Below are 461,373 nucleotides of genomic sequence, written 5' to 3'. Positions count from 1 at the left end.
TCGGGTGGTGATCACGCCTGCGGGGGTGCCCAGGCGCAGGGTGCCGTCGGCGGTCTGCTGGGTGAAGCGGTGGGCCAGCGTGCCGGGGATGGCGGCTGCGGTGGCCAGGGCGACGGCGGAGGTGAGGCCGATCGCCGGGTGCGGGGCGTGCATGGAGACCATTCGGACGGCCAGGTCGTACTCGTCCTGGCCGACCAAGGTGCCATGGGTGGTGCGGTACGGGGCCGGGCTGCCGACGATGCCGACCTTCGGCACCGCGTGGCCGACCGGGTCGTCCTCGCCGACGAGCCCCATCGCGAGAGCCGCCCGGCGGCGCAGAACGGTGAGCGCGGGAACGGCGGCGCCGAAGTCGGCGAGGGGTGTGGCGGCGTCGAGACCGAACGCCTTGGCGTCGAAGAGCGCGGCGGGTGCGCCCGCGTCGACGAGGGACGCCTCGACGGGACCCTGCGGCCCGGTCAGGGTGTCGATGGCGCGGCCGGTGGGCAGCGCGCGGCCGGTGGTCGAGCCTGCCGGTTCCTGGAACCCGAGCAGCACGGGCACGCCGAGCGCGGAGGTGCCTGGAACGGAGGCGGTGCCCTGGTCCGGGGCGGCGAGGCCGGGTGTGGGGATCGTGCCGGTGAGCCGCGCGCCGGTGTTGGTGTTGATCATGCGGACGGTGGTGCTGCCCGAGGTGATCGGGACCAGGCCGTGGTGGACGGCGTAGAGCGCCACGGCGGTGGCGCAGTTGCCGCAGTTGCTGGCCCACTCGACGCGCTCGTCGCCGATGCCGACCTGGGCGAAGACGTACTCGATGTCGACGCCGGGCTCGGACGACGTCCGGACGACGGCGGCCTTGGACGTGGTGGAGGAAGCGCCACCGACTCCGTCGATCTGGCGGGGGTCGGCCGCGTTGAAGGCGGCGAGCAGCAGCGTGTCCAGGTCCACCCCGGTCGCCACCACGTCGTGGTGGTCGAAGATCCAGCACTTGCTGGTCCCCCCGCGGATCATCTCGCCCTGCAGACGCAACACAACCGACTCCTCGTGGAATCCCGACGGCTTCTCCGTGCGGGGTGCGTTCCACAGTGGGTTACGGCAGCATGAAGTACAATCTCGGAAATCTGCATGGGTATTTAGCTGAGGTTAACGGTGGTGGTGGCGTCATGCTGGATGTCCGGCGAATCCTGCTCTTCGCGGAGGTCGCCCGTCGTGGCTCGGTGACCGCGACCGCGCGCGCCCTCAACTACACCCCTTCAGCGGTGTCACAGCAGGTCAGCCGCCTTGAGGCGGAGGCCGGCCAGCCCCTCCTGGAGCGCCACGCGCGGGGCGTGACCCTCACCGATGCCGGGCGCGCCCTGGCCGAGCGCGGAGAGCGGATCGAACGCGAGCTGCGGGCCGCAGACAACGAACTCGCCGACTTCGCGGGACTGCGCGCGGGCACGCTCCGTGTCGGCACCTTCCCCACGGCGGGCGCCTCCCTGCTCCCGTCCGCCGTCATCGCCTTCCGCGAAGCACACCCCGACGTACGGCTGACGGTGCGCAGTGCCCGCATCGCCGGACTGTGGTCGATGCTGGAGAACCGGGAGATCGAGCTCTCCCTCATGTGGGACTACGACTGGTGCCGCATCGACCGCGAGGACGCCGTCGTCACCCCGCTCCTCGACGACCCCCCGGCCCTCCTCGTCAGCGACCGGCATCCGCTCGCGGGCCGCGCCTCGGCCACTCTCGCCGAAGTCGCGGGCGATCCCTGGATCACCCGCGCCGAACAGCACCCGGTCGCCGAGGCCCTCGACCGCAGCTGCCGCGCCGCCGGCTTCGAGCCCCAGATCGCCTACGAGGCCCACGACTACCAGGAGGCCCAGGCCATGGTCGCGGCCGGCATCGGCGTCGCGCTCGCCCCGACCCTGGCCCTGGAAGGCATCCGCCCCGGCGTCAGCGTCCTGCCGCTGCAGCCGCCGGCACCGGTCCGCCGCATCCTGCTGGTACTCATGTCCGACCACTCCCCCACGCCCGCCGCACAAGCCTTCGCCGCACTCCTGCGCGACCACGCCGCCGACAGCACCCTCTGAGCGGTCGCCGATCTCCGGCGACGCTAGGAAGGCATGCGCCGCACGGCCTCGTCCGGTCGGGCGGATCGCACGGGGCCGGTGCTGCCGCGCAGGGACACCGGCGGGGCCAGCAGGATGTTGCGCAGGGGGGTCTCGGGGTCGACCATGCGTTCGAGCAGCAGGTCCATGGCCTGGGTACCGATGTCATCGGCCGGAACATCTGCGGCGGTCAGCGGGGGGCGGAACTCCTCGGCCCAGGTGCGGCCGACGACGCCGGTGATGGAGAAGTCCCTGGGCACGGCGAGGCCGGCCTCCTCCAGGCCGCGCTGGATGCCGGGCAGCGCGGCTTCGTTGATGGTCGCGACCGCGGTGACGTCGGGGTGGTCTTGCAGGAGCCGGGTGACGCACTCCAGGCCCGCGGCGGCGTCGTCCCCGCACTCCAGGTCGACGCCCTCGATGCCTCGCTGGGCGAGAGCGGCGACGAACCCGTCACGGGCCCGGTGTCCGGGCCCGTAACCGGCTGCCATCAGTTCGACGGAGCGGTTGACCAGCGCGATCCGGGTGTGGCCCAGGTCCGCGAGGTGGTGAACGCACCGGTTGATCACGGTGGTGTAGTCGACGTCGATCCAGCACATCTCGTGGGCGCGGGCCGTGTGCCCGATGCCGACGAACGGCAGCTTGGCGTTCTGCAGCCTGCGAACCCGGGAGTCCTCGAGGCGGATCTCCATCAGAATGACTCCGTCGACGCGCCCTCCGGAGAGGAGGCGCTCGAACGATCGGTCGTGGTCGCCCCCGGAGGGGGACAGCAGGACGTCCAGGTCGGCGCGGGCCGCGGCTTCGACCACGCTGGCCACAAAACCCAACTGCATGTGGGTCAGACGCCTGCTGGCGGGAGGGATCACCAGGCCGATGGTCCGGGTCCGGCCTTCCTTGAGGGCGCGGGCAGCGGCATTGGGCCGGTACCCGAGCTCGTCGATGACCTCCTGGATGCGCTTTCGAGTGGCATCCGAGACCGGGCGCTTGCCGCTGAGCGTGTAGGAGACTGTGCTCCGCGAGACGCCCGCCCGTCTGGCGATCTCCCCGATGTTCATCGCTGTCCTCATGGAAATGGGGTGGCCTTGATTCGCTGGTGGCGCGCGTGGCGCGCACGTGTCGCGCCGGTCGTCGAACCGATTCGGTAGACGGTAGTGCGCTTCTCCGCGCGCCGCAAGCGCACGCCACGTGACTCCTCCGCCAGGCGGTGAGTGACTCGACCGCGGCCGCCCTGCGACGAAGTTCACCCGATCTATTGACGCCCCCAGATGCCAGTCCTATGTTCCTGTCGAACCGATTCGCGGAATCGATTCGACACGGGGCTGTAACGCAGGGATGGCATCCTCGCCGCCCGCTCCCCACCTCTCAGCGCCTTCCGTAAGACCGAAGGGTTCAGTGCTATGAACAGATCCACCGGTTGGCGGCTCGCCGCCGCCTCGCTCGCTGCCGTCGTCCTCTCCTCCGCCGGCACCGCGTGCTCCTCCTCGACCGGGACGGCCGGTGCCGACGGGGGCGGTGCCTCCGCCGGCGGGACCTACACCGTCTGGGACCCGTACCCGCAGTTCGACGCCGGCTCGGCCTGGGCCAAGCTGCTGGACACCTGCGGCACCCAGGCCGGTGTGCAGATCAAGCGGACCGCCTTCGACACCAGCGACCTGACCAACAAGGAACTCCTCGCCGCGCAGCAGGGCAACTCCCCGGACGTGCTGATCGTCGACAATCCGGTGGTCTCCACGCTCGCCCAGGCCGGTGTGCTGACCTCGACCAAGGAGAACAAGGTCGACACCTCGGCGGTGTCGCCCAACCTGCTCGCGGCGGGTCAGAGCGGCGGCGAGACCTTCGGCGTCCCGATCGGCGCGAACACCCTGGCGCTGTATTACAACAAGGCGGTCCTGAAGGCCGCCGGCGTGGACGTCGCCTCGGTCAAGGACTGGGCGTCGCTGACCGCGGCCCTGACGAAGGTCAAGGCCGCGGGCAAGAAGGGCATCACCTTCTCCGGGATCGGCACCGAGGAGGGGAGCTTCCAGTTCCTCCCGTGGTTCTGGGGATCGGGTGCGCAGCTCACGCACCTGGACTCCGCCCAGGCCGCTTCCGCGCTGTCGCTGTGGACCGACTGGGTCAAGCAGGGCCTGGCCCCCAACTCGGTCATCAACAACACGCAGACCACCAGCTGGCAGGAGTTCGCCACCGGTGAGTTCGCCTTCGCGGAGAACGGCACCTGGCAGCTGGCCAACGCGAAGAAGGCCGGCTTCGAGTACGGGGTCATCCCGGTCCCCGGCATGAACGGCGGCACCGCCCCGGCCCCGACCGGTGGCGAGTTCGTCACCGTCCCGGTCCAGAAGAAGACCGACCGCTACAGCGTCTCGGACAAGCTGGTGTCCTGCCTGACCAGCGCGGACAACTCCTACGCCACCGACACCACGCTGTCCTACATAGCCGCCACCCCCGCGGTGCAGGACAAGCAGGCCGCCGGCGACCCCGACCTGAAGGCGTGGGTCGACGCGGTCAAGGCCGCCAAGGGCCGCACCAGCGACGACCTGGGCACCAAGTACCCCAAGATCTCGGAGCAGTTGTGGACCTCGGTCCAGGCCGCGCTGACCGGTTCCAAGTCCCCGCAGGCCGCACTGTCCGCAGCGCAGTCGGCCGCCGCCCACTAGCACCACCAGCCGCGAGGACAACAGGACCCGCCGATGAACGACACAGCACAGATACCGGAAGACCGCTCTGTGCGCGACCGGGACGGGGCGGCCGCCACCGCCCCATCCCCCGGCCGCGCCGGCACCGAACGCACCAGGTCTCGCCCCCGCTCCCAGCAGTGGGCCGCCTGGGGATTCCTCACACCGGTGGTGATCTACCTCGGCGTGTTCTACGCCTATCCCCTCTACCGCAACATCGACCTGAGCCTGCGCAACTACACGGTGCGCTCGTTCGTGAACGGCAACGCCACCTTCGCCGGACTGGGGAACTACCGCGCGGTCCTGGACGACCCCACGTTCATGCCCGCGCTGCTGCACACCGTGGTGTTCACCGCCGCCAGCCTGCTCCTGCAGTACGGGATCGGCTTGGCCCTCGCGGTCTTCTTCACCCAGCACTTCCGCCTCGCGGCCACGCTTCGCGCCCTGTTCCTGGTGCCCTGGCTGCTGCCGCTGATCGTGTCCGCCTCCACCTGGTCGTGGATGCTCAACAGCGACTCCGGCGTCGCCAACTCCGTCCTGCACGCGATGGGCATCGGCCCGGTCAACTGGCTCACCTCCCCGAGCTGGTCCCTGGCGTCGGTGGTGATCGCGAACATCTGGATCGGGATCCCGTTCAACCTGGTGGTCCTGTACAGCGGTCTGCAGGGCATTCCGGCCTCCCTCCACGAGGCCGCCGCCCTGGACGGGGCGAACGCCTGGCAGCGCTTCCGCCACGTCACCTTCCCGCTGCTGCGCCCGGTGTCGGCGATCACCCTGCTGCTGGGCCTGATCTACACCCTCAAGGTCTTCGACATCATCTGGATCATGACCAGGGGCGGCCCGGTCAACTCCTCTACCACGCTGGCCACCTGGTCCTACCGGCTCGGCTTCGGGAACGCGCTGCCAGCCTTCGGGCACGGCGCTGCCGTCGGAAACTTGCTGGTCCTGATCGCCCTGGTCTTCGGCATGGTCTACATCCGCGTCCAGCGAAAGCAGCAGGCGTCATGACCGCACGACACACCTCCTGGTGGAAGACCGCGACCGGCGTCCTGCTCACCGCGCTGATGCTGTTCCCGGTCTACTGGATGCTGAACGTGTCCTTCACCCGCGACCAGGACATGCGCAAGTCCCCACCGGACTGGTTCCCGGTGCACGGCACGCTGGAGGGCTACCGGGCCGTCCTGGACCAGCAACTCCCGTATCTGGGTACCAGCCTGGTCATCGCTCTCGGCACCGTCGCTCTCACGGTGGCCCTCGCCGCACCCGCCGGCTACGCGCTGGCGAAGCTGCGCCCGCGAGGCGGCGGAGTGCTCAGTTTCGTGCTGCTGGTCGCGCAGATGGTCCCCGGCATCATCATGGCGATGGGCTTCTACACCGTCTACCTCAAGTTCGGGATGCTGCAGTCGGTGCCGGGCCTGATCATCGCCGACTCCACGATCGCCGTCCCGTTCGCCGTGCTGATCTTCACCGCGTTCATGGACGGCATCCCCGGCGAACTGCTGCAGGCCGCCAGAACCGACGGCGCGGGCAACCTGCGGACCTTCTGGTCGATCGTCCTGCCGATGAGCCGCAACGCGATCGTCACCGTCTCGCTGTTCGCGTTCCTCTGGTCCTGGTCCGACTTCGTCTTCGCCAGCACCCTGGACGGCGGCGGCGCCCACGAGCCGATCACGCTGGGGATCTACCACTACATCGGCAACAACAACCAGCAGTGGAACGCCATCATGGCCACCGCCGTGGTCGCCTCGATCCCCACCGCGCTGATCCTGGTCCTGGCCCAGCGCTACGTCGCTGCCGGCGTCACCGCCGGAGCCGTCAAGGACTGACACCCACCAGCACCTCCCGCCCCGGAAGCCTCTGCCCGTAGGCCGACCGCGTACCGCGGCCGCCACGAGGTCGGCAGAGCACGCCCCGCACCAGAAACGAGCGCCCTGCGATGACCGACGCCCCGACCGGCCCGGCCTTCAACATCCGCGAGATTCCGTTCAGCAGCCACGGCTCCTGGTTCAACATCTCACCCGTGACCTCCGAGCACGTCCGCGCCCAGGACCTGCACCTGGTCTCCCACCAGGGCGGCATGCACCCCGTGCTGCGCCTGGTCCCCGTCCGGGGGGCGGGCGGCGAACGGGTCGAGACGCACTGGAACGCCACCCCGGGGCGGCTGACCTGGGCCGGGCAGGGCGGGCAGATCGAACTGACCTACCAGTCCGCGGACACCCTGCGGCTGCGCGGTACCGGTCTGAGCCTGCGGATCTGCGCCGCGGCCGAACGGCTCACGCCGTTCAGCGGCACGTACTTCATCCACGACCCGCTCGACGGCTCCTACGTGTTCACCTCCTACGAGACCGGCAGGCGCTACCGCGTCACCGTGCTGGCCGGGCAGGAAGCGGACGTCCGCGGTGTGGAATCGCTCGGCGCCGCCGACCGCGGGCTGACCCTGACCGGCGACAACACCGGCTCGTGGGAAGCGGCCGTCGAGGAGCTCGACAGCGCCCGGCCGCCCTACGCACCGTCGGACACCCACGAGAAGACGGCGGACCGGGCCGACCGGACGTTCACCGAGTTCGCCGACGCGGTCACCCCCTGGCGCACTCCGGACACCCCGGCCGCCGAACTGGCCGCCTACGTACTGTGGTCCGCGACGGTGGGACCGGCCGGGTTCCTCGAGCGCCCTGCCGTCCTGATGTCCAAGCACTGGATGGACAAGGTCTGGAGCTGGGACCACTGCTTCAACGCTCTCGCCCTGGCCCCCGGAGCCCCGGAGTTGGCCTGGGACCAGTTCCAGATCATGTTCGACCACCAGGACGGGAGCGGCGCACTGCCCGACTCCGTGACCCACTCCGAGATCCTCTACAACTTCGTCAAGCCCCCCATCCACGGCTGGGCCCTGCGCCACCTGCGACGGCGCCTGCCGCGCCCGCTGAGCCGGACCGAACTCACCGAGGCGTACCACCGCCTGGCACGGTGGAGCAGGTTCTGGCTCGACTCCAGGCGCGCACCCGGACAGACGCTTCCGCACTACCAGCACGGCAACGACAGCGGCTGGGACAACTCCACCGCCTTCGACCCCGGGCGCGTGCGGATCACCGCCGATCTCGCCGCCTTCCTGATCCTGCAACTGCGCGAACTCGCCGATCTGGCCACCGAGCTCGACCGCGCCGACGAAGCCGCCGGCTGGGCGCACTCGGCACAAGCCCTCCAGGCCGCCGTGATCCAGGACCTGTGGACGGGCGAATGCTTCCAGGCCCGGTCCCCCCACACCGGCGCGGGCACCACCAGCCTGAGCCTGCTGGACCTGATGCCCGTCGTCCTCGGCGAGCACCTGCCCGCCGGGATCAGCACCCGGCTGGCCGCCCGCATCGAGACCCACCTGACCGCCCACGGGCTGGCCACCGAGCGGCCCGACTCACCCCACTACCAGCCCGACGGCTACTGGCGCGGACCCATCTGGGCACCCGCCACCGTCCTGATCGAGGACGGCCTGCGCCGCGCCGGGCACGTCGACCTGGCCGACGAGATCAGCGCCCGCTTCCGCTCCCTGTGCGAGAACTCCGGCTTCGCCGAGAACTTCGACGCCCTCACCGGCGAAGGCCTGCGTGACCGCGCCTACACCTGGACCGCCAGCAGCTACCTCCTCCTCGCCGAGGCACACGCACACCGCGACAGCCGCTGACCGGCTGCCTCCGCAGCTCCGGGATCGCTCCGGTCCCGGCACCTTCACCGCACTCCCACCCAGAGGAGCCGCACCATGAGGTCACCCGCCACCCCTCCCAGGCCGACGACCCGCACCGGACGACGAGCGGCCTCGACCGTCGCCGTCATGCTGGCCGCACTGGCCGCGAACCTGGTGTCCGCCGCGCCGTCACCGGCCGCCGACACCTCGGTCGCCGTCGACTTCTCCACCGCCGGAGGCGCCCCCAACTACCGCGCCTCGGGCATGATCTACGGGCTGACTCCCAACGGGTCGCTGCCGCCGGATCACTTCTTCAAGGACATCAAGTGGCACTTCGAGCGGGCCGGCGGCGCGCAGCTCAACGGCGGCGGCTACGCCACCAGCCTCGCCGACTACCAGACCCGCTGGAACGCCACGCTCGCCCAGTACAGGCGCACCGTCGCCCTCGGCGGCACGTTCGTCATCCTGCCGCACGACCTGTGGGGCGCCGACGGCACCACCACCCAGCCCTTCCCCGGTGACAACGGCGACTGGACCAAGTTCGACAGCTTCGTCAGCCAGCTCATCTCCGACGTCAAGGCCAACAACATGACGGTGGAGTGGGACCTGTGGAACGAGCCGGACCTCAGCGGCTTCTGGGGCCGGTCCCAGAGCCAGTACCTGCAGATGTGGTCGCGGTTCTACGCCGCCGTACGGGCCAACGTCCCCGGGCAGCTCATCGTCGGCCCCAGCGTGGCCAACGCGCCCAACTCCTCCAACACCTGGTGGACCACCTACCTGAACCACGTCAAGGCCAACAACGTCGCCCCCGACATCTACAGCTGGCACGCCATCCCGCACGACCCCGTCCAGGCCGTCGGCAACGCCAACGCGATCCTCGCCGCCGCGGGCCTGACCAACACCCGCCCGTACCAGATCAACGAGTACGCCGGGCGCGAGCAGCAGAACCCCGGTGGCGGCGGCTGGTTCATCAGCCGCCTGGAGCGGGCCGGCGCCGACGGCCTGCGCTCCAACTGGGGAGGGGGCCCCAGCCTGCACGACTACGCGGCCGACCTGCTCACCAAGAACAGCTCCGGTCAGTACCTGCCGAAGGGTGAGTGGTTCCTCTACCGGTACTACGGCTCCCAGACCGGAAACATCGTCAACCTCACGCCCGGTACCAACACCGACGGGCTGGCGACCAAGGACAACACCGCGCGCAACGCGAAGATCCTGCTGGGCAGCAACGGCAACACCGGCAACGTCACCGTCAACCTCAGCCGCCTCGACACCACCTCGGTGGTGGAGAACAGCCGGGTGCGCGCGATCGTCCAGCGCATACCGAACAACAGCGGCGGCGCCGTGACGGGGCCGGTGACGGTCTCCGACCAGACCCTGACGGTGAGCAACAACTCGGCCTCGGTGAACGTGCCGTGGACGGACGCCGCGGACGGCTACACCGTCACCCTGCTGCCACCGTCCAACACCACCGTCTCCACGGTCGCGGAGGTGCAGCACAGCGGTCAGTGCCTGGACGACACCAACCTCAGCACCGCCGACGGCACGCAGTACCAGCAGTACTCCTGCGAGGGCGGCTACCAGCAGATGCTCGACCTCAAGCCGGTCGCCGGCCGCGCGAACACCTTCACGGTGGTCAACGAGTACAGCGGTAAGTGCCTTGACGTCTCGGGCGCTTCCACGGCCGACGGCGCAGCCGTCATCCAGTGGACCTGCAGCGGCGGCACGAACCAGATGTTCACCCTCAACCCCGTCACCGCGCTCGGCAACAGCAAGGACTACCAGCTGGTCGCGGTGCACAGCGGCAAGTGCGTGGACGTCAGCGGGATCTCGACCGCACCCGGCGCCCTCGTCCACCAGTGGACCTGCGACCCGGCGAGCAACCTGAACTGGAAGAAGAACCAGATCTGGCGCCTCCAGGGCATGGGCTGAGCCGTCCCCGAGCGGGGACTCCCAGCACCGTAGGGAGCCCCCGCTCGGACCGTCCGGGCTGACGGCGCCGGACGGAGTTCTGGCTCGGCGCCGGAGATTCTGTCGGCCCGTCAGCAACTACCTCCTCTTCGCCCGCGCCCACCACCAGCGCGCGGACGCCATGGCCGTCGCCTGAACCGCGAGCGACACCCCCCACCCGTCCGGCACGGGGGCCGGCGCAGCAACAACCAGTCCTACCCCTGAAGGGACGCAAGGACATGCCAAGAATCGGGCAAAGACTCTCGACCGCGAGACGCCTCCACGGCGTCGCCACGACGCTGCTCCCGCTGGTCGTCATCGCCGGTGTCACCACCGTGACGGCAACGCCGGCGGCCGCGGCCACCGCCACCCTCACCGTCGACCTGGGCACCACTACCGGGTCCTTCCGCGGCGGCGCCTCCGGGGCGCTGTACGGCCTGTACGGCCAGGACCTGCCGACCGACAACCTCATCGAGGGGATGGGGCTGAAGACCACCAACACCAAGTACCAGGACGGCCAGCAGCATCCCGGCTCGGACGCCCTGGAGATCGCGAAGCCCTTCGTGGACAGCGGCGGCGGGGACGTCTTCATCTACATGACGGACGTGTACCGCGCCAACTACGAACGGGCCAGCTACTCGGCCTACCAGGCGGCCATGAAGACGCAGGTCGAGCAGGCGATGGCCAGCCCGTACGCGAGCCACATCGTCTTCGTCCCCTACAACGAGCCCGACGTGAACTGGTTCAGGGGCATGGGCACCAACGCGACGGCGCTGGCCAACTTCAACGCCGAGTGGCTCCAGACCTACAACTTCGTCAAGGGCATCTGGCCCCAGGCGCGGCTGGCAGGGCCCAACACCGCCGGCTACACCGACTTCTCCCTCAGTGGCTTCCTCAAGTTCTGCAAGGCCAACAACTGCCTGCCCGACGTGGTGACCTGGCACACCCTGGGCAGCCCGGCGGGCGTCCGCAGCACCGTCGACGCCTACCGCGCGGTGGAGACCGCCGCGGGGATCACCTCCCCGATCCCGGTCAACCTCAACGAGTACGCCCACCGCTACCACCTGACCGACCCCGGCCAGATGGTCCAGTGGATCGCGGGCATCGAGGACGAGAAGGTCGACGGCAACCTGCCGTACTGGAACATCAACGGCAACCTCGGCGACTCCGCCGCCGCCCAGAACACCCCCAACGCCCAGTGGTGGCTGTACAACTGGTACAGCTCGATGAAGGGCGGCAACACAGTCAAGGTCACCAGCACCGGGGCCAACGCCGCGTACACCCTCCAGGGCCTGGCCAGCTTGGACACGGCCAAGAAGCAGGCGCGCGTCATCCTCGCCGGCGGCGGCACCAGCGGCACCTCCGACACGGTCATCAAGAACATCGACCCCGCGGTCTTCGGCAGCACCGTGCACGTCAGCGTGTTCCAGGACCGCTCCAGCGGCTACATCGGCGCGGCGGCCACCCCGACCCGGCTCTCCGACGCCGACGTGACCGTGGGCTCCGACGGCTCGATCACCGTCCCCATCACCCTCGACGCGATGTCCGCGTACCAGGTGATCGTCTCCCCGGGCGGCACCGGCAGCGCCACCGCCTCCGACAACACCTGGTCGGCCACGTACGAGGCCGAGAACGCCACGCTCAGCGGCACCGGCTACAACGTCAATACCGAGGGCACCACCGGCAACATCAGCAAGTTCGCCACCTCCGGCACCAAGGACGTCGGCGGCCTGCGCACCGGCTCCAGCACGGTGATCGCCTTCCCCGTCTCCGTCCCCACCACCGGCGACTACAACCTGGCGGTGTTCGGCAACAGCTACGCCAAGGACGCCGACGTCAAGGGCCCGACGAACGTGTACGCGCGGGTCGACGGCGGCGCCTCGACCAGGATCGACATACCGGTCGGCTTCCAGTGGGTCGTGTGGGGCCACAGTGACACCGTCGTGCACCTCACCGCGGGCAGCCACACCATCACCCTGGCCACCGCCGGCGACAACGGCGCGGCGACCGTCGGCGACGCCCTCGTCGACAAGATCGACCTCCGGTACCAGGACGCCGCCGTCCAGGGCACCACGCTCTACGAGGCCGAGCAGGCCAACCTCTCCGACAGCGGCACCGTCACCTACACCTCCCAGGGCCAGTCCGGCGCGGGCGCGGTGAACCTCACCGCCGGCAAGTCCGCGACGTTCTGGGTCTACTCCGCGCGGGACGGATACGCGGACCTGACGGCCCGCTACCGCAACACCGGCCAGGCTGCCCTCACCGTCAACGGCAGGACCCTGACCGACCAGACCCTCTCCGGCGCCTCGACCGGCACCTGGTCCACCTCCACCAACCGGGTCTACCTGAACAGCGGCATCAACAAGGTCAGGGTGACCGGCACCAGCGGCACCCTCGCCCTGGACGACCTGGCCGTCACCCCGTTCAGCATCACCGACCCGGTCACCACCGGCAACGTCGTCACCTACCAGGCCGAGAACGGCACCCTCACCGGCACCGCGGCCGTCAACACCACCTACAGCCAGGCCAACGGCGGCGTCGTCACCGGCATCGGCAACGGAAGCGCCAACTCCCTCACCCTCGACGTCAACGCCCCCTCGGCCGGCACCTACGCCATGACCATGCGCTACGCCAACGCCGAGGAGCTGCCCTCCAACCACTACAACCCCGACCTGTACGCCGAGCACGCCGACGTCAGCGTCAACGGCGGCACCGCCACCCGCGTCAACTTCGCCAGCACCCTGCACTGGAACCAATTCCAGAACTACACCGTCCCCGTCACACTCGCCAAGGGCGCCAACACCGTCAAGTTCACCGCCTCGCAGCTCTACAACTGGGACGGCACCACCATCGGCGTCGTCTACTCCGGCGGCGGCAGCGACATCGGACAGCCCATGCGCTCCAGCTCGGCGCCCCACCTCGACCAGGTCTCCTTCGCACCCGCGAGCCTGCACATCGGCGTATCGTCCGGCTTCTCCTCCACGGCCGTCGCCCAGCACAGCCAGCTCTGCCTGGAGGACCCCTCCCAGTCCACCGCCAACGGCACCCAGTACCGGCAGAACACCTGCACAAGCGGCCAGGAGCAGATCTTCGACTTCCACCCCGTCGCCGGCACGCCCGACACCTACACCGTCGTCAACCACGCCAGCGGCAAGTGCCTGGACGTCAGCCGTATCTCGACGGCCGACGGCGCCGCCGTCCAGCAGTGGACCTGCACCGGCGCCAATAACCAGCGGTTCACGCTGAGTCCGGTGACCGCGCTCGGCAACAGCCACGACTACCAGCTGGTCGCCGTCCACAGCGGCAAGTGCGTCGACGTCAGCACCATCTCCACCGCACCCGGCGCCCTCGTCCACCAGTGGACCTGCGACCCGGCAAGCGCCCTGGCCACCAAGAAGAACCAGATCTGGCGCCTGACCGGGAAGGCATGACGTCCCGCGCCTGACACCCGGCCCCCGGCCCCTGGCGGAGCCGGGGGCCGGGGGCCGGGTGTCCGTGCGCTGGAGTGCGCCGACCGGTGCTCGCTGCCCTTGTCCGCAGCCGGCGTCGGCGACCACGACCGGAGGGGCGAGCTTCCACGCTGCGAGCTCGTCGATCATCTCCAGGGCCAGCTGCTACTTCGGCCGGTGGCGGAGCACCACGACGGCTTCTCGATGTGGAACAGCACGGTCAACGAGTGGAACTCGGTGCAGCGGGGACCGAAGCTGAACCTCCTGCAGATCTTCCGCGACGCGATCCGGGGCAAGGGCCTGAAGCTGCTGGTGGCGATGCACCACGCCTACAATTTCAACGGCTACTACGACCACGCGCCGACGCAGCCGACCGCCAGCCTCCGAAAGCTCTTCGGCCAGTTGGGCACCACGGCCGAGAACCAGCTCTGGTACGACAAGCTCAAGGAGGTCATCGACCTGGCCCAACCGGACATCCCGTGGGAGGACTTCGACCTCTCCCAGGTGGACGAGGCGCAGCGCCTGAACTTCCTGTCGTACTACTACAACCAGGCCCTGGGCTGGGGCCGGGAGGTCGTGGCCACGTACAAGGACGGTTACGACAGCCTCGGCGAGGTCTTCGACTACGAACGCGGCGGCCCGGGCGACATCGCCAACCCGTACTGGCTGACCGACGACAGCATCTCCAGCTCCAGCTGGTGCTACACCGTCGGCATCGGCTACTACTCCACCCAGCAGATGCTGCACGCGCTGATCGACCGGATCAGCAAGAACGGCAACATGCTGCTCAACATCGCTCCGATGGCGGACGGGACGATCCCCCAGGGCCAGAAGGACGTCCTGCTGGGCATCGGCGACCACCTCCACCGGTTCGGCGAGTCCCTGTACGCCACCCGGGCCTGGACGGTCTACGGGGAGGGGCCGACCAAGATGGGAGGCGGCTCCTTCACCACCCCCGTAGCGGGCACGAACACGGACTTCCGGTTCACCCGCAGCAAGGACAGCACCGTCCTGTACGCCACGGTCCTGGGCTGGCCCGGGAGTTCCACGACCATCAGCACCCTGGCGAGCGGCCGCATCGACCTCCGCTCCCTGACGTCGGTCCAGTTGCTGAATCCGACCGCGGGCACGTACACCAGCCTGCCCACCCCGACCCAGGCGAGCGACGGCCTGCACATCACCCTGCCGTCGTCCTCGGCCCCGTTCAGTGCCCTCGCCTACGTGCTGAAGTTCACCTTCTCCGGTCAGATCCCCGTCCTCCAGCCCGGGGGCACCGGCGTGGTCACCGCGTACAGCGACGTCTCCTACGCGGGCACGGCGGCCGGCCTGGTGCTGGGCGGCTACACGGCCGGCCAGTTGCAGAGCGCGGGTCTGGCGGCGCGGACCATCTCCTCCGTGCGGGTGCCGGCGGGCTACCAGCTGATCGGCTACTCCGGCGACAACTTCACCGGGACGGCGTGGACCTTCAGCGCGGACAACTCCGACCTGCGCAGCACGGGCAACAACGACGCCATCACGTCGCTGAAGGTGATCTTCAATCCGGCCACCTACTTCCGGATCAGCAACGTCACCGACGGCCTGGCCCTGGACAGCGGCGGCAACGTCGCCTCGGGCAGCAACCTCAAGCAGTGGACCTGGGACGGCAGCCCCAACCTCCAGTGGCAGGCCGTCGACCTCGGCAACGGATACTACAAGCTGGTCAACCGCACCAACGGCATGGTCGCCGACGGCTGGGGCTCCACCTCCAACGGGGCACCCGCGCAGCAAGCTCCCTGGAACGGCGGCAACAACCAGCAGTGGCAGATCACCAACCGTGGCAACGGCCTGTACAGCATCGCCAACCGCACCACGGGTCTGGTCCTGGACGGCGGCGGCCAGGTCGCCTCCGGCTCCGTCACCAAGCAGTGGGGCTGGAACGGCAGTGCCAACCTGCAGTGGTCCTTCATCGCACAATAGGCCGCCGGCCGGGCGGTTCATGACGCGCGGGCCCGGCTCTCACGACCTCGTGAGAACCGGGCCCGCGCTCATGCCTCCAGGAGTGCGATCACCGTGCGACCGGCCGGGTCAGCGCTGCAGGGTGAGCAGGCCCGGTCGGTACGGCAGCTGGATGTACGAGGTGCCCGACGGGATGTTGGGGGACAGGCCCTGGTAGAGCATCTGCAGGTTGCAGGGGTCGACGGTCATGGTCTGGTCGGGGTTGTTGCGGACGAGGTCACCGTGGCTGATGTCGTTGGTCCAGGTGGCGCCGCTGTTGGCCTTGCCAGCGAACGGGTTGGCCTCGGTGGCGGCCTGCGCGGTCCACGGACCGTTCAGGCTGGTGGCGGTGAACGAGCGGAAGTAGCGGTTCTCGGCCGCGCCGCGCGCCTCGACGATCATGAGGTACTGGTTCTGGCCCTGGACCTTGTAGACCTGCGGCGCTTCGAACAGGTTCTTCACCGTGTCACTCATGACCGTCGTGTACGAGGAACCGAAGCTGCCCGGGAAGTTCCCGATCGGCATGGTCGACTTGTAGATGCTGCCGTTGTCACCGGCGAAGAACAGGTACATGTTCTGGTCGTCGGCGATCAGGGTCGGGTCGATCGGGCCGCCCGTGGGGAGGCTACCGGTGAACAGCGGCTGCGGCGCGGACCAGCCGTTGGGGTTGGTCGGGTCGCTGGACGTGCGGTAGGTGAAGGGCCAGGCGGTACCCCACCCCAGCGAGGCCAGCACCCAGGTGTTCTTGGGCGCGAAGTAGAACAGCTGGGGCGCCACCGCGGATGAGGGCATGGCGATCTGAGCGGCCGAGCCCATGTCCGACCAGTTCGTGAAGGGCGAGAACCCCATCGAATGCCACGAGGATCCGTCGGAGTAGGTCGCGTAGACCAGGTGCTTGCCGTTGTAGACGGTGTCGGTGAAGTCCTTCAGCGAGGCCCAGCCGTTGGCCGGCTGCGCCAGCGCGCCCGTCGAGCTCCACCGGTACGTCGACGGCAGAGCACACGTGGTCGGCGTCCCGGACAGACCGGTCCACTGCTGGTTGCCGGCGCCGCTGCAGTTCCAGAGCTGCACCGCCGTGCCGTTGGCCGTGCCGCCGCCCGAGACGTCCAGGCACAGCCCGGACTCCACACCGACCACCGAGCCGTCGGCGTTCACCCGCCACTGCTGGTTCGCGCCGCCGTTGCAGGACCAGATCTCCACCTTGGTCCCGGCCGCGGTGGCGTGGCCCGGAACGTCCAGGCACTTGTTGCCGTACACGGTCAGCTGGCTGGTGGACGTCAACGTCCACTGCTGGTTCGTCCCGCCCGAGCAGTCCCAGATCTGCAGGAACGTGCCGTCGGTCTGGCTGGCGTTCGGCACGTCGAGACAGCGGCCGGAACCCGTACCGCGCAAGGCGCCGGTGGTGGCGGCGTGCGCCGGGTTGGCGACGAGCACCGCCGCCATCGCCACCACGGCCGCAACCACGGCGGTGAGCACCACGGGCAGTGGCCTGCGGTTGGAACTTTGCCTGTGCATTGATATCTCCTACGGGATGGGATGGAGCTGTCACCCGGTGATGCCGGTGGGGCGGGTGACGTTGAGGCGCGCCTCGACGGCGTCGGGTTCGGCGGTCCGAACGTCGAACGCCAGGCGCGGCGAAGCCGGAGAGTGGGGTCAGGAAGAGGACCGCGGGCCGCCGGCGCCGAAGTTGACGTTGCCCTGGGACGGCTCGGTGGTGTCCCACTCCACTCTCGTCCGCCGCGCCGGAATGTTAACGCTCACAATTTAGGCCGAGAGTGAATGCTCCTGGTGGGAGGGAGATGACTTTCCGGGTGTGAGCGGAGTCAATACCCGCCCGGCAAGGCACGTCAAGATGGCTGCAGCGACTTTCCTGGCCGGGGGTGGCACGCCCGGACCCCGGCGATCCGCGGTGGCCTCGGCGTGGGCGGGCACTTGCCCAAGTCACCCGTGGAACGGGGCAGCTGACTGGTCGGCGATCCGACGCGGAATGCAGATCCGGGGCCCGCCATCACGACACTGCCCGATCCCGGCCACAGAATGTTCAGCGCGAGGGCGGACGTGCTATCTCTAGGAGTGCGCTCCGTCGGCGGCTGTGAGAGCGCCGACGGGACTATTGACGGAACCCAGCGGGGCCCAGGGCCTGACGGCCCGTTGACCCCTGCGGTGACCGTATCGCCCTCGCGTCCGGTGGCTGCCGTGCTGCCACGGGGTGCGGCTCGGCCTTCGCCGGGCACCGGACCAGGACCACCCCCGAACGAGGACGAAATGACTGAGGCGAACCTCGTCGTGCTGTCGGCCGGTGACGCGGCCCTCGCGCTCGACACCACCGGACCCGAACTGCCCCGGGTGCTGCACTGGGGCGTCGATCCCGGCTTCCGCGCCGGCGACGCCGCACAGGTGCTCGACGCCATGGGCCGAACCTCGCGCCACCAGGCCGGGAGCCTGATGCCCTCCCAGGGGCGGGGCTGGGGCTGGTTCGGACGCCCGGCTCTGGCCGGGCACCGCGAAGGCCGGGTCCGCCCCCCGCGCTTCGAGCTCGCCGAACCGGTCGCCGTAGACGCCGAGGACGGCCGGGGCGGCACCGTCCGCGTGCGGGCGTCGGACCCTGGTGCGGGGCTCGCGCTGGACACCGAGTTGGAGATGACGGAGCAGAGCGTGGTACGGCTGCGCCACACCCTGACCAACACGGCGACCGACACCTACACCCTGGACGTGCTGACGTGCATGCTGCCGGTCCCCGCCCACGCCGCGGAACTACTGGACTTCGCCGGCCGCTGGGCCCGTGAACGCTCCCCGCAGCGCTCGCCGCTGCGGCAGGGCATCCGGTCGAGGGAGAGCCGCCGCGGCCGGACCGGCTTCGACGCCGGGCTGCTGCTCGCGGGCACCGAAGGCTTCGGCTTCCGGCACGGCGAGGTCTGGGCCGTCCATCCCGCCTGGAGCGGCAATCACGTCCAGTACGCGGAGCGGCTGGCCGACGGGACGACGGTCCTCGGCGGCGGCGAACTGCTGGACGCGGGTGAGATCCGGCTGAAGGAGGGCGAGTCCTACCGAACCCCGTGGGTGTACTTCGCGGCATCCTGCACGGGTCTGGACGGGATCAGCCGAGGATTCCACGACATGCTCCGGGCCCGGCCGCAGCACCCGACCACGGCCCGGCCGGTCACCCTGAACATCTGGGAGGCGGTCTACTTCGACCACGACCCCGAGCGGTTGAGCGCCTTCGCCCGGACCGCGGCGGAGGTCGGCGTGGAACGGTTCGTCGTGGACGACGGCTGGTTCCGGCACCGCCGCCACGACCGGGCCGGCCTGGGTGACTGGTACGCCGACGAGACGGTGTGGCCCGACGGACTCCGCCCGTTCGCCGACCACGTCCACGGGCTGGGCATGCAGTTCGGCCTCTGGTTCGAGCCCGAGATGGTCAACCCCGACTCCGACCTGGCCCGCGCCCACCCGGGCTGGTTCCTCGCCGACCCCGAACGCCTCCCGTTCGAGCAGCGCAGCCAGCACGTCCTGGACGTCGCGCACCCCGACGCCTACGCCTACCTGCTGGAGCGGATCAGCACCCTGGTCGGGGACGTGGGCATCGACTACATCAAGTGGGACCACAACCGCGACCTCGCCGACGCCGTCCACGACGGCCGGCCCGGCGTGCACGCGCAGACGACGGCGGTCTACCGGCTCCTGGACGAACTGCGCGCCCGCCATCCCGGTCTGGAGATCGAGTCCTGCTCCTCCGGCGGCGCCCGCGCCGACCTCGGCATCCTCGAGCGCACCGACCGGATCTGGGGATCGGACAACATCGACCCGATCGAACGCCAGGCCATCCAGCGCTGGACCGGCCTGCTCCTGCCGCTCGAGCTGATCGGCTCCCACGTCGGCTCCGCCCCCGCCCACATCAGCCACCGCGACACCGCACTCGCCTTCCGCTGCGCCACCGCCCTGTTCGGGCACGCCGGTATCGAATCGGACATCTCGACCTGGTCGAAGGACGACCTGAACGCGCTCACCTCGTGGGTCGGCGCCTACAAGCAACTGCGGCCGCTGCTCCACGGCGGCGACGTCGTCCGCACCGACCACCCCGACCCGGCCGCCTGGGTCCACGGCGTCGTCTCCCGGGACCGGGCCCACGCCGTCTTCGCCTACGTCCAGCTGGACACCTCCGTCGCCGAGAACGGCGCGCCCGTACGCCTCCCGGGTCTGGAGCCCGACACCCGCTACTCCCTGCGGGTGCGCCCCGAGCTCTCCTCCCCCGAGCACACCTGGCCCGCCTGGGCGAAGCGGGCGACCGCCCTCACCGTGACCGGCCGGTACCTGGCCCAGGTCGGCCTGGCCGCACCGGACACGGCCAACCGCCCCGGCCACGCGCTGGTGGTCGAAGCCCAGGCGCAACCCCCGGCCGCTCGAACGTCGTGAACCCCGCAGGGCGCCCCGCACCCGTGCCTGCCCCTGCCCCTGCCCCTGCCCCTCACACCCCTCGACTCCGACCAGTTCTTCTCCGCGCTGGAACGCGTCGCGGCCGGCGGGACCGCCATGGACCCGGCAGTCATCGCCAAAATCCAACCAGGCCATCGGCCGCCGCCTCTTCCGTGTCCACCCGACAGTGACACCAGCCCAGCTGTGCTGAGCCGCAAGGCGTTGTCCCCCTGCGCGCAGCGCCGGGTTGTCGACGGTGAGGGCGCGACCGAGCTCGGCGGCCAGGTCGGCCGGGGTGGAGGCGAGCCGGGCGGCGGGGACGATGTCCCCGCCGCCCGGCTGTTCACGGATGGTCGGTCATTCCTCGGTGGGGCCGAGGTCGGGCTGCTTGCGCAGCTCTACTGTGCGGTCGAGGCTCGTGGTATGCAGTTCGAGCACGGTGATCTCGTTCGGCCCCGGGCGCAGGACGGGGCCGGGTACGTACAGGGAGCGCTGGGGGCCACGGGACCAGTGGCGGCCGAGGTGGAAGCCGTTGATCCAGACGTTGCCCTTGGTCCAACCGGGCAGGTGGACGAAGGTGTCGGCCGGTTCCTCGATGTCGAAGGTGCCCCGGTGGAAGACCGGCCCGACGGCGGGCCCCTCGGCGGGTGCGAAGGCGAGGCCGCTGAGGTCGGTCAGGGGCAGCGGGCGGTTGGCCCAGCCCGTCAGTTCGGCGCCGTTGAGCCGGACGGGGCCGAGCAGGCCCTTGCGGTCGTGCATTCCTTGGCCGTAGTTCACGCGGCCCTGGTTCTCCACCAGGACGCGCAGCACGCTGCCGGCCGCGGGGGCGGTGAACACGATGGCCCGCTCGTGGTTCTCCCGTTCGAGCACGCCGATGGGCTGTTCGTCGACGAAGACCTGAGCCCGGTCGCGGACGTCGTCCAGTTCCAGAAGCGCGGGGCCGGCGGTCGGCAGGGTCGCCTCGTAGAGGACGTAGCCGAAGTCCTGCCGCAACTGCTCCATGGTGAGCGGGTGTTCGGACTTCACTGCGCTGCCGAGTGCAGGCAGGCCGGTGAACAGCGGTGCGGTGTCGGTGAGCGTCACCCTGGCCGCGGGGAGCTTCGGCGCGGGGGCCGGTACCGGCTCGGCCGGGACCGGGGCGTACTTGCCGATGACGTCGCGGAGGGCGTGGTACTTCGGGGTCGGGTCGCCGGCCTCGTCGAGCGGGGAGTCGTAGTCGTACGAGCCGACGGTGGGGCGGAAAGTGTGTTTGTCGTTGGCGCCGTTGGTGAAGCCGAAGCTGGTGCCGCCGTGGAACATGTAGAGGTTGACGGAGGCGCCGGTGGCCAGCAGCTCGTCCAACTCCCGGGCGGCGGCGTCCGGTTCGCGGACGACGTGGTGGCCGCCCCAGCGGTCGAACCAGCCGATCCAGAATTCGGTGCACATGAGCGGGCCGCTGGGCTGGTGGGCGCGCAGCGCGGCCAGGCCCTGGCGGGCGCGGCTGCCGAAGTTGGCGGTGGCCAGGACACCGGGCAGGCTGCCGCGGGCGAGGTCGGCGGGCTGGTCGCAGGTGAACAGCGGAACGTCGACGCCAAGGCTGCGCAGCAGTTCGGCGAGGTGGGCGAGGTGGGCGGTGTCGTCACTGTAGGCGCCGAACTCGTTCTCCACCTGCACCGCGAGGACCGGCCCGCCGCGAGTGGCCAGCCGGTCCAGCAGCGGCGGGAGCAACTGCTGGAAGTAGGTTTCCACGGCGGCGAGGTACACCGGGTCCTGGCTGCGCAGCCGGATGTCGGGTTCGGCGAGGAGCCAGGACGGCAGGCCGCCGCCCTCCCACTCGGCGCAAATGTACGGGCCGGGGCGCAGCAGGACGTGGAGGTTCTCGGCGGCGGCCAGGTCGAGGAAGGCCGGGAGGTCCAGCCCGGCATCGAGCCGGAAGACGTCCGGTCGGGGCTGGTGGAGGTTCCAGGGGACGTACGTCTCGACGGTGTTCAGGCCCATCTGTCGGGCCTTGCGCAGGCGGTCGGCCCACTGCTGCGGGTGGACGCGGAAGTAGTGCAGGCCGCCGGAGATGATCCGGAACGGCTCGCCGTCGAGGGTGAAGTCGTCGCCCTCGATCTGCAGGACGGACATGGTGGTGCTCCTGAGGGAGGGTGGCCGCAGCGAGGGGCCGGTTCCCCCGGAGGGCATCCGGGTGAACCGGCCTCGCCGCGTGCCGCGGTCGTCGTGTTTTCGGTGGGGCTGCGGTGGTCTACGGGGTCACGGTCAGCGCGGGCGCCGTGTCGGCGGTGATGTCGCGGCCGTCGATGGCGCTGCCCTGGTGGGTCCCGCCGCCCCCGGGGATGAGGGTCGAACCCGAGCGTCCAGGGCCGTCACAGCCCCACTGGCTGCCATTCCTGGTTGGAGCCGCCGTTGGCGGGCCACTGGATGACCTTGGCGCCGTCGGCGGTGGATCCGCTCTGCACGTCTGCGCACAGTCCGCTCTTGATGTTGACGAGGCGGTAGTAGCCGCTGGTGGCCGCCGGAACGAGCTTCCACCACTGGTTGGTGCCGTTGGTGTCCGACCCCTGGTCCAGGGCTGTGCCGTTGCTGGTGGAGCCGCCCGGGACGTCGAGCACCTTGCCGCTGTTGACGTTGGACAGGCGGTAGGACCCGTCGTAGTCGGGGAGCAGCTTCCACTGCTGGTTGGCGCCGCCGGACCACGTGTTCTGGATGACGGGCCCGCCGTCGGAGGTGGAGGAGCCGGAGACGTCCAGGACCTTGCCGCTCTTGCGGTTGACCAGCTTGAAGGGGCCGGTCAGCAGGCCGATCGTGATCGTGGTGCTCGTTCCTGCGGTCAGCGACACGGTGCGGGCGTGGTTGCCCAGCGACGACGTGGTGACCGTCGCGCCGGTGGTGATGGATGCGATGCCGCGCCGGCAGATGAAGGTGATCTTCTGGTCGATGTCGGAGGTGAGCGTGACGGTGGCCGTGCGGGCCGCCGTGTCCCAGGACAGCGACTGGATGGCGATGCGGTTGCGGCCGCGGACGCCGTTGATGGCGCCCTTCGTGAGCTGGTCGGGGAGGGCGGGGAGGATCTCCAGGACGCCTGGGCGGGTGTAGACGAGTGCTTCGCCGAGGACGGCGGGGATGGTGTTGGCGGCGTCGCAGTTGTAGGTGGTCAGGTCCGGGTTGTGGGAGGTCATCAGGGACCGCCACACCATGTTCTTGCCGTAGATCTTCAGCAGGTTGCCGTAGACGCCGGGGCCGTCCTTCAGGCGGGCGCGGGCCAGCGCCCGGTGGAGGCTGCCATGGGCGGCATAATTCGGGTCGACTCGCTTGTCCAGCGCCTTGGCCGCGTACTTGACCAGCTCGGGCTTCTCCTCGGGGTTGATCTCGTGCAGCGGCCAGGCGCCGTACATGTGCTGGACGTGCCGGTGGTTGTAGTTGTCGGTCAGGCCGGGCCAGGACCACTCGGCGAGCGCCCCGTCGCTGTTGACGGTGTAGTCGGGCAGCTTGGCGAGCAGGGCGGTCCAGCGTTGCACGCCCTGGCCGCTGCCCTGCTCCAGGCCGAGGGTGTTGGCCGCGTCGATCGCGGCCTGGAGCGCGTGCCGGCCGGCCATGATGTCGCCGGTGGCGTTGATGGAGAACGCCTGGCGGGTGTTGGCCGGGCTGTTCTCCATGGAGTAGGAGGGGACGAAGACGGCCTTGCCGCTGGAGTCGGTGCGGGTGAGGAAGTCCTCGTAGAACAGGGCCAGTTCCATCAGGGCCGGGCCGAGCTTGTTCTTCAGGAAGGCGCTGTCGCCGGTGACCTGGTAGTACTCCAGAAGCGGGTAGAGCAGCCAGTCGGCGCCGCCGGTCCAGGCCTCGCCGGGGAAGCTGGTGTTGTTGAAGTGCAGCATGTGCCCGTACTCGCAGTCGGTCCGGGTCGGGGCGAGGAAGCCGCGGGCGCCGTAGAGGTTGGTGGCGTTGTCGCGCCAGTGGGCGAGCTGGCCGAGGATGAGGTCGAAGTAGCCCTGCATGGCATCGGTGAGGTCGAGGATGTTGCCGCCGGCGACCTGCAGGTTGATGTTGGCGTCGGTGGTGAAGTCGTCGGCCCAGGAGCCGTTCCAGGTGCCCGTCCAGATGCCGGTCAGGCGTGGTGGCAGAACACCACTGGAACTGATGAAGAGATAGCGGCCGGAGTCGTACATCCGCTCCAGCAGTGCGACGTCGATGGCGGACGCGTTGCTGTTCTGGCGGGCTATGAGGTCGCTGGTGGCCAGCCGGCGGTCGGCGGCGGAGACGTTCAGGTCGATGCTGGAGCGGTCGTACATGGCCTGGTGCTTCGGGGCATGTCGGCCCAGGAGGGTGGCGTAGTCGGCCGTCAGCGCGGCGAGGGCGGTCTGCAGGGGCTGGCTGTTCCAGCCGGTGGAGGTCTCGTACCGGCCGAGTTTGGTCAGCAGCAGCACCTTGGTGGCCTTGGCGACCACCAGGGTCTGCCCGTCGGCGGTGACGGAGGAGCCGCTGCCGGAGACCACGACGCGGGTGACGCCCTCGTAGCCGTAGGCACCGCCGGAGGGGTACGTGCCGCGCAGGTTCAGGTAACCGTCGCCGCTGGTGACGGTGGCAGTGGTGGAGAAGGACACTTTGGTCGGCACGCCCGTAAGAGCGGTGTTGACGCTGATGGTGGTGTCCACGGTGCGGCCGGTGGCGGGCAGCAGCTCGTGGACGATGACCTGGTCGGCGCGGGAGACGAAGACGTGGCGCTGCCAGGTGCCGTACTGGTCGGTCCAGGTGTGGGTGATCTCGCCGGTGCGGAAGTCGGTGATGCGGGCGAAGTCGTTGACGGTGGTCATGCCCGGGGTGCTGAGCTGGAGTTCGTAGCCGGGGTGGAAGGTCTGGGTCCAGCGCAGGCCCCAGCCGTGGGCGAACGTGGAGGAGGCACCGGAGTAGTCGCCGGCCAGCGCCTGGTCCCGGGCGGTCTCGAGATACGGCGAGATCACGGGGGGCATGACGCTCCGGCTGCCGTTGGGCAGCACGAACCGGTGATGATTGAAGATCATCTTCTCGAGCGTGGGCGCCCCGTAGTAGACGGCCCCGTACTCGCCGTTGCCGCTCAGGAACCCGTCGGTCCAGGCGGAGGCGGTGGCGTTGTCCCAGATACCGCGGTCCGGGAGCGTGACCTGGGGCGGTACGGCCGCGGAGGCCCGGGCGGCGAAGACGAAGCCGGGCAGGGTCGCGGCGGCGGCGGCGAGGGCGGCCGTGGTGAGGAAACGCCGACGGTTGAGCGGAAGGTCGGGCAGTGGCATGGGTGGACTCCGTTGTCGGACGGTGAGCACAACTGGGCACCGTGGGGACGGACCGGCCTCGAGCGTCTACGGGGTCACGGTCACCCCGGGCGCCATCTCGGCGGTCCCATTGGTGAGCTTTCCGGAGCCGGTGGCACCTTCGGAGCTGACGAAGCGCAGCTCGTGGTTGGTGCCCCCCGCGTTGCAGACGGCGAGCAGGAGCGTGGACTGCTTGGCCGCGTAGGCGTTCTGGACGAAGGAGGTGATGTCGACGGTGATGTCGCGGCCGTCGATGACGTTGCCCTGGTGGGTCCCGCCGCCCTCGGGGATGAGGGTCGAACCCAGGGTGAAGGTGGCCGACCTGGCGACGGAGGAGGTCGTGGCGGTGAAGCTCGGCCGGTTCTGCCAGGTCGTCGTGGAGACCGGGCAGGACGTGCCGCCGCCGGTGCAGGCGGTGTCGCTGACGGGCTGGACGAGCAGCTGGTCGGTGTCGGTCGACGGCACCGACGAATAGCGGTGGCCGACGTAGGTGAGATGGAGCGTCGCCTGGCTGGGTGCCCTGGTGAGGCTGCTGAGGGGGAACTGGATATAGGAGAGCTTTCCGTCTCCGGATCCTGTGGTGTACTGCTCGCCCATCAGGCCGACCCCGGTGTTGCGGGTGATGAGGGTCAGGTCCGAGGAGTTGTTCTTGGTCTGGTCGCCGGTCCACGCGCCCACCCAGGTGTCGCCGTTGGTGAGGGCGCCGGGCTTGACGTTCTGGGTCTGGCCGTTCGCGTCCGTGTAGGTGGTGGTCAGCGTGCCGATCCCGCTCGGCGCCAGCGGGAACTGGCTGCTGTATTCGACGGGCTGGCCTGCGACCTGGAGGTTGTTCAGCGTTACGTTCGTGGCGCCGTTCAGCGTGCTGCTGTTCGTCTTCTGCTGCGAGAACCACACGTTGTCGAGGCTGAGGGTGCTGATCGGGGTCTTGGGATACGTGTACGTGGCGCCCGACCCGTCGGGGTTGGGGGCAAGCCCGTAGGTCGCCTGGTCGTCGGCGGTGATGGTCTGGGTGGATCCGTTGCCGCCGTTGAGCCTGATCGGTCCCGACGTGTACCGGGAGGTGTCGAACGAGCTGTTCTTCACCACGATGCTCGAGATGCGCGGGTACGGTTTGGGGCTGTTCTGCGTGAAGATGCCGCCGGCCGGCGCCGCCACGGAGTTGAAGTTGTCGAACGTGTAGTTGTTGAGCCGGTATCCGTAGGAATTCCATCCGATGCGGATCGAGTTGCCGGCACCGACGGACCAGTTCAGCGTGTTGCTGACCGAGATGTTCTTCGAGTCCTCGTTGTCCCAGTGGTAGTTGTCGAACCCGAGCTCGTCGGCGACGGTGTCGTGGGCGCCTACCGCGTTGGCATAGCCCTGGACGTCGGCGCTGGAGGTGCCGAGCTGGAAGTTGTTCCACACGCCGGAGGCCAGCGGGGTGAATCCGTCGCTGGGGTTGTAGTGGCCGGAGGCGAACGCGTCGTCGTTGCCGAGGGTGAAGACGCCGTTGGCGGTGATGTCCTGGCCGCTCGCGAAGTCCGTCCCGTCGATCCACGGCTGGCGGTACGGGGTGAGGGCCTTGATGTTGTTGAACGTCACCCTGTTGGCGCTGTGGGTCTCATAGTTCCACTGCTTCGCGTTGCGCTCGTAGGTGTCGTTGAACGTGATGTCCGACGAGTGCATGACCATGACGCCGCCCTGGTGCTGGCTGCGGTAGGCGTCGTGCGAGTCACCGCTGCTGAAGGCGTTGTAGTTCGCCACGCCGTTGCCGTCGAAGACGCCGCGGCCGTCGATTTCGATGTTGTTCGAGTTGATGATCCCGATCGCCGGCTCGAACGCCTCCATGTACGCCTGGACGCGGTTCTTCAGCAGGGCCCCTTCGTCGGTGTAGATCTTCAGCTTGCCGCCCTTGAGCCTGCTGCCGTCCAGACCGTTGACCAGGAGACCGGACCAGACGTACGTGCCGTTCGGGAAGTAGAGCGTGTTGAGCGCCGTGGGGTTGGCTTTGATGGTGTCGATGGCGGCCTGCAGGGCGTACGTGACGTCGTCGGCGGCCATCACCCGCACCTTCGGGTAGCGCACGTTGACGCTGCTCGCGCTCACCAGGCTGCCGGCCGAGGTCTGCTGGCCCGCGGGGACGGTGGTGCCGCCGACGGTCCGGCCCGCCATCGAACTGGTCGCCGCGGCCGGGGGCGTCTGGGCCGCGCTGTTGGGGTGCGCCGCGAGGTAGGCGGTGGCGAACTGCTGGAAATCGAGGACGCCGGTCTGCAGGTTGACGCCCGAACCGTCGGGGGCGGGCGTGATGTCCGGGTGCTGGGAGGCGTCCTCGAGCGGGTCGTTGACAACCGCCAGGTAGGGCTGGCCCGCGGCGTTGGTCGAGTCCCCGTTGACCATCACGATCGCTTCGTTCAGCCCTGCGGCGGCGGACATCTGGAACGTGAGCGTGTGCTTGTCGCTGCTCACCGAGACGCTGGCGGACGGGTAGTAGCGCGCCGGGTAGACGTTCACCGTGGTGATCGTGGTGCTCGGCAAGGTGATCGTGATCGCCGGCGTGCGCGAGCTCGACGCGAAACGCGCGATGTCGAAGTTGTGGCCGTTCTGGGTGTACTGGACGGCGTCGACGGGTGTGCCGGCGACCTGTACCTGGTACTTGGTGGACGCCACGTCCGGGGATGTCGTCGTGCCGGCCCCGACGCCCGAGGGCGCGTAGCCGTGGACCGTGACGGTCGCGGCGGATGCGGAGACGGGAACGGTGACCGCGAGGCCGGCCGCCGCCAAGGTGGCGGCGGCCATGGTGGCGCTGAGGCGCTTGAGACGCGAGGCGCCTCCTGCGGGGGCGGGGTTCGAATCGGCGTTTCCGCCGGCCGGTCGGATCATGCCTGTCCCTCCTCAGGACGAGACCTTCTGGTCTGTGCAGGCACCTGCCGTCTGCTGGAGGCGGCGAGGAGTGTGCGCGGTGCCGCAGCCGGAGGACGTCCGGTCAGGGTTGCGCGTTGGAGCGGACCACACGGTGCATCGGGCGCGAGAGCTCTGTGCGATGACGGGTGACGGTGTCGTGCGGCAGGCGAGGGGCAGCCTCGCTGCGTTGACCGATCCACGAGACCGGCGTGGCCGGGATGTTAACGAGGCGTTTCCAGTGCCGTCAACGGTTCGCGCGATTCCGGGCGCAGAAACTGCCCCGACGTGCCGAGTTCTCGCCCCGTTTCCATAACGGCTGGATCACGGCCCTCCGGTAACGCCTTGCCCTGGCCCGGCGCACGGACCTACGCTGACGCCACTTGCGTGGATCGATCAATTTTTTTCGGGAGTGGCTCATGGTGACGATGGCTGAGGTGGCCGCCCGGGCCGGAGTCACCAAACAGACCGTCTCGAACGTCGTGTCCGGAAAGAGGGTGCGGCCGGAGACCCTGGCGAAGGTGAACACGGCGATCGCCGAACTCGGCTACAAGCCGAACCTGGTGGCTCGCTCGCTGCGTACGGGCAGCACCTCCACCGTGGGGCTGTTCGTGCCTTCGGTGGCCAATGCGTTCTACTCGGAGGTCGTCGAGGAGGTGGAGAACGTCCTGGTCGGCCACGGCTACAACCTGCTGCTGGCCACCACGCGCGACGACCCCGACTACACCCGGGCCCACCTGGAGAACCTCGCCGCTCGCTCGGTGGACGCGCTGCTGGTCGCCGGCGACAAGGGCGTCGAGCAGCAGCTGCCGATGCTCACCGCGGCCACCTTCCCGGTCGCCCTGTGCGCGTGGGAGGGCGAGCCTCCGACCACGCTCCCGGTGGTGTCCATCGACTACGAGCACGCAGGCTTCCTGGCCGGGCGCCACCTGCGCGAGCTCGGCCACCGGAACGTCGCGGTGATCGCCGACCTGCCCGCCCACACCCTGCGCGTCGGCGGCTTGCGCCGAGCGTTCGCCGCCGACGGACTGGACATCGACGACCGCAAGGTGTTCACCCGTACCAGCGACGACGCCGCGGGCGGCTACGCCGCAGCCTGCGCGGCGCTGGACGCCGACCCTCAGCTGACCGCGATCTTCGCCACCCACGACGTCCTGGCCGTGGGCGCGATCGAGGCGGTGGTCCGGTCCGGGCGGCAGGTCCCCGAAGACGTCAGCGTCGTCGGCTTCGACGACATCGCCCAGGTCGGACGGATCAAACCCGCGCTGACCACCGTCACCTTCCCCAAGCGCGAGATGGCGCAGCAGGCCGTCGAACTGCTGCTGCGCGCCGTCGACTCCGGTCGGCAGCCGACCAACGTCATCTCCCTGCTGCGCCCGACCCTGACCGTCCGCGACAGCAGCGCCCCACCCCGCGCGACCGCTTAGCACCCGGTGCCGCCGGCCTGCACGCGACCGGCTCGCACGCAATTCTTCGGCGTCCCTCCTGCCGCACGGTGTTCCGCTGCCTCGACCAGCTTCGAGAGGAAACAGCCCTCCGATGAACGACCACCACTCCCACGCCTATGTCGAAGACCGGTCGCCGGGCACCGGACGGCTGCGGCCGCGCGCCGCGTTCGCCTCCGACCTGCCCGTGCTCCGGCTCGACGGCGACTGGAGATTCCGGCTGGCGTCCGGGCTGGACGATCTCACTGCGGACTTCGCCGCGCCGGACTTCGACGACGGCGCCTGGGACCTGCTCGCCGTACCGTCCTGCTGGCAGATGACCGGCCTGCCCGGCGAGCCGCGCTACGGGGCCCCGGCCTACACCAACATCCATTACCCGTTCCCCGTCGACCCGCCGCGGGTGCCCAGGCACAACCCGACCGGCGAGTACCGCCGCGAGTTCGACGTCCCGGACGCGTTCCCGGCCGCCGCCGCGGTGCTCCGGTTCGAGGGCGTCGACTCCGCCTTCGCCGTATGGCTCAACGGAATCCGGCTCGGCGACGGCAAGGGCAGCCGGCTGACCACCGAGTTCGACGCGGCCGGCGCCCTGCGGCCGGGCCGCAACGTGCTCGCGGTCCGCGTCCACCAGTGGTCCTCCGGTAGCTACCTGGAGGACCAGGACATGTGGTGGTTGTCCGGGATCTTCCGGTCGGTCAGCGTGGCCGCCCGCGGTATCGAGGACTTCTTCGTCCACGCCGGCTACGACCACGAGTCCGGACGGGGAACCCTGGCCGTCGACGTCACCGGCCCCGGCCAGGTGTCGCTGACGGTGCCCGAGCTCGGCATCACCGGCGCCGATCCGGCCGGACCGCACGTGATCGACGGCGTCCGACCCTGGTCGGACGAGAACCCGCGCCTCTACCAGGGGGAACTCGTCGCCGAGACCGGGGAGCGGATACCGCTGCGGATCGGGTTCCGCACCGTGGCCGTGGTGGACGGGGTGCTGACCGTCAACGGCCGGCCGATCTCCCTGCGGGGCGTCAACCGCCACGAATGGCACCCGCTGACGGGGCGCACCCTGACCGGGGACACCATGCTGGCCGACGTGCTGCTCATGAAGCGGCACAACGTCAACGCGGTGCGCACCAGCCACTACCCGCCCGACCACCGCTTCCTGGACCTGTGCGACGAGCACGGGCTGTGGGTGTTCTGCGAGGGCGACCTCGAGACGCACGGCTTCGAACCCGGCGGCTGGCACCGCAATCCGAGCGACGACCCCGCGTGGCGTGAGGCCTACCTGGACCGGGCCGTCCGGCTCGTGGAGCGCGACAAGAACCACCCCTCGGTCATCGTCTGGTCGCTGGGCAACGAGTCCGGCACCGGAGCCAACCTCGCCGCCGCGGCGGCATGGATCAGGCAGCGCGACGACAGCCGCCTGATCCACTACGAAGGCGACTGGGCGAGCTGCTCCTACGTCGACCTGTACTCCCGGATGTACATCGGCGTGGACGAGCTGGCCGCGGTGGGGCGCGGTCAGGAGGCACCGACCGCCGATCCGGCCGACGACGCCCGCCGCCGCTCGCTGCCCGCCGTGCTGTGCGAGTACGGGCACGCCATGGGAAACGGCCCCGGCGGCCTGTCGGACTACCAGCAGGTCATCGAGGCGCACCGGCGCCTGGCCGGCGGATTCATCTGGGAGTGGATCGACCACGGAATCCTCCGGCACGCCGGGCAGGACGACCACCGGTCGTTCTACGCCTACGGCGGCGACTTCGGGGAGGAGGTCCACGACGGCAACTTCGTCGCCGACGGGCTGCTGTTCCCCGACCGCACGCCGTCGCCGGGCCTGGTCGAGTACAAGAAGGTCATCGAACCGGTCCGCATCCGCATCGACCCGGCGGCGTGTCGGATCACCGTGCTCAACCTGCACCACGTCCGCCACAGCGGCTACCTGGACTTCCGATGGACCGTCGAGGACGGCGGCGAGCCGGTCGGCTCCGGCAGCCTGGCCGTCCCCGCGACCGCACCGGGCGCGACGAGCACCGTCGAGTGGCCCGCCGACCTCACCGCCGCGCTCGATGCCGCACGCAAGGACGGTTCGGGTCACGAGGTGTGGCTGACCGTCACCGCGGTGCTCGCCGCGGACGAGACCTGGGCCGCGGCCGGCCACGAGGTCGCCTGGGGCCAGGGGCTGGTGGTTCCGGCTGCCGCGTCCAGCCCCTTCCCGCCCGCTGCGGCAATCGCCCACGACGGATACGTCGCCCTCGGCTCCGCACGGTTCGACACCCGCAGCGGTCTGCTGGTCCGCCTCGGCGACCTGGAGCTCGACGGCCCGCAGTTGGACGTCTGGCGTGCCCCGACCGACAACGACCTGCTCGGCGCGTTCGCCGAGCCGCAGATCACCGCATGGCGCACCGCCGGACTGGACCGGATGCACCATGAGGTCCTGCGCGTCGCCCCCGACGAATCGGGGCTCACGGTCACCGCCCGGCTCGCCGCCGCCGGTTCCTCCTCCGGGCTCCACGTGGTCTACCGCTGGACGGCCTGCGACGGACCGGACGCGGGCCAGGCCCGGCTGCGGCTCGAGACGACCGTCACCCCTGACGGCGCCTGGCCAGTGCCGCTGCCCCGCCTGGGAGTCGCGATGTCGCTGCCCGGCACCGACGCCGAGGTCGAGTGGTTCGGCCCCGGTCCCGGCGAGGCCTACCGCGACTCCCGCACCGCGGCGCGGGTCGGCCGCTACCGGTCGACCGTCGCGGCGATGCAGACCCCCTACGTCCGCCCGCAGGAGAACGGCAACCGCCACCGCGTCCGCAGCGCCAGGATCACAGCCCCGGGCGGCACCCTGCTCATCACCGGCGCGCCGGTCATCGACCTGACCGTACGTCCGTGGAGCACCCGAGCCCTCGCCGCAGCGGCCCACCAGCACGACCTTGCCCCTGACGGCAGGCTCCACCTCCACCTGGACCACGCACACCACGGCCTGGGCAGTGCGGCCTGCGGACCGGGCCCGTCGGCACCGGACGTACTGGCCGCGGTCACCGCCGCATTCGCCGTGGAGTTCAGCACCACCCGGTAGCCGGGCCTCGCCCGCCCGCCCACCGGCCGTCCAGCAGCTTCCCCCACCTACGAAGGGTTCCTCCTATGGACCGCACCATCGTACCCACCCGCAGATTCCTGGCGTTCGCCACCGTGGCGGTCCTCGCGGCCGGAGTCAGCGCGTGCAGCAGCACCACGAGCACCTCCGACACCGCGGAGAAGACCCAGGCCGGGCCGGTGACCATGGAGTTCTGGGGCTGGGCTCCCTACGAGAAGATCGTCGACCAGTGGAACGCGGCCCACCCGGACAGCAAGGTCACCTTCAAGAAGATCCCGTCGGGCGGCAAGGGCGGCTACACCCAGATCAGCAACGCGATCACCGCCGGCAAGGGCCCGTGCCTGGCCCAGATCGAGTACCAGACCATCCCGTCGATGCTCGTGAAGAACACGGTCATGGACATCACGAAGTACGCGAGCGCCGACATGGCCAAGTACCTCCCGTCCGCCGTCTCGGCCACCAGCATCGGCGGCAAGATCTACGGCGTCCCGGTGGACGTCGGCCCGACGGTCCTCTTCTACCGCAGCGACCTGTTCGCCAAGTACGGCATCACCACGCCGCCGGCCACCTGGGCGGAGTACAAGGCCGACGCAGAGAAGGTCACCGCCGCCGATCCGAGCGTGAAGTTCGGCACCAGCGGGCCCGGCGACGGCAACGATATGGCGGCCTTGAGCCTGCAGACCGGCCAGTCCTGGTACTCGACCCAGGGGAACAGCTGGACCGTCAGCATCGACAACCCCGGCACCCGGAAGGTCGCCGCCTACTGGCAGGAGATGAAGGACAAGGAGCTGGTGACGAAGACCGGCAACGCCTGGGACCCGCAGTTCGACAAGGCCTCCGAAGAGGACAAGGTGCTGACGTTCGTCGGCGCGTCCTGGTCCTCCGGCGGCCTGAAGTCGGACCTGAAGGACCAGGCCGGCAAGTGGGCGGTCGCCCCGATGCCGACCTGGGAGGCCGGGGACGGCAAAAGCTCCTTCAACGGCGGCTCGGCCACCTCGGTGATGACCGGGTGCAAGACGCCCCGCGAAGCGGCGCAGTTCGCCGCGTTCCTGTCCAGCGACCCGCAGGCCGTGAAGACGGGCATCGACGCCGGGCTGTACCCGGCGTCGAAGGCCGGACAGGACGACCCGTTGCTCGCGGAGGGTGACCCGTTCTTCGGCGGCCAGAAGGTCGGCGACCTGTACAAGGTCTCCGCCGCGCAGGTCCCCACCACCTGGACCAACGGCCCGACCTATCAGCAGGTCGAGACGGACTTCACCACTGCCATCGGCTCCGGCACCTACCCGGACGCGGTCGCCAAGGTCCAGGCCTCGACGGTCGCCGCGATCAAGCAGCTCGGACTGTCGGTGACCAACGGCTGAGGCGGCGGGACTCGAGCCGCCCCGAAGGGTTCCCGCGGCCGCCCGTACCCGGCGCCGCGGGGGCCCGCTCCCTGACGACGAACCGCCCAGCGAGGTTTCCATGAGCAGTCCCAGCAGCGCCCGGACCGCGTCGCCGCCGCGGTCGGTGCCCGCGGTCACCCCCCGTGTCTCCCCTGCCGGACGGCCTCGGCGCGCCGGCCGCCGTACCGCGTTGACCGCGTCGGGTTTCCTGGCGCCGTTCGCGGTGCTCTTCCTGACCATGATGGTCGCGCCGATCTGTTACGCGATCTACCAGAGCTTCTTCACCGTCCACCGCGCCGGGCTGTTCGGCGGTACGCAGTCCACGGAGTTCGCGGGACTGTCCAACTACGCCGCCGCCTTCGGTGACCACGACTTCATCGCGTCGATCGTCCGGGTCGTGCTGCTGGGCTGCGTCCAGGTCCCGGTCATGCTCGGCCTAGCCCTCCTGCTCGCGCTCCTGCTGGACTCCCGATCGGCCCGGCTGCGGAAGAGCTTCCGGCTCGCGTTCTTCGTGCCCTACGCGCTGCCGGGTGCGATCGCCGCGGTGATGTGGTCCTTCCTCCTGGCGAAGAGCCTGTCGCCGTTCACCGGACCGCTGTCGCACATCGGGATCGACGTCGACTTCCTGTCGCCGTCGTGGGTCCCGGTCTCGATCGGGAACATGATCACGTGGGGCTGGACCGGCTACAACATGCTGATCATCTACTCCGCGCTGCAGACGATCCCCGCCGAGGTGCTGGAGGCCGCCGCGCTCGACGGCTGCACCGGATGGCGCCTGGCGTGGGCGGTGAAGATCCCGCTGGTGCGTCCCGCGCTGGTGCTGACCACGGTCTTCTCCATCATCGGGACGGCGCAGATGTACACCGAGCCGGCGGTGCTGGTCGGCGCGCGCGTCCCAGGCGTCTCGCCGAAGTTCTCCCCGATCATGAACACGACCCTGGGCATGGACCTGGGCGGCCAGAACCTGGCCGCCGCCGAGTCCGTCGTGCTCGCACTGCTCACCCTCGTGCTCTCGTTCGGGTTCCTCAAGTACACCCAGCGCAAGGGAGCGATGGCATGAGCGTGATCTACGCCGGCCGGCCGACCCGACGGGCCCCCCGCGGCACCGAGATCGCGAGCAAGGTCGCCGTCAACGGGGTGCTGGGCCTGATGGCCCTGTACACGCTGATCCCGCTGTGGTGGCTGTTCGTCTCCGCGACCAAGAAGTCGGGCTACCTCTACACCGGTGCGCCGCTGTGGTTCTCCCATTTCGACCTGGTCGCCAACGTCAGGACCGTGTTCAGCTTCGAGGGCGGCATATTCTCCACCTGGCTCGCCAACAGCGCGCTGTACAGCCTCGTCGGCGCGACCGTCAGCACCCTGCTGTCCGCGATGGCCGGCTACGCGCTGTCCAAGTTCAGCTTCCGCGGCCGGGAGAGCGTCTTCAACGTCATCCTCGCCTCGGTTCTCATTCCGGCGCCGATGTTCGCCCTGCCGTTGTTCCTGCTCATGGCCAAGCTCGACCTCACCAACTCCTACTGGTCGGTGCTGCTGCCCAGCTGTGTCAGCCCGTTCGGCGTCTACCTGTGCCGGATCTTCGCCGCGGCGTCCGTCCCGGACGAACTGCTGGAGGCCGCACGGCTCGACGGAGCAGGCGAAGGGCGCACCTTCTTCCAGGTCGCCCTGCCGCTGATGGCCCCGGCACTGGTGACCGTCTTCCTGTTCCAGTTCGTCGGCATCTGGAACAACTACCTGCTGCCCTCGCTCATGCTCAACTCCTCCTCACTCCAGCCCGTCACGGTGGGACTGGTGCAGTGGCGCTCGGAGTTCGCCAACGGCGTGCCGCCGCTGGTGCCGATCACCGGTGCGGCCCTGTCGCTGCTCCCCCTGCTCGTCGCCTTCGTCAGCCTCCAGCGGTTCTGGCGCAACGGCCTGACCGCCGGCGCAGTCAAGTAGTCCGTCCACCACCCGACTCCGCACCTCACAGCAAAGGACCACCGCATTGCACCGCGCTCACATCGTTCTGGACCGGCAGGCCGTCATCGCCCCGGTCCGGCGCCGCACCTTCGGCTCCTTCGTCGAGCACCTCGGCCGCTGCGTCTACACCGGGATCTACGAACCGGAGCACCCGAGCGCGAACAAGGACGGCTTCCGGATGGACGTCGTCGACCTCGTCCGGGAGCTCGGCAGCACCACGATCCGCTACCCCGGCGGCAACTTCGTCTCCGGCTTCCGCTGGGAGGACTCGATCGGCCCGCGCGACAAGCGCCCGGTCCGCCGCGACCTGGCCTGGCACTCCCTGGAGTCGAACCAGATCGGCCTGGACGAGTTCGCGGCCTGGCTCAAGCTCACCGGCTCGGAGCTGATGCTGGCGGTCAACCTCGGTACCCGTGGCATCCTGAGCGCCCTCGACCTGCTGGAGTACGCCAACCACCCGTCCGGCACCGCGCTCTCGGACCTGCGCATCGCCAACGGCACGCCGGAGCCGCACAACATCCGCATGTGGTGCCTCGGCAACGAGATGGACGGGCCCTGGCAGACCGGCTTCCTGAACGCCGAGGACTACGGCAAGCTCGCCGCCCGCACCGCCTCCGCCATGAAGATGGCCGACAAGGACCTCGAACTGGTCGTCTGCGGCTCCTCCTCGGCCGGCATGCCGACCTTCGGCGACTGGGAACGCACCGTCCTGGAGCACAGCTTCGAGCACGTCGACTACATCTCCTGCCACGCGTACTACCAGGAGCACGACGGCGACCTGGGCTCCTTCCTCGCCTCGGCCCTCGACATGGACTTCTTCATCGACGGCGTCGCCGCGACCGTCGACCACGTGGCCGCCAAGAAACACTCGTCCAAGAAGATCGGCATCTCCTTCGACGAGTGGAACGTCTGGTACCAGAAGGAACACCAGGAGTCCGACGAGGTCAACGACGAGTGGCGCCACGCCCCCCGGCAGCTCGAGGACGTCTACAGCGCGGCCGACGCCGTGGTCGTGGGCAACCTGCTGATGACCCTCCTCAAGCGCAGCGACCGCGTCACCTCGGCGTCGCTCGCGCAACTCGTCAACGTCATCGCGCCGATCATGACCGAGCCCGGCGGCCCGGCCTGGCGGCAGACCTCCTTCTACCCGTTCTCGATCACCAGCCGGCTCGCCGCCGGCGAGGTGATCCGCCCCGCGATCGAGTCGCCGACGTACACCACGGCACGCTACGGCGAGGCCTCCGTCATCGACGCCGTCGCCACCGTCGAGGAGGACCGGTCCGCGCTCTTCCTCGTCAACCGCGGCCTCTCGCAACCCGCCCAGGTCACCGTCGACGTCCGCAGCCTGGGCTCCTCACGCATCCTCGAGGCGCTCACGCTCGCCGATCAGGACGTGTACGCGAAGAACACCCTCGCCGAACCCAACCGCGTGGTCCCCCACACCAACCCGAACGCCACCATGACCGACGGCGTGCTCACCATCGAACTGCCGCCGGTGTCCTGGACCGCAGTCGCACTCCACTGACATCCCCGAATGCAACGGGAGAGCGCGTGGTGCCGGGGGACACGTCACTCTCCCCCATACCTGTCACTCTGCAGGTCCTCGGCCGCCTGCCACAATGAGTTGCTCGCCCTCCGAAGAAGAAGCGCTCGCCCGACCTGAGGACGTGACCAGGACGTGCTCGCCCGGCTGTGGAACCTGTGGCAGCCCGGCACGGCGCTGGTCGGCGGGTTCGCGGAATCCTGGAGGAGTCCCACAGGCGCTCGTACGCAACGCTCTGGATGAGGCGGAGGATCTGGAGACGATCGAGACCGGCTGCGGCCCGCCCGCTCCGACCAGGCCCGGTCCGCTCGCTGCTGCGCGAGTACTACTCCGCCACCCTGGTAGCACTTCGTCACTTTGGGCGATTTTTCCTCTTGGGGGGGCATCTTCTGGGTGTGAAGTTGGGGGATGTGAAGCGGCTCCGTGGTGAGTTGGCGGAGTTCGTAGGTGATGTGTTCGGGTCGTTGCCGCGGCAAGGAGCAGCGGCGGCGGGTCGCGCGGCGGCTGTCGGAGGTGATCGCGCCGCAGGGGCCAGGGTGCGCAGGCGGACGCCAGGTCGGCCGGGGACGGCGAAGCCGCGGGCGGCGAGCAGCGGGCGGATCTCGTGGATGGCGCGGGTGACGGTGGGGCGGGTCACGCCGTACAGCTCGGCGAGTGCCGCGTGCGGCAGTTGCAGGCGCAGATAGACCACGGTGACCAGGAACTGGTCGGTGAAGACCAGTTCCTGGTCCGGCCCCGCGCCAGCCGCCTGCTTGCGTTCTCCGCCTCTGCGCTCGCGCAGTGCGGACTCGCACCGGGCCATCCACGGGTCTGCCAACTCCTCGATCAAATCGCCGAGATGTGCACGATCAAGGCCGCAGAAGGCAGGATGGGACAAGGCCGCACGGGCTCGGTAATGCGTCACAACATCACCAACTCGTGCGGTCCGCCTCACGTCACAATGCGCCGGCGGCCCGAGCGGCGTAGGACTTCGCGACCAGCTCCTCCACCTGGGCGCTCTTCGCCGCCGAGTAGGCCGCCCTGCCCTCGCTGTCGGCAGGGAACCGCTGCGCCAGGGCCACCTTCAAGGCGCTGTAGCGCTGGACTTCATCGGGCCGCTGACGCAAGTAATCACGGAGTAGGACGTGATCAAGGTGGGGCTTCGAGCCCGCGACCACGGCGTACAGATGATGACCGGGAACGGCAGGAGGGCCCTGGAATGCCTCCCGCCCCCCGATCCCCAGATCGCCTTCGTGCCGGTAGCCCCGCCCGGCGAGCCGGGAGATCAACTCGGGCATGACGGCCTCTTCGGACACCACGATGTCGAGGTCGATGATCGGCTTGGCGGCACACCCGGGCACGGCCGTACTGCCGACGTGCTCGATAGACACAGCCAGATCCGCGACGTGGGGTGCCAGTCGCTGCCGCAGATCCTCGAACCGCTCGGGCCATCGGGGGTCGTAGTTGACCACGATCATGTCAGTCATGCCGGCAGTCTCGCAGGACCGCCAGGGCCCATCGCACCCCTCGGAGATCCCTGGCTATCGCGTACCGAGTCGGAAGAGTCCCGCTCCACCGGTCCAGGTCCAGCGGCGCCCTTGCCTGCTCGGACACCTTGGGGGCTACCAGCTCGGCCAGCGAGCGCAGGACGGACCGGCACTCGTACGTAGCCTCATCGGTGTGGACGACGGCCTCCCCGGCGTAGTGGCGTACTTCCATACGAGATTGCCGCCCCGGCTGCCGTCATCAGCATGTTGCTGCGGTTGTGCCCCCGCTGGAGTCGGAGCGGGCGCGTGGCCTCAGTACCAGACGGAGAACGTGGCGTCGGCTCTGCCGGTGGCGGTGGAGATCGGGTCGATGCGCAGCCCGTAGTTGAAGTGGCGGATGTAGCGGTCAGGGAAGTTGTATGACTGGAACGACGACCAGGACGGGTCGGCGAGCCCGGCGGTCCTGTGGAATGTGGCGTCCTGGGCGAACCTCGTGGTGCCGTCGTTGGCGTCCAGCCGCAGTTGGTAGTAGGCGTGCCGCAGGTAGCGGGTCGGGTCGGTGACGGACTGGAAGGAGACGCCGGAGGAGTCGGCCAGGCCCGGCACCAGCTTCCACTGCGAGTCGGTGTAGGGGTCGAACGGGTACGGGTCGATGCGGCCGAGGGAATCGACCTGCCGCCAGTATCTGTCCGGGAAGTTGTAGGACTTCAGCCGGTTCCAGGCCGGCTTTCCCCACTTGGCGACCATGTTGTCGTACACCGTCTGGGGGATCGGCTTGATGTCGGCGTGCTTGGAGTTCAGCGGCTGGGTGTAGACGCGCCGGTCGGTGGCGGTCCAGGTGCCGGTGGAGAGGTCGCTGGTCTGCCAGGTGTAGAAGAGCGCGTTGGCGTCGCCCCACAGGTACCAGGTGCCGGCGGCTTGGGCGAGGATCGGGCCCTCGATGCCTCCCTGGGGTGCCAGGCCCGAGGTGAACTGGGTGAAGCTGCCGGGGGCGAGGGAGGTGGACTTCGCACCCGTGAGGCTGTTGTGGCCTTTGTAGTACAGGTAGTTGACGCCGTTCACGTCCTTCGCCAGGGTGCCGTCGATGATGTCGTAGCCGGGGTCGAAGAAGACCTGCGGCGACGTCACGGTCTGGAAGTCCGTGGTGTAGTTGACCATGATCACGTTGTGGCCGCTGCTGTTGACGGCCGAGTAGATGATGGCGTACTGGCCGCGGGAGGGGTCCCAGAAGGCGTCGGGCGCCCAGGTGTGGGTGGCCATGTCGTGCAGTTTCAGGAGGCGGTAGTTGTCGAAGGAGCGCAGGTCGGCGGAGTCCCAGACGTGGATGTACGGGCTCTTCCTGGTCCAGTCGGTGCCCTTCAGGTTGGTCGCCATGACGACGTAGGTGCCGTCCTGCTTGGGCAGGATGACGGGGTCGCGCAGACCGCCGTCGCCCGCGGTCGGGGTGACGACGGGGTTGTTCTGGTTCAGCGGCATCCACTGCAGCGCGTCGGTGCTGACCGCGAGGTGCAGGCCGTAGTCCGTGCCGAGGTTTCTCGGTGACTGGGTGAAGTAGGCCATGACGAACGGGGAGGTCGTCGCGGCGCTCGCGGACCGGCTGCCGAGGGTCAGCACGCCGGTGGTGGACAGCGGCACGGCCGCGGCCATGCCGAGGAAGAGCCGGCGCGACGGGAGGGGTGTTGCGCTCATCTGGTGCCTCCGGGGCGTAGGAAGGTGCGGGCGGATCCAGACCCGTGGGCGGCACGGACCCCGAGCCGCCCACGTCGGATGCAGGGAGCCGCGGTGAGCCGGCTGGTGTCCCGGGCCCGCGCGCTGGTGTTGTCCCAGTCCTTGGTGCCGTCATGAGGGCCGTGCGGACCCGGGGAGTTGGGGTGACGCATCCGTGCCGGCGCCGCCTGGAGGCGCCGGCACTTCTGGCTGCCGGGCCGGTTCAGCTCGTCACGCGGAAGGTGGCGTCGCTGCGGCCGGTCGCGGTGGTGATCGGGTCGAGCTTCAACTCGTAGGCGTAGTGGCGGATGTAGCGGTCAGGGAAGTTGTACGACTGGAACGACGACCAGGTCGGGTCGGCGAGGCCGGCGACCTGACGGAACGTCGCGTCCTCGGCGAACCGGCTGGTGCCGTCGTTGCGGACAAGCTGGAAGTCGAAGTTCGCGTGGCGCAGGAAGTAGCCGGGGAAGTTCACCGACTCGAAGGAGACCGTTCCGGTGCCCGCAAGACCCGGCCGCAGCCGGAACCGGGAGTCGTCCAGCGGGCTGACATTCGCGTCGATCCGCACGTCGAAGTTGCTCTGACGGACGTACCGGTCCTGGAAGTTGAAGGACTGGAGCCGCTGGGCGGGGGTGTTGGGCCAGCGGGAGAGCACGCGGCTCTCCTCGGCGGCGGTGAGGGTCATGATCGCGCCGTGGCGCTTCGGGGTGCCGCCCATGTCGTAGCTGGCCGCATCCTGGAGCCGGTAGGTGCTGACGTCGAACGGGTTGGTCGTCAGGATCGGCCTGTACTCGCGTACGCCCTGCGGGTTGTTGTAGTCGATGTAGAGGGCCCACTCGTCGCGATCCCTGAACTTCATCCAGACCGGGCCTTCGACCACGTTGCCGGTGAGGCCGATGCTGGAGAGGTTGCCGAGGTTGGTCCACGTCCCCAGGATCGAGTTGCTGCCCTCGACGTTGTTCTGGCCGTCGCCGGAGACCCTCAGGTAACGGTAGGGGCCGGTGCCGGCGGGCACCTCGGTCATCTGGGTGTCGACGACCGGCGTGGTACCGGGCGGGTCGATCCAGATCTGCGGGGTGGTGATGGTGCGGAAGTCCGTGGTGCGGGCGGAGTAGATGCGGTACTTGAGGATGCCGTTCACGGTGGCGTTCGTCGCCCAGTACAGGACGTAGTCGTTGGTCTCGGGGTTCCAGATCGCCTCCGGTGCCCACGCGTTCTTTCCGCCGGGGATCAGTCCGGCGGCGCCGAGCAGCCACGGATTCGACCAGGTCACCAGGTCGGTCGACTCCCACACCACGAAGCTGGGGCTGCCGTTCTGGTAGGTCGAGCCGCAGCGGATGCACAGGTCGGTCGCGATGATCCAGTACCGGCTGCCGTCGGGAGAGCGCACCAGTGCGGGGTCGCGCACCCCCTTCGTGCCGATCATGGAGTTCAGGACCGGTTCCCCGCCATTGAGGTCGTTCCAGTGCAGGCCGTCCGCGCTGTGCGCGAGGTACAGCATCTGACCGGTCGCGGAATCGCCGGTGAAGTGGACCATCAGGTAGCCGGGATCGGCGGCAGCCGCCCGCTGGGCTGCGGACAGGGCTTGGCCTGTGAAGAGGAGGCAGACGGCGAGCAGCATCACCGACAGCCGGGCGCGAAGCGCGGACATGGACATCTCCTGATCGTTCTGTACATGCACCAGGGCGAAGGGAGGAACTGGGGTGGCGGGCGGGCTCGGTCTCAGTGGGGCGGGACACGGTCAGTGCCGCACGACGCAGCGGGAACAAGGCCGCCCGACTGACTGTCTCTTTCCGAGTGCGGCACCTGACGGCGGGGGTGCGCAGCCCGGTTTCGCGAGTGGTCGGGCGGCGCCGCTCCCAGGTCACTCGTGTGAACCGGAGGTGACGCCGCTGTTTCGCTCGAATGAGATTGTTAGCGCTAACAATTGGCGCGACAAGAGGAAGCACTCGCTGTTACCCAATCTTGATCTGCGGGGCCCTGCTCAACCGCCGCCGCAGCAGGCGCTGTTGAGGGCAGGACGCCTCAACCGCCGTCCGCACGGTCAGGATCTTCGTGGTCGGCGGCCGCCGAACCGATCACCTCCTGCGAAATTCCCCGAGGCGAGCAGCCTGATGGGGAACACCTCGAACGGAAGGTCCGCCGGCTCGAACAGGACCGGGGCGACCGGATGGGTAAGCATGACAAGGTGATGGAGAGGAACAAGCAGTTGGAACACGAGATGGAGGAGGTGGTGAAGACCGTCGAGAACCTGTGACCCGTGCGGCCGGCCCTGCGCCCGGCGCCGCAGCACCGATCCTCGCCCGCCCTGCGGCACAGCCGTACGCACGCCTCGTACCTCCGGACGAGCGGGCGCCTCCTGCAGTGCCAGGTCGCAGCCTTCGGCGTCGCAGACCGCGAAGATTGGCCGGATCATCTGCCGGGGCTGGCGCAGCCACGGCTTGCTGTAGCCGTTCTCGGCCGCGAACGCCGCCGTGGCCGACATGAGTTCTTCGTATCCGCGCAGGCCTGGCCCGCCTGGGCGCAGCGGCCGGCCTCCCCCGCCCGGCACGACCCCCGGCCGCGCAGGCCTCGTGATCCCCCGCGCGCCGCGGGGTTCCCCGCTTCGCCGAGGAAGCGAGGAGCCCTGCGGTCGGCCCGGGTGGAGGCGGCCCGCCGGAGCTGCGCCGGGGCTGCTTCCTTCGCGGACCGGGTCAGTCCACGTTGACCACCTTCCACACCTGGCTGTCGCCGTTCGTGTCCGTCGCCTGGGCGAGCTGAGTGCCTCCCGAGGACACGTCGAGCACCTTGCCGCTGTTGACGTTCTTGATCTTGTAGTAGCCGTTTCCGGTGGCGACCAGTGTCCAGTGCTGGTCCGCGGCGTTGGTGTCGGACGACTGGATGACGGACGCGCCGTCCGCGGTGGAGGCACCACTGACGTCCATGACCAGGGCACTGTTCCGGCTGACGACCTTGTAACTGCCGTCACCCACCGGGACGAAGCGCCAGTTCTGGTTCCCGGCACCGGAGTCGGTCCACTGGATGACGTTGGCTCCGGCGGACAGCGATCCGCCTGACACGTCGACCGCCTTGTTGCTGCCCTTGTTGACCAGCTTGTAGTTGGCGTTCGTCGCGGGGAACTGGATGGAGGCGAAGGCGTCCACCGCGCAGACGGCGGAGGAGGCGGCGGTGTTCTTCGTCCCGGTGCACACCACCCTGATCTTGTGCGGGCCCGCGGCCAGATTTGTCTTCTCGAACAGCGGCACCTGCTTCGTCACCGTCGGGGCGTAGGCGTCGATGCCCGCCTGGGTCAGGGTGCCGTCGATGTAGACGTCCACCTTGCCCATGTTCGGCTGCGTCATGCTGAGGTACCGCACGCCCGTGCCGGTGAACGAGAACTCGGCGTAGTTGCCCGCGGTGCTCGTGACCTTCTCGGACCCGTTCACGTCCTTCGAGTCGTTCCAGTTCGACCAGGTCCCGGAGTACGTCACGCCCGCGGCCTTGTCGTCGACGTGGCTCCAGCGCTGCCGCACGAGGGCCTTCGACGCGGGAGACGCGTTGCCCTGGGCGTCCACGACGTAGAGCCGGTAGTCACCCGCCGTCTGCGGGACACGGATGCTCGTCGCGGTGCCGCTCGCGCTGGTCATGGTGGGACCGGCGGCGAACGTCGTCGTACCGGCCGGAGCCAGCCACAGCGTCTTCGTCGCGTCCTTGGGGCTGCGCACCGGGATGGTCATCACGCCCGTGCCGGCGAACGTGCTCGCGGGCAGCGCGTAGTCCTGCGCAGCCGTGACCGCGGCGGGCAGGAGGTTCTTGTAGGCCTCCTCCAGACCCGCGTTCAGGGCGATGCTGTACGCCTGCGACGGCCACACGTTGTCCCCGTAGCCCCGCACGTCCGTGATCGTGCTGTTCGGGACGTTCCTGCCGGCGATCTTGTTGACGGTGCCGTAGTTGTTGGTGAGGCTCAGGTCGTGCTGCCGGCCCCAGGTACCGGAGTTGATGGCGAAGTACACGCCCGGGTCGACGTCGAGCACGTTGTCGTGCTCGTTGATGAAGGCGGAGCCTTCATCGGGGTGCAGGCCGTACTTGTGGCCGGCAGGGACGCCCTTGATGTAGTTGCCGCTGATATCCGTTCCCGGCTGGCTGCCCAGCGTGTAGATGGGACCGGAGTCGCCGAGCACCAACATCGTGTCGAAGATCTCGTTGTACTTGATGGTGTTGTTCTTGGCCGTGGTGGTCGGGTTCCCGGGATTGACGGAGTTCGTCGAGCCGTCGAAGTTCCACCACCCCCAGCCGAGCGTGATGCCCGCCCACGGGGACTTCTCGATCCGGTTGTGCTGCACGGACAGGGAATCGACGAAGTACGCCGACACGGGGCTGGAGCCCTGGAACAGCACCGCGCTGTCGTAGAGGTAGTTGTCCGTGATCGAGATGTTCTTGCAGAGTCCCTCGGCGTTCACCGGGTACTTCTCGTGGTTGGTCGAGGTGTAGTCACCGATGTACACGTGCTGGGGGTGTCCCACGGTGATGGCGGACCCGGCGATGTCGTTCGTGACGTTGCCGGTCAACTGCGAGTCCGTCACATCGTTGGCCAGGGTGATCCCGTCGGCGCCGGTGTGCTGCACCGTGTTGCCCTGCAGGACGATCCCGTCGGCGTTCTCGATCTGGACGGCCGCGGGCGGCAGGTCGACGTTGCGGTAGGTGTACGCGTGGAAGTTCTTCCTGGCGTACACGTTGGTGCTGGCGTTGCCCTGCTGGCCCTGCCGGAAGACGGAGCCCGCGACGTTGACCAGGTTCCAGTCGGAGTGCTCGATCGTGAGCCCGGAGAACGTGATGTTCCGCGCGTGGTCGGTCGTGGACGTGCCGGTGACGTGGATGAGGGTGGAGAGGTTGTTCGGCGCGAAGACCTGCGCCGTCGTCATGTCATCGGAGCCGGACTTGTAGTAGTAGACCGTGTGCGTGCTCTTGTCGAAGTAGAACTCGCCCGGCTGGTCCAGGAACTCGAACGCGTTCATGATCGTGTGGCTGCCGCTGCCGGCGACGAAGGCAGCGTACGCCGATCCCTGGGCCATGGCCGCGCCAGGTTGCTGGAACAGAGCCACCCGATTGGCGCCGTCCGAGCTCGTGGTGATCTGGCGGACTCCGACGATGGCCGTGTTCCAGGTGCTCATCGACTTGATCTCGACGTCGTCCTGGTTGGAGGCGATGGCGGGCAGATCGGAGAGGCTGTACTTGGCTCCGTCGCACTGCGAACCCGACTCCCAGGCCCAGGGAGCCTGGCCTGCCGTGACGCTGTAGGTCCCGTAGCATCCGGCCGAGTTGATCGTCTTCGACGCTATCTGAGCGCGCTTGTCGTTGACGTAGAGCGCGCGGAGCTTGTCGTCCCGGTTGAGGGTGGCCTTCCAGATGTTCCCGCCGTGCTGCGTCCAGCCGGTCACCTGAACGCCTCCGTCCAGGACCGGCTTCTCGCCCGGGAAGGCGGCGTAGACGACACGGTGCCCGTTCGTGCCGGAGTCGGCCGAGGTGAAGTCGACGGTGCTGCTCACCGGGTAGGTGCCGCCCCGGAGAAAGACGTTGATGTCCCCGGTCATGTTGCTGTCGACCGTGCGCACGACGTCCCGCGCGTGCTGGAGGGTCTTGAACGGCGCCGTGATGCTGCCGGGGTTGGCGTCGTCACCGCCGGGGGCGACGTAGTACGTCGCCTGGGTCGCGGCCGCGGCCGGGGGCGGCGCGGCGAGGGAGGCCAGCAACGTGGCGGAGACGGCCGCCGCAAGCGCCACTGGCGCCTTGCGGACGACGGAGGTGAGGGGTTTCATCCTGATCCATCCTGGTGGGTCGGACGGTCGAGCGGACGCTCATCGCGGCTCGGCGAGTTCTGGGTGAAATTAGCCGCCCTATCGTCAGCTACGTCAAGGGTTTACGCACGCTTCATTTCGATAACACAGTGCATCGATACTCTCCAGGGTGGGATTATGTCCGGTATCTCCCTATAGGCCCCTTCTCTCCTCGGTGTCGTTGACACGCAATCTCACCGGCAAATGAGTACTACTCATTTCTGGAGTGCGAACGAGCCGGCCCCGCTGCCCATCGGGCAGCGGGGCCGGTGCGGGAACGTCGAACCACCGCCTAGCCGGTGACGCGCTGGAAGGTCCACCGCTGGTTGGTGCTGCCCCGGTCGGAGTACTGGATCAGCACGGCGCCGTCGGCCGTACCGCCCCCGCTGACATCGAGCACCTTGCCGCTGTTGCGGTTGACCAGGGCGAACTGGCCGCCGGCCTGCGGGCGCAGCTGCCACTGCTGGCTCGCCCGGCCGTCGGCGGTGGCCTGCACGACCCGTGCGCCGTCCGCCGTCGAGGAGGCCGCCACGTCGAGGACCTTGCCGCTGTTGACGCACATGATGGTGTGGTAGCCGTCCGCCGTGGACTGGAAGGTCCACTGCTGGTTCGGCACGCCCTTGTCGGTCCACTGGACCAGGCCCGCGCCGTCCGCCTTCGATGCGCCGCCCACGTCGGCGACCTTGCCGCTGCGTACACTGACGATCTTGTACGCCTTGGCGTCCCCGAGGGTGTACTGCACCGAGTCGAAGTCGACATAGCCGGTGCCGTTCGGGTTGTAGGTGTAGAGGCCGACCCGGTCGCCCCGGTAACCGCCCCAGGTGAGCTGGTAGGTGCCGCCGAACGAGGTGAAGGTGTTGCCGTCGAGGCTGTAGGAGAACCGGCTGACTCCGCTCACGTCCCACGAGGTGCGCAGCCACACGGCGTTCTGTGTGAGCACCGGACCGTCGGTGAGGGTGCCGTTGACGTTCTGCGAGATCGTGGTGGTGGTCCCGGCGCACCGCACCCCCAACCCGGCGTAGGTGGACGCGTAGTGGCACAGCCCGGCGAACTGCCCGTCGGCGAGGCCGGCCAGTTCGATGCGGACGGTCACCGTCGCGCCGCCGGCCGTGCGCAGCACGCGTTGTGTGAGGGTGTTGCCCACCTTGGTCAGGTTGTTGGCCGCCAGCGGTGCGAACGCCTTCAGCCGCAGGTAGCCGGGGCGTTCGGTCAACGACCAGTGGTCGGCGCGCGGCTGGTAGTACCACTCCCACTGCGGTTTGAGCCGGGTGTCGGTGAACAGGTCGCCGGTGACCACGGGGGGCAGCGCGTCGACCGGTAGACCGGGCGTGCCGCCGGCGGGCACCTGGCCCGTCCACACCATGCTGCCGATGCCGTCCGCACCCACCTGGCCCAGGATCGGCCAGCCGTCCACCCAGGTCACCGGCAGCAGGGACAGCGGCCGCCCCTCCCAGTCGCCGTGGCCGTGGTGCGTCACGAAGTACCAGGTGCCGTCCGGGGCCTGGACCAGCCCGCCCTGGTTGGGCTCGCGGTCCACCGCGGCGTTGACGTGCTCCAGCTGCCGGGTCTCGAACGGGCCGTAGAGACTGGAGCCGCGGTTCATCATGAGGACCCGGCCCTCGGGCTTCACCTCGCTGTACAGGTGGTAGTAGCGCCCGTTGATCTTGTAGAGCTTGTTGGCCTCGCTGCCCGGCGACTGGTGGATCACCGTGGACGGGCCGACCAGCGACTTGCCGTCCTCCGACAGCTTGAACAGGTGGATCTTGTAGCCGTCCGAGTAGTGCGTGGTGACCAGGTAGCCCTGCCCGTCGTCGTCCCAGAAGGGGCACGGGTCGTCCCAGCCGGAGGTCCGCCACACCGCTGTCAGCGGATCCCACGGCCCGGCCGGCGAGGGGGCCGAAGACATGAAGAAGCCCTCGTCGGGGGTGTTGAAGTACACCCAGTACCGCCCCGCGTGGTAGCGGATGGACCCGGCCCACACGCCGCGGCCGAAGCGTCCCATCCGGTCCCAGTTCAGCAGCGGACCGATGGCGGTGACGTCGTCGACCACGCCGCCGAGCGTCCGCCAGTTGACCAGGTCCGTCGAATGCAGCACGGCCACGCCGGGCGAGTACCCGAACGTGCTGGTGATGCCGTAGTAGTCGGCGCCGACCCGGATGCAGTCCCAGTCGCTGAAGTCGCCCGGGAGGACCGGGTTGACGTAGGTGCCGTCGCCCTGGTCGCCCCACGTCCCGGCCGGAGGCACGGCTGCCGCCGCCCGGCCCGGTGGCAGCAGCCCCGGCAGCAGGAGCGCCCCCGCGCCGACCGCCGCGAGCCGGCCGAGCTGACGTCTGGTGATGTCCACGAATCCCGTCCTTGGTCAAGGGAGAGCCCGCCGGGCATCCCGAGGAAATGGCGGTCTCTTCGAACGAAACATGACACGGCGGCCCGGGCGGTCGGGCAGAGGCCTGTTGGAACCGCTGGAGGGGAACGGCCCTCCGAACCCGGGACCGACGACGATGACCCCCTACCGGGTCCCCGGACCGCACACAGCTGTTAACGCTCACAATTCGGGCACCGGGGCGACCGCCATGGGGTCGGCCGGGTCAGGCCCTCACTTTTGACGAACTCCGGGCCCGCGTCAAGACATCACGCACGAACAGGGGTCGGAGCGGCCGGGGCCGCAGGCCGTTGCGCCTGCGGCCCCGTACCGGTGGTGGCCGGTGACTACACCGCCGTGATGGTCCACAGCAGGTTGGAGCTGGTGTTGTACCCCCACTGCTTGGTCACGGAGCCCGACGCCACGCTGCCGCCGCCGTCGAGGACCAGACCGGTGGCGCGGTTGGCGATCGAGTAGCCGTAGCCGGTCCGGAGGGTGATCTTCCACTGCTGGTTGGTGCTGCCGTTCCACGCGGCCTGCCGGGCCGCGGAGCCGGCCGTGGTGGCGCCCCAGCCGTCGGCGACCATGCCGTTGGTGCGGTTGACCAGCTTGTAGTAGCCGCCGCCCACGTCGACCGCCTGCCACTGCAGGTTGGTGCTGCCGTTCCAGGTCCACTGCTTGAGGTTGGACCCGGAGGCGACGTTGCCGCCGCTGTCCAGGGCGAGGCCGTCGGTGACGTTGATGATCCGGAAGTACGTCGCCGGGTTGAACTGGACCTTCAGCGAGGTGATCTGGTCGTTGTTGCCGGTGGCCCTGAGGTCGGGGTTGTCGGCGGTGAAGGTCCAGGCGGTGCCGGTGAAGTTGTCCGCCGAGTAGCCGATGACCTGGAAGCCGGGGGAGGTACGGATGGAGGAGATGGCGGCCGCGCCCACGCCGGCCGTGGCGAGGTCGGCCGCGGTGTACTCGCCCACGGCGAGTGCGGCGGAGGCGCCGGTGTAGTTGACGTCCTTGAAGGCGACGGCGCCGGGCGGCGGCAGCAGGTCCGGGATGGTGCCCGAGAAGGAGAGCTTCAGGACGTACGCGTTGGCGCTGTACGGCGCGGAGGAGGGCAGCGCGACCGTGAGGCCGGAGGCGCTCTGCACCGGTGCGGCCAGGTCGATGGTGGTTCCGGCGGTGGAGCCGAGCAGCTTCACCGAGGTCAGCGACGAGAGGTTGATCCGGTCCGAGCTGAGGGTCCTGATCGTGACTGAACTACCGGGCCAGCCAAGGACGGTGGCGTACAGGACGTTCCCGGCCTTGTTGCGGGTGAAGCGGATGTCCTGCGGCGTGCCTGCCGTCGGGTTGGTGAAGGAGCCGCCGCCCATCTTCGTCGGGCCCTCGCCGTACACCGTCCAGGCGCGGGTCGAGTAGATCGACTCGCCGAAGCGCTTCAGGTGGTCGCCGATGCCGAGCAGGACGTCCTTCTGCCCCTGGGGGATGGTGCCGTCGGCCATCGGCGCGATGTTCAGCAGGACGTTGCCGTTCTTGCTGACCCGGTCGATCAACGAGTGCAGCATCTGCTGGATGCTGTAGTAGCCGATGCCCTGCGTGTAGCACCAGCTGCTACTGGAGATGCTGTCGTCGGTCAGCCAGTACGGGCTGGTGAGGTCCGCCGGGCCGCCGCGCTCGTAGTCGAAGACCTCGCCCTTGTTGTCGAGGCCGTCCTTGAAGGTGGCGACGACCTCGCGGCCCCAGGAATTGGCCTGGTTGTAGTAGTACGACAGGAAGTTCAGACGCTGTGTCTCGTCGACCTTGTTCAGGTCGAAGTCCTGCCAGAGGATGTCCGGCTGGGCGCGGTCGACGACCTCCTTCAGCTTGTCGTACCAGAGCTGGTTCTCCGCGGCCGAACCCAGCTGCCCGTAGAGCTTCTTCAGGCTCGGGTCCGTCTGGGCGGGGGCGCTCTCGTAGAAGCCGTTGAAGTTGAACGCGTGGTGCATGGCCACCAGCAGCTTGAGGTTCTTGGCACGGATCGCCGTGGCGAACAGCTGCAGCAGGTTCAGCTTCGGGCCCTTGGCGACCGAGTTCCACTCGTTGACCTGGCTGTCCCACATGGAGAAGCCGTCGTGGTGCTCGGCGACCGGTCCGGCGTACTTGGCGCCGGCGTCGACGAACAGCTGCGCCCACTCGTCGGGGTCGAAGTTCCCGCCGGCCGACTTCAGCTTCGGCGCGAACTGCACGGTGTTGCCCGCGAGGTCCTGCGCTCCGTTGATGAAGTTGTGGTACGGCCAGGCCGACGGCTGACCGTAGGTCGCGATGTGGTGCTGGTTGGCCCTGCTGCCGGACTTGTACATGTTCCGCGGGTACCACTCGTTGTCGTACGCGGGAACGCTGAAGACCCCCCAGTGGAAGTAGATCCCGAACTTGGCGTCCTGGAACCACTCCGGGGCCGGCGGGTGCTGGTCGACCGAGGTCCAGTCGGGAGTGTAGGTGCTCGGTGCCGCGTGCGCGACGCCGGCCGCGAGGCTGCCGCCGGCGATGGCTGCCGCGGCCACACCTGCGGCCGCGGACAGGAACTGACGTCGATTCAGAGAACTCGCCATGAGACACATCCCTGGGGTGGGGGACAGCGGAGACGGGCTCGACCGAGGAGACGTGCGACGCGCACGCCCTGGGAGCTCCGGAGGTTACGCACGAAGCTCGTTCATGTGACGCCCTGATGTCAACGGTCGTGCAGGATATTGATGGGATTGATTTGGCTCGGCAAGTCGCCCGACCGCACTCAACAGGCCGACTTTCCCGTTGTTTTGATCGACCGCTGGACACACTCCCCGGCTTCCGCCTATACATACATCCCATCTCTCCGATGCGGCGGCGCACGACAGCCGTCGCCCGGCACAAGCTCTCTCCCGCTCAAGGGACCAGCGCGAGGAAGTACCGATGAGACTCAGGACCGCACTCTGCTCCATCACCTCGGCCATGTCCGCCCTGGCACTGCTCAGCGCCTGCAGCGGCGGCTCCGGCACCGCGACGTCAGGTGGCGCGCCGCTGGTCGGCGTGGACTACCCGCGTTCCGACACCGACTTCTGGAACTCGTACATCAAGTACACGCCCCAGTACGCCAAGGAGCTGGGGCTGGACCTGAAGACCACCAACTCGCAGAACGACGTCGCCAAGCTGACCGCCAACGCGCAGACGTTCATCAGCCAGGGCGTCAAGGGCCTCGCGATGGCTCCGCAGGACACCGCCGCCATCGCGCCGACGCTGGCGCAGTTGGAGGCGAAGAAGATCCCGGTCGTCACCGTCGACACCCGCCCGGACACCGGCAAGGTGTTCATGGTCGTGCGCGCCGACAACCGCGCCTACGGCGAGAAGGCCTGTCAGTTCCTCGGCACGAAGCTGAGCGGCCAGGGCAAGGTCGTCATGCTGGAGGGCGGCCTGGACTCCATCAACGGCCGTGACCGCACCGAGGCGTTCAACGACTGCATGAAGAAGAACTACCCCGGCATCAAGGTGTTCGGCGAGGCCACCAACTGGGACGGCGCGGTCGCCGCGCAGAAGCTGCAGACCGACCTGACTGCCAACCCGGACATCAAGGGCGTCTACATGGAGTCCAGCTTCGCCCTGTCCGGCACGCTCCAGGTCCTCAAGCAGAAGGGTCTGCTGGTCGACCCGAAGGACCCCAAGCACGTGTTCGTCGTGTCCAACGACGGCATCCCGGAGGAGCTGAAGTCCATCGGCGAGGGCAAGATCGACGCCACCGTCTCCCAGCCTGCCGACCTGTACGCCAAGTACGCCCTGGACTACCTGAAGGCGGCGATCGACGGGAAGACGTTCAAGCCCGGCAGGACCGACCACGACAGCACGATCATCCAGGTCCGCGAGGGTCTGCTGGAGGACCAGCTCTCCGCTCCCCTGGTCACCGCCGACGGCGGCACCTACGGCGGCGTGGCCAGCGTCAAGAGCGACGACAAGTCGCTGTGGGGCAACAACCTCGGCTGATTCTTCCTACGGAACCAACGGCTCACGAGCACAAGGTGGTTGAGATGAGCGACGGGGAGCGAGCAGTCACCCCCGCGCCCGCCCCGGCGGACGACGGGCAGGTCCCCGCAGCCCCGCCCGTCGTCGAGGCGACGGGCATAGTCAAACGATTCGGTCCGACGGTGGCCCTCAACGGCGCCCGGATCACCATCAGGCCCGGCGAGACCCACGCGCTCGTCGGCCGCAACGGAGCGGGCAAGTCGACCCTGGTGTCGGTCCTCACCGGCCTGCAGGCCCCCGACGAGGGAACAGTCACTTTCGGCGGCGGCCCCGCACCGCGCCTCGCGGACCGCGACGCCTGGCGACAGCGCGTGGCCTGCGTCTACCAGAAGTCGACGATCATCCCCACCCTGACCGTCGCCGAGAACCTCTTCCTCAACCGGCACGACCACGGCCGCAGCCGGCTCATCAGCTGGCAGGGTGTGCGCCGGCGGGCGCAGGAGCTCCTGTCGACGTGGTCGGTGGACGTCGACCCGCAGACAGCGGCCGGCGAACTGAGCGTGGAGCAGCGGCAGTTCGTGGAGATCGCCCGGGCGCTGTCCTTCGGGGCGCGGTTCATCATCCTGGACGAGCCGACCGCCCAGCTCGACGGTGCGGCCATCAGCCGGCTCTTCGAGCGCATCCGCGAGCTGCAGCGCCAGGGCGTGACCTTCCTGTTCATCAGCCACCATCTCCAGGAGGTCTACGACATCTGCGACATGGTGACGGTGTTCCGCGACGCGGCGCACATCGTGACCGCGCCGGTCGCGGAGCTCCCCCGCGCCAAGCTGGTCGCCGCGATGACCGGTGAGGCTGCGGTCGACCGGCTGCAGGTGCGGTCGAGCAGCCTCGACCGCACCGCACCGCCTGCGCTGTCCGTGCAGGCGCTGGGCAGTGACGGCTCTTACCATGACGTCTCCTTCCAGGTGGGCTCCGGGGAGATCGTCGGACTCGCGGGCGCCGCCGGCAGCGGTCGCACCGAGGTCGCCGAGACCGTCGTGGGGCTGCGGGCGGCCCAGGCGGGCGAGGTGGAGATCGCCGGGCGGCGGCCCCGGCCGGGCAGCGTGCCCGCCGCGCTCGCCGCGGGCGCCGGGTTCGTCCCGCAGGACCGGCACCATCAGGGTTTCGTGCCCGACATGTCGATCGCGGACAACGCCACGCTGTCCGTTCCTCACCGGCTCGGCAAGAACGGCTTCCTCAGCCGTGACCGACGGGACCGGCTCGCCGACAACATGATCGACAAGCTGGCGATCAAGACGCCGGGACCCGAGCTGCCCGTCTCCGCGCTCTCGGGCGGCAACCAGCAGAAGGTCGTCATGGCCCGCGCTCTGGCGGACGGTCCGCGTCTGCTGGTGCTGATCAACCCGACCGCCGGTGTGGACGTGCGCTCCAAGGAGTTCCTCCTCGGCAAGGTCGAGGAGACCGCGGAGTCCGGCACCGGAGTGCTCATCGCCTCCGACGAACTCGACGACCTGCGCATGTGCGACCGGGTCCTGGTGATGTTCCAGGGCCGGGTGACCTCGGAGACAGCCCGCGGCTGGCACGACCACGAACTCGTGGCCGCGATGGAAGGAGTGGACCTCAATGCCTGAAACCGTCCTCGCGGACACAGCCGCCCGGGCCGGTGAACCCAGGCCCCCGCGCACCGCGCTGCTCGGCGGCCGGATCCCCCTGGCCCGGCTGCGCGACCTCGCCCTCGTCCCCGCGATCGTCGTCATCGCGATCGTCGGCCAGATCGTCAACCCCGTCTTCCTGCAGGCCGACAACCTCATCAACGTCCTGCAGACCATGTCCGAGATGGCCCTGCTGGTCCTCGCCCAGACGATGATCCTGATCGTCAAGAAGATGGACCTGTCGCTGGAGTCCACGATGGGCCTGGCGCCCGGTGTCGCGGCCTGGCTGGTCGTCCCGGTCGGCGCCGGACACGGACTCGGTCTGCTCTCCGGCGCCTGGGCAATCCCTGTCACCCTGGCCGTGGGCGCGCTCGTCGGCGTGATCAACTCACTGCTGATCATCCGCTTCGGCCTCAACGGCTTCATCGTCACCCTCGGCATGCTGATCGTGCTGCGCGGCATCCTCACCGGCATCTCCGGCGGCCAGACCTTCTTCCAACTGCCGGACTCGATGCTCTACCTCGGCACCGCCCAGTGGTTCGGCATGCCGGCCTCCATCTGGATCTGCCTGGCCCTGTTCGCCATCGCCATCATGGTGCTCGGCTGGACCAGCTTCGGCCGCTCGCTGTACGCCATCGGTGGCAACGTGGACGCGGCGAAGGCGGGCGGCATCCGTACCGACCGGGTGCTGTGGATCGTCATCGTGACGGGCAGCGTGCTCGCCGCCCTCGCCGGCCTGATGCTGTCCGGGCGCCTGGCCTCGGTCGCCTCCGCGCAGGGCAACGGCTACATCTTCACCGTCTTCGCCGCCGCCGTCATCGGCGGGATCAGCCTGAACGGCGGCAGGGGGACCATGTTCGGCGCGTTCTGCGGCATCCTCCTGCTCTTCATGATCCAGAACGTGCTCACGCTGGCGGGCGTCCCCGCCCAGTGGATCGGTGCTCTCAACGGCCTGATCATCCTGATCGCGCTCGCCATCTCCCGCATCACCGGGGGCAAGGTCCAGGAGTGACCCGGGCGGCTGCCGACCGCCGCCCGTCCTCCGCCGCGTTCACGTCACGCCACGAGGGGATCGCCCCCCGTGTTCCTCACAGGAGTTGCCGCATGTCCTCGCCCGCATCCGCCCGCATCACCGCCCTGGACGTCCTGGACGTGCGGTTCCCCACCTCCGAACACCTCGACGGCTCGGACGCCATGAACCCCGAGCCCGACTACTCCGCCGCCTACGTGGTGCTGCGCACCGACGCCGGCGACGGACTGGAGGGCCACGCGCTCGCCTTCACCACCGGACGCGGCAACGACGTGCAGGCCGCGGCCATCGCGGCCCTCGCCCCGTACGTGGTCGGCCGGTCCGTCGAGGACGTCTGCGGCGACCTGGGGTCCTTCTCCCGCTCGCTCGTGCACGATCCGCAACTGCGCTGGCTGGGCCCGGAGAAGGGTGCCATCCACATGGCCACCGGAGCCGTCGTCAACGCCGCCTGGGACCTCGCCGCCAAGCGCGCGGGCCGGCCCGTCTGGCAGTTCCTCGGCGAGATGTCCCCCGAGGAGCTGGTCGCCCAGGTCGACTTCCGCTGGCTCAGCGACGCGCTCACCCCCGAGGAGGCGCTGGACATCCTGCGCCGTGCCGAACCGGGCCGCCAGGAACGCATCGCCCGTCTTCTGGAGCGCGGCTACCCCGCCTACACCACCACGCCCGGCTGGCTCGGCTACTCCGACGAGAAGCTGGCCCGCCTGGCCCGCGAGGCCGTCGCCGACGGCTTCACCCAGATCAAGCTGAAGGTCGGCGCGGACCTGGAGGACGACGTACGGCGCATGCGGGTCGCCCGCGAGGCGGTCGGCCCGGACGTCCGCATCGCCGTCGACGCCAACCAGAGGTGGGACGTCGCACCCGCGATCGACTGGATGCGTACCCTCGCCCCCTACGACCCGTACTGGATCGAGGAGCCCACCTCCCCCGACGACATCCTCGGCCACGCCGCCGTCCGCAAGGCGCTCGGCCCCATCAAGGTCGCCACCGGCGAGCACATCGCAAACCGGGTCGTCTTCAAGCAGCTGCTGCAGGCCGGCGCGGTGGACATCGTGCAGATCGACTCCGCACGGGTCGGCGGTGTCAACGAGAACCTCGCGATCCTGCTGCTCGCCGCGAAGTTCGGCGTCCCCGTGTGCCCGCACGCCGGCGGTGTGGGGCTGTGCGAGATGGTCCAGCACCTGTCGATGTTCGACTACGTCGCCGTCTCCGGCACCACCGAGGACCGGGTCATCGAGTACGTCGACCACCTGCACGAGCACTTCGTCGACCCCGTCCGCATCGCCGACGGCCACTACCTGGCACCGACCCTGCCCGGGCTGAGCGCACAGATGCACCCGGCCTCGCTCAAGGAGTACACCTACCCCGACGGCCCGGTCTGGACCGCCCGTGTCTGACGCCCGGATCCTCGAGGAAGGCACCTCGTGCTGCTGACCGAACTGCTGCACCCGGGCATCCTCGAAGCCCTGGCGGGCGCCGGGCACGGAGCCCGGGTCCTGCTCGCCGACGGCCACTATCCGGCGAGCACGGCCACCGGCCCGCGAACCAGGACCGTCCATCTCAACCTGGCGCCGGGTCTGCTGGATGTCACCACCGTGCTCGACGTCCTGCTGCGGGCTCTGCCCGTCGAGGCGGCGCACGTGATGGTGCCGCCCGAGGGCGAGCCGGAGCCGCCGGCCATCGCCGAGTACCGCTCGATGCTGGCGCCCGTCCCCGTCGGGACGCTCGGCCGTTACGAGTTCTACGACGCCGCCCGGTCACCCGACCTGGCCCTCGCCGTCGTCACGGCCGACATCCGCACCTACGCCAACCTGCTGCTGACCATCGGCGTCCGCGCTGAAGAGACTCTGGAATCACGATGACGCTTGCTGTCCGTTACACGGCTGCCCGGACGTTGGACACGGCTCCGGTGGAGCCGTCCGAGCCCGGTCCGGGCGAGGTGCTGCTGGCTCCCGCGTATGTGGGGATCTGCGGCACCGATCTGCACATCTTCCACGGCGACATGGATGCCCGGGTGGCCGCGCCGGCGGTGCTGGGCCATGAGATGGCCGGGCGGGTGGTGAAGGTCGGTGCCGGGGTGGAGGGTTGGCGGCCCGGGGACGCGGTGACGGTGATGCCGCTGGCCTGGGACGGCACCTGCCCGGCCTGCCGGGCCGGCAACTCGCACATCTGCCAGAACCTGAACTTCATCGGCATCGACTCGCCGGGCGCGATGCAGCAGCGCTGGACCGTCCCCGCCGACACGCTGATCCGCCTGCCGGACTCGCTGGCGCTGGACAAGGCCGCGCTGGTGGAGCCCACCGCGGTGGCCGTGCACGACGTCGCACGCGCCGGGGTGCGGGCGGGCGAGCGGGTCGTCGTGGTGGGCGGCGGACCGGTCGGCATCCTGATCGCGCTGGTCGCCCGGGCGGCCGGGGCCGAGGTGAGGGTGGTCGAGCTGAGCGCCCACCGGCGCAAGCTCGCCGAGGAGTCGGGCCTTGTCACCTGGGACCCGGCGGCCGAGGACGTCGTCGAGGCGGCGTGGGAGTGGACCGGCGGCGCGGGCGCGGACGTCGCGTTCGAGGTCTCCGGCGCGGCGGCCGGCGTCGACACCGCCGTCGAGGTGCTGGGCGTGCGCGGCCGGCTGTGCCTGGTGGCGATCCACCCGAGGCCCCGCGAGATCAACCTGCACCGCTTCTTCTGGCGCGAACTCACCCTGGTCGGCGCCCGCCTGTACGACCGGACGGACTTCGAGCGGGCGGTGGAGCTGGTCGCCGACGGCACCATCCCGGCCGAGCGGCTGATCAGCAAGGTGGTGCCGCTCACCGAGGCCCAGGCGGCGTTCGAGGCCCTGGAGGGCGGCGGCGACGTGATGAAGATCCTCGTGGACTGCACCAGCGACACCGAGGGAGCGAGCGCGTGAACGCCTTCGACCTGACCGGCCGGCTCGCCGTCGTCACCGGAGCCCGGCGCGGCATCGGCCGGGCCATGGCCCGCGCCCTGGCCGAGGCCGGCGCGGACGTGATCGGCGTCAGCGCCAACCTGGAGGAGACCGGCAGCGACGTCGAGCAGGACGTGCTCGCCGCGGGCCGCACCTTCGAGGCGATCCGCACCGACTTCGCCGACCCGCACGCCGTCCGCGCCCTGGGCACGGACCTCGCCGGCCGCGAACGGCCGGTGGACATCCTGGTCAACAACGCCGGCACCATCCGCCGCGCACCCGCCGCCCAACACCCCGACGACGACTGGGACCAGGTACTCCAGGTCAACCTGAGCGCCCAGTTTCGCACTGTCCCGCGCGGTCGGCGCGGCCATGCTGGCCCGCGGCCACGGCAAGATCATCTTCACCGCGTCGCTGCTCAGCTTCCAGGGCGGCATCACGGTGCCCGGCTACACCGCGGCCAAGCACGGCGTCGCCGGGCTGACCAAGGCCCTGGCCAACGAGTGGGCCGGGCACGGCGTCAACGTCAACGCCATCGCGCCCGGCTACATCGCCACCGACAACACCCAGGCGCTGCAGGCCGATCCGGCGCGCAGCAAGGCGATCCCGGAACGGATCCCGGCCGGACGCTGGGGCCGCGCCGACGACCTCGCCGGCGCCACCGTCTTCCTCGCCTCCGACGCCGCCGCCTACATCCACGGCACCGTCCTACCCGTCGACGGCGGCTGGCTCGGCCGATGACCACCGATCCGGCCGTCGGTGCCGCGTCGCCTCCGCCACCGAGCTGACGCATGCCCCGCGCCGGGTCCCTCGGCCGTCGCACCGAACCGCACACCAGGAGGAACGCAGTTGACACAACGGACCATGGCCCGCCGGAAGATCATGAACACTTCCGTCGAGCTCACCGAACTGGGCTTCGGGGCCTCCGTGATAGGCAACCTCTACCGCGTCACCCCTCCTCACGACGCACAGGCCGCGATCGAGGCGGCCTGGGAGTCCGGCATCCGGTACTTCGACACGGCGCCGCACTACGGGCTCGGCCTGTCCGAGCGACGTCTGGGAGCCGTCCTGCGGGACCGTCCGCGCGACGCGTACGTCGTCTCCTCCAAGGTCGGCCGCCTGCTCGTCCCCAACGAGCGGCCGCACGGGCTCGACAGCGAAGGTTTCGTGGTGCCGGACGACCTTCGCAGGCAGTGGGACTTCAGCCGTGACGGAGTGCTCCGCTCCATCGAGGCGACCTTGGAACGCACTGGCCTGGACCGCCTGGACGTCGTCTACCTGCACGACCCCGACGACCACTGGAGGCAGGCCGCCGACGAGGCCATGCCGGCCCTGGCGGAGCTGCGTGATCAGGGAGTGGTCGGCGCGATCGGCGCAGGAATGAACCAGTCGGCCATGCTCGCCCGCTTCCTGCGCGAGACCCCGGCCGACGTGGTGATGCTCGCGGGTCGCTACACCCTCCTCGACCAGTCCGCCCTCGACGACGTCCTGCCCGCCGCGCGGGCACTCGGCAAGAGCGTGGTGGCCGTCGGTGTGTTCAACTCGGGACTGCTCTCCCGCGACCGGCCGGCGCAGGGCATGACGTACGACTACCGGGAAGCTCCCCCGGCCGTCGTCGCCCGCGCCCTGGCGATCGCCGAGGTCTGCGCGGCGCACGGAACGACGTTGCCCGCTGCAGCGGTCGCGTTCCCGTACAGCCATCCCAGTATCATCAACGTCACCCTCGGCATGCGGACGGCGGAACAGGTCGGACGGAACGTGGATCTCCACCGTCAGCACATCCCCGAGGCTCTCTGGGAGGATCTCCGCGCCCGGGAACTCATCAGGTCGGACGTGCCCGTCACGAACAGGACCGGAAGGAGTGCGCGGTGTCTCTGACGGACAAGGCGATCACGCAGATCCGGGAGCTGATCCGCAGCGGAGCGCTGCCACCGGGCTCGAAGCTCCCCCCGGAGCCGGAGCTGGCCGCCCAGCTCGGCCTCTCCCGCAATCTCGCCCGGGAGGCCGTGAAGGCGTTGGCCGTCGCCCGGATCCTGGAGGTCCGACGGGGCGACGGCACCTACGTGACCAGCCTCCAGCCGAGCCTGCTCCTCGAGGGGCTCGGCGGCGCGGTGGAGCTGCTGCAGGGCGATTCCGCCGCGGTGCAGGATCTCATCGAGGTACGGCGACTCCTGGAACCGGTCGCCACGTCTCTGGCCGCAACCCGGATCTCCGACGAGCAGCTGGCCGAGGTAGAGCGGCACCTGGAGGCCATGCGCGAAGCGCATGACGACGTGGAACTGCTCAACGCCCACGACGCCGCGTTCCACCGTGCCGTCATCGCGGCCACGGGCAACGAGACCCTGCTCACCCTCCTGGAGGGCATCTCCGGGCGCACGCTGCGCGCCCGCACCTGGCGCGGTCTGGTCGACGCCCAGGCCTCGGACCGGACCATCGCCGAGCACGAGGCGATCTTCCGAGCGCTGTCGATCCGCGACGCCTCCCTCAGCCAGGCCGCCGCGTTGATGCACGTCAGCAACACCGCGCTGTGGCTGAGCGAGCACTTGCATTCGGGAGAAGCCCTCCCGTGGGCGTGAAAGCCCGGGCACGGAGCAGTCGAGCGAAGCGCTTCGGGGTTCTCGGCCGCCGTCGGCGCAGGTGGTCGCGGTAGGGCTGACCCATCGCACGTCATGCCACCTCGGCGATGCGGGCTTGGCAGGTGCGTTCTCTTGTGCTTCGTGACTCAACATCTCGAAGCCAACTCTCCGTCGTGCGCGACATCTTGACGTCGTCTCGAACTCTGGCCATATTGATGGGCGTTGCAGCGCGATGGCGGTGTCCATTTCAACCCTGCGCGCACCCTTCCGAGGCCAAAATTGTTAGCGTTAACATTATTGGCCGCGATCTTCCTTCCCCACCCTGCGAAGGAGTTCCACCCATGTCCATGCGATCGTGGCTGCGCCGCATCCGGCGGGCGCTGCCGGCTGCGGGGACGACAGCCGTGCTGGTCGCCGGCCTACTCGTCGGCGGGGCCACCGCCTCCCAGGCCGCCACCCAGGGCCCGTGCGACATCTACGCCGCAGGCGGAACGCCGTGCGTCGCGGCGCACAGCACCACCCGTGCGCTGTTCGCCTCCTACAGCGGGCCGCTGTACCAGGTGCAGCGGACCTCGGACGGCAGGTTGCAGGACATCGGGATGCTCGCCGCCGGAGGCGTCGCCGACGCCGGGGCGCAGGACTCCTTCTGTGCGGGTACCGCCTGCACCATCACCCGGGTCTACGACCAGACAGGCGGCGGCAACACCTTGGTCTACCAAGGACCCGGCGGGACCGGCGGCGCCGACTCGGCGGCCGTTGCGAACACGGAGGCGCTGAGCGTGGGCGGCCGGAAGGCGTACGCGCTCTACATCAACCCCGGCAACAGCTACTTCGCCTACAACCCCGCCGGGGGCGTGCCCACGGGCAGCTCGCCCGAGGGCGAGTACATGGTCACCAGCGGCACCCACGTCAACGGCGGCTGCTGCTTCGACTACGGCAACACGGAGATCGACCACAAGGCCGACGGCAACGGCGCCATGGACGCGATCAACTTCGGCACGGAGTGCTGGTTCGGCGGTTGCAGCGGGACCGGGCCGTGGGTGCAGGCGGATCTGGAGAACGGCCTGTTCTCCGGCGGCAGCAAGACGTGGAACACCGCCCAGGTCTCGCAGACCAGCCGCTTCGTCACCGCGATGCTCAAGAACGACGGCACCGCCCGGATGGCGCTCAAGGGCGCCGACGCCCGCTCCGGTGGCCTGACCCAGCTCTACAGTGGCACGCTGCCCGGCGGGTGGAGCCCGATGCACAAGCAGGGTGCCGTCATCCTCGGCAGCGGCGGCGACTGCTGCCAGACCAACCGCAACGCGAGCGCCGGCACCTTCTACGAGGGCGCGATGGTCAAGGGCTACCCTTCCGACGCCACCGACGCCGCAGTCCAGGCCAACATTGCCGCAGCCGGCTACAGCACCGACACCACGAACCCCTTCGTCCCGGGCGCGAAGGTGTCGCTGCAGGCCACCACCTCCTGCTGCACCGGCGACTACCTGCGGCACGACACGGGCGACGACAGGGTCGTGATCGCGCCGGTGACCTCCGGCAGTTCCGCCGTCGACAAGGGCAACGCCACCTGGATCGTCCGCGCCGGCCTGGCCGACAGCAGCTGTGTCTCCTTCGAGTCCGCCGACACGCCCGGCCGCTACCTCAGGCACTACGCCTTCCAGCTCCACCTCCAGGCCGATGCCGGCACAGGCCAGTTCGCCGCCGACGCCACCTTCTGTGCGAAGCCGGGAAACAGCGGCACGGGCTACTCCCTGCAGTCCTTCAACTTCCCGGCCAAGTACATCCGCCACTACCGCCTCGTCGGCTACATCGCCGGCAACGGCGGCACCAACGCCTGGGACAACCCGTCGTCGTGGGCCCAGGACACCAGCTGGCTCGCCGCCGCCCCCTGGAGCTGACGAACAGTCCGTGCCGAGTCGGTGCCGAATTCGGCCGAAGCCGAACCGCACTCGGACGCGTCGGCGGAGCCCGCACCGTCCGCACAGCAGGACGCCGGGAGGTCCGCGGACGCCCACCCCACCCCCACCCTGTGAAGGAGTCCTTCATGGTCAAACCGTCGATCCGTAGGCTCGGGCGAGCTCTCCTCGCAACGGGCGCGACCGCCGCACTCGCCGTCGGCCTGCTCACCGCCACGGCCGCGACCTCGCAGGCGGCCACCCAGGGGCCCTGCGACATCTACGCCGCCGGCGCCACCCCCTGCGTCGCCGCGCACAGCACCACCCGGGCCCTGTACGGGACGTACAACGGCTCGCTCTACCAGGTCAAGCGCGCCTCCGACGGCGCGACGAGGGACATCGGCCTGCTGAGCGCCGGCGGATACGCCAACGCCGCCGCGCAGGACGACTTCTGTGCCGGCACCAGCTGCGTCATCACCGTCATCTACGACCAGTCCGGCAAGGGCAACCACCTCACCCAGGCGCCCGCCGGCGGCGCGGCCGGCGGGCCGGACAACCTCGCCAACGCCTTCGAGGCGCCGGTCACCGTGGCCGGCCACAAGGCGTACGGCGTCTACGTGGCCCCGGGCACCGGCTACCGGAACAACAACACCAACGGCATCGCCACCGGCGACCAGCCCGAGGGCATGTACGCCATCTTCGACGGCACGCACTTCAACGACGGCTGCTGCTTCGACTACGGCAACGCCGAGACCAACAGCCTGGACACCGGCAACGGCCACATGGAGGCCCTCTACTTCGGCAACAACAAGGCCTGGGGTTCGGGCAGCGGCAACGGCCCCTGGGTGATGGCCGACCTGGAGAACGGCCTGTTCTCCGGGGTCAACCGCGGGTTCAACGCGGGCGACCCCAGCGTCAACAGCCGGTTCCTGACCGCCATGCTCAAGGGCGGCCCGAACCAGTGGGCCCTCCGCGGCGGCGACACCCGGTCGGGCGGCCTGTCCACCTTCTACAACGGCGTGCGCCCCAATGCCACGGGTTACAACCCGATGCACAAGGAAGGCGCGATCATCCTCGGCATCGGCGGCGACAACAGCAAGTGGGCCCAAGGCACCTTCTACGAAGGAGTCATGACCTCGGGCTACCCCACGGACGCCACCGAGAACGCCGTCCAGGCCAACATCACCGCCGCCGGCTACAACAGCGGCTCGACCAGCACCGGCACGCTGACCCCCGGCTCCCGCATCTCCCTCCGGGCCACCACCGCGCCCTGCTGCACCTCGCACTACCTCCGCCACGACGACGCCGACACCAAGGTCGTCATCTCCGCCACCAACTCCTCCAGCTCGGCCACCGACAAGGCCGACGCCACCTGGATCGTCCGGGCCGGCCTGGCCCACAGCTCCTGTGTGTCCTTCGAGTCCGCCAACAGCCCCGGCCAGTTCCTGCGCCACTACAACTACCAGCTCTACTTGAACACCGACAACGGCGGCGGCGCGTTCGCCCAGGACGCCACCTTCTGCCCCACCGCGGGCAACAGCGGGACCGGCACCTCCTTCCGGTCCGTCAACTTCCCGACGAAGTACCTCCGCCACTACAACTACACGGCCTACATCGCCAGTAACGGCGGCTCCAACAGCTGGGACAGCACCACCAGTTGGGCCGCCGACACCAGCTGGCTGGTCGACCAGCCCTGGGGCTGAGCCACCGGCCCACCATTCCCTTCACCCAGGCGCGCCACCGCTGCTCCAGCGGTGGCGCGCCCGCGCCGGGGACGTCAGCGCAGCACGGGCGCGACGGCGGCTCCCTCCCGTACGAAGACGGGAATGCGCCCCAGCGGGGCGTCGGCGTCGAGCGTCGTACCGCCTTCGGACACCTGTCCGGTCACCGGGTCGAGCCAGCGGGCACCGGTCGGCAGGTACACCTGGCGGGTGCGCGCGCCTGCCCGGTACACGGGTGCCACCAGGATGTCGGGGCCGAGCAGGAACTGATCGTCGATGTCCCAGGCGTGCCAGTCCTCGGGGAAGTCGAAGAACAGCGGGCGCATGGGCGGGGCGCCGGTGCGGTGGGCCTCCTCGGACAGCGCGTGCAGATAGGGGCGCAGCCGCTCGCGCAGCAGCAGGTGGTCCTGGAGGATGCCGTACGCCTGCTCGCCGTAGGACCAGACCTCGTTCGGCCCGCCGGTCATATCCGTGGAGAAGGCCGGGTGATTGGGCGCGCGGTCGCCGTGCAGCCGCATGACGGGGCTGAAGGTGCCGTACTGGAACCAGCGGATCAGCAGTTCCCGGTACGCGGGGTCGTCGGGGTGGCCGCCGAAGAAGCCGCCGATGTCGGTGTTCCACCACGGGATGCCGCTCATCGCGACGTTCAGCCCGGCCCTGATCTGGCGCGCGAGGGAGTCGAAGGTGGTCGGGATGTCGCCGGACCACAGCAGGGCCCCGTGAGCCTGGCTGCCCGCCCACGCGGAGCGGATCAGCGACAGCGGCCGGTCCTCCCCCGCCGCGCGCAGGCCGTCGGCCACCGCGCGGGCGTGCTCCAGCGGGTAGAGGTTCGCGGCCTCGGCGGCCGGCCCGGCGGCGTAGACGGCGCGCGCGGCGAGGTCCGGGGGAAGGTCGGGCTCACAGGCGTCCAGCCAGAAGCAGGCCACACCGTGGACACGGTAGTTGTCGTTCAGCCGCTGCCACAGGGCGGCGCGTGCCGCGGGGCTGGTGGCGTCGTAATACGCCATCGGGCGGATCAGCGCATCGCCGCTGTATCGGGACGGCCACGGGAAGGTGAGCAGGCCGCCGGCCTCGTCCTGGACGAGGTGTCCGGCCGAGCGAAGCTCGTCGTAGGTGTCGCTGCCGGGTTCGACGGTGGGCCACACCGAGACGGCGAGCTTCACCCCGAGTCCCTCCAACTCCTCCACCATGGCGGTCGGATCGGGCCACTCGCTCTCCTCGAAGCGCCAGTCGCCCATCCGGGGCCAGTGGAAGAAGTCGCAGACGATGACGGAAAGCGGCAGTCCACGCTTCTTGTACTCCCGTGCCACGGTCAGGAGTTCGTCCTGGGTGCGGTAGCGCAGCTTCGACTGCCAGAAGCCGGACGCCCACTCGGGGAGGAGCGGCGGCCGCCCGGTGGCCAGGGTGTAGGCGTCCAGGATCTGGGCCGGGGTGTCGCCGGCGGTGATCCAGTAGTCGATGCGCCCGCCGCCGTCGGCGGTCCACCGGGTGATGTCGGCGCCCAGTTCGACCCGCCCGGTGGCGGGGTTGTTCCACAGCAGCCCGTAGCCGCGTGAGGAGTGCAGAAAGGGAATGGCCGCGACGGTGTTGGCCTGGACCAGGTCGACCGCACAGCCCTTCTGGTCCAGGCGCCCGTGCGGGTGCTGCCCGAGGCCGTGCAGCCGTTCACCGTCGTACGCCTCGAAGGACTGTTCCGTCCGGCCGCCCGCCCCGTGGAGCCGAGAGCCGGCCTGGTGCGCGTACAGGCTCTTCTCGGACAGGAGTTCGCGTCCCGAGCCGGCCCGGCAGAACCTCAGTCGGCCGTCCGCAGAGGCCTCGACCACGATGCGGCCGTTGACCAGACGGGCGCATCCGTCGTCCGAAACGGACAGTTCGGCTCGGGGAGAGGGCGAGGGGGTCGCCAGCGCGCCAGGGGCGGCGGGGTCGACGGTCCCGGACGAGGCCCTGACCCGCACGGCATGCGCTCCCCAAGGCTCGATGCGGAGGACCTCTTCGGCGGTGTGGCGCTCGAGACCGCCCGCGCGGATGCCGTAGGACAAGACAACTCCCCTGTTCTTCTCGATTTCCGCAACAGGAGCACCGACCCGGATCCACAGCTGTCCGTCCCGTCCACCCGCAGCCGGGCGTTGGAGTCGGCGAGCATCCGGCGGCAGAACGCGAGGCGGCCCTGTCCGTAGCCGAGCGGGGTGGACTCCACGACCAGGAGCAGGGGGGCGGGTAGGGCTGGTGGAGCGCCGCTCGGCGCGGCAGGGCCGGGGCTGAAGTCGCTTCTGCTGCAGTGTAACCAGCCGCCGGGTCACTGTCCGGTCCGATGTGGCCGCCGAAGGCCGTCAAGACCGGTTCGGCGGCGGGGCCGCCCCAGAACACCCGCTCGTGGTCGATCCGTCCGGCGGTCCAGGCCTGCCGTGTGCCACCAGGTCGAATGAGGGTGTTGCCGGGCCACAGGTCAGAGTGGACCGGCTTCGGTTCAGCGACCTCGGCGAGGGCCTGGCCACCTTCGGCCACCGTCGGGCGCCACTGGGGACATGCTCCCCGGGATGTTGAGGATTGACAAGGGCGGGTGATACGGGACATGAGTCGCACTCATCTGCATTGGCATGCGCATCCCACTACAACAGGGCACGCACAATAGCCGTTCTACCTGCAACTTCTCAGCCTCGACCTGACGGATCCTCATGTCGACGGTGTTTCGGTGATGAAAAATAGGGATGTCTATCGTCTTGACATGGGACTCATCGGGCTTGATAAATGCAACTCATAAGCCACCGGGGCTTGGAGGAGGGACACCACAGATGAGACCCCGACGGATCGGTGCGGTGACGGTCAAGGCGATGGCAGCGGCAGCCGTCGCCCTCGCCGCCACGCTGCCCGCCCAACCCGCCTACGCGGCCGCGACGAACTTCTACGTCGACCCCGTCAACGGCAACGACAGCAACTCCGGTACCAGCACCGCCTCCGCGTTCAGGACCGTCCAGGCCGCGCAGAACGCGGTCCGGGCGATCAACGCGAACATGGCCGACGACATCGTCGTGAACCTGCGCGGGGGCACCTACACCCTCACCGGTCCGATCGCCTTCGGTACCACCGACTCGGGCACCAACGGCCACACGGTCGTCTACCAGGCGTACAACGGTGAGACGCCCGTGATCAGCGGCGGCAAGTCGATCACCGGCTGGACCGCGGCCGCCAACGGCGAGTACAAGGCGTCCATCGGCACCACCAACTTCCGGCAGCTGTACGTCAACGGGGTCCGCGCCACCCGGGCCCGCTACCCCGACGCCGGCACCGACTTCAACCTGCAGGGCAGCGACAAGACCAACAAGCTGCTGAAGGTGCTCGCCTCGCAGACCTCGAACTGGGGCAATCTGAACCAGGTCGAGATGATGCTGGAGACCCAGTGGGGCGAGAGCTACCTTCGGCTGAAGTCGATCAGCACCTCCGGCAGCACCGCCAACATCTCGATCCAGGACCACGAGGCCGGCATCCTCTTCCAGCGCCCGTGGCCGCAGCTCGCCGACGGCTCGCCGTTCCACTTCGAGAACGCCCACGAGTTCCTCAACGAGCCGGGCGAGTTCTACGTCGACACGGCCGCGCAGACCGTCTACTACAAGCCCCGCCCGGGCGAGGACATGTCCACGGCCGCCGCGCAGGCGCCGACCGTCCAGACGCTCTTCGACGTCAAGGGCATCAGCCTCAACAGCCCCGCCCACGACTTGCGGTTCTCCGGGATCACCTTCGCCCGGACCACCTGGATGGAGCCGACCAACAACGGCTACCTCAACGGCCAGGGCGGCAACTACAACATCTCGGCCGACAACAACAACAATCAGTACGTCGGTCGTCCGCCGGCCGGTGTCCAGGCCGCCTACGCCGATCGTGTCTCCTTCACCAACAACACCTTCACGCAGATGGGCTCCACCGCCCTCGACCTGTCCCACGGCGTCCACGACAGCAGCGCCATCGGCAACTACCTCTACGACATCGCCGGCAACGGCATCATGGTCGGCAAGTTCTCCGACCCGACCGTGGAGTACCACACCGTCTACAACCCGCCCACCACGCCGGCCGGTGAGGACGCCCGCGAGGTGGTCAAGAACGTCGCCGTCAAGAACAACCTGATCACCCGGACCGGTCAGGACTACCTCGGAACGGCGGGCGTCAACGCGGGCTTCGTCAACGGCACCGCCATCGACCACAACGACATCTCCGACACTCCGTGGGCCGGCATCTCGCTCGGCTGGGGCTGGCAGTCGGCGGCCAACGCCGAAGGCAACAACAGCGTCAGCTACAACCGGATCGGCAACGTGATGAACCGGCTGTGCGACTCCGCCGCCATCTACCACCTCTCGAACGACCCGGGCACGGTCTTCAACGGCAACTACATCCACGACGTGGTGCGAGGCCCGGCCGCCTGCGGCTCGGCCGTGGCCGGCCTCTACACGGACGAGGGGTCGGACAACATGACCCTCTCGAACAACGTCCTGTCGCACACCGACGGATTCATCAACCAGAACCGCAACGGCTCCAACGTCACGCTCACCAACAACACCACGTCCGGCGACACGGTCATCAAGGCCTCCGGCCTCGAGTCCGCGTACCAGTGGATGACCGCCCGGCCCAACCTCGCCTACAACAAGCCGGCGTCCTCATCGTCGGTCTACGGCACCGGTACGGAGCCCTCGAAGGCCGTCGACAACAACGGCGCGACCGGCTGGTCCCCGACCGGCAGCGACACCTCGGCCTGGTGGCAGGTCGACCTGGGCCAGTCCTACCAGCTCGGCCAGTTTGCACTGACCACCCGTCAGGACCTTGACCAGTCCGAGACCCGCGGCAACTTCGAGGTCCGGGGCTCCAACGACCCGAACTTCGGCAGCTACACCGTCCTGGGACGCCAGACGAGCACCCTGCCGCTCGCCTCGACGCTCACCGGCGACATCGACGTCCGTCAGGCCTTCCGCTACGTGCGGGTCGCCAAGACGGACGGCGCGTACTTCTACATCACCGACTTCAGCGTCCAGCAGACCGGCGGCGCGCAGGCGGCCTCGACCGGCACCCCGAACACCAACCCGTCGACGTACTACACGATCAAGAACGTGAACAGCGGGCAGGCGATGGACGTTTACGGCGGGTCGACCGCGGACGGCACGAGCATCGTCCAGTGGCCGAGCAGCGGCGGCGCCAACCAGCAGTGGAACATCGTTCCGGTCAGCGGCCAGCTCTTCAAGATCGTGAGCCGGAACAGCGGCAAGGTCCTCGACATGAACTTCTCCAGCCACTGGAGGGGGACCGCGGTCCTGCAGTACAGCTACAACGGTGGCAACAACCAGCTGTGGTACTTCGAGCAGACCAGTGGTGGCTACCTCATCCGCAACTACGAGAGCCGGCAGGCCCTGGAGGTGAGCGGCGCGTCGACCGCGAACGCAGCCGTCATCGACCAGTGGATGCCCCTGAACCAGTCCCACCAGGCCTGGACCATCCAGTAACCAGGGTGACAACCCCCTGAGCCGCAGACCGTGAGGCCGGAAACTGCTGCTTTCCGGCCTCACCGTTCAGCTGCTGCGACACGGAGAAGAGGAAACCTGCATGCGCACGTTACGGGTACTGATCGCGCTCGTCACCGCCGTTCTCGGGGTGACGGCGACCGGCGTGACCCCCGCCTCCGCTGCCACCGATACGCCCCTACGGGTCATGCCGCTGGGCGACTCGATCACCTGGGGTTTGGGGAGCAGCGCGGGCAACGGCTACCGCGGCGCGCTGTGGGACGCGCTCGCGGCTGACGGCCATCCGGTGGACTTCGTCGGCTCGGTGCGGGGCGGTTCGATGTCCGACGCCGACAACGAGGGCCACTCCGGCTACCGCATCGATCAGATCGCCGCACTCGCCGACGCTTCGCTGACCCGCTACCGGCCCAACGTCGTGACGCTGGAGATCGGCACCAACGACCTCAGCGGGAACTACCAGCCGTCCACCGCCGCCGACCGGCTGAAGTCACTGGTCGACCAGATCACCGCCGACGTCCCCGACGCGACCGTCGTCGTGGCCTCCCTGGTGGTGTCCACCAACAGCACGGAGGAGCAGTACCGGGCCGCGTACAACCAGGCCATCCCCCAGATCGTGAGCGATGCACGGGCAGCCGGCAAGCACGTCGCGTACGTCGACATGAGCAGCCTCACCTCGGCCGACCTGGCGGACTCCGTGCACCCCAACGACGCGGGCTACCGGAAGATGGCCGACGTCTTCCATCGCGGTATCCAGGCCGCGGACAGCGCCGGGTGGCTGAGGAACCCGGCCCCTGCCGCCGCACTCGTGCGGTCGGGCCTCGCCGGGAAGTGCATGGACGTCGACGGCGCCGGCACCGCCGACGGGACCGCCGTCCAGACCTGGGGCTGCGGCGGCAGCGCCAACCAGCTGTGGTCCGCCTATACCGACGGCACCCTTCGCTCGATGGGCAAGTGCCTCGACGCCGCGGGCTGGGGCACGGCCAACGGCACCAAGGTGCAGCTCTGGGCCTGCACCGGCGGTGCCAACCAGGTCTGGCAGCCCTACAACGGCGGCTACCGCAACCCGCTCTCCGGCCGGTGCCTGGACGTTCCGGGCGCCTCCACGGCCGACGGGACGCAGCTCCAGTTGTGGGACTGCAACGGCGGCTCCAACCAGCGCTGGACCGCCCTGACCGCCGGATGACGCCCGTTCCCACGAGCTGACCCTTCCAGGGCGTCCTGAAACGCACAGCGGCCCCGCGCGACCGTCCGCCGAAAGCGGTGGGTGCCGGGGCCGCCGGTTCGGTCGGCGACCCGGAGCGGACGCGTCACTGCCCGGACAGTCCGAGGGCCGAGTCTGCCTCGCCGAGGGTGCCGCGGAGCCACTGTTCGACGCCGGCGATGTGCACGGTGGCCCAGGCGTGGGCCAGGTCCGGGCGGCGGCCGGCGATGGCGTCGAGGATGGCGCGGTGCTGCTGGCGGGTGCGCTCCACCGCACCCTCCTCGGTCAGTCCGCGCCAGACCCGGGCCCGCCGGGTCGGGCCGTACAGGCCGTCGATGAGCGAGGACAGCACGGTGTTGCCGGACCCGGCCGCGATCCTGCGGTGGAACTCCAGGTCGTTGTCGATCAGTTGCTCGAGCGACGCGTCCCCGCTCAGACCCGAGAGCAGTTCCTCGAGGGCGGCGACCTCCTCGTCGGACATCCGGCCGGCGGCCATCGCGGTGGCGGCGGGCTCCAGGACGCGGCGGACCTCCAGGAACTCCAGGACCTTGTCGTCCCGGTGGAAGTCGACGATGAACCCCAGCGTGTCCAGCAGGACGTCGGGTTCCAGGCTGGTCACGTAGGTGCCGTCACCCTGGCGGACGTCGAGGACCCGGATGACCGAGAGCGCCTTGACGGCCTCCCGCAGGGAGTTGCGCGAGAGGCCGAGCCGCTCTGCGAGGTCGGCCTCCTTCGGGAGCCTTTCACCGGGCCGCAGTTCGCCGCTCACGATCATGGCCTTGATCTTCTCGATCGCTTCGTCGGTGACTGGCACGGCTTCCCTCCCGGTCATGCGGTTCTTGCAGCATCGAGGCCGGACTCGACGACGATGACGTCCAGGGTACGGGGGCCGTGCACTCCTTCCACCCGGTCGAGTTCGATGTCGCTGGTCGCGGACGGGCCGGAGACGAAGGTGAGGGGCCGGGCGGGGTCGAGGCGGGCGAGGGCGTCCGGGACGTCGTCGGCGATCTGCTCGGCGTCCACGATGCACAGGTGGTAGTCGGGTACCAGGGTGAGGGCCCGTCGGCCCTGACCGGCGCCGGTGTCGAGCACGATGGTGCCGGTGACGGCGATGCCGGCGGCGGCCAGCGTGATCGCGCCGTCCAGACCGTCCAGCGCGGGGACGTCCAGCGGTTCCGGGTGCCACTCCCAGCCGCCGGTCGGCAGCAGCTCGGTCGGGAAGCCGGCGGGCACCGCGAGGTGTCGGGCCTCGCGCCGGGTGAGGGCGGCGGCGATGGCGTCGGTCAGGCCGGCCCGGTCGGTGCGGGTGACGTTCGCGCGGTAGTCGGCGACGCGTTCGGCGAACAGGGTAACGGTGTCCTCGCCGGGCCGGACGTGGCTGCGCCGGTAGTCGCGCGGCACGGGGACGTCCTGCGGTGCCTCCTCGGCGGGGACGTCGGCGAGGGCGGCCCGAATCCGGGCGAGGACGGTCTCGCGGCTGCTCATCGGCTCTCCCCGTTCTCCTTGTTCTTGCGCCACCAGGTACGGAAGGACTCGGTCGCCGGTGCAGGCGTGTCGCGGCTGTCGGACCAGCCGTGCAGCGGTCCGGGCAGTCGGCCGATCCGCCCGTCGCGGGACAGCACCCGCCCGCCGAGCGCGGCGGCCTTCTGCGCGGCGCCCAGCAGGCGCGGGGAGTCGAGCACGACACCGGCCGCCTTCATCGCCAGCGCCTCGGCGGAGCGGCCCTTGGCCTCGACGACCTCGGCCCGCAGGTGGGTGAGCACCTCGGGGATGTTGATCTTCACTGGGCAGGCGTCGTAGCAGGCCCCGCACAGCGTGGAGGCGAACGGCAGCGAGGCGGCCGTCTCGACGCCGACCAGTTGCGGGGTGAGGACGGCGCCGATCGGACCGGGGTAGACCGAGCCGTAGGCGTGGCCGCCGGTGCGCTCGTACACCGGGCAGACGTTGAGGCACGCCGAGCAGCGGATGCAGGCGAGGGCCTGGCGGCCGACGGTGTCGGCGAGGGTGTCGGTGCGGCCGTTGTCCAGCAGCACCAGGTGGAACGCCGACGGTCCGTCACCCTCCGTGGTGCCGGTCCAGGTGGAGGTGTAGGGGTTCATCCGCTCACCGGTGGAGGAGCGCGGCAGCAGCTGCAGGAACACCTCCAGGTCGGACCAGGTGGGGACGACCTTCTCGATGCCCATCACGGTGATCAGGGTCTCCGGCAGGGTCAGGCACATCCGGCCGTTCCCCTCCGATTCGACCACCACGACCGTCCCCGTCTCTGCGCAGGCGAAGTTGGCGCCCGAGACGGCGACCTTGGCACGCAGGAACTTCTCCCGCAGGTGCTGCCGGGCGGCTTCGGCCAGGGCGGCGGGCTCGTCGGTCAGCCCGTCGGGGGCGGGGCGGCCCCAGCTGCCCATCTCGGCGGTGAACAGGTCGCGGATCTCGCCGCGGTTCTTGTGGATGGCGGGGACCAGGATGTGCGAGGGCCGGTCGTCGCCGAGCTGGACGATCAGCTCGGCGAGGTCGGTCTCGTAAGCGGTGATCCCGGCCTCGGCCAGGTGTTCGTTGAGGCCGATCTCCTGGGTGGCCATCGACTTGATCTTGACCACCTCGCGTTCGCCGGTGGCGCGGACCAGCTCGGTGACGATGCGGTTGGCCTCGGCCGCGTCGGCGGCCCAGTGCACGGTGCCGCCGGCCACGGTGACCGACTCCTCCAACTGGAGCAGGTACCGGTCGAGGTGGCGCGCGGTGCGGCGCTTGATCGCGGCGGCGGACTCGCGCAGCGCCTCCCAGTCGTCCAGTTCCGAGGCGACCGCGAGGCGCTTGTCCCGGATGGTGGTTGTGGCGCGCTTCAGGTTGGCCCGCAGCTGGTCGTTCTTCAGCGCCTCGCGGGCGGCCTTCGGGAACGGCGGGGAGCCGAGCCAGACCACACCTTGTCCGGTCATCGCGGTCCTCCCTCGGTCGCGGCCAGGATCTCGGCCAGATGCATGGTGCGGACGGCGCTGCCCTGCCGGGAGAGGCCGCCGCCGATGTGCAGCAGGCAGGAGTTGTCGGCGGCGCAGAGCACGTCGGCGCCGCTGTCGAGCACGCTGCGCATCTTGTCGGCGAGCATCGCGGTGGAGGTGTCGGCGTTCTTGACGGCGAACGTCCCGCCGAAGCCGCAGCAGGAGTCTGCCGCCGGGATGTCGACCAGGTCGAGGTCCTTGACTGCCTTCAGCAGCCGCTGCGGACGGTCGCCGAGCCGCAGGCCGCGCAGCGAGTGGCAGGTCGGGTGGTAGGCGACCCGGTGCGGGAAGGCGGCGCCGACGTCGCTCACCCCCAGCACGTCGACCAGGAACTCGGTGAACTCGTGGACCCGGGGCACCAGCTGCGCCACATCGGCCTGGAGCCGGGCGCTGCTGTGCTCCTCGGCCAGCACCGGGTGGTTCTCGCGCACCATGCCGGCGCAGGACGCCGACGGGGTGACCACCGCGTCGTACTCGCCGAAGACCCGGGCGAAGCGGTCCACCAGCGGGACGGCGTCGGGCCGGTAGCCGGTGTTGAAGTGCATCTGCCCGCAGCAGGTCTGCTCCTGCGGGAAGTCGACCGTGTGGCCGAGCCGTTCGAGGACGTCGACCACGGCCCGGCCGGTGCCGGGGAACATGGTGTCGTTGAAGCAGGTGATGAACAGGGCGATCCGCATCAGCCCGCCTCCCTGGGGGTCGGTACGTCCTCGGGCAGCAGCCCGCGCTCCTTGAGCTCCGCCCACAGGAGGTCGGGGACGGGGTGGTGGAGCATCGCCGCGGCGTCCCGCACCTCGCCCGCGGTCCGGGTGCCGACCAGCACGCTCGCGACGGCCGGGTGGCCGAACGGGAACTGCAGCGCGGCGGCCCGCAGCGGCACCCCGTGGCGCTCGCAGACCTCCTTCAACTCCAGTGCTCGGCTGAGCAGTTCGTCGGGTGCTGCGGCGTAGTCGAAGGTGGCGCCGGGTTTCGGGTCGGCCAGCAGGCCGGAGTTGAAGGCCCCGCCGACCACCACGGACACGCCGTGCCGCTCGGCGAGCGGCAGTAGCTCGACGAGGCCACGCTGGTCGAGCAGCGTGTAGCGGCCGGCCAGCAGGACCACGTCGAGGTCGGTCTCGCGGACGAAGCGCGCGGGCGCCTCTGCCTGGTTCATGCCGACGCCGATCGCGCCGACCAGTCCCTCGGCGCGCATCCGCGCCAGCTCCGGGTAGGCCTCGCCGATGGCCTGGTCCAGATGGTCGTCGGGGTCGTGCAGGTAGGCGATGTCGATCCGGTCCAGGCCGAGCCGGTCGAGGCTGTCCTCGATGGAGCGGCGCACGCCCTCGGCGCTGAAGTCCCAGCGCCGGCGGTGGGTGGCTGGGACGGCGAAGCCGTTGGCGAGGTCGTCGCCGCCGAGGTCGGACGGCTCCAGCAGCCGGCCGACCTTGGTGGAGATCGTGTACTCCTCGCGGGGCAGGCCGCGCAGCACGGTGCCGAGCCGGCGTTCGGACAGGCCGAGGCCGTAGTGCGGGGCGGTGTCGAAGTAGCGGACACCGGCCTCCCAGGCGGCGGTGACGGCCTGCTCGGCCTCGGTGTCGGTGACCTGGGTGAACAGGTTGCCGATGGCCGCCGCGCCGAAGGCGAGTGCGCTGACCCGCACCGGCCCCCGCCCGAGGGTGTTCTGGTGCATTGTCAGGCCTTCGTCTCGGCGGGTCGCAGGCGCAGGCCCGCCATGCCGCCGTCGACCGCGAGGGCGGTGCCGGTGACCGAGGCGGCCGCGGGGGAGGCCAGGTAGGCGATGGCGGCGGCCACCTCCTCGGCGGTGACCATGCGGCCGGTGGGCTGCCGGGCGTTCAGCGCGGCGCGCTCGGCGGCCGGGTCGGCGGCGGCGTCGAGCAGCCGGCCGACCCACGGGGTGTCGACGGTGCCGGGGTTGACGCAGTTGAACCGGATGCCCTCGCGGACGTGGTCGGCGGCCATCGACAGCGTCAGCGACATCACGGCGCCCTTGCCGGCCGCGTACAGCGCGCGCTGCGGCAGGCCGGTGGTGACGACGATGGAGCCGATGTTGACCACCGAGGCGTTCTCGGACCGGCGCAGGTACGGCAGGGCGGCCCGGATGGTCCGGACGACCCCGACCAGGTTGACGTCGAGGACCCGGCCCCACTGCTCGTCCGGGTTGTCCTCCACCGTGCCGATCGCGCTGATGCCCGCGCAGTTGACCACGACGTCGATTCCGCCGAAGGCGTCGGCCGCCGCGTCGACCGCGGCACGGACCGAGGCGTCGTCGCTGACATCGGCGGTGAAGCCGACCAGCGGCTCCTTCAACGATGCGGGGTCGAGATCCAGAACGGCCACCCGGGCGCCGCGCTCCGCGAGCAGGGACGCGGTGGCGAGGCCTATCCCGGAGGCGCCGCCGGTAACCACCGCCGTCAGTCCCGCAAAATCGGTGGCCGTCATGCGTCCGCCCTCCGGTCGTACCGGCGGGTGTCGGTTGGCGCCTGGAGCGCGGTGGTTGCGGACAACGGGGTGCCTTTCACGCGTTGCGGAACGTCTGGCGCTGGGTGCCCAGGCCGTCGATGGACAGCTCGACGGCGTCGCCCTCACGCAGGTAGGGGGTGCCGGGCAGACCGAGGGCCACGCCGGCGGGGGTGCCGGTGTTGATCACGTCGCCGGGGTTGAGCACCATGTACTGGCTCAGGTACCAGACCAGGTGGGCGATGTCGAAGATCATGTTCTTCGTGTTGCCGTCCTGGCGAGGCTCGCCGTTGACGGCCAGGCGCAGGCCGAGCGCCTGCGGGTCGCCCACCTCGTCCGCGGTGACCAGCCAGGGGCCCATCGGGTTGAAGGTCTCGCAGGACTTGCCGAGGTCCCACTGCGCGGAGTACTCGAGCTGGAACTCCCGCTCGGAGACGTCGTTGCTGATCGTGTAGCCCGCGATGCAGTCCACCGCGTCGGTGGGGTCGGCGAGGTAGCGGGCCTGACGGCCGATCACGACGGCGAGTTCCACCTCCCAGTCGGTCTTCACCGAGCCGCGCGGGATCAGCACCTCGTCGTACGGGCCGACCACGGTCGCCGGGTCCTTCATGAAGACCACCGGCCGGGCGGGGATGGCCGCCCCGGTCTCCTCCGCGTGGTCACGGTAGTTGAGACCGACGCACACCACCTTGCCCGGCCGCGCCACCGGCGCACCGACCCGCAGACCGGTGGCGTCGACCTCGGGCAGCTCACCGGCAGCCAGCGCCGCCCGGGCCCGCTGGACCCCGTCCGAGGCGAGGAAAGCCCCGTCGACGTCCCCGGTCAGCCCCGAGAGGGCGAACACGCGTCCGTCCTCGCCGCGGACTGCCGGGACTTCCTCGCCCGGTGCCCCGATCCGAAGCAACTTCATGTCGAACTCCTATCAACACATCGGATGAATTCCCTGGCCGGGAGCTGTCAGTCGGCGTCGGAGCCCGAACCCGGCACGTCCGCTCTGATCAGGCCTTCGGCGCGCAGATGGTCCCAGAGGCCTGCGGGGACGGGCCGGCGGTGGAGCTCCGCGTTGCGTTCGACCTGGTCGGCGGTCCGCATGCCCAGGGTGACGTTGACGACGGCGGGGTGGGTGAACGGGAAGGCGATGGCGGCGGCGGGCAGGGTGGTGCCGTGCTGCTCACAGACGTCGGCGATGGCCTGCGCCTGCTGGACCAGGTCCGTCGAGGCGTCCTGGTAGTCGTACTTCATGCCGGACGCGGGCCTGTCCTGGGAGAGCAGTCCGGAGTTGAACACGCCGACCGCGACGACGCTCTTGCCCAGCTCCTGCGCCGCGGGAAGGACATCGTCCAACGCGGACTGGTCGAGGAGGGTGTAGCGCCCGGCGGTCATCACCACGTCGGCGGCGGTCTCGCGCAGGAAGCGGGTGAGCATGGCCGACTGGTTCATGCCGGCGCCGATGGCGCCGATGACACCCTGGTCGCGCAGGTCGGCCAGCGCGGGTATGGCCTCCTCGGCGGCCTGCTGCCAGTGGTCGTCGGGGTCGTGCAGGTAGACGACGTCCAGGCGGTCCAGGCCCGTGCGCCCCAGCGTCTCCTCGATGGAGCGGTGCACTCCGTCACGGCTGAAGTCCCACTGGCGGCGCAGGTCCTCGCGGACGGCGAAGCCCTCGGTGTCGGCCCCGCACGGCCGCTCGTTGGGGACGAGCAGCCTGCCCACCTTCGAGGAGATGACGTATTCCTCCCGCGGGCGCACCTGGAGAGCGTCACCGAGCCGTCGCTCGGAGAGGCCGAGGCCGTAGTGCGGTGCGGTGTCGAAGTAGCGGATGCTGGCGTCCCAGGCCGCGTCGATCGCGGCCGCCGCGTCGAAGCTCGGGGTGACGCGGTACAGGTTGCCGATCACCGAGGCACCGAAGCCGAGCTCGGTGACCCCGACCGGTGTGTTCTTGATCTTCCGGAGGCGCAAGAGGTGCTCCCTGGTGGTACGGGCGGGGACGCCGGTCAGCGTCTGACGGCGGCGGAGGCACCCGCGATCAGCGCCTCGACCTCGGCGGCCGAGGCCATCGCGACGTCACCGGGCGTCGTCATGGTGAGGGCGCCGAGGGCGGTGCCGTAGGCGAGGGCGCGCTCCAGACCGGCACTGGCGAGCAGGCCGTGGATCAGGCCGGTGGCGAAGCCGTCGCCGGAGCCGATGCGGTCCAGGACGTGCAGGCCGGGCATCGAGGGGCCGAGGACGTAACCGGTCTTGGCCGACCAGGCGGCCGAGGACCAGTCGTTCACGCCGGCCGAGGGGACCTCGCGCAGGGTGGTGGCCAGCACTTGGGCGCCGGGGAGCCGGCCGGCCACCGAGGTGAGTGCGTCCAGCACCTGGTCGGCGGTGAAGCGGTCGGCGCCGGGGCGGCTGCCCGCCAGGCCCAGGGCGCCGACCACCACGTCCGCGTACGGGGCGAGCCGCAGGTCGGTCTCGCGGGCCCGCTCGGGTCCGCCCCGGTCGGCCCACAGGCTCGGGCGGTAGTTGGGGTCGTACGAGACGGTGAGGCCGTGGCGGCGCGCGGCGGCCATCGCCTCCTCGGCGACGTCGGCGGTGGTGTCGGACAGGCCGGCGAAGATGCCGCCGGTGTGGAACCAGCGCACCCCGCCCGCGAAGACGGTGTCCCAGTCGACGTCTCCCGCACGCAGTTGGGAGACGGCCGTGTGGGCGCGGTCGCTCACCCCGAGGGCGCCGCGGATGCCGAAGCCGCGCTCGACGAAGTTGAGGCCGTTGCGTGCGCTGCGGCCGATGCCGTGGTCGGCCGTCCAGCGGATCAGCGAGGTGTCCACGCCGCCTTGCAGCACCAGGTCCTCGACGAGCCGGCCCACCGCGTTGTCGGCGAGCGCGGTGACCACGGCCGTCCGGCGGCCGAAGCAGCGGCGCAGCCCGCGCACCACGTTGTACTCACCGCCGCCTTCCCAGACCTGGAAGGTGCGGGCGGTGCTGATCCGGCCCTCCCCCGGGTCGAAGCGCAGCATGACCTCGCCCAGGGCCACCACCTCGGTCACCGCGCACCCGCTTCCACGGCCTCGGCCGTCAGGCGGCGGATCTCCGCGTACGCACCGGCGTCCAGGTGCGCGGGCGTGGCCAGCCAGCTGCCGCCGACGGCCAGCACCGCGGGCTCGGCGAGGTAGCCGGCCAGCTGCTCGGGGCCGATCCCGCCGGTCGGCATGAAGCGCATCTGCGGGAAGGGCGCCGCGAGCGCGCGCAGTGCCCGCAGACCGCCCACGGCCTCGGCGGGGAAGAGCTTGACGGTGGTCAGGCCGGCCCGCAGGGCGCGCATCAGCTCGGTGGCGGTGGCGATGCCGGGCACCACGGGCACACCCAACTCCCGGCACTTGTCCACCACTTCGGCGTCGAAGCCGGGCGAGACGACGAACCGCGCCCCGGCCGCGACCGCCCGCTCGGCCTGCTCGGGGGTCAGGACGGTACCGGCTCCGACCGCCAGGCCGCCGTGCGCGGCCATGGTCTTGAGCACCTGCTCGGCGTCGGGGGTGCGGAAGGTGACCTCGGCACACCGAGCGCCACCCGCCGCGAGCGCCTCGGCCAGCGGTCCGGCCGCAGCGAGTTGACGGACCGTCAGCACCGGGACCACCCGGGCACCGTCCAGCACAGCGGCAGCTTCGGCGGTCATCGGCCCAGCCATCCGCCGTCGACGGGCAGGACGGTGCCGTGGACGTACGCGGCGGCGTCCGAGGCCAGGAAGACGGTGGCGCCCGCCAGGTCCTCGGCCCGGCCCCAGCGTCCGGCCGGGATGCGCTCGAGGATCGCCTTGCTGCGCACCGGATCGTCCTGCAGCGCCTGGGTGTTGTCGGTGGCGATGTAGCCGGGCGCGATGGCGTTGACGTTGACGCCGCGGCCGGCCCACTCGTTGGCCAGCGCCTTGGTCAGGCCGGCCACGCCGTGCTTGGCGGCGGTGTAGCCGGGGACGGTGATGCCGCCCTGGTAGCTGAGCAGCGAGGCCGTAAAGATGATCTTCCCCTGGCCGCGCGCGACCATCGCCCCGCCGACCGCCCGGGCCAGCGCGAACTGCGCGCTGAGGTTGACCTGGAGCACGAAGTCCCAGTCACTGTCCGGGTGTTCGGCGGCCGGTGCGCGGCGGATGGTGCCGGCGTTGTTGACCAGGATGTCCACCGGCCGCTCCCGCCCGGCGAGTTGCTCGCCCAGCGCCCGCACCGCCGCCGGATCGGCGAAGTCGGTGCGGAGCGCCTCGAAGGTGCGGCCCGCGGCCAGCACGTCCTTCTCGACGTCGCTGCCGGTCTCCTCCAGGTTGGCGCTGACGCCGATCACGTCCGCGCCCGCCTCGGCCAGGGCGCGGGCCATGGCCCGGCCGATGCCGCGCCGGGCTCCGGTGACGACGGCGAGCCGCCCGGTCAGGTCGAAGGCGTTCACGCGCTCGCTCCCTCGGTGTCGCTGGTGCAGTCCACGAGGATCTTCATCACGTCGCCGCCGCCCTCCAGGGCCTCGAACGCCGCGGGTGCCTCGGTGAGCGGCACCACCTTGCTGATCAGCCGCTCGGCCGGGATGGTGCCGTCGGCGACCAGCTCCACCGCCCGCTCGAAGTCCGTCCGGTCGTACAGGCGGGCGCCGACCAGGGTGAGTTCGCGCCAGAAGAAGCGGTGCAGGTTGATCTCGCGGGGCCTCGGGTGGATCGCCACCAGGCACAGCCGGCCGCGCACGCCCAGCACCTCGACGGCGGTGTCGACGCCGGCCGCCGCGCCGGAGACCTCGAACGCGACGTCCGCGCCCGCGCCGCCGGTCCACTCCCACGCCGCCTCGACGACGTCCTCGGCCGCCGGGTCCCAGGTGACAAGGCCCGACTCCTCGGCGAGCTTGCGCCGGTGGGCGCTCAGCTCGACCACCCTCACCTCGGCCCCGGCCGCCCGGGCGACCAGCGCGATCAGGATGCCGACCGGACCGCCGCCCACCACGACGACCCGCTCGCCCGCCCGCACCCCGGCCCGGCCGACGTCGTGCACGGCCACCGCGGTGGGCTCCACCAGCGCGGCCTTGTCCAGCGCCAGCGAGTCCGGCAGCCGGATCAGCGTGTCGGCGGGGACGGTCCAGCGCTGCTGCATCGCGCCCGGCGAGTCGATGCCGATGAAGTCCAGGTTCTGGCAGATGTGCGAGTTGCCGGCCCGGCAGGCCGGGCAGGTACCGTCCCAGGCCAGCGGCATCACCGTCACCGCGTCCCCGGGCCGCCAACCCTCCACCCCGGCACCGACCTTCACCACCCGCCCGGCCATCTCATGCCCCAGCACCGCCGGCGCGGCCACCCGGGCATCCATGTCGCCGTGGAAGATGTGCAGATCGGTGCCGCAGATCCCCACATACGCGGGAGCCAGCAGCACCTCGCCCGGACCGGGCTCGGACGGCTCCACCGGAGCCGTGTCCAACGTCCGGGCAGCCGTGTAACGGACAGCAAGCGTCATCGTGATTCCAGAGTCTCTTCGGTACGGGTGAGGCGGTAGAAGGCGGTCGCGGTGCCCGCGAGGATCGCCGACGTCTCGTCGGCGGAGAACCCGTCGAGCAGGACGTCCACGGTGGCGGCCCAGCAGTTCCAGCCTCCGGCGAGGTTCGCCACCGGCCAGTCCGAGCCGAACATCAGCCGGTCGGGGCCGAAGGCGTCCAGCAGGACGTCCCACACCGGCCGCATGTCGGCGATGGTCCAGTTCTGGTGGTCGGCCTCGGTGATCAGGCCGGACACCTTGCAGACCACCTGGGGGTGCCCGGCCAGCCGGCGCAGCCGGCGCTCCCACTCCCCCAGTTCGCCGCCGGCGATGTCCGGCTTGCCGGCGTGGTCGAGCACCTGGGGCAGCTCGGGGAAGCGCTCGGCCAGCTTGGCGGCCTGGTCGAGCTGGTGGCTGCGGACGAGCACGTCGTAGCCCAGCCCGCGCTTCTCGACCTCCGCCAGGCCGCGTTCGACCTCGGCCCGCTGCAGCCACTCCAGGTCCGGCTCGCCCTGGACCAGGCTGCGCAGCGACCGCAGGTAGCTGCCGCCCGGCCCGGCGAGCAGCAGGTCGAGGTCGTCACCGACCCCGGGGGACGTGAGGTCCACCCAGCCGACCACGGCATCGATCAGCGGCTCCTGTGCGGCGAGCGCGAGCAGGTCCTCGGTCTCGGGCACGTCCGGGATGCACTGCACGACCACCGTGCTGTGCAGCCGGCGGCCCGCCACCTCCTGGGTGGCGGTGGCGCGCAGGTCGTCCGGGGTGAAGGTGCGGCGGATCGATTCCAGGCCGGGCTCGTCGAGCCACGACTGCGGGCGCTGGGCAAGGTCCCACAGGTGGTGGTGGGCGTCGATGAGCACGGGCGGCTGGGTGGAGGTCACGGGAGGCTCCGGGTGGGGTCGGTCTGGAGTGAGCGGGTCAGTCGGCGGTGGGCTGCTCGCCGGGTTCGCTCAGGTGCCAGATCTCGGGGAGGTTCGTCCACTGGCGGGAGTCGCCCCGGTCCGGGAAGGGCTCCTGGCAGGGGTCGGTGTGCGTCCACCACTCCTGGGTCACCGGGTCGGCCTCCAGCTCCGCGATGTCGGCGTCGAAGTCCTCGCCGTGGTACTCGTAGTACGCGAACAGCACGTCGCCGTGGAGGTAGATGCTGTAGTTGCGGATGTTCGCCCGGATCAGGGCCGCCTCGACCCCGGGCCACACGGCGGAGTGGAGCTTCAGGTACTCCTCGCGGTGCTCGGGCCGGAGCTTGATGGTCTGAGCGAAGCGCTTCATGCGGATTCCTCCGACGTTTCGGCGTTCGGCGCGTCGGCCGAGGTGCCGAAGGGCGAACGGTAGCTGGGGGTACGGGTGCGGAGCTCCAGCCGGAGGGTCATCCGGATCCGGGTGGACGCGGGGAGCTGCACCGTCAGGTACGCGCCGTCGCAGGCCGTCTCCACCTCGCCGACCACCGGCTCGGTGTGGCCGTAGTCGTACATGTCACCGATCCAGCCCTCGTCCGTACAGGTCGTGTACCGGACGGAGCTGATGGTGTGCTCGGCGAGAGCACCCGCCTGAAGGATAATCGTCCGATCTTTGTCTGGCGAGAGGTTGACCAGTTCGACCGTGGTCGCCTCGGGGTCGATGGAGGTGACCAGGGCGGCCACGTCCTGCGGAAGCCCCGCGCGGCGGGCCTGGGCGTCGTGGTAGCGCAGCCGGGCCTGCTGGATGCTGCCGTTGTAGAGCACCTGGGGGCCGCCCCAGGTCAGCTGGACCAGGGCCTCGGTGGCCACCGGGTTGCACTGCTGCCACACGTGGATGTCCGCCTCGTCCACGTCCAGGTCGCGGTAGCGGTCGATCCGCCGCAGCCGGTGGCGTACCTGAGCCTGCGCGGCGGCGAGGATCCGCTCGGGGTAGCCGGGGTCGTCGCCGGCGAGGAAGGCGAACCAGGCCTTCTCGTGCCCGGACTCCTCCTTGGCCCGGAACGAGCGCACGGTGCTCCAGTCGAGCGGGTCCGCCTCGCGCAGCTTCTCGATGCGGACGCGGTCCTCCTCGGAGGCGCTGTGGTGCCAGAGCGCGATCGGCACCGGCAGGGTGACGGGGTTGTAGTCGAACCAGCCCGAGTCGTTGTGCCGGAACGGGAGGTGCAGCGTCGGCTTGTCGAAGTCCCCGGCGAGTTCGACCGCCCACTTGGCCGGGAGGCTGGAGTCCGCCTCGCTGTGCGGCATCAGCTTGGCCCGGGAGATCATCTCGTCGAGCGTGGTCCCGACCATCGAGAGGTAGTCGTCCTCGCCGGCGGACACCGCCGCGGCGAGGGCCGCCACGCAGGCCGCGTGGCCCACGCTGTGCCAGCCGTGCGGCCAGGACCAGCCGTAGTGGCCGCCGTACCAGCGGCCTTCGAGCCGGCTGCCGACCACGCCGTCCAGGCCGACGTTGTCCGGGATGACGCCGCCGTTCGCCTCGGTGCGCTCCCGCCAGGCGCCGACGTACTCGACGATCCAGTCGCGGTAGCGCTGCTCACCGGACAGGATCCAGGCGTTGAGCACCAGGCCGGCCACCGCGAGGTTGACCGCGGTGTCGCCGAAGCCCATCCGCTCGCGCATCTGCGCGCCGAGCCGCGGGTCCGAGTCGAGCGGGTACGGGCCGTCCTGCGCCTCAGGGAGCCACTCGAGCGGGTAGCCATAGGTGTCGGCCTCCTTCTGCAGCCACGGGTAGACCTCGCCGTCGGACAGGCCCTGCCGGTCGGGGTCGCTGCCGTTGTGCGGACGGGTGACGATGCGGTGCCCGGGGTCGTAGTTGCCGTGGACCGGGTCGACGTACAGCTCGGCGAACCGCAGGGCGCGCTCGGACCAGCGCTCGGGGTCGGCCATGCACAGGAAGTAGAGCAGCAGCAGGCTCTCGCCCTGGTGGAACCAGTCGTAGCCGCGCTCGTACTCGTCCTTGAGCATGTCCAGCTCGGTGAGGTGCCTGGTCACGCCCTCCCAGTGCTTCTCACTGGCGGCCAACAGGTCGTCGGCGCCGCCGAGCAGGTAGAGCTGGGGCCAGTTGAAGAAGACCTCGTAGAAGTCGTCCACACCGTCACGGGTGGTCAGCCGGCCGTTGTAGTTCAGTCGGCCGTCGGGGCCGGTGAAGTCCCGGGCGAACTTGCGCCAGCTGTGGTCGAGCAGGTCGAACAGCGCTCGCTGCGCCACCGCCCACCCGGGCGGTTCGAGCAGCGGCACCCCGGCCTGGATCTCGGGGAGGGGCGCCGTGGCGTCCTCGCCCGACGAGGGCTCGGTGGAGCTGTGAGACATGGGACGATCTCCGATCGGGGTGGCGCGAGCACTATTCCTTGGTGGCGCCGGCGAGCATGCCGCTGACCAGGAAGCGCTGGGCGAAGAGGAAGACCACGAGCACCGGGGTGATGGCGACCAGGGTCGCGAGAGCCAACTCCGGGCGCTCGACCGCGGCCGTGCCGGCGGCCGGGTTGAACTGCGGCACGCTGCTGAGGAGGTTGCCGACGCCGACCTGGACCGGCATCTGGTCGCTCTCGGGGAGCATCACGTACGGCAGGAAGTAGTTCGTCCAGTTGGCGACGAAGCTGAAGAAGCCCACCAGCGCGATGACCGGGGTCGCCAGCGGCAGGGCGATCAGACGGAAGACGCCGAACTCGGAGCAGCCGTCCATCCGGGCCGCCGCCAGCAGGTCCTTCGGTACGGCGGTGGTGAAGTAGATGTACGTCAGGTACACGCCGAACGGGTAGAACGAGTACGGCAGGACGATCGACCACATGGTGCCGATCAGGCGCGCCGCGTTGATCTCCAGGAACAGCGGCACCACCAGCGTGGCGGTCGGCATCAGCATGACGATCAGCGTGGTGACCAGCAGGGTCTTGCGGCCGCGGAACTCGGTCATGGCCAGCGCGTACCCGGCGGGCACCGACACGCAGAGCGTGATGACCAGCGAGACGACGGCGTACAGGGCGGAGTTGCCCAGCCAGAGCAGGATCGCGCCGTCCTGGAACCCGCTCAGCGCGTGCCAGTTGTCCGCGAGCGTGCCGAAGGAGCCGAAGGAGAGCGGGTGGTCGTGGACCAGCTGCTGGTCGGTCTTGGTCGCCGCCAGGAGCAGCCAGAGCACCGGCAGGACGAAGAACACCACGAACACCGTCAGGACCGCGCCGGCCAGCAGCCGGTACGACGTCTGACCCACGGACCGGGGGGCCCGCCGCGACGTCCGGGGTGCGGTTCGGCTCATGGCGCTTGGTTCCCGTTCGGTACGTGGCGCGGTGGCGGTCGGGGTGGCGGAAGTCTCAGTCGGCATCGAAGAACCTCGATCGTGCGACGAAGACGCCGGCGACCGACACGCTCACGACCAGGAGCTCCATCGAGACCGCGGCGGCGCCGTTGATGTTGTTCATCTGGAAGGCGAAGGCGTAGGTCAGCTGGTTGAGCGAGTAGTCGCGACCGGCCACGCCCACGCTGGCCAGGGAGAGCAGCTGCGGCTCGACGAAGAGCTGGGCGCCGCCCGCGAAGGCGAGGATCACCATGTAGACGATCCACTTGCGCAGCATCGGGATCTGCACGTGCCAGGCGGTCTGCCAGGCACCCGCGCCGTCGATCCGAGCGGCTTCCAGGACGTCGCTGGGGATGTTGTTCAGCGCGCCGTACATGACGACGATCCAGCCGCCCGCGCCGGTCCAGAACGCGATGACGGTGAACAGCACCGGCAGGTTGTCCGGGGCGATCACCTGGCCGAAGGTGTCGAACCCGAGGTCCTCCAGCAGCGAACTGACCGGGCTCACCGTCGGGTCGAGCATGAACAGCCACACCAGCACGCTGGCGGCGCCCGCCAGCGCCCCGGGGATGTAGTACAGGAAGCGCAGCGCCTGGCTGACCCGTCCGACGGACACCCGGTGCAGCAGCAGCGCCAGCCCCACCACGAAGACGACCAGCGAGAGCAGCCAGAACAGCAGGTAGAGCGCCACGTGGCCGAGCGCGTCCACGAACCGGAAGTCCTGCGCCGTGGTCACGAAGTTGCTGAAGCCGGTGAACGTGCCGCCCGCGTCGGTGAACGCGAAGTAGATCGCGTAGCCGATCGGGAGGACGCCGAAGGCGATCAGGAGGAGTACGTAGCCGGCGACGAAGGCCGGGCCGGCCCAGCTCCGGCCGACGCCGCGGGGGCGCCGGCCGGAGCTGACCGAGGAGACGGTGGCGGTCACTTCGAGACCTTGTAACCGAACGACTCGGCGTGCTTGACGATCGAGTCCTGCCAGGCCGGCAGCAGGGACTCGATGGTCTGGCCCTGGGTCAGGCCCGGCTTGACCGTGGCGGCCCAGATGGCCTCCTGGCTGAACTGGCCCGAGCCCCAGCCCGGCCACACCTGGGAGGAGGCGTCCTTCAGGGCACCGAGGTCACCGGCGAAGTACCCGGAGGCGGCCTGGGCCTTCAGCCAGTTCTCCGCGGCGGGCGCGTACGCCGGGAAGCCGGGGGCCTTCTCGCCCTGGTAGGCGTTGTCGGTGGTGACCCACTTCAGGAAGTCGGTGGCCGCCTTGAGGTGGGTGGAGTGCTGGGACAGCAGCCAGGTGCCGCCGCCGACGTTGCCGGTGGACGGCGCGGTGTCGCCCTGCCACTGGGGTATCGGGGCCGCCCCGATCGTCTTGTCCGGGGTCTTCAGGGTGTCCTTGAACACCGCGCCGCCGTACCACGCCGGGCCGGGCATGAGCAGGACCTTGTCGGCCTCGTTCTTGGCGAAGTCGGTGCTGAAGACACCGGTGATGGACATGGACTTGTTCTTGATCAGCCCGTCCATGAGCTTGGCCATCTTGGTGCAGTTCTCACCGCTGGTGTTCGCCGTGACGGCCTTGGGGCCGGTGATGTGGTTGGCCTCGCACTTGCTCGCCCAGAGGTAGATCTCGGGGGTGAAGGAGTCGCCGGCGTCGCCGACCAGGTAGCCCGGGTGCTCGGCGGCCACCTTCTCGCCGAGCTGCTGGTACTCCTCCCAGGTCTTCGGGACGGTGTAGCCGAACTGCTTCATCAGCGGAGCGTTGTACCAGAGCACCGCCTGCGAGAGGTCGTTGCGCAGGCAGTAGACGGTGCCGTTGACCGTGCAGACGTCGTTGGCGCCCTTGGCGAACTGGCCCAGGGTGTCGGCCGGGATCAGGCCCTTGTCGAGCGGCGCCGCGAACCCGGCGTCGACCGCCCAGGAGGCCTCGTTGTTCTGAGAGCTGAAGACGACGTCCGGCCAGCCCTTGCCGGTCCGGTTGAAGAGCTGGACCTTGGTCTGCAGGTAGTTCGACCCGTTGGCGTCACCGTCGTAGCTGACGATGTCCAACTTCACCTCGGGGTGCAGCTCCTGGTACTGCTTCGCGGCGGGCAGGCGGGTCGCGTCGACCCAGACCGTCACCGCCCCGTCGGTCTGGGCGGCCTGGGCGAAGCCGTCCTTGGTGGTGGTCTTGTCGGAAGCCGCGCCGCTACACGCGGACACGGTCACCGCCAGGGTGGCCGCGCAGGCGGCCAGCAACACCGCTCGTCTCTTGCTGGGCACTGCCTTCTCGCCGGCCAGAGGCTTGTTGACGGTCATGAGCGACTCCACTGCAGAGGCCCCGAACGGGGTCGGGAGGTGGGGGTGGGGCGGCGCCTGGCCATCCCGGTCAGGCGTCGGGTACCGAGGGCCGGCGCTCCGCTGCCGCCCTCGGGGATAAATTAGCCGCCCTATCGAGAGCCCCGTCAAGGGCTTCTACATCTCCATTCAGAAGAGCTTCGAAGCAATGAACCGCAATCACCGTGCACTTATGCAAGGTTTCTCGCTCTTTGCACCATTTCGCCCACCGCCATACAGTGCCACGTCCCAGCGAATGAGTATGACTCATTGCCTGTCTGCGCTACGATGAGCCAGCTCCACTGCGATCAGTCGCGCTCGCGCACGTCATTCCCGGAGGCAGGAAAGATGAACGACATGCCCACGACGGAAGCCGCATCGCCGGCACAGGCCTCTCCCGGTCGCGCGGCATCGGTGGACGGCTCGGGCGAGGAGCGGGGGGACTACCGGCCCGGGTACGAGATCGTGTCGGAGCAGATCCTGGAGTTCATCGCCGAGCAGCGTCTGGTGGCCGGCGACCGCCTGCCCACCGAGCACGACCTGGCCAAGACCCTCAACACCAGCCGGGCGGTGGTGCGGGAGGCCGTGAAGATCCTCTCGGCGCTCGGCCGGGTCCGGGCGCACAAGGGGCGCGGCCTGTTCGTCGCCGACGACGAGGGCATGCTGATCACCAGCCGCTGGGGCGGCTTCTTCCGGCCGGTCGACCTCGACCACGTCCTGATGCTCTTCGAGTTCCGCAAGGTGCAGGAGACGGCCGCCGCCAGTTTCGCGGCCACCCGGGCCACACCGGCCGAGCTGCGCACCATCGAGGTCGCCATGCAGCAGTGCCGGCACGGCGTGGTCCACGGCCAGGTCGACGTGTTCAACCAGGCGGACGAGGACTTCCACACGGCCGTGGCCACCGCCGCGCACAACGCCTTCCTGCTCAGCGCCGTGCGCGACGCCCGCCGGCTGCAGCGGCAGTCCAGCGCCATCGGCATCCACGACATGCTCGGCGCGGCCGCGGAGGCCGCGGTCGAGGAGCACGAGGCGATCTACCGGGCCATTCGCGACGGCCGCCCCGAGGAGGCGGCCGCGGCTACGGTGGTGCACCTCGACCGGACGCTGGAGGACTACCGGCGGGAGATCCAGCGCCGGCTGTTCGGCTGACGGGTCGTCAGCGCCGCGTGCAGCCGTACGGGGCCGCAGGCGCAACGGCCTGCGGCCCCGATCGCTTGCGGGCCGTGCACGAGGGACACGAGGGAGGAGCGGATCCCGGCACCGGATTCGGCCGGGATCCGCTTCCTGGTCCGGTCGGGTCAGCGCTGGAGGGTGAGGAGGCCAGGTCGCCACGGCAGCTGGTCGTACGGGCCGCTCGCGGTCGGGGACTTGCCCTGGTAGAGGAGTTGCAGGTTGCAGGGGTCGATGGTCATGGTCTGGTCCGGGTTGTTGCGGACGAGGTCACCGTGGGAGATGTCGTTGGTCCAGGAGGCGCCGCTGTTGGCCTTGCCGGCGAAGGGGTTGCTCTCGGTGGCGGCCTGCGGGGTCCAGGTGCCGTTGAGGCTGGTGGCGGTGAACGAGCGGAAGTAGCGCTGCTCGCTCGCGCCGCGCGCCTCGACGATCATGAGGTACTGGTTCTGGCCCTTGACCTTGTAGACCTGCGGGGCCTCGAACAGGTTCTTCACGGTGTCGGTCATGACCGTGGTGTAGGACGACCCGAAGCTGCCGGGGAAGTTCCCGATCGGCATGCTGGCCCGGTAGATGGAGCCGTTGTCACCGGCGAAGAACAGGTACATGTTCTGGTCGTCGGCGATCAGCGTCTGGTCGATCGGGCCGGTGCCGGAACCCGGGATGCTGCCGGTGAACAGGGTCTGCGGCGCGGACCAGCCGTTGGGGTTGGTCGGGTCGCTGGAGGTGCGGTAGACGAACGGCGACTGGCCCCACTGGTAGGCCAGCACCCAGATGTTCTTGGGCGCGAAGTAGAACAGCGTGGGCGCCACCGCGGCCTGGCCCATCCCGGTCTGACCGGCCGACGCCATGTCCGACCAGTTGGCGAACGGGCTGAACATCATCGAGCCGTACTTCGACCCGTTCACGTTCGACGCGTAGACCAGGTGCTTGCCGTTGTAGACCACGTCCGTGAAGTCCTTCACGGCCGCCCAGCCGTTGGCCGGCTGCGCCAGCACGCCGCTGGAGCTCCACCGGTAGGTCGACGGGAGCGGGCAGGTTGCGCTGGTCGTGGTGGGCGCCGGACTCGGCGTGCCGGACAGGCCGGTCCACTTCTGGTTGCTGCCGCCGGACCAGCAGGCGTACAGCTGGATCTTGGTGCCGTTGGCGGTGCCGGCGCCGACGGCGTCGAGGCACAGCCCGGACTGGACGCCGGCGATCGAGCCGTCCGCATTGACGGTCCACTGCTGCTCGGCACCGCCGGTGCAGTCGTCGATCACCACGGCCGTGCCGTTGCCGGTGCCCTTGGCCCTGGCGGACAGGCACTTCTTGCCGTAGACCATCAGCTGCCGACTGGAGGTGTAGGTCCACCGCTGGTTGCCCTGGCCGTGGCAGTCCCACAGCTGCAGCTGGGTGTCGTTGGCGGTGGTGAAGCCGTTGACGTCGAGGCAGCGGCCGGAGGGAACGCCCTTGATCTCTCCGGCGCCGCTCCCGCCGCCCGTCCCGCCCGTCCCGGTGCCGGAGGCAGCCTTGAGGGCGTTCATGACGGCGGTGTAGGCGGCCTTGGGATTGCCGTTGCGGTCGAACAGCAGGGGGTTCTCGCCGCTGCGCCAGGAGTCGCTGTCCCGGACGCCCCACACCGTGATGCCGGTGCACCGGGCCACGGACAGGCAGGCGTTGGCGGCGTTGGCGTAGCCGGTGGCCGGTGCCTGGGCGATGTCCAGCTCGGTGAGCTGGACGTCCACGCCCAGGGCGGCGAAGTTGGCGAGGGTGGTCTGGAAGCTCCCCGGCGGGCCGCCGGCGCCGAAGTGGCTCTGGAAGCCGACGCAGTCGATGGGCACGCCGCGGGACTTGAAGTCCTTGACCATGCCGTAGACGCCCTGGGTCTTGGCGTCGGACCAGTTCTCGATGTTGTAGTCGTTGTAGCAGAGCTTGGCCGAGGGGTCGGCGTTGCGGGCGGTGCGGAAGGCCTCCTCGATGAAGCCGTCACCCAGCACGTTCTGGAACACCGAGCTGCGGTGCCGGCCGCTGCCGCCGTCCTCGAAGGCCTCGTTGACCACGTCCCAGGCGTAGATCCTGCCCTTGTAGTGGGTCACCTCGTTGGTGATGTGGTTGTCCATCACGCTGCGCAGGGTGGTCGCGTCGCTGATGGAGCCGACCCAGGACGGGAGCTGCGAGTGCCAGACCAGGGTGTGGCCGCGCATCCGCTGGCCGTGCGCGGAGGCGTGGTTGACGATCTGGTCGGCGCCCCCGTAGGTGAAGTTGCCGCGGGACGGCTCGATCGCGTCCCACTTCATCTCGTTCTCCGGGGTGATCATGGTGAACTCCCGGTCCGCGATCGCGGTGTACGCCGAGTCGCCGAGCCGCCCGGCGGCCAAGGCGGTGCCGAAGTACCTGCCGGAGGGGGCCGCCTGCGTACCCAGCGCGGCGGCTCCGGCGAAATCGGGGAGGAGCGCCACGACTCCGGCCACCAGCGCGGCGGCCGAGGCCCCGATCGCCACCACGCGGCGGCGCCGGCTGAGCCGGTGCAGGCCCTTCACGACTCCCCCCGGGGGCTGCGGGTCACCCGGTGCGCCGCGCTGGTGCGGGCCCCGGCCGGGGGTTGGTGGGTGTGTCGCGTCATGCGGATCGGCTCTCTTCCTGGATGCCTGAACGGGGACGTCGGGGTCCCTCCCGCCCCGGCCCGTCGTGGGCGGGCGGCCGGGAGGAGATCCCCACACACAGGAGGCTTCCGGGCCCGCGGCCCCGTAACGGAAAACCGGTGCCGTCCGGACGATCGCCCCCGTGAGGAATCTCGCAGGCGAAAAGCGTTACGCCGGGGCCCGCCGCCCGGTCGTCGCCGTCAGGCCCAGGCGCTGCGGGCGATGAAGGAGGCCTGGTCGGCGAAGTCCCGCGTACCGTTGTCGCCGTCGAGCCAGATGCCGCCGTCGCGCTGGCGGAGGGCCGATCCGGGGTAGTTGTGCGCGTGCAGGGTCACCGACCCGGCGACCGACCCGGGCAGCGGGCAAAAGGTGGCGTCCTCCCGGAACAGTTCGCTGCCGTCGTCGGTGCTCAGCCGCAGCCGCAGGTCGCGGTGGCGCAGGTAGCGGCCGTCGGCGGCGCGGAAGGTGACGCACCGGGTGTCGGCCAGGCCCCGGACCACCGTGAACGTGACCCGCTGCCGGGTCCGCGCGGGGCTGGCGGCGTCGGCCCGCTCGAGCGCGGCGAAGTCGCCGGTGTACGTGAGGAAGAGGCCGGGTGCGGCCACGGACTCCAGTGACAGCGGGCCGGGCGGAACCACGGCCGCGGCGGCGGACGGACTGGCCTGCGGCGGTCCGGCGGGAGCGGCGGTGCGCGCGGGGGTCGGGGTGGCCGCGCCGGCCGTGGGAGCGGCGGTGACGGGCACCCGTTGCGGCGGTTCGGGCCAGGCCGCGTAGGTGGCGGCGGCCCCGGTGACGATCACGGCACCGGTGGCCAGGGACACCAGCGGATGCGCGGTCACCGCGGAGAGCTTGGCGAGCAGGGAGCCGTGCAGACCGCCTCCCCCCGCCGCCGTGCCGACCGCGGCGGTCGCCCCGGTCAGCGCGGCGGCGCCCGCGGCCGCACCCGGCAGCAGGCCCTTGACGGCCAGCGCGGCGAGGAGCCCGGCCGGGACCGTCAGCGGTGCCACCCGGACGAGCAGCAGCTCGGCCGGAATCCGTCCGGCCGTCGCTGGCGCGCAGCCGGGGCAGCCGCGGGTGTGCCGGGCGATCCGTTTGCGCCACACCGAGGAGGGGAGGCCGTCCCAGCCGGCGACGGCCTCCTCCAGGCGTGCGCAGCGCGGGTCGGCGTTCAGCGCGGCGACGATCGTCCGGCTCAGCTCCAGCTGCTCGCGCATGCGTTGGACGCGCACTCCGACGTGGGCGGCGGTGAGCCCGGTGGCGGCGGCGAGGTCGTCGCGGCTCAGCGAGCCCGCGACCTCCTGCCACCACAGCGACAGCAGCGCCCGGTGGTCGGGATCGAGCCACCGGCCGGCCTCGACCACCTGGCGGCGCTCGTCGGACACGTGCAGCCGCAGGATCGTCATGTCCTCAGCCCCGGCACCGGGGTCGGGTATCCGGTGCGCCTCGTCGATGGCCGCGGTCCGGTCGGCGAGGACGCGTTGCCGGTGCCGGTGGGTGCTGATCTGGCGGAGCGCGATCGACACCAGCCAGGACCGGAAGCTCTCCGGGGCACGCAGGCCGGGCAGGTCCCGCACCACGCGCAGCAGGGTCTCCTGGACGACGTCGTCGACGTCGGCGTGGCCGCTCAGGGCGCGCCCGACGATGTTGTAGAGCAACGGCAGGTAGGCGGCGAGCAGTTCCTCGCGCGCCCGGTCGTCACCGGCCTGCGCCGCGACCACCAACCCCACGTGGTCCGCGTCCATGAGCCCCATCCCCACCTCCCCCAGGGAGCGATCCGCCGAGTCCGGCGCCACACCTTAGCCGCGGCGGAGACGTACGGCCAAAGCCCGCGCCCGGTGACGGTCCGCGCGTTCATCTGCCCGCAACCTTGACACCACTGTCCGTCAGCCCGGAGGATCTCACCCGTGAACCTGTCAGACAGCCAGACAGGTGGCCCCGTTCCCCGTCGCGTCAGCGCGATGGAAGCGGTCTTCGGCCACCTCCGCGGCGCCATCGAGCGCGGCGAGTACGCGGTCGGCGACAAGCTCCCCTCCGAGGCCGAGCTGTGCCGCACCCTGGAAGTCAGCCGACCGGTCCTGCGGGAGGCGCTCCGGGCCCTGCAGGCCATGGGACTGACGGTGTCGAAGACCGGCAAGGGCACCTTCGTCCTCGCCAGCACGGTCGAGGACCCGACCTTCGGCGACTACGCCGCCAGCCACCTCCTCGAGGTGCGACGGCACATCGAGATCCCGGTCGCCGGGTACGCGGCCCTGCGCCGCACCCCCGAGGACCTCGACCACCTGGCCCATCTCCTCGACCGGATGGAGCGGGAGACGGACACCACCGCCTGGGTCGCCATGGACTCGCTCTTCCACCTGGCCCTGGCGGAGGCGGCCCAGAACCCGGTCTTCCGCCGGATCATCGAGGAGATCCGCGACGCGCTGGCCCGCCAGTCGGCCTTCCTCAACGAGCTGTGCGGCCGGCGCGAGCAGTCCAACTGCGAGCACCGGGCGATCCTCGAGGCCCTGGTCGACGGTTCCGAGCAGGACGCCATGGCGGCCATGTCCCACCACCTCCAGGTCGTCGAGTCGACCCTCACCGACATCGTGCGCCCCCGTCGCACGGACTCCCCCACGGAAGGCGGACCCCAGACGTGAGCGAGCAGCTCCTCGAGGACGGAACGCACCAGCCGTCCCCCGGCCACGTCGACGCCGGTGACACCGGCTACAGCAAGTCCCTCAAGGCCCGGCACGTCAACATGATCGCCATCGGCGGCGCCATCGGCACCGGCCTCTTCCTCGGCGCGGGCGGCCGGCTCGCCGACGCCGGCCCCTCCCTGTTCGTGGCGTACGCCGTCTGCGGCGTCTTCGCCTTCCTGGTGGTGCGCGCCCTCGGCGAACTCGTGCTCTACCGCCCGTCCTCCGGTGCCTTCGTCTCCTACGCCCGGGAGTTCCTGGGCGAGAAGGGCGCGTACACCGCGGGCTGGATGTACTTCCTCAACTGGGCCACCACCGGCATCGCCGACATCACGGCGGTCGCCACCTACACCCACTACTGGGGCATGTTCTCCGACGTGCCGCAGTGGGTGATCGCGCTGGTGGCGCTGGCCGTGGTGCTCACCGTCAACCTCATCTCGGTGCGGATCTTCGGCGAGCTGGAGTTCTGGTTCGCCATCGTCAAGGTCGGTGCGCTGCTGGTCTTCATGGGCATCGGCGTCTTCCTGCTGGCCACCCGCCACCCGATCGACGGCACCGTGCCCGGCCCCGCGCTCATCACCGACCACGGCGGCGTCTTCCCCAACGGCCTGCTGCCGATGCTGCTGATCATCCAGGGCGTGGTCTTCGCCTACGCCTCCGTCGAACTGGTCGGCGTCGCGGCCGGGGAGACCGAGCACCCCGAGCGGATCCTGCCGAAGGCGATCAACTCGATCATGTGGCGGGTGGGCCTGTTCTACGTCGGCTCGGTCGTCCTGCTGTCGATGCTGCTGCCCTGGAACAAGTACAGCGCGGGCCAGAGCCCGTTCGTGACGGTGCTGTCCCAGATCGGCGTCCCGGCGGCCGGCGACGTGATGAACCTGGTCGTGCTGACCGCCGCGATGTCCTCGCTCAACTCCGGCCTGTACTCCACCGGCCGCATCCTGCGCTCGATGGCCGTCAACGGCTCGGCGCCCGCGTTCACCGCCCGGATGAGCCGCAGCCAGGTCCCGTACGGCGGCATCCTGCTGACCAGCGGCGTGTGCGTGCTCGGCGTCGGGCTCAACTTCGTCGTCCCGGCCGACGCGTTCGAGATCGTGCTCAACTTCGCGGCGATCGGCATCCTCACCACCTGGGGCATGATCATGGTCTGCCACCTGCTGTTCTGGCGGAAGACCCGGGCCGGCGAACTGACCCGCCCCGGCTACCGGCTGCCCGGCTCCCCGTGGACCGAACTGGCGACGCTGGCCTTCCTGGTCACCGTGCTGGTCCTGATGTACGCCGACGGCGGTGCCGGTCGCACCACCGTGCTGTGCCTGCCGCTGATCGCCGGAGTGCTGGTCGCCGGCTGGTACGCCATCCGCGGCCGCCTGGTGCCGGCCGGCACGCCTGCCCCCGCCGGCTCCGGCTCCGGCTCCGGCTCCGACGGCTGACCGCCCCGCACACCCGACCAGCGACCCACCACCACCGATCGAGGCAGTATGCGCAGCAGCATCCCGGCGGACGCCCCCGCCGTCCGCGAACCCCGGCACGTCCCCGTGGCCCACGTGGTCCGCGGCGGGCTGGTCGAGGGGGTGCACCACGGCTCCGTGGTCGTCCTCGACGGGGACGGCACCGTCCGCCACCGGCTCGGCGACGTCGAGGCGGCCTGCTACCCGCGGTCGGCCCTCAAGCCGGTCCAGGCCGTCGCGATGGTCCGCGCCGGGCTGCCGCTCGACCGCGCTCTGCTCGCTCTCGCCATGGGCAGCCACTCCGGCGAGGAGCGGCACCTCGCCGGAGCCCGCCGGATCCTGGAGCTGGCCGGCCTCACCCCGGGCGACCTGCGCAACGTCGCCGACCTGCCGTACGCGCCGGCCGTCCGCGACACGTGGCTGCGCGAGGGCCGCCGGCCCTCGCGGCTCGCCCAGAACTGCTCCGGCAAGCACGCGGCGATGCTGTACGTCTGCGCCCTCAACGGCTGGCCGCTGCGCACCTACCTCGACCCCGCACACCCGCTCCAGACCGCGATCGCCAAGGCCGTCGAGGAGCTCACCGGTCAGCGCATCGCGCAGGTCACCGTCGACGGCTGCGGCGCCCCGCTGTTCGCCGTCTCGCTGCACGGGCTCGCCCGCGCCGCCGCCCGGATCGCCACCGGCCTGCCGGGCACGGCCGAGCGGCGGGTCGCGGACGCGCTGCGCGACCACCCGGAGATGGCCTCCGGTGCCGGCCGCGACGTGGCCGCGCTGATGCGCGCGGTGCCCGGACTGATCGCCAAGGACGGCTTCGAGGGCGTCCAGGTCGCCGCGCTGCCCGACGGTCGCGCCGTCGCCGTGAAGATCGCCGACGGGGCGGACCGGGCGCGCATCCCGGTCGCGGCGGCCGCCCTGGCCCGAGCCGGCGTCGACCCGGCGCTGCTCGGCGCATTCACCGGCGAGCCCATGCTCGGCGGCGGCCGGCCGGTCGGCAGCGTCCGCCCGGTGAGCGCGCTGGACCCGCTGACCGCCCCCACCGCCGCCTGACGCGCCCACAGAACCGGCCCGCCTGCAGTACCGGCCCACCCACCTCAGGAAGAGGACCCGCACACCCATGACCGCCGTCACCCGGAGCGAACACGACCTGCTCGGCGACCGGGACGTCCCCGCCGACGCGTACTGGGGCGTCCACACCCTGCGCGCCACCGAGAACTTCCCGATCACCGGGACGCCGATCTCCGCCTACCCTCACCTGATCGAGGCCCTCGCCGCCGTCAAGGAGGCCGCCGCCCTCGCCAACGAGGAACTCGGCCTGCTGGCACCCGAGAAGGCCGCCGCGATCGTCGCCGCCTGCCGCGAGATCCGGGCCGGCCGGCTGCACGACCAGTTCGTCGTCGACGTCATCCAGGGCGGCGCCGGCACCTCGACCAACATGAACGCCAACGAGGTCGTCGCCAACCGGGGCCTGGAGTTGCTGGGCCACACCAAGGGCGAGTACCGGCACCTGCACCCCAACGAGGACGTCAACCTCGGCCAGTCCACCAACGACGTCTACCCGACCGCCGTCCGGATCGCGACCGTCTACGCGGTGCGCGGCCTGCTCGACGCGATGGCCGTCCTCCAGGACGCCTTCGCCGGCAAGGCCATCGAGTTCCGCGACGTGCTGAAGATGGGCCGCACCCAGCTGCAGGACGCCGTGCCGATGACGCTCGGTCAGGAGTTCTCGGCGTTCGCGGTCATGCTCGACGAGGACCGCAGCCGGCTCGCCGAGGCCGTCGAGCTGATCCACGAGATCAATCTCGGTGCCACGGCGATCGGTACCGGCCTCAACGCCCCTGCCGGGTACACCGAGTCGGCCCGCCGCCACCTCGCCGCCATCACCGGGCTGCCGCTGGTGACCGCCGCCAACCTGGTCGAGGCCACCCAGGACTGCGGCGCCTTCGTCCAGATGTCCGGCGTGCTCAAGCGGATCGCCGTCAAGCTCTCCAAGACCTGCAACGACCTGCGCCTGCTGTCCTCCGGGCCGCGCGCGGGCCTCGGCGAGATCAACCTGCCTCCGGTGCAGGCGGGTTCGAGCATCATGCCGGGCAAGGTGAACCCGGTGATCCCCGAGGTCGTCAACCAGGTCGCCTTCGAGGTGATCGGCAACGACGTCACCGTCACCATGGCCGCCGAGGCCGGGCAGCTCCAGCTCAACGCCTTCGAGCCGATCATCCTGCACTCCCTGTCGGAGTCCGTCACCCACCTGCGCGCGGCCTGCCTCACCCTCGCCGAGCGCTGCGTGGTGGGCATCACCGCCAACACGGAGGTGCTGCGCGCGACCGTCGAGAACTCCATCGGCCTGGTGACCGCCCTGAACCCGCACATCGGGTACACGGCCGCCACCGACATCGCCAAGGAGGCCCTGGTCAGCGGCCGGGGCGTGGCCGAACTCGTCCTGGAGCGGGGCCTGCTCCCGGCCGAGCGGCTCGCCGCGCTGCTGCGCCCCGAGGTCATCGCCGGCAGCGGTGCGCCGGTGGCCTGACGGCCCGTTCACCCTGAGGATCCGCCGCAGCCCGGATGCCGGCCGTCCGGGCTGCGGACCAACTGCCTTTCCGTGCCGGTGTATTGACGCGACCCCTGCAGGGCTGGCTTGATTGGACGAGTGGGAGCGCTCCCATCCGGGCGACCCCACTTCCCCACCTCCACCCGAGGAAGGCCTCCCACCCGTGCCTCCTGTCACCTCCGCCCGCGGCGTGCCGCGTCGCGCGGCCGCCGTGCTCACCGGCCTCGCCCTGGCCGCCGGCGGCCTCACCGCCACCGCGTTCACGGCGGCCTCCGCCAACGCGGCGACGCCGGTCGCCGCGCCCGCCGACTTCCCCGTCCGGGTGAACCAGGTCGGCTACCTGCCCGACGGCCCCAAGAGGGCCACGGTGATCAGCTCCGCCACCGCCCCGCTGGCCTGGCAGCTGCGCGACGCCTCCGGCGCGCAGGTCGCCTCGGGCACCAGCACTGTGCACGGCGCCGACCGGGCCTCCGGCCAGTCCACCCACCTGGTGGACTTCGGCGGCTACACCGGCCCCGGCACCGGCTTCACGCTGGTGGTCGGCGGCCAGGCCAGCCACCCGTTCGACATCTCGGCGTCGCTGTACGACGGCCTGCGCGCCGACAGCATGGCGTTCTTCTACCAGCAGCGCAGCGGCGTCGCGATCGACGCGGCGCTGGCCGGCAGCGCGTACGCCCGCCCCGCCGGGCACCTGGGCGTGGCCCCGAACAAGGGCGACACCAGCGTCCCGTGCCAGGCCGGGGTGTGCGACTACCGGCTGGACGTGCGCGGCGGCTGGTACGACGCCGGCGACCAGGGCAAGTACGTGGTCAACGGCGGCATCGCCACCTGGGAGATCGTCAACTCCTTCGAGCGCGCCCGCCGTTCCGGCGGCGACGCCGCCCTCGGCGACTCCACACTCCGCGTTCCCGAGCGCGGCAACGGCACACCGGACGTCCTGGACGAGGCCCGCTGGGAGCTGGAGTTCCTGCTGCGGATGCAGGTACCGGCGGACAAGCCGATGGCCGGGATGGCCTTCCACAAGATGCACGACGCGCAGTGGACCGGCCTGCCAACTCGCCCAGAACTCGACGACCAGCAGCGCGAGTTGCACAAGCCGTCGACCGCTGCCACGCTCAACCTGGCGGCCACCGCCGCCCAGTGCGCCCGGGTCTACGCCCCGTACGACGCCGCCTTCGCCACCCGCTGCCTGAACGCGGCCCGCCGCGCCTGGACAGCAGCAAAGACCAACCCGAACGTGCTCGCACCGGCGACCGACAACACCGGCGGCGGCGCGTACGAGGACGCCGACGTCTCCGACGAGTTCTACTGGGCGGCGGCCGAACTCCTCGCCACCACCGGCGAGTCGCAGTACCGGGACGCGGTCACCTCCTCCCCGCACCACACCAAGCCGGTCGACGGCTTCTGGTGGGGCGGCACCGCGACGCTCGGCCGGATCACCCTGGCGACCGTCCCCGGCGTCGCCCTGCCCACCGACGACGTCAACCGACTGCGCTCGCTGCTGACCTCGGCCGCCGACACCCACCTGTCCACCATGGCCGGCCAGGGCTACGCGGTGCCGATCGCCGCCGACGCCTACGTCTGGGGCTCCAACAGCTCGGTCGCCAACAACGCGATGGTGATGGGCGTCGCCTACGAGCTCACCGGCCAGCAGCGCTACCGCACCGGTGCACTGGAGTCGCTGGACTACCTGCTCGGCCGCAATGCGCTCGACCGCTCGTACGTGTCCGGCTACGGCGAACGCGCCTCCGAGAACCAGCACCACCGCTTCTGGGCGCACCAGAACGACGCCTCACTGCCGCACCCGCCGGCCGGCTCCTTCGCGGGCGGCCCGGACGCCGGACTGGACGATCCGATCGCCAAGGCCCAGCTCGCGGGCTGCGCACCGGCCGCGTGCTACATCGACGACATCGGCTCGTACTCCACCAACGAGGTGGCGATCAACTGGAACGCCTCGCTGGCGTGGCTCGCCGCCTTCGCCGCCGAGCGGCGCAGCGCCCCGGCGGTGCCCGCGGTGCAGGTGTCCCCGGCGTCGGTCACCGTCCCCGAGGGCGGTTCGGCGGCGGTGGGCGTGCGCCTGTCGTCGGCACCCGCGCAGAACGTCAACGTCACCGTCTCCCGCTCCTCCGGTGACGCGGACCTGTCCGTGGCGGCCGGCAGCACCCTGGTCTTCACTCCGGCCAACTGGGCTACCGCGCAGCCGGTTTCGCTGTCGGCGGCGCAGGACGCGGACTCGCTGGCGGGCAGCGCGGTCTTCTCGGCGAGCGGCTCGGGCGTGACGGCGGCGACCTTCACCGCCACCGAGGCGGACGACGACACCGCGCCCCCGGCGGCCTCGTGCTCGGTGGCGTACAAGGTCGACAACTCGTGGAGCAACGGCTTCACCGCGACGGTGACCGTCAAGAACACCGGCGTCTCAACCGTCTCCGGATGGACGCTGGGCTGGAGCTTCGCGGGGGATCAGAAGATCTCCAACGCATGGAACGCCACGGTGACCCAGTCCGGCAGCACCGTGACCGCTCGCGACGCCGGTTGGAACGGCACCCTCGCACCGGGCGGCACCGCGAGCTTCGGCTTCCAGGCGACCTACTCGGGCACCAACGCCGCGCCGGCCCGCTTCACCCTGAACGGCGCCGTCTGCGCCTGAGCGCCCTGAACCACAGCCGGCCAGCCGGACCGTCACGCGGCGGGCCCCTCAGGAAACCGAGGGGCCCGCTGCCCTGCAACTAGCTGTTGAACACCTGCATGGAGAACAGCGAGTAGCTCCACTGGGTGGCACGCGTGGTGCCGTACATCCGCACGTAGCGTCCGGATCCGGACAGGCCGCTGATGTTCTCCACACCGCCGCTACCACTGGTGGTGGAGTGGATGGTGGTCCAGTTGCTGCCGTCGTTGGACGTCTGGAGCTGGTAGGCCTTGGCGTAGGCGCCCTCCCAGTTCAGGATCACCCGGCCGATCGTCTGGACCGAGCCGAGGTCGACCTGGAGCCACTGCGGGTCGGAGAACTGGCTGGACCAGCGGGTCGCCTGGTTGCCGTCGAACGCGTTGGCCGCCGTCAGCGAGCTCGACTCGTCGGAAGAGGAACTGGCGGGCCGGCCGAGCGCCAGGTCCCCGCCCGAGACGGACGGGTCCAGGAAGGGTCGGTCGTAGACCTCCAGCGAGCGGATCGACGCCCAGGCACCGCCGTCCAGACCGGTCACGGTCACCCGGACGTAGCGCGTCGTGGCGGTGAAGGTCGCGGTCTGGACCTGCGCGGCGGTGGTGTTTCCGGTGCGGTCGGCGAGTGTCGACCAGGTGGATCCGTCGGTCGATCCTTCGATTCGGAAGCGGTAGGCCTTCCCCGGCGCTTCCCAGGCGATCCGGGCGCCCGTGACCCAGCGCGCCCAACCGAGGTCGACCTGGAGCCAGTGGCCGGTACTGCCGTCGGCGGCGCACCAGCGGGTGGAGGTGTCCCCGTCCACCGCGTTGGCTGCCAGGTTCCCGTGCGCGGTCTCCGCACTGTCGGCCGTGGTCGAGCAGCCGCGGGCGATGTCGGTCGGAACCACCGGGCGGTCGAGCACGATCGCCACGATCGTGTCGTCGGGGTAGCGGGTGCGGTCGATGCCGGTGATGGTGACGCTGTTTCCGCCGCTCGTGCTGAAGGAGAGCGCGTTCTTGGAGACCACGTCGTAGACCGCGGTGACCTTCGCGTCGCCCAGCGAGGGGGACGTGAAGCTGCTGCCGCCGTTGTACCCCGCCAGCAGGTGGGCTTAGACGGTCTTGTCGGTGAAGGTGAAGCCGTACTGGCCGTCCACCGGGTTCCACGGGCCGCCGCGGGTGCTGTAGACCGCTTCCTTGTTGGCGCTCATGAACCCGCCGAGCTGGCGGATCACCGCCACCTGCTTGCTCGGGACCGCGCCGGTCGCGTCCGGGCCGACGTTGACGATCACGCACATGTCGCGGACGAAGGAGTTGACGATGATGGCCATGGCCGAGGAGAAGGACATGGCGAAGTCGCCGCTGTACGCCCAGGTGCCGCCGGAGACGCTGAACGCCTTCTGGACCAGGCGGCCGAACCGGATCGGCCCGCTCGGCACGCCGAAGCCCTCGTCCACGTCGTAGTCGCCAACCCACCCCGAACGCGAGCTTGCCACCGCGTTCGGCTGATGCTGGCGCACCAGGCCGGAGAGCCCCAACCCCTTGCCGGTGCCCGGCTCGTTCTCGCCGTACGCCGCGTCCACCAGCCATCCGTTGCCGGGGTCCCGGTACTGGCCGGGCTCTCAGAAGAAGGACCCGTCCGCGTCGGTGCCCTGCTGCGCCAGCCAGCCGCCGTCCCACCAGATGTCGTCGACCGCACCGTAGTCGGTGACCAGTTCCTTCACGGACTGGTACGCCTCGTTCTTCATGATCCGGGCGTTCTCGTGGTAGTCGAAGCCGGCCGGATCGGAGCCCTCGTAGTTCCACGGGTACAGGCTGTTCGGAAGAACGCAGTCGGAGGTGAGCGCGGGGCTCGGCGGCTTCGCCCCGGACACGTCGTAGTAGCCGGGGTAGCGCCAGTCGATCGGCGAGTAGTAGAGCCCGACCCGGAGACCGGCCGCCCGCACCGCGTTCACGTAGGCCTTGACGAAGTCGGTACCGGCCGGGAAGGGCGCGGCGGCGGTGGTCCAGGCGTTGGGGTGGCGGCTGGGCCACAGGGCGAAGCCGTCGTGGTGACGGGCGGTCAGCACCACTTCTCCGGCACCGAGGTCGCGCGCCAGCTGGGCCCAGGCTGCCGGGTTGAAGGACTGCGACTGGGTGGCGAAGGGACCGGCGTACTGCGCCCGGTAGGCGGCCGGCTTGGTCTTCGAGGCGAACATGCCCCACTCGCCCTGGGCCGGCGCCGAGTAGACGCCCCAGTGGATGAACATGGCCAGCTTGTTGTCGCGCATCCACTAGATCTTGCTGTCCGGCTGCTGCCAGGCTCCCTGGTCCAGCTTCGGGATGCGCAACGGGACGAGCGGCAGCGGGTCGCCCTCGACCACTGCGGCCACGGCTGGAGCACTACCGGTTCCTACGACACCGGCGACGGTCGCCACTGCCAACCCGGTGAGAACAGTTCTACGACATGTATCGCGGCCGTTGCGGCGGCATGTCAAGAGAAGTGACGGCGATATATCCGATGTTTCTCAACCGACCAGCCTTGCCGAGCCCACCTCATCAGAGGGGTTCGACCGCCTTCGACACTGAGCAAATTCTTGCGCCGCCAAAGAACTTGCAGGTCATTCCACTGGAACGCCCCTCTCCCCGATCTCGGCAGTCCACTCCGCGCTCCGATCGACTCGACGTCAGGTCGTCAAGCCCGCGCGAGAGGTGGGAGATACATCGGATCACTCTCCGCGTGAGCGGCTTGACATGAACCCGGGCTCAGCGTTTTGCTGTACCGCGCCGGCCTCCGCTGTCCGGACGATCTCGACTCCAGCACCGCCCCCGGGACGGGCCTGATCAGCGCCGGGTCAGCCGGAGCGAGAGGCCCGTCCCGGTGCGGACCGGGACGGCCCGGTAGCCCTCGGCGTCGACCGCCACCGTGGCGAACTCGCCCCGGAACGGACGGCCGCCGATCACCGGCACCAGCACCTCGCGTCCGAGCCCGCGGGTGTCGGCCAGCCGGACGGAGAGCCGCGCGCCGCGCCCCAGTGCCACCTGCCCCCGGACGACCAGGGCCGGAGCGTGGAGGTGGTGGATCGTCACCTCCAGCTCGGACGCGCCCGACTGCAGGTAGTCGCCGCAGACCCGGACACCGTCCCGGGCGGCGTCCACGCGCAACGTACCGCCACGGACCTCGACATCGCCGCGCCCCAGGGCGTCGCGCGCGGCGGCGGTGAGTACGCCCGCCGCTACCACGGTGCCGCCCGTGTAGCGGTTGGTACCGCTGAGGGTCAGCGTCCCGGTGCCCCGCTTGGTGAGGCTGCCGCCACCGCCGATGTCGTGGCGCCAGGCGTCGGCCGCCGCGAAGCCGCCGTCCGCGGCGTTCATGGTGACGCACACGTCCTCGTCGAACGCGCCGTAACCGTCCGCCGCGGCGAAGAGGTTCAGCCGCCCCCACATCTCCGGGCCGTCCAGCAGGACGTAGCCCGACGGGAGCGCGGTGGTGCGCAGCACCTCGCGGCGCTGCGCGGCGTCGAGGTAGGGCAGGCGGGTCTCGAGGAGCACTTCGGCGCCCTTGGGTACGACCATCGGGGTCTCACGGCCGCGCCGCTGCAGGATGTAGGTCAGTTGGGGGGTGACGTTCCGCGCGTTGGTGTCCCTGTCGGCGTACGGGTCGCTGCCGGGGCCGGCGGAGTGGGCGAAGGCCTGGAGCGTGTCGGCCGTGGCGCCGGTGTGCGACTGGAAGTACGCGGCCGCCTGAGCGCGGGCGGCCGTCTTGAGGTCGGCGTTTCCCGGGTCGGCGAGGGTCGCTGCGGCGAGGGCGGTGGCGAGGGTGCGGCCGCCGATGACGTCGACGGGCGAGTGCATGCCGGCGACGATGCGGGTGTGGCTGAGCTCGGAGGCCCGCGCCATCAGCTCCTGGAAGCGCTCGGGTACCGCGTACGCGAGGGCGATCGCCGCCAGGTGGAAGGCGTTGGTGTGCCCGCTCACGAAGCCGCCGTCGTCGGCCGGTGAGGTACTGCGCTGGCGCAGCAGCTGGGGCGCGACGACGACCTCGGACTGGTAGACGGGGTAGCCGAGGCCGTCCGTCGCACCGGTCGCGATCACCGCGCTGTCCCGGTTCGAACGCCAGGGCCGCGGATACCGGTAGGCGTACTTGGCGGGGTTGCCGGAGGCGTACGGGCCGCGCAGGGTGTTGACCAGCCGGACCACCGCCCCCAGTTCGGAGTCCACGGCGCCGGGGCCGATGGCGGAGCCCGCGGGTGCGCCCTCCGGTACGGCGTCGTCCACCTTCGCTGGCGGGGTGGTGTCCGGCGCCGTGGTGATGGAGGTGACGGCCCTGGCGCCGGTCCGGTACGGCTCCGCGAGCGGGCCGAGCCCCGCGATGACGGCGTAACTCTGGTGCTGGCGGTCGTAGATGAACGCCTCCCGGGCCTGCGCGGCGGTCCGCCGCGCGGTGACCTTCGCGCAGTAGTCCATGTTGGCGCGGAGGATCTCGGCCATCAGCGGCGAGCCGGTGTCCCAGGTGGGCCCGGTCCTCCACAACCGGTTCATTCCGGTGAGGATGCGGACTGCCGCGTTTCCCTCCGGGGTGAGGTCCGCCATGGTGTTGGTCGTGTAGGCGTCGACGAAGTCGGCCGGGCGGGCGGCGCCCTGCGCAGCCGCGGCCGCCTGCTGCGGGTTCACCAGCAGGTTCAGGGCCGTGGGTGCGGCGAACAGGCCGGCTGCCGCACCGGCGGAGGTCCGGAGGAAGCGGCGGCGGCCCATGGCGTTCTGCTCGTTCATGATCTTCTTCCTGTGGCGTGCCTGGACGCCGCGTGGGGACGTACGTACCCCCGGTCCGGGTGGCGGCCCGGACCGGGGAGAGCGGGGAGCGGGAGGTGGCAGCGGGCGCCGCGGCCGTGGGCCGGCGCGGGTCAGCGTTGCGTGTAGATCAGCCCGAGCTTGTCGACGTTGTCACCCGCGCGTCCGGTGAACCCGGCGATCTGCCACCCCGCCGGCGCGGTCCTGGTGACGCAGTCGGACGTCGTCGTGCCGCCCGCCAGGGACCGGCCCAGGTTGGTGGTGAACTTCGCGGAGAAGATGCGGGTGCGGCCGTTGTACTGGCCCTGGCAGAGGGTGACCGAGTCGAGGTACTCGCCGGCTCCCAAGGTGAGCGAGGAGGCGGTCCCCCTGGTCCCGCCGTGGGTCAGCACGGTGCCATCCGCAAGGGTGAGCCCCACCTGGTCGACGCGGGATCCGGCGCGCAGGGTGACTCCCGACACCTTGGCCCCCGGCGTGACCCGGTCGATGTCGTTGTAGAAGTCGCCGTGCGGGCCGCCGAACTGCTCGCTCGCCAGGTAGGCCGGGTTCCGGCTCCAGCTGAGTCCGACGGCGATCGGGTCGTGGTCGGAGAGCATCCGGCCGGCCGGGTCCAGGAAGTCGGCGTGCCTGTTGGCGTACGAGGTGGCGGTGAGCGAGACCAGCCGGCTGCTGCGGTAGAGGACCTTGTCGACGACCTCGCAGGTGTCGGTCACCGCGTTCTCGTCGCACAGCAGGGGGTCGGTGCCGGGCTTCGGCGCAACCCCGCCGCGCTCCAGAGCCACCCAGGCATCGGTGAGGTGGTTGTCGGCGGCGAAGGCGGCGATGGTGTCGGCGGCCCGGGTGTAGCGGGTGTTGGTGTCGCCCATCACCAGGACCGCGTTGCCCGCCGAATGGGCCTTGATGTATGCGCTGAGCTGAGCGAGGTTCGACGCGCGAGCAGCCTCGTCGCCGTCCGCCGTTCCGGCGTTGGCGTGGAGGTTGTAGGCGTCCAGGTACACACCCTCGGCGAGGCGCACCCGCATGAAGGTGAAGCCCTTCGGCGTGAGGCAGTCGCCGGAGTCGAGTTGGCAGTCGTTCCACCGCACCCGCTCGAAGTCGTCGCCGTCGTAGGCCGACCCGGCGAGCGTGTTGAGGCCGCTGCCGATGCCCGCGCCGCCGCTGGTCGCGGTGCGGAAGGGGTGCGAGTCGGCGGCGTAGAGGGCGGCGTGGTAGTTGAAGTCCTCCTGGACGTGCACCAGGTCGTACGGCGCGAGCCGCTGACCGATCGCGGTCGTACTCGTCTGCCGATCGGTGGAGGCACTGGACAGCACCTGGGGCAGACCCGCCACGTTGTACGTCAGGACGGAGAGCGACCCGCCGGACGCGGTCGGGGCGGTCGGGGCGGTCGGGGCGGTCGGGGCGGCGTGCGCGGGCACGGCGCCGAGGAGGAAGGCCGTAGCAGCCGCGGCGAGGGCTCCGGCGAAGCAGGTACCGACGGGACGACGGAAGCGGTGCTTGTTCATCGAGCTCCGATCAGGAGGCGCATGGACCCGGCGCCCGGAGCGTACGAGGGCTGGATGTTCACGTCAACATCGCGGTCGAGCCATCACCACCACTGTGACCTGCACATTCTCTGCAGAAGACCTGGTAGTCACGGAAGCTTCTGTGAGCGTTAACAGAGTGTTCCGGACGACGACCCCGTGCCGAGCGGCCATGGCCGGCCGGGGCGTGTCGCCGGACGGCGATTCCTTCCCGACGGGGTCGGTCTGGTTCGATAACGCCTGATCGTTGCACGTCGAGAAGGGATCGGGTCCTGAGTACGTCGTTCGCCGAGGCACTGTCCGTCGGCCTGCTGGTGGCGGTGCTGGTCTGCGCGGTGGTGCGTCCGTTCGGCTGGCCGGAGGCGGTGGTCGCGGTGCCTGCCGCCGCGCTGGTGGTCGGCACCGGCGCGATCTCCGTCGACCATGCGGCCGAAGAGGCGGCGCGGCTGGGCCCGGTGATCGGCTTCCTCGCGGCGGTGCTGGTGCTCGCCCAACTGTGCGACGACGAGGGACTGTTCCATGCCTGCGGGGCGTGGATGGCCCGTACCTCGGCGGGCCGGTCGGGGCGGCTGCTGGTGCAGGTGTTCGCCGCCGCCTCGGTGATCACGGCGGTGCTGAGCCTGGACGCCACGGTGGTGCTGCTGACCCCGGTGGTGTTCGCCACGGCGGCACGCCTCGGGGCCCGTCCGAAGCCGCACGTCTACGCCTGCACCCACCTGTCGAACACCGCGTCCCTCCTCCTGCCGGTCTCCAACCTGACCAACCTGCTGGCGCTGGCGGCGAGCGGGCTGAGCTTCACCCGCTTCGCGGCGTTGATGGCCCTGCCCTGGGTGGTGGCGATCGGCGTCGAGTACGCGGTCTTCCGGCGCTTCTTCGCCGCCGACCTGGACGCGGGTGCCACTGCGGAGGGCACCGCGGCGGAGCCGGAGATGCCGCTGTTCGCACTGCTGACGATCGCGGGCACCCTGGCGGGTTTCGTCCTCACCTCGGTCGTCGGGATCGACCCGGCGTGGGCGGCGCTGGCCGGCGCGCTGGTGCTCGGAGTCCGCGCGCTGGCCCGGCGGCGCACCACGCCGCGGGCGGTCCTACGGTCGGTGAGCGTGCCGTTCCTGGCGTTCGTCCTGGCGCTCGGAGTGGTCGTGCGGGCGGTCGTCGACAACGGGCTCGCCGAGGCGCTCGGCGACCTGGTGCCGACCGGTCACAGCCTGGCGGCCCTGCTCGGCATCGCCGCGTTGGCCGCCGTGCTCGCGAACGTCATCAACAACCTGCCCGCCACCCTCGTCCTGCTCCCACTCACCGCGCCGGCCGGGCCGGGCGCGGTGCTGGCGGTGCTGCTCGGGGTCAACATCGGCCCCAACCTCACGTACGCGGGTTCGCTCGCGACCCTGCTGTGGCGGCGTATCGTCCACGCCCACGACACCGAGGTCGGCCTCGGGGAGTTCACCCGGCTCGGGCTGCTGACCGTGCCTGCTTCCCTCGTCCTGGCGGTGGTGGCACTGTGGGGATCACTTCACGCATTCGGAGTGTGACACCGTGACAGTCGTCGTGTGGATCACCGAGGGCACCTGGCCGGCCTGCGTCGACGCGGCCCGCACCCGGGTCCCGGAGGGTGCGGAGATCGTCCTGCTGTACGTCGCGGGGGCGGAGGTCCCGGGCGCCGCGCACGGGGCGTTCGCGGGGCTGCTCGGCCGCGGCCACCCGGGCCCGCGGCACCCGGCCGCCGGGTGGGGCAGCGATCCCGGTGACCGGATGGAGGAGCTCGCGTCCGCCACCGGCGAGGAGCTGCTGCGGGCCGCCGCCGAACGCCTGGCCCGGCCGTGCGCGGTCCGGGTGGCACACGGCCGGGTCGAACGGGAGGTGGTCGTCGCCGCGGAGGGCGCCGAGCTGCTGCTGCTCGCCCGCGACGGCTCGCGCACCCACCGCGGACCGCACAGCCTCGGCCCGGCAGCCCGCTACATCGTCGACCACGCCCCCTGCCCCGTCCTGCTGCTCTGGCCCGACCGGGCGCCGGAACATTAGGCCGAGTCTGACAATGCCCGCCCGGCGGGAATTGTCAGACACGGCCCGGGCGAAGGCTGTCAGTCCTGCTTCTCCCCGGAGGCGAAGCGGGAGATGACCAGCGCGACGATGATGATCGCGCCGTTGAGGAACTGGTTCCACAGCGGCGGTACACCGGCGAGGGTCATGACGTTGACCACGAGCTGGAGGGTCAGGACACCGGTGAGGGCGCCGAAGAGGGTGCCGCGGCCGCCGTTGAGGCTGACGCCGCCGATGACGGTGGCGGCGAAGACCTGGAAGATCCAGCCGTTGCCCTGGTCGGCGGAGATGGAGCCGTAGTGGCCGGTGTAGATGATGCCGGCGAAGGCGGCGAGCAGGCCGCCGAGGACCAGCACGATCCAGGTGATCCGGTCGACCCGGATGCCGGCGGCGCGGGCGGCCTCGGCGTTGCCGCCGATCGCGTACAGGGCGCGGCCGTGCCGCAGCCAGGCGAGCGCTGATCCGCCGGCGAGGAAGAGCAGGGCGCAGATCCAGATCGCGGCGGGGGCGCCGAGCCAGCTGGTGCGGCCGAGGTAGGTGAAGGAGCCGGGCAGGTTGACGATCGACTGGCCCTGGGAGACGGCGACCTGCAGGCCGCGCAGCAGGGTGAGTGCGCCGAGGGTGACGATGAAGCCGTTGAGGCGCAGCTTGAGGATCAGGAAACCGTTGATCGCGCCGATCAGCGCGCCGACCGCGAGGCACAGCGGGATCGCGGTCCAGGACGGGAAGAGCCCGAGGCCGTTGAAGCGGGCGCCGTGGTCGGGCAGGACCAGCCAGATGGCGATGACCGGGGCGACACCGATGGTGGACTCCAGGGAGAGGTCCATCCGGCCGGCGATCAGGATCAGGGCCTCGGCGAGGACGAGCAGGCTCAGTTCGGTGGCCTGCTGGCCGACGCCGAGCAGGTTGTCGGCGGTGAGGAAGGCGGGCGAGACGGCGAAGCCGATGACACCCAGGACGAGCAGCACCGGAACGAGCGACAGGTCGCGGTAGCGGGCCAGGTCGAAGCGCCGTCCGCCCGGCGCGGCGAGGGCGGTGGCCGACGGTGTGCGGACCTCAGTGGTGGGAGACATCGGATTCCTTCGTGTGGTTCGGGCCGGCCATGCCCTCCATGGCCGCGACCAGTTGTTCGTCGCTCCAGCCGTGCTCGAACTCGGCGACGACGCGGCCGTGGAACATGGCGAGGACGCGGTCGCAGACCCGCAGGTCGTCGAGTTCGTCGGACACGATCAGGGCGGTCCGACCGGAGTCGGCGACCTGGCGGACGGTGCCGAGCAGGGCTTCCTTGGACTTGATGTCGACGCCGTTGGTCGGCCGGATGGCGACCAGGACGTGCGGTTCGGTGGCGAGCGCGCGGGCGATGACCACCTTCTGCTGGTTGCCGCCGGACAGCGCGGACACCGGAGTGGAGGCGCCGGGCGTCTTGATGTCCAGGCCGGTGATCATCTTCTGGGCGAAGGCCCTGGTCCGGGACGGCAGGACGGTGCCGAACGGGCCGAGCTGGTCGGTGACGGTCAGGGTGGCGTTCTCGGCGACGCTGCGCTGCGGGATCAGGCCCTGGATGTGCCGGTCCTCGGGGACGAAGCCGATCCCGGCGGCGAGCGCGGCGGGCACCCGCCCGGTGCGCACCGGCCGGCCGGCGACGGTCACGGTGCCGGCGGTGGGCCGGTGCAGGCCGGCCAGGGTCTCGCCGAGCCGGACGTTGCCGCTGGCCGCCGCCCCGGCGAGGCCGACGACCTCGCCGGGCCGCGCGGTGAGAGCGAAGTCCTGGTAGGCGCCGTCCAGGGTCAGCCCGGAGACCTCCAGCAACGGGGTGCCGTCGCCCTGCGCCCCGTCGACCACCGACCAGGTGGGCTCGGAGCCCCTGCCGCTCTCGCCGGTCATCGCCTCGACCAGTGACTGCTGGTCCAGTTCGGCGACCGGTGCGGTGACGATGTGCCGGGCGTCCCGGTACACGGTGACGGTGGAACAGAGGTCGTAGACCTCCTGCAGGTGGTGCGAGATGAACAGGAAGGCGACACCCTGCTGCTGGAGTTCGCGAAGCTTGTCGAAGAGCTTCTCGATGCCCCGGGCGTCCAGCTTGGCGGTCGGCTCGTCGAGGATGATGAAGCGGGCGCCGAAGGACAGCGCACGGGCGATCTCCACGAACTGCCGCTGCTCGACGGTCAGGTCCTCGGCGCGCGCGTTGGGATCGACTTCTACGCCGTACTCGGCGAGCAGCTCCGCCGCGCGTGAACGAAGCTGCTTCCAGCTGATCGGGCGCAGTGCCCCGGTGCTCTGCCGGTCGATGAAGAGGTTCTCGGCGACGGTGAGGGCCGGGATGATGGTGGAGCGCTGGTAGACGCAGGCGACCTTGGAGCGCCAGGCGTCGGTGTCACCGGGGGCGGGGGCGCTCTCGCCGTTGAATCGCAGCGTGCCGGTGTCGGGATTCTGCAGCCCGGTCAGGATGGAGACGAGCGTGGACTTGCCCGCGCCGTTGCGGCCGACCAAGGCGTGCGATTCGCCGGGCGCGACCGAGATTCGTGCGTCGCTGAGTGCGACGGTGGCGCCGAAGCGCTTGCTGATCCCGTCGGCCTCGACGACGGGGCCCCGGGCGGGGCTGGGGTCCGCCATGGCGGCGTGGTCCTTTCGGCTGAGGGGCCCCTGTGCCGCGGCCGGCGGGGGAGAGCGTCGGCCGCGCCACACGGGGTGTCCAGGGGACTACTTGCTGACGTTGTTGCCCCAGAGGGCCTTGTCGTCCACGTTGTCCTTGGTCACCAGCGGGGCGGGCAGCTGGTCCTCCAGGCCGTTGGGGATCTGGATGATGGTGGAGTCGTGGTCGGTCGGGCCGGCTTGGAAGGTCTTGCCCTCGGCGGCGGCCTGCGCGTAGAAGAGCGCGTACTTGGCGTACAGGTCGGCCGGCTGGGAGACGGTGGCGTCGATGTCGCCCTTGCGGATCGCGTCGAACTCCTGCGGGATGCCGTCGTTGGAGACGATCGCGACGTGGCCGGGCTGGCCGACGGGCTTGAGCAGGCCCTTCTGCTGGAGCAGGGCCAGGGTCGGCTGGAGGAAGACGCCGCCGGCCTGCATGTAGATGCCGCCGAGGTCGGGGTTGGCGGCCAGGGTGGACTGGAGCTTGGCGGAGGCCACGTCACCCTTCCAGTCGGTGGCCAGCTCGATGACCTGGATGCCTGGGAACTTCTCCTTCATACAGGCCGCGAAGGCCTCGGAGCGGTCGCGGCCGTTGATGGAGCTCAGCGCGCCCTGGAGCTCGGCCACCTTGCCCTTGCCGCCGAGCTGCTTGCCCAGGAACTCGCAGGCCTTGGTGCCGTACGCCTTGTTGTCCGCGCGGACCACCATGTAGACGTTGCCCTTGTCGGGGCGGGTGTCGACGCTGACCACCGGGATCTTCTTGGCGTACAGCTGGTCGAGGGTGGAGGCGATGGCGCCGGTGTCCTGCGGCGCCATGACGACGGCCTTGGCGCCGGTGTTCTGGAAGACCTGGACGTTGGCCACCAGCTTGGTGACGTCGTTCTGCGAGTTGCTCACCGGCAGGGTGTTCAGCCCCTGGGTGGAGGCGTCCTGCTTGATGTACTGCGCGTAGGAGTTCCAGAAGTCGGAGTCCGCGCGGGGCAGGTCGATGCCGAGCGCCGGCTTGCCACCGGAGGCGGACGAGCCCGAGTCACTGCCGCGGTTGCAGGCAGTGGCGAACCCCGCCAGGACGACCACGGCGGCGGCCGTGGCCGCGATTCTGGATGCGCGAGGCTTCATGGTGCTGATCTCCTTGGCTGGAAGGCGGCTTCCGTACGGGTTGTCGGGGCGGCGGCCCGGCGGCCCGCAGTCATCGGATGGCTTGCGGTGTCGAGGACTTTACGAGCCGGAAACTCGACTGACAAGAGAAAACCTCGGATCAATCCTCAACCGCAATTACCCTCCCTGCCACGACTCCCGTGAGTGACGAGCACCTGGCCCAGCCTGGTGGCATCGGAGGAACGCAGCAGGTTCGGAGCCAAACATCGGAGGACTCCTTGCGGGTGCCTGCCCTCGGCTCGTATGGTCATGGCATCGCGGATTCATCCGATGTGTTGATGGGAGCCACCAATGAAGCTGCTGCGAGTCGGCGAGCCGGGAGCGGAGACGCCGATCGTCCGGGAAGAGGACGGAGCGACCTTCACCCTCGTCGGCCTGACCGACGACATCGACGGGCCGTTCCTCGCCTCCGGCGGGGTCGACCGGGTGCGGGCGGCGCTGGCCGAGGGCTCATTGCCCGCCGTCGACACCACCGGCCTGCGGATCGGCGCACCCGTCGCCCGGCCGGGCAAGATCGTGTGCATCGGCCTCAACTACCGCGACCACGCGGAGGAGACCGGGGCGGCCATCCCCGCGCGCCCGGTGGTCTTCATGAAGGACCCGTCCACCGTGGTCGGCCCGTACGACCAGGTGCTGATCCCGCGCGGCTCGGTGAAGACCGACTGGGAGGTGGAACTCGCCGTCGTGATCGGCCGCGAGGCCCGCTACCTCGCGGACCGCGAGGCGGCGCAGGACTGCATCGCGGGTTACACGATCAGCAACGACGTCTCCGAGCGGGAGTTCCAGCTGGAGTTCTCGGCGCAGTGGGACCTCGGCAAGTCCTGCGAGACCTTCAACCCGCTGGGCCCCTGGCTGGTCCCGGCGGCCGAGGTCGGCGACCCGCAGGCACTCGGCCTTCGGCTGGCCGTCAACGGCGAGCCGCGCCAGGACGGCAACACGAAGAACATGATCTTCGACGTCGCCCACGTGGTCTGGTACCTCAGCCAGTACATGGTGCTCAACCCCGGCGACGTCATCAACACCGGCACCCCGGCCGGCGTGGCCCTCGGCCTGCCCGGCACCCCGTACCTGCGCGATGGCGACGCCGTCGAGCTGTCCGTCGACGGCCTCGGCACCCAGCGCCAGACCTTCCGCAACGCGTGAGAGGCATACCGTTGTCCACAACCACGCGGATCACCGCCGTCGACACCTACGACATCCGGTTCCCCACCTCCCGGGAGCTGGACGGGTCCGACGCGATGAATCCCGACCCCGACTACTCCGCCGCCTACGTCGTCCTGCGCACCTCCGACGGCGGCCACGAGGGCCACGGTTTCACCTTCACCATCGGCCGCGGCAACGACGTCCAGGTCGCCGCCATCGACGCGCTGCGTCCGCACGTCCTCGGACGGCCGGTCGCCGAGCTGTGCGCCGACCCCGGCTCGCTCTACCAGGACCTGATCGGCGACAGCCAACTGCGTTGGCTCGGCCCCGAGAAGGGCGTGATGCACATGGCGATCGGCGCCGTCGTCAACGCCGTCTGGGACCTCGCGGCCAAGCGGGAGGGCAAGCCGCTGTGGCAGCTGCTCGCCGACGCCGAGCCCGAATGGCTGGTCTCCCAGATCGACTTCCGCTACATCACCGACGCCCTGACCCCCGACGAGGCCCTGGAACTCCTGACCAAGGGCAAGCACGGCGCCTCCGACCGGGCCGCCGAACTGCTGCGTCGCGGCTACCCGGCGTACACCACGTCCCCCGGCTGGCTGGGCTACTCCGACGAGAAGCTCACCCGGCTGGCGCACGAGGCCGTGGCGGACGGCTTCCGGCATATCAAGCTGAAGGTCGGTGCCGATCTCGCCGACGACATCCGCCGCTGCCGCACCGCCCGCGCCGCCGTCGGCCCGGACATCCGGATGGCGATCGACGCCAACCAGCGCTGGAACGTCGCCGAGGCCATCGAGTGGACCAAGGCGCTCACGGAGTTCGACCCGTACTGGATCGAGGAGCCCACCAGCCCCGACGACATCCTCGGCCACGCCGCCATCCGGCAGGGCGTCAGCCCGGTGAAGGTCGCCACCGGCGAGCACGTGCAGAACCGCATCGTCTTCAAGCAGCTGCTCCAGGCCGGCGCGATCGACATCCTCCAGCTGGACTCCGCCCGGGTGGCCGGGGTGAACGAGAACCTCGCGATCCTGCTGCTGGCGGCGAAGTTCGGCGTCCCGGTCTGCCCGCACGCGGGCGGCGTGGGCCTGTGCGAACTCGTCCAGCACCTGTCGATGTTCGACTACGTCGCGCTCACCGGCACCACCGACGACCGGGTGATCGAGTTCGTCGACCACCTCCACGAGCACTTCCTCGACCCGGTGGTGATCAGCGACGGCCACTACCAGGCACCCACCGCGCCCGGCTTTTCCGCCACCATGTACCAGGCCACCATCGACACCTACCGATACCCCGACGGCTCCTTCTGGGCCGCCGAGCTGACCGACGACCGGAAGGCAGACGCATGACGACCACCGATTTTGCGGGACTGACGGCGGTGGTTACCGGCGGCGCCTCCGGGATAGGCCTCGCCACCGCGTCCCTGCTCGCGGAGCGCGGCGCCCGGGTGGCCGTTCTGGATCTCGACCCCGCATCGTTGAAGGAGCCGCTGGTCGGCTTCACCGCCGATGTCAGCGACGACGCCTCGGTCCGTGCCGCGGTCGACGCGGCGGCCGACGCCTTCGGCGGAATCGACGTCGTGGTCAACTGCGCGGGCATCAGCGCGATCGGCACGGTGGAGGACAACCCGGACGAGCAGTGGGGCCGGGTCCTCGACGTCAACCTGGTCGGGGTCGTCCGGACCATCCGGGCCGCCCTGCCGTACCTGCGCCGGTCCGAGAACGCCTCGGTGGTCAACATCGGCTCCATCGTCGTCACCACCGGCCTGCCGCAGCGCGCGCTGTACGCGGCCGGCAAGGGCGCCGTGATGTCGCTGACGCTGTCGATGGCCGCCGACCACGTCCGCGAGGGCATCCGGTTCAACTGCGTCAACCCCGGCACCGTCGACACCCCGTGGGTCGGCCGGCTGCTCGACGCCGCCGCCGACCCGGCCGCCGAGCGCGCCGCGCTGAACGCCCGGCAGCCCACCGGCCGCATGGTCACCGCCGAGGAGGTGGCCGCCGCCATCGCCTACCTGGCCTCCCCCGCGGCCGCCTCGGTCACCGGCACCGCCCTCGCGGTCGACGGCGGCATGGCGGGCCTGCGCCTGCGACCCGCCGAGACGAAGGCCTGACAATGCACCAGAACACCCTCGGGCGGGGGCCGGTGCGGGTCAGCGCACTCGCCTTCGGCGCGGCGGCCATCGGCAACCTGTTCACCCAGGTCACCGACACCGAGGCCGAGCAGGCCGTCACCGCCGCCTGGGAGGCCGGTGTCCGCTACTTCGACACCGCCCCGCACTACGGCCTCGGCCTGTCCGAACGCCGGCTCGGCACCGTGCTGCGCGGCCTGCCCCGCGAGGAGTACACGATCTCCACCAAGGTCGGCCGGCTGCTGGAGCCGTCCGACCTCGGCGGCGACGACCTCGCCAACGGCTTCGCCGTCCCAGCCACCCACCGCCGGCGCTGGGACTTCAGCGCCGAGGGCGTGCGCCGCTCCATCGAGGACAGCCTCGACCGGCTCGGCCTGGACCGGATCGACATCGCCTACCTGCACGACCCCGACGACCATCTGGACCAGGCCATCGGCGAGGCCTACCCGGAGCTGGCGCGGATGCGCGCCGAGGGACTGGTCGGCGCGATCGGCGTCGGCATGAACCAGGCAGAGGCGCCCGCGCGCTTCGTCCGCGAGACCGACCTCGACGTGGTCCTGCTGGCCGGCCGCTACACGCTGCTCGACCAGCGTGGCCTCGTCGAGCTACTGCCGCTCGCCGAGCGGCACGGCGTGTCCGTGGTGGTCGGCGGGGCCTTCAACTCCGGCCTGCTGGCCGACCCGAAACCCGGCGCCACCTTCGACTACGCCGCAGCACCCGACGAACTGCTCAGCCGAGCACTGGAGTTGAAGGAGGTCTGCGAGCGCCACGGGGTGCCGCTGCGGGCCGCCGCGCTGCAGTTCCCGTTCGGCCACCCGGCCGTCGCGAGCGTGCTGGTCGGCACCCGGACCGCGGGCGAGGTGCGGGACGCCGCGGCGATGCTCCACCACCCCGTCCCCGACCTCCTGTGAGCGGAGCTCAAGGAGCGCGGGCTGCTGCCCGAGGACGTACCGACCCCCAGGGAGGCGGGCTGATGCGGATCGCCCTGTTCATCACCTGCTTCAACGACACCATGTTCCCCGGCACCGGCCGGGCCGTGGTCGACGTCCTCGAACGGCTCGGCCACCAGGTCGACTTCCCGCAGGAGCAGACCTGCTGCGGGCAGATGCACTTCAACACCGGCTACCGGCCCGACGCCGTCCCGCTGGTGGAGCGCTTCGCCCGGGTCTTCGGCGAGTACGACGCTGTGGTCACCCCGTCGGCGTCCTGCGCCGGCATGGTCCGGCACGGCCATCCGGTGCTCGCCGAGGAGCACGGCGGGCCGGACCTGGCCCAGCGGGTCGCCGAGGTGACACCCCGGGTCTTCGAGTTCACCGAGTTCCTGACCGACGTCCTCGGTGTCACCGACGTCGGAGCGTACTTCCCGCACCGGGTCGCCTACCACCCCACCTGCCACTCGCTGCGCGGGCTGCGGCTCGGCGACCGGCCGATGGAACTGCTGCGGGCGGTCGGGGGGATCGAGCTGGTCGACCTCCAGGCCGCCGACTCCTGCTGCGGCTTCGGCGGCACCTTCGCGGTCAAGAACGCCGAGACCTCCGGCGCGATGCTCGCCGACAAGACGGCGGCGGTCCGCGGAAGCGGCGCCGAGGTGCTCTGCGCGGCCGACAACTCCTGCCTGATGCACATCGGCGGCGGACTCTCCCGGCAGGACGCCCCCGTGCGCACCATGCACCTCGCAGAGATCCTCGCCGCCACCGAAGGGAGCGGGCGATGAGCGACCGCGGCGTCGTCTGGCTCGGCTCGCCGTCCTTCCCGGACGCGGCCCGCGAGGCGCTGAAGGACACCCAGCTGCGCGCCAACCTGAAGCGCGCCACCTCGACCATCCGTACCAAGCGCCTCGCGGTCGCCTCGGAGCTGGACGACTGGGAGGAGCTGCGCGAGACCGCCGCGGCGATCAAGCGGCGGACCGCGCGCCATCTCGACCACTACCTGGTGCAGTTGGAGGAGTCGGTCACCGCTGCGGGCGGCACGGTGCACTGGGCCTCCGACGCGGCCGAGGCCAACCGCATCGTCACCGACCTGGTCCGGGCCACCGGCGAACGCGAGGTGGTGAAGGTCAAGTCGATGGCGACGCAGGAGATCGGCCTCAACGAGCACCTGGCCGAGGCCGGGATCACCGCTTACGAGACCGATCTCGCCGAGCTGATCGTGCAGTTGGGCGACGACCGCCCCTCGCACATCCTGGTCCCCGCGATCCACAAGAACCGCACCGAGATCCGCGACCTCTTCACCGCCGAGATGGGCCACTGGGGGCAGCCGGCACCCGAGGGCCTCGGCGACGACCCGGCCGAACTCGCCGAGGCCGCCCGGCGCCACCTGCGGGAGAAGTTCCTCACCGCCAAGGTCGCCGTCTCCGGGGCCAACTTCGCCTGCGCGGAGAGCGGCACCGTCGTAGTGGTGGAGTCCGAGGGCAACGGCCGGATGTGCCTGACCCTCCCCGAGACCCTGATCACCGTGATGGGCATCGAGAAGGTGGTGCCCACCTGGAGCGACCTGGAGGTGTTCCTCCAGCTCCTCCCTCGCTCGTCCACCGGCGAGCGGATGAACCCGTACACCTCCACCTGGACCGGCACCACCGACGGCGACGGACCGCAGGCCTTCCACCTGGTGCTGCTGGACAACGGCCGCACCGACACCCTCGCCGACACCGTCGGCCGCCAGGCCCTCGCCTGCATCCGCTGCTCGGCGTGCCTCAACGTCTGCCCGGTCTTCGAACGCACCGGCGGTCACGCCTACGGCTCGGTCTACCCCGGGCCGATCGGCGCGGTGCTGACCCCGCAACTGGTCGGGGTGGAGAACGCGGCCAGTCTGCCGTTCGCCTCGACCCTGTGCGGGGCCTGCTACGACGCCTGCCCCGTGAAGATCGACATCCCTGAGATCCTGGCCCACCTACGGGCCAAGGTGGTCGAGGCGGACCGGCGGCCACTGAAGCCGCAGGCGCTCGCCATGAAGGCCGCCGCCACCGTCCTGGACTCGCCCCGACTGCTTGCCACCGCCCAGAAGGCGGCGGCCATCGGCGGGCGTGCCATCGCCAGGAAGGGGCGCATCAGGCGGCTGCCCGGCCCGCTGCACGGCTGGTCCGACACCCGCGACACCCAGGCGCCGCCGGCGGAGTCCTTCCGCACCTGGTGGCGCAAGAACCGGGAAGGTGACCGATGAACAGTCGTCATGCCGTCCTCGGCCGGATCCGAGCGGCCCTGGCCGACGTCCCGTCCGAGGAGCGCCCCGAGGACGTGCCCGTCCCCCGCGACTACCGGCGCAGCCACACCGCGCCCGGCGAGGACACCGTGACCCTGTTCGCCGAGCGGGTCGCCGACTACCGCGCCACCGTCACCCGTACCGACCGGGCCCGTCTGCCGGACGCCGTCGCCGCCGCGCTCACCGCGCGCGGTGCCGAACACCTCGCGCTGCCGGCCGGGTTCCCCGTCGAGCTGCTGCCCGCCGGCACCTGGCAGTGGCATCCGGAGCCGCTGGACGTCCCCGCCCTGGACGCCCTGGACGGCGCGATCACGCTCGCTGCCGCCGGCATCGCCGTCACCGGCACCATCGTCCTGGACACCGGCCCGGGCCAGGGTCGACGCGCGCTCACCCTCGTCCCCGACTACCACCTGTGCATCGTGTACGCCGAGCAGATCGCCGCGGACGTCCCCGACGCCCTCGCCAGGCTCGACCCGCGGCGTCCCCTGACCTTCGTCTCCGGACCGTCCGCCACCAGCGACATCGAGCTCGACCGGGTCGAGGGCGTGCACGGCCCCCGCACCCTGGACGTCATCGTCGTCAACCCCACCCCCCTGGAGCCAAGGCCATGAGGATCGCCCTGCACACCCGCGTCCGCGAGGACCGGATCGAGGAGTACGAGGCCGCGCACCGCGCGGTGCCCGCCGAACTCACGGCCGCCATCCGGGCCGCCGGTGTGTCCGCCTGGACGATCTGGCGCAGCGGAACCGAGCTCTTCCACCTGCTCGAGTGCGAGGACTACGCCCGGCTGCTCGCCGAGCTGGAGCACCTCCCGGTCAACATCGCCTGGCAGGCCCGCATGGCGGAACTGCTGGACGTCGTCCACGACTACTCCGAGGCCGGCGCCGCGTCCGGTCTCCCCATCGTGTGGGAGCTGTGACGAACGCGGCACGGCTGCCGTACCGAAAGGCCCGGGGGACCACCCCGGGCCTACCTCTATGCTGCAAGAACCGGACCACCAGGAAGGCGGAGCTGTGCCAGTCACCGACGAGGCGATCGAGAAGATCAAGGCCATGATCGTGAGCGGTGAGCTGCGCCCCGGCGCACGGCTGCCCAAAGAGGCCGACCTCGCGGAGCGGCTCGGCCTCTCGCGGAACTCGCTCCGGGAGGCGGTCAAGGCGCTCTCGTTGATCCGGGTGCTCGACGTGCGCCAGGGCGACGGCACGTACGTGACCAGTCTGGAGCCCGATGTCCTGCTGGACACGCTGGCTTTCGTCGTCGACTTCCACCAGGACGACACGGTCCTGGAGTTCCTGGAGGTGCGCCGTGTCCTGGAGCCCGCCGCCACCGCGATGGCCGCCAGGGTGATGCCCGACGAGGAGGTCGCCGCCCTCGGCGAGATGCTGACGGCTCTGAAGGACGACGCGTCGTTGGAGGAACTCATCGCCAACGACCTGGAGTTCCACCGCCGGATCGCCGCCGGGTCGGGCAACGCCGTGCTCGGCTCGCTGATCGACGGCATGTCCGCTCCGACCGTGCGCGCCCGGATCTGGCGCGGGCTGACCGAGGAGGGCGCTGTGGAGCGCACCCGCCAGCAGCACCTGGCGATCTTCGAGGCGATCGCAGGCCGCCGCGCGGACCTCGCCCACGCGTGGGCCACCGTGCATGTCGCCGGGCTGGAGCAGTGGCTCCGCGACACTCTCGGCGAGGGCGGTTCGGCCCTCGGCTGACGAGCAGATCTCTCGCTGACGCAGCAGATGGCGCCCGTCCGTGGACGGGCGCCATCTGCTGGTTCGGGCTAGGCTCAGCCGACCTTCACCAGGCTCCACTGCTGCTGCGTGCCGCCGTTGACGGCCCACTGGATCACCTGCTGACCGTCCGCCGTACCGTTGCCGTTGTCCAGCGCCTTCCCGCTCACCCGGTTGGTGAGCCGGTAGGAGCCACCGCCGAGCGCCGTGATGCTCCACTGCTGCTGGTTGCTGCCGTTGTCGGGCTGCTGGACCACCGCGGTGCCGTCGGTCGTGCTGCCGCCGTTGTCCAGGGCAAGGCCGCTGCGCTGGCACACCAGCTTGAAGCGGCCCGACTCCAGCCCGGTCACCCGCCACTGCTGCGGCGTACCGCCGTTGAGCGTCCACTGGATCGCCTGGGATCCGGCGGTGGAGTTGTTGCCGTTGTCCAGGGCCTTGCCGCTCCGTGCGCAGATCAGCTCGTAGACGCCGTCGGCGACGACGGCCGGCATCCCGGTGACCTCGACCACCACCACCGAGTCGTTGGCATTGGGGGCGGTGCCCGGCACCGAGACGTTGATGGTGCCGCCGCTGACGGTGTAGTTGAGCGAGGCCGTCGGGTTGTTCATTAGGTAGACGCGGTTGATCGTGTTGGAGATCAGCGGGATCTGCAGCGTGCCGTTGGTGGGCCAGTTGAAGACGTGGGCGAAGAGCTTGCCCGACTTGCGGGTGAACTTGCCCCACGACGGCTCGGCGGTGAAGGGGCTGCCGCTGGTGCCGTAGATGCTGTCCCCGTAAGTCGCCATCCAACTGCCCATGCCCTGGAGGACGGTGACGGATCCCGGGGTGGGCGTGCCGTCCCCCTTGGGGCCGATGTTGAGCAGGTAGTTGCCGTCCCGGGAGACCACCGTGACGAACTCCTGGATGATGGTCTGCACCGACCGGTAGGAGTTCTCGGCCCAGGAGGTGTACCCAGGCGCCGTTCATCGTGGCGCAGGTCTCCCAGGGCCGGCCGAGCGCTTCCGCGGGTACGGTCTGCTCCGGGCAGGCGAAGTCGCCGAGCCCGACGTCGCGCTTGACCCGCTCGTTGACGATCAGGCCGGGCTTGCGAGCGATCAGCCAGTTGTAGAGGTCGACACCGTCGGCCTGGGTCCACCAGTCGGTGAGGGTGGGGGTCGCGGGGTTGGCGCACCAGTCGCCGTCGAACCACAGGATGGCCGGGTCGTACCTGTTGAGCAGCTCCTGCAGCTGCGCCTTCATGTCGGTGATGTACGCCGACCGCGCGCCGAACGACGCCATGTTGGTGTAGTTCGTGGTCTGGTTGACGGTCTGCGAGCTGTGACACCAGTCCATGATCGAGTAGTAGAGCCCGAACTTGATGCCGCGGGACTCGCAGGCGGTCTTGAGCGCGGCCAGCAGGTCGTTCTGGTAGGCGGTGTACTTCGGCAGGGTGTAGGGCTTGGTGCCGGTGGTGTCGGTGAAGCTCGCCACGGCGGAGTCGTACATTGCGAAGCCCTCGTGGTGCTTCGCGGTGATCACCAGGTACTTCATGCCCGCGTTCTTGGCGAGATCCGCGATGGTGTCGGCGTTGAAGGAGGTCGGGTTGAACGGTGCCGTCACCTGGGTCTGGTAGTTGGCCTTCGTCCAGTTCTCGGTGGAGAACGCCCACTCGCCCTGGCCGTGGTAGCTGTAGGACCCGAAGTGGATGAACATGCCGAACCGCGCCTGGTACCACCAGTCCATCTTGGACGGGACCGTGTACGCCTGCGCGGAGTCGGCCAGCAGGACCTGGGGCAGGCCGAACGCCACCGCGCCACCGGCTATGGCTGCGGCCCTGATCAGTTGACGGCGGCTCAGGTTGTCGCGGGACATGTGGGCTCCTCGAGATCGTGCGTGTGGGGGTGCGGTGGGCTACCGGCCGACGGTGTTGCCCCACAGGGCCTTGTCGTCGACGTTGTCCTTGGTGACCAGCGGGGCGGGTAGCTGGTCCTCCAGGCCGTTGGGCAACGAGATGATGGAGGACTGGTGGTCGGTGGGCCCGGGCCGGAAGGTCTTGCCCTCCGCGCCGGCCTGCGCGTAGAAGAGCGCGTACTTCGCGTACAGGTCAGCGGGCTGGGAGACCGTCGCGTCGATGTCGCCCCGGCGGATCGCGTCCAGTTCCTGCGGGATGCCGTCGTTGGAGACGATCGCGATGTGGCCCGGCTGGCCGGCCGGCCTGAGCAGACCTTTCTGCTGGAGCAGGGCCAGGGTCGGCTGCAGGAAGACACCGCCCGCCTGCAGGTAGATGCCGCCCAGATCCGGGTTGGCGGCCAGCGTGGTCCGGAGCTTGGCGGAGGCGATGTCGCCCTCCCAGTCGGTGGCCAGCTCGATCACCTGGATGCCGGGAAACTCGTTCTTCATGCAGGTGGCGAATCCCCGGCTCCGGTCGTAGGCGTTGATGGAGCTCAGCGCCCCCTGGAGCTCCGCGACCTTGCCCTTGCCCTTGAGCTGCTTGCCCAGGAACCGGCAGGCCTTGACGCCGTACTCCACGTTGTTCGCCCGGACCACCATGTAGACGGACCCGTGCTCCGGTTCCGTGTCGACGCTGATCACGCTGACACCCCGGAGAAGGAGAGCGTCGAGGCCCTCGATGTTCTGCGTCGCCTGCGGCGCCATCACCACCGCTTTTGCATGGGCCCGCTGGAAGCCCTCGAGGTTGGCCCGTAGCTGCTCGGCGCCACCCTGTGAGTTGGTGATCGGCAGGGTGCGGACCGACTGCTCGGTGATATCGGCCCGCAGGTAGCGCTCGTACGCCTTCCAGAAGTCCGAGTCGTCGCGGGGCAGGTCGATGCCGATCTTCCGTTGACCGGAAGGCTCTTGCTGTCCCGTCGCGCTGCTGGTGCAGCCGGTGATTCCGGCGAGCAGGACAGCGGCTCCGGCCGTCGCCGCGATGCCGGAGGAGCGAAGTCTCATCGTGCTGATCTCCTTGGCTCAGTACACCGCCGACGCCATCGACGTGGCATGCGGTAACGAGGACCTTACGAGCCTGAAACCTCGCCGACAAGAGGTTAGATCCGATGAATTACTGAGAACGTCCGGAGATTCGCGCCGGATTGGCGCTATTGCCAGGAAACGTTCGCCACATTCATCCGATGGATGAGAGACCGTAGGCCGGCGCGTGGCAGTCAACTCCCGGACGGCCGAACCCGGAGAGCGTCAGCAGGTCGTGGCCGGCACAGGTCGAGCTACGCGATGCCGTAGCACCTGGCGGCCGTTCCGCCGAAGACCTGCTCGCGTTCGTGCGGCGCGAGGTGGGCGGTCAACTCCTCCGCAGCATTCACCACTTGCTCGTAGGTGGCGGCCAGCAGGCAGACCGGCCAGTCGGAGCCGAACATGATGCGATCGGGCCCGAAGGCGTCGAGGGCGGTCTCGGCGTACGGACGCAGGTCGGCGACCGTCCAGGCGTCCGGGTCGGCCTCCGTGACCAGGCCGGAGAGCTTGCAGAACACGTTGGGTTCGCGGGCCAGCTCGCGCAGTCGGCCGGCCCAGGGTTCCAGCTCGCCGCGGGCGATCGGCGGCTTGGAGAGGTGGTCGAGGACGAACGGCTGTTCCGGCAGGGCTCGTACCGCCTCGATGGCGGAGGGGAGCTGGTGGGGCAGGGTGAGCAGGTCGTAGCACAGGGCGGCCTCGCCGACCGTGCGCAGGCCGCGCCGCACGTCGGGGCGGGCGAGCCAGTCCGGGTCCGCTTCGCCCTGCACCAGGTGCCGCACCCCGACGAGCAGGTCACCGCCCGGGCCCTCGCGCAGCTCGGCGAGGGTGTCGGCCATCCCCGGCGAGGTGAGGTCCGCCCAGCCGACCACTCCGGCGATCAACGGATCGACGGCGGCCAGGGCGAGGAACTCCCGGGTCTCGGCCACGTCCGGCAGCACCTGGACCAGCACGGTCCGCTCGATGCGCGCGGCACGGGCCCGAGGTGCCAGGTCGGCCGGGCCGAAGTCGCGCCGGATGGCGGTCAACTCCGGTGCGTCGAGCCAGGTCTGTGGGCGCCGGGCCAGCTCCCATACGTGCTGGTGTGCGTCGATTCTCACGCGCGGTCGCTCCTCGATCGGCGGCGGACGGTGGGACAGCCTCGTTCGGCCCCGGCCCCGGCCCCGGCCTCGGCGCCGGGCACGGCCGACGGCTCGGCTCGCGGCGCCGGAGGCAGGCCGGGCAGGTCAGGGCGAGGGCTGCGGCGGGCCGGCGGGGATCTGCTCGTCCCCTGCGAGGTGCTCGCGCAGCCAGCGCTCGGTGGTGTTGACGTGCATCAGGGCGGCGGCCTGAGCGAGGTTCGGGTCGCGGGCGGCCAGCGCCTGGTGGATCACCTCGTGCTCGGCGATGGTCCGCGCGGCCGCGTCGGCGTCGACCAGGCCGCGCCAGACCCTGGCCCGAAGGGTGCGTCCGGAGATGTGTTCCAGCAGGGTGGCCAGGGTCTCATTACCGGTGGCACGGGCCACCGCCCGGTGGAAGGCCGCGTCGTGCCGGTTCAGCAGCTCGACATCGTCCTGTGCCGTGCGCATCGCCTCCAGGTGCCGTTCCACCTCGGCGAGGTCCGCGTCGGTGATCCGGGCCGCGGCCAGCGCGGTCGCGACCGGCTCGAAGAGCTTGCGCACCTCGGTGAGTTCGAGGACGGTGTCGCCCTGGAGCAGCTCGACCGCGCTGCCGAGACCCTCCAGCAGCAGGCCGGGCGCCAGGCTGGTGACATAGGTGCCGTCGCCCCGCCGGATCTCCAGGACCCGGGCGACCACGAGCGCCTTGACCGCCTCCCGCATCAGGTTCCGCGAGAGTCCGAGTTCGGCCGCGAGCTGCTGCTCCGGCGGCAGCTTGGTCCCGGGGCGCAGCTCGCCGTCCTGGATCAGCTGGCGGATGCGGGCGATGGCCTTGTCGGTCAGTGACACGGCGACAACCTAACAGGAGATCCCATGTCCAGGAAGGCGCCAGGCACCTTCCGTGCCGGATCCCGGCACCTGGACCGGTGGCCCCCGGCGATCCATCCCATGGCTCACCCGCCGGGCCAACCGGTGTAGGCCGTCGCCTGGATGCCGTAGAGCTCGGCGTAGCGCCCCTGCAGCTCCAGCAGCTCCTGGTGGGAGCCGATTTCGGCTCATCGGTCAGAAGAGAGCGGCGCGCCATCACCAGCGCGGCCCGGGGTTCGGCACCTGCCGTCAGGGCGGGGCACGGTCAGCGGACGCGGCGGGTGGGGGCGGACCCGGCCGGGTCCGCCCCCACCCGCCGAGCGGCTCGTGTCAGCTCCAGGGCTGGGCGACCACCCAACTGGTGTCGGCAGCCCAACTGCTGCTGCTGTCCCAGGCGTTGCTTCCCCCGTTACTGGCGACGTAGACCGCGAAGTTGTAGTGGCGCAGGTACTTCGTCGGGTAGTTCACCGACCGGAGGGAGGTGCCCGTCCCGCTGTTGCCCGCGGTGGGGCAGAAGGTGGCGTCCTGGGCGAACAGGCTCCCCCCGTCGTCCGCGCTGAGGTGGAGCGCATAGTTGTAGTGCCGGAGGAACTGGCCGGGCTTGTCGAACGACTCGAAGGTGAGGCAGGAGCTGTTCGCCAGCCCGGCGCGGACGATCCAGGTCGCGTCGGCCTTGAGGGTGGACGAACTCGAGGAATTGACGGCCGAGATGGCGACCTTGTCGTCCGCGTCGTCGTGGGTGAGGTAGTCGCCGGTGCAGCACGCGGTGGTGGCCCGCAGCGACACGCGCGAACCCGGCGTCAGCGTGCCGGTGCCGGTGGCGGCGCTGCTGTAGCCGGCGGCGGCGATGTTGGCCTGGACGGCGTTCTCGGTGGCGTCCGAGGGGTAGCCGGAGGTCATCACGCCCTCGTAGAAGGTGCCCGCCGCGCCCTTGCTGTTGTCACCGCCGATGCCGAGGATGATCGCGCCCTCCTTGTGCATCGGGTTGTAGCCCGACGCGTTGGGTCGCACCCCGCTGTAGTACGTGGACAGCCCGGCCGCCTGGGCGTTGCCCGCCCGGATCGCCCACTGGTTCGGCGCGCCCTTGACGATCGCGGTCAGGAAGCGGTCGCTGACACTCGGGTCGTTGGCGTTGAAGCGGGTGTTCACGCCGGAGAACAGGCCGTTCTCCAGGTCGGCCATCACCCACGGGCCGTTGCCGGTGCCGTAGCCCCAGACCTTGTTGTTGCCGAAGTAGATGGCCTCCATGTGGCCGTTGCCGGTGTCGTTGCTGCTGGTCTCGGCGTTGCCGTAGTCGAAGCAGCAGCCGCCGTTGTAGTGCGTGCCGTCCAGGACCGCGTACATGCCCTCGGGCTGGTCGCCGACGGCGATGCCGTTGGTGTGGTTGTTGCGGTAGCCGGTGCCGGGAGCGACGTAGACGCCGTACGCCTTGTGGCCGCCGACGGTGACCGGGGCCTCGACCGCGTTGGCCAGGTTGTCCGGCCCGCCGGCCGCACCGCCGCCGGGCGCCTGGGTGAGGTGGTTGCCCTTGCCCGACTGGTCGTAGATGACCGTGATCACGCAGCTGGTGCCGGTACAGAAGTCGTCCTGCGCGGCGGCGTTGGCGTACCCGCCCGCGCTCAGCACGCCGATCTCCCTCGTGGCGCCGTCCGTACTGCGCTTGACCTGGTAGAGCGCACCGCCGTACGAGCCGTACAGCGCCCGCGTGGTGCTGTGCGCCGCGACACAGGGCGTACCGCCGGCGGAGTAGATGTCGCACGGACCCTGGGTGGCCGCCTGCGAGGTGGCGGCCGTACCGGTCAGGATACCGGCGGTGAGGGAGGCCGTCAGAGCGGCCCCGAGAACGGTCTTCCGGGCACGGCGGATTAACCGACGGTAGGTCATGGAAGCTCCTGCACGGGTGGGGAGAAGAGCTGTTTTGTTAGCGCTCACAATTTGCGGGTTGCGAGCGCGGGCAGGTCGAGCCCCTGAGGGAGGTGAGCGGCCCACGTCAAGCGACTCCCCACTATCACCATCCGCCGACAGACCGTCAAGACATCTGACAGGGCCAACTACGCTGCCTTGTCGCACCTCTGGACGGGATCCAGACGCCGGGGCTATAAACGTGACACCTGTTCGAAACGTCGGATTTCGCGCTCTCCGCGCCCCGGCGGTCCTTCGACGCCACCTCCAGCACTCGCCACCCACCCTGCCGGCCCGCCACTGTCCCAGCACTTTTGTTAGCGCTAACAGATCGGCGCCGGTCTCCTCCCCCACCCGGAAGGACCAGATCCCGCGATGTCGTCCCCTCCCCTGAACCGCCGAAGCCTGCTCAAGGCGACCGGCGTTCTGGCCCTCGCGCCGGCCGTCGGCCTCGGCCTCGCACCGGCCGCCGCCGAGGCCGCCGAAGCCGTCGGCTCCTCGACGCAGCCGTTCGACCTCGGCCAGGTCCGGCTCACCGCCGGCCGGTTGCGCGACAACCAGGACCGCACCCTGGCGTACCTGCGCTTCGTCGACGTCGACCGCCTGCTGTACAACTTCCGCGCGAACCACCGGCTGTCCACCAACGCCGCTTCCGCGACCGGAGGTTGGGACGCCCCATCGTTCCCGTTCCGCACCCACGTGCAGGGGCACTTCCTCAGCGCGTGGGCCCAGGCCTACGCGGGAACGGGCGACACCGTCTGCCGCGACAAGGCCACCTACATGGTGGCCGAGCTGGCCAAGTGCCAGGCCAACAACGCCGCCGCGGGGTTCTCCGCCGGCTACCTCTCGGGCTTCCCCGAGAACGACTTCGCCCAGCTCGAGTCCGGCTCGCTCAAGAACGGCAACGTCCCCTACTACTGCGTCCACAAGACCATGGCCGGCCTGCTCGACGTGTGGCGCCTGACGGGCAGCACCCAGGCCCGGGACGTCCTGCTGGCCATGGCCGGCTGGGTCGACCAGCGCACCGGCAGGCTCACCCAGAGCCAGATGCAGGCGCTCATGGGCACCGAGTTCGGCGGCATGAACGAGGTGCTGGCCGACCTCAACCTGCAGACCGGGGACGCGCGCTGGCTGACGGTCGCCGAACGCTTCGACCACGCCGCCGTGTTCGACCCGCTGGCCGCCGGCCAGGACCAGCTGAACGGCCTGCACGCCAACACCCAGGTGCCGAAGTGGATCGGAGCCGTCCGCGAGTACCGGGCCAGCGGGACGGCGCGCTACCACACCATCGCCTCCCAGGCCTGGACGATCTGCACCAGCAGGCACAGCTACGCCATCGGCGGGAACAGCCAGGCCGAGCACTTCCGCGCTCCCGACGCGATCGCCTCCCAGCTGACCAACGACAACTGCGAGCTCTGCAACTCGTACAACATGCTCAAACTCACCCGTGAGCTCTGGCAGTTGGACCCCAACCAGGCCGCATACTTCGACTTCTACGAGCGCGCCCTGCTCAACCACGTCGTCGGCGCGCAGAACCCGGCCGACCCGCACGGGCACATCACCTACTTCACCCCGCTGAAGGCCGGCGGCCGCCGCGGCGTCGGCCCGGCCTGGGGCGGCGGCACCTGGAGCACCGACTATGACTCCTTCTGGTGCTGCCAGGGCACCGGCATGGAGTCCAACACCAAGCTGGCGGACTCCGTCTACTTCCGCGACGGCACCACCCTGATCGTGAACCTGTTCGTGCCCACGGTCCTCACCTGGGCCGAGCGCGGCCTCACGGTCACCCAGACCACCTCGTACCCCGCGGAGGACACCACCACGCTCAAGGTCACCGGCAGCGCCGGCGACACATGGTCGATGCGCATCCGCATTCCGGCCTGGACGTCCGGTGCCACCGTGAGCGTCAACGGCACGGTGCAGAACATCGCCACCACGCCGGGCAGTTACGCCACCCTCACCCGCTCCTGGGCCTCCGGCGACACGGTGACCGTCAAGCTGCCCATGCGGGTCGCGCTCCGGGCCGCCAACGACAACCCGGACGTCGCCGCGGTCACCTACGGCCCGGTCGTCCTGTGCGGCAACTACGGCAGCACCGCCCTCGCCGCGCTCCCGGTCCTCGACCCGGCGTCGATCACCCGGACCGGCACCACGGGCCTCGCCTTCACCGCGACCGCCAACGGATCGTCCGTCAACCTCGGCCCGTTCCACGACGCGCAGGGCTTCAACTACTCCGTCTACTGGAACACCAGGGGCACCACCGGATTCCGCCTGCTCAACGCGGGCAGCGGGCTCGTCCTCGGCGTGCAGAACATGTCCACCGCGGACGGTGGGCCCGCCCTCCAGTGGGGCGACAGCGGAACCGCCGACCACGACTGGGGGCTCGTGGTCGACGGCACCGCGCTGCGTCTGCGCAACGCCAACAGCGGCAAGGTCCTCGGCGTGCAGAACATGTCCACCGCCGACAACGCCTCCGTGCTCCAGTGGTCGGACAACGGCACCGCCGACCACCGGTGGACCGTCGTCGAGACGGCCGACGGCTCACACGGCCTGCGGAACGCCAACAGCGGCAAGCTGCTCGGCATCGCCGGCGCCTCCACCGCGCAAGGCGCCTTCGCCGTGCAGGTCCCGGACACGAGCTCGGCCACCAGCCGGTGGTGGTTCGTCCCGACCGGCACCCGGCGCATCCAGAACGTGGGCAGCGGGCTCCTGCTCGGCGTGCAGACCATGTCGACCGCCGACGGCGCCCTGGTGATCCAGTGGGGCGACAACGGCACCGCAGACCACCTGTGGACCGCGGTGGTCGACTCCGGAGGCTACCTGCGGCTCAAGAACTCCAACAGCGGCAAGGTCCTCGCCGTGGAGGGCGGCGGCACCGCCAACGGCTCCAGGATCGTCCAGTGGACCGACAACGGGGCCGCGGACCACCGCTGGCGCCTGCGACACGGCGGCGGCGACACCTTCCGCATCCAGTCCGCCGTCAGCGGCCGGGTCCTCGGCGTCTCCGGGGCGTCCACCTCCCAGGGCGCCCAGGTCGTCCTGTGGGACGACAACGGCACGGCCGACCACCTCTGGCGCTTCCTCTGAGTGTGTAGCCGAGGTCGGCACGTACAGTGCCGCCGCGGCCCGACCGGAAGATCATCTTCGCGAAGACCGTTCCGGCCCCGGTCGCGGCGGCCCGCTCAGCGCGCTGCCCGCCACCGCTCCCGGCGAGGCCCCCGACGCGGCCGACTCCTCCGCCCGCGGCACGGCCGCTGAGCTCGTCCTCCCTTCTTCTCCTTCGACGCCCCGAGCACCACCCCCGCCGGCGCCAACCCGACCGCCATCCTGGTCAGGAGCGGCGACTCCAACTACCTCGCCACCAACGTCCTGGTCGGCAACCTGCCCCTTCAGGTCGTCCTGGACGCCAGCACCACCGGCACCAAGGTGATCTACAGCGCCCGGACCGGCCAGCTGACCGCCTACGCCTTCATCCCCACCCCGTGATCGGGTGGGCCCCGCTGCAGGTTGCGCGGCTGGCGCGAGCCGCCGGAGCACCAGCCTGGTCCGTTCCAGAGCACCGATCTCGACCGCCGCGCCGATCCAGGCGGCACCGAACGCCCGTACCGAAAGCGACTCGCAGATGTAGAGGGGCGTCAGCTCCCAGTGCTCAGCCATGCCCCGTCGGGCCCCGGCCGGCGGTGCGCCTCAGCGGCGCGGCCGCTGTTCGCCGGAACCCCGCACGACCAGGCGGGTGTCGATCACCGTCGTGCGCGCCGAGCCGCGGTCGCCGTCCAGCCGTGCGAGCGCGGTCCGCCCGGCTGCGGCTCCGATCGCCGCCGGATCCTGGGCGACCACGGTCAGTGGGGGCTCCAGGATGTCGGCCAGCGGAATGTCGTCGAAGGCCACCAGGGCCACCTCCCGCCGCTTGGCCTGGGCAAGGGCGACGACCGTCCCCATCGCGGCGAAGTTGTTGGCCGCGAACAGCGCGGTCGGCGGGTCGGGAAGGCCGAGCAGGCGGTCGGTGGCGGCGGCCGCGTCCTGCTGGCTGTGCGCGGCGGCGACCAGCGCCCGGTCGTACGGGAGGCCGGCGGCCGCCAGCGCGTCCCGGTATCCGGCCAGGCGCTCGCGGCGGGTGTACAGCCCGGCCGGGCGGTCGCCGATGAAGCCGATCCGCCGGTGCCCGTATGCGATCAGGTGCGCGACGCCGGTGCGGGCGCCGTCCCGGTTGGAGCTCACCACGCAGTCGGCGGCGAGACCGGTGGCCGGCCGGTCGAGGAAGAGCACCGGCACTCCGGTGGCCCGCGCGGCCTTCAGGTACGCGTGGTCGGATCCGACCGCCGGCGCCACCATCAGCGCGCTGACCCGCCGCGCCAGGAAGGTGGAAATCAGATCCCGCTCGCGCGCCGGGTCGTCCCCGGACGACCCGAGCAGCAGGGTGAGCCCTCGCCCGCGGACAGCGCTCTCGATGCCGCCGGCCACTGTGCCGAAGAACGGGTTGCCCATGTCCGGGACGACCAGGCCGATGGTGGTGTCCGGCCCGCCGGTTCGGATGTTTCGGGCCATCAGGTTCGGTTGGAAGCCCAGCCGCTCGACTGCGGCCAGCACCTTCTCCCGTGTTGCCGCCGACGTCGGACCGTCGCCGTTGAGCACCCGGGAGACGGTCTTGGCGCTCACGCCGACCTCCTGGGCGACGTCGTGCAGCGTCGGGCGGCGGGTCGCGGGCATGTACCACCGTTCCTGTCGGGCGGCGGCCCGGCTGGGTGGTGCCGGGCCGCCCTGGAATGTCAGCTCATACGGACCCCGGCCGCGCGGGCGGCGTCGGCGTCCGCCACGACAGTACCGCCGGTGTCCCCGTCGACAGCAAGCGCTCCCGTCATGATGGCCACCACCTCGGACATCGAGTAGTCGCCCGGCTTGATAAGCGCCGCCCTCTTTCCGAGGCGGTGCACATGAATGCGGTCGGCGATCTCGAAAACATGGGGCATGTTGTGGCTGATCAGGACCACCGGCAGGCCCTTGTCCCGGACCCGGCGAATCAGGTCCAGCACCTGCCCCGACTCCTTGACGCCGAGGGCGGCGGTCGGCTCGTCCATCACCACCACACTGCGCGCCCAGGCCACCGCGCGGGCGACCGCGACGGCCTGCCGCTGGCCGCCGGAGAGCGTCTCCACGGCCTGGGTGAGCGATCGCAGCCCGATCTTCAGGTCGGCCATGTGGGCGGCGGCCTCCTCGCGCATCCGCTTCCGGTCCAGCGCACGGAAGACGGACCCGAGCAGGCCGGGGCGGCGCAGCTCACGGCCGAGGAACATGTTGGCGGCGATGTCCATCGAGGCGGCGACCGCGAGGTCCTGGTACACCGTCTCGATGCCGTGCGCCCGGGCGTCCTGCGGTCCGCCGAAGCGCACCGGTTCGCCGTTCAGCCGGATCTCGCCCTCGTCCGGGGCGACCGCCCCGGTGAGCGCCTTGATCAGGCTGGACTTCCCCGCGCCGTTGTCGCCGATCACGGCGAGCACCTCGCCGGGCAGCAGGTCGAAGTCGGCACCGTCGATGGCGGTGACATGGCCGTAGCGCTTGACCAGGCCGCGGGCCTGGAGCACGGGAGTGGTCATCGGGCCCTCTTCCGGGAGATCTGGTCGATGGTCACGGCGAGGATCACCAGCACACCGGTGATCAGGGTCTGGTAGATCGAGGCGACACCCATCAGCTGCAGGCCGTTGCGGAACACCCCGACGATCAAGGCTCCGATCAGCGAGCCGAGCACGCTGCCGCGCCCACCGAACAGGCTGGTGCCGCCGAGGACGACGGCCGTGATGGAGTCCAGGTTGTCGGTCTGCCCGGTCTGCGGGTCGCCGACGCCGGTGCGGGAGACCAGCAACAGCGCCGCGAGGCCGTAGACCAGCCCCGCCAGGGCGTAGATGCCGACGGTGAGGCGCCCGGTTCGGATGCCGTTGAGTCGGGCCGACTCCTGGCTGTTGCCCAGGGCGTAGACGTGCCGGCCCCAGGCGGTGCTGCTCAACACGTAGGCGAAGACGGCGAACAGGGCGAGGGCGAGGAGCGACCCGTACGTCACGTCTGTGTCGCCGAGCGGGAAGGTCTCGCCGAGGAAGGTGAGCGCGCCGGGCAGGTTGGACACCGTTTGCTCGTCGGAGTAGATGTGGGTGAGCGCGAAGGCGACGTTCAGCATGCCGAGCGTGACGATGAACGGCGGCAGCGGAATCAGCTGCACCAGCAGGCCGTTGACCAGACCGAACCCGGCGCAGACCGCGAGCCCGAGCGCGATCGCGACCAGCGGTGGCACCGTTCCGTCGGCGGCCAGCCTGGCCATCAGGATCGAGCCGAAGGCCATCACGGCGCCGCATGACAGGTCGATTCCGGCGGTGAGGATGATCAGCGTCTGGCCGACGGCGAGGGTGCCGACCACCATCACCTGCTGGATGATCAGCGAGAAGTTGCCGCCGGACAGGAACTGGTCCGTGCTCAGGGAGAAGAAGGCGCAGGCGAGCACCAGCGCGGCGAGCGGTCCGGCGGTGGGGGCGGAGAGCAGCCTGCGGGCGAGCGCCGGTTGCCGGATGTCGGCGTACGGGGCGGTGGTTGTGGTGGCCATGTTCAGTCCTTGCCGGTGCAGCGGGGGGACGGGAGGTGACGGGTCGGCGGTCCGGCCCCGGTCGGGGCGGAGTCGGGGCCGGACCGCCCGATCAGGTCTGCCGGGTCAGCCCCAGCAGTTCTCCAGGCCGAAGGCGGTGTCCTTGGCGTCCACACCGGTCTGCGGCTTGTCGGTGATCAGGGTGACGCCGGTGTCGGTGTAACCGGACGCCTTGGTGCCGCCCTTGGCGAAGTCGACCACCGCCTTGACGCCCTGGGCGGCCATCACCAGCGGGTACTGCTGCGAAGTCGCGGCGATCTTCCCGTCCTTGACGGCCCGGGTGCCGGTGCAGCCGCCGTCCACCGACACGATCAGCACGTCCTTCTCGCGGCCCTTGGCCTTGAGGGCGGTCCAGGCGCCGAGCGCGGCAGGCTCGTTGATGGTGTAGACGAGGTTGATGTCGGGGGCCTTCTGAAGGCAGTTCTCCATCGCGGTCTGGCCCTTGGCCTGGTCGCCGCCGGTATCCTGCGAGCAGGCGATGGACGGGGCGCCCTCGGCGACGCCGAAGCCCTGGAGGAAGCCGTCGTGGCGGAGTTGGCCGACGGCGACGCCGGGGGCGAGGTCCAGGGTGGCGATCTTCACGGGCTTGCCGGCCATCGCGGCCTTGGCGTACTGGCCGATCAGCACGCCGGCCTTCTTGTTGTCGGTGGCGAACAGCGCGTCGGTGCCGTCCTGCGGCTCGGTGGGGCTGTCCAGGGCGATCACCAGCACGCCCTTGTCCCGCGCCTTCTTGATCGCGGGCAGGATGGCCTTGGAGTCGCTCGGGGTGATCAGGACGCCCTTCACCCCGCCGGCCACCATGTTCTCCAGCGCGGCGATCTGGCCGGCATTGTCGCCCGTCGAACTTGCCTGCTGCGGTGACCAGTTGGGCACCATTCTCCTTGGCGGACTTCTCCGCGCCCTGCTTCATCTTGACGAAGAACGGGTTGGTGTCGGTCTTGGTGATCAGGCCGACCTTGACGGTGCCGCCCGAACCCGCATCGGACGCGCTCTTGGAACCGGAGCCGCAGGCGGTGAGGGTGAGGGCCGCGAGAGCCGTACAGGCGGCGGCACGGGCGAGGGTGGTACGGGACATCTCGACTCCCTGACTTGCGCTTCGGTATCGCCGTCGACTGATGTCAACGTTGACATTCGCTTGCCGAGGATGATGGAGTCGGCGCCACAGAGCAGGCAAGCCCTTGACGCGTAACGAGTGGGTAACGCCGCCGAAACGGCGCCGCTCGCCCAGGAGTTGCACGCAGCGCGCCCGCTCGGCCCACGGTGCGGCGTCGGCGGTGCCGACCCCCGAATCCTCGAAAGGGTGCCCCATGTCCCCACGTCCGGTCGCGGTCCTCGGCGAGTGCGTCGCCGACGCCTTCTCAGACCCCACCCAGCAGCGACCCGGCGAGCTCGCACTGCGCGTCCTGCCCGGCGGCGGCCCCGCCAACACCGCCGCCGCCCTGGCCCGGCTCGGCACCCCGGCCCGCTTCCTCGGACGGATCTCGGCCGACCCGTTCGGACGGCTGTTCCGGCAGCACCTCACCGGCTCCGGAGTCGACCTGAGCGGTGTCGTCGACGCCGAAGAGCCCAGCACTCTCGCCATCGCCACCCTCGACGAACTGGGCCAGGCCCGCTACGACTTCCACGCCGACGGCACCGCCGACTGGCAGTGGACCGACGCCGAACTCGCTGCCGCGCCGCTCGCCGACGCGAGCTGCCTGCACACCGGCTCGCTCGCCCTGGTCCGCGAACCGGGCGGCGAGCGGGTGGAGCAGTGGGTTGCCCGGGTGCGGTCCGGAACGACCATCTCGATCGACCCCAACGTCCGCCCCCTGCTGGTCGATCCGTCCGTCTACCGGGCGCGCCTCGCCCGCTGGTGCGCGCTGGCCGACATCCTCCGGCTGAGCTGGGACGACCTGGAGCTGCTGCTGCCCGGTGTCTCGCCCGAACGCGCCTGCGACGCCTGGCACCTGGCCGGTGCCCGGCTGGTGGTGATCACCCTCGGCGCCGGCGGCGCCCTCGCCTCGCTCGACGGCGAGCGGGTCACCGTGCCCACGCCCCGGACCGAGGTGGTCGACACCATCGGTGCCGGCGACTCCTTCACCGCCGGCCTGCTGCACCAGCTCGGCGCACTCGGCCGGCTCGGCGGCCGCCTGGCCGAGCTGACCCTGGACGACACCGCCGCCGCCTGCCGCTACGCCGCCAGGGTCGCCGCGCTGACCTGCTCCGTCGCCGGCCCCAACCCGCCCTGGGCGCACCAACTCCGCGACGAGCCGGCGGTCTCCGCCTGACTGGGCGACCGCCCCAGGACATCCACTGGGTGCCGAGCGCGTGCGGTACGACCTCTTGACGCGATCGCTCGGCTCCCCGCATCATCCTCGGCAGTCAATGTCATCGATGACACCACCTCACGACGACATCTTTCCTGCATGCGGGCGTACTTCGAGGTACACCTGCACCGCCGTGCGCCCATGCGCATCCCGCAGGCTCCCACGGACACCCCACCACCCGCCCGCCCGCCAAGCGGGTATGTCCGCCCCCGAGGAGAACCACCATGGCAACCGCCCCCACCCGCCGCCCTAGCCGGCTGCTTGCCGCCCTCGCCGCCACCGCCCTTACAACGCTCGCCGCCACCCCCGCCGGCGCCGCGCCGACGCCGTACACCGAGACATACCGCCCGCAGTTCCACTTCTCGCCCGCACAGAACTGGATGAACGACCCGAACGGCCCGATCTACTACCGCGACGCGTACCACCTGTTCTTCCAGTACAACCCGTCGGGCACCACCTGGGGCAACATGTCCTGGGGCCACGCGACCAGCCCCGACCTGGTGCACTGGACGCAGCAACCGCTCGCCATCCCGCAGGACGGCACGGAGATGATCTTCTCCGGCGGTGTGGTCGACGACCGCACCAACAGCAGCGGTCTCGGCACGGCGGCGAATCCGCCACTGGTCGCGATCTACACCAGCCACTCCAGGCTCGACGGCCGCCAGGCCCAGTCCCTCGCCTATTCGCTGGACGGCGGGACCTCCTGGACCAAGTACCCGGGCAACCCGGTCCTCGACATCGGATCCGCCAACTTCCGTGATCCCAAGGTGTTCTGGAACGACCAGACCGGCAGCTGGCTGATGGCCGTGGTCCTCGCCGACCAGTACAAGGTCCGCTTCTACTCCTCGCACGACCTCAAGAGCTGGACCAAGCTGAGCGACTTCGGACCGGCCGGCTCCACCGGCGGGCTGTGGGAGTGCCCGGACCTGTTCCGCCTCGCCGTCGACGACGACCCATCCCGCACCAAGTGGGTGCTGGCCGTCTCCACCAATGGAGGGCCACAACGATCCACCGCCGTCCAGTACTTCATCGGAGACTTCAACGGCACCGAGTTCGAGGCCGACGACCCGGCCGGCACCTACACCCCGCCCTCCGGCACCCCGCTGGCCACCTTCGACGACGGCAGCTACGACGAATGGACGGCCACCGGTACGGCGTTCGGCAGCGCGCCCGCGACCGGCACCCTCCCCGGCCAGCAGACGGTCTCCGGCTTCACCGGGCCCGGCCTGGTGAACACCTTCCTGAACGGCGACTCCACCACCGGCGAGCTCCTCTCACCCCCGTTCACTGTCAGCCGGCGCTACCTCAACTTCCAGGTGGGCGGCGGAAACCACCCGTACGTCGCCGACGCCGGAGACGGCTCCCCGCCCGACGGCACGACCATCGCCGACTTCGAGGGCCCGGACCTCGGCCCGGGCTGGACGGGCACCGGGTCGTTCACCGCCCTCACCCCGCGATTCGAACAGCTCGACGGCAGCCTCGGCAGCGGTGTCCTCGACACGTTCACCGACGCCACCGGCGGCGACCCGGCAACCGGTACCCTCACCTCCGCCCCCTTCACCATCGACCGCCCGTACCTCAACTTCCTCATCGCGGGCGGCAACCACCCCGCGGCGGGCGGCGCCGAGACGACCTTCAACCTGGTCGTGGACGGACGGGTGGTGCGCAGTGCCACCGGTCGCAACAGCGGCGTGATGGACTGGACCGCGTGGGACGTCACGGAGTTCGCCGGACGTACCGCCACCGTCGAGGCGGTCGACAATGCGACGGGAGGGTGGGGCCACGTCATCGTCGACCACATCGGGCTCGCCGATCAGGCCGCCCGGCCCAAGGACCGGCAGGCGGCGGTCAATCTGCTCGTCGACGGCCAGGTGGTGCGCAGCGTCACCGGCACCGACAGCGAAGCCCTCGACTGGACGGCTTGGGACCTCGCCGACCTCATGGGGCGACAGGTCCAGGTGCAGATCACCGACCACGGTACCGGCGGATGGGGCCACATCCTCGCCGATCAGTTCGCTCTCGCCGACGCCCCGGCCCGGAGCATGGTCGAGCGCGCCCACTGGCTCGACCACGGTGCCGACTTCTACGCCGCCACCAGTTTCAACGGCGTGCCGGGCGGCCGGCGCGTGATGCTCGCCTGGATGAACAACTGGGCCTACGGCGAGTCCATCCCCACCGGCACCTGGCGCGGCGCCGACACCTTCCCCCGCGAACTCGCACTGCGGACGGTCGACGGCAGAACCGCCCTCATCCAGCGCCCGGTCGGGGAGCTGACCCGCCTGTACGACGGGCGCGTCTGGAGAGCTGATGGCCGTACGCTGCGCGACACCACCCTCCCGCTCGCCCTGACCGGATCGACCCTCGACCTGGACGTCCGCCTCCGGGCCGGCACAGCAAGGGACTTCGGCATCGCCGTCCACGTCGGCAACGGGCAGCAGACCAGGATCGGCTACGACACCGGCACCGGCGAGCTGTACATCGACCGCACCCGCTCGGGCAACGCGGCGTTCGACGCGACCTTCGCCGCCGTCCACCGCGCGGCACTGCCGCTGGACGGGAAGGGCCGTCTCAACCTGCGCCTGTTGGTCGACACGTCCTCGGTCGAGGTGTACGCGGGCGACGGTACCCTCGTCCTCACCGATCAGATCTTCCCCGACCCCACCAGCACCGGCGTCAGCCTCTATGTCACCGGCGGTACGGGCTACCTGGACGCCCTGACCGCCCACCACCTGAAGTCCGCCTGGGCCCGCCAGCTGCATTGACCACGAGCGTGGTTGACGGTCGGCCGGCCTTCTCGCGGCGACGACCTCCAGTGTGGTGGAGGTCTCCAGGTGAGCCGCCAAGGACCTGCAGGACGACACCCCCGGGCTCGAGTTCGAGGGCCGTGACGCGCCTTCCGCATCGAGATCGACGCCCTCGCCGTGCTGCCTGCCAACTCGTGAAAATGCAGCTGCCACCGCGATCCGCCTGCCACCCTCGACCGGCGCGGGTGAACCTTTCTTCCGAAACCGACCATGCGCCGGTCACCGTCGTGTTCGACTCATAGGCGCGCGCCGACTTCCCCGACCGGCCACACGCAGGTCGAACGATGCTCCCCGGGCCGGCAGCAGGCTGCGGGCCCGGACGGCTATCACGCATGGCCGCGCCGGGCGTCCTTGACGGCTCATCAGGTCATCTGTCCGGGACTATTGACTCCGATTCCAACAGTGGCGATTCTCGTCACATCGAGAACGCGGGACATGACAGTCGACCGGACGGGGTGGTCATGCCCCCGACGGTCCGGGTCTTCGACCGCGTCATCCGCGCACCGAAGACATGAGTGGTGACCATGACTCAACACGCGTACAGCAGACGCAGACTCATCACGATCCTGTCGTTACTCCTCACCCTGGTGGCCATGGTGCTCGCCGCACCCCCGCCCGGAGCCTCGGCCTCGGTCTCGGGCGAGGACGGCTGGTGGAACCCGACCGCGCGGCCCACGCCCGACTCGCAGATCAATGTCACTGGTGAGCCCTTCAAGGGGACCGACTCCCAGGGACAGGTGCGGGGCTTCGTCGACGCGCACACCCACCTGATGGCCAACGAGGGCTTCGGCGGCCGGCTCATCTGCGGCAAGCCGTTCTCCGAACTCGGGATTGCCGACGCGCTCAAGGACTGTCCCGAGCACTACCCCGACGGCACGCTCGCGATCTTCGACTACATCACCCACGGCGGCGACGGCAGGCACGACCCTGTCGGCTGGCCGACGTTCAAGGACTGGCCGGCCCACGACTCACTGACCCACCAGCAGAGTTACTACGCCTGGGTCGAACGGGCCTGGCGCGGCGGCCAGCGGGTACTCGTCAACGACCTGGTCACCAACGGTGTGATCTGCTCGGTCTACTTCTTCAAGGACCGCGGCTGCGACGAGATGACCGCCATCCGCCTCGAGGCGCAGAAGACGTACGACATGCAGGCCTACATCGACAAGATGTACGGCGGCCCGGGCAAGGGCTGGTTCAGGATCGTCACCGATTCCGCGCAGGCCCGCGAGGTCGTCCAGCAGGGCAAGCTGGCCGTCGTCCTGGGGGTGGAGACCTCCGAACCGTTCGGCTGCAAGCAGATCCTGGACATCGCGCAGTGCAGCAGGGACGACATCGACCGCGGTCTGGACGAGTTGCACCGGCTGGGTGTGCGCAGCATGTTCCTGTGCCACAAGTTCGACAACGCACTGTGCGGGGTCCGCTTCGACGAGGGCGCCCTCGGCACGGCGATCAACGTCGGCCAGTTCCTGTCGACCGGCACCTTCTGGAAGACGGAGCGCTGCGCCGGACCGCAGCACGACAACCCCATCGGCATCGCGCCGGCGCCGGCGGCGCAGAAGGAGCTGCCCCAGGGCGTGGCGGTCCCGTCGTACGCCGCGGACGCGCAGTGCAACACCCGCGGCCTCACGGAGCTCGGCGAGTACGCCGTGCGCGGCATGATGAAGCGCAAGATGATGCTCGAGGTCGACCACATGAGCGTCAAGGCGGCGGGCCGGGCCTTCGACATCCTGGAGTCCGAGTCGTACCCGGGCGTGATCTCCTCGCACAGCTGGATGGACCTCGACTGGACCGAGCGGGTCTACCGGCTCGGCGGCTTCGTCGCCCAGTACATGAACGGCGCCGAGGGGTTCAGCGCGGAGGCGAAGCGCACGGACGCGCTGCGCGACAAGTACCACGTCGGCTACGGCTACGGCACCGACATGAACGGTGTCGGCGGCTGGCCGGGCCCCCGCGGTGCGGACACCCCGAACCCGGTGCGTTACCCCTTCCGCAGCGCCGACGGCGGCTCCCTCATCGACCGCCAGACCACCGGCGAGCGCACCTGGGACATCAACACCGACGGCGCCGCGCACTACGGCCTGGTCCCGGACTGGATCGAGGACATCCGGCTGGTCGGCGGCCAGGGTGTCGTGGACGACCTCTTCCGGGGCGCCGAGTCCTACCTCGACACCTGGGGCGCGTCCGAGCACCACAAGGCGGGGGTGAACCTCGCCGCAGGCTCCTCCGCCTCGGCCAGTTCCTCGGAGTGGAACCCGTTCACGAGCTACGCGCCCGGCCGGGCCGTGGACGGCAACACGGGCACCCGCTGGGCCAGCGGCTGGAGTGACGACCAGTGGCTCCGGATCGACCTCGGGTCCACCAGTCTGGTCGGGCGCGTCACCCTGGACTGGGAGCGCGCCTACGGGAAGGCGTACCGCATCGAGGTCTCCACCGACGGCACGAACTGGCAGTCCGTATGGTCCACCACCACCGGTGACGGCGGTCTGGACACCGCGCGGTTCGCCGGCGTCCCGGCCCGCCATGTCCGCATCCACGGGCTGCAGCGCGGCACCAACTGGGGCTACTCGCTCCACGAGGTCGGTGTCTACAGCACCTGACGGGCGTCACGGTGTCGGCGGGCGGAGGCTTCTCCCGATCCGCCCGCCGACCTGGCCCCCGGCCCGAGAGCGAGAGGAACCCCCATGGCACGGATGCCGTCGGCCGAGCGGCGCCGGCAGCTGACCGAGGCCGCGATCCGCGCGATGACCCGCGACGGTGTCGCCAGGACGACGACCCGGTCGATCGCCGCCGAGGCCGGCGTGTCGCTGAGCGTCTTCCACTACTGCTTCGACTCCAAGCAGGCCCTGCTCGAGTCCGTCATCGCGACGATCACCGACCACTCCGTCACGCTGGTGAAGGAGGCGATCCGGCCCAGAACCACCCTGCGGGAGACCGTCAGGGCCGGTTTCCAGGCCTACTGGGACCACGTGGCCGCCAATCCCGGCGAGCACATGCTCACGTACGAACTCACGCAGTACGCCCTGCGCCGGCCCGGGTTCGAGCAGCTGGCACAGCGGCAGTACGAGCTGTACTCCGCCGCCTACACCGAACTCCTCGAACAGCTCCGCCGCAGCGCGGGCTTCGAACTCCGTGTCCCGGACCGCGTACTGGCCCGCTACCTGGCCGCGATGACGGACGGGCTGACGCTGAACTTCCTCGTGCTCGGCGACGAGGAAGCGGCAGCGGAGATCCTCGACATGATCGCCGACCATGTCGCCGGGCTGGTCCTGGAACACGGATGAGCCGTGCCCGCTTCAGACCGCGACGCGTTCCAGTGCCGGCAGGAACTGGTCGTAGAAGCTCGCCTTGAGCTGAAGGGCCCGCTCCTCGGTCTCCTTGAAGCAGTCGGTCGACTCCTCACGGGCCAGGAGCTCGCTCAACCGCATGGCGAGGCGATCGGAGTGGGTGGAGGACAGCAGCGACACGGCCGCGAGCGGGTGCGCCTTGGCGTCGTGGACGAGGTGCGGGTAGTAGAAGCGTGAGCGGTTCCCGCCGTCGCGCGTCAGCACGGGCCCGATCCGCTCCCACAGCCGCCCGTACTCGACGGAGACCAGGACCTCGCCCCAGAAGCGGAGGAGGGTCAACAGTCGCAGGTCGGCGTTGTCGTGGGCGCCCGAATCGGCGATCAGCTCGAGGGTGTCGCCGATGGCCTTCTTCGTCGCCGCCGTCGGCCTCGTTCCGACCAGGGCCCTCCGGGAGATACCGAGCTGGAGCAGATCGTGCGTCATGTCCTCGCGGTGCGAAGGCGTGTGCCCGTTGCTGTCCGGGTACTCCTCGCGCAGGATGACCCGTGCGATCCGCCGCCCGGCCTCATCGTTCAACAGGTCGATCGCGAGGTCGTAGGACGGGGTGAAGGCGAGCGACACGAAGCGGCGCTGGAGCAGGATGGCAGCGAAGTCGTCGTCCGGGAGCAGATTGACGTTCGCGAGGACGGGATGCTGCGCGAACCCCTCGATCAGTCCGTCCTCGAACGCGTCCAGTTCTCGCGTGGTCGCCATTTCTCTTCCTTCGATCACAGGTTGATGGTGCTGACCGATGCGCGCCAGTCACCGAGATCCACCTCGCGGCCGATCTCCCACAGCATGTCCAGTTCCCGTTGGACCTGTCGGCCCATGGGAGTGTCACTGCCGTCGATCTCGATCTGGGTGGAGCGGATGGCGAGCTGGCCGTGCAGGAAGGAGCTGACCAGATAGTGCTGGTCGGCCTTGTACACGGCGATCGACGGAAGGGAGTTGTACACCCTCACCTGGAGCCTTACCCGGTCCTCCCGCGGTACCTCGCGGAAGATGGATTCCAGGATGGACAGCGAGCGTTGGACGCTGGCCGTCACATCCTCGTCGAGGGCGGGATCCCGTACGGTGCGCAACGCCTCGTCGCGCAGCCGCGCCACGGGCGAGGAGGGGTGCAGCAGCAGGATGCGAATCCGCTGCACCCGCCGGTCGATGAGCGCCTTCCGCAACGCGACGTCGAGCAGGTCCAGGTTGGGTATCCAGGTCTGCAGAATGGCCACCTCGTTGCTCGCGCCCTCCACGAACCCGGTGAACGTGTCGTCGGGAAAGCGCCGGTGCACCTGGACCACTCCGCCGTAGTGCTCCTCCTTGAGTTGGTGCGCAAGGGCGTCGATGTCGAGCTTGGAAATCTGAGCATCGACATGGTCGAGCACCTTCAGGCGGTCGACCTCCAGCAGGAGGAACACGGTGACCGTGCTCAGAATGAGCAACGTGATCTTCGGGAGCGCGCCACCGGGAGCCACCTTGTCGAGCCACCCGAGGAGGTCGGCGATCAGGACCGCGATGCCCGAGGTGGCCATGAGGGCCAGCGAGATCCGCTCGGCCCGGTAGCGAATGCCGCCGCTCGCCATACCCACCCCAGTTTTTGACTCACCGTCATCGGTGACCACGGTACACCGCGGCACTGCCGGGAAAGGGGCCGTTCGGAGTCACGTGAGAACGCGAAGGCCAGGCACGAATATCCGGTTGTTGGAGTGGGCCAGCAGGCACAGACCGCGGTAGCGGTACCTGAAGTGCTGGTCGGAGCCCGTTTCGGGCAGCGCCCGCTCCTCGACACCCGGCCACTGGGGGTAGAGGCGCTCGGTCCCAGCTTCCAAAAAGCGATGACTGAGCGCCTGTCTCCACATCTCAGAAGGACTCTGACGACCCATCGATAACGCGGTGTCGGCGCTTCCGCCTGCGACCACCCCGGGCCAGCGGCGCGCGCAGTCGATGAAGCGGCACCCGCACCACCGTGTAACCGCCGGCCACCACGGAAGCCGCCGTCCCGGCCGGAGCGGCGCGCAGGAGTGCCCCACCGGCCACTGCAAGCACAAGGCACCACAGTGCCTCGGCCAACTGGAGCGGCAGGTGCCTCTCGCGGCCACCGAGCCACTGATAGCGCGGGCCGATGAGCGCAGCGCGGCCGAGGCAGCAGCCACTGCGATGACAGCCGAGCCGGCCGATGGCCAGCCCCACCGCGCAACCCGTCGACCACACATCAAGGACTTCGTGCACCTCGGCCGAAGTCAGCACCGCGGTTGCCACCGCCAGCGACACCCCGACCAGCGCATGCCTGTGCCAGACCAGCCTGATCACGCCGGTCCGCAGCATCCGGAACCGGACCGCCAGGAACGCAGCCGCCCAGCATGCCGGGAGCGCGGCAAGGAGCCCCACCGGCAACTCCACGGCCAGGCCCGCAGACACCCAGACGGCAGTGCCCGCCACGAAGCCTCCGACGAGGCACGTCTCCCAGGATCCGAGCCGGTGCGGCCCGAACCGGATCTGCATCCCCGTGGACGCGTCGAGGAGCGCGTTCACCCGGTCGAGCATGGCGCGTGGCACAACCTGCCCGGGTTGCCCGACCAACCGGGTGGCCCGGGCGATCCGACGCTCAGCGGTCACGGCGACTCGTCGGAGGAGGAATTCGGCCTGCTCGTCCCCTGCAGGATTCTCAGCACGGCGGGCACCAGGTCCGGCTCCTGCCGGAGGTCGGCCAGCAGGGCTGACTGCTGTTCAGCGACGTAGTCCCGATTCCCCACCGGGTCGTCGATCTCGGCTGCCTTGATCACCAGAGCGCGGTAGGCCGCCCACTCCCCACCGCCGGCCAGCTGAAAGAGGTCCCGGAGCTCGCCGCCGAACCCGTAGAGCAGCAGGGGGTCAGCGGTGAACGCGGCCAGGAACTGCTGCCTCGCCCCGCCCGGATCCCCGGTCAGCAGCAGGGTATCGGCGTAGATGCCCCGCAGGCGTGGCGCGATGGGGAAGCGGTCGCTGAGTTCCCGCCAGAAGGCCACATGGGCTTGGCGGTCCCTGTCGAGGCGCTGGTGCTCGTCCCCGAGGCCGCCCCGCAGTGCGTGGGAGAGGATGTCGATCGCCTTCGGTGACGGTGCCCGTCCGGGTGGCAGCGCATCGAGAAGCCGGCCCAGACGGACCGCCTCGGGCTCGTCGGGACGCTCCTGCTCCAGGGCTCGGATCACCGCGTCGTCTGTCATGGAAAGGTCCTCCCGGACACCTGTGTCATTCCTTCGACGGTGCCGTGTCGACAGCTGGCGCCTCGCTGCCCGGTGCCAACAGATCCCTTGGCGAGAAAGGCTCACTGACGGTGAACACCGTGGTGTGGGACGTCGTGCCGCAGTTCAGCTGCGTGCTCTCCACGGGGGTTGCGTCCCAGGGCTGCCGGCTGAATCCCATCTCACCCAGGTCCACCAGTGGCATGCTCGTGATCGTGGAGTAGTCGTCGGGAACGGGAATGTCCGTGGTCTGGATCGTGAACTGCACATTGATGTAGAAATCGGCATCCGAATCCTCGAGGAGCAGCGCATCGAGCTGGTCGCCCTTGGCGGCCAGCCCGGACTCGACCTTGGGCGCCAGGTCCCGGATCTGCTGCTCGATGAACTTCTCGGTCAGCGACTCCATCAGCTTGCTCATCAGGTACTGCAGCACGAGCATCGCCACCAGGGCACCGAGGGTCTTCGCGCCCGCTCGGAAGCTGCGGCTGCGCAGGCGGCCGGCGATGGCGCGCGGCCTCAGCAGCTTGAGCGCCCCCTTGAAGTCGCGCAGGCGCAGCCTGAGCATGTCCAGTGACCGGAACGAGCGTGTGGTCCGCACCCCACCGGGCCCGAAGTGCACCGACTCCGCGGCGAATTCCGGGTGGAAAGCCGAGGTGGGCAGCTTGAAGAACTCCTTGATACTCGTGCCCAGGGAGGATCGCGGCGGCTGAAAGTGGCCCGACTGGTTGTCGATCCGGTAGATACGCCCGCCACGGACCTCGGTCTCCCCGGCTGCGAGGACGACCGGGTCCTTCCCGCCGATCAGTGCCGGATGCGGCAGGCCGGTTGCCCTGCCTGGCCCGGCACCCGGCTCGGCGAGTCGCTTTCCGATCCAGACATCGCCGTTCTTGTCCACGGCGTACATGAAGGTCCCGTTTTCGAAGCCGCGGCCCAGCCTGCCCTTGACCACCACGGTGGAGAGCTTCGCGGCCGAGGGATTTCGTACGTATCCGGCCTCCGGTGTCCAGACCGGCTTGACCTGCCTGTCCGCTGGGTCGAACCAGCGGCGGGTCCGATCGCTGTCGGCCAAGGAAGGCACCACCGAAAGGGCTTCTCCCGGCTTGTGCCGCTGGACCCGCCGGCCGGCCAGCCGCGAGATCCTCCCGGCCTGCGAGGCGGAGCCGGCGGCCGCGGCCGACAGGTGCGCCTCGTGTTCCAGGAGTGGGTGCTCAGCCTCCGAGACTGTTCCTGTATCAGGAGACCCCTCCTGCTGGAGTGTGTGGGTGAGTTCGTGTGCGAGGAGTGCATCACCCTCACGCGTACCCGGCCGGTACTCGCCACGGGCGAAGGTGATGCGGTCGCCGAGCGCCCAAGCGCGGGCACCGAGCTCCTGTGGCCCTTGGCCGGCGCTGTGCACGCGGACCCTGCTGAAGTCCCCGCCCAGCGCCGACTCCATCCGGCTCCGAAGGGCCGCGGGCAGGGCCGCCCCCGGTGCCGCGGTCCCCGTCCCGGGGGCGGCGGGGCCAGACGTGGTGTACCGGTCCAGGAGCTCATCCGGGAACGGGCCGTGCCTTCCAGCCGGTGCAGGGTGGTGCTGCGGCGGAGCACCGCTCTCCGGAAGGTTCTGCGCGCGTCTCGCAAGCCCGCGCGGCCGGCTCCACATCGTGTTCCCTCCCTTCACTCCGAACAGCACGTCACATCGCTTGGCCCGAACGACCCTCGGTCCTGCCGAGGACCAGAGCTGCTCACGGCACCCTGACCGAGCTGAAGCCGACGCGGAGGTCGTTCACCGTGGTGGCCTTGCCGCCGGTGATGACGACGACGGCGAGGGGGGCGTAGACGTGATCGATGCCGTGGGGCGGGACGTCGGCGGGGCCGGTGGTGTCCTGGGGCCAGGTGATGTCGCCGGTGGCCGTGCGGGCCGGGAAGGTCCAGTAGTCGCCGGTGCGGTAGCGCACGCCGGACTGAGACGGGGACTGGAAGCGGATCTGGATGCCGTCCTCCAGCGTCAGCCAGCCGGTCTCGTTCGGCGTGGCGACGCGCAGCGCGTCGTCGTCGGCGCGCTGGGGGACCTCGCCCCCGCCGTCGACGTCGGGGTGGTCCCAGCGGCGGAGCATGGGGCGGCGGTCGGCCTCGATGATGCCGGCGTCGGTGCTGAGGTGGACCACGTAGTCCTCGCCCTCGTCGTCGATGTCGGTGACGCGGGCCAGCGGGCCGGGCCGGCCCAGCAGGGTGCTGTGGTCGTCGACCACCTCGACCAGGCTGCCGACCGCCAGGGCGGTGCGCTTGTCCCTGGGCGGGTCGCGCAGGACGGCGGAGGTTCCGGCGAGGCGGAGCAGCGGGTGCACGACGGAGCCGTTGTCGCGCGACCAGGTGAAGGTCGGGTCACCGATGTCGTCGGAGCCACGGTGGATCTGGACCCGGTAGAGCTGGTTCTCGGGCCCGAGGTAGCCGGCCGTCGGGTCGGCGACACACGGCTCCAGCGGGCCGGTGCCGCGGTTGGCGCGAGCCGCGAGCAGGCCGCGATCGGCCGGCTGCAGGAAGGCCTCCCAGTCGCTCCAGTGGGCGGCGACGTCGGTGGCGTCGACCTGTCGGCCGGGCGGCGCGCTGTCGGTGAGCCGGACCTGCCAGACCAGGCGGGTCCGGCTGCAGGTGTCGGGGCCGCCGAGAGCGACCTCGCGGACGGTGTCGTCCTCGGCGGCCGAGATGTGCCGCTCCCAGACGTCGAGGTAGGCGAGGTACGTGCCGTCGTTCGGCGCGCCCGTGGTGGGGAGGTCGGGCTGGGCGGTGAGGAGAAGGTTCTCGGCGTCGTTCTCGCAGGCCCGCCCGTGCACCCAGTACCGGCCTCGGCCGATCCGCAGGACCCCGTCCTCCTCACCGGCCTGCGGCAGGTCGATCTTGAAGGCCGGCCCGGGTGCCGTGCCGTCCGGGGACGGGGTGCCGTACGGGCCGATGAGGTCCTCGGCGAGCGCCTGGAGGTGGTGGAGCAGGATGGCGACCTGCTCGTTGCCGTCGGCGGGAAGTGTCACTCTGCCCTGTTGCTGGATCACGCGCAGGAAGTGCTTGCGCTGATCGAAGCTGAACCGCTCGACGTCGGCGTGCATGCGAGTCCTCACTGTCACAGGGACACAGGTCAGTTCACGGGGATGATGGCGGCGTCCAGACCGGCCGGGACGTACTCGGCAACGCGGGTGCGCAGGGCGGTCAGCCGCTGAGGCAGGTAGAGGTCGTGGAACGCACCGAGCTCGGAGCCGTCGTCCGCGCCGGTGCGGATCTCGTCGGGGCAGTCGGACGCGAGTTGGGCGTACGCCGGTCCGGGATAGCGGACCGAGGTGAAGCGCGGCCGGAGCCGCCGCTCGGTCTCTGCGACCAGGTTCGGGGGCGGCGAGGCACCGAGGGCGGCCAGGGCGGTGTCCGGTTGGCAGTGGAACCGTCCGGGCGTCCGCGAGCCGGTCGGCACCCAGCAGAAGCGCAGGCAGCCTCGCGACCTTCGGGCCGCCTTGACCTCGCCGACGAAGATCGTGTTCTCGCCGCGGTCGATGGCGTGCACCTGGACGGTGCCTAGGACGGTCGTGCGGGCGATGTCCAGGACCGCTCGGGCCACGGCGGGGCCGCCGGCTCCGACCGCCTCCATGAAGGGGTGGGTGGCGTCGAGGACGGAGTCGCTCACGGACAGCCGCAGCGGCTCGCCGCGCGCCGGGCCGGCCTCGATCTGCACCGGGCCCACGATCGAGTGGCTGATCTCCACCTCCGCTCCGGGCAGCGCGGCCAGCTCGATCGAGGGCGGGGCCGGCCGCTCGGTGTCGCACCCGGGTCGGGGCGCCCAACCGGGGACGAGCGTGCAGTGCCGGATGACCACCCGGGCCGGTGCACAGCACTCGCGCGGGTGGCCGGTGCCGCGACCGTCACCGTGGTCGGTGTCGTGACCCTCGCCACGGTCGGTGTCGTGACCCTCGCCACGGTCGGTGTCGTGGTCGACATCGTGGCCGTGGCCGGAGAGGTGGACGGCCCGTCCGCCCACGACCAGGCCGTCCAGGGTCAGCCGACTGCCCCGTGCCAGCCTGACGGAGAGTGAGTCGGGCCCGTCGGCGTGGCGGTCGGCCAGCCAGAGCACGGGACGGGTGCGCTCGGCGGCACGGATCAGCAGGTGCTGATGCTGTCTCAGGGTCAGCTCGGCGCTGATCCCGAGGACCTCGCTACGGGTGATCTCGATGACCGCGTAGCGCGGCTTCTGATGCTCCCAGTCGTGCAGAGCGGCCCGGAACTCCGCGGCCGAGGCGACGCCCCGGTACCACCGGGCGGGATTGATCCAGGACGGCCAGAGCTGCTCCAGGTGGCGACGGTCGGCCACCAGCAGCGGGGCGCCGGCCGGAACCGGCTGCCCCGGATGGGCGAGCTCGTAGAGGGCCTCGTCCGCCATCGCGTCGTTGAGGGCTCCGACCAGCGCCGGGTCGGTCTCCTCGCCCGACCAGTGACGCCGGATCAGCGCGGACTCTGCACCTGCCCCTTGCCGGATCTCGGCCAGCAGGGCGTCGGGGTCGGTGAGGTCGTCGAGGTGGATCCGGTAGGTGTCGGCCTCGGGCGGTTCGGGCAGCGGCCGCTGGTACTCCCCGCCGCCCAGGTCGGCGCTGAAGCCGTAGTGGTAGCCGACGCGGACGTGGTGCGGCGGGGTGCGGCGGGGGAAGAGCATCCGCCCGAGCACCGGGTCGACGGCGACCGTGCCCGGGAGCGGCCGGTAGGAGTCCCAGTCGCTGAGGTCGGCCGTGATCACCCGCTCCGGGGGCACCGGCCGGCCCTGCCCGGGCTTGGGCCAGTCGGGAGCGTGGATCACCAGGGACCTCCCCTCGCCGTAGTACTGCGGAGAGGCCCGGCCCAGCAGGCCGAGGGCATGTCGGTCGATCGGTGCGGGCACATCCACGGGCTCCTGCGGGTGGCGTCTGCGGTCGCCGTCCGCGCCACGGCCGAACAGCTGGACGTCGAATCCCATCGGGTCGAAGGTGAACGCCCACCGCCCGACCCGCTCGACCTGGCCCGCCTGGGTGTGCGTCACCGGGTAGGCGTGCAGGCGCCAGACGTAGAGGCCGACCTCGGGGATGTTGTGCAGGCCTCCCGTGCGGTGCGAGCCGGCCCGGCGGACGTCGACGCTGTGTGCCGCGCGGTCGAACGGTCCGTCGATCCCGGCGAGCAGCGCAGCGTCGCGCAGCTCGGCCGTCCTGGCCCGGCCGGGCTGAAGGTGGTTCAGCTGCTGGTGCCGGGCGAGCAACCGGTAGGCCTCGACGGCATGGCCCGGCAGCGCGGCGACGTCCCACGCCAGGTCTTCGAGCAGTGCCTTCGTCCCCTTGCGACGCCGGTGGCGCAGGGTGTTGGCGACGTCCTGGCGGGGTGCCAGCGCCGACCGGCGGGCCAGGTCGCGGCCGGACACCCCGGCGGCCGTCCAGCCGGAGTCCGGAACCGGCGACCAGCCGACCAGATCCGCCAGATACGGCACCGCCCAGTCCTCTGCGGTCTCCACGAACCAGTTGTCGTAGTGCTGGGCGATGTCGTCCTCGACCACCTGCACCTGTTCGGCGATCACCCGTAGCAGGTCGCGCAGCGGGTGGCCGGCCGCCTCGTCGCGCATCCGGTGCACCAGAGGGAGCAGGTCGAACAGCCGGTCGGGCTCGGCGGCGCCGGCACCAGGCTCCGTCACGCGAGTCGCGCGAGTCATGCGACATCCTCCTTCAGGTCGAGGAGTTCGGGCAGCTCGACGGCCGTGCACAGCTGCTGCGCCGGGTGGAGCACGTCGTCGGTGCGACGGGCGCCGAGGGCCGGCAGCCAGGGGCCCGGGTGCGCGTCGGGTGGGACGGGCTCTCCCGGTGGTACGGACGCCAGCCTGAGATCGCGGCAGGAGTGCACGCCGGGGACGGCCTGGAGGACAGCCACCACCTCGGAGAGCACGAGGTTCTGCGCCAGGTCGCGCCGGACGGGCCCGAAGGCGTCCGACAGGGCAGCCCTGAGCACCGGCGCGACGCTCGCCCACTGGTAGTCGGGGAGCAGCCTCACCCGTGCGCCCACCGAGATGACCAACCGCTCGGCCGGCAGCACACGGATCCGCACGGCCGGGTCGCCGAAACGGCGCAGCGCGGTGCGCAGGTTGCCGATCACGTCGGAGTCGGGGAGCAGCAGCGCGCCGTCCACGCCGGTGACGGTGACCGCGATCAGGCCGCCCCGGCCGTCGGCCAGCCGGTCTGCGGCGGCCTTGCCGACCCCGGCGAAGGCGCGGGCGAAGTCGGCGTAGTCGCTCAGGGAGACCAGCCGGTCGAGGGTCTTCAGCGGCAGTGGCGCGCCGACCCTGGCCTGGTCCGGTCGTTCGGGGTCGGTGCCCCCGGTGGCGGGCAGCGGGTTGACGACGTCTCGGACGCCGAGCGGCTTGGTGGCCAGCAGGGTGATCCGGCCCGTACCGGTGTTGCCGGATCTGCCGATCCCCGTCCGGTATCGGGCGCGGATGTTCTCGCTGCCGGTCGGGAGGCGGCGGCCCGATGTTCCGTCGGGGAAGATGAGGGATGTGCCGGCGTGCTCGTCCGTCTCGGTGACGTACCCGCGGTCGTCCGGGCCGAGGCCGAGGAACCACGGGCGTTCCGGCCAGCGTACAGCGTCCACGGTCAGCTGGAGGGTGCTCTCGACGCCGGTGGGTGTCGGGGCGGAGACGTAGGTGAGCGGGCCGCTGCGCAGGGTGAAGCGCTGGTGCGCGAGGGAGGCGTCGCCGCTGCCGAGCACCTCGGTGCGGGTCTCGCCGTGCGTGGCGTGCACAACGTTTCCGTGGACGGTGACGGTGTCGCGGCGGTAGCGGTGTGTCAGCGGCTGTTCGAGCAGCAGGAAGCTGTGGTTCTTCTCGCCCTCCTCGGAGGCGGTGATGCCGAGGCTCTGGATGTGGCGGGCCGCCGTCCCCTGGCGCACCTCGGCGACCTGGGCCAGCTCGGAGGCGGTGACTCCGGCGACTCCCGGGAGGTCGGTCCGCTCCCCGGAGACGACCAGCAGGCGTCCGGACTCCAGGCCGTCGATCAGCCCGGCGAGTTCGAGGACGCCTCCCTGCACCGGTTCGGTGATCGGGAGGTCGGCCAGCGGGAGCAGCTCGGGGGCGGCGTGGACGGTGATGCGGCGCAGATCGTCCATCGTCTTCGGGACGGGCCATTCGCCGTCCGCGCCGAGGGTGATCCTCGTGGCCCTGTTCGCCAGGCCGTAGGCCGATCTGGCCATCAGGTCGGCGGTGAGCGGGGTGTCAGGGTCGCTGCCGAGTACCGTGAACGTCTCCTCGTCCGGAGCGTTCCGACGGCTGCTCTGCTGGCCGGTCTTCGACACGGCGACCACGGCGAGGGTGCCGCTGCGGATGTCCTGGTAGGGGCTGTCGAGGTAGATGGCGCCCGGCGTCTCCGGCAGCGGCAGCCTCTTGGAACGGCTCGCGCTCGCGCCCTCCTGCTCGTCCCAGTCGAGCCACTTCTCCATGGGCTCTGGCCGGGCGTCCTTATAGGTGGGCTTCCGCGGCGCGTTGTGCCCGAACAGCGGTGCGGCCACGCGCAGCGCGTAGACCTCGACGGTCGGCGGGCCTGTGACGGTGGACCCAGCCCAGGCGGTGTGCAGGGCACCGGCGAGCTCGGGGTGGAGGAGCTCGGCCAGCCTGAGCCGGGAGTCGGCTGACGCCTTCCCCGGGGGCGGGACATCGGGCGCCTCGTCCTCGGGCCGGGTGGTGAACAGGTCGACCAGCTGCTCCAGATCGCCGACCTGCTGCCACGCGGGCGGCTCCGGCTCGTAGCCGCCGGCGAGGGCGACCCGAGTGCGCAGGTGCTCCACGTCCTCCTCGACGGCACTGACGCGCCGCGGCTCGTAGCGGACGTCCTCGCTGCCCTCGATGTGGCCCTCGACCCGGATGAGCAGCAGGTCGTTGACCCGGAGGCGGGTGGCGATGCCGTCGAGCCACAGCTCGGGAAGGAAGCCGACGTTGTCCACGGTGATCAACTGCGGGCGGGTGGTCCTGACCGGGAGGCGGTTGGCGGCGGCCAGTGCGGACAGCGGGGCGCTGGTCTCGTACGCCTGGGCCAGCTCGCCGGGGCCCGGCAGGCTCTGCACCTTGGTGCCGGCCGGGATCACCTCCGTGTGCCCGGCCTCCAGGGTGAACGACAGGTGGGTGCCGGCCGCGACGCCCGGCCGGGGGCGGTAGCCGACGAGCTGGGTCAGCTCGTGCACCGAGCGGGCCTCGGTCGCGGTGCGGAGGTAACCCTCGTTGCCGATCCGCTCCTGGTAGAAGGTCAGCACGTCGGCGACGGCGGCCCAGGCGTCGCAGAGTGCGATCGCCGGGTCGTCCGGCGCGCGGGTGGTAAGCCCGGCGACTCCGGGCAGGTCGGCTGCGGCGAGCCGGTCGAGCATGGCGGTCAGGAAGGTGGGGTGGGTGCCGACGCGCAGCCGCAGCCCGGGCAGGCCGGGCGGGTTGGCGGTCGGCGGGGTCGGCTGGGTCCGCGAGCCGGCGCCCGCGCAGCAGCCGCAGGTGCAGTTCCTCATCGGCCGCCTCCCGCGATGACGGTGATCCGGCCATTGCGCGGCCGGGTGGTGTCCAGGACGACGACCTCGCGCGGGCCCATCGGCAGGACGCCCTGCGCCAGCGCGCCCTGGTCCGGCTCGCCCTGCCGGACCAGGCCGGTGACCTCGGCGGATGAGACCCCGGGCACCGCCTGAGCGGCGGCGAGGACCCGGCTGATGTGGACGCCCTCGCCGAAGCTCCACCGGTCGGGGTGGAAGTACCCGAGCCGCCCGTCGGGCAGCACGCCTGCGGAGAACTCCTCCCTCAGCGCTTGGGCGACCTGGGCCCGGACGTGGAACGGCTGCACGCAGACGGTGAGTTCGAGCTCCACCGGAACCGGGGTGGCCGGCGTGACCCGCAGGTCGTGGCCGAGCCGGCGGGCGTGCTCCAGGGCCGCGGTGATCTCGGCCGCGGTGCACTCCCCGCCCCCGCAGCCGTCCGCCTGCGAGCATCCGCAGCCGGCGGCCGGCCCGGCGGCGCGCAGGTCGAGGGCCACGTCGGCCTCGTACCAGCTGCCCGTCCAGACCAGGTCGGCGGTGGCGCGCTGCAGCCGGTCGCCGCCGGCCCGCACGGCCAGCTCGGCGTAGTCCTCGGGGATGACGGCCCGTTCGCGGGTGGCGCGGAAGGCGACCGGGATGGCCGGCCGGGCCTCTGACGGTGTCTCGGGCGGGGTGCCGCCGGCCGCCGGCAGTGGGTTGCGGGGACGCACGACGAGGTCGTGGCCGCCCACCCCGGGCCGCAGCACCAGGTGCACGATCGCCTCGGCACCGACGTTTCCGGCCGGCCCCTCGCCGATCCGGTAGCGGGCGGTGAAGGACGCGCCGGGGTCGGGCTGCCGACCGGTGCGACCGTCGCCGAAGCGCAGCCGGGAGGCTCGCTCGTCGTCGGTCTCGACCACGAACCGCCGGTCGTCGGGCGCGCTCGCGAGAAGGTCGGGGGCGGGCAGCCAGAGTGCCTGTCCGACCGTCTCGGTGAGCCGGACGGCCGGGGCCGCCCGACGCGGGTCACGGTGCAGAAGTTCGGCGGCGGCCGGTGGGCAGGCGCAGGCGGAGGGGCCCGGCAGGGGTTCGGCGTACGTGACGTGGGGGTGGGCGAGCCGGGGGCGGAACCGGGCGGCGGCGGGCACCTGCTCGGCCGGGCGGCACTCGGCCTCGCAGCGCGGCGCGTCCTGCGCGCCGGGCACCGGGCCGAGCGGCTCCTCGACCCTGGTGCCGTGGTCGACCAGCAGGACGTTGCCCCTGGCCAGGCTGACCCGGTCGAGCGGACGGCACTCCGGGGCGGGGCCGATGGTGGAGACGCAGAGCGGGAAGGGCAGCGCGTCCTGCGCGGCCCAGCCGACATCCAGGATCGGGGTGCCGAGCACCTCGTCCTGGCCGCGCCGCGCCCAGGTGAGCCGGACGACGTGCCGGTGCGCCGGGTCCGCGTCGCCCGGGCGCCCGGTGCGCGGGCCGAGGACCTCCTCCAGAAGCAGGAAGTCCCCGCGTTCCAGGCGCAGCCGGTCGGGCCCCGGCGAGGCGTCGACCAGGGTGGCGGAGGTGGCACCGGCGGGCAGGCAGCACTGCCCGTCGCCCCAGTCGTGGATCCGGATCTCGTTGTGCGCCGGGAAGAGCGGCAGCGGGCCGCCGGGGTCGTCGGTCAGCGGCTCGAAGCCATGGGCGCCGTCCAGGGCCTGCGGGGGCAGCTCCTCCCAGCGCAGCGGGTGACCGGGAGGCGGTGCGCCCTCGAAGGCGGTGAGCAGGGCGACCTCGTCGGCGTGCCAGGGCGGGGAGGGCTCGGTCTTGACGTGGACGTGCACGAAGGCTCGGGCGTTGCAGCCCTCGTGCAGCAGGTAGTCGACCAGCCGGGCGTGCCGGCGGACGGAGACGCGGCGGCGGGCGGTGCCCAGGTACGCCTCGGTGGCCACGGCGTCCTGGTAGTAGCTCAGCTGGTCCGCGGTGTAGGCGAGCAGCTCGGCAAGGGTGACGCCCAGGTCGGGGATGTGGCGCTCGCGCCAGCCCGGCACCAGCAGGCTCAGCCGGTCGAGGATCAACCGCCGGAAGGAGGCGTAGTCCTTGGCCAGGTAGTCGAGCGCGGGTGCGGGCACGGGGCTCGGAGGGCACTCGGGCCCGGGCGGGCAGTCGGTGTCGGCGACCCGTCCACCGCAGAACCCGAAGGGCGCCCGGTGGTAGCGGACGTCGAAGCCGTGCAGGGGCTGCCGGCCCGGGTGTCCGTGCGGGCCGGGCTCGACCAGGGCGAGGTGGTAGGTCGTGCCGTCGCCCGCCCGGTCGAGGGTGACCTCCAGGCAGCCGTCCTCGTCCTCGTCGTGCGGCTGCCTGGCGCGGACACCGAGCACATGGAGGCGGCGGGCTCCGGGCTCGGCGTCGACGCGAAGGTGATCGGTCGTCAGATCCGTGGGGACGGGGCCGAGGAGGCTGACGCAGAGCGCGACGGTACCGTCCGTCGGATCGGGATCGGCCACCTCGATGCCGTCGATCCCGTTGAGGCCATTGGCGATCACGAGCTCGCGGCGGTGATCGGTGGCGCATGCGAGGTCGGTGGCTGTCATCGGGGCACCTCCCGGACGAAGTGGGCCTCGGCCTCCTGGCGGGTGCGGCGCACCACGTACCTGACGTCCACCTTGAGCACGGACTCCTCGGCGGTGGCCCGGAGTTCGAGAAGGTCGAGCAGGTCGCCGAGCCAGCGCTGGACGGCGGCGCGGGCGGTGTACTCGACGGTGGCGGCGAGCTCGGGGCTGTTGGCGGCAAAGAGCAGCTGGAGCAGGCCGCAGCCGAAGTCGGGCCGGTTGACCCGCTCGCCCGGGGAGGTGAACAGGAGCTGCTCCAGCAGCTCGCGGACGTGGCGGTCGTAGTCGGCGGGCATGGCGGTGCGCCCCCGCTCGTCGAAGCGGAACGGGAAGGCCACGTCGACCCGTCCGGTTCCGGCACCCGGGGTCGTCATGTGGCCATCACCCGCTGCTGCGCGGAGACCGCAAAAAGCGGTGTGCCGCTCGGTGCGGCCGTCGCCCGGCTGTCGAAGAGCACCAAGGGCATGACGCCACCGGCCCGTACCCGGAGCGATCCGCTCATCCAGGCGGCGGTCACGCAGGGGCCGTTGGCGGCGGGCGGCGGTGGCAGGGCGCAGCCCGCGACCAGGTACGGCACCTGTTGGACGCAGACCGGCATGTTGCTGACCAGCACCCGCGGATAGGTACTCGACGGCACGGCACGCCCGCCGTGCGCGCACTGGACGACGGCGCCCTGGTGCAGGATCTGTCCCGGCATCGGTGTCTCCCTGGGTTCCGGTCACTGCACGACGAGTGCGTTGACGTTGACGAGGACCTGGTTGTTGCTGAGCACGACGCTGGCACCCCGGCCGTTCTGGATGATGATTCCCTGGTCGTTGACGGTGATCGAGGCGCCGCTCCGGGCCTTGAGCAGGATCCCGCCGGCCGCGCCGGGTGCGTCGGAGATGGCAAGCGTGTTCTGTCCGAGGGTCTGCAGGACGATGCTCGGACTGGCCGGGACACCCGCCTGGGCGAGCGCGGGCACCTCGGCCCGGCTGCCCCAGAAGCCGCCCGTCCAGATCGGGTGGTCGGGGTCGCCCTGCTCGAACTCCACCCAGACCCCGGCACCGACCGCCGGCACCACCCAGACGCCGCTCTGCTGACCGGTGATCGGCACACAGGGCAACGCCCAGGAGGAGGGCAGGACGGCGGAGACGTCGGGCACGAGCGCCTGGATCCGGCCGATCCCGAGCGGGTCGACGTTGTTGACGACGGTGGCGCGGTACTTGCCGTAGAAGCGCGCGCCACCGCCGCCCTCCTCGGCATCGGCCGACCCGCCGAAGGGGACGGTGTAGTCGCTGTCGTCGGTCATCGTCATACCGGCACCACCGGGAGAGTCGAGACGAGTCCGTTGCGGACCAGGGTGAACTGCTGGGTGAAGGAGCCCCGTTTGAGCTGGTGGTCGACCGACTGGACGAAGTAGAGACCGTCGAAGGCCGTGCCCGCGCCGCGGACGCCGACCAGCGCACGCGGGCGCAGCACCTGGCCGTACCGCTGGACGTCGAGGCTGCCCTGGGCCGTGACCACGTCGGCCGCGGAGGAGGACTTCGCCATTCCCAGCAGCACGGCCTCGGCGATGCCGAGCTTGGCCGTCTCCCGGATGTAGCGGATCCTGTGGGGGATCGGCTGAAGCGCGCCGAGCGGGGGGTTGAGCGGAGAGACGTCCGGGATGGGCACCGGGATGATCGCCTTGGTCTCCGGGTGGTGAATGAAGATCACCGGCAGGGTGGCGGCTTCGGCGTCGTAACTGAAGTTCAGTGACTCGACGTTGGTCTGCACGTCCAGGTCGACGTTGAGTGCGGGCTGCGGCAGGCCGATCTTGGCCTGCGGCCCCCAGTAGGCGATGCTGGCTCCGGGGACCGGCCCGGGGATGTGTGTGAAGACGTAGCCGGAGCGGGAGGCGAGCCGGCGCAGGTACGCCAGGTCCGTGCCGCGCTGGACGGGGACCCGCTCCAGCGGGTTGGGCGTATCGGGGACGAGGCTGGGCACCACCGCCGGGATTACCCCGAAGGCGGCGTACTTGGCCAGCACGGTGAGCACCCTCGCCGCCACCGGCAGGGCCGGGAACGGCGTACCGGTGCCGTCGATCTTCTCCATCAGGGCCGTCAGATCCATGCCGTGGACGGTCAGCACGGACGGCGTGCCGTTCGCCCCCGGGGCGAGACTGGTGGAGGTCATGACGCCGTCGATCAGTACCTCGGGCATGCTGCCCACGGTGACCGTGATCACCACCCTGAGGACCGGCGGCAGGCTCCCGCCGACCAGGAGGAAGACGGTGGGCAGCAGCGAGCCCTTCTCCAGCTCGAAGGTGAGCTCGAAGGCGCTCTGCTTGCCCGGTTCGGCCGTGCTGTGCACGGTGACGCCGGTCAGGGCGTCCAGGACGAACCGCGGTACCGGGACGGGGACGGCCGGGCCGACGAGCAGGGTGAGGTGGACCGAACCGCTAAGCATCGGCCGCCCCCGGTACCCCTTCGGGCAGCGTGATCCGCAGTCGTCGGCCGACGATGGAGGTCAGCTCGGCCGGGTGCAGGGCGCCGTTGGCGTCGCAGAGCACCCAGAACCGCTCCGGATCGCCGAGCTCGGCGGCCGCGAGGGTGTCGGGACGCTCCCCCTCGGCGACGGGATGCTCGCGCAGCATCGCGAAGCGCTCCGGCTGCGGCACGAACCGGCGGGTGACGTAGCGCACCTGACGGCCGTCCAGCTCCGCCATCGCCAGGGGCAGCCCGGCGTAGCGGCTGGTGGCGGGGAAGGCCGGGGACTCCGGCGACTGCGGCAGCCCGGACGGGAAGAGCTGGGGGGACGTCATGTCAGGCCTCCGATACCGAGCGCGGCGAAGCCGGCGGTGCCGGCCCGGGCGGCCAGCGCCTCGAGCCGGCGCTGATGGGCGATGTAGAGCCCGCCGGCCCGGTGGTCGAAACCGACGTCGTTGACCGACAGGACTCGCATGCCGAGCTGCACCTTGGCCCGCAGCGGGTTGAGGGCCGGGTCGAAGGCCTCCTCGGTCACCGACAGCTCGGTGATCCGGACCGGCATGATGCGGCTGGGGCTCCAGACGAAGACGGTGACCGGCGCCTCCAGCGGCAGGATCTCCAGCGAGCCCGCCGCGGCGGACCGGTCGGCGGCGACGAGCTGATCCACCGTCGGGTAGGCCAGCAGCTCGAGCACGGCCAGCTGCGGGTGCACCCCGACCTGCCCGGCGTCCGGGTATGCGTCCGGGAATTCGAGCTGGTCGGCCGCGTCCAGTTCGGCTTCGACCTTGACCGTCTCCACCGGCGGCGCCTTGAACCGGAGCGGTTGGGAGCGCTGATGACGCTCATCACCGGTGTCCTGGACCTGGAAGCTTCGGCTCAGGCTGTCGGGGTTGTACTGCAGGGCGATGATCCGCAGCACCGAACCGGAGGCCGGGTCGAGCTGCACGATGCCGCCCCGCATCAGACGGGGGGAACGCGGGAAGCCCGTCACGCCGCACCTCCCCCGGCAGTGAACCCGGCCCCCAGCGCCCGGCCGGTGTCACGGCCGAGCGCTGCGGCCGGCCCCGGGCCCAGGGCTCCACCCGCAGGCAGCGACACCGTCAGCCGGGTCGGCGCGCGCAGCGCCGGCCAGGGGACGGGCTGTCCGGCCAGCGCCTCCGACAGCGCCTGGGCCAGAGCCGCCCGAAGCCGCCCGGCGGCGCCCGGGCCCAGATCGACGCCTTCGAGCACCAGCCGCTCGATGTGCACGGTGACGTTCATGGCCGGCTCCCCTCTCCCCCGGGCGCCGCGACGGCGGCCGCCGGGGGCTCCCACCGGAACTCGCCCTCGTCCAGGACGAGACCGAGCTTGCGGCACTCCATCCGGACGGCTGACAGCACCTGCGGCATGCCGGCGACCCGGTCGCTCGTGCTCGCGGCCGCGAAGGTGGCGTTCATCGCGATGTTGTGGATGCTGCCGCCCGTCAGCCCGAACCGGGCCAGCCGGGCGTGGTCGAGGTCGGTGGCGACGCCCGGCGCGAAGGCCCGGCGCCAGATCGCCTCACGCTCGGTGGGCCCGGGGAACGGGAAGTCCAGCACGAAGCGCAGTCGCCTGGTGAACGCCTGGTCCATCGCGCCCTTCATGTTGGTCGCCAGGATCGCCAGACCGCGGTAGGACTCCATCCGCTGCAGCAGATAGCTGATCTGGACGTTGGCATAGCGGTCGTGGCTGTCCTTGACCTCGCTGCGACGGCCGTAGAGCGCGTCGGCCTCGTCGAAGAAGAGGATCGCGCCGCCGCGCTCGGCCGCGTCGAAGAGCCTGCGCAGGTTCTTCTCGGTCTCGCCGATGTACTTGTTCACCACCGCCGAGAGGTCGATGCGGTACAGGTCGAGGGAGAGCTCGTGCGCGAGCACCTCCGCCGTCGTGGTCTTCCCCGTGCCGCTCTCCCCTGCGAAGAGCGCGGTGATGCCGAGCCCTCTGGACGTCTGCCGCGCAACGCCCCAGTCCTCGTACACCACCGCGCGATGGCGAACCTGGTCGCGGATCCGGTCGAGCTGCTCCGTGATGATCTCCGGTAGGACCAGGTCCTCGCGGCGGGCGCGGATGTCCAGCCGCTGGGCGAGCAGGTCGAGCCGGGGCCTGGTCACCGCCAGACAGGCGCCCCACACCCGGGAGCGAAGCTGGTCGGCGTCCTCACCCGCCTCCCCGTCGCCGACGGCCAGGGCAGCGCGGCCCAGTGCCACCGGGTCGAGGTCGAACTGGGCGGCCAGCTCACCTGCCAGCTGCTCCTCTCCGGGCCCGAGCGCCGCGGCCCAGACGGCCCGCTGCTCGCCCGCGGTCGGCCCGGCCACGTCGACCACCAGAGCGCTCGGGCCCAGGTGCGGCCACACCTCACGGCTGTCCAGGAAGACCGGTCCGTGCACCTGGGCGAGCAGGCGGCCGACCGCCGCAGCCGTCTCGGGGCCGTGCTCGCCGATCTCGTCGCCCGCGTCCAGGTAGAGGGCCAGCGGCGCCAGCAATGTCTCGCGCTCCCAGAGGCGCGCGGTGAGCCCGGCGGCGGCGGGCTGCACCGGCAGCGCGGACACCGGGACCCTGACCAGGGACCGCCCCATCTCGGCGGCGATCTGACCTGCCGTCAACTGCTTGCTCGCCGCGTCCGGGCCCACCATGTTGACCACCGGCGGACGGCCGTCGGAGACCGGCTGACGCATCCGGGAGCGCAGTGCCTGCGCGGCCTCCCGCTGGGAGGCCGAGGGCGCGACGGCTCCGTCGCCGTCGTCCAGCGGGACGACCGTCTCGGCCAGCCGTTCGTCGAGGTGGTCCAGGCCCTTGAGGTAGTTGGCCACCCGCTCGTCCGCGCGCAGCACGCAGGCGGTCAGGCCCCCGGTGCCGTCCAGCTGGACGAGCCGGAGACGGCGCAGCGGGCGCTCCGGCGAGAGCGCGTCCCACGCCGGCTGGTCGAAGAGGCGGAGCGCGAGCCCGAAGGTCGGACCGGGCAGCTGACCACCCGCGCCGGCCGCCGCGCTGAGCGCGTCCACCGCCGGGTCGAACTCGCGTGCCGCGGCAAGCAGCAGCACGTCCCGTTCGAAGGCTGTCAGGCCCAGCCTCTCGGACAGCTCCTCGTGGGCCGAGTGCACGGCCGCCGCGGCTGCGTCACGGGCCTCGGCGGCGAGGGCGAGCACGTCGGGCGGCTCGGGTGTGCCGTCCGCCCGGCCCGGGGCGGGCGTGGGCTGCGGGCTGTCGGAGGGACCGGGGGGTGCGGCCTGCAGAGGCGCCGACTGAGGGCGTTCGCGGGGCGACCACCAGCGGCGGCCCTCGCGCACATCCGTGGTCGGGGCAGGCGCCGGCGTCGGCGCCGGCACCGGCCCCGGAGCGGGCTCACTCGGCGTCGCGGTGTGCGGGGCGGCCGGACGGGCCTGGCGGTGGAGATCCTCGGCCACGGCCTGGAGGCGCAGGCGCAGCCAGTGCAGGGAGGCGCCCAGATACGCGTTGTTCCTGTCCTCCCAGCTCGCGGAGGCGGAGGAGGTCTCTTCGGTCACCCCGGTCATGGCAGCACCACCTGCTGGGCGGGGTCGAACTGCGTGGGCAGTGGCTTCGCCGGGTCCGCGTCCGGCTCGGGCAGCGGGATCGAGTCGATGCCGTCCACCCTCAGTCGCAGCGTGAGTGCCGTCCCCGCGGGCGCCGTGCGCGGCACGTCAAAGGAGAGGTCGACCCCGGCCCGGACGGCGGCCGTGGGCGGCAGTTGGCCGCCGCCCACGAGCAGCAGCACGGCCTGGTCGTCGACGAGCAGGCGGTCGCACGGCACGGTCACCGGGACGGAGCCGGCACCCGCCGGCCCGAGGACCGGTTGACCCAACCGGACGGCGACCGGCAGCGGTAGGGAGTTGCTGGTGATCAGCGGCCCGGCGGGCGGCCCGATGGCCAGCGTGACGGTGGCGACTCCGGCGGGCAGCCCGGCGGGGACGGGCAGCAGCACCCGCTCGGCCGTGGAACCCGCCGCGGCGTCCTCCCAGAGCGGCGCGCCGAGCCGCGGATGGCTGAACCGGCCACGGACCGGACCACCCGCCAGGCCCTCGCCCTCGAGCACGAGTTGATCCCCCGTCCGGGCGGGGAGGGAGGGGTTGCCACGCCACGCGGCCACGGTGAGCGCGTCCAGCCGGGGCGCCGCGCCACCGACCACGGGCACGCCCTGGTCCTGGCCCAGCGGGTCCAGAGGCTCGCGGCCGCGCCGCAGCACCGGGAGCGGGGCCTCCGGCGGCTTCAGGGTGTCGATGAGCACGACGGAGGCCTGATAGCCCACCGAGAGCCGGTACTGGGTCTGGAACCCCGACCACAGTTTGGACTGCTCGTCGATGCCGAGGCGAACCGGCGTCAGCCGGACCCGGTCCGGCTGCAGGTGCACCCCGGCGTCGGCGAGGACGCCCTCGAGCTTGGTGCGCGCCAGCAGCGCGCCGTCGTGCAGCAGCTGCATGGCCTCGCCGAGGAGACGGTGTGCCGGCGCCTCGTCCTGGGTGTCGCTGTAGGCCGTCACCAGGTAGTGCAGGTCGAGGGCCAGCGGCGGGTGCAGACCGCCGCCGGCTGACCGGGCGGGCGGTTCGAGGTTGCGCCAGGCCGCGTTGGGCGCAATGTCGTAGAGGAAGAGATTGAGCTGCAGGCCGCCGGCTCCCGCTCCCCGGGCCTGGTCCAGCGGCCGCGCGGTGACCTGCGGGGTCACCGGTGTGAGCAGGGAGCGGAGGGTCTGGGTGACGGCTTCGATGGCACGTCCCGTACTCATCCCCGGCTCCTCGCGCGTCGCCGGAGATACTGGTCGAGCGCGGCCACGGCAGGCTCCTCGGGGCGGCTGCGCTCCGCTCGGGCCGTCCCTGGGGAGACGGCACGTACCTCGACGCGGCCGATGGTGACGTGGACGACCGGAGCCGCCGCCGACGGGGGCGCCTGGCGGCGGCGCGCCGCAACCGACCGCTGCTCGGACCGGTCGACCCGCTCGGGAAGCCCCGCCCCCTCGCCGGCCGGGGACGGTGGCTGCGGCTCCGGAGCTTCGGTCCGTTCCCGGCCGGGGCGGGGTGACGGCCGTCCGCCGTCGAGCACCTCACGGCTCTCGCCGCGGGCCGTCCGGGCCGTCCGGGCCGTCCGGGCCGTCTGGGTCGTCTGGGTCGTCTGGATCGCCGGCGCGACAGGTGCCGGGGCGGGTGAAGCCGTGTCAAAGGTACGGGGCAGTACGGCACGAGCCGGGGTGACACTGGCCTGCGAGGCAACGGCCGGCGGCGCATCGACGGATACCGGGCTCACGGACTCGTTCTCGGTCACGAAGGCGTGCGGCCACCCTGGGGCCGACTCGGCCCGGACATCGACCGCTGCCTCTTCGGCCCAGGCCACGCCCCTCCGACCGGCCCCGAGGGCCCGCCCGTCCGCACCGGCCGAAACCGCCTGCGGGGGCTGCGGCGACACGGGTGCGGCGACCAGGGGGTGGGCCTCCGGGGCTGCCCAAGTGCTGTGCGATGGCGCCGGATCCATGGGGAGGATCGGGTCGGCGAAGCGCTCGTACCCGTCGGCTTCCCACTCGTCACGGACCTGTTCGAACCGCGAGACGGGACGCGGACGCAGCTGCCCCAACACGCTCCCGCCCTCGGCACGTGCGGCGATCCGCGCCAGGAAGCCACCGGCTCCGGCGACCGACGACGTCCGGGACCCGCCCGGCTGCCCGTTCATGCCATCACCAGGTCCAGATACCGGCGGCGCCGGAGCTGACCGAGCGCCAGGATGTCCGACTCCCGCCAGCCGTAGGCCCGGGCGAGCGTGTCGACCTCGCCCAGGGTGTGCATCGCCAGCCGCTCGACCTCGGCCCAGAGGAAGGCCGCGAGGTCGAACGGCGCCCACCATTCCGTGCCGCAGGCCGGGCAGCCGAGGCCGAGCAGCGTCTCCGCCTGCGGATCCGCGGCCGCCAGGGCCTCCTCCACCGCGGAGCGCGCCCCCTCCGGGAGCTCCTCGGGCGGTACCGCTCTGCCGAGCCGGCTGGCCTCCATGACGCACCGCGCCAGCAGGGCCGACGCGGGGTCGGGTACGCCCCGTACGGCGACCAGGTCGCCCGCGGTCACCGGCCGGCACCGGATCTCATGACCCTCGGCCGTGACGCTCAGCTCCACCCCGGCCTCGGCGCCCTCGGCGGCGCCGCTCTCGGATCCACCGCCCTGAGCCGCGCCGCTCTCGAGCAGCCGGGCCAGTGAGAAGGAGACCTCCACGACGTCCGAGCAGGAGGGGCAGGACGCCACCGCCTCCACGAGGTCTCCGACCAGCGAACGGCGCAGTTCCGCGAGCAGGGAGTCGCAACGGCCGAGCGGCTCGGCGGCCAGCTGCTCCCAGCCGTACTGCGGATAGGCCGTGGCCAGCAGCGCCAGCGGCCGACTGACCGGGGCGAGGGCGCTTGCCCGCTCCCAGGTGTCGAGAAGGAGTTGATCCGTCAGCGGACGCAGACCGGCGTCGTCCCCCCACGCCGTACCCGACTCGGTCACGCCCTCACCCCTGCTCCTGCGGCTCGGGGACCTCGGCATCGCGCTCCCAGCCCTCGTTCTCCAGCTTGAGGTGCTGGATGGCCACGGCGTTGGCGTTGGCGTCGAGGTCCGGCAGGGCCTGGTACTCGGAGACCCAGCAGCGGTACACCTTGTAGGCGAGGACCAGCTGCCCGGCCTCGTTGTAGACCTCGATGGTCACGTCCTTGCGGAAGCTCTTCAGCGCGGACTCGGCTCCGACGGAACCGTAGTTCCACACCTTGTCGGCCCACTGCTCGAACTCGGGGTCGTGGGTGACGCCGCGCTCCAGAGTGATCGCCTCGTACTCCGTCCGCCCCGGCGACTTCCGGCTGCTCGACGGGTCGCCGCCCTCCCGGTGTTTGACCACCTCGGTGGTGCGTTTCAGCCCGCTGACCTTGCTGACGCCGAGGACGTACCGACCGTCCCAACGTACGCGGAACTTGAAGTTCTTGTAGGGGTCGAATCGCTGGGTGTTGACGGTGAACTGGGCCATCTCTCCTGCACTTCCTCGTCTTGTCCCGGCCCGGTCAGGACGGGAGTTGCTCCGACAGCTGCTGCACCTGCACCACCACGAACTCCGCCGGCTTCAACGGCGCAAAACCCACCCGAACATTCACCACACCCAGATCCCGATCCGCCTGCGTCGTCGTCTCGGCATCACACTTCACGAAATACGCCTCACGCGGCGACCGCCCCTGCAAAGCCCCCTGACGGAACAACTGCTGCATGAACGCCCCCACGTTCAACCGCACCTCCGCCCACAACGCCTCACCATTCGGCTCGAACACCACCCACTGAGTCCCCCGAAACAGACTCTCCTCAATGAACAACGCCAACCGACGAACCGGCAGATACTTCCACTCCGACGCCAACACATCCGCCCCCGCCAACGTCCGCGCCCCCCACACCACCCGACCAACCACCGGAAAAGACCGCAGACAATTCACCCCCAACGGATTCAACAACCCGTTCTCACCATCAGACAGACGCACCGACAAATCCGGCACCCCCACCAAACCCGCCTCCAACCCCGCCCCCGCCTTCCACACCCCACGCGCCGCATCCGTCCGCGCCAACACCCCAGCCACCACACCACAAGGAGCGAAGCTCTCCACCGCGTCGCCCTTGAACGGATTCGGCTGGCTGAGCCGGGGGAAGTAGACGGCCGCGTTCGGCCCGCGCCCGCCGAGCTGGTCCGCCTCGGCGCGGAAGCCCGTCACCGCGGCGTCCACCGTCGTCCAGGCGGACGGCGGGTCGACCAGGAGCACCGCTCGGCGACGCTTGCAGTAGGCGGCGGCAAGGTCGTAGAGCACCGGCTCGACGTCCTCACCACTGCGCTTGTACGGCGGGATGCAGAGCAGGTTGAAGACGTCGGCGTGATCGAGAAGCCGCTCGTACTGCTTGCGGACCTCCTCGGTACTGGACAGGTCGTCGCCGTCCGAACCGCCGAGCTGGGCCGCCGCCGCTGCAGCCGCGTCCTTCGCGGTCTTGAGGGCGTCGCGTCGGCTGCCCAAGGCGGCGGCGGCCTGCTGCGCGGACGTGGCCGCGTCGGTGTTCGCCTTGGCCGCGTCCGTCTCCCGTTGCGCGGCGTCGGTGGCAGCCTGGGCCTTCTGCTTCTGGGTGGCATCGGCCTGGGTGGCAGCCACCGTCGCCTTGTCGGCGGCGGCCTGGGCCTTGTCCAGCTCCGCCTGGGCCTGCTTGAGCTTCAGTTGGTTGGCGGGGACGGTCGGGTCGAGCTTCTTCGCGTCGTCCACCGCCTTGGTGGCGGCGGCGAGGGCGGTGTCGGCCTTGTCCTTGTCCGCCGTGGCCGTGGTGAGGGCGGTATCGGCCGCCTGCTTCGCCTGGTCGGCGTCCGTCCGGGCCGCCTTGGCCCGGACGGATGCGTCGGCGGCGGCCCGAGCGGCCCCGCTCGCTGCGGCGTCCTGCCCGAGGGCTGCTTTCAGGGCCTTGTCGGCGTCGGCGGCCTTCCCCTCGGCCAGGCCGGCCGCGTCCTGCCAGGCCGTCGGACTGGGCGCGGCCTCCGGACGGACCCGCGGGCCGCCGGCGGCGGGCGGCGCCAGCGGCGCCGTACCCCAGCGGACCAGCGAGGACTCGCGCTCGAGCACACTCCGGACACAGCGCGGGTGATCGGAGTAGAGCGACACGCCGACGTGCCGCTCGGACCTCTGAGCACTCCGATCCGTGACCACGAGGTTGAAGAGCTCACCGGGCGGCGCTCCCGTGACATCCACCCTCGCCCGCAGGCTGTTCCCCCAGGTGCCCGGCGAGACGGCGTCCAGAGTCACCTTCTGATCGCCATTGCCGAACTCCAGCCTGGCGGCGCCGGAGGAGCCCTGGGGCGCCTGGTAGAGCCGGCAGATCACCGCCTGGCTACCGCCGTTGAGGAAGAAGTCCCGGACCGCGAAGCCCAGCAGGCTGTCGGCCCAGAGCCCGCCGAACTCGCGGACGAAGCCGTCGAACCCGGTGACGGTGACCGGCCTCTCGGTGCTGCCGCGGGCCGTCCGGCCGACGAAGGCGGTGATGGACGTGGCGACGCCGGTGATGGTGTGGACGCCGCTCGGGATCTCCTCGATGTAGACACCCGGCTGGGCGAGCTGCTCAGGCACGGCCTCTCCTGTTCTGCTGGTCACCCGGCCCGGTCAGGACGGGAGTTGCTCCGACAGCTGCTGCACCTGCACCACCACGAACTCCGCCGGCTTCAACGGCGCAAAACCCACCCGAACATTCACCACACCCAGATCCCGATCCGCCTGCGTCGTCGTCTCCGCATCACACTTCACGAAATACGCCTCACGCGGCGACCGCCCCTGCAAAGCCCCCTGACGGAACAACTGCTGCATGAACGCCCCCACGTTCAACCGCACCTCCGCCCACAACGCCTCACCATTCGGCTCGAACACCACCCACTGAGTCCCCCGAAACAGACTCTCCTCAATGAACAACGCCAACCGACGAACCGGCAGATACTTCCACTCCGACGCCAACACATCCGCCCCCGCCAACGTCCGCGCCCCCCACACCACCCGACCAACCACCGGAAAAGACCGCAGACAATTCACCCCCAACGGATTCAACAACCCGTTCTCACCATCAGACAGACGCACCGACAAATCCGGCACCCCCACCAAACCCGCCTCCAACCCCGCCCCCGCCTTCCACACCCCACGCGCCGCATCCGTCCGCGCCAACACCCCAGCCACCACACCACAAGGAGCGAAGTCGGCGATCCGGCCACCCTGCTCAGGGTCGGGTCGGCGAAGCCGCGGGAAGTAGGCGGCGGCGTTCTCGCGCGGCCCGTCGATCGGATCGAGCCAGGTCTCCGGCTGCTGCGTCGGATCCGTCCAGGTGTCGCGCGGGTCGACCAGCAGGACGGCACGGCGTGTCTTGCAGTAGGCCAGTGCGGCGGAGATCAGGCCGGGCTCCACGTCGTGCCCCTCACGCTGGTGCGGGGGGATGCAGAGCAGGTTGAACAGATCGAGATGATCCAGCGCGTGGAGGCCCTTGTGATCCGCCTCGCCACCTTGCGGCAGGAAGTCCGCGGCGGTGAGCGGGGCGCCGTCGCTCACGGCCGCGAGTGCGCCGTCCACCGCCTGGCGCAGCGCGAGTTCAGCGTCGTCGAGCGCCGTCCTGGCGACCTCGCCCCGCTGGTACTTCGCCCGCGTCTCGGCGACGGTCAGCTCGGCGGCGCCCAGGGGATCCCTGCCGTCGCCAGGAGTCCCCGTCGGATCGCCGTCCACCCTCACCAGCGCGGAGCCGGCGGCGAGCACGCTCTGCACGTTCCGGGCGTTCTGCGCGGTGGAGAGGTTGTGGAAGGTCTCCGTCCGTCCGCCGGCCGACGCATCACGGACCGTCAGGTTGAACAGCGAGTCCTTGGCGACCCCGAGCTCGTCGGCGACACTCTGGTCGGTGTCCTTCTTGTCGATCTCCGCCCTGAGCGCGACGCCCCAGGTGCCGGGCTCTGCCGCGACAAGGGCCAGGCCGCCGACCGTGAACTTGGCGGATGTCGTGGTCCTGTCGGCAAGCCGGACGATCTCCGCGCGCCCGCCGCCGTTGGCGAAGAAGTCCTGTACGGCGTAGCCGAGGGTGCTCTCCCGCCAGAGCCCTCCGAACCGCCGGGAGAACTCCTCGAAGCCGAACACCGTCGTCGGGGTGTCCACCGGCCCGCGCCTGGCGCGGCCGATGAACGCGGTGATCGACGTGGCCACACCTGTGATGGTGCGTACGCCGCTCGGGATCTCCTCGACGTACACGCCCGGATAGCTCAGCTGAGCACCCATCACCGCCTCCTCTGACAGCAGGTCAGGTCAGAGTGGCAGATGATCTGTCACCTCAGCGTCACCAACGCGTCACCAACAGTGGTGATCGCTGGTCCGTTCGGGTGAATTCAGAACACTGCGGCGGCCTTGACGTCGTGGTAGGCCTCCAGCACGAAGTCTCCCCAGCCCAGCGAGAGGGCGTCGTCCCACGGCTTGGAGGTGTACTCCGACCCGATCAGCGTGACGTGGTCGTCGGTCCATGTCGAGGCGTCGGCGGCGTAGCGGGTGAGGTCGATGCCGGGAAAGGCGGCTGCCGTGTTGGGCAGCGCGGCCAGGGACTTGGTCGCACCCTGGTCGGCGACCAGTCGGAGGTAGCGCGCCACGGCGAAGATGTTGAACTCGTCGGAGGCCAGCATCTGGGCGATCGCCTGGTTCGAGGTCTCGGTGTTGCCCGCCAGCCAGGTCTGCATGGACGTGGAGACCTGGTCCGCGAAGAGGTTCTTCTCCCGGGCCGTCTTGACCTCCACCTGGCCGAGGCCGATCGAGGACGTCCGGCCGGTCATCATCGTGCTCTGGAAGTCGGCCGCGTCCTCCCTCTTCGACTGGTCACGCTGCTCGGCCAGGATGATGGCGGCCACCAGCTCGGGATTCAGGCGGTGCGCCTTGGCAGCCGAGCGGATCACCTCCGCCCGGGTCGGCAGGGTCGCCCCGTACGCGCCGCGCGCCCGGGTCGCGATGTCCTGGCGGAGCAGCAGCTCGGCCTGCCCCTTGCGGTCCGCCGCCGACACGGTGCTCAGCCAGCTCCCAGGGCCGGTGAGATCTCCCTTGATCGGGTTCGACCAGTCGTAGAGCATCTCCATGCCGGGCTTTCTCTGGTACTTGGCCTCGTCGACGCCTCCCGGGGTCTTCTTCGCCTCCTTGGCCTGCCCTCGCATCTTCCACATCTCCCTCAGGCTCATGGGCGAGTCCGAGGAGAGCGTGCCCGTGGCTCCGCTTCCGGTGAACGGCGCGGAGGGGTCGCCGGAGACCAGGCCGCGCAGGGCGGGTGACGGAGGCGCGGGGCGGGCACCGCGGCCGGCGGCGAACTTCTGCCCGAAGACGATCAGCTGGCTCTCCGGGGTGATGTTGGCCAACGGGTAGTCGGCCATCACCGCCTGCTTGTTGGCCTCGCTCGCCCGCTCTCCGACGAGCCGCAGGAAGCGGACGACCTCCGCCCGCCCGGGCACCCGTGCGATCAGACGGTTGACCTGGTGCTCCCTGAGCATGTCGGTGAGAGTGTCGTCGAAGTCCGGCGCTGTCATCGACTCCAGCAGCCCCAGCGCCTTGGCGGCATCGGCCGCGGAGTCCCACCACTCCAGCAGGTCGCCGGTCTCCGCGGCGCGCGAGCGGCGCTGGACGACGGCCCGGCCGGAGCGTCCCTGTTCGGCGACGTGAGCCAGCTCGTGCGCCAGCAGGCCGCGCCCCCTGGGAGTCGGGGCGAGGAGCAGCGGTTCGCCCACGATGTCCCGCCCGTGCGCGTACGCGAGCGCACCGATCGACCTGGCCGCCCGGGCCGCGGCCGGGTCGGTGTGCACGCGCACGCCCGAGAAGTCGGCGCCGAGCAGCCCGGGAGGCAGCGTCGACGGCACGGCATCCCGGTGCTGCGCGGCGGGCGCTCGTTCCTGCGACGCGGCCGCCTCCATGCGGTGGGCCGACCCGGCTCTGCGGATCACCTCGTGTGCCGTCCGCGCCATGATGATCGCCGCCTTCCTCGGGTGCGGAACCGCGCCGGAGCGCCGTCGGAGTTCCCATACCGCTCCCGCCGGAGGGCTAACCGTTGCGGCCCAGCCCGAGCGGGAGCTCCGCCGTCGCCAGCATGGCCTGGAGCAGCGGCGACGGGCCGACGCCGAGCTCTCGCTCCAGGATCGCGCGGCAGGCCTCGAACTGCCGGACGGCCTCGCCCAGGTTCCCCTCCGCGAGGTGGACCCTGATCACCGCCCGGTGTGCGCTCTCCCTGGTCGACTCCAGGTGCAGAACTCTCATGGCGGTGTCCAGGGCGTCGGCGTAACGTCCTTCCTCGAGCAGCCGTCCGGACGCCGTCTCCAGGGCGTGCAGCTGGAGCTGGCGCAGCCGCTCGCGCTCCACCAGCACCCAGTCCTCGTACCAGCCGGGGAGCAGATCGCCCACCGGCGGCACGGCGGCCAGGCGCGGCAGGTCCGCGGAGCCCGAGTCGTCCAGCAGCTGCCGGGCACCGCGCACCCAGGTGCTGACGTCCACGTCGACGCCCGCGGCGAGGGAGAGCTGGCCGCGGCAGTCCACGATCGCCCGACCGGTGCGGTGGAGCCGCCACAGGGTGGTGCGCAGCCGACCGCTCGCCTGCCGGTCGGACACCTCGGGCCAGAGGATGCCGCCTGCCTGGCCCCTGGTGGTCGTCCTGCGCAGCCCGAGAAGAGCGATGAGGCGTTGACTGTTCAACGGAAGAGCGAGCCGTTCCTGCCCGCAGCGCAGTTCGAATCCGTCGAACAGGCGGAGCTGAAGGCGTTCGGACCGCTTCAGCGGGTGCTCGGCACTCGCCGTCGTCCCTGTCGCGATCGTCAACTCCACCACGAAGGCCTCCATTTCTCCACCGGATCCGCACACAGACTGCTGATGCGCGGCTACCCCCCTCGGCAACCCTGGCGACCGGCAAATCAACCCGTACGAGTGCCCCGTTCCTCAGCGGCCCCTCCGCCGGGGCGGCCTGCCGCCCACCTCGGCGACGGCGGTCGCGCCGGTCCGGCAGCCGGCGGCAGCGGCCTCGGCAAGGCCGGCGCCCGCGAGCCGTGCGGCCAGGAACCCGCCGGTGAAGGCGTCGCCCGCTCCGGTGCTGTCGACCGCCGAGGCGGCCATGCCCGGCACGTGCGCGACAACCGTCCCCTGCCGGGCGGCGAGTGCGCCCTGCGGGCCGAGCTTCACCACCGCCTCGCCGTGGGCCGCGCTCAGCCGCTCGGCGGCCGCCACCGGATGATCCGTCCCGGCCAGCAGCGTGGCCTCGGCGAGGTTCGGCAGCAGGAGGTCCGTACCGCCGATCGCGTCCAGGAAGGCGGTGACGCCGAGCTGCTCGATGAAGCCGGTGGAGGCGGGGTCGACGCTGACCGGCAGACCCCTTGCCGTTGCCGCCGCAATGGCCAGGGCGGCCAGTCGGCGTCCGGGGTCGGCGAAGAAGAGGTACCCGGACAGGTGGACGCGCGCCACGCCGTCGAGCAGGGACGGGGCCCAGTCCTCGGGGCCGAGCCGGACGGCCGCGCCGCCGTCGGTGACGAAGGTGCGCTCGGCCGCCGTGTCCACCAGGGCGATGACCACGGCCGTCCGCAGCTCCGCGTCGACCACCAGCTGCGGCCGTACGCCGGCGGCGAGCAGCTCGGCCCGGTGCCAGTCGGCGGAGTCGGCGCCGACCCGGGCCAGCAGCCGCGCCTCGGCTCCCGCGTGCGCCGCCCAGGAGGCCGTGTTGGCCGCCGAGCCGCCCGGCCGCACGGATATCCGGGCAGCGGTGTCGGTGTGCGGCGTCAGCGGCCGTCCGTGCAGCGCCACGATGTCGGTGACGACGTCGCCGATGACCAGCAGAGCGCCACCGCCCGTCACCCCCGCGGCTCCGCGGCCCAGTGGGTGGCGATCTCGGCGGCGAGCCGCACATTGCCGCGCACGGCGGCCAGGTTGGCCTCCAGCGAGGCGCCCTCGGTGTGCTCGGTGAGATAGGCGAGCAGGAACGGGGTGGTGGCCTGCCCGGTGACGCCCTCCCGCTCGGCGGCGGCCAGCGCCTCGGCGAGCACCCGGTCGTGCAGCCGCGGGTCGAGCTGCTCCTCCTCCGGTACGGGGTTGGCCACGACCAGCGCCGAGTCCAGGCCGCCGAGGGCGTCCTGGGCCCGCATCACAGCCGCCACCTCGGAGGCCTCCCGCACCGTCCAGTCCACCGGCCGGCCCGAACTCGACAGGTAGAAGCCCGGGAACTCGGCCGTACGGAAGCCGAGGACGGCAACCCCCAGCGTCTCCAGCCGCTCCAGGGTGGCCGGTACGTCGAGGATGGACTTCACCCCCGCGCACACCACCGTGATCCGGGTACGGGAGAGCAGGCCGAGGTCGGCGGACTCGTCCTGGGTGGTCGTCCAGTCGCGGTGCACGCCGCCGAGGCCGCCGGTGGCGAAGACCCTGATCCCGGCGCGGGCGGCCAGGAACGCCGTCCCGGACACCGTGGTCGCCCCGCTCGCGCCGGTCGCCAGGGCCGGTGCGAGGTCACGGAAGCCCAGTTTCCGGAGGGAGGTGTCGTTCGCCACGCGCTCCAGCGCGTCCTTGCCGAGGCCGATGTGCGGCACGCCGTCCAGAACGGCGATCGTCGCCGGCACGGCGCCGGCCGCCCGGACGGTCTCCTCCAGCTCCTCGGCCACCTGCAGATTGCGCGGCCTGGGCAGGCCGTGCGCGATGATCGTCGACTCCAGGGCGACCACCGGGGCCCGACGCTCGAACGCGTCGCGCACCTCGTCGGACAGCCGGCCCGCAGGGAGAGAAGCTTCGGTCATCCCTCAATCCTGGCGTGGCACCGGCCACTTCAAACCTCCGGCACACGCAGAAACGGCCTGCGGAGAGACGGTGGCTGCTCTCCTGTCACCCCGGGTCAGGCCGGGGGCCGAGGCAAAGCCGCTGTGTCTCCGCAGGCCATGGGACCCAGGTCGAGGACCTGGGGCCCAGCTTCGGGTCACCGGGTCCCCAACTCCGGCCGCCGGGGCACTTCGTCGGCGGGGGGAGGGATTGCCGAGACAGGTCCAGTCGACCACCTCGGCGGGTCCGCCGCTCGTTGCCGTACGCCGGACGGGGTACACGCGGTGCGTGAGAGGTTCTGCCGGTCCGTCAGGAGGGCTGGGGGACGGAGGCGAAGACCACCTCGAACTCCTCCAGGCTCCGGGTGACGACCCGCGCCTTCGCCGTGGTCTCGCCGCGCAACGACGCGACGGCGGCCCGGGATGCCGCGAGCGCGTTGCGGTCGGCCCAGAACACGCCCACCACTCCCCGGTCCCTGGCCTCGTTCAGCAGCAGCGAGCCGCCCGCGAATCCGGGCATGGCCTGGAGCTTGGGCAGTGCGGTCTTTTCGAAGGTCTCGGCCAGCAGTCCGGCGGCGGACGGATCGAGCTCCAGCCGGATCATCCGGAACCACGCTCCCGCCGCGAGGTCCTTCGGGGGCCGGGCGACCACCCCCTCCCAGTTGTCCGTCGCCAGCGTTCGTGCGAACGGTGTCACCAGCTGTTCGCGCCGGCCGCGGAGCTTCTCGTCACTGGCCGTCCGGGCCTCGGCGGTCTCCCACCACGACGCCGCCGCGAGCTTGCCGAGCTCGCGGTCGACGACCAGCCCGAAGCCACGGAAGCCGGGCTGCTCCGACAGCAGCTTGCGGCCCTCGGTGCTGAGCCCCTCGACCGCGCCGTCGAGTTCGGCCGGATCACCCGTTGCATAGATCGTGCGAACGAACATGGCGTCCCTTCCTGCCGGCCACCGGCGCGCCTGTCACGGCGCGCCGCCGGCACGGGCGAGCCCCCGGTGGGCTCGCTTCCCGCCTCCATGCGATGGCCGGAACCGGGGGGAGGCAAGGTAGCCAGGGCGTTCGGGTGACCGCGAGACCACGGCGTCCGCGTGCTTCCATGGGAGTGAGGACCCCTGCGGCGGGCCCTGCGGAGGAGGTGCGTCGGATGCCCAAGCCCGAGGACCGTCTGCCCGGACGGATGGCCGGGCCGGTCAGGCTGGCGCACACGGCCCTGAGCCGCGCCACCGAGGCTCTGCTCGATCCCGAGAGCGCCCTGGACCGCGCGATGGCCGTCGGCCGGCTGGTGGCCGCCGAGCGGGCGCTGAACGAGCTGGGCGAGGCGATCGAGGACGAGGCGGCAGCCGTATTCCCCTATCGCTCGGCGGCCGGGGACGCGCGCACGATCGTCGTCGGCCTCCACACCGGGCACGATCTGGAGCGCATGGCCGAGCTGGCCCGGCAGGTCGTCGACATCGCCGGAGCCAGGCAGCCTCGACCGCTGCCTGCCCGGCTCCGGCTGCCCCTGCGGGGGATCAGCGGCATCGCGCTCGGCATGGTCGCCAAGGCCGCCGATCTGCTGGAGTCCGGCGAGGTGGAGGGCACCGCCGACCTCCAGGGGGACCTGTACGAGATCGGTCAGCGGCGGCGACTGCTCTACCGAGAACTCCTGTCCGCGGAGCACCCCGTCGGGGCCCCCGACACGGTCGATGCGACGCTGCTGAGCTGCCACTACGAGAGCTGCGCCGACCACGCCGTGTCGATGACCCGCTACGCGGCCCTGTTCGCCGAGCCCGCGCCGACGGGCTGAGGCCGGCCGAGGCTCCACGGGAGGGTGACGTGACGGGCTGGCAGTTCTGGGTCGACCGCGGCGGCACCTTCACCGATGTGGTCGCGCGGCGTCCCGACGGCCGTCTGCTGACCCACAAGCTGCTCTCCCACAACCCCGCGCACTACCGCGACCCGGCCGTGGCCGGCATCCGCGCGCTGCTCGGCCTCGCCGAGGACCACCCGATCCCGGGGGCGGAGATCGAAGCGGTCCGGATGGGCACCACGGTGGCGACCAACGCGCTGCTGGAGCGCACCGGCGAGCGGACCGCGCTGGTGATCACCCGGGGATTCCGGGACGCGCTGCGCATCGGCTACCAGAACCGGCCGCAGATCTTCGCCCGCGAGATCGTGCTGCCCGAGCTGCTGTACGAGCGGGTGATCGAGGCCGACGAGCGGATCACCGCCGAAGGGACGGTGCTGCGCGCCCCGGATCTCGACCGGCTCGAAGCCGAGCTGCGGGCCGCCCACGAGCAGGGCATCCGAGCCGTCGCGGTGGTCTGCCTGCACAGCTACCTCCACCCGGCACACGAACGCGCGATCGGGCGGCTCGCCCGGCAGGTCGGCTTCCCGCAGGTGTCGCTCTCCAGTGAGGCCAGCCCGTTGATGAAGCTGGTGCCCCGGGGGGACACCGCGGTGGTCGACGCCTATCTGTCACCGGTCCTGCGGCGCTACGTCGAGCGTGTCGGGGAGCAACTGCCGGGCGTACGGCTGATGTTCATGCAGTCCAACGGCGGGCTGGCGGAGGCCGGCCACTTCCGGGGCAAGGACGCGATCCTGTCCGGCCCGGCCGGTGGGATCGTCGGGATGGCCCGGATGTCCCAACTGGCGGGCTTCCGGCGGGTGATCGGCTTCGACATGGGCGGCACCTCGACCGATGTCTCGCACTTCGCCGGCGAGTACCAGCGGGTGTTCACCACGCAGGTGGCCGGGGTCCGGCTGCGGTCGCCGATGCTGGACATCCACACCGTCGCGGCGGGCGGCGGCTCGGTGCTGCACTTCGACGGCAGCCGCTACCGGGTCGGCCCCGACTCGGCGGGTGCCGACCCCGGCCCGGCCTGCTACCGGGGCGGCGGGCCACTTACCGTGACCGATGCCAACGTGATGCTCGGGCGGATCCAACCCGACCACTTCCCACGAGTGTTCGGCCCCGAGGGAGACCTTCCCCTGGACGCCGGGATGGTCCGCAAGCGGTTCACCGAGCTGGCCGCGCGCATTCGGGAGGCGACCGGTGACCGGCGCTCGCCCGAACAGGTGGCGGAGGGCTTCCTGCAGATCGCGGTGGCGAACATCGCCAACGCCGTCAAGCAGATCTCCGTACGGCAGGGCCACGACGTGACCCGGTACGTGCTGACCACCTTCGGCGGCGCCGGGGGCCAGCACGCCTGCGCGGTCGCCGACTCGCTGGGCGTCCGCACCGTGCTGGTACCGCCGATGGCCGGGGTGCTGTCCGCGCTGGGCATCGGCCTGGCCGACACCACGGCGATGCGCGAGCAGTCGGTGGAGGTCCCGGTCGAACCCTCCCGGATGGACCACATCCTGGCGGTGGCGGACGAGTTGGCGCAGGCGGCCAGAAAGGAGCTGAGCGACGAGGGCGTGCCCGCCGAGCGGATCCGGGTGACCCGCCGGGCAGAGCTGCGCTACGACGGGACCGACACCACCCTCACCGTCCTCCTGGACGGGCCGGACGCCATGAAGACCTGCTTCGAGGCCGAACACCTCGCCGTCTACTCGTTCCTGATGAAGCGTCAGATCATTCTGGAGGCCCTGTCGGTCGAGGCCGTCGGGCTCACCGAGCAGCCCGACCTGGAGCACCTGGGCGCCGAGGTCGCGCAGGACGCCCGGGCAGGCTCCGTCCGGCTGTACGCGGACGGCGGGTGGCGGCAGGCGCCCCTGCTGCGGCGTGAGCGGATGCGGGCCGGTGACAGCGTGGCCGGGCCGGCGGTGATCGCCGAGGCGGGCGCCACCACGGTGGTGGACGGCGGCTGGCGGGCCACCATGGGCTCCGGCGGCCGGTTGCTCCTGGAGCGGGTGGCGGCTCCGGCCGGTGCCGAGGTCGGGACGCGGGCCGACCCCGTGCTGCTGGAGGTCTTCAACAACCTCTTCATGGCCATCGCCCAGCAGATGGGCGCGCGGCTGGAGTCGACCGCGCAGTCCGTCAACATCAAGGAGCGGCTCGACTTCTCCTGCGCCCTCTTCGACCCGGACGGCAACCTGATCGCCAACGCCCCGCACATCCCGGTGCACCTCGGCTCGATGGGCACCACGGTCAAGGAGGTCATCCGGCGGCGCGGTGGGGAGCTGCGGCCCGGCGACGCGTACGCCGTCAACGACCCGTACCACGGCGGCACCCACCTGCCGGACATCACGGTGGTCACGCCCGTGTTCGACGACGAGGAGCGGCAGATCCTGTTCTTCGTGGCCTCCCGGGGCCACCACGCGGAGATCGGCGGGCTCACCCCCGGCTCCATGCCGGCCGCCAGCCGGAGCATCGAGGAGGAGGGCGTGCTCTTCGACACCTGGCTGCTGGTGGAGCACGGCAGACTCCGCGAGGCCGAGACGCTGCGGCTGCTCACCGAGGCGCCGTACCCGTCCCGCAACCCGGCCACCAACCTCGCCGACCTGCGGGCCCAGATCGCGGCCAACCGCAAGGGCGTGGACGAAGTCCGGCGCATGATCGGGCACTTCGGCCTGGAGGTGGTGCAGGCGTACATGCGGCACGTCCAGGACAACGCCGAGGAGGCCGTGCGCCGGGTCGTCGACGCGCTGGACGACGGCTCGTACCGCTACGAGACGGACTCCGGCGCGGTGATCGCGGTCCGGATCTCCGTGGACCGCGAACGGCGCTGCGCGACCGTGGACTTCACCGGCACCTCGGCGCAGCTCGCCACCAACTTCAACGCGCCGTCCTCGGTGGCCACCGCCGCCGTGCTCTACGTCTTCCGCACGCTCGTCGCGGACGACATCCCGCTCAACGACGGCTGCCTGCGACCGCTGCGGATCGTCGTCCCGCCCGGCTCCATGCTCGCGCCCGTCCACCCCGCGGCGGTCGTCGCCGGGAACGTGGAGACCTCGCAGGCGATCACCGGCGCGCTCCAGGCCGCGCTCGGCGTCCAGGCCGAGGGCTCGGGGACGATGAACAACGTCAGCTTCGGCAGCGCCCGGTACCAGTACTACGAGACCGTGGCCTCCGGCTCGGGCGCCGGCCCGGGCTTCGCCGGCGCGTCGGTGGTGCAGACCCATATGACCAACTCGCGGCTGACCGACCCCGAGGTGCTCGAGTGGCGGCTCCCCGTCCTGGTGGAGGAGTTCGCCGTGCGGCCGGGCAGCGGCGGTGCGGGGCGGTGGCGCGGCGGCGACGGGGCGGTGCGGCGGATCCGGTTCCGCGAGCCGATGACGGTGAGCATCCTGTCCGGCCACCGGCGGGTGCCCCCGTACGGCCTCGCGGGCGGCGCGCCCGGCGCCCTCGGGGCGAACCGGGTGGAGCGCGCGGACGGGAGCGTCCTGCGGCTGGCCGGCTGCGACTCGGCCGAGCTGGGGCCGGGCGACGCGCTGGTGGTCGAGACCCCGGGCGGCGGCGGGTACGGCGAGCCCGTCACCGGCGCACCCGCCACCCGCGCACGCGTCACAGATGGCGGGTGAACCAGTCGGCGGCCAGGTCCGCGGCAGCGGCCAGCGTGCCGGGTTCCTCGAAGAGGTGGGTGGCGCCCGGGACGACGGCCAGGTGGCTCTCGCAGCGCAGCCGTGCCTGCGCCTGGCGGTTGAGTTCGAGGACCTGGTGGTCCGCACCGCCCACGATGAGCAGGGTCGGGGCCTTCACCGAGCCCAACCGCTCCCCCGCGAGGTCGGGCCGGCCGCCCCGGGAGACCACGGCGGCGACCTGCGAGCCCGGCTCGGCGGCGGCGCGCAGCGCGGCGGCGGCTCCGGTGCTCGCGCCGAAGTAGCCGACCGGGAGCTCCGGGCCCTTCAGCTCGTCGTCCAGCCAGTCGGTGGCCTGGGTCAGCCGGCCGGCCAGCATCTCGGTGTCGAAGACGTTGGACCTGTCGGCCTCCTCCCGCTCGCTGAGCAGGTCGAACAGCAGGGTGCCCAGGCCGGCCCGGTTCAGCCGCTCGGCGACGAAGCGGTTGCGCGGGCTGTGGCGGCTGCTGCCGCTGCCGTGGGCGAACAGCACGACCCCCGCGGCGTCCAACGGGACGGTGAGGTGCCCGGCGAGGCGGACGGGCCCGATCCGCAGCTCGATCTCCCGGTCCTCGGGCCGGGTGGCCGCCGGCCGGGCCCCGGAGGACGCCTGCGCCGCGGCGACCCGGGCGAGGCATTCGCTCACCTCGGCGTCGGAGGTCTGGGTGAAGTCCTGGTAGAACTGGCCGATCGCATAGAAGGCGACGGGCGTGTGGACGGCCACCAGGTCGTCGGCCTCCCCCTCCATCGAGGCGGTCCAGTCCGCCGGCGCCACCGGTACCGCCAGCACCACGCGCGCCGCGTCCCGGGCGCGGACGATCCGGCAGGCCGCCCGCGCGGTCGAGCCGGTGGCGACCCCGTCGTCGACCACCACGACCGTCCGGCCGGCGAGTTCCACGCCGGGGCGGCCCTCCCGGTAGCGGAGCACCCTGCGCTCGAGCTCGGCCCGTTCGCTCGTCTCCACCTTGGCCAGTTGCTCGGCGGTCACGCCGGCCACCCGCATGACCTGGCGGTTGAGCACCCGCACCCCGTCCTCGCCGATCGCCCCCAGGCCCAGCTCCGGCTGCGACGGCACCCCCAGCTTCCTGATCACGCAGATGTCCAGCGGCGCCCCCAGCGCCTCGGCGACCTCGGCGGCCACGGGCACGCCGCCACGCGGCAGCGCGACCACCACCGGGTCCTGGCCGCGCAGATGTCCCAGCCGGGCGGCCAGCTGTCGTCCGGCGTCCTCACGATCGGTGAAATACACGGTCCGTCCTCCGATCCGCTCGGTGCGGGCACGCCCGCATCCGTAAGGATCTGTGACTCCAGCCTGCGCCTTCTCCTCGCCGCCCGGCGAGGGGTTCACGCTACGGAAGCGGCTGCTCGGACCAGATGACCTTGCCGGTGGCCGTGTACCGGGTGCCCCAGCGCTCGGCGAACTGGGCGACCAGGAAGAGCCCGCGTCCGCCCTCGTCCGTGTTGGCGGCGTAGCGCAGGTGCGGGGAGGTGCTGCTGGTGTCCGACACCTCGCAGATCAGCGTGCGGTCGCGCATCAGGCGGACCCGGATCGGGCCGGTCGCGTAGCGGATGGCGTTGGTGACCAGCTCGCTGAGGATCAGCTCGGTCACGAAGGCCGCCTCGTCCAGCCCCCACTGCTCCATCTGCCGGGCCACCGCCGCGCGCACCTCGCCCACCGCCGCAGGATCGGACGGCACCTCCCAGGCGGCCACCCGGTCGGCGGGCAGGACCTGGGTACGGGCGACCAGCAACGCGATGTCGTCCTTCGGGTCCGCGGGCAGCAGCGCGTCGAGCACCGCCTCACAGGTGTCCTCCGGGGCCCGGTCGGAAGGATGGGCCAGGACGCCGCGCAGCAGTTCGAGTCCGTCGTCGATGTCCCGCTCGCGGTCCTCGATCAGCCCGTCGGTGTACAGCACCAGCTGGCTGCCCTCGGGCAGTTGCAGCTCGACGCTGGAGAAGGGCAGGCCGCCGAGCCCGAGCGGCGGGCCCGCGGGCAGGTCCGGGAACTCGACCGTGCCGTCCGGGTGGACCAGCGCGGGCGGCGGGTGGCCGGCCCGGGCCATGGTGCACACCCGGGAGACCGGGTCGTAGATCGCGTACAGGCAGGTGGCTCCGGTGACGGCACCGCCGGAGCCGGTCGCCGTCTCGTCCTGGTCGATCCGGCTCACCAGCTCGTCGAGGTGCCCGAGGAGTTCGTCCGGCGGCAGGTCCAGGGTGGAGAAGTTGTGGACGGCGGTCCGCAGCCGGCCCATGGTGGCGGCGGCATGCAGACCGTGGCCGACGACGTCGCCCACCACCAGGGCGACCCGGGCGCCCGGGAGCGGGACGACGTCGAACCAGTCCCCGCCCACGCCCGCCTGCGCCGGCAGGTACCGGTAGGCCACGTCGAGGGCGCTCTGCTCGGGCAGGCCGTGCGGGAGGAGGCTGTGCTGCAGCGTCACGGCCATCGCGTGTTCGCGGGTGTAGCGGCGGGCGTTGTCGATGCACAGGGCGGCACGGGCGACCAGTTCCTCGGCGAGGGAGAGGTCGTCCCCCTCGAAGGGCTCCGGCTTCTCCGAGCGCCAGAACGTGGCCAGCCCCAGGAGGACGCCCCGGGCGCTGAGCGGGACGGTGATCAGCGAATGGATGCCCTGCTCGATGACCCGGTTGGCCGTTTCGGCGTCCTGCTCCTGCCAGGCGGCGACGGCAGGACGGAGATCGGTCTCGAGGACCGGCCGTCCGCTCTCGAGGCTCCTGGCCCGCGGCGTGGAGGGGACCAGGGTGACCAGCCGGCCCACCGGGTAGAACGGGTGGTCGTCCCGGATCCCTGCGACGGCCGCTCGGCGCATCTGGGCGCCACGCTCCGCCGGCGGTTCCTCACCGCTCAGGACCTCATCCACCAGGTCCACGGTGACGAAGTCGGCGAACCTGGGCACGGCCGCCAGCGCGAGCTCCTCCGCGGTCCGCGTCACGTCCAGGGTGGTGCCGACGGCCACGCTGGCGTCGTAGAGCAGCTTGAGGCGCCTGCGGGCCGCCTCGGCCTTGTCCGAGAGCGCGTGCAGCTCGGTGGAGTCGCGGAGTGTGGCGACGCTTCCGGGAGGTCCGCCGTTGCGGTCGGTGGGCCGGGTGTTCACCACCAGCAACCGGTCACCGGCCAGGAGCACCTCGTCACTGACGGAGCGCCCGGAGGCCAGCAGGCCGGCCGCCTCGTGGTCGAGGCCGAGGTCGGTGACGGGCCGTCCCTCGGCGTCCCGGGGAAGGTCGAGCAGGCGGCGTGCCTCGTCGTTGGCGAGCACCAGACGGCCGTCCCCGCCGACGATCACCACGCCTTCGCGTACGGCGTGCAGCACGGCGTCGTGGTGCTCGTACATGCGGGTCATCTCGGCCGGACCGAGGCCGTGCGTCTGGCGCCGCAGTCGCCGGCTGGCGAGCGCAGTGCCGGCGGTGGCCAGGGCCAGGGCCACCGCCGCGGCACCGAGCAGGATCGGCAGCTGGCGGTTGACCACCCCGCTCACCTTGGAGATGGTGATCCCGGCGGACACCAGCCCGACCACCGAGCCGTCGGTGTCCTTGACCGGGACGGTGGCCTGCACCAGCGGGCCGATGGTCCCGACGATGCGCTCGGTGATCACCTGGCCCTGCAGGGCGGGCTCGATCGTGCCGACGAACTTCTTGCCGATCCGGTCCGGCTTGGGGTGGGTGTAGCGGATGCCGTCGGTGTTCAGGACCACGATGAAGTCGACCCCGGAGCCCATCCGGGCGGCCTCGGCCTTCGGCTGGAGGATCGCCGTCGGGTCGGGCGAGCGCAGGGCCGCCACCATGCCGGGCGAGTTGGCGAAGGTCTGGGCGACGGCGACCGAGCGGTTGCGGGCCTCCTGGTTGCTGTCGTGCTCCGACTGCAGGACGAGCGCCACCACCGCGGCCACCACCAGCAGCAGCACCACGACCACCTGGAGGGCGAACACCTGACCGGCCACGCTGCGCGTGCCCGGCCGCAGCCGCGAACGGCCCTTCGAGGACGCCCGGCCGCTGTGCTCCCCGTCCGGCCTGGATTCCGCAGGCGCGGGCTCGTGCCGACTCCGCCCGCGTCGGCCGGCGGGCTGGGAGGCCGTTGACCGGCGCATCAACCGGGCCATACGCCTATGTCTACCCCGATTGCACCCCGGAGGCCAACAGCCGTGACACCGCCGTCTTCGCTCACGGTCCGACATTCCGCCGCGGTGCCGAGGCCGGCGGCGTGTCGAGGACGGCGAAGCGCAGGCCTGCGGCGGTGAGCCGGTCGATCAGCGCGGTGCCCATCGCCGCCGCCGTGGTCACCTGGCCGACGGTCTTCGGCAGCTCGTCGAAGGCCAGGCAGAGAGCGGACTCGGCGAGCATCTTGGCCGTCTCCGCATAGCCGGGATCACCGCCGGACACCTCGGTGATCACCTGCTTGCCGCCGCTCTCGCCGAGGAACCTGACGGTGAACCAGGACTTGGCCCGCTGCTCCGCGCTTGGCCCGGCCCCCGGCTTGCGCAGCGCGGACAGGGCCCGGCGCAGCGGCGGGATCTGAGCCGCGGCGACCAGCAGGGCCAGGCCGGCGGTGCCCGCCAGTGCGACCGGCAGGCGCCTGACGGCGGCGTAGTGGCCGTAGTGGAAGGACGGTCCGTAGGAGGGCAGGGCGGCGGCCGAGCGCGCGACCACCTGCGGGTCGATGGTCGGCAGCGGCCAGGCCCAGGCCTGCGCGGCGGCGGACCACCGCGGGCGGCCCGGGGCGGTGCCGATCCGACGCCCGGGCGGGCGCGGGTCGGCCTCGCGCCGCTGCCTGGCCGCGCGCGCCGTGGCCAGCGGGCGGGAGAAGGCGGTGAGCGCCGAGGCGAAGGTGCCGCCCGAGAACTGGCCCCCGGCACGGACGAATCCCTGCACGGAGACCGGCTCGCCCTCCGGCAGCCGGCCGACGGTGAAGAGCACGCCGAGGTCGTGCGGCACGGAGTCGAATCCGCAGGCGTGCACCAGCCGGGCACCCGTCTCGACGGCACGCTTGTGGTGGAGCAGGTACATCCGGTCCACGAACTCGGGTTCGCCGGTGAGGTCCACGTAGTCGGTGCCGGCGTCGGCGCAGGCGGCGACCAGCGGCTCGCCGTAGGCCATGTACGGTCCGACCGTGGAGATCACCACGCGGGCCGAGGCGGCGACGGCCCGCAGCGAGGCCGGGTCGGCGGCGTCGGCGTCCAGCAGCGGGAGTTCGGCGAGGTGCGGTGCGATGGCGGCGAGGTGCTCGCGCTGCGCCTCCAGCTTGGCGCGGTTGCGCCCGGCCAGCGCCCAGCGGCAGTCCGCAGGGGCGCTCCGGGCGAGGTACTCGGCGGTGAGGCCGCCGGTGAACCCGGTGGCTCCGAACAGGACGAGGTCGTACGGGCGTTGCGCGTCCATGCCGATCCCTACTGACTGGTAATGGGCGCCCTACGCTAGAGAGCCGTCGGAGGCCGTGTCAACGACGGCTGCAGCCGGGTGGCACGGGACACGATGGCCTCCAGCTTCGCGTGGTGCGCGCCGTGCCAGTAGACCTGTCCGCAGTCCCGGCAGCGCGCGAAGCGGTGGTAGGTCCGTCTGGTGCCCGGCTGCAACAGCTCCTCGACCTCGGTCTTGGCGACGGCGGCCAGCAGTCCGTTGCACGCCGTGCACCGGGTCCAGGGCGCCGGCCGCGGAGCGAAGCGGCCCAGCACGTCGGCGAGCTGGTCGTCCGGGTGCGCTCCCCGGACGTAGGCGCCCAGCCACAGGGCGCGGCGGCACAGCAGCGCGCGGTCCTGGGTGAGCAGGACCCGGCGGTCCGCGTTCGCCCGCTCGATCAGCTCGTCGTCGTCCAGGTCGTTGCGGTACGCGGTGTCCACGCCGACCAGCCGCAGGCGACGGGCCAGCGCGCCGAGATGGACGTCCAGGAGGAGGCGCAGCGGCACCACGGGGATCTCCTGCGGACGCCGTACGGCCGACACCCGGACGAGCGCGCCGGTGGTGGGCCGGTACGAGGGGTCGACCGGCCGGTCTCCGACGGCCAGCTCACCGACCTCGGTGAGCGGCACGCCGAGCGACTCGACCAGGTGGCCCAGGGAGGACGTGCCGTCATGGGCAACCGCCACCTCGTCCCGGCGGTGGCGGGCCTTGAGGAACAGCCACAGCTCGGGGGCGAACCGCACGGACACCTGCGAGTCGGTCACCCGCCCAGCATCACACCTCGCGCCCGCTGCGAGGCAACCGAGCCAGTTGCACTCTCCAGGGGCGCGGGGAACTGCGCGAAGTCGGAAGGCAACGGCCTGTACCCTCCCGTCTCGCGCAGTTCTCCCCCAGCCTTCGGCCGGGAGGTGCCCCCACGCGCCCCTGGGATGCCCAATCCTGATCGAGGCTCGCTACGGCTTGCGGGCGATCCCGGCCCAGTAGTACGCCGCCTCCGGGTCGGCCGGCGGCGCGCCCTCGGGGTGCCAGGCCATCACCGGCGCCACTCCCGGTTCGATCAGCTCCCAGTCGCCGAAGAACGCGGCGACCTCGTCCCGGCTGCGCGGGACCAGCGTCATGTGGCCCTGCTTCGCCGCCGTGACGACCGCGCCCATGGCCTCGGGGTTGAAGTCGGCGCTCGGGTGGGTGACGACGACGTGGCTGCCGGACGGGAGCGCGTCGAGCAGGGTGGCGACCTTGCTCTTCGGGTCGTCCTCGTCGCCGAGCAGCATCAGGATCGCCACCAGCATCAGGCCCACCGGCTGGGTGAGGTCCAGGGTGCCGACCAGGGAGGGGTGGTCGAGGATCTTCTCCGGCTCGCGCAGGTCCGCGTGGATGTAGGAGGTCTTCCCCTGGTCGCCGCTGACCATCAGGGCCCGGGCGTGCGCGAGCACGATCGGGTCGTTGTCGACGTACACGACCCGGCTGCCCGGGGCCTCGGCCTGGGCGATCTCGTGGGTGTTCCCCCCGGTGGGGATGCCGGTGCCGATGTCGAGGAACTGCCGGATGCCGGCCTCCCGGACGAGGTGGCGCACGGCGCGGCCCAGGAAGCGGCGGTTCTCCTGCGCCATGGTGCGGATGCTGGGGATCGCGCGCTCGAACGCCTCCCCCAGCGCCCGGTCGGGCGGGAAGTGGGTCTTGCCGCCCAGCCAGTAGTCGTACATCCGGGCAGAGTGGGCCACCGTGGTGTCGATCTCCGGAGGCTCCCAGCCCTCGAAGCCCTCGCCGATCCCCGCCATGCCCAGCAGCTCGCCCTGACTCTCCGACAACTCCACGCACCCCCGTTGGACTTCGCTCTTCGAAACGCCAGGAAGCCTAACCGCCCGAACACCAACGCGGAGGGGGTTCTCACCCGAACCGCACAATTCCCGTCCGTACGTCAGGGCAGCGGGAGGGCGAGGCGTACGGCGTAGGCGGCGACGATGCCGTAGCCGACCCGGAAGGTCCAGGACCGCGCGCGATCGCCGATCCGGGCGCCGGCCAGGCTGCCTGCCGCGACGAGCAGTTGCTGCCAGACCAGCGAGGCGGCGAAGACGGCGAGGACGAAGACCAGGCCGCCGGTCTGCTCCAGCGCTCGGCCCTGGCCGGTGGTGAGGGCGGTGAAGTAGAGCGCCGTGGTCGGGTTGACCAGGGTGAGGCCGGCGAAGCGTACGAAGGTCCGCCGGGCACCCGCCGCCGGCGATCCCTCGGACGCCGGCGGGCGGACGCCGGCCAGCACTCCCCGTACGGCGATCACGGCCAGCACCAGCGCAGCCCCCAGCCGCACCCACGCCTCCCCGTCGGCCAGAGCTCCGCTCAGGTGTGGCCCCAGCAGCACGGCGGCGCAGGCGTACAGCAGGTCGACGCCCGCCACGGCGCAGGCACCGGCCGCCGCGGCGCGCCGGCCGCGCAGGCTCTCCTGCAGCAGCAGGACGCCGACCGCGCCCACCGGCACCGCCACACCCAGCCCCGCCGCCGCTCCCGCGAGGGCGGCCGTCGTCAGTGAATCCGTCACCGGTGCAGTGTGGGACGCCTCGGCCGGAACACGCGGCGGATTATCGGCCCGGGCTGCGACAATCGCGGCATGGATGCCTTGGACCGCGAGATTCTCGGTGCACTGCAGGAGGATGCGCGGATCTCCTACCGCGACCTCGGCCGCCGGATCGGCCTGAGCGCGAACGCCACCGCGGACCGGGTCCGCCGCCTGCGCGCGGAGGGCGTGATCCGGGGCTTCACCACGCTGGTCGACCCGACCGCCGCCGGCGGGCCCGGCCTGGTGGCCTTCATCGACGTCCGGCTCAGGCCAGGGAGCATCAGCGAGGACTTCGAGCGGACGGCGCTGACGCTGCCCGGAATCACCGAGGTCGTGCACATCACGGGCGAGTACGACTACCTGCTGCGCGCCCGGGCCGCCGACGCCGCCGCGTTGGACGCGCTGCTGCGCACACTCAAGCGCGAGGCGGGGGTGGCCCAGTCCAACACCCGGCTGGCGCTGCGCTCGGCCACCACGTAGGGGCGCCGCCAGTAGGTGGACCGATCAGGATCGGGTATCCCAGGGGCGCGTGGGGGCACCTCCCGGCCGAAGGCTGGGGGAGAACTGCGCGAGATCGGAAGGCGACGACCTGTGCCCTACCGCTTCGCGCGGTTCCCCGCGCCCCTCTGGTTGGTCTGCTGCCTCACCTAATGGCGGCCGCTTTCAAGCGAGTGGCGCGGGATCAGCACGGCCGCCACCAGCGGGAAGGCGGCGGCCGCCGCGAAGGCCGGGGTGTAGCCGAAGGCGCCGATCAGCGCGCCCGTGAGCGAGGGGACCAGCACGATCGCGGCGTGCTGGGCCACACCGTGGATGCCCAGGGCCCGGCCTGCCCAGAACGGACCGGCGTACTCGGCGACCGCGGTGTTGTGCAGGCCGTTGGTGCTGACGGTGAGCGCGGCGGCGGCCAGCAGCGCCGCCGTTCCGACGGCGGAGTGCCAGGCCGCGCCGACGGTCAGCAGCATCAGGTCCGCGACGGTGGCGAGCGCGAGCACCCGCATCGGGCGTACCCGGCTGCCGATCCGGTCGGACCACCACCCGGCGAGCAGGCGCACGCCCGCGCCGACCAGGTTGCCGACGGCCAGCACGGCTCCCGCCACCGCGGCGGGCCAGCCGCGCGCCTCGATCAGGAAGACCAGCGCGAAGCCGGTCACCACGAACTGCGGCACGCACAGCAGCGCGGCGGCTCCGTGCAGCCGCCACAGGTGTGCGGCGCCGTAGGGGCTGCGGGTCAGCTCGCCGGGCTCCCGGCGCGGGCGCGGCGGGTCGACCGCCAGGGCGGCGACGGCCAGGCCGGCCGCGCCGCACAGCAGCGCACAGCAGAGGAAGCCGGTGGCGGCCCCCGCCGACCGCGCGACGGGCGGGAGCACGGCGGCGGCCAGGCCCACCCCGAGCGGCTGCGCGGCCTGCCGTACGCCCATCGCGACCCCGCGGCGGTCGGGCGGGAACCAGCCGATGACCAGCCGCCCGGATGCCGAGATGGTCGCGGCCGCGGCGGCCCCGGTGAGCACCAGCAGGACACCGAGTGTCCGGACGTGCTGCGCGGTCGCGGCGAGGCCCAGCAGCGCGGCGGCCGGGAGCAGCCCGGCGGTCAGTGCCGCGCGCTCCCCGTAGCGGTCCGCGACCACGCCCCAGCCGGCGAGGGTGACCAGCGCCCCGAAGACCGGGCAGGAGACCAGGAGCCCGGCGCTCGCCAGGGAGAGCCCGTACTGCCGCTGCAGGGCGGGGATCAGGTACGCCAGCCCGTACAGCACCGCGCAGCTGGCCGTCTGCCCGCCCGTACCGAGCGCGAGCATGGACCAGCTGCGGAGCCGCTCGGAATGCGCAGGCAGGGCCGCTTCGCTCATGGCCGGACCCTAACAGTGGATCAGCATGCGAGACAGGTGGTCTCGCATGTCAAGATCATGAGGATCAGACCTGGAGCGAGGCCAGGGTCAGGACGGTGATGTCCGAGGGCGCACCGACCCGGACGGGCGGGCCCCAGGCGCCCGCGCCCCGGGTGACGTACAGCTGGGTGTCGCCGTAGCGCTCCAGCCCGGCGACGGTCGGGTTGGCCAGGGCGGCGAGGTAGTTGCCCGGCCAGAGCTGGCCGCCGTGGGTGTGGCCGGAGAGCTGGAGGTCGACACCGTTCCGGACGGCGTCGTGGATGGTCACCGGCTGATGGGAGAGCAGGACGGCCGTCCGGCTGCGGTCCCGGTCGCCGAGGGCCTTGCGGTAGTCGGGCCCCTGGCCCTCGGCGGTCCCGGCGATGTCGTTGACCCCGGCGAGGTCGAACCAGGGCAGCTCGACCCGGGCGTTCTCCAGCGGGCGGACGCCCAGCGAGCGGACGAAGTCGACCCAGGGCGCGGCGCCGGAGAAGTACTCGTGGTTGCCGGTGACGAAGTACGAGCCGTCGCGCGCCCGCAGCCGGGCGAGCGGCTCGGCGGCGGGCCCGAGGTCGGCCACGGTTCCGTCGACCAGGTCACCGACGATGGCAATCAGGTCGGGCTGCGTGCTGTTGATGGTGTCGACGATGCGCTGGGTGTGCGAGCGGCCCAGGATCGGGCCGAGGTGGATGTCGCTGACCACCGTGATCCGGTAGCCGTGCGCACGCCGGGGCAGCTTCGCCAGCGGCACGGTGAGGTGCTTGAGGCGCGGCCCGCGCAGCACCCCGTACATCCCGTTGCCCACGACGGCGGCGGCCGCGCCGCCCGCGCCGATGGCCACCGTCCGGGCGACGAACAGTCGGCGCGACGCGTCCGGAGGAGCAGGGATCTCGGTGGTGGCGGGCCGGCGGACACGCATGAGCACCGGCCGGACGGCCTCCCCCACCAGGACGGCGAGCGTCAGGTAGAGCATCACGGCGAGCCAGAGGTACCCGGGCCAGGCCAGCCACCGCTCCGCGGCCAGCGGCAGGGCCCGCCCGCCGACCAGCGCACCGAGGCTGAGCAGGGGCAGCACGACGGCCAGCACCGTCCCCACCCGCCGGTACGGCCCGCCGGGCGCGGAGACGTCCCGTACCAGCCGTCGCCAGAGGTACCACTGCGTCAGGCCGATACCGGCGAGCCCCACCAGGGCGATGAACAGGAATGTCACCGGCCCAGTATCGGAGGTCGCTCCGGGCGGCCCGACAGCAGGCCTGGTCGTTCCGCGGGCTGAACGAGGAACTCCCAGCTGAACCGGAACCTGACAGGAGATCAGCGCCAATTCCCGACCGATGCATTGACGAAGCGTCCGGCCCTCCTTACTGTCTGGCTACAGATGCGATTGATGTTCACATATTTGAACTCGCTCTCCCGCCACCCACCACGCCAGAGGACCGCCCCATGCCCATTCCCCGTACGTTCCGGCTCGCCGCCCCCCTGGGGTCGGCCATGCTCACCGTCGCCCTGGCGGCCGCACCGGCCCTCGCCACGGACGGGACACAGGCCGACCGGCACCGAGACGCCGTCGGACACGCCGTCCTCGGCGCCGGGGACGGCTGGGGCTCGGCGACCACCGGCACCACGGGAGGCTCGGCTGCCGGCACCGGCTACACCCGACTCGTCCGCACCCGGGCGGAGTTGGTGGCCGCGCTGGGCGGCGACAACGCCGGGAACGGCTCCGACGCGACACCGAAGATCGTCTACATCGAGGGCACCATCGACCTCAACACCGATGACACCGGCAGGCACCTCGGCTGCGACGACTACGCCGCCGGCACCGGCTACACCCGGGACGCCTACCTCGCCGCGTACGACCCGGCGGTCTGGGGCCGGAGCGCCGAGCCCAGCGGGCCGCAGGAGGACGCCCGGCTCGCCGCGCAGAAGACCCAGGCCAGGCAGGTCCAGATCAGCGTGGGCCCCAACACCACCCTGGTGGGCATCGGCCACAAGGCGAAGCTGCTCGGGGGTGGATTCCTGCTCAAGAACGTCGACAACGTCGCCATCCGCAACCTCACCTTCCAGGACGCGGCCGACTGCTTCCCGCAGTGGGACCCGACCGACGGCTCCACGGGCACCTGGAACTCGATGTACGACAGCGTCACGCTCTACAACGCGACGCACGTCTGGATCGACCACAACACCTTCACCGACGGCGGGAACCGGGACGCCGAGCAGCCGCTGTACTACGACCGCCCGTACCAGGTGCACGACGGCCAGCTGGACATCACCAACGGCTCGGACTACGTGACCGCCTCCTGGAACGTCTTCCGGGACCACGACAAGACCAACCTGGTCGGCAGCAGCAACAGTTCCAAGGTCGACCCCGGACACCTGCGGGTGACCTTCCACCACAACCTGTGGCAGAACACGGTGCAGCGCGCACCGCGCGTGCGCTTCGGCCAGGTGGACGTCTACAACAACCTCTACACCCCGGGCGCCGCCGAATTCGAGTACAGCATCGGCGTCGGCAAGTCCTCCCAACTCGTGGTGCAGGACAACTACTTCAAGCTTCCCGCCGAGATCCCGGCCGCCAAGCTGCTCTACAACTGGGGCGGCACCGCGCTGACCGCGGACGGCAACCTGGTCAACGGCACCGAGACCGACCTGATCGGCGCGTTCAACGCGGCCAACCCGGCGGCACCGCTGGGCACTTCGGCCGGCTGGACGCCCGTCCTGCGCGCGGAGGTCTCCCCCGTGACCGCGCTGCCGCACCTGGTCGGCCACCACGCGGGTGCCGGCCGGATCTGACCCCCCGTTCCCCGGTGGCCCGGCGGTGACCAGCCGGGCCATCGGCCACCCCACCCACCCCCTCGACGAAGGGATTGTCATGATCGCGACACTCAGGAGGCGCCGGCTGCTGGCCGGGGCGATCGGCACCGCACTGCTCGCAGGCCTGCCGGCCACCCTCGGCAGCCCCGCCCAGGCGGCCACGTACGAGGCCTCCCCGTTCGGCTACGCCGCCGGCACCACCGGCGGCAGCGGTGGCACCACGACCACCGTCAACACCGCCGCCGGTCTCACCACCGCGGTCAAGGGCACCGGCGCCAAGACCGTGTACATCTCCGGCGTCATCTCGCTGAGCGGCCAGATCGACGTCGGCTCCAACACCAGCGTGATCGGCGTCGGCGCAGGCTCCGGGCTCACCGGCGGGGGCCTGCGGGTCAAGGCGTCCACCAACGTCATCATCCGCAACCTCAACATCAGCAAGGCCGTCGGCACCGACGCCATCACCGTCCAGGCCTCCACCAAGGTCTGGATCGACCACAACGACCTGTCCTCCGACCGCAGCCACGGCAAGGACTACTACGACGGGCTGCTGGACATCACCCACGGCTCGGACTACGTCACGGCCTCGTGGAACTACTTCCACGACCACTACAAGGTCAGCCTGGTCGGCCACTCCGACAAGAACGCGGCCGAGGACACCGGCAAGCTGCACGTCACCTACGGCCACAACCGCTTCAACAACGTCAACTCGCGGCTCCCCAGCGTGCGCTTCGGCACCGCCCACGTGTACAGCAACTACTACCAGAACGTCTCCGACAGCGCCGTCCACTCGCGGATGGGTGCCCAGGTGCTGGTCGAGCGGAACGCCTTCGCCGGCTCCTTCGAGTCCGTCACCACCACCGGCGACAGCCCGACCGACGGCTACGCCAACCTGTACCGCAACGACCTCGGCGGCACCACCACCGACGTCACCCGCACCGGCACGTTCACCACCGCCCCCTACACCTACGACCCGACCGGCGCGGGCGACGTCGCCTCCGTCGTGACCGCCGGCGCGGGCACCGGGCGGATCTGAGCGGGCTCCGGTGGGCGGCCGCCGACGGCTGCCCACCGGACCACCGGGGCACGCGCTCCGCGCTCGCACGCAAGGAAAGGGGTGATCCTGGTAACCGGCCGGTCACCCAGGAGTGAAGTGTCCCCATGGCTCCTGTGAGGCCGCCCACACCCCTTCCGCCTACTACTGCCCTCGATAGTCGGTAAGGACCGGGTAAGCCGACGCCTCCTCGGCGAGGAGGCCGCCGCACCACTCGGACGGGCGGGAAGAGGGCAGGTCAGGCCTGCGATGACGGCCCCCACACAGCGCAGGTTTGCGAGAAATAAGTCGTGGGTAAAGGTGTTTGAAGCGCCCGGCCCAGCACCGGGCGCTCTGCCGTGCCTACTACCGGCAGTAGTACCAAGCCCCGTTGACCCCTTCCAGACCCGTCTGACAAGAATGTCCGGGTCGCAAGGCAGCGCGGCCGGCTCGATGGTCCGAATCGAGCACGACGCCTCGCCGATCCCGCCCACCCCGGACCGACAGCCGGGGTGCCATGGCCGTCCGACACGGCACGCGGGCCTGTTCCACCGAACTCGCTTCGCGATACCCGTGTGCCCGATGCCGGCCCCGCCCGACGGAAGAGGAAGAGGTTGTCCCCCTCCATGCAGCTGCTCAAGAACCGCCGACACGCCATCATCACCGGCGTCGCCACCCTCGCGGTGGCGGGCTCCGCCACCCTCGCGCTGGCACTGCCGCAGGACACCCCCTCCGCCGCGGCCTCCGTGCCGAAGGCCGTCGCCGCCAGCTCCGCCGCGGCCAGCGCCGCCGCCGAGGCCCAGCAGATCGCCGAGGACCAGGCCAAGGCCCAGGCCGACGCGGTGAAGGCGAAGGCCGACGCGGACGCCAAGGCCCAGGCCGACGCGGACGCGAAGGCCAAGGCGGACGCCGATGCCAAGGCGAAGGCCGACGCGGACGCCAAGGCGAAGGCCGAGGCCGACGCCAAGGCCAAGGCTGCGGCCGAGGCGAAGGCCAAGGCCGACGCCAAGGCAAAGGCGGAAGCCGCCTCCCGCTCGCAGCAGCGCACCAACCTGAACACGGCCTTCACCGGCACGCCGCAGCAGATCGCCGCCCAGATCGTGCCGGCGAGCCAGCTGCAGTGCTTCAACAACATCATCGAGCGCGAAAGCGGCTGGAACGTCACCGCGACCAACCCCTCCTCCGGCGCGTACGGCCTGGTCCAGGCCCTGCCCGGCTCCAAGATGGCCTCGGCCGGCGCCGACTGGCGCACCAACCCGGCGACCCAGATCAAGTGGGGCCTGAGCTACATGAACGCCACCTACGGCAGCCCCTGTGGCGCGTGGGCCTTCTGGCAGACGCACCACGCGTACTGATCGGCCGTTCGCAAGGGCGGCGTCACCCGGGTAAGCCGGGTGACGCCGCCCTTCGTCGTTGAGCGGCCGTGGTCGGCTGGTGAAGATATCGCGTACGCCTGCCGAGCTTTGACCTGGATTGGGCAGTTTCGCGGGAATTCCGGCCTTTGCCTGGGCGTGTACACGCCTTTAGCCTCCCGCCCATGCCCTCCCCACTCATCACCGTCGTGCTGCCCGCCTATGACCAGCAGAAACAGCTGAAGGACTGCCTGGACTCCCTGCTCGCCCAGTCCTTCCGCGACTTCGAGGTCATCCTGGTCCTCGACCGCTCCCCGGACTGCCCCGAGCGGATCAGCGAGGCGTACGAGATGCGCGACCCGCGGGTGAGCGTCCTGCGCCTGAACGCCGCCGTGGGCATCGGCCGCAGCCGCGACGCCGGGACCGCCCGTGCCAAGGGCGAGTACCTGCTGTTCCTCGACAGCGACCACGTGCTCGACCCCGACGCGCTGCAGGCGATGGCCGACCGCCTGGACGAGACCGGCGGGGTGGACGTGCTGCTGTTCGGCCACAGCCGCGAGCACGGCGGCCGTACCTGGCCCGGCGGGTCCGCCCAGCTGCTCTCCGGGCTCGGCACCGGGGTGTTCACCCCGCTCGACCGCCCGCAGGTGCTCGGCGCACCGCCGCTCGTCTGGGACCGGCTGCTGCGGCGGGCAACGGTGCCGGGCTTCCCGGAGGGCCGCTACGAGGAGGTGCCCGTCGTGCACCAGGTGATGCTGGCGGCGGAGCGGATCGCGGTGCTGGACCGGGAGTGCGTCACCATCCGCCGCCGCCACACCCTGCACCCGACGGGCTCTCCGGGCAGCAGCCACTTCGACATCTTCGACCAGTACCGGCGGAGCTTCGAGCTGCTGGAGGGGCGTGAGGGATTCGACCGGGCGCGCGCGTTCCTGTTCACCCGGATGGTCCGCCACTTCCTCTTCGTCTTCGACCTGGCGGGGTGCGTGCCGCGCGCCGAGCGCCCGCAGTTCTTCCACCGCGCCGCCGAGCACTACCGCGCCTACGTGCCGGACGGATACCGGCGCCCCGACGGCCGCGAGGGCCTCAAGTTCTCGCTGCTGTCGAGCGGCGCCTACCCGGCCTTCGAGGTCGCCAAGCTCTCCCACATAGCACGGGGAGCGGTCGGCAGACGCTGAGGGGCCGAAGGACTCGGACGTGTCAGAGGTGCGCCGTGCCGCCCTCGGCCGCCATCGCCTCGGCGATCAGGCGGCCCGTCGCACGCCACTCCTCCTCCGGCAGCTTCGGCAGGACGTCGTCCCAGAGCGGCAGGCAGGTGCCGCGCAGCTGCATCATGCCCTCGGGCCTGGCCACCAGCCACAGGTGCAGGTGCGCGGCGCCGTCGCCCCACCTGTTGACGTGCACCCGGGCGATGCCGCCGAGCGACAGCACGGCCCGCTCGACCCGCTGGAGCATCGGGCCGAGCTCGGCGGCCCGCGCCGGCGGGAGGTCCGTCAGGTCGTGGTGCGCGCGGGGCTGGAGCAGGACCATCGCGGGCAGCGCGTACGGCTCGCGCATCCCGCCGAGCCTCCAGTGCTCGTCCGTCCACAGGAACGAGTCGTCGGGGCGCGCGCACTCGCCGCAGCTGTCCGCCCCCGCCTCACCGTGCCGGGGCGGCTCGGGCAGCTCGGGCTTGTCCAGCACCTTGACCTGGATGTCGCCCTCGAAGGGGAAGACGTCCCAGTTCGGGATCGAGCCCTCCGGCAGGGTGATCCGCTCGCCGATCGGCAGCCGGGCGACGTACGGACTCGGGGTGATCTCTTCACTCATGACGCCAGAGAATCCCATATGACACCTCATCAGCGGTCCACCGGGGTGGCCAACGGCCTGGGCCGCCCGGCGCTGCGATGATCTCCCCCATGGCCTCCGAACTCGCCCAAGCGCTCAGCGCGGCCCTCCGCGGGGAGGTGCGTTTCGGCACCGCCGAGCGCACGGTCTACAGCCACGACGCCTCCAACTACCGCCACCTCCCGCTCGGCGTGGTCAAACCGGCCGACTCCGACGACGTCCGGGCCGCGCTGGCCCTGTGCCGTGACCACGGCGTGCCCGTGGTGCCGCGCGGCGCCGGGACCAGCATCGGCGGCCAGGCGATCGGCCCCGGCGCCGTCGTGCTGGACTTCCGACGGCACGTCAACCGGGTGCTGGAGGTCGACCCGCAGGCCCGGACCGCCCGCGTCGAGCCCGGCGCGGTGCTGGACGACCTGCAGGCCGCCGCCCGCCCGTACGGGCTGCGCTTCGGCCCCGACCCGTCCACGCACAGCCGCTGCACCCTCGGCGGCATGATCGGCAACAACGCCTGCGGCGCCCACTCGGTGGCCTGGGGCCGCACCTCCGACAACCTCGAGTCGCTCGACCTCCTGCTCGCCGACGGCACCGAACTCACCGTCGGCGGCCCGCTCTCCCCCACCGAGCGCGAACGGCTGCGCGCCCGGCCCGGCCGTGTGGGCGAGCTGCACCGCGCCCTGCAGGACCTCACCGCGGCCCACCTCTCCGAGATCCGCCAGGGCATGCCGGACCTGCCCCGGCGGACCTCCGGCTACGCCCTGGACGCCCTGCTGCCCGAGCGCGGCTACGACCTGGCGCGCGCGCTCACCGGCACCGAGGGCACCTGCGCCGTCCTGCTCGGCGCCACCGTCCGCCTGGTCGAGGCGCCCGCCGCGCGCGCCCTGGTGGTGGCCGGCTACCCCGACGAGACGGCGGCGGCGGACGCCGTGCCCGCCCTGCTGACGCTGCATCCGCTCACCGTCGAGGGCATGGCCGCCGACCTGATCGCCGCCCTGCTCGCCACCGGCCGCCGTCCGCCCGCGCTGGACCGGCTGCCCGAGGGCGGGTGCTGGCTGTTCCTGGAGACCGGCGGCGCCACCGCCGCCGAGGCCATGGACGCGGCCCTCGTCCTGGCCGACGCCGTCCGCCGGGAGCGGCGCGCCACCACCACCGTGGTCACCGACCCGGGCGAGCAGCGCCAGCTGTGGGCCGTCCGGGAGGCCGGCGCGGGCATCGTCAGCCGCCTGCCGAGCACCGGTGGCTCGGCGGACGGCGGTGGTGCAGAGGCGTGGCCCGGCTGGGAGGACTCCGCCGTCCCGGTCGAACGGCTCGGCGGCTACCTGCGCGACCTGCGGGCCCTGCTCGGGCGGCACGGCCTGCGCGGCGTCCCGTACGGGCACTTCGGCGAGGGCTGCGTGCACCTGCGCCTCGACTTCCCACTGACGGAACCGCGCCGGCTGCCGGAGTTCCGCGCGTTCATGGAGCAGGCCGCCGACCTGGTGATCTCGCACGGCGGCTCGCTCTCCGGCGAGCACGGTGACGGGCAGGCCAGGGCGGAGCTGCTGCCCCGGATGTACCCGCCGGAGATCATCGATCTCTTCCGGCGATTCAAGCGGATCTGGGACCCTTCGAACCTGCTCAACCCCGGCGCCATGGTCGACCCGCGCCCGCTCGACGCCGATCTGCGCTTCGCCGGACGCGACCTGCCGCTCACCCTCCCGTACGAGCAGGACGGCGGCAGCCTGCTCAAGGCCGTGCACCGGTGCGTCGGCGTCGCCAAGTGCGTCGACACCAGCACCGGGGTGATGTGCCCGAGCTACATGGTGACCGCCGAGGAACGCCACTCGACCCGGGGCCGGGCCCGGCTGCTCGCCGAGATGCTGCGGGGCGAGGTCATCGCCGACGGCTGGCGCTCCGAGGAGGTCCGCGAGGCGCTCGACCTCTGCCTGGGCTGCAAGGGCTGCGCGAGCGACTGCCCGGTCCATGTCGACATGGCGACCTACAGGACCGAGTTCCTGCACCACCACTACCGGTGGCGACTGCGCCCGGCCTCCCACTACTCCATGGGGTGGCTGCCCTTGACCCTACGGGCCGCCGCGCTCGCCCCTGCCGGGGCGAACCGGCTGCTGCGGTCCCGGCCGAGCGCCGCCGTGCTCAAGCGCCTCGGCGGCATCGATCCCCGGCGTGAGCTGCCCGCCCTGCCCACCGAGAACTTCGAACGCTGGTTCCGCCGTTACCGCGCCGAGCATCCCGTCCGGCCGGGCGCCGAGCCCGTGCTGCTCTGGCCGGACACCTTCACCAACCATCTGGAGCCCGCGCCCGCCCGGGCCGCGGTCGAGGTCCTGGAGCACCTGGGCTTCGCCGTCCAGCTCCCGGCCCGCCCGGTCTGCTGCGGCCTCACCTGGCTCTCCACCGGCCAACTGGGCGTCGCCCGCCGGGTGATGCGGCGCAGCGTACGCGCCCTGCCGCCCGGGCTGCCCGTGGTCGGCCTCGACCCGAGCTGCACGGCCGCGCTGCGGGAGGAGCTGCCGAAGCTGATCGGCGCGGACGCCGGCGACGTCCCCGGGCGGGTGCGCACGCTGGCCGAGTTCCTGGACGAGGCCGAGGTCGAACTGCCCGAACTGGCAGCCGGGACACGGGCGGTGACCCAGGTGCACTGCCACCAGCACGCCGTGCTCGGCACCGAGGCGGACCGCCGGGTGGAGGCCCGGATCGGGCTGGCCAACGAGGTGCTGGACTCCGGCTGCTGCGGCCTGGCCGGGAACTTCGGCTTCGAGCGCGGCCACTACGAGGTCTCGGTCGCGGCGGCCGAACGCGTCCTGCTCCCGGCCGTCCGGGCCGCCGACCGGGAGACCGTCGTCCTGGCGGACGGCTTCAGCTGCCGCACCCAGATCAGCCAACTCTCGGGCGGCCGCACGGCCGTGCACCTCGCCGAGCTGCTCCGCCGGGCCGTCCGGGAGGGCGAATCGGGCTGACAGCCTGCAACCGATGGTGAGTCCCGCCCGGGCCATACGCAACTGGAGGTCGGATGAACAGGACAGCTGACGTGACGTACGGAAGGGTGTACCCCGGCGAGTCCGAGGACGGCTCCCGGAAGCGGGTGCTGGTGGACCGGATCTGGCCGCGCGGCCTTCGCAAGGAGGACGCCCGTCTCGATGCATGGCTCCGCGACATCGCTCCGTCGACCGAGCTGCGCCGCTGGTACGGCCACGCCCCCGAGCGTTTCGAGGAGTTCCGTCGCCGCTACCTTGCCGAACTCCGCGATCCGGAGCACCAGGAGGCTCTGCAGGGCCTGCAGGAACTCGCCGCGGGCCAACCCGTGACGCTGCTGACCGCCACCCGCGATCTCGATCACAGCCATGCCGCCGTCCTCGCGGAACGGCTCAGGCGCAGCCGGCCGTAGCGCAACCGACCGGGCCGGGATCAACACCGCGGCGCCCGTTGGCGAGGGCTACCCGCCCGGGTCTGGCGTGCCCGTCAATTCGCCCCGCACAATGGCCTCGTGACTCTCTCCGCCGCCGAGGCAGACAAGATCCTGGCCGACAACTTCGCCCCGTGGGTGCAGGCACTCGGGCTGTCGGTGACCGAAACCGGTGAGCGGCACGCCGTGCTGCGGCTGCCCTGGTCGGACCAGCTGGCCCGGGAGGGCGGCGGGCTGTCCGGCCAGGCGATGATGGCCGCCGCGGACACCGCGAGCGTGATCGCGGTGTCCGCCGCGCGTGGCGGCTTCGGGCCGATGACGACGGTTCAGCAGTCGACGACCTTTCAGCGCGCGGTGCTCGGCTCGGACGTTCTGGTGACGGCCCGGGTCGGCAAGTTGGGGCGTCGGCTCGCGTTCCTGGACATCACCCTGACGGCAGAGGGCGAGGAGGAGCCGGCGGCGCACGCGACGACGGTGTACGCGTTCCCCGGCTGAGCAGGGCCCGGCAATCCCGCGCAGTCCTGCGCAACCCCTACTCCCCCGCCCTACCGCGCAGTAGCCTCGCCGGAGCCCAATCACCCGGCTCCGTTGGAGGGTTCATGCGCTCACGCCTGCTCAGACACGTCCGGCTCACCGTGGTGGCGGCGCTGCTCGCCGCCGCCGCACTGGTCGGCTTCTCCTCCGCACCCGCCTCGGCCGCCGACGCCTCCACGCCCCGCTACTACCTCGCACTGGGCGACTCCCTGGCCGCCGGCTACCAGTCCCTGCCGGGCGGCGGGCATGTCACCGGCCGCGGCTACGCCCAGGACATCGCCCGTACGCTCGCGGCGCGGGCAGCGGCCTCGGGGCGGGCCTTCGACTTCGTCGACCTCGGCTGCCCGGGCGAGTCCACCACCACCATGATCGGCGGGGGCTGCCCGTACCCGCACCCGTACGCGGGCGCCCAACTCGCCGAGGCGGTGGACTTCCTGCGTCACCACCACGGGCAGCGGGTGGTCGTGACGCTGGACATCGGCGCCAACGACGTCAACGGCTGCCTGGCCGGCGGGAACGTCGACCTGCCGTGCGCGCTCGCCGGTATCGGCAAGGTCCGCACGGGCCTCGGCACCATCCTCGACCAGCTCAGGGCGGCGGCCGGCCCGCACACCCGGATCGTCGGCATGAACCTCTACGACCCGTTCCTGGCCGCCTGGCTGACGGGTGATCAGGGGAAGGCGCTGGCCACGCTGTCCGTACCGCTCGCGGACGCGCTCAACGCCACCCTAGGCCTCTCCGACGCCGTCCACGGAGTGCCCACCGCCGATGTGGCCGGGGCCTTCCGTACGAACGAGTTCCTCCCGCTGGTGCCGTTGAACGGGCAGCAGGTGCCGCTCAACGTGGCGCGGATCATGCAGTGGACCAACATGGCCCGCGGGGACATCCACGCCAACGACGCGGGCTACCAGGTGATCGCGGACACCTTCCTCGCGAAGCTCTGAGCCTCGCAGAGCTCCCACGCTCACAGAACGGGGCGCCCGGCCCGACGGCCCGGCGCCCCTGGTCGTGTCCTCGTCACTCGGCGCAGATCGCGGTGACGAACTCGGCCACCCTCTCCTGCGGCATACCCCGCGCGATGTCGGCCTCGCTGATCATGCCGACCAGCTTGTGCTCCGGGTGGTTGATCACGGGGAGCCGGCGGACCAGGTGCTGCTCCATGATCCGCAGGACCTGCTCCACGTCCTCGTCCGCCTCCACCACCATCGGCCGCCCCTGCGCGACCTCGCCCGCCGTGAGCCGGCTCGGGTCCAGGCCCTGGGCGACGCACTTGAGGACGATGTCCCGGTCGGTGAGGATCCCCAGCAGCTTGTCGTTCTCCCCGCAGATCGGCAGTGCGCCGACGTCCCGTTCCTTCATGATCCGGGCCGCGTCGGCCAGGGTCTCGTGCTCCCGGACGCACTCGGCCCCGGGGTGCATGATCTCTTTCGCGGTGGTCATTGTCAGGCCTCCTGACGTGGGTGCACACCCCCTGTTAGTCCATCCTGGTCCGGGCCCGGCGCTGCCGCCACCTCGACACCGAGGCTTCGACACCTCAGGGCTCAGGACTCCGGCGGGGGATCCGGAGGCTTCACCGGCTCCAACCCGTCCAGCGGCGAGCGGGCCAGGACCTCGTCGAGCGCGGGCAGCTCCAGCTGCTCGACGCCGCGCGGCGGGGCGGCCTCCTCCGACGGCTTCCCGCCGTCGGCCCGGGCCCGCTCGGCGTCCGTGGACTTGGTGGCGCTGTCCAGGAAGCGCAGCAGCTCGACCGGGAAGGGCAGGACCAGGGTCGAGTTCTTCTCGGCCGCGACCTCCACCACCGTCTGCAACAACCGCAGTTGGAGTGCCGCCGGAGCGGCGCTCATGATCGTGGCAGCCTCGGAGAGCCGCGCCGAGGCCTGGTACTCGCCGTCCGCGGTGATGATCCGGGCCCGCCGCTCGCGGTCGGCCTCGGCCTGGCGGGCCATCGAGCGCTTCATCGACTCGGGCAGGGCGACGTCCTTGATCTCCACCCGGTCGATCTGGATGCCCCAGCCGAGCGCGGGGCTGTCCAGCATCAGCTCCAGCCCCTGGTTGATCGGCTCACGGTTGGCCAGCAGATCGTCCAGCTCGCTCTTGCCGATGATCGACCGCAGCGAGGTCTGGGCGACCTGCGAGATGGCGAACTGGTAGTCCTGGACATTCACGGTCGCCCGTACGGGGTCGACCACCTTGAAGTACACCACCGCGTCGACCCGTACCGTCACGTTGTCGCGGGTGATGCCCTCCTGAGCGGGGATCGGCATGGTGACGATCTGCACGTTCACCCGCCTGATCCGGTCCGCGACCGGCATCAGCATGACCAGCCCGGGCTGGCGCAGATTCTCGCGTACCCGTCCGAAGCGGAAGACCACCCCGCGCTGCCACTGCTGGACCACCCGGATACTGAGCCCGGCCCAGACCGCGGCCACTATGACTAGCCCCAGAATCGCATCAAGAACGATCATCGCCGTCACCTCGGGAACCCGAACCCCGCTGTCGCATTCCACGCTACTCCGCAACGCGTGCCTAGGATCGGCGCCATGGAACAGCACCCCGACGCGGTGGCGGACGCCGGCAGCCTGGCCGAGCTGGACGCCGCGGTGACCGGCTGCCGGGCCTGCCCTCGGCTGGTGAGCTGGCGGGAGGAGGCCGCCCGGGTCAAGCGCCGGGCGTACCTGGACTGGGAGTACTGGGCCAGGCCGATCCCCGGCTTCGGGCCGCCGGACGCGGCGCTCGTCCTGGTCGGGCTCGCCCCCGCCGCACACGGCGCCAACCGGACCGGACGGATCTTCACCGGCGACCCGTCCGGCGATCTGCTCTACGCCGCGCTCCACGAACTGGGCCTGGCCTCCCAGCCCACCGCGACCAGCCGCGACGACGGCCTCGAGCTGTACGGGGTCCGGATCACCGATCCCGTCCGCTGCGCGCCGCCCGACAACAAGCCGACCGTGCTGGAGCGGGACACCTGCCGCCCGTGGATCGCCCGGGAGTTGACGTTCCTGCGGCCCACCGTGCGGGCGGTGGTCGCCCTGGGCGGATTCGCCTGGCAGGCGCTGCTGCCCGCGCTGGCGGCAGCGGGGTGGGAGCTGCCCCGGCCGCGCCCGGTCTTCGGGCACGGGGCCCGGGTGACCCTGCGGGCCACCGACGGCGGCCCGCCGCTGGAGCTCTTCGGCTGCTTCCACGTCAGCCCGCGCAACACCAACACCGGGCGGCTCACCACCGGGATGCTGCGCGATCTGCTCGGCACGGCGGCCGAGGTGGCCGGACTCCCGGTGCGGCGGGACTGAACCGGGGCGGCGGCTCACCGGAAGCGGGGCGGCTTCTTCGCCCGCCGCCAGACCTCGGGCAGCTGTTCGCGGGCTCGCTCGGCCACGGCGAGCTGCTCGCCGTACAGCACTCCGTAGCCGAAGCCGTGGCCACCCGCGCGGCCGAGCTCGTACAGGGCTTCGCGGGCGACCACGGCGTCCTGGTGGGTGCCCAGCACCTCCTGGAGGGCCTTCATCCTGGCCGTGAAGCGCCGGGCGGGGCGGCCGGCCGTCTCGCCCAGATAGCGGGCCCACTTGGCGGCCTTACGGGCCTCGTGCAGCTCGCGGTCGGTCTCCACGCCCGGCGCAGCCCGCCGAGCGGCCTTGATCCGCGCCGCCGTACGGCGCTGCGCCCGGCGGATCAGCTTCCTCAGGGGCGGCAGCCCCTTCCCGGACGGCGGGTCGGCCGCCAGCTCCCGCAGGGTCGCCAGCAGCGCGCGGTAGCGCGGGCTGTCCAGCCCCTCGAGGACCTGCGGCCAGGCCCGTACGTAACGCTCGTGCGACCACTCGGTGATCCGCGCCGCCAGCTCTTCCGGTTCGCACTCCGGCGGCAGCTCACGGGCCCGTTCGGTGAGCAGCGCGCCCAGCACCTCGCAGTCCCGCGCGCCGCCCAGCACCGAGCCGAGCCACTTGAGCTCCCGCTCGGGGGCCGCGAGCGGCGGCCCGTACGCGCGCAGCGCGCTGCGCAGCCTGCGGCAGGCGACCCGCATCTGGTGCACCGCGTCCGGCTCGTCGGCCCGGACCGCCGGCTCCAGCCCTGCCAGCACCTCGGCCTGCTCGGCGATCCGGGCCGCCAGCAGCTCCCCCGTGGCCGGAAGCGCCTTGTGCGACATGCTGCGCTCACCCTTCGTGGTGCGTTCGAAGGTCTGTAGCCAGGCTATGCCGCCACGAGCGTCAGCGGGGTAACCACAGGGGCGCGGGGAACTGCGCGAGATCGGAAGGCACCGACCCGTGCCCTACCGCTTCGCGCAGTTCCTCGCGCCCCTGGGATGCCCCTTCCTGATCGGTTACCGACCTGATGGCGGAGCCGCTAGGGCCGGAGCTGGACCGCCAGCGAGAGGGTGTAGCCCACCAGGGCGCCGAAGAAGGCGACGGCAGCGGAGTGCCGTGCGGTGAACGGCAGGCCGGCCAGCGAGGGGTAGAGCAGCACCGCGAACCCGGCGGCCGCATCGGCGGCGTACAGGCCGATCGGCGGGACGACCTTGGTGGTGTGTGCGGCCCAGCCGGTGGCCACCAGGAACCCGGTGAGCAGCACGAAGCCGGAGAGCAGGCCGGCGCCGATGGTGGACAGCGCGGGGTGCGGCGAGTCGGGCTCCTCGCCCTCCGGGACGGCGGGGCGCAGGCGCTGCGCGGTGGCGAGGCTGCCGACGGCGACGGTGATCGCAAGGGCGGCGCCGATGAGCGGGGCGGGGTTCAACTGCGACTCCGGGTGACGTTCTGGAACGGGTGAAGGACGGCGGCGAGCGCGGCCGGGACGAGAACGGTGACCAGCATGACGACCGTCCACACCACCGGGTCGAGCGTCAGCGGGGGCGCCGGCTGCACAGGGGCGGGCAGCGGTGCGGCGACGGCCGTTCCGACCACGGGTACCGGAGTCGGCGCGGCGGGCGGCGAAGTGACCTCGCGCTCCGGCGACTTGGACGGCTTGGGCAGGTGCGGGACGGCAGCGGCGACCGTGGGTGCGGCGTGCGGCTGTTCCGGGCTCGGCGGAGCAGGAGGACTGGGAGCGGGCGGCGGGGTCGGCGTCGGAATGTCGGGCGGGCTCGGCGGCGTGGGTGGGGCAGGTGGCGTGGGCGGCTCGACGGTGGGTGGGCAGATGCACAGGTCGGGCGGCGGGGGCGGCGGGCAGCCGGGGGCGTCGTCCATCGGCTGATTGTGCATTCCGTCGCGACCGCCCGGCCCGAAAAGAGCCCGGTTGACGCCGATGATCGCTCCGACGAGTGATCAACTCCCAACTACCGTACGAATCGGTTCATCCGACGGAGAAGAAATGTTCTGATACACCGACAGTTGGCAACGGGCGCAGGCGCGAAAGGGACACCATGAGCTATCTGGCCGGCATCACCAGCCTCGGCAACGAGGTGGCGGACGTACAACTCCCCGTGTCCGGCACGCTGCCCGACTGGCTCCGGGGCACCCTGCTGCGCAACGGCCCGGCGCTCTTCGAGGCCGGCGAGCGGTCCTTCCGGCACTGGTTCGACGGGCAGGCCATGCTGCACCGCTTCAGCATCTCCGACAGCGGCGTCTCGTACACCAACCGCTTCCTGGACACGCCGGGCCTCCGCGCCGCCCGCGACGAACAGGTCCTGCGCTACAGCGGGTTCGCCACCGACCCGTGCCGCTCGATCTTCGCCCGGCTGTTCTCCGTGTTCACACCCCGCAGGGACTCGGAGAACGCCAACGTCAACATCACCCGGTTCGGTGAGCGCTTCGTCGCCCTGACCGAGACTCCGCTGCCGGTCGAGTTCGACCCGGAGACCCTGGCCACGGCGGGCGTGCTCGGCTACCAGGACGACCTGGACGGGCAGGTGACCACCGCGCACCCCCACCAGGCTCCCATCACCGGCGACCTGGTCAACTACATCCTGAAGTTCGGCCGCAGGAGCGAGTACCGCGTCTACCGCCAGAAGCCCGGCAGTCTCACCCGCGAGCTGATCACCAGCCACCACTCGGACCGCCCTTCCTACATGCACAGCTTCGCGATCACCGAGAACCACGTCGTCCTGGCCGAGTTCCCGTTCCGGGTCAACCCGCTCGCGCTCCTGCTGAGCGGGCGCCCGTTCATCGAGAACTACCACTGGGACCAGGCGCGCGGCACCGAGCTGGTGGTGATCGACCAGCGCGACGGCAGCGTGCGTGCGGTCCACCGGACGGACAGCCTCTTCGCGTTTCATCACATCAACGCCTTCGAGCAGGACGGCGAGCTGGTGCTCGACCTCTGCGCGTACCGAGACGCCTCGGTCATCCGGGCGCTCTACCTGGACCGCCTGCGAGCCGGCGGCGAAGTCCCGCAGGCACTGCCGACCCGGCTGCGGATCGGCCTCGACGGCGGCGGCGTCACGCGTGAGGTGCTCTCCGAGGAGCCCCTGGAGCTGCCCCGGATCGACTACGCCCGGCACAACGGGCGCGACTACCGCTTCACGTACGGCGTCGGCTCCCACGACCGGCGGGGCGGCGACTTCTTCGACCAGTTGGTGAAACTGGACGTCACCGCCAGGGAGACCATCATCTGGTACGAGCCGGGCTGCTACCCGGGCGAGCCGGTGTTCGTCGCCGCTCCGCAGCAGTCGGCCGAGGACGACGGCGTGGTGCTCTCGGTGGTGCTGGACTCCGCTCGCGGCGCCTCCTTCCTGCTCGTCCTGGACGCCGCCGGCTTCACCGAGCTGGCCCGGGCCGAGGTGCCGCACGCGGTGCCGTTCGGCTTCCACGGCGTCTTCACCCGGGGGTGAGCCTCCTCGGCCCGGACTACAGGGCCGACGCACCCTCGTGTCCAGCGGCGGGCCCGTGACATACTCCGAACGATGACTGACAACCAGGCGACCAGGGCTCTGCGGGCCGCGGTGTTCACCGCGCTCGCCGTTCCGCTGTCCGCACTCGGCCAGGTCGTCATCACCGGGCGGCCGCTGCCGCTCTCGCTCGTGGCCGCCGCGACGGCGGCCGTCTTCCTGGTCGCGCTCGCCGCCTCGGGCACGCAGCGCCGCCTCCTGCACATCTGCGCCGTCCTGATGCCGGTCGAGCTGCTGCTCAACACGGCGTTCAATCTGGGCCAGGACGCCTGTGCCGCGCCGAGCCACGGCGTCGACCTGCTGGTCTGCGGCGGCGGTTCGGTGGACGGGTCCTTCCTCGCCACCAGCGCCCCCGGTACGGCGCAGGCGCTGGTCCTGATGGTCCACGTCCTGCTCGCCCTCGCCGCCGCCCTGTGGCTGCGGCTCGGCGACGCGGCGCTCTGCGGCCTCGCCGAGGCACTGCGCGCGCTGGGCGGGCTGGTGACCGCTCCGTACCGGGCGCTGCTGCTCAGCTCGCCGCTGCCGAGCTGCCCGGCCACTCTGACACCCGTACCGGACGCGGAGCAGGCCCCGCCGCGCCGCGCGGACGTGGTGCTCTCCCCCGCGCCCCGGCGCGGCCCGCCGGCTCTCGCGCTCGCCTGCTGACGGCGTCCGCCACCCGGCCCTGCAAGTTCCCCGGCCTCTTCCGGTCTGACGCTCCGTCGGCTCACCACTCGTAGCCCACACACCTTCGGCATGCCCCCGCGCCACGGCGCGGCCGTGCGGCGTGCCCGCATTCCCAGGAGTAGACGGATGACCACTTCCCAGCAGCCCAGGCCCACCGCTCGCGAGCGTCTCCAGGAGGCGCAGCGCCGGGAGGCGCGCGCCGCCGTCGTGCGCCGCCGGGCCGTGGTGGGCGCCTCCATCGCCGCCGTACTCGCCCTGGCCGGGGCCACCGCCGTGGCCGTCGGCACGGCGAGCGGCGACGAGCCCGGCACCGCCGCCCCGGCCGCGATCCCGGCCAACGCCTCCGGCAAGGACGGCACGGTGATCGTGTACGGCCGTGCGGACGCTCCGCACACCCTGCAGGTCTACGAGGACTTCCGCTGCCCGGTCTGCCGGACCTTCGAGGAGTCGGCCGGCAAGGCCGTGCAGCAGCTCGCCGACAGCGGAACGTACAAGATCGAGTACCACCTGGCCGCCTTCCTCGACGACGGGCTCGGCGGCAAGGGCTCCAAGACAGCCCTCGCGGCGGCCGGTGCGGCGCTCAACGAGGGCGTCGACAAGTTCAAGCAGTTCCACGACGTGCTCTACGCCAACCAGCCCGAGGAGCGGGTGGACGGCTTCGGCGACGTCAACCACCTGCTGGACCTGGCAGGTAAGGTGCCCGGGCTGAGGACCGAGGCGTTCACCAAGGCCGTCACCGAGGGCACCTACCGCTCCTGGGCACGCAAGGTCGCCGCCACCTTCGACGACAGCGGCGTACGCGGCACGCCGACCCTGCTGCTCGACGGCAAGCCGCTGCGGATCTTCGACGCCCAGGGCACGCCGGTCACGGCGGAGCAGTACACCACGCTGGTCCGCCAGGCGACGGGGAGCTGACGCCATGACCAGAAGAAGCACCCCGACCGGCGCGGACCGGGGCCTTGCCGTCCTGCTGATGGTCTGCGGCGCCCTCGGCCTGGCCGCCTCGGCCGTCCTCACCGTCGACAAGATCCGCCTGCTGCAGAACCCCGGCTACACGCCGAGCTGCAACATCAACCCGGTGATCAGTTGCGGTTCGGTCATGCGCACCGCCCAGGCCGAGGCCTTCGGGTTCCCCAACTCGTTGATCGGCCTGGCCGCCTTCGCCGTCGTCCTGGCCGTCGGTGTGGGGCTGATGGCCGGCGCGGTGTACCGGCGCTGGTTCTGGGTGGGCCTCCAGCTGGGTACCGTGCTCGGCCTCGGCTTCGTGCTCTGGCTGATCGACCAGGCGCTGTACGAGATCGGGGCGCTCTGCCCGTACTGCATGGTGGTGTGGGCCGTGGTGCTGCCGCTCTGCTGGTACACGACCCTGCACAACCACCCCAGGTTGCGCACCCGCTACCACTGGGTGGTCCCCGCCCTCTGGTACGTGGGGATCGCCCTGCTGGTGCTCAACCGCTTCTGGTACTACTGGCGCACCCTTCTGTGAGCGGGGGTGTCCCGGGGGTGCGGGGCTCTGCTCCGCACCCCCGGGACACCCGATCCCTACTGCACGGTGACGTTCCGGTACTCGGTGTGGGCGTCCTCGTTGTACAGGCCGACGCTGCCGGCCAGGTACGGGCGCTCCTCGTCGGTGAAGGTGACCAGTTGCTTGTCGTCCACCGTGACCGACATGGTCGGGCCGCTCTGGCGGATCTCGACGTCGTACCAGGGGCCGACCGGGTAGGCGGGGAGGCCGGTGGCGAGGAATCGCTGGGCGCCCGGGTAGGCGGGGTCCTCCTTGCCCAGCTCCCAGCCGGTCGGCTTGAGCGCCACGTAGTAGAAGTGCTGGGAGTCGGTGTAGTGCCAGAGCACCCAGGAGACCTCCCAGGAGTTGGGCGTGGGCTGCCGGAGCTGCTGGGTGGTGCGCGTCTGGAGGCGGTAGTCCAGGTCGCCGTACGAGCCGACCGAGACCACCAGGGCGGCGTGGGTCTCGGACGGTTGGAGGGAGCGGCGGGGCTCCAGGATCACCTTGCCGTCGTCGCCGCCGACGAAGCCCTCACCGTGGAACACGGCGCGCCAGGGGCCGTGCGTGGTCCCTTCGGGCCACTTCTGCAGGCCCGGACCGGAGCTCAGGACCAGGGTCATCACGAGCACCAGCGCGACGAGCGGGATGCCGACGAGAAAGAGGATCCGTCGGGTTCGAGGGGAGAGCCGGGAGAACGGGGGCCGACGGCGGTCCGGTCGGAACGGGCGTTCCGGCGGGCGTCCTGTGAGCGCGGCCCATTTGGGCCGGTCAAGGTGCATGCCCACCAGCATGGCCGCCTGCGCGGTCGTTGTCGTGTCCGGAGGAGAGCCGCAGGCCCGCGTCACAGCTGCGCCAGGGAGACGTCGGCCGTGGCGGCACCGACCGCGACACCGGCCGTCGGCGTGGCGGCGAAGTCCTCGGCCAATCGGGTGACGATCCGCTGCGCGGCACGGCCGTCGCCGAAGGGGCACGGTGCGTCGGCCATGCTCCGGTAGAGGGCGGGGTCGTCCAGCAGGCTGTTGGCCGCGGCGTGGATCGCGTCGGGGTCCGTGCCGACCAGCCGGGCGGCGCCGGTGGAGACCACCTCGGGGCGTTCGGTGGTGGCGCGCAGCACCAGGACCGGCTTGTCCAGGCTGGGGGCCTCCTCCTGCACGCCGCCGGAGTCGGTGAGGACCAGTTCGCTGGCGGCGAGGGAGGCGGTGAAGTCGAAGTAGTCCAGCGGATCGGTGAGGGTGATGTGCGGGTGGTCGCGGAGCGCGGTCACCAGTACGTCACGGACGGCGGGGCTGCGGTGCACGGGCAGCAGGATCTCGACGTCCGACCGCTGGGCCAGGCGCAGCAGGGTGGCAGCCATGGCCCGCATCCGGTCGCCCTGGTTCTCGCGCCGGTGCAGCGTGACCAGGATGCCGCGGCGGGTGGTGCGGAAGGCGGACCGGCCGGCACCCCGGTGCCGCACCCAGAGCAGGTTGTCGATGACGGTGTTGCCGGTGACGGAGATGCTGTCGGCGGGGATGCCCTCGGCGTGGAGCCGGGCACCGGCGCGTTCGGTGGGGGCGAAGTGCCAGCGGGCGAGCCGGCTGACCAGGAGGCGGTTGAGCTCCTCGGGAAACGGGTTGTCGAGGACGCCGCTGCGCAGGCCGGCCTCCACGTGGGCCACCGGGATGCGCTCGTAGAAGGCGGCGAGCGCGCCGCACAGGGTGCTGGTGGTGTCGCCCTGGACGATCACCAGGTCGGGCCCCTCGTCCCGCAGCACCTCCCCGAGAGCGCCGATCAGGAGGGCGGTCAGGTCGGACAGCTGCTGGCGGTCGGTCATCACGCCGAGGTCGTAATGGGGCTGCAGCTGAAGGCGGGTCAGCATCTGGTAGAGCATCTCGCGGTGCTGGCCGGTGTTGATCAGCAGCGGGGCGAAGTCCTCGGAGTCCTCCAGAGCCCGTAGGACCGGGGCGAGTTTGACGGCCTCGGGCCGGGTGCCCAGGATCACGGCAGCGTGCAGCGGGCGAAAGCCGTGGTGCTGTGACCGGCCCGGCGTCGAGGCGACGCCGACACGGTCGGGAAATGGCAGGTGGGACATGGTGACCCTCCTCTGCGGTGGGACGTGGGGCGGGGCATGACGGGACACGGGCATGACGTTCACGGGTACGGCTCGGCCCGGCCCCCAGGGCGAGCCGGTGACACGGCGTCAGGTGCGGGCGGTCTTGAGCCAGCTGGTGCGGCCGCTCACCACGCGGCCCATGGCCCACCAGCCGGCCGCGAACCACAGGTAGCCGTAGGCCACGAAGAGATGGGACAGCAGCAGGCAGCGCAGCAGTCCGAGGTCGCGCTCCCGCTTCCGGTACACGATGGCGTAGGCATAGGCGGGAGCGAAGGCGAGCAGGTACAGCGGGACCAGCCAGATGACCGGGAAGGTGCTGTGGCCCGCCGTGATGGAGTCCGCCGCGAAGCCGAACATCCCGGCGACGAAGGCGAGCGGCAGGAAGGATGTGAGAAGCAGTATCGCCGGGCTGGACAGGTGGTAGACCAGGTCGGCGGCGGCGCGCGGCGGGACCTCCCGGAGGACCAGCGGCAGCAGCCGGGTGGCCTGGACGTGCCCCTGGAACCAGCGGGAGCGCTGGCGGACCAGCCGACGGAGCCGGATCACGGCCTGTTGGTGGACGGCTGCGGTCGGACAGAACTGGTTCTGCCAGCCTGCGGCGATCAGGCGGACGCCGAGGTCGAGGTCCTCGGTCAGCTGGTGGCTCCAGGGCTTCGAGCCCAGCGAGCGCAGGGCGCTCAGCCGCATGAACTGGCCGTTGCCGCCCATGCCCACGCTGCCGATGTGCCGGCGGGCGGTCTGGAAGATGTCGGTGTAGACGACGAACTCCATGTCCTGCATCCGGGCCAGCAGGCTGTCGGTCCGGTTGTACATCCGGACGCCGATCTGGACAGCTCCGGTGGCCGGGTCGGCGAAGTACCGGTCGACCTCGGCGACGGCCTCCGGTTCGAGCCGGCCGTCGGCGTCGAGGACGCAGATGATGACGTCGTCGGGGTCGTGGCCGTCCAGGACCCTCGAGGGACCGAGATGGCGCAGGCCGTCGTTGAGAGCAGCGCCCTTGCCCCGTCTGGCGTTCGGGAGGCTGCGCTGGTGAAGCAGGACGCGTTCCGAGTCCACGGCCCGGACGATCTCGGCGGTGCCGTCGTCCGACGCGTCGTCAACAACCATGGCCACGCAGTCGGCCACGGGCAGCGCCAGCAGCCGGCGCAGGCTCTCCCCCAGCACCTTCTCCTCGTTGAGGCAGGCGAGCAGGAAGACGTAGAAATGCCGCTGCTCCTGGGGCTCCGCGAGCGGGATCCGACGGCGTGACAGGGCGAACATGCCGGAGTTGTAGCTCAGGGTCGTCACGATGACCGCGGTGCTCAGCCACAGGAGGACGGTCACCATCGCGCACCCCGGCGGACTGCAGTCGCTCCGGTACCCGAGGGCGAGCTCGGGCCTGGCTTGGTGCGCGCGCCGCGTCTGCGGTGACGCAGCACCACCGCGGCCATCAGCAGGACGATCCACGTCGCCGCGTAGAGGCCGAAGCCCATGCCGGCGACCTCGAGGAGGACACGGGCGATCTCGGATCCCGACATGCCGGACGGTATGACCGATGCGGCGGTGAAGCAGACGCCACTGGTGACGCCGCAACTCCCGTACATGGGACTGCCCAATCAGGAGAACGGGGCCCCGGCAGACCCGGACATGGGCACGGATCGCAGGCGCAGGGCGATTGGATGTGATCGGATGCCGGCCACGGCACAGCCCTCGCTGTCACGATGCAGGGGGCCGGTCTCGCCACTCACTCCCCGAGCCAGGGAGGCGACCGTCTTCCTCCCCTCGCCGCCCTTACGAGGACGCGGGGGAGCCGACTCGGATCATCATTTGCCCCTAAGGGACCAATCAGGGCAAACGTACCACAGGGGTCAAGGCCGTTCAATAATCCAATTCCCCTGAAGAATGCTATTCGGCGCAAAGTACCCAGGGTGACGCAATGCCACTTCCGGTGATACCTGTCGGAGGGGTGTTGACACGCCGCCACACCGGTGGGAACGTCATTTATACGCCTGTACTGCGTGGTTGCTACCGCAGAGGCCTTGATCGAGGGCGGGCAGAGCGAGGATCAAGGGCAGGCATTACGGGGGCGTTCACCTGGAGGGCCGGGGGCCCCGTCGGTTCCGGGCACCGTGGCCCATGTCCCGTGTCATGAATTGAATCCGTAATTCGCACGAGGGGCCACCATGCCTTTGCATTCGAAGACCCGGGGGTGGGGCCGTCCGTCGAGAGCGACGGTGGCCATCGCCCTGGGCCTCAGCATCGGGCTGGCTGCGCCGACCACCGCGTCGGCGAAGCCACCCCCGGACCACACGAGCCCGACCTCGCTGCTCCACGAGAGGCTCAGCGGTGACATCTCCGCCACCTTCGGCGACGCGCAGAAGAAGGCCGAACAGGACCGTCAGCAGGACCCGCACAAGAAGCTGAAGTCCGTTCTGGACACGGCCGGCGGCGTCCTGCAGGCGTTGCCCTCAGCACTGGCACAGCCGACGGTCGCTGACGCGGTGTCAGCCGCGACCGACCCGACCACGCTGGTGCTCTACGACACCACGGGCCCGTACGGGTATCTGGGCGAGCTCTACGCGATGGTCACCGCCAACCTCGCCGGCCACTTCGGCCAGGTCACCACCATGCCGGTCTCCTCCTACCAGGCCGGGCAGGTCAACAACTACACCGCCACGATCTACTTCGGCTCCACCTACTACGGAGGAGCGATCCCCGACGGCATCCCCGCCGCCTTCTACAGCGACGTGACCACCACGTCGCACCCGGTCGTCTGGCTGTACGACAACATCTGGAACCTGGCCAACAACGTCGGCCCGGCCCAGTTCTCGTCCACCTACGGCTGGGACCCGACGACCTCCTACTTCAACTTCAACTCGATCACCTCGGTCTCCTACAAGGGCCAGTCGACCACCCGTAACGCGCTCAACGGCGGCGGCGTCCTGGGTGACAACATCACGGACCCCTCCAAGGTGACCGTGCTCGCCCAGGCGACCGACAGCACCGGGGCTTCCGTGCCCTGGGCGATCCGCTCGGGCAACCTCACCTACATCGGCGACATCCCGTTCTCCTACGTGAGCGAGACCGACCGGGTGATGATCTTCGCCGACCTGCTCTTCGACGCGCTCGCCCCGACGACCCCCACACGGCACCGGGCGATGGTCAGGCTGGAGGACATCAGCCCCACCGACGACCCGCTCCAGCTGATCCAGACCGGCCAGTACCTGAAGTCCCAGAACATCCCGTTCAGCTTCGGCGTCATCCCGGTCTACACCGACCCCAACGGCACCTACAACAACGGCCGGCCGGAGACCGTCAAGCTCTCGCAGCGGCCCCTCTTGGTCACCGCGATCAGGTCGCTGATCTCCAACGGCGGCACGATGGTGATGCACGGCTACACGCACCAGTACAGCAACATCGCCAACCCCTACGACGGCGTCAGCGGTGACGACTTCGAGTTCTACCGGGCCCAGTGCTCCACCACCCGGACCCCGCCGTACCACTTCGAGGTCCCCTGCCAGAACACCGACTGGGTGATCCACCAGGGGCCGGTCCCGGAGGACTCCGCCGCGTGGGCGCAGAGCCGCGTCACCGCCAGCAGCAACGAGTTCAAGGCTGCCGGCCTCACCCCGCCGACGATCTTCGAGTTCCCGCACTACGCGGGCTCGGCGACCGACTACAAGACCTTCGAACCGCTCTTCAAGGCCCGCTACGAGCGCTCGCTGTACTTCGGCGGACAGCTCAACGGCGGCCCGATCGACTACGGCCTCCTGATCGGACAGTTCTTCCCGTACCTCGTCCACGACGTGTACGGCGAGACCGTGCTGCCGGAGAACCTCGGCAACTACGAGCCGACGGCCTCCAACAACAACCCGCCGCGCTCGCCCGCGGACATGATCAACTCGGCCAAGCTGAACCTCACCGTCAGGGACGGCTTCGCGAGCTTCTTCTACCACCCGTACTACGGGCTGAACGCACTGAAGCAGACCGTCACCGGGATCAAGGCGCTCGGCTACACCTTCGTCTCCCCCGCCTCCGTGCTCGGCCCCTGACCGGGCATCATGCCCGGCGTCGGCCGCTCGCCCGGCCGACGCCGGACTCCCCAACCGAAGAGGTACTGCGAAGAGGTACTGATCGTCATGTGCGGAATCGTGGGATACACCGGGCGCGAGGCCGCCCTCGACGTCGTGATCGAGGGGCTGGAACGGCTGGAGTACCGGGGGTACGACTCGGCCGGCGTGACCGTGCTGGCCGACGGCCGGCTGGCCACCGAGAAACGGGCCGGCAAGCTCGCCGTCCTGAGGAAGAGACTCGCCGAGGATCCGCTGCCGGCGGCGACCATGGGCATCGGCCACACCCGCTGGGCCACCCACGGCGGTCCGACCGACGCCAATGCCCACCCCCACCTGGACGACGCCCAGCGGGTGGCGGTCGTCCACAACGGCATCATCGAGAACTTCGCCCAGCTGCGCGCGGAGATCGCCGAGCGCGGCCACACCCTGCGCTCGGAGACCGACACCGAGGTCGTCGCCCACCTGCTGGGCGAGGCGTACGAGGGTGACCTGGCCGAGGCCATGCGGGCCGTCTGCCGACGGCTGGACGGCGCGTTCACCCTGGTCGCCGTCCACGCGGACGCTCCGGACGTGGTGGTCGGCGCGCGGCGGAACTCGCCGCTGGTGGTCGGGCGCGGCGAGGGCGAGAACTTCCTCGCCTCGGACGTGGCCGCCTTCATCGCGTACACCCGCGAGGCGATCGAGCTGGGCCAGGACCAGGTCGTGGAGCTGCGGCGCGACGGCGTGACGGTGACCAACTTCGACGGCAGCCCGGCCGAGGTGCGCGAGTACCACGTCGACTGGGACGCCTCCGCCGCCGAGAAGGGCGGCTACGACTACTTCATGCTCAAGGAGATCGCCGAGCAGCCCAAGGCCGTCGCCGACACCCTGCTGGGCCGGATCGGCACCGACGGACGGCTGACCCTGGACGAGCTGCGCATGCCGGCCTCGGTGCTGCGCGAGGTCGACAAGGTCGTGATCGTGGCGTGCGGGACGGCGTTCCACGCCGGCTTGATCGCCAAGTACGTGATCGAGCACTGGACCCGGGTGCCCTGCGAGGTCGAGGTCGCCTCGGAGTTCCGCTACCGCGACCCGATCATGAACGACCGCACGCTGGTCATCGCCATCTCGCAGTCCGGCGAGACCATGGACACCCTGATGGCAGTGCGGCACGCGCGCGAGCAGGGCGCCAAGGTGCTGGCGATCTGCAACACCAACGGTTCCACCATCCCGCGCGAGTCGGACGCCGTGCTCTACACGCACGCCGGCCCCGAGGTCGCGGTGGCGTCGACGAAGGCGTTCCTGACGCAGCTGGTGGCCTGCTACCTGGTCGCGCTGTACCTCGGCCAAGCCCGTGGCGGCAGGCGGGACAACGAGATCCTCACCGTCATCGCGCAGATCGGCGACGCGCCGAAGCAGGTCGAGCAGGTCCTCGGGACCATGGAACCGGTCCGCGCGCTCGCCCGCTCCCTCGCCGACACCCACGCGGTGCTGTTCCTGGGCCGGCACGTGGGCTTCCCGGTCGCCCTGGAGGGTGCGCTGAAGCTCAAGGAGCTGGCGTACATGCACGCCGAGGGCTTCGCGGCGGGCGAGCTCAAGCACGGGCCGATCGCGCTGATCGACGACGGGCTGCCGGTGGTCGTCGTGGTTCCCTCGCCGCGCGGGCGGTCGATCCTGCACGACAAGATCGTCTCCAACATCCAGGAGATCCGGGCCCGTGGCGCGCGGACCATCGTGATCGCAGAGGAGGGCGACGAGGCCGTCGTCCCGTACGCCGACCACCTGGTCCGCATCCCGGCCACCCCGACGCTGCTTCAGCCGCTGGTGTCGACCGTCCCGCTGCAGGTGTTCGCCTGCGAGCTGGCCACGGCCAAGGGCCACGAGGTCGACCAGCCCCGCAACCTCGCCAAGTCCGTCACGGTCGAGTGACCGGCGTGGGAGCTCGGATCGCCGGCGAACGCGAACGAGCATGGTGCCAGGTACTCCTGGCGTGTGGAAGGCAGCGCAATGGCTTCTCGAGCGCGCACCTCGCGGCTCCTGCCGGCGGCCTGCCTGTGCTGTCTGCTGGCGGCCTGTGCGCTGCCGGGTTCGGCCGCCCATGTGCCGTCCGCTGTGCCGTCCGCGACGAGCCCGACGAACCCTTCGGCCCGGCCCGTCCTGCGTCCGCTGCCGGATGTGCTCAACGGTGTCACGCTTGACGATGTGTCAGCTCTCCCCCAGCTCGTCGCATCACTGGAAGCGCTGCCTCAGCGGCCGACCGAGCGCATCGTCTTCGATCAGGGAGAGCCCCCCTCCGCCTACACGGCGGCCGTGGCGGCACTGCAGCCGATCAGCTATCTGATGGCCGAGCCGGTGGACTCCTCCCAGGTCGCCGGCGCCTCCCTGGCGGACTACCACGCCAGGACGGCCGCCCTGCTGGCGGCATTCGGCACCCGGATCGACCTCTGGGAGGTCGGGAACGAGATCAACGGGGAGTGGCTGGGTTCCGCCGCCGACGTCACGGCCAAGGTGGCGGACTCCTACCGTCAGGTGGCCGCGGCGGGAGGGCGGACGGCGATCACGCTGTACTACAACCCGAACTGCTCCGAGGACACGGCTCATCAGATGCTGCCGTGGACCAGGGAGAACGTGCCGCAGGACCTGAAGAACGGCCTCGACTACGTCCTCGTCTCCTACTACGAGGACAACTGCCACCACTACCGCCCGCCGCTGTCCGAGTGGAACCAGGTCTTCACCGAGCTGGCCCAGCTCTTCCCGCACGCCCGGGTGGGCTTCGGGGAGAACGGCACCTCCGAGCGAACCGCTCCGCTCGACCAGAAGGCGGAGCAGCTCACCCACTACTACACCCTGCCGGTCACCGCGCCCCGCTACATGGGTGGCCACTTCTGGTGGTACTACGCCGAGGACATGCTCCCGTACCCACCGGCCAACGCCCTGTGGACGGCTCTCTCACGCGCCCTGACTCCGCTGTCCTGACTCCGCCACTCCCGCGATCCGGAGGAGATCATGATCACGCAGGCGATCGGCCCGCACGCCATGCCGTCTCTGTCCGACGGCTCGCTGGCGGCAATTCGGGCCACCATCACCGCCTTTGCTCCCCGCCGGCTTCCCGAGCTGGAGCGTGAGCGGGACCAGGCGTTCTCACAGGCCCTGGAGACCGACAGCCTCGGCCCGGTACACCTGTTCCTCCGGCGCTGGCGCGAGGTCGCCGCCGACGAGCGCGACCTGGCCATCGCCACGCGTTTCCTGCGCGAGGACCGCGAGGACCGCGACTCCGAGGAGCGCCACGAGGTCTCCATCGAGATCGCGGCGATCCTCCTCACCGCGGCCGCAGAGGCCCACCGCGGCTGATCACCAGCCATCCTGACGGACCGTCAGCTGCCCCACTCCTGGGAGTTCCGGTCGTCCGGGTCACCCCACTCGTCGAGGTACCGGTCGATCTCGTCGGGCGTACAGACCCGGCAGGTGGGCGGGCCCTCCATGGACACCCCACCGGGCCACGACTGCAGCGGGAGCTGCTCCCGGATGAGCGGCAGCCGGCAACGCGGGCACCTGCCCCATGGTGCGGCCGGGTCCAACGGCGTGCTCATGCTCCCAGCGTAAGGGCCTTCCGCGGACTCGGTTCCGCCCCCGAAAGCGGCCGGTAGGGTCCCCCCACCGGCCGCTTTGGCGGTCAGGCGCCTAGCGGCTTGCCCAGGCAGACGCTCTGCGGAGAGTCCTTGTAGAAACCGAACTTGGTGATCGGCTCGTACCCCTCGGAGGCGTAGAGGGCCAGCGCCTCCGGCTGCTCGGTGCCCGTCTCCAGCACGAAGCGGGTACGGCCTGCCTCGGCCGCCGTCCGCTCCAGGTGGCGGAGGATCTCGCGGGCCAGACCCCGGCCGCGGGCCGAGGGCACCACGTACATCCGCTTGAGCTCCGCGTCGCCGTCCAGCAGCCCGTCGTCGTTGCGCTCCTTGGCCCGCCACCCTCCGCAGGCCACCGGCTCGCCGTCGAGGTACCCGACCACGAACAGGCCGGCCGGCGGGTCGAAGTGGTCCGGGTGCATCGCGGTCACGTCCATGTCGCCGTAGCGCTGGACGTACTCCTGCTGGACCTCGGCCGACAGCTTCTCGGCGTCCGGGTGTCCGTACCCGGTCGTGCGTATCTCCATGGTCAGCAAGCGTACGGTGCCCTGGTCAGCGCCCTTCGAACCGGGCCACCAGGTCGTCCTTGCCGAACATCCGGGCGGTGTCGACGGCCGAGGGCGTACCGGCCTGCGGGTCGGCACCGCCGCCGAGCAGCGCGGTGATCACCTTCTCCTCGCCCTTGAACACCGCGCCCGCGAGCGGCGTCTGGCCGCGGTCGTTGGGCTGGTCCGGGTCGGCACCGTGCTCCAGCAGGGCCTGCACGGTGTCCGCGTGGCCGTGGTACGCGGCCAGCATCACCAGGGTGTCGCCGCGGTCGTTGGAGAGGTTCGCGGGGGCGCCGGCATCCAGGTAGGCCGCGAGCAGCGCCGTCTCGCCCGTGCGGGCGGCGTCGAAGAGCTTGCCGGCGAGCGCGATCACATCGGCGTCGGGGGTCTGCGGGGCGGAGTCGGCCATGACGGGCCCTCTCGAATCGGGAGCGTTGACGTACCGCACCGTAGCGGACGACACGACGCCTCGCGGGTAACGCATCCGTTCGAGCGAACTTTGCCGCCGCAGCGAACGCACATTCGGCGTGGCGGGGGACCAGAGAGTGCGGAAATTCAGCGGCCCACCAGGTCCGCACGTATACGGCCGATGGGCATCCGCGACAGAGAACCACCCATTCGCCACACTCCATCATCTATTACTTTTTGTCACGATAAGGACACTTTCAGTAACGCTTGGCCCCGTCCTCCCCCATGTCCCACCTCACCGAGGAGTAGACGCGTGATCCTCTCCATCTCAGGAATCGTCCTGTTCGGCACCATTGCCTTCCTCTTCTTCCGGCGCGACGGCCTCAAGATCTCGCATGCGATCGTCTGTGCCCTTCTCGGCTTCTACATCGCGGGATCCTCGATCGCCCCCAGCATCCAGGCAGGCGGCGCGAGTCTGGCCAGCCTGGTCGGCGGCATCAAGTTCTGAGCCACCCAGCCGGTCACGGGCCCGGGTGCGGATCCCACCGCCCCCGGGCCCTCTGCCACCACCGAACGGCCCGCCGTCCCACCCGCGTCCCGCCCGCCGTCCCACCCGCCCGGGGAGTCCAGGAATGTCCCTCAACCGCCACCTCAGCCGGAGTCGCGACCTCGCCCGTACCGCCGGCGACCACGCCGCCGACATGTTCGCCCCGCTCACCCTCATCGGGCGCGGGCTGCGCCACCACGCCGAGTGGGCCAAGGGCCGCTGGGCGGCCACCCCGAGGGAGCGCCGCGGGCCGACGCTCTTCCTGGCGGCGGCCGCGGTGCTCGGCATCGTCCTGCTGCCGCACGGCCTGCTCTTCTCCCTGGTCGCCCTGATGGCCAGCGCCGCCTGGGTCGGACGCAGACCGAAGGGGGCCACCGCCCCCGAGCCGGATGCCCGGGACCTCAAGCTGGCCGCCCTGTACGCCGCGCTGACGCCCTACCTGGCAGGGCCCGACGACCTCGCCCCGCTCTACAGCTTCGACGGTCAGTACAAGTCGGCGTTCGGCTCCTGGGAGTTCGACGGCGAGGGCCGGCTCGTCGCGCTGGAGCTCGCCTACCCCGCGTACTTCACCGACACCGAGCCGACCGCGCGGGCCCGGATCGAGCAGGTCGTCCAGGGCAAGGCGGGCCGGGCCAGGGAGTACCGGTTCGACTGGGACGAGGAGTCCAACAAGCTGAGGGTCAGCGCGCTCGCCCCGCTGGCCACCGACATCGCGGCGCAGCCGTTCGTGACCGCGCCGGGCGAGATCGTGCTCGGCTTCACCGACGCGGTGGGCAGCCAACGGACCATCCCGGTCAACCAGGGCGGCGTCGCCGCCCAGCAGCCACCGGTCGTGTGGCGGACGGGCGCACGCTCCGCCGAGCCGCACCTGCTGGCGCTCGGCACGGCGGGGTACGGGACGTCCAGCCTGCTCCGGTCGATCGCACTCCAGGCGCTGCCGTACGGCGACCTGGTGGTGATCGACGGCGCGGGCACCGGGGAGCACGCCTGCCTGGTCAACCGTCCCGGCGTGCACACCGTGGAGACCAGCCTGCACGGCGCCCAGGCCGCCCTGGAGTGGGCCGCCCTGGAGACCGAGCGCCGGCTGACCGCGCTCAACACGGCCCGCCACAGCGGAGTGGCCGCCCCCGAGGACGTCACCCGCCCGCTCTGGCTGCTGCTCGACCACCCCACCGAGCTCAGCGAGCTGGCCAACGCCGAGGGCCGCCCGGACCCTCAGGACCTGCTGGAGACGCCGTTGCGGCACGGCCGGGCGGCGCGGGTGACGGTGGTGATCGCCGACGACATCGAGGCCCGGGAGCGGATCTCCCCCACCGTCCGCGCCACCACCCGCGCCCGGGTGGTGCTCGGCCCGAGCACCCCCGAGGTGGCGCAGGCCGCGCTCGGCGTACCGCTGGACATCGCCCCGGCCGCGCAGACCCCCGCCGGACGCGGCTACGCCCGGATCGGCGCCACCCTTCCGGTGCGCCTGCAGGTCCCGGCCACCGTCGACCCGCTGGACGACGAGGCACCGGCCCAGCTGCGGGACGCCGTGATCGCGCTGCTGCCGCACCGGGACACCCGGACCGAGGCCGCCGCGCAGACAGTCCAGCTGAAAAAGGAGAGCTCGGGAGTCCAGCCGCGCCCGGTGTGGTGACATCCGGCGACCTCAGCCCGATAGGGTGCTCTCTGGTATCCGAAATGCTCGCTGTGTGCACAATGTGTGACACACAGGGTGATATCTACGCTCAGATGTGACAAATCGGGCGGCGATGGGTACAAACAGGGGCGGCACGACAGGCGACGCATGTCCCGGGACGGGAATCTTCGTCGACGGCCGAGCGTTGACCGAACGACGATGACAGCGACCACTAGTCCTGTGGGCCATAAGCCCGGGAGGCACGATTCATGAGCGAGCGAGCTCTCCGCGGCACGCGACTCGGGGCCACTAGCTACGAGACCGACCGTGGAATCGATCTGGCTCCCCGCCAGACCGTCGAGTACGCATGTCAGAACGGACACCGTTTCGAGGTTCCTTTCTCCGTTGAGGCGGAGATCCCCTCGGCCTGGGAATGCCGTTTCTGCGGCCAGGAGGCAGTCCTGCTCGACGGCGATGAGCCGGAGGAGAAGAAGACCAAGCCGACGCGTACCCATTGGGACATGCTGATGGAGCGTCGGACACGCGAGGAGCTGGAGGAGGTGCTGGCCGAGCGGCTGGCCGTGCTCCGCTCCGGCGGGATGAACCTCGCGGTCCACCCGCGCGACACGCGCAAGAGCGCCTGACCCAGGCCGCTACTGCGGCGGGATCGAACGAAGGGGCCCCGGGCAACAGCCCGGGGCCCCTCGTCATCCCCTCAACCCGTCAGGCGCTCAGCCCGCGAGCGGCGGGCGGTACTCGGTGTCGGAGGGGCCCGAGGAGGGCCCGGCGCCCGGCTCGACCACCTCGCCCTGGATCACCTTGCCGTCGGGGCGGTGGATGCGCAGCTGCTCCTGGAGGCGTGCCGCGTCCGCGAAGGGGTCGGCCCCGACCGGCGTGGTCGACCGCAGCGCCGCCTTGGTGAGCCGGCGGCCCACCGCTCGCCAGAGCGCCCTGGTGGGCGGCAGCAGCAGGGTCAGCGCCAGGGCGTCCGAGAGGAAGCCCGGCAGGATCAGCAGCACTCCGGCGAGCACCGTCATGCTGGTGCCGGTCTGCGGCTGCTCCGACTGCGGCTGCTTGCTCTGCTCGATGGCGGCCGACAGCGCCTTCAGCCCGGCCCGCTTGATCAGCCAGCCGCCGAGGAAGGCCCCGCCCACCAGCAGCATCAGCACCGCGAACCAGCCGAGCTGGGACGCGACCACGGTCAGCAGCCAGATCTCCAGCACCAGCCAGGCGGTGATCACAAGGGGCAGCACCCGCCGCAGACGGCTGCGAGGGGCCGGACGGGCCGGGGTAGCTTGCTGGGTCACGGTACGAATCCACTCCATCGCGGTGCGCTCTGTGCACCGGTCGGCTCGGTCCGGCCCGGCTACTGCACCACTGGGGTCAACGACTCGGCCTCGACCGGTGTTCCACCGGACCGGCGCCGCCGGATGCCGCCCACCACGACCGCGCCGCAGGCCAGCAGGCCCGCGACGGCCAGCGCCCACTCGGGTGCGGCGCCCACCTTGTCGGCGACGGTCCTGGCGTCGCGCAGCGGCACCACGGCGCTCAGCTCGGCCGGGGTGAGCTCCTGGGTGCGGGAGACCACCGAACCGTCCGGGGCGATGATCGCGCTGATCCCGCTGGTCGCGGCGATCAGGACGGCCCGGCCGTGCTCGACGGCCCGTAGCCGGGACATCGCCAGCTGCTGGTCGGGCTGGCCGCTCTTCGCGTAGGTGGCGTTGTTGGTCTGGACGACCAGGACGCGGCCGCCCTGGTTGACGGTGTCGCGGACGATCTCGTCGTAGGCGACCTCGAAGCAGATCACGTCGCCGATCCGGGCCGGGCCGAGCTGCATCACGCCGTTGTGGGTGCCCGGGTAGAAGTCGCGGGCGACGCGCTGCAGGCGGGTGATGACCTTGGAGAGCTGGTCGCGGAAGGGGACGTACTCGCCGAAGGGCACCGGGTGCTGCTTGGTGTACGAGGCGCCGGGGCCGGTCGTCGGGTCCCAGACGATGCCCTCGTTCTGGACGTGCTGGTTGTCAGGGCCGTCGACCAGGGTGCCGACCAGGGTCGGGACGCCGACCGCCCGGACGGCCTGGTCGATGCGCTGGTGCGCCTCGGGGACGCTGAACGGGTCCAGGTCGGAGGAGTTCTCCGGCCAGATCACCACGTCCGGGCGCTCGGCCCGGCCGGCCGCGATGTCGGCGGCGAGGCGTTCGGTGGCGGAGGCGTGGTTGTTGAGGACCATCATCGGGCGGCCGAGGAAGTCCATACCGGGGTTGGGGACGTTGCCCTGGATCACCGCGACCTTGACGGTGTCGGCGGCCGCCGTGGGCACCGGGACGACGTACCCGGCGAGCAGGGCCGTGACGGCTCCGGCGCCGGCCAGGGCGGCGGCCCTGGGGGCCCGGCGCGGGCCGCGCAGGCGCGGGGCGGCCCAGGCGAGCAGAGCGGCGGCGAGGGCGACGGCGAAGGTGACCAGCGGGGCGCCGCCGAGGGCGGCGAGCGGGGTGAAGGGGCTGGCGGTGTTGGCGAAGGCGAGGCGGCCCCAGGGGAAGCCGCCGAGCGGGAGCCGGTCACGGGCCCACTCCTGGGTCACCCAGAGGCAGGCCGCCCAGAGCGGCCAGGCGCGCAGCCTGGAGGTGGCGGCGAGGCCCGCGCCGAGGGCGGCGATGAACAGGGCCTCGACGACCGAGAGCCCGATCGTCGCGTCCAGGCCGATCACCCGCAGCCAGGAGAGCAGCCAGAGGAAGAACGGCAGGCCGAACGCGAAGCCCGTCCAGGCACCCTGACGGGCCGTCCGGCCCCGGGTCAGCAGGGAGAGTCCGGCCACGGCCAGGATGGAGAGCGGCCAGAGGTCGTACGGGGGGAAGGCGGCGGCGAGCAGCAGTCCGCAGAGGACGGCCAGGCCGGTCCGGGGCAGGCCGCCACGGATTCGGGCGAGCCGTCCTGGGCGGGCCTCGGGGCGCTCCACCGCCGGTTCCGCCACGGGCCGCTCCTGCTCCACAGGCAGTGCCACCTGCGCACCACCTCTCTGGCTGTGCTTGCTGATCGTTCGAATGAAGGTACCTCGGATCACCGGAAGCACGAAGCGCGGCCCGGGACTGAGAGGCTCTGCCAGTAGGTAGGCAGCGCAGCCAGTTGCACTATGTCAGGGGCGCGGGGAACTGCGCGAAACCGGAAGGGCAGAGGTAGTTGCCTTCCGATCTCGCGCAGTTCCCCGCGCCCCCTGGGGTGCCCCTTCCCGGAGCGCTACGCCTGGTGGACCGTGCGGCCGCGCACCACGGTGCGGAGGCAGGTGGGGAGGGGGAGGCCCGGGGTCAGGTCGGGGAGGCCGGGGGTGCCGGAGCGGGGGTCGGTGGACCAGCCGGCGACGCGGGAGTCGGGGGCCTGGACGACGAGGTCGCCGACGGCCCAGACCGCGTAGCTGGCGACCGCGCCCGGGACGAGCACGCCGTCCTGGTCCCGGCCGAGGGCCCGCCAGCCGCCGCGGGTGTGCGCGGTGAAGGCGGCCCGGACGGAGATCCGGTGGTCGAGCGTCTGGTGGAAGGCGGCGGCCCGGACGGTGCCCCACGGGTCCAGGGCGGTGACCGGGGCGTCCGAGCCGAAGGCGAGCGGTACACCGGCCCGCAGCAGGGCGGCGAAGGGGTTGAGAGCGGCGGCCCGCTCGGCGCCGAGGCGCTGGACGTACATGCCGTCGGGCCCGCCCCAGGCGGCGTCGAAGGCGGGCTGGACGGAGGCGGTCAGGCCGAGCTCCGCGAAGGCGGCGATGGCCTTGTCGTCCAGGGCCTCGGCGTGCTCGACGCGGTGGCGCAGCGCCTTGACCCTGGCCGGCCCGACCCGGTCGGCGGCGGCCCGTACGCCGTCGAGCACGGCGGCCAGCGCGGCGTCGCCGATGGCGTGGAAGCCCGCCTGCAGTCCGGCCTCGGTGCAGGCGGCGACATGGTCGGCGACCTGCTGGGCCGTCAGGTAGGCGGTGCCGGTGTGCGGGGCGTCGTCGTAGGGGGCGTGCAGGCAGGCGGTGTGCGAGCCGAGCGCGCCGTCCACGAAGAGGTCGCCGCCGGCGCCGAAAGCGCCCAGGCGGCGCGCGGTCTCGACACCACCGAGCTCGCCCCAGTAGCCGAAGACCTCGGGGCCCTTGTTCTCGGCGGCGAGGGCGAGCAGGGCCGCGAGGTCCTCCTCGGAGGAGATCTCGGGCCCGGCGCACTCGTGCAGGGCGCCGATGCCGAGTTCGGCGGCGCGGTCGAGGGTGGCCTGCTGGGCGGCGCGGCGCTGGGCCGGCGTCAGGTGGGCGAGCGCGGCGCGGCGGACGGCGTGGTGGGCGTCGCGGGTGAGGGGGGCGTCCGGGTGGAAGCCGGGGAGGCCCTCGAGGCCCTCGGCGAGCTCGCGCAGGGCGGTGGAGGCGAGCGCGGAGTGCACGTCGGTACGGGAGAGGTAGAGCGGCGCACCGCCTGCCGCCCGGTCGAGCTCCTCGAGGGTCGGCGGGCGGCCCTCGGGCCACTTGGTCTCGTCCCAGCCGTGGCCGATCAGCACGCCACCGTTGTGCCCGGCGTACCCGGCGATCCGGGCCAGCGCCTCGGGGAGCGAGGGGCAGCCGGTGAGGTCGAGCCCGGTCAGGGCGAGGCCGGCGGAGGTGGCGTGCACATGGGCGTCGACGAAGGCGGGGGTGACCAGCGCACCGGCCAGCTCCACCACCTCGTCGGCGACATCGGCGTACGCCTCGGCGGCGCCGTCGCTGCCGACCCAGGCGACGTGTTCGCCCTCGACCAGCATCGCGGTGGCGAACGGGTCGGCGGGGCTGTAGACGGTGCCGCCGCGCAGCAGCACGGTCCGGTTGGTGCGTTCGGTCATGGGCCTAAGCTACTTGGCCGGTCAGAGCTTCGGGGGCCGGGCCTCGTACGGGGTACTGAGGACGACGGTGGTACGGGTGGAGACGCCGGCGGCGCTGCGGATCCTGGCCAGCAGGTCCTCCAGGTCGCCGGGGGCTCCGACGCGCACCTTGAGGATGTAGTTCTCCTCGCCGGCGACGCTGTGGCAGGCCTCGATCTCCGGGAGCGGGGCCAGCCGTTCCGGGGTGTCGTCGGGCGCGCTGGGGTCGAAGGGCTTGACCGAGATGAAGGCGGTCAGCGCCAGATCGACGGCGTCCGGGTCGATGATCGCCGTGTAGCCGCGGATCACCCCACGCTGTTCGAGGCGGCGCACGCGCTGGTGCACCGCCGAGGTGGACAGGCCGGTGGCCTTGCCCAGGTCCGTGTAGCTCATCCGGCCGTCCTCAAGGAGCAGCTGAACGATGCGCTGGTCGAGATCCTCCACAAGGCGCAAACCTACTGCCCCGGAGGGCGGATTGCCGACCCGGCGTGTCGGGGGCGTGCGGACAGTAGTGCGGGTGGCATGTGCCGGGCGAATGTGGCGAAGGACACAGGCGAATGCATCACGGTGCGCCGGACCGCAGGGTTATGACACCGCGTCGGCGGGAAGTGCTGGTTGTGGCCAGGGCCGACGTTGGCCCGGTCCGATCCGAGGGGGATCACATGCCTGCTACCGACCAGCCCTCCCGCAGCGTGGAGGACCACGAACGCCTCGACGCCGAGGACTTCCCCGGAGTCGACCCGGGCGAGATGGACACCTGGGAGATCTTCCGGGTGCACTGCCCCGAGTGCGACCGCCCGATCGCCCTGGTGGGCGACGAGGAGCGGCTCCCACAGCACGCCGTACTGCCGACCGCCTGGCACCCCTTCTCCCCGGCGCTCTGCCCCGGCTCCGGGGTACCCACCGACGACCTCGCCGAGTGCGACTCCCCCGCCCACTCCGCCACGCCCGGCCTGGACGCGCTGCTGGCGCTGCCCGCCGAGCTGGACTGGCGTACCCAGCCCTTCTCGCACGTCGGCGGGCCCGGTGCGGCGCCTGTCACGAGGCACCACCGGGTACCGGCGCAGCGCGCCCGGAGCCTGGCACGGCACTGACGCCGCACCAGGCCGCGGCCGTCACTTCCCGGTCAGGTGCCGCCCGATCACGAGGCGCTGGATCTGGTTGGTGCCCTCCACGATCTGCAGCACCTTGGCCTCCCGCATGTACCGCTCGGCGGGGTAGTCCTGGGTGTACCCGTACCCGCCGAGCACCTGCACCGCGTCCGTGGTGACCCGCATCGCGGTGTCGGTGCAGAACAGCTTCGCCATCGCCGCTTCCTTGGAGAAGGCCAGCCCGCTGTCCCGGCGGCGGGCTGCGGCCAGGTAGAGCGAGCGGCCGGCCTCGATCTGGGTGGCCATGTCGGCCAGCATGAAGGACAGCCCCTGGAAGTCGGCGATCGGCCGCCCGAACTGCTGCCGGGTGCGCGCGTAGTCGACCGCCAGGTCGAGCGCCGCCTGGGCGACGCCTATCGCGCAGGCCGCGATGCCGAGCCGGCCGGAGTCCAGCGCGGACAGCGCGATCTGGAAGCCCTGGCCCTCCTCGCCGATCAGGCGCTCCCGGGAGACCCGGACGCCGTCGAAGTGCATCTGGGCGGTGGGCGAGCTGCGCATGCCCATCTTGTGCTCCGGCGGCGCCGCCGAGAGGCCCTCGCTGCCGGCCGGCACGAGCAGGCAGCTGATGCCGCGCGCGCCGTCCTCGCCGGTGCGCACCATCGTGCTGTAGAAGTCGGCGTGGCCACCGTGGGTGATCCATGCCTTCGTGCCGTTCACCACGTACTCATCGCCGTCGAGGTCGGCCCGGGTGCGCAGCGCGGCGGCGTCGGAGCCGGACTGCGGCTCGGAGAGGCAGTAGGCGCCGAGCTGGTCGCCGCCGAGCATGCCGGGCAGCCAGCGGTCGCGCTGCTCGTCGGTGCCGAAGGTGGCGAGCGCGTGGCAGGAGAGGGTGTGCACGCTGACGCCGAGGCCGACCGCGAGCCAGCCGGCCGCGAGCTCCTCCAGTACCTGCAGGTAGACCTCGTACGGCTGGTCGCCACCGCCGTGCTGCTCGCCGTACGGGAGCGACAGCAGACCGGCCTCGCCCAGGGTGCGGAAGACCTCGCGGGGGAAGCGGTCGGCCGCTTCGTCCTCGGCGGCGCGCGGGTGCAGCTCGCGCTGGACCAGGTCGCGGGTGAGGCTCAGCAGCTCCCGGGCCTCGTCGCTGGGCAGCTGGCGGTCGACGGGCTTGGCGGATGCGGGGCTCATGAGAGTACGTGGCCTCCTCGATCGGGCGCCGGGCCCCGGGGTGAGTGGGCACGGCACGGCAGGTGCGCCCGACCGTCACCGGGTTACGGTGAACGATCGTTCACAGGTGTGGCGATGCGAGTATGCCCGATAGCAGGCGGTCCGTCACGGCCTGTCCCCGATCACCGCCCGTAGAGTGGTCCCATGCGCGATCCGGACGGCCACGTCGACGCCCTGGCGGCAAGGATCGCCGGCCTGACTCCCTCCTGCGGGCCGGTGCGGCTGGTGGCCGTGGACGGGCATGCGGGATCGGGGAAGACCACCTTCGCGGGCCGGCTCGCGGCGGCGCTGGGCGGTGCGCCGGTGGTGCACCTGGACGACCTCGCCACCCATACCGAGCCCTTCGGCTGGGTCGGGCGGCTGCGCGAGCAGGTACTGGAGCCGCTGGAGCGCGGCGAGGACGCCGAACACCGGGTGTACGACTGGGTGCTGCGCCGCTTCGAGGAGACCCGGCCGGTCCCGGCCGCGCCCGTGGTGCTGGTCGAGGGGGTCGGGGCGGGCCGCCGCGAACTGCGGCCGTGGCTGGCCCAGCTGGTCTGGATGGAGCTGGACGCGCACGCGGCCCGAGCTCGGGGCGAACTGCGCGACGGGCCGGAACTGGCCGAATTCTGGGCGGGTTGGGCCCGGGCGGAGCAGGCGCACTTCGCCGCCGACCCCAGTCGTCCGTACGCGGACCTCCGGGTGGACGGCGTCACCGGGCGGATCCTGCGGAGCACCCTCGGTGAGCCCGTCGCAGGCCCTTGACCAGCGGCGTCGCCAGGAACTAGGTTCTCCACATCGCGAGATTTTGTTGATCTCGCAACATTAGACGCGGCATCCCCGGCTTGTTCCCCCGTGAGCCGGGGATGCCGTCCTGCTTCCCGGCAGGCTCCCCACCGTTCCGGTTGGACCCCAACAACCCAGTGGGCACTTAGATTTGGCCCCGCGCGGCACCCTTCCGGATCAGCCCGGCGCCGGTACGATTCGAGGCAGGCGCGGATGCGTCCCGGGGGCGTCGCCCATGGCGGGTGTGACGTGGCCACCCCTCGGCCGACCGAGCCTCGGTGCACACAGCGGGGGGCGTGAGTGACGGTGGAGAGTTCCAGTACAAGAGGACCGAACAGACTGGCCGACCGCGCCTGGCTGCGCGCGATGGACGCCTATGCCGCAGGCGCGTACGCCCGCGCCGAGGAGGAGTTCCGAGCAGCCGTCCGGCTGGACCCGGGGATGGCCGACGCCTGGCTCGGCCTGCACGCGCTGCGCTGCGACACCTCGGGCGCACTCCTGGCCATGCACCGCAACCAGGAACGCTTCGGCGAACAGCGCGAGCGGCACCGACGGCCCCTCAGCTCCTGGTACTGGCTCGGCTGGTGGGTGCAGCCGGTCCTGGAGGACGCCCGCGACCTGGCCCTGGCACACGCCTCGCACTGGCTGGACGGCCGGCACCTGGCCGAGCTCGACCGCGCGCTCACCGAGTGCCCGCCGGTCGACCGGGACCCTTCGGTCCGCTTCCTGCACGCCTGCCGCTCCTACCTGCTGAAGGACTGGGAGCAGCTGATCCGGGACACCGACCCGCTGCTGGACGACCCGCTGCTGGGCATCGAGGCCGGGCTGTTCGGCGGCATGGCGCGGGTGCGCCTGGACATGTGCGCACAGGCCCAGAGCCCGCTGGCCGCCTCGCTGGCCCGCTGCCGGTCCGAGCAGCCCCAGCGCAAGGAGCTGCGCTACTGGCTGGCCCGTGCGTACGAGGGCGCCGGGCGCAGCGCCGCCGCCCTGCCGCTGTACCGGGCCGTCAACCGGGCCGATCCGGCCTTCATGGACGCCGCGGCGCGGCTGGCGGCGATCTCCGCCGAGGACGGCGTGATGGACGGGCTGCTGGGCGGCGGCGAGCTGGAGGGCCCCGGCGGACTGCTGCTGCCGGAGGCGGAGTTCGAGCCCGGCTACGAGCCGGAGTACACGGATTTCGTGGAGTACGGGCCCGAGGAGGGGCGTACCGAGGCCGCCGAGGAGCCGGAGCCCAGGGCCGCCCCCGAGCGCTCAGGCGCCGCGGCCGGCGAACCGGCTCCGGGCCCGGCGCCGCGCGCCGTGGAGACCGAGGCCGTCGCCGCGGCGGCCGTGCCCTCCCGAGCCGGCCGGCTGCGCGGCCAGGAGGGGCTGGACGCCGCCCTCGGGGCGCTGGAGCAGATGGTCGGCCTGGACCCGGTGAAGCGCCAGGTCCGGGCGCTGTCCGCGCAGTTGCGGATGTCGCGGCTGCGCGCCGACCAGGGTCTGCCGGTGCAGCCGCCGAAGCGGCACTTCGTCTTCTCCGGCCCGTCCGGCACCGGCAAGACCACCGTCGCCCGGATCCTCGGCCAGGTGTTCCACGCCCTCGGCCTGCTCTCCGGGGACCACCTGGTGGAGGCCCAGCGCGCCGACCTGGTCGGCGAGTTCCTCGGCCAGACGGCCGTGAAGGCGAACGAGCTGATCGACTCCGCGCTCGACGGGGTGCTCTTCATCGACGAGGCGTACAGCCTCTCCAACTCCGGTTACAGCAAGGGCGACGCGTACGGCGACGAGGCCCTGCAGGTGCTGCTCAAGCGGGCCGAGGACAACCGGGACCGGCTGGTGGTGATCCTGGCCGGCTACCCCGAGGGCATGAACCGGCTGCTCGCCACCAACCCCGGCCTCAACTCCCGCTTCACCACGCGCGTGGACTTCCCCAGTTACCGCCCCGAGGAGCTCACCGCCATCGGCCGCACGCTGGCGGCCGGGGGCGGCGACGGCTGGGACGAGGACGCGGCCGACGAGCTCGCCAGCATCTGCGCCCACGTGGTCCGCGAGGGCTGGATCGACGAGCTCGGCAACGGCCGCTTCATCCGGACCCTGTACGAGAAGTCCTGCGCCTACCGGGACCTGCGGCTCTCCGCCCTGCGCGAGCTGCCCACCCGCGAGGACCTGGCCACCCTCCGGCTGCCCGACCTCGTCCAGGCGTACGGGGAGCTGATCGACGGCCGTTCCTGAGCTTGTGCACCCGATCAGCCATGGACGCTCCAGGGGCGCGGGGAACTGCGCTGCCAACCATGCACCTCCGTAGAGGGCTGGTCGCGCACGCAGTTGATCAAACAGAGCCCCGCGCCCCTGGTGGTTGCCCGGCCGGACAGGACTACGCGTGGGCCGTGGCCTGACGGTGGTCCGGGTCGTGCATCTCGCCGACCAGTTCCTCCAGGACGTCCTCCAGGGCCACCATGCCCAGCTGGCGCCCGTCCTGGTCCACCACGGCGGCCAGGTGCGAGGCGGCCCTGCGCATCGCGCCGAGGGCGTCGTCCAGCGGCAGGCTGCCCCGCAGCACGGTGACGGGCCGCCAGAGCCGGGGCGGGAGGACTGCGTCCGGGGCGTCGACCTCCAGGATGTCCTTGACGTGCAGGTAGCCGAGGACGGAGCCCTCGTCGTCCACCACCGGGAAGCGCGAGAAGCCGGTGCGGACGGCCAGCTGTTCGACCTCCCGGGCGGTCACCGAGGTGCCGACGGTGACCAGCTGCTCGGGCGGCAGCAGGACCTCGGTCACCGGCCGGTGGCCGAGTTCGAGCGCGTCCTCCAGCCGCTCCTGGCGGCCTTCGTCCAGCAGACCGGCGTCGCGTGAGTCGGCCAGCAGGTGGAGCAGCTGCTCGGTGGTGAAGACCGACTCGACCTCGTCCCTGGCGTGGACCTTGAAGAGCCGCAGCACGGCGTTGGCGAAGGCGTTCAGGAAGCGGATCGCCGGGCTGAGCCAGCGGGCCAGCCGGTCCAGCGGCGGGCCGAGCCAGAGCGCGGCCTTCTCGGGGCCGGCCAGCGCGATGTTCTTCGGGACCATCTCGCCGACCACCATGTGCAGGAACACCACCAGGGCAAGCGCCAGCCCGTAGCCGATCGGGTGGATCAGCGAGTCGGGGATGCCGGCCGCCTGGGCCGGGCCCTCGATCAGGTGCGCGATGGTCGGCTCGGCGAGCGCACCGAGGGCCAGCGAGCAGACGGTGATGCCCAGTTGGGCGGCGGCCAGCATCGCGGAGACGTTGGAGAGCGCGTGCAGCACCGTCCGGGCGCGCTTGTTTCCGGCCTCGGCGAGCGGTTCGATCTGGCTGCGGCGCACCGAGATCACCGCGAACTCCGCGCCGACGAAGAAGCCGTTGCCCAGCAGGAGCAGCAGCGCGGCGCCCAGTTGGAGCACGATCATCGGGTCCCCTCCTCCTCGTGCGCCGCGTGGTCACGGCCCTCACGGACGCGCTGGACCAGCACCCGGCTGGTGCGGTGGCGTTCGACGCCCAGCACGGTGAACCGCCAGCCCGGCAGTTCGGCGTGCTCGCCCGGCGCGGGGAGCTTGCCCAGCAGGTCGGCCAGCAGGCCGCCCAGCGTCTCGTACGGGCCGTCGGGGGCGTGCAGGCCGATGGCCTCCAGCTGGTCGATCCGGGCCCGGCCGTCGGCCTCCCAGACCGGGAGCCCGTCGATCGGCGGGAGCGGGCGCAACTCGGGGATGTCGGCGGGGTCGTGCTCGTCCTGCACCTCGCCGACGATCTCCTCGACGATGTCCTCGATGGTGACCACGCCGGCCGTGCCGCCGTACTCGTCCACCACGATGGCCATCGGCTGCTGCCGGCGCAGCCGGTCCAGCAGCCGCTCGGCGGGCAGGGACTCGGGCACCAGCAGCGGGGACGAGGCCAGGGCGGCGACCCGGGTCGTGACCCGGTGGTCGGCGGGGACGGCGAGCGCGTCCTTGAGGGTGACGATGCCGACGACCTCGTCCAGGCTGTGGCCGTACACCGGGAAGCGGGAGAGGCCGGTGGCCCGGGTGAGGTTGAGGACGTCTGCGGCACTGGCGTCTCGCTGCAGGGCGGCAACGTCGACGCGCGGGGTCATCACGCTCTCGGCGGTGAGCTCGCCGAGGCTGAGCGTCTTGACGAAGAGGGTCGCCGACTGCTCGTCTATGGCACCTTCCTTGGCGGAGTGCCGGGCGAGCGAGACCAGTTCGGCGGGCGTGCGGGCGTGGCCGAGCTCCTCCTGGGGCTCGATGCCCAGAGCCCGCACCATCCGGTCGGCGGAGCCGTTCAGGAAGGTGATCAGCGGTCGGCAGGCGCGCGAGAAGGCCCGCTGCGGGCCCACCACGGCGTACGCCACCTGGAGCGGCCGGGAGATCGCCCAGTTCTTCGGGACGAGCTCGCCGATCACCATCTGCAGCACGGTGGCCAGCAGCATGCCGACCACCACGGCCGTGCCGGTGGCGGCGGCCTCGCGCAGGCCGATGCCGACGAACAGCGGGCCGAGCAGGACGGACAGGGCGGGCTCGGCGAGCATGCCGACCACCAGGGAGGTGACGGTGATGCCGAGCTGGGCGCCGGAGAGCTGGAAGGAGAGCTTGCGCAGGGCGCTCGCGATGTTGGCCGCCTTGCGGTCACCGGCCGCGGCGGCGCGTTCGACAGCTCCGCGGTCCACGGTCACCAGGGCGAACTCGGCGGCCACGAAGAGGCCGTTGGCGAGGATGAGCAGGAAGGCCGCGATCAGCAGCAGAACGGCGGTGATCACAGTGCCGCCTGCCTTCCGGGGCTCGGAAGTGAGGCGGCACGGGTACTACCGGACGGATCGTCCATCGAGGGGAGGTGTCACTCCTCAGGTTGTGAGTCTGCAGATGCGGGGCTTTGCCCCGGCTTTACCAGCGTATCCGATGGCCGTACGAGATTCGGCCATGGGTTCGTACGTGTCAGCGCCGGGCCGTGCTGCGCTGCTCGACCAGGTCGCGCAGCGCGCGGGCCGCGCGGATCGCCTGCTCGTGGCCGCCGGCGGGCTGGATGCCGACGGCGGCCAGGGCGGTGCCGTCGGCGAGGTCGAGGGTGACCCAGGGGTCACCCTGACGGAAGTTCACCCGGACGATCTCCGCCCAGGCCAGCCGGCGGCTGCGGACGAAGTTGACCACCGTGACACCCTCGTCGTCCGCGGACACCCGGGGCCGTACCAGCATCAGGCCGACCCCGGCGAAGAGCAGACCGCTGACGACCAGGGCGGCCCGGTCGTTGAGGTGCCAGTTCGGGGGCAGCGCGAAGGCGATCACGGTGAACATGGTCACCAGCAGCACACAGAGCGGCAGCAGCACGACCCTGTTGCGCCGCGGCGCCCAGGTGACGGGGAGCTCGACGGAGGTGGACACGGTGGACTACCTCAGAGCCGGCAGGCGTGGATGTTCGTGACCAGGATGGCCCGGGCGCCGATGCCCCAGAGGTCGTCCATGATCCGCTGGGCCTCCTTGCGGAGCACCATCGAGCGGACGGCCACCCAGCCCTCGGTGTGCAGCGGGGAGACGGTCGGCGACTCCAGCCCCGGCGTCAGCGCGACGGCCGCGCTGACGTTCTCGGCCCGGATGTCGTAGTCCATCAGCACGTACCGCCGGGCCACCAGCACACCCTGCAGACGGCGCAGGAACTGGTCGACGCCCGCGTCCTCGCCCGCGCCCTTGGGGCGGATGACGACCGCGTCGGAGATCAGGATCGGCTCGCCGAAGATCTCCAGGCCGGCGTTGCGCAGGCTGGTGCCGGTCTCCACGACGTCCGCGATCACGTCGGCGACGCCGAGCTGGACGGCCGTCTCGACCGCCCCGTCCAGCTTGGTCACCGTCGCCTTGACGCCCTGCTCGGCCAGGTGCTGCTCGACCAGGCCGGTGTACGAGGTGGCGATCCGCAGGCCCTCCAGGCCCTGGACGTCCTTGACCTCGAAGCCGACCGGGCGGGCGAAGCGGAAGGTCGAGCCGCCGAAGCCGAGGGCGAGCACCTCCTCGGCGTTGGACGCCGAGTCCAGCAGCAGGTCGCGGCCGGTGATGCCGATGTCCAGGCGGCCGGAGCCGACGTACACGGCGATGTCGCGCGGGCGGAGGAAGAAGAACTCGACCTGGTTCTCCGGGTCGACCAGCACCAGTTCCTTGGGGTCCTTGCGCTGGCGGTAGCCGGCCTCATGGAGCATCTCCGCCGCGGGACCCGAGAGCGAACCCTTGTTGGGGACGGCGATGCGCAGCATGAGAGGTGAGTTCCTTACCTGTGGGTGGTGGAGTGTGCGGTTCGGACGGATCAGAGGTGCTTGTAGACGTCTTCGAGCGTCAGCCCACGAGCGATCATCATCACCTGAAGGTGGTAGAGGAGCTGGGAGATCTCCTCGGCCGTCTCCGCGTCCGACTGGTACTCGGCGGCCATCCAGACCTCGGCGGCCTCCTCGACGACCTTCTTGCCGATCGCATGAACGCCCTGCTGGACGAGCTGCGCGGTACGGGAGGACGAGGGGTCGCCGGTGGCGGCCTTCTGCTGGAGCTCGGTGAAGAGCTCCTCGAATGTCTTCGAAGCCATGATGGGCTCACCTTACGGCTTGCAGGCTGACGGACGGTAAACAGTCCCGGACCGTGGACAGTCCGCTGGACGCCGTTACCGCCAGGGCTCCGAGACCGACCGCAGCGTGGCGGCGGTCGCGACGGCCGCGGTGACAGCCTCGTGGCCCTTGTCCTCGGCCGAGTCGGGAAGGCCCGCGCGGTCCAGCGCCTGCTGCTCGTTGTCGCAGGTCAGCACACCGAAGCCGACCGGCACGCCGGTGGCGACGCTGACCTGGGTGAGGCCGAGGGCGGCCGCCTCGCACACGTAGTCGAAGTGCGGGGTGCCGCCCCGGATGACCACGCCGAGCGCCACCACGGCGTCGTAGCCGCGCTCGGCGAGCTGCTTCGCGGCGACCGGGAGCTCGAAGGTGCCGGGGACGCGGATGACCGTCGGCTCCTCGATGCCCAGCTCCTTGAGCGCCCGGTGGGCGCCGTCCAGCAGGCCGTTCATGACCTGCTCGTGCCACTGCGCGGCGATCACCGCGACCCGCAGGTCGGCGCAGTTCTTGATGGTCAGCTCGGGGGCTCCGTGGCCGCTCACGTGCGTGGTCCTCTCGGTGGTACGGGGGGTTGTGTCAGGAGTTGGTGTCGAGCCAGGGCAGCTCGTGGCCCATCCGGTCGCGCTTGGTGCGCAGGTAGGCGGCGTTGTGCTCGCCGGGCTCGACGGCGACCGGCCGGCGGCCCTTGACCTTGAGGCCGTGCTCGGTGAGCGCGGCCGTCTTGTCCGGGTTGTTGGTCAGCAGGGTCAGCGAGCGCACGCCGAGGTCGGCGAGCATCTGGGCGCCGATGCTGTAGTCCCGGGCGTCGGCGGGCAGGCCGAGATCCAGGTTGGCGTCGACGGTGTCCCGGCCCTGCTCCTGCAGCTCGTACGCGCGCAGCTTGTGGGAGAGGCCGATGCCCCGGCCCTCGTGCCCGCGCAGGTAGAGGACGACGCCTCGGCCCGCCTCGGCGACCTGCTCCAGCGAGGCCTGCAGCTGCGGGCCGCAGTCGCAGCGCAGCGAGCCGAAGACGTCGCCGGTGAGGCACTCGGAGTGCAGCCGGACCAGCACGTCCTCGCCGTCGGGCAGCCGGCCGTCGGCGTCCAGGCCGCCGGCCACCAGGGCGATGTGCTCCACGCCGTCCAGGGTGCCCCGGTAGCCGACGGCGGTGAAGTCGCCGTGGGCGGTCGGCAGCTTGGTGACCGCGGAGCGGTCGACGTGCAGCTCGGTGCGGCGGCGGTAGGCGATCAGGTCCTCGATCGAGATGATCGCCAGGCCGTGCTCGCGGGCGAAGGCGACCAGCTCGGGGAGGCGGGCCATCGTCCCGTCGTCGTTGACCACCTCGGCGATGGCACCGGCCGGGGCCAGCCCGGCGAGGCGGGCCAGGTCGACGGCGGCCTCGGTGTGGCCGGGGCGCACCAGCACGCCGCCCTCGACGGCGCGCAGCGGGAAGACGTGGCCCGGCCGGGTGAGGTCGGCGGGCTCGGTCGCCTCGGTGGCGAGCAGCTTGACGGTCCGGGCGCGGTCGGCGGCCGAGATGCCGGTGTCGACGCCCTCGCGGGCGTCCACCGAGACGGCGTAGGCGGTGCCCTTGCGGTCCTCGTTGACCTGCGTCATCGGGGGCAGCTTGAGCCGGTCCAGCTCGTCCCCGGTCATCGGGACGCAGATCACGCCGGAGGTGTAGCGGATGGTGAAGGCCATCAGCTCGGGGGTGGCTGCCGAGGCGGCGAAGACGATGTCGCCCTCGTTCTCGCGGTCCTCGTCGTCCACCACGATCACCGGGCGGCCGAGGGCGATGTCGGTGACGGCGCGCTCGACCGGGTCGAGGGCGAGGGCGTCGAAGGCGGGCTGCGTGCTCATGCGGAGGCTCCCTGCAGGACGTTGGCGGGCGCGATAGGGGCGGTGCGGGTGCGCAGCCACCAGGCGCGCAGGCCGAGCAGGACCAGGACGAAGTAGATGCTGTAGGTCAGGCCGGAGAAGGCGTAACCGCTGTTGAAGGCGAGCGGGACACCGACGATGTCGACGGCGACCCAGGCGAACCAGAACTCGATCCAGCCACGGGCCTGGGCGTACATCGCGGCCAGCGTGCCGACGAAGATGTAGGCATCGGCCCACGGGCTCCAGGACAGCTCCGGGACGGCCAGGAAGAGCCCGGCCACGGCGGCCGTGCCGAGCGCCGTCGCACCCGCGAGGACGGCGCGCTGGCGCCAGGTCGCGAAGCGGACCTCGATCTCGCCGCTGTCACGGCGTCCGCGCTGCCACTGGGTCCAGCCCCAGCTCGCGGCGGCGATCACGATGAGCTGCTTGCCGATCAGTCCGGGCACATGGCCGGAGAGGTAGGCGGCGATCAGGACGACGCCGGAGAGCAGCTGGACGGGCCAGCTGAGCACCGCGCGGCGCCAACCGAGGGCCAGGGCGCCCAGACCGAGCAGGTTGCCGATCATGTCGGCCCACTTCACCTGCTCGCCGAAGGCGGTGAAGGCTATGCCGCTGAGCCAGCTCATGAGGCGTCCTTCGCGAGCGTGGCGGGCAGGGTGCGGGTGTCGAGCAGCCGCTCGACGTACTTCGCGAGGACGTCGACCTCGAGGTTGACCGGGTCGCCGATGCCCTTGGTGCCCAGGGTGGTCAGGGCGAGGGTGGCGGGGATGAGGCTGACGGTGAAGCTGTCGATGGCGGCCTCGACCACGGTGAGGCTGACGCCGTCGACGGTGATGGAGCCCTTCTCGACCAGGTACCGGGTGATGCTCTGCGGCAGCGAGAAGCGCAGCACCTCCCAGCGCGGCAGCCCCTCGGAGTCGAGGTCGCCGGGCTCGCGGCTCAGCAGGCTGCCGGTCGCGTCGACGTGGCCCTGGACGAGGTGTCCGCCGAGCCGGGCGCCGAGCGCCATGGCCCGCTCCAGGTTGACCCGGGAGCCGGGCTTCAGGGCGCCCAGGCTGGAGCGCTGCAAGGTTTCTGCCATCACGTCGGCGCTGAACTCGCCGGTCTCGGCGGCCAGTTGCTCAGGGGTGTCGACCACGGTCAGGCAGACGCCGTTGACCGCGATGGAGTCGCCGTGGCGGGCACCGGAACAGACCACGGGGCCGCGCAGACGAATACGCGAGGATTCGCCGATCTCCTCGATGGAGATGACCTCGCCGAGCTCTTCGATGATGCCGGTGAACACCCGGGTTCTCCTCGCGCTTGGGGCGCGGACTCCGGGGCGGCATGGGAGATGACGCGGACAGCTCGACGTACCGAAGGCTCCGCCCCGTCGCCGACACTCCGTCGCCGAAGGGAGTTCTCCCGCACACCTTCCACGGCTCACGGGAGCCGTGGCACTACCTGTCCGCCCGCGCACGCCTCCCATCCGGACTTTAACCGTCGGTCCAGGAATTTCACCTGGTCAACCGGCCGCTGGCTGCGGACGGGTCGCGGACTGTAACCGCCGGTTCGGATTTTCACCGACCCCGGAGTGCGCTGAACGTCACTGCTACTGCCGTCATTCTGCCATGATCCGCCGCGAACCCGGGAGGGGCTTTCCCTGTGTCCTGATTCACTCTGTCAGGTCGGCCGCGCCGGGAATACCGCCGGGGTCGGCGGGCGACCGGGCACGGCCACCGGCACGGGGTGCAACTGGGCTGCGTGGGGCGGGAACTGACCGTTCGCATCCGGATGGTGGGCGGTGGCGTACGGCCGCCACCACCTCGGCGACCTCCTCGGGGTTGCCGAGCCTGCCGAGCGGGTACGCCGCCAGGTTGCGGGCCCGGTCGGCCTCGCCCCGCCGGCGATGAGCATGGCGGTCGACGGCCAACGAGACCGGGCCCGACCATATGGCTCAGCCCGCACGGTCCCTCGCGCAGCACCGCCGGGTCGGTGCCGTCGCCCAGCAGCGGTGTGCTCTCAGGCGCGCAGCAGCTCCACGTCGCGGGCGTGCGCCTGCTGCCGGGCCTGGTCCCAGTCACCCGTGCAGTACACCGAGAGCTCGCTGATGACCCCGTCCTCCACGTCGGCCCGCATCAACTCCCGGCAGTACCAGCTCTGCCCGCCCTGCTCCCAGCGCTCCTCGACCTCCAGCACGAAACCGGTCGGCGTCGGGTCCAGTCGGCGGCGCGGCACCCTGCCGGGCGAGGGGTGGCCCTCGTGACGCAGGGCCACCAGACCGCCGACCCCGGCGGCCTGCCGCCGCCAGAGCGGCACGGTCAGGTCGGTGAAGACCTCCGGAGCGAACAGGCCCTCCGGCGGCGTTCCGGTCTCCAGGAACTCGACCAGCCTGTCGGCCAGCTCCTTGGCCTGTGCGGCGTTCATGAGGTCACCTCCGCCATGTTCCGGCCGACGACGGCCATCGTGCGGCCCAGCGCCTCGGTGGGGCTGAACTCGACCAGCTCGGTGCCGGCGAAGATCAGCGGCAGATGGCCGGGGGCGCCGTAGTAGGCGTCGCCCGCGCGGAAGACCTCGTCGTGATCGGCGTAGCGGAACACCACCTTGCCGGTCACCACCATCCCCCAGTGCGGGCACTGGCAGCGGTCGCCGGGCAGGCCCCGGAAGAGCGGGGCGGGGTCGGTGTCCGCCTTGTGCGTCTCGAAGCCGACGGTGTAGCCGTCGAGTTCGGTGTACCGGCCCTCGATCACCGGCTCGTCCAGGACGAGCGGCGCCTCGGCCTTCGATGTGCGTGGCATGGTGGCCTCCTCGGTCTCCTACGGAGCCTCCTGCGGTCCCCGTTCACAGGAGGAGGCGTGAGATCGGGCCGCACGATGTGCCGGCCGGGCTCACAGCTGCCAGCGCGGCGGTGTCTCCGGCTGGTACACGCAGAGCGTGCCGGTCCTGACCGAGCCGCTCAGGTGGCGGCCCAGCTCGGGATGGGCCCGTCCGATCCGGCCGACGGCGGCCTTGATCCGGGCCGTGACCGCCGTACGGGCCCGCTCCGCCGCCGAGCCCGTACGCCGCACCCGGCCGCCCAGGCCGTACGCGGCGGAGAGCTGGCCGACCAGGGCGTCGCGCTCCACCGCGATCCGCGCGGAGCGCTCGGAGTCTCCCGCGGCGTCAGCCTCCTCGGCCTCCTGTTCCAGCTCCTGGAGCCGTCGGCGGTAGGCCGTCCGCGCGGTGGCGTCGAGCAACTCGCCGGTGTCCCCCGGCCGATGAAGCCCCTCGGCCTCCGTGGTCGACCGCCCGGTCGGCCCGGCCGGCTCGGTCACCAGGTCGAGAGCGGGGACGGGGATGCCCGGGCGGGCCAGCAGGGTGGCGAGGTCGTGCAGGCCCTTGCTGTCCGGCAGGCGCACCTCGCGGCCCGCGAATCTCAGCTGCCAGAGCTCGCCGTCGAGGCGGAAGACGCCGTCCTCCGGCGGGCCCGGCGCAGCCCCGGCCCCAGGCCCGACCTGGCCGAGCTGCCCGAGCAGGCGCGCTGCCCCGGTGGAGCGGGCCGCCGCAAGCGCCGCCTCGGCGTGCTCACGGGCGGCGGCCGAGTCGCCGAGGGCGGCGGCCAGCAGTGCCAGCCAGCGCTGGACGGGACCGCGCACCGCGGCACCGATGCCCTCCACGACGAAGAGCTGCGCATGAGGTGACAGCAAGTCATACAGCTGCTGCGCCAAGGGATGTGGTCCGATCAGACCGATCGTGTCGGCGGCCTGTGCCAGCATCGGCAGCCACTCGCTGTCGCGTGGCGCGCCGGCCAGGCTCGGGGCGACCGCCGACAGCCGCTGCGCTGCCTCCTCGGCCCGGCCGAACTGCGCCGCCAGCAGGGCGAGGGTGACGCGTGGCCACACTCCCGGAATCCGGTCGAGCGGCGGCCGGTCGGCCAACAGCCTCTCGATACCCGGCAGATCCCCCGACTCGGCCAGCAGGCACCAGCGTTGGGTCCCCACCAGGATGGCGGCGTTGCCACTGCCGGCCTGCTCGCCGAGCGACTCCGCCTCGTCGAGTGCCGCCCTGCAGTCCTCGAACCGGCCCTCCATCAGGGCCCGCGCGCCCCGCCAGAGCGGCACGTACCACTCGTACAGCGGCCGGTGGAGCGGGCGGGCCGCCGCCTCGTAGGCGAGCGCCTCCGCGTCGGCACCCGCGATGTCGCCGGTCTCCAGCAGGGCGACCAGGCGCAGCCGCCTGCCGAGCAGTTCGAGGGTCGGCTCGCCCGCCTGCCGGGCCAGGGCGACCGACTCCCCCGCCCACCCGAGCCGGTCCCGGCAGTGGTCCGGCCCCGAGCGGACGTCGCAGAGCGCCGAGAGGGCGTACGCCAGGGTGGCTGGGTCACGCGCCGACCTGGCCGTGCGCACCGCCTCCTCGGCGAGGGCGAGGCGCCGCTGCTCGGGCTCGATCAGGGCCGTCGCCACCGAGAGGCGGGCCGTGACCGCCGCGCGGAGCGCTGTGCGGCCCGCGGTCTCTGCCCCACCCGGGCCCTTGCCCTCTCGGAGCCCGGCTCTCGCCTCCTCCAGCAGGTCGGTCTGCTCCCGGTCGACGAGGTCCACCTCGAAGCCGGTCGGCCCGGCCCCGAGTCCGAGCGCCGCCGAGGCCAGCAGGTCCGGGCGGCCCGCCGTACGCGCCAGACCGGCGGCGCGCAGGAACTCGGCGCGCGCCGCCTGCCGCCGGCCCGCGCCCAGCCGCGCCGTACCGAGCGCGATCAGCTCCTCCACCAGCGCCTCGCCGCTGCTGCCAGGGAGGCTGCGCTCGTACCACTGCGCGGCGTCCTCGTACGCGAGCAGCTCCGCCGCCCGGTCCCCCGCCTGCCGCGCGTACCGCGCCGCGGCCTCCGCCCGCTCCGGGCCGGCGAGCAGCAGGTGGTGGGCGACCTCGGCCGGCCCGACGTCCCGTCCACGCCGGGCCAGCTCGGCGAGCACCTCGCCGGAACGGCGGTGCAGGGCCACCTGCTCCGCCGGCCGGAGCTCCGCGTACACGGCCTCGCGCAGCAGGTCGTGCCGGAACGCACCCGAGCCCGGCTCGACCGGAGCGAGCAGGCCCGCCGCCGCAGCGTCGGCGAGCACGGCGCGCAGGTCGTCGAGCGGCACCCCGGCGGCCTCGGCCAGGACATCGAGGCGAAAGCGCGTACCCAGCACGGAGGCGGCGGCCAGCACCCGCGCACCCTCCGGCGCGAGCTCCGCCACGCGCGCCGCCACGGCAGCCCGTACCGTCGTCGGCAGCCCGCTCCCGGCCCGCAGCAGCTCCGTGACGAAGAAGGGCTCGCCCCCGGTGTGCTCGGCCAGTTCCCGCACCGCCTGCGGCGAGGCATCGGTGCCGGTCGCCGCCGTGAGCAGCGCGGCGATGTCCCGCTCCGGCAGCGGGCCCAGCGGCAGGCTGTGGGCCCTGCGGACCAGGGCGGCCCGAGCCTGCGGACGGCCCCGCCACGCCGCCTCGTCGTCCCGCGCGGTGACCAGCAGCAGGACCCGGGCCGTCCGGACGGTCGAGGCCAGCTCCTGGAGCAGGTGCAGCGAGGAGGGGTCGGCGTCGTGGACGTCGTCCAGCACCAGCAGCAGCGGCGCCCGCTCGGCGCTCAGCCGGACGAGCTCCGCCACGTCCCCGGCCAGCCGCAGCCGCGCCGTCTCCGGGTCCGCGGCCCTGAGCACACCGGCCACCTGCCCGGCCACCAGCGCGCGGAGCGGCGGGGAGCCCTGGGCGAGCCGCCCGCACCGGACGTCGTCCGCCACCAGCTCGCGCAGCAGACCCGCCCACGGCCGGAACGAGCTGCCCGCCGACTCCGGCGGGCACCAGGACCACAGCACCCGGAATCCCTCGGCCCGCGCGGCCGCCTCCTCCGCCGTGCGGGTCTTCCCCGCACCGGCCGCGCCGGTGAGCGCGACCAGGCCGCCGCGGCCCGCTCTGGCGCTCTCCAGCGCTGCGGCGATCTCGGCCAGCACATCACCACGCCCGACGAACGGACAGGCCGCCATCCTCGGTCCCCTCTCGCCACCTCCGAGCGTAGGGCCGGCCGGGGCCCGCCGTCCGGAGGCGCCGAGGCCGCCGAAAGCCGTCCGAAGCCGTCCTACGCCGGAAACCCCTTCCCGCCAAGATCGACAGTCCGCTAGATTGCCGGTACGTGACCACACCGACGCCGGCCACCGGCCGCCTCTTCGACGCCCTGCAGTCCACCGCCGTACGTGAGGTGGCCGCACTCCGTGAGATCTACGAGCACCCCGGTGAGCACGCCCGGCGCAAGCAGGTGGACCACATCCACGAAGTCGCCCGCGGACTGATCGGCTGCTCCTCGCTCGTCTTCATGGCCAGCGCCGGAGCCGACGGCCGCTGCGACGTGACGCCCCGCGGCGGACCGGCCGGCTTCGTCTCCGTCCTCGACGAGCACACCCTGGCCATCCCCGACGCGACCGGCAACAAGCGCCTCGACAGCCTGCACAACATCGTGGAGACCGGGCAGGTCGGCCTGCTCTTCGTGATACCCGGGCGCGACTCCACCCTGCGGGTCAACGGCCGGGCCTGCATCTCCACCGACCCCCGCCTGCTGGAGCAGCTGACCGCCGTCGGCAAGCCGCCGCGCAGCGCGGTCATCGTCGGCGTCGAGGAGGTGTACGGCCACTGCCCCAAGGCCTTCCTGCGCGGCTCCGCCTGGAAGCCCGAGCAGTGGCTCGCCCCCGACGCCGCCCCCAGCTCGGCCGAGGTCACCCTCTCCCACCTCGGCGACCCCGCCCTGACGGTCGAGCTCATCGAGCAGGCCGAGCGTGAGGCTCTGCTCTACCGGTACGAATAGGCGAGGCCCGCGGCTCTCAAGGATTTCGGGGTGCGTCCGGCGGGTTACCGGCGTTTCGCATCGCCACGGTGAGGCCCGGGGCGGGTGCCTCCCCGGACGGCACCATTTTTCCGGTGAGGTAACCCGCGTGGCTGATCCCGAGCAAGGTCACGAAGGTCGCCGAGAGATCGGGAAGCGATGTGACGGCAGCGGGATCCGCGGAATGTCGTAGCTGCGAGACGGCGGTTCCGATATAGCCGACGAGTAATACCACGGTCACCAGGAAATTCTGGAACTTCGCCACGTCAATCAGTCGGTCGGCCAAAGGCCCCTCCTCGACGAGGAAGACCTGAGACAGCCGTGGCGGGTCCTTGAGGCGCCAGCTGCTGGCCGCGACCACGTCGGAACGCCGCACATTCGCATTGTTCTTGATGACCGTCGACGTCACCGTGGAGCCGATGGCGATGCCGAGAACACCCAGCACCTGGGCCGGCAGCGTGAAGTCGAGTGCGTCTGTCACGCCGTCCACGAGCCGACCGATGGCGATCCCGGCAACGAGGGGAAGCACGACGAGGGTCCAGAGGACGATCTGCAGATGCGTCAGGCTGTAGCGACCGCGGCCGTCGATCAGGATCCCCAGCAGGCCGCGCCCGATCTTCACACCGAGGGCGACCGCCAGGAGTATGGCGAGGACGGCCGAGATGATCCACGCCCAGTACACAGGAGCCATCGGGGATTCGCCCCTTTCGGATGACGGGGCCGCAGCTCGAGAGCTGAAGCCCCGTCAACCTGAGGTGTGGATGCGGTGGTCGTGCTCAGTTTCCGACTCGGAAGCCGTACTTCTCCCCGAGTTTGGTGAGGGACGACAGGCCGGGCTTGCCGTCCGCGTCCGCGCCGTTCAATCCGAGACTGCGCTGCCAGGCCGCGTAGGCGGCGATGGTCAGCGTCCCGAAGGAGCCGTCCACGTACTGCGGGGCGAGCAGCCCCTCCGCCGCCAGGGCCTTCTCGACCAGCAGCACCTGCTCCCACGAGTACGACCGGGCCCCTTGTTCCCTCGGCGGGTCCCATGCCGCGGCGTGGTTGACCTGGCCGACGTAGACCCACGGCAGCTGGCCGTCCGGCGGCGGGGACGCCGGCGGGGCGGCCGGCGGGGCGGAGGCCCACTTCGGATCCGCCGAGACGATGCCCTCCGCGTAGTTCGGGTACCCGTAGGCGTAGACACCGGACGTCTCGTTCCCGAACCGGGACCGGGTCTTGGCGTAGCAGCCGTCGCCTTCGGAGGATCCGGTGTCGTTGGTGTTGAACTCGACCGTCTGGATGTGGTCGTCGTCGTACCCGACCACGAAGCCGGTGTGCGCGCCCCCGCGCGGAAGTTCGCCGGAGGAGACGAAGAACTGGGCGCCGATCGCCGGGTACTCGGAGTAGCGGTCGACCTGCTGGTAGCCGGCGATCGAGCTGTAGCAACTGGCCGACTTCGGGATCAGCGCCTCCAGGCCCTCCAACTTGAAGCACACCCAGAAGCCGATGTCGCACCAGGCGACGAAGTTCATACCGAAGACTTCGGCGAAGTTCACGCCGTGGATGTTCCGGATGTCGTTGTTCCAGTGTCCGTTGGCGGAGCCTTCGTGGGCACCGACGAACGACTGGAATCTCTGCGTGACGTTCTCGACCTGACTCATTGCTGAGCCTCCATAGGGACGAGGGGCGGTGGCGCCGGTCATGAAGTCCGGGTAGGCGCCGCTGCTTGAAGGGGAAGACGGATTACCGAAGGAATGACATTCGGCGTGAACGGCGCCCGTCGGCCTTGTGCAAAGGCTCGGATTCGGCAGCCGCAAAGCCCGACAAGTCAGTCAAACCGACCGTATGGCCAGGTCGAGAACGCGGCAACCGGAACGGGTGGGCGGCGGATCGCGCCGGTGCTGTCCGCGGATTACCGGCGCACTCGGACGCGCCCCGGCGCATTTCCGCCGCCTCAGCCGACCTTGACCGGGTCCGGCGTGCTTAGCGTGTAGCGCATCTTCTCGCGCCGCACCGCGCCCAGACGGTCGTAGAAGCGGATCGCGCCCTCGTTCCACGCCGGGGTGTTCCACTGCACCTCGTCGAGCCCCAGGGCCTTCGCCTCGGCCACCACGGCATCGACCAGGTGCCGGCCCAGACCGAGCCCGCGGTGCTCGTCGCGCAGATAGAGGCAGTCCAGGTGCAGGTACGGCCTCCCCTGCCAGGTGCTGAACTCCGTCGTGAAGCTGGCGTACCCGGCGAGCGCGCCGCCCGGCAGCTCCGCGACCAGGCAGCTCAGCCGTGGCTGCGGACGGTCGAAGAGCTCCGCCGCCAGCAGCCCCGCCAGACCGGCGGCCGGCGGGGCGGCCTGCTCGTAGGCGGCGTGCTCGGCCGCCAGGGCCGCCACCTCCGCCAGGTCGCCGCGCACCGCGCGGCGGACCTGTGATGTCTCGTGATCGATCATGCGCGTCATCATGCCTGGTCCGCGTGGCTGACGAGCCGTCACAGCAGCACGTGCTCCCCCGCCCGGTACGCGCGTACGGTGACGCCGTCCGCGCTCGCCCGTACCAGATGGACCCGGCCGAGGCCGCGGACCCGGGCGTCGGCGCCGTCCACGGCCAGTGCGGTGTTCTCGTCGATCGCCACCCCGGACGCGACGTCGCCTCGGGCAACCGCCTCGACCAGGCGCGGCAGGGTGCCCCACTGGGCGGCGTGGACGTCCACCGCGAGGTCGAGCAGGGCAAGGCCGTCGCGGACCTCGATCTCCTCCAGGTCCTCGGACGTCTCCTCGGCGCAGACCTGCACGCCGTCCGACAGCCAGCCACCGACCAGCGCCCGCCGGGCCGCGATCGCGGCGCCCGCCGAGAAGCCCGCGTACGGCAGCGGGCGCGCGGCCAGGTAGGCGCCGAGCGGGCCGGCCAGCGCGTCCTGGTAGGCGGGGGTCAGCCCGCCGCCGACCAGCAGGGCGTCGGCGGTGTCCAGCACCGCCGGGTCGAAGTCACCACCGATCGGCACCAGCACCGCGAGCGGCCGGCACGGCGCCGCCTTCCGCAGCCTGGCGTCCCACAGCGCGAACTGCTCGGCGCCGTCCCCCTCGTCGATCAGAACGCAGGCCACCACCGGGTCCGGCCCGGCCTCCGCCAGGAACGGCCCGTACAGCTCCGCGAGTACGCCTTCGTCCCGCCCGCCGCCGACCAGATGAACCGTCATGTGTGTCTCCCCCTCCGTGAACGTCGGGTCAGCCTAGGTGACCGCCTGCCGGTTCAGCGACGGGTTTGTGAGGCACCCGGAAATTTCTGTTATCCCTGTGGCGCCCGCTGATCTCCCAGGTATCGGAAGTCAGGCAAGCGGGCTGAACGGGGATCCCGGTCGGAGCGCCTGCCGTATCCAGGAACGGGAGAACGTGCATGGCAGGGAGAAGAGCCGCACACCGGCGGCGGAACCACCGCGGTCTGCTCATCACCGTGGCAGCGGTGACCGCCGGCGTCATCGCGAGCGCGGTCGGCATCGGAGCCGTGGGGGACGGCCGGCCGACGGCCGCAGCCGGAGTCACCGCGCTGTCCGCGACCGCCGCGTCCCCGGCAGCCGCGCCACGGCACGACGAGGCCCCGACGCCGATACGCGAGATACCGAAGAGCGACCCCGCGCGCGGCCTGGTCTACACGGGACTGGTCCCCGCGGCCAAGGACGACAAGTGCTCGGGCGTGTTCAAGGTCTCGACGGCCGATCTGTGCACCCACGGGCCTGATGTGCCGCCCAAGGGCGTCGACATCCACAAGACCACTCAGCCCGCCGTGGCCGCGGTCGACAAGGACCCCGAGCTGCCGGGCGCGGACGGCTCCGAACCGCCGTCCTCGGCCGACCTGTTGAAGGACCAGCCGCCGGTCCTGGACGCACCGACCGGCACCACAGTCGCCGCGGCCTCGCCCGCCGGCGCCTCGCCCTCGGCATCCGGCGGGAACACGGCGGCCGCGGCCGCCGGTACGACCGTCGTCTGCGACGGGGACGGGACGACGGGCAACCGCGTCCAGGTCCTCTACGTCCACGCACCGGGCCAGGACCGCTTCGGGCAGTACCTGCCCTCGTTCAAGAAGTGGGCGGCCGACGCCGACGCGATCTACAACGCCAGCGCCGGGGAGACCGGGGGCGTACGCCACATCCGGTTCGTGACCCAGCCGGACTGCACCGCCTCGGTCCTCGACGTGGAGCTCTCGGCCGGAGCGATCCGGGAGTTCGGCGCCGGCAACAGCGCGCTGGCCTCCCAGGGCTTCAACCGCCGCGACCGCAAGTACATGATCTTCGCGGACGCCCAGGTCTACTGCGGTATCGGCACCTTCAACGGTGACGAGCGCCCGGGCCAGGACAACCTCAGCAACTTCGGCCCCTCGTACGGGCGGACGGACAACGGCTGCTGGGGCGGCTCCACCGCCGCGCACGAACTCGGCCACAACCTCGGCGCGGTGAACAACAGCGCCCCGAACTCGAGCAAGGCCGGCCACTGCGTCGACGAGTGGGACATCATGTGCTACTCGGACGCGCCGTACTACCCGCAGATGCAGATCCACTGCGCGGACCGCAGCCACGACGACCGTCTCGACTGCAACCACGACGACTACTACAGCACCAACGTGAAGCCGGGCAGCTACCTGGCCACGCACTGGAACGTCGCCAACAACCAGTTCCTGATCCCGCGCGGCGGCAGCAACCCGGACCCCAACCCGAGCCCGACGCCCACGCCGACCTCGAGCCCGACCCCCTCGCCCTCGCCGACGTCCACCACCGGTCCCGACGTGACCGTGGGTCAGCTGACGGCGGACTCGGTGGTCCTGAGCTGGCAGCAGGTCAACGGCGCCGCGGAGTACGAGATCCGGCTGAACGGCCGGGCAATCGGCAGCGTCAAGTCGACCGTGGTGCGCGTGGTCCGTCTGCAGGCGGACACCGCCTACACCGTCGCCATCGCCGTGCGCGACGCGAACGGCCGTACCTCGAAGCCGGGCCGCCAGGCCTCCTTCCGCACCCTCAAGTCCGGCGGACCGGTCGGGCCCACCAAGCCCGGCACGCCGTACCAGATGCTCAACGGCCTCACCGGCCAGGCCGCGGACCTGTGGGGCAGCTCCACCAATGACGGCACCGTCCTCATCGCGTACCAGAGCACGGGTTACGCCAACCAGCGCTGGATCTTCGACGACGCCGGCGACGGGTACCTGAGGATCAAGTCTGCGCTCACCGGCAAGTGCCTCCAGCTCGGGGGCCGCCTGGTCCAGGGCCAGTACGTGGCGCAGCAGCCCTGCAGCGGAGACGCCTCGCAGCAGTGGAAGGTCACGGCCGGCGGCAGCGGTTACACGCTCGCGGCCAAGGGCAGCTCGCTCGTCCTCGGCGTCAGCCACCGCTGGTACTACGGCGGCTGGCTGCTGGAGCTCCAGCGGCCGGACGGCCAGGCGTACCAGAACTGGAGCCTGCAGCAGGCCTCCTGACCCGTCCACTCCCAGGTGCGGCCCGGCCCGACGCCCGGGCCGCACCCGCTCACCCCTCCCTCAAGGAGCCGTTCCGCCATGCGTACCCGCCCTGCCGCGATCCTGACGGCACTCGTCCTGACCGGCCTGCTCACCGTGGGGACTTCGGGCCCGGCGGCCGCGCACGGCGACGCCATCCATTTCGAGTTCGCCGGACCGGCCGGCGGGCACCCGCAAACGGTCGCCACCTGGGAGAACGACGGCGATCCGGTCACCGAGGACGTCTCGGCGACGCTGAGCGCGGTCTCCGCGGACGGCCGTTCGCTCGGGCCCTGGCGCCTGATCGCCGTCCCGGGGCACGAGGCCACCTTCACCACCCGGGAGGAACTGCCCGCCGGGAAGTGGACGGTGACCGTGGAGTCCGGCTTCCCGGCCCTCGGCCGGGGCGAGGCCGAGATCACCGTCACCCCGGCTCCGCGGACGGCCGGCCCGTCCGTGACCCCGGCCGCCGCGTCGGCCGGCCCTGTGGTGACGCCGACTCCGACGCCGACGGCTGCGGCTGCGGCTGGCGATGGGCGGTCCGGTTCGTCGATGCCGGTGGGCTGGATCGCCGTCGGCGTGTCCATCCTTGCGGGCCTGGCCGTGGCGGCAGCCGTGCTCCGACGGCGCCGGGCTTAGAGGCTGGGCAACCGGCTGGACCGGGCATCCCAGGGGCGCGAGGTACTGCGCGAAGCGGGAGGCTCGGGGCCGTCCTTCCGATCTCGCGCTCTTCCCCGCGCCCCTGAACCGTGCATGGCTGAGCGCCTGCCCACGGGCTCAGTCCTGGGCGTCCTCGCTGCTCAGCAGCTGCCCCAGGCCCGCGCGGGTGGCCACCACGACCAGCCGGTCACCCTCGGCGAGCACCTGGTCCGGCGGCGGGTTCCAGCGGGGTTCGCCCTGGTCGCCGAGGGCCACGGCGAGGACCCGCCACAGGCCGGGGCGGTGCGTCTCGGCGACGGTGCGTCCCGCCAGGTCCGGGTTGCCGGCCACCTCGACGGCCGCGACCAGCAGGACCCGGCGGCCCACCGCGATCGCGCCGAGGACCTCGCGCCCCATCATCGCGGAGGCGAAGGAGGGGGCCGCCAGGAAGGAGACGCTGCGGCTGCGGGTCTCGGCCTGCGGGTAGGAGTCGCGAAGAGCCCGGTAGATGTCCCCGGCGAGGTCGTCGTCGAAGAGCCGCAGCACCACCCGGACCTCCGGGTTGCACTCGCGGGCGTAGAGGACGGTCTCCACGTTGGTGTTGTCGTTGCTGGTGAGCGTGATGAGGGCCGTGCTGCGGCCGATCTTCGCGGCTTCGAGCACGCCGTCCTGGGTGGCGTCGCCGATCACCACGGGAATCCCGTACGCGCGGGCCCTGGCGACTCCGCGGGCGGTCGGGTCGCTGTCCACGCACACGATGGGCACGTCCAGCTCCCACAGCCGGTCCAGCACCCGGCTGCCGACCCGGCCGAGGCCGACCACGATCACATGGCCGGACAGCCCGCGTGGCGGCCGGCGCAGCCCGGATGCCGTGCGGAAGGTGCCGAGCGCCTCCAGAGCGAGCGCGATGAGCAATGGCATCAGCAGCATGCCGCTGACCGCGGCCAGTATCTGCAGCAGCTTGCGGCCCGGCCCGTCGTCGGTGGCGGGGTCGGCGATGCCGAGGACGTCGAGGACGGCCAGCCAGGCGGCGTGCAGGGGGGACTGCCCGGTCAGTGCGGAGGTCAGGCCGGCGAGCAGGGCCACCAGGCCGGCCAGCCCGGCGAGGGCCCAGCGCAGCCGGGAGGAGAACAGGGCGGCCAGCGGCACGCCCGACACGCCCGGCAGCCTGATCGGGCGGCGGTGCGGCTGCCGGGCCTGGCCGAGGAGCTCCAGGACCACCCGCCCGGCCTCCGGCGCGATCGAGTCCGGGTCGGGCAGCAGCTCGTCGCTGACCTCCAGACGCCCCGGGCCGGCCGGCAGGGCCAGGGTCGCGATCTCGCTCTCACCCGGTTGCCGGCCCGGCTCGACCTCGGCGACGCGCAGCAGCCGCCCGTCCACGTGCACGACATGACTGCGGCCGGACAGGGCTGCCGCGACCAGGGCAGGGGCGGCGGTGGAGGAGGGCGAGAGGATGGTGGTGGAGGCCCCCGGGGCGGCAGGCGACAGCCCGGGGCGTCGGACATCCGCAGCCCGGTCGAGGAGCTGCTCGACACGCCGGCCGAGCCTGCGGTTGTAGACGCGGATGACGAGGCGCAGCCCGGGGTTGATCCGGCGTGCGCGCAGCCCGGCGTGGATGTTCGCCTGGTCGTCCTCGGAGGTGAGGGCGAGCGCGACGGCGTTGCGGATGCCGACCGCCGCCAGCGTGGCGTGGTTGAGGTCGGCGGCCTCGACCACGGTGACGGCGAGCCGGCCGTCGGCGGCGAGCGCCGCGATCTGCGGTCCGTGGCCCTGCCGCAACGAGGGCAGTACGACGGTGACCCGCTGGCCGTACAGCCGGGCGAGCTCCAGTGCCAGGCGGTGCGCGAGCGCGTCTCCGCCGCAGATGACCATGTGCCCGGTCGGTGTCCCGGGCGGGATCTGCTGACCGGGCAGCACAGGACCGGGCCTGGTCCGGTCGGTGACTGACGTGGGTGACATGCCGTCAGTCTGCCGGTCCCCGCGGCGCAGCCCGACACGGAGTCCGATAATCCGCTGGTCGCAGTTGCCGTGACCAGCGACACGATTCGCCGACTCGCGCAGACATTTCCGCCGTTCGCGCCCGGACCCTGCTACAGTCGAAGAAGTTGCAGTTGTGGTTCCCATGAACTTTGTGTGCGCCTGCTGGTTGTGACCACCAGGCGCATTTTTGTTTCCCGGAGATTTCCGGGCGGGTCATCATCGCGGCGACGCGAAGCGCGCAAAATCGCGGGCTTCGGAGAGCCCCATGAAGGAGATACATAGATGGCTACTGGCACCGTGAAGTGGTTCAACGCGGAAAAGGGCTTTGGCTTCATCGAGCAGGACGGTGGCGGCGCCGACGTCTTCGCCCACTACTCGAACATCAACGCTCAGGGTTTCCGCGAGCTGCTTGAGGGCCAGAAGGTCGAGTTCGACGTCACGCAGGGCCAGAAGGGCCCGCAGGCGGAGAACATTCGCCCGCTCTGATTTCACTGCATCGGCATCCGCTACGCAGCAGGGGCCCGCATCGTGTACACGCACGGTGCGGGCCCCTGGCCGTTCGGCCGCCCACGCCCGGTCCCATATTTCTGGTTCGTTCTCGTGGCCTTCGTGCGGCCCTGCGCTGCGGAGTCTTCCTCGACAGGCGACCCCCGAGGAAGGTTCTCGCATGACCCGACCCACCCGTAGCCCGCACCGAAGTACCGGCTCCCGCCCGGCCGGCCCGCAGCGTTCGTCGAGCCGCCAACGGCCTTCCAGGCAGAGCGAGTTCGCACTGCCCGTGAGCACCACACCCGCCCTCCCCGCCGTCGAGTCCTTCGACGAGCTGGACATGCCGGCGGCCCTGCTCACCACGCTGACCCGCAAGGGCGTCACCGCTCCCTTCCCGATCCAGGCCTCCACCCTGCCGAACGCACTGGCCGGACGCGACGTCCTCGGCCGCGGCCGTACGGGCTCCGGCAAGACCATCGCCTTCGGCCTCGCGCTGCTGGCCCGCACCGCCGGACGCCGGGCCGAGCCGCGCCGCCCGCTGGCCCTGGTGCTGGTCCCCACCCGTGAGCTCGCCCAGCAGGTCACCGAGGCGCTCATGCCGTACGCCCACTCGGTCCGGCTCCGGCTCGCGACCGTGGTCGGCGGGATGCCGATCAGCCGCCAGGCCCATGCACTGGGCCGGGGCGCCGAGGTCGTCGTGGCCACACCGGGCCGGCTCAAGGACCTGATCGAACGGGGCGACTGCCGGCTCGACGAGGTCTCGATCACCGTCCTGGACGAGGCGGACCAGATGGCCGACATGGGCTTCCTGCCGCAGGTCACCGAGCTGCTCGAGCAGGTGGCCCCCGACGGCCAGACCATGCTCTTCTCGGCCACGCTCGACCGGAACGTCGACCGGCTGGTCCGCCGCTTCCTCGAAGATCCGGTGACCCACTCGGTGGACCCCTCCGCCGCCACGGTCAGCACCATGGAGCATCACCTGCTGCATGTGCAGAGCTCGGACAAGAACGCGGCCATCGCCCACATCGCCTCCCGTGACGGCGGGGTGATCATGTTCACGGACACCAAGGACGGCGCGGACCGCCTGGTGGAGAACCTACTGGCCAACGGCGTGAAGGCCGCCGCCCTGCACGGCGGCAAGTCCCAGCCGCAGCGGACCCGCACCCTCGAGCAGTTCCGTACGGGTGAGGTCACCGCGCTGATCGCCACCAACGTCGCCGCCCGCGGCATCCACATCGACGGGCTCGACCTGGTCGTGAACGTCGACCCGCCGACCGACCACAAGGACTACCTGCACCGCGGCGGCCGCACCGCCCGCGCGGGCGAGTCCGGCACCGTGGTCACCCTGGTGCTGCCCAACCAGCGCCGGGCGACGGCCCGCCTGATGGCCACCGCCGGCATCACCCCCGGCTCCGCCCGGGTGCAGTCCGGCGACGCGGAGCTCGCCCGGATCACCGGCGCCCGCGTGCCCACCGGCGTGCCCGTCGTAGTGCCCGACCCGGTGGTCGAACGCCCCCGCCGCCGCCCCTCCTCCTCCTACCGGGGCGGCCCCCGTCGCGGCGCCGCCCCCACCAGCCGCGGCTCCCGGGCCGCCGCACCAGGGCGCACGGGGCTCGCTGCCTGACACTGACGGTCCCTTGGCCGAGGCAGCAGGGTCACCACAGGGGCGCGGGGAACTGCGCGAAGCGGAAGGCTGCAGACCGTTGCCTTCCGCTTCGCGCAGTTCCCCGCGCCCCTGTCTCTGGTCACCCGATCATGTTCGGTTGCCCACAACTCGGCCACAGCCGCGAGTGAACCTCCACAGACATCTGGTGCGCGACCGGAGGACCACCTACAGTGATCGATGCTCTTTCGCGAGCACCATCTGAGGTCACCTCACGGGACAGGTGGGAGTACAGCAGACATGCGCGACGACCCCTGCAGACTCGGCCCCGGCCACGGCGTCACGCTCGTCCGTGAGCACGCGCTGGCCCGGCTCGCCGAGGACGCGTCCGAGCGGCTGGCGCTGCTCGTCGCGCCCGCCGGGTACGGCAAGACCACCGTGCTGGCACAGTACGCCGACCGCTTCCCGGGGCAGGTCGTACGGTGGCGCCCGTGCCGCGGGACCACCGAGCCGGAGTCGCTGCTCGCCGCTATCGCCCGCCAACTGCCCAGCGTGACGCGCAAGCTGAGCGTCGAGACGTGCGTGCTCGCCGTCGAGCGCCGGCCGGGCCCGGTGCTGCTCCTCGTCGACGACCTCCACCTGATCCACGGCACGGCGGCGGAACACGCCCTGGAGGAGATCGCCCTGCTGGCACCGCCCAATCTCCGGGTGGTGGCGGCCGGCCGACGGCTCCCGCTGCTCAACCTGACCCGGCGTGAGCTGCTCGGCACCACCGTGCTCCGGGCGGCGGACCTGCGGTTCCGGACGGACGAGACCCGAGAGTTCCTCGGCAACGCCCCGCAGGGGCCGGACGACCTGGCGGCCCTCACCCTGGGCTGGCCCGCCGTCCTCCACCTGCTTCGCCCGGTACTCGTCCACCGTCTCGATGCGACCGCCCTGGGGCTGCTGACCCGCGGTTATCTCGACCGCGAAGTGCTCGGAGCCCTGCCCGACCGGCTGCTCGGGTTCCTGGAGCAGGTGAGCGCGCTTCCCGTACTCGACCCGGAACGCTGCGACGCCTTGCTCGGCAGCCCGGACAGCACCTGGCTGCTGGACGAACTGGCCAACGACCGCGGCCTGTTGGAGCCTGGCCGGGATGCCGGTACGTTCCACTGGGTCCCGCTGCTGCGCGAGCACCTGGCCCGCAGGCCGGCCAGCCGGGGCACGGCCGAGCCACGACCGGTGGGCCGGGCCACCGCCCCCGCCGAACCCGCCGTCGCCGTACGCTGCTTCGGCGGCTTCGACCTCACCCTCGGCGACCGGCCGCTGGACTGGAGCCTGGTCCGGCCCCGCGCCCGCGCCCTGCTGCGGATGCTGGCCATCCACCCCGGCCGACCCGTTCACCGCGAGCTGCTGATGGAAGCGCTCTGGCCGCACCGCCCACCCGCCACCGCCGCCCGGGCGCTGCACGTCGCCGTCTCGACGCTGCGCACGTTCCTGGAGCCGGGGGTCGGACGGGGCGCCGCCCAGCTGCTGGTGCGCTCCGGCGAGGCGTACGTGCTGCGGATCCCGGCGCAGGCGAGCTGCGACCTGCGACGGTTCGAGACCGCCGTCGCCGAGGGACTGCGCGCCATTGCCGCCGGCCGGCCGAGGGTGGCCGCCCAGGCGCTGCGCCTCGCGCTGGACACGTACACCGGGGACCTGCTGCCCGAGGACGGACCCGCCGAGTGGGTGGTGGACCGCCGCGAGCACTACCGGCGTACGGCCGCCGAGGCGGCGCTCGCACTCGCCAAGCTCGAGCTCGCCGGCGGGCGGCCGCCGGCCGCCGCCCAGGCCGCCGGCCGGAGCCTGGACATCGACCCGTTCCGGGACGACGCCTGGCAGACGCTGATCGCGGCCCAGCAACGGTGCGGGGACACGGCCGCTGCCGAGCGGAGCCGTAAGGGGCACGCCCGGATGCTGCTCTCGCTCGGGCTGCCCTCCGTCTCCCCGGGTGCCGGCGAACCGGGCCTGGGGGATCTCACGGTCGCCTGAAGAACTCGATCTCCGCCACGGCCACCCGCCGCTCCTGGGCCGAGCCGAAGCTGGACTCCACGGTCAGCCGTACGCGCACCACGCCGCTCACCGCGACGTGGAAGCGCTGCGGGCCCGGCGAGTCGGCGAGCTTCAGGTGCCGCACGGTCACCGTGCCGTCGGAGGCGGTCAGGGTGAGGGCGAGTGACTGCGGGCGCGCCTGGGTGAGGAACTGCTCCGCGTTGGCGGAGGTTCCGGGGTGGACCACGACGTCCAGCAGGCGGAACGATTCGGCGAACCCCGCCTCCAGGTACTCGCCCTTGCCGTCGCCGGTGCGGGCGGGAGCCCAGTAGCGGTCGGTGGTACCGTCGGCAGCCAGCTTGGCGGGGTGCGCCGGGTCCTCGCTGGAGGCCCGGAGGGTGACCGCGTGGATCTGCTGCGGCGTCGCCATGCGGTCCCGGACGACCTCCACGCCGGAGGCCAGCCGCCCCCGGAGGGCGAAGGCCCCACCGGCCAGGAGCAGCAGCACCAGCAGCGGCACCACCAGCCGAGGCCGCCGCCACGCCCGCTGCCTCGGCCGCTCACCCGCGAGCGGCTTCGGGCGCGGGCGCCGGGTGAGCAGCCGACGCCACCACGGAGGCTTGGCGGCGACCGGGGCGTCCTTGAGCGAGGCGCCGCAACGGCGGCAGAACAGGCGGGTCGGGACGTTCCCCACGCCGCACTGGCCACAGATCAACTCGCCTGGCGCAGGCGGCGGTTCGCTCTGGGGCCGGGCAGCCGTCGTGAGGGCCGGCTCCACGGGCCGACCCGGCTGAACGGCAACCGCCACCGGCTCGGCGGGCGCCCCGGCGGGTGGAGAAGCAAGTGGAGGAACAGGTGGAGCAGCAGGCACGACGGGCGGTTCGGACGGCCGGGGTGGCACGGTCGGGGCAGGCGTGGCCTCGGGCTGCCCCTCCCAGGACAGATAGGCCCCGCACCCACCGCAGAAGTCCTCGCCGCGTGTGCACGGGCGCCCGCAGGCCTCACAGGTCACCATGGGCTTCCTCCCTTCCCGTCGTCACGATCTCCACCCTCGGCACCAGGTGAGCCGGACAGCCCGCGCTCACCAGCGCCGTCAGCGCCCGGCGGTCGACCGATGCCGGGTCCGCCACCCGCAGCCGAACCAGCAGGCCCGGTACCGCCGTTCCCGGCAGCGGGCCGCCCGGCACCGCCGACCAGGCTGCGCCGCCGCTCTCCTCGATCTCGGGCTCCACCCCGAACGCCAGCCGCACCTGGGCCGCCAGACCCGCCCGGGTGCCGCGCAGGGCGTGCAACTGCACGGCCCTGGCCACCGCTTCACGCTCCCGCTCGGCCGCCTGCTGCGCGCCGACCCAGCGCGCCAGGTAGGCCAGGAAGTCCTCCGGCGCCAGCTCCGGATCGAAGTAGGCGGGCAGGTTGTCGAGGGTGCAGAGCACGGGTGCGAGCACCTCGTCCAGGGCGGCGGTGAAGCGATGGAGGAAGTCGTCCTCGGCGTAGACGGCGGGCAGTTGGCCCCCGATCGGGTGCCGGGTGCCGAGCCCGGGGAGCGAGGTCCGACCGCCGGCCGCTTCCCCGCTCACCCGACCCGCACCTGGTGCTCGTAGGAGAAGACCAGGGCGTGCGGTCCGAGTTGCACGCGGTCGGTCGCCTCGCCGCGCTGCCCGGTGCGCGGATCGGCCGGGAACAGCCGTACCCGGTCGACCAGTTCGACCCCGGGCAGCTGCTGCAGCACCGCGAACACCTCCCCGGACTGCACCGGCCGGCCGAACGGCCAGCCAGTCCCCTCCGGCCCGCCGGTGAGCGGGTTGAGGTGGCGGTGGAGCGCGGTCAGCGCCGCCCGCTGCAGGGCACCTCGCGAGTGGCCGGGCTTCGCCTGCAACTCGGCGACCACGGTGACCCCTTGATAGTACGGCGGCTCGACCAGGAGTCGGGCGCCGAGCAGCCGCCGCTCGTCGAGGAAGCGGGTGACCTGGCCGAGCAGCTCGTCCGAGCAGGCCAGCCCGGCGAAGTCGAGCCGCCCCTGCCCGTCGTCCTGCGCCCGGGGGACCAGCAGCACCCGGACCCCGCCGGCGTCCGGGCCGCTCTCCGTGGCCACGCAGCGGACCCGCCCGACCTCCGGCGCGGCCTCCCGGGCCAGTTCCTCGTAGTCCTCGGCCGTGACGGCCCGCCCCCTGGTGCGCAGCACGATCGGGCCGCGCAGGCGAGCGTTGGCAACGTCCTCGCCGTCCACTCCCCCGCTCGCCGCCTGCCGGTTCTCCACCCGGGCGACGTACGGGATCGAGCTGCGCAGCACAGTGAGAGCGCCGCGCGCGACGTTGCCCCGGCGGCCGCCGCCCGTCCGGTAGGAACGGACGCGGATCGGCACGCCCTTGGGAGGTACCGCGCCGTGCCGGCGCAGGGTGCCGTCGGGTTCGCGCAGGGCCGGGCCGAGGGTGATCTCGCCGGTGGTCCGGTCGAGCCGGAAGTGGCGGTCGTCCTCGGTGGAGCCGCCGAAGCCCTCGACCTTCTGCCACTCCTCGCCGCCCACCTCCAGCACGACCGGCTCTCCGCCGGCCGCCACCGGAGGGCGGGCCACCGTGAAGGACTGCCCGGGCACGCCCTCGGACGGGCCCAGCAGCTCGCCCCGGACGACCTCGGCGTGGGCGGCGGAGGCGGTGCCGCCGATGGTGAAGGCCCGCGCCGAGATCAGCACGGGAGTCGCGGAGTAGGCCGGCTGCCCGGGGACGACCGGGGTGACCCGGCAGCGCAGCCAGCCGGCCCGGTGTCCCGCCTCCACCGAGGCCGTGTGCCCCGGAGGGACGTGCAGGATGACATCGCCGGGGCGGTTGAACCCGCCGGTGGCATCACCGTCGACCTCGCAGGCCGTCCAGCCCTCGCCCGTCCAGGCCTCCCAGGTCAGCGGTGGGTGCCGGGGGTTGATGCCGTGCCCCTTGACCGGGAAGTCGAGCCGGAGCGCGACCACGCAGTGCGGTACGGGCTGGGAGAGGCCGAACAGCAGGAGGTCGCCGACCTGCGGGGTCATCGAGAAACAGGGCGTCCCCCGGCCGTCCGCCAGGTCGGTGTCGCGGTCGGTGACGGTGCCCTGGGCGCCGCCCGCAAGGTGCGACAACTCGCAGGGGAGGATGGAGAGTTCCCTCTCCGTGGTGAAGACCACCGCCTCCTCGGTCTCGGTCCGCAGGGTCGCCACCTCCGTACCGGGGCGCACCTCGACGGGCTGCGGCAGCGGGGCGGAGAGCCAGAACGTGACGTCGGTGCGGGCGGCGGCCGGCGGGAAGAGCTGGACCCCGATCAGGTCGAGGAAGGCCAGGTGGTTCTTGTCCGGCACCCGGTTGAGCCGGTAGAGCAGCTGGTCGACCATGTGGGCGAAGGTCTCGATCAGGGTGATGCCCGGGTCGGAGACGTTGTGGTCGGTCCACTCCGGGCAGCTCTGCTGCACCATCCGCTTGGCCTCGTCCACGAGGGCCTGAAAGCGGCGGTCGTCCAGGTTGGGTTGCGGCAGTGCCATCAGGCCCCGCCTTCCGGGCCGTCGTGAGAGGGGATGACGTAGAACGGGAAGACCAGGTTGCGCGGGTCGTTGGTGCCGCGCAGCGCGTAGCGGATGTCGATGTAGAGCGTGCCGGAGTCCACCGCGTCGAAGCTGACGGTGACGTCGACCAGCTCGATCCGGGGCTCCCAGCGCTCGAGCGACAGCCGTACCTCGTACGCCAGCAGACCCGCCGTGGCGGCGTCGGCCGGGGCGAAGACATGGTCGTGGATGGCACAGCCGAACATCGGCCGCATCGGCCGCTCACCCGGTGCGGTGCCGAGGATCAGCCGAATACTCTCCTCGATCTCCCGTTCCATGGTGACCAGCGCGATCGAGCCGGTCGGGTCGGTCCGTACCGGGAAGGCCCAGCCGGCGCCGGTGAACTGCTCGCCCATGGCCGCCGTCACCCGCCGATCAGGACGGTCGGGCAGCCCAGGATCACCGGGGCACCGCAGGCGGCCATGTCCCCCAGCCGGGCTGCGGGCATGCCGCCGATCAGCACGGTCGGACAGCCGGGCGGGGCGATGGCGCTCGGCGGGTGGACGGCCGGCGGGGGGAATGAGCAGATGTGCGGGGTGCCCACCACCGCGGCCGGCATACCGCCGATGAGCACGGTCGGCACCCCGGGCGGCCCGATGACGCCCGGGTGTCCGGTGGGGTCGCCGACCCTGGCGGCAGGAGGCATGTCCCGTACTCCTTCAGTTGATCTTCACCAGTGCGGCACTGATCGAGCAGGTGGCCCCGCCCTTGATCTCGGTGCTGGCCCGGCCGTTGACCCCGACCGTCGTTCCCTGGACGTCGACCTGGCCCTGTGTCTGCAGCTTCAGCGCACCCGAACCGCCGTCCAGCTGGACGCCCGAGCGGGCCGTCACCTCGACGGACTGGCCGGCCAGTTCGAGCTTTCCGCTGCCCGCGTCGACGGAGATTCCCTGGTCGGCGCGGACGGTCACCTTCTCCTTGGCCTCGACGACCACGGTGCCGTCGCTGTGCACCACGACGGAGGTCTGCTTCTCGTCCAGGTGAAGGGTGAGCTTGCCGTCACCCGTGGAGAGCCGGACGCCCTTGGGGCCGGAGGCGCTGTCCAGCAGCTCCAGCCGGTTCCCGCTGCGCGAGACCAGCGAGCGCCGGTTGATCGCACCGCTGGTGGAGTCCACCAGGTCCCCGTCGTGGCCGGAGGGGTGGTCCACCCCGTTGTAGAGGCCGCCGACCACGTACGGGTGGTCGACCAGGCCCTGCTCGAAGCCGACCAGCACCTCGTCGCCGACCTCGGGGCTGAACACTCCGCCCCCGCTCTTACCGCCGAGCTGCGCCGTCCGGGCCCAGTCGCTGACGTACTCCTCCGACAGCCAGGGAAAGGAGAGCTTGACCCGCCCCTGCCCCTGCGGGTCCCGGGTGTCCGTGACCGTCGCGCTGACCAGGCCCGGGATCCGGGCGCTGCTCGGCCGGGAGCCACCGCCGCCCGAGGTGAGCCCGAAGAGCGAGCGGTCGGACCGCCCGCTGACGGTGACCCAGGTCTGGTAGCCCACGGCCGGGTCGAAGACATGGCGCGTGGAGGTCACGGTGTACTTGCCCTCGAAGGGCGCGCCGACGTTGGTGAGCGTCACGGCGGTGCCGGCGCGAAGCCTGGGGATCCCCATCGCCACCGCCTCGAGCTCCGCGAAGGAGGAGGCGACGTCGGCGGCGAGCGAGCGGGCCGCCTGGTCCGCCTCGGCCTGGGTGCCGTACGGCACGTCGGTGGCGAGGAAGACCGACTCGCCGAAGGGATCGGCGACCTGCTTCGGGGTCAGCCCGAGGGAGAGCCGGTCGGTGCTGCCGGCCGGGGCATGGCCGACCACGGCCCGCTTCGCCTGGACGTCCCAGCCCCTGGCCTCGACCTCCCGTACCTGGTCGGCCGAGGTCACCATGGCGTGGCAGCGCAGCAGGTTGCGGCCCAGCTCCAGCACGAACGGGCTCGACCGGACGGGCGTCGAGGTGCCGGGGGCGGCGGCCGCCTCGGCGGGACGGCGGAACTCGAACTTCCCGTCGACCACGGCCACCTCGCGTCCGGCGCCGGCCGCCAGCTGCTGCAGGAACTCCCAGTCGGTGACGCTAGGTTGGGTGACGTACGGCCGGACGGCCGTGGTGGCGTCCACCGTGCCGAGCGGCAGCCCGGCCCGGCGAGCCACCGCGGTGGCGATGTCGGAGGCGGTCATCTGCCGGTAGGCGGCCACCCGGCGGCCGCGGAAGAGCCGGTGGGAGTGGTCGAGGCCCCGGACGACGGTGAAGGTGCCGGTGGAGTCGAGGTCGATCTCCAGGGCGGTGACCTCGCCGGAGACCAGGAGTTGGCGCTGCGGATCGTCCCCCGCGCGGGCGTACAGCCGCAGGGGTGTACCGATGGTGATGCCCGCCTTCTGCAGGACGAGGTGGTGCGGGTCCCGGAAGCGGAGCACGAAGAGGTCGGGCAGTCGACGGCTGTCGTCGACGTACCCGGAGACCAGCAGCTCGGCCACCCCGGCGGGCAGCGGCCGGCCGGCCGCCTCGACGGCAAGGGTGTTGGCGAAGCTCTCTCCGGCCATGGTGCGCTCACCTCCGGTGGTTGGGGTCGGGGATTGGGTCAGGGGTTGGGGTCAGGGCGTGCCGGTCAGTTCCTCCGCGCCGGGCAGCAGCAGCTCGGTGCCGGGTCGCAGGCGCATCGGGTCGTCGATGCCGTTCGCCTCGGCGATCTCCCGCCAGGCGCCCGGGTCGCCGTACTCCCGCCAGGCGAGCAGCGCGAGGGTGTCCCCCGCCACCACCCGGTGCACCCGCCGGGCGGCCAGGGCACCCGAGGTGGGGTTCTGGCCCGCCTTCTCGCCGCTGAGCTCCTCCAGGGTGACCTGGCAGACCGCCCTGATCGGCAGGCCGCCCGCCGTGAAGAGGGTGTACTTCGCCTGCACCTGGCTGATGTACCCGACGAAACCGGTCAGCCCGCCCCAGTGGAAGATCACCCACGGGGGTACGCCCTGCTGCTTGCTGTGGGTCTGGGAGGTCGGCACGCAGCAGGAGAACAGCTGCTCCACCGCCTGGACCACCCGGTCGTCCTGACGGTCCGTGGCGTCGAAGAACATCTCCAGGGTGAGCTTGCTCGGCTCGGGCCCCTTGAACTCCGCCGGGCCCGCGGTCTTGGCTCCCCGGGCGGTCTTCCGCTCCCACTTCGCCGCCTTGGCGAGGCTGAGCTCCTTCGGGTTGAACTGGAAGTCGATCTTGCTCAGGTGCGGGCCCGGCGCACTCGTACCGCCGTCCGCCGGGGGATGCCGCAACTCCAGGTACGCGCGCTCCAGTTTGGGCCGGCCGCCGCCGGACGGGCCACTGGAGGCCGCGCTGAACGCGACAGGGGAGGATGACATCGGGCGCGCCCCCGCTCAGCCGCGACCGGAGTCGAGGAAGCCGTGATGCGCGATCTCCAGCGTCTCCGTGGCGACCTTCGCGTTCTCCGGGCTCAGCGAAGGCCCCTGCCAGCGGACCGGGACCACGTCCATCAGGCTCCAGCGGGCGACGACCCTGCCGTCCGCCGTCATCGCGCTGATCTGGCCGGTCTTGCGCGTGACACCGGAGACCATCCCGGCGATCCACCGGGTGACCTTCTCGGTGTCCTTGGTCACCGGACGGGTGAGCTTGATGTTGGAGTACTTGATCCGGGACGGCAGTTGCCACACGTAACCGTTGTTGCCGCCCTCCTCACGCTGCTCCATCACCACCTCGCAGCCCAGACCCTCGCAGCTGTTGAACGCCCCGAGGCTGAAGTCGTCGATCTTGACGATGAAGCACACGCTCACCGCCGGGTCGTCGTCGGCCATCCGCGCATCTCCCTTCTGCTGGTGGGTCGGTGAAGCGGGTGAGTCGGTCAGTTCCTGCCGTCGAGCCGCAGCCCGGCGCGTTCGCGGTCCAGGCGGAGCTCGGCCCTGAGCAGCCTGCTCAGCGGGTCGATCAGGCGGCGGACCAGGTCGTCGGTGCTCTCCGCCTGCGCCGCCTGCGGCTGCGGTGGTGGTGGCGGTGGTGCGGAGGCCTGGGGCGTCGTGGCCGGCTCGGGCGGCGCGGCGGGCGGGGGGTCGGGCGAGGGCGGGTCGGGGGCTCGCTGTACGGGAGCGGGCTCGGGCTGCGGCTCGTACACTCGCTGCACATAGGGCAGTTGAGTGAGGGTGGCAGGTGGCGATTCCGGTCCTGGCACCGGCAGCGGTGGTGCGAACAGCACGGAGCCGTCCGGCATGCGCTGAGCTATGCCTGCCGCCACCGCGACCGATCCCGGGTCGGTCGGCTTAGGCGCGGGGGGAGCCACGCGCGGTGCGGCGGCCTGGATGACGCGCTGCACCGACGGCGGACGCGGGGCGGGCACCCCGCCGACCGAGGCGACCCGGGCCTCCGGCACGGCCGCCAGTGGCTGCCCTTGGGCATCTTCGTCCGTACGCTGCACCGGAGTTGGCGCAGCGCGCAGCTCCAGACCGCGCTCCCCCACCAGGCCCACCCGGCCCTCCGGCTCCGGCCGCGGTACCCGTGAGCTTTGCAGCGGCACGGGGCGGACGGCCTGGCTCTCACCCCCGGCGCGTACCTGCGGGCCGGGCTCGGCTCGCGGGGGCATCGGTACGGGGGCTACGGCGGAGTCAGTCTCGGGCGGGCTTGCTTCCGTCCGCTGCAGCACCATGGGCGGTGAATCGGCCAGTAGCGGGGCCACGGTCTCACCAGGCGGCAGCGGATCACCGACCACCGGGCCTGCTACTTCCCGGTCCCGGTCCGGCGCCGGCGTTTCCGGGAGGCGCGGCACCTCCGGCATCGGCTCACCGACCCTGCTTCGCAGCGGCAGTTGGACCTGCGGCGGGGACGCACTGCGCTGCACCGACGGCGGTGGAGCGGAGAGCGGAGCGCCCAGGCCCAACCGACGCTGCACCGGAGCCGCGGGCGTCGCAACCTCGGGCGGGTTCACATCCGTCGTGGACAGCGGCTCGATCCGCTGCACTGCCGGCTCCACCGACCCGGTAGCCAGCGGACGGTCACCGACCAGCGGGACCGACGCCACCTCAGGCCCCTGATCATCCTGCCTGGCCTCCACCAGTGCAGGCGGCTCCTCCATCCGCTGCACCGGCGGACGCGCCCCGACCAGCGGAACCGACACCACCTCAGGCCCCTGATCATCCTGCCTCGCCACCACCAGTGCAGGCGGCTCCTCCATCCGCTGCACCGGCGGACGCGCCCCGACCAGCGGAACCGACACCGCCTCAGGCCCCTGATCATCCTGCCTGGCCTCCACCAGTGCAGGCGGCTGCTCGATCCCCTGGACCAGCGGACGGTCGCCGACGAGCGGGGCCGACACCACGTCAGCTCCCCGATCATCCACGCCGACCGGTTGCGGGCGGTGCACACGGCCGGCCGGCTCGGCCTCCATCCGCTGCACCACCGGCTCCACCGCCCCCTTCGCCGGCGGACGGTCGCCCACCAGCTCAGCCTGCGCAGCCTCCGGCACGAAGACCGGGTCCGCTTCTCCCCGCCCGGCCGGCCCACCTGCGTCAGAGACGGTCGGAGTCCTCTCGTCGCGTGGAGCCACCGTCAGGGTCCTGACCGGCAGGTCGACCGTACGGGCCACCGTCAGCTCCCGTCCCGGCTCCTGCGGAACACGCTGCAGCGGCGTGCCCCGCACCTCCTCGCGGCGGTCCCCCACCGGTGCAGTCCCCCCATCCGCAGGGATCTGAATGACCGTCATGTCGGCTGGAGGCTGCCGTATCTCCTCGTCCCCCGGTGGATGAAGAGCGGTCTCCTCTCTCGTCCGCTGGACACTGCCCGGTGCGGCAACCGCAGGCAAACCCGCTGCAGGAACGGAGACCGACAAGGCGACCGGGCCGGAGGTCACAACCGGGCTCTCCGGCGCCTGGAGTCCGACGGCGACTTCACCCGCATCCACCACCGCCCGCTGGACCGTCGCCCCGGCGTCACCCGCCCCCACCCGCCCCGCCCGGGCCGGGAACCGGACCTCCGCCGCACGGGTCGGCTCCGCAAGCCCGTGCCCCGTCCCGGAAGGGGCCTGCGCAGAGACCAGATGGCCGAGCGGCGCGAGGAACGACGGGTCCCGCCAAGTCGCCAGCCCGGCCCGGAAGCCCTGCGGGTCCGCGACCAGCTCGGGCGCGCCGAAGGTGAGCCGCTGCACGGGCAGGTCCCGCCAGCCGGGCTCGGGAGCCCGCCGCGCCGGTCCGAGGGGGCCCTGCTCCACCCCCCGCCCGGTCAGCCTCGCCCACCATCCCATGACCGCTCACCGACCCGAGGCAAGGGTGTTCAACCGGGCGATCTGGGCAACGTACTGCAGCCGCTCGGGGTGCTCGAGGTCGAGGATGGAGTCCAGCGGCCAGTGGAAGTGGTAGGCGACGTACGCGACCTCCTCGTACAACCGCTCGGTCGCGTACGTCACGATTCCCCCAGGCGGCCGCCGGCGAGGTCCACCGCGAAGTCGCAGGCGCAGGACGGGCAGGTGACCTGGGCCCTGGTGTGGCCCTCGGCGTTGATCCGGCGGTAGAAGTCCTGAAGGAAGGCCAGATCCGAGGCGAACAGGTCCTCGATGACCCCGGCGTGCACGTCCGTCACCCCGCCGATCCGCGTCACCACCCGGCCCAGCAGCACCACCGACAGGTAGGCCGGGTTCTCCCGGACCCGGTCGTCCCGCAGCGGTACGAGCTCGTCCCGGGCCGTGGCCAGCCGCATCACGCCCGCCCGGTGCACCTGCCCGGCATCGTCCACGTAACCACGCGGCAGCTCGAACCCGAACTCCGTCCGCATCCGCTCCCCGGAGTCGGAGGACCGGCCCTCGGAGGATCGGCGCTCCGAGAGCGGGGGGGCCTCCGCGGAGGCCGCAATCTGTCGACGCATCAGGGCCTCACGCCACGTCCATCTGCTCGTACGTGATCACGATCTTCTCCGTGAGCACGCTGGTGTCGCCGGCCTTGAGCGAGCCGATCTCCAGGCTCTTCGGCCAGGCGTTGACCAGGGTGTAGCGCTTGATGGGGCGGCCCTCGTAGTCGAAGACAATGATCGCGCCGCCCTTGCGGACGTCGCCCATCTTGCCGAAGCGCGAGTCCTTCACCCACTTCTCGAAGCTGTTGTCCGCCGTCAGCCCGCGCGTCAGCGTCACCTCGCCCGCCTTCGGGCGGCCCGGGAGCTTCTTGATGACGTACTTGCCGTCGGCGGTGTTCTGCTTGAGCTCGATGACGTCCTGCTCCATCTTCAGGCCGCTCACCTCGTTGATCTGCTTGATGACCACACCGTCGAACTCCAGCCCGAAGGAGTGGCCGACCGAGGTGTCCATGTCGGGAAGTGCCATGACCAGCTACCGCCTTCTGCCGAAAGAGCCCTACTCGTTGACGAGGCTGGTCCCGCCCGAGAACTGGGCCAGCCGGAAGATCACGAACTCGGCCGGCTTCACCGGCGCGATACCGATCTCGCAGACCACCTGGCCCGCGTCGATGCCCTCGGCCGGGTTGGTCTCCCGGTCGCACTTGACGTAGAAGGCCTCGTCCGGGGTGAGCCCGAACAGCGCGCCCTTTCGCCATTCGTTGACCAGGAAAGCCGAGATCGTCCGGCGGATCCGGGCCCAGAGCGCGTCGTCGTTCGGCTCGAAGACCACCCACTGGGTGCCGATCAGGATCGACTCCTCCAGGTAGTTGAAGAGCCGGCGGACGTTCAGGTAGCGCCAGCTCGGGTCGGAGGAGAGCGTCCGGGCTCCCCAGACCCGGATGCCGCGGCCGGGGAAGGCCCGGATGCAGTTCACCCCGATCGGGTTGAGCAGGTCGTGCTCCCCCTTGGTCAGATTGACCGTCAGGTCGACGGCGCCGCGCACCACCTCGTTGGCCGGCGCCTTGTGCACCCCGCGACTGTCGTCGTTGCGGGCCCAGATGCCCGCGATCGCACCGCTCGGCGGGACGAAGCGGTTCTGCCCGGTGGCAGGGTCCGCGACCTTGATCCACGGGTAGTACAGCGCCGCGTACTTGGAGTCGTAGCCGGCCCCGACCAGCCGCCAGTCCTTGACCTGCTGCGGGCTCAGGTCGGGCAGCGGGTCGATGATCGCGACCCGGTTCCCCATCAGCTCGCAGTGCGCGATCATCGCGAGCTGGACGGCCTTGACCTGCTCGGCGTCCAGCGCGCCCTGCTCGTAGGCGCTCATCAGGTCGGGGACGGCCAGCATGGTGACCTCGTCGACCGCCTCCAGCCCGGCGAAGCCCGTACGGTCGTCCGCGTTGCCGACGTACTCGGCCGGGGTGAGGCCGCTCGGGACGGCCGCCGGGGCGGGAGCGGGCGGGACGGCGACGGTCTGGTTCCCGGGGCGCGCCAGGGCGTTGGCCGCCGCCGCCTCCTCGACCACGATCAGCCGCGAGCGCTCGCGGACCACCGTCACCACGTAGTTGCGCTGGCTGCGCTTGGCCGAGACCTCGAAGGTCTCCTCCACCTGGTCCCCGCGCCTGACCCTCAGCGTGAACGCGTCCTCGGCCGGCGACTCACCGCCCGCATCCGCCACCTCGACGGAGAGCCCCTCGCCGGCTCCCTCGAGCCCGGCCACCCGGAAGGCGTCCAGCGCGGCCCGCGGGCCGGCCGGAAGTGCGGCCTTTCCGCCGCGCTTGCCGCCGGTCGCGGCGGCCGGCGCGGACTCGGGGGCCGCGCCGACCCGTACCACGTAGCAGACGCCGCCGCCGTTGAGGAAGTACGCGTAGACCGCGTGCGCCAGGTACGAGCCCTCGGTGAAGTCACCGAACTCCCGCGTGTACTGGCTCCAGTTGGTCACCAGGGTGGGCGAGTTGTACGGCCCCTGCGCGGCCAGCCCGACGAACGCGGCCACCGCCGTCCCCACACCCTCGATCGGGCGCGATCCGGCCTCGACCTCTTCGACGTAAACGCCTGGCGACAGGTACGACGGCATCCTCAGCCCCCTTCAAACCCCCAACTGGGTACGCCCAGACTGTCCCTGCCGCCCCACCAAGGTCATGACCGACCGTACGGCGCTTCGGGTAGCCCCGGCTGCCCCATCGGGCACCGACCGGGTGCACGGAACGGCCCGGGATGACGTACACAGGTGGCTCTCGTGGTCAGCCGAGGCCGAGATGCGCGGGCGTTGTCATCGTCCCGTCCGGAAGGAAGATCCGAATGACTGCGGGATCTGCCACCACGAGAAACTTCCCGGCGGTTCTGGCCTGACTCAGGAACCAGCTCTGACAGTCGTCGCACTGATGGAGTGTCACACCAATGGCGTTCGTACCCGCACCGTAGAGCTGGGCCGCCCGGTACACCATCTTCTCGGCGTGAACAATGCTCGCGCTTCCCGGCAGACCCCTTGCATCGCGGAATCCGGGTGTCGGGATATGCGCACCGCTCCCGGCCCCCGACCCGGCAGCCTGCCCACCCGTCCCCGTCCAGTCCTTGGGAACCTTCCCCAACTCCTCCCACCTTGCGGCATCAGCCTCCAACCAACGCCTGGCAGCGGCCGCATCAGTCGCTGCCAGGATGCTCCGGTGCTCGTCCGGGTCGCGCTCGTTCGCGCGGGAATTGGCCTCGGCCGCGCTGCGCCTGCCCCCTCCGACAGTTCTGGTGAGGCCCCCGCCGCACGCCAGCAGCGGAGTCCCTGGTGTGTCCTTCAACCTCTGCTGGGCGGCGGCCAGCTGAGTGCGCGCCCTGGCCACGGCTGCCCGGACCTCATCAAGGTCGAGTCCCGCCGTCAGTTTCTTCGGGTCCGTCTTCTCGTTCGGGTTGATCGCCACGGCCACGTGATATTCCTGGTTCGGCGATTCGACGAGCTCGATCGAGGCCAACCCGTGAGTCTCCTTGATCCCGGACAGCGCCGCCCGGACCGACTTCGGAGTGGCGCCCTCAGCCTGGAGCTTGCGCTCCGCCTCCAGCCTCGCCGCATGAACAGCAGCCTTCTTCTGCTCCGGAGTTCGCGGATCCTGCCCGTCCCTGTTCCTCCCGAAGAGCTTGCCCAGGAGCTTCTTGCCCGCCGCCACGATCTTGCTGATCACCCAGTCGACGGCCTTCGTGACCGGGGCCTGGATCTTGGCCAGGATGGACTTGATCTTCTCGGAGATGCCGCCCAGGCCGAGGAGGCTCGCCAGGAAGTCCAGGACGACCGGGATGGCCTTGGCGAGGCTGGACTCGATGAGGCCCGGGACGGCGCCACCGCCCCCGGCGGCGATGGCCTCGATGGAGTCGAGGACGGAGTCCACGAAACTCTTGATCTGGGCGGCCTTGTTGACGAAGAACATGACGATGTCGTAGATCGCCTTGCAGGCCCGGATGAAGGCCGAGGCCGGGTTGAGCATGCTGACGATCCAGGTGACACCGGCAGTGACGATCTTCTCCAGGACGAAGTCCTTGATCGCGCCGACCACCATGTCCTTGACGTCGCCCATCTTCTGGACGATCCACCGCCAGAGGCCGCCGACCCCCTCGGCCATCAGGATCTTGACCATCTCGAAGGAGGTCTCGAGCGCCCTCATCGCCGGTTCGGGGATCTGCCTGACGATGCGTGAGCGGATGTTGGCCCAGGTGAGCCCGAGGATCGACAGGACCAGCTTGATGATGCCCTTGGCGTCGAAGGTCTCGGGGATCTCGATGCCGCCCGCCGAGAGCTGGCCGAACAGCCACTGCTTGAGCCCGGCCTTCAGGTGCTCGCCCGCCCTGGCGGCGAAACCCATCACGCCGGCCTTCACGGCGTTGACCAGGTTGCCGAGGAACTCGATCGGCTTGGAGATGATCTTGTCGATGGCGCCGGCCGCCCGGGCGGCGACGCCCACGATCATGTCCGCGAGCTTCTTGATGGTCTCGGCGGTCTCCAGGAGGGCACCCATCGCCGCGTCCAGCAGGCCCTTGTTCTCGGCCTGGAGCGCCTTGATCTCCTCGTCGATCGCGCCCCGCGCCGCGACGTAGCGCTGCGCCAGGTCGTCGACCAGGCTCTTGGACTTCTCGTCGACCGAGGAGTCCAGCTCGTCGAACCGGCCGGCGATCCCCTGCGACGCCTCCGAGGCGATCCTCTGCAGCTCCACCGGCTGCCGGCCGACGACCTTGGCGATCTCGTCCCGGCCGCGCGCGATCCGCGCCTTGGCCTCGCCGAGTTGCCTGCCGACCAGGTCGGCGATGCCCGAGATGACCGCCTGCATCTTCGACTCGTAGAGCTGCCGCGAGAGTTGGAAGAGCTCGTTGGCCTCCGGCGGCAGGCCCTTGAACTGGTCGATCACCCACTGCGCCGCGCCCGACACACCCGCGTACCGCTGGTCCTTGTACCGCTGCATCCTGGCCTGGTGGTCAGCCGTGAAGGCTGCCTTCGCCTGAGCCTCGCCCTGCTCGAACGCCGTGGCCACCTGTCCGTCCAGGTCGGCCAGGAGCTTGTCGACATCCGCCTTGGTGGCGTCGTAGACCGCCTTGAGCTCGGCCGAGATCCTGGCGCGGGCCTCTTCCTCACCGGCCTTCGCCGCGGTCTGCTTGGCCGTCACATGGCCGCCCGAGGCGGACTTGGCCGCCGTCATGCCCTGCATCCCCGCCGTGCCGACGGCCGCCGCGCCGGCCCGCTCGGTCGCCAGCTTCTGCTGCTCGGCGGCGCGGAAGGCGGCCGGGGCGGTGGCCGCGTGGGTGTCGGCCGCCTGCTTGGCGTCCAGGGTCTGCTTGAACTGGGGCTCGTTGGAGGCGGCCAGCTGCTCCGGGGTGATGTTGGCCTCGGCCATCTTGGCGTCGGTCTGCTGCGGGGTGGTGCTGAGGTCGGTCTGCTCGGGCGGGGCCGGTGCGACGGTGGCGGCGACCGGGTCGGGGCCGGGCGGTACCGGCGCGGCGGGGCGGCCCGGCAGGGCGGTCACCTGCTTCTCCACCGCCCGTGAGGTGTCGGGCGTCTCGGCCGCCTTCTCGGCCACGTCCTTGGCCGAGGTCTGCTTGCCGGTGGTGACCTGGCCCAGCACCTGGTTCTTGATCGCGTCGGCCTTGCCGGAGGAGGCGAACTTGTCGGCCTCGTCCAGGTTCTTCGGCGACTGCGCGGACACGGCCTGGTTGACGGCGGCGATGAAGGCGGCCTTGTCGAAGGTGCCGGGCTTGGCCGCACCCATCTTCTCGACCTGTGCCGCCTTGCCCTGGGCCTCTTTGTCGTCGGCCGGCGCCACGGCGGCGTCCCGGGCCGCCTTCGCCTCGGCCGCCGGAGGGGCGTGCTTGGTGAGTGCCTTCTTCTTCGAAGAGACGTCGGCGACGGCCGACTTGAACCGGGGATCCGTCGCGGGCCCGGTACCGGTCGGCGCCACCGGGAGCGCCGAGGAGCCGCCCGCCAGTCGCTGCACCGTCGGCCCGGTCCGCTGGGCGAGCAGGCGGGACACCGCCGCATTGCCCGCCCGTCCCTGCAACCGCTGGAGCGCACGGGGGTCGACCGGGCGCGTCGGAGCGCCGCCCGGCGCCTCCTGCTCGACGCGCCTCGTCACCGGGGTACGGGCCGAATCCTCACCGGTCGAACCGGCGGAACCGGCGGACCGGTCGGGCAGAGCCTTCACGCGCCGCTCCTCAGCTGCGTCGGCGGACTTGGGCTGCCGGCGGCCAAGAGGCTCCGCCGGTCGGCCATCGATCAGGATTGGGCATCCCAAGGGCCGCGAGGGACTGCGCGAGGCGGGAGGGTACAGGCCGTTGCCTTCCGATCTCGCGCACGCAGTTGATCAAGCAGGGCCCCGCGCCCCTGTGGTCGGCCCGCTGCCTCACCTCGGGCGGACGCTCTAGGCCGGGGCCTCGTCCTCCTCGGTGTCCTCGGCCCGCTGGACGAAGAGCCCCTGGACCGGCGTCTCCTCCTCCTCGGCCGAGCGCTGTACGGCAGGCGCACTGCCGGTCACGGCAGCGGCAGAAGTAGGAGCAGAGGCAGGGCCCGGGTCTGGTACGGGATCGGCCATCACGCGGTCGGCGTTGGCCGCCGCCTCGCGCTCGAAGCGGTCGGACGGGTCGCTGACCTTGATGCCCCCACCGGTCTCGGTCCCGTCCACCGGACCGGAGCGCTGCTGGATGACATGGGTCAGCTCGTGGGCCAGCGTGGTGCGCCCCTGGTGCGAGTTCGGGTCGTACGCGTCCCGCTGGAAGACGACGTGCGAACCGACCGTGTAGGCATGCGCGTTCACGGCCTTCGCGGAGTCGTGCGCCGCCGCGTCGGTGTGCAGGCGGACATCGCCGAAGTCGTGGCCGAGCCGTGCCTCCATGTCGGTCCTGAGGTCGGGGTCCAGCGCCTGGCCTCCCGAGGACACCACGTCATGGACCGGGGAGCGCTGCTCCTCCAGCGCCGCGCCGACGGCGGCGTTGCCGGCCGTCCGCTGCAGCCGGAGCACCCCGGCCGGCCCCAGGACGTCTGCCCTGCCGCCGGCCGCCGCCCTCATCAGCAGCCCGGTGGGCACGGCGGCCTCACGCTCCGCCCTCGGTCTGGCAGGAGCCGGGCAGTCGGCCTCGTGTTCGTGATCGTGCATCTCTCCCCCAGACTCGGCGCGGAGTGACCCACTCCACCCTGTTCCCGGCGCCGCCTCCCGGCCAGGATCTGCTCACCCACCGTCCGGGCAGAGCTCGTTGCCCGAACGTGCACGGCCCCGGACACCGCCGGTCAGCGCACCAGCCGCAGATACGGCCCGAACTCGCTCTCCAGGCAGAGCCGTCCGAGCTTCCGGTACTCCCTGGCCACCGCCGCCACGAGGTCGGCCATCGCCACCGGTCGGCCGGCCTCCGCCGCCAGGTACGCCGCCGTCACCGCCGCCGAGCGGATGTCGCCGCCGGCCAGGTCGAAGGAGCGGCCGCAGAAGGCCAGGTCGAGGTCGGTGCCGCGCGGGAGGGCAGGGCCGAGGCAGCGTTCCCAGAGGGCGGTGCGCTGCTCGGCGTCGGGCAGCGGGAAGTCGACCACCAGGTCGAGCCGGCGGGTGAACGCCTCGTCGAGGTTGGCCCTAAGGTTGGTCGCGAGCACCGCGAGGCCGTCGAAGGTCTCCATCCGCTGCAGCAGGTAGGCGCTCTCGACGTTGGCGTAGCGGTCGTGGGCGTCCTTGACCTCTGAGCGCTTGCCGAAGATGGCGTCTGCCTCGTCGAAGAGCAGCACGGCGTTGACCCCGGCGGCCTCGGTGAAGATGCGTTCCAGGTTCTTCTCGGTCTCGCCGACGTACTTGTCGACCACGGTCGCCAGGTCGACGGTGTAAAGGTCGAGGCCCAGCGCGCCCGCGATGACCTCGGCGGACATCGTCTTGCCGGTGCCGGAGTCCCCCGCGAAGAGTGCCATCACCCCGCGCCCGCGCCCGCCGCCCGGCCGCATCGCCCAGTCGCCGAGCACCTGGTCCCGGTGGCGGGCCCGGGCCGCCAGCTCTCGCAGCTGGCCGAGCACGGCATCCGGCAGGACGAGGTCGTCCCAGCCGACGGCGGGTTCGATCCGGCGCGCGAGGCGCTCCAGGCCGGAGCTGTTCTGCGCGCGGGCGCCGTGCAGCAGGTGTGCCTCGGTGAGCGGTCCGCCTGCCAGCACGGCCTGCTGGTACGCGGTCGTGGCGGCCCGTTCCACCTGATCGGGTGTCAGCAGGAACGGCGCGGTCGCGGCGAGGTCGACGTCCGGTGCCCTATGTGCGAGCGCCGCCCGCCAGAGAGCTCTTCGCGACTCCGCCCCGAGCCGCTCGACGTCGACCAGCAGCGGCGCCGCGGCCGACCAGTGCGGGTCCCAGGACGCCCTGCCGGTCAGCAGGACCGGTACGGGCAGGGCAGTGAGCGCACGGATGAGGTCGGCCCGGTCGGCGAGCGCCTCCACCGGGCCGGCGACCAGCCCCGCGTCGGTCAGTCCCGCCTCCCGGCCCGCCGCGACCACCGCCTCCGACGGGGTCGGGTCGCGGACCAGCCTGCTCAGGTCGAGGGCGAGCGCCGCACGCCCGGAGGAGAGCAGGGCCTCGGCGGCCGGCCCGCGCGCCGAACCGTCGGCGGGCTCCCGTAGGTAGGCGAGGTGCAGGCCGGCGGAGAGCGCCGCACCTAGGCGGCTCTCGGGTGCTGCGGTCTGCCGGATCCCGGAGACGAGATCGGCCAACCGGGGGTCGGGCGTGTCGTCGCCGAGCAGATGGGCCGTCACCCGGTCCGGCACCCGCAGCGACCGGCCGAGGAAGGGGCGCTCCGGCTCCTCGACCAGCAGCAGCCCGCGCACCACCAGCGGCGCGGTCGCGGCCAGCCGTCCGCGCGCCGAGGCCGCGGCCGCCGGGACGCCGCAGAGTGCCAGCGCGAGGCCGATCGACGGCCGACGGCGCGTCACGTCGTCGTTGAGGTAGCCGTAGAGCTGCTCGAAGCGCCCGTCGAGGTCGGGCACCAGCGCGATGAGCAGCAGTTCCACGTCCAGCGGCAGCAGCCCGAACCCCCGCTCCAGCGCCCGCAGCCGCGAACCGGCCGTGGCGGAGGCTTCGGCCGCCGCCAGCCGCTCGGCGTCCACCTGGTCGGGCGCCGGGACGGACGAGGGCTCGTCGAGGATCCGCCGCACCGCGTCGTCGGAGAGGTACAGCCCGCGGAAGGGGTCGTCCGGGTCCGGGTCCGTGCTGCGGCGGGCGAGCACCGCCCGGCGTACCCGCTCCTCGACCAGCGCCACCCGTTCCAGCAGGTGCCCGCTCACCCGCGCCCCCGGCGCCGTCCGGGGGGAGGACCAGGCTCCGGCGGGGGTGTCAGCTCGCCGCTGCGCAGGGTCAGTCCCTCCTCCGTCGGCGGCCCGGCGGGGTAGACCGGGGCCGTTGAGACGGGGGCGCTGACCACCAGGTCGAGCGAGGGCTTGAGCTCCCCGCCGAGCGCCGACCAGACGTCGGCGAAGGCGCGGTCCTCGGGCGGCGGGAGGGCGATGCCGACCGGTATCGGCAGCCCGGTGGCGGCGAGTTCAGGGCCCAGTCCGGCGGGGGGCAGGGCGGTGTGCCGCAGGAAGCAGTGGAGCAGCGCGGCGAGCAGCCGGTGTTCGTCCTCGGGCCGCTGGGTCCAGGCGCTGATCAGGTACGAGAGCTTGAAGTAGCGCGGCGGGAGGGTCCGCGCGACCACGGTGCCCTGCTCGTCGTAGACGTTCTGCCGCCCCCGCGAGGCCCGGCGCAGGTCCTCCCGGATGTCGTACAGGTAGAGGTTGACCGTCGGGGTGTTGCGCCGGGCGGCCCAGTCCCTGGTCGGGGCGTCGAAGACCAGGTCCACGTCGGCGCCGTTCAGGACCTCGGCGCGGACCAGGGCGCGCAGCGACTCGTCCACTTCGTGGATCACCGGCTCACCGCCGCTGCTGGTACTGGCTGGGCTGGAGCACCCCGGGCACCACCCGGAAGCCGGCCTTGACCTCGCCGAAGGCGGGCGGGCCCGCGGCGGCGGGGGTGACCAGGAGGTCTCGGGGGCCGAGGGTGTCCTGGACCATCACCAGCATCGGCGCGGTGAAGGTGCCGTCGGCCGCCACCACCACGGGGGCGGCTGCGGCGGTGACGCCGGCGCTCCAGCGCAGCAGCACCTCCGCGCCCGGCGGGAACCGGGTGCCGTGGGCGAGGGTGACGATCCCGGGCGGCCCGAGCGGCGGGCTGAGCACCACGGCGGGCTGCAGGACGGTGAGGGTGGCCTGGGCCGTGTCGTTGGCGGTGAGTTCGTCGTCCCCGGTGGTGGTGAGTGTGCCGGTGACGGTGCCGGTGTGGGACGCGGTCGGCCTCAGGACGAGGGTGACGGTGGTCTCGGCACCCGGTGCCAGGGTGCCGATCGGGCAGCTGGGCAGGGTGCAGCCGGCCGGGGCGGTGACCACGGTGGTGTCCGGCGGCAGGGCGGTGACCAGGGTGACGCCGGTGGCCGGGGCATGGCCGAGGTTGCGGACGGTGAAGTGCGCGTCGACGGTGCCGCCGACGTAGGCGGTGGGCGGGTCAAGGGTGACCGTCACGGCCGGGTCGGCCCGCAGCCGTGTCTGGGTGCGGCCGACCGTCAGCGTCGCCGTGGCGGTGTTGTTGGAGGGGTCGGCGTCCTGGCCCTCGCTGGTGACCGTGCCCAGCACGGTGGCGGTGAGGGGCGTCTCCGAGGTGACCGCGAGGGTGACCTTCGCCTCCGCGCCCGCCGTGAGGGTGCCGAGGGAGCAACCGGTGGCCGGGCAGGGGGGCGTCGAGGAGACCACCCGCAGGCCGGGCGGGACGGTCGGGGTCAGCGTGACGCCGTAGGCCGTCGCCACACCTTGGTTGCGGACGGTGAACTCGATCGCGGCCTCCTCCCCCACCGGCACGCTCGCGGGGGTGACGCGTGCCGTGACGGCGGGGTCCGGCAGCTTGGGCGCGAGCACCGTCACCGAGGTCTCGGCCCGGTTGTTGTCCGGCCGCGGGTCGACCAGCCGGGTGCGGGCGGTCGCCGTGGACGTCTGCGCGCCGAGGGCGGTCGCCTTGGCGGTGACGTGCACGGTGGCGGTGGTACCGGCCGTCAGCCGGCCGAGAGCGCAGCCGAACGGGGCGGCGGTGCAGCTGCCCTGCGAGGGTTCGGGCGTGCCGACCGCCTCCAGGCCCGGCGGGAGGGCGAGTTCGGTGCCGGTCGGCTCGGCGGCGGCCGGTCCGAGGTTGGTGACGGTGAGGGTGAGTGCGGTCGTTGCGCCCTCGGGCACCTGCGGCTGGGCGGCGGTGAGGGTGACGTCGAGGTCGGCGGTGGGCTGCCAGGTGGCCGACATCTGGTCGGAGCCCCTTCGGGCGGGCAGCAGCCGCCCTTCGCCGGTCCTCGCGTCGGCGATCCCGATCCGGCTGCTGGTCCCGTCGCCGTACGGCACCTGGGTGTCGAAGGCGAGTTGGCGGCCGTCGGGCGACCAGGTGGGTGCCTGCGGCTGGCGGAACGGCGAGTTGTTCTGCGGCGGACCTGCGGCCGGCAGGATGTTCGGGCAGGCGCCGGTCCACGGCACCACGATCCGGCAGCCGTGGCCGTCGCCGCCCATGGTGAGCACACCGTGGTAGATGCGCTGGGCGGGCGCGCCGCCACCGCCACCCGTCGGCGTACCGGTCGGCGTACCGGTCTGCTCCACCGTCAACAGGGCTCTGCTGAAGGCGAGTTCGCTGCCGTTGGGCGCGTACGCCGGGCGTTCGTCGGCGACCGGGCAGTCCCGGTCGCCGCACTGGACGGCGGTCAGGTCCTGCTGGTCCTTGCCGGTCGTGGCGTCGACGCTCCAGATGTGGCGGATCCGGCTCGCCACGTCGGCCAGGCGAGGCTTGTCGGAGCACCGGCTCGCGCGGGAGAAGGCGATCCGGCTGCCGTCGGCGGACCAGGTCGGGTCGAGCTCCTCCGAGATGCAGTTCTGCCCCGCTCGGGTCAGTTGGGGGACGGTGAGGAGCAGCTTCGCCTTGTCCGCGCCCACGCTGATGTCGGCCACGGACACCTCGCCCGAGTCCTGCGCGCCGCTCAGGCACACCGTGCAGCCGGGCTCCTGCTGGGTGAACGCCAGCTTCGTCCCGTCCGGGGACCATGCGGGGCGTGACCGGTCGAGGCCGGGGTCGAGGCCCTGGCCGGCGAGCCGCACGGCGTGGGCCAGGTCCGCCGGGTCGCCGACCATGATGTCGACCTGCCGGACGCCCTCGCCCACGTACTTGGTCCGGACGAAGGCCACCCGCAGCCCGTCGGGCGAGAACGCGGGGTCCTCGTAGTCGGCCGAGCCGGTCAGGTCCTGCGAGAGCAGGTCCAGCCGGTCCAGCGGAGGCTGCGGAAGCACGCTCTCCAGGTGCCGGTAGTCCGAGTTCACCTTGGTCAGCAGGACGGTCGGCGCCCCGCCGGCCGGGGTGTACCAGCCGACCGACTCGAATCCGTCGTAGTCGAAGGCCACTTCGTCGCCCGGGCAGCCCTCGCAGGGCTTCGCGGGGTCGACCCGGTAGGCGCTGGTCCCGGAGAGGTGGAGGAGCGAGGTCGCGTCCGGGGCCCAGGCCACGTCGCTGACGGTGAAACTGCCGCCGCCCTTCGCGAGCTGCCGGGCGGCACCGCCCTGCGCCGGGACCACCTTGAGGGTCTCCAGTCCTTCGCCGTCCGCCGTGATGAAGGCGATCCGACCGTGTCCGGGGCCGCCGAGGGGCTCCCAGGCCGGTCTGCGGGCCTCCCCGGCGCCGGTGTCGACCTGCACGGCCCGGCCGCCCGGCTGCACCGGGATGCGGTGGATCCGGCGGCCCTGCTCGTACGCGATCTCGGTGCCGTCCGGCGACCAGCTGGCCCAGCCGGCTCCGGCCGCGAGGCGGCGCAGCCCGGTGCCGTCCGTCCTGACCAGCCATACGGAGGGCGTGGCGTCGGGGTCGGCCCCGGGTGGCGGGTAGTCGTCCACCCGCTGGTCCTGGCGGCACCAGTCCTCACTGCCGTAGCCGTTGGAACCGTCACGCCAGGAGGTGAAGGCGAGCCAGGCGCCGTCCGGGGAGAGCGCCGGGTGCTTCAGTCGCCAGCCCGGACGGTCGAGCAGCAGCCGGGCCGGGCCGACACCCTGACGCCACATCAGGCTCTCGCCCGTCCCGCTCCGGTCGGTCACCCAGACCACGGTGTCGCCCCGGGTGGCCGGCTGGCAGTCGTTGCCCGCCTCGCCCGCGCCGAGCAGCGGGGTCAGCGAGCCGAGGGCGGGGGCGAGCACCAGGCTGCTGTTCTCGTACCCGCCGGCGTAGACGATCCGGCCGGGTGCGGGCTGGGCTGCCGCAGGGGCGCTCGGTCCGATCCTGTCCGGGCGGACGGTCGCCGAGACCGCGACCAGGACGGCAGCGACCAGGACCGTCGACAGGATCACCAGCAGCGCCCGCCTGGTCCGGCTGCTCTGGCCCTTGGTGAGCACACCTCGTCGCACCGGCTGTCCCTCCTCCCCCGCCACCCTGGCCCACCACGGCGCCGCAGGCAGCCGGGCCCGGGGCAGCGGCGGGGGTAACGGTGGCTGCCCGATCGGGCGGTGCCGGAGGCTCTCAGAGGCTCCGCCAGTAGGCACGGCGCCGGCCAGAACAGGGGCGCGAGGAACTGCGCGAAATCGGGAGGGCACAGGTCGTCGCCTTCCGATCTCGCGCAGTTCTCCCCCAGCCTTCGGCCGGGAGGTACCCCTACGCGCCCCTGATGTGGTTGCTCGGTTGCCTACTGGCGGACGCCCTTAGATGAATCCCTCCCGCATCGCGTACGCCACGGCGTGCGAGCGGTTGCGCAGTTGCAGGCGGGTGGTGACCTCGTGCAGGACGTTCTTGACGGTCCGTTCGGAGAAGGAGAGTGCCTCGGCGATCTCCGCGGTGTCGTGCCCGGCCGCGACCAGCCGCAGCACCTCGATCTCGCGTGCCGACAGACCGGTGAAGGCCAGCCCCCTCGGGTCGAGGACCTGCCGTTGCAGCCGGCCGACCTGCTCCAGCAGCCGTCCGAGCAGGTCTGCCGGTACGGTGCCCTCGCCCCGCGCCGCCGCGACGATCGTCTGCACCAGCCGCGCGGCGGTCGCCTCCGTCCGCCGCACCACCCCGACCACTCCGCACTCGACGGCCGCGACCAGCCCGGCGTCGTCGAGCTCGGTGCCGACCAGCACGATCCGGCCCGCCGCCGCCCGCTGCAGCTGACGCAGCGTCTGCACCTCCTCCTCGCCGACCCGGTCGAGCGCGACGACCACCACGGCCGCCCCGCCCTCCTCGTCCTCGCCGAGCAGCCGCAGCTCCGGGCACGGCCGGAGCTGGCCGGCCAGCCCCGCGTACGAGATCGGATCCTGGGCGCTGAGCCGTACCCGGATCCGTTCGGCGCCACTGCTCCCGTGATAGCGCATGCTTCCCCCCGGTCCCCTCCCGCGCGCGGCACCGCGCCGCGGCGCACCGTAACTCCCCGGTAGTGAACTCTCGGGCAGTCAGCAGGCACTTCACAAGGACTCAACGGGCAGGATGAGTGCCCGTAAGTGTGGCCCCGGGGCACCTGCCCGCACTTCGCGGCGTCCGTACGCTCGGCGCATGACCACATCCGCCCGCCTGGAGCCGACGGCGACATCGGTGCTGCCAGGCGAAGAAGCCCGGGTCGGCCTGGAACTGCGCAACAGCGGCGAGATCGTGGAGGCGTACCGCTTCGAGGTGCTCGGCGCGGCCGCCGGGTGGGCGGCCGTCGAACCCGAGACGCTCTCGCTCTACCCCGGCACCACGGGCGAGGTAGCCGTGGTGTTCCGGCCGCCGCTCGACGCCGGGCTCCCGGCGGGGCCGGTGCCGTACGCGGTGCGGGTGCTGCCGCAGGAGCAGCCGCAGTCCGCGACGGTGCCCGAGGGCCTGGTCGAGCTGCTGCCGTTCGACCGGCTGGACGCGGAGCTGACGCCGCGGGTGTCCCAGGGCCGTGGCTCGGCCCGGCACCGGATCGCCATCGACAACCGGGGCAACCGTCCCGTGTCGGCCGCGCTGACCGGCGCCGACCGGGGCGGGCTGCTCTCCTTCTCCTTCCCGCCGGGCCCGGCGGTGACCGACCCGGGGCGGGCCACCTTCGTCCCGGGTCGGATCAAGCCGAAGCGGCGGATCTGGCGTGGTCAGGCGGTGCCGCACGCCTTCCAGGTGGTGGTGGCGCCCGAGGTGGGCGAGCCGATCGCGCTGGACGGCACGTACCTGCAGCAACCCGTCGTGCCCAAGGGGCTGTTGAAGACGCTGATAGCCGTGGTCGCGGCGGCCGCCGTGCTGGCCGGCATCTGGTTCGGTCTGCTCCGCCCGGCGGTGCGCAGTGCGGCGAAGGACGCGGTCAAGGACCCGGTACAGGCCGCGCAGTCGCAGGCCGCCGAGGCGAAGAAGAAGGCGGCCGGTGCCGAGAGCGCCGCCGCGGCCGCACAGAAGGCGGCGGGGGTCTCCCCGACCGCGGTGCCCCCACCGGGCAGCGGTACGGTGCCCGGGCCCGATGCCGCGCTCTTCTCCCACCGGCTGAAGGCGGCTCCGAGCGCAGGCAGTGACGGCTCGGACAGCTACACCGTCCCGGACGGCAAGACCCTGCGGCTGACGGACCTGGTCCTGGAGAACCCGCAGGGCGACTCCGGCACCATCACCATCGCCGTCGACGGCAAGCCCCTGCTGGCCCCCGCTCTCGAGAACTTCCGCGAGCAGGACTTCCACTGGGCCTCGGCCATCCTGGTCAACGCCAAGCAGAAGGTCACCCTTACGGTCTCCTGCCAGCAGGTCGGCCACCCACCCACCGGGACGGCCCCGACCAAGTGCTCGGGCGCGGCCCTGATCAGCGGCTCGCTGGAGTAGCCGGCCTGTAGATCAGGCAGCCGGGTGACCACAACAGGGGCGCGGGGAACTGCGCGAGATCGGAAGGCAACGGTCCGCACCTTCCGATCTCGCACAGTTCCCCGCGCCCCTGGATGGTGCAACTGGCCGAGGGCCTATGGGAGCAGCAGGTTGACGTCCCCGAACTCGTGCCAGAGGTAGCGCCCTTCGACCGCCTCGGCGTAACACCGGTCGAGCAGCGGGCGGCCGGCGACGGCCTGCAGCATCAGCAGGTGCGAGGCGCGCGGCTCGTGCCAGCCCGTGAGCAGGCCGTCCACCGCACGGACGCCGCGCTCGGGGGTGATCACCAGCTCGGTCCAGCCCTCGGCGGCCCGCAGCCGTCCGTCCGGGCCGACGGCGGACTCCAGAGCGCGGACGGCCGTCGTCCCGACCGCGATCACCCGGCCGCCCTGCGAGCGGACGTGCTCGGCGAGCCGCGCGGTGGTGCCGGGGACGCGGAACCGCTCCGGGTACGGCGCCTCGTGCGCCTCCGGGGAGGCGACGCCGGTGTGCAGCGTGATCGGGGCGACCAGGACGCCCCCGGCGACCAGCCTGGCCACCAGCTCGGCGGTGAACGGCCGCGCCGCGCTGGGCATTTCGCTGCTGCCCGGCTCGCTGGCGAAGACGGTCTGGTACGCCTCGATCGGCCAGTCCCGGTCCACGTAGCCGTACCGGATCGCCCTGCCGTGCCGGGCCAGGTAGGCCGTCAGCTCGCCGGGCAGACTGAGCCTGGCGTGCCAGAGCCGGGGGGTGTACGGCGCGGTGAGCTCGGCGCTCGCGCCCCCGGGCAGGGTGACGTGCAGGCCGGGCCTGGCGGGTGAGCGGTCCGGCGGGAAGTACTCGGAGGCCCCGGCGGCCGGACGGCGCAGCTCGACCAGGTGGTGGCCGCGGGGGTCCGGGCGGGCGGAGGAGAGGTGCAGGGCGACGGCCGTGCCGTCGGGAAGGCGGCCGGGCAGTGCGGCCGGCAGGGTGGCCGAGTTGTTGACCACCAGGAGGTCACCGGGGCGCAGCACCTCGGGCAGCTCGGCGAAACTGCGATGCTCGGTGATCAGCCCCTCGCGGCGGCCGACCAGCATCCGGATCCGGTCGCGGGCCAGGCCCCGCGCCTCCGCCGGGGCGTGGGCGGAGAGCTCGGGCGGGACGGTGAAGTCGAATCCGGTCTCCAGGGCGGTGGTCATCTCACTTCCCCTCCGTCGGATCGACGGCGCGATCGGCGGCGAGATCGGCCGCGCGGTAGCGGCCCGAGGCGGGGCGCTCGTGGAGCAGTGCGAGGAAGGCGGGGACGACGGTGACGGGCAGCGGCCGGTCGGAGATGTCCTCGCCGGGGAAGGCGTCCTGGTGCATCCGGGTCCGCATGTCGCCCGGATCGACGGCCCAGACGCGCAACTCGGGCTCCTCGACGGCGAGGGTCGCGGAGGCGTGGTCCAGCGCGGCCTTGCTGGCGCCGTAGCCGCCCCAGCCGGCGTACGCCTCGACGGCGGCGTCGGAGCTGAGGTTGATGATCGCGCCGTGCCGCGCACGCAACTGCGGCAGCAGCAGCTGGGTGAGCGCGACCGGGCCGAGGATGTTGACCTCGAAGGTCTCCAGCAGGCCGGGCAGCGGGAAGTCCGCCAGAGGCGGCATGGCCGCGCCGGCGAGCTCGTACCCCGTAAGGGTGGAGGCGTTGTTGACCAGGAGGGACGCTCCGCCGAGCGACGCGGCGGCCTCGGCGAGGCGCTCGCGGTGGTCGTCGTCGACGACGGAGCCGGCCAGCGCCACGGTCTCGGTGCGGGCCTTGAGCTCGGTCTCGGCCGAGGCCAGCGCCTCGGGATTGCGGGCAGTGAGGACGAGCCGCCAGCCGTCCTCGGCGAGCGCCCGGGCCAGCTCGAGGCCGAGGCCCCGCGAGGCTCCGGTGATCACGGCGACGGGCTTGGTCTGCGGTGTGTTCGTCATGACACGACTCTCGCCCCGGAACCGCCCTCGGCGGATCGGCCCAGGGCCCGTACGAGGCTTGGTCCTTCGGCCTAGGCCGTGCGCGGTCGGCTTTCCGACAGCGCAGGGGCCCCGGGCCGCGTGGGCGGTCCGGGGCTCCTGCGTGCGCGAGCGACGTGCGCGAGCGGCGTGTGACTACTCGACGACGAGCTCGACGGGGATGTTGCCGCGGGTGGCCTTGGAGTAGGGGCAGACCTCGTGGGCCTGCTTGATCAGCAGCTGGCCGGTCTCGCCCGCGAGGGCGTCCGGAAGCTCGACGCGGAGCACCACGGAGAGGCCGAAGCTGGTCTCGTCCTTGCCGATGGAGACCTCGGCGGTGACCGAGACGTCGCTGGTGTCGACCCGGCTCTGGCGGCCGACCAGGCCCAGGGCGCTGGCGAAGCAGGCGGCGTACCCGGCGGCGAAGAGCTGCTCGGGGTTGGTGCCCTGGCCGTTGCCTCCGAGTGCCGGCGGCATCGCCAGCGGGAGATCCACCTGGCCGTCGGAGCTGACGGCACGGCCCTCACGCCCGTTGGCGGTGGCGACAGCGGTGTACAGCGCGTCCATCTGACCGGTCCCTTCTCACGTCGGCGGCCGGGTTCCGGCTCGCCCTCTGCGCACAAGTAGAGCACGCAATTCAATTGCGCACAACTCAAATGGGCGCAGCTATCCTGGGGGCATGACCAAGCTGTCCCAGGTGACCGACGGCGAGCTGCTCCGGCTCGACCACCAGATCTGCTTCTCGCTGCACGCCGCCTCGCGAGCCTTCGGCAGCGTGTACCGCGTGGCACTGAAGGATCTCGGGCTCACCTATCCGCAGTACCTGGTCATGCTGGTGCTCTGGGAGCACGGCGAGCTGCCCGTCAAGCAGATCGGCGAGCACCTGCGACTGGACTCCGGCACCCTCTCGCCGCTGCTCAAGCGGCTCGAAGCCACCGGCTACGTCCGGCGCACGCGCAGCACCGAGGACGAGCGCTCCGTCACCGTCCAGCTCACCGAGGCCGGTGCGGACCTGCGCGAGCAGGCCGTCTGCGTGCCCCGCCGGATCATCGAGGCCACCGACCTCTCCCTGGACGAGGCCACTGCCCTCCAGTCCCTCCTGGCCCGGGTCACCCGCTCCCTGGACATCGCCGCCCTGGAGGGCTGACCCGCCCATCGAGGGGACGGCACGACGTCGCGGGTCGTCACCAGGCAGGGCCTAGGCCGCCTCGTACCCGCCCGACTCCGCACGCACCAGGGACCCGGCCTTGCAGAGCTGCTGGAGGTCGCGCCGTACCGTCCGCGGATCCGGCCGCGGCTCGTAGGTCTCGCGGGCCCGCTGCCAGTCCCACGTACCGCCGCCGCGGCGAATCGCCTCCAGGAGTTGCTGCCTGCGCTCGATGGCCGTCGCCGGCGGGGTCCGCTCTTCAGTCATGTCCCTCATTCTCTCAAGCGACGCCAGGGCGGCGAGGAGAGGTGTCGCCCGGTCGGGGGCTTCCCGCCCGGGTGCCGGCTTGCCATGGTGGACGAGGGCGACGGTCCACCGAGAGGGCGAGCGATGACACAGCTGACGGACAGTGCACTGCCGGTCGACCAGGTCATCGACCGGATGAGGGAGCTTCAGCAGGGACTGCCCGAGGCGGACGGCGTGGCCGTCTTCAACCGGATGTACCTGACCGTCACCGAACTGGTCCGGGAGCGGCTCGCGGCCACCTTCTTCGACGATCCCACAGGCGTCGCACATCTCGACGCGGTCTTCGCCCGGCGCTACCTGGCGGCCGTGGACGCGTCCGGGTCGGGTGACAGACCCACCGCCTGCTGGCGGCCGTTGTTCGAGCTGCGCGGGCACCCGGGGATCCACCCGCTGCAGTTCGCGCTGGCCGGCATGAACGCCCACATCGAGCACGACCTCCCGCTCTCCGTGCTGGACACCTGCCGCGAGCTCGGCCGTGAGCCCGAGGACGTCGAGGCCGACTACCACCGCATCAACGACCTGCTGGCCCAGGTCGAGGCGCGGGTACGGGAGGAGCTGCTCCCGGAGCCGGAGGCGGTACGGATCGCCGATCCGCTGCTGCACGTGGTCGGCGTGTGGAGCATCGACCGGGCGAGGGACGCCGCCTGGGCCAGCCTGCTCGGCCTCTGGGAGCTTCAGGAGGCGCCGCTGGCGTACCACGCGGTCGCGGCGGCGCTGTCGCGCTCGGTCGGCATGGTGAGCCGCGCCCTGCTCACCCCGCTGGACGGCTACGGCCGGCCCCCCGCCGCAGCGGGAAGCCGGCCGTAGCCAGCAGGGACTACCCCATCAGGGACTACACGCCCCAGCTGGAGTGCAGCGGCTTGCCCTCGGCGTAGCCGGCCGCGCTCTGGACGCCCACGATCGCCTTCTCGTGGAACTCCTCCAGGCTGTTCGCGCCCGCGTACGTGCAGGAGCTGCGCACGCCCGCGACGATCGAGTCGATCAGGTCCTCGACGCCCGGGCGGGCCGGGTCGATGAACATCCGCGAGGTGGAGATGCCCTCCTCGAAGAGCGCCTTGCGGGCGCGGTCGTACGCGGACTCCTCGGAGGTCCGGTTGCGCACGGCGCGGGCGGACGCCATGCCGAAGCTCTCCTTGTACTGGCGGCCGTCGGGGGCGGTGTGCAGGTCGCCGGGCGACTCGTACGTACCGGCGAACCACGAGCCGATCATCACGTTGGAGGCGCCGGCGGCGAGCGCCATGGCGACGTCGCGCGGGTGGCGGATACCGCCGTCGGCCCACACGTGCTTGCCGAGCCGGCGCGCCTCGGCGGCGCACTCGAGCACAGCGGAGAACTGCGGGCGGCCGACGCCCGTCATCATCCGGGTGGTGCACATCGCGCCGGGGCCGACACCGACCTTGAGGATGTCGGCGCCCGCCTCGACGAGGTCGCGGACACCCGCGGCGGAGACCACGTTGCCCGCCACGATCGGGATCTGCGGGTCCAGGCCGCGGACCGCGCGCAGCGCGCTGATCATCGTCTCCTGGTGGCCGTGCGCGGTGTCGACCACCAGCACGTCGGCGCCGGCCTCGATCAGGGCCTTCGCCTTGCCGGCCACATCGCCGTTGATGCCGACCGTGGCGGCGATCCGCAGCCTGCCGTTGGCGTCGGTGGCGGGGGTGTAGAGGGTCGCGCGCAGGGCGTTCTTGCGGGTCAGCAGGCCGACCAGCTTGCCCTCGGCGTCAACCACCGGGGCGAGCTTGCGGTGCGCCTCGTTGAGCTTCTCGAAGGCCGCGTGCGGGTCGATGCCCTCCTCCAGCAGCAGCAGGTCGCGGGACATCACCTCGGACAGGCTGGTGAAGCGGTCCACGCCGTGGCAGTCGGACTCGGTCACGACACCGACGGGCTTGCCGTCCTCGACCACCACGAGCGCGTTGTGCGCGCGCTTGGGCAGGAGGGAGAGTGCGTCGGCGACGGTGTCGCCGGGGGCGAGGGTGAGCGCGGTGTCGTGCACCAGGTGGCGCTGCTTGACCCAGCCGATCACCTCGGCGATGACCTCGGTCGGGATGTCCTGCGGGATGGCCACCAGGCCGCCGCGACGCGCGACGGTCTCCGCCATCCGGCGGCCGGCGATCGCGGTCATGTTGGCGACCACCAGCGGGATGGTGGTGCCGCTGCCGTCGTTCGACGAGAGGTCGACGCCCTGCCGGGAGCCCACGGCGGAACGGCTCGGGACCATGAAGACGTCGTCGTACGTAAGGTCGTAGGCGGGCGTCTGGTCGTTCAGGAAGCGCATGAAAAGGGCTCTCTGGCTGGGAGAAGGTAGACCTCGGGTGCGGTTGCGGCTCGGCCGCCGGGCGCACTCGGGCGCCCCGCACCCAACCGACAATGCTCCCGCATGAGCTGGGCGAATGCCAGTTCGCCGCGCTTTCTTGAAGCAGCACACAAGGAGGGGGCACCCGACAGCGCCCAGCCTTGTAGGTTCCTACAAGCAATCACGCGAGGGTCACCCGCAGATTGGCCAGAACGCGGCCTCCGTCCGCCGCCGCAGCGACGACCCGGCCGTCACGGTGCCAGACGGCCACCGAGCCACCGTGCAGTCGACTGCCGATCCCGGCCGGGTCCGCACCCGGGAAGACGGCGCACACGGTCGGAACAGGGTCTGATCCGACACCCGCTTCCACGCGGACCGCGCCGTCGGCCTGCGGCAGGACGACGGCGTGCAGGTCGCCGTGGGTGCTGAGCCCGAAGGCGGCCCCGTCCTCGATGGGGCGATGGGTGGCGGGGCCCTCACCGTGCCACTGGACCAGCGAACCGCCGGTGACGGGTTCGGGACGGACCGACAGCATCGGCCCGGACGCCAGCAGGGCATGAGGCAGCTCGTCGTCCGACAGGCTCATCCGGGATCGGAGCTGCCACCCGGGCAGGTCCCAACGCCAGCGTTCGACCAGGGCACCGGAGGCCACCACGGCGCTGCAGCTGGTCGCGGTGCGGGCGATGCTGCCGAGCACCCGCGCTTCCCGGTCGAGCTCCCGCCAGACGACGACGGGGCGGGCGGCGAGGGTGTCGATGACGGCGATTCCGTCGTCATCGAGCGTGATGAGCAGGCGTCCGTCGAAGGACGGAACGATGTCCCGCACGCTCAGTGCCGTCCAGCGGCGCACAGCCCGGGTGGCGAGATCCAGCCGGGAGATTTCGCTGACCTGTCCGTACCGGGCCACGAGCAGCACGACGGAGCCGTGGTCGGCCACCGCCAGCCGATGCGCCGGGGTGTCCCAGCGAGCCCGGGTCCTGCCGTCGGGCGCGAGCAGCCGCACACCGGCCTCACCGCATGCCACCAGGACCGAGCCGGAGTCGAGGGCGACGGCGTCCAGGACCGGGAGTCGGCCCGGCTCGTGGGCGGCGGTGAGGTCGATCGCCCGGGCCGGGCCGGTGCGGTCCGGGCTCGGGGCACGCAGGTCGGCGGCGGCGAGAGGGTCGGCCCGCTCCAGCAGGTCGGTGAAGAGCCTTCGCTGGGTGCCGTCGTCGACCGACCTGCCGAAGCCACGGTCGCGGACCACGGCTCGCACGGCGGCGGTGGCCAGTTCACGGTCGGCGGCCGGGTCGGCGCCGGGAATGCGGGCCAGCGCGGCGGCCAGTTGCTCGCGCCGGCCGCGGTGCTGCGGCTCGCGACTCTCCAGCGTCGCCAGCGCAAGCTCACGAGTGGCACCACCGGGTTGGAGCGCCAGCACGTGGGCGAGAGCCCGGGCCTGGGTGGAGCCTCCGATCGCCACACCGTCCCGCAGATCGGCCGCGATGAGCGGTCGCAGCGACTCCTCCGGCCAGGCCGCCTCGACCGCGCCCATACGGTCGCCCGCCTGCTGGCAGGAGCGCACCCAGGCCCTGCGCAGTTCGAGGGCGGCCTCGCGGTCCACCGGGGAGAGCCGCTCGACGGTACTCGCGAACGCGCCCCTGGTCTGGGCTGTCCGGATGGCGCGAACGCGCTCGCCTGCCCGCCACCACAGCCGCACCACCAGGTCGGGGGCGAGCGCACGCCCCTCGGCCAGTTCCGCCGCCTGTTCGAACCGACCATGGCGTTCGAGCAGAGCGACCGCCTCTTCGCCGGCGTGCATCAGATCCGCCAGGACGAACGCCGCTTCCTCGATCCTGCCGTCCCGTTCCAGGACCTGGGCCGCCTCCCGGTACATCCGGCTGAGGTGCTGATGGATGGTCAGGCCCGACAGCAGCGAGGCCCCGCCGGAGCTGACGGTGTACGGGCGGGCCCGCAGCGCGCCGGTGCGCCGCTGAGGCAAGCGGAGGTCGAGCCACCTGCTCCCGCTGTCGCCCGCCTCCGACGCAAGCGCGATGGCATCCCGTAGCGCGTCCTCCCACCGTCGCTGCTCGAATGCGCTGGTCAGTTCGCGCAGGTAGCGCTCGTGCCGGGCGCGTACCACAGGCGCGGCCGGGCTGCGCATGGCCAACTGGGCCAGCAGACCGCGCAGGTGAGTGGTCAGGCGCCTGCGCCGGGCGGTGGCGGCCGCCCGGGCGGCGCGCCGGCCCGGCACGGACGCGACCGAGGCCTTGGCAGCCCGGCCACGGGCCACGCGGGATCCCGCGAGGAGAACCAGAGCGACGACCGTGAGCAGGAGCAGGCCACGAAGAAGGGCGTCCACGAGGTCCGCCGCGGGCGGGGCCGCCACCTCATCGGACAGCTTCTCAGCGACCGCCCCGGCGAACCCGAGGACGAGCACGCCGCAGAGCACGAGTTCGAGCGACCGGTACACCCTGCCCAGCGCCGACCACAGCGGCTGGAAGGGGACTCGAGCCGTCATGAGCCGGGCCCGCCGCGACCTGGGCCGCAGTCGGGCCGCCACGCGCAGATCCGGCTGTGGCCGGACGGGCACCTCGTCCAGCACCGTCTCCGGCTCCACCGGAAGCTCCAGTGGGGTCAGTTGATGTACCGTCAGTCCGGAGACCTCGAGCCAGTCGGCCGGGTCCACCGCCGGCAGCTCGGTGATCCTGTGACGCCGGATCACACCACCGTGCAGCAGGACCACCTCGTCCGCGGCCCCGTCGCCGTCCGCGCCGACGGCGACCAGGGCGCCGTCACGGTCGACCAGCGGCAGGCCCGGCGCACGGTCGGCGCGCAGCTGAACCGCCGTGGCCAGCCGGAGCAGCCAGGAACCCTGCGGCAGTTGACGAAGCTCGGCCCCGTCCTGCCAGGCGGCCATGACCCGGTCGGCGGCCTCGGCCCTGCCGATCACCGGGACGTCCAGGACGAACCCCGAGGCCAGGACCGAAATCCGGAAGGCCCCGGCCGCAGTGCCGCTCACGTATTGCTCCCCAACGTCATGTGGACCTGCCCCGAGACCGCGTCGCCGACCACGATCCGGCCCCGCTTCGGCTCCGCCGCGATCAGCGGCAGGGTGGGGTGGACGACCGGTGGCATCGCGCCGCCGGAGAACCGGCTGAGCGTACGACTGCCGTCGGGCCGTACGCTGCGTACCAGCCGCCCGGCCATGGCAAGGGTGATCAGGGCTGTGGACTCCGCCTGCCGGACCAGGCCTATGACCTGGGCGTCCGGCGGGACGACGATCTTCGTACCGCGCCCGTCGCTGCCCAGCACGCGCCATAGCTCGCCGTCCCTGGACCAGGCCGTGGCCTCCCCGCCGAACACGTAGTCGGCCTCGCCATCGGCGTTGCCCGGCCGCGCGCCTCCGGACCCGTCACTCTCCCGCGCCCAGCTGAAGCGGGGCCGAGCGGGGTGCGTCGCATCCGAGGACACCGCCCGGTCGTACCGCACGCTCCCATCGGGCAGAATCCGCCACCACCTGCCCGCCAGCGGACACAGCAGTGCCTCACCGTCCAGTTGCACCGGCAGCACCGGCTCCTCGAGCAGCTCGGCGAGGAGGGCGTCGTCCAGGGCCACCTTCTGGCGGCTGACCGGCTCGCGGCGTCCGCTGCCCAGCGGGCGGCCGATCACGTGGGTCGCCAGTTCGTGGCCGTCGACGACCAACGTGATCAGACGGCGTCCGATCCTGGCGGCCGCGACGACCGGCCCCGGTAGGAAGTGGCGGCGCACACCGCCCATCGGCGCTCCCGGGTCGGGTACCCGGACGGCCACCAGGCTACGAGCGCCCCGGCCTCTGGCGAGCAGGGTCCGCGAGGGACTGGTGAACGTCGGGAGGCGCAGGTCCGGGACACCCGGCAGGCTCACCACCACCGGTCCGCCACGCCTGAACTCCGCGCCACGCAGCGCCCGCACGGCGATCTCCGAAGCAGGCAGCGGAAGTTCGGCTGTGGCACCACCCAGGGTGAGGCGTACGTGCGTGGCGCCGTCCGCGCCCCACGCGCACACCTCGCTCGCCAGGGTGCGGCGGCGAGCGGGCAGTTCGGCGGCGAGCGCCGGTGCGGTGAGCAGCCATGACTCGTCGTCCGCGTCCAGTGCCTCGGCGGCGCGCGCCACCGTCCGGGCGTCCGGCTCCGTGTCTCGGCGCCCGTTCAGCCAGCGCGGCAGCAGCTCGGCCAGGCCGCCGGTCAGCCACTTCTCGGGGTCGTCACCGAGCACCCCGACCACCAGCTGCGAACCCCGGGCGGCGGCCCTGCGGTGCAGCACGACCAGTGCGGCGAGCTGCACCAGACGCCCGGCACCCGCCTGTGCGGGACCGGCATCGACCAGGACCACGACCCGGCCGCGCAGGCTCGGCTCCCGGTACTCCGGTGCGACGTGCAGGAGTTCACCGTCGACCAGCCGTCGTAGGAACTCGTCGGGAAGTTCCTCCGCCAGCAGCCACTCGGAGGGGAGCAGCTGATCCCACCGTCCCCTACGGGCGAGGCCGCCGTAGCCGTCGAGCGTTCCCTCGTGGGCCACGAGCGGCTCGCGGTCGCCCACCAGCGCGTCGATCCGCCGGACCATCGGGCCGATCGCCAGCGCGAGGGCCGGGGTCAGCGCCGACAGCGTGTCGGCAAAGGGCGCGAGGCCGGCGGGCAGCCCGGTGGCGTGCATGGTCGTGGTCACGTCTGTCTTTCTGTGAGGGGCCGGGTCGTCACCGTCGGACCGGCCGCCGGCGGCCTGCTCATGGCGCGGCGTGGGCAGGCTCATCGGCGAGCGACCCGAGCGACCCGAGCGCGGCCGGGTCGGCGGTCCGCGACGGCATGGCCGCAACCAGCGCAGTGCCGGGCAGCAGGACCACCAGGCGGTTCTCCGACGAGGCGAGCGCCTCGCGCCAGAGCGCCGCCGACGGCCAGGGGCCGGCCGTGGTCGGGACCAGGATCCCGCCGTCCCAGCCCAGGTACCGGGCGCCGTCCACCCAGGGCAGGTCGCCGAACGGACCGAGCACCACCAAGGCCTCGGCATCGGCCACAGCGCGCAACTGCACGCCGGCCGCGAGCCGTTCCCGAGTGGCGGCCGCCAGTGCCCGCGCCTGGGCGCCGAGTCCGACCACCGCCGCGGCGGGCAGTGGCGGCTCGCGACGCCGCCACTGCAGGGCGACTCGGGGCGCCGTCGTCACGACCGGACCGCGGCGACCAGCTGGGCCCGTACCCCCGCGAGGGATTCGGGCAGGTCGGAGAGGTCGAAGCCCGCGTCCATCTCACGGAGCGTCGCCTCCACCCGCAGCCGCACGTCCCGGTCGCCAGGTGCCGAGCCGTGCTCGGTCAGCAGGGCGGCCGCGGTCCGGGCCAGACGCTCGGCTCTGGCCAGAGCGCCACGGGAGAGTTCCTCGGCCGCGTACACGAGGCTGCTGTTGGAGGACTTCTCCACCAGGTCGGCGAGCGTGTCACGGGCCAGCTTCTGAGCATCGGCGGTCGGCGCGATCAGCGGTATGACCCACAGATCCTGAGCCGTCGCGGCGGTCCGGCCGTCGAGCACGGCCGCTGCCGCGATCAGCCGCTGCGCCCGGACTGCGCGACGGTCGCTGAGGGCGACTCCGGCACCGCGCAGCCGCCGGACTGCCGCACCCACCAGCGGGGTGACGTCGGCCAGATCACAGGCCTGGGCCGCGGTGGCCAGTCGGTCGACGGCTCCGAGGAGGCTCGTGGAGTCCAGCGGCACGGGTGCGGCACGGCGTCCGGCCTCCAGCAGCTCCTCCAGCCGGGCGTCGGGTACCGGCTCCACGAAGATCCGGGCCAGAAAACGGTCGGCGAACGCGGCCAGCGCCGGGTCCTCCGGCATGCTGTTGGCAGCGCCGACGCACACCCGCAGCGGGCTTGCCAGCACCGTGCGGCCGCGGCGGAAAACCCGCTCGTTGAGCAGGCCGAGCAGGGTGTTCAGCACGGCCGTCGAGCCGAGGAAGACCTCGTCGAGGAAGGCGATCTCGGCCTCGGGCAGCATGCCCGCCGTCTCGAACTCGACCCGCCCCTCGCGGAGCAGCCGAAGATCCACCGGCCCGAACAGCTCATTCGGCTCGGTGAACCGGCCCAGCAGGTACTCGAAGTACCGGCCGCCCAGCTGGCCGGCCACCCGCCGTACCGCCTCGGACTTCGCGGTGCCGGGCGCGCCGACCACCAGCAGGTGCTCCCCCGCCACCGCGCAGAGCGCGACGACCTCGGCGAGCACCTCGCGGTCTACCATCCCGGCGCCCGCCACGGAGACGGCCTCCCCGACCCTCTTCGCGTCCGCCACCAGGGCCTCAATGCTCTGCTCAGTCACAGGCACCGGAGTCTAGGGCTGCCGTCGGGACCTGCACCATCGGGTTTCCCGGCGTAGGACCAACGACCGATGGCGGGCGCCCGGTTCGATGCGGCTGAATGTCCCCATGAGCCTGACGATGGACGACTCCCACGTGGACGCCTACCTCGTCCGGATCGGCGCGAAGCGTCCGGACCGGCCCGACCTCGTCGGGCTGCAAGCGCTCCAGTGGGCGCACCTGACGACCGTCCCGTTCGAGAACCTCAGCATCCGTCTCGGCGAGCCCGTCGTCCTGGAGCAGCAGGCGCTGCTGGAGAAGATCGTCACCCGGCGGCGCGGCGGCTTCTGCTACGAACTCAACGGCGCCTTCGCCGCGCTGCTCACCGCGCTCGGTTACGAGGTGACGCTGCTCAGCGCCCGGGTCTTCGGCAAGGACGCCCCCGGCCCACCCTTCGACCACCTGGCGCTGCGCGTCGACCTGGACGAGCCCTGGCTGGTCGACGTCGGCTTCGGACGCTTCAGCCGCCGGCCGCTGCGCCTCGGCGCACGTGACGAGCAGTCCGACGCCGGCGGCGTCTTCACCCTGGTCGAGCACGGGCCGGACCTCGACGTCCTGATGAACGGCGAGCCGCAGTACCGGCTGGACCTGCGCCCGTACGAGCTGGCGGACTTCGTCCCGACCTGCTGGTGGCAGACCACCTCGCCTGACTCGCACTTCACCCGCTCGACCACCTGCTCACTGCCCACCCCCGACGGCCGGATCACCCTGAGCGGCAACCGCCTGATCCGGACGGCGGGCGGCGAGCGCCACGAGGAACTGCTCGACGAGAGCGAGGCGCTGGCCGCCTACCGTACGTACTTCGGGATCACCCTGGACCGGCTGCCGCTCAGCGGATCGCCGCGACCAGCGAGTCACTGACCGATCGCCAGACCACACCGGCCTCGCGGAACCCGGCCTCGACCAGCCGGGCGGTGTGCCAGCCGGCCGGGTGCACGTCGCCGTCGGCGTGCGAGCCGTAGATGGCGGTGCGGGCGGCGACCTGTTCGGTGAGCAGCGGATCGGCGCCCGCGGCCGCCCACCAGTCGCCCCAGTCGAGGACCCCGGCGGCCCGCTCGCACTCCTGGCGGCGGCGCTGGAACGCCAGGTCGGCGGCGTTGAGGAGCGGAGTGCCGGGCTCGGGGGTGTGGTCGGCGTTGAGGAACACGCCGCCCGGGCGGAGCAGCTTGGCCAGGTCGCCGTAGAGGCGGAGCAGGTCGTCGGTGGGCAGCCAGTGCAGGGCGGTGGCGGTCAGCACCGCGTCGTACGGGTCGGGCGGCAGCCGGGCGGCCCAGTCCGGGTCCTTGAGGTCGGCGGTCACCAGCGTGAGGCGGGGCTCGGACGCGAAGTGGCCGCGGGCGATGGTGAGCAGCGCCGGGTCGAGATCCACGCCGACGCTGACGGCTCCGGGCAGCCGGGTGAGCAGGCGGTCACTGATGCTGCCGGTGCCGCAGGCCAGGTCGAGGATGCGCGGCTCGGGGCCGGCCACCGCCTCCACCACGTCGAGCATCGCCCGGAACCGCTCCTCGCGGTCGGGCATGTACCACTCCTGCTGGCGGTCCCAGCTGCGCTGCCACTGCTCCCAGTCGGACATGCCAGAACTCCGATCCGTAATGACTGCTTCGGCCATTCATCTATTACAGAGCCTAGGCCAGCCGCGTAACGGACGCAATGGACTTTCAGTCATTACCTCCCCGGCAAGGTAGGCTTCGCCGGTAAGCAGGGCAGGGCGGACCAGGAAGCAGCGGGCAGCATGACGGCGGGCGCGGACTACCAGAGCACCGAAGAGATCGAGTACGGCCCGGGCATCGACCCGGAGCGGCTGGAGCTCTGTCTCAGCGTGCTCGCCGAGCTGGACGAGCTGGACGTCGACCACCCGGACGCGATCGTCGTCCGCAAGGCGGTCGGCGGCATCTTCCGTACGCTCAAGCAGCGCCGCCGCCAGGAGACCCGCGCGCGCAAGACCGCCAACGACCGCGCCGTCACGGCCGCGACGGCGACCGGCTCGCCCGGGCGGATCGACGACGAGACGGCGGGCGCCTTCGGCCTGACCACCGCCACCACGACCGAGATCGCGGGCATCCTGGAGCGGCCCCGCTCCTGCTACACCTGCAAGCAGCGCTACACCGAGGTCGACGCCTTCTACCACCAGCTCTGCCCGCCGTGCGCCCGGGACAACCGCGCCCGCCGCGACGCCCGGGCCGACCTGACGGGCCGTCGGGCGCTGCTGACCGGCGGCCGGGCGAAGATCGGGATGTACATCGCGCTGCGGCTGCTGCGCGACGGCGCCCACACCACCATCACCACCCGCTTCCCCAACGACGCGATCCGCCGCTTCAAGGCGATGCCGGACAGCGCGGACTGGCTGCACCGGCTGAAGATCGTCGGGATCGACCTGCGCGACCCGGGCCAGGTCGTCGCGCTCGCCGAGTCGGTCGCCGCCGACGGCCCGCTGGACATCCTGATCAACAACGCCGCGCAGACGGTACGCCGCTCCCCCGCGGCGTACCGCGAGCTGGTGATGGCGGAGTCCGCCCCGCTGCCCGCCGGTGAGCTCCCGCAGGCCACCGTGATCGGCACCTTCGGCAGCGGCAGCGTGGACCGCCCGGCGCTGCCCGGCCAGGTCAGCCGCCGCGAGGCGATCAGCGCCGAGGACGTGACGGCGCTGGCGCTGGTCAGCGGCTCGGCCTCACCGGCCCGGATCGAGGCCGGTACCGCGATCGACGCGGGTGGCCTGGTGCCCGACCTCGCCTCGACCAACAGCTGGGTGCAGACCGTCAGCGAGGTCGACCCGATCGAGCTGCTCGAGGTCCAGCTCTGCAACTCGACCGCGCCGTTCATCCTGATCAGCAAGCTGCGCCCGGCGATGGCGGCCGCCAAGGCCCACCGCAAGTACGTGGTGAACGTCTCCGCCATGGAGGGCCAGTTCAGCCGCGGCTACAAGGGCGCCGGCCACCCGCACACCAACATGGCCAAGGCCGCGCTGAACATGCTGACCCGCACCAGCGCCAAGGAGATGCTGGAGACCGACGGCATCCTGATGACCGCCGTCGACACCGGCTGGATCACCGACGAGCGCCCGCACCCGGACAAGATGCGCCTCGCCGAGGAGGGCTTCCACGCCCCGCTCGACCTGGTCGACGGCGCGGCCCGGGTCTACGACCCGATCGTCCGCGGCGAGCTTGGCGAGGACCTGTACGGCTGCTTCCTCAAGGACTACGCCCCCTCCCCCTGGTAGGAGAGACCGCGATGCCACCCATGCTCGGCGCCGGAGTGATCGTGCCCACCGCCGACGGGCGGGTCCTCCTCGGCCGGCGGATCACCGCGGGTGAGACGCCGACCTGGAGCCTGCCCGGCGGGAAGGTGGACCAGCCCGGGGAGTCCTTCGAGCAGGCGGCCGCGCGCGAGCTCGCCGAGGAGACCGGCATCGTGCTGCCCGCCGAGCAGATGCGGGTGCTCGCCGTCCTGCTGGACCACCAGCTGGGCTTCCCGCGGCTGACGGCCGCCGTGCTCGCCCCGCCCACCGATGATCCGGCCGCCGTGACCGAGCCGCACGCCTGCGCGGGCTGGGAGCGCTTCCCGGTCGATGCACTGCCCAGCCCGATGTTCCACCCGTCCGGCCTGGTGCTCGGCAGCTGGCTGCCCGGCCACCCGGCGCCGGACGGCGCGTTCCGCTACACCATCGGTTGAGACGCTCTGCACGCAGGTTGGGCAGCCGATCAGGATGGGGCATCCCAGGGGCGCGAGGAACTGCGCGAGATCGGAAGGCTAGGGCCTGCAGTCTTCCGCTTCGCGCAGTTCCCCGCGCCCCTGTGGTGGTCACTCGGCTGCCTGCTCTCAGGCCCCCGCCCGGTCGGCGAGCTCCCAGAAGTGCTCCGGCAGGCGGCGCAGCCAGCGCGCCCGCTCGGTGGCGATCTCCTTCAGCCTGGAGTCGCCGGAGCGGGCGACCAGGTGGCCCATGTAGCGCTCGGTGAACTGGGCGTACTCCTGGTGCAGGACGCGGAGTGCGTACGCCACGTGCTTCTCGTCCACGCCGAGGAAGTCCGCCAGGGGCCCGACATGGCTCTTCCACCGACCTTCGACGGCCTGCTTCAGCCGTTCGATCAGCTCCGTGCCCTGCCCGATGACGTCCAGCACCTCGTCGGGCTGCAGGCCGAGTGCCTCCGCCAGCACCCTGGTCTGCTGCTCGTCACCGGTCCAGTGGTGCTCGGTCTCCGCCCTGGCGTAGACGTGCGGCTCCATGCCGAGGCGGTGGGCCAGCCGTTCCCGGGTGAGCTGCCTGGCCAGACGGTGCTCCTGGAGCGATCTGGGGCGGACGGCCATCAGGACGGGCGTCGGACACCACAGGGCGTCCGCCAGGGCGAACAGTTGGATCTCGGACGGTGCCCGCGTGCCCAACTCCCAGGCCTCCACCAGCCCGGCCGGCTGGCCCATGCCCAACTGCGCCATGGCAGCGGCGACCTGATCGGTCGTCATACCAATCCGGAGCCGGGCCGCTCGGGCCTCGGCGGGAGAGAAGGGGGGTCCGGACACGTGCGCGTCATCCCGGTTCATCGGACGGCTGCGTTGTCGTGCTCCCAGCCCTCGTCGGCCTCACCGATGCCGTCCCAGTCGATGTCCTCCAGCGCCCGGCGCTCGTTGAACACCTGGAAGAAGAGGTTCAGCAGGACCGCGGTGATGCTGCCCAGCGTGATCCCGCTGCCCAGGACGGCGCGGACCTCGGTCGGCATCCGGTCGAAGAGCGGTTCCACCGTGGTGGGCAGCATCGCCGCGCCGAGGCTGACGGCCAGGATCAGGGCGTTGCGCTCCTCGCGCAGGTCGACCTTGCCGAGGATCTGGATGCCGACCGTGGCGACCATCCCGAACATCGCGACCGCCGCCCCACCGAGCACCGGGTGCGGGACGGAGGCGACCACCGCTCCGGCCTTGGGCAGCAGGCCCAGCAGGATCATGAAGACACCCGCGGCGACCACCACGAACCGGCTCTTGACCCGGGCGATCCGGACCAGGCCGATGTTCTCGGCGAAGGCCACGTACGGGAAGGAGTTGAGCAGCCCGCCGAGCACCGTGGCCACACCGTCCGCGCGCAGCGCCCGGCCGACCGTCTCGCCGTCGACCTCCCGGCCGGTGATCTCGCCCATGGCATAGACGTCGCCCGTGGTCTCCACCATCGTGATCAGCATGACCACCACCATCGCCAGCATCGGGAAGAGCTGGAACTGCGGCATGCCGTAGTGGAAGGGGGTGCTGACGCCGAGCCAGTCGGCCTCGCCGACGGCGTCCAGGCTCGCGTCCCCGAGCAGGTGGGCGACCAGGGTGCCGCCGACCAGGCCGAGCAGTACCGCGATGCTGCTGAGGAACGCGCTGCCGAAGCGCGCGATCAGCAGGATGAACAGCAGGGTCCCGCCCGCGTAGGCGAGGTTGGTCGGGTCACCGTAGCGGGGGCCGCCGATCAGGTCGGGGCCGCCGCCGACGTCCTGCAGTGCCACCGGGATGAGCACGATGCCGATGACGGTCAGGAGCGTCCCGGTGACGATCGGCGGGAAGTACTTCGCCAGCCTGCCGACGAACGGCGCGAACAGGAAGGTGGCGACACCGCCCGTGATGACGGCCCCGTAGACCACGAGCAGGCCGGCCGTACCGCCGCCTGCGCCCTGGCCGATCGCGATCATCGGGGAGACCGCGGTGAAGGTGGCTCCCTGGACCAGGGGCAGCCGGGCGCCGATCCGCCAGAAGCCCCAGGCCTGGATGATCGAGGCGATGCCGGCGGTGAGCAGGTCCGCGTTGATCAGATAGACCAGTTCCCGGGAGGAGAGGCCGAGCGCGTTGCCCAGGATGATCGGGACGACCACCGCGCCGGCGTAGAACGCCAGGACGTGCTGGAGGCCGTAGAGCGAGAGTTGCGGAAGGGGGAGGACCTCGTCCACGGGGTGCTTCGAGAACGGGGTTCTTCGGCGCGGGGCGGTCTGTGCCATCTCTGCCTTGCCTTCGAGGTAGGTGAATGAGAGGTGGCCTCGAACGGCGTACTTGTGGCGGCTTGCTCGTGGCGGGGGTTGCCGGAGGAGTGAACGGGTGTGCCCGTTGCGCGTCCCGGCGTCGAGGCGTACGGTGCCGCCCGGTGGTTCACCCGCCCGGGACGGCCCGGCCGATGACAGATACTGTCGGAGACACCGAGGCAGCGCAAGTGCTGAGCAATGTTTTCAGTAGGTAAACCCGGGGGTAACCTACGAATCCATTGCTTCCGGCGCCTTCCTGCTTCGGATTTCGTTGTGCCAGCGATGCCCGCCGCCGTCAGTCCGAACAGCTGCCGTCCCCGTCGACCGCGGCCACGGCGAAGACGCGGTAGGTCCGGTCCTGCAGGTTCAGATCGGCGAACCTGATCCGGGCAGCCGCCCGGCCGGCCCCGGTCTCACGCTCGAAGCACGTCTCCCCGACGCGCGGCGAGGCGACCTGCCGCCAGCCCAGCCCGGGCAGCGTGGCCCGGTAGTGGTCCAGGACCTTTGTGGCGTCACCGTCGTAGGTGTAGTCCAGCGAGGCCTCCATCCAGGCATCGCCCGAATCCTCCACGCAGTTCGCGCTGACTTCCTGGCCGGCGACAGGCCGTGAGCCCTCCGGCGCCTTCCGGAAGAGGTCGAGTTCCTGCAGGGCGGCGAGTCGCCCCTCCTGGCCGCCGCACCCGGCGGAAAACCCACCGAACAGGGCGAATCCACCGACCACTGCCAGGGCTATGGATGCCGCGACCGCCGCTGCCCATATCCATGCCGACCTGCGATGCTGCTGCATCGCCCTATGAGATCACACGGCCCTACCTGCGGTTCGGCGTGCCGCAGAGCCGCTGCCGGCTCGGTCCATGTACGGGACACGGACGATGCGTTCGAATCTCATGGAGGAACGGCGGGACGGGCCGCACCGGTTCGCGTCCGGTCGAACGATGCCGATAGGTTTCTGACCGATCATCTGATGAGCCTTGCGGTTGGAGAGTCGGAGACGGAGCAGAGAGCTCCCTCCGCCGACCACCTGGGCGGCTGAGGGAGAGGGAAAGTGCCATGGAGGGTCAGCTGCTCAGCGGGCGCTACGAGCTGGTGGAACACCTGAGCTCCGGCGGCGCGGGAGTCGTGTGGAGCGCGTACGACCGGGAGCTCGGCCGCACCGTGACGGTCAAGGTCTTCGCAGGCTCCGACCTCTCCCCCGAGGACACTCAGCGGCTCGAACGGGAGGCCCGCGCCGCAGCCGCGCTGCCGGACAACCCGCATGTGGTGACCGTCCACGACTTCGGGCATGACGGCGGCAGCGCGTTCGTGGTCATGGAGCCCGTGGCCGGACGCAGCCTGGACGAGGTCCTGACCGCCGGCGGTGTGCCGGACCCGGCCCGCGCCACGGACTGGGTCCGCCAGGTCTGCGCCGGGCTGGAGGCGGCGCACGCGGCCGGGCTGGTGCACGGCGACATCAAGCCCGCCACCCTCGTGCTCGCCGACGACGGGACGGTGAAGGTCCTCGACCTCGGGAGCGCCTGGCTCCACCCCGCAGCACCGGGGCCGCAGCGGCTCAGCGGAGCCAACACCGCCCTGGGCAGTGTCCCGTGGATGTCGCCGGAGCAGGTCCGCGGCGACGGGGAGGTCGACCACCGCAGCGACCTGTACTCCCTCGGCTGCCTCCTCTACCAACTGCTCACCGGCGCAACCCCGTTCGGGCACCTGGAGGCGTCCGTCCAGTTCGGGGCACATCTGCGGGGGACGCCGGCGGCGCCGAGCCGGCACCGGGCCGGCATTCCCGCCGGGCTGGACGAGCTCGTCCTTCGGCTGCTGGCGAAGTTCCCCGAGGAGCGGCCGGCGAGTGCCGGCGAAGTCGCGGCGCTCCTGGACGCGTTGGCACCGGAGATCGGGGCGGCGGCCGCGTCCGGCTTCCCCGCAGCGTCGGCAGCGGCAGTTGCCGTACAGCCGAGGCTCGTGCCCGCCGCCATGGCCACGGCCGCGCCCGTCTTCACGCCCTTCGACGAGTTCGAGCCGGAGCCCTGGTGGCGCAGGCCCTCGAGCCGTCGGGCCGGGCTGGTGGCCGGGAGCGCTGCACTCGTCCTGGCGCTGGTCGGCGGCACCGTCTGGGCGGTCGGCGGCCAGAGCACCGGGGCGGACGGCGGCGGCCGGACCAAGGCGGGGGGCTCGAGCCACTCCGGCGCCGTCCCCGTCGGCTCCACCTCCGACCTCGGCGACGCCCCCGTCGCCGGTACGGCCGGCTCCGCGCCGGCCAACACCCCGGCGACCCCCGGAGCCACCTCCGCTCCCTCCTCCGCTGCCGCTTCGGCCGGCGCCGCGGCGAGCGGCAAGGCCGCGGCCACCACCACGCCGTCCACCGCCACAGGCGGCAGCAAGGCAGGCGCAACGCCCCCCGCGCAGGTACCCGCCTCCCCCGCCACCACGGCCTCGGCCTACGGGTGCACCGGAGGCCTGGTCGACAGCTACCCGGTCAAGACCAGTGAGGGGGTGATCTTCGGCTACTTCTACCTGTATTTCGACAACTCCACCGGCAACAACTGCGCGGCCACCATCAAGACGGCGAACAGCGGCTACGGCACGGCCTCCGTCGTCAAGGCGAGCATCAGCCGCTGCAGCAACACCTCGGCGTCCAACAGCTGCACCAAGGTGTCGGGGACCACCAGCACCGACGAGGGCAACTTCGCCAAGTTCGCCGGGCCGGTGAAGGTCAGTGCCGCGTCCACCTGTATCACCGGGTTCGGCAGCATCGTATGGGGTGGGGTTACGGCCACCACGTCGAGCACCCTCGGCAACCGGGCCGTGCACTGCGGCTGATTCCGCAACCACGTCCGGGAGTTGTCGCACGGCGTCGATCGCGCGTCGGAGCATCCGCTCAACTACCCATCCCCCTCGACCGATAATCGACCGTTCACCCGAAAGGAGGAAAGGACCAGCGGAATATCCGCATACAAACCAGATGACGTCCCCTCGGGTGCTATTCCAGTAACTGTCCGAAGTCAGGCTTCAGTTGACACTCCTGGAGGAGCACACGATGGATCAGTCGGACGAGGCCACATCGCGTCGCAGGTTCCTGAGCATGGCCGGCGCCGCCGCCACTTCGGCGACGCTGCTGCAGGTCATGACCGGAGCCGTGCCGGCGACGGCCGCACCCGCCACCGACGGGCTGACGAGACCGGCCAGGAAGGCGGGCAACGGGAAGACGGTGGCGATCCTCGGCGCCGGCCCCGCCGGCCTGGCGGCCGCGCTCAAGTTCTCGGAGGCGGGCTACCAGGTGACCGTCCTGGAGGCCCAGGGCCGGGTCGGTGGCCGCACGCTCACCGCACGCCCCGGCGACCAGGTCACCGAGGTCTGGGACGACGGCTCGGTCCGTACCCAGTCCTGCCAGTTCGACCAGAACCTCTACCTCAACCTCGGCGCAGGCCGCATCCCGTACGTCCACCAGCGGGTCATCGACTTCTGCCGCAGACTCAAGGTCCCGCTCGAGCCGTACATCCACACCACCACAGCCAACCTGTACCAGACCGACAAGGCGTGGCGGGGCGCGACCAAGCCCAACCGCCGGATCGCCAACGACACCCGTGGCTACATAGCCCAGTTCCTCGCCCAGGCCGTGCAGAAGGGGACCCAGACCGAGGACGGACTGACCCCAGCCCAGCGCGACCAGTTCATGAAGCTCCTTGTCGAGTTCGGCGAACTCGACAAGACCGACAAGAGCTACCTCGGCTCCACCCGCTCCGGTCTGGCCAAGACCCCGACCGTCCTGCAGGTGGAGGAGCCGGTCGATCCGCTGCTCTTCAAGGACCTGCTCGCGAGCGAGTTCTGGACGCGCGGTTTCTACCAGGACTCCGGCCTGCACTGGCACACCACCTCGTTCCAGCCGGTCGGCGGAATGGACAACATCTGGCGCTATGCGGCCGCCGCGCTGCCGAGCGGCACGATCGCGTTCAACTCGCCGGTCTACGGCATCCAGTTGGACGGCAACGGGGTGAACGTCGGCTGGACCGACAACGGCACCAACCGGGTCCAGCGGTTCGACTACTGCCTGAGCAACATCCCGGTCTCCGTGCTGCGCAGGCAGGTCACGCTCTACAACTTCTCCGACGACTTCCGGTCGGCCGTCCGGGACATGCCGTTCGCGGCCGCGTGCAAGGTCGGCTGGCAGGCCAACCGGCGCTTCTGGGAGTCGGAGAGGTACCAGATCTTCGGTGGCATCAGCCGGATCGACCACGAGATCCAGCAGATCTGGTACCCGTCCAACGACTACTTCTCGCCCTCCGACAAGGGCACGATGACCGGCGCCTACAACTCCTACAAGGACGCGGTCACGCTCGGCAACCGCCCGCACGAGGAGCGGCTGAGCGTGGCACGCACGGCTGCGACGAAGCTGCACGACGAGTTCGCAAGCAACTCGGTCGTCCCCAACCGGCTGGGCATGTCGATCGCGTGGCACAAGGTGCCCTACCAGCTGGGCGCGTGGGCCGACTGGCGCCGGGACGACCCGGAGCACAAGAAGCTGTACTCGACGCTGATCTACCCCCAGGGCCAGGACAACTTCTTCGTGATCGGCGACCAGGTGTCCGCGCTGCCCGGCTGGCAGGAGGGCGCGCTGATGTCCGCCGAGTGGGCGTACGAGTGGATCGCCAACGGCAGGCGGGCCGTCCGGATGCCCGTCCAGCAGGTTCCCGACTCGAAGAGCCTGACCACCGGCGAGGTCTGACGCATCATCCGGTGGCCTGAGCCGCCGGCGGACCGACGGGAGCGGCGGCAGCACCGGCCCGGCCTGACATCGAGAACCCGCCGGGCCGCCTCACCCCCGTTGAGGCGGCCCGGCGGGCGGTATGCGGGAAGCCACCCGTCGACCGGGCAGTCCTACGGCACGTGCGCCGCTATTTTAGTTCCTGTGCGATTTTGTTTGACTTCCGGCAAATCCTTTGGCGGAACCAAACGGATGCCAACATCTGCGGATTTAAATACGTGCCCTTACGTAGCGAGCGGGAACACCGCCGACACACGGGTCCCCGCCCGACCCGCGGACACGGTGCACTGCGCCGCGTACGCCTCCACCAGCTGCAGCCCCCGCCCGCACCGGGCGTCCGCGTCGGCCCGCTCGGTGCGCGGTGTCCGGCGCCGCTTCCAGCGGCCGCCGTCCCGCACCTCGGCGGTGACCGCGACACCGTCCAGGACGAGCAGCAGAACGACGTTCGGGCTGCCACTGTGCAGGAGCACATTGGTGACCAGCTCGGTGACCACCACGGACAACGCCTCCGCGACCGCCTCGGGCAGCTGCCAGCACCCCGCCAGGTGCCGGGCGAACCGCCGAAGCACCGGCACCGACTCCGGAGCCACCGGCATCGCACACAGTGCGCGCTGCCGGGGGACGGCCGTCGCACCGGAAAGTCCGCGGCCCGCCGACGCGAGGGGTTCTTCGGTGGTGATCATGTGCAGCTCCTGGTGGACCTGGCCCCGAGGGGCCGGGCCGGGCCTCTCCCCCGCGGTCCGGAGAGGCGGAGACCGCCTCATGTCACCCACACTCGGTGGGCCGGTCGTCCGCGCGCAATCAGGAGACACTGAAGTACGGATACGCAAAGAACCTCTGCCCGCCGAGACCGAGCCCGACAGGTGTCCCCGGGCAGCGGAGGTGAGGCCAAGTGGCGACGGTGGAAGAGCCGGAACCGGGGCCGCGACGCCTGCTCGCCGCCGCGATCTCACGCGGACCGGCGCTGGCCCTCGTCGAGGGCCGCGCGGGCACCGGGAAGACGCGGCTGGTCCGCGCGCTGCTCGACCAGACAGGGCCGGCCCAGCGGCGCCGGGTGATCGTCTCGTTCCCGTCGGCCGGCCCCCCGGTGGTCCGCGTGGAGGCCGCGGGGGCGGACCCCGCCGTGAAGCCCGCCGGGCGGCCTCAGCCGACTGCGAAGCGGCCTCCGGACCCGTACGCCGAGCTGGCGGCGCTGCTGGAGACGCCGGAACCGGCACTGCTGGTCGCGGAGGACGTCCACCGGGCGGACGAGGCCGCGCAAGCGCTGCTCCGGCGCCTGCTGGCCCACCCGCCCGCGCGGCTCGCGGCCGTCCTCACCTACCGCCCCGAGGAACTGGCCGGTCCAGGCCTCGCGCTGGGCAGCCGAGTCGACTATCCGTCGGACATCGACGTCATCCGCATCCGGCTGGAGCCGCTCAGCCCGGAACAGGTCCGGCACTGGGCCTGCGCCGCCCTGGGTGAGCGCCGGTGTCCGCTCGAGTTCACCGCCCGGTTGTACGAGCGGACCGGCGGCGTCGCCCAGGTCGTGGCCGACCTGCTCCGGCTCCTGGACGACGGTGGTCAGCGTGATCGGTACACCGCGCGGGACGTCGACTCGGCGCCGGTTCCGGTACGGCTGTCCGAGCTGACACTCGGCCGGCTCGGCGCGCTGCCCGAGCCGCACCGCAGAATCGTCGAGGCGGCCGCCGTCCTCGAAGAGCCCGCCGGAGAGCAGGAGTTGGCCGAGGTGGCGGGCCTCTCGGCGGAGGACGGCCACCGATCCCTGCTCACCGCCCTGGCGGCTGCGGCGCTGGACGAGTGCCCCGGCGCCACCTACGGCTTCCGCGTCCCGCTCGCGGCCCGGGCGGCCTACGAGCTGCTGCCCGGCCCCACCCGCCGGGAGCTGCACCGCCGGGCCGCCGCCTCGCTGGCCCGCCATCGACCGGTTTCCTGGGTGCGACTGGCCCATCACCAGCACAGCTGCGGCGAGCTGACCGGCTGGCTGGACAGCGTGGACGCGGCCGCGAAGGAGGCGGCCGCGGCCGGCCGGCACCAGGTCGCCATCAGCCTGCTGGAGGAGGCGCTGGCCGATCCGTCGGTGCCGCCCGCGACCCGGGCCCGGCTGGCGCCTGCCCTGGCCCACAGCGCCTCTGTCGGCCTGCGCTCGGACCAGACGGTCGAGGTGCTGCACCGGGTCGTCGACGACCCGGACCTGCCCGCCGACGTGCGCGGCGAGATCCGCCTCGACCTCGCGTTGATCCTGGGCAACCAGCTGGGGCGCAGCGCTCAGGGCCGCGCCGAGCTGGAACGCGCCGCGGAGGAACTGAGGGACCGGCCCGCCCTGGCGGCCAGGGCGATGTCGGCCCTGGCCATGCCGTACTGGCCCGGCGGCACGCTGGCCGAGAACCTGCGCTGGCTCGGCCGCGCCGAGGACATCGCCGCCGGAAGCAGCGATCCCGTCGTACGGGCCGCGGTCGCGGCCAACCGGGTCACGGTCCTGCTGAGCGTGGGCGACCCGCAGGGGTGGCGGCTCGCCGACCAACTGCCCGGGGACAGCGACGATCCGGCCTGTCTGCAGCACGCCGCGCGTGGACTGTGCAACGCGGCGGACGCCGCGATGTGGCTGGGCGAGTACGGGCGGTCGGCCGACCTGCTGGAGAAGGGGCTGGACCTGGCCGTCCGCAGCGGCCAGTCCTTTGCCGAGCAGACCGGGCTGAGCGCCCGGCTGCTGCTGGACTGGGCGACCGGCCGGTGGACCGGCCTGTCCGCCCGGGCCGGGGAGTTCGTGGCCGAGGCCGGCGAGATGCCGTGGGTGGCCGCCGATGCCCAGCTCGTCCAGGGCATGCTGGCGCTGACCCGGGGCGAGTGGGGCGGGGTGACCGCCTGGCTGTCCGGCGCGGGGCTGCCGGCCCCGGAGGAGGGCGCGGTGCCCCTGGTCGCGGCCGCCACCGGCGCGCGCATCCGGCTCGCCCTCGCCCGCCAGGATCTCGACCTCGCCACGGCCGAGGCCGCCCGGGCCTGGGAGCACCTGCGCGACAAGGGGGTCTGGGTGTGGGCGGCCGAACCGGCCCCCTGGGCCGTGGAGGCGATGGTCGGCGCGGGGCGGACGATGGAGGCCCTGGACATGGTGGAGGAGTTCGCGGCCGGGTTGAAGGGCCGCCGGGCACCGGCTGCGGAGGCCTCCCTGACGTGGTGCCGGGCGATCCTGGCCGAGGCGGCCCAGGAGCCGGACCGCGCGGTCGAGCACTTCCGGCAGGCCCGTCGTGCTTTTGCGGCGCTGCCGCGACCGTACGAGGCGGCCCTCACCGGAGAGGCCGCCGGGCGCTGCGCCCTGGCGGCCGGTGGCGGCGCCGACCCTGATGCGGCGGACGAACTCAAGGCCGTGGAGTCCGAGTTGGAGCAGCTGGGAGCCGTCTGGGACGTGGCGCGGGCCCGCGCCACACTTCGGGCCCACCGGGTGGAGGAGCGACGCCCGCCGGGGCGGCCGGCATACGGCGAGCAGCTCTCACCGCGGGAGGAGGAGGTGGCCGAGCTGGCGGGGGCCGGCCTGACCAACCGCGAGATCGCCGGCACCCTGCACCTCTCCCCCCGCACCGTGGAGCAGCACGTCGCGCGGGCCCTGCGCAAGCTCGGCCTGCAGTCCCGGCTGGATCTGGGAGCAAGGCGCGGCTGACCGCCGGCCGGGCCCTGTCCGACAATTCCCGCCGGGCGCACGACGCGCCCCCAGCCTTCGGCCGGGAGGTACCCCCAGGCATCCCGCCTGGACGCACCGGCGGATCGGCCAAGTACGACCCAGTACGAGACCGACCCGCCGGCACGCCCGGCCGGGCGCGAAATGGGTGCCCCTCCGGCCGGAGGCTGGGGGAGCCGCGCGCTGATCCGACGCGAACTGTCAGACAGGGCCGCGGGTGAAGGTACAGAGCGTGTCGATCTCCTCGAAGCCCTGGGTCGCGAGGAGGTGGCCGGCGGCGGGTTGGTCGAGCCGTGAGTCGCGGGGCGGGTCTTCGGGCAGGTAGGCGATCAACTCGTGGCCGCCGTTGCCCGCGAGGAGGTCGCAGCACTGCGTGAGGAGGTTGCCGCCGAGTCCGCGGCCCCGGTGCGCGGCCCCGATCTCGATCCACTGCAGTACGCCGATGCCGTCGACCGGCTCACCGAGGGCGGCCTCCCCGATGAGGGCCCCGTCGGTGTCGCGCAGATACAGCTGCCGGCCGGGCGGCTGGTCCGAGGTCTGCACGTCGGCGATCGGGTAGGTGCGGGACTCCGGGACGTGGGGTAGTTCGCGAAGGTGGCGGTGGAGATAGCTGCACTGGTCGCGGCCCGAGAAGCCGACGCTCTCGAGCGCTTTGCGGGTCGCCGGCCGGCTGCGCACGGGAAGCCCTTGCAGGCCCAGGGACAGCGCGGAGGCGAAGGCGAAGGCGTGCACCGTTCGCGGTCCGAGGTCGGCCAGTGCGGCATCGATCAGGGCGGATGCCACGGGCAGGTCCTCGCCGCTGTGCAGCCACAGGACGAAGCCCTCCTGGTCCGAGGAGCGCGTCGTGTAGGAAGCGGCACCCAGGACCCTTCCCGCCGGGTCGTGCGCGACCGCGGTACGCGGGACGTCGAGGGCGGCCCACTGGTCGCTCTCCGTGGGCGAGTACCCGGCCAGGGCCTCCGTGAGCATGGCCGCGGTTGTTTCGGGCTGACCGGTGAGCCGGTCGTCGGCGATCAGCGCGAGAACCGCGTCCTGATCCTCGGCCCGGTAGGGCCGAATCCGCACCGGTGCTGGACCTGTCGCGCTGAGCGCCACACTCGTCTCCCTGTTCGGCCGGTTGTTCGCCTCAGGGTGCCCCGCCGCGTGCCCGGGGGCCAGTATGCGCGCCGTGTTCGGCCGGATCGCTGCTCATGATGGGCTATCAGCACCTCGTGTGTAGGGCTGATCTGTATACGGCTGAGCCGTGCGGTCCGTGTGGGGACGGACGAGCCGGGTAGGGGTTTCGGTAGGTCTCGGGAGAAAGGAGGCTGCCGGGTCACTCGGAGTCGCGTGCGATGTCGAGCGCCAGTGCTTGCAGGATCTCCTCGGTCGACACTTCCGGCTCGGTCTCCTCGTAGACATCCGCGACCGCCTCGAAGGCCAGCACGAACCCCGTGATCAGGGCGCTCAACGGCTCGGAGAGCTGGTGCAGCACGGACAGCCCGACCTCCTTCGCGTCGGCACTGGCGGGTACGAGGAAGTACTCGGGGATCACCTCGCCGAGCAGGTCCGAGACATAGTCCGCGCCGACCCCGCTGCGCAGGGCCGTGAGTGCCGCGATGGCCTTCAGCTTGATCTCGTTCTCGGTCATGGACCGAGGGTAAGAGCAAACCCCCGACCTGGGCGGCGATGACATCGTGGAAGGGGGGTGTGCAGCCTGAAAGGGGGCTGTTGCGATGGCGGAGCTGATGGTCGACGGTGACGAGCTGGTGGTCCGGCTGTCGCGGCGGGAGAAGCTCGCGGCCGGGCACGGGGACGTCCGGGTCCCCCTCACGGCGGTGAAGCAGGTGACGGTCCAGCCCGACGCCTGGCGTGCCCTGCGCGGGAAGCGGCGGCGGGGGCTGCTGGTTCCCGGCGTGCTGTGCCTGGGGGTCTGGCGGCACAGCGACGGGCAGGACTTCGTCGCCGTCCGCATGCGGCGCGGGGGCGTCGTCCTCGCCGACCTGCGCGGAGGCGGGCCGTTCACCCGGATCGCCGTGAGTGCGGCCGAGCCGCAGGCGACGGCGGCGGCGGTGCGGACGGCGGCGACGGCGAACTCATCCGGATCGGCACCGGAGCCGATCAGCGCACCCCCTCGGCCGGAGGCTCCGGCTCCTGTGGCGGCTTCGGCGCCGGCCTCGGCGCCTGAGGGTCGATCGGGAAGGGATGCGTGGGCGGCGCCGGATACGGGTCCGGGTCCGACGGGTCCGGCGGGAACCGATGGGTCGGCGGCCCGGTTTTCGCGTTCGTCATGGTGAGTCCCCTTCGTTCGTACGGGATGCGGGGCTCACCTGGTCGCCTTCCCGTTCTCGACCGCCCGAATCCCCGCCGCGTCCCGGGGGCCGCTGCGTCGGACCGGCTGCACCGGGGGTCCGCCGGCCGGCTCACGCCGGGTGGTCGCTCCAGCGCAGGATCGCACCGAGGCCTCCGGCCGGGCCCGCAACCTCATCGGGGACCAGCAGGGCCTCGGCCCCGGCGGCGATGGCCGAGCGCAGCAGTGCGTCGTCGGCGCGGGCCTGCTCGGGCGCGGCCACGCCCAGGGTCTGGGCCTCGGCGCGGCGTACGGCCAGTTGGTCGGGTTCGGGGCCGACCCAGAGCGGACGTTCCACGTCGCCGGCCGACTCCTGGACGAGCAGGGTCGCCACCTGGTGGCGCCGGGCCGCGTCCACGACCGCGGGGATTCCCTCGGCTGCCTCGCCGGGGCCGGTGTCGGGCCCCAGACTGCCGTGTTCGCCGGGGCGGCCGCGGCCTGCGCGGAACTGTTCCAGCGCCTCGTCGAGGTGCGCTCGGGCACGGTCTTCGCGGACCTGGGCAATCTGCCGGTCCAGCCGTTCGGGCGAGGAGCCGGCGGCCCGGCCGGCGCCCTCGACCTCGACTGCGACCTGGCGCAGCGGCTGTGGCAGCAGTTCGTGCACCGCACGCCGTTCGCGCGGGTCGCCCGCCAGGACGAGCATCCTGGCGCCGCTGTCCCGCCAGCACCGGGCGATCTCGTCGGCGATGATCACGGCCGTCCGCTCCCAGGTGTCGTGGACCTTGTGCTGGTAGTGCCACTCGTAGCGGTCGGCGGGCACGGAGCGGTGCCCACGGCCCTGCCACTGCCGCCCCTCCGCCTGCCCGCCCTCCGCCTGGCCGATCGGCTTGCGCGACTGTGCGTCCCGCACCTCGATGTCGGCGCCGGTGCGGTCGATGTACGCCACGAGGCAGGAGTACTCCTCCCCGCGCAGGCGCAGCAGCGGGCTCAGGTGGGGCAGGGCCGTCCACGCCGTCTCGGGGGCCGGGGGCGGCGTCTCCAGCGGAAGGTCGAGCACGACCTCTCCGCCGGTCGCGAAGAGCGCCCGGCCGGCCGGAGCGCGTGAGACCGGCTCGGCGGCGAGGTGCGCCCGCAGGGCGGCCCAGGTGGCGGAGTCCACGCCTTGTGCGGCCAGCTGCTCACCGGCTGCCCGTTCGCGCAGTTCCTGCTGCTTGGCCGCGTCCTCGGTGTTGCGCGAGGTTTCGAGGTAGACGGAGGCCCAGGGGCCCGGACGGTCGAGCAGCGGGCTGAGAAACGCGAGTTCCATGATCTCCTCCAAGCCCCGGGACAGGGGCGGCACGACTCGCCGCCCCTGTTGCTGCGGCTACCCGGTCGGGGCGAAGCAATGCGGGACATCGCACCCCTCACCTGAACCGGCCTTGTGGTGCCCGAGGCGCGGCAGGAGGACAGTGGAAGGGCAGCGGTCGCGGACGCAGGCATGCAGGGGGGTGTGATCGGGAGGTCCGCGATGACCTTTGTACAGATCGTCGAGTGCCGCACGGAGCAGCCGGACGAGCTCAACCGGCTGATGGACACCTGGATCGAGCAGAGCCAGGGCAGGCGCACCGCCACCCACGCGATGGTCGGCGCGGACCGGGCGGACGCCCGGCACATCGTGGAGATCGTCGAGTTTCCCTCGTACGAGGCGGCGATGCGCAACTCCGGCCTGCCGGAGACCGACCGGATCTTCCGGGAGATGGTGGCGCTCTGTCAGGAGCCGCCGACCTTCACCAACCTCGATCTGGTCCGCGACGACCAGCTCCACAAGGAGGCAGCCCGGCGACTGCTGGTGAACCCGCCGATGGGAGACATGTCCGCGATCGACGAGCTGCTCGCCCCGGACTACGTCGACCACGACCCGTCGATGGACCAGGACACGGTCGGTCCGGCGGCCGTCAGGACGATGATCGAGGGCTACCGCAAGGCCTTCGACTTCACCTTCGACATCCAGAGCCAGGTCGCCGACGGCGACCAGGTGGCGACCCGCTGGACCTGGCGCGGCACCCACATCGGGGAGTTCATGGGCATGCCGGCCAGCGGCAAGACCATCGAGTGCGACGGGATGACGATGTTCCGGTTCGAGGAGGGCAAGGTCAAGGAGGGCTGGTGGAGCTGGGACTCCGTCGGCATGATGCGCCAGATGGGCATGATGCCGAGCTGACCTGACGCCTCTCACACCGCCGCGCCCGCGTCCCACGGGCGCGGCGGTGTGCGACGGCTGCTCCGGGGGCGAGCGGGTGTCAAAGGCTTGTCAAATCGGCCGGCGGTTGCGGGGCAACCCCGCGAGTCGAGCTCCGCCGCCCGCTAGGGTGGGGCACTTCCCTCCGGGCACCCACCGCAAGGAGCTTCACCGCAGTGTCTGACACCTTCGCTCATCTGCACGTCCACACCGAGTACTCGATGCTGGACGGAGCGGCGAAGAACGGCAAGCTCTTCGCGGAGGCCGAGAGACAGGGCATGCCTGCCATCGCGATGAGCGACCACGGCAACATGTTCGGCGCGTACGAGTTCTTCCACTCCGCGGCCAAGACCGGCGTCAAGCCGATCATCGGCATCGAGGCGTACGTCGCACCCGGCTCGCGCTTCGAGAAGAAGCAGGTCTTCTGGTCCCCCGGCGGCCAGCGCCCGGCCAGCGCGGACGGCGAGGGCGGCAAGGACGTCTCCGGCGGCGGCCGCTACACCCACATGACGATGTGGGCCCAGAACGCGACCGGCCTGCGGAACCTCTTCAAGCTCTCCTCGCTCGCGTCGATGGAGGGCTACTACATGAAGCCCCGCATGGACCGCGAGATCATCTCCGCGAACGCGAGCGGCATCATCGCCACCACCGGCTGCCCCTCGGGCGAGGTGCAGACCCGGCTGCGCCTCGGGCAGTACGAGGAGGCGGTCAAGGCCGCCGGCGCGTACCAGGACATCTTCGGCAAGGAGAACTACTTCCTGGAGCTGATGGACCATGACCTGTCCATCGAGCGCGATGTCCGCCAGGATCTTCTGCGCCTCGCCAAGCAGCTGAACATCCCGCTGCTGGCCACCAACGACTCGCACTACGTCACCGCCGACCAGGCGGACGCGCACGACAGCCTGCTCTGCGTCGGCGTGGGCAAGAACAAGGACGACCCGAACCGCTTCAAGTTCCAGGGCACCGGCTACTACATCAAGACCGCCGCCGAGATGCGCGAGCTGTTCCGCGAGCTGCCGGAGGCCTGCGACAACACCCTGTTGATCGCCGAGCGGATCGAGTCGTACGACGAGGTCTTCACCTACGTCGACCGGATGCCGCAGTTCGACGTCCCCGAGGGCGAGACCCAGGCCTCGTACCTGCGCAAGAAGATCGCCGCAGGGCTGAAGATCCGCTACGGCGACAACCCGAGCCAGGAGGTCCTGGACCGGATCGAGCTGGAGATGGGCGTCATCTCCCCGATGGGGTTCGACGCCTACTTCCTCGTGGTCGCGGACATCTGCCAGTACGCCCGGGACAACGGCATCCCGGTCGGCCCGGGCCGAGGCTCGGCGGCAGGCTCGATGGTCGCGTACCTGACGCGGATCACCGAACTCGACCCGCTGGAGCACGACCTGCTGTTCGAGCGGTTCCTGAACCCCGAGCGCATCAACCCCCCGGACGTCGACATCGACTTCGACGACCGCCAGCGCGACCAGATGGTGCGCTACGTCACCGACAAGTACGGCTCGGCCTACACCGCCCAGGTGAACACCTTCGGCACCATCAAGGCCAAGGCCGCCGTCAAGGACGCCAACCGCATCCTGGGCTACCCGTTCGCCATGGGCGACCGGATCACCAAGGCGATGCCCCCGGACGTGATGGGCAAGGGCGTCCCGCTGGCGGACCTCTTCAACGAGAGCCACCCGCGCTACAACGAGGGCACCGAGATCCGGGCGCTGTACGACAACGAGCCGGACGTCAAGAAGATCATCGACACCGGCCGCGGCATCGAGGGCCTGATCCGCGGCACCGGCGTGCACGCCGCCGCCGTCATCCTCTCCTCCACCCCGCTGCTCGACCTGATCCCGCTGCACAAGCGGGACAAGGACGGCGTGATCATCACCGGCTTCGACTACCCGTCGTGCGAAGCCATGGGCCTGATCAAGATGGACTTCCTGGGTCTGCGCAACCTGGGCATCATCGACCACGCCATCAAGATCATCAAGGCCAACCGCGGCATCGACGTCGACATCGAGAAGATCCCGCTGGACGACCCCACCACCTACCAACTGCTCGCCAGGGGCGACACCCTGGGCGTCTTCCAGCTCGACGGTGGCCCCATGCGCGCCCTGCTGCGCCTGATGAAGCCCACCGAGTTCGCCGACATCTCCGCCGTCTCGGCGCTGTACCGGCCCGGCCCGATGGGCATGAACTCCCACACCAACTACGCGCTGCGCAAGAACGCCCAGCAGGAGATCATCCCGATCCACCCCGAGCTGGAAGCCCCGCTGAGCGAAGTCCTGGGCCCCACCTACGGCCTGATCGTCTATCAGGAGCAGGTGCAGCGAGCCGCGCAGGTACTGGCCGGCTACAGCCTCGGACAGGCAGACCTGCTCCGCCGCGCGATGGGCAAGAAGAAGAAGGAGGTCCTGGAGAAGGAGTTCGTCCCCTTCCAGGCCGGCTGCCGCGAACGCGGGTACTCGGACGAGGCCATCCAGGCCGTGTGGGACGTCCTGGTGCCGTTCGCCGGTTACGCGTTCAACAAATCGCACTCCGCCGCCTACGGCCTGGTCTCGTACCAGACCGCCTATCTGAAGGCCAACTACCCGGCCGAGTACATGGCCGCGCTGCTCACCTCGGTGGCCGACGACAAGGACAAGATGGCGGTCTACCTGGCCGAGTGCCGCCAGATGGGCATCAAGATCCTCTCCCCGGACGTGAACGAGTCCGTGGTCGACTTCACCGCCGTCGGCAGCGACGTCCGCTTCGGTCTGAAGGCGGTGCGCAACGTCGGCGTGCCGGTGATCGAGTCGCTCGTCAAGACCCGCAAGGAGAAGGGCAAGTACGCCTCCTTCGCGGACTTCCTGGACAAGGTCGAGCTGGTGGTGTGCAACAAGCGCACCGTCGACTCCCTGGTCAAGGCGGGCGCGTTCGACTCCCTCGGGCACACCCGGCTGTCGCTGAGCACCGTGCACGAGAGCGCGATCGACGCCGTGACCGGCGTCAAGAAGCAGCAGGCGATCGGCCAGGACGACCTGTTCGGCGCGCTGGGCGGCGGCGACGACACCCCGGCGATCGGCCTGGACTTCGAGCTGACCGAACGGGAGTGGCCGCGCAAGCAACTGCTCAGCCTGGAACGGGAGATGCTCGGCCTGTACGTCTCCAGCCACCCGCTGGACGGCGCCGAGCACATCCTGTCCCGCAACCGCGACACCTCCATCGCCGAACTCATGGGCTCCGGCCGCACCGAGGGCGAGGTCAGGCTCGCGGGTCTGATCACCGGCGTGGACCGCCGGATCAACAAGGCCGGCAACGCCTGGGCCATCATCACGCTCGCCGACCGCGACGGCTCGGTCGAGGTCCTGTTCTTCCCCGCCACCTACAACCTGATGGCCGACCAGATGGTCGAGGACAACGTGATCTCGGCCAGGGGACGGCTCAACGAGCGCGACGGGTCGTTGAGCATCTTCGGCCAGGAGATCACCACCCTGGACGTCTCCTCCGCAGAACTCGGTACCAAGCCACCCGTCCAGATCACCATGCCGACCGGAAAGGTCACCCCTGAGGTGGTGGCCGAACTCAAGCGCTCCCTGCAGGCGCACCCCGGCGACGTGCCCGTACGCCTGCTCACGACGAACTGGGACAAGAACACCCTGTACGAGCTCGGCTTCCTGGTGAACCCGGACAACGGCCTCGCCTCGGACATCAAGACGCTGCTCGGCACGCACGCGTGGATGGGATCGGTGTAACGCTGCTCGCGCCCCGCACCGGCCGGCCGGTGCGGGGGGCATCAATCGCTGGTGCCGGCAGGGTGCCGCTCCGGCGTGGCTCACCGAGGACGAGTACCAGCGAGCGGACCCGCCCGTGTTCGACCGGCTCGGGGAGCTGGACACGCCGACCGTGGTGATGGTGGGTGACCTGGACCGGCCGACGCTGATCGCGTGCAACGAGGAGGTGGCTGAACGAATCCCCGGCTGCCGCCTCGTCAGGATGCCCGGCGTCGACCATCTCCCGCCGCTGCGCGTTCCTGACCTGGTTGCAGACACCGTTCTGGCGCACTTCGGTGGCGAGTTCCCCCACTCGTGACCTCTTGGTGGTGCAACCTCCGCCGGACGGCGGGTCAGCGTGGCTGTACGGGGGTGCTGGCCCGCACCACGACCTCGCCCTTGATCCGGCGCTGCCGGGTCGCGGCCCCCTCCTCAGCGGTGAGCACCAGGTCGAGTGCGAGGGCGCCGATCTCCTCCAGGGGCAGGCGCACCGTGGTCAGTGCCGGGTGCACGTCCCGGAGCGTGGCGATGTCGTCGAAGCCCGCCAGCGCCAGGTCCCCCGGCAGCGTGAGGCCGCGGTCGCGGCAGGCCGCCATCGCGCCGACCGCCATCACGTCGTTGACCGCGAAGACGCACTCGATGCCGTCGGCCGTATCCAGCAGCTCCAGCATCGCCGCGTAGCCGCCGTCCCGGGTGAACGCCCCCCGTACGACCGCCTGCGGCGCCGGTGCGCCCGCCTTGACGAGGCCGTCGCGGAACCCCTCGAGCCGGTCGCGGGCGGTCAGCAGGTTGCGCGGGCCGGCCAGCACGCCGAAGCGGCGGTACCCCAACGCCACCAGCTCGGCCGCCAGCACCCGTGCGCCGCTGCGGTTCTCGATGACGACCGTGTCGACCGGCAGCCGCTGCTGGCTGATCACCACGACCCGCCCGCCGCCCGCTTCGAAGGCCCGGACCTCCCGGGCGAGCGCCTCCTGCAGCCCCGGGTCGTCGACCCGGCTGCCGGCCAGGATCGCGGCCCGCCCGCGCTGCCCGCGCAGCGCCGCGAGGTAGTCCAGTTCACGCTCCGGGCGCCGCGCGGTGCTGCCGACGGTCACCAGCAGCTGGTTGTCCTCGGCGGTCCGCATCACGCCGGCCGCGATCGAGGAGAAGTACGGGTCCGCGATGTCGTGCACGACCAGGCCCACCACGTTCGTGTGCCCGCGCGCCATCGCCTGGGCCTGCGCGTTGGCCGAGTAGTTGAGCCGGGCCGCCGCCGCCAGCACCTTGTCGCGCAGCTCCTGACGGACCCTGCGGGAACTGCCGTTGATGGAACGCGAGGCCGTGGCCAGCGACACGCCGGCCTCCCGCGCCACATCGGACAGCGTCACCGTACCCGGCTGGGTCACCGTCTCGGCGGGCCGTTCCCCCATCGCGAGCTCCTCCTCCACGCCGGGCTCCCACCGTCCCGGGAATACGCATTCCCACCCTACGCCGCACCATCCACAGCGGGAGGCGAGCTGCGCACGCCGGGTACGGAGCCGACATGGCTGAACGGTCCTGGCCGTGGCCACTCCGCACCGTCAGACCGTGCTGATGCGGCGGCCGGTGATGCGGGTGGGGGCGATACGGATCCACAGGTTGCGAGCACCGCCCGCCCACGGTCTGGCTTCGGGCTCCTCTGCGAGTCGCCGGACGGTCTCGGGGTCGGTGATGTACTCCGCCGTGCCGACGATGAGGACGCTCCAGCCCTGGCTCAGGTGCTCATCCACGTGGTCGACCTCGAAGGCGACCTCACTGCCCGCAGCCGACGCGGTCATGCTGTCGGGTGTCGTCCGGTAGACGATCGTGCCGTCGTCGACGATGTAGTTCACCGGCAGCACGGCGGGCCCGGCGTCGCCGGACAGGGCGACCCGCCCGATTCCGTGTTCGCCGAGCCGGTCCCAGCATTCCGGAGTCGTCAGCTGCATCAGCACGGGGTGGGGCGCAGCCGAGGTCTGTCCCGGCGGAGGATCTGTATGGCCTTCCAGCAGTTCCCGGTAGGTCATCTGCAGGGCGGCGGCCACCCGCAGGAGGGCGCCGGGGTCGAAGTCGCTTTCCAGTTCTTCCAGGTGCTGGAGGTAGCGAGGTGACATGCCCGCACGTTTCGCCACCTGTTCGTCGCTGAGCCCGAGCGCCTGGCTCCGGAGTGCGATGCGCCGGGCGACGTCGCCGGGACGGGCCGCGGCCCGGTCCGACTCGCCGGAGGGCGCGGAGTTCTCGTTCACGACCGTCCACCTCCTACCGTCGAAGTCGATCAGGAGCGGCAGGACCTGTGTCCGGCCGCCCGCGCTCGCTGTCGGATTCTTCCGCTCCGCGCGTGCCCGGTCGGTACGGCGCGCCGTCGCGGGGCCGAGCGCGCGGCGTAACCGCTCAGGTCCGGAACAGGGCGACCTTCAGGGCGCCGTTCGACGCCGAGCTTGGCGAGCAGCCGCGACACATGGTTCTTGACGGTCTTCTCCGCGAGGTAGAGCTCCTGGCCGATCTCCCGGTTGGTCCTGCCCTCGCCCACCAGCGCGAGGATCTCCCGCTCGCGCGGCGTCAGCTGGGCGAGAGCGGCGTCGGTGCCGGTCTCCTCGTGGTGGCGAAGGCTCTCCATCAGCTTGCGTGTGGTGGCCGGGTCCAGCATCGACTGGCCGGAGGCCACCGTGCGCACCGCGGTGACCAGGTCGGTGCCCTTGACCTGTTTCAACACGTACCCGGCCGCTCCGGCCATGATCGCGTCCAGCAGGGCGTCGTCATCGTCGAACGAGGTGAGCATCAGGCACGCCAGCTCGGGCATCCGGTCGCGCAGCTCGCGGCAGACCGTCACCCCGTCGCCGTCGGGCAGCCGGACGTCCAGCACGGCCACGTGCGGCCGCAGCGCGGGCACCCGGGCCAGGGCCTGCGCACAGGTCCCGGCCTCGCCCACCACCTCCATGTCCGGCTCGGCCTCCAGCAGGTTGCGAACCCCGCGCCGGACCACCTCGTGGTCGTCCAGCAGGAACACCCGCACTGGCTGCCCGGACTCGTGGGGCTCGGTCGCGTTCATCGCTTGGGTCTCCTGAACCGGACGGCGGGCAGTTGCCTCGATTCTGCGCGTACCCCGCCCGCGCCGCAGCGAAGGACATGCGCGCTGGCGAGCCGTCTCAGCTGCCCCGCACGCGAGGTCGCCGAAGTTCCCCTCGGATCGGCACGGGGTGCCTGGCCGGAGCCGGTCCGTGCCGGCTACATCATCGCCAGGTGCGCGGCCACGTAAGGTATGGCTACGGTCTCCAGTCCACGGTCCGCGCCGAACATCGGGTGCACGTTGACCTCGAACACCACGCCGCCGTTGGCCGGGGCGAGATCGACACCGCCGAAAGGGAGTCCCACCGACTTCACGGCCGACACTGCCAATTGGGCCAGCTCGTACGGAAGTTCGTCGGTCTCCAGCAGGGTCGACACGGCGCCCTGGCCTTCGTTGCAGGGCGCGTGCGGATCATCCTGCACATGCTCCACCACCCGTACGACCCGCCCCTCCAGCACGACGACCCGGAACTGGTGGCGTCGGCCTCCGGCGTCGAAGTTCTCCGCGTCGCGTGCCAGCAGCCAGTCCGATCCGCAGGCGGCGTAGTGACAGGCCGCTTCGCGCAGTTGTTCGTCCGTGGTCAGGTGGAAGACGTCCTTGCCGCCCATGCCGACCGTCGGACGCGCCCACGCACTGCGGCCGAGCCGATCGAAGGCCCGGGCGGCTTCGATCGGGCTTGGCCTGGACAGGCTGACGGTCTCCATGTGCGCGATGCCGTCGTGCGTGAACCGCTCGACCGTGAGGTTCTTCTCGGTCGCCACCCGCCACGCCCCGGCGTCGGATCCGAGCGTGACCGTTCGGGTTCGGCGCAGCAGGTGCTGGAACGCCTCGAAGCGCCGACGTTCGGCGGGCGGAATCTCGTAGACCAGCAGCCCCGCCGCCTCCACCGCCAGATCCTCGCCCGGTACCTCCAGCCGCAGCACTCCGCCGGCCGCGGACATCCGGCCGCTTCCGACATCGGTGAAGTGCCGGGCGTCGACCTGCACGGGCGGCTGACCGGTCAGGATCTCGACGGCTTGGGCCAGAATCGCCCGGCTGCCCTCCATCGAACCGTGATCCGTCATCAGAACCAACTGGTGTCCATTCACGCACCCATGAAACAAGCGGCCCTCGACCCCCACAAGAACGCCTCCCGGACATGGACTGAATCCGGCCGTCCTCGATCAGCCGCAGCACGCCGCAGCCGGACGGCTGCCCCAGCCCGGCCGGCCGGAAGGTGACGGCGTGGCCGTCCGCGAGGACGGGCTGCTCCACCCGCGTCACTTGACCGAGCCCGCCATCGCGCCCTGCACGAAGTGGCGCTGGAACGAGAAGAACACGATCACCGGCACCAGCAGCGACAGGAACGCGCCCGGCGCCAGCACGTCCAGGTTGGAGCCGAACTGCCGCATCTGGGACTGCAGCAGCACGGTGAGCGGCTGGGAGTCGCTGCCCGCGAAGATCAGCGCGACCAGCATGTCGTTCCAGACCCAGAGGAACTGGAAGATGGCCAGCGACGCGAGGGCGGGCATGGCCAGCGGCAGCGCGAGCCTGCGGAAGACGGCCCACTCGCCGCAGCCGTCCATCCTGGCGGCCTCCGGGATCTCCTGCGGGATCTCCAGGAACTGGTTGCGCAGCAGGAAGACGGCGAACGGCAGCCCGTACGCGACGTGGAACAGCACCACACCGGGTACCGTCCCGAACAGGCCGACGGCACCCATCAGTTTGGCCACCGGCAGCAGGCCGATCTGAACCGGCACCACCAACAGGCCGACCACGACCAGGAACAGCCAGTCCCGCCCGGGGAAGTCCAGCCAGGCGAAGGCGTAGCCGGCGAGGGCGGCGAGCGCGACGGTGAGCAGGGTGGCGGGCACCGAGATCAGCACGGTGTTCCAGAAGGCGTCGAGTACCTCGCCGCCGGAGAGCAGGGCGCTGTAGTTCTCCAGGGTGAGCCGGGCGGGCTCGCCGAGGACGGTCCACCAGCCCGAGCCGGTGCTGTCCTCCTTGGGGCGCAGCGAGGTGACCAGCAGCCCGACGGTGGGCATCAGCCACAGCGCGGCGGACAGCAGCAGCACGGCCCGGACGAGTCCGCCGCGGGTGAGCGCACCCAGGCGGGCGGCCAGGTCGGGGCGCGGTGGGCGGGTCGTGGTGGCCGGGGTCGGCGCTACGGCCGGGGCGCCGTCGCCGGGGTGGTCGGCGGGACGGGAGAGCAGCTCGGTCATCGCGGGCTCCTCCGGAAGCGTCGGATGTTGAGGATCATGGCGGGGACCACGAGCAGAAGCAGCAGGACGCCGAGGGCGCTGCCGAGTCCCTGGTCGTTGCCGCCGCCGAAGGAGACCAGCCACAGGCGCAGGGCGAGGACGCCGGAGTCCTGTTGGACGGGCCCGGGGGCGATGACGAAGACCAGGTCGAAGATCTTCATCACGTTGATCACCATGGTCACGAAGACCACGCCGAGGACGGGGGCCAGCTGCGGCACGGTGATCCGGCGGAAGATCTGCCATTCACCGGCGCCGTCCATCCGGGCGGCTTCCAGGGTCTCCCGGGGCAGGTTGGCGAGGCCGCCGGCGATGATGACCATCGCGAAGCCGGCCCAGATCCAGATGTACGCGCCGATGATCGCCGGGGTGATCAGGCCGGGGCCGAGCCATTCGACGCCGCGGTAGGGGGCGGCGAAGTCGCCGGCGGGCAGTTCGACGGTACCGGCGGCGTGGTCGGGGAACCGGAAGGAGCCGTCGGGCGCGGTGGTGGTCGTGGCCACCGTCCGCGCGCCGTCGAGGAGTCGGACGGTGAGTCCGGGCAGTCCCCGCTCGCCGGGATCGATCTTTCCGGCAGTGCCGCCACCCGGGGTGACGTCCAGGTAGACCACGCCGCGTACGCCGTCGCCGGGAACGTCGGTGGCGGCGGGTTTCGCTTCGGCCGGCAGGCCGGTGGGCTGGAGGCCGACCAGTGGGAGGGTCACCGCGCTCGGGCCGTGGGGTTCGGCCGAGCGGATCTCGGCAGTGCGGACCGAGCCGTCGGGCGCGGCGGACGGGCCGCCCGGGCGCGGGCGGGCACCGGGGTAGGTGGTGTCGTGGTCGAAGGTGTCGTGCACGGCGACGGCGGCGGCGTTGAGCACGCCGCGTTGCGGGTCCTGCTCGTAGACCAGGCGGAAGGTGATGCCGGCGGCGAGGAAGGAGATCGCCATCGGCATGAACACCAGCAGCTTGAACGCGGTGCCCCAGCGGACCTTCTCGGTGAGCACGGCGAAGACCAGCCCGATGGCGGTGACCAGGGCGGGGGCCACGGCGACCCAGATCGCACTGTTGCGCAGCGCGGTGAGGTTGGCGTCGTCGGAGAACGCCGTCCGGTAGTTGGCGAGTCCGACGAAGCCGGTGCCGGACGCGTCGAACAGGCTGCGCACCACGGACCAGCCGATGGGGTACAGGACGAAGGCGCCGAGCAGGGCGAGCGCCGGGAGGAGGAAGACGAGAGCCAGGCCCCGGCGCCGCAGGGCGGCGCCGGGGCTCGGGAGCGGGGTGGGTGTCATCGTCTGTCGTTCCGTCAGCCCTGGTAGGCGGCGGCCGCGGCGGCTTCGAGGCGCTGGGCGGTGCCGTTGACGTCCGCGGGGTTGGCGAGGAAGTCCTGGAGGATCTTCCACTCGCCGCTGCCCTGTGTGCCGCCGAAGGCCGCGGGGGCCTGGTCGGAGAGGTCGAACCGGAAGGTGTCGGCGGCGGCGATCAGCGACTCGGCGGTCTGCCTGGTCGTCTCGTCGGGGTAGCCGTCCGTCTTGAGGGCCTTGTTGGGCGACAGGAACCCGCCCGCCTTGGCCCAGACGCCGGCCGCCTCGGGGGTGGCGAGGAATTCGAGCAGCTGCTGGGCGGCGTCCTTGTGCTTGGCGCCCTTGAGTACGACGGCCGCGTCGCCGCCGCCGACCACCGGCGGCTTGCCGCCGTCGACGGCCGGGAAGGGGAAGAACCTGGCGTCCTGGCCGACCTTCTTCTTGAGTTCACCGGAGACGATTGCCCCGACGAAGTCTCCCTCGTAGACCATGGCGGCCTTGGGCTTGTCGCCGAAGACCTGCTGGACGGACTCCGGGAAGTCGGTCTGCAGGGCGCCCTTGCCGCCGCCGGCGACGAGCTGCTGGTCGCCGAAGAGCTTGCCGAGGGCGGTGAGGGCGTTGACCACGGTGGGGTGGGTCCACGGGATCTGGTGCTTGGCGAGCTTGTCGTAGTTCTCCGGACCGGCCTGGGAGAGGTAGACGTTCTCGAACCAGTCGGTGAGCGGCCAGCCGGACTCGCCGGCGACCGAGAAGGCGGGCAGGCCGGAGTCGGAGACGGCACGGCCCGCGGTCAGCAGCTGGTCGAAGGTGGTCGGGGGCTTGACGCCGGCGGCGTCCAGGGCGGAGGGGCTGTACCAGACGGTCGACTTGTGGGCGGCCTTGAAGTACAGGCCGTACAGCTTGCCGTCGACGGTGCCGTAGTCGGCCCAGATCTTGGCGAAGTCGCGGTTCAGGCGGTCGGCGACGGCGGGGGCGAGGGGTTCCAGCCAGCCCTTGCGGGCGAACTGCTGGAGAACGCCGAGCTGGGGCATCATCACGACGTCCGGCGGGTCGCCGCCCTCGATCTTGCTCCCGACCAGGGTGGAGACGTTGTCGCCGGTCGAGATGTAGACGGTCTTGGCACCGGTCTTGGCCGTGAAGGCGTCGAGCACCTGCTGGAAGTTCTTCTGCTCGACGCCGGTCCAGGCCGCGGCGACGCTGACGGTCTGCCCGCTCAGCGGCTTGGAGCCGGAACCTGCGTTGTCTGCGGCCGGCTTGGCGCCGCCGCAGGCGGTGGCCGTGCAGGCCAGTGCCAGGGTGGCCGTCAGGGCGACGGCCGCTCGCTGGATTCGCATGATCGTGTCCTCTCGGTTCGGCGCGGCCGGGGGTGGGCCGGCCGTGCCGTTCGGGGGTGGGGTCTGCCCGACCGGGGAGACGGTCGGGCTGCTGGTGGGAGGTCTGATGACCGGACGTCAGGCGGTCTGGACGGTGCGGCCGTCGCGGACCCACCAGGCGGCGGTGCCGGCCGGCAGGGTTCCGGGCGGGCACGGCCCGCTGGCGAGCAGCGGTTCGCCGTCGACGGGTGCCAGGGCGGGCTCGTCGCCGAAGTTGACGGCACAGAGCAGCCCCTCGCCGCGGACGAAGGCGAGCACACCGGGCGGGGTGTCCAACCAGCGCAGGGTGCCCTCGCCGAGCTGCGGGAGCACCCGGCGAAGGTGCAGGGCCTCGCGGTAGAGGTGCCAGGCGGATCCGGTGTCGGCGAGAACCCGCTCGACGGTGTGCGCGGCGAAGTGCGCGGGCTGGGGCAGCCAGGGCTGCTTCGCGCCGGCCGGGCTGAAGCCGAAGGGTGGATCAAGTCCCGACCACGGCAGGGGAATTCGGCAGCCGTCGCGGATACCGATACGGCTTCCGGTTCGGTGGAAGATCGGGTCGGTGATGAGCTCGTCCGGCAGGTCCTCGACCTCGGCGAGTCCGAGTTCCTCGCCCTGGAAGACGTAGGCGGCACCGGGCAGGGCCAGCATCAGCAGGGCGGCGGCGCGGGCGCGGGCCGCGCCGGAGAGCCGGTCGTCGCCCGCGAAACGGGTGGTGGTGCGGACCTGGTCGTGGTTGTTGAGCACCCAGGTGACGGTGGAGCCGGTGGCGGCTATGTCGCGCACGGCCTCGTCGATGACGCGGTGGAAGTGGGCGGCGTCCCAGGGCGCGTGCAGCAGGTGGAAGAAGAACGCCTGGTGCAGCTCGTCGGGGCGGACGTACGCGGCCTGCTCGGCGGGGGTGGGCACGGATGCCTCACCGACCAGCAGCCGGTCGCGGCCGTCGCGGGCGGTGTACTCCTCGCAGACGGCCCGCCAGTCGCGCCAGATGCCGTGGACCTCGGGCTGGTTCCAGGCCAGGGGGTTGACGGAGTCGCGGGTGCGCTCGTCGGCCTCCGGGTCCGGGGAGTCGGGGAGTTCGGGGTGCTTGAACAGGCCGGCGGCGACGTCGATCCGGAAGCCGTCGACGCCGCGGTCCAGCCAGAACCGCAGTACCCGCTCGAACTCGGCCGCGACCACCGGCTCCCGCCAGTTGAGGTCGGGCTGTTCGGGCGTGAAGAGGTGCAGGTACCACTGGCCCCAGCTGCCGTCCGCCTCGCGGACCCGGCTCCAGGCCGGGCCGCCGAACATCGCCCGCCAGTTGTTGGGCGGCAGCTCGCCCCGCTCGCCCCGGCCGTCGGCGAAGTGGAACCGCGCGCGCTCCGGGCTGCCGGGCGCGGCGGCGAGGGCCGCCCGGAACCACGGGTGCTCGCTGGAGCAGTGGTTGGGGACGATGTCCAGGATCAGCTTCAGGCCGAGCAGCCGGCAGTCCTCGACCAGGCCGTCGAAGTCGTCCAGCGTGCCGTACATCGGGTCGACGGCGCAGTAGTCGGCGACGTCGTAGCCGTGGTCGTGCTGCGGTGAGACGTAGAACGGGTTGAGCCAGAGGCCGTCGACGCCGAGCCGCTTGAGGTACGGCAACCGGGCGCGCACGCCCGCCAGGTCACCGATCCCGTCGCCGTCGGAGTCCTGGAAGCTGCGGACGTACACCTGGTAGATCACGGCATCCCGCCACCACGGCAGACCCGGGGCCGCGGGGGCCTTGGGAGTGGCGGTCAGCAGGTTGAGGCCGGGGGCGGCCGAAGGGTCACCGGGCAGGGGAGACCTGAGCATGAGTCACCTCAGAGAGAGCACGGCACAGCGGCCGTGCGAGTCGCACGGTCCCCGCCCATGCCGTCCGAGGCAGCGGGGATGCATGCATGTTATGTATGCACGAAGGTGACGTCCAGGGGTACCGGCGCGTTAACTATCTGCTTGAATTGGGACACTTACGGACAAAAAGAAAGCCTCCCGATACTTAACAAGTAAGTATCGGGAGGCTGGGCAGGACAGCGCGAGCGCCTACCGGCCGACGATCTCCTTCAGATCTGCCGCCATCCGCGAGACGGCGGCGTCGGCCGTCGTGCGTCCGAGCAGCGCGTCGTACGAGGCGGCGCCGATCGCCAGGCTCAGCTGCTGGTAGCCGGGTACCGACGGCCGCTGCACCGCCGTCTCCAGGCCGCGTCGCAGCACCGGCAGGTACGGATAGCGGCCCACCAGCTCGGGATCGGTGTACAGGTCGGTCCACACCGGCGGCAGGCCGCCCTCGGTGAGGACCCGGCGCTGCACCTCGCGGCCGGTCAGGTAACGAATCAACTCGCGGGCCGTGCGCTGGTGCCGGGAGGCGGAGCCGACCGCCAGGTCCGAACCGCCGAGGACCGCGGCACCGGCCCCCTGCGGACCCGGCAGCGGCACCACGCCGAACTTCCCGGCGACCTTCGAGCCCGGCCCGGCGGCCTGCGGATAGACGTACGGCCAGCTCCGCAGGAACAACAGCCGCCCGTCCTGGAACGCCTCACGGGACTCCTCCTCACGGAATCCCAGCGCCTCACGGGGAATCCAGCCGTCCCGCAGACCGCCGGCCAGGAAGTCGAGCCCGGCGCGGGCCTGCGGACCGTCCACCGCCACTTGCCCGTTGCCGTCCAGGAACCGCCCGCCCGCCGAGGCCACCGCCTCCGCCACGTTCACCGTCAGCCCCTCGTACGGCAGCAGCTGGCCCGCGTAGCCCTCCAGCCCGTGGCGGGGTGCGACCGTCCTGGCCAGGCGTTCCAGGTCGGCCCAGGTCTGCGGGGGCCGCTCCCCCTCCTGCTCCAGCACGTCCGAACGGTAGTACAGCAGGCCGACGTTGGTCGTGAACGGCACCGCGTACAGCCGCCCGTCCCACCGCCCGGTGCCCACCGCAGCCGGCAGCAGCCGGTCGGCCGGGAGCTGCGCCTCGTCGAGCGGCGCGATCCACCCGCGCTGCGCGAACTCCGCAGTCCACACCACGTCCAGGTTCACCACGTCGAAGCGGTCGCTGCCGCGCGACAGGCCCTCGGCCAGCTGCGCCCGTACCTCGTCCGCGGCGTCCGGCAACTCCACCAGGGTCGCCCGCTCCTGCGGATGCGCGGCGTTCCAGGTGTCCAACAGGCCCTGCAGATAGCCCGCCCGGTCCCGGCCGGTGACCAGCGTCACCGGCCCCGTACCCGACGCATCACCATCGCCCGCGTCGCCGGGCAGCGAGCAACCGCCCGCCAGCAGCACACCGGCCAGCAGACCCGCCAGCTTTCCCAGACTTCGACGGCGCACCGCACCGACCTCCAACCTTGCGTCCGCAGCCGCCCCGGCGGCGGGCCGAGGCCCACAGCCGGGCACCCGATGGGCCGGACGGCTCGCCTCGCGTACCGTGTGATCGGGCCGAACCACGTCCGCTGACGACAGAGTATGCCCGGACAGTCGAAAGGGAAGGGAGGGGAGTCTCGCAGTGCGGCTACCGCTGCTCGCCCTGCTCGCCAAGGAACCCGCACACGGCTACGAGCTGAAGCAGGCCCTTGAACAGACCTTCGGGGCCGCGTACCCTCGGGCCAACATCGGCCAGGTCTACGTCACTCTCGGACGTCTCGAGAAGGCGGGGCTGATCGAAGGCGAGGACGTCGCCCAGGACGGCAAGCCCGACAAACGCGTCTACGCCATCACCGAGGCCGGCCGCCAGGCGGTGGCCGCATGGTTCGCCGAGCCGACCGAAGGGCCCCGGGTCCGCGACGACTTCTTCGTGAAGCTCGTCCTCGCCCCCGAGACCGAACTGGCCGACCGGCTGACCCTCATCAACAACCAGCGCCGCCATTACCTCAACGTCATCCGCGGCCTCAACAGGATGGCGGCCGAGGAACGCGGCAACCGGGTCTCCCAACTGCTCATCGAGGGCGCGGTCCTGCACCTGCAGGCCGACCTCGACTGGCTGGAACGCTGCCAGGAGGATCTGACGTGAACGGCCGCGAAGCCGACGCCCCGGCACCCGTACTGCGGGCGACCGGCCTCACGAAGACGCACCGCGGCGCCGGGCCGGGCGCCGACGTGCCGGCCGTCCGCGGCGTGGACCTCACCGTCGAGCCCGGGGAGTTCGTCGCCATCACCGGCCCCTCCGGCGCCGGCAAGTCCACCCTGCTCCACCTGCTCGGCGGCCTCCAGCGACCCGACAGCGGCGAGATCCACCTCGGCGGGCGGCGCGTCGACAGCCTCCGCGAAGCCGACTGGGCCGTCCTGCGACGCCGCCGGATAGGCATCGTGTTCCAGACCCGCAACCTCGTCTCGGACCTCACCGTCGCCGACAACATCGAACTGCCCGCGCTGCTCGCCGGGCACAGCGCCCGGGTCGCCCGCGAACGCCGGGAACGGCTGCTCGCCGAACTCGGCCTCACCGACCGGGCCGCCGCCTCCCCCGCCGCGCTCTCCGGCGGCGAACGCCAGCGCGCCGCCCTCGCCCGCGCGCTGGTCAACCAACCCGACCTGCTGCTCGCCGACGAGCCCACCGGAAGCCTCGACAGCCGCAGCGCCCGCGAGGTGCTCGCCCTGCTCACCCGCCACCACCAGAAGGGCCGGACCATCGTGCTGGTCACCCACGACGCCCGGGTCGCCGGCAGCGCCGACCGGGTCATCAGCCTCTTCGACGGCCTGATCACCGACGACGCCCGGGTCGCCGACATCGCACCGGCCCGCGACGTCGCCGGCGTGATCGACCTGGGCGACTGATCCCGTGCGCGCCGCCCTCCGCTGGATACGCGCGGACCTCCGGTCCCACCGGCTGCCCGCCCTGCTCGTCGTCCTCGCCACCGCCGGCACCGCCGCCGCGCTGCTGCTGGCCGGCGCCCTGCTCGACACCGTGAGCGGGCCCTGGCAGCGCCAGTTCGCCCGCGCCGACGGCGTTCACGTCTGGATCGAGACCCGCGCCGAGCACACCGACACCACCCTCGCGACCCTTCCCGGCGTGACCGGCGTCGCCGGACCGTACTCGACCGCCTCCGCCGAGCTCACCGGCCGGGACGGCGCGCCCGTCACCGGCCCCCCGCTCCCGCTCACACTGCGCGCCGTCGGCGCCGACCCCGCCGGGCTCTCCCACCCGCTCCAGGTCACCGGCGGCTGGCTCGACCCCGCGCACCCCGACGGCGTCGTCCTGGAACGCTCGCTCGCGGCCTCCTCCTGGGTCCGCGCCGGCGACCGGATCACCGTCCGCGGCACCGGCGGCCGCGAACACGCGCTCACCGTCCTCGGCACCGCCGACAGCCCCGACCGCGCCCGCTACCCCGACCGGCAGCCCGGCCTCGCCTGGGTCCTGCCGGGCACCCTCGACCTCGTCCAGCCCGACCCCGACCGGCTCGGACGGGCCGTCGGCCTGCGGCTCGCCCACCCCGCGGACGCCGACTACACCGCCCAGCGCGCCGTCAACGCCCTTGGCGGCGACCAGGTCACCAACGTCGCCACCTGGACCGACGCCCGCGACTCCCACGAGCGCGAGAGCCGTCCGGCCGGCCTGCTGCTCGGCCTGTGCGGACTCGCCGCCCTGCTCGCGGCCGCCCTCGCCATCGCCGGCGCCGCCGGCGGCCGCATCCGGGCCCGCCGCGGCGACATCGCCACCCTCAAGGCTCTCGGCTTCACCCCCGCCGGCATCACCCGCATGTTCGTCCTCCAGCATCTCCTGCTGGCAAGCCTCGGCCTGCTCCTCGGCGGGCTCGGTGCCCTCGCCGCCGCTCGGCTGCTGCCCGCCCTCACCCCCGAACCCGGTGGCTCGGCCACTCCGTGGACGGCCTGGCGGGACGTCCTCGGCACCGGCCCGGTCGCCGGGCTCGCCGCCCTGGCCTGCCTCGGCACCGTCGCCGTCGCCTCCGCCGTACCCGCCCTGCGCGCCGCCCGCGTCCCGGCCGTCCCACCCGCCGAGGGAACCCCCGGCGAGGACCGGCCGCCACGCGCCGCCAGGCTCGCCCTGCTCCGCCACCTGCCGCCCGCCCTGGTCCTCGGCGTACGCGGCGCCCTGCGCGGGCGCGGCCGTACCGCACTGGCCGCCGTCCGGCTGGCCGTCCCGGTGGTCGCCTGCATCCTGGCGCTCACCACCTGGTCCACCCTCGACGGCCTCGACCGCGCGGCCACCGGCGGCCGCGACGCCGCCGCGCTGAGCGTCCGCGCCGCCCCCGCACCGGACCCGCTGCCCGCCGCACTCTCCGCCGACCCCGACGTCGCCGCCGTCCACCCCGGCGCCGAACGGGAAGCCCTCGCGCCCGGCCAGTCCAGCACCGTCACCCTGCGGGCGCTCGGCACCACCGACCGGCCGTACCCCTTCGACGTCGTCGAAGGGCGCCCGATCCGTGCCACCAACGAGGCCGTCGCAGGGCAGGGCGCGCTCGATCTGCTCGGCGTCAAGGTCGGCCAGTGGGCCCGGGTCACCACCGACGGCGCGCCGCGCATCCTCCACGTCGTCGGCCGGATCATCGAACCCGACCGCGGCGGACGCGTGGTCTCGGTCGCCATGGAGACCCTCGCCGACGCCAATGTCCCGGCCCCGCAGCCCGACTTCTACGCGGTCGCGCTGCGCCCGGGCGCCGACGCGCACCGCGTCGGCGCCGCCCTGGCGGCCGCCTACCCCGGGCGCCTGGACGTCCGGCCCACCCCGTCCTTCGCCGAACCCGGCACCCTGCGCGCCGCCGTGGCCGGGCTGGTCGCCCTGCTCGCGCTGATCACCCTCGCCGAACTGCTCACCGTCGCCTCCGCCGCCCTGCGCGCCCACCGCCAGGACCTCGCCCTGCTGCGCACCATCGGCCTCACCCCACGTCAGGCGACCGCACTGGTGGTGACCCGGTCCGCCGCCGTCGCCCTGCTCGGCGTGCTGCTGGGCGCGGCAGTGGGCGTCCCGCTCGCCGTCGCCCTGATCGACGGCCAGGGCGACGCCACCGGTATCGGCGCCGGCCTCGCCCACGCCCCCACCCCGCTCGCCCTCGCCCTGCTGGTCGTCACCGCAGTGGCGGGCGCCTCCGCGGCCACCGCCCTCCCCGCCCTCCGGGCCGCGCACGAACCGCCCGGGGACGTCCTGCACCGACTCTGAGCCGGTGCGGTCATCGGGGCCGGAACGGGACGGCGGAAACCGTGGGCCCCGGCCGCATGAGGGACGGTGGAAGGTGCCCGGGCGAGCACTCCGGGCATCGCTCCAGCCCGGATGCCGCCGCCGACGCCCCGCGCGACGATCGGCCGATGGGCGACAGTGCCTGAGGCGTCTCGATCCGGATCCCGGTGAAGTCGGCAATTCTCCTGCAAAGGAGTGAAACTGATGGTGTGTCTCCTTCGTTCGAACGAGGACGATGTCCTGACACATGACGGGAGCACAACACCGTGCGAGTCCTCTTTGCCGCGCCGGGCGCGGCCGGGCACCTCTTCCCTCTGATCCCCACCGCGCAGGCACTGCGCTCCGCCGGGCACGACGTTCTGCTCGCCGGGCGGCAGCCGGTCGACATCCTGCGGGCCACCGGCCTGCCGGTGGTCGAGGTCGGCGACGGCAGCACCCTGCGGGACGCGTTCCAGAGCGCGGCCGCACGCGTCGCCGCACAGCCCGACTACGTTTCCGGCTCCCGTACGGAGGAGGAGACGATGCGGCTGGCCTCGCTCGGCTTTGCGGAGCACGGCCAGCGGGCGCTCGACAGCCTGCACGGCCTAGCGGAGGTCTGGCGGCCCGACCTGCTCGTGCACGCGGCCTTCGACGCCGCCGCGCCGCTGGTGGCGGCCTCGCTCGGGATACCGGCGGTGGTGCACAACTTCGGTGTGATGTCCGGGCTTTCGATGGCCGACCGGCTGGCCGCGGTGCTCGCCGAGGACTACCGGGCTCGCGGGCTGTCGGGCCCCGGTGCGCGGACGGTGCTGGACGTCGTCCCGACCTCGCTCGGCGGCGACGGCACCGGGTGGCGGGTCCGCTACGTCCCGTACAACGGCGGCGGCACGGTACCGGCCGAGCTCGCCGCGCGCGGCCCGCGGCGGCGGGTCGCCGTCACCCTCGGCACCGTCCTCACCGACTGGGACGGCGTACGCGCCATCGCCCGGGTCATCGAGCAGGCCGCCGGGATCGACGCCGACTTCCTGCTGGCGGTCGGCGACGCCGACCTCGCGCCGCTGGGCACCCTGCCCGCCAACGTTCGGCCGCTGCCCTGGGTGCCGCTCGCCCAACTGTTGGAGTCTGCCGACGCGGTGGTGCACCACGGCGGATCGGGCACCATGCTCACCGCAGCCGCCGTCGGCATCCCGCAGCTGATCCTCCCGCAGGGCGCGGACCACTTCACCAATGCGGACGCCGCCGAGGGGCTGGGCTTCGCTCTCCGCGCCGAGGACACCGCCGTGGACACCGAACTGCTCGACGCCCTCCTCGGCGACGACCGGCTCCGCAAGGGCGCCGCCGCGGTACGGGCCGCGATGAACGCCCTGCCGACCCCCGCCGAGCTCGTCCCGCGCCTCGAGGAGTTCGTCCGGACCAGCTGACACTCTCCGCGGGGCCCCGCCGCACGCCGGGGTCCCGCGCTCGCGGGGACAGCGGGGCAGGCCGGGTCGTGCCCGCCGGGTGGACGCGCTGATAGCCGTTCAGGGCTGGTCTGTGGTTTCCGAGCCCCGAACGTCCGGAGAGGCATCGGTCTGCTCTTTGCTGCTCTCAACTGCGCCCGATTCGCTGGCAATTCACCGCTTTCCCCGGCAACGAAATGGTGACGTTCCATACTGTTGATGGAACTGTTTGTATGTTCACGGCCAAGCTCTGCTCCAGCTACCCAGCAGCTACCAGACTGGAGTACAGAGTGAGCCCCACCTCCTCTTCGCGCCGCCGCACCCTCACGGCCGGCGCCCTGGCGGCCGTCGCCGCCCTTGTTGCCGCCGGAGTCCAGACCGGCTCCGCCAACGCCGTCTCGGTCCGCGACGCCGCGATAGCCCACGCCAAGACCAATGTCTCGCGCAACGCCGAGCTGTTCGGCTTCGGCGCGGGCCAGGACCTTCAGGTCAAGGACGTGATCGTCGACGCGGACGGCATCCAGCACGTGCGGTTCGACCGTACCTACCAGGGCCTGCCGGTCATCGGCGGTGACCTGGTGGTGCATCAGGACGCGCGCGGCAGACTCAAGGACTCCTCGCGGGCCAAGGGTCACAGCCCGGTCGTCAAGTCCACTGTCCCGAGCATCCCGGCCAAGGCCGGCGCGGCGCACGCGCTGAGCGCGGTGCCCGGCATCAGCGCGGCCACCTCCGTGCCCCAGCTGGTCGTCTGGGCGGCCGACGGCACGGCGCGCCTGGCCTGGCAGACCACCGTCAGCGGCCTCGGCAAGCAGGGTCAGCCGTCCGGCAAAATCGTCGTCACCGACGCCACCACCGGCGAGGAGATCGAGCAGCTCGACGCCGAGCACGAGGCGACCGGCACCGGCCACTCCGAGTACACCGGCGACATCTCCATCAGCACCACCCAGCAGGCCGACGGCACCTTCGCGCTGATCGACCCGGTCCGCGGCCACACCACCAAGGACGCGCACAACCTCTCGTCGAGCAGCGTCAAGGCGAGCTCCGGCACGCTGTACACCGACGCCGACAACCTCTGGGGCGACGGCAAGAAGTTCTCCACCGACCGCGCCACCGCCGCTGTCGACGCCCACGCCAACACCGCCTGGACGTACGACTACTACAAGAACACCTTCGGCCGGAGCGGCATCAAGAACGACGGCCGGGGCGCTACCGTCTTCGTCCACGTCGGCACCAACTGGGACAACGCCCAGTGGTCGGACGCCTGCTTCTGCATGATGACCGGCGACGGCAACGGCACCACCGACCCCGAGCAGGTCGACCTCGACACCATGGGCCACGAGATGACCCACGGTGTCACCAGCGCCACCGCCAACCTGCGCTACAGCGGCGAGTCCGGCGGCCTCAACGAGGCCACCAGCGACATCTTCGGCACCATGGTCGAGTGGTACGCCAACAACGCCGTCGACACCCCGGACTACCTGTTCAGCGACCAGTCCACCCCGCCGTGGCTGCGCCGCTTCGACAAGCCGTCGCTGGACGGCCGCTCGGCCGACTGCTGGTCCACCAAGGTGGGCCGGCTCGACGTGCACAACTCCTCGGGCGTCGGCAACCACTGGTTCTACCTGGCCAGCGAGGGCAGCGGCACGAAGACCATCAACGGCTTCACGTACAACAGCCCGACCTGCAACAGCTCCACGGTCACCGGCATCGGCAACCAGAAGGTGGCCGCCATCTGGTACCGGGCGCTGACCGTCTACATGACGTCCACCACCACCTACAAGGGCGCCAGGGCCGCCTCCCTGAGCGCCGCCAGTGACCTCTACGGCACCGGCAGCGCCGAGTACAACGCGATCGCCGCCGCCTGGAGCGCGGTCAACGTCAGCTGATCCCCCCGAGTGGCGGCCCGGTCAGCCCGACCGGGCCGCCACTCGGCGTTCCGGCCCGTCCCCCGGTCAGGTGTGAGGCCGCTGCTGAACCCGCATCCAAAGGCGCCGGCGCTCTCCCGGAGCGGCCGACCGCCAACGACCGTTACCGCGATCCACCGCCACCCACCGCGACTGATCCTGGGTGCACAACACCAGGTCAGCGCACCCGTCCCCGTGGCTTCAGGGGCAGTTGGGGAACCTCGGGAGCAGCCAGTCGAGCCCCGTCGTAGCCCTGCACCTCACCGAAGCGGGCGCCGGTCATCCACTCCTCCCGCGCCTGCCTGATGTCCTCGTCGGATCGTCCGATGAAGTTCCACCACATCACGATGTGCTCCTCGAACGGCTCGCCGCCCAGCAGCAGGACGGCACTGTCCGTCCGGGCCAGCAGTGGCAACTCGCGGCGCCCGCAGCCCAGGTAGAGCATCGAGCCCGGTTCCACCCGGACGCCGTCCACGTCCACGCTGCCGGTCATCGCCAGCACCGCGTACTCGAAGCCGGGCTCCAGCGGAAGGCGATGCGACGCGCCTTGACGGAGCGTCAGATCAGCGCCCACCAGCGGCGTGTACGCCGTCCCGGGCGAGGCCGCCCCGTCCAGCGAGCCCATGATCACGGTGGCGTGCAGGCCGGACGCGCTGACGGTGGGCAGTTCGGCGTGGTGCTCGAAGGCGGGCGCGGTGTTCCGGTGGGCGTCCGGCAGGGCAACCCAGAGCTGCGCGCCGTGCAGCAGTCGGGCGTGCTCGCGCGGGGACTCCTCCGAGTGCGCGATCGCCCGGCCCGAGGTCATCAGGCCCAGCTCGTACGGCCGGACGGTCTGCAGGCTGCCGAGGCTGTCGCGGTGCAGCACCTCGCCCTCGTGCAGCCAGCTGACGGTCTGCAGACCCATGTGCGGGTGCGGCGGCACCTGCATGCCGGGCTCGTCCGCGATGTCGTCCGGACCGTAGTGGTCGACGAAGCACCAGGCCCCGACCATCCGCCGCCCGAGGTTGGGCAGCAGGCGCCGCACCTCGGTGGATTCGCCCAGCCGCACCTGACGGCCGGTCGTCAGCTCCTTCACCGGCCCGGTGCCGGCCTCACCGCCGCAGCGGGTCGGGGAGGGCTTGAGGTCGAGATTGCTCACGGGTGAACTCCATGGGGAGGACGGGACGGCCGGACACGATCATCCGTCAGGCAGCTCGGTTCGGCGACATGTCAGCCCACCGTCGACTGCTGCGCCACCGTGGCCGGGTCGGAGGGCTCGGTCCGGGTCAGGTACTGCGGCACCGGGGCGCCGTCTCCCCCGGTGTCCCGGACCAGGCCGTAACGGACGCGCCCGAGAGCGGTGTTGGTGCTCGGCCCGGTGTTGATGTCGGCCAGTACCTGGGTGCGGGTCACGGGGGTGACGCTCAGGTTGTAGTCGGCGCCGCGCTCGATGTTGTACAGGGTCACCGTGCCGTCGAGGTAGTAGAACTCGTTCTGCCACATCTGCTGGGCACCGGCGGGGATCGTGTCGTAGCCCTTGTCCGGCCGGCCCATCCACGTGTGCGGCAGGTCGGTGGCGCCCGGCACGGTGTCGGACATCCGGCGGCCGCCGCCCGAGGCCACGTGGAACAGCTTGCCCTTCAGTCCGGTCCAGGGCGGCATCCGCAGCTCGCCGGTGCGGTTGAAGTACGCGACCTCCCACCGGACCTGGAAATAGCCCTGGCCGGTGATGGTGACGTGGTCGCCCCGGTAGAACATCAGGTACCTGCCGCCGAGCGAGCCCTTGAACGGCTCCTCCCACTTGCCGGTGACGGAGAGCGGCGTCCCCTCGGGGCGTACGGGCAGTGCCCTGGGCAGCGCGGTCACGGCGGGGGCGGTGTCCGGGGCGTCGACGGTCCCGCCGTACACCGGCCCGCCGACGGAGGGTGAGGTGGACGGCCGGCCCTTCGAAGGAGAGGGAGTCGGCGAGGGCGAGGGAGTCGGCGAGGGCGAGGGCGAGGGCGAAGGGCTTGGTGACGCCGAGACGGGCGGAACCTCGGCGGCGGTCACGCCGGCGACCTGCGGCACCGCCGACGGCCCGGCCTCGCCCGGCCAGGCGTACGCCACCGCCGTACTGGCACCGACCGCCACCGCTCCGGCCGCCACCACCGCGACCGGCTTGGCCGCCAGCCGACGGGCGAGCCAGCCCAACCCCTTGGCAGACCCCTTGAATGACCCCTTGGCGGCCACGCCGACGCCACCATGCCCCGCCGCCCCGCCTCCGGCCCCCGCCAGCACCGCGCCGGTGAGCACGGCCGGCACCGGGACGAGCGCCAGCCCCGCCAGCAGGCCCTCGACCGGGATCAGGTCCGCCCCGCGCATCAGGCACGTCGGGCAGTCCCGCACGTGCCGGGCCAGCCGCTTGCGCCACAGCGCGCCCGGGCGGCCGTCCCACGGAGTCGTCAGCCCGGCCAACTCCTCGCACCGCGGACGGATGAGAAGGGCCCGGACCACCGCCCGCGCGGTCTCCAAGCGCGCCTTGACCCGCTGGACCCGTACGGCCGCGTGCTGCGGGCTCAGCCCACAGGCGGCGGCCAACTCGGCCCGGGTGAGCTCACCGGCGGCCTCGAGCCACCAGAGCGAGATCAGCTCACGCTCCTCGTCGTCCAGCCAGCGGGTGGCCTCCGCCGCCTCCCGTCGCTGACCGGACAGCCCGAGCCGCAGGATCGCCAGGTCGGCGAAGTCCGCTCCGGGGTCGGCGGCCTCGCCGGCCGCGTCCAGCCCGCCGACGAGTTCTCCGGGCCGGCGCGCACGCCACCGGTCCCGTACCTGCCGAACCGCGATGGCGACCAGCCAGGGCCGGAACCGCTCGGGATCGCGCAAGGTCGGCAGCGCGTCCACGGCCCGCATCATGGTCTCCTGCACCACGTCGTCCACGTCGGCATGACCGTCCATCGCCCGCCCGACGATGTTGTAGACCAGCGGCAGATACCCCGCCACCAGCAGGTCCAGCGCCGGCCCGTCGCCCGCCCGGGCGGCCGCCACCACCTCGGGGCCCGGCTGCTGCTGCATTTCCATCTGCACACCTCGTGTCGTCGCCGCGTCCGCCGCCTGCGCCGTTCGCGGCAGGCTCCGATCCGGAGACGGACCTGGTACTCAGCAGATAACACCAACTTTCAACATTTTCGCCATCCGAACTGTTATCCCGGGCGTCGCCACCCTCAGGTGGCCGGCCGCCGGCATCGCCGGCGCCGCCATGCTGGTCACTCTCCTGGCCGGTCTGCTGGTCGCTCTGCTGGTTCGGCCGAGGAAAGGCCGGTCGGGCAGCAGGCGCGCCGGTGGTCGGCGGAGGGCCCGCTGAGCAGCTGCCCTCACGGTGCGTCAGGTACTCGCCCGCCGAGGAAGGCCATCGCCTCGGGCAGCACCCGGCGCCAGAAGCCGTCGGTGTGCGCGCCGCGCGGGAAGTGGGCCTCGGACGCCCGGTCGGCCAGGCCCCGGGCGGCGGGGCAGAACGGGTCCTCGGTGCCGCACCAGACGCCGAGCCGGGCGGCGAGCGGCCCGTCCGGGTGGAGCAGCGGCTCGTGCTCGCGCCAGTCGGCCTCGTCGCGGAAACCGTCGACCGTCCGGGCATCCGCCCAGGAGCGGAAGAGGGCCGGGCTGAGCACCGCGACCGCGTCCAGCTTCCCGTGCAGGGCGCGGGCGTACCGCAGGGCACCGGAGCCGCCCATCGAGATGCCCAGCGCAGCCGTCGGCGCGGGCAGCCCCTGTGCCCCGAGCCGGCCGGGCAGTTCGTCGAGCAGCATCGCCAGCGGGTCGTCGCCCGGGGTGCGCCCGTGCCAGTAGGTGGCGTCGCCGCCGTCCACGGCGACGATCCGGAACGGCGCCGCCCCAGCGGTGACGGCGGCCGCCAGGAACTGCGGAAGCCCCAGCTCGACCATCGTCCGTGCACCGGCACCACGGCCGTGCAGCGCCACGCAGACCGGCAGTGACGCGGACTTCTCCGCCCCGGGCGGGGACATCACGATCAGCTGCACCGCGCGGCCGCGCGCGGCCGACCGCAGCTGCAGGTTCTGGACCGGTCCCGCTGCGACGGCCGGTACCGCGCCGTCCGGACCGGTCAGGCCGAGCGCGCGGCGCAGCCGGGGGCCGCCGGGCAGAACGTCCTCGACCATCGCGGCCCCGATACCGCCTCCGGCGAGGCCGGTGAGTGCGAGCGCCCGCAGGAAGCTGCGGCGGCTGCTCCGTACATCCGGCGCGTCGTCCGATACTGCCGACACTTCTGACGCTTCGACATCTGCTGTACTGTCCAAGGCCCTTACCCCGTCGATCATGAGAGATCAACCTTAGGGGCCGTCAGGTAAGCACCGTGTGCCGCCTCTGTCACAGCTGGTCAACAGAGGCGGCCGGGTGGCAGCGGCGTCAGTGCGCGCAGGCCCACGGCGCGGCAGCCGACGCGGCCTCGGCCTGGGCCCGCAGGACGCGTACGGCTTCGGCCGGGTCGCCCGCACCGTAGACGGCCGAGCCGGCCACGAACACGTCGGCGCCGGCCTCGGCGCAGCGCTCGATGGTCGTGGCGGAGACGCCGCCGTCCACCTGGAGCCAGAGGTCCAGGCCGTGCTTGTCGATCAGCTCGCGGGTGCGGCGGATCTTGGGCAGCATGATGTCCAGGAAGGCCTGCCCTCCGAAGCCGGGCTCGACCGTCATGATCAGCACCATGTCGAGCTCGGGCAGCAGGTCCTCGTACGGCTCGATGGGGGTCGCGGGCCGCAGCGCCATCGAGGCGCGGGCACCCTTCGCCCGGATCTCCCGCGCCAGCCGGACGGGGGCTGCGGCCGCCTCGGCGTGGAAGGTGACCGAGCCGGCGCCCGCCTCGACGTACTGCGGGGCCCAGCGGTCGGCCTGCTCGATCATCAGGTGGCAGTCGAGCGGGATGTCGGTGGCGCGGGCGAGGGACTCGACCACCGGAATGCCCAGCGTGAGGTTGGGGACGAAGTGGTTGTCCATCACGTCCACATGGAGCCAGTCCGCGCCGCGAACGGCCTCGGCCTCCTCGGCCAGGCGGGCGAAGTCGGCGGACAGGATGCTGGGGTTGATCTGCGCCATTTCCGGGTACCTTCACGCTCGGTGCGGGCGGCGGGAGCGGCCGCCCTCGGTCCATCATCCCTCCTGCCGCCGGCGCGAAGTGAGCCGTGAGATCTCCCCGTGACCCGCGTCACAGCCAAGGCGCTGCCAGGGTCCTGAACGCCGTGGTCCGCCCCCAGAAAGGTGTCCGATGGCCGAGCTGGTGCATCCTGCCCGCGCACTGTGGTGGCTCTTCGAGCCGGTGCACGCTCTCACCTACTTCTCGCCCGAGGGCCGGGCGGCGTACGAGGCGGCCGGCCTGCGCGGCAGCTGGCGCGGCTACTTCGCCGGGCGGTCGGCTCCCCTCGGTGCCGTGGACGCCGCCCCCGTGGTCGCGGCCTTCTTCAACTTCGCGCCCGGCATGGTCGAGCGCGCGCTGCCCGACGTCTGGGGCCGCGCCACACCCGAGGCGGCCCTGGCCGCCCGTACCGCAGGCGCGGTGGCCACGCTGGAGCGCGTCCTCGAGACGGTCAAGCCCGACCTGATCGAACGGTCGGTGACCCTGCTGGAGCGGGCGCTCGACGGCCTGGACTGTTGCGGCCGTGTGCTGGCCTCCGCCAACGCGGCACTGCCGCGCCCCGAAGGACAGCTGGCCCGGCTCTGGCACGCGACCACCGTGCTGCGCGAGCACCGGGGCGACGGCCACGTCGCGGCGCTGGTCGCCGAGGGGCTGGACGGCTGCGAGGCCCTGGTGATCCGATGTGCGCTCGACGTCCGGCGTGAGGTGCTCCAGCCGTACCGGGGCTGGACGGACGAGGAGTGGGAGGCGGCCACCGCCCGCCTCACCACCCGCGGCTGGCTCAACCCGGACGGCACCATCACCCCCGACGGCCGCTCCCGCCACCAGGCCCTCGAGGCCGCCACCGACCTCGCCGCCTCCCGCGTCTGGTCCGCCTTCCGCCGCTCCGAACTCGACGAGCTCGCCGCCGCCCTCAAGCCCATCTCCACCGCCTGCCGCGCCGAACTCCCCCAGCTCAACCCGATCGGCCTCCCCACCAGCAGCTGACCCGAGATTTGGCGGCTCAGTCGTCGATCGCCTGGTAGGCCGAGGTCCAGAAGTCACGGAAGACGGCGGGGGGTTCGGGGGAGGTCGGGGGAAGCCATCACCGCCCCGATGCGGCCGTCACAGACCTTCGGCGGCCAACGCCCGGACGGCGGCGATGGTGTCGGCCTCCTCCGCGGGCTTGTCCTCGCGGTAGCGCAGTACCCGTGCGAAGCGCAGCGTCAGCCCGGCCGGGTAGCGGGGGCTGCGCTGGATGCCGTCGAAGGCGATCTCCACCACCAGCTCGGGCCGCACCCGCACCACGTACGAGTCCCGGCTCACCTCCCTGGCCAGCAGCTGCCCGGTCTGCCAGATGAGCAGCTCGTCCGTGAGGCCCTTGAAGGTCTTGCCCAGCATCACCCACGGCTCCAGCCCGGCCTCGCCGCCGCTCCGGGCGCCCAGGTGCAGATTGCTGAGGAAGCCCCGTCGGCGGCCGCTGCCCCACTCGGCGGCCAGCACCACCAGGTCCAGCGTGTGCCGGGGCTTGACCTTGATCCAGCCGGCACCCCGGCGCCCCGCCGCGTACGGAGCGGCGGGGTCCTTGACCACGACGCCCTCATGACCGTGCGCCAGTGCGTCACGGAAGAAGGCGCGGGCCGGTCCCGGCTCGCCGGTCACCGTACGGGGCACCCGCAGCGGCTCCGGGACCACCTCGGCAAGACCGGCCCAGCGCTGCTCGGCGGGGAGGTCGATCAGGTCCTCGCCGTCGCGGTGCAGAAGGTCGAAGAAGAAGACCCGCAGCGGGACTTCGGCGCGCAGCTGCTCCGGGTCCTGCCGGGACGCCGTACGCGCGGCGGTGACCTGGAAGGGGCGCGGGCGGTCGTCCGGGCCGAGCGCGATCGCCTCGCCGTCCAGGACGGCGGAGCGGGCGGAGAGCGAACGGGCTGCCTCGACCACCTCGGGCACCCTGGCCGTGATGTCGTCGAGGCTGCGGGTGAAGACCGAGACCTCGTCGCCGTCGCGGTGCACCTGGACCCGGATCCCGTCCAGCTTCCACTCCAGGGCGGCCGGGGCGACGCGCTCCAGCGCGGTGGCCACGTCGGGGGCGGAGGCGGCGAGCATCGGCCGCACGGGGCGGCCGACCTCCAGCCCGAAGGCGTGGAGCGCGGGCGCGCCGCCCTCCAGCGCTGCGGCCGCCACGGCGCGGGCGGAGCCGCGGAACATCAGGGCCCGACGTACCGCCGTGGCGGGCACGCCGGCGGCCTTGGCCACCGCGTCCGCCATCACCGCGTCCAGGGCGCCCTGCCGCAGCTCCCCCACCAGCACGGCCCGGAGGAAGTCCTGCTCCTCGGCGGTGGCCCGGCCGAACAGCTCCTCCAGCAGCCGACGGCGCTCGGCCTGGGCCCCCTTGCCGTGCACGGCGGCGATCGCGGCCAGCGCGTCCTCGGTCTCCCGGACGCCCAGCGTGGCCTCGGACGCCGGCTCGGGCAGCTCCTGCAGCGCGGCGTACCCGACGCCGACCCGCAGCCGCCGGGACTCGCCCGACAGCAGCGCGACGGCGGCGGGGATCTCCTGCGGGCCCAGCTCGCGCAGGCACTCGGCGAGCAGCGCGATCTTGGTGTTCCGGGCCGGCTCGGCAGCGGTGGCGCGCGACGTCCGGGCGAGGCGTTGCAGCAACATACGGGACCCCCGTCACTACTCTCCGGGCGCCTCCCATGATCCGCCGAGGAGGACCGACGACGCCCGCGAATCGCCGAACCGACCGTCCGGCCCGCGCAGCGCCCGGCCCACCCGGGTAGGAGGGCGCTGCCTAGCCGTACGGGCCGAGCACGATGCCCCGCCCCGCGAAGTAGCGGTCCAGGGAGGCCCAGGGCACCGGGGCGAAGTCCTGCGAACCGTCGGGGAACCCGGACGGGTTGTGGATCAGCAGCGCGTCCTCGGTGACGCCGACCGCCAGCACGAGGTGGCCGCCCTGGTGGGGCGGCGCCGGGTCGAGGGTGCGGACGGACGGGTGCACCGAGAGCATCACCAGCCGCCCCTCGGCGAGGTGGCCGGCGATCTCCTCGGCGGTCAGCGGCGAGCGGGCCTCGGCCAGCAGACCCCAGCGCTCGTGCGTGTACGCCGCGAACGGCGCATGGGTCAGCCCCTCCAGCTTCCCGTCCGGGTGGCGCACGTACGCTCCCGCCGCCAGACACTCCTCGGCGAGCCGGACGGCCGGCGGCGCAACCCCCCACCAGAAGTCCAGCGCCATCCGCAGGCATGCCACCCCGCACAGCCGCCACGACCAGTACTCGTACTCGTCCTCGTTCTCCGCCCCGGACTGCTCCCAGAGCGGATCGTCACCCGCCTGCACGGTCCCGGCCAGAATGTCCGGCACCAGCTCGCGCGACTCCCACTGGGAGTGGTACGGCACCTGATGAATGATCGGCTTCACATGGTCATCTTGGCCTGCTCTCACCCGACCTGCACGGTGACCGGTGCGGACAGCGAGCTCGGGGTGGCCCGCCCCCGGCGCGAGGGCGGGCCGGCCGTGTACTACCAGGCGTAGTCCTCCGGGGCGGTGCGGTGGCCCGGGAAGATCTCGTCCAGGCGGTCGAGGGTCTTCCGGTCCAGCGTCACGTCGAGGGCGCGCACGGCCGCGTGGAGCTGGTCGAGGGTGCGCGGGCCGACGATCGGGGCGGTGACGGCGGGGCGGGAGAGCAGCCAGGCGAGGGCCACGTCACCGGGCTCGTGGCCGAGCTCGGCGGCCAGGTCCTCGTAGGCCTGGAGCTGCTCGCGCCTGTCGGCCAGGGTCTCGGCCGACCGGCCGCCGGTGCGACGGACGCCCTCGCGCTCCTTGCGCAGGACGCCGCCGAGCAGCCCGCCGTGCAGCGGCGACCACGGGATCAGGCCGAGGCCGTAGTGCTGCGCGGCCGGGATGACCTCCAGCTCCAGGCTGCGTTCCAGCAGGTTGTAGAGCGACTGCTCGCTGGTGAGGCCGAGGAAGTTACGGGCCTTGGCGGACTCCTGGGCCTGGGCGATGTGCCAGCCGGCGAAGTTGCTGGAGCCGACGTAGATGATCTTGCCCTGGGCGACCAGGACCTCCATCGCCTGCCAGATCTCCTCCCAGGGCGTGGCCCGGTCGATGTGGTGCATCTGGTAGAGGTCGATGTAGTCGGTCTGCAGACGCTGCAGGCTGGCGTCGACCGAGCGGCGGATGTTGAGCGCGGAGAGCTTGCCCTCGTTGGGCCACTCCCCCATGTCGCCGTACAGCTTGGTGGCGATCACGGTCTTCTCCCGGCGGCCGCCGCCGCGCGCGAACCAGTTGCCGACGATCTCCTCGGTGCGGCCCTTGTTCTCGCCCCAGCCGTAGACGTTGGCAGTGTCGAAGAAGTTGATGCCCTGCTCGTGGGCGGTGTCCATGATGACGTGGGCGTCGGCCTCCTCCGTGTGGGGGCCGAAGTTCATGGTGCCCAGGCAGAGGCGGGACACGGTCAGGCCGGTACGGCCGAGGTGGGTGAACTCCATGCCTGCCACCCTCTGCCGCCCCGGGCCCGTTGTCCAGCTCTTCTTGTCGGCCCGATATCAAAGCGCTGCCCCTATGACCCTCCGTCAGGCCCCTGCCAGTGCACGGGGAAGGGTGACCCGCACGTACTCCTCCGGCTGGGTCACATGGGGTGTGTGCCCCGCTCCGAAGTACATGTGGCTCTCGGCCTGGGGCAGGTCCAGCGCGATCCGGTCCAGGATGGGTTCGAACATCGGCGGGCTGTTGTCGCTCCGGGTGAGCAGGACCGGCTCGGCGAAGCGGCTCAGCGCCTCCAGGTCGAGGTCGAGCGCGTCCGGGTCGCGCAGCTCGTCGAGGTACGTCGGCGCGTTGCGGACGAAGGTGTGGCGCAGCGGCGCGGGAAGCTGCGCCCAGGCTCCCGGGCCGAAGGCGACGGTCTCGACGAAGAGCTCGGCCGCCGCCGCGGACTCGCCCGCTTCGAGCAGGACGCGCACGGGCTCGATCCGGTCCGCGAAGCCCGCGGTGATGCTCCGCAGCTCGGGGTCGTCGCGCAGCAGATCCAGACCGGGCGGCTCGTGGACGGCGATCCCGCGCAGCAGCTCGGGCCGCGCGCAGGCCAGCCGCAGGGTGATCAGCGACCCGTAGGAGTTGCCGCACACGAAGGCCGGGGCCAGGCCGAGCTCCTCGATCAGGGCGGCCAGATCGGCGACGTCCTCGTGCACCGAGCCCTGGGTCAGCGGCTCCTCGCTGCGGCTGTGCCCGCGCCGGTCGTACGTCACGACCCGGCACTGCGTGGCGAGGCCCGGCACCACGTGGGTCCAGCTGTCGGCGTCGCTCCAGGAGCCGTGGACCATGACCACGCCCGGCCCGGCGCCACGGCTCTCGTAGTACAGCGACACCCCGTTGACGCCGACCTCGGGCATTGCGCGCCTCCACACCTAGGTTGAGGCAAGCACAGCACCCGAGGTCGTGCGCCGCGAGCTCCCATCGGCCGTTCGGCGGTACGACCGGTCAAGCCGTCAAGCCGATGAAGCCGTCAGGCCCGTCAGGCCGTCCGGCGCAGCAACGCGAGGTACATCGCGTCGGTGCCGTGCAGGTGCGGCCAGAGCTGGACGTCGGGGCCCTCGCCGAGGGCGGGGACTCCGGGCAGCAGCGGGCGGGCGTCGATGAACTCCAGGTCGGGCATCTCGCGCATCATGTCGTCGACGACGGCGCGGGTCTCGGCGAGGTGCGGGGAGCAGGTGGCGTAGCCGACCACGCCGCCGACGCGGGTGGCCTTGACGGCAGTGCGCAGCAGGTCGCGCTGGAGCGGGCCGAAGGCGGCGATGTCCTCGGGCCGGCGGCGCCAGCGGGCCTCCGGGCGGCGGCGCAGCGCGCCGAGGCCTGAGCAGGGGACGTCGACGAGCGTCCGGTCGAAGCTGCCGGGCCGCCAGGCGGGCCGGGTGCCGTCGGCGGCGATGACCGTGTACGGGCCGGGGTTGCCGTCCAGTGCACGGGCGACCAGCCGGGCGCGGTGCGGCTGCTTCTCGCTCGCCACCAGCGCCGCGCCGCGCTCGGCGGCGAGGGCGCCGAGCAGCGCGGCCTTGCCGCCGGGGCCGGCGCAGCCGTCCAGCCAGAGCCGGTCGGGGCCCTCCAGCGGCGCGGCGGCGAGGGCGAGCGCGACCAGCTGGCTGCCCTCGTCCTGGACGCCGACCCGGTTCTCCCGGACGGCGTCCAGGCCGCCGGGGTCGCCGCCCTCGGCGAGGCGGACGGCGTACGGCGACCAGCGTCCGGGCTCCGACTCCGGCAGGGCCTCGCGGAGTTCGGCGGCGGTGGCCCGGCCCGGGCGGGCGACGAGGGTGACCTCGGGGCGGGCGTTGTCGGCCTGGAGGAGTTCCTCCACGGCACTGCGCCCGGCCGCGTCCGGCTGCCAGCGGCCGAGCGAGTCCCAGAGCGCGGAGACCACCCAGCGCGGGTGGGAGTGGACCACGGCCAGGTGGTCCTCGGCGTCCTTCTCGTACGGCGGGGCGACCTGCTGGACCCAGGCGTCGAGGTCCTGGGCGCTGATCCGGCGCAGCACGGCGTTGACGAACTTGGCCCGCCCGTCGCCGAGCACCACCCGGGCGAGTTCGACGGTCGCGGAGACGGCCGCGTGCGAGGGGATGCGGGTGGTGAGCAGCTGGTGCGCGCCGAGCGAGAGCACGTCGAGCACCGGCGGGTCGACCTCGCGCAGCGGCCGGTCGATGCAGGCGGCGATGATCGCGTCATAGGTGCCCTGCAGGCGCAGGGTGCCGTAGACCAGCTCGGTGGCGAGGGCCGCGTCGCGGCGGTCCATGCCGTTCTTCTCGGCCTCGCGGAGCAGGGACGGCAGGATCAGGTTGGCGTAGGCGTCGCGCTCGTCGACGGCCCGCAGGGCGCGGAAGGCGACGATCCGGGCCGGGTCCTTCTTGGGGCGGCGGTGCGGGCGAGGGGGGCGCTTGGCGCTGGGGGTGGTCACGGGGAGCCTCAATGTGCTGGCGGAAGTATGGAACGGTAACGCTGAAGGTGAGGGTCAGAGCCCGAGCTGCTCGCCCGACTCGATCCGGACGCCTCGAGCCCAGTCTGCCGCGCGCATCGGCTTCTTGCCCTGCGGCTGGACCTCGCCGAGCTCGATCTCGTGGCTGCCGGTGCCGACCCGGACGCTGTTCTTGCTGACGGCCAGCTCGCCGGCGGCGAGTTCGGAGCTGTCGGTGAGCAGCTTGACCGGGCCGGAGAGCTTGAGCCGCTCGGCCCGGAAGGTAGTCCAGGCGCCGGGGGCGGGCGCGCAGCCGCGCACCAGCCGGTCGATCCGCAGGGCGGGATGGGACCACTCGATCCGGGCGTCCTCGACGGTGAGCTTGGGCGCGAGGGTGATGCCGTCGGCGGGCTGCGGGACGGCCTGCAGGGCGCCGTCCTCGATGCCGTCCATGGTCGCGGTCAGCAGGCGGGCACCGGCGTGGGAGAGGCGGGTGAGCAGCTCGCCGCTGGTGTCGGTGGGGCGGATCTCCTCGGTGAGGATGCCGAAGACCGGGCCGGAGTCCAGGCCCCGCTCGATCAGGAAGGTCGAGGCGCCCGTCACCTCGTCGCCGGCCAGCACCGCGTGCTGGACGGGGGCGGCGCCGCGCCAGGCTGGCAGCAGCGAGAAGTGAAGGTTGACCCAGCCGTGCTTGGGGATGGCCAGTGCGTCCTGGCGCAGCAGCGCACCGTACGCGACGACCGGGCAGCAGTCGGGGGCCAGCTCGGCGAGGCGGGCCAGGAAGTCCGGGTCGCTCGGCTTGGCCGGCTTGAGGATCTCGATCCCGGCCTCCTCGGCGCGCTGGGCGACGGGGCTGGCGACCAGTCGGCGGCCGCGGCCGGCGGGGGCGTCGGGGCGGGTGACCACCGCGACGACCTCGTGCCGGTCGGAGGCCAGCAGGGCGTCCAGGGCGGGGACGGCGACCTCGGGGGTGCCGGCGAAGACGAGGCGCATGCAGAAATCTTTCTGAAGGTGGGCCCCTCCTGCCCGGCGCCGGGCAAGGAGGGCGGTCAGCGGGCGGAGCCGAAGGTGCTGTGCGGGGAGATCCTGACGGTCGGTGCCGGGCCGTCGCCCCACTCGGCCTCGCGGATCGCCTTCAGCGCGGCCTTCCGCTGCTCGCGGTCGAGGCGGTCGATGAAGATGATCCCGTCCAGGTGGTCGGTCTCGTGCTGGATGCAGCGGGCGAGCAGCTCGGTGCCCTCGATGCGTACCGGGTCGCCGTGCATGTTGAAGCCCTTGGCGACCACCCCGTACGCGCGCTTGGTGTCGAAGCGAAGGCCGGGCAGCGAGAGGCAGCCCTCGGGGCCGTCCTGCTCCTCGTCGGTGAGCGAGAGGTCGGGGTTGATCAGGTGGCCGACCACGCCGTCCACGTTGTAGGTGAACACCCGCAGCGAGACGCCGAGCTGAGGGGCCGCCAGGCCCGCGCCGGGGGCGTCCAGCATGGTGTCGGTGAGGTCCTTGACGAGCTTCCGAAGCTCCTTGTCGAAGGTCGTCACCGGCTTCGCGGTGGCGCGCAGCACGGGGTCGCCGAATATCCGGATCGGCTGGATCGGCATGGCTGCGGGCTCCTGTCGGCACGGAAATCAGCAAGGCTCACCAGGCAGTCTATGCAATGCATCCTGCCCGTTCGGTCGTACTTCTGGCATATCCCGTCTGGTCCGGGCGCGTGACCCCTGCCCCTGGTCCCGCGTTGGTCAAGTGAGATTGACCGGGGCGCGAGGCGTTCCGGCCGCGAGTTACCTACGGAGAGGTGGCACCACGGCCATGGCCGAGCAGATCAACCACGACGCCCGGGCGCGGGCCAGCCTGCACCTGCTGGTGCGGGACATCGAGCGGGTACGGCGGCAGGTCGACGCGCTGCGGACGCTGACCGCGCAGCTGGGCAACGTCTACCGGCCGCGTCGGCCGAGCACTTCCGCCGGGTTCGTGGTGTACGGGCGGGCGCCCGCGCCGACGGTGCGGCTGGCCCAGGAGCTGCGCGAGAGCGTGGAGACGCTGGTCGCCGCGGCCGTCGAGTTCGACCGGGCGCTCGGGTTCTCCTGGGACTCGGTGGGCTCGGCGCTGGGCGTCACCAAGCAGGCCGTGCACCGGCGGTACGGGATGAGGCGTCCCAGCACCGAGCTGCTGGCGGCGGGCGTGGTGACGGCGCCGGCCGTCCCGGGCCGGTCCAGGCCGGACCGCGGCGAGGAGCTCCCGCCGCCCGCGCCACCGTTGACCAGGAGCGTCCCGGCCGCCCGCCAGGGCGGCCTCGACCGCCAAGGGGTACCGCTCCGGGGCTGACGGCTCCGGAGCCGGCCCGCTCAGCCGATGTCGAGCGGGTCGATCCTGACCTTCACCGGGTCCGGGGTACGCAGTGCCACCCGGGCGATCTGCGCGGCCTTCAGCGAGGCCGCGAGCGCCGAGCCCTGGCCGGGGGCGACCCGGAGCAGCGCCCGCTCCAGCTCCTCGCCCCGGCCGCCGGGCGCCGGGACCGGCCCGAGGATGTCGGTGCCCTCCGGCAGCCGGACCAGCGAGAGCAGGTCGGCGACGGCGTGCGGGGCACCCGTGACGGAGGCCATCCGGGAGACCGGTGGGAAGTGCAGCTGGGCACGCTCCTCCAGCTCGAGCGCGGCGTGCCCGGCCGGGTCCCAGCGGACCAGCGCCTGGACCGGGCGGGCCGTCGGCTCGGCGACCACCACCACCGTGCCGCCCTCCGCCGAGGGCCTGACCAGCCCGGCCGCCGTGAGCCAGAGCCGCAGGGCCTCCTCGCCCGCCCGCAGGTCGGGGCGGCCGAGCAGGGCCCAGCCGTCCAGCAGCAGTGCGGCCGCGTAGCCGCCCTCGGCGACCGGTTCGGCCCCGGGCGTGGAGATCACCAGCGCGGGCTCGCCGGGCACCGAGGCGAGCACCGCGTCCCGCCCGGAGGTCCGGACCGGCACCCGGGGGAAGGCCTTGCCCAGCTCCTCCGCCGTCCGTCGAGCCCCGACCACCTGCGCGCGCAGCCGGAACGACCCGCACTCGGTGCAGTGCCAGTCCGCCTCCGGCTGCCCGCACCAGGAACACTCCAGCGCCGAGCCCGCCGAGCGGGCCTCCAGCGGCCCGACACAGTGCCGGCAGCGCGCCGGCGTACGGCAGCGCCCGCACGCCAGCCTCGGGACGTAGCCCCGCCGGGGCACCTGGATCAGCACCGGCCCCCTTTTCAGCGCGTCCTGGGCCACCTCCATGGCGAGCCAGGGCAGGCGGGCCGCCTGGGCGGCGGCGTCGCGGGCCTGGTCCTGGTCCGTGACCGTACGGACCCTCGGGGCCACCGCGCGGACCGTCTCGCGCTCGGCGGCCAGCGGCCTGGCCCAGCCCGTCCGCAGCAGCTGCGCCGCCTCGACGGTCACCGAGAGCCCGCCGAGCAGCACCCCGGCCCCCTCCTCGGCGGCCCGCAGCAGGGCGACCTCGCGTACGTGCGGGTGCGGGGCGCGGGGATCGCTGTGACTGCCGTCGCCGTCCGACCAGACCACCACGAGGCCGAGATCGCGTACGGGCGCGAACATCGCCGCCCGCGTCCCGATCGCCGCGCGCACCGAGCCGCGGCTCACCGACAGCCAGCGGCGGTAACGCTCCTTGGGCCCGAGGTCGGCCGCCAGCGCGGCGTGCCGGCCGGGACCGATCAGGGCGGTCAGCGCCTCGTCCACCCGGGCCACCGCGCGGCCGTCCGGCAACACCACCAGAACGCCCCGACCACCCGCGAGGGTAGCCGCGACCGCCCGGGCGATCTCCTCCGGCCAGCTGGGCCCGGGCAGCGCCGTCCAGACCGCTCGGGGCGCGCGGCCGGCGGCGCACGCCGTCAGGAAGTCGGGGCCCTGCGGGTAGCGGGCCCAGCTGCCGGGCTCGGGCATCGCCGGCGGGGGCAGCGGCTCCGGGGAGGGCTCGGCCTCGGCCTTGGCGTGCCGGGGCGGCACGGCCAGCTGCAGGACGTCGGCGAGCGAGCCCGCATAGCGGTCGGCGACGGTACGGCAGAGCCTCAGCAGGGCCGGCGTCAGGACGGGCTCGGGCGAGAGCACCTGGGCGAGGGGGGCCAGCGGGCCGGCGTAGTCGCTGTCGGCCCGGCGCTCCACGACGAAGCCGTCGTGCAGCTCCCCGCCCTCGCGCCGCCCGGACACCACACGCGCCCCGAACCGCACCCGCACCCGGACGCCGGGCCGGGCCTCCTCCGCCATGGTGGCGGGAACGGCGTAGTCGAAGAACTGGTCGAGGTGCAGCAGCCCCTTGTCCACCAGCACCCTGGCCACCGGCAGCTGCTCGGCCAGCTGCGCGCCACGCCACGTCCGCGGCTTGGCCCGCCGGACCGTCTCCCGGATGAAGGCCAGCTGCTCCCCGGCGTCGTCGTTGCTGCTCATCGCCCCAAGTCGTATCAGAACGCACCGACAGAAACGCAGCGGCGGCGGCCACCCCCGGAGGGATGACCGCCGCCCGCTGGGACGATCAGGCCTCGACGGCCTTCTTCAGCTCCTCGGCGCGGTCCGTGCGCTCCCAGGTGAAGTCCGCCTCCTCGCGGCCGAAGTGGCCGTACGCGGCGGTCTGGGCGTAGATCGGACGCAGCAGGTCGAGGTCGCGGATGATCGCGGCCGGACGGAGGTCGAAGACCTCGGCGACGGCCTTCTGGATCTTCAGGACCGGGACGGTCTCGGTGCCGAAGGTCTCGACGAAGAGGCCCACGGGCTCGGCCTTGCCGATCGCGTAGGCGACCTGGACCTCGGCGCGGCGGGCCAGGCCGGCCGCGACGATGTTCTTGGCGACCCAGCGCATGGCGTAGGCGGCCGAGCGGTCGACCTTGGACGGGTCCTTGCCGGAGAAGGCGCCGCCACCGTGGCGGGCCATGCCGCCGTAGGTGTCGATGATGATCTTGCGGCCGGTGAGGCCGGCGTCGCCCATCGGGCCGCCGATCTCGAAGCGGCCGGTCGGGTTGACCAGCAGACGGTAGCCGTCGGTCTCCAGGTCGATGCCCTGCTCGGCGAGCGCCTTGAGCTCGGGCTCCACGACGAACTCGCGGATGTCCGGGGTGAGCAGCGACTCCAGGTCGATGTCCGAGGCGTGCTGCGAGGACACCACGACCGTGTCGAGGCGGACGGCCTTGTCGCCGTCGTACTCGATGGTGACCTGGGTCTTGCCGTCGGGGCGCAGGTACGGGATGGTCCCGTTCTTGCGGACCTCGGAGAGGCGGCGGGCCAGGCGGTGCGCCAGGGTGATCGGCAGCGGCATGAGCTCGGGGGTCTCGTCCGACGCGTAGCCGAACATCAGGCCCTGGTCGCCGGCGCCCTGCTTGTCGAGGTGGTCGTCGTCGCCCTCGACGCGAGCCTCGTAGGCGGTGTCGACGCCCTGCGCGATGTCGGGGGACTGCGCGCCGATGGACACCGACACGCCGCAGGAGGCGCCGTCGAAGCCCTTCTTGGAGCTGTCGTAACCGATCTCGAGGATCTTGTCCCGGACGAGCTGCGCGATGGGCGCGTAAGCCTTGGTGGTCACCTCGCCGGCGATGTGCACCAGGCCGGTGGTGATCAGCGTCTCCACGGCGACCCGGGAGGTCGGGTCGTCCTTGAGGAGAGCGTCCAGGATGGTGTCGCTGATCTGGTCAGCGATCTTGTCGGGGTGTCCCTCGGTGACGGACTCCGAGGTGAACAGGCGGCGAGACACAGCGCTCCCTGGGGTTGCAGCGGCTGCTGACTGAATGCCCCGGGGGTCCGAGGCATCCGGAAAGACTTGATGCCTGGAGTGTAACGGTCGGCTACCTGAGACGGGCACTCCCCCGTCGCAGGTGAGACGGAACACGCAGCAATCCGACCGTTCAGCCGAGTCGGGCCGCGACCTCGTCCCAGACCGCGTCGGCCAGCGATTCCTTGGGGCCGTCGGGAATGGTCACCTCGGTGCCGTCAGCGCCCAGCACGACCGCCGCGTTGGTGTCCTGCCCGAAGGCCTTTCCGCCGCCGACCTCGTTGACCACCAGGAGATCGCAGCCCTTGCGGGCGAGCTTGGCCCGGCCGTTGGCGAGCACGTCGTCGGTCTCGGCGGCGAAGCCGACCACCAGCTGGCCCGGCCGTGCCCGGTGGGCGGAGATCTCGGCGAGGATGTCGGGGTTGCGCACCAGGGCGACCGGGGCCGGGTCGACCCCTTCCACCTTCTTGATCTTGCCGGTGGCGTACTCGGCGGGCCGGAAGTCGGCGACGGCGGCGGCCATCACCACCACGTCGGCGTCCACGACCGCCTTCAGCGCCGCCTCGCGCAGCTGCAGCGCGGTGGAGACCCGGACGACGTCCACCCCGGCGGGGTCGGGCAGCTCGGCGTTGGCGGAGAGCAGGGTGACCCTGGCGCCCCGGGCGGCCGCGGTGGCGGCCAGCGCGTAGCCCTGCTTGCCGGAGGAGAGGTTGCCGAGGAAGCGCACCGGGTCAAGGGGCTCCCGGGTGCCGCCGGCCGAGACCACCACATGACGGCCCGCCAGGTCGGTGTCCAGACCGCCGCGGGCGAGCACCCGGCGGCAGACCTCGAAGATCTCGGACGGATCGGGCAGCCGGCCCTTGCCGGTGTCCACACCGGTCAGGCGCCCGACGGCCGGCTCCAGCACGATCGCGCCCCGGCGGCGCAGCGTGGCGACGTTCTCCTGGGTGGCCGGGTGCTCCCACATCTCGGTGTGCATGGCGGGGGCGAAGACCACCGGACAGCGCGCGGTGAGCAGCGTGTTGGTCAGCAGGTCGTCGGCCAGGCCGTGGGCGGCCTTGGCCATCAGGTCGGCGGTGGCGGGGGCGACCACGACCAGGTCGGCATTCTGACCGATCCGCACGTGCGGGACCTCGTGCACCGTCTCCCAGGTTTCGGTGGCCGCGGGACGGCCGGAGAGCGCGGCCCAGGTGGCCTCGCCGACGAAGTGCATCGCGGCGGCCGTCGGCACCACGGTCACCCGGTGCCCGGACTCGGTCAGCCGCCGCAGCAGCTCGCAGGCCTTGTACGCGGCGATGCCGCCGCTGACGCCGAGGACGACACGTGGGGCACTCGCGCTCATGGTGTGGCTCTCTCCTCCGGTTCGGATCGCCTCAACCCTACGGCCCCTCAGACACGGCCTGCACTATGCCCTCAGACACGTCCTGCACCAGGGCCCCCGGCACAGCGAAGGGGCCCGCCGGAACGAATCCGACGGGCCCCTTCGACGACAGGCTCAGGCAGCCTCGATGGCCTCTGCGGTGAGCATGCCGGCATTGATCTCGCGCAGCGCGATCGACAGCGGCTTCTCGTGCACGTGGGTGTCGACCAGCGGGCCGACGTACTCCAGGAGACCCTCACCGAGCTGCGAGTAGTACGCGTTGATCTGACGCGCGCGCTTGGCGGCGTAGATCACCAGGCTGTACTTGGAGTCGGTGGCCTCGAGCAGCTCATCGATCGGCGGGTTGATGATGCCCTCGGGCGCGGTCATGGAAGAGGACACGCGAAAACCTTCCGAAAGGGTGGCAAAGACAGAATGCTGATCAGATCAACATGATCTGATCAGGCTACACCGAGCAAGGCTAGCAGTTCGGCCGCTACCTGCTCGACCGACGTGTTGACAAGGGTCGTGTCGAACTCGGTCTCGGCGGCCAGCTCGACCTTCGCCGCCTCCAGCCGCTTCTCGATGACGTCCTGCGGCTCGGTGCCCCGGCCGGTGAGCCGGCGGACCAGCTCGTCCCAGCTCGGCGGGGCCAGGAAGACCAGCAGCGCCTCGGGCATCGACTCCCGCACCTGGCGGGCGCCCTGCAGATCGATCTCCAGCAGGACCGGTACGCCGTTCTCCAGCTTCTCCAGCACGGCCTGGCGCGGCGTGCCGTACCGGTTGCCGGCGAAGACGGCCCACTCCAGCAGCTCGCCGTTGGCGATCAGCTTGTCGAATTCATCGTTGTCGACGAAGTAGTAGTGGACCCCGTCCTTCTCGCCGGGCCTCGGGTGGCGGGTCGTCACCGACACCGAGAGCCAGACCTCGGGGTGCTGCTTCCTCATATGAGCGACGACCGTGCTCTTGCCGACCCCCGAAGGGCCGGAGAGCACGGTCAGCCGCGGACGCTCACTCATGCACCGATTATCCCGGATCGCGGACGATCCGGGGACCACGGGGCCGAGCCGGGGGTTGTTCAGGAGGCGGTGCTGCCGAACTCCCGCTCCAGCGAGGCGATCTGGTTCGTACCGAGGCCGCGCACCCGGCGGCTCTCGCTGATACCCAGACGCTCCATGATCTGCTTGGCGCGCACCTTGCCGACGCCCGGAAGGCTCTCCAGCAGAGCGGACACCTTCATCTTGCCGATGACCTCGTCGTCGGCCTTGCCCGCCTTGATCACGTCGTGAAGCGAGGCACCGGAGTGCTTCAGCTTGTTCTTCACGTCGGCGCGCTTCCGGCGAGCATCGGCAGCCTTGGCGAGCGCGGCGGTGCGCTGTTCAGGGGTAAGGGGCGGAAGAGCCACGCCGTTCACCTCAGGGTGTGGAAGGAAGGGATGAGCTATGACTGGTTGGTGCCACGGACACCGGTTGCAGTGGAACCTAACGGCTCTGACCTGCAAGAGCAACGGTTTCCGCAGCCCTTCGATGACCTACCGCCGGACACTACCCAACTTGAGCCCCCGCGTCAGGAAAAGAACACGAAAAGTCCTGGTCAGCCAAGGCCGACCAGGACTTTTCCGGGCATAACGACCGGCCCTGGGCCAAGATTCTCAGGCGAGTGTGACGGTGCTCACTACTTCACCACGGCGCTGATCTCCTCGACGAACCGCGCCGAGGCCGCGCGCAGCGCCGCCACCGAAGGCCCGTGCTTGAGCACGTCCCGGCTGACGCTGGGCACCACATGGCGGACGGCGTCGCCGAAGACCCGCGGCAGATCCGCCGCGGTCGCCCCCTGCGCGCCGACGCCGGGGGCGAGCAGCGGGCCGTTGATCTCCAGGTCGACCCCGGCCTCGGTAAGGGTCGCACCGACCACCGCGCCGAAGGAGCCGAGCGGCTCGGCGCCCTCGTTCTCGGCCGCGAGCCGGCGCAGGACGCCCTGGGCCACGCTCTCCCCGCCGGCCGCCACCGCACGCTGCACCTCGGCGCCCTCCGGGTTGGAGGTCAGCGCCAGCGCGAACACACCCGCGCCGTTGGCCCGGGCCAGGTCGAGCGCCGGCTGCAGCGAGCCGAAGCCCAGGTACGGGCTGACCGTGAGCGCGTCCGAGAAGAGCGGGCCGGCGGGCGACAGGAAGGTCTCGGCGTACGCGGCCATGGTGGAGCCGATGTCGCCGCGCTTGGCGTCCATCAGCACCAGGGCACCGGCCTCGCGGGCCTCGGCGACGGTCTGCTCCAGGACGGCGATGCCGCGGCTGCCGAAGCGCTCGAAGAAGGCGGCCTGCGGCTTGAGCACGGCGACCTCGCCGGCCAGCGCCTCGACCACGGTCCGGCTGAACCGCTCCAGCCCGGCGACGTCGTCACCGAGCCCCCAGGCGGCGAGCAGGGAGGCGTGCGGGTCGATGCCGACGCACAGCCGGCCGCGGGTCTCGAGCGCGTGGTGGAGGCGGGCGCCGAACGGAGCGAGGGTCATGACAGCCTTTCAGCAGTGACGGGACGGTGGGCGAACCCCACCGCGTCGGTGAACTTGGCGAAACCTCGGGCCGCCAGCTCGGTGCGCAGCTCGTCGAGGATGCGCAGCGGGGCGGCCGGGTCGTTGAACAGAGCGGTGCCGACGGCCAGGCCGCTCGCGCCGGCCAGCGCGAACTCCAGGGCGTCGCGGCCGGTACGGATGCCGCCCATACCGAGGATGGGCACCTGCGGGATGCGTCCGGCCAGCATCGCGGCGTGCACCTGGTGCACGCAGCGGATGGCGGTCGGGCGGATCGCGGGCCCGGAGAGGCCGCCGGTGCCGCCGGCCACCGCGGGCCGCATGGTGTCGAGATCGATGGCCATGCCGAGCGAGGTGTTGATCATCGAGAGGCCGTCCGCCCCGGCCTGGACGCAGGCGGCGGCGATCTCGGTGATCGAGGTGACGTCCGGCGAGAGCTTGGCGTACACCGGCAGCCCGGCCTCGGCCACCTTGCGGACGGCGCGGACCACGTCGTAGGAGGTGGCCGGGTTGCAGGCGAAGACCTGGCCCCGGTCGGCGATGTTGGGGCAGGAGATGTTGAGCTCCAGGCCGATCACCCCGGGCTGCCCGTTGAGCTGCTCGGCGACCTCGGCGAACTCCTCCAGCCGCTCCCCCGCGATCGAGACCAGCACCCGGGCGCCGCGCTCGGCCAGCCACGGCAGCTCGTGCTTGACGAAGGAGGCGATGCCGGAGCCCTGCAGCCCGATCGCGTTGAGCATGCCGGACGGCGTCTCGGCCATCCGGGGAGTGGCGAGGCCGGAGCGCGGGCTCGCCATGATCGTCTTGGTGGTGACGGAGCCCAGCGCGTCCAGCGGGACGAACTTGGCCAGCTCGCGCCCGTACCCCGCGCAGCCGGACGCGGTGGTGAGCGGGTTGGGCAGGGTCAGCGCGCCGAAGGGGACTCTGAGGTCGACGTCGTCGGTCTGCATCAGCCCTTCACTCCCATCGCGGCGGCGCCTTCGAGATCGGCGGGGACGGTCCCGATGTCGTTCCAGCGGACCCGGGCACCGTCGAAGACCGGGCCGTCGGTGCAGGAGCGGACGAAGCGGCTGACACCGTCCTCGCCGACCACCGGCAGAACACAGGTCATGCAGATGCCGACGCCGCAGGCCATCGCCTCCTCCACGGAGGTGTGGCAGCGCGCCCCGAGGTCGAGGGCGATGCCGGTGACGGCCCGGAGCACCGGCATCGGGCCGCAGGCGTGGACGACCGTCGCGTCGATCGCCCTGATGGCCTGGGCGAGCGGCTCGGTGACCGGGCCCGGCAGGCCCGCCGAACCGTCCTCGGTGACCACCAGGACGTCCTGGGTGAGCGCCCGGGCCTGTTCGACCCCGTACAGCTGCGCGACGGTCGGGGCACCGAGGATGAACCCGATCTGGCCGCCGCGGCGCTTGATCTCCTCGCCGAGCGCGAGCAGCGGCGCGATGCCGTAGCCGGCGGCCACCAGCAGGGCGCTGACCGGGCCGTCCGGCAGCGGGAAGGGCGTGCCGAGCGGAGCGATCAGGTCGAGCCGGTCGCCGGGCCGGGCCCGGCGCAGCTCCCCAGTGCCGTGGCCCTGCTCGGCGATCACCAGCTCGACCGTCCCGGCCTCGACGTCGGCCCGGTGGATCGAGAAGGCCCGCCGGAGCAGCATCGAGGAGTGCCGCCCGCCGACCGCCAGGGTCGCGAAGTGGCCCGGGCGGACGCGCGGCGCCGCCTCGGGGGCGCGCAGCACCAGCCGGTGGTACGCGCCCTCGGCGGTGCTGGAGAGCACCTCGGCTTCGGTCTGGACTGGGTGGGCCATGTGGTTCACCTTTCGGCTGCCCTACGCGCTTGACGGAGTGCACTCTGGCAAACCGGACCGTGACCTGTCACTTTGTCCGCACACCGTTTCGAGCTGTCATGCGGCCTTCGCGGTGCCCACCGCCTCGGCGATGTTCTTGAAGCCGCCGGCCTTCAGCCGCGCCGACAGGCCCTTGTGCATCCGGCGCATCCAGAACGGGCCCTCGTAGATGAAGGCGCTGTACCCCTGCACCAGGTCGGCGCCGTGGACGATCCGCTCCCACGCGTCCTCGGCGGTCTCGATGCCGCCGACCGCGACCAGCGTCAGCCGGCCCTCGGTGCGGGCGCGCAGGCGCTGCAGCACCTCCAGCGAGCGGGCCTTCAGCGGGGCGCCGGAGAGCCCGCCCATGCCGATCTCCTCGATCCGCGCGGCCGACTCCTTCAGCCCCTCGCGGCCGATCGTCGTGTTGGTGGCGATGATGCCGTCCAGGCCGAGGTGCAGCGCCATGTCGGCGATCTCGTCGATGTCCTCGTCGGCCAGGTCGGGGGCGATCTTCACCAGCAGCGGGACATGGTGGGAGGTGACCTCGTCGGCCTTCTTGCGGACGTCCCAGAGCAGCGGGCCGAGGATCTCGACGGCCTGGAGGTTGCGCAGGCCGGGGGTGTTCGGCGAGCTGACGTTGACCACCAGGTAGTCCGCGTGCGGCGCGAGCCGCTCGGTGCTCTTGAGGTAGTCCGCGGTGGCGTCGACCTCCTCGACCACCTTGGTCTTGCCGATGTTGACGCCCACCACCGGGGTGGAGGTGGTGCGCTGACGGGGGGCCAGGCGGGCGGCGACCCGCTCCGAGCCCTGGTTGTTGAAGCCCATCCGGTTGATCAGCGCGCGGTCCTCGACCAGGCGGAACAGCCGCGGCGCGGGGTTGCCCGGCTGCGGCTCACCGGTGATGGTGCCGACCTCGATGAAGTCGAAGCCCAGCATCGACAGGCCGTCGATGCCGATGCCGTTCTTGTCGAAGCCCGCGCCGAGCCCGAACGGACCGGGCAGGTCGAGCCCGAGCGCGGTGGTCCGCAGCGCGGGGTCGCGCGGGGCCAGCGCCAGGCGGACCAGCTGCTTGAGGCCCGGGACGGAGGCCGCGAGACGGATCCAGAAGAAGGCGAGGTGGTGGGCCTTCTCCGGGTCCATCTTCTTGAAGACCAGGTTGAACAGAAGCTTGTACAAAAGCTGAGCCTTCCTCAGAGGGCATGGAAGTGGGGGGCACCAGGTCTCGGTGCCCCCCACTAGGGTCCTGCTACTTGCGGCCGGAGTTGATCAGCGCCGCGTGCTCCTGAAGCGACATCACACCGACCTCGCCGCGCAGCAGCGCGTCGATGCCCTGGACGGCCGCACCCATCGCCTGAACGGTCGTCAGGCAGGGGACCGCGCGGGCGACGGCGGCGGTCCGGATCTCGTAGCCGTCGAGGCGGCCGCCGGTGCCGTACGGCGTGTTGATGATCAGGTCGACCTCACCGTCGTGGATCAGCTGGACGATGGTCCGCTCGCCGTTCGGGCCCTCGCCCTCGCTGTGCTTGCGCACCAGCGTGGACGGGATGCCGCCGCGCTGCAGGACCTCGGCGGTGCCGGCCGTGGCGAGCACCTCGAAGCCCAGCTCGACCAGCGCGCGGGCCGGGAAGACCAGGTTGCGCTTGTCGCGGTTGGCGACCGAGACGAAGACCTTGCCCTTGGTCGGCAGCGCGCCGTACGCGCCGGCCTGGGCCTTGGCGTACGAGGTGCCGAAGACCTTGTCGATGCCCATGACCTCGCCGGTCGAGCGCATCTCCGGGCCGAGCACGGTGTCCACGCCGCGGCCGTGGATGTCGCGGAAGCGGCTCCACGGCATCACGGCCTCCTTGACGGAGATCGGGCAGTCGGCGGGCAGTGTGCCGCCGTCGCCCTCGGCCGGGAGCATGCCCTCGGTGCGCAGCTCGGCGATGGTCGCGCCCAGCGAGATCCGGGCGGCGGCCTTGGCCAGCGGGACGGCCGTCGCCTTGGAGGTGAACGGCACGGTCCGCGAGGCGCGCGGGTTGGCCTCGAGGACGTAGAGGATGTCGCCGGAGAGCGCGAACTGGATGTTGATCAGACCGCGGACGCCGACGCCGCGCGCGATGGCCTCGGTGGAGGTGCGCAGGCGCTTGATGTCGTACCCGCCGAGGGTGATCGGGGGCAGGGCGCAGGCCGAGTCGCCGGAGTGGATACCGGCCTCCTCGATGTGCTCCATGACGCCGCCGAGGTAGAGCTCGGTGCCGTCGTAGAGCGCGTCCACGTCGATCTCGACCGCGTCGTCCAGGAAGCGGTCGATCAGCACGGGGTGCTCGGAGATCAGACCGGCGTGCCGCTCCAGGTACGAGGCGAGGGAGGGCTCGTCGTAGACGATCTCCATGCCGCGGCCGCCGAGCACGTACGAGGGGCGGGCGAGGACGGGGTAGCCGATCTCGTCGGCGATCGCCTTGGCCTCCTCGAAGGAGAAGGCGGTGCCGTGCTTGGGGGCCGGCAGGCCCGCGTCGCGCAGCACGCGGCCGAAGGCGCCGCGCTCCTCGGCCAGGTCGATGGCCTCGGGCTGGGTGCCGACGATCGGCACGCCGTTGTCCTTGAGCGCCTGGGCCAGGCCCAGCGGGGTCTGGCCGCCGAGCTGGACGATGACGCCCGCGAGCGGCCCGGCCTGCTGCTCGGCGTGGACGATCTCCAGGACGTCCTCCAGGGTGAGCGGCTCGAAGTAGAGCCGGTCGGAGGTGTCGTAGTCGGTGGAGACGGTCTCCGGGTTGCAGTTGACCATCACGGTCTCGTACCCGGCGTCGGCGAGCGCGAACGACGCGTGCACGCAGGAGTAGTCGAACTCGATGCCCTGGCCGATGCGGTTCGGGCCAGAGCCGAGGATGATCACGGCGGGCTTGGTGCGGGGCGCGACCTCGTTCTCCTCGTCGTAGGACGAGTAGAAGTACGGGGTCTTGGCGGCGAACTCGGCGGCGCAGGTGTCGACGGTCTTGAAGACCGGGCGGATGCCGAGCGCGTGCCGGACCTCGCGGACGACGTCCGGCTTGAGGCCGCGGATCTCGCCGATCTGCTGGTCGGAGAAGCCGTGCCGCTTGGCGTGGCGCAGCAGCTCCGGGTCGAGGCGCTCGGCCTCGGCGAGCTCGGCGGCGACCTCGTCCAGCAGGAAGAGCTGGTCGACGAACCACGGGTCGATCTTGGTGGCCTCGAACACCTCCTCCTGGGTGGCGCCCGCCCGGATGGCCTCCATGACGGTGTTGATCCGGCCGTCGGTGGGGACCTGAGCCTTGGTCAGCAGCTCCTGCTTGTCGCCGGTCTCACCGACCCAGGAGAACTGCGAGCCCTTCTTCTCCAGCGAGCGCAGCGCCTTCTGCAGCGCCTCGGTGAAGTTGCGGCCCATGGCCATGGCCTCGCCGACCGACTTCATGGTGGTGGTCAGCGTGGCGTCGGCGCTCGGGAACTTCTCGAACGCGAAGCGCGGGACCTTGACGACCACGTAGTCGAGCGTCGGCTCGAAGGAGGCCGGGGTCTGCTCGGTGATGTCGTTCGGGATCTCGTCCAGCGTGTAGCCGACGGCCAGCTTGGCGGCGATCTTGGCGATCGGGAAGCCGGTGGCCTTGGACGCCAGCGCGGACGAACGAGAGACACGCGGGTTCATCTCGATGACGATGACCCGGCCGTCCTCGGGGTTGACCGCGAACTGGATGTTGCAGCCGCCGGTGTCGACGCCGACCTCGCGGATGACCGCGATGCCGATGTCCCGGAGGATCTGGTACTCACGGTCCGTCAGGGTCATCGCCGGGGCGACGGTGATCGAGTCACCGGTGTGGACGCCCATCGGGTCGAAGTTCTCGATGGAGCAGACGACCACGACGTTGTCGTGCTTGTCGCGCATCAGCTCCAGCTCGTACTCCTTCCAGCCGAGGATGGACTCCTCCAGGAGCACCTCGGTGGTCGGCGAGAGGGTCAGGCCCTGCCCGGCGATGCGGCGCAGGTCCTCCTCGTTGTGGGCGAAGCCGGAGCCGGCGCCGCCCATGGTGAAGGAGGGACGGACGACGACGGGGTAGCCGCCGAGCGTCTCCACGCCGGCCAGGACGTCGTCCATGGAGTGGCAGATCACCGAGCGGGCGGACTCGCCGTGCCCGATCTTGGCGTTGACGGCCTCGACGACGCCCTTGAAGAGCTCGCGGTCCTCGCCCTTGTGGATCGAGTCGACCTTGGCGCCGATCAGCTCGACGTTGTACTTGGCGAGCACGCCGTTGGCGTCCAGCGAGATCGCGGTGTTGAGCGCGGTCTGGCCGCCCAGCGTCGGGAGCAGCGCGTCGGGGCGCTCCTTGGCGATGATCTTCTCGACGAACTCGGGGGTGATCGGCTCGACGTACGTGGCGTCGGCGATCTCCGGGTCGGTCATGATCGTGGCCGGGTTGGAGTTCACCAGGATGACCCGCAGGCCCTCGGCCTTGAGGACCCGGCAGGCCTGCGTACCCGAGTAGTCGAACTCCGCCGCCTGGCCGATGACGATCGGGCCGGAGCCGATCACCAGGACGGACTTGATATCAGTGCGCTTCGGCACGGGTCAGCTCCCTGCGGTGGTGCGGGCCGGGGCACCGGCCATCAGGTCAACGAAGCGGTCGAAGAGGTAAGCCGCATCGTGCGGGCCGGCGGCGGCCTCGGGGTGGTACTGCACGGAGAAAGCGGGCACATCGAGGCACTGCAGGCCCTCGACCACGTCGTCGTTCAGGCAGACATGGGAGACCTCGGCACGGCCGTACGGCGTGTCGCTGACCTTGTCCAGCGGCGCGTTCACGGCGAAGCCGTGGTTGTGCGCGGTGACCTCGACCTTGCCGGTGCTGCGGTCCTGGACGGGCTGGTTGATGCCCCGGTGGCCGTACTTGAGCTTGTACGTGCCGAAGCCCAGCGCGCGGCCGAGGATCTGGTTGCCGAAGCAGATGCCGAACAGCGGCGTCTTGCGCTCCAGCACGCCCTGCATCACCGCGACCTGGTGGTCGGCGGTGGCCGGGTCGCCCGGGCCGTTGGAGAAGAACACGCCGTCGGGGTTGACCGCGTAGACGTCCTCGATGGTGGAGTTGGCGGGGAGCACGTGCACCTCGATGCCGCGCTCGGCCATCCGCTGCGGGGTCATCGCCTTGATGCCGAGGTCCACCGCGGCGACCGTGAAGCGCTTCTCGCCGACGGCCGGGACGACGTACGGCTCGGTGGTGGCGACCTCGGCGCAGAGGTCGGCGCCCTTCATCTCGGGGGCCTGCAGCACCCGGGCGAGCAGCGCGTGCTCGTCCGCCAGGGCGGGGCCGGAGAAGATGCCGACGCGCATCGCGCCGCGCTCCCGCAGGTGGCGGGTGAGCGCGCGGGTGTCGATGCCGCTGATGCCGACGACGCCCTGGTTGGCGAGCTCCTCGTCCAGCGAGCGCCGGGAGCGCCAGTTGGAGGGGATCCGCGAGGGGTCACGGACGACGTACCCGGCGACCCAGATCTGCTTGGACTCGTCGTCCTCGTCGTTCCAGCCGGTGTTGCCGATCTGAGGGGCCGTCATCACGACCACCTGGCGGTGGTACGACGGATCGGTGAGGGTCTCCTGGTAGCCGGACATGCCGGTGTTGAAGACCGCCTCGCCGAAGGTCTCGCCGATGGCGCCGTAGGCCTGGCCACGGAAGGTCCGGCCGTCCTCGAGGACGAGCACGGCAGGCACACGCTCCCGCCTGAGGCGCTGTGTGGTGGGGGCAGGTGCGGTCATGAGGCGGCCTCTTCCGTCTTCTTCGTCTTCGTACGTATGGCGAGAGCATCGACCGCCGCGACCCAGGCGGCGTGCTCATCAGGGTGGTCCGCGCGGAAGCCGGAATCCAGCACCGTCCCCTGGAGCGTCCAGGTGACGACCAGCAGGCCGGCCGGGACGACCTTGCCCGCGATGCCGGAATCCGTCCGGGCACCGGTCAGGTCCTCGGCCGGGATCCAGAGGTCGACGTCACCCGGCCGGCGGACCAGCAGGCCCCGCTCGGTGAGGGTGAGCTCGGCCAGGCTGCGGGTGCCGAGGCCGTGGGCGACCACCCGGTCGAGCCAGTTCCCGGCGGTGGTGGTCCCGTGGTACCGGCCGTTCGCCTCCAGCAGGGCCGGCCCGGGATCGGCCGGGACGGCGGGCAGCGGGGGCAGGTCGGACTGCAGGGTTCGGCGCCAGTTCCAGCCCTGGCGCATCAGCCAGTAGACCAGGCCGATCACGATCAGCAGGCCGACCGTCCAGCCGATGTAGCCGGGCCAGTTGGTGACCTTCGCCTGCTCCTGCGCGAGGTTCGCGATCACGCGAGCTCACCCGGCTCGACCAGCTCGCCGGCCAGCACGGTGGGGACGCCGCGCAGGAAGGTGGCGTGCACCCGTCCGGGCAGCTCAAGGCCCCGGTAGGGGGTGTTGCGGCTGCGGCTCGCGAAGGTCTCGGCGTTCACGGTCCCACGGTACGCGGGATCGAAGAGCACCAGGTTTGCAGGCTCACCGACCGAGACGCGGCGGCCGTGGCCGTCCAGCCGGCCGATCCTGGCGGGGCGGTGCGACATGCGGTCGGCCACGCCCTCCCAGGTCAGCAGGCCGGTCTCGACCATGGTCTGCTGCACCACCGAGAGCGCGGTCTCGAGGCCGACCATGCCCATCGCGGCGACGGCCCAGGCGCAGTCCTTGTCGGCGTCGGGGTGCGGGGCGTGGTCGGTGGCGACGGCGTCGATGGTGCCGTCGGACAGCGCCGAGCGCAGCGCCAGAACGTCGGCCTCGGTACGCAGCGGCGGGTTGACCTTGTAGACCGGGTCGCCGGAGCGGACCAGCTCGTCGGTGAGCAGCAGGTGGTGCGGCGTCACCTCGGCGGTGACGTCCCAGCCCTGCGCCTTGGCCCAGCGGATGATCCGTACCGAGCCGGCGGTGGAGACGTGGCAGACGTGCAGACGGGCGCCGGCGTGCGAGGCGAGCAGCACGTCGCGGGCGATGATCGCCTCCTCGGCGACGGCCGGCCAGCCGCCCAGGCCGAGCTTGGCCGAGACCGTGCCCTCGTTCATCTGGGCCGCCTCGGTGAGCCGCGGCTCCTGGGCGTGCTGGGCGACGACACCGCCGATGGTCTTCACGTACTCCAGCGCGCGGCGCATCAGCACCGCGTCGTCGACGCACTTGCCGTCGTCGGAGAAGACCCGGACGCCCGCGGCGGAGCCGTGCATCGCGGCCAGCTCGGCGAGCTCCTTGCCCTCCAGGCCGACGGTCACGGCGCCGACCGGCTGGACATCGCAGTAGCCGGACGCCTTGCCGAGCTCCCAGACCTGCTCGACCACGGCGGCGTTGTCGGCGACCGGGCTGGTGTTGGCCATCGCGTGGACGGCGGTGTACCCGCCCTTGGCGGCGGCCTGCGTGCCGGTGAGGACGGTCTCGGCGTCCTCCTTGCCGGGCTGGCGCAGGTGGGTGTGCAGGTCGACCAGGCCGGGCAGGACGATCAGGCCGTGGGCGTCGATGTCGACGTCGGCCTCGGTCGTGATGCCGGAGCCGATCTCCTGGATCACGCCGTCCGCGATCAGGATGTCCTGCGGGGCGCCGCCGACGATCTGGGCGTTGCGGATCAGATAGCTGGTGCTCATGGAGCGGTCTCCGGGGTCGGTGCAGGGGTGGAGGGCGTTGCGGGTGAGAGAGCGGTCACCCTGCTACTCCCCCGGCTGAGGGACGGTGGGTTCGGCGATCGCCTGCGAGGAGCGGGCCGCGTAGTCGCGGTCGCCGACCAGGACGGCGTCGCGGCCGTCGATGTCGGAGAGCTGCACCTGGACCGCCTCGCGCAGCGAGGTGGGCAGGTTCTTGCCCACGTAGTCGGCGCGGATCGGCAGCTCGCGGTGGCCCCGGTCGACCAGGACGGCGAGCTGGACGGCGCGGGGGCGGCCGATGTCGCTCAGCGCGTCGAGCGCGGCGCGGATGGTGCGGCCGGAGAAGAGCACGTCGTCGACCAGGACGACCAGCTTGCCCTCGATGCCGCCGGCCGGTATCTCGGTGTGCTCCATCGCGCGGGCGGGCTTGAGCTGCAGGTCGTCCCGGTACATCGTGATGTCCAGGGTCCCGAGCGGGATCTCGCGGCCGGTGATCTGCGCCAGCTTGGCGTGCAGGCGGCGGGCGAGGTGGACCCCGCGGGTGTGGATGCCGAGGAGGACGACGTCCTCCGCGCCCTTGCCGCGCTCCACGATCTCGTGGGCGATGCGGGTGATGACCCGGGCGACGTCGGTGGCGTCGAGCACCTGGTGCGGTGGACGCGCGCTGTCAATGCGTGTGGTCATGCCGAAGCCGACCTCCTTCCCCGCCTCACGGGACGGGCTTTAAAGGATGTCTGGGGAGTGGCCCACCGGTCGCGCCGGAAGCCGCGCCCATCCTACCAGCGTGATCACGCCGCTCCGGCGCAGGCTCGCCGCACCCCGCGAGATCGCAGGTCAGGCCGGACGCCACCGCGCAGCCGGCGCTCCGGGCCCGGGCTATTCGCACGACTGCCCCATTCGGCTTGACGCGACTACCTCACTCTACGTAACCTCACAGTGAGTTACGAGACGGCCGTCGAACCCACCGGTAGGGCGGCCGGGCCGGCGTCGACCACCCGCATCCTCGTGGCTCACACCCAACGCTCAACGCGAAGCAATCTCGTCCGGGGAGACCAATGTCCAGCGACTACGCGAAGCAACTCGGAGGCAAACTCCGAGCGATCCGCACTCAGCAGGGTCTCTCCCTGCACGGCGTCGAGGAGAAGTCCCAGGGGCGCTGGAAGGCGGTCGTCGTCGGCTCCTACGAGCGCGGCGACCGTGCGGTGACGGTGCAGCGTCTCGCGGAGCTGGCCGAGTTCTACGGCGTCCCGGTGCAGGAGCTGCTGCCCGGCGGTACCCCGGGCGGTGCGGCGGAGCCGCCGCCGCGCCTGGTGCTCGACCTGGAGAGACTGACCCAGGTGCCGTCCGAGAAGGCCGGTCCGCTGCAGCGCTATGCGGCCACCATCCAGAGCCAGCGCGGTGACTACAACGGCAAGGTGCTCTCGATCCGCCAGGACGACCTGCGCACCCTGGCCGTGATCTACGACCAGTCGCCGTCGATCCTCACCGAGCAGCTGATCAGCTGGGGCGTGCTGAACCCGGACGCGCGCCGTGCGGTGCGCGACGAGGACGCAGGCTGACCTTTCGGTAGGTGCAGAAACGTCACGGCGGGGCGGACAGTTTCGGCTGTCCGCCCCGCTGTCGGCATCTCAGCACACCGTACCGAGGCTGAAGCCCGGCTCCGCCTCCACGTCCCCCAGGCTCATGGTCGCCGGCGTGTAGCCGTACCCCGTGCTCTGCCAGGCCCAGGCGACCTGCCGGTACTCGCCGCAGGCGCCCGCCGAGCCCTGCGAGCCGTACAGCAGCGCCGCCCCCGGCAGCTCGCGCACCAGGCCCGCGCAGAAGACCGCGCAGACCAGGTCGAGGTCCTCGTCGTTGATCCGCACCACGCCGTCCTCCCAGTGCAGGATCCGGGCGTCCGCCTCCAGCCGCCCGCCGGGAGCGTCCACGGCGCAGCGGAAGTGGTACGCCCCGCAGCCGGCCCCGACCAGCATCCGCCGGAACAGCTCGGCCCCCTGCTGGTGCGCCTGACGTACTGCCGGGTCCAGCTCCTCGTCGGGGCCGAAGAGCCCGCCGTCCAGCAGCAGGTCGATGTGCCGCAGCGTCAGCCCGCTCTCCCGGGCCCGGACCAGGCGCGGGATGAAGTCGCCGGAGAGCTCCTCGCCCTGGTAGGGCAGCAGCTGGGTCTGCAGCGCCGGGTTGACCAGGTAGCGGTCGCGCGCGGACTGCTCGGTGGGGTCGAGGCGGTGCAGCAGGCAGAAGTCGGCGAAGTCCGCGGGGTGGAACATCCGGGCCTGGACGGTGCCGAACGCGCGCTGTGCCTCGGAGAGCAGGACGGCGGTGTCGAGCAGGTAGCTGTCGAAGTCCGCGGCGTCGGTGAGCTGCCACGGCCGGGCCGCCTCGAAGTCGGCCCGGCTGGTCAGGATGCCCGTGATGAAGGCCTGCTCCTCACGGCGGCGGGCCTGCGCCTGGATCCGGGCCCGGGCGGGGTTGCCCGAGGTGCAGCGGGAGGTCCGGGGGGGTCGGCTGTTCCGGGACATCGGGGGCTCCTGGGGGCGGGGAATCGGGAGCGGCGGGGGTGCCGCTGATCCTCTTCCTCCCCGCCCCCACGGGTCGCACACGCACCGCATGTCACAGAGTTGTAACTGAACGTGACGGTTCGGCTACTGCGGCCTCGGGGCCCGGGCGAGCTGGCGGGACTGGGCGACCAGGCGGCCGGACTCGTCCCACACCTCGGCGTCCTCCTCGAAGTAGCCGCCGGCCAGGTTGCGGGTGGCGTGGCTGACGCGCAGCCAGCCCGGCACCGGCCTGGCCCGCAGATGGACCGTCAGCTCGATGGTCGGCGCCCAGCCCGGCATACCGAGGTCGAAGGTCACCGGCGGCAGCGCGTCCGCGACCAGGAGCAGCATCAGCGGGTCCGGCTCGCGCCCGTCGGCCAGCCTGAACCAGCCCTGGATCCGCCCGTTCCCGGACGGCTGCCCGACCGCCCACCCGACGGTCGACGGGTCCAGCCGCAGGTCGAAGCGCTCCAGCAGGGCGGCCTGCTTGATCAGCGCCTTGGGCGCGTGCTCCATGCCGATGCACTCCTCGGGCGGCGGCAGCTGCGGCGGCCGGGCCGTGGTGCGCACGTCGTCCTCGGCGCCGGCCAGATCCCCGTACGTGGCGAGCACGCGCAGCCGCTCCTCGCCGCCCTGGCTGAGCGAGGCGGTGCCGGTGGAGAGGCTGCGGCCCTGGCGGACCGGCTCGGTGCGGACGGTGGCTGGCCCGGGTCTGGCCGCCGAGAGGTAGTACCCGCTGATCGAGACCGGGTCGGCGTGCTCGCCGTGCTCGCCGAGCTCCAGCGACAGCGCATGTCCGGCCACCGCGAGCAGCAGCCCGCCGTTGACGCCTCCGCCGATCTGCCAGCCGGCGTCGAGTTCGCCGTCGTACAGGCCCGGCTCCCCCGGGCGCCGGGCCAGGGCGATGCCCTGGTCGAACTCACTGCGTGTCGTGGTGGTCATGGGTGGTACGCCCTTCACTACTGGGTTACCCGTCAGTAGCCAAAGATACGTCAGCCCCGTGAACGCGCGAAGGCCGCCGGACCAATTGGTCGGGCGGCCTTCGTCGGAGCGCGAGAGGTGCGTCAGTCCCGGCGGATCGTCGGCTTGAGCTCCTTGAAGCGCGCGAGCAGACCGTTGACGAACGCCGGGGAGTCGTCCGTGGAGTACTCCTTGGCGATCTCGACGGCCTCGTCCAGGACGACCGCGTCCGGGACGCCGTCCTCCCAGATCAGCTCGTAGGCGCCGAGGCGCAGGACGTTGCGGTCCACGATCGGCATCCGGTCGAGCGTCCAGCCCACCGCGTACTGCGCGATCAGGTCGTCGATCCGACGGGCGTACTGGACGTACCCCTCGATCAGCTGCATGGTGTACTCGCCCACCTGCGGCGTGCCCTCGTCCGGCTTCGGGTCGCGCGCGCGGGCGACCCAGTCAGCGAGTACGCGCTGCGGGTCGACGCCGCGGTGGTCGGCCTCGAAGAGGATCTGGAAGGCTCGCGTACGGGCCTTGCTACGTGCAGCCGACACGGACTTACTTCACCCGGCCGAGGTAGCTGCCGTCGCGGGTGTCGACCTTGATCTTCTCACCGGTGACGATGAAGAGCGGGACGGCGATCTCGGCGCCGGTCTCCAGCGTGGCCGGCTTGGAGCCACCGGTGGAGCGGTCGCCCTGGACGCCCGGCTCGGTGTGGGAGATGACCAGCTCGACGGAGGCCGGGAGCTCGATGTAGATGGCGGCGCCCTCGTACATGGCGACCAGGGCCTCGAAGCCCTCCAGCAGGTACTTGGCGGCGTCGCCGACGACCTCGGGGCCGACCATGATCTGGTCGTAGGTGTCCGTGTCCATGAACACGAACTGCTCGCCGTCCTTGTAGGAGAACTGCATCCCACGCTTGTCGACGTTGGCGGTCTCGACCTTGGTACCGGCGTTGAAGGTCTTGTCGACGACCTTGCCGGTCAGGACCTCCTTGAGCTTGGTGCGCACGAAGGCCGGGCCCTTACCGGGCTTGACGTGCTGGAACTCGACGACGGACCACAGCTTTCCACCGTCGAGCTTGAGGACCATGCCGTTCTTGAGATCGTTCGTGGAAGCCACGGGCGCACTTACTCCTGATATAGCTGTCAAGGAACCAAGGGGGTGCGGCCTGGGCCCCGCCGACAGCGGGACTTACAGGGCGAGGAGCTCCTTGGTCGTGATGGTGAGCAGCTCGGGCCCGCCCTCTTCGAGGGGGCGTACGACGAGCGTGTCCTCGATCCGGACCCCGCCCTTGCCCGGGATGTGCACCCCTGGGCCGACGGTTACCGGCACGCGATTGTCCAGTTTACCCATGTCGGCGGGGCCGAGGCGCGGCGCCTCCCGGATCTCCAGCCCGATTCCGTGTCCGAGCGGGTGCGGAGAGCTCTCGGAGTGCCCGGCGGCCTGCAGGATCTCGCGGGCCGCCTGGTCCGGCGCATGCTGCGGGACACCGGGGCCGAGAGCCTCCCGACCGGCCCGCTGGGCCCGGAAGACCAGGCGGTGCAGGTCCATCTGCCACTGCGCCGGGGCTGCTCCGATGACGAACGTACGCGCGGTGGAGACCGCGTAGCCGCGGTACTGCGCACCGAGCACGACGGTCAGGAAGTCGCCCTCCTCGACCCTGCGGTCGGTCGGCTGGTGCGCCTCCTGCCCCGAGTGGGTGCCGGTGCCGACGGAGACCGGGAAGGCGGCGCGATCGGCACCGTGGTCGATCATCCGCCGCTCCAGCTCCATCGCCAGGTGCCGCTCCGTACGGCCGACCAGGATGGATTCCAGCAGCTCGCCGAGAGCCTGGTCGGCGATCTCGGCCGCGATCCGCAGATCGGCGATCTCGTGCTCGTCCTTGACCACCCGCAGCCGCTCGACGGCCTGGGCGAGATCCCGCAGGCTCACACCCTCGGCGAGCTGGGCCACCGCACGGTGACGGCTGACGGTGAGGTCGTGCTCCTCGACGGCCATGTGCTGGACCCGCAGCCGGGAGGCGGCCTCGGCGGCGGCCATCGCGGTGTCGGCGTCGGCGGGGACGGGAAGCTGGGCCACGTCCTCGCTGAGCAGGTGCTCACCGGTGTCGTCCTGCGGCAGGTCGTCGGGCAGGGCGAGCAGCGCGCGCTCGCGGGTCAGCAGCAGCGTCGCGCCGCAGGGCGCGCAGCCGGTGAGATAGCGGACGTTCGCGGCGCGGGTGATCAGCGCCGCATCGGCCCCCGAGGCACTGCAGTGTTCCCTCAGCCGCTCTCGCCGGACCGCGTACGCATCGGACATGAATCGAGCCTACGAAGCCCGGCCGGTTACCGCCCGTCGAGCGGGCCGACGGTGGCCGGAAGGATCCGGTGGCGGCGGCCGAGGCGGCCGTGGTCCACCCCGATCACGCACCGCCGGGGGTGGTTCCGACCGTGGCGAGGGCGGCGTCCACACTCGCGGCGATGTCGGTGATCGGGTAGAGCACCTCGCGGATCACCCGGTCCCCGTCCACGACCAGGGTCAGCCGCTTGAGGCGGGAGGTTCCGTTGCCCCGGAAGGTCGGCAGCCGGAGTGCGGCGGTGAGGTCGAGGCCGACGTCGGAGAGCAGCGGGAAGTCCAGCCGTTCCGCGTCGGCGAAGGCCCGCTGCTCATCGGGACGCTGGGTGCTCACGCCGTGCACGGTCGCACCGGCGGCGGTGAACTCGGCCAACCTGTCCCGGTAGGTACGGGACTCCAGCGTGCAGCCCGGCGCACCGGGCACGGCCGACCAGCCGGGCGGGTACGCGTCCGGGCGGGCAAAGGCCCCGGGGAAGCAGTAGACGACGGTGAACGGGCTCCGCGCGACGGGATCGCGCGGCCGGCCGTCGGAGTCGGTGAGCAGCAGTTCGGGTACCCGGGTGCCGACGAGGGCGTGGACGCGCTCGGCCTCCCGCGAGGCCTCAGCGGTGGTGGCCGTGGGCTCGCCGTCGCCGAGCAGCCAGCTGTCACCCCAGTCCTGGAGGGCGACCAGCACGGGCAGCAGGGCCCGCCCACGCGGCGTCAGCCGGTACTCGTACCGGACCGGCCGCTGCTGGTACGGCTCTCGGGCCAGTACCTCGGCGTCGACCAGCAGCCGCAGACGCTCCGCCAGGACCTTCCTCGACAGACCCAGCTCTTGCTGCAGCTGGTCGAAGCGGCAGAGTCCGCGCGCCGCGTCCCGGACGATCAGCAGCGTCCAGGCGTCGCCGACCACATCGAGGGACTGGGCGATCGCGCAGTTCGCGTCGTCCGGCCCGCCACGTCTTGGCACCTGCTCCCCCTCCCCTGTTCGCGTTGACCGTCAGCCTGCCATGCTGCCATAGTCAGTTCCCTTGAGGAACTTACTAGGGGGCTCAGTGCGTGCTGTGCCGAGGGCGGTCTGGCTGCTGTCCGCCGGGATCTTCGTCAACATGCTGGTGGCCTTCACCTTCGTCTATCTCTTCGTCTACCTGACGTCCTCGCGGGGGCTGAGCGTCACCGAGGCCGGGACGATCGCGGGCGTCGGCGGGGTGGGCCTGGTCGCCGGGAACTTCACCGGCGGGTGGTTCGGCGACCGCTTCGGGCACCGCCGGACGCTGCTCACCGGCTCGGTGGTCTCGGGCACCGGCCTGGTCGCGCTGCCCGTCCTGCCGACCGCCGCACTGCTGCTCGTCCTGCCGCTGTGTCAGTACGCGGCGGGGGCGGTACGGGCCGCCAACTCGGCGCTGGTCGCCGCAGCCGTCCCCCCGGGCTCCCGCCGGCAGGGCTTCGCCGTGATGCGCTTCGCCGCCAACGCGGGCTTCACCGTCGGGCCGCCGCTCGGCGCCCTGATCGCCACCCGCTTCTCGTACGGCTGGCTCTTCCTCGCCGACGGCCTCGGGACGCTGCTCTTCGCGGCCTACGCCTCCCGGGTGCTGACCGCCGAGGGGAGCCGGGCGCAGCGAGCCGCCGTACCCGCCGACGCCACCGGGCTCTGGGCGGCACTGCGGACCAGGCGGCCCGCCCTGCTGGTGCTGCTCCCCGCGATCGTCGTGGTCGACACGGTGTACCGGCAGCAGTACTCGACCCTCCCGGTCTTCCTCGCCGACCACGGCATCGGCACCGGCGTCTACGGGGCCCTGCTGGCCATCAACGGCGGGGCGATCCTCTGCCTGGAGCTGCCCGCCACCCTCGCCCTGCGCAACCGCGCGCCGCTGCGGATCATCGGCGCCGGGCTGCTGCTGGTGGGCCTCGGCTTCGCAGCCCTGGTCCCGGGGGCGTTCACGCTCTCCGCCGTGGCGATGATGCTGCTGGTCACGGCCGGCGAGATCCTCTACAAGACCCCGGCAACGGCGTACGTCGCGGACAGCGCGCCGGCACACCTCCAGGGCCGGTTCCAGAGCCTCTACGCGGGCGCGTCCATCAGCGGCACGGTGCTCGCGCCACCGCTGGGCGGTGCGGTCTACGAGGCGGCGCCGGGCCTGCTCTGGCCGCTCTGCGGAGTGCTCGCCGCACTGGCGGGGGCCGCCGTACTGGTGGCCTCCCGCCACAGGACCGCGGGCCGGGCGGTGGGCGCGGAAGGCGGGGCCGTCTCCCGCGCCCGGGGCGAGGTCCGCGCGTGATGCAGAGCGGGATTCAGAGTGCGATGAGGCCCCGCTGGTAGGCGCGGACCAGGTGGCGCGGGACGAGGTGCTCACGGCCGTCGACGGTGATCGGGACGAGCTGCGGGGCGGCGGCCTTCCACTGGGAGCGGCGGTGCCGGGTGTTGCTGCGGGACATCTTGCGCTTGGGTACGGCCATCGGTCGGGCTCCTTCAGCGGGTGGTGGACGAGTACGGGAGCAGGGCCATCTCGCGGGCGTTCTTGATGGCGCGGGCCATCGCCCGCTGCTGCTGCTCGGTGAGGCGGGAGACCCGGCGGCTGCGGATCTTGCCGCGGTCGGAGATGAACTTCCGCAGCAGGTCGGTGTCCTTGTAGTCGATGTAGGTGATGCCCGCCGCGATCAGCGGGTTGGGGCGGGGCTTCGCGGGGGCGCCGGGGTGCTTGCGCATCTGGGAGCTCCTTCGGGAGACGGGGCCGAGGCCAGGAGATGGGACCGAGTTCAGGAGACCGGGCGAGTTCAGGCGACAGGGTCGAGCAGGTCCTCGAAGGCGTCCGGGAGGGCCTTCCAACCGGGCTCACCCGCCGCGAGTTCGGCGTCGTCGAGGAGGCAGGAGTCGAGCAGTTCGACGATGCCGTCCGCGTCCAGGCCGTCGGCGGTGAAGCTGAGCTGCTGGATGCGGTCGCCGTGGACGGGGTGCCAGTCCAGGGCTGCGGCGGCCCGGCGGGTGGGCGGGTAGAGCTCCCAGACGGCGTCCGGGAGCGAGGTCAGCCACGGGCCGCACTCCTCGACGGCCAGGCTGGCCCCGGCGGCGTCCCAGGCGAGCATCAGCTCGGGCCGATTGGCCAGCCAGAACCGGCCCCGGCTGCGCTGGGCGGCCGGGACGAGCTGCTCAAGGGCCTCGTGCAGCCTGGCCGGGTGCAGCGGACGGCGGCGCTCCCAGACCACGGTGGCGACCCCGGCCTCGTCGTGCTCCTGCGGCAGCAGCGCGACGGCCGGGTTGACCCGGTCGCGGGCCGCTGCCACGTCGAAGCCGCCGAGCGCGGCCCTGGTGAGCGAGCCCGTGCCGAGCCGGACCACCCGGGCGGTGGGGTGCAGCTGACGGAGCATCGAGAGGCCGCCCCGGCGGTGGTCGCCGCCCGAGCGCGGCACCGCGAGCGTGGTGGCGTACTCGATCTGGTGGGCGAGCGCCTCGGCCCGGGTACGGGTGTCCTGGGCGGCCGTGTGCTCGCCGTGCTCGGTCAGTTCGTCGGAGACCGACAGGTCACCGATCAGGGTGAGCGGGTCGACGGCCGTGACGACGCCCGCGAGCTCGACGGCCTCGTGCAGGCAGCGGTCGCCCACCTCGCCGCCGGCGATCAGCTCGACCACCGGGTGCGGGTCGCTGCCACCCCACAGCTCGACGACGGCCAGCCCGTGCTGCCCGGCGTCGGCGATCCGCAGCAGCTCAGGCAGCAGGTCCTCGCGCAGGGCGCAGCAGGGGCAGTCGTTGGTGAGCGGCACCTCCGCCAGGCCGTACGGGCCATCGGCGTCGCGGCACTCGCGGTACACGGTGCCGGACGAGGCGTCGCGCAGGTCGTGGTGGAGCACGACGGCGTCGACGCAGGTGTCCAGCAGTTCCTGGACGGCCTGGCGGCGCTCGGCCCGGTGCAGGCCGGCCACCACCACGACCGGAAGTTTGATCTCCTCGTTGTTCTCCTCGGACACGGGCTCCCCTCCTACCAGCTGGCCTTGCGCACACCCGGCAGGTGGCCCGCATGGGCGTGCGTACGCAGGTTGATCCGGGACAGGCCGAAGGCGCGGAGGTAGCCGCGCGGGCGGCCGTCGACGCTGTCGCGGTTGCGCAGCCTGGTGGCGCTGGCGTCGCGGGGCTGGCGGGCCAGCTCCTGCTGGGCGGCCTGGCGCTCGGCCGGCCCGGTCGCGGGGTGGGCGATCAGCCGCTTCAGCTCGGCTCGGCGCTCGGCGTACCTCGCGACGATCGCGCGGCGGGCCTCGTTCTTGGCGATCTTGCTCTGCTTGGCCATCAGACCTTCTCCCCCCGGGCGCGGATACGGGCGGCGGCGGCCTCGATGCCGATCGTGTCGACGGTCTTGATGCCGGCCGCGCTGAGCGTGAGGCGTACGTGGCGGCCCTCGCTCGCGAGCCAGTAGCGCTTGCGCTGGATGTTGGGGTCGAAGCGGCGGCGGGTGCGGCGGTGCGAGTGGGAGATCGCGTTGCCGAAGCCCGGCCTGCGGCCGGTCAGCTGGCAGTGGGCGGACATGGGGATGCTCCATCGGCTGCGGGAATAGGCAGGACCGGGCTAACGCTACACCAGATGAAAACGACATCCATTTCGGTATAGTCGAATCCGAACCTGCGATCCGAACCCGCCAGGAGGAGCACAGATGGCCCGCAACGAGCTGCGCCCGATCGTCAAACTGCGGTCGACCGCCGGCACCGGTTACACGTACGTGACCCGGAAGAACCGCCGCAACGACCCCGACCGGCTGACCCTGCGCAAGTACGACCCGGCGGCGCGGCAGCACGTGCTGTTCCGCGAAGAGCGCTGACCCTCACCCCAAGGAGCCCCCACATGCAGTCCGGCATCCACCCCGAGTACCGGTCCGTCGTCTTCCGCGACAAGGCCGGCGGCCTCGCCTTCCTGACCCGGTCGACGATCGACAGCACCCGCACCGTCGAGTGGGAGGACGGGAACACCTACCCCGTCGTCGACGTGGAGATCTCCTCGGCGAGCCACCCCTTCTACACCGGCAAGTCCCGCGTGCTCGACACGGCGGGCCGCGTCGAGCTCTTCCAGCGCCGCTACGGCCTGGGAAACTGACCCGGAGTCGACGAAGGCGCCCTTCCCCGGCGGGGGAAGGGCGCCTCTCTCGTGTTCGGCTTCAGCGCGCCGGCGGCGGTACCGAGACCACGAGGGTGACCCGGAGCGGCACGGCACCGTCGTTGCGGTAGCCGTGCGGGACGCCGGCTTCGTACGAGGCGGTGCTGCCCGCCGGCACCAGGTGGTCCTGGCCGTCCAGGGCCAGCGTCAGCTCACCCTCGTCGACCCGGGCGATCTCGACCGTCCCGGGCGGATGGGCGTCCGAGGTGTGCCCCTCCCCCGGCATCAGCAGCCAGTGCCAGAGTTCGAGCGGCCCGGGGGCCTCGACGCCGTTGAGCAGCACCCCACTGCTCCCCGCCGCGGTGGACCAGAGCTGGACGGCCTCCTCCGCGGGCACGATCCGCACCTGCGAGGTCTCGTCGTAGTCGAGCAGCCGGGCGATGCTGACGCCGAGGGCGTCGGCGAGCCGGACCACCGTGCCGACGCTGGGATTGGTGCGGGCCCGCTCGATCTGCACGATCATTCCGCGGCTGACGCCCGCGCGGGCGGCCAGCGCGTCGAGGGTGTGGCCTCGGTCGGCGCGCAGCCGCCGGAGGTTCCGGGCGAGGGCCTGGGAGACGAGATCGGGGTCCGGCACGCGGGAAATCCTAGCTAGTCCAATAAACTGATTCGTCTGGTTCAGTGCAATGAACTAGGCTGCTTGTCAGCCAAGAGTTCAATCAACTGTACTTCGGAGTCCACTGTGATACCCCAGACCGGCATCCTGCCATGAGCGCCGTCCTGGCCCTGACCGCCAGCCTGCTGTGGGGGCTGGCCGACTACGGCGGCGGCGCGCTGACCCGGCGGATCTCCGCGTTGACGGTGGTGGTCGCCTCGCAGAGCGCGGCCACCGTGCTGCTGGTGGTCGCGGTGCTCGCCACGGGCAGCCTGGCGGACGCCTCGTCCGCGCTCTGGTACGCGGTCGCCGCCGGGGTGATCGGGCCGTTCGCGATGCTGGCCTTCTACCGGGCGCTGGCGCTCGGCCCGATGGGGGTGGTCTCGCCGCTGGCCACCGTCGGGGTGGCCGTCCCGGTCGGGGTCGGGCTGATGCTGGGCGAGCGGCCGGGCGCGGCACAGGCGGCCGGTATCGCGGTCGCGGTGCTCGGTGTGGTGCTGGCGGGCGGCCCCCAGCGCGGCGGCCCGGCGGCCGCCGGGCGGGTGCTGGCGCTCACCATCGGCGCCGCCTTCGGCTTCGGCGCCGTGATGGCACTGATCGCGCATGCCTCCGCCGGGGGCGGGCTGCTGCTGGCGCTGTGCGTCCAGCGGCTGTGCAACGTCGCGGTGGGCGGTGCCGCACTGCTGGCGGCCCGTCAGCAGCCCACCGGCCTCGGCACGCTCCGCCGCAGCCTGCCGGCGCTCACCGCCGTCGGGGTCGCGGACGTGGCCGCCAACGGCGCGTACGCCGCCGCCTCGCACAGCGGGTCGGTGGCGGTGGCCGCCGTGCTCGCCTCGCTCTACCCCGTGGTCACCGCGCTGATGGCGCGCGGGCTGCTGAAGGAGCGGCTGCGGCGGGTGCAGATGGTCGGCGCGGGGTTGGCCGTGGTGGGGACCCTGCTGCTGGCAGCAGGGTGATCCCACCCCGCCGGGCCCATCCCCTCCACGGGCCCGGCGCGGCGGATCAGTTGGCCGTGGTCCAGCGCTGCTCGACCCTGGCGAAGCGCCAGTAGCCGATCGCCGCGACCCAGACCACGAAGAACAGGCCGACGATCACGAACCCGACGTTGTCCAGGCTGAGTCCGGCGATCCATCCGGTCACCGGGTCGGTCAGGTCGAGCTTCTCGTGCAGGACGCCGACCAGCTCGATGGTGCCGATGACGAAGGCCACCGCGATCGACAGACCGGTGATGGTGAGGTTGTAGTAGACCTTGCGGACGGGGTTGGAGAACGCCCACTGGTAGGCGAAGTTCATGAACGTGCCGTCCAGCGTGTCGAACAGGCTCATCCCGGCGGCGAACAGCAGCGGCAGGCAGACGATGGCGTACCAGGGCAGGCCGGCGGCCGCGCCCGAGCCCGCCATCACCATCAGCGTGACCTCGGTCGCGGTGTCGAAGCCGAGGCCGAGCACCATGCCGACCGGGAACATCTGGCCCGGGCGGGTGATCGAGCGCGTGGCCCGGCCGAGGATGCGGTTCATCAGACCGCGCGAGTTGAGGTGCGCCTCCAGCTCGGTCTCGTCGAACTGCCCGGCCCGCATCGCCCGGAAGACCCGCAGGATGCCGAGCAGCGCCGCCAGGTTCAGTGCGGCGATCAGGTACAGGAAGGCGCCCGAGGCCGTGGTGCCGACCATCCCGAGCAGCTGATGGGTCGTCGACTCCTCGTCCATCAGCGTCCCCGCGAGGGCCGCGCCGCCGGCCACCAGCGCCGCCATCATCACGACCATCGAGGAGTGCCCGAGCGCGAACCAGAAGCCCACCGAGACGGGGCGCTTGCCGTCGGCCATCAGCTTGCGGGTGGTGTTGTCGATCACCGCGATGTGGTCGGCGTCGAAGGCGTGCCGCATGCCGAGGGTGTACGCCGTGATGCCGAGCCCGACCCCGAAGACCTGCGTCCCGACCTCGTAGTTCTCCGGCACCACCAGGAAGAACAGCGTCCCGAAGGCCAGCACGTGCATGGCCAGGATCACGCCCATGAGACCGGCCGTGCGGACGGTGTCCTCACGCTTCCAGTTGAAGACGGGCAGGGCGGGGACCGCCGTCGGGGCAGCACCGATTTCGGGCAGGGTCATCTGCGGTCACGCTCCAGCACCTCGTGGATCACTTCGTGAGATGCCGTGGCCGGTCTCCTGGCTGACGGGTCGAACGCACCGTGTCCGGCCTTCCCAGGCGCTCTCACGCCCAGTGGCCTCCCGACCCGCGAGGGTGGGACTGACACGGCTGCTTCCCGATCACAGTGGCGAGGGCCGCTCCGGTCTGAGACCCCTGAGGATCCGTCACCGGTCTTCCCGAGCACCACGGCGTGGACCACCGTAGGGGTCGCGCGGGTACGGCTGCAAGCCTGCACACCTGTGCAGGTGTCATGGATCACAGGCCCGCCTGCTGCAAGAATGCTCGGCATGCATCTCGTCCCCGCCGAGCGCGCAAGCCACCGGACCATCGACGGGCACCGGGTCTGCGAGGCCATCGCCGCCATCGGCGACGCCGAGCACGTACGGGCCTGGGCCGAGCGCTTCGCCCTGCTCGCCGACCCGGGACGGCTCTCGCTGCTGCTCGCCCTGCACGAGACCGGCCCGCTCGCCGTCACCGACCTCGCCGTCGCCACCGGTATGCGCGACCCCGCCGTCTCCCAGGCCCTCCGACTGCTCCGCGCGGCCGGGCTGGTCGCCGGCGAGCGGGACGGGCGGGTGGTGCGCTACCGGCTGGTGGACAGCGCGATCGGCGAGGTCCTGGCCCACGGGGTGCTCGGGTACCGGGAGGGCGCCTGACCCCTCACGGGGTGGGCCAGCCGTCCACGGTGGTGATGGTCCGGCTGTAGCTGCCGTCGGCGTCGGTGCTGCGGTAGGTCTCGGCCGAGCTTCCCGTCCGTACGGTCGCGTCGCCGTTGTGGCGGTGGGCGGTCGGGCGGAGGGTGTGGTCGACGCTGGAGTAGGCCGCGACGTGGGCGCCGGTGGCGGTGGTGTCGGTGCGGTGGTAGCCGAGGTCCATGGCGGTCCGCTGGTCGGAGTTCCCCGCCGCGTCCTGGCTCACCCGGTACGTCACCTCCAGCGGCTCGCTCTCGTGCACGGTGTGCACCCGGTGCGGGCCGCCGCCCCAGCTGGCGGTCGTCCAGGTGAGCTCGGCGCCGTTGTGCAGGGTCAGGTCGTTGCCGCGGTCCTTGAGCTGCTGGCCGGAGCGGAACGTCAGGTCGCCGCGCACCTCGGTGGTCACCCGGCCGTGCGAGGTCTGCACCCAGCCCCGGGCCAGGTCGTGCCGGCTCGCGGTGACCGTCCAGCGGCCGCTGCCGCCGCCCTGGTCGGTGAGGGCGGTGCCGACGGCCGCCTCGGGGGCGACCTGGTACTGCGTCAGCCCGCCGGTGGTGCGGGCACTGCCGTGGTCGACGGTGGCGAAGAGGTTGACCTGGCCCGTCCAGGCGTCGTTGCTCTGGCTCTCCGCCTGGTTGACCGCGATCGAGACGCTGTGCGGGCGGCCGTCCAGCAGCAGCCCCACGTAGGGCGTCAGGTCCACCTGGTACGCGGGCAGGTCGAAGGCGAAGATCCCGGGAGTGGGCCGCCAGAGCAGCGGGTCCCAGCCGCCGGTGTAGATCACCGGGTACGGCCAGACCGCGCCGGCCACCCGGCCGTCGACGGAGAGGCGCAGCTCGCGGAACGGCCCCTTGCCGCAGTAGCCGAGGCCCGGGTTGGCCTGGACGAAGGCGTCCGGCGCGGAGGCGTACGCGAACTCCTCGCAGGCGCCGCCGCCGCGTGCGTACACCTCGGCCGTGAGGCTCTCCAGGTTCTGCGGGAAGACCAGGTCCTTGGCGGTGGACGGCGCGCCCTGGGTCAGGGTGAAGGCGCCGGTGGTGAGCAGCCGGTCGGCGGTGCGGGCCGCCGGCCAGGCGGCCGAGGCGGTGTAGAAGGTGAACGTCGCCGAGACGTGGAAGACGCCGGTGTAGGTGCTGTCCGTGACGTTCGGGAGGTCGAACTCGAAGGGCTGCGGGGTGTTCAGGACGGGGGCGTAACGGGTCACGTCGCGCTCCGCATGCCACTCGATGCCGTCCTGGGAGGGCTCGGGAGTGGAGGACATCATGACTTCGTAGCCGCCGACCCGGACGGTGAAGAGCCGGTCGAACTGCCGCCCGGCGACGCTTCCGTGCAGGTCCAGCACGACCTTGGACCAGGGCCCGGCGCAGTCGGCGGGCGGGGTGAGCGAGGCCGCGTACGGGGTGTCCGGCGGGTTGCCGTAGCCGTTGCGGAACTGCTGGTCGTGCATCACCTCGACCGTGCAGGCCTTGGTGTCCGGCCGGGTCAGCGGCTTCGCCGCGGTGATCGGGTTGTGGTAGTCGCTGCCGAAGTCGGCGTGCGCCGGGCCGCCGGTCAGGAGCGTGGCGGCGAGGGCGAGGACGGCGGCGGAGAGGGCGCGCACCGCGCGTCGTACTACCGGATGAGCTGACAAGACCTCGGCCTCGATTCGCGTTGCGGACACCGGCCCTGACGGGCCATCGGCATCCTTCAGGCGATGAGTTGCACCTGTCAAGGGTGCGGCAGGGCGCCCGAGCGCTGAGACCTACCTCACAGGAACGACGGACGGGCAGCCGGGCTCTTTCGGGTGTCGGACCGTCAGCACTCCTCCCGAGGTGACCTCATGAAGCGTCGAACCGCCGCCACCGCCGTCGCAGCCGTCCTGGCCGGGGACGCCCTGCTGCACCTCTACTGGGCCACCGGCCGGACCTGGCCCGGCCAGGACACCGTGGAGCTCTCCCAGCTGATCCTGAACACCGACGTGCCGTTCACCAAGCCCGTACTGCTGCCTCTGGCCACCCTGCTGCTCGGGGCCTCGGCCACCGTGCTGGCCCAGGGCGGCGCCCTGAAGCTGCCCGCACCGCCCGCCGCGCTGACGTGGGGGACGCGGGCGGTGGCGGGCGGGATGCTGCTGCGCGGCCTCGCCGGGGTGGTCTGGGCCACCGGGCTCGGCGCGGACGTCCACTCGCGCTTCTACCTGATCAACCTGGTGCTCTACACGCCGCTCTGCCTGGGCGGCGCGGCGCTGGCCTGGCGTGCGGCGCGGCGGACCGCCTGATCAGCGCTGCTGGCAGCTGGGGCACCAGAAGAGGTTGCGCGCGGCGTGCGTCTCGGTGCGCACCTCCGCACCGCAGACCAGGCAGGGCATGGCCGCACGGCGGTAGACGTACACCTCGCCGCCGTGGTCGTCGACCCGGGGCGGCCGGCCCATCGCCTCGGGGGTGTGTTCGGGGCGGACGGTGTCGATCCGCCCGGCGCCGACGCCGTCGTGCATCAGCGCGACCAGGTCGGCCCAGATGGCGTCCCACTCGGCCCGGGTGAGGTCGCGCCCGGGCCGGTGCGGGTTGATGCCCAGGCGGAAGAGCACCTCGGCGCGGTAGACGTTCCCGACGCCGGCCAGCACCTTCTGGTCCATCAGCAGGGCGGCTATCGTGCTGCCGCTGCGGGAGACCCGCTGCCAGGCGGCGGCGGGCGCGGCGTCGGGGCGCAGCGGGTCGGGGCCGAGGCGCGCGTGTACGGCCGCCTTCTCGGCGGGGGTGAGCAGCTCGCAGGTGTTGGGGCCGCGCAGGTCCGCGTACGCCTCGTCGTTCTCCAGGCGCAGCCGGATCAGCCCGACCGGGTCGGGTGCCGGGCCGGAGCCGAAGGTGAAACCGCCGTACAGACCGAGGTGGATGTGCAGCCAGGCCCCCGCCTCGAAGCCGAGGAAGAGGTGCTTGCCGTGGGCCTCCGCCTCGGCCAGCAGCTGGCCGTCGATCATCGCGGCACCCTCGGCGAAGCGGCCCTGCGGGCTGGAGACGCGGGCGGGGCGGTCACCGAAGGTCTTGAAGTTCTCGGCGGCCAGGCGGTGGATGATGTGGCCTTCGGGCACGGGCGTCAGCTCCCCCGGGAGTTCGATGCGACCTGGTCATCATCGCAGGTGGGACTGACAGCCGGGAAAGACCGGCAGCTCAGCCGACCGGACGGGCCGCCAGCCGGGACATGATCACCTGGTCGAGGGCGGCGGCCGTGGCGGTGACGTCCAGCTGGGAGTTGTCGATGATCGGCAGCCCGGAGCTGTACCAGCCGGCCATCCGCCCGTGGATCCGGGCGACCTCCTCGTCCGTGAGCCGGCGGTTGCCGCTGCGCCGGGCGTTACGGGCGAGCACGGAGTCCAGGCCGGGCAGCAGCACGACCGGGATCATGCCCGGCCCGATGTGCCGCTTCCAGCCGCCCAGGCCGATCGCCGGGCGGTCCGGGAAGACCGCGTCGTCGATGATGCAGGAGATGCCGTTGGCGAGGTAGTTGCGGCACGCGAAGCCGCAGGTGCGGCGGGCCAGCCGGTACTGCGCCTCGGAGGCGTTGTTCCAGCCGGACTGCGGGTTGGCGAAGCCGGACTGCACCCACTCGCGCACGTCGTCCAGGCTGATGTGCGCGGTCGCGGTCGGGCGGCGCTCCGCCCAGTGCCGGGCGACGGTCGTCTTGCCCGCACCCGCCGGGCCGATCAGCAGCACCGCGAGCGGGCCGACGGGCGCCTGCTGCTGCACCGCGTGCGCCGGGAGCTGCACCGGCGCACCCGTCGGAAGCAGGAAGTGGCCGGTAGCGCCCGGCGGGACGGCCGCGCTGGGCGCCGTCAGGTGGGGACGCGCGCCGGGCGGCTGCGGGTACGGCGGGTGTGCGCCCGCGGGCTGTACGGGGTAACCGGGCGGCGGCACCGGCGGTCGCGGCGGCACCTGCCCTCCCGCTGCGTACTGCGTCACTGTCACCTCCCGACATGTCCCGACGGGGACACTACACGGAGGCCCGGCGGCAGGCACAGCCCGCCGCCGGGCCGACGTGATCAGCCGTCAGCACGTGGTCAGCGCGTCGTCAGCTGCTCGGCGATGGCGCGCAGGGCCAGCTCGTACGAGCCGATGCCGAAGCCGGCGATGGTGCCGGAGGCCACGGCGGCGATCACCGAGGTGTGGCGGAACTCCTCGCGGGCGTACGGGTTGGAGATGTGCACCTCGATCAGCGGGGCGGTCCGCTGGGCCGCGGCGTCCCGCATCGCGTACGAGTAGTGCGTGAACGCGCCCGGGTTGATCACCACGGGGGTGCGCTCGTCCGCCGCCCGGTGCAGCCACTCGACCATCTGCTGCTCGGAGTTGGTCTCCTTGACCTCGACCTCGAAGCCGAACTCCTTGCCGAGCGCGGTGCAGCGCTCGACCAGGCCGGTGTAGGAGGTGGCGCCGTAGACGTCCGGCTCCCGGCTGCCGAGGCGGCCGAGGTTGGGGCCGTTGAGCACCAGCACCCGGGTCATGACGAGACCTCCGCGTACGCCGCGACCAGCAGCGACGGGTCCGGGCCCTCCAGGACGGAGGTCTTGGCGAGGCCGTCCAGGACGATGAAGCGCAGCAGGTCGCCGCGCGACTTCTTGTCGATCTTCATGGCGTCCAGCAGCTTCGGCCAGGCGTCCGCGCGGTAGCTCAGCGGCAGACCGACCGAGGCGAGGACGGTTCGGTGCCGGTCGGCCGTCTCGTCGTCCAGGCGGCCCGCCAGGCGGCCCAGTTCGGCGGCGAAGACCATACCGATCGAGATCGCGGCGCCGTGCCGCCACTTGTAGCGCTCGTTGCGCTCGATGGCGTGGCCCAGGGTGTGCCCGTAGTTGAGGATCTCCCGGCGGCCGGCCTCCTTGAGGTCGCCGGAGACCACGTCGGCCTTGACCTGGATGGCCCGCCGGATCAGCTCGACGGTGTGCGCGCCCGCCGGGGTCTTGGCGCCCTCGGGGTCGGCCTCGATCAGGTCGAGGATCACCGGGTCGGCGATGAAGCCGCACTTGATGACCTCGGCCAGTCCGGAGACGTAGTCGTGCTTGGGGACGGTGTCCAGCGTCGCCAGGTCGGCGAGGACGCCCACCGGCGGGTGGAAGGCGCCGACCATGTTCTTGCCCTCGGCGATGTTGATGCCGGTCTTGCCGCCGACGGCCGCGTCGACCATGCCGAGCAGCGTGGTGGGCATGGAGATCCAGCGCACCCCGCGCAGCCAGGTGGCCGCCACGAAGCCGGCCAGGTCGGTGGTCGCGCCGCCGCCCAGGCCCACGACGACGTCGCTGCGGGTGAAGCCGGTCTGGCCGAGCACCGACCAGCAGTACGCGGCGACCTCGGCGCTCTTGGCGTCCTCGGCGTTGGGGACCTGGAGGAGGATCGCCTCGTAGCCCTCGGCGGCGAGGTCCTCGCGGATCGCCTCGCCGGTGGCCTCCAGCGCCTCCGGGTGGATGATCGCGACCCGCCGGGCCTGGGTGCCGATCAGCCCGCCCAGCTCACCGAGCAGCTGACGGCCGATCAGCACGTCGTACGGGTCGTGGCCGGCGCTGCCACCGACGTGGATGGTGACGGTGTCAGTCATCAGTACTTCAGCTCCAGTGCTTCGAGTACGGCGTCGGCGACCTGCTCCGGCGGGCGCCCCTCGGTGTCGACGACGGCGGTGGCCACCTCCAGGTAGAGGGGGCGGCGGGCCTCCATCAGCTCCCGCCAGGCGGCGCGGGGGTTGACCGCGAGCAGCGGGCGCGGCGCGTCCAGGCCGACCCGCTTCACGGCGTCGCCCAGCGCGACCTCGAGGAAGACCACCGGCAGGCCCTTGAGCAGCGTGCGCGTGGCCTCGGCCATCACGGCTCCGCCGCCGAGGGCCAGCACGCCGTCGTGGGTCTCGGCGGCCGCGCGGACGGCCCGCACCTCCAGCTCGCGGAAGTGCGGCTCGCCCTCGTCGATGAAGATCTCGGGGATCGGCTTGCCCGCCAGCTGCTCGATATCGGCGTCGGTGTCCCGGAAGGTGACCCCGAGGCGCTCGGCGAGCAGCCGGCCGACCGTGCTCTTGCCGGCCCCGGGCGGGCCGACCAGCACGACGACGGGCGCCACACCCGGCTTGACGATTCGCCCGCTCATCAGCGGACGATCAGGTTGTCGAGGTACCCCTGCACGTTGCGGCGGGTCTCGGAGACGTTGTCGCCGCCGAACTTCTCGCTCACCGCATCGGCCAGCACCAGCGCGACCATCGCCTCGGCGACGATGCCGGCGGCCGGGACGGCGCAGACGTCCGAGCGCTGGTGGTGCGCCTTGGCGGGCTCGCCGGTGCGCACGTCCAGGGTCTGCAGGGCGCGCGGGACGGTGGCGATCGGCTTCATGGCGGCGCGCACGCGCAGCAGCTCGCCGGTGGAGAGGCCGCCCTCGGTGCCGCCGGAGCGGCCGGAGGTGCGCTTGACGCCGTCCGGGGTCGGGATGATCTCGTCGTGCGCCTGCGAGCCGGGGATCCGGGCCAGCTCGAAGCCGTCGCCGACCTCGACGCCCTTGATCGCCTGGATGCCCATCAGCGCGGCGGCGAGCCGGGCGTCCAGGCGGCGGTCCCAGTGCACATGGGAGCCGAGGCCCGGCGGGAGACCGTACGCGAGCACCTCGACCACGCCGCCGAGGGTGTCGCCGTCCTTGTGGGCCTGGTCGATCTCGGCGACCATCCGCTTCGAGGCGTCGGCGTCCAGACAGCGCACCGGGTCCTCGTCGAGGCGGGCCTCGTCGGAGGGGAGCGGCAGCACACCGGCCGGGGCCTTGGCGGCGGCCAGCTCGACCACGTGCGAGACCAGCTCGATGCCGCAGGTCTCCTTGAGGTAGGAGCGTGCGACCGCGCCGAGGGCCACGCGGGCGGCCGTCTCGCGGGCGCTGGCGCGCTCCAGGATCGGGCGGGCCTCGTCGATCGAGTACTTCTGCATGCCGGCCAGGTCGGCGTGGCCGGGGCGCGGGCGGGTCAGCGCCTCGTTACGGGCCAGGCCGGCCAGGATCTCGGGGTCGACCGGGTCGGCCGACATGACCTGCTCCCACTTGGGCCACTCGGTGTTGCCGACCATGATCGCGACCGGGCTGCCCATGGTCAGGCCGTGCCGCACACCGCCGAGGAAGGTGACCTCGTCCTGCTCGAACTTCATCCGGGCACCGCGGCCGTAGCCGAGCCGCCGACGGGCCAGCGCGTCGGCCACCATCTCGGTGGTCACCGGCACACCGGCCGGCAGGCCCTCCAGCGTCGCGACCAGTGCGGGGCCGTGCGACTCCCCCGCCGTCAGCCAGCGCAACGTACCCAACGGAGCTCCTTCGTCAGCGGCCCGGCGCGCGGTGTGTCAGCCGCTCGCCGACCGGGGCGTTCGTCCGGCGGGCCCTGCGGGGGCCCACCTCTCTGCTCCCGATCTTTTCATGCCGACGCAGCCGCGCGGGCCACGGTCCGCGTGGCGGACACTGCGCTGGACAACCCGTGAGGCGCTCAGCTCCCGGCGAGCGCCGCCTCGCCGGCCGCACGCATCGCCGCCAGCGGTCCGGGCACCGCGCCGGTGAACCGTTCGAACTGGAGCACTGCCTGGTGCACCAGCAGATCGAGCCCGCCGAGCACCGTCGCGCCGCGCTCCGCACATGCGCTGACCAGCTTCGTTGGCCACGGGTGGTACAGCACGTCGAACAGCACGCCGGGCGTGTCGGGCACCGCGGCGGCGAAGGAATCAGTGGCCCCGGCAGGGGTGGTGGAGATCGTCAGCGGGGTCGCGAGGGCCTCCGCCGCGCGCTCCCAGGCGGCCGTCCGAAGGGTCAGACCGAGGCGCTCTCCGAGGGCGCGCATCTCGGCGGCTCGTTCAGCACTTCGCACATACGCTGTCACCTCGCCGGTGCAGATCCGGGCCAGCGCGGCCAGCGCCGAGGACGCGGTGGCACCCGCGCCGAGCACGGCAGCCGACTCCACCCGCTCGATCCCACGCTCGCGCAGCGCGTTCACCAGACCGGGGACATCGGTGTTGTCGCCGCTGCGCCGACCGTCCGGGCCAAACACCACGGTGTTGACCGCGTCCACCGCCAGCGCCGTCTCGCTGACCTCGTCCAGCAGCGGGATGATCGCCCGCTTCAGCGGCATGGTGAGCGACAGCCCCGCCCACTCCGCGCCGAGGTCCGCGACGAAGGCGGGCAGCGCCGCCTCGTCCACCTCGAAGCGGTCGTAGCGCCAGTCGAACAGGCCCAGCGCGGCGAACCCGGCCCGGTGCAGCACCGGGGAAAGGGAGTGGGCGATCGGCGAGCCGAGCACGGCGGCGCGACGCTGTGTGGTCACATCATCCTCACTTGCACTGACCGGCCTTCTGGTCGAAGCCCTTGCCCTGGCCGGTGCACCACTCCTGGACGTTCTTCAGGTGCTCGTCCCAGGTGGCGGCGAACCGGGTCTCCTGCGGGTTCATGGCGATCCAGTAGATCCAGTCGCCCGGAGTCGGGTTCAGGACGGCCTTGATCGCCTCGTCGCCGGGGTTGGCGATCGGGGTCGGCGGCAGGCCCTTCCTCTTGTACGTGTTGTACGGGCTGTCCCGGTCGTGCTCCGCCGCCGTGAAGGTGATGCGCCCCAGCTCGTACTGCAGGGTCGTGTCGAGTTCGAGCCGGCCCCAGGTCCCCTTGGGCGGCCCGGCGTTGGTGTTGAGGCGGTTGGACATCGCCCGCGCCATCTTGCCGAAGTCGGCCGAGTTGTTGCCCTCGGCCTGGAGGATGCTCGCCTCGATGAGGACCTCGTAGCCGCTCTTCAGGCCGATCTTCCGGGCGCCCTCGTCGAGCTTGAGGTCCTGGTAGTGCTGGTTGGCGTTGGCGACCATCTGCTTGAGCAGGTCCTCGGGCTTCATTCCATCGGTGACCGAGTACCGGGTCGGGTAGAGGAAGCCCTCCAGGTTGCCGTTCGCGTACGCCGGCAGGCCGAGGCCGGCCGCCTGGTCCTTGGCGACGTTGGCGGTGGTCCCCTTCTGCAGCTTCAGCTTGGTGTCGATCGCCGTGTAGATGTCGACGGCCTTCTTGCCCTCGGGGATAACGAGAGCGTTGCCGCCGTTCGACTCGACCAGCTGCGCCACCGCGGCCTTCGCCGACATCTGGTGGTGCATGGTGTAGGCGCCGGGCTGGATGGTGGCGGCCTTGGGGTTGTTGTTGAAGGCGCTGACGAAGGCGGCGGTGCTCTTGACCACGCCCGCCTCCTTCAGCGCCGCGCCCATCGCCTCGCCGGTGGAGCCGGGCTTGATCTCGACGTTCACCGAGCCGCTGCCCTCGCCGGAGTAGTCCGGCGGCGGGCCGAAATGGGTCTGGTAGAAGCCGTAGCCCCACCAGCCGGCGCCGCCCACGCCGCCGAGCAGCACCAGGGCGACCAGCAGGCAGGCGCCGCTGTTGCGGCGGCCCGACTTCTTGCCCTTCTCCTTGCGCTTGCGCTCGGCCTCGCGGGAGGTGTCCTGGTCCCCGCCGAAGAAGGAGTCGCTCTCCGGCTCGACGTGGTCGGCCGGCTCCTCCTCCCACAGCTCCGGCTCGGCCTCCGGCTCGACGCGGGGGGCGTCCAGCGCCGCCGCCTCGGCCTCCCAGTCGATGCCGTCCGGGCCGGGGCCCGAGGGCTGCGGGACCTGCGGCTGCGGCGCCTGCGGCCGCATGGCCTGCTGGGGTCGCGGCTGCTGCACGAACTGCTGCTGCTGCGGCCAGGCCTGCTGCTGGGGGTTCTGCTGCTGCGGGTAGCCCTGCTGCTGCCCGTACTGGCCCTGGCCGTACGGGTTCTGCTGCTGTGGGTAGCCCTGCTGCTGGCCGTACGGGCCCTGCGGCCAAGGCTGCTGCTGCTGCTGGGGATTCTGCTGCTGTGGGAAGCCCTGCTGCTGGCCGTACGGGCCCGGCTGCTGAGCCTGCTGCTGCCAGGTGTCCGCCTGCTGACCGCCGTACCCGGGGTCGCCTGGGTGCCACGGCTGGGAGCCTCGGGGGTTGTAGCCCCCACCCAGATCAGTCATCGATCCCCTTAAGCCGACGGAGACGGCCGCGCGGTCTGACCGGCCGTCCGGGACGGCGTCCCGGAAACGTCTCGAACCGGCGTGCTAGCGCAACGCCTGAAGGGAGACGTTACCGTACCGCAGTCGGGGCCCCGCCCTGGCCAACCAGCTGTCAGTGGCTGCTGGCGCTGGGTGAGGAACCCTGCTCGGCCTGGTAGGCGTTGAACTCCTCGACGTTCTTCTGCTGCTGCTCGAAGCTGTCGGTGAAGCGGGTGTCGCCCGGCCTCACGGTGACGAAGTAGAGCCAGTCCCCCTCCGCGGGGCGGGTGGCCGCCTGGATCGCGTCCCGCCCGGGGTTGGCGATCGGGGTCGGCGGCAGGCCGGTGTGGAGGTAGGTGTTGAAGGGCGAGTCCAGCTTGGTGTCGGTTTCGGTGGTGGTCAGCGTGGCACGGCCGAGGGCGTAGTTGATGGCCGAGTCGAGCTGCAGCGGCATGCCCTTGGCCAGGCGGTTGTAGACCACCCTGGCGACCTTGGCCATGTCCTCCGGGTTGTCCGACTCCCCCTGCACCAGGCTGGCGATGGTGACGACTCCGTACGGGCTCTGGCCGTTGGCGTCCGCGGCGCCCTCGACGCCGTCGGAGCCGAAGACCTTGCCGGCCTGCGCGACCATCTGCCGGAGCAGGCCGAGCACGGTGGTCTCGCCGGTGACGGGGTAGGTGGCGGGGAAGAGGAAGCCCTCCGCGTTGCCGTGCGTGTAGCCGGGCAGGCCAAGCTCGGCGGCGTGCTGCTTCGCGGTGCTCTGCGCGGTGCCCGCCGGCAGTTTCAGCTTGTCGTCGAGGGCGGCGTAGATCTGCTCGGCCCGCCGGCCCTCCGGGATGGTCAGCGCGTTGGCGTTGGCAGGGTCGAGCAGGACGTTCAGCGCCGAGGCCGCCGACATCTTCCTGTGCAGCGTGTACGTACCGGGCTGGATCCGCTTGGCCACCGCGCTCAGGGCCGCCGCCTCGGTGAAGGCCCTGGTGCTGGCCACCACGCCGTCCTTCATGAGCACCTGGCCGATCTGGGTCAGCGTGGCGCCCTGGGCGACGGAGACCTGGACGGTGTCCGGGCCACCACCGCCCGCGAAGTCGGCGGCCGGCCCCTCGTCCCTCGGCCACCAGAGATACCCCACCAGCGCGACACCGCCGAGCACCGCCAGCAGGACCAGCACACTCAGGCAGCAGGCCAGCCCGCTGCGCAGCCGCCGCAGATCGGGCGGCCCGACGGCGTACGGCTGCCCGGGCGGCCGTCCCTCGGGCTCCGTCGGCGGTGCGCCCAGGTGACCGGGCGTCAGGCCCGGGGTGGTGTACGGATCGGTCAAGGCGCCCCTCCCTCCGGAAAGGTCGGGGGCCCGTGCGGACGCGTCCGCACGGGCCCCCACCGGGAAGCTAAACCAGACCGATCAGCTGACCGGCTCGACGCTCTCGCCGGGCGCCCGGCCACTCACCCGTTCGGCCTCAAGGGCGCTCTGCAGGATCACCACGGCGGCCGCCTGGTCGATCACCGAGCGGCCCTTCTTGGAGCTGCGCCCGGAGGCGCGCAGCCCCTGGGCGGCGGTGACCGTGGTCATCCGCTCGTCCACCAGCCGTACGCCGACCGGCGCGAGCAGCGCGGCCAGCCGCCCGGCGTACGCGCGGACCTTGGCCGCGGCCGGGCCCTCCTTGCCGCTCAGCGAGCGGGGCAGGCCGACCACGACCTCGATCGCGTCGTACTCCTCGACGATCTCCTTGATCCGCGCCTGGGAGCGGCCCCCGGCGGGGACCGTCTCCACGGGCGTCGCGATCAGCCCGTCGGGGTCGCAGGACGCGACCCCGATCCGGGCGTCGCCGACGTCGACGGCGATCCGCCGGCCCCGGCGGAAGACCTTCTCCTCCTCGCCGAACATCAGGCCGAGCGCTCCGCGACCAGGGCGCGGACGGCGGCCACGGCCTCGTCCACGGCGGCCGGGTTGGTGCCGCCGCCCTGGGCGACGTCGTCCTTGCCGCCACCGCCGCCGCCGAGGGTCTTGGCGGCGACGCGGACCAGCTCACCGGCCTTGACGCCGCGGGCGCGAGCGTCCTCGTTGGTGGCGATCACGGTCAGCGGGCGGTCACCCGTGACGGTGAACGCGGCGACCACGGCCGGCCGGCTGCCCAGGCGGGACCGCACGTCCAGGACCAGCTTGCGCAGGTCGTCGGCGCCGGTGCCGTCCGGGACCCGGGCGGCGACCAGGGCGATGCCGTGGACGTCCTCCGCGGCGGAGACCAGACCGGCGGCAGCCGCCAGGACCTTCTCGGCCCGGAAGCGCTCGATCTCCTTCTCGGCGTCCTTGAGCTTGGTGAGCATGCCCGAGATCTTCTCCGGCAGCTCCTCCGGGCGGCCCTTGACCAGCTCGGTGAGCTGGGAGACCACCGTGTGCTCACGAGCCAGGAAGCGGTAGGCGTCCACGCCCACCAGGGCCTCGACACGGCGCACACCGGCACCGATCGAGGACTCGCCGAGCAGCTTCACCAGGCCCAGCTGGGCGGTGTTGCCGACGTGGGTACCACCGCAGAGCTCCTTGGAGAAGTCGCCGATGGTGACGACGCGCACGGCGTCGCCGTACTTCTCGCCGAACATCGCGATGGCACCCTGCTTGCGGGCCTCGTCCATGGTCATCACCTCGGCGGTGACGTCCAGCTCACGGGCCAGCACCTCGTTGATCTTCTGCTCCACGTCGACCAGCACGGAGCCGGGGACGGCCGTCGGCGAGCCGAAGTCGAAGCGGAAGCGGCCCGGGGCGTTCTCGGACCCGGCCTGGGCGGCGGTGGGGCCGAGCGCGTCGCGCAGCGCCTGGTGGGTCAGGTGGGTGGCGCTGTGGGCACGGGAGACCGCGCGGCGGCGCTCGATGTCGATGCTCGCGTACGCGGACGAGCCGAGCACGACCTCGCCGAACAGCACCGAGCCGGAGTGCACGGTGACACCGGGCACCGGCTGCTGGACGTCGCGGATCTCGACGACGGCGCCCGAGTCCATCCGGATGCGGCCGGTGTCGGCGAGCTGGCCGCCGCCCTCGGCGTAGAACGGCGTGCGGTCGAGGATGATCTCGATCTCGTCGCCCTCGGTCGCGGCCGGTGCCGGGGCACCGTCCACCAGCAAGCCGACCACGGTCGACTCGCTCTCGAGGTTGTTGTAGCCGGTGAAGACGGTCGCGCCGGACTTGTCGGCGACCTCGCGGTACGCGGAGACGTCCGCGTGGCCCATCTTCTTGGCCTTGGCGTCGGCCTTGGCGCGGTCCCGCTGCTCCTTCATGAGGCGGCGGAAGCCGGCCTCGTCCACCAGCAGGCCCTGCTCGGCGGCCATCTCCAGGGTGAGGTCGATGGGGAAGCCGTAGGTGTCGTGCAGCTGGAAGGCCTTGTCACCGGAGAGCACCGCGCTGCCGGACTGCTTGGCCTCGGTGACGGCGGTGTCCAGCAGGGTGGTGCCGGTGCGCAGGGTCTGCAGGAAGGAGACCTCCTCCGCGGCCGCGACGGTCTCGATGCGCTTGCGCTCCTCGACCAGCACCGGGTACTGCGGGCCCATCGCCTTGATGGTGACGTCGGTGAGGTCACGGGCGACCGGCTCGGTGGCGCCCAGCAGGCGCATGTTGCGGATGGCGCGGCGCAGGATGCGGCGCAGCACGTAGCCGCGGCCCTCGTTGCCCGGGGTCACGCCGTCGCCGATCAGCATGATCGCGGTGCGGATGTGGTCGGTGACCACGCGCAGCGAGACGTCGGCCTTGTGGTCGGCGCCGTAGGTGTGACCGGTGAGCTCGGCGGCCCGGTCGAGGATCAGGCGGCTGGTGTCGATCTCGAAGAGGTTGTCGACGCCCTGCAGGATCGCGGCGAGGCGCTCCAGGCCGAGGCCTGTGTCGATGTTCCGGCTCGGCAGGTCGCCGAGGATCTCGAAGCCGTCCTTGCCGTCACCGTGGCCGCGCTCGTACTGCATGAAGACCAGGTTCCAGATCTCCAGGTAGCGCTCGCCGTTGACCGCCGGGCCGCCCTCCTCGCCGTAGGCGGGGCCGCGGTCGTAGTTGATCTCGGAGCACGGGCCGCACGGGCCCGGGACGCCCATCGACCAGAAGTTGTCCTTCATGCCCAGCCGCTGGATGCGCTCGGAGGGCACGCCGATGACGTCGCGCCAGATCTTCTCGGCCTCGTCGTCGTCCTGGTAGACGGTGATCCAGAGCTTCTCCTTCTCCAGGCCGTAGCCACCGTCCGCGACGGGAGTGGTGAGCAGCTCCCACGCGTACTTGATGGCCCCTTCCTTGAAGTAGTCGCCGAAGGAGAAGTTGCCGCACATCTGGAAGAAGGACCCGTGGCGGGTGGTCTTGCCGACCTCTTCGATGTCCAGGGTGCGGACGCACTTCTGCACGCTGGTGGCGCGCGTGAACGGCGGCTTGACCTCGCCCAGGAAGTACGGCTTGAAGGGCACCATGCCGGCGTTGACCAGCAGCAGGGTGGGGTCGTCGGCGACCAGGGACGCCGACGGAACGACGGTGTGTCCGCGCTCCTCGAAGAAGCGCAGCCAGCGGCGGCGGATCTCTGCCGACTCCATCAGTGGTCCTTCCGGTTGGGGGTGCTGCCCGGCAGCTCGTCGAGCGGGCGGGGCATGGGTTGAATGGCTTGTGCCGTACGAGCCGTACGACGGGGCGAAGGCAGGGCGGCCGCCGGCGAGCCGGGGGCCGCCGAGATAGCTCGGTGCTCGGGCTCGCGCCGCAGCGCTCTGCGGCGCGGCGGCTCGACCACGGCGGTGCCGTCCAGTCCGAGGTCCGTACGCAGCTGCTCCTCGCGCTCGGCCATCCCCGCACGTACGTCGGCGGCGAACCGCTTGGCCGCGTCGCCGAGGTGCAGGGCGCCACGGGCGGCGGTGCCTGACAGGCTGTCGGGGGTGAGCCGGTGGACGGCCTCGTTGGCCTTGTTCATGGCCCAGACGGTGGCGCCGGCGCCGACCGCCATCCAGAAGATGCGACGCACCATGGTCAGCCCCTCACGGCTCGCCGGACACGGGAGAGCAGTCCGCCGCGCGGCGCGGCGGCCGCCCGGACCTCGGCCCGGATCAGCCGGGCCAGTTCCTCGCGCTCGCCCGCCTGCTGCGGGAGCGTCAGACCGGCCTGCTGCCTGCCGACGGCCTTGCGCACGCCGTAGCTGAAGGCCGCGACCTTGACCAGCGGACCGCCGATGGTGGCGGCGACGGTGGAGGAGAGGGCGTTGGCGTTGGCGGCGGCGTCCTGGACGTTGGCGGTGATCTCGTCCACCCGCTCCAGCTGCTCGTTGGCGCTGCGCACGGCTGCGCCCGCGTCGACCAGCAGCGGCACGGCCTGCTCGGTGACGGCGGAGACCAGGACGGTGGCCTCCTTGAGCACCTTCGAGAGCCGGACCAGCACCACGGCGAGCAGGGTGACCAGGACCGCCCAGAAGACGGCCACCAACAGGCCGGCCAGCTCTCCCACGGACACCTTGCGCGCTCCCTCGCCTTGCCACTTCCTCAGAGGGGAACCCTACCGTGACCACGCCGACTTTCCTGACCGGATATCCGGCTCGGCCCAGGGAAGAACCGGTGGCGGGCGAGTCGGCAGCGGCCCGCGCGGACGGCCTGGTGGGCGAGGCTCGCGCGTAACCGACCGGTCGGTCAGCTCGTTGGACCGATCGGCCCGGTTCCGACGGGCCTGACGAGGGTTTCGGGCCGTAGAGCGACGGGGGCGACGGTGTCCAGCGAGTCGGCAGCATCCGGACGGCAGGACGCGGAGCCCGGGCCGCAGCCGGCGAAGGCCGTCCGGCTCCCCGCCGAGGTGAGCAGCTTCATCGGCCGCCGCGAGGAACTCGCCACGCTGGCCCGGCTGCTGGTGAGGTCCAGGCTGGTCACGGTCACCGGCCCCGGCGGGGTGGGCAAGAGCCGGCTCGCCCTGCGGGCCGCCGCCGAGGCCGACGGCGGCTTCCCCGACGGCGTCCGGCTGGTCGAGGTGGCCGCCGTCCAGGAGCCGATGCTGCTCGGGCACGCCGTACTCGAAGCCCTGCGCCTGACCGACTCGACCGCGCGACCGCCGCTGGACGTGCTGGTGGAGCAGCTCGCCGACCGGGAGCTGCTGATCGTGCTGGACGGCTGCGAGCACCTGGTGGAGGCCTGCGCCGAGCTGGTCGACACGCTGCTGCGGGCGGCACCGGGCCTGCGGGTCCTGGCCACCAGCCGGGAGTCCCTGCAGTCGGCCGGCGAGCACCTGCTGCCGGTCGCCCCGCTGCCCGTCACCGCGCCGGCCGGGAGCGGCCCGGCGGACGCCGTGGCGCTCTTCGCCGACCGCGCGGCGGCGGTGCTGCCCGGCTTCGAGCTGACCGAGCGGAACGCCGAGGAGGTGGCACTGCTCTGCCGTCGCCTGGACGGCATCCCGCTGGCCGTGGAGCTGGCCGCGGGCCGCCTGCGCGCGCTCTCGGTGGAGCAGATCACCCTCCGCCTCGACGACCGCTTCCGCCTGCTGACCGGCGGCTCCCGCAGCGCCCTGCTGCGGCATCAGACCCTGCGCACCACAATCGGCTGGAGTCACGAACTCTGCACGCTGCAGGAACGTTTGCTCTGGGCTCGCCTCTCCGTCTTCGCCGGCAGCTTCGATCTCGAGGCCGCCCAGTACGTCTGCGCCGGCGACGGCATCGACGCGGAGGAGATGCTGGACCTGATCGGCGAGCTGGTCGGCAAATCCGTGGTGATGCGGGAGGAGAGCGGCTTCGGCGTCCGCTTCCGGATGCTCGACACCCTGCGCGAGTACGGCGGCCACTGGCTCCGCTCCACCGGGGAGGACCACCGGCTGCGCCGCCGCCACCGCGACTGGTACCTCGGCGTGGCCACCTGGGGCGAGGTCGAGTGGTTCGGCCCCCGGCAGGCGGAGACCGCCGAGCGCACCCGGCTCGCCCACCCCAACCTCCGGGCGGCGCTGGAGTTCTGCCTGGCCGAGCCGGGCGAGGAACAGATCGCCCTGCTGATGGCCGGCACGCTCTGGTTCTACTGGGTCGGCTCCGGCCACCTCGGCGAGGGCCGGCACTGGCTGGACCGGGCGCTCGCACTGGACCCCGAGCCGACCGAGGCCCGCGCCAAGGCCCTCTGGGTGACCGGTTACATGGCCACCCTGCAGGGCGACCTCGCCAGGGCCAGACCCGCACTGGAGGAGTGCCGCCGTCAAGCTCTGGACACCGGCGACGACCGGGCGCTGGCCTACGCGGTGCACCGCCAGGGCTGCGCCGCGCTGATCGGCGACGAGCCGGCGCGCGCCGCCGAGCTGTTCGAGGAGGCGCTCTGGCACTACAACACCATCGGCGAGCTCAACAGCAACGTCCTGATGGCGATGTTCGAGCTCGGCATCGCCTATCTCTTCCAGGGCGAGGCCGAGACCGGCCAGCGCTGGCTGGAGCGCGTCCGCGAGATCTGCGAGGAGCACGGCGAGCAGTGGGCGTACGCCTACGGGCTCTACGCCATGGCGTACTCGAAGTGGCTGGACGGCGAGGTGCGCCCCGCGCGTGCGCACGCCCGCGAGTGCGTACGGCTCAACCACCTCTTCCGCGACCTGCTGGGGATCGTGCTGGCGATGGACGTGCTGGCCCTGCTGGAGACCGAGGGGCCGGACGCGGATCTGCTGGAGGCCCGGGTGCTGCAGGGCGCGGCGCACCGGATCTGGCAGGCCGTGGGCACGCCGTTCTTCGGCTCGCGGACCTTCAACGGGCCGTACCGGGAGTGCGAGGCACGGGCCAGGGCGGGGCTGACCGAGCAGGAGTTCACCGAGGCCTTCGAGCTCGGCGCGGCGCTCGACCTGGAGGCGGCGGTGTCCCGCGCTCTGGGCGGCGACGGCCGTCCGGGCCCCCAGGGCACCGACGGGCTGCCGGGCCCGCGCCCGGTACGGCCCTCACAGGTCCCCGCGCGCTGAGGCCTGCCCGAGCCCGGGCTGCGAGCCAAAGGGCGCGCCGGTGGCGAAAGCGACGAGCGACAAGCGACCGACGAAGGAGGGAGTGCCGGAGCGAGGAACGTCGCCACCGGATCAAGAGCGCCCGGCGGCGAGCCGCCCCAAAAAAGGTGCACCGAGCCCCCGCGGCCACGAAGGCTGCGGGGGCTCGGTGTTGGTAGTGCTGCGGGTCAGCGCGAGTAGTACTCGACGACCAGCTGCTCGTCGCAGATCACGGGGACCTCACGACGCTGCGGGGCACGGTCCAGGCGGAAGGCCAGGGCCTTGAGGTTGACCTCGAGGTACTTCGGGGTCTGACCCTCACCCGCGTAGCCACCCTCACGGGCGACCTGGAACGGGACCTTCTCCTTGCTCCGGTCACGCACGGTGACGACGAAGCCCGGCTTCAGCTGGAACGACGGCTTGTTGACCTTGCCGCCGTTGACCTCGATGTGGCCGTGAACGACCATCTGACGGGCCTGGTAGATGGTCCGGGCGATGCCCGAACGCAGAACCAGCGAGTCGAGACGAGTCTCGAGGTCGGCGATCAGAGCCTCACCGGTCTTGCCACCGGCCTTCTTCGCGCGGTCGAACGCGCGGGCCATCTGCTTCTCGCTGAGGTCGTACTGCGCGCGCAGACGCTGCTTCTCGGTCAGACGGACCTTGTAGTCAGAGTTCTGCTTGCGCCCACGGCCGTGCTGGCCGGGCGGGTACGGGCGGGCCTCGAAGTACTTGACGGACTTCGGGGTCAGCGGAATACCCAGCGCACGGGCAATCTTGACCTTGGGGCGCTTCTGGTTCGCCATGAACCAAACCTCTCTTGCTTTGCGAATACGGCTTCACCAGGTGTTGACGGAGGTCGCTCCTCGCGATCCGGAGAAAAACCACCCCTAGGGGTGATCAGCCGCTCTCCGGACCGGGCACAGTGTGCTTGCACACGAGTGGCCCACCGCCGTGAGGTGGTGGGCTGCCCGCGACACCGAAATCGGTGCGCAACGCTCCTGGAAGCCCCCTCGCAGGGGAGCCTCGGGCCGATGCCCCGCTGGTGCGGCCGGTCGGTGGGTTCTCACCCGCCGCCGTCCCGGGACATGGCGCTCAGCAGAAGTATACCTGCCGCTCATTCGCCCTTGAGCTTGCCCCTGGTCCACTCCACGATGTCCGCGTAGCGGGCCTCGGAGCCGTGCCGGGTCGGGTGGTAGTACGCCTTGCCGTGCACCTCGTCGGGCGCGTACTGCTGCGCGGCGATGCCCCCGGGCAGGTCGTGCGGGTACCGGTACCCCTGGCCGTGGCCCAGCTTGCCCGCGCCGCCGTAGTGGGCGTCCCGCAGGTGCGGCGGGAGGGCGCCGGCCAGGCCCTGCCGGACGTCGGCGAGCGCGGCGTCGATGGCCAGGTACGCGGCGTTGGACTTGGGCGCCAGCGCGAGCGCGATGGCCGCCTGGGAGAGGATGATCCGGGCTTCGGGGAAGCCGATCAGGGCGACCGCCTGGGCCGCTGCCACGGCCGTGGTCAGCGCCGTCGGGTCGGCCAGGCCGACGTCCTCGCTGGCGGAGATCATCAGGCGGCGGGCGATGAAGCGCGGGTCCTCCCCCGCCTCGATCATGCGGGCCAGGTAGTGCAGGGTGGCGTCCACATCACTGCCCCGGATCGACTTGATCAGGGCGCTGGCCACGTCGTAGTGCTGGTCGCCGTCCTTGTCGTAGCGCACGGCGGCCTGGTTGACGGCCGTCTCGGTGGTGGCGAGGGTAACGGCCTCCTCGCCCTTCTCCAGCGCTGCCCCGGCCGCCGCCTCCAGGGTGGTCAGGGCCCGACGCGCGTCCCCGCCGGCCAGCCGGACCAGGTGGTCCTCCGCCTCCGGGGAGAGCTCGACGGCCCCGGCGAGGCCGCGCTCGTCGGTCACCGCGCGGCGCAGCAGGGCGCGGACGTCGTCGTCCGTCAGGGACTCGAGGGTCAGCAGCAGCGAGCGGGAGAGCAGCGGGGAGATCACCGAGAAGTACGGGTTCTCGGTGGTGGCGGCGATCAGGGTGACCCAGCGGTTCTCCACGGCAGGCAGCAGCGAGTCCTGCTGGGCCTTGGAGAAGCGGTGGATCTCGTCCAGGAACAGCACCGTCTCGCGGCCCGTCATACCGACCGCGCGCCGGGCGCCGTCGATCACGGCCCGGACTTCCTTGACCCCGGCGGTGATCGCGGAGAGCTCCACGAAGCGGCCCTCGACGGCCTGGCTGATCACATGCGCGAGCGTGGTCTTCCCCGTGCCGGGCGGCCCCCAGAGGATCACCGAACTGGTCGCGGCGGGCCCGCGCGAGCCGGCCACCAGGCGGCGCAGCGGCGAGCCGTCCTTGAGCAGCTGCCGCTGGCCGGCCACCTCGTCCAGGGTGCGCGGGCGCATCCGTACGGCAAGGGGGGCCCGGCCGGGCTCCTTGGCCTGGCGTTCCTCGGCTGCGGCGGTGAAGAGGTCCGGTTCCACGGTCGACAGCGTATGCGAGCCCACCGACAACCTTTGTAGTTCGAATTTGAACCGGATCGGCGTAGGCTGGTCCCCATGTCAAGAAACGCAGTCGTCCGCCGCCTGAACCATGCGGTGCTCTGGATCCGCGACGTCGACCGCTCGGTCGAGTTCTACACCGACGTCTTCGGCTTCCAGGTCGACCATCTGATCCCCGGCCGGGCCGCCTTTCTGAGCTCCCCCGGCAGCCTGAACGACCACGACCTCGGCCTGTTCGCCATCGGCGCCGACGCGCCGGGGCCCGAGCAGGGCCGGGTCGGCCTCTACCACCTGGCCTGGGAGGTCGGCACGCTCGGCGAGCTGGCCGCGCTGGGCCGCAAGCTGACCGAGCGCGGCGCGCTGGTCGGCTCGACCAACCACCTGGTCTCCAAGTCCTTCTACGCCAAGGACCCGGACGGGAACGAGTTCGAGCTGATGTGGCGCGTCCCCCGCGAGGACTGGCCTGCCGCCGACTCCGGCCTGCGGCCCGGCCCGCTCGACCTGACCGAGTCCCTGGAACGCTGGGGCCCGGACCTGGCTACGGGTGCAGCGGCCGGACAGCCGACCTAGCCATGCACCTGCCGTGGTTGCCCTAAGCGCGCATCTCCAGCCTCGCCGCGTGGTCCGGCACGTACTTCTGCAGGTCGCGCGGCGGGCGCTGGTACCCCTTGGAGGGCGGGCGGGGCGGCAGTTCCAGGACGGGCCGCTCGACTTCCCGGTACTCGATGGTCGAGAGCAGGTGGGCGATCATGTTGATCCGGGCCCGCCGCTTGTCGTCGCTCTCCACCACGTTCCACGGCGACTCGGGGACGTCGGTGTAGACGAACATCTCGTCCTTGGCCCGGGAGTACTCCTCCCAGCGGGTGATCGACTCGACGTCCATCGGCGAGAGCTTCCAGCGCCGCAGCGGATCCTCGAGGCGGGAGCGGAAACGGCGCTCCTGCTCCTCCAGGCTGACGGAGAACCAGTACTTGCGCAGCACGATCCCCGCCTCGATCAGCATCCGCTCGTAGTTCGGGCACTGGTGCAGGAACTGCCAGTACTCCTCCGGGGTGCAGAAGCCCATCACCTTCTCCACGCCGGCCCGGTTGTACCAGCTACGGTCGAAGAGCACGATCTCGCCGGCCGCCGGCAGCTGCTCCACGTACCGCTGGAAGTACCACTGCCCGCGCTGCCGCTCGGTCGGCACCGGCAGGGCGGCGATCCGGGCGACGCGCGGATTCAGATACTCCGTCACCCGCTTGATGGAGCCGCCCTTGCCCGCCGCGTCCCGGCCCTCGAAGACCACCACCAGCCGTACGCCTTCGGTGCGCACCCACTCCTGCAGCTTCACCAGCTCGGCCTGCAGGCGCAGCAGTTCCTTCTCGTACGGCTTCTTGGGGAGTCGCCCAGGCTCGGCCGCCACTCTGCCCTCCGCTCACGGGGTGGTGATGACCACTCACGCTAAGGCCGAACGTCGCCGGGCGCAGGTCGGGGCAGGCCGCGAAAGGGCGGTGCTGCACCGGCGGCCCCCTGTTCCGCCGGTACAGACTCCGCCATGGCGGGTGATCAACTCTGCCGCAGCCCCGCCCCTCGCGTCCAATAGCCCGTCCCATAACCTTCGGGCATGGACATCGACACCCGCCTGCTGCGCTACTTCACGGTGGTCTGCGAGGAGGGCCAGCTCACCGCGGCGGCGGCCCGGCTGTTCATCACCCAGCCGACGCTGACCAAGCAGATCCGGCAGCTGGAGGCGCAGCTCGGGGTCCAGCTCTTCCAGCGCTCGCGCTCGGGCGTGACGCCGACCCCGGCGGGCAACGCGCTGGCCGGCCATGCCGCCGCGCTGCTGGAGAGCTGGGACGGCGCGCTGCGGGCCACCCGGCAGGCGGCGACGGAGGCGGGCGGCACCCTGCGGGTGGGCTTCGAGGGCAGCACCATCAACCTGGTGGGGCTGCGGACGATGGAGGAGTTCGCCCGGCGGATGCCCGGCTGGCAGGTCCAGATGCGGCAGAACAACTGGTTCGACGCCACGTCAGGACTGGCCTCCGGTGACATCGACCTGGCCCTGTGGCACGCACCGGCGGCCATGGCGGAGGAGTTCGGTACGGCGCAGCTGGGCATCGAGGAGCGCTGGGCGGCGCTCTCCGTCGAGCACCCGCTGGCGGCCCGCGAGTCCTTGGACTTCGAGGAGCTGCTGGACGAGCCGTTCGTCGTCATCCCGGTGGAGGCGGGCCACTGGCGCGACTACTGGTCGGGCGCCGAGGAGCGCGGGGGCCGGCCGGTGAGGATCGGCGCGGTGGCGCACAACGCGGACGAGTGGCTCGCGGCGGTGGCCTGCGGGCAGGGCATCGGCTTCGCTCCCGAGTCCATGAACCGGCTGGCCTCCCGGCCCGACGTGGCCTACCGGCCGGTGCGCGGGCTGAGCCCCAGTCAGGTCGGGCTCTACTGGCTCCGGGAGCGGCCGTTGACGCCCGCGATGGCGGCGTTCATCCGCAGCTGCCGGGCCACCGTCGGGATCGGGCCCGCGGGTCAGACGGCGTCGAACGGCGCCGGGTAGCGGCACAGGCCGCGCGGCCCGCCGTCGTACGCGGCCAACGGCAGCGCCTGGAAGTGCTCGTCACGGACCTGGAACGGCCCGGTGACCTCGTGTTCGGAGGCCGGGGTGAAGCCGAACCGGCCGTAGTAGCCCGGGTCCCCGAGCACCACCACCAGCCGCTCCCCCGCCTCGTCGGCGGCGGCGATTGCGGCGCGTACCAGCAACTGGCCGACGCCCTTGCGCTGCCACTCGGGCGCGACGGCCACCGGGGCGAGTGCCACCGCCCACTCCGCGCCGACCTGAAGGCGCGTCAGCAGGGCGTGGCCGATGACCAGTCCGCGTTCGTCGACGGCCACCACCGACAGCTCGGGCAGCCAGGCCGGGTCGCGGCGCAGCGCGTCCACCAGGTCGGCCTCGTCCGGCCCGGGGAAGGCCGCCATGTGCACCCGTCTGGTCGCGGGCACGTCCGTGGGGAGCTCAACTCTGGTGCTGACGGTCATGGTTGTTCCTTCTGTGTCACACGCCGTTGTGGACGGGCTCCGGCCCGGCGCGAGTCGGTGAACTCGCACCGGGCCGGGGCCGCGAAGGTGCATGGTACTGATCCGGCGTCAGGCCTCAGTCGTGGTCTCCGACTTCGCCTCTTCGCGGATCTTGGGCTGGGCGTCCACACCGGCCTCGCGGCGCTGGGCCGGGGTGATCGGGGTCGGGGCTCCGGTCAGCGGGTCACCGCCGGTCGAGGTCTTCGGGAACGCGATGACGTCCCGGATGGTGTCGTACCCGCCGAGCAGGGTGACGATGCGGTCCAGGCCGAAGGCGACACCACCGTGCGGCGGCGGGCCGTAGTTGAAGGCGTCCAGCAGGAAGCCGAACTGCGAGGCGGCCTCCTCCTCGGAGAGGCCGATCGCGTCGAACGCCCGCTTCTGCACGTCGCGCTGGTGGATACGGATCGAACCGCCGCCCAGCTCCGAGCCGTTGAGCACCAGGTCGTACGCGTTGGAGAGCGCGCTGCCCGGGTCGGTGTCGAAGGTCGCGAGCGACTCGGCGGTCGGGGCGGTGAAGGGGTGGTGCACCGCGTGCCAGCCCTGGAACTCGCCCTTGTCGTCCTCGATCGGCTCGAACATCGGGAAGTCGACCACCCAGAGGAAGGCCCACTGCGACTCGTCGATCAGGTTGCAGCGGCGGCCGATCTCCAGGCGGGCGGCACCGAGCAGCTCCTGCGACGGGGTCTTCTTGCCCGCCGCGAAGAAGATCGCGTCGCCGTTCTTGGCGCCCGCGGCGGCGGCGAGGCCGGCCAGGTGCTCGTCGGAGAGGTTCTTGGCGACCGGGCCGCGCAGCTCGCCGGTGTCGGCGTCGATGACCACGTAGGCCAGGCCGCGCGCGCCGCGCGCCTTGGCCCACTCCTGCCAGGCGTCGAGGGCCTTGCGGGGCTGCGAGGCACCGCCGGGCATCACGACGGCGCCGACGTACGGGGCCTGGAAGACGCGGAACTCGGTGCCCTTGAAGTACTGGGTGAGGTCGGTGAGTTCCTGGCCGAAGCGGACGTCCGGCTTGTCGGAGCCGTAGCGGTTCATCGCGTCCGCGTAGGTCATCCGGGGCAGCGGGTTGGGCAGCTCGTAGCCGTGCACCTCGGACCAGATCCGGGAGACGACCTTCTCGCCGAGGGCGAGGATGTCCTCCTGGTCGACGAAGGAGGCCTCGATGTCCAGCTGGGTGAACTCCGGCTGGCGGTCGGCGCGGAAGTCCTCGTCACGGAAGCAGCGGGCGATCTGGTAGTAGCGCTCCATGCCGGCCACCATCAGCAGCTGCTTGAACAGCTGGGGCGACTGCGGCAGGGCGTACCAGTGACCGGGCTGCAGGCGGACGGGGACCAGGAAGTCGCGGGCGCCCTCGGGGGTGGAGCGGGTGAGGTACGGCGTCTCGATGTCGAGGAAGTCGTTCTCCTCCATCACCGTACGGATGATGTGGTTCACCTTGGAGCGCAGGCGCAGCGCGCGGGCCGGGCCCTCGCGGCGCAGGTCCAGGTAGCGGTAGCGGAGGCGGACCTCCTCGTTGACCGTGCCCGGCTCGTACTCGGCGACCTGGAAGGGCAGCGGCGCGGCCTCGGAGAGCACCTCGATCGCGCTCACGACGACCTCGACCTTGCCGGTCGGGATGTCGGGGTTCTCGTTGCCCTCGGGGCGGACGCGGACGTCACCGGTGACCTTGACGCAGTACTCGGCGCGCAGGCCGTGCACCGAGTCGAGGTCGCGGACCACGATCTGCACGGTGCCGGAGGCGTCGCGCAGGTCGATGAAGGCCACGCCGCCGTGGTCGCGGCGGCGGGCGACCCAGCCGGCCAGGGTGACGGTCGTTCCGGCGTGCTCCGCGCGGAGCGTGCCCGCGTCGTGCGTGCGGATCACAGCTGCTTCTCCTTCAGGGTGGTGACGAGTGCTTCGAGGGCGACGGGGGTCTGCTCGCCGGTGGTCATGTCCTTCAGCTGGACGACACCGGCGGCGAGATCTCGGTCCCCGGCGACCAGCGCGAAGCGGGCGCCGGAACGGTCGGCGGACTTCATGGCGTTCTTGATGCCCTTGACGCCGAAGGCGAGGTCGGTGGCGACGCCGGCCCGGCGCAGCTCGATCACCTTCGCGAACAGGACGTTCTTGGCCTCCTCGCCGAGCGCCACCGCGTAGACCGAGGTGGTCGCGGGCAGGTCGAGGACGATGCCCTCGGCCTCCATGGCGAGGTAGGTGCGGTCGACGCCGAGGCCCCAGCCGACGGACGGCAGGGCGGGGCCGCCGAGCATCTCGGAGAGGCCGTCGTAGCGGCCGCCGCCGCCGATGGCGGACTGGGCGCCGAGGCCGTTGTGCACGAACTCGAAGGTGGTGCGGGTGTAGTAGTCCAGCCCGCGCACCAGCTTGGGGTCGTCCGTGAAGGCCACGCCGGCGGCCGTGAGCAGGTCGCGGACCTGCTCGTCGTACGCCTTGCAGTCCTCGCAGAGGTAGTCGCGCAGCCGCGGGGCGTCGGTGAGCTGGACCTGGACGTTCTCGCGCTTGTCGTCCAGGACGCGCAGCGGGTTGATCTCGGCGCGGCGGCGGGTGTCCTCGTCCAGCACCAGGCCGGTGAGGAACTCCTGCAGGGCGGCGCGGTAGACCGGGCGGCACTGCTTGTCGCCGAGGCTGTTGATGAGCAGGGTGTAGTTGCTGAGGCCCAGGGAGCGGAAGGCGTCATCGGCCAGGATGATCAGCTCGGCGTCCAGCGCCGGGTCCTCGGCGCCGATCGCCTCGGCGCCGACCTGGGCGAACTGGCGGTAGCGGCCGGCCTGCGGGCGCTCGTAGCGGTAGAACGAGCCCGAGTACCAGAGCTTGACCGGCAGGTTGCCGAGCTTGTGCAGGTTGGCCTGGAGCGCGGCGCGGACCACAGAGGCGGTGCCCTCGGGGCGCAGCGCGAGGTCCTCCTTGCCGCGCTTGGTGAGGGAGAACATCTCCTTGGTGACGATGTCGGTGGACTCGCCGACACCTCGGGAGAAGAGCTTGATGTCCTCGAAGACCGGCGTCTCGATGTAGCCGTAGCCGGCCCGGCGCAGCGGCGCGGCCAGGCGCTCGCGGATCGCCAGGAAGGTCGCGGAGCTCGGCGGCAGCAGGTCGTAGGTGCCCTTGGGGGCGGTGAAGATGCTCAACTTCTCTATCCGTCACATTCCTCGTCGCGGGGCGGCCGGAGCGCCGAGCGCTCCCGCCGCCTGCATGAGGTAGGGGTTGGTGGCGCGCTCACGGCCGATGGTGGTCTGTCCGCCGTGGCCGGAGAGGACCACGGTGGCGTCGTCGAGGGGCAGGCACACGCGGGCCAGCGACTGCATGATCGCCTTGCTGTCACCGCCCGGGAGGTCCGTACGCCCGATGGAGCCGGCGAAGAGCAGGTCGCCCGAGAACAGCACCGGTGGGATGTCGTTGCTCGAAGGCGTCCTGAAGGTCACCGACCCCTTGGTATGGCCGGGCGCATGGTCGACGGTGAGCTCGAGCCCGGCCAGCTCCAGCACGCTGCCGTCCTTCAACTCCCGGACGTCGTCCGGCTCGCCGACGGTGAGGGAGCCCATGAGCTGCTGTCCGAGCGAGCGGCCGAGTGCCCGCTCGGGGTCGGACATCATGTAGCGGTCCTCGGGGTGGATCCAGGCCGGGACGCCCTGCGCACCGCAGACCGGCATGACCGAGGCGATGTGGTCGATGTGCCCGTGCGTGAGGACCACCGCGACCGGCTTCAACCGGTGCTCGCGGATCAGGTCCTCGACCCCCTGCGTCGCCTCGTGCCCCGGATCGACGATCACGCACTCCTCACCGGCAGCCGGTGCGACCAGGTAGCAGTTGGTGCCCCAGGCTCCGGCGGGAAATCCGGCGATGAACACGCGAATCCTCTAGGCGATCGATGGCGGAAATTCAGGTCTCCCCGCAGCCTACCGGCGGTACGGCACCGGTAGCGAACCAGATACGGGCGAGTCCGCCGCCACCCGGACCGGTGAAATCGTGACCTCCGACTTTCACGGCTGATCTCGTACTTACACGCGAGGTCCCTACACTTGGCCGCCAGCGGGTGCGATGATCCGCATCAGCATTCCCAGACGTCCAGCGCACAACGTAGGAGACACTGCCGGTGGGCACGACTGAACAGCGGCGGCGGCAGCTCGCCCGCGAGAAGTACGAGCGGCAGATGCAGCGCCGGGCCGAGGCCCAGAAGAAGGCCAGGCGCCGTAACGTCATCATCGGCGGCTCACTGGCCGTCGTCGTCCTTGCAGCCGGTGGCGCGTGGGCGGGCGCGGGCGGAGCCTTCGATTCCGAGGACAAGTCCAAGAACAGCCCCCAGGCCGCGCCCACCCCGTCGGCGGCCGTCACGCCGGTGAAGGGCTGCAGCGCGCCCGCCGCCGGCCAGCCGAACGGCAAGCAGTGGAAGGCCGAGCCGGCCATGACGGTCGACGCCAAGGCCCAGTACACCGCGACGCTGGACACCAGCTGCGGCAAGGTGACGATCGAGCTGGACGCCGCCAAGGCGCCGCACACCGTCAACTCCTTCGCCTTCCTCTCGGGTGAGAAGTACTTCGACCACGTGAAGTGCCACCGCCTGACCACCGAGGGCATCTACGTCCTGCAGTGCGGCGACCCGACGGGTACCGGCTCCGGCGGCCCCGGCTACCAGTTCGCGGACGAGAACCTGACGGGTGCCACCTACCCGGCGGGCACCGTCGCCATGGCGAACGCCGGTGCGGGCACCAACGGCAGCCAGTTCTTCCTGGTCTACAAGGACACCCAGCTGCCCCCGAACTACACCCCGTTCGGCAAGATCACCGGCGGTCTGGACGTCCTCCAGAACATCGCCGGCGGCGGTGTCCAGGGTGGCGGCGGCGACGGCGCGCCCAACGCCGGCGTCGTCCTCAACTCGGTTGCCACCGTCAAGAGTTGATCCCGTACGGCGCTGCGGCCCTGGCAGGTCCCACCGGCCCGGCCGCAGCGCCGCGCGAATCCGCCCGGCCCGGATGCGGACAGCACCGACGCTGGTCGCCTATCTTGCTGTTGTATAGGGTGCCCTGACCGTCGGCCGTCACCCTCGGCATTGACTCGACGGCTCGGACGGCGGACTCCATCGGTCCGCCGCACATCAACTGTGGACGACGAACGCGCACCGCGGGTCCGTGGGCGCGACGTCATGTGGAGGAGGCGCTGTGAGCAGCGACCCGTGGGGCCGTGTCGACGAGCAGGGGACCGTCTACGTCAGGACTGCCGAGGGCGAACGCGTCGTCGGCTCCTGGCAGGCAGGCTCCCCCGAGGAGGCCCTCGCCTACTTCGAGCGCAAGTACGAGGGTCTGGTGGCCGAGATCGGCCTGCTGGAGCACCGCGTCCGCAAGACCGACCTGGCCGCCAAGGACGCCCAGACCGCGCTCGACCACCTGCGCGCGCAGGTCGTCGAGGCGCACGCGGTCGGCGACCTGGACGCCCTCGCCAAGCGTCTCGACACGCTGAGCTCCGAGATCGAGTCCCGTCAGGTCGAGCGCCGGGCAGCCCGCGCCAAGGCCCAGGACGAGACCCGCACCGCCAAGGAGAAGCTGGTCGCCGAGGCCGAGCAGCTCGCCGAGTCCACCCAGTGGCGGGAGGCCGGTGACCGGCTGCGCGCGCTGGTGGACATCTGGAAGGGCCTGCCCCGACTGGACCGCAAGAGCGACGACGAGCTCTGGCACCGCTTCTCGCACGCCCGCTCGGTGTTCTCCAAGCACCGCAAGGCGCACTTCGCGACCCTGGACGCCGAGCGCGACCACGCCCGCGAGGCCAAGGAGAAGCTGGTCGCCGAGGCGGAGTCGCTCTCCAGCTCCACCGAGTGGGGCGACACCGCCGCCCGCTACCGCGACCTGATGACGCAGTGGAAGGCCGCCGGCCGCGCCCAGCGGGACGCGGAGGAGGAGCTGTGGGCCCGGTTCCGGGGCGCGCAGGACGTCTTCTTCCAGGCCCGCTCCGCCGCGTTCAGCGAGCGGGACGCCGAGCAGACCGAGAACCAGAAGCTCAAGGAGGCCCTGCTGGTCGAGGCGGAGGCGATCCTTCCGATCACCGACCTCAAGGCCGCCAAGGCCGCGCTGCGCGACATCAGCGAGCGCTGGGAGGCGATCGGCCACGTGCCGCGCGACGCCCGGCCCCGGCTGGACGCCCGGCTGAACACCGTCGAGCGGGCCATCCGCGAGGCGGAGGACGCCGAGTGGAAGCGCTCCAACCCGGAGGCCAAGGCCCGTGCGGCCGGCATGACCGGCCTGCTGCAGTCCGCCGTGGACAAGCTCCAGGGCGAGCTGGACAAGGCCCGTGCCGCCGGCAACGCTAGCAAGGTCGCCAAGCTGGAGGCCGAGCTGGCGGGCCGTCAGGCCCTTCTGGACCAGGCCCTGAAGAGCCTCGAGGAGTTCAGCGGCTGATCCCGTCGGCCTCAGCCCCGAAAGCCCCCCACCGCCTCGGCGGTGGGGGGCTTTTCAGCGCCTGGTCACTCAGAGGCACTCGGGCGACCACATGGGCGCGGGGAACTGCGCGAGACCGGGAGGCAGCGGCCTGCAGCCCCCGCTTCGCGCAGTTTCCCCGCGCCCCTGGTGGTTACCCCGTTGCCTACTGGCTACTTTCGCGCCGAGGTCACCCGGTAGACGTCGTAGACGCCCTCAACACCGCGGACCGCCTTGAGCACGTGGCCGAGGTGCTTCGGATCGCCCATCTCGAAGGTGAAGCGGCTCATCGCCACCCGGTCGCGCGAGGTCTGCACCGCCGCCGACAGGATGTTGACGTGCTGGTCGGAGAGCACCCGGGTGACGTCCGAGAGCAGGCGCGAGCGGTCCAGCGCCTCGACCTGGATGGCCACCAGGAAGACCGAGGACTGGGTGGCCGCCCACTCGACCTCGATCATCCGCTCGGGCTGCTGGGTCAGCGACTCCACGTTGACGCAGTCCGCGCGGTGGATGGACACGCCGTTGCCGCGGGTCACGAAACCGACGATCGGATCGCCCGGCACCGGGGTGCAGCAGCGGGAGAGCTTGACCCAGACGTCGTCCACGCCCTTGACGATCACACCCGGATCGCCCTTCGCCCGGCGCCTGGCCGCCCGGCCCTGGTGGGTCGGGGTGGCCGTCTCGGCGAGGTCGTCGGTGGCCCCCTCCTCGCCGCCGAGCGCCTGCACCAGCTTCTGGACGATGTTCGCCGCGGCGACATGGCCCTCGCCGATCGCCGCGTACAGGGACGAGATGTCCGGGTAGCGCATCTCGTGCGCCAGGGTGACCAGCGAGTCGCCGGTGAGGATGCGCTGGATCGGCAGGCCCTGCTTGCGCATCGCCCGGGCGATGGCCTCCTTGCCGTGCTCGATCGCCTCCTCGCGGCGCTCCTTGGAGAACCACGCCTTGATCTTGTTGCGGGCTCGCGGGGACTTGACGAAGCCCAGCCAGTCGCGGGACGGTCCCGCGTTCTCCGCCTTGGAGGTGAACACCTCGACGGCGTCGCCGTTCTCCAGCGTCGACTCGAGCGGTACCAGCCGGCCGTTGACCCGGGCGCCGATGCAGCGGTACCCGACCTCGGTGTGCACCGCGAAGGCGAAGTCGACCGGGGTGGCGCCCGCCGGGAGCGCTATGACGTCGCCCTTGGGCGTGAAGACGAAGACCTCGTTGGTGGAGAGGTCGAAGCGCAGCGACTCTAGGAACTCGCTCGGGTCCTCGGTCTCCTTCTGCCAGTCCAGCAGCTGCCGCAGCCAGGCCATCTCGTTGACCGCACCGGCCTTGTCGTCCTTGCGGACGTGCGAGGGCGTGTCACTGCGGACCTTGGAGGCGCCGGCCACCGCGCGCTGCTTGTACTTCCAGTGGGCAGCGATGCCGTACTCGGCGCGGCGGTGCATGTCGAAGGTGCGGATCTGCAGCTCGACCGGCTTGCCGCCGGGGCCGATCACCGTCGTGTGCAGCGACTGGTACATGTTGAACTTGGGCATGGCGATGTAGTCCTTGAACCGCCCCGGCACCGGGTTCCACCGCGCGTGGATGGTGCCCAGCGCCGCGTAGCAGTCGCGGACGGTGTCGACCAGGACCCTTATGCCCACCAGGTCGTAGATCTCGGCGAAGTCGCGGCCCCGCACGATCATCTTCTGGTAGACGGAGTAGTAGTGCTTCGGCCGGCCGGTCACGGAGGCGGTGATCCGCGCGCCGCGCAGGTCGCCCTGCACCTGGTCGATGACGGTCGCCAGGTACTCGTCCCGCTTGGGCGCGCGCTCGGCGACCAGGCGGACGATCTCGTCGTACATCTTGGGGTAGAGGATCGCGAAGGCGAGGTCCTCCAGCTCCCACTTGATGGTGTTCATGCCCAGCCGGTGCGCCAGCGGGGCGTAGATCTCGAGCGTCTCGCGGGCCTTCTTCTCCTGCTTCTCCCGCTTGAGGTAGCGCATGGTGCGCATGTTGTGCAGGCGGTCGGCCAGCTTGATCACCAGGACGCGCGGGTCCTTGGCCATCGCCACGACCATCTTGCGGACGGTCTCGGCCTGCGCGGCCTCGCCGAACTTGACCCGGTCCAGCTTGGTCACGCCGTCGACCAGCAGGGCCACCGAGTCGCCGAAGTCCCGGCGCAGGGTCTCCAGGCCGTAGTCGGTGTCCTCGACGGTGTCGTGCAGCAGCCCGGCCATCAGGGTCGGGGCGTCCATCCCCAGCTCGGCCAGGATGGTGGCCACGGCCAGCGGGTGGGTGATGTACGGGTCACCGCTCTTGCGCTTCTGGCCGCGGTGCCACTTCTCGGCGACCGCGTACGCCCGCTCGATGTCGCGCAGCAGTGCGGGGTCGGCCTTCGGATCCTGGGCCCGGATGGTGCGGAACAACGGCTCCAGCACCGGGTTGACCATGGTGCTGCGCTGGCCGCCGAGCCGCGCGAGCCGCGCGCGCATGCCACCGGAGGAGGAGGGACGAGGCGCTGAGGGCGGCGGACCGGGACGTACCGGAGTGGCCCCCGAGGGCGTCGGCCGGCTGTCGGGGGTGGCGGCCTCGGCCGTGGGCACAACCTCGTCGGGCAAGGACACTCCTCGGGGCACGGTGCCTTCCCCTCGCACAACGGGGAAGGGATGAATCTTCATGGTACCGAGCCCGCGGCCCTCTCAGCGCGACCGGTCGGCCCAAGGGGGACGGACAGGGGCGCGGGGCTCTGTTCGGAACAGAGCCCCGCGCCCCGGAAGAGCTACCGGATCAGACCAGGACCAGCGTCTCCAGCGGAGCGCCGTCCAGGTGCTCGGCCAGCCGCTCCCGGCCGGTGAGGAATCCCAGCTCCATCAGAACGACCACCCCGGCGAGCTCCGCGCCGGCCCGGCGGACCAGGTCCAGCGAGGCGCCGATGGTGCCGCCGGTGGCCAGCACGTCGTCGACCACCAGGACCCGCTCACCCGGGGTGAAGGCGTCGCACTGCACCTCCAGCGTGGCAGAGCCGTACTCGAGGTCGTACGACTGCCGGTGCACCTCGCCCGGCAGCTTGCCCTCCTTGCGGATCGGCACGAAGCCGAGCCCGGCCGCGAACGCCGCCGGTGCCGCCAGGACGAACCCCCGTGCCTCCAGACCGACCACCTTGGTGGCGCCGAGCGCCTTCGCCCGGTCCGCCAGGGCCCGGGTGAGTGCCCCGAAAGCCTCGGCGTCGGCGAGCAGCGGGGCGATGTCCTTGAACAGGACACCCGGCTTCGGGTAGTCCGGGACGTCGCGGATCCTGCTGTTCAGCAGCTCGGCCAGGGCGGGGTCGGCGGAGGTCACGAGGGGTTCCTTCGGGTGTGGGTGGTCAGTGCTTGCCCGACGGACGGCCCTTGGAACGGGACCGGCTGACGGGCTGGTTGCGCTGTCCGACCATACCCGCAGGGAGGTCGTCGTCCCCGCCGTCGGCCTCGGCGTCCTGAGGGGCCTCGGCCGCAGCCTTGGCCTCGGCCGCACGGCGCTGCGCGACCCGCTTGGCCAGCGCCTTCATCTCCGGCTGCTGCTCCTTGAGCTGCGCGAACAGCGGCGTGGCCACGCAGATCGAGGAGTACGCGCCGGCCGTGAGGCCGATGAAGAGCGCGAGCGAGATGTCGTTCAGGGTGCCGGCGCCGAGCAGGCCGCCGCCGATGAACAGCAGTGCGGCGACCGGCAGCAGCGCCACGACCGTGGTGTTGATGGACCGCACCAGGGTCTGGTTGAGGCCCGCGTTGGCGGCCTCGCTGTAGGTGCGCTTGTTCTGCTTGGTGATGCCCCGGGTGTTCTCCTTCACGGTGTCGAAGACGACGACCGTGTCGTAGAGCGAGTAGCCGAGGATGGTCAGGAAGCCGATCACGGTACCCGGGGTGACCTCGAAGCCGACCAGGGCGTAGACGCCGATGGTGATCAGGAGGTCGTGGATCAGCGCCACCAGGGCGGCGACCGCCATTCGCCACTCGAAGGCGATGGCCAGGTAGACCGTCACCAGGACCATGAAGATGACCAGGCCGAGCAGCGCCTTCTGGGAGATCTCATGGCCCCAGCTGGGGCCGACCACCTGGGCGTTGATCTGGTTGGCCGGGACCTTCAGGTCGGTCGAGAGCTCCTGGATGAAGGTGCTCGCGGGGATCTTGTCCTCGGAGCTGACCTGGATCTTGATCGCGCCCTTGTCGGTCTTCTGGACCAGGGCGGTGGAGTCGTGGGTGATCTTGTTGGCGGAGTCCTGTGCCTGGGAGACCGTCAGACCGGGCTTGGTGACGGTGTAGACCGAGCCGCCCTTGAACTCGATGCCCAGGTGCAGGCCCATCGCCAGGCCGATCGCCGCGAGCAGCACGATCGCGCCGGAGATGCTGTACCAGAGCTTGCGCCGGCCGACGAAGTCGAAGCTGACCTCGCCCTGGTAGAGACGGTGGCCGAGATTGCCGAAGCGTGACATGGCGTCAGGCCTCCTTCGCGGCAGCAGTGGCGGGGGTGCGGCGACGGCTGCCGCGGATCGGCGGGCGGGCGCCCAGTCGCTCCGGGTCCAGGCCGGACCACTTGTGGCCGTCCGCGAAGAACTTGCGGCGGGCCAGCAGCGTGATCAGCGGCTTGGTGAACAGGAAGATCACCACGATGTCGAGCAGCGTGGTCAGGCCGAGGGTGAAGGCGAAGCCCTGCACCTTGCCGACCGAGACCAGGTAGAGCACCGCGGCACAGAGGAAGGACACGAAGTCCGAGACCAGGATGGTGCGGCGGGCGCGCGGCCAGGCGCGCTGGACGGCCGGGCGCAGCGGGGCGCCTTCGCGGACCTCGTCGCGGATGCGCTCGAAGTACACGATGAACGAGTCGGCGGTGATACCGATCGCGACGATCGCACCGCAGACGGCCGGGAGGTTCAGCGCGAAGCCGATGCCCGCGCCGAGCAGGCACATGATGGCGTAGGTGAGGGCCGCCGAGACGATCAGACCGGCGATCGAGACCAGGCCGAGGCCGCGGTAGTAGACCAGCGAGTAGATGACCACCAGGAGGAGGCCGATCGCACCCGCGATCAGGCCGGCCTGCAGCTGGTCGCCACCGAGCTGCGCGGAGACCGTGCTGACGTCGCTCTGCTCGAAGGTGAGCGGCAGGGCGCCGTAGCTCAGCACGTTCGCGAGGCCCTTGGCCTCGGTCTGCGAGAAGCTGCCGGAGATGGTCGCCGAGCCGCCGGTGATCGACTGGCTGACGTAGGGGTGGGAGACCACCTTGCCGTCCAGGACGATGGCGAACTGGTTGGCCGGGGAGGCCTGGGTGGCGAGCTTGCCGGTGGTGGCGGCGAAGGCCTTGGAGCCGGTGTCGTCGAAGGACAGGTCGACCTGCCAGCCGGCACCGCGCTGGGTGTCGATGATGGCCTGGGCCTTGGAGACGTCCGAGCCCTGGACTGCCACCGGGCCGAGCGCGAACTTGTACCAGATGCCCTGCTCACCGTCGTAGCTGCAGGCCACGGTGTTCTTGGCGGCGTCGGTCTGGTAGTCCAGGCGCTTGGTCTGGTCCGAGCAGTCCAGTGCGGCGAACTGCTGCTGCAGCTCGGCCGGGACGGTGCCCTGGGTGAGCGCGGCCGAGATGTCGGCGGGGGTGGTCGGCGTGGCGGCGGCACTCGGGGCGGCGCTCGGGGCGGCCGAGCCGCTCGGCGCGGTGGAGGCGCTCGCGGAGGCCGTCGGGTCGGCCTTGAGGGCGTCGGTGACGGCGCGGCCGGCCTTGCTGGCGCTGCTGCTCGGGGTGGCGGAGGCGCCACCGGTGGCGCTCGCCGACGGCGAGGCGCCGGAGCCCGCGGAGCTGCTGGGGCTGGCCGACGGGGTGGTGGCCTTCACGCCCGTGGGGGCGAGGGCCAGCACCGGACGGAAGTAGAGCTTGGCAGTCGTGCCGACCTGGTCGATCGCGGCCTGCCGGTCACCGCCGTTGGGGATGTTGACGATGATGGTGTTGTTGCCCTGGGTCTGCACCTCCGCCTCGGAGACGCCCATGCCGTTGACACGCTTCTGGATGATCGCGACCGCGGTGTCCATGTTGGCCTTGTTGATGGCCTTGGGGTCATCCGACTTGGCGGTCAGCGTGATGCTGGTGCCACCGGCGAGGTCGATCCCGAGACGCGGCGTGGTGTGGCCCGTCCCGAACATGAGGGCGACCAGTCCGACGGTGACCACCAGGATGAGGGCCAGCGCCCGTCCCGGGTAACCGTCGCGCGGGCGCGACTTGGGTGTTGCCACCTTGCTCGTTTCTCCCTGTCCATGCCACCGCCCGCCGGACCCCTGTCCGGCTTGTGGCGGGACAGGGGCGAAGAACGCGCGGCGGCCCTGAGGTCCTGTGGGCTTGCGGCTGAGTGCCGCTCGGCCGGGTGTGCCCGACCGTACTACTTGCTCGCGGGAGCCTCGCCGTCGGTACCGCCGTTGTCCGACACGTCCTTCTTGTCGGAGCCCGCCTTGTCCAGGCTGAGCGGCTGCTCGACGGCCGGCTCGTCCTCCACGGCGTCGAGCTCGGACAGCTCGGGCTCGTCCGGGCGCCCGTTGATGATCGCGTCGTACTCCTGCGGGTCGAGGACGGCGGCGATGGCGCTCTTGGTGTAGTGCGTGACCACACCCGGCGCGATCTCCAGCTCGACGGTCTCCTCGTTGACCGACTTCACCAGCGCGTACATACCGCCGATGGTGCGCACCCCGGAGCCGGGCTCCATCGCCGAGCGCATCTGCGTGGCCTGCTCCTGTCGCTTCTTGTTCGACCGGAACAGCATGAAGAGCACGGCGATCATGATGAGGGGAAGAAGGAGGTTAAACACAGCAGCAGGGTCCTTTACGGGCCGCCCGGGCGGGCGGCCAGTGGTGGTCGTCGGCCCGTCAGGTGAGAGGGGCGGTCCGGCGGAGTCTAGGGGACCCGCACTGATCGGACAACGCCAAGCATGCCAGTCTGCCGCCGAAAGTGGCGACCCTCTGCCTGCACAGTTTCCTCAGGAGCCCGCCGCCCCTCCGAACAGATCGGGCTGGGCGGGCACCGCACCGCGCACGGGCTGGACCGGCGGGGTGAGACCGAGGTGCTGCCAGGCGGCCGCGGTGGCGATCCGGCCGCGCGGCGTACGGGCGAGCAGGCCCTCGCGGACCAGGAAGGGCTCCGCGACCTCCTCGACGGTCTCGGCCTCCTCCCCCACCGCGACGGCCAGCGTCGACAGGCCCACCGGGCCTCCGCCGAAGAGGCGCAGCAGGGCGTCGAGCACCGCCCGGTCCAGCCGGTCGAGGCCACGGGCGTCGACCTCGTACACCTTCAGCGCCTGCGCGGCGATCTCCCGGGTGACCACGCCGTCGTGCCTGACCTGGGCGTAGTCGCGGACCCGGCGCAGCAGACGGTTGGCGATACGCGGCGTGCCCCGGGAGCGGCCGGCGATCTCGCCGGCGCCGGCCGGGTCGATCTCGACGTCCAGCAGGGAGGCGGAGCGGTGCACGACGCGCTCGAGCTCGGCGGGGGCGTAGAACTCCATGTGCCCGGTGAAGCCGAAGCGGTCGCGCAGCGGCGGGGGCAGCAGCCCGGCCCGGGTGGTGGCACCGACCAGCGTGAACGGCGGCAGCTCCAGCGGGATGGCGGTGGCACCGGGGCCCTTGCCGACGATCACGTCGACCCGGAAGTCCTCCATCGCCATGTAGAGCATCTCCTCGGCGGGCCGGGACATCCGGTGGATCTCGTCGAGGAAGAGCACCTCTCCCTCGGTGAGCGAGGAGAGGATCGCCGCGAGGTCGCCGGCGTGCTGGATGGCCGGGCCCGAGGTGATCCGGATCGGGGCGTTCATCTCGGCCGCGATGATCATGGAGAGGGTCGTCTTGCCCAGCCCGGGCGGACCGCTGAGCAGTACGTGGTCGGGCGTGGCACCGCGCTTGCGGGCCGCCTGGAGGACCAGTGAGAGCTGCTCGCGGACGCGCTCCTGCCCGATGAACTCGTCCAGCAGCTTGGGGCGCAGCGCCGCCTCGACCGCCTGGTCCTCGCCGTCGGCGGCCGCCGTGACGAGGCGGTCGGCGGGATCGGAGTCGTACGGGCTCATCGGGGCTGGCTCCTGGGGGCTCGTCGGTGCTTAGCGGGTGCGGTTGAGGGTACGCAGGGCGGCCTTGAGCAGCGCGCCGACGTCGGTGACGGCCTGCTCCTCGGCCTCGGGGGTGACGGCGGTGACGGCCTCGTCGGCCTCGCGCGGGGCGTAGCCGAGCCCGACCAGGGCGGCCTGCAGCTGGTCCTGCCAGGGCGCGGGGCCTGCGGCGATCGGCTTCTGGGCGGGCACGCTGCCGTGCGGGGCGCCGAGCTTGTCCTTGTACTCGAGCAGCAGCTTCTGCGCGAGCTTCGGGCCGATCCTGGGCACGGCCGTCAGGGACTTGGCATCGCCCTGGGCGACCACGCGGCGCAGCTCGTCGGGGGTGAAGACGCCGAGCATGGCGAGGGCCATGGTGGCGGCCACGCCGCTCGCGGTGAGCAGGATCTCGAAGGTGGCGCGCTCGTCCTCGTCGGTGAAGCCGTAGAGGGTGAGCGAGTCCTCCTTGACGATCAGCGAGGTGGTGAGCCTGGTGTGCTGACCGATCCTCAGCTCGGCGAGCGTCCTGGGCGTGCACTTGACCAGCATGCCGACGCCGCCCACCTCGACGACCGCGCTGCCCGGTGTGACGGCGGCGACCGGGCCCTGGACGAAGGCGATCACGGGCGGTACTCCTTGCGCGTTCTGGCCACTGCTGCGGCGATCCTGTCGGTGGCGCTGCCGCGCCAGATGTGGCAGATGGCGAGGGCCAGGGCGTCGGCCGCGTCGGCCGGTTTGGGCGGTGCGTCGAGCCGCAGCAGTCTGGTGACCATGGCGGTGACCTGGGCCTTGTCGGCCCGGCCCGAGCCGGTGACGGCGGCCTTGACCTCGCTGGGGGTGTGCAGGATGACGGGGATGCCGCGCCGGGCAGCGCAGAGCATCGCCACCGCGCTGGCCTGGGCCGTCCCCATCACCGTCCGGACGTTGTGCTGGGCGAAGACCCGCTCGATGGCGACGGTGTCCGGCCGGTGGGTGTCGATCCACTCCTCCAGGCCGGCTTCTATCGCCAGCAGGCGTCGCGGGACGTCGTCATCGGCGGGTGTGCGGACCACGCCGACCCCGGCCATCCGCAGCGGACGGCCCGGCGCGCCGTCGACCACCCCGACGCCGCACCTGGTCAGCCCAGGGTCCACACCCAGTACCCGCACCTTGCAACCCCACCTCTCTGTGACCCGCCACTCGCCTCCGGGCGCTCTGACCCGATGCCGACACTCCTCGCTCCGGCGCTCCTTCGTCGCTTGTCGCTCGTCGCTTTCGGCACCGGCGCGCCCTTCGGCTCGTGGCGAGCGACCTGCGAAGGCTACCGGTCGGGTCGGACAACCGGACGAAAGACACCGGCCCGGCGGTCCTGGAGGACCACCGGGCCGGACAGGTGCGTGGGCTCACTCGGCGTCGAGCTGAGCACCGACCTCGTCGCTGATGTCGAAGTTGGCGAAGACGTTCTGCACGTCGTCGCTGTCCTCGAGCGCGTCGATCAGCTTGAAGATCTTGCGGGCGCCGTCGACGTCCAGCTCGACCTGCACGCTCGGCACGAAGTTGGCGTCGGCCGAGTCGTAGTCGATGCCCGCGTCGACCAGGGCGGTCCGGACGCCGACCATGTCGGTGGCCGCGCTGATGACCTCGTAGGACTCACCGAGGTCGTTGACCTCCTCGGCACCGGCGTCGAGGACGACCTCGAACACCTTGTCCTCGTCGACACCGTCCGCCTTGGGGACGATCACGACGCCCTTGCGGGTGAACATGTACGACACCGAACCCGGATCGGCCATGTTGCCGCCGTTGCGGGTCATCGCGACGCGCACGTCGGAGGCGGCACGGTTGCGGTTGTCGGTGAGGCACTCGATGAGCACCGCGACGCCGTTCGGGCCGTAGCCCTCGTACATGATCGTCGAGTAGTCGGCCCCGCCGGCCTCCGCACCCGAACCGCGCTTGACGGCGCGGTTGATGTTGTCGATCGGGACCGAGCTCTTCTTGGCCTTCTGGATGGCGTCGTACAGCGTCGGGTTGCCGGCCGGGTCGCCGCCACCGGTGCGCGCCGCCACCTCGATGTTCTTGATCATCTTGGCGAAGAGCTTGCCGCGCTTGGCGTCGATCACGGCCTTCTTGTGCTTGGTGGTAGCCCACTTAGAGTGGCCGGACATCACCAGCTCCTTTACGTCGCCAAAGGGAAATGAACAGGAGAGATCTTACCGGTGTCGCCACCGGCACCGGGCACTGCGTCAGCGCGCGGCGTTCTCCACCATGGACACGAAGTACGCGTGGACGCGGTGATCGCCCGTCAGCTCGGGGTGGAACGAGGTCGCCAGCAGGTTGCCCTGGCGAACCGCCACGATCCGGCTCTCCGGGCCGTCGGCGGCGGGCAGCTCGGCCAGCACCTCGACGCCCTCGCCGACCGCCTCCACCCAGGGGGCGCGGATGAACACGCCGTGCACCGGGTCGCCGGCCAGGCCCTGGAAGGCGATGGCGGACTCGAAGGACTCGTTCTGCCGCCCGAAGGCGTTGCGGCGCACCGTCATGTCGATGCCGCCGACCGTCTCCTGGTCGTCCCGGCCGTCGAGGATCTTGTCCGCCAGCATGATCATGCCCGCGCAGGAGCCGTACACCGGCATCCCCGCGGCGACCCGCTCGCGCAGCGGCGCCATCAGCCCGAAGGCCAGCGCCAGCTTGGACATCGTGGTGGACTCCCCGCCGGGGATCACCAGGGCGTCGACCTCGGCCAGCTCCTCGGCGCGGCGCACCGGACGGGCGAGCGCGTCGGCCTCGGCGAGCGCGATCAGGTGCTCGCGGACGTCGCCCTGCAGGGCCAGGACGCCGACAACGGGGGTGCTCACGGTTGCTACCTCTTCAAGTCAGTACGGATACGTGCGACGGCCCGCCGCGCCAGAAAGCTGCGCGGCGGGCCGGCAAGACGCAGTGATTACCAGCCGCGGTTGGCGTAGCGCTCGGTCTCCGGCAGGGTGTCGCAGTTGATGCCGACCATGGCCTCGCCCAGGCCGCGGGAGACGTCCGCGATGACCTTCGGGTCGTCGTAGAAGGTGGTGGCCTTCACGACGGCGGCGGCACGCTTGGCCGGGTCGCCCGACTTGAAGATGCCGGAGCCGACGAAGACGCCCTCGGCGCCGAGCTGCATCATCAGGGCGGCGTCGGCCGGGGTGGCCACACCACCGGCGGAGAACAGCACGACCGGGAGCTTGCCCAGCTGCGCGACCTCCTTGACCAGCTCGTACGGGGCCTGCAGGTTCTTGGCCGCGACGTACAGCTCGTTCTCGTCGAGGGTGGCCAGGCGGCGGATGTCGCCGTTGATCTGGCGCATGTGGCGGACGGCCTCGACCACGTTGCCGGTGCCGGCCTCGCCCTTGGAGCGGATCATGGCCGCGCCCTCGGCGATGCGGCGCAGGGCCTCGCCCAGGTTGGTGGCGCCACAGACGAAGGGGGTGGTGAAGGCCCACTTGTCGGAGTGGTTGACCTCGTCGGCCGGGGTCAGCACCTCGGACTCGTCGATGTAGTCCACGCCCAGCGCCTGCAGGACCTGGGCCTCGACGAAGTGGCCGATGCGGGACTTGGCCATCACCGGGATGGAGACGGCGTTGATGATGCCGTCGATCATGTCGGGGTCGGACATCCGCGCGACGCCGCCGTCCTTGCGGATGTCGGCCGGCACGCGCTCAAGCGCCATGACGGCCACCGCACCGGCGTCCTCGGCGATCTTCGCCTGCTCGGCGTTGACCACATCCATGATCACACCGCCCTTGAGCTGCTCGGCCATGCCGCGCTTGACGCGGGCGGTGCCGATCTGCGGCTGGTCTGCGGTGGTGGGGGTGGTGGACACGTGAGACCTCACTCGAAGATGAACCAGTGCTATCGCCCTATCGTAGGCCCGAAACACCCCTTACCGATGCGCCATCAAGTCCATCCCGGCCAATGGGATACGACAAACAGGCTGGAACCGGGCTACCCGGGTGCTCCGGCGCGGCTACGCGGGTGCCCCGTGCGGCGTGAGTGCCACCGGAGGCTCGTCGTCCATCTCGAAGGCGAGCGGGAACGGCGCCCGGCCGGCCAGCCGGAAGTAGCGCACCAGACGGTGCTCACGGACCGCGCGCGCCGCCCGTACCGCGTCGTTGTGGAACCGCCGCGCCATCGGGACCCGCCGCACGGCCGCCGTGAGATCCTTCACAGCCTCCTCGCCGCCCGGCGCTGCCATCAGGGCGGCCACCTGCTCGGGCTCGGCGAAGACCGCCCGCAGGGCGAGGCTCAGCTGACTCTCGGCCACCTCGCGGTGCTCGTCCTCGGCCTGACGTGCGGCGTGCGAGGCCTCGTAGAGCAGGATCGAGGTGGCCGGGTCCAGCAGGGACGAGGTGGCGAGCTCCAGCGCGACGGAGGCCCGCCGGACCAGCTGTGCGTCCAGCGAGGCCCGTGCCGCGTCGATCCGGGCGTGCAGCCGGTCCAACCGCCCTGCCGTCCAGCTCAGGTACACGGCGAACAGCACGACCGCCGCAGCGGCCCAGATCCAGGTAGTCACGGGGCGCTACGCTACCCGGCCGCGGAGTACGTCTTGCGGTAGGTCGCCCGGTCCATGTCCACGATCTCGACCGCGAGGTGGAGCCGGTCGCCCGTCACGTGTTCCTGCAGCAGGGCCAGGGCCTGCTCGCTCAGCCCGGCCTTGGCCTCGGTGCTGCGCCCGTCGAGCATCCTGATCTGCAGATGGACCATGGCCTGCGCCGGGTCGCCGTCGGCGATGAAGGACTCCTCGATCCGGCGGAACCTGGTCTTGCAGTCCGACACCGGGGCGTCGATCGTCTTGGCGATCAGCGCGTGCAGCTCGCCCGCAAAGGCGCGGCGGTCGAAGTCGAGGCCGTCCGAGTGGTCGACGATGATCTGTGGCAACGGAACCTCCGATGAGTCGAGTTAGGGCGTCCGCCAATAGGCGAGGCAGCAGGCCAACCACAGGGGCGCGTGGGGGTACCTCCCGGCCGAAGGCTGGGGGAGAACTGCGCGAGATCGGAAGGCAATGGCCTGTTTCCTCCCGCATCGCACAGTTCCTTGCGCCCCTGGGATGCCCAATCCTGATCGGTGCACTTGCTGGCGGAGCGTCTCAGTCGCGGGTCAGGCCGAGGCGTTCCCGCCAGCCGAGCCGCTCGTCCTCCGCGACCGGGGGCATGCCGTCGGTGACCGTCTCGTAGACCGAGAGGATCTCCGCGCCGACGGTCTCCCAGTCGAAGCGCCGGACGTGGCGCGAGGCCGCCTCCCGGAGCTTCTTCAGCCGGTCCGGGTCGGCCAGCAGGCGGAGGGCCGCGTCGGCCAGCGCGGCCGAGTCCTCGACCGGGAAGAGCTCGCCCGCGTCGCCGCCGTCCAGCACCTGCTTGAACGCGTCCAGGTCGCTGGCCAGCACCGGGGCGCCGGCCGACATCGCCTCGACCAGGATGATGCCGAAGCTCTCACCGCCGGTGTTGGGCGCCACGTACAGGTCCACGCTGCGCAGCAGCCGGGCCTTGTCCCGGTCGCTGACCATGCCGAGGAACTCCACCTGCGCCCGGACCTCGGGCGCGAGGTCGGCCACGGCCTCCTCCTCGTCGCCCTTGCCGGCGACCAGCAGCCGTACGCCCGGCCGCTCGGCGAGGATCTTGGGCAGCGCGGCCAGCAGTGTCGGCAGGCCCTTGCGCGGCTCGTTGATCCGGCCGATGAAGCCGATCGTGCCGGGCCCGCCGTCCAGTGCCCCGCCCTGCCAGCGCGGGTCCGGCTCGGCGGAGGCGAAGAAGCCGACGTCCACGCCGTTCGGGATCACCACGGCGTCGCCGCCCAGGTGCTCGACCAGTGTGCGCCGGGCGTACTCGCTCACCGCGATCCGGGCGCTCATCTTCTCCAGGCTCGGCTGGAGGATCGGCGAGGCCGCGATCATCGCCCGGGAGCGCGGGTTGGAGGTGTGGAAGGTGCCCACCATCGGGCCGGAGGCCGACCAGGCGGCCAGCATCGACAGGCTCGGTGAGGCCGGCTCGTGGACGTGCAGGATGTCGAAGCGCCCGTCGTTCAGCCAGCGCCGCACCCGGGCCGCCGACAGGAGCCCGAAGCTCAGCCGCGCGACCGAGCCGTTGTACGGCACCGCCACCGCCCGCCCGGCCGAGACCACGTACGGCGGCAGGGCCGACTCGTCCTCGGCCGGGGCCAGCACGGAGACCTCGTGGCCGAGCGCGATCAGGTGCTCGGCCAGGTCCCGGATGTGGAACTGCACGCCACCGGGGACGTCCCAGTCGTACGGGCAGACGATACCGATCTTCACCGGGCCCCCTTCAGGTCGGACAGCCACAGCTTCTGCAGCATGTGCCAGTCCTCCGGGTGCTCCCGGATGCCGTCGGCCCACACGTCGGCCATCGCCTGCACCATAGCGGCGGTCTTCGTCCGCTGGTCGCCGTCCTCGGGCGGCAGCACCTCGGGGTGGATGACCGCCCGCATCACCGGGCCGTCGTACCAGAGCGTCACCGGCAGCAGGGCGGCACCCGTCCGCACGGCCAGCGCGGCGGGCCCGGCCGGCATCCGGGTCGCCTCGCCGAAGAAGTCCACCGGTATCCCCGCCTCGGAGAGGTCGCGGTCCCCCACCAGGCAGACCAGCCGGCCGCTGCGCAGCCGCCGGGCGAGCGTGCCGATCACCGACACGTCGCTGCCGGTCAGCGGCAGCACCTCCATGCCGAGGCCCTCGCGGTACGCCACGAACCGGTCGAAGAGCGACTCCGGCTTCAGCCGCTCGGCCACCGTCGTGAACGGGTAGCCGACGTGCGTGGCCACCCAGGCCCCCGCCAGGTCCCAGTTCCCCATGTGCGGCAGCGCTATCACCGCGCCGCGCCCCGCCTCCATGGCCTCCTGGAGCTGTTCCAGACCCTTGACCTGGACGTTCTCGGCGAGCCGTGCACTGCTCCAGGTCGGCAGCCGGAACGACTCCATCCAGTACCGCAGGTACGAGCGCATCCCGGCCCGCGACAGCTCCTGCAGCGCGGCCTCGTCCGCCTCCGGGCGCACCCGGCGCAGGTTGGCCTCCAGCTGCAGCACTCCCTTGCCGCGCTTGCGCCAGGCCGTGTCCGCGATCCGGTTGAACAGCCCCCGCGCGGCGGGCTCCGGCAGGTGCTTGAGCACCGCCCAGCCCAGCGCGTACGCCGAATCGGTCAGTCGTTCTTTCATGCCACCCCCGCCCGCTCGGCCTCGAAGGCCTCCCGACGCACCGTCAGCATCCGCTGCAGCACGGTGACCAGACTGCCGACCGCGACCACCCAGAGGGCCACCGGGAGCAGCCACTCCACGTACGGCACCCCGAACGTGTGCAGCCCCGCCACCCCGGCCGCGACCAGGGTGATCACCAGCCGCTCGGCCCGCTCCACCAGCCCGTTGACCTTGCACGGCAGACCCAGGCTCTCGGCCCGCGCCTTGGTGTACGAGACCACCTGACCGCTCGCCAGGCAGAAGACGGCCGCCACGCAGAGCAGGTTGTTGTCGCCCGTCCCGGCGTACCACATGGCCAGCCCGCCGAAGATCGCCGCGTCGGCGACCCGGTCGAGGGTGGAGTCCAGGAAGGCTCCCCACCGGCTGGAGCTGCCGGCCTGGCGGGCCATGTTGCCGTCGACCAGGTCGGAGAAGATGAAGAGGGTGATCGTGATGGTGCCCCAGAAGAACTCCCCGCGGGGGAAGAACACCAGCGCACCCGCGACCGACCCGGCCGTCCCGATCAGCGTCACGGCGTCCGGGCTGACGCCCCAGCGCAGCAGCAGAGCCGCGAACGGCGTCAGGACACGTGTGAAGAAGGCACGTGCGTACTTGTTGAGCATGGCCTTCCGGACCGCCCCGATCTCACCGGCATCCGCCCTTCACCCCAACGGGCGACGGGCGACCGAGCGGATAAGCCCGCCTGGCTGGACAATGGTATCCACGCCGCTCGTGCGCTTGACCGCCCCACGCCCGCGAGACGGCATTCGGCCCAACTGGCCACCACTCAGGGCACTTCCGCGCACACGGGACGTGACATCCCCAGCACGCGAGCAGCAGGAGGACAGCCATGGCGGACCGGGGAACACCCCACGCACCCGCGCCCACCGTCGACCGGCCGGCGCAGCTGCGCAACGTGGTGCTGGTCGGCGCCAGCGGCGCCGGGAAGACCACGCTCGTCGAGTCCCTCGCCCTGACCGCGGGCGCGCTCACCCGGGCCGGCAGCGTCCCGGAGGGCACCACGGTGTCCGACTACGAGGAGATCGAGCACCAGCAGCAGCGCTCGGTCCAGCTCTCGCTGGTCCCGGTGGCCTGGCGCGACACCAAGATCAACCTGCTCGACACCCCCGGCTACGCGGACTTCACCGGCGAGCTCCGGGCCGGGCTGCGCGCCGCCGAGGCCGCCGTCCTCGTCCTCTCCGCCGCCGAGCCCATCGGCCTCACGGCCCTCTCCGTCTGGCGCGAGTGCCGGGCCGCCGGGCTGCCGACGGCCATCGCGCTGACCCATCTGAACGCGGCCCACATCCGCCTGGACGAGACCCTGGCGGCCTGCCAGGAGGCCTTCGGCGAAGAAGGCCACCCGGACTCCGTCCTGCCGCTGCACCTGCCGGTCCTCAAGGACGGCCACCTCTACGGCTCGCTCGAACTCCTCACCGGCCGTACCTACGGCGATCCCGGCGACCTCCCCGACGCCGAGGTGGCCCGCGGACGGCTCGTCGAGGCCATCGCGGGCGAGGACGACACCCTCCTGGAGCGCTACGTCGCGGGCGAGGACCTCGACCCGGCCTCGCTCACCGAGGCCCTGCGCCGGGAGTTCCTGCAGGGCACCCTGCACCCCGTCCTCGCCACCGCTCCCCCGGCCGACCCGTCGGAACCGCCCGTGGGCGCCGCCGAGCTGCTCGACCTGATCACCGAGGCCTTCCCCACCCCCGCCGAGCGCCAGGACGAACTGCCGCCCTGCGACCCGGACGCCCCCGTCATCGCCCAGGTCGTCCACACCAGCGAGGACCCGTACGTCGGCCGCCTCAGCCTGGTCCGCGTCTTCTCCGGCACCGTGCGCCCCGACACCACGCTCCACCTGGCCCGCCACCCCGACGAGCGCGTCACCGCGCTGACCTCCCCGTTCGGCAAGCAGCAGCGCCCGGTGCCGCACGCCCTGTCCGGAGACCTGGTCTGCCTCGCCAAGCTCAGCGCCACCCGCACCGGCGACACCCTCGCCAGCGACGAGCAGGTCATCGAGCCCTGGTCGCTGCCCGAGGCGCTGCTCCCGACCGCCGTCGAGGCCCACAGCAAGGCCGACGAGGACAAGCTCTCGCAGAGCCTCGCCCGGCTCACCGCCCAGGACCCGGCCCTGCGGGTCGAGCAGAACCCCGACACCCACCAACTCGTCCTGTGGTGCACCGGCGAGGCCCACCAGGCCGTCGTCCTGGACCGGCTGCGCACTCGCTACGGCGTGCACGTCGACACCGTCCCGTACAAGGTCGCGCTGCGCGAGACCTTCGGCACCGCCGCCAGCGGGCACGGTCGGCACGTCAAACAGTCCGGCGGCCACGGCCAGTTCGCCATCTGCGACCTTGAGGTCGAGCCGCTGCCCGGCGGCGGCTTCGAGTTCGTCGACAAGGTGGTCGGCGGCGCGGTGCCGCGCAACTTCATCCCCTCGGTCGAGAAGGGCGTCCGGGCCCAGCTCGCCCACGGCGTCCTGGCCGGGTACCCGATGGTCGACGTCCGGGTCACCCTGCGGGACGGCAAGGCGCACTCGGTGGACTCCTCCGACGCCGCCTTCCAGACCGCCGCCGCCCTCGCGCTGCGCGAGGCCGCCTCGCACGGCTCGGTACGGCTGCTGGAGCCCGTCGACGAGGTCCAGGTGCTGCTGCCCGACGAGTACCAGGGCGCGGTGCTCACCGACCTGTCGGCCCGCCGCGGCCACGTCCTGGGCACCGAGCGCGGCGGGCCCGGCCTCAGCCTGGTCCGTGCCGAGGTCCCCGAGATCGAGCTCACCCGCTACCCCGTCGAGCTGCGCTCGCTCTCCCACGGGACGGGTCAGTTCTCGCGGACGTACGTACGCCACGCGCCGATGCCCGCCGCCCTGGCCGCCCAGTACGAGCACGCCTCCTAGCCGGCGCCCGTCTTGGGCGCGTGGGCAGCCATGCACTGTCCACGGGCGCGTGGGGGCACCTCCCGGCCGAAGGCTGGGGGAGAACTGCGCGAGATCGGTAGGAAACAGCCTGTGTCCTACCGCTTCGCGCAGTTCCTCGCGCCCCTGAGGTACCCGAACCTGATCGGTACGCCTCAGACCTGGCGTGGAAGGGCGCAGGCCGGGGTGCCGCCGGGCAGGCGGTGGCGGTTGCTGGAGATCAGGCGGTAGACCGCGGCTGCGAGCGGCCGGACCGGTGGCAGGGCCAGCAGGCCGCCGAGGTAGGCCCAGGCGCCGCCGGAGCGCATCAGCAGCCGGGCCGCCGCCTGCCCGCCGCCGTACACCTGCCCGGCCGGGGTGATCCAGAGGATCTCGCGCTCGGCCCGGTCCCAGGTCACCAGACCCTGGCCGCCGGCCCTGTCGTCCAGGGCGGGGAGGTCGGCGAACTGGAACGGGACCGCCTCCCAGCCGCCCGAGGAGAGGCTCGCCCGCAGGTAGCGCTCCGCCCAGGTGGCACAGGTCGTACAGAAGGCGCAGTCGCCGTCGAAGATCAGTACCGGGTCCGTCGCGATGTCATCGGCCATGATGCGATCCTGCCCCACCGGACACAGCGGACACACACCTGGCCCATCGGAGGATCAAAGCCGCCCGAAAGTGGGCACCATGGTGGGGACGCCCGCCCCGGGCGAGATGTGACAGCTGTTCAGACGATCATCCGCGCGGCGGGCAGGCGGCGCGGTAACCTGCCGCTGACAAGGGGAGGAGGGGAGGCCGCCGTGACCAAACTGGACATGACCCCGGGTGCGCAGATACCCCGTACGGACGTCGGACCGCAGACCGCCGTCACCCAGCTGCTCTCCTCGGCCGCCTACCGCGACACCGAGTTGAAGGCCCTCACCGACCTGGAGGGGGTCAAGGCCAAGGAGGGCAAGTTCGCGCTCTTCAGGCCGAGTGTCGGCGAGGCGTTCAGCCGGGCGGTGATCGACCGGACCTTGCGGCCCAAACGCCTTCCGCTGGTGCCTTCCTTCGGCACCGACACCCGCATGGTGGTCGAACACTGCCTGGCCGCCGAGGAGCTGCGCCACGCGCGCGACCGGAAGCTGACGCTGGTCACGCTGTTGAGCGGGGTGCTGTTCCTGCCGGGGGCCCTGCTCTGGCTGGTCGCCTTCCAGGGCCGTGCGTACTTCAAGAAGCACAACCCGGCCCGCGAGGGCTTCTACGGCACCCTGCTGCTGCTCGCCGTCGCCGGGCTGGCGCTGCTGCTCGCCCTTCGGCCGCCGGTGCACGGGCTGTGGGCGCTGTACTTCCGGGTGATGATGCTGGCGCCCGTCGCGGGCTGGTTCTTCGCCAAGCGGATCTGCCTGCGCAGCACCGAGGACCTCCGGGCCCGTTGGGGTGGTCTGGTCGAGGGCAGCGCGCTCGCCGCGACGGTGCCGAAGGCCGTACCGCGTGACGATCTGGACCAGCGGGCCACCGAGCTGCGGGCCTCGCTGGAACGGCTGACCGCCGAGCAGGAGACCAACATCCAGCACTACGCCGGGTCGAAGGGCATCCTCGGCGCGGGCATGCGCTGGGGTGTCTGGGAGGTCGTCGAGGATCTGCGGCCGGCCGAGGGCCACGCGGACTTCCGGGCCTTCCACCCGTGGGACCTCACCCGCCGGATCACCGACCGGCTGGGCAGCCTCGGCCAGAGCGAGGTCGCGGGCGGCGCCATGCCGCACGTCTCGGTCCAGCAGTGGGTCGTGGTGGACATCCCGGAGGGGGCGGACGAGATCGGCCGCCCGGCCGGCGCGGAGATGGACGGCTACCGGATGCGCGACTTCGCCATCCAGGCGATCGCCAACCGGCAGTCCCTCGGCACCGACACCCGGCACCGGCTGGCCGCCCAGTTCGTGCTCCACAAGGGGCAGTTGGTGGCCTCCGTGCTGATCAACGTCACGGTGCTCAGCAACACCCTGCGGGTCTCGGTGGCCGGTTACGCCCTCGGGCCGCTGGCCGGGCTCTTCGGCACCAAGCCCAAGCCCAAGGAGATCAACGTCCCGAAGACGGGCAAGTTCTGGGAGGAGCGGACGGTCCAACTGCCCCTGGTCGACAACGACGAGGTGGTCCGTCAGGCCGTCCGCGCGCCGTTCATGCACCTGCCCACGCTGCTGATGTGGCTCGGCGGCTCGGTCACCCTGCCGGAGCCGTTCTCCCTGCGGGCGGCCTGGGCCGACCGGACGTGGACCAGCCGCTTCAAGTCGGACGACGTCATCTACGGCGCCACCCCGGTGGTGAACGCGGTGCTGGCCGCCACCATCGAGTTCCTGGAGGAGCACGACATCAACGTCGAGCGCTTCACCAGCCGCGCCGGGATCCTGCGGGCCGAGATGCAGGGCGTGCGCGCCTTCCGCGCCGACAAGTACGACGCGGGCTAGGACTGATACACGAGCGCGGGGCCCGTACCGGATGTCCGGTACGGGCCCCGCGCTCGTGTATCAGTCCTGCGGCCAGGCCTCCGCGAGCATCTTGCGGGTGTCCGCCAGCAGCTGCGGCAGCACCTTGGTGTGGCCCACCACCGGCATGAAGTTGGTGTCCCCGCCCCAGCGCGGCACCACGTGCTGGTGCAGGTGGGCGGCGATGCCGGCACCCGCCGCCGCGCCCTGGTTGAGCCCGATGTTGAAGCCGTGCGCACCGGCGGCGGCACGCAGCGCGGTCATCGCCTTCTTGGTGTACGCGGCGACCTCGGCCGTCTCGGCGTCGTCCAGGTCGGTGTAGTCGGCCACGTGCCGGTACGGGACGACCATCAGGTGGCCGCCGTTGTACGGGTAGAGGTTGAGCACCGCGAAGACGGCGCTGCCCCGGGCGATGATCAGCCCGTCCTCGTCACTGAGCGACGGGATCGAGCAGAACGGACAACCGTCGTCGGGAGCCGGGCCCGTGGGCTTGTTCTCGCCCTGGATGTACGCCATCCGATGGGGGGTCCACAGGCGCCTGAAGCCGTCCGGCTCCCCCACGCCCTGCTGCAGTTCCGGCTCACTCGTCATGCTGATCAGCATATTCGCCCGACGCTGCTTGCAAAGCAGTGCGGGGCAGACTCATGCAGAGCCTGCCCCGCCGCTCGAGCGAGATGTCAGAAGTGTCAGACCTGGATCCGGCGCTGGACCGCGTCGACGATCTCCGCGACGGCCTCGGCGACCGGAACGCCGTTCTTCTGCTCACCGTTGCGGTAGCGGAACGACACGGCGCCCGCCGCGATGTCCTCGGCACCGGCCAGCAGCATGAACGGGATCTTGGCCTTCTGGGCGTTGCGGATCTTCTTCTGCATCCGGTCGTCCGAGGCATCCACCTCGACGCGGATGCCCTGCTTCTTCAGCTCGGCCGCGACCTCCTGGAGGTACGGCACGTGCTCGTCGGTGATCGGGATGCCGACCACGGTGACCGGGGCGAGCCACGGCGGCATGGCACCGGCGTAGTGCTCGAGCAGCACCGCGAAGAAGCGCTCGATCGAGCCGAACAGCGCACGGTGGATCATGACCGGCCGCTGGCGGTTGCCGTCCGCGCCCTGGAACTCCAGCTCGAAGCGCTGCGGCAGCTGGAAGTCGACCTGGATGGTCGACATCTGCCAGGTACGGCCGATGGCGTCCTTGGCCTGCACCGAGATCTTCGGCCCGTAGAACGCCGCGCCCTCGGGGTCGAGGACCAGCTCGAGGCCCTGCTTCTCGGCGGCCGCCCGCAGGGTCTCGGTGGCCTCCTCCCAGTCCTCGTCCGACCCGATGTACTTCACCGGGTCCTTGGTCGAGAGCTCCAGGTAGAAGTCGTTGAGCCCGTAGTCGCGCAGCAGCTCCAGCACGAAGGTGAGCAGCGAGTCGAGCTCGTCCGCCATCTGCTCGCGGGTGCAGTAGATGTGCGCGTCGTCCTGGGTGAAGCCGCGGGCGCGGGTCAGGCCGTGCACCACACCCGACTTCTCGTACCGGTAGACCGTGCCGAACTCGAAGAGCCGCAGCGGCAGTTCACGGTAGGACCGACCGCGCGAGCGGTAGATCAGGTTGTGCATCGGGCAGTTCATCGGCTTGAGGTAGTAGTCGTTCTCGCCGTCGAGCTGCATGGGCGGGTACATCCCGTCGGCGTACCAGTCGAGGTGACCGGAGAGCTCGAAGAGGGTGCCCTTGGTGGCGTGCGGGGTGTAGACGAACTCGTAGCCCGACTCCTCATGGCGCTTGCGCGAGTAGTCCTCCATCACCCGGCGCATGATGCCGCCCTTGGGGTGGAAGACGGCGAGGCCGGAACCGATCTCCTCCGGGATGGAGAAGAGGTCGAGCTCGCTGCCGAGCTTGCGGTGGTCGCGCTTGGCGGCCTCGGCGAGGAAGTCGAGGTGCGCCTTCAGCTCGTCCTTGGTCGGCCAGGCGGTGCCGTAGAGGCGCTGCAGCTGCGGGTTCTTCTCGCTGCCGCGCCAGTAGGCGGCGGCGGAGCGCATGATCTTGAACGCCGGGATGTGCCGGGTGCTCGGCAGGTGCGGGCCGCGACAGAGGTCGCCCCAGCACTGCTCGCCGGTCTTCGGGTCCAGGTTGTCGTAGATGGTCAGCTCGCCGGCGCCGACCTCGACGTCCGCGCCCTCGCCCGCGGTGGCGGCGGAGCCCTTGAGGCCGATCAGCTCCAGCTTGAACGGCTCGGCGGCCAGCTCCTCGCGGGCGGCCTCGTCGGTGACCACGCGGCGGGAGAACTTCTGCCCGCGCTTGATGATCTCCTGCATCTTCTTCTCGATGACCTTGAGGTCATCGGGGTGGAACGGCTTCTCGACATCGAAGTCGTAGTAGAAGCCGTCCTTGATCGGCGGGCCGATGCCGAGCTTCGCCTCCGGGAAGACCTCCTGCACGGCCTGCGCCATCACGTGCGCGGTCGAGTGCCGCAGGATGTCCAGGCCGTCCTTGCTGCTGATCTCGACCGGCTCGACCTCGTCGCCGTCCTGCACCTGGTACGCCAGGTCCTTGAGCGCGCCCGCGACCCGGGCCGCGATGATCGAGCGGTCGTCGGCGAAGAGATCGGCGGCCGTAGTGCCCGTGGTCACCACGCGCTCTTCCCGATCGGGTTCGCGGTTGATGATTACCCGGACGTCCGTCACCGGTCTCTCCTGACGTGTGGATCAGTGTGGTGCAGCACAGCGCTGCGCTGACGATGGTACCGAGACCGGCGGGCGGACTGTGCACCCATACCACCCGGCGCGGAGTGACCAAGTGGTCACTCGGAGCGATCGGCCACAGTGTCACCGCACCCGCACGGGATTGAGGGGACGTCAACTGCGGTATCACCAAGGCAGAACGCCGCCGTGCCCGGCGCGCCACTGGTCCTCGGTGGCGCGCCGCGCACCGCCCGCTGCCACCTGAGGGGCAGTCATGCAACAGTCTCAGCACTGGTACGAAGGTCCGCTCGCCTCTTTCGACACCGAGACCACCGGCGTGGACGTCGAGACGGACCGCATCGTCTCGGCCGCGATGGTCCTCCAGGCCTCCCCCGGCGCCGGCCCGCAGTCCGCGACCTGGCTGGCCGACCCCGGAGTCCCCATCCCGGACGGCGCCCGCGCGGTGCACGGCATCAGCGACGAACACGTCCGCACGCACGGCCGCCCGCCCCGGACCGTGGTCGCCGAGATCGCCCGCGCCCTGGGCGAACAGGCCCGCGCCGGCGTGCCGCTGGTGGTCATGAACGCCCCGTACGACCTGACCCTGCTCGACCGGGAACTGCGCCGCCACCGCGACCTGTCGCTGGCCGACTGCCTGGCGGGCACCGAACTGCTGGTGCTCGACCCGAGGGTGCTCGACAAGCACGTGGACCGCTACCGCAAGGGCCGCCGCACGCTCACCGATCTCTGCGCGCACTACGGGGTCTCGCTGATCGGCGCCCACGACGCCGCCGCCGACGCGGTCGCCGCGATGGAGCTGGTACGCGCCCTGGGTGCCCGGCACCCGGGGCCGCTGGGCGCCATGACGCCCGCCGAGCTCCATCTGCGGCAGGCCGTCTGGCACTCGGCGCAGGCGCGCGGGCTGCAGAACTGGTTCGACCGCTCGGGCAGCCCGGAGCGGGTGGACTTCGCCTGGCCGCTGCGGCCGGCCAGGTGCGGCTGCGGCCGCCGGCTCTCGCCCGAGCACCGCTGCGAGGCGGCGGCCTGAGCGGCAGGGCCCGGGTACACCTCAGGCCCTGACCAAGTACCGGTCAGGGCCTGAGTGTTGTCTCCGGTGGGCGATACTGGGATCGAACCAGTGACCCCTTCGGTGTGAACGAAGTGCTCTCCCGCTGAGCTAATCGCCCGGGCAACGAGAAGAAGACTAGCACCACTTGGCGGGTGGTCCGCAAACCCGTTCCGTCCCGGCCCCGGCCGAGGGTCCGCCAGATCGGCTGTCTCGCAAGGCCGGTGATTGCGAATCAGCTCGTCCGAGTTGCACCCGATAAAGACATCGAGCCCCGGCCATAAATGGCCGGGGCTCTCCATCTCACAATGCATTCCGGTGGGCGATACTGGGATCGAACCAGTGACCCCTTCGGTGTGAACGAAGTGCTCTCCCGCTGAGCTAATCGCCCGGGTGCAGGGAAAACATTACCCCATCCGGATGGGTGCTCCGAACACCCTCCCGCCGGTTCAGCTCAGCTGCCAGGGCAGGGTGAGTCCGTACCGCGAGAGGTACCAGCCGCCCAGGCCGGCGATCACCAGGAGACCCACCACGGTGAGGATGATGTTGCGGCGGCGCACCCGGGGGTCCATGGCGCGCTGGGCTGCCTCGGAGACCTTGCGGCGGGTCCAGCGCAGCACCAGCTGGGCCCAGACGAACTCGGTCGCCCAGATGCCCATGCCCAGGAAGATGACCACCCACCCCGGCCCCGGCAGCGGCAGCAGCACCACACCCAGCGCGACCACCGCGAGCCCCACCAGGAAGACCGCCACCTGCCAGCTCAGGTGCAGCGCCGGGTGCCGCCTGATGAAGTGCGGGGCCCGGGAGCCGAGCCCCTTGTGACCCGTCTCGTCCGGGTCAGGATTGTCGTTTCGTACAGCCATGCGGCGAAACTACCGGAGTTGCCGCGCGGGCCACGGCCGATCAAGGCGCCGTGGCGATTCTGCAATGCGCCGGAAGGGGTACGACTCTGACCTGAATCCGGACAGACGGGTTTACACCGGGCTTTCAGGTGGGATGGTCCGTTCGCCGACGTGCGATTCCCCGAGCGCACACTGAGCGAAAGGCCCTGGCGCTTATGAACACCACGGTCAGCTGCGAGCTGCACCTGCGCCTCATCGTGTCCAGCGAGTCGTCACTGCCCGTCCCCGCGGGCCTGCGCTACGACACTGCCGACCCGTATGCCGTGCATGCGACGTTCCACACCGGTGCCGACGAGACCGTGGAGTGGGTGTTCGCCCGTGATCTCCTTGCGGAGGGGCTGCACCGACCCACCGGTACCGGCGACGTCCGGGTGTGGCCCTCGCGCAGTCATGGACAGGGTGTGGTCTGCATCGCCCTGAGTTCTCCGGAAGGAGAAGCCCTGCTGGAGGCCCCGGCCCGAGCGCTCGAGTCCTTTCTCAAGCGCACCGACGCCGCCGTGCCGCCCGGCACCGAACATCGTCACTTCGACCTCGACCGGGAGCTGTCCCACATCCTCGCCGAAAGCTGACCGCATCGGCGTGGGGCCGCACCTCATAGCGTCCGTCCTACTCGGGGGCACGGTCGCACAGTCAGCCGCGCACACGCGGCCTCGGGGCCCGTCCCCGGGTGGCTCCCACCGGAGCCGCCCGGCCAACCTCAACGGCAGGGGGCGAAGGCGCCCGGCAGCGGTGCCGGCCACCCGATCGTGGGCGGCCGGCCACGCTGCCGGGCGCCTTCGCCCATTTCTCCCCCTGGCGGACATCCGCCGCGCTGACAGCGGCTCCCGGTAGAGTCGCGGGTGATGACCGACGCGGGAGGCCGAGGCCCCCGCCGCGCGAGGAGCCCTCACGTGCTGATCACCCATGACACCGAGTGCGCGCTGAGCATTCTGGTCGAGCTGCTCAACACCTCGCCCGGAGCCTGCGGCAGCGAACAGCTCCCGGATGTCGCCGCGCTCAGCTCCTTCGTGGTCGGCCAGGAGATCAGCGAGATCGATTCGCTGACGCCGGCCGACCTCGCTGCCGTGCACGCGCTCCGCACCAAGCTGCGCGCGGTGTTCTCCGCCGCCTCCACCGAGGAGGCCGCCGAACTGGTGAACGCGGTGGTGGCCGCCGCCGGCACCACGCCCCGGCTCACCAACCACGACCAGCACGACTGGCACATCCACTACTTCGCGCCGCACGCCGCACTCGGCGACCACCTGGCGGCGGAGCTCGGGATGGCGCTGGCCTTCATCGTGATGGCCGGCGAGCGCGAGCGGCTGCGCCGCTGCGAGGCGCCGGACTGCGCCCGGGTCTTCGTCGACCTCTCCAGGAACCGCTCCCGCCGCTACTGCGACAGCCGCACCTGCGGCAACCGGCTGCACGTCGCCGCGTACCGGGCCAGGCAGCGCTCGGCGGAGGCCGCGGACGCAGCAGAGGCCGTGGGGGCCGCCCGGGCCGTGGATGCCGCAGAGGCCGTGCCGACCGGCTGAGGCCCGCGCAGGTGGAAGACTGGGGGGCATGATCGAAGCTTCCCTCCCCCGCCTCGAGTTCTGGTGCGACCTCCAGTGCCCGGACTGCCGCACCGCCCTGGACGACGTACGGGCGCTGCGCGCGCAGTACGGCGACGCCCTGCCCATCGAGCTGCGGCACTTCCCGCTGGAGAAGCACAAGCATGCGTACGCGGCCGCCGAGGCCGCCGAGGAGGCCTTCGCCCAGGGCAAGGGCTGGGAGTACGTGGAGGCGCTGCTGGCCCGGGTCGAGGAGCTGGACCGGGGCGGGCACAAGCTGCTCATCGCGCTGGCCGGAGAGATCGGGCTGGACGCCGAGGAGGTCGAGCTGGCGCTGATCGACGGCCGGCACATGCTGATCGTGGATGCGGACCAGGCCGAGGGCAAGGCGATCGGCGTCAGCGGCACGCCGACGTACGTGATCGCCGGGCAGCGCCTCGACGGCGGGAAGAGCCAGGACGGGCTGCGCGAGCGGATCATCAAGATCGTCGACGAGCAGCGGTCAGAGCAGTGACTTGCCGAGGACCCGCTGGGTGACGCCGTAGCCGAGCGACTCGTAGAGCCGGATGGCGATGGTGTTGCTGCTGAAGACGTTCAGGCCGAGGTCCTGGACACCCGCCACCAGGCATTCGCGCTCGGCGAGCAGCATCAGGGCGCGGCCGATCCCCCGGCCGCGCTGGGCCGGGGCCACCTCGACGGTCATCACCCAGGCCAGCGGAGCACCGCTCGGCAGGACGCTCTGCTGCAGGGCCACCCACAGACTGCCGAGCGGGGTGCCCTGCGCGTCGTGGATGCGGCGCAGGGCGACGCCGGGGGTGGCGTGGCCCTGCGGCAGCACGTGCACATGGTCGGCGTCCGACTTGGCTCTGGCCTGCGCCTCCGTGAGTCCGGAGGCGCAGAGGTCGTGGAGGTACCCGGCTTTGGCCGCCTCCAGCCAGTCCTCGTAGTCGGCAGCTCCGATCTGACGGACCGTCAGTCCGGTTGGCAGGTCCGGGAGTCGGGTGAGGTGCTTGGCCATGTTGCGCATCCGCTCGGTGTAACCGAGGGCCTCGGCGAGGCCCAGCGCGGCGGTGGCCTCGGCGGGGATGCTGACGTCCACCCTGCTGCAGTCCCACCCGCGCAGGACCTCCTCCGCCGCGAGCGCGCCGACGGTGGCCCGGCCCCGGCGGCGGCCCTCGGCGACCTCCAGTTCGGAGATCTCACCCCACCACTGCGACCCCCGCGGGAGAGCCGTGGTGCGCAGGCCGCCGACCGGGCGGCCGTTCACGCAGATCTGCCAGCGACGGCTGCGGCCGCCGCCGGGCAAGGGCTCCTCGGGACGCTCGGGGCGCAGCGTGGTGGTCATGAGGGCTCCCTTCCCCGTCCGCGGGCGCTTCTACCCGCTCACGGGTCCGGGACGTCTCCTCGCGCTCACGGGTCCAGGTCGTCGCCGCTGCGCTCGGCGAACTGGGCCATCGCCTTGAGTGTGACGGGGCCTGGGGCGGGCAGTTCGCGGTCGTCGACCCGGGCGACGGCCTGGACGTCGCGCAGGGTGGAGGTCAGGAAGATCTCCTCGGCGCCCTGGAGGACGTCGAACGGGAGGTCGGCCTCTTCCGCACCGGTCCAGTCGATGACGAGCTGCCGGGTGATGCCGGCCAGGCAGCCGGAGCTCAGCCGCGGGGTGAGGAGCCGGCCGTCGAGGACGACGAAGACATTGGAGCCGGTGCCCTCGCAGAGCAGGCCGGCAGTGTTCGCGAGGAGGGCCTCGGAGGCGCCCACACGGTGGGCTGCGGCGAGGGCGACGACGTTCTCGGCGTACGAGGTGGTCTTCAGGCCGGCGACGGCGCTGTGCTCGTTGCGGCGCCACGGGACGGTGTGGACGGCCGTGGTGTCGGGGCGCGGGTCGGCGGTGCCGATGGCGACGACGAGGGTGGCGGGGTCGGTGCCGCGCTCGGAACCGAGCGGGGAGATGCCGCCGGTGTACGTGATGCGGATGCGGCCGAGCGGCATCGGGTTGGCGCGCAGGACCTGCTCCACGCCCTCGCGTACCTGGTCGTGGTCCGGGTCGGGCAGGCCGAGGCCGCGGGCGGAGCGGGTGAGGCGGTCCAGGTGGCGGGTGAGCGCGAAGGCGCGGCCGTCCACCGCCTTGACGGTCTCGAACACGCCGTCGCCGACGGTGAGTCCGTGGTCGAGCACGGAGACGGCGGCGGCGCCGCTGTCGACCAGGGAATCGTTGACCCAGATCATTGAACCTTGCTCCTCGGGTGGGGGTCAGTACGTGCCGGAGCCCGACGCTATCGCGACCAGGCGGGCGGCTTTGAGTTCGGTCTCGTCCCACTCGCGGTCGGGATCGGAGCCCCAGGTGATGCCGGCGCCGGTGCCGAATCGCAGGACGGGCTCCGCGCCGGCCCGGTCGATCCAGAACGTCCGGATGCCGACGGCCAGTTCGGCCTCTCCGCGGTCGGCGTCGACCCAGCCGACGGCGCCGCAGTACGGACCGCGGGGGGCGGTCTCCAGCGCCTCGATGATCCGGAGCGCGCTGGACTTGGGCGCGCCGGTCACGGATCCGGGCGGGAAGGTGGCACCGAGGAGCTCGGGCCAGCCGGCGCCGTCGCGCAGGGTGCCCTGGACGGTGGAGACCAGGTGGACCAGGCCCGGGTGCTTCTCGACCACGCAGAGGTCGGGGACGGTGACGCTGCCGGTGGCGCAGACGCGTCCGAGGTCGTTGCGGACCAGGTCGACGATCATCACGTTCTCGGCGTGGTCCTTCTCGAGCAGGTCGTCCTCGGTGCGGCCGGTGCCCTTGATCGGGCCGGAGGAGACGGTCCGGCCGTCGCGTCTCAGATACAGCTCGGGCGAGGCGGTGGCGATCTCGACGCCGTGCTCGGGCAGCCGGATCGTTCCCGCGTACGGCGCGGGGTTGCCGTGGGCGAGCAGGCCGGTGAGGGCGTCGATGTCGGTACGGCCGGGGTCGGGCAGCGGCGCGGACAGCACGCGGCACAGGTTCGCCTGGTAGACCTCGCCGGCGGCGATGTGCTCGCGGATCCGGCGGACACCCCCCGTGTAGGCGTCCCGGTCCAGTGAGCTGTGCCAGCTGCCGGGGTGAGGCCCGAGCCAGCCGTCGGTACGCGGCGGGGCCGGGTCGGGGCGGACCTCGTCGAAGCGCGCGCAGGTGAGCCGGCCCTCGAAGTCGTACGCCACGGCCCAGAAGCCCGAGGAGTCGAGCGCGGAGGGGTCCGAGGTGACCTCGCGCAGCCCGGTCGCGAGGCGGCCGCCGAAGCGGGCTATCGGGGCGGCGGGGGCTGGGTCTGAGGTGCGGCCGGACACGGTTCTCCTGCGCGGACTCGGTGCTGTTCCGCGCGGGTGCGGGCGCGGGGACTGGGGACGGACTCGGTGGCTGAAGTGTAGGTCGGAGGGGGTGCGGGGCGCGGTGCGCGAGCCGCCGGGGGGCTCCGGGCGGGGTGCTCGGGAGGCTGACGGGGCACCACCTACCGGGCATCCCCGCGGCACGCTGCGGGAACGGAATTTGAGCTGGCCCAGGTTTCCGCTAAAGTTCAACACGTCGCCGGGAAACGGAGCCGCAGAAAAGCGGTGAAGGCACCGGGAGACAGGCGGACGTGGCTCAGTTGGTAGAGCATCACCTTGCCAAGGTGAGGGTCGCGAGTTCGAATCTCGTCGTCCGCTCGATGGAGAACAGGGTAAGATCGTTCTTCGAAGTTGCCTGGTGGAGTGGCCGAGAGGCGAGGCAACGGCCTGCAAAGCCGTGTACACGGGTTCAAATCCCGTCTCCACCTCCAAGAGGTGCCCCTGGTTCGCCAGGAGCCCTCCCCGCGCGATTAGCTCAGCGGGAGAGCACTACCTTGACACGGTAGGGGTCACTGGTTCAATCCCAGTATCGCGCACTCGGATCCTTCGGGGTCCGTCGCAGGACCGCCTCACCAGGCGCGATTAGCTCAGCGGGAGAGCACTACCTTGACACGGTAGGGGTCACTGGTTCAATCCCAGTATCGCGCACTCGGGCCCTTCGGGGTCCGTCGCAGGACCGCCTCACCAGGCGCGATTAGCTCAGCGGGAGAGCACTACCTTGACACGGTAGGGGTCACTGGTTCAATCCCAGTATCGCGCACAGTACGTACGAAGGCCGTGATCCGGATCGGGATCACGGCCTTCGGCGTGTCCGGGCAGCCGGCCGGCGAGCGTCCAGGAGTCGAAGACACGGAGGTGCCGGGTACGGAGGCCCTCACCGACTCCCGTACCCGGCACCTTCTGTGTGCCGGGGTGCGTCCGCACCGCCCTCGCCCGTCCGCGACCGTCCTTGACGGTGCTCGGCGCCCCGGCCGACACCGACCCTTCCCCAAGGGTCAGCGCCCGATCAGATCGGCGACCGCCTTGGTCTGCGTCGCCAGCTGCTCCCATCCGCCGAAGAGGGCGATCAGCAGGATCGCTATGGGCAGCGTCATCGCAACGGCCACCGCGGGGTGCCTGGTACCGGCCTCCGGTGCCTGCGTGAAGCTGGGGCGACGGCGTCGAGCGGCTCCGCCGAGCTGCGTGGCCATGATCGAACTCCTGCCCGTTCCTGCTGCTGATGGGGTGTCGGTACTGCAGCGGTGGGCGGTTTACCTCGGGGGACGAGCCGGCCGCCCACCGCTGTGCTCAAAGGTATTCGGGGCCCGGCCGCCGGTCGTCATGCCCGCGTACCGTTCTGCGGGCCTCCCGGAGGATGAGGCCGGGCCGCCGGACCTACTACCGGAGGGGGAGACCGGGTCGAGCGCATCCCCGAGGGAACCCTGAGAGCGACCCCGAAGGGGCGTTCCGTACCTGGTCATCGGGGGCGCGCCGGGGCGGATCGGACAATCCGACCGGTACTGCGGGTGTTGCGTATCAGCACACCGCAGCACGCAGTCCGTAAGCTGTGCCGTACAGGATTCTGACGATGCCCCAACCGACGGGGCCTCACCCCACGGGCTGACGGGAATACAGGGATGGCGATGATGCGGCTGAGGCGTGAGGACCCCCGCATCGTCGGCCCCTACCGGCTGCACCGGCGGCTGGGCGCCGGCGGGATGGGCGTGGTCTACCTCGGCTCGGACCGCAGGGGGCAGCGCGTCGCGCTCAAGCTGATCCGCGCCGAGCTGGCCGAGGACGCCGAGTTCCGTACCCGGTTCGCCCGGGAGATCTCCGCCGCCTCCAAGATCCGGGGCGGCTGCACCGCTCGCGTGGTGGGCTCCGACATCGAGGCCGACCGGCCGTGGCTGGCCACCGCCTACGTTCCCGGGCCCTCGCTCTACAAGCGGGTCGGCGAGGAGGGCCCGCTGCCCTGGCCGGAGGCGGCCCGGATCGGCGCCGCGCTGGCGGACGGGCTGGTCAAGGTGCACGAGGCCGGGGTCGTCCACCGCGACCTGAAGCCGTCCAACATCCTGCTCTCCCCCAAGGGTCCGCGGATCATCGACTTCGGCATCGCCTGGTCCCGAGGGGCCAGCACCCTCACGCACGTCGGTACAGCGGTCGGCTCGCCCGGCTTCCTCGCGCCCGAGCAGGTACGCGGCGCGGCCGTGACGCCCGCGACGGACGTCTTCGCCTTCGGGGCGACGCTGGCCTACGCGCTGACCGGGGACTCGCCCTTCGGCTCCGGGGCGTCCTCCGAGGTGATGCTGTACCGGGTGGTGCACGAGGAGCCCGATCTTTCCGCCGTCCCACCGCCGTTGGCGCCGCTGGTGCGGGCCTGCCTGGCCAAGGAGCCGATGGAGCGGCCCGGCGCGGCCGCGCTGCACGAGCGGCTCACCGAGCTTGCGGCGCGCGGTGCCGCGCTCGGCGGCGCCCGGTCTCGGGCTGGCGCCGGTGCGCCGCCGCAGGCCTCGCCTCAGCACGCGGACGCGCAGCGGGCCGGGGCACAGCGGGCCGGAGCGCCGCACGTACCGCCGCGGCGGCCGCACGGGCAGGCGGCGACGGCTCCGATGCCGCGGCCGGAGGCCGGTGCACCGGTGCGGGAGCGGCAGCAGACACCGGCGCCGGGGCGTCCGGCCGGGCCGAGGGATCGTCAGCACACGCCCGTGCCCGGACGGCCGTCGGGGGCGCGCAGGCGGCTGCTGCGGCAGCGGGTGGTCGTCTTCGTCACCGTCACTGTCGGCGTCGCGCTGGCCATCGCCGCTGCTCAGGGCTGTGAGAACCGCAGCAACCAGGGGCGTGGGGCGGGCGCTTCACCCTCGCCGTCCGCTTCGCTCGGCGGGGTCTCCGTCGACGGCGCGCAGCAGTCCGCTGCCCCGTTCGCGGCCGTCGCGCACGGCACCGCCGACGCCGGGCTCGGGCCCGCCGTGGGCGCGGTGCCGAGCGTCGACTGGCCGAACCGTACCTACTCCGACCCGGCCGGCGGGCCGGCGATCCGCCTGCGGGACGGGCACTCCACGGCCGAGGGCGCCCAGATCGCGCTCAGCACCGTGCTGCCGGCTCGCTACCGCGATGCCCCGGCCGCGCTGGTGGTGCTGCGGCGGGCGGAGGGCGCGGTGCTGGTGGACCTCGTGGAACTGTTCGGCTTCAGCGGGGACACGCCCGTCCTGCTGGCGTCCCGTGCCTCGGTCGCCGACCCGCAGGCCGCGGCGGCCTGGCGGATCGAGAACGGTGCGCTGATCCGCGAGGAGCGCGTCTCGCAGACCGGCGCGGGCTCGTCCACCCGCTACACCGTCCGGGGCGACGGCAGCATGGAGGAGTCCTGGCCGGGCGCCGGGATCTCGGGCGGTACGGGCGGCTGAGCCGCCCTCCAGGTCACAGCTGACGTGCCTGCGCCACCATCGACCGCGCGATCAGCAGGCAGGTCGCCACCGCGATACCGACCAGCACCAGCATCCACGGCCAGGCGCCGCCGAAACCCAGCAGTGCCGCGTCCCGCAGGCAGCGGATCCCGTACGTCACCGGGTCGGCCCAGGAGAGCCACCGCAGCACGGGTGCCATCTGCTCCGCCGGGTAGAAGGACGGGCTGGCGAAGAGCAGCACCGGCGCCAGCACGTTGATGGTGACGGTGAAGCGCTGGAAGTCCTCGAACAGCGTGGCCAGCAGCAGGTAGAGGCCGTTGAAGGCCACCGAGGCGACGAGCGTCCCGCACAGCAGGGCGGCCCAGTGACCGATCGGCCAGCGGAAGTCGAACACCGCCAGCGCCACTCCGAGTGCCGCCAGCGTCTGCACCAGCACCAGGGCGGTGGTGACCATCAGTTTGCCCGCCACGTAGCTGCTGCGCCGGAGCGGATGCGACCACATCTCGACATCCATCCGCCCCAGCCTCTCCTGGAAGAGCGAGGTGCCCGAGGTGGTCGCGGCGGCGAGCATCGACGAGAGCAGCAGGGCGGGGACGGTGAACTCGGCGTAGCCGATCCGCCGGCCCTGGTACCCCACCTCGCCGACCAGGTTGGCCAGCGAGGTGGCGAACAGCAGCAGGTAGACCGCGCTCGGGGTGATCGCGAGCAACAGGTTGGTCCGGTTCCGGGTGAGCAGGCAGTACTCCCGGTACATGGTGGCGACCGCGTCGCTCGGCAGGGCGAGACGTCGGCTCGGTGGCGCCTGCGGTGTACCGGTGTGGCGATCGGTGGCAGCTTCAGTGGTCATCGCGGCACCCCACGAGTTCGAGGAAGGCGTCCTCCAGTGACGGAGCGCGGTACTCCAGGGTCGCCTCGCCGACGCCGTGCTCCTGCGCGTCGGCGAGGGCTGCGGGCAGCAACTCCCGTACCCGGGCGCCGCTCACCTCCAGCAGCCGGTCGCCGGCGGTCACCCGGAGCCCCGGCCGGTCCAGCAGCTTCGCCAACCGGTCGGTGTCCTGCGGGTCGGCCGGTCGTACGAGGGCGACATGGCGCCCGAAACGCTCGGCGAGGTCCTGCGGGGTCCCGTGCTCCACCAGCCGGCCCTGGTCGACGATCAGGACCCGCCGACAGTTGCGTTCCAACTCCTCGACGTAGTGGCTGGTCCAGAGCACCGTGGTGCCGTGCTGCCGCCGAAGGTCGTCCAGGAGTGCCCACACCTGGCGCCGGCCGCTGACGTCCAGGCCCGCGGAGGGCTCGTCGAGCAGGAGGAGACGGGGATTTCCGAGCAAAGCACGGATGACCTGGAGCCGCCGCATCTCGCCGCCGGAGAGCGTGAAGACGAGCTGGGACACGGCGGCGCGGAGCTCGAAGGCGTCGAGCAGGTCGTCCACGCCGGCCCGGACGTCCTGCCAGCGCAGGCCTTTGAAGGCGACGGCGATCCGCAGGTTGTCCAGGGCGGACAGCATCATGTCGAAGGGCGCCGACTGATGGACGACCCCGATCGCACGCTTGGGCCTGCCACCGTGGGCCGACGGGCTCACGCCGAACACCGAGACGGCGCCCGCACTCGGCACCGCCGCGCCGCAGATCATCTTGGTGAGGGTGGTCTTGCCGGCCCCGTTCGGCCCCAACAGGCCCACGACGGCACCCGGTTCGATCTCGAAGGAGAGGTGGTCCACGGCGTTGCGCTCCATGCCGGGGTACCGCTTGACCAGGGCGTCGGCCCGTACGGCGACGGTCATGAGCACCTCCCGGCCACCGCGGCGGGGGCCGACATCCTGGAGCCGACGACCCGCAGGGCGTCGGCCAGGCCCAGCGCTCGCAGCGGCTCGCCGAGGCGGACGTGGAAGTCGGCCGCCTCCGGTGGCAGGGTCGCCGCCGTGGCGGTGAGCCCCGGCGGACAGCCGAACGTGAAGCCGAGCAGGATGCCCACGTCCCACGAGCCTGCGGCGGCCAGGATCTCGTCCAGAGCCGTGACCGGGAGTGCGGCGTACGGGGAGATCCCGATCAGCAGCTCACCGGCCCTGCGGGTGGGCGCCGAGGCGGGGGTCCGCAGGCGCACGCGTCCGTGGCCGTGGCCAGGTTCCGTCCGGAGCGCGGCGAGGTCAGGACGGCGGGGCGGCAGCGCTCCCCCGAACTCCGGGACCACTCCCAGATAGTCGTCCGGGCTCACCGGAGGATCGAACAGCGGCAGATTGTCGCCCAGTGTCAGCACGCCGGCCCCGGTACGCCCGACGGCTCGGTGCACGATGACCCGGCGGCCGAGCGAGAACGCGACCACGTCTCCGGGCGCCACCGCCTCGAAGGGGCGGGCGACGATGGTGACCACCGTGCCCGGACGAATGGCAGGCAGCATGCTGCTCCCCTGCGCGCGGACCCTGGCCCGACCGGCGGCGGCCAGGGCCGCGCGCAGCAGCTCGGCCTCCGGAGCGCGCTCAGACACCGGACGCTCCCGCGCTCGGCGCCTCTGCCGTCCGCTCGTCCTCGGCGGCGGCGCAGGCGAGCCCCTGAGCCAGCAGCAGGTCCACGAACTCCTGGACGTCGCGCGCGACGACCGCGAGCTGTGCGGGGCTCCGGTCGGTGTGCCGCTGTGCCAGCTCGGCGGTGACCGCCTCGACCGTGCGGCCCTCGGCGATCAGAAGCCAGATCTCGGCGGCAGTGCTGTTGAGAGTGCGGAAGTCACCCGCCTTCGGGTCGTACAGCCGCACCTCGCCGTCGGCGGGGATCCATACGACCTCGGAGTCGATCCGGTAGCTCATCGGTGCTCCTCTTCAGTTGGCGAGCGGCAGCAGGCGGCGGCCGGCGGGCTTCCAGTCCTCGTAGACCGGGTGGACAGAGTCGTCGCGGACCAGGTGGGGGCGGAACATCTCGTCCTGCCTGGTGCTCAGTTCACGGCCGGTCACGCCGTTGGCCTGCCACAGGCTGGAGACCATCGAGTGGCGCAGGATCCGGCACAGGTGGCGGCCGTTGCGGTGCACGTCCCCGGTCTCGGCCATGTGGTACGCCCGGCACCCTCCGCCGCACGCGCCCCGGATGTAGCAGCGGCGGCAGTCCTGGAGGTTGTCGCCGCTGAAGACGCTGTTCCGGCGCATGTCGGCGAGCAGCGGGTGGGCGAAGAGCTCCGTCAGGCGCTGCGTGCGGATGTTCCCCGCCTTGTGGATCTGCTCGGTGACCAGCTTGCACGGGTACACGTCGCCGAGGGAGTTCACGTAGATCTCGTTGCCGCCCATGCCGCAGTTGCCCTTGATCGAGCACGGCTTGCTCGCCCTGGGCCCCTCCGGGAGCAGCTTGTCCGCCATGGGGTGCGTCCAGAAGAACTCCTGGGTGCGCTGGAACTCCGTCCACCCGAAGTCGTAGCCGTCGGTCGCGGCCCGGCCCAGGTCCGAGTGGTACATCAGGCGGACCCGGTTGATCTTGAGGTCGTCGACGAACTCGCAGAGCCGGTCCAGTGCGTCCACGTTGTCGGGGGTCACCACGTGGTTGATCGTGGGGATGACTCCGGCCTGGTTGAGCAGACGCAGGCCGTTGGCGGTGCGCGCGAACGTGCCCTTGCCGCGGGTGCGTTCGTGCAGCTCGGCGGTGCCGCCGTCAACGCTGACCGTCACGAGGGTGAAGATGTCCGCGACCCGCTGCGCGGTCTCAAGCTTCCGGATGGTCGTACCGTTGGTGATCATGTGGACGGCCAAGCCGCGGTCCCGGGCGTGCTGGGCGACCTCGAACAGGTCCCTTCGCAGCATGGGCTCGCCGCCCGTGAAGATCATCTGCTGCACGCCCATGTCCGCGATCTGGTCCACCAGATCGAGGGACTCGGCGGTGTTCAGCTCGCCGGGCAGGGCCTTCTCGGACGACGCATAGCAGTACGGGCATCGGAGGTTGCAGCCGTCGGTGATCGCGTAGTAGACGGTCGTGAGTTGTGGCTCCGGCGCCCGGACCACCGGACGGCGGCCCGGCAGGTAGACGATCCAGTTGAGCACCAGCTTCGCCAGGGTCCGCTCCAGCCCGGCGGTGTCGGCCCAGCTCGGGTCCGGCGCCACCCGGCGGGCCAGCGAGCCGAGCACCCCGGCCTCCGACTCGTTCAACAGACACCAGGCGGCCAGCTCCGGATTGGTGACCAGCCGGTCCTCGTCGTGCCGGAAGTAGACGAGGTCCTCGGGAACGACCAGGTCGTCCCACTGCTCCAGCAGTTTCATCCTCCACCTCACTGATGAAGGGGTGGTGCCCCGGCCGGGGCCCGGGCACCACCCCGGTGTTCAGTACTGACCTTGGTGGTGCGGGAGTTACTTCTGGACGGTGCCGGAGCCGGCGCCTGCGCCACCGGCACAGCCGCAGGCGCAGGCCATGTCGGCGTCGAACTCGGCCGGGAGGATCTCCGGCTTGACCCAGCTGATGCTCTCCATGGTGCTTCCCTTCTGTCGGTGGAACCTGACAGTGCACACCGCCCCGGCACGCCTCGCGCAAAAGTGCACGGAATTCGGGTGCCGGCCGCCTCCGAATACGGAGGCGGGGCACACGCAGGGCAGAAGACCGCTACGCGGTCCGACGGAGTCGAAGCCGAAATTCCGCCCCCTTCGGAGCGACACGTTCATCGGCTCACGAGCAAGCATCCACGGCGACTTGTGAGCATGTCAACAGGGCGGCCAGGACTGGTCTTCCATCTCCAACCAGCCTTCGTACCGTGACATTTGTCATGGTCAACGGGCCTTTCGTCACGCAGGGTCGCCTCGCGGTCCGGGACCCGCAGGGGCACGGCGGAGCTCGTAGAGAGACGCGTTCGCATGTCGTCTTGTATGGGCACATCGATCCCCATCAATGACCGATGAATTCGGACCCGATCAGAATTTCCGGGCACCGTGACGGTCCGTCATGGGGAGAGAGCGGAAAATCAGCCGGCGGTCACCGCGTAGAAGGCGACGGCGGCGGCGGCACCTACGTTGAGCGAGTCGATGCCGTGGGCCATCGGGATGCGGACCCGGCGGTCGGCGGCGGCCAGGGCGCGCTGGGTCAGCCCGTCTCCCTCGGCGCCGAGCATCAGGGCGGCCTTCGGCAGGCGGTGCGGAGCGGCCTGGGCGAGGTCGTCGGCTCCGGCCGGGGTAAGGGCGAGCAGCTGGAAGCCCGCGGCCCGTACGGTCTCCAGGGCGGCCGGCCACGGGTCGAGCCGGGCGTACGGGACGGCGAAGACGGCGCCCATGGAGACCTTGACGGCCCGTCGGTAGAGCGGATCCGCGCAGTCCGGGGAGAGCAGCACCGCGTCCATGCCGAGGGCGGCGGCGCTGCGGAAGATCGCGCCGAGGTTGGTGTGGTCGACCAGGCCTTCCAGGACGGCGACGCGGCGGGCCCCGACGAGCAGGTCGGCCGCCTCCGGGAGGGGCTTGCGCTCCATCGAGGCGAGGGCGCCCCGGTGAACGTGGTAGCCGGTCACGGCCTCGGCGAGGCCGGGCTCGACCACGTGGACGGGGGCGTCGGCGGCCTGGATGACGTCGGACATGACGTCCAGCCACTTGGGGGTCAGCAGCATCGACCGCATCCGGTAGCCCGCCTCGACGGCGCGCCGGATGACCTTCTCGCCCTCGGCGATGAAGAGGCCCTCGGCGGGTTCGCGGCGGCGGCGCAGCTCGACGTCGGTCAGGCCGGTGTAGTCGGCCAGGCGCGGGTCGGCGGGGTCGGTGACGGTGCTGGGTTCGGACACGACTCTGATCTTGCCTGCTCGACGGCCACGGGTCCAAACCCACCGAGGTCGGGAGGCCGGCCTCCCAGGGGCGCGGGGAACTGCGCGACTCGGAAGGGGAACTCCCGCACCGTCCGTACCGAGCGAGGTGCAACGCGCCCGTGTGCCCCGGCTGAAGGTGGGAGCCTTCCGATTCGCGCCGTTCCCCGCGCCCCTGAAGGGCAACCGCCAGCACACTGAGGTCGAGCGGCCAGCCATCGAGGGGCGCGGGGAACTGCGCGAATCAGAAGGCGCTACCTTCAGCCCGGAACCGTGAGCGAGTTGCACCTTGCTCGGTACGGACGGTGCGGGTGGTGCCCTTCCGTCTTCGCGCAGTTCCCCGCGCCCCAGAAAGGCACCCGCCTACGCCAAGATCGGGCGGCCAGCCCCCGCGCCCCTGGTGGTTCGCCGATTGCGTCAGTGGGTGAGGACGTTGACGACGTCGCCGATGACGATGACGGCCGGGGGCTTGATCTGTTCGGCGGTGACGGTGGCGGCCACGGTGGCGAGTGTTGCGTCGATGCGGCGCTGGGCGGCCGTGGTGCCCTCCTGGACGACGGCGACCGGGGTGTCGGCGGATCGGCCGCACTCGACCAGCTTGGCGGCGATCTCGCCGATCTTGTCGACGGCCATCAGCAGCACCAGGGTGCCGCTCATCTGCGCCGCCGCCTCCCAGTTGACCAGCGAGCGTTCGTCGCCCGGGCCGACATGGCCGGAGATGACGGTGAACTCGTGCGTCATGCCCCGGTGCGTGACCGGGATGCCGACGGCCGCCGGGACACTGATCGAGCTGGAGATGCCGGGGACGACGGTGACCGGGATCCCGGCCTCCGCGCAGGCCAGGAGCTCCTCGCCGCCACGACCGAAGACGTACGGGTCGCCGCCCTTGAGGCGGACCACGAACTTGCCGGCCTTGGCATGGTCGATCAGGGTCCGGTTGATCGCCTCCTGGGCCATGAAGCGCCCGTACGGGATCTTGGAGGCGTCGATGACCTCGACGTGCGGGGGCAGCTCGGCGAGCAGCTCGCGCGGGGCCAGCCGGTCGGCGACCACCACGTCGGCGTCGGCGAGCAGGCGGCGGCCGCGCACGGTGATCAGGTCCGGGTCGCCGGGGCCACCGCCGACCAGGGCGACGCCCGCGCCGTGCGAGCGGTACTGACGGGCAGCGAGGGAGCCGTCCCGCAGGCCGTCCACGATGGTGTTGCGCAGGGCGGCGGAGTGACGCGGGTCGCCGGTGAGGACGGCGACGGTGGCGCCGCCGTCGCGGCCGGTGGCCGGGGTCCAGGCGGAGGCTGCCGACGCGTCGTCGCTGCGGGCGCAGAACACCCGCAGGCGCTCGGCCTCGGCGCTGACGGCGGTGTTGACGGCCGGGTCGTCGGTGGCCACCAGGGCGTACCAGGTGTCGGCTAGGTCGCCCTCGGCGTAGCGGCGCTGGTGCCAGGTGATCTCGCCCGCGTCGCCCATGGCGGAGACGGCCGGAGTGGTGGACGGGGATATCAGGTGCACGTCCGCGCCCGAGGCGATCAGCGCGGGCAGCCTCCGCTGGGCGACCTGGCCGCCGCCGACCACGACGACGCGTCGGCCGGCCAGCAGGAGACCGACCGGGTACGGGGTGAGGCCCTCGGTGCTGGGGTGGGGGTTGGGGACGCTCATGCCCAGACCTCGCTTCGCTCGGTCCGCGCTTCGCGCAACGCGCACCTTCTGATGATTCGCTCGCTTCGCTCGCTCATGGGGGGCGGGGCTCCTGGGTGGGGGCGTCGTACGGGTGGACAGCACTCCTCCCGTACCGGCGCGCCCTCGGGCCGGTACGGGAGGAGGGACGGCGTCAGGCCTTCTCGGTGACCCCGGCGGAGTCGAAGGTGGCTACATCGTGCATCGCGCGGGCCGCACTCTGCACCAGCGGGAGGGCCAGCAGTGCGCCGGTACCCTCGCCGAGCCGCAGATCGAGGTCGATCAGCGGACGCAGGCCCAGCTTCGCCAGCGCGGCCTGGTGGCCGGGCTCGGCCGAGCGGTGGCCGGCGATGCAGGCCGCGAGGACCTCGGGGGCGATGGCCTTGGCGACCAGCGCCGCCGAGCCCGCGATGACGCCGTCCAGGATGACCGGCGTGCGCAGCGAGGCCGCGCCGAGCAGGAAGCCGGCGATGGCCGCGTGCTCCAGGCCGCCGACGGCGGACAGTACGCCGATCGGGTCGGCCGGGTCGGGCTGGTGCAGCGCCAGGGCTCGGCGGATCACCTCGACCTTGCGGGCGTGGGTCTCGTCGTCGATGCCGGTGCCGCGGCCGGTGACCTCGGCCGGGTCGGTACCGGTGAAGACGGAGATCAGCGCGGCGGAGGCGGTGGTGTTGGCGATGCCCATGTCGCCGGTGATCAGCACCTTGTTGCCGGCGGCGACCAGGTCGCGGGCGGTCTCGATGCCGACCTCGATGGCCTTGACCGCCTCGTCGCGGCTCATCGCCGGACCCTGGGTCATGTCATCGGTGCCGGGCTTGACCTTGCGGGGCAGCAGACCGGTGGTGCGGCCCTGCTGGATGGCCTCCGGCAGCTCGCTCGCGACGCCGACGTCCACCACGCAGACCTCGGCGCCGACCTGGGCCGCGAAGGAGTTGACCACCGCTCCCCCGGCCAGGAAGTTGGCCACCATCTGCGCGGTGACCTCCTGCGGCCACGGGGTGACGCCCTGGGCGTGCACGCCGTGGTCCCCGGCGAAGATCGCCACGCAGCCCGGCTCCGGGATCGGCGGCGGGCACTTGCGGCTCAGGCCGCTCAGCTGCGCCGCGATGATCTCCAGCATGCCGAGCGAGCCGGCGGGCTTGGTCATCCGCTTCTGACGGTCCCAGGCCTCGCCGAGCGCCTTGGCGTCCAGCGGGCGGATGCCGCGCAGGGTGTCGGCGAGCAGGCTGTGCGGCTCCTCGCCGGGCAGGGCGCGGTTGCCGTACTGCTCCTCGTGGACGACCCAGGAGAGCGGGCGCTTCTTGGCCCAGCCCTGCTGCTGCAGCTCGGGCTCGTCGGGGAAGGAGTCCACGTACCCGACGCACAGGTACGCGACCACGTCCAGGTGCTCGGGCAGGCCGAGCTCGCGGACCATCTCCTCCTCGTCGAAGAAGCTGACCCAGCCGACGCCCAGGCCCTCGGCACGGGCGGCCAGCCAGAGGTTCTCGACGGCGAGGGCGGCCGAGTACGGGGCCATCTGCGGCTGGGTGTGCCGGCCGAGGGTGTGCCGGCCGCCACGGGTGCGGTCGGCGGTGACCACGATGTTCACCGGGGTCTCGAGGATGGCCTCGATCTTGATTTCCTTGAACTGCTTCGCCCGGCCCTTGGGCAGCGAGTCGGCGTACGCGTCGCGCTGACGCTCCGCCAGCTCGTGCATCTTGCGGCGGGTCTTGGCCGAGCGGATGACCACGAAGTCCCAGGGCTGGGAGTAGCCGACGCTGGGGGCGGTGTGGGCCGCCTCCAGGACGCGGATCAGCACCTCGTGCGGGATCGGGTCCGGGCGGAAGCCGTTGCGGATGTCGCGGCGCTCGCGGATCACCTGGTGGACGGCTTCGCGGCCGGCCTCGTCGTAGCCGGGGGCGGCCGGGGCGCGCTCGGGCTCCGTCTCCACCGACTCCGTGTCAGAGGGCGCGGAGACCTCAGCGGGCTCGGCGGGCTGGACGGGCTCGGGCTGCTCCGGGATCTCCACGACGGGAGCCGGGGCCTCCACGGTCTCGGCCACGACGGTCTCCGGGGCCTCCACGACCTCCGGGGTCACCGGGGCTTCCTGCACGGTGGCCTCCGGGACGGGCTGCGGCTCGACGAGCACGGCCTGCGGCTCGGGCTGGGGGATCTCCTCGGGCTGAGGCGGACCGACCGGGAGACCGGACGGCATGTCACCCGTGCCGACCGCCGTCTCCGGGACGGCCTCGACGACGTCGACCGCGACTCCGCCGGAGGCCTCCAGCGGCTGCTGCCCCTCGACGGTCGGCAGCCCGTGCGGGCCGGGGGCGGCCAGGAACGCGGAGATCCGGCGGGGATGGCTCGGGGCGGCGGCCTGCATGGGGATCGCCGGCTGCGGCACCTCCACGGGAGCCTCAGGGGCCTCGGCAACCGGGACCTCCACGGCGGCCACCTCGACCACCGGCACCTCGACGACCTCCACGGCCTGCACCTCGACCACCGGCACCTCGAAGATCGGGGCCTCGGCGGCCGGGACCTCCACCGGAGCCACCTCGGCGGGCGGGGTCTCCACCACCGGGGTCTCCACCACCGGGAGCTCGACGGCGGGCGTCTCCACCGGAGCCGCCTCCGCGACCGGCAGTTCAACAGCCACCGGCACCTCGGCGACCGGCGCAGCGGCGAACTCCACCGGCGCCGCCTGGGCCTCGGCCACCAGTGCCACCGGCGCCGGCGGCACCTCGACGGGCAGCGGCTGGACCGGCACCGCCACCGGCGGCTCGGCCTGCAGCTGCGGAGCAACGATCGGCACACCGTGCGCGGGCGTGCCGCCCTGCGGCACCGGCTGCCCGGACGGCCCACGGTCGGCCAGCGAGCGGACGGGGACGTGCCCGGTCATCAGCGACGGGTCCGGGATCGGCGGGCCGGCGTGCAGCGGACGCCTCGGGGGCTGAGGGGCCGTCATGGGCGCAGCCTGGGCCACCGGTGCCGCCACGGGCTGCTCGACGATCTCCTGCACAACCGGTTCTGCACCGGGCGCGGCCACCTCCTGCACGGTCGGAACCTGCGCGGACGGAGCCTGCATGACCGGGGCCTGCTCGGCTGCCACCACGGGCGGCGTCAGCGGCGGCCAGGACGGCTCCACCGGCGTACCGGCAGCAGCGGCCTCCTCCACCGGCGGCGCCAGTTCCTCGACCGTACGCAGCGCCATGGTGTCCACCACCTGCGCGGGAGCAGCCGGAGCAGCATGTGCAGCCGCAGCGGGCGTCTCGACGACCAGCACCGTCTCGACGGGCCCGTGCGCGACGGCCTCGCCCCAGGAGCCCTGCGGGCCGGGCATCAGCAGCACGTCTTCCTCGTCCTCGAGCTGGTCCGGCTGGTCGAGGAAGGTGAACCCGGGGCGCTGCTCCTGAGCCCAGCCCTCCGCACCCGCCGAGGAAACCCCCGGGATCCCGGTACCGGGCACCGCAACACCCGGCACCGCGACGCCCGGTCCCGAAACGCCTGGCACGGCGACACCCGGTACGGCGACGCCCTCCGGCCGGCCGAGCGGGTCGACCCCGCCGAGCAGGTGCTCCGGCAGTCCCTCACTGGGGACGTGGCCGCCATCGGTCATGTCAAAGCTCCTTCCAGGCCGCTTTCGCGCCCTTGGCGACGCGATCACCGACCGCAGCGCCCAACTCCGCTCGGGGCGGGCCGCGCTCCGGCCCGTCCGTCCACCTACTGGCGGCCGCCACGCTCCCACGCGGCGGCCATCCTCACCGGCGCGCGCTGTGCCACCCCCGGCTGCACGCCACCCGCCGGGGTGGCACACCATCAGAAACAACGACAACCCGGGGCAACCGGCACGACCGCACCGGACCCTACGGCATTCTTCCGGCCCGACGCGCGCCGCGTCGAATGCCCGCACTCCGTACCGATGTGGGTTGCACCACGTCAAAAAGGTGACAAACGTACCGAAGAGGGCATGTTCCACCGATTGCCGAGCGCAGCCAGGACGACGCCACATTACCGGCCGGGACTGACAGCCTCTCGAATCGGCGTCCGGATGCGACGGGGATCACCGTGCCGCCCCGGACTTCGGACGGCATACGAACCGTCAGGACTCCTGCTCACCCCAGAGCACCAGGCTCTGCTCCCCCGGGCCGAAGGAGAGCCCGGCCGCCGCGCCCCGGCCCGCACCGAGCGGTGCGGACTGCAGCAGTGCACCGTCCACCCGGTAGCCCGCCGTCGCGATGGCCTCCCTGATCTCCTCCGCCTCGGCGAGGGTGTGACCCACCGCGACAAGGCGCTCGGGACGGCGCGCGAGGACGGCCCGCACCACCTCGGCGCCGCCGGACTCCACCACGACGGAGTCCGGTTCGGGCAGCCCGCCCAGCACCTCGGGGCCGACCCCGTGGACGGCCTCCACCTCTACTCCGTACCTGCGCGAGTTCACCGCGATCTGCGCACAGGCCGCACGGTCGGCCTCGACGGCGACCACGGCCGCGCCGAAGCGCGCGATCTCCACGGCGAGCGCGCCGCTGCCGGCGCCCACCGCCCAGACCAGGTCGCCCGGGACGGGCCCGAGCCGTGCGAGCGCCAGCGCACGGACGTGCGGGGGCAGCGCATGGCCGCCTCCGTCCAGCGCCGGCGCGGCGCGCTCCGCGCCCGCGTACGCCGCCTCGGGGAGCGCCCAGCCGCGGTCGGGGCCGGGGAAGCCGACCGGGCGGCCGGCCAGCCAGCCGGCCGCCTCGCCGACGGTGTGGTTCTGGCTGGCCCCGCCGATCACCAGGACCACGGCCGGGTCACGCCAGACGTGGTCCGGCACCCGCTCGGAGGTCAGGACGGTGACGTCCTCCTCCGGGGTGCCGAGTGCCTCGCAGACCACGAAGGTGCGGTGGACGTCCCGGAGCATCAGGGCCAGCTCGCTGGGGCCCGCGTCGGCGCTGGTGAGCACCGCGACCTTGGGGTGGGCCCGGCAGACGTTGGCCGCCCGGCGGAGCCGGCCGCCGTGCGTGCTGACCACCTGGGCGTCCTCCCAGGGCATACCGGCCCGGGCGAAGGCGGCGGCCACCGAGGAGACGGCGGGCAGCACCTCGAGTTCGAGCCCGTACTCGGGGCGGCGCAGCGTACGGACGACTCCGAAGAACCCCGGGTCCCCCTCGGCCACCACGACAGCCGCGCCGCGGTGCTCGGCGATCCGACGGGCCGCCAGCTGGACGTTGCCCAGGGCGAGCCGCTCGGCGCCCGCCGGGACGGGCAGGGCGGCCAGTTGGTACGGCGCTCCCGCGACCAGCGTGGCCCCGGCGAGCGCTGCGCTGGCAGCCTCGGTCAGCGGCGTACCGTCCCACCCGATGACCGTGATCCGGTCCGCCATCTGCGGCTGCTCTCCCTCGCCTGTTCGGTCCCGCCCACGGGCTGTCCGCCCGTCCAGGAGCAGAGGCTACCCGGAACCGTCGACCGGGCGCGGCAAACTCGCACACCTGTCCGCAGCGGTCAGTCGCGCAGCACGTACCGCTGCTCGGCCCAGTCGTCGTCCTGCACGACCTCCACGTCCTCGGGGAGAAGGCTCCAGAGAATGAGGTCGCTCCGGCTGTCCGCACCACTCGGGTCCCAGTCGCCGCCGCGCACTATCCAGGCGCTGCGGAGCACTCCCTCGCTGATGCAGCCGATCTTCTGGGCGACCTGCTGGGCGGCGGTGTTGCCGGCCGCGGTCCGCAGCTCCAGCCGGAGGAAGCCCCGGTCCTCGAAGAGCCACTGGGCGACGCCGAGGACGGCCTCGGGGGCGTAGCCCTCGCCACGGGCCCAGGACGCGGTGATGTAACTGACCTCGGTGGAGAGCAGCCGCCAGTCGGTGCCGCGCAGCTCGACCACCCCGACCACCCGCTGGGTGAGGTGCTCGGTGACGGCGAAAACGATTCCTCGCCCCTCCGCACGGCGGGCCGGGGCGAGGGTACGGGCCCACTCGAGGGCGTGCGCCTCGGTGAAGGGCTGCGGGATGGCCGTCCAGGCGTGCACCAGCTCGTCGGCCATCATCGCGACCAGGCTGGGGGCGTCGCCGTCCTCAAGGGGTCGCAGCAGCAGCCTGTCGGTGCTGATGGCGGTCTCGGGGAAGCTCGCTGCCATGCCGTCTCTCCTCGCCGGGTCGTGGACACACCGTACGCCCCGCCCTTCCTCGGGCGTGTCAGGGTACCGGCAATCCGGCGACGGCTCGTCAGATCGGCTGCCGACAGGCCGTCCCACCTGCATACTGCCCGACCGGGCCCCCGACGAGGTGCATCGGGGGCCCGGAGAGCGAGGGTGGTCAGAAGGAGGGGATGACCGAGCCCTGGAAGGTGTCGTTGATGTACTTCTTGACCTCGTCGGAGTGGAGCAGCTGGGCGAGCTTCTGAACGCGCGGGTCGTTCTCCTTGCCCTTCTTGACGGCGAGGATGTTGGCGTACGGGTTGTCCGCGGCCCTCTCCAGCAGGATGGCGTCGGTGGCGGGCTTGAGGCCGGAGTCGAGCGCGTAGTTGCCGTTGATGACGGCGGCGTCGAGGTCGGCCAGGGAGCGGGGCAGCTGGGCCGCGTCCAGCTCCTTCCACTTGAGGTGCTTCGGGTTGCCGGTCACGTCGGCCGGGGTCGCGGCGGTGCCGACACCGGACTTCAGCGTGATGACGTTGTTGTCGGCGAGCAGCTTGAGGGCGCGGCCCTCGTTGGTGGCGTCGTTGGGGATGCCGACGGTGGCGCCGTCCGCGAGCTCGCCGGCGCTCTTGACCTTCTTGGAGTACAGGCCGAGGGGCTCCAGGTGGACCGTCTCGAC

General features: G+C 71.6%; 380 protein-coding genes, 7 tRNA genes, 6 pseudogenes and 2 riboswitches (2 of these 395 running past the window's edge). Of the genes and pseudogenes, 127 read left to right on the top strand and 266 right to left on the bottom strand.

What is annotated here, in order from left to right; all coding sequences use genetic code 11:
* Positions 1-1,008, bottom strand: partial view of a PrpF domain-containing protein gene (locus FB465_RS31985; RefSeq protein ID WP_145796209.1) — the 5' portion only. The gene continues 111 nt to the left of window position 1, outside the view; only the first 1,008 of its 1,119 coding nucleotides appear in the window; it begins with the start codon at positions 1,006-1,008; the stop codon falls past the left edge of the window.
* 131 nt (positions 1,009-1,139) lie between these two features.
* Between FB465_RS31985 and FB465_RS31980 the strand changes: the two genes are divergently transcribed.
* On the top strand, positions 1,140-2,045 hold the full coding sequence (locus tag FB465_RS31980; protein WP_145796207.1) for a LysR family transcriptional regulator: 906 nt from the start codon (positions 1,140-1,142) through the stop codon (positions 2,043-2,045).
* A 23-nt stretch (positions 2,046-2,068) separates the two neighbouring features.
* Here FB465_RS31980 and FB465_RS31975 read toward each other — a convergent pair whose 3' ends face one another.
* On the bottom strand, positions 2,069-3,115 hold the full coding sequence (locus tag FB465_RS31975; protein WP_145797710.1) for a LacI family DNA-binding transcriptional regulator: 1,047 nt from the start codon (positions 3,113-3,115) through the stop codon (positions 2,069-2,071).
* A 342-nt stretch (positions 3,116-3,457) separates the two neighbouring features.
* Between FB465_RS31975 and FB465_RS31970 the strand changes: the two genes are divergently transcribed.
* The 7 genes from FB465_RS31970 to FB465_RS31940 all read left to right on the top strand — a co-directional run bounded on the left by FB465_RS31970 (position 3,458) and on the right by FB465_RS31940 (position 15,757).
* Complete coding sequence (locus tag FB465_RS31970) at positions 3,458-4,714, top strand: sugar ABC transporter substrate-binding protein (protein ID WP_145796204.1); 1,257 nt, start codon at positions 3,458-3,460, stop codon at positions 4,712-4,714.
* A 33-nt stretch (positions 4,715-4,747) separates the two neighbouring features.
* Positions 4,748-5,740, top strand: coding sequence for a carbohydrate ABC transporter permease (locus FB465_RS31965; RefSeq protein WP_145796202.1), 993 nt, complete (start codon positions 4,748-4,750; stop codon positions 5,738-5,740).
* The gene (locus FB465_RS31960; protein WP_145796200.1) at positions 5,737-6,558 is read left to right on the top strand and encodes a carbohydrate ABC transporter permease; all 822 of its coding nucleotides are present in this window, start codon (positions 5,737-5,739) and stop codon (positions 6,556-6,558) included. The genes FB465_RS31965 and FB465_RS31960 overlap by 4 nt, the downstream gene beginning before the upstream one ends.
* A 110-nt stretch (positions 6,559-6,668) precedes the next feature.
* Entirely contained in the window at positions 6,669-8,405 is a 1,737-nt protein-coding gene (locus FB465_RS31955) for an amylo-alpha-1,6-glucosidase (protein ID WP_145796198.1), read from the top strand.
* 75 nt (positions 8,406-8,480) lie between these two features.
* Positions 8,481-10,334: an RICIN domain-containing protein gene (locus tag FB465_RS31950; protein WP_246192984.1), complete on the top strand. Its 1,854-nt coding sequence runs from the start codon at positions 8,481-8,483 to the stop codon at positions 10,332-10,334.
* 257 nt (positions 10,335-10,591) lie between these two features.
* Positions 10,592-13,783 carry an RICIN domain-containing protein gene (locus FB465_RS31945; RefSeq protein WP_145796197.1) on the top strand — a complete coding sequence of 1,064 codons (3,192 nt, stop codon included), beginning with the start codon at positions 10,592-10,594 and terminating at the stop codon, positions 13,781-13,783.
* 195 nt (positions 13,784-13,978) lie between these two features.
* On the top strand, positions 13,979-15,757 hold the full coding sequence (locus tag FB465_RS31940; RefSeq protein ID WP_281292366.1) for an alpha-L-fucosidase: 1,779 nt from the start codon (positions 13,979-13,981) through the stop codon (positions 15,755-15,757).
* A gap of 108 nt (positions 15,758-15,865) precedes the next feature.
* Here FB465_RS31940 and FB465_RS31935 read toward each other — a convergent pair whose 3' ends face one another.
* Complete coding sequence (locus FB465_RS31935; RefSeq protein WP_145796195.1) at positions 15,866-17,290, bottom strand: non-reducing end alpha-L-arabinofuranosidase family hydrolase; 1,425 nt, start codon at positions 17,288-17,290, stop codon at positions 15,866-15,868.
* Between the two features lie 750 nt (positions 17,291-18,040).
* Here FB465_RS31935 and FB465_RS31930 point away from each other — a divergent pair.
* Positions 18,041-20,188 carry an alpha-galactosidase gene (locus tag FB465_RS31930; RefSeq protein ID WP_145796193.1) on the top strand — a complete coding sequence of 716 codons (2,148 nt, stop codon included), beginning with the start codon at positions 18,041-18,043 and terminating at the stop codon, positions 20,186-20,188.
* Positions 20,189-20,545: 357 nt separating this feature from the next.
* Here the strand turns inward: FB465_RS31930 and FB465_RS31920 are convergent, their stop codons facing one another.
* The 3 genes from FB465_RS31920 to FB465_RS31910 form a co-directional block, all read right to left on the bottom strand.
* A complete protein-coding gene (locus tag FB465_RS31920; protein ID WP_145796191.1) occupies positions 20,546-22,297 on the bottom strand; it encodes a glycoside hydrolase family 35 protein in 1,752 nt (583 codons plus the stop codon).
* A gap of 239 nt (positions 22,298-22,536) precedes the next feature.
* Positions 22,537-25,434: a glycosyl hydrolase family 95 catalytic domain-containing protein gene (locus FB465_RS31915; RefSeq protein ID WP_145796189.1), complete on the bottom strand. Its 2,898-nt coding sequence runs from the start codon at positions 25,432-25,434 to the stop codon at positions 22,537-22,539.
* A 66-nt stretch (positions 25,435-25,500) separates the two neighbouring features.
* On the bottom strand, positions 25,501-28,311 hold the full coding sequence (locus tag FB465_RS31910; RefSeq protein WP_145796186.1) for a DNRLRE domain-containing protein: 2,811 nt from the start codon (positions 28,309-28,311) through the stop codon (positions 25,501-25,503).
* Between the two features lie 437 nt (positions 28,312-28,748).
* Here FB465_RS31910 and FB465_RS31905 point away from each other — a divergent pair, with 437 nt between their 5' ends.
* From FB465_RS31905 to arfA, 6 genes are all read left to right on the top strand, one after another.
* Positions 28,749-29,756: a LacI family DNA-binding transcriptional regulator gene (locus tag FB465_RS31905; RefSeq protein ID WP_145796184.1), complete on the top strand. Its 1,008-nt coding sequence runs from the start codon at positions 28,749-28,751 to the stop codon at positions 29,754-29,756.
* Between the two features lie 112 nt (positions 29,757-29,868).
* Positions 29,869-32,832, top strand: coding sequence for a glycoside hydrolase family 2 TIM barrel-domain containing protein (locus FB465_RS31900; RefSeq protein WP_145796182.1), 2,964 nt, complete (start codon positions 29,869-29,871; stop codon positions 32,830-32,832).
* 65 nt (positions 32,833-32,897) lie between these two features.
* Positions 32,898-34,211, top strand: a complete 1,314-nt coding sequence (locus FB465_RS31895) for an ABC transporter substrate-binding protein (RefSeq protein WP_145796180.1) — start codon at positions 32,898-32,900, stop codon at positions 34,209-34,211.
* Positions 34,212-34,311: 100 nt separating this feature from the next.
* On the top strand, positions 34,312-35,292 hold the full coding sequence (locus FB465_RS31890; RefSeq protein ID WP_145796178.1) for a carbohydrate ABC transporter permease: 981 nt from the start codon (positions 34,312-34,314) through the stop codon (positions 35,290-35,292).
* Positions 35,289-36,167 (top strand): carbohydrate ABC transporter permease, encoded by an 879-nt coding sequence (locus FB465_RS31885; protein ID WP_145796176.1) that lies wholly within the window; start codon positions 35,289-35,291, stop codon positions 36,165-36,167. Before FB465_RS31890 ends, FB465_RS31885 begins: the two co-directional genes overlap by 4 nt.
* Positions 36,168-36,213: 46 nt before the next feature.
* Positions 36,214-37,713 carry an arabinosylfuranosidase ArfA gene (arfA, locus tag FB465_RS31880; RefSeq protein ID WP_145796174.1) on the top strand — a complete coding sequence of 500 codons (1,500 nt, stop codon included), beginning with the start codon at positions 36,214-36,216 and terminating at the stop codon, positions 37,711-37,713.
* Between the two features lie 604 nt (positions 37,714-38,317).
* Here the strand turns inward: arfA and FB465_RS38015 are convergent.
* The 8 genes and pseudogenes from FB465_RS38015 to FB465_RS31840 all read right to left on the bottom strand — a co-directional run.
* Positions 38,318-38,533, bottom strand: a pseudogene (locus FB465_RS38015) (helix-turn-helix domain-containing protein); the annotation flags it as partial.
* 133 nt (positions 38,534-38,666) lie between these two features.
* Positions 38,667-39,197: a GrpB family protein gene (locus tag FB465_RS31870; RefSeq protein ID WP_145796170.1), complete on the bottom strand. Its 531-nt coding sequence runs from the start codon at positions 39,195-39,197 to the stop codon at positions 38,667-38,669.
* A 312-nt stretch (positions 39,198-39,509) separates the two neighbouring features.
* On the bottom strand, positions 39,510-40,886 hold the full coding sequence (locus FB465_RS31865; protein ID WP_145796168.1) for a glycoside hydrolase family 43 protein: 1,377 nt from the start codon (positions 40,884-40,886) through the stop codon (positions 39,510-39,512).
* Positions 40,887-41,127: 241 nt separating this feature from the next.
* Positions 41,128-42,555, bottom strand: coding sequence for a glycoside hydrolase family 43 protein (locus FB465_RS31860; protein ID WP_145796166.1), 1,428 nt, complete (start codon positions 42,553-42,555; stop codon positions 41,128-41,130).
* Positions 42,556-42,948: 393 nt separating this feature from the next.
* Positions 42,949-43,389, bottom strand: coding sequence for a hypothetical protein (locus tag FB465_RS31855; RefSeq protein ID WP_145796163.1), 441 nt, complete (start codon positions 43,387-43,389; stop codon positions 42,949-42,951).
* A 208-nt stretch (positions 43,390-43,597) separates the two neighbouring features.
* Positions 43,598-46,699 carry an RICIN domain-containing protein gene (locus FB465_RS31850; protein WP_145796162.1) on the bottom strand — a complete coding sequence of 1,034 codons (3,102 nt, stop codon included), beginning with the start codon at positions 46,697-46,699 and terminating at the stop codon, positions 43,598-43,600.
* 310 nt (positions 46,700-47,009) lie between these two features.
* On the bottom strand, positions 47,010-49,061 hold the full coding sequence (locus FB465_RS31845; RefSeq protein ID WP_145796160.1) for a family 43 glycosylhydrolase: 2,052 nt from the start codon (positions 49,059-49,061) through the stop codon (positions 47,010-47,012).
* A gap of 362 nt (positions 49,062-49,423) precedes the next feature.
* Positions 49,424-51,655 (bottom strand): alpha-L-fucosidase, encoded by a 2,232-nt coding sequence (locus FB465_RS31840; protein ID WP_145796157.1) that lies wholly within the window; start codon positions 51,653-51,655, stop codon positions 49,424-49,426.
* Positions 51,656-51,992: 337 nt separating this feature from the next.
* Here FB465_RS31840 and FB465_RS31835 point away from each other — a divergent pair, with 337 nt between their 5' ends.
* The 11 genes and pseudogenes from FB465_RS31835 (at position 51,993) to FB465_RS31785 (ending at position 64,806) form a co-directional block, all read left to right on the top strand.
* Positions 51,993-53,054: a sugar ABC transporter substrate-binding protein gene (locus FB465_RS31835; protein ID WP_145796156.1), complete on the top strand. Its 1,062-nt coding sequence runs from the start codon at positions 51,993-51,995 to the stop codon at positions 53,052-53,054.
* Between the two features lie 44 nt (positions 53,055-53,098).
* A complete protein-coding gene (locus FB465_RS31830) occupies positions 53,099-54,664 on the top strand; it encodes a sugar ABC transporter ATP-binding protein (RefSeq protein ID WP_145796153.1) in 1,566 nt (521 codons plus the stop codon).
* The gene (locus FB465_RS31825; protein ID WP_145796151.1) at positions 54,657-55,697 is read left to right on the top strand and encodes an ABC transporter permease; all 1,041 of its coding nucleotides are present in this window, start codon (positions 54,657-54,659) and stop codon (positions 55,695-55,697) included. Before FB465_RS31830 ends, FB465_RS31825 begins: the two co-directional genes overlap by 8 nt.
* Before the next feature lie 92 nt (positions 55,698-55,789).
* Positions 55,790-57,109 carry an L-fuconate dehydratase gene (locus tag FB465_RS31820; RefSeq protein ID WP_145796149.1) on the top strand — a complete coding sequence of 440 codons (1,320 nt, stop codon included), beginning with the start codon at positions 55,790-55,792 and terminating at the stop codon, positions 57,107-57,109.
* Positions 57,110-57,136: 27 nt separating this feature from the next.
* Positions 57,137-57,574, top strand: a complete 438-nt coding sequence (locus FB465_RS31815) for an RbsD/FucU domain-containing protein (RefSeq protein ID WP_145796147.1) — start codon at positions 57,137-57,139, stop codon at positions 57,572-57,574.
* Complete coding sequence (locus FB465_RS31810; protein ID WP_145796145.1) at positions 57,571-58,614, top strand: zinc-dependent alcohol dehydrogenase; 1,044 nt, start codon at positions 57,571-57,573, stop codon at positions 58,612-58,614. The genes FB465_RS31815 and FB465_RS31810 overlap by 4 nt, the downstream gene beginning before the upstream one ends.
* Positions 58,611-59,373: pseudogene (locus FB465_RS31805) on the top strand (SDR family oxidoreductase). Before FB465_RS31810 ends, FB465_RS31805 begins: the two are co-directional and overlap by 4 nt.
* Before the next feature lie 123 nt (positions 59,374-59,496).
* A complete protein-coding gene (locus FB465_RS31800) occupies positions 59,497-60,510 on the top strand; it encodes an aldo/keto reductase (RefSeq protein WP_145797708.1) in 1,014 nt (337 codons plus the stop codon).
* Positions 60,501-61,208 carry a FadR/GntR family transcriptional regulator gene (locus FB465_RS31795; protein WP_145796143.1) on the top strand — a complete coding sequence of 236 codons (708 nt, stop codon included), beginning with the start codon at positions 60,501-60,503 and terminating at the stop codon, positions 61,206-61,208. The genes FB465_RS31800 and FB465_RS31795 overlap by 10 nt, the downstream gene beginning before the upstream one ends.
* Before the next feature lie 341 nt (positions 61,209-61,549).
* On the top strand, positions 61,550-63,106 hold the full coding sequence (locus FB465_RS31790; RefSeq protein ID WP_170290731.1) for an alpha-L-arabinofuranosidase B: 1,557 nt from the start codon (positions 61,550-61,552) through the stop codon (positions 63,104-63,106).
* Between the two features lie 146 nt (positions 63,107-63,252).
* Positions 63,253-64,806, top strand: coding sequence for an alpha-L-arabinofuranosidase B (locus FB465_RS31785; protein WP_145796142.1), 1,554 nt, complete (start codon positions 63,253-63,255; stop codon positions 64,804-64,806).
* A 74-nt stretch (positions 64,807-64,880) separates the two neighbouring features.
* On the opposite strand, the gene FB465_RS31780 is transcribed toward FB465_RS31785, so the two are convergent.
* Complete coding sequence (locus tag FB465_RS31780; protein WP_145796140.1) at positions 64,881-66,863, bottom strand: glycoside hydrolase family 31 protein; 1,983 nt, start codon at positions 66,861-66,863, stop codon at positions 64,881-64,883.
* 753 nt (positions 66,864-67,616) lie between these two features.
* On the opposite strand from FB465_RS31780, the gene FB465_RS31775 reads away from it, so the two are divergent.
* Positions 67,617-70,307 (top strand): RICIN domain-containing protein, encoded by a 2,691-nt coding sequence (locus FB465_RS31775; RefSeq protein ID WP_145796138.1) that lies wholly within the window; start codon positions 67,617-67,619, stop codon positions 70,305-70,307.
* Between the two features lie 100 nt (positions 70,308-70,407).
* Positions 70,408-71,508 carry an SGNH/GDSL hydrolase family protein gene (locus FB465_RS31770; protein WP_145796136.1) on the top strand — a complete coding sequence of 367 codons (1,101 nt, stop codon included), beginning with the start codon at positions 70,408-70,410 and terminating at the stop codon, positions 71,506-71,508.
* Positions 71,509-71,632: 124 nt separating this feature from the next.
* Here the strand turns inward: FB465_RS31770 and FB465_RS31765 are convergent, their stop codons facing one another.
* The 18 genes from FB465_RS31765 to FB465_RS31680 form a co-directional block, all read right to left on the bottom strand.
* Positions 71,633-72,340, bottom strand: coding sequence for a FadR/GntR family transcriptional regulator (locus FB465_RS31765; protein WP_145796134.1), 708 nt, complete (start codon positions 72,338-72,340; stop codon positions 71,633-71,635).
* Positions 72,341-72,354: 14 nt separating this feature from the next.
* On the bottom strand, positions 72,355-73,011 hold the full coding sequence (locus tag FB465_RS31760) for a LutC/YkgG family protein (protein WP_145796132.1): 657 nt from the start codon (positions 73,009-73,011) through the stop codon (positions 72,355-72,357).
* Positions 73,008-74,456 (bottom strand): LutB/LldF family L-lactate oxidation iron-sulfur protein, encoded by a 1,449-nt coding sequence (locus tag FB465_RS31755; protein ID WP_145796129.1) that lies wholly within the window; start codon positions 74,454-74,456, stop codon positions 73,008-73,010. Before FB465_RS31755 ends, FB465_RS31760 begins: the two co-directional genes overlap by 4 nt.
* Positions 74,453-75,193 (bottom strand): (Fe-S)-binding protein, encoded by a 741-nt coding sequence (locus FB465_RS31750; protein ID WP_145796128.1) that lies wholly within the window; start codon positions 75,191-75,193, stop codon positions 74,453-74,455. Before FB465_RS31750 ends, FB465_RS31755 begins: the two co-directional genes overlap by 4 nt.
* Positions 75,193-76,182 carry an aldo/keto reductase gene (locus tag FB465_RS31745; protein WP_145796126.1) on the bottom strand — a complete coding sequence of 330 codons (990 nt, stop codon included), beginning with the start codon at positions 76,180-76,182 and terminating at the stop codon, positions 75,193-75,195. Before FB465_RS31745 ends, FB465_RS31750 begins: the two co-directional genes overlap by 1 nt.
* A gap of 2 nt (positions 76,183-76,184) precedes the next feature.
* Positions 76,185-76,952, bottom strand: a complete 768-nt coding sequence (locus tag FB465_RS31740) for an SDR family NAD(P)-dependent oxidoreductase (RefSeq protein WP_145796124.1) — start codon at positions 76,950-76,952, stop codon at positions 76,185-76,187.
* A gap of 76 nt (positions 76,953-77,028) precedes the next feature.
* A complete protein-coding gene (locus tag FB465_RS31735; RefSeq protein ID WP_145796122.1) occupies positions 77,029-77,880 on the bottom strand; it encodes a fumarylacetoacetate hydrolase family protein in 852 nt (283 codons plus the stop codon).
* Between the two features lie 47 nt (positions 77,881-77,927).
* Positions 77,928-78,926, bottom strand: a complete 999-nt coding sequence (locus FB465_RS31730) for an aldo/keto reductase (RefSeq protein ID WP_145796120.1) — start codon at positions 78,924-78,926, stop codon at positions 77,928-77,930.
* A 35-nt stretch (positions 78,927-78,961) separates the two neighbouring features.
* Positions 78,962-79,999 (bottom strand): sugar kinase, encoded by a 1,038-nt coding sequence (locus FB465_RS31725; protein ID WP_145796118.1) that lies wholly within the window; start codon positions 79,997-79,999, stop codon positions 78,962-78,964.
* Positions 79,996-80,625 (bottom strand): bifunctional 4-hydroxy-2-oxoglutarate aldolase/2-dehydro-3-deoxy-phosphogluconate aldolase, encoded by a 630-nt coding sequence (gene eda, locus FB465_RS31720; protein ID WP_145796115.1) that lies wholly within the window; start codon positions 80,623-80,625, stop codon positions 79,996-79,998. Before eda ends, FB465_RS31725 begins: the two co-directional genes overlap by 4 nt.
* Complete coding sequence (locus FB465_RS31715) at positions 80,622-81,383, bottom strand: SDR family oxidoreductase (RefSeq protein ID WP_145796113.1); 762 nt, start codon at positions 81,381-81,383, stop codon at positions 80,622-80,624. The genes eda and FB465_RS31715 overlap by 4 nt, the downstream gene beginning before the upstream one ends.
* A complete protein-coding gene (locus tag FB465_RS31710) occupies positions 81,380-82,423 on the bottom strand; it encodes a zinc-dependent alcohol dehydrogenase (RefSeq protein WP_145796111.1) in 1,044 nt (347 codons plus the stop codon). Before FB465_RS31710 ends, FB465_RS31715 begins: the two co-directional genes overlap by 4 nt.
* Positions 82,420-83,322, bottom strand: coding sequence for an amidohydrolase family protein (locus FB465_RS31705; RefSeq protein ID WP_145796109.1), 903 nt, complete (start codon positions 83,320-83,322; stop codon positions 82,420-82,422). Before FB465_RS31705 ends, FB465_RS31710 begins: the two co-directional genes overlap by 4 nt.
* A 37-nt stretch (positions 83,323-83,359) precedes the next feature.
* Positions 83,360-83,710, bottom strand: coding sequence for an L-rhamnose mutarotase (locus tag FB465_RS31700; RefSeq protein WP_145796107.1), 351 nt, complete (start codon positions 83,708-83,710; stop codon positions 83,360-83,362).
* Complete coding sequence (locus tag FB465_RS31695) at positions 83,707-85,707, bottom strand: DUF8034 domain-containing protein (protein WP_145796105.1); 2,001 nt, start codon at positions 85,705-85,707, stop codon at positions 83,707-83,709. The genes FB465_RS31700 and FB465_RS31695 overlap by 4 nt, the downstream gene beginning before the upstream one ends.
* Before the next feature lie 31 nt (positions 85,708-85,738).
* The gene (locus tag FB465_RS31690; RefSeq protein ID WP_145796103.1) at positions 85,739-86,647 is read right to left on the bottom strand and encodes a carbohydrate ABC transporter permease; all 909 of its coding nucleotides are present in this window, start codon (positions 86,645-86,647) and stop codon (positions 85,739-85,741) included.
* Positions 86,648-86,702: 55 nt separating this feature from the next.
* Complete coding sequence (locus FB465_RS31685) at positions 86,703-87,611, bottom strand: carbohydrate ABC transporter permease (protein ID WP_145796101.1); 909 nt, start codon at positions 87,609-87,611, stop codon at positions 86,703-86,705.
* Positions 87,608-88,972: an ABC transporter substrate-binding protein gene (locus FB465_RS31680; protein WP_145796100.1), complete on the bottom strand. Its 1,365-nt coding sequence runs from the start codon at positions 88,970-88,972 to the stop codon at positions 87,608-87,610. Before FB465_RS31680 ends, FB465_RS31685 begins: the two co-directional genes overlap by 4 nt.
* Before the next feature lie 366 nt (positions 88,973-89,338).
* Between FB465_RS31680 and FB465_RS31675 the strand changes: the two genes are divergently transcribed.
* Positions 89,339-90,139 carry a FadR/GntR family transcriptional regulator gene (locus tag FB465_RS31675; RefSeq protein WP_145796098.1) on the top strand — a complete coding sequence of 267 codons (801 nt, stop codon included), beginning with the start codon at positions 89,339-89,341 and terminating at the stop codon, positions 90,137-90,139.
* A 149-nt stretch (positions 90,140-90,288) separates the two neighbouring features.
* Here FB465_RS31675 and FB465_RS31670 read toward each other — a convergent pair whose 3' ends face one another.
* Positions 90,289-92,676, bottom strand: a complete 2,388-nt coding sequence (locus FB465_RS31670; RefSeq protein WP_145796096.1) for a non-reducing end alpha-L-arabinofuranosidase family hydrolase — start codon at positions 92,674-92,676, stop codon at positions 90,289-90,291.
* 302 nt (positions 92,677-92,978) lie between these two features.
* Positions 92,979-94,520, bottom strand: coding sequence for a sigma-70 family RNA polymerase sigma factor (locus FB465_RS31665; protein WP_145796095.1), 1,542 nt, complete (start codon positions 94,518-94,520; stop codon positions 92,979-92,981).
* Between the two features lie 216 nt (positions 94,521-94,736).
* On the opposite strand from FB465_RS31665, the gene FB465_RS31660 reads away from it, so the two are divergent.
* The 5 genes from FB465_RS31660 to FB465_RS31640 all read left to right on the top strand — a co-directional run bounded on the left by FB465_RS31660 (position 94,737) and on the right by FB465_RS31640 (position 102,093).
* Positions 94,737-95,414 (top strand): FadR/GntR family transcriptional regulator, encoded by a 678-nt coding sequence (locus tag FB465_RS31660; RefSeq protein WP_145797706.1) that lies wholly within the window; start codon positions 94,737-94,739, stop codon positions 95,412-95,414.
* Positions 95,411-96,883: an amino acid permease gene (locus tag FB465_RS31655; protein ID WP_145796093.1), complete on the top strand. Its 1,473-nt coding sequence runs from the start codon at positions 95,411-95,413 to the stop codon at positions 96,881-96,883. The genes FB465_RS31660 and FB465_RS31655 overlap by 4 nt, the downstream gene beginning before the upstream one ends.
* Before the next feature lie 48 nt (positions 96,884-96,931).
* Complete coding sequence (locus tag FB465_RS31650; RefSeq protein WP_145796091.1) at positions 96,932-97,948, top strand: asparaginase; 1,017 nt, start codon at positions 96,932-96,934, stop codon at positions 97,946-97,948.
* A gap of 67 nt (positions 97,949-98,015) precedes the next feature.
* Complete coding sequence (aspA, locus tag FB465_RS31645; RefSeq protein ID WP_145796089.1) at positions 98,016-99,425, top strand: aspartate ammonia-lyase; 1,410 nt, start codon at positions 98,016-98,018, stop codon at positions 99,423-99,425.
* A gap of 184 nt (positions 99,426-99,609) precedes the next feature.
* A complete protein-coding gene (locus tag FB465_RS31640; protein ID WP_145796087.1) occupies positions 99,610-102,093 on the top strand; it encodes a glycoside hydrolase family 9 protein in 2,484 nt (827 codons plus the stop codon).
* Between the two features lie 79 nt (positions 102,094-102,172).
* On the opposite strand, the gene FB465_RS37200 is transcribed toward FB465_RS31640, so the two are convergent.
* From FB465_RS37200 to FB465_RS31620, 5 genes are all read right to left on the bottom strand, one after another.
* Positions 102,173-103,111, bottom strand: coding sequence for a discoidin domain-containing protein (locus tag FB465_RS37200; protein WP_246192978.1), 939 nt, complete (start codon positions 103,109-103,111; stop codon positions 102,173-102,175).
* 84 nt (positions 103,112-103,195) lie between these two features.
* Positions 103,196-103,666 carry an alpha-amylase family protein gene (locus FB465_RS37195; RefSeq protein WP_246192976.1) on the bottom strand — a complete coding sequence of 157 codons (471 nt, stop codon included), beginning with the start codon at positions 103,664-103,666 and terminating at the stop codon, positions 103,196-103,198.
* 39 nt (positions 103,667-103,705) lie between these two features.
* A complete protein-coding gene (locus FB465_RS37190) occupies positions 103,706-104,353 on the bottom strand; it encodes an alpha-L-fucosidase (protein ID WP_246192974.1) in 648 nt (215 codons plus the stop codon).
* Positions 104,354-104,906: 553 nt separating this feature from the next.
* Positions 104,907-106,835, bottom strand: a complete 1,929-nt coding sequence (locus tag FB465_RS31630; RefSeq protein WP_246192972.1) for a phosphatase PAP2 family protein — start codon at positions 106,833-106,835, stop codon at positions 104,907-104,909.
* A gap of 131 nt (positions 106,836-106,966) precedes the next feature.
* On the bottom strand, positions 106,967-108,355 hold the full coding sequence (locus FB465_RS31620) for a jacalin-like lectin (RefSeq protein WP_145796085.1): 1,389 nt from the start codon (positions 108,353-108,355) through the stop codon (positions 106,967-106,969).
* 290 nt (positions 108,356-108,645) lie between these two features.
* Between FB465_RS31620 and FB465_RS31615 the strand changes: the two genes are divergently transcribed.
* Together FB465_RS31615 and FB465_RS31610 are read left to right on the top strand one after the other, a co-directional pair.
* The gene (locus FB465_RS31615; RefSeq protein WP_145796083.1) at positions 108,646-109,902 is read left to right on the top strand and encodes an SLC13 family permease; all 1,257 of its coding nucleotides are present in this window, start codon (positions 108,646-108,648) and stop codon (positions 109,900-109,902) included.
* A 4-nt stretch (positions 109,903-109,906) separates the two neighbouring features.
* Positions 109,907-110,392, top strand: a complete 486-nt coding sequence (locus FB465_RS31610; RefSeq protein ID WP_145796081.1) for a universal stress protein — start codon at positions 109,907-109,909, stop codon at positions 110,390-110,392.
* Between the two features lie 59 nt (positions 110,393-110,451).
* Here the strand turns inward: FB465_RS31610 and FB465_RS31605 are convergent, their stop codons facing one another.
* From FB465_RS31605 to FB465_RS31595, 3 genes are all read right to left on the bottom strand, one after another.
* Positions 110,452-111,483, bottom strand: a complete 1,032-nt coding sequence (locus FB465_RS31605; RefSeq protein WP_145796079.1) for an ABC transporter permease — start codon at positions 111,481-111,483, stop codon at positions 110,452-110,454.
* Positions 111,467-113,023, bottom strand: a complete 1,557-nt coding sequence (locus tag FB465_RS31600) for a sugar ABC transporter ATP-binding protein (protein WP_145796077.1) — start codon at positions 113,021-113,023, stop codon at positions 111,467-111,469. The genes FB465_RS31605 and FB465_RS31600 overlap by 17 nt, the downstream gene beginning before the upstream one ends.
* 87 nt (positions 113,024-113,110) lie before the next feature.
* Complete coding sequence (locus FB465_RS31595) at positions 113,111-114,160, bottom strand: sugar ABC transporter substrate-binding protein (protein WP_145796075.1); 1,050 nt, start codon at positions 114,158-114,160, stop codon at positions 113,111-113,113.
* A 330-nt stretch (positions 114,161-114,490) separates the two neighbouring features.
* Between FB465_RS31595 and FB465_RS31590 the strand changes: the two genes are divergently transcribed.
* The 9 genes from FB465_RS31590 (at position 114,491) to FB465_RS31550 (ending at position 122,377) form a co-directional block, all read left to right on the top strand.
* A complete protein-coding gene (locus FB465_RS31590) occupies positions 114,491-115,342 on the top strand; it encodes a fumarylacetoacetate hydrolase family protein (protein ID WP_145796073.1) in 852 nt (283 codons plus the stop codon).
* Positions 115,343-115,353: 11 nt separating this feature from the next.
* Entirely contained in the window at positions 115,354-116,688 is a 1,335-nt protein-coding gene (locus FB465_RS31585) for an L-fuconate dehydratase (RefSeq protein ID WP_145796072.1), read from the top strand.
* Positions 116,685-117,452, top strand: coding sequence for an SDR family NAD(P)-dependent oxidoreductase (locus FB465_RS31580; RefSeq protein ID WP_145796070.1), 768 nt, complete (start codon positions 116,685-116,687; stop codon positions 117,450-117,452). The genes FB465_RS31585 and FB465_RS31580 overlap by 4 nt, the downstream gene beginning before the upstream one ends.
* Before the next feature lie 2 nt (positions 117,453-117,454).
* Positions 117,455-118,381: an aldo/keto reductase gene (locus tag FB465_RS31575; RefSeq protein ID WP_145796068.1), complete on the top strand. Its 927-nt coding sequence runs from the start codon at positions 117,455-117,457 to the stop codon at positions 118,379-118,381.
* A gap of 62 nt (positions 118,382-118,443) precedes the next feature.
* Positions 118,444-119,184, top strand: coding sequence for a (Fe-S)-binding protein (locus tag FB465_RS31570; RefSeq protein WP_145796066.1), 741 nt, complete (start codon positions 118,444-118,446; stop codon positions 119,182-119,184).
* Positions 119,181-120,629, top strand: coding sequence for a LutB/LldF family L-lactate oxidation iron-sulfur protein (locus FB465_RS31565; protein ID WP_145796064.1), 1,449 nt, complete (start codon positions 119,181-119,183; stop codon positions 120,627-120,629). Before FB465_RS31570 ends, FB465_RS31565 begins: the two co-directional genes overlap by 4 nt.
* Positions 120,626-121,279: a LutC/YkgG family protein gene (locus FB465_RS31560; RefSeq protein WP_145796062.1), complete on the top strand. Its 654-nt coding sequence runs from the start codon at positions 120,626-120,628 to the stop codon at positions 121,277-121,279. Before FB465_RS31565 ends, FB465_RS31560 begins: the two co-directional genes overlap by 4 nt.
* A complete protein-coding gene (locus tag FB465_RS31555; RefSeq protein WP_145796060.1) occupies positions 121,276-121,587 on the top strand; it encodes an L-rhamnose mutarotase in 312 nt (103 codons plus the stop codon). Before FB465_RS31560 ends, FB465_RS31555 begins: the two co-directional genes overlap by 4 nt.
* A 94-nt stretch (positions 121,588-121,681) precedes the next feature.
* The gene (locus FB465_RS31550) at positions 121,682-122,377 is read left to right on the top strand and encodes a FadR/GntR family transcriptional regulator (RefSeq protein WP_145796058.1); all 696 of its coding nucleotides are present in this window, start codon (positions 121,682-121,684) and stop codon (positions 122,375-122,377) included.
* Between the two features lie 77 nt (positions 122,378-122,454).
* Here the strand turns inward: FB465_RS31550 and FB465_RS31545 are convergent.
* The 5 genes and pseudogenes from FB465_RS31545 to FB465_RS31525 form a co-directional block, all read right to left on the bottom strand.
* Positions 122,455-124,198 (bottom strand): annotated as a pseudogene (locus FB465_RS31545) (alpha-L-fucosidase); the annotation flags it as partial.
* A gap of 87 nt (positions 124,199-124,285) precedes the next feature.
* A complete protein-coding gene (locus FB465_RS31540; protein ID WP_145796056.1) occupies positions 124,286-125,326 on the bottom strand; it encodes a sugar ABC transporter substrate-binding protein in 1,041 nt (346 codons plus the stop codon).
* Between the two features lie 272 nt (positions 125,327-125,598).
* The gene (locus tag FB465_RS31535; protein WP_145796053.1) at positions 125,599-126,441 is read right to left on the bottom strand and encodes an amidohydrolase family protein; all 843 of its coding nucleotides are present in this window, start codon (positions 126,439-126,441) and stop codon (positions 125,599-125,601) included.
* Positions 126,442-126,567: 126 nt separating this feature from the next.
* The gene (locus tag FB465_RS31530) at positions 126,568-127,287 is read right to left on the bottom strand and encodes a FadR/GntR family transcriptional regulator (protein WP_145796052.1); all 720 of its coding nucleotides are present in this window, start codon (positions 127,285-127,287) and stop codon (positions 126,568-126,570) included.
* A 348-nt stretch (positions 127,288-127,635) separates the two neighbouring features.
* Positions 127,636-129,189, bottom strand: a complete 1,554-nt coding sequence (locus FB465_RS31525; protein WP_145796050.1) for an alpha-L-arabinofuranosidase B — start codon at positions 129,187-129,189, stop codon at positions 127,636-127,638.
* Between the two features lie 393 nt (positions 129,190-129,582).
* Here FB465_RS31525 and FB465_RS31520 point away from each other — a divergent pair, with 393 nt between their 5' ends.
* Positions 129,583-132,294, top strand: coding sequence for a beta-L-arabinofuranosidase domain-containing protein (locus tag FB465_RS31520; protein WP_145796048.1), 2,712 nt, complete (start codon positions 129,583-129,585; stop codon positions 132,292-132,294).
* Between the two features lie 222 nt (positions 132,295-132,516).
* A pseudogene (locus tag FB465_RS38010) lies at positions 132,517-132,693 on the top strand (hypothetical protein); the annotation flags it as partial.
* Between the two features lie 201 nt (positions 132,694-132,894).
* On the opposite strand, the gene FB465_RS31515 reads toward FB465_RS38010, so the two are convergent.
* From FB465_RS31515 to FB465_RS31500, 4 genes and pseudogenes are all read right to left on the bottom strand, one after another.
* Entirely contained in the window at positions 132,895-133,914 is a 1,020-nt protein-coding gene (locus FB465_RS31515) for a LacI family DNA-binding transcriptional regulator (RefSeq protein WP_145796047.1), read from the bottom strand.
* Positions 133,915-133,973: 59 nt separating this feature from the next.
* The gene (locus FB465_RS31510) at positions 133,974-134,798 is read right to left on the bottom strand and encodes an ATP-binding cassette domain-containing protein (protein ID WP_145796045.1); all 825 of its coding nucleotides are present in this window, start codon (positions 134,796-134,798) and stop codon (positions 133,974-133,976) included.
* On the bottom strand, positions 134,795-135,793 hold the full coding sequence (locus FB465_RS31505; RefSeq protein WP_145796043.1) for an ABC transporter permease: 999 nt from the start codon (positions 135,791-135,793) through the stop codon (positions 134,795-134,797). Before FB465_RS31505 ends, FB465_RS31510 begins: the two co-directional genes overlap by 4 nt.
* A gap of 105 nt (positions 135,794-135,898) precedes the next feature.
* A pseudogene (locus FB465_RS31500) lies at positions 135,899-136,907 on the bottom strand (substrate-binding domain-containing protein).
* 232 nt (positions 136,908-137,139) lie between these two features.
* On the opposite strand from FB465_RS31500, the gene FB465_RS31495 reads away from it, so the two are divergent.
* From FB465_RS31495 to FB465_RS31480, 4 genes are all read left to right on the top strand, one after another.
* Positions 137,140-138,102 (top strand): carbohydrate kinase family protein, encoded by a 963-nt coding sequence (locus tag FB465_RS31495; protein WP_145796041.1) that lies wholly within the window; start codon positions 137,140-137,142, stop codon positions 138,100-138,102.
* Positions 138,103-138,365: 263 nt separating this feature from the next.
* Positions 138,366-140,903, top strand: coding sequence for a GH32 C-terminal domain-containing protein (locus FB465_RS31490; protein ID WP_145796038.1), 2,538 nt, complete (start codon positions 138,366-138,368; stop codon positions 140,901-140,903).
* 566 nt (positions 140,904-141,469) lie between these two features.
* On the top strand, positions 141,470-143,542 hold the full coding sequence (locus tag FB465_RS31485; RefSeq protein WP_211785896.1) for a galactose-binding domain-containing protein: 2,073 nt from the start codon (positions 141,470-141,472) through the stop codon (positions 143,540-143,542).
* 84 nt (positions 143,543-143,626) lie between these two features.
* Positions 143,627-144,226, top strand: coding sequence for a TetR/AcrR family transcriptional regulator (locus FB465_RS31480; RefSeq protein WP_145796037.1), 600 nt, complete (start codon positions 143,627-143,629; stop codon positions 144,224-144,226).
* A 12-nt stretch (positions 144,227-144,238) separates the two neighbouring features.
* Here FB465_RS31480 and FB465_RS31475 read toward each other — a convergent pair whose 3' ends face one another.
* From FB465_RS31475 to FB465_RS31340, 28 genes are all read right to left on the bottom strand, one after another.
* The gene (locus FB465_RS31475; RefSeq protein ID WP_145796035.1) at positions 144,239-144,982 is read right to left on the bottom strand and encodes a hypothetical protein; all 744 of its coding nucleotides are present in this window, start codon (positions 144,980-144,982) and stop codon (positions 144,239-144,241) included.
* Positions 144,983-144,996: 14 nt separating this feature from the next.
* Positions 144,997-145,884 carry a hypothetical protein gene (locus tag FB465_RS31470; RefSeq protein WP_211785895.1) on the bottom strand — a complete coding sequence of 296 codons (888 nt, stop codon included), beginning with the start codon at positions 145,882-145,884 and terminating at the stop codon, positions 144,997-144,999.
* Between the two features lie 238 nt (positions 145,885-146,122).
* Complete coding sequence (locus FB465_RS31465) at positions 146,123-146,878, bottom strand: prolipoprotein diacylglyceryl transferase family protein (protein WP_145796033.1); 756 nt, start codon at positions 146,876-146,878, stop codon at positions 146,123-146,125.
* On the bottom strand, positions 146,875-147,465 hold the full coding sequence (locus FB465_RS31460) for a hypothetical protein (protein WP_145796031.1): 591 nt from the start codon (positions 147,463-147,465) through the stop codon (positions 146,875-146,877). Before FB465_RS31460 ends, FB465_RS31465 begins: the two co-directional genes overlap by 4 nt.
* A gap of 25 nt (positions 147,466-147,490) precedes the next feature.
* Entirely contained in the window at positions 147,491-149,125 is a 1,635-nt protein-coding gene (locus FB465_RS31455) for an eCIS core domain-containing protein (protein ID WP_145796029.1), read from the bottom strand.
* 82 nt (positions 149,126-149,207) lie between these two features.
* Complete coding sequence (locus FB465_RS31450) at positions 149,208-150,566, bottom strand: DUF6519 domain-containing protein (RefSeq protein WP_145796027.1); 1,359 nt, start codon at positions 150,564-150,566, stop codon at positions 149,208-149,210.
* A gap of 29 nt (positions 150,567-150,595) precedes the next feature.
* Positions 150,596-153,169 (bottom strand): hypothetical protein, encoded by a 2,574-nt coding sequence (locus FB465_RS31445; RefSeq protein WP_145796025.1) that lies wholly within the window; start codon positions 153,167-153,169, stop codon positions 150,596-150,598.
* The gene (locus FB465_RS31440; RefSeq protein WP_145796023.1) at positions 153,166-155,994 is read right to left on the bottom strand and encodes a putative baseplate assembly protein; all 2,829 of its coding nucleotides are present in this window, start codon (positions 155,992-155,994) and stop codon (positions 153,166-153,168) included. Before FB465_RS31440 ends, FB465_RS31445 begins: the two co-directional genes overlap by 4 nt.
* Positions 155,991-158,558, bottom strand: a complete 2,568-nt coding sequence (locus tag FB465_RS31435; protein ID WP_145796021.1) for a putative baseplate assembly protein — start codon at positions 158,556-158,558, stop codon at positions 155,991-155,993. Before FB465_RS31435 ends, FB465_RS31440 begins: the two co-directional genes overlap by 4 nt.
* Positions 158,555-158,950 carry a GPW/gp25 family protein gene (locus FB465_RS31430; RefSeq protein WP_145796019.1) on the bottom strand — a complete coding sequence of 132 codons (396 nt, stop codon included), beginning with the start codon at positions 158,948-158,950 and terminating at the stop codon, positions 158,555-158,557. Before FB465_RS31430 ends, FB465_RS31435 begins: the two co-directional genes overlap by 4 nt.
* The gene (locus FB465_RS31425; RefSeq protein WP_145796018.1) at positions 158,947-159,273 is read right to left on the bottom strand and encodes a hypothetical protein; all 327 of its coding nucleotides are present in this window, start codon (positions 159,271-159,273) and stop codon (positions 158,947-158,949) included. The genes FB465_RS31430 and FB465_RS31425 overlap by 4 nt, the downstream gene beginning before the upstream one ends.
* Positions 159,274-159,294: 21 nt before the next feature.
* Complete coding sequence (locus FB465_RS31420; RefSeq protein WP_246192971.1) at positions 159,295-159,873, bottom strand: phage baseplate assembly protein V; 579 nt, start codon at positions 159,871-159,873, stop codon at positions 159,295-159,297.
* Positions 159,870-161,006 carry a hypothetical protein gene (locus FB465_RS31415; RefSeq protein WP_145796016.1) on the bottom strand — a complete coding sequence of 379 codons (1,137 nt, stop codon included), beginning with the start codon at positions 161,004-161,006 and terminating at the stop codon, positions 159,870-159,872. The genes FB465_RS31420 and FB465_RS31415 overlap by 4 nt, the downstream gene beginning before the upstream one ends.
* Positions 160,999-161,361: a LysM domain-containing protein gene (locus FB465_RS31410; RefSeq protein WP_145796014.1), complete on the bottom strand. Its 363-nt coding sequence runs from the start codon at positions 161,359-161,361 to the stop codon at positions 160,999-161,001. The genes FB465_RS31415 and FB465_RS31410 overlap by 8 nt, the downstream gene beginning before the upstream one ends.
* The gene (locus FB465_RS31405; protein WP_145796012.1) at positions 161,358-162,017 is read right to left on the bottom strand and encodes a hypothetical protein; all 660 of its coding nucleotides are present in this window, start codon (positions 162,015-162,017) and stop codon (positions 161,358-161,360) included. Before FB465_RS31405 ends, FB465_RS31410 begins: the two co-directional genes overlap by 4 nt.
* A complete protein-coding gene (locus FB465_RS31400; protein WP_145796010.1) occupies positions 162,014-162,286 on the bottom strand; it encodes a hypothetical protein in 273 nt (90 codons plus the stop codon). The genes FB465_RS31405 and FB465_RS31400 overlap by 4 nt, the downstream gene beginning before the upstream one ends.
* Complete coding sequence (locus tag FB465_RS37180) at positions 162,283-164,553, bottom strand: AAA family ATPase (RefSeq protein WP_145796008.1); 2,271 nt, start codon at positions 164,551-164,553, stop codon at positions 162,283-162,285. The genes FB465_RS31400 and FB465_RS37180 overlap by 4 nt, the downstream gene beginning before the upstream one ends.
* Positions 164,550-165,779, bottom strand: coding sequence for a Pvc16 family protein (locus FB465_RS31390; RefSeq protein WP_145796006.1), 1,230 nt, complete (start codon positions 165,777-165,779; stop codon positions 164,550-164,552). The genes FB465_RS37180 and FB465_RS31390 overlap by 4 nt, the downstream gene beginning before the upstream one ends.
* Entirely contained in the window at positions 165,776-166,714 is a 939-nt protein-coding gene (locus FB465_RS31385) for a hypothetical protein (RefSeq protein WP_145796005.1), read from the bottom strand. The genes FB465_RS31390 and FB465_RS31385 overlap by 4 nt, the downstream gene beginning before the upstream one ends.
* A complete protein-coding gene (locus tag FB465_RS31380) occupies positions 166,711-167,514 on the bottom strand; it encodes a hypothetical protein (RefSeq protein WP_145796003.1) in 804 nt (267 codons plus the stop codon). The genes FB465_RS31385 and FB465_RS31380 overlap by 4 nt, the downstream gene beginning before the upstream one ends.
* 4 nt (positions 167,515-167,518) lie before the next feature.
* Positions 167,519-168,025 (bottom strand): phage tail protein, encoded by a 507-nt coding sequence (locus FB465_RS31375; protein ID WP_145796001.1) that lies wholly within the window; start codon positions 168,023-168,025, stop codon positions 167,519-167,521.
* 34 nt (positions 168,026-168,059) lie between these two features.
* A complete protein-coding gene (locus FB465_RS36405; RefSeq protein ID WP_246192969.1) occupies positions 168,060-170,138 on the bottom strand; it encodes a phage tail sheath C-terminal domain-containing protein in 2,079 nt (692 codons plus the stop codon).
* Positions 170,139-170,171: 33 nt separating this feature from the next.
* Entirely contained in the window at positions 170,172-171,809 is a 1,638-nt protein-coding gene (locus tag FB465_RS31365) for a phage tail sheath family protein (protein WP_145795997.1), read from the bottom strand.
* A gap of 107 nt (positions 171,810-171,916) precedes the next feature.
* A complete protein-coding gene (locus tag FB465_RS31360; RefSeq protein ID WP_211785894.1) occupies positions 171,917-173,521 on the bottom strand; it encodes an eCIS core domain-containing protein in 1,605 nt (534 codons plus the stop codon).
* A 76-nt stretch (positions 173,522-173,597) separates the two neighbouring features.
* Positions 173,598-174,386: an AfsR/SARP family transcriptional regulator gene (locus tag FB465_RS31355; protein WP_145795995.1), complete on the bottom strand. Its 789-nt coding sequence runs from the start codon at positions 174,384-174,386 to the stop codon at positions 173,598-173,600.
* Positions 174,387-174,482: 96 nt separating this feature from the next.
* A complete protein-coding gene (locus FB465_RS31350) occupies positions 174,483-175,388 on the bottom strand; it encodes a carbohydrate kinase family protein (protein WP_145795994.1) in 906 nt (301 codons plus the stop codon).
* Entirely contained in the window at positions 175,385-176,320 is a 936-nt protein-coding gene (locus FB465_RS31345; protein WP_145795992.1) for a pseudouridine-5'-phosphate glycosidase, read from the bottom strand. Before FB465_RS31345 ends, FB465_RS31350 begins: the two co-directional genes overlap by 4 nt.
* A 328-nt stretch (positions 176,321-176,648) precedes the next feature.
* Positions 176,649-177,263, bottom strand: a complete 615-nt coding sequence (locus FB465_RS31340) for a hypothetical protein (protein ID WP_145795990.1) — start codon at positions 177,261-177,263, stop codon at positions 176,649-176,651.
* A gap of 215 nt (positions 177,264-177,478) precedes the next feature.
* Between FB465_RS31340 and FB465_RS31335 the strand changes: the two genes are divergently transcribed.
* Together FB465_RS31335 and FB465_RS31330 are read left to right on the top strand one after the other, a co-directional pair.
* Positions 177,479-178,120, top strand: a complete 642-nt coding sequence (locus tag FB465_RS31335) for a PhoU domain-containing protein (protein WP_145795988.1) — start codon at positions 177,479-177,481, stop codon at positions 178,118-178,120.
* 29 nt (positions 178,121-178,149) lie between these two features.
* Complete coding sequence (locus FB465_RS31330) at positions 178,150-181,779, top strand: hydantoinase B/oxoprolinase family protein (RefSeq protein ID WP_145795987.1); 3,630 nt, start codon at positions 178,150-178,152, stop codon at positions 181,777-181,779.
* Here FB465_RS31330 and FB465_RS31325 read toward each other — a convergent pair.
* The 6 genes from FB465_RS31325 to FB465_RS31300 all read right to left on the bottom strand — a co-directional run bounded on the left by FB465_RS31325 (position 181,763) and on the right by FB465_RS31300 (position 189,754).
* The gene (locus tag FB465_RS31325) at positions 181,763-183,064 is read right to left on the bottom strand and encodes a phosphoribosyltransferase family protein (RefSeq protein ID WP_145795985.1); all 1,302 of its coding nucleotides are present in this window, start codon (positions 183,062-183,064) and stop codon (positions 181,763-181,765) included. The genes FB465_RS31330 and FB465_RS31325 overlap by 17 nt on opposite strands.
* Before the next feature lie 100 nt (positions 183,065-183,164).
* Positions 183,165-185,930 (bottom strand): SpoIIE family protein phosphatase, encoded by a 2,766-nt coding sequence (locus FB465_RS31320; RefSeq protein ID WP_425461225.1) that lies wholly within the window; start codon positions 185,928-185,930, stop codon positions 183,165-183,167.
* Between the two features lie 61 nt (positions 185,931-185,991).
* Positions 185,992-187,203, bottom strand: a complete 1,212-nt coding sequence (locus tag FB465_RS31315; protein WP_145795982.1) for a saccharopine dehydrogenase family protein — start codon at positions 187,201-187,203, stop codon at positions 185,992-185,994.
* Positions 187,204-187,238: 35 nt separating this feature from the next.
* The gene (locus tag FB465_RS31310) at positions 187,239-187,985 is read right to left on the bottom strand and encodes a Mut7-C RNAse domain-containing protein (RefSeq protein ID WP_145795980.1); all 747 of its coding nucleotides are present in this window, start codon (positions 187,983-187,985) and stop codon (positions 187,239-187,241) included.
* 189 nt (positions 187,986-188,174) lie between these two features.
* Positions 188,175-189,029 carry an SAM-dependent methyltransferase gene (locus tag FB465_RS31305; protein ID WP_246192965.1) on the bottom strand — a complete coding sequence of 285 codons (855 nt, stop codon included), beginning with the start codon at positions 189,027-189,029 and terminating at the stop codon, positions 188,175-188,177.
* A gap of 110 nt (positions 189,030-189,139) precedes the next feature.
* Positions 189,140-189,754: a LysE family transporter gene (locus FB465_RS31300; RefSeq protein ID WP_246192963.1), complete on the bottom strand. Its 615-nt coding sequence runs from the start codon at positions 189,752-189,754 to the stop codon at positions 189,140-189,142.
* A gap of 69 nt (positions 189,755-189,823) precedes the next feature.
* Here FB465_RS31300 and FB465_RS31295 point away from each other — a divergent pair, with 69 nt between their 5' ends.
* Positions 189,824-190,252 (top strand): Lrp/AsnC family transcriptional regulator, encoded by a 429-nt coding sequence (locus tag FB465_RS31295; protein WP_145795978.1) that lies wholly within the window; start codon positions 189,824-189,826, stop codon positions 190,250-190,252.
* 167 nt (positions 190,253-190,419) lie between these two features.
* On the opposite strand, the gene FB465_RS31290 is transcribed toward FB465_RS31295, so the two are convergent.
* Together FB465_RS31290 and FB465_RS31285 are read right to left on the bottom strand one after the other, a co-directional pair.
* Positions 190,420-191,616, bottom strand: coding sequence for an MFS transporter (locus FB465_RS31290; protein ID WP_145795976.1), 1,197 nt, complete (start codon positions 191,614-191,616; stop codon positions 190,420-190,422).
* Between the two features lie 64 nt (positions 191,617-191,680).
* Entirely contained in the window at positions 191,681-192,844 is a 1,164-nt protein-coding gene (locus FB465_RS31285; RefSeq protein WP_145795974.1) for a metallophosphoesterase, read from the bottom strand.
* Positions 192,845-193,074: 230 nt separating this feature from the next.
* Between FB465_RS31285 and FB465_RS31280 the strand changes: the two genes are divergently transcribed.
* From FB465_RS31280 to FB465_RS31265, 4 genes are all read left to right on the top strand, one after another.
* Entirely contained in the window at positions 193,075-194,421 is a 1,347-nt protein-coding gene (locus tag FB465_RS31280) for a pectate lyase family protein (RefSeq protein WP_145795972.1), read from the top strand.
* 79 nt (positions 194,422-194,500) lie between these two features.
* Positions 194,501-195,475 (top strand): pectate lyase family protein, encoded by a 975-nt coding sequence (locus FB465_RS31275; RefSeq protein WP_145795971.1) that lies wholly within the window; start codon positions 194,501-194,503, stop codon positions 195,473-195,475.
* A gap of 623 nt (positions 195,476-196,098) precedes the next feature.
* A complete protein-coding gene (locus FB465_RS31270) occupies positions 196,099-196,827 on the top strand; it encodes an aggregation-promoting factor C-terminal-like domain-containing protein (RefSeq protein WP_246192961.1) in 729 nt (242 codons plus the stop codon).
* A 182-nt stretch (positions 196,828-197,009) separates the two neighbouring features.
* On the top strand, positions 197,010-197,999 hold the full coding sequence (locus FB465_RS31265) for a glycosyltransferase family 2 protein (protein WP_145795969.1): 990 nt from the start codon (positions 197,010-197,012) through the stop codon (positions 197,997-197,999).
* Positions 198,000-198,021: 22 nt separating this feature from the next.
* On the opposite strand, the gene FB465_RS31260 is transcribed toward FB465_RS31265, so the two are convergent.
* A complete protein-coding gene (locus FB465_RS31260; protein ID WP_145795968.1) occupies positions 198,022-198,630 on the bottom strand; it encodes an HIT family protein in 609 nt (202 codons plus the stop codon).
* An 89-nt stretch (positions 198,631-198,719) separates the two neighbouring features.
* On the opposite strand from FB465_RS31260, the gene FB465_RS31255 reads away from it, so the two are divergent.
* From FB465_RS31255 to FB465_RS31240, 4 genes are all read left to right on the top strand, one after another.
* Positions 198,720-201,599: an FAD-binding and (Fe-S)-binding domain-containing protein gene (locus FB465_RS31255; protein WP_145795966.1), complete on the top strand. Its 2,880-nt coding sequence runs from the start codon at positions 198,720-198,722 to the stop codon at positions 201,597-201,599.
* A gap of 53 nt (positions 201,600-201,652) precedes the next feature.
* Positions 201,653-202,027: a DUF488 domain-containing protein gene (locus tag FB465_RS31250; RefSeq protein ID WP_145795964.1), complete on the top strand. Its 375-nt coding sequence runs from the start codon at positions 201,653-201,655 to the stop codon at positions 202,025-202,027.
* A 99-nt stretch (positions 202,028-202,126) separates the two neighbouring features.
* Positions 202,127-202,540 (top strand): PaaI family thioesterase, encoded by a 414-nt coding sequence (locus tag FB465_RS31245; protein WP_145795962.1) that lies wholly within the window; start codon positions 202,127-202,129, stop codon positions 202,538-202,540.
* Positions 202,541-202,644: 104 nt separating this feature from the next.
* Positions 202,645-203,523, top strand: coding sequence for an SGNH/GDSL hydrolase family protein (locus FB465_RS31240; RefSeq protein ID WP_145795960.1), 879 nt, complete (start codon positions 202,645-202,647; stop codon positions 203,521-203,523).
* 73 nt (positions 203,524-203,596) lie between these two features.
* On the opposite strand, the gene FB465_RS31235 is transcribed toward FB465_RS31240, so the two are convergent.
* Together FB465_RS31235 and FB465_RS31230 are read right to left on the bottom strand one after the other, a co-directional pair.
* Positions 203,597-204,019: a CBS domain-containing protein gene (locus FB465_RS31235; protein ID WP_145795959.1), complete on the bottom strand. Its 423-nt coding sequence runs from the start codon at positions 204,017-204,019 to the stop codon at positions 203,597-203,599.
* A 101-nt stretch (positions 204,020-204,120) separates the two neighbouring features.
* Positions 204,121-205,044, bottom strand: coding sequence for a slipin family protein (locus tag FB465_RS31230; RefSeq protein WP_170290729.1), 924 nt, complete (start codon positions 205,042-205,044; stop codon positions 204,121-204,123).
* A gap of 75 nt (positions 205,045-205,119) precedes the next feature.
* Between FB465_RS31230 and FB465_RS31225 the strand changes: the two genes are divergently transcribed.
* A complete protein-coding gene (locus FB465_RS31225; protein ID WP_145795957.1) occupies positions 205,120-205,866 on the top strand; it encodes a uracil-DNA glycosylase in 747 nt (248 codons plus the stop codon).
* Positions 205,867-205,880: 14 nt separating this feature from the next.
* On the opposite strand, the gene FB465_RS31220 is transcribed toward FB465_RS31225, so the two are convergent.
* The 3 genes from FB465_RS31220 to FB465_RS36400 all read right to left on the bottom strand — a co-directional run bounded on the left by FB465_RS31220 (position 205,881) and on the right by FB465_RS36400 (position 207,750).
* On the bottom strand, positions 205,881-206,717 hold the full coding sequence (locus tag FB465_RS31220) for a CHAD domain-containing protein (protein ID WP_145795955.1): 837 nt from the start codon (positions 206,715-206,717) through the stop codon (positions 205,881-205,883).
* A 197-nt stretch (positions 206,718-206,914) separates the two neighbouring features.
* Entirely contained in the window at positions 206,915-207,301 is a 387-nt protein-coding gene (locus FB465_RS31215; protein ID WP_145795954.1) for a hypothetical protein, read from the bottom strand.
* Complete coding sequence (locus tag FB465_RS36400; RefSeq protein ID WP_211785893.1) at positions 207,298-207,750, bottom strand: hypothetical protein; 453 nt, start codon at positions 207,748-207,750, stop codon at positions 207,298-207,300. Before FB465_RS36400 ends, FB465_RS31215 begins: the two co-directional genes overlap by 4 nt.
* 176 nt (positions 207,751-207,926) lie before the next feature.
* On the opposite strand from FB465_RS36400, the gene FB465_RS31205 reads away from it, so the two are divergent.
* From FB465_RS31205 to FB465_RS31190, 4 genes are all read left to right on the top strand, one after another.
* Positions 207,927-209,333, top strand: coding sequence for a carotenoid oxygenase family protein (locus FB465_RS31205; protein WP_145795952.1), 1,407 nt, complete (start codon positions 207,927-207,929; stop codon positions 209,331-209,333).
* A gap of 72 nt (positions 209,334-209,405) precedes the next feature.
* Positions 209,406-210,035, top strand: coding sequence for a hypothetical protein (locus tag FB465_RS31200; protein ID WP_145795951.1), 630 nt, complete (start codon positions 209,406-209,408; stop codon positions 210,033-210,035).
* Positions 210,036-210,182: 147 nt separating this feature from the next.
* Complete coding sequence (locus tag FB465_RS31195; protein WP_145795950.1) at positions 210,183-210,971, top strand: DsbA family protein; 789 nt, start codon at positions 210,183-210,185, stop codon at positions 210,969-210,971.
* A 4-nt stretch (positions 210,972-210,975) separates the two neighbouring features.
* Positions 210,976-211,542, top strand: a complete 567-nt coding sequence (locus tag FB465_RS31190; protein ID WP_145795948.1) for a vitamin K epoxide reductase family protein — start codon at positions 210,976-210,978, stop codon at positions 211,540-211,542.
* A 56-nt stretch (positions 211,543-211,598) separates the two neighbouring features.
* Here the strand turns inward: FB465_RS31190 and FB465_RS31185 are convergent, their stop codons facing one another.
* From FB465_RS31185 to FB465_RS31170, 4 genes are all read right to left on the bottom strand, one after another.
* Positions 211,599-212,339: a 3-keto-alpha-glucoside-1,2-lyase-like domain-containing protein gene (locus FB465_RS31185; protein ID WP_145795946.1), complete on the bottom strand. Its 741-nt coding sequence runs from the start codon at positions 212,337-212,339 to the stop codon at positions 211,599-211,601.
* A gap of 62 nt (positions 212,340-212,401) precedes the next feature.
* Entirely contained in the window at positions 212,402-213,631 is a 1,230-nt protein-coding gene (gene wecB / locus FB465_RS31180; protein WP_145795944.1) for a non-hydrolyzing UDP-N-acetylglucosamine 2-epimerase, read from the bottom strand.
* Positions 213,632-213,739: 108 nt separating this feature from the next.
* Positions 213,740-214,978 carry a glycosyltransferase family 2 protein gene (locus FB465_RS31175; protein ID WP_145795942.1) on the bottom strand — a complete coding sequence of 413 codons (1,239 nt, stop codon included), beginning with the start codon at positions 214,976-214,978 and terminating at the stop codon, positions 213,740-213,742.
* Positions 214,972-215,169 carry a hypothetical protein gene (locus FB465_RS31170; RefSeq protein ID WP_145795940.1) on the bottom strand — a complete coding sequence of 66 codons (198 nt, stop codon included), beginning with the start codon at positions 215,167-215,169 and terminating at the stop codon, positions 214,972-214,974. The genes FB465_RS31175 and FB465_RS31170 overlap by 7 nt, the downstream gene beginning before the upstream one ends.
* Positions 215,170-215,814: 645 nt before the next feature.
* On the opposite strand from FB465_RS31170, the gene FB465_RS31165 reads away from it, so the two are divergent.
* The 4 genes from FB465_RS31165 (at position 215,815) to FB465_RS31150 (ending at position 221,034) form a co-directional block, all read left to right on the top strand.
* Positions 215,815-217,683 (top strand): DUF2334 domain-containing protein, encoded by a 1,869-nt coding sequence (locus FB465_RS31165; protein WP_145795938.1) that lies wholly within the window; start codon positions 215,815-215,817, stop codon positions 217,681-217,683.
* 87 nt (positions 217,684-217,770) lie between these two features.
* Entirely contained in the window at positions 217,771-219,612 is a 1,842-nt protein-coding gene (gene glmS, locus FB465_RS31160; protein ID WP_145795937.1) for a glutamine--fructose-6-phosphate transaminase (isomerizing), read from the top strand.
* A 273-nt stretch (positions 219,613-219,885) separates the two neighbouring features.
* Positions 219,886-220,659, top strand: coding sequence for a hypothetical protein (locus FB465_RS31155; protein WP_145795935.1), 774 nt, complete (start codon positions 219,886-219,888; stop codon positions 220,657-220,659).
* A gap of 30 nt (positions 220,660-220,689) precedes the next feature.
* Complete coding sequence (locus tag FB465_RS31150; protein WP_145795933.1) at positions 220,690-221,034, top strand: DUF6247 family protein; 345 nt, start codon at positions 220,690-220,692, stop codon at positions 221,032-221,034.
* A 23-nt stretch (positions 221,035-221,057) separates the two neighbouring features.
* On the opposite strand, the gene FB465_RS31145 is transcribed toward FB465_RS31150, so the two are convergent.
* From FB465_RS31145 to FB465_RS31135, 3 genes are all read right to left on the bottom strand, one after another.
* Positions 221,058-221,273 (bottom strand): hypothetical protein, encoded by a 216-nt coding sequence (locus FB465_RS31145; protein ID WP_145795931.1) that lies wholly within the window; start codon positions 221,271-221,273, stop codon positions 221,058-221,060.
* A gap of 83 nt (positions 221,274-221,356) precedes the next feature.
* Positions 221,357-221,833, bottom strand: coding sequence for a GNAT family N-acetyltransferase (locus FB465_RS31140; RefSeq protein WP_145795929.1), 477 nt, complete (start codon positions 221,831-221,833; stop codon positions 221,357-221,359).
* A gap of 25 nt (positions 221,834-221,858) precedes the next feature.
* Positions 221,859-222,263, bottom strand: a complete 405-nt coding sequence (locus FB465_RS31135; protein ID WP_145795928.1) for an ankyrin repeat domain-containing protein — start codon at positions 222,261-222,263, stop codon at positions 221,859-221,861.
* Positions 222,264-222,575: 312 nt separating this feature from the next.
* Here FB465_RS31135 and FB465_RS31130 point away from each other — a divergent pair, with 312 nt between their 5' ends.
* The 3 genes from FB465_RS31130 (at position 222,576) to FB465_RS31120 (ending at position 225,071) form a co-directional block, all read left to right on the top strand.
* A complete protein-coding gene (locus tag FB465_RS31130; protein ID WP_145795926.1) occupies positions 222,576-222,770 on the top strand; it encodes a hypothetical protein in 195 nt (64 codons plus the stop codon).
* 124 nt (positions 222,771-222,894) lie between these two features.
* Positions 222,895-224,445, top strand: coding sequence for a hypothetical protein (locus FB465_RS31125; protein WP_145795925.1), 1,551 nt, complete (start codon positions 222,895-222,897; stop codon positions 224,443-224,445).
* 251 nt (positions 224,446-224,696) lie between these two features.
* Positions 224,697-225,071, top strand: coding sequence for an RNA polymerase-binding protein RbpA (locus FB465_RS31120; RefSeq protein ID WP_030396357.1), 375 nt, complete (start codon positions 224,697-224,699; stop codon positions 225,069-225,071).
* Positions 225,072-225,158: 87 nt separating this feature from the next.
* Here FB465_RS31120 and fxsA read toward each other — a convergent pair whose 3' ends face one another.
* From fxsA to FB465_RS31100, 4 genes are all read right to left on the bottom strand, one after another.
* Positions 225,159-225,734, bottom strand: a complete 576-nt coding sequence (gene fxsA, locus FB465_RS31115) for an FxsA family membrane protein (RefSeq protein WP_246192959.1) — start codon at positions 225,732-225,734, stop codon at positions 225,159-225,161.
* Positions 225,735-225,793: 59 nt separating this feature from the next.
* Positions 225,794-227,428, bottom strand: coding sequence for an apolipoprotein N-acyltransferase (lnt, locus tag FB465_RS31110; protein WP_211785892.1), 1,635 nt, complete (start codon positions 227,426-227,428; stop codon positions 225,794-225,796).
* A 233-nt stretch (positions 227,429-227,661) separates the two neighbouring features.
* A complete protein-coding gene (locus FB465_RS31105; RefSeq protein ID WP_145795921.1) occupies positions 227,662-229,260 on the bottom strand; it encodes an amidohydrolase in 1,599 nt (532 codons plus the stop codon).
* A 21-nt stretch (positions 229,261-229,281) separates the two neighbouring features.
* Positions 229,282-229,722 carry an Lrp/AsnC family transcriptional regulator gene (locus tag FB465_RS31100; RefSeq protein ID WP_211785891.1) on the bottom strand — a complete coding sequence of 147 codons (441 nt, stop codon included), beginning with the start codon at positions 229,720-229,722 and terminating at the stop codon, positions 229,282-229,284.
* A gap of 218 nt (positions 229,723-229,940) precedes the next feature.
* Between FB465_RS31100 and FB465_RS31095 the strand changes: the two genes are divergently transcribed.
* Complete coding sequence (locus FB465_RS31095) at positions 229,941-230,372, top strand: hypothetical protein (protein ID WP_246192957.1); 432 nt, start codon at positions 229,941-229,943, stop codon at positions 230,370-230,372.
* Between the two features lie 21 nt (positions 230,373-230,393).
* On the opposite strand, the gene FB465_RS31090 is transcribed toward FB465_RS31095, so the two are convergent.
* Positions 230,394-231,557: an acyl-CoA dehydrogenase family protein gene (locus FB465_RS31090; protein WP_145795917.1), complete on the bottom strand. Its 1,164-nt coding sequence runs from the start codon at positions 231,555-231,557 to the stop codon at positions 230,394-230,396.
* A 183-nt stretch (positions 231,558-231,740) separates the two neighbouring features.
* Here FB465_RS31090 and FB465_RS31085 point away from each other — a divergent pair, with 183 nt between their 5' ends.
* Positions 231,741-232,340 carry a uridine kinase family protein gene (locus FB465_RS31085; RefSeq protein ID WP_145795915.1) on the top strand — a complete coding sequence of 200 codons (600 nt, stop codon included), beginning with the start codon at positions 231,741-231,743 and terminating at the stop codon, positions 232,338-232,340.
* Between the two features lie 387 nt (positions 232,341-232,727).
* Positions 232,728-234,575, top strand: a complete 1,848-nt coding sequence (locus tag FB465_RS31080) for an AAA family ATPase (protein WP_145795914.1) — start codon at positions 232,728-232,730, stop codon at positions 234,573-234,575.
* A gap of 142 nt (positions 234,576-234,717) precedes the next feature.
* Here FB465_RS31080 and FB465_RS31075 read toward each other — a convergent pair whose 3' ends face one another.
* The 12 genes from FB465_RS31075 to FB465_RS31015 form a co-directional block, all read right to left on the bottom strand.
* Positions 234,718-235,764 carry a hemolysin family protein gene (locus tag FB465_RS31075; RefSeq protein ID WP_145795912.1) on the bottom strand — a complete coding sequence of 349 codons (1,047 nt, stop codon included), beginning with the start codon at positions 235,762-235,764 and terminating at the stop codon, positions 234,718-234,720.
* Positions 235,761-237,107, bottom strand: coding sequence for a hemolysin family protein (locus FB465_RS31070; RefSeq protein WP_145795910.1), 1,347 nt, complete (start codon positions 237,105-237,107; stop codon positions 235,761-235,763). Before FB465_RS31070 ends, FB465_RS31075 begins: the two co-directional genes overlap by 4 nt.
* Positions 237,108-237,282: 175 nt before the next feature.
* Positions 237,283-237,726 (bottom strand): PH domain-containing protein, encoded by a 444-nt coding sequence (locus FB465_RS31065; RefSeq protein WP_246192955.1) that lies wholly within the window; start codon positions 237,724-237,726, stop codon positions 237,283-237,285.
* 11 nt (positions 237,727-237,737) lie between these two features.
* Positions 237,738-238,586, bottom strand: coding sequence for an ATP phosphoribosyltransferase (gene hisG / locus FB465_RS31060; RefSeq protein WP_145795909.1), 849 nt, complete (start codon positions 238,584-238,586; stop codon positions 237,738-237,740).
* 50 nt (positions 238,587-238,636) lie between these two features.
* Entirely contained in the window at positions 238,637-238,909 is a 273-nt protein-coding gene (locus FB465_RS31055) for a phosphoribosyl-ATP diphosphatase (protein ID WP_145795907.1), read from the bottom strand.
* 75 nt (positions 238,910-238,984) lie between these two features.
* A complete protein-coding gene (gene ribH, locus FB465_RS31050) occupies positions 238,985-239,470 on the bottom strand; it encodes a 6,7-dimethyl-8-ribityllumazine synthase (RefSeq protein ID WP_145795905.1) in 486 nt (161 codons plus the stop codon).
* 34 nt (positions 239,471-239,504) lie between these two features.
* Positions 239,505-240,767 carry a bifunctional 3,4-dihydroxy-2-butanone-4-phosphate synthase/GTP cyclohydrolase II gene (locus tag FB465_RS31045; protein WP_145795903.1) on the bottom strand — a complete coding sequence of 421 codons (1,263 nt, stop codon included), beginning with the start codon at positions 240,765-240,767 and terminating at the stop codon, positions 239,505-239,507.
* Entirely contained in the window at positions 240,764-241,411 is a 648-nt protein-coding gene (locus tag FB465_RS31040; protein ID WP_145795902.1) for a nicotinamide mononucleotide transporter family protein, read from the bottom strand. The genes FB465_RS31045 and FB465_RS31040 overlap by 4 nt, the downstream gene beginning before the upstream one ends.
* Positions 241,408-242,070, bottom strand: a complete 663-nt coding sequence (locus FB465_RS31035) for a riboflavin synthase (RefSeq protein WP_145795900.1) — start codon at positions 242,068-242,070, stop codon at positions 241,408-241,410. Before FB465_RS31035 ends, FB465_RS31040 begins: the two co-directional genes overlap by 4 nt.
* Before the next feature lie 167 nt (positions 242,071-242,237).
* Positions 242,238-242,365, bottom strand: a riboswitch (FMN riboswitch).
* Positions 242,366-242,786: 421 nt separating this feature from the next.
* Positions 242,787-243,191: a hypothetical protein gene (locus FB465_RS31025; RefSeq protein ID WP_145795898.1), complete on the bottom strand. Its 405-nt coding sequence runs from the start codon at positions 243,189-243,191 to the stop codon at positions 242,787-242,789.
* Complete coding sequence (locus tag FB465_RS37175; protein ID WP_145795896.1) at positions 243,188-243,562, bottom strand: cupin domain-containing protein; 375 nt, start codon at positions 243,560-243,562, stop codon at positions 243,188-243,190. The genes FB465_RS31025 and FB465_RS37175 overlap by 4 nt, the downstream gene beginning before the upstream one ends.
* 90 nt (positions 243,563-243,652) lie before the next feature.
* On the bottom strand, positions 243,653-246,757 hold the full coding sequence (locus FB465_RS31015; RefSeq protein WP_145795895.1) for an ATP-binding protein: 3,105 nt from the start codon (positions 246,755-246,757) through the stop codon (positions 243,653-243,655).
* A gap of 146 nt (positions 246,758-246,903) precedes the next feature.
* On the opposite strand from FB465_RS31015, the gene FB465_RS31010 reads away from it, so the two are divergent.
* A complete protein-coding gene (locus tag FB465_RS31010) occupies positions 246,904-247,569 on the top strand; it encodes an MSMEG_1061 family FMN-dependent PPOX-type flavoprotein (protein ID WP_145795893.1) in 666 nt (221 codons plus the stop codon).
* A 16-nt stretch (positions 247,570-247,585) separates the two neighbouring features.
* On the opposite strand, the gene FB465_RS31005 is transcribed toward FB465_RS31010, so the two are convergent.
* The 4 genes from FB465_RS31005 to FB465_RS30990 all read right to left on the bottom strand — a co-directional run bounded on the left by FB465_RS31005 (position 247,586) and on the right by FB465_RS30990 (position 250,755).
* The gene (locus FB465_RS31005) at positions 247,586-248,278 is read right to left on the bottom strand and encodes a hypothetical protein (RefSeq protein WP_145795891.1); all 693 of its coding nucleotides are present in this window, start codon (positions 248,276-248,278) and stop codon (positions 247,586-247,588) included.
* A gap of 85 nt (positions 248,279-248,363) precedes the next feature.
* Positions 248,364-249,227, bottom strand: coding sequence for a peptidoglycan-binding domain-containing protein (locus FB465_RS31000; RefSeq protein ID WP_145795890.1), 864 nt, complete (start codon positions 249,225-249,227; stop codon positions 248,364-248,366).
* A 293-nt stretch (positions 249,228-249,520) separates the two neighbouring features.
* Positions 249,521-250,009, bottom strand: a complete 489-nt coding sequence (locus FB465_RS30995; protein ID WP_145795888.1) for a GNAT family N-acetyltransferase — start codon at positions 250,007-250,009, stop codon at positions 249,521-249,523.
* Positions 250,010-250,047: 38 nt separating this feature from the next.
* A complete protein-coding gene (locus tag FB465_RS30990) occupies positions 250,048-250,755 on the bottom strand; it encodes a Type 1 glutamine amidotransferase-like domain-containing protein (protein WP_145795887.1) in 708 nt (235 codons plus the stop codon).
* A 197-nt stretch (positions 250,756-250,952) separates the two neighbouring features.
* Here FB465_RS30990 and FB465_RS30985 point away from each other — a divergent pair, with 197 nt between their 5' ends.
* Positions 250,953-253,019: an RICIN domain-containing protein gene (locus FB465_RS30985; protein ID WP_246192953.1), complete on the top strand. Its 2,067-nt coding sequence runs from the start codon at positions 250,953-250,955 to the stop codon at positions 253,017-253,019.
* Between the two features lie 78 nt (positions 253,020-253,097).
* On the top strand, positions 253,098-253,676 hold the full coding sequence (locus tag FB465_RS30980; RefSeq protein WP_145795885.1) for a hypothetical protein: 579 nt from the start codon (positions 253,098-253,100) through the stop codon (positions 253,674-253,676).
* Positions 253,677-253,814: 138 nt separating this feature from the next.
* Here FB465_RS30980 and FB465_RS30975 read toward each other — a convergent pair whose 3' ends face one another.
* On the bottom strand, positions 253,815-255,635 hold the full coding sequence (locus FB465_RS30975) for an NAD-binding protein (protein WP_342791861.1): 1,821 nt from the start codon (positions 255,633-255,635) through the stop codon (positions 253,815-253,817).
* Between the two features lie 303 nt (positions 255,636-255,938).
* Between FB465_RS30975 and FB465_RS30970 the strand changes: the two genes are divergently transcribed.
* The 3 genes from FB465_RS30970 (at position 255,939) to FB465_RS30960 (ending at position 259,761) form a co-directional block, all read left to right on the top strand.
* A complete protein-coding gene (locus FB465_RS30970) occupies positions 255,939-256,142 on the top strand; it encodes a cold-shock protein (protein ID WP_034090357.1) in 204 nt (67 codons plus the stop codon).
* A gap of 181 nt (positions 256,143-256,323) precedes the next feature.
* Positions 256,324-257,769 (top strand): DEAD/DEAH box helicase, encoded by a 1,446-nt coding sequence (locus FB465_RS30965; RefSeq protein ID WP_145795883.1) that lies wholly within the window; start codon positions 256,324-256,326, stop codon positions 257,767-257,769.
* 279 nt (positions 257,770-258,048) lie between these two features.
* Positions 258,049-259,761 carry an AfsR/SARP family transcriptional regulator gene (locus tag FB465_RS30960; protein ID WP_170290728.1) on the top strand — a complete coding sequence of 571 codons (1,713 nt, stop codon included), beginning with the start codon at positions 258,049-258,051 and terminating at the stop codon, positions 259,759-259,761.
* Here FB465_RS30960 and FB465_RS36050 read toward each other — a convergent pair.
* The 19 genes from FB465_RS36050 to FB465_RS30865 all read right to left on the bottom strand — a co-directional run bounded on the left by FB465_RS36050 (position 259,748) and on the right by FB465_RS30865 (position 283,973).
* A complete protein-coding gene (locus FB465_RS36050) occupies positions 259,748-260,455 on the bottom strand; it encodes an NADase-type glycan-binding domain-containing protein (RefSeq protein WP_170290727.1) in 708 nt (235 codons plus the stop codon). The two genes, FB465_RS30960 and FB465_RS36050, sit on opposite strands and share 14 nt — an antisense overlap.
* A gap of 307 nt (positions 260,456-260,762) precedes the next feature.
* The gene (locus tag FB465_RS30945) at positions 260,763-261,338 is read right to left on the bottom strand and encodes a phage tail protein (RefSeq protein WP_145795880.1); all 576 of its coding nucleotides are present in this window, start codon (positions 261,336-261,338) and stop codon (positions 260,763-260,765) included.
* Positions 261,335-263,263: a putative baseplate assembly protein gene (locus tag FB465_RS30940; RefSeq protein ID WP_145795878.1), complete on the bottom strand. Its 1,929-nt coding sequence runs from the start codon at positions 263,261-263,263 to the stop codon at positions 261,335-261,337. The genes FB465_RS30945 and FB465_RS30940 overlap by 4 nt, the downstream gene beginning before the upstream one ends.
* A complete protein-coding gene (locus FB465_RS30935) occupies positions 263,263-263,679 on the bottom strand; it encodes a GPW/gp25 family protein (RefSeq protein WP_145795876.1) in 417 nt (138 codons plus the stop codon). Before FB465_RS30935 ends, FB465_RS30940 begins: the two co-directional genes overlap by 1 nt.
* Positions 263,680-263,687: 8 nt before the next feature.
* A complete protein-coding gene (locus tag FB465_RS30930; protein ID WP_145795875.1) occupies positions 263,688-263,969 on the bottom strand; it encodes a PAAR domain-containing protein in 282 nt (93 codons plus the stop codon).
* Positions 263,970-263,982: 13 nt separating this feature from the next.
* Positions 263,983-265,839, bottom strand: a complete 1,857-nt coding sequence (locus FB465_RS30925; protein ID WP_145795873.1) for a VgrG-related protein — start codon at positions 265,837-265,839, stop codon at positions 263,983-263,985.
* 51 nt (positions 265,840-265,890) lie between these two features.
* Entirely contained in the window at positions 265,891-266,646 is a 756-nt protein-coding gene (locus FB465_RS30920) for a CIS tube protein (protein ID WP_145795871.1), read from the bottom strand.
* A gap of 15 nt (positions 266,647-266,661) precedes the next feature.
* A complete protein-coding gene (locus FB465_RS30915; RefSeq protein ID WP_145795869.1) occupies positions 266,662-267,096 on the bottom strand; it encodes a phage tail protein in 435 nt (144 codons plus the stop codon).
* 47 nt (positions 267,097-267,143) lie between these two features.
* Positions 267,144-268,949, bottom strand: a complete 1,806-nt coding sequence (locus tag FB465_RS30910; protein ID WP_145795867.1) for a hypothetical protein — start codon at positions 268,947-268,949, stop codon at positions 267,144-267,146.
* Between the two features lie 585 nt (positions 268,950-269,534).
* Positions 269,535-269,690 carry a DUF6760 family protein gene (locus FB465_RS36045; RefSeq protein ID WP_170290726.1) on the bottom strand — a complete coding sequence of 52 codons (156 nt, stop codon included), beginning with the start codon at positions 269,688-269,690 and terminating at the stop codon, positions 269,535-269,537.
* Positions 269,687-270,145 carry a hypothetical protein gene (locus FB465_RS30905; protein ID WP_145795866.1) on the bottom strand — a complete coding sequence of 153 codons (459 nt, stop codon included), beginning with the start codon at positions 270,143-270,145 and terminating at the stop codon, positions 269,687-269,689. Before FB465_RS30905 ends, FB465_RS36045 begins: the two co-directional genes overlap by 4 nt.
* 7 nt (positions 270,146-270,152) lie before the next feature.
* Entirely contained in the window at positions 270,153-270,596 is a 444-nt protein-coding gene (locus tag FB465_RS30900; protein WP_145795864.1) for a phage tail protein, read from the bottom strand.
* 30 nt (positions 270,597-270,626) lie between these two features.
* A complete protein-coding gene (locus FB465_RS30895; protein WP_145795862.1) occupies positions 270,627-272,186 on the bottom strand; it encodes a phage tail sheath family protein in 1,560 nt (519 codons plus the stop codon).
* A 166-nt stretch (positions 272,187-272,352) separates the two neighbouring features.
* Positions 272,353-275,781: a phage tail protein gene (locus tag FB465_RS30890; protein WP_145795860.1), complete on the bottom strand. Its 3,429-nt coding sequence runs from the start codon at positions 275,779-275,781 to the stop codon at positions 272,353-272,355.
* A gap of 216 nt (positions 275,782-275,997) precedes the next feature.
* Positions 275,998-276,729, bottom strand: a complete 732-nt coding sequence (locus FB465_RS30885; RefSeq protein ID WP_145795858.1) for an eCIS core domain-containing protein — start codon at positions 276,727-276,729, stop codon at positions 275,998-276,000.
* Positions 276,730-276,860: 131 nt separating this feature from the next.
* On the bottom strand, positions 276,861-278,873 hold the full coding sequence (locus FB465_RS30880; RefSeq protein ID WP_145795856.1) for an ATP-binding protein: 2,013 nt from the start codon (positions 278,871-278,873) through the stop codon (positions 276,861-276,863).
* Positions 278,870-279,493 carry a Pvc16 family protein gene (locus FB465_RS30875; RefSeq protein WP_145795854.1) on the bottom strand — a complete coding sequence of 208 codons (624 nt, stop codon included), beginning with the start codon at positions 279,491-279,493 and terminating at the stop codon, positions 278,870-278,872. The genes FB465_RS30880 and FB465_RS30875 overlap by 4 nt, the downstream gene beginning before the upstream one ends.
* A 4-nt stretch (positions 279,494-279,497) precedes the next feature.
* Entirely contained in the window at positions 279,498-283,034 is a 3,537-nt protein-coding gene (locus FB465_RS30870; RefSeq protein WP_145795853.1) for a DUF11 domain-containing protein, read from the bottom strand.
* Positions 283,035-283,325: 291 nt separating this feature from the next.
* Positions 283,326-283,973: a response regulator transcription factor gene (locus tag FB465_RS30865; RefSeq protein WP_145795851.1), complete on the bottom strand. Its 648-nt coding sequence runs from the start codon at positions 283,971-283,973 to the stop codon at positions 283,326-283,328.
* 178 nt (positions 283,974-284,151) lie between these two features.
* Here FB465_RS30865 and FB465_RS30860 point away from each other — a divergent pair, with 178 nt between their 5' ends.
* Positions 284,152-285,417, top strand: coding sequence for a COG1470 family protein (locus tag FB465_RS30860; RefSeq protein WP_145795849.1), 1,266 nt, complete (start codon positions 284,152-284,154; stop codon positions 285,415-285,417).
* 134 nt (positions 285,418-285,551) lie between these two features.
* Here FB465_RS30860 and FB465_RS30855 read toward each other — a convergent pair whose 3' ends face one another.
* The 3 genes from FB465_RS30855 to FB465_RS30845 all read right to left on the bottom strand — a co-directional run bounded on the left by FB465_RS30855 (position 285,552) and on the right by FB465_RS30845 (position 287,952).
* On the bottom strand, positions 285,552-286,613 hold the full coding sequence (locus tag FB465_RS30855; RefSeq protein WP_145795848.1) for an S-adenosylmethionine:tRNA ribosyltransferase-isomerase: 1,062 nt from the start codon (positions 286,611-286,613) through the stop codon (positions 285,552-285,554).
* A 1-nt stretch (position 286,614) separates the two neighbouring features.
* Positions 286,615-287,367 (bottom strand): SDR family NAD(P)-dependent oxidoreductase, encoded by a 753-nt coding sequence (locus FB465_RS30850; protein WP_145795846.1) that lies wholly within the window; start codon positions 287,365-287,367, stop codon positions 286,615-286,617.
* A 174-nt stretch (positions 287,368-287,541) separates the two neighbouring features.
* Complete coding sequence (locus FB465_RS30845; protein WP_145795844.1) at positions 287,542-287,952, bottom strand: organic hydroperoxide resistance protein; 411 nt, start codon at positions 287,950-287,952, stop codon at positions 287,542-287,544.
* 112 nt (positions 287,953-288,064) lie between these two features.
* Between FB465_RS30845 and FB465_RS30840 the strand changes: the two genes are divergently transcribed.
* Positions 288,065-288,532, top strand: coding sequence for a MarR family winged helix-turn-helix transcriptional regulator (locus tag FB465_RS30840; RefSeq protein WP_145795842.1), 468 nt, complete (start codon positions 288,065-288,067; stop codon positions 288,530-288,532).
* A 51-nt stretch (positions 288,533-288,583) separates the two neighbouring features.
* Here the strand turns inward: FB465_RS30840 and FB465_RS30835 are convergent, their stop codons facing one another.
* Positions 288,584-288,799, bottom strand: coding sequence for a hypothetical protein (locus FB465_RS30835; protein ID WP_145795841.1), 216 nt, complete (start codon positions 288,797-288,799; stop codon positions 288,584-288,586).
* A 123-nt stretch (positions 288,800-288,922) separates the two neighbouring features.
* Here FB465_RS30835 and FB465_RS30830 point away from each other — a divergent pair, with 123 nt between their 5' ends.
* Complete coding sequence (locus tag FB465_RS30830) at positions 288,923-289,645, top strand: DUF5995 family protein (protein ID WP_170290725.1); 723 nt, start codon at positions 288,923-288,925, stop codon at positions 289,643-289,645.
* A gap of 25 nt (positions 289,646-289,670) precedes the next feature.
* Here the strand turns inward: FB465_RS30830 and FB465_RS30825 are convergent, their stop codons facing one another.
* The 5 genes from FB465_RS30825 to FB465_RS30805 all read right to left on the bottom strand — a co-directional run bounded on the left by FB465_RS30825 (position 289,671) and on the right by FB465_RS30805 (position 297,446).
* Positions 289,671-291,113, bottom strand: a complete 1,443-nt coding sequence (locus FB465_RS30825; protein WP_145795839.1) for a GuaB1 family IMP dehydrogenase-related protein — start codon at positions 291,111-291,113, stop codon at positions 289,671-289,673.
* 199 nt (positions 291,114-291,312) lie between these two features.
* Positions 291,313-294,129 (bottom strand): bpX6 domain-containing protein, encoded by a 2,817-nt coding sequence (locus FB465_RS30820; RefSeq protein WP_145795837.1) that lies wholly within the window; start codon positions 294,127-294,129, stop codon positions 291,313-291,315.
* Positions 294,126-295,814, bottom strand: a complete 1,689-nt coding sequence (locus FB465_RS30815) for a hypothetical protein (RefSeq protein ID WP_145795835.1) — start codon at positions 295,812-295,814, stop codon at positions 294,126-294,128. Before FB465_RS30815 ends, FB465_RS30820 begins: the two co-directional genes overlap by 4 nt.
* Before the next feature lie 58 nt (positions 295,815-295,872).
* A complete protein-coding gene (locus tag FB465_RS30810) occupies positions 295,873-296,307 on the bottom strand; it encodes a bpX5 domain-containing protein (protein ID WP_145795833.1) in 435 nt (144 codons plus the stop codon).
* A complete protein-coding gene (locus tag FB465_RS30805; protein WP_246192951.1) occupies positions 296,304-297,446 on the bottom strand; it encodes an AAA family ATPase in 1,143 nt (380 codons plus the stop codon). The genes FB465_RS30810 and FB465_RS30805 overlap by 4 nt, the downstream gene beginning before the upstream one ends.
* A gap of 106 nt (positions 297,447-297,552) precedes the next feature.
* Between FB465_RS30805 and FB465_RS30800 the strand changes: the two genes are divergently transcribed.
* Positions 297,553-298,344, top strand: a complete 792-nt coding sequence (locus tag FB465_RS30800; RefSeq protein ID WP_246192949.1) for an arylamine N-acetyltransferase family protein — start codon at positions 297,553-297,555, stop codon at positions 298,342-298,344.
* Here FB465_RS30800 and FB465_RS30795 read toward each other — a convergent pair.
* Positions 298,313-299,056 carry a class I SAM-dependent methyltransferase gene (locus tag FB465_RS30795; RefSeq protein ID WP_246192948.1) on the bottom strand — a complete coding sequence of 248 codons (744 nt, stop codon included), beginning with the start codon at positions 299,054-299,056 and terminating at the stop codon, positions 298,313-298,315. The two genes, FB465_RS30800 and FB465_RS30795, sit on opposite strands and share 32 nt — an antisense overlap.
* Positions 299,057-299,215: 159 nt before the next feature.
* On the opposite strand from FB465_RS30795, the gene FB465_RS30790 reads away from it, so the two are divergent.
* Both FB465_RS30790 and FB465_RS30785 read left to right on the top strand, forming a co-directional pair.
* On the top strand, positions 299,216-300,700 hold the full coding sequence (locus FB465_RS30790) for an SDR family oxidoreductase (RefSeq protein ID WP_145795829.1): 1,485 nt from the start codon (positions 299,216-299,218) through the stop codon (positions 300,698-300,700).
* An 11-nt stretch (positions 300,701-300,711) separates the two neighbouring features.
* Positions 300,712-301,152 (top strand): nucleotide triphosphate diphosphatase NUDT15, encoded by a 441-nt coding sequence (locus FB465_RS30785; RefSeq protein WP_145795828.1) that lies wholly within the window; start codon positions 300,712-300,714, stop codon positions 301,150-301,152.
* A gap of 147 nt (positions 301,153-301,299) precedes the next feature.
* On the opposite strand, the gene FB465_RS30780 is transcribed toward FB465_RS30785, so the two are convergent.
* From FB465_RS30780 to FB465_RS30770, 3 genes are all read right to left on the bottom strand, one after another.
* Positions 301,300-301,938: a helix-turn-helix domain-containing protein gene (locus FB465_RS30780; protein ID WP_246192946.1), complete on the bottom strand. Its 639-nt coding sequence runs from the start codon at positions 301,936-301,938 to the stop codon at positions 301,300-301,302.
* Positions 301,939-302,012: 74 nt separating this feature from the next.
* A complete protein-coding gene (locus tag FB465_RS30775) occupies positions 302,013-303,437 on the bottom strand; it encodes a nucleobase:cation symporter-2 family protein (RefSeq protein WP_145795825.1) in 1,425 nt (474 codons plus the stop codon).
* A 316-nt stretch (positions 303,438-303,753) separates the two neighbouring features.
* Positions 303,754-304,245, bottom strand: coding sequence for a hypothetical protein (locus FB465_RS30770; protein ID WP_145795823.1), 492 nt, complete (start codon positions 304,243-304,245; stop codon positions 303,754-303,756).
* A gap of 263 nt (positions 304,246-304,508) precedes the next feature.
* Here FB465_RS30770 and FB465_RS30765 point away from each other — a divergent pair, with 263 nt between their 5' ends.
* Together FB465_RS30765 and FB465_RS30760 are read left to right on the top strand one after the other, a co-directional pair.
* Complete coding sequence (locus FB465_RS30765; protein ID WP_145795821.1) at positions 304,509-306,266, top strand: serine/threonine protein kinase; 1,758 nt, start codon at positions 304,509-304,511, stop codon at positions 306,264-306,266.
* Positions 306,267-306,483: 217 nt separating this feature from the next.
* Entirely contained in the window at positions 306,484-308,169 is a 1,686-nt protein-coding gene (locus FB465_RS30760; protein WP_145795820.1) for a flavin monoamine oxidase family protein, read from the top strand.
* Positions 308,170-308,432: 263 nt separating this feature from the next.
* On the opposite strand, the gene FB465_RS30755 is transcribed toward FB465_RS30760, so the two are convergent.
* Positions 308,433-308,891, bottom strand: coding sequence for an ATP-binding protein (locus tag FB465_RS30755; protein ID WP_170290724.1), 459 nt, complete (start codon positions 308,889-308,891; stop codon positions 308,433-308,435).
* 209 nt (positions 308,892-309,100) lie between these two features.
* Here FB465_RS30755 and FB465_RS30750 point away from each other — a divergent pair, with 209 nt between their 5' ends.
* Complete coding sequence (locus FB465_RS30750; protein WP_145795816.1) at positions 309,101-311,860, top strand: LuxR C-terminal-related transcriptional regulator; 2,760 nt, start codon at positions 309,101-309,103, stop codon at positions 311,858-311,860.
* Between the two features lie 219 nt (positions 311,861-312,079).
* On the opposite strand, the gene FB465_RS30745 is transcribed toward FB465_RS30750, so the two are convergent.
* Complete coding sequence (locus tag FB465_RS30745) at positions 312,080-312,943, bottom strand: GNAT family N-acetyltransferase (protein ID WP_246192945.1); 864 nt, start codon at positions 312,941-312,943, stop codon at positions 312,080-312,082.
* A 250-nt stretch (positions 312,944-313,193) separates the two neighbouring features.
* The gene (locus FB465_RS30740; protein ID WP_145795812.1) at positions 313,194-313,508 is read right to left on the bottom strand and encodes a hypothetical protein; all 315 of its coding nucleotides are present in this window, start codon (positions 313,506-313,508) and stop codon (positions 313,194-313,196) included.
* 85 nt (positions 313,509-313,593) lie between these two features.
* Here FB465_RS30740 and FB465_RS30735 point away from each other — a divergent pair, with 85 nt between their 5' ends.
* Positions 313,594-314,154, top strand: a complete 561-nt coding sequence (locus tag FB465_RS30735) for a hypothetical protein (RefSeq protein ID WP_145795810.1) — start codon at positions 313,594-313,596, stop codon at positions 314,152-314,154.
* Positions 314,155-314,280: 126 nt separating this feature from the next.
* Here the strand turns inward: FB465_RS30735 and FB465_RS30730 are convergent, their stop codons facing one another.
* Positions 314,281-315,453 carry a baeRF2 domain-containing protein gene (locus FB465_RS30730; RefSeq protein WP_145795808.1) on the bottom strand — a complete coding sequence of 391 codons (1,173 nt, stop codon included), beginning with the start codon at positions 315,451-315,453 and terminating at the stop codon, positions 314,281-314,283.
* 201 nt (positions 315,454-315,654) lie between these two features.
* On the opposite strand from FB465_RS30730, the gene FB465_RS30725 reads away from it, so the two are divergent.
* From FB465_RS30725 to FB465_RS30715, 3 genes are all read left to right on the top strand, one after another.
* On the top strand, positions 315,655-316,347 hold the full coding sequence (locus tag FB465_RS30725; protein WP_145795806.1) for an ester cyclase: 693 nt from the start codon (positions 315,655-315,657) through the stop codon (positions 316,345-316,347).
* A gap of 194 nt (positions 316,348-316,541) precedes the next feature.
* Entirely contained in the window at positions 316,542-320,096 is a 3,555-nt protein-coding gene (gene dnaE / locus FB465_RS30720) for a DNA polymerase III subunit alpha (protein ID WP_145795805.1), read from the top strand.
* A 115-nt stretch (positions 320,097-320,211) separates the two neighbouring features.
* Positions 320,212-320,433, top strand: coding sequence for an alpha/beta fold hydrolase (locus FB465_RS30715; RefSeq protein ID WP_145795803.1), 222 nt, complete (start codon positions 320,212-320,214; stop codon positions 320,431-320,433).
* A 34-nt stretch (positions 320,434-320,467) separates the two neighbouring features.
* On the opposite strand, the gene FB465_RS30710 is transcribed toward FB465_RS30715, so the two are convergent.
* The 9 genes from FB465_RS30710 to FB465_RS30670 all read right to left on the bottom strand — a co-directional run bounded on the left by FB465_RS30710 (position 320,468) and on the right by FB465_RS30670 (position 331,353).
* Positions 320,468-321,541, bottom strand: coding sequence for a LacI family DNA-binding transcriptional regulator (locus FB465_RS30710; protein ID WP_246192943.1), 1,074 nt, complete (start codon positions 321,539-321,541; stop codon positions 320,468-320,470).
* A 132-nt stretch (positions 321,542-321,673) separates the two neighbouring features.
* A complete protein-coding gene (locus FB465_RS30705; RefSeq protein WP_246192941.1) occupies positions 321,674-322,357 on the bottom strand; it encodes a helix-turn-helix domain-containing protein in 684 nt (227 codons plus the stop codon).
* A 29-nt stretch (positions 322,358-322,386) separates the two neighbouring features.
* Positions 322,387-323,160, bottom strand: coding sequence for a response regulator (locus FB465_RS30700; protein WP_145795802.1), 774 nt, complete (start codon positions 323,158-323,160; stop codon positions 322,387-322,389).
* Positions 323,161-323,336: 176 nt separating this feature from the next.
* Positions 323,337-324,299, bottom strand: coding sequence for an ATP-grasp domain-containing protein (locus tag FB465_RS30695; RefSeq protein WP_246192939.1), 963 nt, complete (start codon positions 324,297-324,299; stop codon positions 323,337-323,339).
* Positions 324,300-324,437: 138 nt separating this feature from the next.
* Positions 324,438-325,268: an ABC transporter permease subunit gene (locus FB465_RS30690; protein WP_170290831.1), complete on the bottom strand. Its 831-nt coding sequence runs from the start codon at positions 325,266-325,268 to the stop codon at positions 324,438-324,440.
* 107 nt (positions 325,269-325,375) lie between these two features.
* Positions 325,376-326,686: a carbohydrate ABC transporter permease gene (locus tag FB465_RS30685; RefSeq protein WP_145795798.1), complete on the bottom strand. Its 1,311-nt coding sequence runs from the start codon at positions 326,684-326,686 to the stop codon at positions 325,376-325,378.
* 14 nt (positions 326,687-326,700) lie between these two features.
* Complete coding sequence (locus FB465_RS30680) at positions 326,701-328,032, bottom strand: ABC transporter substrate-binding protein (RefSeq protein ID WP_145795796.1); 1,332 nt, start codon at positions 328,030-328,032, stop codon at positions 326,701-326,703.
* 117 nt (positions 328,033-328,149) lie between these two features.
* On the bottom strand, positions 328,150-329,859 hold the full coding sequence (locus FB465_RS30675) for a glycoside hydrolase family 13 protein (RefSeq protein ID WP_145795795.1): 1,710 nt from the start codon (positions 329,857-329,859) through the stop codon (positions 328,150-328,152).
* 228 nt (positions 329,860-330,087) lie between these two features.
* Positions 330,088-331,353, bottom strand: a complete 1,266-nt coding sequence (locus FB465_RS30670; RefSeq protein WP_211785890.1) for an ABC transporter substrate-binding protein — start codon at positions 331,351-331,353, stop codon at positions 330,088-330,090.
* A gap of 175 nt (positions 331,354-331,528) precedes the next feature.
* Between FB465_RS30670 and FB465_RS30665 the strand changes: the two genes are divergently transcribed.
* The 5 genes from FB465_RS30665 (at position 331,529) to FB465_RS30645 (ending at position 338,456) form a co-directional block, all read left to right on the top strand.
* Entirely contained in the window at positions 331,529-332,032 is a 504-nt protein-coding gene (locus tag FB465_RS30665) for a PadR family transcriptional regulator (protein WP_145795791.1), read from the top strand.
* Positions 332,029-332,793 (top strand): ABC transporter ATP-binding protein, encoded by a 765-nt coding sequence (locus FB465_RS30660; RefSeq protein WP_246192938.1) that lies wholly within the window; start codon positions 332,029-332,031, stop codon positions 332,791-332,793. The genes FB465_RS30665 and FB465_RS30660 overlap by 4 nt, the downstream gene beginning before the upstream one ends.
* 4 nt (positions 332,794-332,797) lie before the next feature.
* Positions 332,798-335,134, top strand: coding sequence for an ABC transporter permease (locus tag FB465_RS37600; protein WP_145795790.1), 2,337 nt, complete (start codon positions 332,798-332,800; stop codon positions 335,132-335,134).
* A 284-nt stretch (positions 335,135-335,418) separates the two neighbouring features.
* Positions 335,419-336,552, top strand: coding sequence for a nucleotide disphospho-sugar-binding domain-containing protein (locus FB465_RS30650; protein ID WP_145795788.1), 1,134 nt, complete (start codon positions 335,419-335,421; stop codon positions 336,550-336,552).
* A gap of 308 nt (positions 336,553-336,860) precedes the next feature.
* Positions 336,861-338,456, top strand: a complete 1,596-nt coding sequence (locus FB465_RS30645; protein WP_246192936.1) for a M4 family metallopeptidase — start codon at positions 336,861-336,863, stop codon at positions 338,454-338,456.
* A gap of 196 nt (positions 338,457-338,652) precedes the next feature.
* On the opposite strand, the gene FB465_RS30640 is transcribed toward FB465_RS30645, so the two are convergent.
* The 4 genes from FB465_RS30640 to rpe form a co-directional block, all read right to left on the bottom strand.
* Positions 338,653-339,612 carry a pirin family protein gene (locus FB465_RS30640; protein WP_145795785.1) on the bottom strand — a complete coding sequence of 320 codons (960 nt, stop codon included), beginning with the start codon at positions 339,610-339,612 and terminating at the stop codon, positions 338,653-338,655.
* Between the two features lie 71 nt (positions 339,613-339,683).
* Entirely contained in the window at positions 339,684-341,510 is a 1,827-nt protein-coding gene (locus tag FB465_RS30635; RefSeq protein WP_246192934.1) for an RNA polymerase sigma factor, read from the bottom strand.
* A gap of 293 nt (positions 341,511-341,803) precedes the next feature.
* Positions 341,804-342,709, bottom strand: coding sequence for an alpha/beta hydrolase (locus FB465_RS30630; RefSeq protein ID WP_170290723.1), 906 nt, complete (start codon positions 342,707-342,709; stop codon positions 341,804-341,806).
* A gap of 142 nt (positions 342,710-342,851) precedes the next feature.
* Positions 342,852-343,535, bottom strand: a complete 684-nt coding sequence (rpe, locus tag FB465_RS30625) for a ribulose-phosphate 3-epimerase (protein ID WP_145795782.1) — start codon at positions 343,533-343,535, stop codon at positions 342,852-342,854.
* 169 nt (positions 343,536-343,704) lie between these two features.
* Here rpe and FB465_RS30620 point away from each other — a divergent pair, with 169 nt between their 5' ends.
* Positions 343,705-344,559, top strand: a complete 855-nt coding sequence (locus FB465_RS30620) for an SCO6745 family protein (protein ID WP_145795780.1) — start codon at positions 343,705-343,707, stop codon at positions 344,557-344,559.
* Between the two features lie 117 nt (positions 344,560-344,676).
* On the opposite strand, the gene FB465_RS30615 is transcribed toward FB465_RS30620, so the two are convergent.
* The 7 genes from FB465_RS30615 to def all read right to left on the bottom strand — a co-directional run bounded on the left by FB465_RS30615 (position 344,677) and on the right by def (position 352,087).
* Complete coding sequence (locus FB465_RS30615) at positions 344,677-346,215, bottom strand: ATP-dependent DNA ligase (protein ID WP_145795778.1); 1,539 nt, start codon at positions 346,213-346,215, stop codon at positions 344,677-344,679.
* A gap of 130 nt (positions 346,216-346,345) precedes the next feature.
* Complete coding sequence (locus FB465_RS30610) at positions 346,346-346,948, bottom strand: C39 family peptidase (RefSeq protein ID WP_145795777.1); 603 nt, start codon at positions 346,946-346,948, stop codon at positions 346,346-346,348.
* 122 nt (positions 346,949-347,070) lie between these two features.
* The gene (locus tag FB465_RS30605; RefSeq protein WP_145795775.1) at positions 347,071-348,042 is read right to left on the bottom strand and encodes an aldo/keto reductase; all 972 of its coding nucleotides are present in this window, start codon (positions 348,040-348,042) and stop codon (positions 347,071-347,073) included.
* An 84-nt stretch (positions 348,043-348,126) separates the two neighbouring features.
* The gene (locus FB465_RS30600; protein WP_145795773.1) at positions 348,127-348,942 is read right to left on the bottom strand and encodes an alpha/beta fold hydrolase; all 816 of its coding nucleotides are present in this window, start codon (positions 348,940-348,942) and stop codon (positions 348,127-348,129) included.
* Between the two features lie 122 nt (positions 348,943-349,064).
* A complete protein-coding gene (locus FB465_RS30595) occupies positions 349,065-350,495 on the bottom strand; it encodes an RsmB/NOP family class I SAM-dependent RNA methyltransferase (protein ID WP_145795772.1) in 1,431 nt (476 codons plus the stop codon).
* 54 nt (positions 350,496-350,549) lie between these two features.
* Positions 350,550-351,485 carry a methionyl-tRNA formyltransferase gene (gene fmt / locus FB465_RS30590; RefSeq protein ID WP_145795770.1) on the bottom strand — a complete coding sequence of 312 codons (936 nt, stop codon included), beginning with the start codon at positions 351,483-351,485 and terminating at the stop codon, positions 350,550-350,552.
* A 56-nt stretch (positions 351,486-351,541) separates the two neighbouring features.
* Entirely contained in the window at positions 351,542-352,087 is a 546-nt protein-coding gene (def, locus tag FB465_RS30585; RefSeq protein WP_145795768.1) for a peptide deformylase, read from the bottom strand.
* 208 nt (positions 352,088-352,295) lie between these two features.
* Between def and FB465_RS30580 the strand changes: the two genes are divergently transcribed.
* A complete protein-coding gene (locus tag FB465_RS30580) occupies positions 352,296-352,811 on the top strand; it encodes a hypothetical protein (RefSeq protein WP_145795766.1) in 516 nt (171 codons plus the stop codon).
* 20 nt (positions 352,812-352,831) lie between these two features.
* On the opposite strand, the gene FB465_RS30575 is transcribed toward FB465_RS30580, so the two are convergent.
* The 15 genes from FB465_RS30575 to pyrR all read right to left on the bottom strand — a co-directional run bounded on the left by FB465_RS30575 (position 352,832) and on the right by pyrR (position 370,197).
* Entirely contained in the window at positions 352,832-354,895 is a 2,064-nt protein-coding gene (locus FB465_RS30575; protein ID WP_145795764.1) for a primosomal protein N', read from the bottom strand.
* Positions 354,896-354,980: 85 nt separating this feature from the next.
* The gene (gene metK, locus FB465_RS30570) at positions 354,981-356,189 is read right to left on the bottom strand and encodes a methionine adenosyltransferase (RefSeq protein WP_145795762.1); all 1,209 of its coding nucleotides are present in this window, start codon (positions 356,187-356,189) and stop codon (positions 354,981-354,983) included.
* A gap of 151 nt (positions 356,190-356,340) precedes the next feature.
* The gene (gene coaBC, locus FB465_RS30565) at positions 356,341-357,549 is read right to left on the bottom strand and encodes a bifunctional phosphopantothenoylcysteine decarboxylase/phosphopantothenate--cysteine ligase CoaBC (protein WP_145795760.1); all 1,209 of its coding nucleotides are present in this window, start codon (positions 357,547-357,549) and stop codon (positions 356,341-356,343) included.
* 153 nt (positions 357,550-357,702) lie between these two features.
* On the bottom strand, positions 357,703-357,969 hold the full coding sequence (gene rpoZ, locus FB465_RS30560) for a DNA-directed RNA polymerase subunit omega (RefSeq protein WP_030240625.1): 267 nt from the start codon (positions 357,967-357,969) through the stop codon (positions 357,703-357,705).
* A gap of 59 nt (positions 357,970-358,028) precedes the next feature.
* A complete protein-coding gene (gene gmk, locus FB465_RS30555; RefSeq protein WP_145795758.1) occupies positions 358,029-358,586 on the bottom strand; it encodes a guanylate kinase in 558 nt (185 codons plus the stop codon).
* 59 nt (positions 358,587-358,645) lie between these two features.
* Positions 358,646-358,972, bottom strand: a complete 327-nt coding sequence (mihF, locus tag FB465_RS30550; protein WP_145795756.1) for an integration host factor, actinobacterial type — start codon at positions 358,970-358,972, stop codon at positions 358,646-358,648.
* A gap of 269 nt (positions 358,973-359,241) precedes the next feature.
* A complete protein-coding gene (pyrF, locus tag FB465_RS30545; RefSeq protein WP_145795754.1) occupies positions 359,242-360,075 on the bottom strand; it encodes an orotidine-5'-phosphate decarboxylase in 834 nt (277 codons plus the stop codon).
* Entirely contained in the window at positions 360,072-361,043 is a 972-nt protein-coding gene (locus FB465_RS30540) for a dihydroorotate dehydrogenase (RefSeq protein ID WP_145795752.1), read from the bottom strand. Before FB465_RS30540 ends, pyrF begins: the two co-directional genes overlap by 4 nt.
* A complete protein-coding gene (locus tag FB465_RS30535; protein WP_145795750.1) occupies positions 361,043-361,897 on the bottom strand; it encodes a dihydroorotate dehydrogenase electron transfer subunit in 855 nt (284 codons plus the stop codon). Before FB465_RS30535 ends, FB465_RS30540 begins: the two co-directional genes overlap by 1 nt.
* A 96-nt stretch (positions 361,898-361,993) precedes the next feature.
* Positions 361,994-363,094 carry a quinone-dependent dihydroorotate dehydrogenase gene (locus FB465_RS30530; protein ID WP_145795748.1) on the bottom strand — a complete coding sequence of 367 codons (1,101 nt, stop codon included), beginning with the start codon at positions 363,092-363,094 and terminating at the stop codon, positions 361,994-361,996.
* 70 nt (positions 363,095-363,164) lie between these two features.
* Positions 363,165-366,473 (bottom strand): carbamoyl-phosphate synthase large subunit, encoded by a 3,309-nt coding sequence (gene carB / locus FB465_RS30525; RefSeq protein ID WP_145795746.1) that lies wholly within the window; start codon positions 366,471-366,473, stop codon positions 363,165-363,167.
* A 3-nt stretch (positions 366,474-366,476) separates the two neighbouring features.
* Positions 366,477-367,652, bottom strand: coding sequence for a glutamine-hydrolyzing carbamoyl-phosphate synthase small subunit (gene carA, locus FB465_RS30520; protein ID WP_145795744.1), 1,176 nt, complete (start codon positions 367,650-367,652; stop codon positions 366,477-366,479).
* Positions 367,649-368,212 (bottom strand): PH-like domain-containing protein, encoded by a 564-nt coding sequence (locus FB465_RS30515; RefSeq protein WP_145795743.1) that lies wholly within the window; start codon positions 368,210-368,212, stop codon positions 367,649-367,651. Before FB465_RS30515 ends, carA begins: the two co-directional genes overlap by 4 nt.
* Positions 368,209-369,516 carry a dihydroorotase gene (locus FB465_RS30510; RefSeq protein WP_145795741.1) on the bottom strand — a complete coding sequence of 436 codons (1,308 nt, stop codon included), beginning with the start codon at positions 369,514-369,516 and terminating at the stop codon, positions 368,209-368,211. Before FB465_RS30510 ends, FB465_RS30515 begins: the two co-directional genes overlap by 4 nt.
* Before the next feature lie 63 nt (positions 369,517-369,579).
* Positions 369,580-370,197 (bottom strand): bifunctional pyr operon transcriptional regulator/uracil phosphoribosyltransferase PyrR, encoded by a 618-nt coding sequence (gene pyrR, locus FB465_RS30505; RefSeq protein ID WP_145795739.1) that lies wholly within the window; start codon positions 370,195-370,197, stop codon positions 369,580-369,582.
* A 371-nt stretch (positions 370,198-370,568) separates the two neighbouring features.
* On the opposite strand from pyrR, the gene bldD reads away from it, so the two are divergent.
* Complete coding sequence (gene bldD, locus FB465_RS30500; RefSeq protein ID WP_035795779.1) at positions 370,569-371,072, top strand: transcriptional regulator BldD; 504 nt, start codon at positions 370,569-370,571, stop codon at positions 371,070-371,072.
* A 69-nt stretch (positions 371,073-371,141) separates the two neighbouring features.
* On the opposite strand, the gene FB465_RS30495 is transcribed toward bldD, so the two are convergent.
* The 6 genes from FB465_RS30495 to FB465_RS30470 all read right to left on the bottom strand — a co-directional run bounded on the left by FB465_RS30495 (position 371,142) and on the right by FB465_RS30470 (position 376,290).
* Complete coding sequence (locus FB465_RS30495) at positions 371,142-372,032, bottom strand: hypothetical protein (RefSeq protein WP_145795737.1); 891 nt, start codon at positions 372,030-372,032, stop codon at positions 371,142-371,144.
* Between the two features lie 123 nt (positions 372,033-372,155).
* Positions 372,156-372,992, bottom strand: a complete 837-nt coding sequence (locus FB465_RS30490) for a thioesterase family protein (RefSeq protein ID WP_145795735.1) — start codon at positions 372,990-372,992, stop codon at positions 372,156-372,158.
* Positions 372,993-373,114: 122 nt separating this feature from the next.
* On the bottom strand, positions 373,115-373,555 hold the full coding sequence (gene nusB, locus FB465_RS30485; RefSeq protein ID WP_145795733.1) for a transcription antitermination factor NusB: 441 nt from the start codon (positions 373,553-373,555) through the stop codon (positions 373,115-373,117).
* Positions 373,556-373,559: 4 nt separating this feature from the next.
* Entirely contained in the window at positions 373,560-374,123 is a 564-nt protein-coding gene (gene efp / locus FB465_RS30480; protein WP_145795731.1) for an elongation factor P, read from the bottom strand.
* Between the two features lie 72 nt (positions 374,124-374,195).
* Positions 374,196-375,302, bottom strand: a complete 1,107-nt coding sequence (locus FB465_RS30475; RefSeq protein WP_145795729.1) for a M24 family metallopeptidase — start codon at positions 375,300-375,302, stop codon at positions 374,196-374,198.
* 103 nt (positions 375,303-375,405) lie between these two features.
* Positions 375,406-376,290, bottom strand: a complete 885-nt coding sequence (locus tag FB465_RS30470; RefSeq protein WP_145795727.1) for a winged helix-turn-helix transcriptional regulator — start codon at positions 376,288-376,290, stop codon at positions 375,406-375,408.
* A 139-nt stretch (positions 376,291-376,429) separates the two neighbouring features.
* Here FB465_RS30470 and FB465_RS30465 point away from each other — a divergent pair, with 139 nt between their 5' ends.
* The gene (locus tag FB465_RS30465; RefSeq protein ID WP_145797683.1) at positions 376,430-377,599 is read left to right on the top strand and encodes an MFS transporter; all 1,170 of its coding nucleotides are present in this window, start codon (positions 376,430-376,432) and stop codon (positions 377,597-377,599) included.
* A gap of 13 nt (positions 377,600-377,612) precedes the next feature.
* Here the strand turns inward: FB465_RS30465 and rpmF are convergent, their stop codons facing one another.
* The 5 genes from rpmF to rpmB all read right to left on the bottom strand — a co-directional run bounded on the left by rpmF (position 377,613) and on the right by rpmB (position 379,836).
* Positions 377,613-377,777 carry a 50S ribosomal protein L32 gene (gene rpmF, locus FB465_RS30460; RefSeq protein WP_145795725.1) on the bottom strand — a complete coding sequence of 55 codons (165 nt, stop codon included), beginning with the start codon at positions 377,775-377,777 and terminating at the stop codon, positions 377,613-377,615.
* Positions 377,778-377,790: 13 nt separating this feature from the next.
* Positions 377,791-378,027, bottom strand: a complete 237-nt coding sequence (gene rpsR / locus FB465_RS30455; RefSeq protein ID WP_145795723.1) for a 30S ribosomal protein S18 — start codon at positions 378,025-378,027, stop codon at positions 377,791-377,793.
* A gap of 68 nt (positions 378,028-378,095) precedes the next feature.
* Positions 378,096-379,283, bottom strand: a complete 1,188-nt coding sequence (locus FB465_RS30450; protein WP_246192932.1) for a CobW family GTP-binding protein — start codon at positions 379,281-379,283, stop codon at positions 378,096-378,098.
* An 11-nt stretch (positions 379,284-379,294) separates the two neighbouring features.
* Positions 379,295-379,600, bottom strand: coding sequence for a 30S ribosomal protein S14 (gene rpsN / locus FB465_RS30445; protein ID WP_145795721.1), 306 nt, complete (start codon positions 379,598-379,600; stop codon positions 379,295-379,297).
* Positions 379,600-379,836 (bottom strand): 50S ribosomal protein L28, encoded by a 237-nt coding sequence (gene rpmB / locus FB465_RS30440; RefSeq protein WP_145795719.1) that lies wholly within the window; start codon positions 379,834-379,836, stop codon positions 379,600-379,602. Before rpmB ends, rpsN begins: the two co-directional genes overlap by 1 nt.
* A 124-nt stretch (positions 379,837-379,960) precedes the next feature.
* Here rpmB and rpmG point away from each other — a divergent pair, with 124 nt between their 5' ends.
* Together rpmG and FB465_RS30430 are read left to right on the top strand one after the other, a co-directional pair.
* The gene (gene rpmG / locus FB465_RS30435; RefSeq protein ID WP_145795717.1) at positions 379,961-380,125 is read left to right on the top strand and encodes a 50S ribosomal protein L33; all 165 of its coding nucleotides are present in this window, start codon (positions 379,961-379,963) and stop codon (positions 380,123-380,125) included.
* A gap of 23 nt (positions 380,126-380,148) precedes the next feature.
* Positions 380,149-380,397, top strand: coding sequence for a type B 50S ribosomal protein L31 (locus tag FB465_RS30430; RefSeq protein WP_145795716.1), 249 nt, complete (start codon positions 380,149-380,151; stop codon positions 380,395-380,397).
* A gap of 61 nt (positions 380,398-380,458) precedes the next feature.
* On the opposite strand, the gene FB465_RS30425 is transcribed toward FB465_RS30430, so the two are convergent.
* Positions 380,459-381,034 carry a helix-turn-helix transcriptional regulator gene (locus tag FB465_RS30425; RefSeq protein WP_145795714.1) on the bottom strand — a complete coding sequence of 192 codons (576 nt, stop codon included), beginning with the start codon at positions 381,032-381,034 and terminating at the stop codon, positions 380,459-380,461.
* Between the two features lie 131 nt (positions 381,035-381,165).
* Between FB465_RS30425 and FB465_RS30420 the strand changes: the two genes are divergently transcribed.
* Positions 381,166-382,008 carry a DMT family transporter gene (locus FB465_RS30420; RefSeq protein WP_145795712.1) on the top strand — a complete coding sequence of 281 codons (843 nt, stop codon included), beginning with the start codon at positions 381,166-381,168 and terminating at the stop codon, positions 382,006-382,008.
* Positions 382,009-382,054: 46 nt separating this feature from the next.
* Here FB465_RS30420 and nicT read toward each other — a convergent pair whose 3' ends face one another.
* Positions 382,055-383,161: a Nickel transporter NicT gene (gene nicT / locus FB465_RS30415; RefSeq protein ID WP_145795710.1), complete on the bottom strand. Its 1,107-nt coding sequence runs from the start codon at positions 383,159-383,161 to the stop codon at positions 382,055-382,057.
* A gap of 30 nt (positions 383,162-383,191) precedes the next feature.
* Positions 383,192-383,404: riboswitch (cobalamin riboswitch) on the bottom strand.
* 84 nt (positions 383,405-383,488) lie between these two features.
* Between nicT and FB465_RS30410 the strand changes: the two genes are divergently transcribed.
* A complete protein-coding gene (locus FB465_RS30410; RefSeq protein ID WP_145795709.1) occupies positions 383,489-383,857 on the top strand; it encodes an ArsR/SmtB family transcription factor in 369 nt (122 codons plus the stop codon).
* A gap of 4 nt (positions 383,858-383,861) precedes the next feature.
* Here the strand turns inward: FB465_RS30410 and FB465_RS30405 are convergent, their stop codons facing one another.
* Positions 383,862-385,493 (bottom strand): peptide-N4-asparagine amidase, encoded by a 1,632-nt coding sequence (locus tag FB465_RS30405; RefSeq protein ID WP_145795707.1) that lies wholly within the window; start codon positions 385,491-385,493, stop codon positions 383,862-383,864.
* Positions 385,494-385,712: 219 nt separating this feature from the next.
* Here FB465_RS30405 and FB465_RS30400 point away from each other — a divergent pair, with 219 nt between their 5' ends.
* A complete protein-coding gene (locus FB465_RS30400; protein ID WP_145795706.1) occupies positions 385,713-386,147 on the top strand; it encodes a DUF3995 domain-containing protein in 435 nt (144 codons plus the stop codon).
* On the opposite strand, the gene FB465_RS30395 is transcribed toward FB465_RS30400, so the two are convergent.
* From FB465_RS30395 to FB465_RS30335, 13 genes are all read right to left on the bottom strand, one after another.
* Positions 386,148-386,957, bottom strand: coding sequence for an Fpg/Nei family DNA glycosylase (locus FB465_RS30395; RefSeq protein ID WP_145795704.1), 810 nt, complete (start codon positions 386,955-386,957; stop codon positions 386,148-386,150). It abuts the gene before it with no gap.
* Between the two features lie 79 nt (positions 386,958-387,036).
* The gene (locus FB465_RS30390) at positions 387,037-387,825 is read right to left on the bottom strand and encodes an AAA family ATPase (protein WP_246192931.1); all 789 of its coding nucleotides are present in this window, start codon (positions 387,823-387,825) and stop codon (positions 387,037-387,039) included.
* 98 nt (positions 387,826-387,923) lie between these two features.
* A complete protein-coding gene (aroQ, locus tag FB465_RS30385) occupies positions 387,924-388,364 on the bottom strand; it encodes a type II 3-dehydroquinate dehydratase (RefSeq protein WP_145795700.1) in 441 nt (146 codons plus the stop codon).
* A complete protein-coding gene (gene aroB, locus FB465_RS30380; protein WP_145795698.1) occupies positions 388,361-389,449 on the bottom strand; it encodes a 3-dehydroquinate synthase in 1,089 nt (362 codons plus the stop codon). Before aroB ends, aroQ begins: the two co-directional genes overlap by 4 nt.
* Positions 389,449-389,985: a shikimate kinase gene (locus FB465_RS30375; RefSeq protein ID WP_145795697.1), complete on the bottom strand. Its 537-nt coding sequence runs from the start codon at positions 389,983-389,985 to the stop codon at positions 389,449-389,451. The genes aroB and FB465_RS30375 overlap by 1 nt, the downstream gene beginning before the upstream one ends.
* Positions 389,985-391,169, bottom strand: a complete 1,185-nt coding sequence (gene aroC, locus FB465_RS30370) for a chorismate synthase (RefSeq protein WP_145795695.1) — start codon at positions 391,167-391,169, stop codon at positions 389,985-389,987. The genes FB465_RS30375 and aroC overlap by 1 nt, the downstream gene beginning before the upstream one ends.
* 176 nt (positions 391,170-391,345) lie before the next feature.
* On the bottom strand, positions 391,346-392,173 hold the full coding sequence (locus FB465_RS30365) for a shikimate dehydrogenase (RefSeq protein ID WP_145795693.1): 828 nt from the start codon (positions 392,171-392,173) through the stop codon (positions 391,346-391,348).
* A 7-nt stretch (positions 392,174-392,180) separates the two neighbouring features.
* Positions 392,181-393,854, bottom strand: a complete 1,674-nt coding sequence (gene mltG, locus FB465_RS30360; RefSeq protein WP_145795691.1) for an endolytic transglycosylase MltG — start codon at positions 393,852-393,854, stop codon at positions 392,181-392,183.
* A gap of 151 nt (positions 393,855-394,005) precedes the next feature.
* Positions 394,006-395,190, bottom strand: a complete 1,185-nt coding sequence (mltG, locus tag FB465_RS30355) for an endolytic transglycosylase MltG (RefSeq protein WP_246192929.1) — start codon at positions 395,188-395,190, stop codon at positions 394,006-394,008.
* Positions 395,191-395,271: 81 nt separating this feature from the next.
* Entirely contained in the window at positions 395,272-395,754 is a 483-nt protein-coding gene (ruvX, locus tag FB465_RS30350) for a Holliday junction resolvase RuvX (RefSeq protein WP_145795689.1), read from the bottom strand.
* A complete protein-coding gene (gene alaS, locus FB465_RS30345; RefSeq protein WP_145795687.1) occupies positions 395,754-398,423 on the bottom strand; it encodes an alanine--tRNA ligase in 2,670 nt (889 codons plus the stop codon). Before alaS ends, ruvX begins: the two co-directional genes overlap by 1 nt.
* On the bottom strand, positions 398,423-398,845 hold the full coding sequence (locus FB465_RS30340; RefSeq protein WP_145795686.1) for a DUF6167 family protein: 423 nt from the start codon (positions 398,843-398,845) through the stop codon (positions 398,423-398,425). Before FB465_RS30340 ends, alaS begins: the two co-directional genes overlap by 1 nt.
* A 2-nt stretch (positions 398,846-398,847) precedes the next feature.
* Positions 398,848-399,324, bottom strand: coding sequence for a DUF948 domain-containing protein (locus FB465_RS30335; RefSeq protein ID WP_145795684.1), 477 nt, complete (start codon positions 399,322-399,324; stop codon positions 398,848-398,850).
* Between the two features lie 249 nt (positions 399,325-399,573).
* Here FB465_RS30335 and FB465_RS30330 point away from each other — a divergent pair, with 249 nt between their 5' ends.
* Positions 399,574-401,772: an ATP-binding protein gene (locus tag FB465_RS30330; RefSeq protein WP_246192927.1), complete on the top strand. Its 2,199-nt coding sequence runs from the start codon at positions 399,574-399,576 to the stop codon at positions 401,770-401,772.
* 206 nt (positions 401,773-401,978) lie between these two features.
* On the opposite strand, the gene rpsD is transcribed toward FB465_RS30330, so the two are convergent.
* Both rpsD and FB465_RS30320 read right to left on the bottom strand, forming a co-directional pair.
* A complete protein-coding gene (gene rpsD / locus FB465_RS30325; RefSeq protein WP_145795682.1) occupies positions 401,979-402,593 on the bottom strand; it encodes a 30S ribosomal protein S4 in 615 nt (204 codons plus the stop codon).
* 311 nt (positions 402,594-402,904) lie between these two features.
* Positions 402,905-404,251 carry a replication-associated recombination protein A gene (locus FB465_RS30320; RefSeq protein ID WP_145795680.1) on the bottom strand — a complete coding sequence of 449 codons (1,347 nt, stop codon included), beginning with the start codon at positions 404,249-404,251 and terminating at the stop codon, positions 402,905-402,907.
* Positions 404,252-404,326: 75 nt separating this feature from the next.
* Between FB465_RS30320 and FB465_RS30315 the strand changes: the two genes are divergently transcribed.
* Entirely contained in the window at positions 404,327-404,839 is a 513-nt protein-coding gene (locus tag FB465_RS30315; protein ID WP_145795678.1) for a VOC family protein, read from the top strand.
* A 22-nt stretch (positions 404,840-404,861) separates the two neighbouring features.
* Here FB465_RS30315 and ppk2 read toward each other — a convergent pair whose 3' ends face one another.
* A complete protein-coding gene (ppk2, locus tag FB465_RS30310; protein WP_145795676.1) occupies positions 404,862-405,674 on the bottom strand; it encodes a polyphosphate kinase 2 in 813 nt (270 codons plus the stop codon).
* 201 nt (positions 405,675-405,875) lie between these two features.
* Between ppk2 and FB465_RS30305 the strand changes: the two genes are divergently transcribed.
* On the top strand, positions 405,876-406,805 hold the full coding sequence (locus tag FB465_RS30305) for a LysR family transcriptional regulator (RefSeq protein ID WP_145795674.1): 930 nt from the start codon (positions 405,876-405,878) through the stop codon (positions 406,803-406,805).
* Here FB465_RS30305 and FB465_RS30300 read toward each other — a convergent pair.
* The 4 genes from FB465_RS30300 to FB465_RS30285 form a co-directional block, all read right to left on the bottom strand.
* Positions 406,778-407,284, bottom strand: a complete 507-nt coding sequence (locus tag FB465_RS30300) for a GNAT family N-acetyltransferase (RefSeq protein ID WP_145795673.1) — start codon at positions 407,282-407,284, stop codon at positions 406,778-406,780. The genes FB465_RS30305 and FB465_RS30300 overlap by 28 nt on opposite strands.
* A gap of 108 nt (positions 407,285-407,392) precedes the next feature.
* Positions 407,393-409,183 (bottom strand): aspartate--tRNA ligase, encoded by a 1,791-nt coding sequence (gene aspS / locus FB465_RS30295; RefSeq protein ID WP_145795671.1) that lies wholly within the window; start codon positions 409,181-409,183, stop codon positions 407,393-407,395.
* A complete protein-coding gene (gene hisS, locus FB465_RS30290; RefSeq protein ID WP_145795669.1) occupies positions 409,180-410,442 on the bottom strand; it encodes a histidine--tRNA ligase in 1,263 nt (420 codons plus the stop codon). The genes aspS and hisS overlap by 4 nt, the downstream gene beginning before the upstream one ends.
* 12 nt (positions 410,443-410,454) lie before the next feature.
* On the bottom strand, positions 410,455-411,162 hold the full coding sequence (locus FB465_RS30285; protein ID WP_145795667.1) for an MBL fold metallo-hydrolase: 708 nt from the start codon (positions 411,160-411,162) through the stop codon (positions 410,455-410,457).
* Positions 411,163-411,407: 245 nt separating this feature from the next.
* On the opposite strand from FB465_RS30285, the gene FB465_RS30280 reads away from it, so the two are divergent.
* Together FB465_RS30280 and FB465_RS30275 are read left to right on the top strand one after the other, a co-directional pair.
* A complete protein-coding gene (locus FB465_RS30280; protein WP_145795665.1) occupies positions 411,408-412,211 on the top strand; it encodes a peptidylprolyl isomerase in 804 nt (267 codons plus the stop codon).
* A gap of 259 nt (positions 412,212-412,470) precedes the next feature.
* Positions 412,471-413,700, top strand: coding sequence for a DUF349 domain-containing protein (locus tag FB465_RS30275; protein WP_145795664.1), 1,230 nt, complete (start codon positions 412,471-412,473; stop codon positions 413,698-413,700).
* A gap of 191 nt (positions 413,701-413,891) precedes the next feature.
* On the opposite strand, the gene FB465_RS30270 is transcribed toward FB465_RS30275, so the two are convergent.
* The 16 genes from FB465_RS30270 to pgsA form a co-directional block, all read right to left on the bottom strand.
* Positions 413,892-416,306, bottom strand: a complete 2,415-nt coding sequence (locus FB465_RS30270; protein ID WP_145795662.1) for a RelA/SpoT family protein — start codon at positions 416,304-416,306, stop codon at positions 413,892-413,894.
* A gap of 169 nt (positions 416,307-416,475) precedes the next feature.
* Positions 416,476-417,027, bottom strand: a complete 552-nt coding sequence (locus FB465_RS30265; RefSeq protein WP_145795661.1) for an adenine phosphoribosyltransferase — start codon at positions 417,025-417,027, stop codon at positions 416,476-416,478.
* 25 nt (positions 417,028-417,052) lie between these two features.
* The gene (gene secF / locus FB465_RS30260) at positions 417,053-418,156 is read right to left on the bottom strand and encodes a protein translocase subunit SecF (protein WP_145795659.1); all 1,104 of its coding nucleotides are present in this window, start codon (positions 418,154-418,156) and stop codon (positions 417,053-417,055) included.
* A 4-nt stretch (positions 418,157-418,160) separates the two neighbouring features.
* Positions 418,161-419,942 (bottom strand): protein translocase subunit SecD, encoded by a 1,782-nt coding sequence (secD, locus tag FB465_RS30255; RefSeq protein ID WP_425461224.1) that lies wholly within the window; start codon positions 419,940-419,942, stop codon positions 418,161-418,163.
* Positions 419,943-420,085: 143 nt separating this feature from the next.
* Complete coding sequence (gene yajC / locus FB465_RS30250; protein ID WP_246192925.1) at positions 420,086-420,508, bottom strand: preprotein translocase subunit YajC; 423 nt, start codon at positions 420,506-420,508, stop codon at positions 420,086-420,088.
* 168 nt (positions 420,509-420,676) lie between these two features.
* Positions 420,677-421,756 carry a Holliday junction branch migration DNA helicase RuvB gene (gene ruvB / locus FB465_RS30245; protein WP_145795657.1) on the bottom strand — a complete coding sequence of 360 codons (1,080 nt, stop codon included), beginning with the start codon at positions 421,754-421,756 and terminating at the stop codon, positions 420,677-420,679.
* 30 nt (positions 421,757-421,786) lie between these two features.
* Complete coding sequence (gene ruvA / locus FB465_RS30240) at positions 421,787-422,398, bottom strand: Holliday junction branch migration protein RuvA (RefSeq protein WP_145795655.1); 612 nt, start codon at positions 422,396-422,398, stop codon at positions 421,787-421,789.
* Positions 422,395-422,922: a crossover junction endodeoxyribonuclease RuvC gene (gene ruvC / locus FB465_RS30235; protein WP_145795653.1), complete on the bottom strand. Its 528-nt coding sequence runs from the start codon at positions 422,920-422,922 to the stop codon at positions 422,395-422,397. Before ruvC ends, ruvA begins: the two co-directional genes overlap by 4 nt.
* Positions 422,923-423,156: 234 nt before the next feature.
* A complete protein-coding gene (locus FB465_RS30230; protein WP_145795652.1) occupies positions 423,157-423,915 on the bottom strand; it encodes a YebC/PmpR family DNA-binding transcriptional regulator in 759 nt (252 codons plus the stop codon).
* Positions 423,916-423,993: 78 nt separating this feature from the next.
* Positions 423,994-424,605, bottom strand: a complete 612-nt coding sequence (gene pdxT / locus FB465_RS30225) for a pyridoxal 5'-phosphate synthase glutaminase subunit PdxT (protein ID WP_145795650.1) — start codon at positions 424,603-424,605, stop codon at positions 423,994-423,996.
* 86 nt (positions 424,606-424,691) lie between these two features.
* Positions 424,692-425,603: a pyridoxal 5'-phosphate synthase lyase subunit PdxS gene (gene pdxS, locus FB465_RS30220; RefSeq protein ID WP_145795648.1), complete on the bottom strand. Its 912-nt coding sequence runs from the start codon at positions 425,601-425,603 to the stop codon at positions 424,692-424,694.
* A gap of 144 nt (positions 425,604-425,747) precedes the next feature.
* On the bottom strand, positions 425,748-426,293 hold the full coding sequence (locus FB465_RS30215) for a hypothetical protein (RefSeq protein ID WP_145795646.1): 546 nt from the start codon (positions 426,291-426,293) through the stop codon (positions 425,748-425,750).
* 11 nt (positions 426,294-426,304) lie between these two features.
* Positions 426,305-426,658, bottom strand: a complete 354-nt coding sequence (locus FB465_RS30210) for a 5-carboxymethyl-2-hydroxymuconate Delta-isomerase (RefSeq protein ID WP_145795644.1) — start codon at positions 426,656-426,658, stop codon at positions 426,305-426,307.
* Between the two features lie 208 nt (positions 426,659-426,866).
* The gene (locus tag FB465_RS30205) at positions 426,867-428,048 is read right to left on the bottom strand and encodes a glycosyltransferase family 4 protein (RefSeq protein ID WP_145795642.1); all 1,182 of its coding nucleotides are present in this window, start codon (positions 428,046-428,048) and stop codon (positions 426,867-426,869) included.
* On the bottom strand, positions 428,045-428,941 hold the full coding sequence (locus tag FB465_RS30200) for a phosphatidylinositol mannoside acyltransferase (protein WP_145795641.1): 897 nt from the start codon (positions 428,939-428,941) through the stop codon (positions 428,045-428,047). The genes FB465_RS30205 and FB465_RS30200 overlap by 4 nt, the downstream gene beginning before the upstream one ends.
* The gene (pgsA, locus tag FB465_RS30195; RefSeq protein WP_145795639.1) at positions 428,938-429,582 is read right to left on the bottom strand and encodes a phosphatidylinositol phosphate synthase; all 645 of its coding nucleotides are present in this window, start codon (positions 429,580-429,582) and stop codon (positions 428,938-428,940) included. The genes FB465_RS30200 and pgsA overlap by 4 nt, the downstream gene beginning before the upstream one ends.
* 227 nt (positions 429,583-429,809) lie before the next feature.
* On the opposite strand from pgsA, the gene FB465_RS30190 reads away from it, so the two are divergent.
* Positions 429,810-431,855, top strand: coding sequence for an elongation factor G-like protein EF-G2 (locus tag FB465_RS30190; RefSeq protein ID WP_145795637.1), 2,046 nt, complete (start codon positions 429,810-429,812; stop codon positions 431,853-431,855).
* Positions 431,856-432,028: 173 nt separating this feature from the next.
* Here the strand turns inward: FB465_RS30190 and FB465_RS30185 are convergent, their stop codons facing one another.
* Positions 432,029-432,457 carry a thiol-disulfide oxidoreductase DCC family protein gene (locus tag FB465_RS30185; protein ID WP_211785888.1) on the bottom strand — a complete coding sequence of 143 codons (429 nt, stop codon included), beginning with the start codon at positions 432,455-432,457 and terminating at the stop codon, positions 432,029-432,031.
* A gap of 192 nt (positions 432,458-432,649) precedes the next feature.
* Here FB465_RS30185 and FB465_RS30180 point away from each other — a divergent pair, with 192 nt between their 5' ends.
* Positions 432,650-434,290: a hypothetical protein gene (locus FB465_RS30180; RefSeq protein WP_246192923.1), complete on the top strand. Its 1,641-nt coding sequence runs from the start codon at positions 432,650-432,652 to the stop codon at positions 434,288-434,290.
* Positions 434,291-434,350: 60 nt separating this feature from the next.
* Here FB465_RS30180 and FB465_RS30175 read toward each other — a convergent pair whose 3' ends face one another.
* Both FB465_RS30175 and thrS read right to left on the bottom strand, forming a co-directional pair.
* Positions 434,351-434,911 (bottom strand): HIT family protein, encoded by a 561-nt coding sequence (locus tag FB465_RS30175; protein WP_145795636.1) that lies wholly within the window; start codon positions 434,909-434,911, stop codon positions 434,351-434,353.
* Between the two features lie 83 nt (positions 434,912-434,994).
* Positions 434,995-436,974 (bottom strand): threonine--tRNA ligase, encoded by a 1,980-nt coding sequence (gene thrS / locus FB465_RS30170; protein ID WP_145795634.1) that lies wholly within the window; start codon positions 436,972-436,974, stop codon positions 434,995-434,997.
* A gap of 271 nt (positions 436,975-437,245) precedes the next feature.
* Here thrS and FB465_RS30165 point away from each other — a divergent pair, with 271 nt between their 5' ends.
* Entirely contained in the window at positions 437,246-438,019 is a 774-nt protein-coding gene (locus tag FB465_RS30165) for a 3'-5' exonuclease (RefSeq protein ID WP_145795632.1), read from the top strand.
* A gap of 67 nt (positions 438,020-438,086) precedes the next feature.
* On the opposite strand, the gene FB465_RS30160 is transcribed toward FB465_RS30165, so the two are convergent.
* The 3 genes from FB465_RS30160 to FB465_RS30150 form a co-directional block, all read right to left on the bottom strand.
* Positions 438,087-438,158 (bottom strand) — tRNA-Val (locus tag FB465_RS30160).
* 198 nt (positions 438,159-438,356) lie between these two features.
* Positions 438,357-438,428 (bottom strand) — tRNA-Val (locus FB465_RS30155).
* Positions 438,429-438,486: 58 nt separating this feature from the next.
* Positions 438,487-438,900, bottom strand: coding sequence for a TIGR02611 family protein (locus tag FB465_RS30150; RefSeq protein ID WP_145795630.1), 414 nt, complete (start codon positions 438,898-438,900; stop codon positions 438,487-438,489).
* 194 nt (positions 438,901-439,094) lie between these two features.
* Here FB465_RS30150 and FB465_RS30145 point away from each other — a divergent pair, with 194 nt between their 5' ends.
* From FB465_RS30145 to FB465_RS30135, 3 genes are all read left to right on the top strand, one after another.
* A complete protein-coding gene (locus FB465_RS30145) occupies positions 439,095-439,508 on the top strand; it encodes an SsgA family sporulation/cell division regulator (RefSeq protein ID WP_030056266.1) in 414 nt (137 codons plus the stop codon).
* A gap of 321 nt (positions 439,509-439,829) precedes the next feature.
* The gene (locus FB465_RS30140; protein WP_145795628.1) at positions 439,830-440,453 is read left to right on the top strand and encodes a CGNR zinc finger domain-containing protein; all 624 of its coding nucleotides are present in this window, start codon (positions 439,830-439,832) and stop codon (positions 440,451-440,453) included.
* Positions 440,454-440,481: 28 nt separating this feature from the next.
* Positions 440,482-440,985, top strand: a complete 504-nt coding sequence (locus tag FB465_RS30135) for a DsbA family protein (RefSeq protein WP_211785887.1) — start codon at positions 440,482-440,484, stop codon at positions 440,983-440,985.
* Here FB465_RS30135 and FB465_RS30130 read toward each other — a convergent pair.
* The 3 genes from FB465_RS30130 to FB465_RS30120 all read right to left on the bottom strand — a co-directional run bounded on the left by FB465_RS30130 (position 440,974) and on the right by FB465_RS30120 (position 443,777).
* A complete protein-coding gene (locus FB465_RS30130; RefSeq protein ID WP_145795624.1) occupies positions 440,974-441,816 on the bottom strand; it encodes a GNAT family N-acetyltransferase in 843 nt (280 codons plus the stop codon). The two genes, FB465_RS30135 and FB465_RS30130, sit on opposite strands and share 12 nt — an antisense overlap.
* A gap of 65 nt (positions 441,817-441,881) precedes the next feature.
* Complete coding sequence (locus tag FB465_RS30125) at positions 441,882-442,697, bottom strand: aminotransferase class IV (RefSeq protein WP_145795622.1); 816 nt, start codon at positions 442,695-442,697, stop codon at positions 441,882-441,884.
* A 24-nt stretch (positions 442,698-442,721) separates the two neighbouring features.
* Positions 442,722-443,777 carry a chorismate-binding protein gene (locus FB465_RS30120; protein WP_170290722.1) on the bottom strand — a complete coding sequence of 352 codons (1,056 nt, stop codon included), beginning with the start codon at positions 443,775-443,777 and terminating at the stop codon, positions 442,722-442,724.
* A 284-nt stretch (positions 443,778-444,061) separates the two neighbouring features.
* On the opposite strand from FB465_RS30120, the gene FB465_RS30115 reads away from it, so the two are divergent.
* The 5 genes from FB465_RS30115 (at position 444,062) to FB465_RS30095 (ending at position 444,576) form a co-directional block, all read left to right on the top strand.
* A tRNA-Gly gene (locus FB465_RS30115) sits at positions 444,062-444,134 on the top strand.
* 39 nt (positions 444,135-444,173) lie between these two features.
* Positions 444,174-444,247: transfer RNA gene (locus FB465_RS30110), tRNA-Cys, on the top strand.
* 33 nt (positions 444,248-444,280) lie between these two features.
* Positions 444,281-444,352: transfer RNA gene (locus FB465_RS30105), tRNA-Val, on the top strand.
* A 40-nt stretch (positions 444,353-444,392) separates the two neighbouring features.
* Positions 444,393-444,464: transfer RNA gene (locus tag FB465_RS30100), tRNA-Val, on the top strand.
* Positions 444,465-444,504: 40 nt separating this feature from the next.
* A tRNA-Val gene (locus FB465_RS30095) sits at positions 444,505-444,576 on the top strand.
* A gap of 235 nt (positions 444,577-444,811) precedes the next feature.
* On the opposite strand, the gene FB465_RS30090 is transcribed toward FB465_RS30095, so the two are convergent.
* Entirely contained in the window at positions 444,812-445,006 is a 195-nt protein-coding gene (locus tag FB465_RS30090; protein WP_145795618.1) for a hypothetical protein, read from the bottom strand.
* Between the two features lie 426 nt (positions 445,007-445,432).
* On the opposite strand from FB465_RS30090, the pseudogene FB465_RS30085 reads away from it, so the two are divergent.
* Positions 445,433-446,683, top strand: a pseudogene (locus tag FB465_RS30085) (serine/threonine-protein kinase); the annotation flags it as partial.
* A 526-nt stretch (positions 446,684-447,209) separates the two neighbouring features.
* On the opposite strand, the gene FB465_RS30080 reads toward FB465_RS30085, so the two are convergent.
* From FB465_RS30080 to FB465_RS30030, 12 genes are all read right to left on the bottom strand, one after another.
* Entirely contained in the window at positions 447,210-448,043 is an 834-nt protein-coding gene (locus FB465_RS30080) for an ABC transporter permease (RefSeq protein ID WP_145795616.1), read from the bottom strand.
* Positions 448,033-448,977 carry an ABC transporter ATP-binding protein gene (locus tag FB465_RS30075; protein WP_145795615.1) on the bottom strand — a complete coding sequence of 315 codons (945 nt, stop codon included), beginning with the start codon at positions 448,975-448,977 and terminating at the stop codon, positions 448,033-448,035. The genes FB465_RS30080 and FB465_RS30075 overlap by 11 nt, the downstream gene beginning before the upstream one ends.
* Entirely contained in the window at positions 448,974-449,678 is a 705-nt protein-coding gene (locus FB465_RS30070; protein ID WP_145795613.1) for a S24/S26 family peptidase, read from the bottom strand. The genes FB465_RS30075 and FB465_RS30070 overlap by 4 nt, the downstream gene beginning before the upstream one ends.
* Complete coding sequence (locus FB465_RS30065; RefSeq protein WP_145795611.1) at positions 449,671-449,994, bottom strand: PqqD family protein; 324 nt, start codon at positions 449,992-449,994, stop codon at positions 449,671-449,673. The genes FB465_RS30070 and FB465_RS30065 overlap by 8 nt, the downstream gene beginning before the upstream one ends.
* A 12-nt stretch (positions 449,995-450,006) precedes the next feature.
* The gene (gene stsB, locus FB465_RS30060) at positions 450,007-451,425 is read right to left on the bottom strand and encodes a StsB family radical SAM/SPASM domain sactipeptide maturase (RefSeq protein WP_145795609.1); all 1,419 of its coding nucleotides are present in this window, start codon (positions 451,423-451,425) and stop codon (positions 450,007-450,009) included.
* Between the two features lie 87 nt (positions 451,426-451,512).
* Positions 451,513-451,632 (bottom strand): StsA family sactipeptide RiPP, encoded by a 120-nt coding sequence (stsA, locus tag FB465_RS37765; protein ID WP_342791858.1) that lies wholly within the window; start codon positions 451,630-451,632, stop codon positions 451,513-451,515.
* Positions 451,633-452,117: 485 nt separating this feature from the next.
* The gene (locus FB465_RS30055; RefSeq protein WP_145795608.1) at positions 452,118-452,921 is read right to left on the bottom strand and encodes a TrmH family RNA methyltransferase; all 804 of its coding nucleotides are present in this window, start codon (positions 452,919-452,921) and stop codon (positions 452,118-452,120) included.
* A gap of 435 nt (positions 452,922-453,356) precedes the next feature.
* A complete protein-coding gene (cobA, locus tag FB465_RS30050) occupies positions 453,357-454,592 on the bottom strand; it encodes a uroporphyrinogen-III C-methyltransferase (protein WP_145795606.1) in 1,236 nt (411 codons plus the stop codon).
* A 172-nt stretch (positions 454,593-454,764) separates the two neighbouring features.
* On the bottom strand, positions 454,765-458,205 hold the full coding sequence (gene cobT, locus FB465_RS30045; protein ID WP_145795604.1) for a nicotinate-nucleotide--dimethylbenzimidazole phosphoribosyltransferase: 3,441 nt from the start codon (positions 458,203-458,205) through the stop codon (positions 454,765-454,767).
* Between the two features lie 483 nt (positions 458,206-458,688).
* A complete protein-coding gene (cbiE, locus tag FB465_RS30040) occupies positions 458,689-459,948 on the bottom strand; it encodes a precorrin-6y C5,15-methyltransferase (decarboxylating) subunit CbiE (RefSeq protein ID WP_145795602.1) in 1,260 nt (419 codons plus the stop codon).
* A gap of 119 nt (positions 459,949-460,067) precedes the next feature.
* On the bottom strand, positions 460,068-460,697 hold the full coding sequence (locus FB465_RS30035; protein ID WP_145795600.1) for a GNAT family N-acetyltransferase: 630 nt from the start codon (positions 460,695-460,697) through the stop codon (positions 460,068-460,070).
* Positions 460,698-460,875: 178 nt separating this feature from the next.
* Positions 460,876-461,373, bottom strand: partial view of a MetQ/NlpA family ABC transporter substrate-binding protein gene (locus FB465_RS30030; RefSeq protein WP_145795598.1) — the 3' portion only. It continues 339 nt past the right edge of the window; only the last 498 of its 837 coding nucleotides appear in the window; the start codon falls outside the window, past its right edge — the gene reads right to left on this strand; the stop codon is at positions 460,876-460,878.

This window comes from Kitasatospora atroaurantiaca (assembly GCF_007828955.1).
GTDB lineage: Bacteria > Actinomycetota > Actinomycetes > Streptomycetales > Streptomycetaceae > Kitasatospora > Kitasatospora atroaurantiaca.
This window is presented reverse-complemented; position numbering and strand designations above follow the sequence as displayed.

Bases quoted from the DNA above. Each gene is read 5' to 3' on its own strand.
- FB465_RS30615 (WP_145795778.1), bottom strand. From the start codon at position 346,215: ATGTTGCTGCAACGCCTCGCCCGGACGTCGCGCGCCACCGCTGCCGAG.
- FB465_RS31290 (WP_145795976.1), bottom strand. From the start codon at position 191,616: ATGAGCGAAGCGGCCCTGCCTGCGCATTCCGAGCGGCTCCGCAGCTGG.
- FB465_RS31095 (WP_246192957.1), top strand. From the start codon at position 229,941: ATGCCTGCTACCGACCAGCCCTCCCGCAGCGTGGAGGACCACGAACGC.
- FB465_RS31280 (WP_145795972.1), top strand. From the start codon at position 193,075: ATGCCCATTCCCCGTACGTTCCGGCTCGCCGCCCCCCTGGGGTCGGCC.
- FB465_RS30985 (WP_246192953.1), top strand. From the start codon at position 250,953: ATGGCAGGGAGAAGAGCCGCACACCGGCGGCGGAACCACCGCGGTCTG.
- rpsR (WP_145795723.1), bottom strand. From the start codon at position 378,027: ATGCGCAAGCACCCCGGCGCCCCCGCGAAGCCCCGCCCCAACCCGCTG.
- bldD (WP_035795779.1), top strand. From the start codon at position 370,569: ATGTCCAGCGACTACGCGAAGCAACTCGGAGGCAAACTCCGAGCGATC.
- FB465_RS31445 (WP_145796025.1), bottom strand. From the start codon at position 153,169: ATGACTCGCGCGACTCGCGTGACGGAGCCTGGTGCCGGCGCCGCCGAG.
- FB465_RS30130 (WP_145795624.1), bottom strand. From the start codon at position 441,816: ATGACCACCACGCTGCGCCCCGAGCGTCCCGAGGAGCCCTTGCCCGGC.
- FB465_RS31870 (WP_145796170.1), bottom strand. From the start codon at position 39,197: ATGACTGACATGATCGTGGTCAACTACGACCCCCGATGGCCCGAGCGG.
- FB465_RS30420 (WP_145795712.1), top strand. From the start codon at position 381,166: ATGAGCGCCGTCCTGGCCCTGACCGCCAGCCTGCTGTGGGGGCTGGCC.
- wecB (WP_145795944.1), bottom strand. From the start codon at position 213,631: ATGTCCCACCTGCCATTTCCCGACCGTGTCGGCGTCGCCTCGACGCCG.
- FB465_RS31260 (WP_145795968.1), bottom strand. From the start codon at position 198,630: ATGAGTGAAGAGATCACCCCGAGTCCGTACGTCGCCCGGCTGCCGATC.
- FB465_RS31555 (WP_145796060.1), top strand. From the start codon at position 121,276: ATGAGGATCGCCCTGCACACCCGCGTCCGCGAGGACCGGATCGAGGAG.
- FB465_RS31710 (WP_145796111.1), bottom strand. From the start codon at position 82,423: ATGACGCTTGCTGTCCGTTACACGGCTGCCCGGACGTTGGACACGGCT.
- FB465_RS31340 (WP_145795990.1), bottom strand. From the start codon at position 177,263: ATGTTCGTTCGCACGATCTATGCAACGGGTGATCCGGCCGAACTCGAC.
- FB465_RS37190 (WP_246192974.1), bottom strand. From the start codon at position 104,353: ATGCGCGACAACAAGCTGGCCATGTTCATCCACTGGGGCGTCTACTCG.
- FB465_RS31055 (WP_145795907.1), bottom strand. From the start codon at position 238,909: ATGGCTTCGAAGACATTCGAGGAGCTCTTCACCGAGCTCCAGCAGAAG.
- FB465_RS30770 (WP_145795823.1), bottom strand. From the start codon at position 304,245: ATGCAGCAGCATCGCAGGTCGGCATGGATATGGGCAGCGGCGGTCGCG.
- stsB (WP_145795609.1), bottom strand. From the start codon at position 451,425: ATGAAACTGCTGGAGCAGTGGGACGACCTGGTCGTTCCCGAGGACCTC.
- FB465_RS30090 (WP_145795618.1), bottom strand. From the start codon at position 445,006: ATGGCCACGCAGCTCGGCGGAGCCGCTCGACGCCGTCGCCCCAGCTTC.
- FB465_RS30185 (WP_211785888.1), bottom strand. From the start codon at position 432,457: ATGGCCGATGACATCGCGACGGACCCGGTACTGATCTTCGACGGCGAC.
- FB465_RS31200 (WP_145795951.1), top strand. From the start codon at position 209,406: ATGACTGACAACCAGGCGACCAGGGCTCTGCGGGCCGCGGTGTTCACC.
- FB465_RS31495 (WP_145796041.1), top strand. From the start codon at position 137,140: ATGTCCCCACGTCCGGTCGCGGTCCTCGGCGAGTGCGTCGCCGACGCC.
- FB465_RS30725 (WP_145795806.1), top strand. From the start codon at position 315,655: ATGACCTTTGTACAGATCGTCGAGTGCCGCACGGAGCAGCCGGACGAG.
- FB465_RS30580 (WP_145795766.1), top strand. From the start codon at position 352,296: ATGGCCGAGCAGATCAACCACGACGCCCGGGCGCGGGCCAGCCTGCAC.
- FB465_RS31520 (WP_145796048.1), top strand. From the start codon at position 129,583: ATGTCGTCCCCTCCCCTGAACCGCCGAAGCCTGCTCAAGGCGACCGGC.
- FB465_RS31775 (WP_145796138.1), top strand. From the start codon at position 67,617: ATGAGACCCCGACGGATCGGTGCGGTGACGGTCAAGGCGATGGCAGCG.
- FB465_RS30475 (WP_145795729.1), bottom strand. From the start codon at position 375,302: ATGTCCGATGCGTACGCGGTCCGGCGAGAGCGGCTGAGGGAACACTGC.
- FB465_RS30995 (WP_145795888.1), bottom strand. From the start codon at position 250,009: ATGATCGATCACGAGACATCACAGGTCCGCCGCGCGGTGCGCGGCGAC.
- FB465_RS30790 (WP_145795829.1), top strand. From the start codon at position 299,216: ATGACGGCGGGCGCGGACTACCAGAGCACCGAAGAGATCGAGTACGGC.
- FB465_RS30825 (WP_145795839.1), bottom strand. From the start codon at position 291,113: ATGCGCTTCCTGAACGACCAGACGCCCGCCTACGACCTTACGTACGAC.
- FB465_RS30830 (WP_170290725.1), top strand. From the start codon at position 288,923: ATGACACAGCTGACGGACAGTGCACTGCCGGTCGACCAGGTCATCGAC.
- FB465_RS31980 (WP_145796207.1), top strand. From the start codon at position 1,140: ATGCTGGATGTCCGGCGAATCCTGCTCTTCGCGGAGGTCGCCCGTCGT.
- FB465_RS31170 (WP_145795940.1), bottom strand. From the start codon at position 215,169: ATGTCGGGATCCGAGATCGCCCGTGTCCTCCTCGAGGTCGCCGGCATG.
- FB465_RS31570 (WP_145796066.1), top strand. From the start codon at position 118,444: ATGCGGATCGCCCTGTTCATCACCTGCTTCAACGACACCATGTTCCCC.
- FB465_RS31080 (WP_145795914.1), top strand. From the start codon at position 232,728: ATGGACGCCTATGCCGCAGGCGCGTACGCCCGCGCCGAGGAGGAGTTC.
- FB465_RS30150 (WP_145795630.1), bottom strand. From the start codon at position 438,900: ATGGCTGTACGAAACGACAATCCTGACCCGGACGAGACGGGTCACAAG.
- FB465_RS31835 (WP_145796156.1), top strand. From the start codon at position 51,993: ATGAGACTCAGGACCGCACTCTGCTCCATCACCTCGGCCATGTCCGCC.
- rpsN (WP_145795721.1), bottom strand. From the start codon at position 379,600: ATGGCCAAGCAGAGCAAGATCGCCAAGAACGAGGCCCGCCGCGCGATC.
- FB465_RS31650 (WP_145796091.1), top strand. From the start codon at position 96,932: ATGCGCAGCAGCATCCCGGCGGACGCCCCCGCCGTCCGCGAACCCCGG.
- pyrF (WP_145795754.1), bottom strand. From the start codon at position 360,075: ATGACCCTCGCTCCGTTCGGCGCCCGCCTCCACCACGCGCTCGAGACC.
- FB465_RS31455 (WP_145796029.1), bottom strand. From the start codon at position 149,125: ATGTGGAGCCGGCCGCGCGGGCTTGCGAGACGCGCGCAGAACCTTCCG.
- FB465_RS30975 (WP_342791861.1), bottom strand. From the start codon at position 255,635: ATGTCACCCACGTCAGTCACCGACCGGACCAGGCCCGGTCCTGTGCTG.
- FB465_RS31505 (WP_145796043.1), bottom strand. From the start codon at position 135,793: ATGGCCACCACAACCACCGCCCCGTACGCCGACATCCGGCAACCGGCG.
- pgsA (WP_145795639.1), bottom strand. From the start codon at position 429,582: ATGCTCAACAAGTACGCACGTGCCTTCTTCACACGTGTCCTGACGCCG.
- FB465_RS31860 (WP_145796166.1), bottom strand. From the start codon at position 42,555: ATGTCCGCGCTTCGCGCCCGGCTGTCGGTGATGCTGCTCGCCGTCTGC.
- FB465_RS31700 (WP_145796107.1), bottom strand. From the start codon at position 83,710: ATGAAGCGCTTCGCTCAGACCATCAAGCTCCGGCCCGAGCACCGCGAG.
- FB465_RS30700 (WP_145795802.1), bottom strand. From the start codon at position 323,160: ATGAACGCGACCGAGCCCCACGAGTCCGGGCAGCCAGTGCGGGTGTTC.
- FB465_RS31335 (WP_145795988.1), top strand. From the start codon at position 177,479: ATGCCCAAGCCCGAGGACCGTCTGCCCGGACGGATGGCCGGGCCGGTC.
- FB465_RS31565 (WP_145796064.1), top strand. From the start codon at position 119,181: ATGAGCGACCGCGGCGTCGTCTGGCTCGGCTCGCCGTCCTTCCCGGAC.
- FB465_RS30620 (WP_145795780.1), top strand. From the start codon at position 343,705: ATGGCCGAGCTGGTGCATCCTGCCCGCGCACTGTGGTGGCTCTTCGAG.
- FB465_RS31975 (WP_145797710.1), bottom strand. From the start codon at position 3,115: ATGAACATCGGGGAGATCGCCAGACGGGCGGGCGTCTCGCGGAGCACA.
- FB465_RS31255 (WP_145795966.1), top strand. From the start codon at position 198,720: ATGGCCTCCGAACTCGCCCAAGCGCTCAGCGCGGCCCTCCGCGGGGAG.
- FB465_RS30300 (WP_145795673.1), bottom strand. From the start codon at position 407,284: ATGACCGTCAGCACCAGAGTTGAGCTCCCCACGGACGTGCCCGCGACC.
- FB465_RS31755 (WP_145796129.1), bottom strand. From the start codon at position 74,456: ATGACCGGACAAGGTGTGGTCTGGCTCGGCTCCCCGCCGTTCCCGAAG.
- FB465_RS31900 (WP_145796182.1), top strand. From the start codon at position 29,869: ATGAACGACCACCACTCCCACGCCTATGTCGAAGACCGGTCGCCGGGC.
- FB465_RS31560 (WP_145796062.1), top strand. From the start codon at position 120,626: ATGAACAGTCGTCATGCCGTCCTCGGCCGGATCCGAGCGGCCCTGGCC.
- FB465_RS31345 (WP_145795992.1), bottom strand. From the start codon at position 176,320: ATGACCGAAGCTTCTCTCCCTGCGGGCCGGCTGTCCGACGAGGTGCGC.
- FB465_RS31320 (WP_425461225.1), bottom strand. From the start codon at position 185,930: ATGGCCCGGTTGATGCGCCGGTCAACGGCCTCCCAGCCCGCCGGCCGA.
- rpmG (WP_145795717.1), top strand. From the start codon at position 379,961: ATGGCCCGCAACGAGCTGCGCCCGATCGTCAAACTGCGGTCGACCGCC.
- nicT (WP_145795710.1), bottom strand. From the start codon at position 383,161: ATGACCCTGCCCGAAATCGGTGCTGCCCCGACGGCGGTCCCCGCCCTG.
- ruvX (WP_145795689.1), bottom strand. From the start codon at position 395,754: ATGTTCGGCGAGGAGGAGAAGGTCTTCCGCCGGGGCCGGCGGATCGCC.
- FB465_RS36400 (WP_211785893.1), bottom strand. From the start codon at position 207,750: ATGGACGACGCCCCCGGCTGCCCGCCGCCCCCGCCGCCCGACCTGTGC.
- FB465_RS31480 (WP_145796037.1), top strand. From the start codon at position 143,627: ATGGCACGGATGCCGTCGGCCGAGCGGCGCCGGCAGCTGACCGAGGCC.
- FB465_RS30135 (WP_211785887.1), top strand. From the start codon at position 440,482: ATGATCGAAGCTTCCCTCCCCCGCCTCGAGTTCTGGTGCGACCTCCAG.
- rpsD (WP_145795682.1), bottom strand. From the start codon at position 402,593: ATGGCGAACCAGAAGCGCCCCAAGGTCAAGATTGCCCGTGCGCTGGGT.
- FB465_RS31440 (WP_145796023.1), bottom strand. From the start codon at position 155,994: ATGAGGAACTGCACCTGCGGCTGCTGCGCGGGCGCCGGCTCGCGGACC.
- FB465_RS31865 (WP_145796168.1), bottom strand. From the start codon at position 40,886: ATGAGCGCAACACCCCTCCCGTCGCGCCGGCTCTTCCTCGGCATGGCC.
- FB465_RS31580 (WP_145796070.1), top strand. From the start codon at position 116,685: ATGACGACCACCGATTTTGCGGGACTGACGGCGGTGGTTACCGGCGGC.
- FB465_RS31800 (WP_145797708.1), top strand. From the start codon at position 59,497: ATGGCCCGCCGGAAGATCATGAACACTTCCGTCGAGCTCACCGAACTG.
- FB465_RS31965 (WP_145796202.1), top strand. From the start codon at position 4,748: ATGAACGACACAGCACAGATACCGGAAGACCGCTCTGTGCGCGACCGG.
- FB465_RS31240 (WP_145795960.1), top strand. From the start codon at position 202,645: ATGCGCTCACGCCTGCTCAGACACGTCCGGCTCACCGTGGTGGCGGCG.
- FB465_RS31450 (WP_145796027.1), bottom strand. From the start codon at position 150,566: ATGCACGCCGACGTCGAGCGGTTCAGCTTCGATCAGCGCAAGCACTTC.
- FB465_RS30540 (WP_145795752.1), bottom strand. From the start codon at position 361,043: ATGCAGACCGACGACGTCGACCTCAGAGTCCCCTTCGGCGCGCTGACC.
- FB465_RS30835 (WP_145795841.1), bottom strand. From the start codon at position 288,799: ATGACTGAAGAGCGGACCCCGCCGGCGACGGCCATCGAGCGCAGGCAG.
- FB465_RS31590 (WP_145796073.1), top strand. From the start codon at position 114,491: ATGAAGCTGCTGCGAGTCGGCGAGCCGGGAGCGGAGACGCCGATCGTC.
- FB465_RS31355 (WP_145795995.1), bottom strand. From the start codon at position 174,386: ATGGAGGCCTTCGTGGTGGAGTTGACGATCGCGACAGGGACGACGGCG.
- FB465_RS30785 (WP_145795828.1), top strand. From the start codon at position 300,712: ATGCCACCCATGCTCGGCGCCGGAGTGATCGTGCCCACCGCCGACGGG.
- FB465_RS30885 (WP_145795858.1), bottom strand. From the start codon at position 276,729: ATGCACGATCACGAACACGAGGCCGACTGCCCGGCTCCTGCCAGACCG.
- hisG (WP_145795909.1), bottom strand. From the start codon at position 238,586: ATGCTGCGCATCGCCGTCCCCAACAAGGGTTCGCTCTCGGGTCCCGCG.
- FB465_RS31140 (WP_145795929.1), bottom strand. From the start codon at position 221,833: ATGGAGATACGCACGACCGGGTACGGACACCCGGACGCCGAGAAGCTG.
- FB465_RS30865 (WP_145795851.1), bottom strand. From the start codon at position 283,973: ATGCGCTATCACGGGAGCAGTGGCGCCGAACGGATCCGGGTACGGCTC.
- FB465_RS30125 (WP_145795622.1), bottom strand. From the start codon at position 442,697: ATGATCTGGGTCAACGATTCCCTGGTCGACAGCGGCGCCGCCGCCGTC.
- pyrR (WP_145795739.1), bottom strand. From the start codon at position 370,197: ATGACCACACGCATTGACAGCGCGCGTCCACCGCACCAGGTGCTCGAC.
- FB465_RS30430 (WP_145795716.1), top strand. From the start codon at position 380,149: ATGCAGTCCGGCATCCACCCCGAGTACCGGTCCGTCGTCTTCCGCGAC.
- FB465_RS30960 (WP_170290728.1), top strand. From the start codon at position 258,049: ATGCGCGACGACCCCTGCAGACTCGGCCCCGGCCACGGCGTCACGCTC.
- FB465_RS31015 (WP_145795895.1), bottom strand. From the start codon at position 246,757: ATGGCGGCCTGTCCGTTCGTCGGGCGTGGTGATGTGCTGGCCGAGATC.
- FB465_RS31190 (WP_145795948.1), top strand. From the start codon at position 210,976: ATGACCAGAAGAAGCACCCCGACCGGCGCGGACCGGGGCCTTGCCGTC.
- aroQ (WP_145795700.1), bottom strand. From the start codon at position 388,364: ATGACCCGGGTGCTGGTGCTCAACGGCCCCAACCTCGGCCGCCTCGGC.
- aroB (WP_145795698.1), bottom strand. From the start codon at position 389,449: ATGACTGACACCGTCACCATCCACGTCGGTGGCAGCGCCGGCCACGAC.
- FB465_RS31810 (WP_145796145.1), top strand. From the start codon at position 57,571: ATGACGCTTGCTGTCCGTTACACGGCTGCCCGGACGTTGGACACGGCT.
- FB465_RS31970 (WP_145796204.1), top strand. From the start codon at position 3,458: ATGAACAGATCCACCGGTTGGCGGCTCGCCGCCGCCTCGCTCGCTGCC.
- FB465_RS31820 (WP_145796149.1), top strand. From the start codon at position 55,790: ATGTCCTCGCCCGCATCCGCCCGCATCACCGCCCTGGACGTCCTGGAC.
- FB465_RS30685 (WP_145795798.1), bottom strand. From the start codon at position 326,686: ATGACACCCACCCCGCTCCCGAGCCCCGGCGCCGCCCTGCGGCGCCGG.
- FB465_RS31040 (WP_145795902.1), bottom strand. From the start codon at position 241,411: ATGAGCTGGCTCAGCGGCATAGCCTTCACCGCCTTCGGCGAGCAGGTG.
- FB465_RS31025 (WP_145795898.1), bottom strand. From the start codon at position 243,191: ATGAACGCCGCACAGGCCAAGGAGCTGGCCGACAGGCTGGTCGAGTTC.
- FB465_RS31420 (WP_246192971.1), bottom strand. From the start codon at position 159,873: ATGACGATGACCGACGACAGCGACTACACCGTCCCCTTCGGCGGGTCG.
- FB465_RS31750 (WP_145796128.1), bottom strand. From the start codon at position 75,193: ATGCGGATCGCCCTGTTCATCACCTGCTTCAACGACACCATGTTCCCC.
- FB465_RS31375 (WP_145796001.1), bottom strand. From the start codon at position 168,025: ATGGCCCAGTTCACCGTCAACACCCAGCGATTCGACCCCTACAAGAAC.
- FB465_RS31790 (WP_170290731.1), top strand. From the start codon at position 61,550: ATGTCCATGCGATCGTGGCTGCGCCGCATCCGGCGGGCGCTGCCGGCT.
- FB465_RS31275 (WP_145795971.1), top strand. From the start codon at position 194,501: ATGATCGCGACACTCAGGAGGCGCCGGCTGCTGGCCGGGGCGATCGGC.
- coaBC (WP_145795760.1), bottom strand. From the start codon at position 357,549: ATGAGCGCGAGTGCCCCACGTGTCGTCCTCGGCGTCAGCGGCGGCATC.
- FB465_RS30605 (WP_145795775.1), bottom strand. From the start codon at position 348,042: ATGGAGTTCACCCACCTCGGCCGTACCGGCCTGACCGTGTCCCGCCTC.
- FB465_RS30575 (WP_145795764.1), bottom strand. From the start codon at position 354,895: ATGAGCAGCAACGACGACGCCGGGGAGCAGCTGGCCTTCATCCGGGAG.
- FB465_RS30200 (WP_145795641.1), bottom strand. From the start codon at position 428,941: ATGAAAGAACGACTGACCGATTCGGCGTACGCGCTGGGCTGGGCGGTG.
- FB465_RS31385 (WP_145796005.1), bottom strand. From the start codon at position 166,714: ATGAACGGGCAGCCGGGCGGGTCCCGGACGTCGTCGGTCGCCGGAGCC.
- FB465_RS30410 (WP_145795709.1), top strand. From the start codon at position 383,489: ATGCATCTCGTCCCCGCCGAGCGCGCAAGCCACCGGACCATCGACGGG.
- FB465_RS30680 (WP_145795796.1), bottom strand. From the start codon at position 328,032: ATGCGAATCCAGCGAGCGGCCGTCGCCCTGACGGCCACCCTGGCACTG.
- FB465_RS31830 (WP_145796153.1), top strand. From the start codon at position 53,099: ATGAGCGACGGGGAGCGAGCAGTCACCCCCGCGCCCGCCCCGGCGGAC.
- FB465_RS31295 (WP_145795978.1), top strand. From the start codon at position 189,824: ATGGATGCCTTGGACCGCGAGATTCTCGGTGCACTGCAGGAGGATGCG.
- FB465_RS31620 (WP_145796085.1), bottom strand. From the start codon at position 108,355: ATGAACAAGCACCGCTTCCGTCGTCCCGTCGGTACCTGCTTCGCCGGA.
- FB465_RS31690 (WP_145796103.1), bottom strand. From the start codon at position 86,647: ATGAGCCGAACCGCACCCCGGACGTCGCGGCGGGCCCCCCGGTCCGTG.
- FB465_RS30840 (WP_145795842.1), top strand. From the start codon at position 288,065: ATGACCAAGCTGTCCCAGGTGACCGACGGCGAGCTGCTCCGGCTCGAC.
- FB465_RS31660 (WP_145797706.1), top strand. From the start codon at position 94,737: ATGGAAGCGGTCTTCGGCCACCTCCGCGGCGCCATCGAGCGCGGCGAG.
- FB465_RS31360 (WP_211785894.1), bottom strand. From the start codon at position 173,521: ATGGCGCGGACGGCACACGAGGTGATCCGCAGAGCCGGGTCGGCCCAC.
- gmk (WP_145795758.1), bottom strand. From the start codon at position 358,586: ATGAGTGAGCGTCCGCGGCTGACCGTGCTCTCCGGCCCTTCGGGGGTC.
- FB465_RS31185 (WP_145795946.1), bottom strand. From the start codon at position 212,339: ATGCACCTTGACCGGCCCAAATGGGCCGCGCTCACAGGACGCCCGCCG.
- FB465_RS31680 (WP_145796100.1), bottom strand. From the start codon at position 88,972: ATGACCGTCAACAAGCCTCTGGCCGGCGAGAAGGCAGTGCCCAGCAAG.
- FB465_RS30535 (WP_145795750.1), bottom strand. From the start codon at position 361,897: ATGGCCCACCCAGTCCAGACCGAAGCCGAGGTGCTCTCCAGCACCGCC.
- FB465_RS31425 (WP_145796018.1), bottom strand. From the start codon at position 159,273: ATGCCGGGACAGATCCTGCACCAGGGCGCCGTCGTCCAGTGCGCGCAC.
- FB465_RS31600 (WP_145796077.1), bottom strand. From the start codon at position 113,023: ATGGCGGACCCCAGCCCCGCCCGGGGCCCCGTCGTCGAGGCCGACGGG.
- FB465_RS31740 (WP_145796124.1), bottom strand. From the start codon at position 76,952: ATGACGGCCACCGATTTTGCGGGACTGACGGCGGTGGTTACCGGCGGC.
- FB465_RS31120 (WP_030396357.1), top strand. From the start codon at position 224,697: ATGAGCGAGCGAGCTCTCCGCGGCACGCGACTCGGGGCCACTAGCTAC.
- def (WP_145795768.1), bottom strand. From the start codon at position 352,087: ATGCCGATCCAGCCGATCCGGATATTCGGCGACCCCGTGCTGCGCGCC.
- FB465_RS30740 (WP_145795812.1), bottom strand. From the start codon at position 313,508: ATGACCGAGAACGAGATCAAGCTGAAGGCCATCGCGGCACTCACGGCC.
- FB465_RS31410 (WP_145796014.1), bottom strand. From the start codon at position 161,361: ATGACGTCCCCCCAGCTCTTCCCGTCCGGGCTGCCGCAGTCGCCGGAG.
- secF (WP_145795659.1), bottom strand. From the start codon at position 418,156: ATGTCACGCTTCGGCAATCTCGGCCACCGTCTCTACCAGGGCGAGGTC.
- FB465_RS31910 (WP_145796186.1), bottom strand. From the start codon at position 28,311: ATGATCCGACCGGCCGGCGGAAACGCCGATTCGAACCCCGCCCCCGCA.
- FB465_RS30305 (WP_145795674.1), top strand. From the start codon at position 405,876: ATGGACATCGACACCCGCCTGCTGCGCTACTTCACGGTGGTCTGCGAG.
- FB465_RS30495 (WP_145795737.1), bottom strand. From the start codon at position 372,032: ATGTCCCGGAACAGCCGACCCCCCCGGACCTCCCGCTGCACCTCGGGC.
- FB465_RS30915 (WP_145795869.1), bottom strand. From the start codon at position 267,096: ATGGCCGACGACGACCCGGCGGTGAGCGTGTGCTTCATCGTCAAGATC.
- FB465_RS30795 (WP_246192948.1), bottom strand. From the start codon at position 299,056: ATGTCCGACTGGGAGCAGTGGCAGCGCAGCTGGGACCGCCAGCAGGAG.
- FB465_RS31855 (WP_145796163.1), bottom strand. From the start codon at position 43,389: ATGTCGGCCACGGCGGCGTTCGCGGCCGAGAACGGCTACAGCAAGCCG.
- FB465_RS30490 (WP_145795735.1), bottom strand. From the start codon at position 372,992: ATGACCACCACGACACGCAGTGAGTTCGACCAGGGCATCGCCCTGGCC.
- FB465_RS31135 (WP_145795928.1), bottom strand. From the start codon at position 222,263: ATGGCCGACTCCGCCCCGCAGACCCCCGACGCCGATGTGATCGCGCTC.
- FB465_RS31935 (WP_145796195.1), bottom strand. From the start codon at position 17,290: ATGCACAGGCAAAGTTCCAACCGCAGGCCACTGCCCGTGGTGCTCACC.
- FB465_RS31125 (WP_145795925.1), top strand. From the start codon at position 222,895: ATGTCCCTCAACCGCCACCTCAGCCGGAGTCGCGACCTCGCCCGTACC.
- FB465_RS30860 (WP_145795849.1), top strand. From the start codon at position 284,152: ATGACCACATCCGCCCGCCTGGAGCCGACGGCGACATCGGTGCTGCCA.
- FB465_RS30925 (WP_145795873.1), bottom strand. From the start codon at position 265,839: ATGGCCGGAGAGAGCTTCGCCAACACCCTTGCCGTCGAGGCGGCCGGC.
- FB465_RS31785 (WP_145796142.1), top strand. From the start codon at position 63,253: ATGGTCAAACCGTCGATCCGTAGGCTCGGGCGAGCTCTCCTCGCAACG.
- FB465_RS31165 (WP_145795938.1), top strand. From the start codon at position 215,815: ATGCCTTTGCATTCGAAGACCCGGGGGTGGGGCCGTCCGTCGAGAGCG.
- FB465_RS30315 (WP_145795678.1), top strand. From the start codon at position 404,327: ATGTCAAGAAACGCAGTCGTCCGCCGCCTGAACCATGCGGTGCTCTGG.
- FB465_RS37180 (WP_145796008.1), bottom strand. From the start codon at position 164,553: ATGACCGGGGTGACCGAAGAGACCTCCTCCGCCTCCGCGAGCTGGGAG.
- FB465_RS31885 (WP_145796176.1), top strand. From the start codon at position 35,289: ATGAGCGTGATCTACGCCGGCCGGCCGACCCGACGGGCCCCCCGCGGC.
- FB465_RS31825 (WP_145796151.1), top strand. From the start codon at position 54,657: ATGCCTGAAACCGTCCTCGCGGACACAGCCGCCCGGGCCGGTGAACCC.
- FB465_RS31515 (WP_145796047.1), bottom strand. From the start codon at position 133,914: ATGCCCGCGACCCGCCGCCCGACGCTGCACGACGTCGCCCAGGAGGTC.
- FB465_RS31400 (WP_145796010.1), bottom strand. From the start codon at position 162,286: ATGAACGTCACCGTGCACATCGAGCGGCTGGTGCTCGAAGGCGTCGAT.
- FB465_RS31850 (WP_145796162.1), bottom strand. From the start codon at position 46,699: ATGAAACCCCTCACCTCCGTCGTCCGCAAGGCGCCAGTGGCGCTTGCG.
- FB465_RS30465 (WP_145797683.1), top strand. From the start codon at position 376,430: ATGCTGGTGGCCTTCACCTTCGTCTATCTCTTCGTCTACCTGACGTCC.
- FB465_RS30165 (WP_145795632.1), top strand. From the start codon at position 437,246: ATGCAACAGTCTCAGCACTGGTACGAAGGTCCGCTCGCCTCTTTCGAC.
- FB465_RS31905 (WP_145796184.1), top strand. From the start codon at position 28,749: ATGGTGACGATGGCTGAGGTGGCCGCCCGGGCCGGAGTCACCAAACAG.
- FB465_RS30375 (WP_145795697.1), bottom strand. From the start codon at position 389,985: ATGAGCGGGCGAATCGTCAAGCCGGGTGTGGCGCCCGTCGTCGTGCTG.
- FB465_RS30175 (WP_145795636.1), bottom strand. From the start codon at position 434,911: ATGCTGATCAGCATGACGAGTGAGCCGGAACTGCAGCAGGGCGTGGGG.
- FB465_RS31695 (WP_145796105.1), bottom strand. From the start codon at position 85,707: ATGTCTCACAGCTCCACCGAGCCCTCGTCGGGCGAGGACGCCACGGCG.
- FB465_RS30340 (WP_145795686.1), bottom strand. From the start codon at position 398,845: ATGGTGCGTCGCATCTTCTGGATGGCGGTCGGCGCCGGCGCCACCGTC.
- FB465_RS31630 (WP_246192972.1), bottom strand. From the start codon at position 106,835: ATGAACGAGCAGAACGCCATGGGCCGCCGCCGCTTCCTCCGGACCTCC.
- aspA (WP_145796089.1), top strand. From the start codon at position 98,016: ATGACCGCCGTCACCCGGAGCGAACACGACCTGCTCGGCGACCGGGAC.
- FB465_RS30190 (WP_145795637.1), top strand. From the start codon at position 429,810: ATGGCGGACCGGGGAACACCCCACGCACCCGCGCCCACCGTCGACCGG.
- FB465_RS31145 (WP_145795931.1), bottom strand. From the start codon at position 221,273: ATGAGCACGCCGTTGGACCCGGCCGCACCATGGGGCAGGTGCCCGCGT.
- FB465_RS31745 (WP_145796126.1), bottom strand. From the start codon at position 76,182: ATGCACCAGAACACCCTCGGGCGGGGGCCGGTGCGGGTCAGCGCACTC.
- cobT (WP_145795604.1), bottom strand. From the start codon at position 458,205: ATGACCGATGGCGGCCACGTCCCCAGTGAGGGACTGCCGGAGCACCTG.
- fmt (WP_145795770.1), bottom strand. From the start codon at position 351,485: ATGCGCCTCGTCTTCGCCGGCACCCCCGAGGTCGCCGTCCCCGCCCTG.
- FB465_RS31000 (WP_145795890.1), bottom strand. From the start codon at position 249,227: ATGAGTCAGGTCGAGAACGTCACGCAGAGATTCCAGTCGTTCGTCGGT.
- FB465_RS31595 (WP_145796075.1), bottom strand. From the start codon at position 114,160: ATGAAGCCTCGCGCATCCAGAATCGCGGCCACGGCCGCCGCCGTGGTC.
- FB465_RS31225 (WP_145795957.1), top strand. From the start codon at position 205,120: ATGGAACAGCACCCCGACGCGGTGGCGGACGCCGGCAGCCTGGCCGAG.
- FB465_RS31195 (WP_145795950.1), top strand. From the start codon at position 210,183: ATGACCACTTCCCAGCAGCCCAGGCCCACCGCTCGCGAGCGTCTCCAG.
- FB465_RS30970 (WP_034090357.1), top strand. From the start codon at position 255,939: ATGGCTACTGGCACCGTGAAGTGGTTCAACGCGGAAAAGGGCTTTGGC.
- FB465_RS30855 (WP_145795848.1), bottom strand. From the start codon at position 286,613: ATGACCACCGCCCTGGAGACCGGATTCGACTTCACCGTCCCGCCCGAG.
- glmS (WP_145795937.1), top strand. From the start codon at position 217,771: ATGTGCGGAATCGTGGGATACACCGGGCGCGAGGCCGCCCTCGACGTC.
- FB465_RS30780 (WP_246192946.1), bottom strand. From the start codon at position 301,938: ATGACGACCGATCAGGTCGCCGCTGCCATGGCGCAGTTGGGCATGGGC.
- FB465_RS30850 (WP_145795846.1), bottom strand. From the start codon at position 287,367: ATGACGAACACACCGCAGACCAAGCCCGTCGCCGTGATCACCGGAGCC.
- FB465_RS30765 (WP_145795821.1), top strand. From the start codon at position 304,509: ATGGAGGGTCAGCTGCTCAGCGGGCGCTACGAGCTGGTGGAACACCTG.
- eda (WP_145796115.1), bottom strand. From the start codon at position 80,625: ATGACCGCCGAAGCTGCCGCTGTGCTGGACGGTGCCCGGGTGGTCCCG.
- FB465_RS30400 (WP_145795706.1), top strand. From the start codon at position 385,713: ATGAAGCGTCGAACCGCCGCCACCGCCGTCGCAGCCGTCCTGGCCGGG.
- FB465_RS31915 (WP_145796189.1), bottom strand. From the start codon at position 25,434: ATGCCACTGCCCGACCTTCCGCTCAACCGTCGGCGTTTCCTCACCACG.
- mltG (WP_145795691.1), bottom strand. From the start codon at position 393,854: ATGACTGATCTGGGTGGGGGCTACAACCCCCGAGGCTCCCAGCCGTGG.
- cbiE (WP_145795602.1), bottom strand. From the start codon at position 459,948: ATGGCGGACCGGATCACGGTCATCGGGTGGGACGGTACGCCGCTGACC.
- FB465_RS31085 (WP_145795915.1), top strand. From the start codon at position 231,741: ATGCGCGATCCGGACGGCCACGTCGACGCCCTGGCGGCAAGGATCGCC.
- FB465_RS31045 (WP_145795903.1), bottom strand. From the start codon at position 240,767: ATGAGCACGCAGCCCGCCTTCGACGCCCTCGCCCTCGACCCGGTCGAG.
- FB465_RS31315 (WP_145795982.1), bottom strand. From the start codon at position 187,203: ATGGACGCGCAACGCCCGTACGACCTCGTCCTGTTCGGAGCCACCGGG.
- FB465_RS30080 (WP_145795616.1), bottom strand. From the start codon at position 448,043: ATGACCACTGAAGCTGCCACCGATCGCCACACCGGTACACCGCAGGCG.
- FB465_RS31175 (WP_145795942.1), bottom strand. From the start codon at position 214,978: ATGGTGACCGTCCTCCTGTGGCTGAGCACCGCGGTCATCGTGACGACC.
- FB465_RS30895 (WP_145795862.1), bottom strand. From the start codon at position 272,186: ATGCCGTCGTACCTGTCGCCAGGCGTTTACGTCGAAGAGGTCGAGGCC.
- FB465_RS31930 (WP_145796193.1), top strand. From the start codon at position 18,041: ATGACTGAGGCGAACCTCGTCGTGCTGTCGGCCGGTGACGCGGCCCTC.
- FB465_RS30965 (WP_145795883.1), top strand. From the start codon at position 256,324: ATGACCCGACCCACCCGTAGCCCGCACCGAAGTACCGGCTCCCGCCCG.
- FB465_RS31665 (WP_145796095.1), bottom strand. From the start codon at position 94,520: ATGGACGCGGACCACGTGGGGTTGGTGGTCGCGGCGCAGGCCGGTGAC.
- FB465_RS31945 (WP_145796197.1), top strand. From the start codon at position 10,592: ATGCCAAGAATCGGGCAAAGACTCTCGACCGCGAGACGCCTCCACGGC.
- FB465_RS31840 (WP_145796157.1), bottom strand. From the start codon at position 51,655: ATGGCGAGTTCTCTGAATCGACGTCAGTTCCTGTCCGCGGCCGCAGGT.
- FB465_RS31090 (WP_145795917.1), bottom strand. From the start codon at position 231,557: ATGAGCCCCGCATCCGCCAAGCCCGTCGACCGCCAGCTGCCCAGCGAC.
- FB465_RS30075 (WP_145795615.1), bottom strand. From the start codon at position 448,977: ATGACCGTCGCCGTACGGGCCGACGCCCTGGTCAAGCGGTACCCCGGC.
- FB465_RS30935 (WP_145795876.1), bottom strand. From the start codon at position 263,679: ATGGGCGAGCAGTTCACCGGCGCCGGCTGGGCCTTCCCGGTACGGACC.
- FB465_RS30675 (WP_145795795.1), bottom strand. From the start codon at position 329,859: ATGCTCAGGTCTCCCCTGCCCGGTGACCCTTCGGCCGCCCCCGGCCTC.
- FB465_RS31955 (WP_145796198.1), top strand. From the start codon at position 6,669: ATGACCGACGCCCCGACCGGCCCGGCCTTCAACATCCGCGAGATTCCG.
- FB465_RS31920 (WP_145796191.1), bottom strand. From the start codon at position 22,297: ATGTCCGTCCTGCAGATCGAGGGCGACGACTTCACCCTCGACGGCGAG.
- FB465_RS31510 (WP_145796045.1), bottom strand. From the start codon at position 134,798: ATGACCACTCCCGTGCTCCAGGCCCGCGGCCTGGTCAAGCGCTACGGC.
- FB465_RS30990 (WP_145795887.1), bottom strand. From the start codon at position 250,755: ATGACGGTTCATCTGGTCGGCGGCGGGCGGGACGAAGGCGTACTCGCG.
- FB465_RS31265 (WP_145795969.1), top strand. From the start codon at position 197,010: ATGCCCTCCCCACTCATCACCGTCGTGCTGCCCGCCTATGACCAGCAG.
- FB465_RS30920 (WP_145795871.1), bottom strand. From the start codon at position 266,646: ATGTCATCCTCCCCTGTCGCGTTCAGCGCGGCCTCCAGTGGCCCGTCC.
- FB465_RS31235 (WP_145795959.1), bottom strand. From the start codon at position 204,019: ATGACCACCGCGAAAGAGATCATGCACCCCGGGGCCGAGTGCGTCCGG.
- FB465_RS31675 (WP_145796098.1), top strand. From the start codon at position 89,339: ATGAACGACATGCCCACGACGGAAGCCGCATCGCCGGCACAGGCCTCT.
- FB465_RS31575 (WP_145796068.1), top strand. From the start codon at position 117,455: ATGCACCAGAACACCCTCGGGCGGGGGCCGGTGCGGGTCAGCGCACTC.
- FB465_RS31430 (WP_145796019.1), bottom strand. From the start codon at position 158,950: ATGACGACCCCGGGTGCCGGAACCGGACGGGTCGACGTGGCCTTCCCG.
- FB465_RS31605 (WP_145796079.1), bottom strand. From the start codon at position 111,483: ATGTCTCCCACCACTGAGGTCCGCACACCGTCGGCCACCGCCCTCGCC.
- FB465_RS31220 (WP_145795955.1), bottom strand. From the start codon at position 206,717: ATGTCGCACAAGGCGCTTCCGGCCACGGGGGAGCTGCTGGCGGCCCGG.
- FB465_RS31540 (WP_145796056.1), bottom strand. From the start codon at position 125,326: ATGAGACTTCGCTCCTCCGGCATCGCGGCGACGGCCGGAGCCGCTGTC.
- FB465_RS31205 (WP_145795952.1), top strand. From the start codon at position 207,927: ATGAGCTATCTGGCCGGCATCACCAGCCTCGGCAACGAGGTGGCGGAC.
- rpe (WP_145795782.1), bottom strand. From the start codon at position 343,535: ATGGCGCAGATCAACCCCAGCATCCTGTCCGCCGACTTCGCCCGCCTG.
- FB465_RS30940 (WP_145795878.1), bottom strand. From the start codon at position 263,263: ATGGCACTGCCGCAACCCAACCTGGACGACCGCCGCTTTCAGGCCCTC.
- FB465_RS31415 (WP_145796016.1), bottom strand. From the start codon at position 161,006: ATGCTTAGCGGTTCGGTCCACCTCACCCTGCTCGTCGGCCCGGCCGTC.
- alaS (WP_145795687.1), bottom strand. From the start codon at position 398,423: ATGGAGTCGGCAGAGATCCGCCGCCGCTGGCTGCGCTTCTTCGAGGAG.
- stsA (WP_342791858.1), bottom strand. From the start codon at position 451,632: ATGGAGAGCATCAGCTGGGTCAAGCCGGAGATCCTCCCGGCCGAGTTC.
- FB465_RS30800 (WP_246192949.1), top strand. From the start codon at position 297,553: ATGAGCCTGACGATGGACGACTCCCACGTGGACGCCTACCTCGTCCGG.
- cobA (WP_145795606.1), bottom strand. From the start codon at position 454,592: ATGAGCGTCCCCAACCCCCACCCCAGCACCGAGGGCCTCACCCCGTAC.
- FB465_RS31250 (WP_145795964.1), top strand. From the start codon at position 201,653: ATGAACAGGACAGCTGACGTGACGTACGGAAGGGTGTACCCCGGCGAG.
- FB465_RS30035 (WP_145795600.1), bottom strand. From the start codon at position 460,697: ATGGCAGCGAGCTTCCCCGAGACCGCCATCAGCACCGACAGGCTGCTG.
- FB465_RS30735 (WP_145795810.1), top strand. From the start codon at position 313,594: ATGGCGGAGCTGATGGTCGACGGTGACGAGCTGGTGGTCCGGCTGTCG.
- FB465_RS30600 (WP_145795773.1), bottom strand. From the start codon at position 348,942: ATGCCCGAGGTCGGCGTCAACGGGGTGTCGCTGTACTACGAGAGCCGT.
- FB465_RS31150 (WP_145795933.1), top strand. From the start codon at position 220,690: ATGATCACGCAGGCGATCGGCCCGCACGCCATGCCGTCTCTGTCCGAC.
- FB465_RS31435 (WP_145796021.1), bottom strand. From the start codon at position 158,558: ATGACAGCCACCGACCTCGCATGCGCCACCGATCACCGCCGCGAGCTC.
- ruvB (WP_145795657.1), bottom strand. From the start codon at position 421,756: ATGAGCCCGTACGACTCCGATCCCGCCGACCGCCTCGTCACGGCGGCC.
- FB465_RS30930 (WP_145795875.1), bottom strand. From the start codon at position 263,969: ATGCCTCCTGCCGCCAGGGTCGGCGACCCCACCGGACACCCGGGCGTC.
- FB465_RS30760 (WP_145795820.1), top strand. From the start codon at position 306,484: ATGGATCAGTCGGACGAGGCCACATCGCGTCGCAGGTTCCTGAGCATG.
- FB465_RS31365 (WP_145795997.1), bottom strand. From the start codon at position 171,809: ATGGGTGCTCAGCTGAGCTATCCGGGCGTGTACGTCGAGGAGATCCCG.
- FB465_RS31950 (WP_246192984.1), top strand. From the start codon at position 8,481: ATGAGGTCACCCGCCACCCCTCCCAGGCCGACGACCCGCACCGGACGA.
- FB465_RS30755 (WP_170290724.1), bottom strand. From the start codon at position 308,891: ATGATCACCACCGAAGAACCCCTCGCGTCGGCGGGCCGCGGACTTTCC.
- FB465_RS31895 (WP_145796180.1), top strand. From the start codon at position 32,898: ATGGACCGCACCATCGTACCCACCCGCAGATTCCTGGCGTTCGCCACC.
- FB465_RS31075 (WP_145795912.1), bottom strand. From the start codon at position 235,764: ATGATCGTGCTCCAACTGGGCGCCGCGCTGCTGCTCCTGCTGGGCAAC.
- FB465_RS31105 (WP_145795921.1), bottom strand. From the start codon at position 229,260: ATGACCGAACGCACCAACCGGACCGTGCTGCTGCGCGGCGGCACCGTC.
- FB465_RS31475 (WP_145796035.1), bottom strand. From the start codon at position 144,982: ATGGCGACCACGCGAGAACTGGACGCGTTCGAGGACGGACTGATCGAG.
- FB465_RS31005 (WP_145795891.1), bottom strand. From the start codon at position 248,278: ATGGCTCCTGTGTACTGGGCGTGGATCATCTCGGCCGTCCTCGCCATA.
- FB465_RS30905 (WP_145795866.1), bottom strand. From the start codon at position 270,145: ATGCGTCGACAGATTGCGGCCTCCGCGGAGGCCCCCCCGCTCTCGGAG.
- FB465_RS31760 (WP_145796132.1), bottom strand. From the start codon at position 73,011: ATGAGCAGCCGCGAGACCGTCCTCGCCCGGATTCGGGCCGCCCTCGCC.
- FB465_RS30980 (WP_145795885.1), top strand. From the start codon at position 253,098: ATGCGTACCCGCCCTGCCGCGATCCTGACGGCACTCGTCCTGACCGGC.
- FB465_RS30065 (WP_145795611.1), bottom strand. From the start codon at position 449,994: ATGAGCTACCGGATCGACTCCGAGGTCGTATGGATCCCCGCCGACGGC.
- FB465_RS30730 (WP_145795808.1), bottom strand. From the start codon at position 315,453: ATGGAACTCGCGTTTCTCAGCCCGCTGCTCGACCGTCCGGGCCCCTGG.
- FB465_RS30775 (WP_145795825.1), bottom strand. From the start codon at position 303,437: ATGGCACAGACCGCCCCGCGCCGAAGAACCCCGTTCTCGAAGCACCCC.
- FB465_RS31770 (WP_145796136.1), top strand. From the start codon at position 70,408: ATGCGCACGTTACGGGTACTGATCGCGCTCGTCACCGCCGTTCTCGGG.
- FB465_RS30230 (WP_145795652.1), bottom strand. From the start codon at position 423,915: ATGTCCGGCCACTCTAAGTGGGCTACCACCAAGCACAAGAAGGCCGTG.
- FB465_RS31890 (WP_145796178.1), top strand. From the start codon at position 34,312: ATGAGCAGTCCCAGCAGCGCCCGGACCGCGTCGCCGCCGCGGTCGGTG.
- FB465_RS31230 (WP_170290729.1), bottom strand. From the start codon at position 205,044: ATGATCGTTCTTGATGCGATTCTGGGGCTAGTCATAGTGGCCGCGGTC.
- FB465_RS31460 (WP_145796031.1), bottom strand. From the start codon at position 147,465: ATGACAGACGACGCGGTGATCCGAGCCCTGGAGCAGGAGCGTCCCGAC.
- FB465_RS30845 (WP_145795844.1), bottom strand. From the start codon at position 287,952: ATGGACGCGCTGTACACCGCTGTCGCCACCGCCAACGGGCGTGAGGGC.
- FB465_RS30635 (WP_246192934.1), bottom strand. From the start codon at position 341,510: ATGGAAATGCAGCAGCAGCCGGGCCCCGAGGTGGTGGCGGCCGCCCGG.
- rpmF (WP_145795725.1), bottom strand. From the start codon at position 377,777: ATGGCCGTACCCAAGCGCAAGATGTCCCGCAGCAACACCCGGCACCGC.
- FB465_RS31525 (WP_145796050.1), bottom strand. From the start codon at position 129,189: ATGACCTACCGTCGGTTAATCCGCCGTGCCCGGAAGACCGTTCTCGGG.
- FB465_RS31490 (WP_145796038.1), top strand. From the start codon at position 138,366: ATGGCAACCGCCCCCACCCGCCGCCCTAGCCGGCTGCTTGCCGCCCTC.
- FB465_RS31735 (WP_145796122.1), bottom strand. From the start codon at position 77,880: ATGAAGTTGCTTCGGATCGGGGCACCGGGCGAGGAAGTCCCGGCAGTC.
- FB465_RS30900 (WP_145795864.1), bottom strand. From the start codon at position 270,596: ATGGCACTTCCCGACATGGACACCTCGGTCGGCCACTCCTTCGGGCTG.
- FB465_RS31960 (WP_145796200.1), top strand. From the start codon at position 5,737: ATGACCGCACGACACACCTCCTGGTGGAAGACCGCGACCGGCGTCCTG.
- rpmB (WP_145795719.1), bottom strand. From the start codon at position 379,836: ATGTCCGCCCACTGCCAGCTGACCGGCCGCAGGCCGGGCTTCGGCAAC.
- FB465_RS30510 (WP_145795741.1), bottom strand. From the start codon at position 369,516: ATGAGCACCAGCTATCTGATCCGCAACGCCCAGATCGTCGGCGGCGCC.
- FB465_RS31485 (WP_211785896.1), top strand. From the start codon at position 141,470: ATGACTCAACACGCGTACAGCAGACGCAGACTCATCACGATCCTGTCG.
- carA (WP_145795744.1), bottom strand. From the start codon at position 367,652: ATGACCGCACCTGCCCCCACCACACAGCGCCTCAGGCGGGAGCGTGTG.
- FB465_RS37175 (WP_145795896.1), bottom strand. From the start codon at position 243,562: ATGCCACGCACATCGAAGGCCGAGGCGCCGCTCGTCCTGGACGAGCCG.
- FB465_RS31390 (WP_145796006.1), bottom strand. From the start codon at position 165,779: ATGAGTACGGGACGTGCCATCGAAGCCGTCACCCAGACCCTCCGCTCC.
- FB465_RS30145 (WP_030056266.1), top strand. From the start codon at position 439,095: ATGAACACCACGGTCAGCTGCGAGCTGCACCTGCGCCTCATCGTGTCC.
- FB465_RS31270 (WP_246192961.1), top strand. From the start codon at position 196,099: ATGCAGCTGCTCAAGAACCGCCGACACGCCATCATCACCGGCGTCGCC.